This is a genomic window from Paenibacillus sp. FSL E2-0177 (assembly GCF_037992975.1).
In the GTDB taxonomy this organism is placed as follows: Bacteria; Bacillota; Bacilli; order Paenibacillales; family Paenibacillaceae; genus Paenibacillus_AQ; species Paenibacillus_AQ odorifer.
The window spans coordinates 5,536,461-5,997,833 of record NZ_CP150307.1 but is presented as its reverse complement, the minus strand read 5'-3'; the positions used below and the strand labels follow the sequence as shown (position 1 = coordinate 5,997,833).

At 45.0% G+C, this 461,373-nt stretch carries 367 protein-coding genes, 2 tRNA genes, 3 pseudogenes, 4 riboswitches and 4 other annotated features (2 of these 380 running past the window's edge); of the genes and pseudogenes, 281 read left to right on the top strand and 91 right to left on the bottom strand.

All coding sequences use genetic code 11. From position 1 onward, the window contains the following. The 6 genes from MHI25_RS26600 to MHI25_RS26575 form a co-directional block, all read right to left on the bottom strand. On the bottom strand, positions 1-58 hold the 5' portion of the coding sequence (locus MHI25_RS26600; RefSeq protein ID WP_340395711.1) for a HAMP domain-containing sensor histidine kinase. 977 nt of this gene lie to the left of the window's left edge; 58 of the gene's 1,035 nt are visible here — the first part of the coding sequence; it begins with the start codon at positions 56-58; its stop codon lies off the left edge, out of view. Between the two features lie 55 nt (positions 59-113). Next, entirely contained in the window at positions 114-794 is a 681-nt protein-coding gene (locus MHI25_RS26595) for a response regulator transcription factor (RefSeq protein WP_036685458.1), read from the bottom strand. A gap of 31 nt (positions 795-825) precedes the next feature. Then, positions 826-1,389, bottom strand: coding sequence for a methyltransferase domain-containing protein (locus MHI25_RS26590; RefSeq protein ID WP_076144587.1), 564 nt, complete (start codon positions 1,387-1,389; stop codon positions 826-828). Positions 1,390-1,419: 30 nt separating this feature from the next. Further along, positions 1,420-1,917: a DedA family protein gene (locus MHI25_RS26585; protein ID WP_076130315.1), complete on the bottom strand. Its 498-nt coding sequence runs from the start codon at positions 1,915-1,917 to the stop codon at positions 1,420-1,422. A 279-nt stretch (positions 1,918-2,196) separates the two neighbouring features. Then, positions 2,197-2,994: a sulfite exporter TauE/SafE family protein gene (locus tag MHI25_RS26580; protein WP_076098819.1), complete on the bottom strand. Its 798-nt coding sequence runs from the start codon at positions 2,992-2,994 to the stop codon at positions 2,197-2,199. Positions 2,995-3,038: 44 nt separating this feature from the next. Next, positions 3,039-4,652, bottom strand: a complete 1,614-nt coding sequence (locus MHI25_RS26575) for a carboxylesterase family protein (RefSeq protein ID WP_340394609.1) — start codon at positions 4,650-4,652, stop codon at positions 3,039-3,041. A gap of 134 nt (positions 4,653-4,786) precedes the next feature. Between MHI25_RS26575 and MHI25_RS26570 the strand changes: the two genes are divergently transcribed. Further along, a complete protein-coding gene (locus tag MHI25_RS26570; RefSeq protein ID WP_340394608.1) occupies positions 4,787-5,698 on the top strand; it encodes a LysR family transcriptional regulator in 912 nt (303 codons plus the stop codon). Positions 5,699-5,718: 20 nt separating this feature from the next. On the opposite strand, the gene MHI25_RS26565 is transcribed toward MHI25_RS26570, so the two are convergent. Next, complete coding sequence (locus MHI25_RS26565; RefSeq protein ID WP_076098816.1) at positions 5,719-6,312, bottom strand: YdeI family protein; 594 nt, start codon at positions 6,310-6,312, stop codon at positions 5,719-5,721. An 86-nt stretch (positions 6,313-6,398) separates the two neighbouring features. After that, positions 6,399-7,367 (bottom strand): LacI family DNA-binding transcriptional regulator, encoded by a 969-nt coding sequence (locus MHI25_RS26560; RefSeq protein ID WP_076184812.1) that lies wholly within the window; start codon positions 7,365-7,367, stop codon positions 6,399-6,401. A gap of 112 nt (positions 7,368-7,479) precedes the next feature. Here MHI25_RS26560 and ascB point away from each other — a divergent pair, with 112 nt between their 5' ends. The 8 genes from ascB (at position 7,480) to MHI25_RS26520 (ending at position 23,139) form a co-directional block, all read left to right on the top strand. Further along, a complete protein-coding gene (gene ascB, locus MHI25_RS26555; protein ID WP_248549714.1) occupies positions 7,480-8,892 on the top strand; it encodes a 6-phospho-beta-glucosidase in 1,413 nt (470 codons plus the stop codon). Between the two features lie 283 nt (positions 8,893-9,175). Next, positions 9,176-11,020, top strand: coding sequence for a beta-glucoside-specific PTS transporter subunit IIABC (locus MHI25_RS26550; protein ID WP_248549713.1), 1,845 nt, complete (start codon positions 9,176-9,178; stop codon positions 11,018-11,020). 129 nt (positions 11,021-11,149) lie between these two features. Next, positions 11,150-11,989, top strand: coding sequence for a PRD domain-containing protein (locus MHI25_RS26545; RefSeq protein WP_036685434.1), 840 nt, complete (start codon positions 11,150-11,152; stop codon positions 11,987-11,989). Positions 11,990-12,138: 149 nt separating this feature from the next. After that, complete coding sequence (locus MHI25_RS26540) at positions 12,139-13,161, top strand: iron-siderophore ABC transporter substrate-binding protein (RefSeq protein ID WP_076184809.1); 1,023 nt, start codon at positions 12,139-12,141, stop codon at positions 13,159-13,161. 8 nt (positions 13,162-13,169) lie between these two features. Continuing rightward, positions 13,170-15,227, top strand: coding sequence for an iron ABC transporter permease (locus tag MHI25_RS26535; protein ID WP_340394607.1), 2,058 nt, complete (start codon positions 13,170-13,172; stop codon positions 15,225-15,227). A 545-nt stretch (positions 15,228-15,772) separates the two neighbouring features. Then, a complete protein-coding gene (locus MHI25_RS26530; protein WP_340394606.1) occupies positions 15,773-17,845 on the top strand; it encodes a penicillin-binding transpeptidase domain-containing protein in 2,073 nt (690 codons plus the stop codon). A gap of 179 nt (positions 17,846-18,024) precedes the next feature. After that, positions 18,025-20,694: a copper amine oxidase N-terminal domain-containing protein gene (locus MHI25_RS26525; protein ID WP_076281966.1), complete on the top strand. Its 2,670-nt coding sequence runs from the start codon at positions 18,025-18,027 to the stop codon at positions 20,692-20,694. A gap of 198 nt (positions 20,695-20,892) precedes the next feature. Continuing rightward, positions 20,893-23,139 carry an AraC family transcriptional regulator gene (locus MHI25_RS26520; protein WP_036685428.1) on the top strand — a complete coding sequence of 749 codons (2,247 nt, stop codon included), beginning with the start codon at positions 20,893-20,895 and terminating at the stop codon, positions 23,137-23,139. 64 nt (positions 23,140-23,203) lie between these two features. On the opposite strand, the gene MHI25_RS26515 is transcribed toward MHI25_RS26520, so the two are convergent. Next, on the bottom strand, positions 23,204-24,088 hold the full coding sequence (locus tag MHI25_RS26515; protein ID WP_076130456.1) for a carbohydrate ABC transporter permease: 885 nt from the start codon (positions 24,086-24,088) through the stop codon (positions 23,204-23,206). A 275-nt stretch (positions 24,089-24,363) separates the two neighbouring features. Between MHI25_RS26515 and MHI25_RS26510 the strand changes: the two genes are divergently transcribed. The 9 genes from MHI25_RS26510 (at position 24,364) to MHI25_RS26470 (ending at position 41,884) form a co-directional block, all read left to right on the top strand. Continuing rightward, a complete protein-coding gene (locus tag MHI25_RS26510) occupies positions 24,364-25,329 on the top strand; it encodes an ABC transporter permease subunit (RefSeq protein WP_305953707.1) in 966 nt (321 codons plus the stop codon). 88 nt (positions 25,330-25,417) lie between these two features. Then, on the top strand, positions 25,418-26,974 hold the full coding sequence (locus MHI25_RS26505) for an extracellular solute-binding protein (protein ID WP_076130457.1): 1,557 nt from the start codon (positions 25,418-25,420) through the stop codon (positions 26,972-26,974). A gap of 94 nt (positions 26,975-27,068) precedes the next feature. Then, positions 27,069-28,226: a glycoside hydrolase family 88 protein gene (locus MHI25_RS26500; RefSeq protein WP_076277180.1), complete on the top strand. Its 1,158-nt coding sequence runs from the start codon at positions 27,069-27,071 to the stop codon at positions 28,224-28,226. Positions 28,227-28,231: 5 nt separating this feature from the next. Then, positions 28,232-29,602 (top strand): glycoside hydrolase family 28 protein, encoded by a 1,371-nt coding sequence (locus MHI25_RS26495; protein WP_076130458.1) that lies wholly within the window; start codon positions 28,232-28,234, stop codon positions 29,600-29,602. Positions 29,603-29,676: 74 nt separating this feature from the next. Next, positions 29,677-31,263, top strand: a complete 1,587-nt coding sequence (locus tag MHI25_RS26490; RefSeq protein WP_248549565.1) for a glycoside hydrolase family 43 protein — start codon at positions 29,677-29,679, stop codon at positions 31,261-31,263. Positions 31,264-31,343: 80 nt separating this feature from the next. Next, on the top strand, positions 31,344-38,720 hold the full coding sequence (locus MHI25_RS26485) for a pectinesterase family protein (protein WP_340394605.1): 7,377 nt from the start codon (positions 31,344-31,346) through the stop codon (positions 38,718-38,720). Between the two features lie 208 nt (positions 38,721-38,928). Then, on the top strand, positions 38,929-39,855 hold the full coding sequence (locus MHI25_RS26480) for a DMT family transporter (protein WP_076307022.1): 927 nt from the start codon (positions 38,929-38,931) through the stop codon (positions 39,853-39,855). Positions 39,856-40,017: 162 nt separating this feature from the next. Continuing rightward, a complete protein-coding gene (locus MHI25_RS26475; RefSeq protein ID WP_340394604.1) occupies positions 40,018-40,806 on the top strand; it encodes an isocitrate lyase/phosphoenolpyruvate mutase family protein in 789 nt (262 codons plus the stop codon). A gap of 7 nt (positions 40,807-40,813) precedes the next feature. Then, on the top strand, positions 40,814-41,884 hold the full coding sequence (locus MHI25_RS26470) for a trifunctional transcriptional activator/DNA repair protein Ada/methylated-DNA--[protein]-cysteine S-methyltransferase (protein WP_076280132.1): 1,071 nt from the start codon (positions 40,814-40,816) through the stop codon (positions 41,882-41,884). Between the two features lie 37 nt (positions 41,885-41,921). Here the strand turns inward: MHI25_RS26470 and MHI25_RS26465 are convergent, their stop codons facing one another. Together MHI25_RS26465 and MHI25_RS26460 are read right to left on the bottom strand one after the other, a co-directional pair. Continuing rightward, positions 41,922-42,587, bottom strand: coding sequence for a TetR/AcrR family transcriptional regulator (locus MHI25_RS26465; RefSeq protein ID WP_076281962.1), 666 nt, complete (start codon positions 42,585-42,587; stop codon positions 41,922-41,924). Further along, complete coding sequence (locus MHI25_RS26460; RefSeq protein WP_076310243.1) at positions 42,580-43,782, bottom strand: MFS transporter; 1,203 nt, start codon at positions 43,780-43,782, stop codon at positions 42,580-42,582. The genes MHI25_RS26465 and MHI25_RS26460 overlap by 8 nt, the downstream gene beginning before the upstream one ends. A gap of 261 nt (positions 43,783-44,043) precedes the next feature. On the opposite strand from MHI25_RS26460, the gene MHI25_RS26455 reads away from it, so the two are divergent. The 11 genes from MHI25_RS26455 (at position 44,044) to MHI25_RS26405 (ending at position 58,655) form a co-directional block, all read left to right on the top strand. Continuing rightward, positions 44,044-45,582 (top strand): response regulator, encoded by a 1,539-nt coding sequence (locus tag MHI25_RS26455; protein ID WP_076184797.1) that lies wholly within the window; start codon positions 44,044-44,046, stop codon positions 45,580-45,582. Positions 45,583-45,601: 19 nt separating this feature from the next. Then, positions 45,602-47,404, top strand: a complete 1,803-nt coding sequence (locus tag MHI25_RS26450) for a sensor histidine kinase (protein WP_076184836.1) — start codon at positions 45,602-45,604, stop codon at positions 47,402-47,404. 17 nt (positions 47,405-47,421) lie between these two features. After that, positions 47,422-48,957, top strand: a complete 1,536-nt coding sequence (locus MHI25_RS26445) for a response regulator (protein WP_076310244.1) — start codon at positions 47,422-47,424, stop codon at positions 48,955-48,957. A 115-nt stretch (positions 48,958-49,072) separates the two neighbouring features. Then, on the top strand, positions 49,073-50,779 hold the full coding sequence (locus tag MHI25_RS26440; protein ID WP_076310245.1) for a sugar ABC transporter substrate-binding protein: 1,707 nt from the start codon (positions 49,073-49,075) through the stop codon (positions 50,777-50,779). A gap of 87 nt (positions 50,780-50,866) precedes the next feature. After that, the gene (locus MHI25_RS26435) at positions 50,867-51,835 is read left to right on the top strand and encodes an ABC transporter permease subunit (protein WP_076130468.1); all 969 of its coding nucleotides are present in this window, start codon (positions 50,867-50,869) and stop codon (positions 51,833-51,835) included. 59 nt (positions 51,836-51,894) lie between these two features. After that, the gene (locus tag MHI25_RS26430) at positions 51,895-52,797 is read left to right on the top strand and encodes a carbohydrate ABC transporter permease (RefSeq protein WP_139329891.1); all 903 of its coding nucleotides are present in this window, start codon (positions 51,895-51,897) and stop codon (positions 52,795-52,797) included. Positions 52,798-52,844: 47 nt separating this feature from the next. After that, positions 52,845-54,377, top strand: coding sequence for a glycoside hydrolase family 43 protein (locus MHI25_RS26425; protein WP_340394603.1), 1,533 nt, complete (start codon positions 52,845-52,847; stop codon positions 54,375-54,377). A 44-nt stretch (positions 54,378-54,421) separates the two neighbouring features. Further along, on the top strand, positions 54,422-55,441 hold the full coding sequence (locus tag MHI25_RS26420; RefSeq protein WP_340394602.1) for an endo-1,4-beta-xylanase: 1,020 nt from the start codon (positions 54,422-54,424) through the stop codon (positions 55,439-55,441). Positions 55,442-55,523: 82 nt separating this feature from the next. Beyond that, positions 55,524-57,578, top strand: coding sequence for an alpha-glucuronidase family glycosyl hydrolase (locus MHI25_RS26415; protein WP_340394601.1), 2,055 nt, complete (start codon positions 55,524-55,526; stop codon positions 57,576-57,578). Positions 57,579-57,638: 60 nt separating this feature from the next. Then, on the top strand, positions 57,639-58,397 hold the full coding sequence (locus tag MHI25_RS26410) for a Nif3-like dinuclear metal center hexameric protein (RefSeq protein ID WP_312148447.1): 759 nt from the start codon (positions 57,639-57,641) through the stop codon (positions 58,395-58,397). 84 nt (positions 58,398-58,481) lie between these two features. Next, entirely contained in the window at positions 58,482-58,655 is a 174-nt protein-coding gene (locus MHI25_RS26405) for a hypothetical protein (protein WP_169744809.1), read from the top strand. 77 nt (positions 58,656-58,732) lie between these two features. Here the strand turns inward: MHI25_RS26405 and MHI25_RS26400 are convergent. Further along, positions 58,733-58,828 (bottom strand): annotated as a pseudogene (locus tag MHI25_RS26400) (glyoxalase); the annotation flags it as partial. A 261-nt stretch (positions 58,829-59,089) separates the two neighbouring features. Beyond that, positions 59,090-59,276, top strand: a riboswitch (cyclic di-AMP (ydaO/yuaA leader). 87 nt (positions 59,277-59,363) lie between these two features. Here MHI25_RS26400 and MHI25_RS26395 point away from each other — a divergent pair. The 4 genes from MHI25_RS26395 (at position 59,364) to MHI25_RS26380 (ending at position 64,089) form a co-directional block, all read left to right on the top strand. Further along, complete coding sequence (locus MHI25_RS26395) at positions 59,364-60,191, top strand: alpha/beta hydrolase (protein ID WP_081383340.1); 828 nt, start codon at positions 59,364-59,366, stop codon at positions 60,189-60,191. Between the two features lie 592 nt (positions 60,192-60,783). Next, positions 60,784-61,845, top strand: a complete 1,062-nt coding sequence (gene selD, locus MHI25_RS26390) for a selenide, water dikinase SelD (RefSeq protein ID WP_076184790.1) — start codon at positions 60,784-60,786, stop codon at positions 61,843-61,845. 58 nt (positions 61,846-61,903) lie between these two features. Next, a complete protein-coding gene (gene mnmH, locus MHI25_RS26385; RefSeq protein WP_340394600.1) occupies positions 61,904-62,941 on the top strand; it encodes a tRNA 2-selenouridine(34) synthase MnmH in 1,038 nt (345 codons plus the stop codon). Between the two features lie 35 nt (positions 62,942-62,976). After that, on the top strand, positions 62,977-64,089 hold the full coding sequence (locus MHI25_RS26380; RefSeq protein WP_076221014.1) for a cysteine desulfurase family protein: 1,113 nt from the start codon (positions 62,977-62,979) through the stop codon (positions 64,087-64,089). Between the two features lie 474 nt (positions 64,090-64,563). Here MHI25_RS26380 and MHI25_RS26375 read toward each other — a convergent pair whose 3' ends face one another. Both MHI25_RS26375 and MHI25_RS26370 read right to left on the bottom strand, forming a co-directional pair. Then, positions 64,564-66,378 (bottom strand): exosporium glycoprotein BclB-related protein, encoded by a 1,815-nt coding sequence (locus tag MHI25_RS26375; protein ID WP_340394599.1) that lies wholly within the window; start codon positions 66,376-66,378, stop codon positions 64,564-64,566. A 200-nt stretch (positions 66,379-66,578) separates the two neighbouring features. Beyond that, the gene (locus MHI25_RS26370) at positions 66,579-67,571 is read right to left on the bottom strand and encodes a LacI family DNA-binding transcriptional regulator (RefSeq protein WP_076128039.1); all 993 of its coding nucleotides are present in this window, start codon (positions 67,569-67,571) and stop codon (positions 66,579-66,581) included. A gap of 372 nt (positions 67,572-67,943) precedes the next feature. Here MHI25_RS26370 and gtfA point away from each other — a divergent pair, with 372 nt between their 5' ends. After that, the gene (gene gtfA, locus MHI25_RS26365) at positions 67,944-69,386 is read left to right on the top strand and encodes a sucrose phosphorylase (protein ID WP_340394598.1); all 1,443 of its coding nucleotides are present in this window, start codon (positions 67,944-67,946) and stop codon (positions 69,384-69,386) included. Positions 69,387-69,472: 86 nt separating this feature from the next. Here gtfA and MHI25_RS26360 read toward each other — a convergent pair whose 3' ends face one another. After that, on the bottom strand, positions 69,473-71,707 hold the full coding sequence (locus tag MHI25_RS26360) for an AraC family transcriptional regulator (protein ID WP_340394597.1): 2,235 nt from the start codon (positions 71,705-71,707) through the stop codon (positions 69,473-69,475). A gap of 504 nt (positions 71,708-72,211) precedes the next feature. Between MHI25_RS26360 and MHI25_RS26355 the strand changes: the two genes are divergently transcribed. From MHI25_RS26355 to MHI25_RS26345, 3 genes are all read left to right on the top strand, one after another. Beyond that, positions 72,212-73,087 carry an ABC transporter permease subunit gene (locus MHI25_RS26355; protein ID WP_094903677.1) on the top strand — a complete coding sequence of 292 codons (876 nt, stop codon included), beginning with the start codon at positions 72,212-72,214 and terminating at the stop codon, positions 73,085-73,087. 11 nt (positions 73,088-73,098) lie between these two features. Beyond that, the gene (locus tag MHI25_RS26350) at positions 73,099-73,992 is read left to right on the top strand and encodes a carbohydrate ABC transporter permease (protein WP_036685379.1); all 894 of its coding nucleotides are present in this window, start codon (positions 73,099-73,101) and stop codon (positions 73,990-73,992) included. A 68-nt stretch (positions 73,993-74,060) separates the two neighbouring features. Further along, positions 74,061-75,671, top strand: coding sequence for an extracellular solute-binding protein (locus tag MHI25_RS26345; RefSeq protein WP_139329889.1), 1,611 nt, complete (start codon positions 74,061-74,063; stop codon positions 75,669-75,671). 78 nt (positions 75,672-75,749) lie between these two features. Here MHI25_RS26345 and MHI25_RS26340 read toward each other — a convergent pair whose 3' ends face one another. Beyond that, the gene (locus MHI25_RS26340; RefSeq protein WP_076194140.1) at positions 75,750-76,631 is read right to left on the bottom strand and encodes an AraC family transcriptional regulator; all 882 of its coding nucleotides are present in this window, start codon (positions 76,629-76,631) and stop codon (positions 75,750-75,752) included. A gap of 159 nt (positions 76,632-76,790) precedes the next feature. Here MHI25_RS26340 and MHI25_RS26335 point away from each other — a divergent pair, with 159 nt between their 5' ends. From MHI25_RS26335 to MHI25_RS26325, 3 genes are all read left to right on the top strand, one after another. After that, positions 76,791-78,191 carry an MATE family efflux transporter gene (locus MHI25_RS26335; protein ID WP_076280145.1) on the top strand — a complete coding sequence of 467 codons (1,401 nt, stop codon included), beginning with the start codon at positions 76,791-76,793 and terminating at the stop codon, positions 78,189-78,191. Between the two features lie 1,243 nt (positions 78,192-79,434). Beyond that, positions 79,435-80,151, top strand: a complete 717-nt coding sequence (locus MHI25_RS26330) for a hypothetical protein (RefSeq protein WP_175619988.1) — start codon at positions 79,435-79,437, stop codon at positions 80,149-80,151. 131 nt (positions 80,152-80,282) lie between these two features. After that, positions 80,283-81,293 (top strand): ketoacyl-ACP synthase III, encoded by a 1,011-nt coding sequence (locus MHI25_RS26325; protein WP_340394596.1) that lies wholly within the window; start codon positions 80,283-80,285, stop codon positions 81,291-81,293. Positions 81,294-81,413: 120 nt separating this feature from the next. Here MHI25_RS26325 and MHI25_RS26320 read toward each other — a convergent pair whose 3' ends face one another. After that, complete coding sequence (locus MHI25_RS26320; RefSeq protein ID WP_340394595.1) at positions 81,414-82,433, bottom strand: LacI family DNA-binding transcriptional regulator; 1,020 nt, start codon at positions 82,431-82,433, stop codon at positions 81,414-81,416. A gap of 306 nt (positions 82,434-82,739) precedes the next feature. Between MHI25_RS26320 and MHI25_RS26315 the strand changes: the two genes are divergently transcribed. Beyond that, positions 82,740-88,097 carry a carbohydrate binding domain-containing protein gene (locus MHI25_RS26315; protein WP_340394594.1) on the top strand — a complete coding sequence of 1,786 codons (5,358 nt, stop codon included), beginning with the start codon at positions 82,740-82,742 and terminating at the stop codon, positions 88,095-88,097. Positions 88,098-88,169: 72 nt separating this feature from the next. On the opposite strand, the gene MHI25_RS26310 is transcribed toward MHI25_RS26315, so the two are convergent. Next, complete coding sequence (locus MHI25_RS26310; protein ID WP_036685364.1) at positions 88,170-88,727, bottom strand: transcriptional regulator; 558 nt, start codon at positions 88,725-88,727, stop codon at positions 88,170-88,172. A gap of 256 nt (positions 88,728-88,983) precedes the next feature. On the opposite strand from MHI25_RS26310, the gene MHI25_RS26305 reads away from it, so the two are divergent. From MHI25_RS26305 to MHI25_RS26270, 8 genes are all read left to right on the top strand, one after another. Next, on the top strand, positions 88,984-90,177 hold the full coding sequence (locus MHI25_RS26305) for a glycine betaine/L-proline ABC transporter ATP-binding protein (RefSeq protein WP_036685362.1): 1,194 nt from the start codon (positions 88,984-88,986) through the stop codon (positions 90,175-90,177). Next, positions 90,177-91,010 carry a proline/glycine betaine ABC transporter permease gene (locus MHI25_RS26300; RefSeq protein ID WP_036685360.1) on the top strand — a complete coding sequence of 278 codons (834 nt, stop codon included), beginning with the start codon at positions 90,177-90,179 and terminating at the stop codon, positions 91,008-91,010. The genes MHI25_RS26305 and MHI25_RS26300 overlap by 1 nt, the downstream gene beginning before the upstream one ends. Positions 91,011-91,023: 13 nt before the next feature. Further along, complete coding sequence (locus tag MHI25_RS26295; protein ID WP_340394593.1) at positions 91,024-91,893, top strand: glycine betaine ABC transporter substrate-binding protein; 870 nt, start codon at positions 91,024-91,026, stop codon at positions 91,891-91,893. 287 nt (positions 91,894-92,180) lie between these two features. Next, positions 92,181-92,792, top strand: a complete 612-nt coding sequence (locus tag MHI25_RS26290; RefSeq protein ID WP_076099392.1) for a VTT domain-containing protein — start codon at positions 92,181-92,183, stop codon at positions 92,790-92,792. A 154-nt stretch (positions 92,793-92,946) separates the two neighbouring features. After that, the gene (yunB, locus tag MHI25_RS26285; protein ID WP_076184782.1) at positions 92,947-94,026 is read left to right on the top strand and encodes a sporulation protein YunB; all 1,080 of its coding nucleotides are present in this window, start codon (positions 92,947-92,949) and stop codon (positions 94,024-94,026) included. A 69-nt stretch (positions 94,027-94,095) separates the two neighbouring features. Beyond that, positions 94,096-95,580 carry a hypothetical protein gene (locus tag MHI25_RS26280; protein WP_076184781.1) on the top strand — a complete coding sequence of 495 codons (1,485 nt, stop codon included), beginning with the start codon at positions 94,096-94,098 and terminating at the stop codon, positions 95,578-95,580. After that, positions 95,577-96,782, top strand: coding sequence for a hypothetical protein (locus MHI25_RS26275; RefSeq protein WP_076184780.1), 1,206 nt, complete (start codon positions 95,577-95,579; stop codon positions 96,780-96,782). The genes MHI25_RS26280 and MHI25_RS26275 overlap by 4 nt, the downstream gene beginning before the upstream one ends. After that, positions 96,775-97,512 (top strand): glycosyltransferase, encoded by a 738-nt coding sequence (locus MHI25_RS26270; RefSeq protein WP_076193397.1) that lies wholly within the window; start codon positions 96,775-96,777, stop codon positions 97,510-97,512. The genes MHI25_RS26275 and MHI25_RS26270 overlap by 8 nt, the downstream gene beginning before the upstream one ends. Positions 97,513-97,537: 25 nt before the next feature. On the opposite strand, the gene MHI25_RS26265 is transcribed toward MHI25_RS26270, so the two are convergent. The 5 genes from MHI25_RS26265 to MHI25_RS26245 form a co-directional block, all read right to left on the bottom strand. Further along, positions 97,538-99,487, bottom strand: coding sequence for a glycosyltransferase (locus tag MHI25_RS26265; protein ID WP_076193395.1), 1,950 nt, complete (start codon positions 99,485-99,487; stop codon positions 97,538-97,540). A gap of 15 nt (positions 99,488-99,502) precedes the next feature. Beyond that, positions 99,503-100,924 carry a glycosyltransferase gene (locus MHI25_RS26260; protein ID WP_076184777.1) on the bottom strand — a complete coding sequence of 474 codons (1,422 nt, stop codon included), beginning with the start codon at positions 100,922-100,924 and terminating at the stop codon, positions 99,503-99,505. After that, a complete protein-coding gene (locus MHI25_RS26255) occupies positions 100,921-102,966 on the bottom strand; it encodes a TPR domain-containing glycosyltransferase (protein ID WP_076184776.1) in 2,046 nt (681 codons plus the stop codon). Before MHI25_RS26255 ends, MHI25_RS26260 begins: the two co-directional genes overlap by 4 nt. Before the next feature lie 113 nt (positions 102,967-103,079). Continuing rightward, positions 103,080-104,456 carry a DUF6385 domain-containing protein gene (locus MHI25_RS26250; RefSeq protein WP_256716118.1) on the bottom strand — a complete coding sequence of 459 codons (1,377 nt, stop codon included), beginning with the start codon at positions 104,454-104,456 and terminating at the stop codon, positions 103,080-103,082. Positions 104,457-104,484: 28 nt separating this feature from the next. Next, entirely contained in the window at positions 104,485-104,823 is a 339-nt protein-coding gene (locus tag MHI25_RS26245) for a DUF6385 domain-containing protein (RefSeq protein WP_076128014.1), read from the bottom strand. Positions 104,824-105,206: 383 nt separating this feature from the next. On the opposite strand from MHI25_RS26245, the gene MHI25_RS26240 reads away from it, so the two are divergent. From MHI25_RS26240 to MHI25_RS26225, 4 genes are all read left to right on the top strand, one after another. Then, complete coding sequence (locus MHI25_RS26240; protein ID WP_036685336.1) at positions 105,207-105,743, top strand: hypothetical protein; 537 nt, start codon at positions 105,207-105,209, stop codon at positions 105,741-105,743. 18 nt (positions 105,744-105,761) lie between these two features. Further along, a complete protein-coding gene (locus MHI25_RS26235) occupies positions 105,762-106,343 on the top strand; it encodes a hypothetical protein (RefSeq protein ID WP_036685335.1) in 582 nt (193 codons plus the stop codon). A 155-nt stretch (positions 106,344-106,498) separates the two neighbouring features. Continuing rightward, a complete protein-coding gene (locus tag MHI25_RS26230) occupies positions 106,499-107,167 on the top strand; it encodes an alpha/beta fold hydrolase (protein WP_036685332.1) in 669 nt (222 codons plus the stop codon). A 244-nt stretch (positions 107,168-107,411) separates the two neighbouring features. Further along, positions 107,412-110,417 carry an alpha-amylase family glycosyl hydrolase gene (locus tag MHI25_RS26225; RefSeq protein ID WP_340394592.1) on the top strand — a complete coding sequence of 1,002 codons (3,006 nt, stop codon included), beginning with the start codon at positions 107,412-107,414 and terminating at the stop codon, positions 110,415-110,417. A 484-nt stretch (positions 110,418-110,901) separates the two neighbouring features. Here the strand turns inward: MHI25_RS26225 and MHI25_RS26220 are convergent, their stop codons facing one another. Beyond that, positions 110,902-111,969, bottom strand: a complete 1,068-nt coding sequence (locus MHI25_RS26220) for a LacI family DNA-binding transcriptional regulator (RefSeq protein ID WP_256716567.1) — start codon at positions 111,967-111,969, stop codon at positions 110,902-110,904. Positions 111,970-112,052: 83 nt separating this feature from the next. Here MHI25_RS26220 and MHI25_RS26215 point away from each other — a divergent pair, with 83 nt between their 5' ends. Then, positions 112,053-113,753: a glycoside hydrolase family 13 protein gene (locus MHI25_RS26215; RefSeq protein WP_076128007.1), complete on the top strand. Its 1,701-nt coding sequence runs from the start codon at positions 112,053-112,055 to the stop codon at positions 113,751-113,753. Positions 113,754-113,791: 38 nt separating this feature from the next. Here MHI25_RS26215 and MHI25_RS26210 read toward each other — a convergent pair whose 3' ends face one another. Continuing rightward, the gene (locus MHI25_RS26210; RefSeq protein ID WP_076128006.1) at positions 113,792-114,892 is read right to left on the bottom strand and encodes a M23 family metallopeptidase; all 1,101 of its coding nucleotides are present in this window, start codon (positions 114,890-114,892) and stop codon (positions 113,792-113,794) included. 254 nt (positions 114,893-115,146) lie between these two features. Here MHI25_RS26210 and lipA point away from each other — a divergent pair, with 254 nt between their 5' ends. Next, positions 115,147-116,052 carry a lipoyl synthase gene (lipA, locus tag MHI25_RS26205; protein WP_036685320.1) on the top strand — a complete coding sequence of 302 codons (906 nt, stop codon included), beginning with the start codon at positions 115,147-115,149 and terminating at the stop codon, positions 116,050-116,052. A gap of 236 nt (positions 116,053-116,288) precedes the next feature. Beyond that, on the top strand, positions 116,289-116,981 hold the full coding sequence (locus MHI25_RS26200; RefSeq protein ID WP_340394591.1) for a YutD family protein: 693 nt from the start codon (positions 116,289-116,291) through the stop codon (positions 116,979-116,981). A gap of 759 nt (positions 116,982-117,740) precedes the next feature. On the opposite strand, the gene MHI25_RS26195 is transcribed toward MHI25_RS26200, so the two are convergent. The 4 genes from MHI25_RS26195 to ylbJ form a co-directional block, all read right to left on the bottom strand. Continuing rightward, the gene (locus MHI25_RS26195; RefSeq protein ID WP_076128004.1) at positions 117,741-119,180 is read right to left on the bottom strand and encodes a S41 family peptidase; all 1,440 of its coding nucleotides are present in this window, start codon (positions 119,178-119,180) and stop codon (positions 117,741-117,743) included. Between the two features lie 81 nt (positions 119,181-119,261). Further along, on the bottom strand, positions 119,262-120,446 hold the full coding sequence (locus tag MHI25_RS26190; protein WP_076193388.1) for a copper amine oxidase N-terminal domain-containing protein: 1,185 nt from the start codon (positions 120,444-120,446) through the stop codon (positions 119,262-119,264). A gap of 146 nt (positions 120,447-120,592) precedes the next feature. Further along, entirely contained in the window at positions 120,593-121,396 is an 804-nt protein-coding gene (locus MHI25_RS26185) for an NAD kinase (RefSeq protein WP_076184770.1), read from the bottom strand. Between the two features lie 74 nt (positions 121,397-121,470). Next, the gene (gene ylbJ, locus MHI25_RS26180; RefSeq protein WP_036685315.1) at positions 121,471-122,733 is read right to left on the bottom strand and encodes a sporulation integral membrane protein YlbJ; all 1,263 of its coding nucleotides are present in this window, start codon (positions 122,731-122,733) and stop codon (positions 121,471-121,473) included. 412 nt (positions 122,734-123,145) lie between these two features. Here ylbJ and MHI25_RS26175 point away from each other — a divergent pair, with 412 nt between their 5' ends. Next, the gene (locus MHI25_RS26175) at positions 123,146-123,529 is read left to right on the top strand and encodes a globin (protein WP_340394590.1); all 384 of its coding nucleotides are present in this window, start codon (positions 123,146-123,148) and stop codon (positions 123,527-123,529) included. A 36-nt stretch (positions 123,530-123,565) separates the two neighbouring features. Continuing rightward, complete coding sequence (locus MHI25_RS26170; RefSeq protein ID WP_036685310.1) at positions 123,566-124,282, top strand: DUF2225 domain-containing protein; 717 nt, start codon at positions 123,566-123,568, stop codon at positions 124,280-124,282. 78 nt (positions 124,283-124,360) lie between these two features. Here MHI25_RS26170 and MHI25_RS26165 read toward each other — a convergent pair whose 3' ends face one another. Together MHI25_RS26165 and MHI25_RS26160 are read right to left on the bottom strand one after the other, a co-directional pair. Then, positions 124,361-124,591: a hypothetical protein gene (locus tag MHI25_RS26165; RefSeq protein WP_036685307.1), complete on the bottom strand. Its 231-nt coding sequence runs from the start codon at positions 124,589-124,591 to the stop codon at positions 124,361-124,363. Continuing rightward, positions 124,588-124,779 (bottom strand): YycC family protein, encoded by a 192-nt coding sequence (locus MHI25_RS26160; protein WP_036685305.1) that lies wholly within the window; start codon positions 124,777-124,779, stop codon positions 124,588-124,590. Before MHI25_RS26160 ends, MHI25_RS26165 begins: the two co-directional genes overlap by 4 nt. 118 nt (positions 124,780-124,897) lie before the next feature. Between MHI25_RS26160 and MHI25_RS26155 the strand changes: the two genes are divergently transcribed. Both MHI25_RS26155 and MHI25_RS26150 read left to right on the top strand, forming a co-directional pair. Further along, positions 124,898-126,697 (top strand): M3 family oligoendopeptidase, encoded by a 1,800-nt coding sequence (locus MHI25_RS26155; RefSeq protein WP_036685300.1) that lies wholly within the window; start codon positions 124,898-124,900, stop codon positions 126,695-126,697. A gap of 361 nt (positions 126,698-127,058) precedes the next feature. Continuing rightward, the gene (locus tag MHI25_RS26150; RefSeq protein WP_036685297.1) at positions 127,059-127,469 is read left to right on the top strand and encodes a hypothetical protein; all 411 of its coding nucleotides are present in this window, start codon (positions 127,059-127,061) and stop codon (positions 127,467-127,469) included. A 153-nt stretch (positions 127,470-127,622) separates the two neighbouring features. On the opposite strand, the gene MHI25_RS26145 is transcribed toward MHI25_RS26150, so the two are convergent. Beyond that, positions 127,623-127,853, bottom strand: a complete 231-nt coding sequence (locus MHI25_RS26145; protein ID WP_036685295.1) for an alpha/beta-type small acid-soluble spore protein — start codon at positions 127,851-127,853, stop codon at positions 127,623-127,625. A gap of 201 nt (positions 127,854-128,054) precedes the next feature. Then, positions 128,055-129,029, bottom strand: a complete 975-nt coding sequence (locus tag MHI25_RS26140; RefSeq protein ID WP_076184767.1) for an aldose 1-epimerase — start codon at positions 129,027-129,029, stop codon at positions 128,055-128,057. Between the two features lie 134 nt (positions 129,030-129,163). Continuing rightward, positions 129,164-129,403, top strand: a binding site (T-box leader). Between the two features lie 63 nt (positions 129,404-129,466). Here MHI25_RS26140 and trpS point away from each other — a divergent pair. Continuing rightward, on the top strand, positions 129,467-130,453 hold the full coding sequence (gene trpS, locus MHI25_RS26135; protein ID WP_036685592.1) for a tryptophan--tRNA ligase: 987 nt from the start codon (positions 129,467-129,469) through the stop codon (positions 130,451-130,453). 2 nt (positions 130,454-130,455) lie between these two features. Here trpS and MHI25_RS26130 read toward each other — a convergent pair whose 3' ends face one another. Further along, complete coding sequence (locus tag MHI25_RS26130) at positions 130,456-130,644, bottom strand: hypothetical protein (RefSeq protein WP_036685291.1); 189 nt, start codon at positions 130,642-130,644, stop codon at positions 130,456-130,458. Between the two features lie 105 nt (positions 130,645-130,749). Then, positions 130,750-131,751: a metal-dependent hydrolase gene (locus MHI25_RS26125; RefSeq protein ID WP_036685288.1), complete on the bottom strand. Its 1,002-nt coding sequence runs from the start codon at positions 131,749-131,751 to the stop codon at positions 130,750-130,752. Between the two features lie 232 nt (positions 131,752-131,983). Here MHI25_RS26125 and cyoE point away from each other — a divergent pair, with 232 nt between their 5' ends. Together cyoE and MHI25_RS26115 are read left to right on the top strand one after the other, a co-directional pair. Next, on the top strand, positions 131,984-132,916 hold the full coding sequence (gene cyoE / locus MHI25_RS26120; RefSeq protein WP_036685285.1) for a heme o synthase: 933 nt from the start codon (positions 131,984-131,986) through the stop codon (positions 132,914-132,916). A 23-nt stretch (positions 132,917-132,939) separates the two neighbouring features. Then, the gene (locus MHI25_RS26115) at positions 132,940-133,557 is read left to right on the top strand and encodes an SCO family protein (RefSeq protein WP_036685589.1); all 618 of its coding nucleotides are present in this window, start codon (positions 132,940-132,942) and stop codon (positions 133,555-133,557) included. A gap of 95 nt (positions 133,558-133,652) precedes the next feature. Here the strand turns inward: MHI25_RS26115 and MHI25_RS26110 are convergent, their stop codons facing one another. Together MHI25_RS26110 and MHI25_RS26105 are read right to left on the bottom strand one after the other, a co-directional pair. Continuing rightward, positions 133,653-134,000: a DNA primase gene (locus MHI25_RS26110; protein ID WP_036685586.1), complete on the bottom strand. Its 348-nt coding sequence runs from the start codon at positions 133,998-134,000 to the stop codon at positions 133,653-133,655. A 133-nt stretch (positions 134,001-134,133) separates the two neighbouring features. Continuing rightward, positions 134,134-135,321 carry an MFS transporter gene (locus tag MHI25_RS26105; protein WP_076127992.1) on the bottom strand — a complete coding sequence of 396 codons (1,188 nt, stop codon included), beginning with the start codon at positions 135,319-135,321 and terminating at the stop codon, positions 134,134-134,136. A 270-nt stretch (positions 135,322-135,591) separates the two neighbouring features. Between MHI25_RS26105 and MHI25_RS26100 the strand changes: the two genes are divergently transcribed. The 13 genes from MHI25_RS26100 (at position 135,592) to MHI25_RS26040 (ending at position 150,004) form a co-directional block, all read left to right on the top strand. Then, positions 135,592-136,029, top strand: a complete 438-nt coding sequence (locus MHI25_RS26100; RefSeq protein ID WP_076127990.1) for a hypothetical protein — start codon at positions 135,592-135,594, stop codon at positions 136,027-136,029. Between the two features lie 63 nt (positions 136,030-136,092). Next, on the top strand, positions 136,093-137,238 hold the full coding sequence (locus MHI25_RS26095) for a transglutaminase-like domain-containing protein (protein ID WP_076281937.1): 1,146 nt from the start codon (positions 136,093-136,095) through the stop codon (positions 137,236-137,238). 173 nt (positions 137,239-137,411) lie between these two features. Beyond that, on the top strand, positions 137,412-139,487 hold the full coding sequence (locus MHI25_RS26090) for a penicillin-binding transpeptidase domain-containing protein (RefSeq protein ID WP_340394589.1): 2,076 nt from the start codon (positions 137,412-137,414) through the stop codon (positions 139,485-139,487). 31 nt (positions 139,488-139,518) lie between these two features. Next, entirely contained in the window at positions 139,519-141,624 is a 2,106-nt protein-coding gene (locus MHI25_RS26085) for a penicillin-binding transpeptidase domain-containing protein (protein WP_076308837.1), read from the top strand. Between the two features lie 76 nt (positions 141,625-141,700). Next, positions 141,701-142,468: a Cof-type HAD-IIB family hydrolase gene (locus tag MHI25_RS26080; protein WP_036685270.1), complete on the top strand. Its 768-nt coding sequence runs from the start codon at positions 141,701-141,703 to the stop codon at positions 142,466-142,468. A gap of 58 nt (positions 142,469-142,526) precedes the next feature. Continuing rightward, positions 142,527-143,012: a DUF456 family protein gene (locus MHI25_RS26075; protein ID WP_038573189.1), complete on the top strand. Its 486-nt coding sequence runs from the start codon at positions 142,527-142,529 to the stop codon at positions 143,010-143,012. A gap of 26 nt (positions 143,013-143,038) precedes the next feature. After that, positions 143,039-144,664: a polysaccharide biosynthesis protein gene (locus MHI25_RS26070; protein WP_076277561.1), complete on the top strand. Its 1,626-nt coding sequence runs from the start codon at positions 143,039-143,041 to the stop codon at positions 144,662-144,664. Positions 144,665-144,743: 79 nt separating this feature from the next. After that, the gene (locus MHI25_RS26065) at positions 144,744-145,088 is read left to right on the top strand and encodes a thioredoxin family protein (RefSeq protein WP_076127982.1); all 345 of its coding nucleotides are present in this window, start codon (positions 144,744-144,746) and stop codon (positions 145,086-145,088) included. A 102-nt stretch (positions 145,089-145,190) separates the two neighbouring features. Beyond that, positions 145,191-146,174: a heme A synthase gene (locus tag MHI25_RS26060; protein ID WP_076184763.1), complete on the top strand. Its 984-nt coding sequence runs from the start codon at positions 145,191-145,193 to the stop codon at positions 146,172-146,174. A 155-nt stretch (positions 146,175-146,329) separates the two neighbouring features. Then, complete coding sequence (locus MHI25_RS26055; RefSeq protein WP_076184762.1) at positions 146,330-147,064, top strand: Cthe_2314 family HEPN domain-containing protein; 735 nt, start codon at positions 146,330-146,332, stop codon at positions 147,062-147,064. A gap of 102 nt (positions 147,065-147,166) precedes the next feature. After that, a riboswitch (SAM riboswitch) is annotated at positions 147,167-147,302 on the top strand. Between the two features lie 102 nt (positions 147,303-147,404). Beyond that, positions 147,405-148,421 (top strand): methionine ABC transporter ATP-binding protein, encoded by a 1,017-nt coding sequence (locus MHI25_RS26050; RefSeq protein ID WP_111505487.1) that lies wholly within the window; start codon positions 147,405-147,407, stop codon positions 148,419-148,421. Continuing rightward, positions 148,421-149,080, top strand: coding sequence for a methionine ABC transporter permease (locus MHI25_RS26045; RefSeq protein ID WP_076099375.1), 660 nt, complete (start codon positions 148,421-148,423; stop codon positions 149,078-149,080). The genes MHI25_RS26050 and MHI25_RS26045 overlap by 1 nt, the downstream gene beginning before the upstream one ends. Positions 149,081-149,137: 57 nt before the next feature. Then, positions 149,138-150,004, top strand: a complete 867-nt coding sequence (locus tag MHI25_RS26040) for a MetQ/NlpA family ABC transporter substrate-binding protein (RefSeq protein ID WP_036685252.1) — start codon at positions 149,138-149,140, stop codon at positions 150,002-150,004. A gap of 158 nt (positions 150,005-150,162) precedes the next feature. On the opposite strand, the gene MHI25_RS26035 is transcribed toward MHI25_RS26040, so the two are convergent. Continuing rightward, positions 150,163-150,411, bottom strand: a complete 249-nt coding sequence (locus MHI25_RS26035) for a NifU family protein (protein ID WP_036685249.1) — start codon at positions 150,409-150,411, stop codon at positions 150,163-150,165. A gap of 81 nt (positions 150,412-150,492) precedes the next feature. On the opposite strand from MHI25_RS26035, the gene MHI25_RS26030 reads away from it, so the two are divergent. Further along, positions 150,493-150,747: a YuzB family protein gene (locus MHI25_RS26030; RefSeq protein ID WP_076099374.1), complete on the top strand. Its 255-nt coding sequence runs from the start codon at positions 150,493-150,495 to the stop codon at positions 150,745-150,747. A 410-nt stretch (positions 150,748-151,157) separates the two neighbouring features. On the opposite strand, the gene MHI25_RS26025 is transcribed toward MHI25_RS26030, so the two are convergent. Together MHI25_RS26025 and mqnE are read right to left on the bottom strand one after the other, a co-directional pair. After that, positions 151,158-152,219, bottom strand: a complete 1,062-nt coding sequence (locus MHI25_RS26025) for an NAD(P)/FAD-dependent oxidoreductase (RefSeq protein WP_076099373.1) — start codon at positions 152,217-152,219, stop codon at positions 151,158-151,160. A gap of 51 nt (positions 152,220-152,270) precedes the next feature. Continuing rightward, positions 152,271-153,377 (bottom strand): aminofutalosine synthase MqnE, encoded by a 1,107-nt coding sequence (mqnE, locus tag MHI25_RS26020; RefSeq protein ID WP_036685236.1) that lies wholly within the window; start codon positions 153,375-153,377, stop codon positions 152,271-152,273. Between the two features lie 458 nt (positions 153,378-153,835). Between mqnE and MHI25_RS26015 the strand changes: the two genes are divergently transcribed. Then, positions 153,836-154,195, top strand: a complete 360-nt coding sequence (locus MHI25_RS26015) for an iron-sulfur cluster assembly accessory protein (protein ID WP_076184761.1) — start codon at positions 153,836-153,838, stop codon at positions 154,193-154,195. Positions 154,196-154,302: 107 nt separating this feature from the next. Further along, the gene (locus MHI25_RS26010) at positions 154,303-154,755 is read left to right on the top strand and encodes a GNAT family N-acetyltransferase (RefSeq protein ID WP_076128052.1); all 453 of its coding nucleotides are present in this window, start codon (positions 154,303-154,305) and stop codon (positions 154,753-154,755) included. A gap of 451 nt (positions 154,756-155,206) precedes the next feature. Here the strand turns inward: MHI25_RS26010 and MHI25_RS26005 are convergent, their stop codons facing one another. Then, positions 155,207-155,416: a hypothetical protein gene (locus tag MHI25_RS26005; RefSeq protein ID WP_036685233.1), complete on the bottom strand. Its 210-nt coding sequence runs from the start codon at positions 155,414-155,416 to the stop codon at positions 155,207-155,209. A 333-nt stretch (positions 155,417-155,749) separates the two neighbouring features. Between MHI25_RS26005 and MHI25_RS26000 the strand changes: the two genes are divergently transcribed. After that, complete coding sequence (locus MHI25_RS26000) at positions 155,750-156,412, top strand: YheC/YheD family protein (RefSeq protein ID WP_076127972.1); 663 nt, start codon at positions 155,750-155,752, stop codon at positions 156,410-156,412. Positions 156,413-156,727: 315 nt separating this feature from the next. After that, the gene (sda, locus tag MHI25_RS25995) at positions 156,728-156,871 is read left to right on the top strand and encodes a sporulation histidine kinase inhibitor Sda (RefSeq protein WP_036685584.1); all 144 of its coding nucleotides are present in this window, start codon (positions 156,728-156,730) and stop codon (positions 156,869-156,871) included. A gap of 131 nt (positions 156,872-157,002) precedes the next feature. Here the strand turns inward: sda and MHI25_RS25990 are convergent, their stop codons facing one another. After that, a complete protein-coding gene (locus tag MHI25_RS25990) occupies positions 157,003-157,977 on the bottom strand; it encodes an NAD(P)/FAD-dependent oxidoreductase (RefSeq protein WP_076128050.1) in 975 nt (324 codons plus the stop codon). Positions 157,978-158,308: 331 nt separating this feature from the next. Between MHI25_RS25990 and MHI25_RS25985 the strand changes: the two genes are divergently transcribed. Further along, entirely contained in the window at positions 158,309-159,502 is a 1,194-nt protein-coding gene (locus tag MHI25_RS25985) for an NAD(P)/FAD-dependent oxidoreductase (RefSeq protein ID WP_036685230.1), read from the top strand. A 1-nt stretch (position 159,503) separates the two neighbouring features. Then, the gene (locus MHI25_RS25980) at positions 159,504-159,782 is read left to right on the top strand and encodes a hypothetical protein (protein WP_036685228.1); all 279 of its coding nucleotides are present in this window, start codon (positions 159,504-159,506) and stop codon (positions 159,780-159,782) included. 67 nt (positions 159,783-159,849) lie between these two features. On the opposite strand, the gene hemQ is transcribed toward MHI25_RS25980, so the two are convergent. After that, entirely contained in the window at positions 159,850-160,608 is a 759-nt protein-coding gene (gene hemQ, locus MHI25_RS25975; protein ID WP_340394588.1) for a hydrogen peroxide-dependent heme synthase, read from the bottom strand. A 372-nt stretch (positions 160,609-160,980) separates the two neighbouring features. Here hemQ and MHI25_RS25970 point away from each other — a divergent pair, with 372 nt between their 5' ends. The 3 genes from MHI25_RS25970 (at position 160,981) to dnaI (ending at position 164,031) form a co-directional block, all read left to right on the top strand. After that, the gene (locus tag MHI25_RS25970; protein ID WP_036685224.1) at positions 160,981-161,277 is read left to right on the top strand and encodes a YuiB family protein; all 297 of its coding nucleotides are present in this window, start codon (positions 160,981-160,983) and stop codon (positions 161,275-161,277) included. A 240-nt stretch (positions 161,278-161,517) separates the two neighbouring features. Then, a complete protein-coding gene (locus tag MHI25_RS25965) occupies positions 161,518-163,056 on the top strand; it encodes a DnaD domain protein (protein ID WP_076184760.1) in 1,539 nt (512 codons plus the stop codon). A gap of 18 nt (positions 163,057-163,074) precedes the next feature. Then, complete coding sequence (gene dnaI, locus MHI25_RS25960) at positions 163,075-164,031, top strand: primosomal protein DnaI (RefSeq protein ID WP_076304903.1); 957 nt, start codon at positions 163,075-163,077, stop codon at positions 164,029-164,031. Positions 164,032-164,455: 424 nt separating this feature from the next. On the opposite strand, the gene MHI25_RS25955 is transcribed toward dnaI, so the two are convergent. Beyond that, a complete protein-coding gene (locus MHI25_RS25955) occupies positions 164,456-164,614 on the bottom strand; it encodes a YqzM family protein (RefSeq protein ID WP_094902239.1) in 159 nt (52 codons plus the stop codon). Between the two features lie 353 nt (positions 164,615-164,967). Here MHI25_RS25955 and trxA point away from each other — a divergent pair, with 353 nt between their 5' ends. Both trxA and uvrC read left to right on the top strand, forming a co-directional pair. Then, entirely contained in the window at positions 164,968-165,285 is a 318-nt protein-coding gene (trxA, locus tag MHI25_RS25950; protein WP_036679814.1) for a thioredoxin, read from the top strand. A gap of 121 nt (positions 165,286-165,406) precedes the next feature. Further along, complete coding sequence (uvrC, locus tag MHI25_RS25945) at positions 165,407-167,359, top strand: excinuclease ABC subunit UvrC (protein WP_282580007.1); 1,953 nt, start codon at positions 165,407-165,409, stop codon at positions 167,357-167,359. Positions 167,360-167,447: 88 nt separating this feature from the next. Here the strand turns inward: uvrC and MHI25_RS25940 are convergent, their stop codons facing one another. Then, the gene (locus MHI25_RS25940) at positions 167,448-169,124 is read right to left on the bottom strand and encodes a CPBP family intramembrane glutamic endopeptidase (RefSeq protein ID WP_340394587.1); all 1,677 of its coding nucleotides are present in this window, start codon (positions 169,122-169,124) and stop codon (positions 167,448-167,450) included. A 320-nt stretch (positions 169,125-169,444) separates the two neighbouring features. Beyond that, positions 169,445-169,620, top strand: a riboswitch (cyclic di-AMP (ydaO/yuaA leader). Positions 169,621-169,684: 64 nt separating this feature from the next. Here MHI25_RS25940 and MHI25_RS25935 point away from each other — a divergent pair. Both MHI25_RS25935 and MHI25_RS25930 read left to right on the top strand, forming a co-directional pair. Then, positions 169,685-171,043, top strand: a complete 1,359-nt coding sequence (locus MHI25_RS25935) for a TrkH family potassium uptake protein (protein ID WP_249267754.1) — start codon at positions 169,685-169,687, stop codon at positions 171,041-171,043. A 13-nt stretch (positions 171,044-171,056) separates the two neighbouring features. Further along, positions 171,057-171,728 (top strand): TrkA family potassium uptake protein, encoded by a 672-nt coding sequence (locus MHI25_RS25930; RefSeq protein ID WP_036679808.1) that lies wholly within the window; start codon positions 171,057-171,059, stop codon positions 171,726-171,728. A 537-nt stretch (positions 171,729-172,265) separates the two neighbouring features. Here the strand turns inward: MHI25_RS25930 and MHI25_RS25925 are convergent. Next, positions 172,266-173,168 (bottom strand): LysR family transcriptional regulator, encoded by a 903-nt coding sequence (locus MHI25_RS25925; protein ID WP_036679806.1) that lies wholly within the window; start codon positions 173,166-173,168, stop codon positions 172,266-172,268. A 402-nt stretch (positions 173,169-173,570) separates the two neighbouring features. Between MHI25_RS25925 and MHI25_RS25920 the strand changes: the two genes are divergently transcribed. The 7 genes from MHI25_RS25920 to MHI25_RS25890 all read left to right on the top strand — a co-directional run bounded on the left by MHI25_RS25920 (position 173,571) and on the right by MHI25_RS25890 (position 180,377). Beyond that, positions 173,571-174,236 (top strand): succinate dehydrogenase cytochrome b558 subunit, encoded by a 666-nt coding sequence (locus tag MHI25_RS25920; RefSeq protein ID WP_036679804.1) that lies wholly within the window; start codon positions 173,571-173,573, stop codon positions 174,234-174,236. Between the two features lie 45 nt (positions 174,237-174,281). After that, positions 174,282-176,024, top strand: coding sequence for a succinate dehydrogenase flavoprotein subunit (gene sdhA, locus MHI25_RS25915; RefSeq protein WP_076127961.1), 1,743 nt, complete (start codon positions 174,282-174,284; stop codon positions 176,022-176,024). 75 nt (positions 176,025-176,099) lie between these two features. Continuing rightward, the gene (sdhB, locus tag MHI25_RS25910) at positions 176,100-176,864 is read left to right on the top strand and encodes a succinate dehydrogenase iron-sulfur subunit (protein ID WP_036679800.1); all 765 of its coding nucleotides are present in this window, start codon (positions 176,100-176,102) and stop codon (positions 176,862-176,864) included. A gap of 211 nt (positions 176,865-177,075) precedes the next feature. Continuing rightward, the gene (locus MHI25_RS25905) at positions 177,076-177,867 is read left to right on the top strand and encodes a DUF3891 family protein (RefSeq protein WP_340394586.1); all 792 of its coding nucleotides are present in this window, start codon (positions 177,076-177,078) and stop codon (positions 177,865-177,867) included. A 57-nt stretch (positions 177,868-177,924) separates the two neighbouring features. Then, positions 177,925-178,854, top strand: coding sequence for a metallophosphoesterase (locus tag MHI25_RS25900; protein ID WP_340394585.1), 930 nt, complete (start codon positions 177,925-177,927; stop codon positions 178,852-178,854). 38 nt (positions 178,855-178,892) lie between these two features. After that, positions 178,893-179,435 carry a GNAT family N-acetyltransferase gene (locus tag MHI25_RS25895; protein ID WP_076184756.1) on the top strand — a complete coding sequence of 181 codons (543 nt, stop codon included), beginning with the start codon at positions 178,893-178,895 and terminating at the stop codon, positions 179,433-179,435. 210 nt (positions 179,436-179,645) lie between these two features. Continuing rightward, entirely contained in the window at positions 179,646-180,377 is a 732-nt protein-coding gene (locus tag MHI25_RS25890; protein WP_254847707.1) for an NADPH-dependent oxidoreductase, read from the top strand. Positions 180,378-180,520: 143 nt separating this feature from the next. On the opposite strand, the gene MHI25_RS25885 is transcribed toward MHI25_RS25890, so the two are convergent. Together MHI25_RS25885 and MHI25_RS25880 are read right to left on the bottom strand one after the other, a co-directional pair. Beyond that, entirely contained in the window at positions 180,521-181,330 is an 810-nt protein-coding gene (locus tag MHI25_RS25885; protein WP_076193295.1) for a histidinol-phosphatase, read from the bottom strand. 71 nt (positions 181,331-181,401) lie between these two features. After that, a complete protein-coding gene (locus MHI25_RS25880; protein ID WP_038573173.1) occupies positions 181,402-182,304 on the bottom strand; it encodes a LysR family transcriptional regulator in 903 nt (300 codons plus the stop codon). A 254-nt stretch (positions 182,305-182,558) separates the two neighbouring features. On the opposite strand from MHI25_RS25880, the gene MHI25_RS25875 reads away from it, so the two are divergent. From MHI25_RS25875 to MHI25_RS25850, 6 genes are all read left to right on the top strand, one after another. Beyond that, positions 182,559-183,014 carry a chemotaxis protein CheX gene (locus MHI25_RS25875; RefSeq protein WP_036679793.1) on the top strand — a complete coding sequence of 152 codons (456 nt, stop codon included), beginning with the start codon at positions 182,559-182,561 and terminating at the stop codon, positions 183,012-183,014. 28 nt (positions 183,015-183,042) lie between these two features. Beyond that, positions 183,043-183,819 (top strand): SDR family oxidoreductase, encoded by a 777-nt coding sequence (locus tag MHI25_RS25870; RefSeq protein ID WP_076141978.1) that lies wholly within the window; start codon positions 183,043-183,045, stop codon positions 183,817-183,819. A 97-nt stretch (positions 183,820-183,916) separates the two neighbouring features. Then, entirely contained in the window at positions 183,917-185,425 is a 1,509-nt protein-coding gene (locus tag MHI25_RS25865) for a DEAD/DEAH box helicase (protein WP_076184753.1), read from the top strand. After that, positions 185,422-186,168 carry an ABC transporter ATP-binding protein gene (locus MHI25_RS25860; protein ID WP_036679788.1) on the top strand — a complete coding sequence of 249 codons (747 nt, stop codon included), beginning with the start codon at positions 185,422-185,424 and terminating at the stop codon, positions 186,166-186,168. The genes MHI25_RS25865 and MHI25_RS25860 overlap by 4 nt, the downstream gene beginning before the upstream one ends. Before the next feature lies 1 nt (position 186,169). Next, positions 186,170-187,390 (top strand): ABC transporter permease, encoded by a 1,221-nt coding sequence (locus MHI25_RS25855; RefSeq protein ID WP_340394584.1) that lies wholly within the window; start codon positions 186,170-186,172, stop codon positions 187,388-187,390. Positions 187,391-187,651: 261 nt separating this feature from the next. Beyond that, a complete protein-coding gene (locus MHI25_RS25850) occupies positions 187,652-195,496 on the top strand; it encodes a glycoside hydrolase family 3 N-terminal domain-containing protein (RefSeq protein ID WP_340394583.1) in 7,845 nt (2,614 codons plus the stop codon). Positions 195,497-196,023: 527 nt separating this feature from the next. Here MHI25_RS25850 and MHI25_RS25845 read toward each other — a convergent pair. The 3 genes from MHI25_RS25845 to MHI25_RS25835 all read right to left on the bottom strand — a co-directional run bounded on the left by MHI25_RS25845 (position 196,024) and on the right by MHI25_RS25835 (position 198,324). Next, positions 196,024-196,143: a YjcZ family sporulation protein gene (locus MHI25_RS25845; protein ID WP_212592220.1), complete on the bottom strand. Its 120-nt coding sequence runs from the start codon at positions 196,141-196,143 to the stop codon at positions 196,024-196,026. A gap of 150 nt (positions 196,144-196,293) precedes the next feature. Next, positions 196,294-197,595, bottom strand: coding sequence for an aminotransferase class I/II-fold pyridoxal phosphate-dependent enzyme (locus MHI25_RS25840; protein ID WP_036679816.1), 1,302 nt, complete (start codon positions 197,593-197,595; stop codon positions 196,294-196,296). Between the two features lie 111 nt (positions 197,596-197,706). Continuing rightward, positions 197,707-198,324, bottom strand: coding sequence for a pyridoxamine 5'-phosphate oxidase family protein (locus tag MHI25_RS25835; protein WP_076281932.1), 618 nt, complete (start codon positions 198,322-198,324; stop codon positions 197,707-197,709). 143 nt (positions 198,325-198,467) lie between these two features. Here MHI25_RS25835 and MHI25_RS25830 point away from each other — a divergent pair, with 143 nt between their 5' ends. From MHI25_RS25830 to gpmA, 3 genes are all read left to right on the top strand, one after another. Beyond that, positions 198,468-199,973, top strand: coding sequence for a PLP-dependent aminotransferase family protein (locus MHI25_RS25830; RefSeq protein ID WP_340394582.1), 1,506 nt, complete (start codon positions 198,468-198,470; stop codon positions 199,971-199,973). Positions 199,974-200,293: 320 nt separating this feature from the next. Continuing rightward, on the top strand, positions 200,294-201,079 hold the full coding sequence (locus MHI25_RS25825) for an AraC family transcriptional regulator (RefSeq protein WP_036679782.1): 786 nt from the start codon (positions 200,294-200,296) through the stop codon (positions 201,077-201,079). Between the two features lie 780 nt (positions 201,080-201,859). After that, positions 201,860-202,603 (top strand): 2,3-diphosphoglycerate-dependent phosphoglycerate mutase, encoded by a 744-nt coding sequence (gpmA, locus tag MHI25_RS25820; protein WP_076141983.1) that lies wholly within the window; start codon positions 201,860-201,862, stop codon positions 202,601-202,603. Between the two features lie 827 nt (positions 202,604-203,430). Here the strand turns inward: gpmA and asd are convergent. Together asd and MHI25_RS25810 are read right to left on the bottom strand one after the other, a co-directional pair. Beyond that, positions 203,431-204,222, bottom strand: coding sequence for an archaetidylserine decarboxylase (gene asd, locus MHI25_RS25815; protein ID WP_076195251.1), 792 nt, complete (start codon positions 204,220-204,222; stop codon positions 203,431-203,433). An 86-nt stretch (positions 204,223-204,308) separates the two neighbouring features. Then, positions 204,309-205,403, bottom strand: a complete 1,095-nt coding sequence (locus MHI25_RS25810) for a YheC/YheD family protein (protein ID WP_076280560.1) — start codon at positions 205,401-205,403, stop codon at positions 204,309-204,311. 217 nt (positions 205,404-205,620) lie between these two features. On the opposite strand from MHI25_RS25810, the gene MHI25_RS25805 reads away from it, so the two are divergent. The 5 genes from MHI25_RS25805 (at position 205,621) to MHI25_RS25785 (ending at position 214,342) form a co-directional block, all read left to right on the top strand. Beyond that, complete coding sequence (locus tag MHI25_RS25805; protein ID WP_076302426.1) at positions 205,621-210,309, top strand: WIAG-tail domain; 4,689 nt, start codon at positions 205,621-205,623, stop codon at positions 210,307-210,309. A 760-nt stretch (positions 210,310-211,069) separates the two neighbouring features. Then, positions 211,070-211,912: a glycosyltransferase gene (locus tag MHI25_RS25800; protein WP_340394581.1), complete on the top strand. Its 843-nt coding sequence runs from the start codon at positions 211,070-211,072 to the stop codon at positions 211,910-211,912. Continuing rightward, a complete protein-coding gene (locus MHI25_RS25795) occupies positions 211,909-212,829 on the top strand; it encodes a glycosyltransferase (RefSeq protein ID WP_340394580.1) in 921 nt (306 codons plus the stop codon). Before MHI25_RS25800 ends, MHI25_RS25795 begins: the two co-directional genes overlap by 4 nt. Next, the gene (locus MHI25_RS25790; protein WP_076142551.1) at positions 212,826-213,563 is read left to right on the top strand and encodes a glycosyltransferase family 2 protein; all 738 of its coding nucleotides are present in this window, start codon (positions 212,826-212,828) and stop codon (positions 213,561-213,563) included. The genes MHI25_RS25795 and MHI25_RS25790 overlap by 4 nt, the downstream gene beginning before the upstream one ends. A gap of 47 nt (positions 213,564-213,610) precedes the next feature. Next, positions 213,611-214,342 carry a sugar phosphate nucleotidyltransferase gene (locus tag MHI25_RS25785; protein WP_076130445.1) on the top strand — a complete coding sequence of 244 codons (732 nt, stop codon included), beginning with the start codon at positions 213,611-213,613 and terminating at the stop codon, positions 214,340-214,342. A gap of 65 nt (positions 214,343-214,407) precedes the next feature. On the opposite strand, the gene MHI25_RS25780 is transcribed toward MHI25_RS25785, so the two are convergent. Beyond that, positions 214,408-214,923 (bottom strand): GNAT family N-acetyltransferase, encoded by a 516-nt coding sequence (locus MHI25_RS25780; RefSeq protein ID WP_076278183.1) that lies wholly within the window; start codon positions 214,921-214,923, stop codon positions 214,408-214,410. 195 nt (positions 214,924-215,118) lie between these two features. On the opposite strand from MHI25_RS25780, the gene MHI25_RS25775 reads away from it, so the two are divergent. From MHI25_RS25775 to MHI25_RS25720, 12 genes and pseudogenes are all read left to right on the top strand, one after another. Continuing rightward, positions 215,119-215,406, top strand: a complete 288-nt coding sequence (locus MHI25_RS25775; RefSeq protein WP_036679726.1) for a hypothetical protein — start codon at positions 215,119-215,121, stop codon at positions 215,404-215,406. Positions 215,407-215,430: 24 nt separating this feature from the next. Then, complete coding sequence (locus MHI25_RS25770) at positions 215,431-215,775, top strand: hypothetical protein (RefSeq protein WP_036679724.1); 345 nt, start codon at positions 215,431-215,433, stop codon at positions 215,773-215,775. Continuing rightward, complete coding sequence (locus tag MHI25_RS25765) at positions 215,772-216,074, top strand: hypothetical protein (protein ID WP_051491084.1); 303 nt, start codon at positions 215,772-215,774, stop codon at positions 216,072-216,074. The genes MHI25_RS25770 and MHI25_RS25765 overlap by 4 nt, the downstream gene beginning before the upstream one ends. Next, positions 216,055-216,495 carry a hypothetical protein gene (locus MHI25_RS25760; protein WP_139330222.1) on the top strand — a complete coding sequence of 147 codons (441 nt, stop codon included), beginning with the start codon at positions 216,055-216,057 and terminating at the stop codon, positions 216,493-216,495. Before MHI25_RS25765 ends, MHI25_RS25760 begins: the two co-directional genes overlap by 20 nt. Positions 216,496-216,637: 142 nt before the next feature. Then, positions 216,638-217,168: a GNAT family N-acetyltransferase gene (locus MHI25_RS25755; protein WP_076302427.1), complete on the top strand. Its 531-nt coding sequence runs from the start codon at positions 216,638-216,640 to the stop codon at positions 217,166-217,168. A 2,113-nt stretch (positions 217,169-219,281) separates the two neighbouring features. After that, a riboswitch (purine riboswitch) is annotated at positions 219,282-219,380 on the top strand. A gap of 70 nt (positions 219,381-219,450) precedes the next feature. Then, complete coding sequence (locus MHI25_RS25750) at positions 219,451-220,788, top strand: 5'-deoxyadenosine deaminase (RefSeq protein WP_076130441.1); 1,338 nt, start codon at positions 219,451-219,453, stop codon at positions 220,786-220,788. Positions 220,789-220,928: 140 nt separating this feature from the next. Then, positions 220,929-221,501 carry an RNA polymerase sigma factor gene (locus tag MHI25_RS25745; RefSeq protein ID WP_076272754.1) on the top strand — a complete coding sequence of 191 codons (573 nt, stop codon included), beginning with the start codon at positions 220,929-220,931 and terminating at the stop codon, positions 221,499-221,501. After that, a complete protein-coding gene (locus MHI25_RS25740; protein ID WP_340394579.1) occupies positions 221,501-222,664 on the top strand; it encodes a hypothetical protein in 1,164 nt (387 codons plus the stop codon). The genes MHI25_RS25745 and MHI25_RS25740 overlap by 1 nt, the downstream gene beginning before the upstream one ends. Before the next feature lie 206 nt (positions 222,665-222,870). Then, positions 222,871-224,769, top strand: coding sequence for an LTA synthase family protein (locus tag MHI25_RS25735; RefSeq protein ID WP_340394578.1), 1,899 nt, complete (start codon positions 222,871-222,873; stop codon positions 224,767-224,769). Positions 224,770-224,777: 8 nt separating this feature from the next. Continuing rightward, the gene (locus MHI25_RS25730) at positions 224,778-226,193 is read left to right on the top strand and encodes a hypothetical protein (protein WP_076302431.1); all 1,416 of its coding nucleotides are present in this window, start codon (positions 224,778-224,780) and stop codon (positions 226,191-226,193) included. Positions 226,194-226,480: 287 nt separating this feature from the next. Continuing rightward, positions 226,481-227,413 (top strand): annotated as a pseudogene (locus MHI25_RS25725) (IS1595 family transposase); the annotation flags it as partial. Between the two features lie 77 nt (positions 227,414-227,490). Beyond that, positions 227,491-228,405: a phosphotransferase gene (locus tag MHI25_RS25720; protein ID WP_339809270.1), complete on the top strand. Its 915-nt coding sequence runs from the start codon at positions 227,491-227,493 to the stop codon at positions 228,403-228,405. A gap of 316 nt (positions 228,406-228,721) precedes the next feature. Here MHI25_RS25720 and MHI25_RS25715 read toward each other — a convergent pair whose 3' ends face one another. Continuing rightward, entirely contained in the window at positions 228,722-229,474 is a 753-nt protein-coding gene (locus MHI25_RS25715; RefSeq protein WP_340394577.1) for an AAA family ATPase, read from the bottom strand. 253 nt (positions 229,475-229,727) lie between these two features. On the opposite strand from MHI25_RS25715, the gene MHI25_RS25710 reads away from it, so the two are divergent. The 4 genes from MHI25_RS25710 (at position 229,728) to MHI25_RS25695 (ending at position 233,866) form a co-directional block, all read left to right on the top strand. Beyond that, entirely contained in the window at positions 229,728-230,828 is a 1,101-nt protein-coding gene (locus MHI25_RS25710; protein WP_076098583.1) for a DUF3880 domain-containing protein, read from the top strand. A 54-nt stretch (positions 230,829-230,882) separates the two neighbouring features. Then, on the top strand, positions 230,883-231,998 hold the full coding sequence (locus MHI25_RS25705) for a glycosyltransferase (protein ID WP_076134266.1): 1,116 nt from the start codon (positions 230,883-230,885) through the stop codon (positions 231,996-231,998). 53 nt (positions 231,999-232,051) lie between these two features. Further along, positions 232,052-232,222: a hypothetical protein gene (locus MHI25_RS25700; protein ID WP_175619029.1), complete on the top strand. Its 171-nt coding sequence runs from the start codon at positions 232,052-232,054 to the stop codon at positions 232,220-232,222. A 171-nt stretch (positions 232,223-232,393) separates the two neighbouring features. Continuing rightward, entirely contained in the window at positions 232,394-233,866 is a 1,473-nt protein-coding gene (locus MHI25_RS25695; protein ID WP_340394576.1) for a glycosyltransferase family 4 protein, read from the top strand. A gap of 258 nt (positions 233,867-234,124) precedes the next feature. On the opposite strand, the gene MHI25_RS25690 is transcribed toward MHI25_RS25695, so the two are convergent. Beyond that, complete coding sequence (locus MHI25_RS25690; RefSeq protein ID WP_340394575.1) at positions 234,125-234,532, bottom strand: hypothetical protein; 408 nt, start codon at positions 234,530-234,532, stop codon at positions 234,125-234,127. A 36-nt stretch (positions 234,533-234,568) separates the two neighbouring features. On the opposite strand from MHI25_RS25690, the gene wecB reads away from it, so the two are divergent. From wecB to MHI25_RS25650, 8 genes are read left to right on the top strand one after another with little or no spacing between them, the layout of a single operon-like run. Further along, positions 234,569-235,663 carry a UDP-N-acetylglucosamine 2-epimerase (non-hydrolyzing) gene (gene wecB, locus MHI25_RS25685; RefSeq protein WP_076103696.1) on the top strand — a complete coding sequence of 365 codons (1,095 nt, stop codon included), beginning with the start codon at positions 234,569-234,571 and terminating at the stop codon, positions 235,661-235,663. After that, on the top strand, positions 235,653-236,639 hold the full coding sequence (locus MHI25_RS25680; RefSeq protein ID WP_036679704.1) for a polysaccharide biosynthesis protein: 987 nt from the start codon (positions 235,653-235,655) through the stop codon (positions 236,637-236,639). The genes wecB and MHI25_RS25680 overlap by 11 nt, the downstream gene beginning before the upstream one ends. Continuing rightward, positions 236,636-237,475 carry an SDR family oxidoreductase gene (locus MHI25_RS25675; RefSeq protein WP_340394574.1) on the top strand — a complete coding sequence of 280 codons (840 nt, stop codon included), beginning with the start codon at positions 236,636-236,638 and terminating at the stop codon, positions 237,473-237,475. The genes MHI25_RS25680 and MHI25_RS25675 overlap by 4 nt, the downstream gene beginning before the upstream one ends. Then, complete coding sequence (locus tag MHI25_RS25670) at positions 237,472-238,443, top strand: NAD-dependent epimerase/dehydratase family protein (RefSeq protein ID WP_312151672.1); 972 nt, start codon at positions 237,472-237,474, stop codon at positions 238,441-238,443. Before MHI25_RS25675 ends, MHI25_RS25670 begins: the two co-directional genes overlap by 4 nt. Beyond that, positions 238,440-239,156, top strand: coding sequence for a glycosyltransferase (locus MHI25_RS25665; RefSeq protein WP_076130428.1), 717 nt, complete (start codon positions 238,440-238,442; stop codon positions 239,154-239,156). Before MHI25_RS25670 ends, MHI25_RS25665 begins: the two co-directional genes overlap by 4 nt. Positions 239,157-239,161: 5 nt before the next feature. After that, positions 239,162-239,737, top strand: a complete 576-nt coding sequence (locus MHI25_RS25660; RefSeq protein WP_076141519.1) for a class I SAM-dependent methyltransferase — start codon at positions 239,162-239,164, stop codon at positions 239,735-239,737. 33 nt (positions 239,738-239,770) lie between these two features. Further along, a complete protein-coding gene (locus MHI25_RS25655) occupies positions 239,771-240,493 on the top strand; it encodes a glycosyltransferase (protein WP_076130426.1) in 723 nt (240 codons plus the stop codon). Continuing rightward, positions 240,490-241,530, top strand: a complete 1,041-nt coding sequence (locus MHI25_RS25650; RefSeq protein WP_076130425.1) for a glycosyltransferase family 4 protein — start codon at positions 240,490-240,492, stop codon at positions 241,528-241,530. Before MHI25_RS25655 ends, MHI25_RS25650 begins: the two co-directional genes overlap by 4 nt. Positions 241,531-241,603: 73 nt before the next feature. On the opposite strand, the gene MHI25_RS25645 is transcribed toward MHI25_RS25650, so the two are convergent. Continuing rightward, complete coding sequence (locus tag MHI25_RS25645; protein WP_340394573.1) at positions 241,604-242,671, bottom strand: glycosyltransferase family 4 protein; 1,068 nt, start codon at positions 242,669-242,671, stop codon at positions 241,604-241,606. A 201-nt stretch (positions 242,672-242,872) separates the two neighbouring features. On the opposite strand from MHI25_RS25645, the gene MHI25_RS25640 reads away from it, so the two are divergent. Beyond that, positions 242,873-243,904 carry a YhcN/YlaJ family sporulation lipoprotein gene (locus MHI25_RS25640; protein ID WP_340394572.1) on the top strand — a complete coding sequence of 344 codons (1,032 nt, stop codon included), beginning with the start codon at positions 242,873-242,875 and terminating at the stop codon, positions 243,902-243,904. An 81-nt stretch (positions 243,905-243,985) separates the two neighbouring features. Here MHI25_RS25640 and nagA read toward each other — a convergent pair whose 3' ends face one another. From nagA to efeO, 7 genes are all read right to left on the bottom strand, one after another. After that, the gene (nagA, locus tag MHI25_RS25635; protein ID WP_340394571.1) at positions 243,986-245,170 is read right to left on the bottom strand and encodes an N-acetylglucosamine-6-phosphate deacetylase; all 1,185 of its coding nucleotides are present in this window, start codon (positions 245,168-245,170) and stop codon (positions 243,986-243,988) included. Continuing rightward, positions 245,158-245,886 carry a glucosamine-6-phosphate deaminase gene (nagB, locus tag MHI25_RS25630; RefSeq protein WP_076130421.1) on the bottom strand — a complete coding sequence of 243 codons (729 nt, stop codon included), beginning with the start codon at positions 245,884-245,886 and terminating at the stop codon, positions 245,158-245,160. Before nagB ends, nagA begins: the two co-directional genes overlap by 13 nt. Next, positions 245,886-246,764, bottom strand: a complete 879-nt coding sequence (locus tag MHI25_RS25625; RefSeq protein ID WP_339169610.1) for a MurR/RpiR family transcriptional regulator — start codon at positions 246,762-246,764, stop codon at positions 245,886-245,888. Before MHI25_RS25625 ends, nagB begins: the two co-directional genes overlap by 1 nt. 228 nt (positions 246,765-246,992) lie before the next feature. Beyond that, the gene (locus MHI25_RS25620) at positions 246,993-247,973 is read right to left on the bottom strand and encodes a LacI family DNA-binding transcriptional regulator (RefSeq protein WP_340394570.1); all 981 of its coding nucleotides are present in this window, start codon (positions 247,971-247,973) and stop codon (positions 246,993-246,995) included. Positions 247,974-248,167: 194 nt separating this feature from the next. Beyond that, positions 248,168-249,610, bottom strand: coding sequence for an FTR1 family protein (locus MHI25_RS25615; protein ID WP_340394569.1), 1,443 nt, complete (start codon positions 249,608-249,610; stop codon positions 248,168-248,170). 400 nt (positions 249,611-250,010) lie between these two features. Beyond that, on the bottom strand, positions 250,011-251,348 hold the full coding sequence (efeB, locus tag MHI25_RS25610) for an iron uptake transporter deferrochelatase/peroxidase subunit (protein WP_076280486.1): 1,338 nt from the start codon (positions 251,346-251,348) through the stop codon (positions 250,011-250,013). Positions 251,349-251,353: 5 nt separating this feature from the next. Then, on the bottom strand, positions 251,354-252,241 hold the full coding sequence (gene efeO, locus MHI25_RS25605; RefSeq protein ID WP_076130417.1) for an iron uptake system protein EfeO: 888 nt from the start codon (positions 252,239-252,241) through the stop codon (positions 251,354-251,356). A 666-nt stretch (positions 252,242-252,907) separates the two neighbouring features. Here efeO and MHI25_RS25600 point away from each other — a divergent pair. Together MHI25_RS25600 and MHI25_RS25595 are read left to right on the top strand one after the other, a co-directional pair. Next, a complete protein-coding gene (locus tag MHI25_RS25600) occupies positions 252,908-253,225 on the top strand; it encodes a transposase (protein ID WP_036683594.1) in 318 nt (105 codons plus the stop codon). Next, positions 253,174-254,100, top strand: coding sequence for an IS3 family transposase (locus MHI25_RS25595; RefSeq protein WP_143766422.1), 927 nt, complete (start codon positions 253,174-253,176; stop codon positions 254,098-254,100). Before MHI25_RS25600 ends, MHI25_RS25595 begins: the two co-directional genes overlap by 52 nt. A gap of 371 nt (positions 254,101-254,471) precedes the next feature. Here the strand turns inward: MHI25_RS25595 and MHI25_RS25590 are convergent, their stop codons facing one another. Further along, positions 254,472-254,639: a hypothetical protein gene (locus tag MHI25_RS25590; RefSeq protein ID WP_169744806.1), complete on the bottom strand. Its 168-nt coding sequence runs from the start codon at positions 254,637-254,639 to the stop codon at positions 254,472-254,474. A gap of 215 nt (positions 254,640-254,854) precedes the next feature. Here MHI25_RS25590 and MHI25_RS25585 point away from each other — a divergent pair, with 215 nt between their 5' ends. The 8 genes from MHI25_RS25585 (at position 254,855) to MHI25_RS25550 (ending at position 263,443) form a co-directional block, all read left to right on the top strand. Continuing rightward, positions 254,855-255,079 carry a LuxR C-terminal-related transcriptional regulator gene (locus tag MHI25_RS25585; RefSeq protein WP_019908812.1) on the top strand — a complete coding sequence of 75 codons (225 nt, stop codon included), beginning with the start codon at positions 254,855-254,857 and terminating at the stop codon, positions 255,077-255,079. 166 nt (positions 255,080-255,245) lie between these two features. Continuing rightward, entirely contained in the window at positions 255,246-256,007 is a 762-nt protein-coding gene (locus MHI25_RS25580) for a SagB/ThcOx family dehydrogenase (protein ID WP_076186419.1), read from the top strand. A 194-nt stretch (positions 256,008-256,201) separates the two neighbouring features. After that, entirely contained in the window at positions 256,202-257,227 is a 1,026-nt protein-coding gene (locus MHI25_RS25575; protein WP_339169600.1) for an AraC family transcriptional regulator, read from the top strand. Between the two features lie 171 nt (positions 257,228-257,398). Next, entirely contained in the window at positions 257,399-259,180 is a 1,782-nt protein-coding gene (locus MHI25_RS25570; RefSeq protein WP_340395710.1) for an ABC transporter ATP-binding protein, read from the top strand. Next, the gene (locus MHI25_RS25565) at positions 259,177-260,916 is read left to right on the top strand and encodes an ABC transporter ATP-binding protein (protein ID WP_339244775.1); all 1,740 of its coding nucleotides are present in this window, start codon (positions 259,177-259,179) and stop codon (positions 260,914-260,916) included. Before MHI25_RS25570 ends, MHI25_RS25565 begins: the two co-directional genes overlap by 4 nt. Positions 260,917-260,948: 32 nt before the next feature. Then, entirely contained in the window at positions 260,949-261,365 is a 417-nt protein-coding gene (locus MHI25_RS25560; RefSeq protein ID WP_339244773.1) for a hypothetical protein, read from the top strand. Positions 261,366-261,986: 621 nt separating this feature from the next. After that, positions 261,987-262,886 carry a hypothetical protein gene (locus tag MHI25_RS25555; protein ID WP_076186413.1) on the top strand — a complete coding sequence of 300 codons (900 nt, stop codon included), beginning with the start codon at positions 261,987-261,989 and terminating at the stop codon, positions 262,884-262,886. Positions 262,887-262,978: 92 nt separating this feature from the next. Then, positions 262,979-263,443 carry a phage tail protein gene (locus tag MHI25_RS25550; RefSeq protein ID WP_340394568.1) on the top strand — a complete coding sequence of 155 codons (465 nt, stop codon included), beginning with the start codon at positions 262,979-262,981 and terminating at the stop codon, positions 263,441-263,443. Positions 263,444-263,616: 173 nt separating this feature from the next. Here MHI25_RS25550 and MHI25_RS25545 read toward each other — a convergent pair whose 3' ends face one another. Beyond that, the gene (locus tag MHI25_RS25545) at positions 263,617-263,793 is read right to left on the bottom strand and encodes a hypothetical protein (RefSeq protein WP_340394567.1); all 177 of its coding nucleotides are present in this window, start codon (positions 263,791-263,793) and stop codon (positions 263,617-263,619) included. Between the two features lie 121 nt (positions 263,794-263,914). On the opposite strand from MHI25_RS25545, the gene MHI25_RS25540 reads away from it, so the two are divergent. Continuing rightward, on the top strand, positions 263,915-265,867 hold the full coding sequence (locus tag MHI25_RS25540) for an AraC family transcriptional regulator (RefSeq protein WP_340394566.1): 1,953 nt from the start codon (positions 263,915-263,917) through the stop codon (positions 265,865-265,867). Positions 265,868-265,964: 97 nt separating this feature from the next. Here MHI25_RS25540 and MHI25_RS25535 read toward each other — a convergent pair whose 3' ends face one another. The 4 genes from MHI25_RS25535 to MHI25_RS25520 form a co-directional block, all read right to left on the bottom strand. After that, the gene (locus MHI25_RS25535; protein WP_340394565.1) at positions 265,965-267,134 is read right to left on the bottom strand and encodes a DUF4179 domain-containing protein; all 1,170 of its coding nucleotides are present in this window, start codon (positions 267,132-267,134) and stop codon (positions 265,965-265,967) included. After that, positions 267,121-267,654 (bottom strand): sigma-70 family RNA polymerase sigma factor, encoded by a 534-nt coding sequence (locus tag MHI25_RS25530; RefSeq protein ID WP_076129163.1) that lies wholly within the window; start codon positions 267,652-267,654, stop codon positions 267,121-267,123. The genes MHI25_RS25535 and MHI25_RS25530 overlap by 14 nt, the downstream gene beginning before the upstream one ends. Before the next feature lie 242 nt (positions 267,655-267,896). After that, the gene (locus MHI25_RS25525; protein ID WP_340394564.1) at positions 267,897-268,445 is read right to left on the bottom strand and encodes a hypothetical protein; all 549 of its coding nucleotides are present in this window, start codon (positions 268,443-268,445) and stop codon (positions 267,897-267,899) included. A gap of 87 nt (positions 268,446-268,532) precedes the next feature. Then, a complete protein-coding gene (locus tag MHI25_RS25520; RefSeq protein ID WP_052097297.1) occupies positions 268,533-269,744 on the bottom strand; it encodes a sugar efflux transporter in 1,212 nt (403 codons plus the stop codon). Positions 269,745-269,992: 248 nt separating this feature from the next. On the opposite strand from MHI25_RS25520, the gene MHI25_RS25515 reads away from it, so the two are divergent. After that, positions 269,993-270,922 carry a phosphotransferase gene (locus MHI25_RS25515; protein ID WP_340395709.1) on the top strand — a complete coding sequence of 310 codons (930 nt, stop codon included), beginning with the start codon at positions 269,993-269,995 and terminating at the stop codon, positions 270,920-270,922. A gap of 200 nt (positions 270,923-271,122) precedes the next feature. Here the strand turns inward: MHI25_RS25515 and MHI25_RS25510 are convergent, their stop codons facing one another. Further along, entirely contained in the window at positions 271,123-271,308 is a 186-nt protein-coding gene (locus MHI25_RS25510; protein ID WP_036679656.1) for a hypothetical protein, read from the bottom strand. Positions 271,309-271,815: 507 nt separating this feature from the next. Between MHI25_RS25510 and MHI25_RS25505 the strand changes: the two genes are divergently transcribed. From MHI25_RS25505 to MHI25_RS25390, 24 genes and pseudogenes are all read left to right on the top strand, one after another. Further along, positions 271,816-272,727, top strand: a complete 912-nt coding sequence (locus MHI25_RS25505; RefSeq protein ID WP_038573110.1) for a dihydrodipicolinate synthase family protein — start codon at positions 271,816-271,818, stop codon at positions 272,725-272,727. A 5-nt stretch (positions 272,728-272,732) separates the two neighbouring features. Next, positions 272,733-273,374: an SGNH/GDSL hydrolase family protein gene (locus MHI25_RS25500; protein WP_076186401.1), complete on the top strand. Its 642-nt coding sequence runs from the start codon at positions 272,733-272,735 to the stop codon at positions 273,372-273,374. Positions 273,375-273,456: 82 nt separating this feature from the next. Beyond that, entirely contained in the window at positions 273,457-274,863 is a 1,407-nt protein-coding gene (locus tag MHI25_RS25495; RefSeq protein ID WP_076138085.1) for an extracellular solute-binding protein, read from the top strand. Between the two features lie 147 nt (positions 274,864-275,010). After that, the gene (locus MHI25_RS25490) at positions 275,011-275,823 is read left to right on the top strand and encodes a sugar ABC transporter permease (protein WP_256716593.1); all 813 of its coding nucleotides are present in this window, start codon (positions 275,011-275,013) and stop codon (positions 275,821-275,823) included. A gap of 13 nt (positions 275,824-275,836) precedes the next feature. Beyond that, complete coding sequence (locus MHI25_RS25485) at positions 275,837-276,679, top strand: carbohydrate ABC transporter permease (protein ID WP_081382492.1); 843 nt, start codon at positions 275,837-275,839, stop codon at positions 276,677-276,679. A gap of 23 nt (positions 276,680-276,702) precedes the next feature. Further along, on the top strand, positions 276,703-277,392 hold the full coding sequence (locus tag MHI25_RS25480) for an N-acetylmannosamine-6-phosphate 2-epimerase (RefSeq protein WP_076186397.1): 690 nt from the start codon (positions 276,703-276,705) through the stop codon (positions 277,390-277,392). 23 nt (positions 277,393-277,415) lie between these two features. Further along, complete coding sequence (locus MHI25_RS25475) at positions 277,416-278,294, top strand: ROK family protein (protein WP_340394563.1); 879 nt, start codon at positions 277,416-277,418, stop codon at positions 278,292-278,294. Positions 278,295-278,317: 23 nt separating this feature from the next. Beyond that, a complete protein-coding gene (locus MHI25_RS25470; RefSeq protein ID WP_051491079.1) occupies positions 278,318-279,172 on the top strand; it encodes a MurR/RpiR family transcriptional regulator in 855 nt (284 codons plus the stop codon). Between the two features lie 30 nt (positions 279,173-279,202). Then, positions 279,203-279,676 carry a YhcH/YjgK/YiaL family protein gene (locus MHI25_RS25465; protein WP_076186392.1) on the top strand — a complete coding sequence of 158 codons (474 nt, stop codon included), beginning with the start codon at positions 279,203-279,205 and terminating at the stop codon, positions 279,674-279,676. A gap of 236 nt (positions 279,677-279,912) precedes the next feature. Continuing rightward, positions 279,913-280,905 (top strand): ABC transporter substrate-binding protein, encoded by a 993-nt coding sequence (locus MHI25_RS25460; RefSeq protein WP_248549534.1) that lies wholly within the window; start codon positions 279,913-279,915, stop codon positions 280,903-280,905. After that, positions 280,886-281,662 (top strand): ABC transporter ATP-binding protein, encoded by a 777-nt coding sequence (locus tag MHI25_RS25455; RefSeq protein WP_076194592.1) that lies wholly within the window; start codon positions 280,886-280,888, stop codon positions 281,660-281,662. Before MHI25_RS25460 ends, MHI25_RS25455 begins: the two co-directional genes overlap by 20 nt. Continuing rightward, entirely contained in the window at positions 281,656-282,408 is a 753-nt protein-coding gene (locus MHI25_RS25450) for an ABC transporter permease (protein ID WP_081383954.1), read from the top strand. Before MHI25_RS25455 ends, MHI25_RS25450 begins: the two co-directional genes overlap by 7 nt. A gap of 470 nt (positions 282,409-282,878) precedes the next feature. Next, positions 282,879-285,452: an alpha-L-arabinofuranosidase C-terminal domain-containing protein gene (locus tag MHI25_RS25445; RefSeq protein WP_340394562.1), complete on the top strand. Its 2,574-nt coding sequence runs from the start codon at positions 282,879-282,881 to the stop codon at positions 285,450-285,452. A 75-nt stretch (positions 285,453-285,527) separates the two neighbouring features. Next, positions 285,528-286,964, top strand: coding sequence for an extracellular solute-binding protein (locus tag MHI25_RS25440; protein ID WP_340394561.1), 1,437 nt, complete (start codon positions 285,528-285,530; stop codon positions 286,962-286,964). A 167-nt stretch (positions 286,965-287,131) separates the two neighbouring features. After that, positions 287,132-290,062 carry an extracellular solute-binding protein gene (locus tag MHI25_RS25435; RefSeq protein WP_340011189.1) on the top strand — a complete coding sequence of 977 codons (2,931 nt, stop codon included), beginning with the start codon at positions 287,132-287,134 and terminating at the stop codon, positions 290,060-290,062. Beyond that, on the top strand, positions 290,059-291,024 hold the full coding sequence (locus tag MHI25_RS25430) for a sugar ABC transporter permease (RefSeq protein ID WP_052097291.1): 966 nt from the start codon (positions 290,059-290,061) through the stop codon (positions 291,022-291,024). The genes MHI25_RS25435 and MHI25_RS25430 overlap by 4 nt, the downstream gene beginning before the upstream one ends. A gap of 1 nt (position 291,025) precedes the next feature. After that, positions 291,026-291,886, top strand: a complete 861-nt coding sequence (locus MHI25_RS25425) for a carbohydrate ABC transporter permease (protein WP_340394560.1) — start codon at positions 291,026-291,028, stop codon at positions 291,884-291,886. Positions 291,887-291,897: 11 nt separating this feature from the next. Next, positions 291,898-293,388, top strand: coding sequence for a hypothetical protein (locus MHI25_RS25420; protein ID WP_340394559.1), 1,491 nt, complete (start codon positions 291,898-291,900; stop codon positions 293,386-293,388). Beyond that, the gene (locus tag MHI25_RS25415) at positions 293,385-293,999 is read left to right on the top strand and encodes a YIP1 family protein (protein ID WP_076303280.1); all 615 of its coding nucleotides are present in this window, start codon (positions 293,385-293,387) and stop codon (positions 293,997-293,999) included. The genes MHI25_RS25420 and MHI25_RS25415 overlap by 4 nt, the downstream gene beginning before the upstream one ends. 18 nt (positions 294,000-294,017) lie before the next feature. Continuing rightward, positions 294,018-296,390, top strand: coding sequence for a DUF5696 domain-containing protein (locus tag MHI25_RS25410; RefSeq protein ID WP_340394558.1), 2,373 nt, complete (start codon positions 294,018-294,020; stop codon positions 296,388-296,390). Positions 296,391-296,394: 4 nt separating this feature from the next. Next, positions 296,395-297,270, top strand: a complete 876-nt coding sequence (locus MHI25_RS25405; RefSeq protein ID WP_081382489.1) for a sugar ABC transporter permease — start codon at positions 296,395-296,397, stop codon at positions 297,268-297,270. Positions 297,271-297,273: 3 nt separating this feature from the next. Further along, positions 297,274-298,266, top strand: a complete 993-nt coding sequence (locus MHI25_RS25400; protein WP_081387615.1) for a carbohydrate ABC transporter permease — start codon at positions 297,274-297,276, stop codon at positions 298,264-298,266. 199 nt (positions 298,267-298,465) lie between these two features. Continuing rightward, the gene (locus MHI25_RS25395; RefSeq protein WP_280753706.1) at positions 298,466-299,554 is read left to right on the top strand and encodes a low temperature requirement protein A; all 1,089 of its coding nucleotides are present in this window, start codon (positions 298,466-298,468) and stop codon (positions 299,552-299,554) included. Between the two features lie 197 nt (positions 299,555-299,751). Further along, positions 299,752-300,048, top strand: a pseudogene (locus MHI25_RS25390) (HAD-IIB family hydrolase); the annotation flags it as partial. Between the two features lie 148 nt (positions 300,049-300,196). On the opposite strand, the gene MHI25_RS25385 reads toward MHI25_RS25390, so the two are convergent. Continuing rightward, positions 300,197-301,192: a serine hydrolase gene (locus MHI25_RS25385; protein ID WP_340394557.1), complete on the bottom strand. Its 996-nt coding sequence runs from the start codon at positions 301,190-301,192 to the stop codon at positions 300,197-300,199. A gap of 113 nt (positions 301,193-301,305) precedes the next feature. Between MHI25_RS25385 and MHI25_RS25380 the strand changes: the two genes are divergently transcribed. The 6 genes from MHI25_RS25380 to MHI25_RS25355 all read left to right on the top strand — a co-directional run bounded on the left by MHI25_RS25380 (position 301,306) and on the right by MHI25_RS25355 (position 311,606). After that, positions 301,306-303,678 carry a YcdB/YcdC domain-containing protein gene (locus MHI25_RS25380; RefSeq protein WP_076279966.1) on the top strand — a complete coding sequence of 791 codons (2,373 nt, stop codon included), beginning with the start codon at positions 301,306-301,308 and terminating at the stop codon, positions 303,676-303,678. A gap of 781 nt (positions 303,679-304,459) precedes the next feature. Continuing rightward, positions 304,460-306,124: an extracellular solute-binding protein gene (locus MHI25_RS25375; RefSeq protein WP_076129181.1), complete on the top strand. Its 1,665-nt coding sequence runs from the start codon at positions 304,460-304,462 to the stop codon at positions 306,122-306,124. A 183-nt stretch (positions 306,125-306,307) separates the two neighbouring features. Continuing rightward, positions 306,308-307,213 (top strand): ABC transporter permease subunit, encoded by a 906-nt coding sequence (locus tag MHI25_RS25370; protein ID WP_036679607.1) that lies wholly within the window; start codon positions 306,308-306,310, stop codon positions 307,211-307,213. 19 nt (positions 307,214-307,232) lie between these two features. Then, positions 307,233-308,120 (top strand): carbohydrate ABC transporter permease, encoded by an 888-nt coding sequence (locus tag MHI25_RS25365; RefSeq protein ID WP_340394556.1) that lies wholly within the window; start codon positions 307,233-307,235, stop codon positions 308,118-308,120. A gap of 83 nt (positions 308,121-308,203) precedes the next feature. After that, complete coding sequence (locus MHI25_RS25360) at positions 308,204-309,967, top strand: histidine kinase (protein ID WP_248549542.1); 1,764 nt, start codon at positions 308,204-308,206, stop codon at positions 309,965-309,967. Continuing rightward, positions 309,945-311,606, top strand: a complete 1,662-nt coding sequence (locus MHI25_RS25355; protein ID WP_076281909.1) for a response regulator — start codon at positions 309,945-309,947, stop codon at positions 311,604-311,606. The genes MHI25_RS25360 and MHI25_RS25355 overlap by 23 nt, the downstream gene beginning before the upstream one ends. A 78-nt stretch (positions 311,607-311,684) precedes the next feature. On the opposite strand, the gene MHI25_RS25350 is transcribed toward MHI25_RS25355, so the two are convergent. Then, on the bottom strand, positions 311,685-312,512 hold the full coding sequence (locus MHI25_RS25350) for a TerC family protein (RefSeq protein WP_036679597.1): 828 nt from the start codon (positions 312,510-312,512) through the stop codon (positions 311,685-311,687). A 662-nt stretch (positions 312,513-313,174) separates the two neighbouring features. Here MHI25_RS25350 and nifB point away from each other — a divergent pair. The 10 genes from nifB (at position 313,175) to MHI25_RS25300 (ending at position 324,191) form a co-directional block, all read left to right on the top strand. Then, the gene (gene nifB / locus MHI25_RS25345) at positions 313,175-314,551 is read left to right on the top strand and encodes a nitrogenase cofactor biosynthesis protein NifB (RefSeq protein ID WP_340394555.1); all 1,377 of its coding nucleotides are present in this window, start codon (positions 313,175-313,177) and stop codon (positions 314,549-314,551) included. A 3-nt stretch (positions 314,552-314,554) separates the two neighbouring features. After that, entirely contained in the window at positions 314,555-315,424 is an 870-nt protein-coding gene (gene nifH, locus MHI25_RS25340; RefSeq protein ID WP_235219430.1) for a nitrogenase iron protein, read from the top strand. Between the two features lie 75 nt (positions 315,425-315,499). After that, complete coding sequence (nifD, locus tag MHI25_RS25335; RefSeq protein WP_076129186.1) at positions 315,500-316,963, top strand: nitrogenase molybdenum-iron protein alpha chain; 1,464 nt, start codon at positions 315,500-315,502, stop codon at positions 316,961-316,963. After that, complete coding sequence (gene nifK, locus MHI25_RS25330; protein ID WP_076303286.1) at positions 316,960-318,501, top strand: nitrogenase molybdenum-iron protein subunit beta; 1,542 nt, start codon at positions 316,960-316,962, stop codon at positions 318,499-318,501. Before nifD ends, nifK begins: the two co-directional genes overlap by 4 nt. Positions 318,502-318,662: 161 nt before the next feature. Continuing rightward, positions 318,663-320,027: a nitrogenase iron-molybdenum cofactor biosynthesis protein NifE gene (gene nifE, locus MHI25_RS25325; RefSeq protein WP_076303287.1), complete on the top strand. Its 1,365-nt coding sequence runs from the start codon at positions 318,663-318,665 to the stop codon at positions 320,025-320,027. Beyond that, the gene (nifN, locus tag MHI25_RS25320; protein ID WP_340394554.1) at positions 320,017-321,354 is read left to right on the top strand and encodes a nitrogenase iron-molybdenum cofactor biosynthesis protein NifN; all 1,338 of its coding nucleotides are present in this window, start codon (positions 320,017-320,019) and stop codon (positions 321,352-321,354) included. Before nifE ends, nifN begins: the two co-directional genes overlap by 11 nt. Further along, positions 321,320-321,724: a nitrogen fixation protein NifX gene (nifX, locus tag MHI25_RS25315; protein ID WP_076146356.1), complete on the top strand. Its 405-nt coding sequence runs from the start codon at positions 321,320-321,322 to the stop codon at positions 321,722-321,724. The genes nifN and nifX overlap by 35 nt, the downstream gene beginning before the upstream one ends. Beyond that, positions 321,708-322,274: a DUF269 domain-containing protein gene (locus MHI25_RS25310; RefSeq protein WP_076146353.1), complete on the top strand. Its 567-nt coding sequence runs from the start codon at positions 321,708-321,710 to the stop codon at positions 322,272-322,274. Before nifX ends, MHI25_RS25310 begins: the two co-directional genes overlap by 17 nt. A 37-nt stretch (positions 322,275-322,311) precedes the next feature. Next, positions 322,312-323,064, top strand: coding sequence for a HesA/MoeB/ThiF family protein (locus MHI25_RS25305; RefSeq protein ID WP_076146351.1), 753 nt, complete (start codon positions 322,312-322,314; stop codon positions 323,062-323,064). After that, positions 323,061-324,191, top strand: coding sequence for a homocysteine methyltransferase (locus MHI25_RS25300; RefSeq protein ID WP_280753694.1), 1,131 nt, complete (start codon positions 323,061-323,063; stop codon positions 324,189-324,191). The genes MHI25_RS25305 and MHI25_RS25300 overlap by 4 nt, the downstream gene beginning before the upstream one ends. Positions 324,192-324,283: 92 nt before the next feature. On the opposite strand, the gene MHI25_RS25295 is transcribed toward MHI25_RS25300, so the two are convergent. The 3 genes from MHI25_RS25295 to MHI25_RS25285 form a co-directional block, all read right to left on the bottom strand. After that, positions 324,284-325,174, bottom strand: a complete 891-nt coding sequence (locus MHI25_RS25295; protein WP_036679567.1) for a carbohydrate ABC transporter permease — start codon at positions 325,172-325,174, stop codon at positions 324,284-324,286. Between the two features lie 27 nt (positions 325,175-325,201). Further along, positions 325,202-326,086 carry a sugar ABC transporter permease gene (locus MHI25_RS25290; protein ID WP_036679565.1) on the bottom strand — a complete coding sequence of 295 codons (885 nt, stop codon included), beginning with the start codon at positions 326,084-326,086 and terminating at the stop codon, positions 325,202-325,204. A gap of 207 nt (positions 326,087-326,293) precedes the next feature. Continuing rightward, positions 326,294-327,670, bottom strand: a complete 1,377-nt coding sequence (locus MHI25_RS25285; RefSeq protein ID WP_340394553.1) for an extracellular solute-binding protein — start codon at positions 327,668-327,670, stop codon at positions 326,294-326,296. A 238-nt stretch (positions 327,671-327,908) separates the two neighbouring features. On the opposite strand from MHI25_RS25285, the gene MHI25_RS25280 reads away from it, so the two are divergent. From MHI25_RS25280 to MHI25_RS25260, 5 genes are all read left to right on the top strand, one after another. Further along, positions 327,909-329,729 (top strand): sensor histidine kinase, encoded by a 1,821-nt coding sequence (locus tag MHI25_RS25280; protein WP_340394552.1) that lies wholly within the window; start codon positions 327,909-327,911, stop codon positions 329,727-329,729. Then, positions 329,730-331,385: a response regulator gene (locus tag MHI25_RS25275; RefSeq protein WP_076129195.1), complete on the top strand. Its 1,656-nt coding sequence runs from the start codon at positions 329,730-329,732 to the stop codon at positions 331,383-331,385. A 71-nt stretch (positions 331,386-331,456) separates the two neighbouring features. Continuing rightward, entirely contained in the window at positions 331,457-333,148 is a 1,692-nt protein-coding gene (locus MHI25_RS25270; RefSeq protein ID WP_076186343.1) for an alpha-glucosidase, read from the top strand. Positions 333,149-333,300: 152 nt separating this feature from the next. Further along, positions 333,301-334,035 (top strand): class I SAM-dependent methyltransferase, encoded by a 735-nt coding sequence (locus tag MHI25_RS25265; RefSeq protein WP_076279956.1) that lies wholly within the window; start codon positions 333,301-333,303, stop codon positions 334,033-334,035. A 38-nt stretch (positions 334,036-334,073) separates the two neighbouring features. Then, complete coding sequence (locus MHI25_RS25260) at positions 334,074-335,084, top strand: MBL fold metallo-hydrolase (protein ID WP_340394551.1); 1,011 nt, start codon at positions 334,074-334,076, stop codon at positions 335,082-335,084. A gap of 1,627 nt (positions 335,085-336,711) precedes the next feature. On the opposite strand, the gene MHI25_RS25255 is transcribed toward MHI25_RS25260, so the two are convergent. Next, a complete protein-coding gene (locus MHI25_RS25255; RefSeq protein ID WP_339188294.1) occupies positions 336,712-337,320 on the bottom strand; it encodes a phosphatidylglycerophosphatase A in 609 nt (202 codons plus the stop codon). A 269-nt stretch (positions 337,321-337,589) separates the two neighbouring features. Between MHI25_RS25255 and MHI25_RS25250 the strand changes: the two genes are divergently transcribed. From MHI25_RS25250 to MHI25_RS25240, 3 genes are all read left to right on the top strand, one after another. After that, entirely contained in the window at positions 337,590-338,723 is a 1,134-nt protein-coding gene (locus tag MHI25_RS25250; protein WP_175620010.1) for a GerMN domain-containing protein, read from the top strand. A gap of 163 nt (positions 338,724-338,886) precedes the next feature. After that, positions 338,887-339,645, top strand: coding sequence for a ribonuclease PH (gene rph, locus MHI25_RS25245; RefSeq protein WP_036686952.1), 759 nt, complete (start codon positions 338,887-338,889; stop codon positions 339,643-339,645). A 1-nt stretch (position 339,646) separates the two neighbouring features. Continuing rightward, positions 339,647-340,303, top strand: coding sequence for an XTP/dITP diphosphatase (locus MHI25_RS25240; RefSeq protein WP_076129200.1), 657 nt, complete (start codon positions 339,647-339,649; stop codon positions 340,301-340,303). A 391-nt stretch (positions 340,304-340,694) separates the two neighbouring features. Here MHI25_RS25240 and MHI25_RS25235 read toward each other — a convergent pair whose 3' ends face one another. Together MHI25_RS25235 and MHI25_RS25230 are read right to left on the bottom strand one after the other, a co-directional pair. Next, on the bottom strand, positions 340,695-343,097 hold the full coding sequence (locus MHI25_RS25235) for a glycosyl hydrolase family 18 protein (protein ID WP_340394550.1): 2,403 nt from the start codon (positions 343,095-343,097) through the stop codon (positions 340,695-340,697). A 60-nt stretch (positions 343,098-343,157) separates the two neighbouring features. Continuing rightward, on the bottom strand, positions 343,158-345,101 hold the full coding sequence (locus MHI25_RS25230) for a glycosyl hydrolase family 18 protein (RefSeq protein WP_340394549.1): 1,944 nt from the start codon (positions 345,099-345,101) through the stop codon (positions 343,158-343,160). 539 nt (positions 345,102-345,640) lie between these two features. Between MHI25_RS25230 and MHI25_RS25225 the strand changes: the two genes are divergently transcribed. The 4 genes from MHI25_RS25225 to MHI25_RS25210 all read left to right on the top strand — a co-directional run bounded on the left by MHI25_RS25225 (position 345,641) and on the right by MHI25_RS25210 (position 348,623). Next, entirely contained in the window at positions 345,641-346,138 is a 498-nt protein-coding gene (locus MHI25_RS25225) for an NfeD family protein (RefSeq protein ID WP_254848827.1), read from the top strand. Further along, positions 346,138-347,073: an SPFH domain-containing protein gene (locus MHI25_RS25220; protein WP_076129203.1), complete on the top strand. Its 936-nt coding sequence runs from the start codon at positions 346,138-346,140 to the stop codon at positions 347,071-347,073. Before MHI25_RS25225 ends, MHI25_RS25220 begins: the two co-directional genes overlap by 1 nt. Positions 347,074-347,175: 102 nt before the next feature. Next, positions 347,176-347,631, top strand: coding sequence for a cupin domain-containing protein (locus MHI25_RS25215; protein WP_036686965.1), 456 nt, complete (start codon positions 347,176-347,178; stop codon positions 347,629-347,631). A 155-nt stretch (positions 347,632-347,786) separates the two neighbouring features. Continuing rightward, positions 347,787-348,623 (top strand): aldo/keto reductase, encoded by an 837-nt coding sequence (locus tag MHI25_RS25210; RefSeq protein ID WP_076146344.1) that lies wholly within the window; start codon positions 347,787-347,789, stop codon positions 348,621-348,623. A gap of 113 nt (positions 348,624-348,736) precedes the next feature. Here the strand turns inward: MHI25_RS25210 and asnB are convergent, their stop codons facing one another. Then, positions 348,737-350,581, bottom strand: coding sequence for an asparagine synthase (glutamine-hydrolyzing) (asnB, locus tag MHI25_RS25205; RefSeq protein ID WP_340394548.1), 1,845 nt, complete (start codon positions 350,579-350,581; stop codon positions 348,737-348,739). Positions 350,582-350,725: 144 nt separating this feature from the next. Here asnB and MHI25_RS25200 point away from each other — a divergent pair, with 144 nt between their 5' ends. Then, positions 350,726-351,082 carry a hypothetical protein gene (locus tag MHI25_RS25200; protein WP_340394547.1) on the top strand — a complete coding sequence of 119 codons (357 nt, stop codon included), beginning with the start codon at positions 350,726-350,728 and terminating at the stop codon, positions 351,080-351,082. 209 nt (positions 351,083-351,291) lie between these two features. Further along, positions 351,292-351,365 (top strand) — tRNA-Arg (locus tag MHI25_RS25195). Positions 351,366-353,843: 2,478 nt separating this feature from the next. Here MHI25_RS25195 and MHI25_RS25190 read toward each other — a convergent pair. Continuing rightward, positions 353,844-354,752 carry a serine hydrolase gene (locus tag MHI25_RS25190; RefSeq protein WP_280753701.1) on the bottom strand — a complete coding sequence of 303 codons (909 nt, stop codon included), beginning with the start codon at positions 354,750-354,752 and terminating at the stop codon, positions 353,844-353,846. Between the two features lie 444 nt (positions 354,753-355,196). Here MHI25_RS25190 and MHI25_RS25185 point away from each other — a divergent pair, with 444 nt between their 5' ends. The 7 genes from MHI25_RS25185 to MHI25_RS25155 all read left to right on the top strand — a co-directional run bounded on the left by MHI25_RS25185 (position 355,197) and on the right by MHI25_RS25155 (position 366,218). After that, entirely contained in the window at positions 355,197-356,210 is a 1,014-nt protein-coding gene (locus MHI25_RS25185) for a LacI family DNA-binding transcriptional regulator (protein WP_076142395.1), read from the top strand. Positions 356,211-356,234: 24 nt separating this feature from the next. After that, positions 356,235-356,984, top strand: coding sequence for an alpha/beta hydrolase family protein (locus MHI25_RS25180; protein WP_076195222.1), 750 nt, complete (start codon positions 356,235-356,237; stop codon positions 356,982-356,984). A 62-nt stretch (positions 356,985-357,046) separates the two neighbouring features. Then, entirely contained in the window at positions 357,047-357,970 is a 924-nt protein-coding gene (locus MHI25_RS25175; protein WP_036687012.1) for an ABC transporter permease subunit, read from the top strand. A gap of 17 nt (positions 357,971-357,987) precedes the next feature. After that, a complete protein-coding gene (locus MHI25_RS25170; RefSeq protein WP_036686985.1) occupies positions 357,988-358,887 on the top strand; it encodes a carbohydrate ABC transporter permease in 900 nt (299 codons plus the stop codon). Between the two features lie 57 nt (positions 358,888-358,944). Then, the gene (locus MHI25_RS25165) at positions 358,945-360,549 is read left to right on the top strand and encodes an extracellular solute-binding protein (RefSeq protein WP_076129208.1); all 1,605 of its coding nucleotides are present in this window, start codon (positions 358,945-358,947) and stop codon (positions 360,547-360,549) included. Positions 360,550-360,658: 109 nt separating this feature from the next. Then, the gene (bglX, locus tag MHI25_RS25160) at positions 360,659-362,827 is read left to right on the top strand and encodes a beta-glucosidase BglX (RefSeq protein WP_076281897.1); all 2,169 of its coding nucleotides are present in this window, start codon (positions 360,659-360,661) and stop codon (positions 362,825-362,827) included. A 46-nt stretch (positions 362,828-362,873) separates the two neighbouring features. Continuing rightward, on the top strand, positions 362,874-366,218 hold the full coding sequence (locus MHI25_RS25155; RefSeq protein WP_340394546.1) for a cellobiose phosphorylase: 3,345 nt from the start codon (positions 362,874-362,876) through the stop codon (positions 366,216-366,218). Between the two features lie 61 nt (positions 366,219-366,279). Here MHI25_RS25155 and argS read toward each other — a convergent pair whose 3' ends face one another. Beyond that, positions 366,280-368,145 (bottom strand): arginine--tRNA ligase, encoded by a 1,866-nt coding sequence (gene argS / locus MHI25_RS25150; RefSeq protein ID WP_340394545.1) that lies wholly within the window; start codon positions 368,143-368,145, stop codon positions 366,280-366,282. Positions 368,146-368,185: 40 nt separating this feature from the next. Then, positions 368,186-368,404, bottom strand: a binding site (T-box leader). Between the two features lie 249 nt (positions 368,405-368,653). Between argS and MHI25_RS25145 the strand changes: the two genes are divergently transcribed. The 3 genes from MHI25_RS25145 to MHI25_RS25135 all read left to right on the top strand — a co-directional run bounded on the left by MHI25_RS25145 (position 368,654) and on the right by MHI25_RS25135 (position 373,841). Further along, entirely contained in the window at positions 368,654-369,013 is a 360-nt protein-coding gene (locus tag MHI25_RS25145) for a hypothetical protein (protein ID WP_036687001.1), read from the top strand. A 45-nt stretch (positions 369,014-369,058) separates the two neighbouring features. Beyond that, positions 369,059-371,716, top strand: coding sequence for a collagen-like protein (locus MHI25_RS25140; RefSeq protein ID WP_340394544.1), 2,658 nt, complete (start codon positions 369,059-369,061; stop codon positions 371,714-371,716). A gap of 430 nt (positions 371,717-372,146) precedes the next feature. Then, positions 372,147-373,841, top strand: coding sequence for an exosporium glycoprotein BclB-related protein (locus MHI25_RS25135; protein ID WP_340394543.1), 1,695 nt, complete (start codon positions 372,147-372,149; stop codon positions 373,839-373,841). A gap of 73 nt (positions 373,842-373,914) precedes the next feature. On the opposite strand, the gene MHI25_RS25130 is transcribed toward MHI25_RS25135, so the two are convergent. The 6 genes from MHI25_RS25130 to MHI25_RS25105 form a co-directional block, all read right to left on the bottom strand. Next, on the bottom strand, positions 373,915-377,259 hold the full coding sequence (locus tag MHI25_RS25130) for an SNF2 helicase associated domain-containing protein (protein WP_339281363.1): 3,345 nt from the start codon (positions 377,257-377,259) through the stop codon (positions 373,915-373,917). Between the two features lie 81 nt (positions 377,260-377,340). Then, a complete protein-coding gene (locus MHI25_RS25125) occupies positions 377,341-378,030 on the bottom strand; it encodes a TetR/AcrR family transcriptional regulator (protein WP_076129439.1) in 690 nt (229 codons plus the stop codon). 57 nt (positions 378,031-378,087) lie between these two features. Continuing rightward, positions 378,088-379,137 (bottom strand): ABC transporter permease, encoded by a 1,050-nt coding sequence (locus MHI25_RS25120; RefSeq protein WP_340392707.1) that lies wholly within the window; start codon positions 379,135-379,137, stop codon positions 378,088-378,090. Further along, positions 379,134-379,865, bottom strand: coding sequence for an ABC transporter ATP-binding protein (locus MHI25_RS25115; RefSeq protein WP_076303258.1), 732 nt, complete (start codon positions 379,863-379,865; stop codon positions 379,134-379,136). The genes MHI25_RS25120 and MHI25_RS25115 overlap by 4 nt, the downstream gene beginning before the upstream one ends. Positions 379,866-379,867: 2 nt before the next feature. Further along, positions 379,868-380,050 (bottom strand): hypothetical protein, encoded by a 183-nt coding sequence (locus MHI25_RS25110; protein WP_340394542.1) that lies wholly within the window; start codon positions 380,048-380,050, stop codon positions 379,868-379,870. 376 nt (positions 380,051-380,426) lie between these two features. Continuing rightward, a complete protein-coding gene (locus MHI25_RS25105; RefSeq protein ID WP_340394541.1) occupies positions 380,427-380,708 on the bottom strand; it encodes a hypothetical protein in 282 nt (93 codons plus the stop codon). A 403-nt stretch (positions 380,709-381,111) separates the two neighbouring features. Here MHI25_RS25105 and MHI25_RS25100 point away from each other — a divergent pair, with 403 nt between their 5' ends. The 4 genes from MHI25_RS25100 to pstA all read left to right on the top strand — a co-directional run bounded on the left by MHI25_RS25100 (position 381,112) and on the right by pstA (position 385,371). Beyond that, on the top strand, positions 381,112-382,548 hold the full coding sequence (locus tag MHI25_RS25100) for a stalk domain-containing protein (protein WP_340394540.1): 1,437 nt from the start codon (positions 381,112-381,114) through the stop codon (positions 382,546-382,548). Positions 382,549-382,602: 54 nt separating this feature from the next. Next, complete coding sequence (locus MHI25_RS25095; RefSeq protein WP_038573065.1) at positions 382,603-383,463, top strand: phosphate ABC transporter substrate-binding protein; 861 nt, start codon at positions 382,603-382,605, stop codon at positions 383,461-383,463. Positions 383,464-383,545: 82 nt separating this feature from the next. Next, complete coding sequence (pstC, locus tag MHI25_RS25090) at positions 383,546-384,493, top strand: phosphate ABC transporter permease subunit PstC (protein WP_036685038.1); 948 nt, start codon at positions 383,546-383,548, stop codon at positions 384,491-384,493. Further along, positions 384,490-385,371 (top strand): phosphate ABC transporter permease PstA, encoded by an 882-nt coding sequence (gene pstA, locus MHI25_RS25085; RefSeq protein ID WP_036685040.1) that lies wholly within the window; start codon positions 384,490-384,492, stop codon positions 385,369-385,371. Before pstC ends, pstA begins: the two co-directional genes overlap by 4 nt. A gap of 836 nt (positions 385,372-386,207) precedes the next feature. On the opposite strand, the gene MHI25_RS25080 is transcribed toward pstA, so the two are convergent. Further along, positions 386,208-386,281, bottom strand: a tRNA-Arg gene (locus tag MHI25_RS25080). A gap of 279 nt (positions 386,282-386,560) precedes the next feature. On the opposite strand from MHI25_RS25080, the gene MHI25_RS25075 reads away from it, so the two are divergent. From MHI25_RS25075 to MHI25_RS24920, 32 genes are all read left to right on the top strand, one after another. Beyond that, positions 386,561-387,406, top strand: a complete 846-nt coding sequence (locus tag MHI25_RS25075) for a hypothetical protein (RefSeq protein WP_340395708.1) — start codon at positions 386,561-386,563, stop codon at positions 387,404-387,406. A 98-nt stretch (positions 387,407-387,504) separates the two neighbouring features. Continuing rightward, positions 387,505-388,839, top strand: coding sequence for a trigger factor (tig, locus tag MHI25_RS25070; protein WP_036685045.1), 1,335 nt, complete (start codon positions 387,505-387,507; stop codon positions 388,837-388,839). Positions 388,840-389,224: 385 nt separating this feature from the next. Further along, the gene (gene clpP / locus MHI25_RS25065) at positions 389,225-389,815 is read left to right on the top strand and encodes an ATP-dependent Clp endopeptidase proteolytic subunit ClpP (RefSeq protein WP_076129430.1); all 591 of its coding nucleotides are present in this window, start codon (positions 389,225-389,227) and stop codon (positions 389,813-389,815) included. 12 nt (positions 389,816-389,827) lie between these two features. After that, entirely contained in the window at positions 389,828-391,084 is a 1,257-nt protein-coding gene (gene clpX, locus MHI25_RS25060) for an ATP-dependent protease ATP-binding subunit ClpX (RefSeq protein ID WP_036685052.1), read from the top strand. 112 nt (positions 391,085-391,196) lie between these two features. After that, complete coding sequence (gene ispG / locus MHI25_RS25055) at positions 391,197-392,324, top strand: flavodoxin-dependent (E)-4-hydroxy-3-methylbut-2-enyl-diphosphate synthase (protein ID WP_036685055.1); 1,128 nt, start codon at positions 391,197-391,199, stop codon at positions 392,322-392,324. 204 nt (positions 392,325-392,528) lie between these two features. Next, positions 392,529-393,200: a BlaI/MecI/CopY family transcriptional regulator gene (locus MHI25_RS25050; RefSeq protein ID WP_340394539.1), complete on the top strand. Its 672-nt coding sequence runs from the start codon at positions 392,529-392,531 to the stop codon at positions 393,198-393,200. 1,239 nt (positions 393,201-394,439) lie between these two features. Beyond that, positions 394,440-396,149, top strand: a complete 1,710-nt coding sequence (gene lonB / locus MHI25_RS25045; protein WP_076279990.1) for an ATP-dependent protease LonB — start codon at positions 394,440-394,442, stop codon at positions 396,147-396,149. A 234-nt stretch (positions 396,150-396,383) separates the two neighbouring features. Then, positions 396,384-398,747, top strand: coding sequence for an endopeptidase La (gene lon / locus MHI25_RS25040; protein ID WP_076129428.1), 2,364 nt, complete (start codon positions 396,384-396,386; stop codon positions 398,745-398,747). A gap of 12 nt (positions 398,748-398,759) precedes the next feature. After that, positions 398,760-399,428, top strand: a complete 669-nt coding sequence (gene yihA / locus MHI25_RS25035) for a ribosome biogenesis GTP-binding protein YihA/YsxC (protein ID WP_036685063.1) — start codon at positions 398,760-398,762, stop codon at positions 399,426-399,428. A 104-nt stretch (positions 399,429-399,532) separates the two neighbouring features. Then, positions 399,533-400,315 (top strand): CpsB/CapC family capsule biosynthesis tyrosine phosphatase, encoded by a 783-nt coding sequence (locus tag MHI25_RS25030; RefSeq protein WP_340394538.1) that lies wholly within the window; start codon positions 399,533-399,535, stop codon positions 400,313-400,315. Between the two features lie 141 nt (positions 400,316-400,456). Continuing rightward, positions 400,457-402,427, top strand: coding sequence for an S-layer homology domain-containing protein (locus MHI25_RS25025; RefSeq protein ID WP_340394537.1), 1,971 nt, complete (start codon positions 400,457-400,459; stop codon positions 402,425-402,427). A 119-nt stretch (positions 402,428-402,546) separates the two neighbouring features. Next, positions 402,547-403,326 carry a Wzz/FepE/Etk N-terminal domain-containing protein gene (locus MHI25_RS25020; RefSeq protein ID WP_036685072.1) on the top strand — a complete coding sequence of 260 codons (780 nt, stop codon included), beginning with the start codon at positions 402,547-402,549 and terminating at the stop codon, positions 403,324-403,326. Further along, positions 403,307-403,993, top strand: coding sequence for a CpsD/CapB family tyrosine-protein kinase (locus MHI25_RS25015; RefSeq protein WP_076303251.1), 687 nt, complete (start codon positions 403,307-403,309; stop codon positions 403,991-403,993). The genes MHI25_RS25020 and MHI25_RS25015 overlap by 20 nt, the downstream gene beginning before the upstream one ends. 41 nt (positions 403,994-404,034) lie before the next feature. Further along, positions 404,035-405,867 (top strand): nucleoside-diphosphate sugar epimerase/dehydratase, encoded by a 1,833-nt coding sequence (locus MHI25_RS25010; RefSeq protein WP_076274667.1) that lies wholly within the window; start codon positions 404,035-404,037, stop codon positions 405,865-405,867. 24 nt (positions 405,868-405,891) lie between these two features. Further along, complete coding sequence (locus MHI25_RS25005; RefSeq protein ID WP_076274668.1) at positions 405,892-406,587, top strand: hypothetical protein; 696 nt, start codon at positions 405,892-405,894, stop codon at positions 406,585-406,587. 2 nt (positions 406,588-406,589) lie between these two features. After that, complete coding sequence (locus tag MHI25_RS25000; RefSeq protein ID WP_076274669.1) at positions 406,590-407,633, top strand: stalk domain-containing protein; 1,044 nt, start codon at positions 406,590-406,592, stop codon at positions 407,631-407,633. A gap of 92 nt (positions 407,634-407,725) precedes the next feature. Further along, positions 407,726-408,388 (top strand): sugar transferase, encoded by a 663-nt coding sequence (locus MHI25_RS24995; protein WP_076274670.1) that lies wholly within the window; start codon positions 407,726-407,728, stop codon positions 408,386-408,388. Continuing rightward, complete coding sequence (locus tag MHI25_RS24990) at positions 408,385-409,485, top strand: glycosyltransferase family 4 protein (protein ID WP_076274671.1); 1,101 nt, start codon at positions 408,385-408,387, stop codon at positions 409,483-409,485. Before MHI25_RS24995 ends, MHI25_RS24990 begins: the two co-directional genes overlap by 4 nt. 147 nt (positions 409,486-409,632) lie before the next feature. Beyond that, entirely contained in the window at positions 409,633-410,760 is a 1,128-nt protein-coding gene (locus MHI25_RS24985) for a glycosyltransferase family 1 protein (protein ID WP_076274672.1), read from the top strand. Then, positions 410,757-411,626 (top strand): glycosyltransferase, encoded by an 870-nt coding sequence (locus MHI25_RS24980; protein WP_076274673.1) that lies wholly within the window; start codon positions 410,757-410,759, stop codon positions 411,624-411,626. Before MHI25_RS24985 ends, MHI25_RS24980 begins: the two co-directional genes overlap by 4 nt. A 107-nt stretch (positions 411,627-411,733) precedes the next feature. Continuing rightward, on the top strand, positions 411,734-413,002 hold the full coding sequence (locus MHI25_RS24975; protein ID WP_076274674.1) for an O-antigen polymerase: 1,269 nt from the start codon (positions 411,734-411,736) through the stop codon (positions 413,000-413,002). A 44-nt stretch (positions 413,003-413,046) separates the two neighbouring features. Beyond that, positions 413,047-413,955 (top strand): glycosyltransferase, encoded by a 909-nt coding sequence (locus MHI25_RS24970; protein ID WP_076274675.1) that lies wholly within the window; start codon positions 413,047-413,049, stop codon positions 413,953-413,955. A gap of 99 nt (positions 413,956-414,054) precedes the next feature. Then, positions 414,055-415,404 (top strand): hypothetical protein, encoded by a 1,350-nt coding sequence (locus MHI25_RS24965; protein WP_340394536.1) that lies wholly within the window; start codon positions 414,055-414,057, stop codon positions 415,402-415,404. A 20-nt stretch (positions 415,405-415,424) separates the two neighbouring features. Continuing rightward, on the top strand, positions 415,425-416,780 hold the full coding sequence (locus MHI25_RS24960) for a UDP-glucose/GDP-mannose dehydrogenase family protein (RefSeq protein ID WP_340394535.1): 1,356 nt from the start codon (positions 415,425-415,427) through the stop codon (positions 416,778-416,780). Between the two features lie 17 nt (positions 416,781-416,797). Next, positions 416,798-417,823 (top strand): SDR family NAD(P)-dependent oxidoreductase, encoded by a 1,026-nt coding sequence (locus MHI25_RS24955; protein ID WP_076224612.1) that lies wholly within the window; start codon positions 416,798-416,800, stop codon positions 417,821-417,823. A 22-nt stretch (positions 417,824-417,845) separates the two neighbouring features. Further along, positions 417,846-418,724 carry a glucose-1-phosphate thymidylyltransferase RfbA gene (gene rfbA, locus MHI25_RS24950; RefSeq protein ID WP_076129410.1) on the top strand — a complete coding sequence of 293 codons (879 nt, stop codon included), beginning with the start codon at positions 417,846-417,848 and terminating at the stop codon, positions 418,722-418,724. 20 nt (positions 418,725-418,744) lie between these two features. Beyond that, entirely contained in the window at positions 418,745-419,305 is a 561-nt protein-coding gene (rfbC, locus tag MHI25_RS24945) for a dTDP-4-dehydrorhamnose 3,5-epimerase (protein WP_076129409.1), read from the top strand. A gap of 28 nt (positions 419,306-419,333) precedes the next feature. Then, positions 419,334-420,329, top strand: coding sequence for a dTDP-glucose 4,6-dehydratase (gene rfbB, locus MHI25_RS24940; RefSeq protein WP_340394534.1), 996 nt, complete (start codon positions 419,334-419,336; stop codon positions 420,327-420,329). Between the two features lie 42 nt (positions 420,330-420,371). Further along, on the top strand, positions 420,372-420,977 hold the full coding sequence (locus MHI25_RS24935) for a YdcF family protein (protein ID WP_340394533.1): 606 nt from the start codon (positions 420,372-420,374) through the stop codon (positions 420,975-420,977). Positions 420,978-421,627: 650 nt separating this feature from the next. Further along, positions 421,628-423,025: a glutamyl-tRNA reductase gene (gene hemA, locus MHI25_RS24930; RefSeq protein WP_076129406.1), complete on the top strand. Its 1,398-nt coding sequence runs from the start codon at positions 421,628-421,630 to the stop codon at positions 423,023-423,025. Between the two features lie 5 nt (positions 423,026-423,030). Further along, a complete protein-coding gene (gene ccsA, locus MHI25_RS24925; protein ID WP_036685126.1) occupies positions 423,031-423,858 on the top strand; it encodes a cytochrome c biogenesis protein CcsA in 828 nt (275 codons plus the stop codon). Positions 423,859-423,863: 5 nt separating this feature from the next. Continuing rightward, a complete protein-coding gene (locus tag MHI25_RS24920; RefSeq protein WP_340394532.1) occupies positions 423,864-424,511 on the top strand; it encodes an NAD(P)-dependent oxidoreductase in 648 nt (215 codons plus the stop codon). Between the two features lie 303 nt (positions 424,512-424,814). On the opposite strand, the gene MHI25_RS24915 is transcribed toward MHI25_RS24920, so the two are convergent. Continuing rightward, on the bottom strand, positions 424,815-425,099 hold the full coding sequence (locus MHI25_RS24915) for a hypothetical protein (RefSeq protein ID WP_340394531.1): 285 nt from the start codon (positions 425,097-425,099) through the stop codon (positions 424,815-424,817). A 234-nt stretch (positions 425,100-425,333) separates the two neighbouring features. On the opposite strand from MHI25_RS24915, the gene hemC reads away from it, so the two are divergent. From hemC to MHI25_RS24855, 12 genes are all read left to right on the top strand, one after another. Further along, complete coding sequence (hemC, locus tag MHI25_RS24910) at positions 425,334-426,287, top strand: hydroxymethylbilane synthase (protein WP_076129403.1); 954 nt, start codon at positions 425,334-425,336, stop codon at positions 426,285-426,287. Between the two features lie 5 nt (positions 426,288-426,292). After that, positions 426,293-427,840 (top strand): uroporphyrinogen-III C-methyltransferase, encoded by a 1,548-nt coding sequence (gene cobA / locus MHI25_RS24905; RefSeq protein WP_340394530.1) that lies wholly within the window; start codon positions 426,293-426,295, stop codon positions 427,838-427,840. A gap of 759 nt (positions 427,841-428,599) precedes the next feature. Next, the gene (gene hemB, locus MHI25_RS24900; protein ID WP_076129402.1) at positions 428,600-429,598 is read left to right on the top strand and encodes a porphobilinogen synthase; all 999 of its coding nucleotides are present in this window, start codon (positions 428,600-428,602) and stop codon (positions 429,596-429,598) included. A 97-nt stretch (positions 429,599-429,695) separates the two neighbouring features. Beyond that, positions 429,696-430,982 carry a glutamate-1-semialdehyde 2,1-aminomutase gene (gene hemL / locus MHI25_RS24895; RefSeq protein ID WP_340395707.1) on the top strand — a complete coding sequence of 429 codons (1,287 nt, stop codon included), beginning with the start codon at positions 429,696-429,698 and terminating at the stop codon, positions 430,980-430,982. Beyond that, on the top strand, positions 430,979-431,914 hold the full coding sequence (locus tag MHI25_RS24890; protein ID WP_340394529.1) for an RluA family pseudouridine synthase: 936 nt from the start codon (positions 430,979-430,981) through the stop codon (positions 431,912-431,914). Before hemL ends, MHI25_RS24890 begins: the two co-directional genes overlap by 4 nt. 331 nt (positions 431,915-432,245) lie before the next feature. After that, the gene (locus tag MHI25_RS24885) at positions 432,246-433,613 is read left to right on the top strand and encodes a LysM peptidoglycan-binding domain-containing protein (protein WP_340394528.1); all 1,368 of its coding nucleotides are present in this window, start codon (positions 432,246-432,248) and stop codon (positions 433,611-433,613) included. Positions 433,614-433,807: 194 nt separating this feature from the next. Continuing rightward, positions 433,808-434,091 (top strand) — a binding site (T-box leader). A 103-nt stretch (positions 434,092-434,194) separates the two neighbouring features. Continuing rightward, positions 434,195-436,894, top strand: a complete 2,700-nt coding sequence (locus tag MHI25_RS24880; RefSeq protein WP_076297113.1) for a valine--tRNA ligase — start codon at positions 434,195-434,197, stop codon at positions 436,892-436,894. Between the two features lie 5 nt (positions 436,895-436,899). Then, positions 436,900-438,276: a folylpolyglutamate synthase/dihydrofolate synthase family protein gene (locus MHI25_RS24875; protein WP_340394527.1), complete on the top strand. Its 1,377-nt coding sequence runs from the start codon at positions 436,900-436,902 to the stop codon at positions 438,274-438,276. A 6-nt stretch (positions 438,277-438,282) separates the two neighbouring features. Beyond that, a complete protein-coding gene (murC, locus tag MHI25_RS24870) occupies positions 438,283-439,659 on the top strand; it encodes a UDP-N-acetylmuramate--L-alanine ligase (protein WP_036685137.1) in 1,377 nt (458 codons plus the stop codon). Positions 439,660-439,868: 209 nt separating this feature from the next. After that, positions 439,869-441,035: a GGDEF domain-containing protein gene (locus MHI25_RS24865; RefSeq protein WP_076129397.1), complete on the top strand. Its 1,167-nt coding sequence runs from the start codon at positions 439,869-439,871 to the stop codon at positions 441,033-441,035. Positions 441,036-441,068: 33 nt separating this feature from the next. Then, positions 441,069-442,226, top strand: a complete 1,158-nt coding sequence (locus MHI25_RS24860) for a GGDEF domain-containing protein (RefSeq protein ID WP_248549649.1) — start codon at positions 441,069-441,071, stop codon at positions 442,224-442,226. Between the two features lie 337 nt (positions 442,227-442,563). Then, positions 442,564-443,751 (top strand): glycosyltransferase, encoded by a 1,188-nt coding sequence (locus MHI25_RS24855; RefSeq protein WP_076129395.1) that lies wholly within the window; start codon positions 442,564-442,566, stop codon positions 443,749-443,751. A 92-nt stretch (positions 443,752-443,843) separates the two neighbouring features. Here MHI25_RS24855 and MHI25_RS24850 read toward each other — a convergent pair whose 3' ends face one another. Then, positions 443,844-444,830 (bottom strand): diaminopimelate dehydrogenase, encoded by a 987-nt coding sequence (locus MHI25_RS24850; protein WP_076280015.1) that lies wholly within the window; start codon positions 444,828-444,830, stop codon positions 443,844-443,846. Between the two features lie 216 nt (positions 444,831-445,046). Between MHI25_RS24850 and MHI25_RS24845 the strand changes: the two genes are divergently transcribed. From MHI25_RS24845 to MHI25_RS24745, 21 genes are all read left to right on the top strand, one after another. Then, the gene (locus MHI25_RS24845) at positions 445,047-446,285 is read left to right on the top strand and encodes an SPOR domain-containing protein (protein ID WP_076194477.1); all 1,239 of its coding nucleotides are present in this window, start codon (positions 445,047-445,049) and stop codon (positions 446,283-446,285) included. Positions 446,286-446,484: 199 nt separating this feature from the next. Continuing rightward, positions 446,485-446,730, top strand: coding sequence for a DUF4321 domain-containing protein (locus MHI25_RS24840; RefSeq protein WP_036685144.1), 246 nt, complete (start codon positions 446,485-446,487; stop codon positions 446,728-446,730). A 34-nt stretch (positions 446,731-446,764) separates the two neighbouring features. After that, entirely contained in the window at positions 446,765-447,361 is a 597-nt protein-coding gene (locus MHI25_RS24835; RefSeq protein WP_076186081.1) for a Maf family protein, read from the top strand. Between the two features lie 25 nt (positions 447,362-447,386). Further along, on the top strand, positions 447,387-448,076 hold the full coding sequence (gene radC, locus MHI25_RS24830) for a DNA repair protein RadC (protein WP_036685147.1): 690 nt from the start codon (positions 447,387-447,389) through the stop codon (positions 448,074-448,076). A 38-nt stretch (positions 448,077-448,114) separates the two neighbouring features. Next, the gene (locus tag MHI25_RS24825; protein ID WP_036685150.1) at positions 448,115-449,149 is read left to right on the top strand and encodes a rod shape-determining protein; all 1,035 of its coding nucleotides are present in this window, start codon (positions 448,115-448,117) and stop codon (positions 449,147-449,149) included. A gap of 62 nt (positions 449,150-449,211) precedes the next feature. Continuing rightward, complete coding sequence (gene mreC, locus MHI25_RS24820) at positions 449,212-450,090, top strand: rod shape-determining protein MreC (protein WP_076129391.1); 879 nt, start codon at positions 449,212-449,214, stop codon at positions 450,088-450,090. After that, complete coding sequence (gene mreD / locus MHI25_RS24815) at positions 450,090-450,620, top strand: rod shape-determining protein MreD (RefSeq protein ID WP_081386380.1); 531 nt, start codon at positions 450,090-450,092, stop codon at positions 450,618-450,620. Before mreC ends, mreD begins: the two co-directional genes overlap by 1 nt. 79 nt (positions 450,621-450,699) lie before the next feature. Then, positions 450,700-451,359: a septum site-determining protein MinC gene (minC, locus tag MHI25_RS24810; protein ID WP_036685154.1), complete on the top strand. Its 660-nt coding sequence runs from the start codon at positions 450,700-450,702 to the stop codon at positions 451,357-451,359. 5 nt (positions 451,360-451,364) lie between these two features. Continuing rightward, a complete protein-coding gene (gene minD / locus MHI25_RS24805; RefSeq protein WP_036685156.1) occupies positions 451,365-452,159 on the top strand; it encodes a septum site-determining protein MinD in 795 nt (264 codons plus the stop codon). Between the two features lie 202 nt (positions 452,160-452,361). Continuing rightward, entirely contained in the window at positions 452,362-453,258 is an 897-nt protein-coding gene (locus MHI25_RS24800; RefSeq protein WP_076194474.1) for a M23 family metallopeptidase, read from the top strand. Beyond that, positions 453,251-454,093 carry a M50 family metallopeptidase gene (locus MHI25_RS24795; RefSeq protein WP_036685160.1) on the top strand — a complete coding sequence of 281 codons (843 nt, stop codon included), beginning with the start codon at positions 453,251-453,253 and terminating at the stop codon, positions 454,091-454,093. Before MHI25_RS24800 ends, MHI25_RS24795 begins: the two co-directional genes overlap by 8 nt. Before the next feature lie 54 nt (positions 454,094-454,147). Next, a complete protein-coding gene (locus MHI25_RS24790; RefSeq protein ID WP_038573035.1) occupies positions 454,148-455,389 on the top strand; it encodes an Rne/Rng family ribonuclease in 1,242 nt (413 codons plus the stop codon). After that, on the top strand, positions 455,370-455,537 hold the full coding sequence (locus tag MHI25_RS24785; protein WP_175617377.1) for a hypothetical protein: 168 nt from the start codon (positions 455,370-455,372) through the stop codon (positions 455,535-455,537). Before MHI25_RS24790 ends, MHI25_RS24785 begins: the two co-directional genes overlap by 20 nt. Then, positions 455,452-455,538: a sequence feature (ribosomal protein L21 leader region), on the top strand. It overlaps the preceding gene by 86 nt. 14 nt (positions 455,539-455,552) lie before the next feature. Continuing rightward, entirely contained in the window at positions 455,553-455,864 is a 312-nt protein-coding gene (gene rplU, locus MHI25_RS24780; RefSeq protein WP_036685166.1) for a 50S ribosomal protein L21, read from the top strand. 12 nt (positions 455,865-455,876) lie between these two features. Beyond that, a complete protein-coding gene (locus MHI25_RS24775) occupies positions 455,877-456,212 on the top strand; it encodes a ribosomal-processing cysteine protease Prp (protein WP_036685168.1) in 336 nt (111 codons plus the stop codon). 17 nt (positions 456,213-456,229) lie between these two features. Then, positions 456,230-456,541, top strand: coding sequence for a 50S ribosomal protein L27 (rpmA, locus tag MHI25_RS24770; protein WP_036685171.1), 312 nt, complete (start codon positions 456,230-456,232; stop codon positions 456,539-456,541). A gap of 243 nt (positions 456,542-456,784) precedes the next feature. Further along, complete coding sequence (locus tag MHI25_RS24765; protein ID WP_076105522.1) at positions 456,785-457,525, top strand: Spo0B domain-containing protein; 741 nt, start codon at positions 456,785-456,787, stop codon at positions 457,523-457,525. Between the two features lie 15 nt (positions 457,526-457,540). Beyond that, positions 457,541-458,851, top strand: a complete 1,311-nt coding sequence (gene obgE / locus MHI25_RS24760; RefSeq protein ID WP_036685174.1) for a GTPase ObgE — start codon at positions 457,541-457,543, stop codon at positions 458,849-458,851. Between the two features lie 210 nt (positions 458,852-459,061). After that, positions 459,062-460,384 (top strand): SPFH domain-containing protein, encoded by a 1,323-nt coding sequence (locus MHI25_RS24755; protein ID WP_038573034.1) that lies wholly within the window; start codon positions 459,062-459,064, stop codon positions 460,382-460,384. Positions 460,385-460,394: 10 nt separating this feature from the next. Continuing rightward, positions 460,395-461,141, top strand: coding sequence for a hypothetical protein (locus MHI25_RS24750; protein ID WP_076129386.1), 747 nt, complete (start codon positions 460,395-460,397; stop codon positions 461,139-461,141). A gap of 14 nt (positions 461,142-461,155) precedes the next feature. Then, positions 461,156-461,373: the beginning of a hypothetical protein gene (locus MHI25_RS24745; protein WP_248549646.1), read on the top strand. It continues 559 nt past the right edge of the window; only the first 218 of its 777 coding nucleotides appear in the window; the start codon lies at positions 461,156-461,158; its stop codon lies beyond the right edge, outside the window.

Here is a 461,373-nt window from a genome sequence, read left to right as displayed (position 1 = left end):
AGAACAAGATGCTAAGTGAGGTATTTATCGCAATGGTAATTATGAAACTCAACACCATCCTGATTAAGATATTGGATTGAATGCGTTTATTTATTTGTAGATTTCGTATGATTTTAATCAACTTTGTAACCAACTCCCCAGACTGTCTTAATATACAGAGGTTCTCTTGGATTTTCCTCTAATTTTTCTCTTAAGTTACGAATATGAACCATTACGGTATTGTCAGAATATCCGTAAGGCTCTTTCCATACACTCTCGTAAATTTGCTCCGAACTATAAACTTGCCCAGGCCGGCTTGCAAGCAGGGTTAAAATCGCAAACTCTAGTGGAGTTAATGAAACTTCAATTCCATTTAACTTTACGGAATGTTTATTTTTATCTATGATCAGGTTTTTAATTATAAGCAGAGAGTTGAATTCTTCCTTTCCAATTAAGGACTGACGCCGTAACTGAGCTTTTACACGGGCCAGTAGTTCCAGTGGATTAAACGGTTTGATCATGTAATCGTCTGCCCCGGTAGTTAGACCTGTGATTTTATCAATGTCCTCTTGCTTGGCTGAGAGCATAATAATTGGGATATTTGATATTTCCCTAATTTTGAGACAGGCTGTGATACCGTCCATTTGAGGCATCATGACATCCAGGATAACCAGTTGAATGGATGTTGTTTGTATTGTACTCAACGCCTCTTGACCATCTGCAGCTTCAAGCACTTGGTAACCTTCATTTCTTAAGTAAACATGAATCACATCTCGAATTTCAGAATCATCATCTGCAACAAGAATAGTATTCAATGGACGCTGCCCCTCTTCTATATTTATTTTATTATGTTTCCCTTTTACGACAGACGTAGACGAAAGCGGGAGGAAAATTAAATGGCACATATTTTATTGTATCAATATTAAAATATTCGGAGAGTTGCTTCTTCATTTGAAGTGAATACTGAAAGGCGATAAATAATCCCTCAGGTTTAAGGGATTGGTAGATCTGTTCAACCAATGTATTTCTTAATTCGGGCTCAAAATTGAAAAAGGGCAGCCCACTAAAAATACAATCCAACTGATGAATATGTGAACTTTTAATTGTTTCTACTAAACTAGCAGCATTATGATAACAGGAAAAGTCCGGATAGCTTGTCTTCAGGTTATGCCTCATGGTTTTATCCATCTCAAATAGTAACACTTTCGTTGTACTAGTTACCTTAGTATTGATTACACGGGTGATTGCACCTGTACCTGATCCAAGTTCAGCGACTGCTTTAACTTCATGCCAAGGGGCTTGGTTAACCATGCTGTGTGCCAGAAACCGGGAACTCGGGGTAACACTGCCTACCTGTTTTGGATCATGAATAAAACTTCTTAAAAATAAGAGTTTTTCATTGAAGCTCATTCGGAATTCCTCCATAATTTTAGAATTGATTTAGATGTTTATTAATTTTGATAGGATGTGATCTCCAAAGTACGTTCCTACAAAAAAGAACAGTAAGGTCCAACTTAAAGCACTGGGATATGAAATAAGGGCAAATCGTTTATAGCTTGTACCGCTGAGCCCGATCAACATGGGAATGATGTAACGTACAACTGGAATAAACATGCCGATATACATAGCTGTACGCCCACGTTTTTTTAGAATCTGCTCTGCTTTTTTAAAATGTCTATTAGCTTCAAATTTGCACTTCAGCTTTTGCCCAAAGAATTTACCTGCAAAGTAGGCAACCGTAAAGGCCGTTAATAGCCCTGATAAAATGCAGAAATAAGTCATCCAGGAATTGATAATCCCCATGTGGCTTAGGGTAGCTCCAGTGAGGATTGTAATTTCATTAGGGATTGGAATTCCAAAAGGGCCTAACGTGAAAGCAAGATAAAAAATCAGATATCCATACTGATTGATTAGCTCTAAGACGGTATTACTGGCCAATATGCCACCTCCTTCGCTTACTTCAATACAGAAATCTTAACTAAAAAAACTGAGGAATTAGGTGGGGGAATTCTAAAGAAATCCTGAAGAGACTTAAAATTCGATAGGATTGGCCAAGTCTCTTATCCATAGGGGGCTAAATTATGATAGAAGAGGGGATCCGTTTCTGCCCTGCAATTTGAAATGTCGTTGATATCAAGGAATCAGTCCCACAGTCACAATAAAAAAGTCCTGAGGATCAAGAAACTCTTGATCCATCAGGACTTTTTACATAATGACCTACCCTTTCATCATCAAACGAAGCGAAACGATGATGAGAAAAACGGCTAATAGCTTTAAAAGCAGCTTGGCAGGAAGGCGTTTTGCCAGGCGTGCGCCAATTTGACCGCCGATAATTGCGCCAGGTGCTAGGGCTAACACCATAAACCATTCAACATTCAATAAAAAGGCATGTGTTGTGGTGCTTACGATAGCTGACAGGAAAATTTGAAGCATAGAAGTTGCAACAGCGATATGGGGGGCAAAGCCGAGAAGTAAGGTCATTGTCGGAACCATAAGACTCCCGCCGCCAATCCCAAATAGGCTTGCTACAAAGCCAACAAGAAAACTGATGATTATGCCGGTAGGCATATGATAAGCATATTCGAAATGAGCACCGCTATTATCGGAAAAGCTTCGCTTCACGGTTGGTTTGAAAGGCCAATGGATGGGTTTATTCGGCTTGAACAAGAGCAATAAAGCGACAAGGATTAAAAAAATACCGAAGCTTACGAAAAACATTCTCCCGCCCATTTGCTTGGTAAAGAGTGCACCTATTACTGAACCCGGAATCGAAACGGCGGCAAAGGTGAGCGCTGCTTGATAATCGATTCTCTTCTGCTTTGCGTACACATAAGTACTTGAGATGGAGTTGAAAAGCAGCATCGCCATTGATGTTCCAGCCAGATGTGAAGGCTCCATATCAGGAAAAAGGAAAGCCAACGCAGGCACAACGATGAACCCGCCGCCAAGTCCGACCAATGAACCGGAAATGCCAGCTGCTAGCCCGATGACTAAGAGCAGTAAGTAAGTTAGCACAACAGCATGTTCCTTCCTCTACGTCAATTCTACAATCATTTATTTTACCAGAAAAAACGTCCCGCAAATAAATTGTTTTTTAGCCAATTGCGCTGTTCTGCTGCTAAACGGGGATCATTGTCCATTTGGGACAGGATATCTTTTTTTACAAGTTTGCAGACGGATTGAACAATAGTTTGATCCTGGCTAGCATCTAACCAGAGAATTTCCGCAGACCGGGGATTAGGGGTGTATCGTTGCCAAGCAGGTTGTCCCTCAGCATTAGGATTACCGGTATATAGGAAATGCCGTAAATAGTCCCTCATTAGGGAAGAGAGCATGTTACGCCCAGGCTCGTTATGCTCGGAAATTACATCCGCAGGAAATCTTTCCTGGACACCGGAAAAGTCACCTGTATAGAAGGGGATGTCTGCACCATGCGGGGCACCCATAAGAAAACGGATGTAAGGATCGATCACTCCGTCTCTTAACCCCCAGGCGAAGCGGTAAGCATAGATGGGCATCTCCGGAATCGCACTTAATAATATCTCTGTAGTCTGCTCTACATTAAATTCTGCATACAGATCGCTCCCATATTGGACTGCAGCTTCATAGAGCTTCTTTTCTTCCAGATTTCCGGCTAACTCTTCCTTTTGCACTAGGGAGAAGAAATGAGTATCCCATAAAGTGAACTCGGAGAATTCGCTGGCAGTGCTGCCAAGGATGATCGGCAGGGAAGGGTGATCGCGGTTATTTAGATTGTCGAAGCCACCAATAGGAATGACCGTGCCATCTTCGATCAAATGGGGAAAAGCAGCCATCTGAAGCCCCGTCTCACGAATGATTTTGACAAAGTGAAAGGCATTCTGACGATATAGGAAGGCGGAAATCTTATCCGCAGATTGTGTGGAAATCCATACTCTTGCCTCATCTTGAGTGCTGACCATTCCTGTTTTTATTAATAACTCTGTTAAAATGTCAGCTGCTTTTTCTTCGCTTTGCTCCGTAACAGCCGTTGTTAAACCTCCGCTCATAATAAAAAGCTTATGAAAGAGCCCTCTGCCCAGCGGTGAAAGGTAAGCAGCTAATGCATTTCTTGCACCTGCAGACTGGCCCCCTAATGTTATGTTCCCTGGATTTCCCTCAAAGCAAACAATGTTATTGTGCAGCCACTTTAGCGCATGAAGAACATCGAGGAGACCGTAATTTCCTGAGTCATCCAAGGGGTCCCCAGTTCGGAGTGAGGGATGCCGGAAAAATCCCATTGCTCCTAAACGGTAATTCACTGTAACCACTATACTATTTGTCTTACACGCCAATTCTCCACCTTGAAAATCCCGTCCCGAACCCCCAATATTTCCGCCGCCGTGGAGGAAGACGAATACGGGTAAGCCTGCCTCGGCATGATCCGGTCGCCAAATATTCAAAAAAAGGCAATCTTCACTGCCGCCAGGTTCCCCTTGAATGAATTGGACACTGCTATTATTAAAATGGCATGCAGGCAATACACCTGTCCAAAGTTCTATCTCACGCGGTGCTTTCCATCTGAGCTTATCTATGGGAGGTTCCGCATAAGGAATCCCTAACCATGCGATCGCCCCAAGTGCTGGCAGACGTATGCCCTTAAGCTGACCACTGGAGACTGTAATAATTTCTTCCATGGGTTCTCGTGTGCTCATTTATAGTTCCCCTTTCTCCTGCAGATTCTTATGTATTTTTAATTCTCTTTATTATAGTGTTCTGCTATGATGATGAAAAATATATTATTATATATAAAATACATAACTCTAAGGTTATAGAAGAGGTGGTTTCGTTGGATTTACTTTCGCTTCGGTACTTTCAAACGGTTGCAAAGCTTGAGAATATGACCCTGGCAGCCGAAATACTCCAAATCTCACAGCCTGCTATAAGTAAAATGATCAAAAATCTTGAGGGCGAATTAAACGTCAAATTGTTTGATCGCACAGGAAAATACATTCGATTAAATGAATATGGAAAGCGGTTTCTTGTGAAAGTTGATTTAGCCCTACAAACGTTAGAGGAGGGGAAAACAGAGCTATTGGACTTGTCTGAGCGACCGACAGGAACTGTAGTGATTTTTATCCAAGCGGGTTCCTATTTGCTTCCGGATATGATCACATTATTTCGTCAGAAGTACCCGGAAGCTCAATTCAAGCTATTGCAGCAGGATCAGGAGATCTCACGTTATCCGGCTTTTGATTTGTGTATTTCTTCTACTCCGCTCAAGATTCCAGGAACAGTGTCCACACCGGTATTAACGGAAGAAATCCTGCTGGCGGTTCCTAATGAGCACAGGCTCGCAACCCGTAAAAGTGTACGTCTGAATGAACTCGCGGAAGACGGTTTTATCAGTTTGAAAATAGGCAAGCAGCTGCGCGAAACGACGGATTCTCTCTGTCACGCCGCCGGATTTGCTCCGCGTATCATTTATGAATGCGATGAGCCTTCGATGGTACGCAGTCTAGTCCGTTCGGGACTAGGGGTTTCTTTTATCCCCGCTGTAACTTGGGGGGGTTCTCAAGGATCCTCTGTTGTGCTTCTTCCCATTGAAGAACCCATAAGTACCCGCACCATTGAAATCTCATGGTATACCAACCGGTACATGACTAATGTCGCTAAAAAGTTCAAGGCCTTTGTTGAGGATTATTACAAGCAGTTAAAAGAAGACAAATTAAAAAATGAGTCAACTAACCCTAAGGCTTAATTGACTCATTGTCAGCAACGCTAATCATTTAATCCCTTACCCTCAAGGATTTGCGGGATGAATTTTTCAATTCGGGATACGCGGGTTTTGGATTGTTTCGCTTGAGAAAAATGATAAATATATGCGTTTTGCCGTCCAGGCGTTAAGGCTTCAAAAGCAGTTTTTAAGCCAGGAAGTTCAGCGAATTTAGTCTGAAGCTCTTCAGGAATGAGGTAATCCTCTTTCTTTTTTAATTCGACTTCCAAACCCGCCTTTTCAACTTCTATGGCATTTTGAATGTAGGCTTTCAGAACAGCTTCCATTTCAACGATTTGTTGCACATTCGTAAACCGAATCTGGCGCGCTGCCTGCACATTTTCTGTTTGTTGAATTAGAATCCCATTGGGATCCTGTAACAAGGCACCTTTGTGAAAGAGAAGCGCACAATATTCTTTAAATCCATGAATTAGTACTATGTTTTTATCATCAAATGTGTAACATGGATGCATCCACTTATAATCTTCGGTCAGCCCGCAATCAAGCACGATCGTTCTCAACTGCTCATATTCTTCCCGCCATTGTTTCGCTTTACTTAAGAATTTATCAACCCTAGGATTCAATACATTATTTGTCATAAAAAACACCCATCTTCATCATATTTTCAATACAATTTTACTTTTTTTATGGAATGTACAGTCGGAATCTTCTGGGAATGGGCAACCTATGTTGTCTCCCGTTCGATCAGTTGGAACGATAGGGGCTGCAGCTCCATATCCAGTCCAAGCAGGGTTGGAGCCAGCAGAAGAAAGGCGTTCTCCGCCTGTCCTGCAATCGGATTCCGAACAGTGGTAATTCCGAGTGTCTGTGACAGCTCCGAATTATCAAAACCAATGATAGCTAGATCACGGGGCACATCCAGCTGCTGTCTACGTGCTTCGCTCAGAACGCCCACCGCCACCAAATCATTGGAGCACAGAATGGCATCCGGCTGATCGGGTTGTCCAATTAGGGTTCGCACCAATTGCTCTCCGTCACGGATTCCATAAATCGTGGAGTAATACCATTTCTCAACGATGGGAAGATTATATTTGGTCATGATTTGCTCATAAGCTAGTCGTCTACTCTGGGTATTTATGCTGCTTGGGCGGCCAAAAGCATTAGCGATACGCGTATAACCCCGCTCTATCAAATGCTCTAGAGCGAGTGCATATCCATCATATTGGTTCATGGCAACTGACGGTATTTCAGGATGGTCCATGCGTTGCCAAGACACAATCGGGCCGTATTTGCAGTAGGAAGTTATGACATTTTTATCGTTAACAGCGGTCAGAATAAGCAGAGCGTCGACTCTTTTTTGTTTGAGATCCTCGAAGGCCTGAAGTTCCTTTTGCTTATCACCGCCGGTGGTATAAATAATCGTCTGATACCCGTAACGGCCGGAAATTTCGACGAAGCTGTTCATGAAGCACAAAATAAGCTCGTTGAGGTCTAAGGTAATCATGCCGATTTGCTGGGTTTGGCCTTTGGATAAAGATATGGCATTCCGATTGGGAACATAGTCCGTCTCTTTCATAATGGCGAGAATTTTCTCCCTAGTTTCCTTGCTGACATGGGGAGAATCGTTCAGGACTCGGGATACCGTAGCTTTGGAAAAGCCCGACAGCTTAGCAATTTCGTCAAGTGTGGACATCGGCTTATCTCCTTTGCAAGATTAATCCTTGACATGTAACGCGTTCCAAGGTTTAGGATTCGGATTAGAGCAGTAAACCTATACTATCACAATAGCAAAGGCGGGAAGAAATATGAACTTACAATTTCCAGAAGGATTCCTATGGGGTGGGGCTGTAGCCGCTAACCAGCTTGAAGGGGCATATCAGGATGATGGCAAAGGCTGGTCTACCCAAGATGTCATGCCGCATGGCATTAAGTCTGCGCCTACAGAAGTTCCTACCGACGATAACATGAAGTTGATTGGTATCGATTTCTATCACCGATATAAAGAAGATATTAAGCTGTTTGCGGAAATGGGCTTTAAAGTATTCCGGACGTCTATTGCCTGGTCCCGGATTTTCCCGAAAGGGGACGAGCTGGAGCCGAATGAACAGGGCTTGCAGTTCTACGACGACCTGTTCGACGAGTGTCATAAATACGGCATCGAACCGCTAGTTACGATCTCCCATTATGAGACCCCGCTGCATTTGGCACGAGAGTATGATGGATGGGTTAACCGTAAGATGGTGGAATTTTACGAGCGTTATGTGAGAACGATCTTTAATCGTTACAAGAACAAGGTCAAATACTGGCTGACCTTTAACGAGATCAATTCTATCCTAGAGTTCCCATTTATGAGTGGCGGAATCAATACTCCATTGGAAAAATTGAGTAAGCAGGATCTGTATCAGGCCATTCACCATGAGTTCATTGCAAGTGCTTTGGCGGTAAAAATCGGTCATGAGATCAATCCTGATTTCAAAATAGGCTGCATGGTGCTGAGCATGCCAATTTATCCGCTCACTCCGCATCCGGACGATTTGATCAAGGCGATGCAAAGTGATCACAAAAATATGTTTTTTGCGGATGTTCATAGCAGAGGTTATTATCCAGGCTATATGAAACGGTTCTTTAAGGAAAATGGAATTCACATTCATTTCGAGCCAGGGGACGAGGAAATTCTGAAGCATACCGTGGATTTCATATCGTTCAGTTACTATATGAGCACATGTGAAACGGCTGATCCGGAGAAACAGATCAGAGGAGAAGGAAACCTGCTGGGTGGGGTACCGAATCCGTATCTGGAAGCGAGCGAATGGGGTTGGCAGATCGATCCGCAGGGCTTGCGTTATGTGATGAATATATTCTATGACCGATACCAAAAACCGCTGTTTATCGTGGAAAATGGCCTTGGCGCAGTCGATCAGCTGGTTGTAGACGGGAACGGTGAGAAGATCGTAAACGACGATTACCGGATCAATTATTTGCGAGATCATTTGGTTCAAGTAGCAGAAGCTATTGCTGATGGCGTGGAAGTTATGGGATACACAAGCTGGGGCTGCATCGACTTGGTTAGCGCAACAAGCGCCGAGCTGAAGAAACGTTATGGTTTCATTTATGTAGATCGTCATGATGATGGTTCAGGTACACTGGAGAGATACCGTAAGAAGTCCTTCCACTGGTACAAAGAAGTAATTGAATCCAACGGACAAAGCCTGTTCTAATAAAAAAAGTCCTGATAATCAAGTTATTCTTGATCTATCAGGGCCTTTTTTTGTTATCCAATATTATACAGACACTGGTTTATTGTTGACATCATTAATTGAACATGTTAATTTGTAAATATTAAATTAATCGGATATCAGGATTGCTACTGCATAGCAGGCAAAACCTAAGTTTCATTTATGATTACGGGGATAATCTCACTCGTACATAGATGTGATTTAGGTTTTTTTGTGTTCCCTGATATCCGTGATTAATTGATCTGTTACAGAGGGGTGTATAAAAATGAGTTATGAACAGCTAAGTAAAGACATTATCCAATCTGTCGGTGGGGAGAAAAATATTAACAATGTGATTCATTGTGCCACGCGACTAAGATTCACACTTAACGATGAGCAAAAAGCTGATAAAGAAAATTTGGAGAAAATGAAAGGGATTATTGGGGTCGTTAGCAAAGGGGGACAGTTTCAAGTTATAGTGGGTACCCATGTTGCTGATGTGTATAAAGAAATTGCCAAATCCATATCCCCTAACAGTGATTCTGGCGAGAACAAGGTAAAGAAACCTATAGGGACTTTGATTTTTGATGTTATTTCTAGAAGCTTTTCGCCTCTGATTGGTGCTTTAGCAGGTGCGGGTATGTTGAAAGCGCTATTAACCGTACTTGCTTCGTTACATGTTCTAAGTGCGGATAGCGAAACTTACAAAGTATTAGCCGGCGCTAGTAATGCCGTGTTTTATTTTCTACCCATTTTCTTAGGGATTACGTTATCGATTAGGCTGGGTGTGAATGCTTATGTGGGTGGTAGTATCGGTGCGGCCTTACTTGAGCCTAATATTACGGGATTAGCAAGTGTTGAATCTCCACATTTTTTAGGTATTCCTTTAGTAATTTCGGACTATTCATCAAGCGTGTTTCCGATTTTTATCGCCATCTGTATATACGCTTTATTGGATAAGCAGCTAAGAAAGTTTATACACAAGGATTTGCAGATGTTCTTAGTCCCTATGCTATGTTTGATTGTGATTGTGCCGTTAACTATTTTAGCGTTCGGACCGTTTGGCGTGAATGTAGGGAATTTAATTGGAGACGCTATTTTGTTCCTCAGTACGAAAAGCGGTATTGTTACGGGAGCAATTGTGGGAATAGCTTGGACGTATTTGACTGTGCTCGGATTGCACTGGGGACTTGTGCCAATTATTCTTGAGAATATTGCTAAGGGTGGAGATCCGATATATGCAATGGCCGGCATGGCCATCTTCGCTCAGCTGGGTGTAGCGTTGGGGATCTTCCTGAAAACAAAGGACAAACAGTTGAAAACATTGGCCGGCAGTACATTTATACCAGGCGCGCTTTCCGGTGTAACAGAACCTATTATTTACGGATTGCTGACTCGTTACAAACGAACTTTCATTTATGTAACCATTGCCGGCGGAGTAGGTGGAGCACTTAGTGGTCTTTTCAAAGTGAAGATGGAAGTCTTCGCATTTGTCAGCGTATTAAGTCTTCCTGCATTCTCTCCGCTGGCCGTTCAAGCGATTATAGCAGGAGTGACCATTGTATTGGCTATGGTAATTACCATGGTATTTGGTTATGAAGATAAAAAGAAAGTGAATATTGTAGAAGAAAAAACGAATACTGAAAAAAGCGAGGTTATCCTCCCTCACGCCGTTAAAAGTTCAACCGTTGTAAGCCCTCTGGCTGGTAACGTAATCCCGTTAACCTCAGTAGATGATGCTGCCTTTGCTTCAGAAGCAATGGGCAAGGGGATTGCAATTGAACCCACAGAAGGTAAGCTTTATTCACCGGTAAGTGGAGTTGTATCCACTATTTTCAGAACAGGTCATTGTATTGCGGTAGTATCAGATGAGGGTGTTGAGGTCTTGATTCATATCGGTATAGAAACCGTGAAGCTAAAAGGTAAATACTTTGATGTGAAAGTGCAAGAAGGAGCAACAGTTAAACAGGGTGATCTATTGATTGAGTTTGATTTTGAACAAATAAAAAATGAAGGTTATCAATGCACAACGCCGATAATTATTACCAATACGGCTAATTATAGTGATGTGATTGGTACCAATAAAACAGCTATTACACCGGGTGAAGATCTGCTGACTGTTGTAGTGTGATCTATTGAAGAGTCATAAGGTATGAATGGAATCGATCTCTTAGTACTGCTACTTAGAGATCGATTTTTTATTATAGAATACTATAAAAAAGTGCTAGCTTCGTAAAATGAAAAGGTAAGGAGCTGTAATATGCGGATCGAAAAAGTGTTAAACAACAATGTTGTTACTGTCATAGATGACCAAAATTTTGAACTAGTAGTTATGGGAAGAGGACTGGCCTTTAAGAAAAAACGTGGAGACTTTTTAGAAGAAGATAAAATTGAAAAGATATTCACTTTAAGTAATCAAAAACTTTCAGATAAGCTAAAAACGCTGCTTTCCGAGATTCCAATCGAGCACATGGAGCTCTCAGAAGAGATTATTAACTTCGCCAAACTGCAGCTCGGTAAAATGCTGGATGACAGTATTTATGTTAGTCTGACAGATCATATCAGTTTTGCGCTGGAGAGATTCTCAAAAGGGATGAAGATTAAAAACGCCATGCTTTGGGAAATCAAAAGATTCTATAAAGAAGAATATGAGGTTGGGAAAGCTGCGCTTCAAATCATACATTCCAAGCTCGGAGTCAGACTTCCCGAAGATGAGGCCGGACATATTGCTCTCCATCTGGTGAATGCTGAACTAAATGAAGAGATGCCTAACATGGTGAATATCACCAAGATTATGAACGACATCCTAAATATCGTGAAGCGCCATTTCAGGCTAGAGTACGACGAGGAGTCCCTTGCTTATTACCGTTTTATCACTCATTTGAAATTTTTTGCACAACGTCTCATCAACGGTACTCCACCTCCTGATAATGAGAATGGCCTATTTATTTTGGTAAAGCAGCAGTATAAGGAAGCTTTCGCAAGCGTTGAGAAAATTAAAATCTATATTGATAAAACATATAATCGGGAGTTAACAAATGATGAAATGCTGTATCTGACCATACACATTGAAAGAATTACAAACCAGATCATGGAGTAGGGACGGTTAAGCCTTAAATTTTAACTTTGACTTTCGGGAGAATCGCGTATAAGATTACTAATATGTTTTCTGTGATAATCATTATCAATAGATTGATAACGGTTATCATGGAATCAACTTCGAACGTTGAATCCAGGGGGATAAAGTAAATGCACAAAAGGTTAATTAGTTTATTTATGGTTGTTGCTATCATATTGGTCGTATCAGGCTGTGGTACTAACCAAAAGAATAATTCAACATCGAACGCGGGAGCAACTGACAAACCAGCTGCTGAAAACGCGGGCAGTGAATCTACAAGCGGTCCTATTGTTTTAAAGGATTCTAAAGGTGAGATTACGCTGGACAAACCTGCGCAAAGAGTTGTGGTATTGGAATGGACCTTTACGGAGGATGTTATTGCACTGGGAGTGCAGCCAGTAGGTAACGCAGATAACGAAAACTATAAGCTGTATGTGACTTCTGAAGCACCACTTGATGCAAACGTGACTGATGTTGGTTCCCGTGACGAGCCAGATCTGGAGACAATTGCTTCATTAAAGCCTGATCTGATTATTGCCAATACGGGTGGGCATGAAGGAATTTATGATCAACTTAAAAGTATCGCTCCAACATTGATTTTCGGCTTGTATCCGAATGAAGGAGAAGGTAATCAGTACACACTGATGGAAGATACTTTCAAAACAATTGCAGCGGCAGTAGGTAAAACAGCAGAAGCCGATAAGGTTCTTGCTGATTTGGATGCACATTATGCAGATGCAAAAGCAAAGCTGGCTGATGCAGGCAAAGAAGGCTTGAACTATGTACTGACACAAGCATACAGCTACCAGAATGCAGCAACGATGCGTCTTTTTACAGATAATTCACTTGCGGTACAAACTTTGGATCGGATCGGTCTGAAAAACGACTGGAAACCCGAAAATTTCGAAGTTTACGGATTCAGTACCTCTACAGTTGAGGCATTGCCTGCGGTTCAGGATACAAATCTAATCTATATCGTCCAAGAGGATGATAATATTTTCACGAAAGAACTGAAGGATAATTCCGTTTGGAATGGCCTTAACTTTGTAAAAGAGAATCGCACCTTCGGATTGAGCAGTACTACTTGGGTGTTCGGCGGTCCGATCTCCTCCAAAGTTATCGTGGATGAAGTTGTAAATACATTAACGAAATGAGTGCGGTTATGAACGAAAAGAGTAGCAAAGAAGCCTCTATCGGCATGAACTGGGGGATCATTGGAATATTTGGGGGCGGCTTTGCCGTCCTCTTCATTCTGTTCGTTTTAAGTTTGGGCTTTGGGGAAGCCAAGATTCCTGCAGCTACTGTAATAGATGGTTTGCTGAATCGCCAAGATATAATGGAACATAATCTGCTCTGGGATATCCGCATGCCACGTACAGTTATTGGTCTGCTGGCCGGGGCTGCTCTGGCTGTGGCTGGGGCATTATTGCAAACTATAACGAAGAACCCGCTTGCTTCCTCAGATACACTTGGGATTAATGCCGGGGCATACTTTATGGTCGTGCTTGGTATGGTAGCTTTTCCTGCTTTGCAGCATGAGTTTCCATTTTTGCTCGCAGTTGCAGGGGGACTGCTTGCTGCTTTAGCCGCTTATTTATTGAGTGGAGGCAAGGCAGCCACACCTGTTCGGCTGGCTTTGTCAGGTATGATCGTCTCCATGGTGCTCGGAGCGTTTACATCGGCCATACATATTTTTAAAAGAACAGAAACACAAAATCTGTTTTTATGGGGTTCAGGTTCCCTAATCCAGTTGGATTGGGACGGTGTTATATATGCCTGGCCTTTTGTCGTAGTGCTGCTATTGGCAGCGATATTTGCCGGCAGACAATTTGATGCGCTGGAGCTCGATGAGTCAACCGCTCGTTCACTTGGACAGCGAGTAGGGTTAATTCGGGCGACAGGACTTGGCCTATCGGTATTAATGGCTGCGGTTGTAGTCAGCGTGGTTGGACCGATTGGCTTCGTCGGCTTAGTGGCTCCCCATCTCGTCAGACTTAGTGGGATTCGCAAGCATCGCCTGCTCATTCCTGCAAGCGCGTTGTGGGGAGCCTTGCTCATCACGGCAGCGGATACGCTAGCGCGTGTAGTGCGAAGCAGTGTGGGTGAAATGCCTGTTGGTGCAGTTATGGCGATTATTGGAGCCCCGTGGCTCATTTGGCTGGTACTCACCAAGATGAAAAATATATCGGGCTCAGGCGCTGGCCAATCATCGATGAGTATCGGTGGGGCGGGACTGCGTCTGCGCTTTGTGCCGACGGTTATAGTTATGACCGTGCTGCTCATTGTTATTATCCTCGTAAGCTTATCGTTTGGGGGAACAAAAATACCGATCAGTGAATTGCTAAGTAGTCTGTTCCATAGGGGGGATCAATCCTATTCCGTCCTGCTGAATTTACGGCTTCCCCGTACACTCGTAGCGGCTGCAGGAGGGATCGCACTTGCAATCAGTGGTGTATTGATTCAAAGTGCTGTTCGAAATCCATTGGCAGATGCTTCTATTATTGGTGTGACCTCAGGGGCTGGCTTTGGTGCTTTGGCCGTAATGACCGTTTGGCCAGCATTGACGGTATTTGCAGTTCCGCTTGCCGCAATCGTGGGTGGGGCACTGGCTGCTGCTTTTGTCTTTTTTATGGCCTGGCGCAGGTCCTTGAATCCATCGGTTCTGATCTTGCTTGGAATCGCAGTCTCTGCTATTGCCTCTGCGGGAATCCAGGTCATGATCGTCAAAGGAAGTTTATGGAGCAGTAGCTCCTTAATTTGGTTAACGGGTTCGACTTATGGACGAAGCTGGAATCAATTTTACATCCTATTTGCATTCCTGCTTGTACTTGTTCCGATTGCATACTATTTGGGCCGAAAATGCGATTTGTTGGCATTTGGTGACGAGAGTTCAACAGGATTGGGCTTGCCGGTTCGAGGAACGCGGCTTTGGGCTATGATTATCGGCGTTTTGCTTGCAGCGGGAGCCGTTGCAAGTGTGGGAACAATTGGCTTTCTCGGACTCATGGCGCCGCATGCGGTGCGGATGATGATTGGTCATCATACGAGACGCTCGATTGTTTTGTCAGGATTACTTGGCGGCTTGATGCTCGTCATTGCCGATACGCTCGGAAGAACCATAATGGCGCCGAAAGAAATCCCTTCAGGTCTTATTATTATGCTGATTGGGGCTCCGTATTTCTTGTTTCTAATGTACCGGTCACAGGTTAGAAAAGTGTAGATTTTGTTATAAGAAAAAATCAGGGGGTGCCCCATCAGCCGTAAAATGGCTGCTGGGCACCCCCTGATTAATTAGAGCTTGCTCTATCAAGAACTCCTCAAACATCGTTTCATCTGTTTAAAATTCCCCTCCCTTACGCTACAGCTATCGGACACAGATGACCTTAAACGCAGCTTTATTTCGCATTTGAAGTGCCAACGGACCGCATAGTCGCTATTGGTATGAAAAGCACCCGATTTGCCCTTCTTCCTATGAAATAACGTCATTGGAGTCCGAAACCAAGCTCCAAAGGCTAAAAATGCGCATATAACGTCATCTGAGTCCGTAGGCCTCAGCGAATGTTGAGAATTTATTGGTGCAGGCCACCAACGCCCATAAACAAAAAGCAGCGATTCTCCCATACCGGGGAAAGCTGCTTTTTTAATTGGATATTATCGATTTGTGAACAATTATTTAACTATTATTCTTAATTTTGTATATTTCCGTTTGCTAGTTTATACTTTAATCTTATGCTGTAGAATTTTGGAAATAAGGAGTGGGATTATGTGAGGCTCTTCGACAGAAAAGGTGTACAAGACGGCAGCAAAACTATTAACAACTCTGGCGAATTAAGAATCAATATTTTTTTCTTTAGCACTTTTATTATTTTTTGTGTGATTATCCTACGCCTTGCGGTCTTGCAATTTGTCGAAGGACCTACGTTATCTGAAGCTGAGGCTAATCGGGATACGAAAATAGTGGCATTATCGGCATTGAGAGGGAATATCCTCGCTGCTGATGGTGAGAAATTGGCATACTCAACGCCCGTTCAATCTTTGTACCTTACTTTGGATAAGGAATATACCGCAACAAAAACAGATAAAACTACGAAAAAAGTTACCTTAACTGCTGAGGCAAATAATAAATCAAAGGCACTCGCCAGCAAGTTAGCAGAAGCCTTCGAAACTTATGGTGATCCTAATGAGAAAAAACTAACCACAGAAGAGATCCTTGAGTCTATGGATTTATATTCAAAAAAACTCTCTGGTTATGTAGCACGAAGAATTAAATCAGGTTTAACTAAGAAAGAAATCGCTTATTTTTTAGAACACAAAAACGAATATCCAAACCTTGAAGTGATAGAGGAAAGTAGCAGGCATTATGATACCGATACGGTGGCTGTACAAGCTGTTGGTTACGTGAAATTTTTTAAATCCTCTACTAGTTTAGATCTTTATAAGGATGTACTTCAGGCGATGAAAAATAATCAGAACCCTGGACTTAACTATAAAGAGGATGAGCTAGTAGGCTTTGATGGCTTGGAGCTGCAATACCAGAAGGAGCTTCGGGGACAGAATGGATATAAGGAAGTTTCCGTAGATCCGCAGAATATGGCGGAAAAAATTGTCAGTATTGAACCCCCGGTCAAAGGAAGCACTATCTGGACTACCCTTAATAAAAAAATTCAGCTGAAGACCGAAGAAGCCATTAAAGATCAGATTCAGTGGTTGCATTCACACACCGTTCAGGGAGAAACACATCCTGATGCTTTAACAGGTTACGCTGTAGCCATGGAAGTGGATACAGGTAATGTTATTGCTATGGCAAGTATGCCTGACTATGATACCAACAGCTGGGCTACGGGTTCGATCTCTCCAGAGGTGTATAAAAAAATTGAAAAGCATTACCAAAATGGAACAATAACTCCATACTCATCGGGAAGATCAGGGCATAATTTTGAATCTACTGTGCTGCTCGGTTCGACCATAAAACCATTGAGTGTGTTAATTGGCTTAAAAGAGGGCTTTATAAGTACTTCTTCTACTTATCAAGATAAGGGAATCACCTCATTTGGTAGGGAAGGACATGAGACTAATGTAAGGAACTCATCCAATCATGTATACGGATCTTTGTATCCTTATACAGCCATTGAAAAATCTTCAAACGTATATATGGTTGATATGATCGGAAAAAAATTGTACGAAAAATACAAGTCTAAGGGCATCGGGGTATGGGACACATATATGAAAGAATTCGGTCTAGGTGTGCCAACAGGGATAGGTTTACCAAGGGAATACTTGGGTGATCTGAATTATAAAGCTGAAGCTAAAGCGGGTTCAGTTCAGTCGGCACTTGTTTATGCTTCTTTTGGGCAGCAGGGACGTTATACCGTTCTTCAGTTGGCGCAATATGCGGCTACACTAGCCAATGAAGGGCAACGAATCAAACCACAGCTAGTAAGCAAGATCACGGACTCCAAAGGTAAAGTTATCAAAGAATTCAAACGGGAAGTGCTTGATGAAGTGACTACTTTCGATAAATCCTATTGGCGGGAGATAAAGAAAGGGATGAACAGTGACGTTAAAAGTGCCTTCGGTGATTTCCCCTATGATTTTGCGCGTAAAACAGGAACTTCACAACAGACGGATAGTAAAAACATAAACCGTGATAACGGAGTGTTTATAGCTTTTGCACCACGTGAAAATCCAAAACTTGCTGTAGCTGTAGTTATTCCTGAAGGCGGATTTGGATCTAGTAGTGCAGCACCTGTAGCGAGAAAAATTTTTGATGCTTATGATTGGGAGTACGGATTGGATGGAATTCCGAAGAAAAATGTGGATAAAAGTATCAGCGAATAACACAAAGGAGAGAGCGCACACTGCGCTTTCTTTTTCTTTTTACAGAGCGGTTTATGGCAGATCGAAGGAACGGGTTCAAGATTAAAATATTGTAACCATAATGCGTGAAACTTTTATCCTAGTAGGAGCGTCAAAAGGTTAGGAAAAAAATGTATTCGTCATTCCAGGAGGGTGAATCTGTGAAGAAGTTATGGATTTCTATTTTAGTGGGCTTATTAGTTTTGCCGATGATGTTTCAATCTTCAGTGAAAGCTGCTACTGCGCCCATCAGTATTTTTATTGACGGGGTTCGATTGTCCACAGATCAAGCACCGGTGATGGTAAATGGACGGACGATGGTACCCCTACGGGCAATCTTTGAAGCCTTTAATGCCACCATCAAGTGGAATCAGAAAACACAAACTGTAACTGCAACTAAAGATGATACAACGATTATGTTAAAGATTGGCTCAAAGACAGCCACGATTAACAATAAAGCTGTAACTCTAGATGTGCCGGGTCAGAATTTAAAAGGAAGAACGATGGTTCCTACACGGTTTGTAAGTGAGTCATTGGGTCATGATGTGGGTTGGAATCCGAGCACCAAAGTGGTGACCATAACGACTTCCGGCGGTAAAACTGGAACTGTAAATCCGGCATCGAATGTGCAGTTAAAGGATGTAAGTGATAACGGTGACGGCCGTGATCTCCAGGTCAGCTTCACCCAATCTTCTAATGAAGCTCTTGTGGATCATTACCGGGTAATGATTGTAAAGGCTTGGAGCACTTTTAATATCTCATCTGCACAAAAGGTTACATCCGCCAATTATTCTACTGTTTTAGCTACAGGCACTAATCCTACGATTAGAATGACCGCAAATTCAAGGGATGTGGATGGTGACCTCATTAAAGGTAATCAAACCTATGTAGCTTATGTTTTCGCAGTGGGCAAAGGCAATAATACCAGCGCTCTCTCGTATAGTTCTTCGACTATATCGCTTAATACTAATACTGTAGTCGTTGCTCCAAGTAATGTACAAGTAAGTGATGTGAGCGATTATAGTGATGGCCGCGATTTAGCCGTAAGTTTTAATAAGGTATCGGATGAATCCAAGGTGAGTTCTTACCGGATATTTGTAGTCAAAGCTACTAATTATTCTTCTTTTAATTTGGCGGCAGCAAATGCTGTTAGCAGTTCAAATTACACACAGGTCAACAAAACAGGCTCCAATATCACTCAGATCCTATCGTCAGGAGCGAGGGATGTGGATGGAGCCCTCATTAAGACGGGAGTTGGTTACCGTGTGTTTGTTATGGGTGTAGATAGTGGCAGTAATACAGCCAATAATTTATTGTCTGCTGCTTCATCTGCGATTACGCTGTCCTCGGTCAATGTCTCTAATTTAAGTGTAAGCGACGTTAGTGACTTTGGAGATGGCCGTGATTTAAAAGTATCCTTTAACCACGCCACAGATGAAACGTATATTAGCCAGTACCGAATTCTAGTTGTGCCTACAGCTTATTCCAACAACTTTAGTTTATCTGAGGCGAATAATGTCTCCAGCTCTTACTACACAACGGTGAGCACAACAGGATCTAGCACCAGTCAAGTGTTAGCCTCGTCAGCAAGAGACGTGCGTGGTAATTTGATTAAGAATGGAACACCTTACAGAGTGTATGTGTTAACGATTGGAAGCGGGAAGAATTTGGGCACCAACATTCTCTCAACGGAGTCAACATTAATTACGTTGGCTGTTGACTACAATGTGAGTGCTGTCTACAATTTGGATGTAAGCGACGTAAATGACTATGATGATGGCCGTGATTTAAGAGTATCCTTTGACCACGCTACGAATGAAACGTATATTAGCCAGTATCGCATCCTGGTTGTACCTACTTCCTATTACAGCAGCTTCAGTTTATCTGACGCCAATAATGTGTACAGTTCTAACTACACAGCAGTGAGCACAACAGGATCCAGCACCAATCAAGTGTTAACCTCGTCATCAAGGGACGTGCGCGGTAACCTGATAAAGAGTGGAATCAATTACAGAGTATATGTATTAACCGTCGGAAGCGGGAATTACTCAGGCAGCAATGTTCTTTCTTCTGGTTCACCTTTAATTACGTTGAATGTAGATTACAAATTGGCTCCTATTTCGAGCTTGGATGTAAGGGACGTTAATGATTACGAAGACGGCAGGGATTTAAAAGTATCCTTTAACCATGCCACGGATGAAACGTACATTAGCCAGTATCGAATCCTGATTGTACCTACTTCCTATTACAGCAGCTTTAGTTTAACCCAGGCAAATGCGGTTTCTAGCTCCAATTACACAGCGGTAGGCACTTCAGGAAATAATACCAGTCAAGTCTTGGATTCTTCAGCCAGAGACGTAAACGGAAATTTAATAAAGAGTGGAATCAGTTACAGAGTGTATGTGTTAACGATTGGCAGCGGCAAGTACTCAGGCACTAATGTGTTGTCCTCAGAGTCGAATGCCATAACTTTATCCACTAAGCTGCCGGTAACCTCTGTCACCAATGTAACGTACAGTGTGGATGAGGGTAAAATACTAGTAAGTTTCAACCGTTCCTCTAACGAGTCTAACATTTCGGAATATCGAATTCTGGTGGTTCCGTCCAAACAAGGTTTTGGTTCAGCGGAAGCAATTGAGGTGAAATCCTCGTATTATACGTCGATAACGCCTAACGGAACGAATCCTACAATTGTAGCCTCGAGAAGAGATGTTAATGGTGCATTAATTGTTAAGGGTGTTAAATATAAAGTATATGTTCTTGCGGTAGCCAATAATAATGGCGTGCAGAGTGGTGGTCTTTCGGATTCAACGGAAGAGATTGAAATATAAGGATAGGGAATAAAATCATTATAATATAAGGCAAAAAACCTTCATTGAGCACTGGGCTTGATGAAGCGCTTTTTGCCTTGTTTTTTTGTTTTCTATTTTTTATAAAAATAGGGTTGCGAGTATACACATTTAAAACATTTGGTTTAACCTATTGGAAGCGCTATAATTGAAAATAATTACATGCTTAAGGAGTCTATCATGAAAAGAGGCAGGATATTCTACAAGATTTTTGTTCCTATTCTGGTGCTGGGAATTGGCCTGGTTATTAGCTTCGGTGGCTATATTTATCTGACGACGATTAATTCGGTAAATGAAAGAGTAGCGGATGATAAACAGAGTTTAATTACTCAAATTAAAAACACCTTGGAACAGAAAATTCAGACCATCGAATACGCTTTTAATACTTACAGTACCACCAGTTCCTTCAGGGAGGTCGTGCAAAATCCGATCACCGAGCAGGATTTTGAGAAGTATCGCGAGATTAATTCCCAGCTTAACTACATTGCCAGCATGGGGATGGATTTTGTTAATTATTCTCTAATCAGTTTGGAGCAGAAATGGCAGATTTCCAATGGTAAGCTTTCACATTTAACGGAAGAAGAGAGCAGGACACTTTATGAGAGCTATATTAATAACCGTAGCCGGGGGTTGTTTTGGGTTAAGACGGATAAGGGTATCCGCTTTGTAAATACCCTGCCGGTATTCTCACAGACCAAACAGGCGATTGCCTTATCTGATATATCCCTTCAGACCTTGCAGAGCACCCTTCAGACCGAAGGAAACACACCGGTGTTTATTCTTAACCGGGAGGGTGAGCTTTTATATGAGTCGGAAACTGGAAAGTCCCTGCTGACTAATAATCAACTTAGCCATATCACTAATGTTGCTGGAGGCGGGGGGCAATTGGGGACGATTGCCATGGAGCGGGCTGATCACCAATCGATAAAAGCTATTTATGCTAAATCTTCTTATAATAATTGGATTTACGTAACTATTTTGGATAAATCAGAAATTTCTGATGCACTAAAGACAACCCGATTTGGGATTGTGATGATGGTACTGCTTATTACGTTGTTGATTGCGGTAGTCGCTTATGTGATCTCTTTGTATTTCACCAAGCCATTCCGGCAGATTCAGCGCCGATTATTGCCTGCCAATGCGGAGCTAGAGCCTAAGAATGAGGTAGACTGGATTATTAATTCGATTGATACCATCTTATCGGAGAAAGAAAGCCTAGAGGGTCTGATTGAGTCTGAGATGCCTAAGTTGGAAACTCAGTTTATTCTAAATCTGTTTCGTAGCCGGATATCCCAAGAAGAGCTTAATCTGGGTTTGCCTCGTTTCGGTTATGAGCTGTCACAGAATTCGGTGTATGCAACGCTGCTAATACAGCTGGATAACTATGGGGAACGGCAGGCTAGCGATAAGGATCTTCTGCTTGTAGCGGTTAACAAACTGGTGGAAGAGCTAATTCCGCAGGAGAAGCGGATGATTCCTATCCTATTAAATGACCGTACACAAGCAACCATCCTGATCTTTGAGGGAGCGAATGAACAGGAGAACCGGAGAATAGCACTGGACTATGCCAAGACAATTATTCGAACAGCTAGAGAGATCCTGAAACTATCCATTAGCGTTGGAATCAGCAATTTTTATGATAATTTATTGTTTAGTAGGGAAGCTTGCGAGATGAGTAAGCAGGCGCTGCATCATCGTTTAAATCTGGGCAAAGAGTCTATCATCTTCTATGAGGATATATCGAAGGTGATCTCGGGTCCAGTTCTACTGCATTATCCGTCTGAGTTTGAGTCCCAGTTATTTGACGCGATTCGGATTGGAGATGAAGAACAAGTCTCCTGTTCTCTGTATCCATTACTCGGGGAAATGATGAAGCACAGTAAGAACCCTTTGAATTTCGAAGTCACATTAATACGTTTCGTCAACAATCTGATTCAGTTGGAGCAGCTGCTGGGTGTAGAGGTTCTGCTGACAGAGGACAATTCTACGTTGTATCACCGATTGTTAGACATCCGTAATCCGGAAGAGATCGAACGCATTTTGGTCAAAGAAGTTATCCATCCGATGGTGACCAGCGTTAAGGAGAAGACAGACCGTCAGTTCCGCCTCTTATCCGATAAAATTGCGGTGATTGTCCGCTCGGAATTTGATCAGGACTTAACGCTAGAATTAATTGGTGATCGTCTCCATTACAGTCCGAACTATTTAAGCAGTATTTTCAAAAAAGAGTACGGGATGACGTTTAGCGAGTATCTGATGAACTATCGTCTGGAAATGGCTAAGAAGTGGCTGGTGGAAACGGATATGACCATTAAAGAGATTGCTGAAAGGCTGCAGTACCATAATCCACAGAACTTTATTCGATCCTTCCGTAAAAAAGAACATGTAACACCAGGTGCATACCGAACCCAGAAACAGGAGAAGTAAGGCGCTGAACACAAACAGCCAGCCCCGGGAGACCGGGGCTGGCTGTTTGTGCAGCTGCAATGTTTTAGCCTTTTACAGAACCCAGCAGGGCTCCTTTGGTGAAGTGTTTTTGTACGAAAGGATAGGCGAGCAGCATTGGAACGGTTGCGACTACGATAACCGCCATTTTGATGGTTTGAGCAGGTGGGATAATATCAACAGAAGCATTATCTCCCTGCATCCCGCTGGCGACGATAACAATTTGGCGCAGCAGGACTTGAATAGGCCACTTAGTGGAGTCTGTCATATATAAAATTGCACTCATATAAGTGTTCCAGTAAGCTACCCCGTAGAACAAGGAGAGGGTCGCGATAGATGGCATCGCCAGCGGAAGCATGATTTTGAAAAATACACCAAAATCATTAGAGCCGTCAATCTTGGCTGATTCCTCTAGCCCTTCCGGCAGCGCCTGGAAGAAGTTACGCATAATGATCAGGTTAAAAGCATTGATCGCAACAGGCATGATCATGGACCAGTAGGAATCGATTAATCCGAAATATTTAACTACCAGGAAAGTAGGGATCATTCCCCCGCTGAAGAGCATGGAGAACACGATTACGAAATTGATGAAATCTCTTCCGTATAGATATTTTCTAGATAATCCATAAGCCATTAAAGAGGTAAGAACCATACTGACAACTGTACCCACTAAGGTTACACCGATGGATACGCCAAGCCCTTTAAAAATAGTAGGCGTTGACAGTATATAACGGTAAGCATCCAAAGAGAATGTCGTCGGGAACAGGATGAAGCTTTTTTCTACTACCTCCTGTGTTGAAGCAAAGGAACTGGCAAACACATTGACAAAGGGTAAAAGACAGGCTAGGGCAATGAGTGTAAGCAGTGTGGTATTTACAATAGTAAACAGCCGGCTACCCATATTTTCTTTTTTAAAAGATGATTGCGACATGCAGATATCCTCCTTGTAATCGTTTCATTGAAACTTTAACAGGGGTCTGTTATTCCGTATATAATCATTAGCTTGGGCTTTGTTTTGGGAGGAAAAAGCGTGATAAGGCATAGATGATCTTTATGTATTGTAGTAATCACTATAAGATGCACGGGCCTGGAAAACCTTATAGCTGTAGGGTTCTCGGAGTATCAGTATCTGATGATTATATACGTAATGGACGAATGATCGTAATCTGGGAATCGTAAAGAAACGCGATCAAGGAGGCCGATCAGGTGAAAGAGGCAAACGTCACCATGCTGAACACGAAAGTTAATCCAGTAAGAAAAAAGCGAACGGGGCCTAGCTGGCTGAGTTTAAAAAGAAACAAGTTATTGTATCTAATGATACTCCCGGGATTTTTGTATTTTGTTATTTTTAAGTACCTGCCTATGGGCGGTCTTATCATTGCATTTCAGGACTATCAGCCGTTTCTGGGTATAGCGGATAGCCCGTGGGTAGGGTTTAAGCATTTCGTCCGATTGTTTACAGAACCTACCTTCTTTATGCTATTGAGTAATACACTTATCCTGTTTGCATTAAACATTTTTATTTTCTTCCCGCTACCTATTATAGTGGCGCTGATGCTTAACGAAGTTCAGCACAAGTTATTTAAGAGCACCATTCAAACGATTATTTATATCCCCCATTTCATGTCATGGGTTATCATCGTCTCCATTTCCTATGTATTTATGAATGTGGATGGAGGGGTGCTGAATGAGATGTTGGCGGCCCTTGGGATGCAGAAGATCAGCTTTTTGACTTCTCCTGAGTGGTTGCGTACCGTGTATATCGGACAGATCATTTGGAAAGAAATTGGTTGGTCAACCATTATTTATTTGGCAGCCATTACCGTAGTGGATACGCAGTTATATGAAGCAGCTGAGATGGATGGAGCGGCAAGATTACGCAAAACATGGCATATCACCTTGCCGGCGATTCGCCCAATCATTATTACCTTGCTTATTCTGAAGATTGGCCACACGCTGGATCTGGGCTTTGAGCATATGTACTTGCTGATCAATTCCTTGAACCGCGAAGTTGGAGAAATTTTCGATACCTATATCTATACAGCTGGTTTAAAGAACGGACAATTGAGTTTCAGTACCACAGTAGGTCTGTTCAAGGGTGTGGTTGGCTTGATTCTCGTTATGCTGTCGAACAAGTTAGCCAAAAAAATCGGCGAAGATGGTGTTTACTAGGCTTCATAGTATGCTGAATTCTTACCTCTGCCTTAAAGGCAGAGGTGGAAGATACAACACAAATACATTAGTAAAAGGGGTAATGTTGATGAATCGCAATTACAAAAAAATTGCAGCCTTAATGTTGTGTAGCGGGTTAGTACTCACTGCATGCGGAGGAGGCAATAACGCGAAGGAGTCAAATTCTTCAAATGAGGGAACGAATTCAACGGCTAAAACTACTGCCGCACCTGCAGATGTGCTAGATGCTAAAGCAAAGATTAGCTGGCTGAACATTTTACAAACGTCTACAACACCAACGGGTCCTATTCTGGATAAAATTGAAGAATTGACGAATACAGAGATTGAATTCTCATGGATTCCGGATCCTTCCAAAGAAGAACGTATTAATACTTCATTAGCATCGAATTCCCTAGCAGACATCGTTACCCTGACTATTCTTGATAACTCTTCTGTACGTAATGCACTGAAGGCCGGTATGTTCTGGGAAGTAAGTCCTTATCTTGATGAGTTCCCGAATTTGGCTAAAATTTCACAGGATACACGTACATCGGCATCGATTGCAGGTAAGCTGTACGGGGTTCCTTTCCAGAAGTCCTTGGCTAGAAACGGCGTTGTTCTCCGTAAAGATTGGCTGGATAAGCTTGGACTGCAGGTTCCAAAAACAACAGATGAGTTGATGGAAGTTGCGAAAGCGTTTACCGAAAAAGACCCTGATGGTAATGGCAAAAAGGATACCACAGGCTTCATGGACCGCAGCGATCTTGTATATGGAGCATTTAAGACATTGGGCTCATACTTTGGAACACCGAACTATTGGAGTGTAGATGATGCGGGTAAAATGACACCGGAGTTCGATACAGAGGCTTATGTCAAGACCATGGATTATATGAAGACTCTTTATGATGGTGGTTATATCAATCAGGATTTCGCTGTGACGGCTAAAACAGATCAGCAGCAGAATTTTGCGCAAGGAAAGGCTGGAATTTATGTGGGTGCCTTGTTTGACAGCAAGAACCTGCTGAATCTGTCCAAAGGCATACAGGATGGTATGGATTTGGTTATGGTTAACGATATCACTTCCACTGGTAATGAAGCGGATCGCGCCATCTGGGCTGGTAATAACGGAATTGGGGGACTGTTGTCTTTCCCGAAATCCGAAGTCAAGGATGAAAATGAATTAAGACGGATCTTGAAATTTGTTAATGATCTTATGAATGAAGATGTCTATGGCTTGATGACTTATGGTATTAAGGATGTCCACTATACAATCGATGGAGAACAAGCGGTTACGATTAAGGATACAGATCTCTGGAAGCAAGAAGTTCAGCCATTTTCTGCATCTCGTCCATTAGAGAATGGATTCATTATCCATGATGCTGATCCACTCAAAGTTGAAGCTGATAAGCTGATCGTTGAGAATGCTAAATATGCTGTACTGAATCCTGCTTACTCTCTGGAATCTGAGACCTATTCTACTCAAGGATCTGAGTTGCAGAAGATTATGACAGATGCCACTTATAAATATATCCTAGGCAAAATTGATTTGGACGGATTTAAAGCTGAGGTTGAAAAGTGGAAGAAATCCGGCGGCAGCAAAATCATTACTGAATATGAAGCTGCTTATAAAGCTGTAAATCCTTAAGAAGTACTACAGACTATATTCTAAGAAAAAAGTAGAGGGGTCCTAAATGGGGAGGCTGCGTTTAGGACCATATCTATTCAAACAGGAGGAAAAAATGAAAGACAACAATGCACTTAGGAGTATGGGCTGGGGTGTTCGAATGGCAGATTCGATTATGGAGCGAACGCCAAGATTATATGAGGATAACGGATATCATGGAAAATGGTCTTATGATTATGGAGTCATCTTGAAGGGTTTTGAGCTGCTGTGGAGACAGACCGGGCAGGTTAAATATTATCAATTCATCAAAGATAATATGGATTATTTTATTGAGGAAGACGGCTCTGTGAAGGGATATCGCCTGAGCGAACATAATATTGATCACTTAAATAACGGAAAGATCCTATTTGTGCTCCATAAAGAAACTGGGTTAGCGAAATATAAAATGGCTGCAGATTTATTAAGAAAGCAGATAACAACGCATCCTCGAACCTCAGAAGGTGCGTTTTGGCATAAGAATGTATATCCTTATCAGATTTGGCTGGATGGCTTGTATATGGGCTCTCCTTTCTATCTGGAGTATTTACTTGAGTATGAAGGCGGCAAGGGTGTGGACGATGTGACCCGGCAATTTATTCTGTGCGAGCGTCATACCAAGGATGCTGAGACGGGTCTTCTGTTTCACGCATGGGATGAAAAGCGGGTACAGCCGTGGTGCGATCCTGAAACGGGGCTGTCTCCGAACTTTTGGGGGCGTTCGCTGGGCTGGTATGTGATGGCGCTAGTGGATGTACTCGGAATGCTCCCTGAGGAACACGCGGATTACGAGATCTTGGCACGTATTCTGACAGATACGCTGACAGCGCTTCGTCAGGTTCAGGATGCGGATGCTGGAGTCTGGTATCAGGTTGTAAACATGGGCGGCCGTAAAGGCAATTATTTGGAGGCTTCCGCCTCTAGCATGATCACCTATGCAATGGCTAAGGGCATTCGGATTGGTGTACTCGATGATAGTTGGTTCGAGACTCTTGACCGTGCTTATCAAGGTCTTATTGCTGAATTTGTGCTGGAAACCAAAAAAGGCTGGGTTAACCTGAATAAAAACTGCCAGGTCGCTGGACTCGGTGGTGAGGACCGGAGAGATGGTACTTACGCCTATTATATCAGTGAACCGATCGTAACCAATGATCAGAAGGGGCTTGGCGCATTCCTCCTGGCTTGTGGAGAATATGAATATTTGCAGCATCCCGCCGTGACGAAAGGAAGCGAGTGAAGCACATGTCTATCTACAATATAAATGACTACGGAGCACATCCTAATAGTGCAGAGCCTTCAACGGAAGCGATAGCCAGTGCCATTCATGCGGCAAGCGAGGCAGGGGGAGGAACAGTTTATGTTCCTTCCGGGCACTATCAGACGGGTGCTATCTTCATGAAAAGCAATATTGAGCTGAAGCTCAGTCCTGGAGCTGTGCTTAGCTTCAGCTCTGATCCTAACGATTATCCGGTGGTGGATTCCCGTTGGGAGGGTGTGAAGCAGAACGTCCATGCTTCATGTATTTTTGGAATAAATCTAGAGAATGTATCGGTTACAGGTGCAGGCAAGCTGGATGGAAGGGGCGCACCTTGGTGGGATAAACATCGGAATTCTCCTGATTCACTGCTGTATCCCCGCCCGAAGCTTATCAGCTTCGACAACTGCCGTAGAGTCACGCTCAGAGATCTGACACTCGTGAACTCCCCAAGCTGGACTGTGAATCCTATCTGTTGCCATGATGTTACGATTGATAATCTGTCGATCTATAATCCGGCGGATTCGCCTAATACAGACGGTATTGACCCAGAATCCTGTGTGAATGTCCGCATCAGCAACTGCAATATCGATGTGGGTGATGACTGCATCGCCATTAAAGCAGGGACGGAGGATACGAAGGAGCGGGTTGCCTGCGAGAATATCACGATAACTAACTGCACGATGATTCATGGTCATGGCGGTGTGGTGCTGGGAAGCGAAATGAGCGGAGATATCCGTAATATCGTGATCAGCAATTGCGTGTTCAAGCAGACGGACCGCGGCATTCGGCTGAAGTCCAGACGCGGGCGCGGAGGTGTTGTCGAAGATATTCGTGTCAGCAATATCGTGATGGAGGACGTGATCTGTCCGTTTATTCTTAATCTTTATTATTTCTGCGGACCACGTGGTAAGGACAAATATGTATGGGATAAGAATCCTTATCCGGTGACGGAGGAGACCCCCTGCTTCCGACGGATTCATTTTGCTAATATTACTGCTCGGAATGTTCACGCGGCTGCAGGTTTTCTTTACGGCCTTGCGGAGCAATACATTTCAGAAATTACCTTTTCCGATATTGATATTTCCATGGCAGAGAATGCAATCCCTGGTCGTCCAGCCATGATGTCAGGAATCCAGGATATGAACAACCGTGGGTTTTATCTGGGCAACGTAAGAGATATTCGCTTCCGCCAAGTGACGATCGAGAATCATGAAGGACCGGCTTTTTATATTGAAAATGGAGAAACGGTAGATATCACCGGCTGCCAATCGAGAAACACCCGTAAAGTGGAAGAATTAGTGCAGCAGGTAACCGTTATCCCGTCACAGGAAGATCTAAGTGAGCAGACAGACTGATAATTGACAGGATAGACCGCAGATTTGCTTAGGGTGAAGGGTGCGGATGTATGGAAATAGGAAGGAGTATGAAGATGATTACAGATAATATTCAGACTGGAGTTATTCACAATCCCATATTAAAAGGCTTCAATCCTGACCCTTGTATTGTAAGAGCGGGGGAGATGTACTATATTGCTGTTTCTTCTTTTGAATGGCTGCCCGGTGTGAGGGTGTATCAATCAGCGGACTTAGCAGACTGGGAGCATTGCACAGATATTCTGACTCATCAGGTAGATCTGCGGGGAAATCCGAAAAATTGCAGTATCTGGGCTCCACAGCTTAGTTATTATGACGGTTTGTTTTATCTGATTTATACCGATGTTAAGAGCACCAAACGGCCTTTTAAAGACTGTCATAACTATCTGATCACTGCGGAGGGTATTGAGGGACCTTGGTCTGAACCGGTATACCTAAACAGCAGCGGGTTCGATCCATCTCTGTACCATGATGAGGATGGGCGCAAATGGCTGCTGAATGAGCTGTGGGATTACCGGATTACGGAAGGCAATAAGTCCTGCGGGATTGTAATTCAGGAGTACGATCCAGAGCAGTGCCAATTAATAGGTGAACCTGTGAAAATCTTTGATTGCACGCCGCTGAAGAAGACGGAAGCGCCGCATATTTACAAGCGGGGAGGTTATTACTACTTAATTACGGCAGAAGGCGGCACTGGATCGGGGCATGCCGTAACCGTAGCGCGCTCCAAGGCGCTGCTTGGTCCGTATGAGGTGGATCCGCTCAATCCGATGTTGACCTCACGGGATAATCCCGAGCTGCCGCTTCAATGTGCAGGCCATGGAAGTCTGGTAGAGACACCAGAAGGTGAATGGTATATGGCCCATTTGTGTACGCGACCCCTTGAAGGCGAATACGCCATACTGGGGAGAGAGACTGCCGTTCAGCAGGTGCACTGGAATGAGGAGGGCTGGTTAAGACTAACCTCAGGCGGAAATACACCACAGCTCAAGGTACCAGCACCTAAAGGAACACAGTTCCTGAACCAAGTGCGGACGCTTGAATTTGAGGATGATTTTAACGGCCCAGAATTGAAAAAGAACTGGAATACATTGCGGATTCCTATGAATGAAAGCTGGTGTTCCCTTGCTGAAAGACCGGGCTGGTTAAGAATCAGGGCCGGGGAGTCCGTGCAGAGTCTGTTTGAGCATCATATTCTGGCTATTCGCCAGACGGATATAAGCTTCCGCGCTGAAACAGCGCTTGAATATGAACCGAATACTTATCTGCAGATGGCAGGACTACTGTTATACCTGAATGAGGATAACTATCTTTATGCGTATATCAGCCATGAAGAAGGACGTGGCAAGGTGCTGCGGTTAATGCGCTGTCAGCGCGATGAATTCACTGCGGAGCCTGTAATGATTGAACTAAATGCAGGGGAGACAGTGCGGATCGCGGTTGAGGTGCAGGAAGTGACTGGGCAATTTGTTTATCTTAAGGGTGACGATACGGAGTGGAAGCCACTTGGCGATCCGCAGAATATCAGCTTTTTGTCGGGAGGCTTCACTGGGAACTTTGTTGGCATTGCGGCGCATGATATGCAGCAGTTCGGTGGTAGCAGTGCTGATTTCGCATATTTCCGTTATCAGGGCAAGGAATAATACACACGGCTTTACTAAGGAAGGGGTTGCTCTGAGGACAGGGCCCCCTTCTTATTCCAATAGATATTAGGAGGTCTTGTATGAAGAGAAAATGGTTATCCGGGGCGCTGGTTGCGAGTCTTCTTGCAACATGTATGCCATTTGGTGGTGTCGAGGCCGCTTCTTTGGAAGCGCTTCCTGCTTTTCCGGGCGCGGAAGGCGGCGGCAAATATGTAACCGGCGGAAGAGCTCAACCTGTGTATGAAGTAACGACGTTGGCTGATTATGGTATCAAGGAAACTCCGATCCCCGGCTCCTTCCGCGATGCGGTAAGCCAAAGTAATCGGACCATTGTTTTTCGAGTGGGGGGAACCATCCATCTGAAGGAATCCCTCAAGATTACCGGCTCAAATCTGACGATTGCCGGGCAAACGGCTCCAGGTGACGGAATTACAATTGCCGACTACACAACCTCTGTTGAAGCTGACAATATTATTATGCGCTATATGCGTTTCCGGTTAGGCGACCGGGTAGCTAGTGAAGATGATGCTTTTGGATCAAGGTACCATAAGGATCTCATTATCGATCATAGCTCATTCAGCTGGTCGGTGGATGAAGTGGTCAGTCTGTATGATAACGAGAATACTACTGTGCAATGGTCGATATCCGCTGAAAGTATGCTGATGACGACACACCAGAAGGGACGTCACGGCTACGGAGGAATCTGGGGTGGCAAAAATGCCAGTTTCCTTCACAATCTGATTGCTCATAGCACCAGCCGCAACCCCCGTTTGCCGACGGTGACCAAATTGGTGGACCTGACGGAAATGTCTAATAACGTTATCTATAACTGGGGATTCGCTTCGACCTATGGTGGGGGAGCAGAAGATTATCGATATAATATCACTAACAATTATTATAAAAATGGTCCAAACACCTACACCAGTGTAAAAAATCAATTGTTTGGGGAAGTGTCACCAGAAACCCGGTTGTTTATAGATGGGAACATCATGGATGGTAATCCGAAGGTTACTGAAGACAACTGGAAGGGTGTGCAAAAGTATTCGGATATCTCTAAGCTTACGGAGCCGGCAAAGATGCCTAACCCCTATGCGGCAGTGTCGGCGGAGGAAGCCTACGTAAATGTAATGGCTGATGCCGGTGCCACTCTGCCAAGGCGTGATGCTTACGATGCGCGGGTCATTAATGATGTGAAGAATCGCACTGGACAGCATATTAATTCACCTATTGAAATAGGCGGTTACCCAGACTATACAGAGACAGCTTCCAATGTAATCGACATGGATCATGACGGTATGGATGACAACTGGGAGATTGCTAATGGACTAGACCCTACCGATTCTGAGGATGGTAAGAAGACGACGTTATCTGCGGAGGGCTATACGAATCTAGAAGTGTATCTGAATGATCTGATTGTGTTGGGAAAAGCAGGGAATGAGCATACAGACAATCCTGTAACCGCTATTAATTATCCTGTGAATAACCAAATCATAGAGTCGGGCAACAATGTGAATGTTACAGCCTCTGCCAGTGATAGCGATGGTATTGCTAAGGTGGAATTTATCGTTAATGGTGTGAAGCAAGCCGAAGCTACCACAGCACCTTATAGTTTCGATTGGAACAATGTGCAGGATGGTACCTATTATCTCGTTGTTCAGGCTATAGACAATAAGGGTCTCAAGACACAATCTGATAACGTGGCTATTCATGTCAACTCGTCTGGATCCGTTCTTCCTTGGACTTCGGTGGATATTGGCCATCCAGGGATAGCGGGAGTGACTACGCTTCATCCGGATAGCGGGAAGATTACGCTCAAATCGGCTGGACTTATCGGAGCAACATCAGAGAGCGAAACGGCTGTTGATAATTTTCAGTTTGCTTATCAAACCCTGACAGGCAATGGTGAAATTATTGCTAGAATCGACTCCGTAACGGGAACTGACGATTATGCCAAAGCAGGTGTCATGATTCGTGATAATCTCAATGAGAACTCTAAAATGACAATGCTGGCAATCCCTTATGTCAAATATGGCAAGAAGGGAGTTATGATTACCCGCTCCACCACAGGAGCCAAGGTGGTAAAAACAGAACCGGACAGCTTCATCAATACACCTTATTGGGTGAAACTGGTTCGTCTTGGTAATGAAGTGACAGGTCTGGTATCGCCGGATAAAGTAACATGGAGTAAGGTAGGCACGGTGAAGCTTGACCTGAATGATACGGTTTATTTTGGTCTTGCAGCCGATGCCGCTAAGGTAGATAACGAGGTTAATCGTTATAATGCATCTGTCTTCAGTGAGGTGGAGCTGAAACCGCTTAGTGATCAGTTTCCTACTGCGCCCCGTGGTCTTACAGCGACAGCAGGTGAGGAAAAAGTGAAGCTGAATTGGGAGGATGTTGGTTCTGCCAAGTCGTATAGTGTTAAACGTAGTGAGGTTTCAGGCGGTCCATACAAGACGATCAATACTGAAATTAAAGATAGCCTGTATACTGATTCCGGACTCAGCTCCGGAAAAACTTATTACTACGTGGTCAGTGCAGTGAATGAACTTGGTGAAAGCTTTGATTCCGATGAGGCCAGCGCTACGGCTGAAGGTGAAGCAGGTAATGTGTATTATGTGGATGAAGACTTCGAGCAGGTTGCTGTGGGTGTGACACCAGAGTATTATGATGTGACTCCAAATCCACAGACTGAAATTCAAAAGGTTATTGTATCTCCCACACCGTCTGACAGTAAGGGGAATACGTCAGATCAAGTGTTGAATGTGTTTGATGGTGCGAACGGCAGCGTGCAGTTTATCCGCAAATTCGCGCCAATTACGGGTGCACTCGTTATTGACACTGACTTTATGTTTGCGACAGAATCGGGAACCTCGGTGTTCCTGCAGGCCCAGAGTACAGATGGAAGCAAAACGGCATTCTCCATTGAGAGCAGAAAGCCAACGCTTCCTGAAGCTACAGGTAAATATACGCTAACCATGAGCAGGGGGAGCAGCCAGTATCATCAACTGATGAACTCTTATTCCCTAAAACAATGGTATAACCTGAAGCTAAAGGTGGATGTGAACAACGATAAAGTGGATGTATATATTGATGATCAGCCTGCGGGCTCTTTTCCGTTCACAACTACGAATTTCGCCAGCTATGGCATTGGGCGTATTTTGTCCAAGACTCCAGGCGGCGGCTCAGGAAATTATTACTTAGATAATTTAAAGATCTATGTTGAGCCGATTGAAACACCGCTTGGACTGACTGGACTTCCAGGAAACCAAGCAGCCCAGCTATCCTGGCCTGCTCTTGAAGGGGCAACTTCCTACAATATTAAGAGAAGTCTTAAGAGCGGGGGGCCTTATGAGACTATTGCCAACGCTATTACAGAGACATCATATATTGATACTGAAGTTACCAACGAAACTACCTATTATTATGTTATCTCGGCGATGGCGCCCACTGGTGAATCGGGAAATTCCAATGAAATTAGTATTACCCCATCCGCTTTGGCGGTGAAATTGCCTGCGCCAGAATCGTTCGCGGCCGTAAGTCGGAATGCTCAACTGGATCTCAGCTGGAATGCTGTGGAGAATGCAGCCAGCTACAGCATCAAGAAGTGGAATGAGACTTCAGGCAGCTATGAACTCGTGGCAAAAGAAATCGCCGGCACAACTTACCGCGTCGGAGGTCTGGCCAACGGGCAAACCTACCGTTACGTCGTATCTGCAACCAATGTGGCCGGAGAGGGAAAAGAATCAGCGCCTGTTGAAGCTACTCCGCAATCTCCTTTGGGAACGCCTGTCGTTTCCATTGAAGCTGGTGACAGTGTAATGAAACTCAGCTGGCCAGCGATTGAGGAAGCGAGCCAGTATATTGTCAAACGTGCCTCATCGGCGAAAGGTCCTTATGAAGTGCTCGGGTCTGATTTATCAGGCACAAGCTTTACTGATAGTGGGCTCGTAAACGGAACACCGTATTATTACAAAGTCAAAGCAATAAATGGTACCCGTAGTAGTCTAGATTCAGCTGTTGCCTCAGCGGTTCCATACCAGAATTCCGGCCAGCCGCAGGCTCCACAAGGAGTTAGTGCTGAGCCTGGCAACACTGATATCCATCTGACTTGGAATGTAGCTGATGGAGCTAGCAGCTATCAAATTCTACGCTCGGAGAGCGGTGGCAGTTATGCGGTCGTGGCCGACGGCATCGAAGCAACAGATTATACCGATAAAGGCTTGAGCAACGGGACTGCCTATCAATATGCGGTAATCGCCATCGGTGATAAGGGTGCCAGTCTTCCATCCGAGGTGGTCAAGGGAATTCCAGCTCCTGTCATTATTGTTGCTCAGAATGGGACAGGAGATTATAAAACGATTAATGACGCTATTCAAGCAGCACCTGATAATAGTGCCCTAACCACGATTATTAAAGTGAAGAACGGCACATATAAGGAGAAGGTGCTTGTACCTTCTAGTAAGATGAATATTAGTATCATCGGTGAGAGCCGGGAAGGTACCGTACTTATTAACGGTGACTCCGCGAAAACCATTGGCTCAGATGGTAAAGAAATGGGCACCAGCGGCAGTTATACACTAAAGGCTGCTGCAACTGATTTCACACTGGAGAACATGACGGTTGAGAACAGTGCTGGGCGGGATGCCGGTCAGGCAGTCGCTTTATATGCTGAAGGAGACCGGGGAGTGTACAGAAATGTTAAGCTTCTAGGATATCAGGATACCCTGTTCGCAGATAAGGGAAGAGCTTATTTCGTCGACAGCCATATTGAAGGTACAGTGGACTTTATCTTCGGTAATTCCGCTGCTGTATTCGAGAATAATGTGATTCAAAGTGCGGGTGCTGGCTATGTTACTGCGCCTTCCACGGCAGCGGGTAAGCCTGGTTATGTGTTCATCAATAATCGACTAACTGCCAGTGAGGACGTTGCTGCTGGAACCGTTGACTTGGGCCGGCCATGGAGAGAATACGGCAGCTCTACCTTCATTAATACGGAGATGGGAGCTCATATTCGTGCTACTGGCTGGCATGAATGGTATGAAGGTCGTTCCAAAACTGCACGGTTCTCTGAGTTTTTAAGTTACGGAGAGGGTGCTAATGAAGCTTCACGTTACAGCTGGTCCAAACAATTAACAGCAGAAGAGGCGGCTGCCTATACGATTGAAGCTGTGCTTGGTGGAAGTGATGGCTGGAATCCACAGCAATCCAAGATCTTAGTGGGTCAAGAGCAGATACCTGAGTTACATGTCTCTTCAATTACTGTAACGGGTAAAGATGGAATTAGCAGCATTGAGTCGAAGGGCGGTGCCTTGCAGCTGCAAGCCTCTGTGCTTCCAGAGAATGCGACGAATCCTAAAGTTATCTGGACGGTAACTGAAGCAGATGGGATAACCTCTACGGATAAAGCGGTTATTAATGAGAAGGGCTTGCTGACAGCTAGAAAGAACGGTAGCGTACAAGTAACTGCGCGAGCTATAGATGGAAGTGGAGTATCCGGAAGCCTAGAGATTAACATCAGCGGACAAGATGAGATTGCCCGTAATCTGCCCGCTGCAACGCTGAACGGACCGGTCACAGTGGCGGCAGGACAGGATTTCACTTACCGTGTAGGGCTTACAAATGTTACTACCTCCGTCTACAAGGAAGTGTATGCTGTAGACTTTACCATGGCATATGACGTATCTGGTGTGGAATTCGTATCCGCTCAGACCTTGCCAGACGGATTCAGCATCACTCATATTAATGAGGACAGTCCAGGTCTAATAACAGTTAGTGTAGCTGGAACGGAGGCAGGAAATATCCTGACCGATGATGCGGAATTCTTAGAAATGATCTTCAAAGCGAAGAAGACAACCCGTGAAATCACCGTGCCGCTTGGATTTATTTCTTTCCGGGGATCCAACACAGATGTTGAATTTGACATCCTGCATGAGGCACAGTCGGTTGTTCATGTCATGCCTATATCCGTCATGGAGATAAAAGTCTCCTCCAAAGATAATGTGAGCGAAATCAAGTCAGGGCAAACCCTGCAAATGGCAGCTGTAGTCCTGCCGGACCATGCATCCGATCCAGCAGTGAGCTGGTCAGTGGTGAATGAGGATGGATCAGCTACTGAGCGAGCATCTATTACGGATACCGGCTTGCTCACTGCAATTGCAGCAGGCAAGGTAACCGTGAAAGCGACAGCTAAAGATGGCTCTGGTGTTGTAGGCATGATGTCCATTGAGATTATGGCAGAATCGCAGGTTTCAGAATCGGGCGGTACTTCATCTTCAACGACATTCAAACCAGTGAAACAACCGGAACCAACTGTGAACGCAAATGGAGTTACTCTTTCCGTGACAGCGGATGTGAATGGTAAAGCTATCGCAGAGGTATCCTCAGCGATTCTGCAACAAGCAATTGGCTCAATGCAGAATGGAGTATTGAGAATCACAGTGAAGCCATCCTCTGCCAGCTCGGTGGTTGAACTGACCTTGCCAGCTCGTGAGTTGGCTGGAGCGGGAGCAAAAGCAATTCAACTTTTAGAAATAGACATGGGATTGTCTACGTTCCGAATAAATGCTGACCTGCTTCTTGCGATGGCAGGATCTGACGCCGTAAGCGTGAAGCTTGTAGTTGGCAAAGTTGACGCGAAGACACTGTCGCTTCAGACAGATGTCGGGGATATTTATGAGTTTAAGTTCTTTGTTGATGGCAAACAGTTTGACAGCTTTGGGCGTGGACTGAAGGTTGAACGGGATTACAAACCAAAGACAACTTCAGGTGTAGAACAAATAGTAGTCTACCAAATCCGTGAAGACGGGACTGTGGAGGTGGTTAGAAACTCTCAGTTTAATCTGACAACTGGCAAGATCATCTTTAGACCAGACAATTCCAGCAGATTCGCAGTAGCATATGCGGAAAATTCCTTTAAGGATATCGCTGGACTAGGCTGGGCACAAAATAGCATTCAAGCCCTCGCCGCCAGAGACATCCTGAATGGCACCGGAGATCATAATTTCGGGCCACAGCTGAATGTAACTCGGGCACAGTTCCTAAAGATGCTGATGCTTGCATTAGAGCTAGAGGAAGGTAATGCGGCAAGTACATTTAAGGATGTTTCGCTGGATGCTTGGTACTACAGCTCTGTTGCTGCTGCTCAGCAGCTAGGAATTATTCAGGGCAGATCTGATGGAACCTTCGGTGCTAATGAAACGATTAGCCGTGAGGAAATGGCGTTGATGGCTTATCGTGCAGCACAGCTCGCTAAGCTTACGGTCGTGGGAGTGGACCAGCCAGTGAATTTCAATGATGCCGCTGACGTTTCAGCCTACGCTCGTGAGGCTGTACAATTCATGAGCGGAGCAAAGATTATTCAAGGTGTGGGCAAAGATAACTTTGCACCTAAAGCCAATACAACTCGTGCTCAGGCAGCTGTTATTGTCTATCGATTGTTCCAGCTAAATCCTTAAATTTCAAGTTGACACCCTGTGTGATTTATCATATTATGATTGGAGTTGTTATAAGTAAATAAACCAAACTCTATCCAGTGGATGGAGTGGCGGAATTTTGTCAAAGATGTATTCTTTGGTTTCAATCGCCCCTTGTCATTTCGATGACAAGGGGCTTTATTATGTTAATGAGCTTGCTCAAGAGAAAGGGAAGAGGTTTACGATGAATATGAAGTTATTCAAATATGCTTTACTAGTTTTTTTAGGCGCTTGTAGTTATGGCTCACTCTCTACGATCGTCAAGCTTGGAATGAACGATGGTTTTAGAATGAAACAATTGGTAGGATCACAATACTTTTTTGGATGGTGTATGCTGCTCTTGCTGGTCTTATTATTTTCTCGAAAGAAATTAGGGTTAAAAACAGGCGGGAAATTATTAGCCGCTGGGATCACCATCAGTTTAACTGGCATATTTTATGGCTTCGCCGTTGAACAATTACCTGCTTCGATTGCGATTGTACTGTTATTCCAATTTACTTGGATCGGTGTAATTCTGGAGGCGGTTGTAGATCGAAAACTTCCTAGTCGGGAAAAAGTGATTTCGATGGTTATCCTTCTAATTGGTACAGTATTAGCGGGGGGCATCCTTGAGCCGAGTATAGGTGGAATTACGACCACTGGTGTGGTTTTTGGCTTAATGTCAGCCGTGTCGTTTGCTTTCTATATTTTTGTGAGTGGACGAGTAGCTACGCAGGTGCCTGCCGTTAATAAAAGCTTGTATATGACCACTAGTGCAATGGTTATTATTATGACTGTTTTTTCGCCTTCGTTTTTATATGACGGTGCGATTACCGATGGGCTTTGGAAATACGGCCTACCTCTAGGTTTGTTGGGCATCGTAATTCCAGTTCTGTTCTTTTCGATCGGGGTTCCGAAGCTGGGTTCAGGTCTAGGCGCGATTTTAGGGGCAGCGGAGTTACCGGCAGCTGTAGTAGCCTCCGTGTTAGTTCTGCAAGAAGAGGTATCATTACTTCGCTGGATCGGGATTATCGTAGTTCTGATCGGGATCGCAGCTCCACAAATCCTACCGATGGGGACAGGGAAAAAGTCATCCAAACCATCACCAAAACAATCACTCCGTAAGGTAGAACTTTAATCGGCAAACTGGCATCGATGGTATGATCTGATCCTGAGAGGATTAGATTATCTATCGGTGTTTTTTTTGTGGAAAAAAAGATTGGTGTTAATTTTTCTGGTATCGATAATGGATGTCTATTATATAGTGGTTCTATTCTTAACTAAATGGAGATGACCACTTATGAACACTAAAAACTATGACTATTTTAAAACGCTGCATGATCAAAAAAATCCACTGATCCTGTACAACTGCTGGGATGTAGCCTCGGCTAAAGCAATAGAGCAAGCTGGATCAAAGGCGCTAGCAACCAGCAGCTATTCCATGGCGGAAGCGTGGGGATATTCGGACGGTGAACAGCTTACATTTGAGCTTATGCTTTGGATGATATCAAAGATTGCCGAACGAGTAGCAGTTCCATTGACCGTAGACATCGAAGGTGGATATGCTATAGATGAGGATATTTTAGCGCATAACATGGAGCAGTTATTTCAATTAGATATCTGTGGTATCAATTTTGAAGATCAGATCGTAAATCATCCTAACAATGAACTATGGGAGACCAGCGAACAAAGCCGGAGGATCAAAACCATACAACAAGTAGCCTCCAAACTGCAAAAGCGCGTGTTTATTAACGCTAGAACGGATATCTTTTTCAAGGCTAAGGAACATTCGATAGATCTAGTCAATCAAGCTATAGAACGTACCTATGCTTATGCTGACGCTGGAGCGGATGGGATTTTTATACCGGGGCTCGCTGATCCAAGCTTGATTGAACAATTTGTTGAAAAATCGCCACTGCCTGTGAATATTATGGTTATGGACGGTATGCTTTCAAATCATAAATTGCAAAATATTGGCGTGAAACGGATTAGCTATGGACCGCGTAGTTTCTTTCAGGCACAACATAACCTCCAAGAAAATGCCCGGCAAACGCTTGATGCCTCAGGACTTTATTTAGAAATGAGCTAACCACACTATGATAACTAATGAGCAGGATATCGATAAATATTATAAGATGCTGGTCGAGAAAAATTCGAATTATGAGGGCGTATTTTTTGTAGGAGTGAAAACAACGGGCATCATGTGTAGGCCAACTTGTCCGGCTAAAAAGCCATTAAAAGAAAATTGTGAGTTTTTTGCTACAGCCAAGGAAGCCTTATTAGCTTCATATAGACCTTGTAAAAGGTGTCAGCCGCTATCCAATCCAACAAAAATGTCTCCTGAAGTAAAGCTGCTTGTAGAAGCTATTGAGAGCAATCCGGAACGAAAATGGACAGATAAAGATTTTGATGAGCTGTCTATTAGTGCAAACACGGCACGCCGCCAATTTAAGAAACAATTTGGAATGACCTTTATCGAATATGCACGTTCTAGACGTTTAGGACTGGCATTCAAACATATTAGGAATGGGGATTCAATCATTAACGCACAACTGGAAAGCGGGTACGATTCGAGCAATGGGTTTAGGGATGCTTTTTCACGAACGATGGGGACTGTCCCGAATCATTCCAAGCAGATTAAAGTGCTGTACTGTACTTGGATAGAAACGATATTGGGTTCTATGCTGGCCATCTCCGATGAAGAGAGTCTTTTACTGCTGGAATTTGTGGATCGCAAGGGACTTGAAAATGAAATCAAGAGATTACGCATTCGCTTAAATGCAACTATATTACCTGAAAAGGTAGCCGTCCTTCACCAAATTGAGGAGGAATTGAAGCTGTATTTCACCGGTGAACTTACGGAATTTACAACGCCGGTTCGTTATCTGGGCTCAGACTTTCAGCAAAAGGTGTGGAATGAACTCCGGAAAATACCTCTGGGACAGACAGCTTCTTATAAGGAGCTTGCAGAGAAAATCAACAATCCTTCTGCTTGCCGCGCTGTAGCAAGGGCGAATGGCACCAATCAACTTTCAATCTTGGTTCCATGTCATCGAGTGATAAATAGCAATGGTGAATTGGGGGGCTATGGAGGCGGGCTTGCCAGAAAAGAATGGTTAATCAAACATGAGTCTAACCGCTCCTTAAAGCAGAATAATTTCATTTAACTACTTCTTTCTATTACGGAGAAAGTGATGGGTCCCCTTACTTCAAGGCAGGAGATTCATCACTTTCTGTACTTAAATACTGAACTAACATGTCCACAAATCGGTTAGCAATTTGAATATCCTGAAGTTCGTTGTTGAAATCGTCTTTGGAAATCAGGCTCATTTTCTGCAATAAACCCATCATAGACGTGAAGATGAAATGAGCAGTGGATAAGGGTTCTGTATCAAATTTTAATGATCCATCTTTAACTCCGGCCTCCAGAGCATCCATTAAGAAATGTCGTTCTTTACCCCGCATCACAAAATTTCTGTAATTTTCTTTGAGTTCTTTACTGTAATCATAGGCTTCAAAATGCAAATCGAATAGAAGAATGAATTTGATGTAACCTGGGTGTTGCCGGGCATAATCAATCCAAGCATTAAGCATCGAAGCAAGCATTTGCTTACCATTCATTTCAATTGAAGAAGGTGCGTTTCTAACAAATTGCGTCATGCTCTCCAGGATTTCCATCTGGACCTCAAAAATCAGTTCGTTCATGGACTGGAAATGCTTATAAAAGGTAACCCGGCTTACACCAGCCACGTCGCAGACATCCTTAATATTAACTTTGAGAAAGCTTTGCTTCATAAAAAGATCCTTCGCCGCAGCAATCAATTCTTCCCGGTTTCTGTTTTTTAAATTCTGGTGCCAGTTCTCAGTCATGGGTTACACTCCTTTCTTGTTCTTTTTTTGGTTTTTGTAAGGTGATGAAAAAGGCAGATGCCAGGATAATTGCCCCAAAAATATAGGGGATATCCATGTGTTTGTCAAACATCAATCCCGCTAAAATGGGTCCAAGTATGTTTCCTATGCTGGTATACGTTGTATTTAATCCGGCAGCAAATCCTTGCCGATCACCAGCTGAGTTGGCAATCAATGTACTTACTGTGGGTCGTAAAAAAGCATTAAAAGCAAAAAATAAACCGGATACAACTAATAAATAACCTAAATTGATCTTGAATATCATCAACAATAAGGTTATAGCGGTCATCACCAATGATATACGTATAAGCTTTATCTCGCCAAGTCTCTTAATCAGATGATCAAGCAGCCAGATCTGCACAATAATGCCTATAATAGCACCAACCGTAATAATGATTGAGATTTTCGTTGCATCAAAACCGTATTTTTGTTCCACAAAAAGGGCGTACACCGTTTCATAATTCATCAGACCAAATGTCATGATTAGAATGAGCAGAAGATAGCGGAAATAGGACGTCCGGAATGAATTTACGATTTGATTACGAATAGATTCCCGAGGGGCCCATTTGTTAACGGGTTTCCGTTTTTCCTTTGGGAGTGTCTCTGGCATATAAAAACAAAGTATCGTAGCGATAAGTCCAAGTCCACCCGCAAAAAAATAAGGCGTCCGTATGCCAAACCCAGCGATAATGCCGCCTAACCCTGGACCAAGTACCATACCCAAATTCATGGAGGCCCCCAAGTACCCCATACCTTTAGCGCGGGTTTCATGGGTGGTGATATCAGCGACGTAGGCCATATTGGAAGGAACCATGATTCCGATACCTATACCCCCAATAAATCTAGCGACATAGAGTAGGGGCAATGTCGTAGAGACAGCAAATATCAGATCTGAAAGTACGGTTAAAAACATTCCGGAAATGATCATTGATTTTCTTCCCCATTTATCCGAAAGCTGTCCCCCTATAGGTGAAAAAATAAACTGTGCTGCTCCAAAAGCTGCAATAAGATATCCGGCAGCAGCCCCTGACGCATTAAACAGCTTCAGATACTCAGGTAGAATGGGAATAACCATACCTTGCCCCAATAAAGCGATAAATAGATTCAACATCAGAATGAAAAGTGGAAATCTAGCAGACTTAGATAAGCTGCTCATATCTTAGCCCTCCCATATGGTTTACACTATGTAATTCTTTACTCGATGTAAACCATGATAATGGAATGATGGGCCCTTGTAAAGGTGTATCTGAAATTTAGGATACGTCGTTTTTTGTACGTTTTTTCAAGTAAAAAAAGTACTGTTTTAAACAAAAGAAGGAAAATTTATGAATTCACATCATTATCCAAGTATGATAGCATGATCTATATATTTTGGTGTAAAGCGCGGGCTTAACTTAATAAGATTGGAGCGAACATCATGCTTAAGGTTCTGATCGTGGACGATGAACCCTGGGTTCTTGAGGGGCTAAGGACGATGATCGACTGGGAAAAATTCGGTTATGAAGTTTGTGGTGAAGCTCAAAACGGCACGGATGCGATGAGGCTTATCCAGGAGAATAAACCGGAACTGGTTCTTACGGATATTAATATGCCTGTAATTAACGGACTTGAGCTTATTACAAAGTTGAATGAGGTCATGGAGAAACCTCCTAAATTTGTGATTCTGTCTGGATATGATGACTTCAAGTATGCACGTACGGCATTGCGCCAGCGGGTAAATGAATATTTATTAAAACCCATTGATGATGAAGAAATAGAGGCTTTATTAAGCAGGATCACTCCAATAATCCAAAATGAAATCGCTTCCAATGAGGAGTTTGATAAAAAGCAATTTTTTATCGTAAATAATATCATCAACCGCCTGATCCAAGGGGAGTATAACGAAAATTTAGAGCTTCTAACCCGAAACACCTTGAAGCTTCAAGCGGATGCAGAGTTAATGTGTATTCTTATCGAACCGGCCTCCTCTATGAATCCATTCCAACCGCAGATAAGTGATTATTTTTCCGAGGAACACTTCTGCTTCTTTCAAGACGGATCGGGAAGAGCGGGGATCATTCTTCAGTCTGCTTCTATCGGCAATGAGAGCCTGGAGACTATCGTCAACCAGATGCATTCAGATCTCACTGAACAATCACAGGAGCTGGTCTTTCTAGCACTTAGCAGCAGAATGGTCGGGGTGAGCTCGATTCGAGAGATTTATAGGCAGGCACTTGAGGTATGGAAACGAAAAACGCATCAGCAGAAAAGAGGGGTCTTTTATTATAGTGAGCTTAGGAGCCTGAAAAAGGAAGAACCTCATGAGGATCATTTCAGACAGCTGCTGCATAAGGTCCAAACGAATGATACGGAACAGATCCAGCCTTGTGTAAAAGAAGCGTTCACTGCTTTCGTTGAGAATCTGTTGACCCTTGAAGTTGTAAAAGCAAAAGTGGCCCATTTAGAGCTTACGATCTGTAGAATTATAGCTCAAATGAATGGAGACCCGGATACGATTATGATTAAGCTTCAGCAAGAATACGGAAATCTAGGTGAGCTTAGTGATTATTTTATATTAAGCCGTTATGTACAAAGTCTGTGTGAACGGGCTGCCGTCTATCTGTCTGAACTAGAGCAGCAGAATGAACAAAATACGATTTACAAGGTTATTCAGTATGTGGATCGGGAATTTCGGAATAAATTAAAGCTTCAGGATTTGGCACAACAATTTCATATTAATTCTACCTATTTGGGACAACTGTTCAGAAAGCAAACGGGTCAGGGTTTTAGTGAATACCTAAATGCCAAACGGATTGAAGAGGCAAAAAGTCTGCTGAAGCGAACACAGTTAAAGATATCGGATATAGCGGTGCAGGTGGGATTCTCTAACACTGATTATTTTATAGATAAGTTTAAGCTGCTTGTAGGGGTAGTACCATCCGTGTATAAAAATGAGAATAAGAACCAACAGCTCTAGGGGAAGCAAGGTGTTTCATATGGAGAGAAAAAAATTCAGATTTAGAAAAGTAGTGAATGATATTCCCTTGAATTATAAATTTTCCCTTATTTATATCATAGGTGTTCTTCTCCCTATCATTATTATTAACCTTGTTTTTTTGGATCGGATTTCCGATCTGATCAAATCGAGAGAGCAGCAGAATCTAGAGATATCCTTAGAAAGAGCCCGAAAGGATATTCATGACTTCATTGAAGGTGGGGTAGCTGTCAGCTATACGCTTTCTGCTGATAAGAACCTGTATGAATTGCTTGAGCGGACGTATGGGAACTCTATTGAATTCTATGACACTTTTGATGAACAGCTAAGAGGCCGAATGAATAGCTATATGCCGGTGAACAATCAGATTGAACGGATTACTGTATTCACGAACAATGATTCCATTGTTTCTGGCAGCAACTATCAGGTTATCAATGAAAAGGTTATGAATAGTGAATGGTATAAGCAGTCGAAGGCTGCGAATAAACATCTGTTTCTTGCCGCTTATCATATGAGTGACATCTCTAGTGTGATTTCTACAGCGCCTTATTTGAGTGTTATTGAGCGAATGGACGCTTACAGCTCATACAATAAATTTGAAAAGCTGCTTAGAATTGACTTGGATCTCAGTAAAATATATGACGTGATTATCAGAGAAAAAGATTACTTGAGTCTTTATCTGGTTAACGAGCAGGACGAGATTATTATGTCTGCCCAAAGCGGGTATCAAAGAGGCACCACGGAACCTTATCCCGTGTTCAAGCTGCAGGATGATGAGCGCAAGGAGGATGTGCATATTGTACCCGTCGGCGGAGCTAGTTATATAAAAGGCTGGCGGATAATAGGAATTACACAAGGTGAGCGTATTGCCCAAGCGATAATGGAGATCCGGATTTATGCAGGGATTCTGGCGTCTATTGTCACGCTAATCACAACCGCTTTTTTATATGTGATGTTAAGATCCTATAATTATCGGGTGAAACGGTTGTCCAGACATATGCAGAAAGTATCCAATGAGAAATTTGAGCTGATTCGGATTGATGAAGGTCAGGATGAGATCGGGGGCTTGATCCGTAATTTTAACAGGATGACCACTACCATTAATTCCTTGATCAATGATGTATATAAACTGGAGATTCAAAAAAATAATCTGGAGATGGAAAGAGTAAGAGCTGAACTGAATTTTCTGCAAAGTCAGATGAATCCGCATTTTCTGTTTAATACGTTAAATGCCATTTTGGTGGTCTGTACTAAAAATAATTACTCGGATGTTACGGATATCATTAAGAGTTTATCGAAATTACTTAGACGGCTGCTGAGCTGGAAAGAGGATCTCGTTACCTTGGAAGAAGAAATGACTTTCATCGAGATGTATTTGAAAATTGAAAAATTCCGGTTCAGGGATAAATTCGACTATCAATTTGAGATCGATGAGCAGTCGCTTCAATATAAGATTCCCAAGCTAAGCATGCAGCCGCTCGTTGAGAATTCCTGCAAACATGGTCTACAGGCCATAGAGGGACTAGGTGTGATAAAAGTGAAGACGTTAGTGGAGGAGGGACGATTAAAAGTTACCGTCTCTGATAACGGTAAAGGGATAGAGCCAGAGAAGCTGCAAGAATTATTAGGTAATGTTCAAAATGAAGCGTCTTCGGGAACGAATATCGGAATCCGCAACGTGTACCGCCGATTAGAATTGTACTATGAAGATCAGGTCCGTTTTGATATCAGCAGCGTTCCGGATGAAGGGACCATTGTCACTTTTGACATTCCACTAAAACTCCTGGAACGGAAGAATAGCTAGAAAGTGAGGGACCCCCAATGAAATACAAAGTATTATTGATCGATGATGAGCCTAGTGCGCTTGAAGCGATGCAGCTGTGGATTGATTGGCAGGAGCTTGGCTTTGAGGTATGTGGAACCTCCAGCAATGGCAAAGAGGGGCTGGAGCTAATGAAACAGCTAGAGCCAGATCTTGTAATTACGGATGTTAATATGCCGCTAATGAATGGGCTGGAGATGGTCGCAGCTTGGCAACAAGCTGAGATTAAGGAGATCAAATTTGCCATACTAAGTGGTTATAGTGAGTTTGAATATGCTAAGACAGCTATACACTATGGAATTAATCATTATCTGATGAAGCCAGTGTTTCCGGAAGAGGCGGCAGAAGAATTGCTGGAGATATATCAGGAGCTGGAGCAGGAAGCTCAGAAGCGCAGTTTAAATCAAATAGCCTCCGCGGAGGAGGCTGTTTCTCTCCTGAAAGGAATGCTGCATGAGAAAGCTGAGCAGTCGAATCAGGAGGTACTGAACCGACTATCGGAAGGTAAAAGCCATTGGAATATTTGTTTGATACAGATAGAGCCGGTTTTATATACGGAGATCAGAGAGCAAGCCTCAGCCCTCCTAACCGATAAAGATTCGATGTTTCTGATGGATCTGGAAAGTCATTGTTTTGGAATCGTATATGGATACAATTCATTGTCCACTGAGGGAGCTGTGATCGATCAGATTGCAACTCCTTTGCTGAATGAACACCCCAAACAAGCTTTATATATTGCAGCAGGTGCTGGTGTAGGCTCTTTGCTTCAGATCGGGAACAGTTACCGAATGGCGAAAGAAACATTAATGTATTATTTTTATTATTCTGAAAATGTAGAGATCCTGACTTATCAGGAGATTAAGGATAGTCCCTTTAGTTATCATTATGATCAAATTCAACTGATGGATGACTTGATAAGACCGATTAACACCCTGGACTCCGCAGGCTTTAGCCAAGCTGTGAACTCGGCAGCCCGCAGTTTCCGGGAACAGCGCATCGCTCCAGAGGTTGTGAAGAAAATTGTTATTCATATGATGTATAAGATTATTGAGTTTACCTCGGAAGCCAGTGAAGTTCATGAGTCCTCCTTATCTAATCAAATTAGAATCCCCGCGATGTTAGACTCAATGATCACCTTGACGGACTTAATGCGTAATTTGCTATTCTGCGGCGAGGCCAGTATCGATACCCTTCTTAAGGAACAAAACCTAAAATCACAGGGGATTGTTCAGGAGATTAACAATTATATTGAAGAGCATTTTCGCGAATGTCTTACTATTAAGAGACTATCAGAGGTTTTTTTCCTGCACCCGGTATATCTGGGCCAATTATTGATCAAGAAGAACGGTATTAATTTCAATGAACAGCTGCATAACCTCCGAATAAAAGAGGCAGTACATTTACTTCAACAAAATAAATTAAAAAATAGTGAAATCGCTGAAAAAGTGGGCTATGGCAATTATAGTCAGTTCCTCAAGCAATTTGAAAAAAAGCTGCATATGAGCCCTAACGAATTTAAAAACACTAATACCTAAACTTTTTGGGGGTACATCTTTAATTCTGGCGTATTTTCAGAAGATTATCACCTCTATAATTTAACTTGTAAGGGCTTACAACATTGTTACACCAACAAATATATGGAGGTGCTTTATGGGGGGCAAGTTAATATCCAAATGGAAACTTAGTCTGATTGCTGTGTTATCCCTAAGCTTTACCTTAGCAGGGTGCGGAGGAAATAACAGCAACAATACGACGGCTAAAGGGGAAGACAAACCAGCAGAAACAGCCACTTCAACTGCTGCAGGAACAGATTCTGAGAAGATTGAACCTTTTGAAATTAGTATCTTTCTTGGAGAAGCAGGCCAGCAACCAACACCAGATAATAAAATTTATAAAATGATTAAAGAAAAAACAGGCGCATCCTTCAATTTCGAATTCTTAGCTGGGGATCTTAACCAGAAGTTAGGCGTAATGATTGCCGGTCAGGATTATCCGGATTTGATGACTTCCAATACTAAGCTGACAGGAGCGGAAGCTTTTATCCCGCTTGAAGATTTGATTGAACAATATGCTCCAAATTTGAAAGCGCATTACGCAGATTACTGGAACATGATGAAAGACCCGAATGATGGACATATTTATACGCTTCCGAATTATGGTGCGTATAACGGTAAAGTGAATACAACCTATTATGCAGGTCCTGCTTTCTGGATTCAGAAGGACATCCTGAAAGATGCTGGTTACCCACAGGTGAAGACCTTGGACGAGTATTTTGACCTCATTGTGAAATATAAAGAAAAAAATCCAACCATCGATGGAACGCCAACCATCGGATTCGAAATTCTTAACAACGACTGGAGAAACTGGGGGTTGTTTAACGCTCCTCAGCATCTGATCGGACACCCTAATGATGGCGGGGTAGTAGTTAATGATAACGTTGCAGAAATCTTCGCAGATAAAGACTATGCTAAGCAGTACTATCAAAAGCTTAATGAAATGAACCAATTGGGCGTTATCGACCAAGAAACATTTGTGCAAAACTACGATCAATATTTGGCGAAACTGTCTAGTGGAGCCGTTCTGGGAATGTTTGATCAGCACTGGAACTTTGGTTCAGCAGAAGATTCACTCCGGACACAAGGTAAAGATGAAAGAACTTATGTAGGACTTCCACTTGTGTTTGATACCAGCACTAAAGATTATTATCTGGATCGCCCAGCGCTGAACTTGAATAATGGCTTCGGGATCAGTATCAATGCCAAAAACCCTGAAAGAATTATTAAACTAATGGATACATTGATTCAAGAAGATTGGCAAAAAATCTTCACTTGGGGTATTGAAGGTGAAGATTATCAAGTGGAAAATGGCCGTTTTATAAGAAATGAAGAACAACGGAAGAACGCAGTTGATGCTACATGGAAGCTCAGCAACAAAGCAGATGCTTGGTATGCTACAGCTCCGAAATTGCAAGGATTCTTTGAGGATGGAAACTCAACAGATGCTGCGGCTCAACCAGAAGAATACCGGGCTGCACTCAAGCCGTATGACAAGGAAATCCTTGATGCTTATGGCTACAACAGTTATGTGGATTTCTTCAGCGAGCCTGAGCCGAACCCAGTAGCTTATCCAGCTTGGTCCATAGATCTTGTTGAAGGCTCAGATGCCAAAATTGCCGAAACGAAGCTGAATGAATTGCGAACCAAATACCTGCCAAAAGCAATCTTGGCCAGTCCATCAGAATTCGATAAGGTTTGGAATGACTTTGTTGGAGAAATTGGTAAAGCGAATGTCAAAGCCTATGAAGACAAAATCAATGAACAGCTTAAATGGAGATTTGATACTTGGAGTGTTAAATAGTTAGAGCTTGCTTAAAAATCAGAAAGTGGTGGCTTATTAGGCCAACCACTTTCTGAAATATATGGATGATGTGGGGAGAAAACATATATGGATGAGATATTAACGGGGAAAAAAGTTAACCGGCATCCTAAAAGAAAAAAGAAGCAACCGATTACTATGACCTTGATTAAGAATCAGAAACAGCTGATTTGGATGTCGGTTCCATTAATGCTTTATATTATACTATTTGCTTATGTTCCCATCTGGGGATGGACGATGGCTTTCCAAGATTATAAACCAGCTAGAGCATTTAGTGAACAAACATGGGTGGGTTTAAAACACTTCAAGTTTCTTTTTACGGACGATAGCTTTTTGAGAGTACTGCGCAATACGTTGGCCATGGGCCTAATTAATCTAGTTCTAGGATTTGTGACTGCGATAATACTGGCATTGCTGCTTAATGAGATCAAAAATGTATTTTGGAAAAGAACCGTTCAGACCATATCCTACTTGCCTCACTTCCTCTCTTGGATTATTGTAACAGGCATTGTAGCTACTTCTCTTTCGGTTAATGACGGGATTATCAACATCGTGCTCATGAAATTGCATCTCATTGATTCACCGATCCTTTGGTTGAGTGAAGGGAAGTATTTCTGGGGTATTGTAGGTGCTTCACACGTCTGGAAAGAAGTCGGATGGAGTACTATCATCTACTTGGCGGCTATCGCCTCTATTGATCCGGCTTTATATGAAGCTGCTGAGATTGATGGAGCGAACCGGTATAAGAAAATGCGTCATGTAACTTTGCCGGGCATGAAAGCAACCATTGTAATCCTGTTAATAATGTCCGTAGGACATGTACTGGAAGCTGGATTTGAGGTTCAGTACTTGTTAGGAAACGGGCTTGTCGTAGATTGGTCGGAAACGATTGATATATTTGTATTGAAATATGGTATAGCGCAAGGGAATTATTCCTTAGCTACCGCGGGTGGTATTTTCAAAACAGTCGTAAGTGTAACGTTGCTGCTATTAGCTAACTGGACTGCGAAGCGGCTAGGGGAAGAGAGGCTGTTATAATCATGGAAAAAACTCAATTGATTCCTCAAAAATCTCCAAAAAGTAATGCTGGAAACCGGATGAAAAATCTGAGGTTCGAACCCGTAGTGTTCAGCACCTTCAATACTATATTTATGGTTTGTCTAGTTATTGTTACCTTGTATCCATTCCTGAATACTATAGCAGTCTCCTTTAATGCGGGGAATGATACCATCCGCGGCGGCATTTATTTATGGCCTAGAGAGTGGACCATACAGAACTACAAAGCGGTTTTTGCCTCAGGTACAATTTATAATGCTTTTTGGATTTCGGTAGCACGAACAGTGATATCTACGATCCTGAATCTATTTTTAACCACGATGCTTGCGTATACGTTAAGCCGGAAAGAATATGTTTTCCGCAAACATATTACCTTTATATTCGTCCTTACCATGTATTTTAGTGCGGGTCTGATTCCAAACTATTTCCTTATGAAGGATCTTCATTTGCTCAATTCGTTCTGGGTATATGTAATCCCGTCCATGGTAAGTGCATTTAATATGATCGTTATCCGTACTTATATTGGTACCTTACATGAAAGTCTTATGGAATCTGCAAGAATCGACGGTGCCGGGGAATTCAAGATCTTCATGAAAGTAGTCTTCCCTTTGTGTAAACCTGTTCTTGCTACCATCGCCCTTTTTGTTGCAGTAGGTGCGTGGAACCAATGGTTTGATGCGTTTATCTACACCTCTTCCCGCCAGAACTTGAGTACATTGCAATATGAATTAATGAAGCTGCTATCCTCTACTATGAACTCGAACAGTAACCCTAGTGTAAATAACGGGACAGGGATGACTCAGGAGTCGGTACATGCCATGGTTACACCAATCTCCATACGGGCAGCCGTTACGATCGTTGCTTCGGTTCCAATTTTGCTAGTTTATCCATTCATGCAGAAATATTTTGTGGTCGGTCTAAATGTAGGAAGCGTGAAGGAATAAGGAGCTTGCAATCACTATTAAGTAATAGGAAGGTTGTCTGTTAAATTATGACCCCATCTTCAATCACATACACGAATCCGATACTTCCAGGCTTCTATCCTGATCCAAGTATCACTCGGGCAGGGGATGACTACTATTTAGTTTGCAGCTCCTTTGAGTATTTCCCTGGCGTACCTATTTTTCATAGTCAGGATTTGATTCACTGGACACAAATAGGTCATGTGCTCAATCGTGTAAGTCAGCTGGATACTCGTAAAAGCAAGAGCTCTGGGGGGATATTTGCCCCAACGATCCGCTATCATGAAGGAACGTTTTACATGATAACGACCGAAGTACACGGGAAAGGAAATTTCTATGTTACGGCTACGGATCCTGCGGGTCCGTGGTCAGATCCGATTAGTATTCCTTATGGAGGAATTGATCCTTCCCTAATGTTTGATGAGGATGGAAAGGTATATGTAACCACCCAGCAGGGGGCAGATTATGACTCCCATGCCATCCAATATGAGATAGATATTGCTACGGGAGCAGCGTTAACAGAACCTGTTGTTATCTGGACTGGGGATGGCGGACCTTGGACGGAAGGACCCCATTTGTACAAAATAAATGGAATGTACTATATCATGACGGCTTCAGGAGGAACGGCTAAGGAACATCGGGAGATCATTGGCCGCAGCTCCTCTCCATATGGACCGTTTGAACGATTGCCGTATCCAATATTGACGCACAGCGGTACTGACAATCCCATTCAGTATTTAGGGCATGCCGATTTGATTGAGGATCGTAACGGGGATTGGTGGGCCGTATTCCTTGGGGTAAGACTAGTAGATACAAAATTCACTGTGCTTGGAAGAGAGACTTTCCTTGCTCCGGTAAGCTGGACTGAAGACGGATGGCCGATGATCGATAATAATGAAGACACAGTTGGACTGGAAATGAAGGTTTCACGTGTACCTGGTCAATCGCCAAAACCTGAGACTAGTGGAAGATATGATTTTGATGATCAAGTATTGCCGCTGGGATTAGCCTTTCTGCGGAATCCGGCTGAGGGAAGCTGGTCCTTAAACGAAAGACAGGGATGGTTATCTCTTCGAGGACAATCTGCAGGTCTCAGTGAAGTAGGCCAAGTGGCTTTTGTAGGCAGAAGACAGCAGCATACTTCGGCAGAATGGAGCACGCTGCTTGAAATGCCTTCATCTATTGCTGATGTGGAAGCTGGACTTTGCGCCAGATTAGATGAAAATGCTCATTATGAAATTGGACTTGTTCAAAAAAACGGGCAAAAAGTGATTACAGCTCATGTGACTATGGATGGAATAACCCATACAGTGGCAGAGGTTCCAACTACTGTCGAGCGAATTTATTTAAAACTTAAGGCTGAGCTTACCGAATACAGCTTCCTTTATTCTTTGGATGGGCAGGAGTGGAATAAGCTATCAACAGCAGCAGCGTATCCATTATCCCCTCAAGCTGTAAAAGGAAATGGATTTACGGGTGTACTTATCGGATTATATGCAACAGGTCATGGCAAGGTGGCTGAGGTGCCTGCCTACTTCGATTGGTTCGATTATCAGTCTTAATTATTCGAATACTGATATAAATGCGTTTGTCAGGAGGGAACTTGTTGAGACAAGCTAGTGATTACACAGAACTTGCACTAAAAACAATATTTGCTGAGGATTTCAAAATTGGCGCAGCCGTTAACCCGATGACGATACAATCACAGGAGCACTTGCTCGCCTATCATTTCAATAGCATTACCGCTGAGAATGAGATGAAGTTTGAAAGTCTGCATCCGCTTGAAGACAGTTATAACTTTAAACTAGCAGATCAGTTGGTTGCGTTCGCCCGAAAACATCATATGGCTATGCGTGGGCATACTTTAGTCTGGCATAACCAGACTACGGACTGGTTGTTTGAGGATAAGAAGGGCGGGTGTGTAAGCAAAGAGACATTGCTTGCACGGCTCAAATCACATATTCAGACCGTGGTTGGGCGTTACAAGGAAGATATCTATGCTTGGGATGTTGTAAATGAAGTTATTGCAGATGAAGGAGAAGAACTTCTTCGCCAGTCAAAGTGGCTGGACATTGTCGGACCGGAGTTTATCGGCAAAGCGTTTGAATTCGCTCATGAAGCCGATCCTAAGGCTTTATTATTCTACAACGACTATAACGAGTCTAATCCTCTTAAGCGTGACAAAATCTATAAAATGGTGAAGTCGCTGCTGGAACAAGGAGTGCCGATCCATGGCGTCGGATTGCAAGCCCACTGGAATCTATACGATCCGGACTTAGATGAAATACGTGCTGCTATTGAGAAGTATGCATCTTTAGGGCTTCAGCTCCAATTGACAGAGCTGGATGTGTCCATGTTCCGTTTCGATGACAAACGAATGGATTTAAAGGTTGCACCTGCCGAACTGCTCGAGCTACAGGCAGAGCGCTATGAAGCGATGTTTGCTCTGTTGAAAGAATACCGCGACGTGATTAGCTCAGTCACTTTCTGGGGAGCAGCGGATGACTATACATGGCTGGACGGCTTCCCTGTTCGGGGACGGAAAAATTGGCCATTTCTATTCGATGAGCAGCATAATCCTAAGCCAGCGTATCACCAATTGCTTAACGCTGTCACCAAATCATAGAGCGGGTAACCTGCTCAAGCTTGCGAATCATGAACCCGTCCTTTTCAATCCAGGGCGGGTTATTTATACGGGAGGAATAAACATGACAAATACCGCTTATGAGGCTTGGCTCAATTATGGTCAGCTGAAATCAGGATCTCTATACAATCAATATATAGATTGGTGTGTTGAGTTGGTAGTAACGGAGGACAACGAGACGATTCAGGCGGCAGCCGCGGAATTCATACAGGGGATGACCTCTATGCTGGGCAAAGCGCCACTGCTCACAGCGAAACCTGAAGGACCGTGTATCGTTATAGGAACCTTCCAAGGGGGGAATCCATTAATTAGTAGAGTATTCGCAGGAGAACGAACCGATTCACTGGGTCCTGAAGGTTTCCTTATACGTACAAATGCTACTGAGCAATGTATCGCTGTCGGTGCTTCAACGCCTGTTGGAATATTGTATGGCGTATTCCATCTGTTACGGCTGATAGGAACAGAAAGCGAGATAGACGCTCTGAATTTGTCTATGAATCCGGTGAACGGCCTGCGAATGATTAATCACTGGGATAATTTTGATGGCAGTATTGAACGTGGCTATGCTGGACGGTCCTTTTTTTACGAGTCCAATCAATTTCTTAACGATACAAAGCGGCTGCGTGATTATGCCAGATTGATGTCCTCTGTGGGGATCAACGCGATTTCGATTAACAATGTGAATGTTCATGAGCTTGAATCTCTATTTATAACGGAGCAATATTTGCCTGATATCGCGTTAATTGCAGGAATATTCCGCGTATACGGAATTAAGCTATTCCTCAGTGCTAACTTCGCCAGCCCGATACAGATCGGAGCATTGGAGACAGCTGATCCACTGGACCCAGCGGTGCGGCAATGGTGGAAAGATAAGGCGGGTGAGGTTTATCGAGTGATCCCTGATTTTGGCGGGTTTGTGGTCAAAGCGGATTCAGAAAATCGACCAGGGCCATTCACTTACGGGCGTGACCATGCCGATGGCGCTAATATGCTGGGAGAAGCACTGGAGCCGTTTGGCGGAATCGTGATTTGGCGTTGTTTCGTATATAACTGCAAGCAGGATTGGCGTGACCGTAAGACAGATCGGGCCAGAGCAGCGTATGATCATTTCAAACCATTGGATGGCCGATTTAATGATAATGTAGTGCTGCAAATCAAGAATGGACCGATGGATTTTCAAGTCAGAGAACCGGTATCTCCGCTGTTTGGCGCACTGGAACATACCAATCATCTGATGGAGTTTCAGATTGCTCAAGAATATACAGGGCAGCAGCGGCATCTCTGTTATCTCGTTCCACAGTGGAAAGAAGTCCTTGATTTCAATACTTATGCCAAAGGGCAAACTACACTTGTGAAACATATTGTGGACGGATCGGTGTGGGGAAATAAGTATAATGGTGTGGCTGCTGTAACTAATGTCGGGGATGACATGAACTGGACGGGGCACGGGTTAGCTCAAGCTAATCTGTATGGATATGGGAGATTAATTTGGAATCCGGAGCTGACGGCAAAAGAAATAGCTGAGGAATGGATTCGCCTTACCTTTGGCACTGATGAAGGTCTAGTGGCTGCTATTCGCGGGATGTTAATGGACTCATGGAGGATTTACGAATCTTACACAGCTCCATTAGGTGTGGGCTGGATGGTTAATCCGGATCATCATTATGGGCCGAATGTGGATGGATATGAATACGCCAAGTGGGGAACGTACCATTATGCGGATCATAAGGGCATTGGTGTGGATCGTTCAGTCAAATCGGGAACGGGGTATAGCGGACAGTATATGGGTCTTAACGCATCAAATTATGAGAATCTAGCGTCTTGTCCAGAAGAGCTGCTGCTGTTCTTCCATCATGTTCCATACACGCATGTTCTGCAATCGGGGCAAACGGTTATACAACATATCTACGATACTCATTTCGAGGGGGCAGAGCAGGCTGCACAGCTTCTAGCAACATGGGAATCACTTGAAGGCAGCATGGAGAGTGGATTGTATGTGCAAGTGAAGCAACGTCTTGAAGAGCAAGCAGAGCATGCGCAGGAATGGAGAGATCGGATCAATACGTATTTTTACCGCAAGAGCGGAATTGAGGATCTTAAAGGCAGAAAGATTTATTAGATTTCGATTCGAGGGATGATGATAGTGAGCCTCACGATTAGAGCGATTTTGAAAGATTTAATGGGAACTGTGGAACAGGTAGAAGGGACTGTGGATATTCTGAACCCAGGGGAACCGGAAACTGAAGTCACAGGGATTATTACGGCCTTCTCTGCCACACAAAATATTGTGGAGCAAGCAATAGCGTTAGGAGCCAATTTGCTGATCACGCATGAAGGTATATTTTATAGCCATCATGCAGCGAGCGAGTGGTTAGAAGGTGATCCGGTTTATCATGCGAAAAAAAGTCTGATCGAACATTCCCCAATAGCTATTTTTCGTTATCATGATTATTGGCATCGGCAAGAGCCGGATGGGATTATGATGGGTTTGCTGCGAGAGCTGGATTGGTCAGACTATGTGGAAGAGCAGCAAGCGGCTGCTACGATTCTCACTATTCCTGCTATGACTGTAATGGAAGCTGCTCAGTATATTAAAAGTAAGCTAGGCATCTCTTATGTACGCGCTGCTGGTGACCTGTCTCTGTCCTGCAAACGCGTAGGGATATTAGTAGGTTACAGAGGAGGCGGGACGATGGCTATTCCGCTTTTTAATGATCACAATCTTGATTTAATTATTGCTGGAGAAGGACCAGAGTGGGAGACTCCGGAATATGTGCGGGATGCAGGGCACCAAGGCAAATCTAAAGCGCTCATCATGTTAGGTCATGCGGAGAGTGAAGCACCGGGGATGAAATATTTAGCTGAAATCTTAGCAGACAAATATCCCATGCTTCCTACCCGGTTCATTGCTGAACAACCCATCTATCAGATGGTTTAATCTGGGGAAATTAAGAGTACGGAATAAATAAACATATTATGGAGAAAATGAAGGGAAACAGGTCACTGAGAAAGGAGTGTTTCAATGGAAATTCCTTTGGAGGCTGATGAAGTATTAAGTCGGATCAAAAAGCTGCAAAGCGACGGAAGCTCGATCAGTAAAAAACAAGTGAAGCAAAGCGACCCAGAGCTTATGAGAAGTGCGCTGTTCTTTTTTCCAAGCTGGGAGCATGCATTGAAAAACGCCGATCTTTTGTAGCCATAGTATTGTAAAAGGAAGCTAAGTGGACAGGGGGAGATCTCTGATTCTGCTTAGCTTTTTTCTTTTTTATGAAATCATTCGTGCTGTTCATGTGAAATAATATTAACAAGCTTGCCAAACGGATCGGGGACATAGAAACGACGAACACCCCAAGGTACAGAAACTGGCCCAATATTGGTATTGAAGATTGTCGTTTCTTATTAAATAGGAAAGTACTGGTGAATCACCCCCTTTTTCGCTTGCTTCAGAGCTGTTTTTCTAAAGAAAACGAGTAAACAAGAGCAAAAGAAAGAGAAAATGAAGAGTATGCTTAATATGAAATGAAAAGCATTGCTTTCAACATTATTTTGACCAGAGCCCTCCTTTACAAGAAAACCTTACAAGAGTATGATTCATCTCAGAACTGAGAATTATCTTAAATTTACAATTACATAAGCAATCCGCTTAATTTCCGTTTCTGGAAAGCGGGGGAACCAACAACTGGCAGCCGATGTGAGAGTCGGCACTGGTTATGGGGTGAATCCTGTTCCGGGTGCATAATATGCATCCCTGCAGGTAGGGCAACTCTCACTGCCCGAATCCGACAGCTAACCTCGTAAGCGTATGGAGAGAGGATGAATGGCGTGTTTAGTGATGAATAGCCACAGAGAATCCCTCTGTGGTTTTTTGCTGCGTTTTTAAGCAGATATAGTCGTAGAATTTATTATGAAAGAGGTGTTACCTTTGCCTATCGCTAAACTGAACGGAACTTCGCTCTATTATGAAATCAATGGAACTGGCACTCCGGTTGTGTTTATCCATGGACATGGATTAACACACAGTATGTTCAAACCACAGCTGGAGTATTTTTCCGATAAATATAAAGTGATTTTGTGCGATTTACGGGGGAATGGCAAGTCTGGTAAACTGCTGGAGGCCCCACATGAGATTATTGAGACGCAATGTCTGGATCTGATTATGCTGTTGAATGACCTAGGTATCCGTGAAGCAGTTTTTGTAGGAATCGCCTATGGTGGCTTAGTCGTTCAGCATATTGCCAAACAATATCCTGAGCGTGTAAAAGCCATTGTGGTCGCGGATAGCTTTTGTAGGACTCACGGATCAACAATAGTAGGGAAAATACAAACTATGGCAGCATATTGCAGTTTACTAATGTATTATCTCCCAAGCGAGCTGGTGTTGCCTTCGATTCGGATGATGTACCGAGAGCGCTGGAGTCTGGCCTACAATGAGATTAGAAGAGGACTGCTGGACAAACGCCCCCGGGAGTTATATCGGCAAAGGCTGGCTACGAGCCATGTTGATTACACCAGATGTTTAAAGGCTTTTAAACGTCCTGCATTATGTATTGTGGGGGACTTTAATGAATTTGGAGTGAATTGTATGAAGGAAATGGTGTCTCAGCTGCCGCAGGCGCAGTTGGCGATTATTCCGAACGCATTAGATCCAAGTAATCTGTGCCAACCGGAGCAATTCAATGCGATTCTTCAGCGTTTCTTAGAGAAGCAGCAGGGCAGTCAGCAGATTAGCTGATCTATAGGGAGACCTTCACAAGCGAAGCGTTTAAGTGAGAAAATAGGCGTCCCATAGCCAGGGCGGAATGAGCTGGCTATGGGTCGTCTTTCTGGGAAGAACTTTAGGGGAATTCTCCCTAAAATGAAGGAGATTATGGCTCCTAGAACGTAGATTAGGGAAATCCTCCCTAATAATAGGATGTTTTTAGCCATAAATGGGTATTTGCATGAATTTTTAGGGAGGAATTCCCTAAAAACCTCATTTTAAAGCGATTATCGATGAACATTAGGGAGAATTTCCCTAATATAATGGATATCTAACTAAAGGCTGGCTCATCCGTAGTGAAATCTACGAATGAGCCAGCCTTTGGTTATTTTACTAACCGATGGATGTTGAACATTTACAAGCATATTGTACCTAGAACGCCACTTAATGTCCCTACCCTACCACAGCACCAAATATAGCTCACCAGACGTGGGAAAGAACAATAGACTCTAAATAGTTATAGAAGGAGGCGTAGTAAGCAACGCATCTGCTACTCTTGCATTTTGTACAATGCGATCTACTCGTGTAAGATTAAGATAATTCATACTAAAGGAGCTGAGTCATGATGTCTCAAGCTGAAACTATAAAACTGACTTCATTATCTTCAAAAGGGGGCTGCGGCTGCAAAATCGGTCCCGCCGATCTCATGCAGGTTATTCGTAGTCTGCCACCAACTGTTCCTAACCCGGATCTACTTGTAGGTCTTGATACTAGTGATGATGCAGGGGTGTATCGTTTAAGTGATGAATTAGCGTTAGTGCAAACTGTTGATTTTTTCACGCCGATCGTGGATGATCCCTATTCATTTGGTCAAATTGCAGCAGCCAATGCATTAAGCGATATTTATGCGATGGGTGGAAAGCCGCTTACGGTGCTTAATATTGTGGCCTTTCCTATTTCTGTTTTAGATAAAAGCATTCTCGGTGACATTTTGCGCGGTGCAGCGGATAAAGTACAGGAAGCAGGAGCTACTCTTGTGGGCGGACATTCCATCGACGATAAAGAGCCCAAATTCGGATTGGCCGTTACGGGCCTTGTGCATCCTGACAAAGTAAGAACGAATGCGGGCGCCAAGGTGGGAGACAAGCTGATTCTAACGAAGCCTATCGGTGTGGGGATCTTAACAACTTCCATTAAAAAGGATCAGCTATCTCCTGAAGAAACCACACGCCTTACGACAGTAATGTCTACTTTGAATAAAAAAGCGGCTGAAATCATGGAGCCTTATGATGTACATGCTTGTACAGATGTTACCGGATTTGGGCTACTGGGACATGCCTCGGAAATGGCTAAAGGGAGCGGCACGGGCCTGATCATTCGTCAAGGCGATGTACCGATGCTGCCAAGAGTAAGAGAGCTTGCGGAGCAGGGATTTGTTCCAGGAGGCACTAAGAATAACTTTGCCCATCTGGAAGGCAGCATTCTTTATCCGGAGGAGATGGACCAACTAAGCCGCTATATTCTATGTGACGCTGTGACTTCTGGCGGACTGCTGATCTCTGTGGCCCCTGAACAAAGCGAAGATTTGCTAAAAGAGTTAGTAGATGCAGGGGTAGAAGCGGCATTGATCGGAGAGGTAACGGAAGAGCATCCGGGTCAGATTACAGTTATAGCTGCTGTGGAATAACTGTTGTATATCAGCTTAGAGCAAATTATGAAGGTTAGCCACCAGAGGAGAGAGCATATTGTTTCAGGACATTACACTGGAAGAACTTAGAGTGTTAAAAAACAAGAAGCAGATCACCATTATTGATGTTAGATCTCCTTCTGAATATAAAGATGCAACGCTGCCGGATAGTTTGAATATTCCTTTTTTTGATGATCAGGAACGGGCTGAAGTAGGGACGTTGTATAAACAGACAAGTGTGCAGGCCGCGAAAGAACGTGGTTTGGAGATTGCTGCGGCAAAACTGCCTTCTTTTGTCAAAGAATTTGCAGCGATTCAAGGAGACAAAGCTGTATTCTGCTGGAGGGGAGGTATGCGCAGCCGTACAACTGCGACCGTACTCTCTTTAATGGATATTCATGCTTACCGGCTGATAGGCGGCTATAAGGCTTATCGTAAATGGGTGCTCGACGAATTGGAGTCCTATGAATGTAAGGCGAAGTCTTATGTGATTCACGGAAATACAGGCACAGGTAAAACCAATCTGTTACACCGCCTGAAAGCGCAAGGCTACCCCGTTCTGGATTTGGAAGGGATGGCAGGTCATCGTGGTTCTATTTTTGGTGAGATTGGCCTTCGTGCGAACAATCAAAAAACGTTCGATAGTCTTCTTTTAGAGGAGTTAATTAAGATCGGGGATTCTCCTTATGTACTATTTGAAGCGGAGAGCAAAAAGATTGGTAAGGTAGTAATGCCCCCATTTATGGCCGAGCAAAAAGAGAGCGGAACGCAGATCTGGATTGAGATGCCTTTGCATGCCAGAGTGGAGCAAATCCTTGAGGATTATCGGCCAGAAGAATACAAGGAACAATGTATTTCTGCATTTTGGAGTATTAAATCCCGAATTCATATCCCTGTTGCGGCAGAAATCGAGCGATGCTTGCAGGCAGATTTGTTCGGCGAAGCTGTGGCGCTGCTGCTAGAGTATTACTACGACCCTAGATACGATTATACGTCCACTCAGTATGAAGGCATTGAGAGAGTTACTTTTAAAGTGAATAATCTGGATGAAGCTGAGACTGCTGTGCGTTCTTTTTTAAAACATCAAGAAGTATAAGTTTCGCGTTATGGTTAAAGGGGGCTTTACTTAATATGATCTATTTAGATTACAACGCTACAACACCAGTAGATAAGGAAGTAGCAGAGGTTATGATCCCTTATCTTTACGGTCATTTTGGGAATCCTTCAAGCAGTCATTCTTTGGGGCGGGAAGCTAAACTCGGAATAGAGCAGGCAAGAACACAGGTGGCTGATTTCCTGAATTGTGCGCCGGGTGAGGTGCTTTTTACCAGTGGGGGTAGTGAGTCTAATAATACTGTCATTAAAGGAGTAGCCCAAACGTATCGCCATAAAGGTAATCACATTATCCTGTCTGCTATTGAGCATCCAGCGGTAATTAAACCTTGTCAGTACCTGGAGCAGATGGGATACAACCTGACTTATGTACCTGTTGACTCGTATGGAATGGTGCAGGTTGACGATGTGAAAAAGCAGCTCACGGACCAAACCATTCTGGTCTCCATCATGCACTCTAATAACGAAACGGGTACGATCCAGCCGATCAAGGAAATAGCTGAGGTCTGCCACCAACGGGGCATTCTTATTCATACAGATGCTTCACAATCTGCGGGAAAAGTAGACCTCGATGTAGCGGACTTGGGAGTGGATTTTCTAACGCTTGCAGGCCATAAATTATATGCGCCCAAAGGCATTGGAGCATTGTACATTCGGGACGGCATTCACATTGAGCCTTTGATACACGGTGCGGGCCATGAACAGGGGCGAAGAGCGGGGACAGAAAATACACCCTACATTATTGGCTTAGGAAAAGCCTGTGAGCTTGCTGCTGACTCTGATTCTAGAAAAAGAGTTAAGCAAGTTACGGAGTATTTCTATGGAAGACTGCAGGAGTCTTTTGGCGAAAAAATTCATTTGAATGGTCATAAACACAAGCGCTTGCCTAACACCCTTAACGTTAGTTTTCTTGGAGCAGTGGGTCATGAAATTATCGATTCCCTGGAAGCTGTGGCGGCTTCAACTGGCTCAGCGTGCCATTCCGGTGAAACGTTGATTTCGCCTGTTTTAAAGGCTATGCATGTGTCGGAGAATATTGGACGGGGAGCGGTTCGTTTTAGTGTGGGACGATATACGACTACAGCGGAAATCGATGAGGTCATCGATAAGCTGAAGGTGTATTTGTTATAAGCTGAAATCGTATTAGTTGTGAGGTTCGTTTTTGCAAACAGTGGCAAAGTGTGAATTCTAGTGAACGGACTATGATTCTCAGTGAACGGATTATGGCTCCCAGTGAATGGATTATGGCTCCCAGTGAATGGACTATGATTCTCAGTGAACGGATTATGATTCTCAGTGAATGGACTATGGTTCCCAGTGAACGGAGTAGCTATCGGACTCAGGCGCTCTTATTTGCAATATTTTCCTATTTTTGAGTTGCTATAGGACTCCATAGGCGTTATTAGTACAAAATAGACACTACTGAGCACCATTTCTGCCCAATAGCGCCTCTCAGGTCCGATAATCTCTCTAAACAGTGATAAATTAACGAATAGCGGCATCTGAGTCCGAAAGATCAAGAGTTGAATCCGCATATTACAAAAAAAGCATCTGCCACCTCCTTCAAAAGGAATCGCAGATGCTTTTTCTAACTTTTTTTAGTGATTATACAATCGTAAAGCCAGCACTTGCATAACCAGTGACTGTATTTACAAGGGTAAGACCTGTAGCGGTGGCTGAGAATACCATAAGCAAACGTGTCTGTGGTGTTACAGTAAAATTGATACCATTCGTAATTCCGCTGACAAAAGTTCCAAGATTAATAGTACCGGTGATAGGTGGAAGTGGGACTGTTGCGCCTGGAATAGGAGTAAATGTGTTATTTGGTGTGGCAGATTGGTACAATTGCGCTGTTACATTTATCGTAGTACCAAGCAGCGATAAAGCTATGGTATTACTGAAGTAAGCGGCAATGGAAGTTATTACTCCTGCTCGAGGAGTTGAGAATGCAAAATTGATAAGCGGTCCAAGGAGAGTACCTGTCAAATCAATATTACCGCCAACAAGCGAAATACCTGTGGCTGAACTTCCAAAGCCTACAAGGCTTGTTGTTCCAACCAAACCACCTAAAACCGTGGTCATAATAATAGGTCCTCCGGATGCCAGCGGAATAATTGCACCGTTACCGGTTGCACCAGTGACTCCGGTAATGCCAGTAGCTCCGACCGCGCCGGGATCACCGGTGGCACCCGTAGCTCCGGCAACGCCGACCGCCCCCGGATCACCCGTGGCACCCGTTACACCCGTAGCTCCGGCAACGCCGACCGCCCCCGGATCACCCGTCGCCCCTGTGGCACCCGTAGCTCCGGCAACGCCGACCGCGCCCGGGTCGCCCGTCGCTCCCGTTGCACCGGCAGGGCCCGCCAAGCCGGCAGCACCCGTCGAGCCCGTCGCTCCAGTTGCTCCTACGCCTGGACCCGCTGGTCCTTGCGCACCTGTTGGTCCTTGAATCCCTTGCACACCCTGTGGTCCTTGCGGTCCCATCGCACCACCAGCGATTAACAAGTAATCTGGTGAACTTCCAGGTATTCCAGTAGGTCCAGAAACAGTAGCAATATAGGTGCTGCCATTGAAGGTTACTACTTGACCTGCTGGATAAGTAGGACTTTGTGCAGGATTAAAGATTACAATTCCTTGCAGCCCTACCCCTTGCGGACCCTGAGGTCCTTGAAGTCCAGGTGTTCCTTGAGGGCCTTGTGGTCCTTGCGGTCCTTGGGGACCTGTGGAGCCACCAGCAATTAATAAATAGTCTGGTGAACTTCCAGGTGTTCCCGTTGGTCCAGCAACAATAGCTATATAGGTACTGCCATTAAAGGTTACTACTTGACCTGCTGGATAAGTAGGGCTTAGTGCAGGGTTAAAAGCAACAATTCCTTGCAGCCCTGCCCCTGTGGTTCCCTTTGCGCCCGGAACCCCTTGTGCTCCTTGCGGACCCTGGGGTCCCTGTGGCCCTTGAGGTCCAGTCACACCTTTAATAGGTAATCCAATTGCTTGTGTAATAGAAGCTTGAATATGTCTGATCTGAATAATCAGCTGATCTTTACAATTAGAGTCAATCTTCGTGGCGAGAATAAAAGATAATAACTCTGCTAACAACAGTTGAAGATTAGTGCCCACGCTTACGACAGAGAAGGGACTGACTTCGGTCGATACAATGGCTATCTCTACTACAGAAAGTAGCTCAGTTCTAAAAGCGCTGCATAACTTAGAGGTATGCAAGAATTCCAATAGTTCTCTTAACACTCTTTGGAGATTGGCAATATGAAGTGTTGTGGGATTCGTAAGTACGGGGGGCACCACTGCAGAGAGATCAGTGACTATTTTTAATAGTGCGTTACACTCCCTCTTTCTAATAGGACTGCTGATCCTTCCATGCTTGTTTAGGATAGCATCGCCTTTAAATGGTCTGTAATCAGGCATATTTCTATATCTCCTCCTTGAACTTCTCCTGTTCATTCCTTTAAAAAATGGGAACCTGCCCAATCAGCATATTCTGAGAAGCGGAAGTGGTTACAAAAATTGCCCTAAAAGTCGTTATTCCTGAAAGTCGTTATTAATGAAGTAATACAAAAAAGGCAGGCCACCGCTAATTACGGTAGTCTACCTTTTTAATAGATACGTTAAGTAGTCTCTCCTTTAATGAGAGTTACGTCTACAGTAGTGTTGTTGATTAGCTCTCCGTCAGCACTTTCGATCATTTGCAGGAGAGTATTGGTCAGCATGACCCCGATCCGATCACTAGGTTGCATAATGGTAGTCAATTTAGGACTCTGAAGCATGCGGGTAAAGCTGTGGTAATCATAGCCGATGATTTTCAGTTGCTCGGGCACTCGAATGCCTTGCTGTTCAGCATAAATGTATAAAGCATAAGCCACAATATCATTACTGCAGAATACTCCATCATATTCTCGAAGTTGGGCCGGAGAGATATTTTCGGTGACAAAGGACCAAAAATAATCAAAGGTAAGCTTGTTGTGCGCGCCTTCGATAATATCGTAAGTTACACCATGTTTCATACTTGTGATGACAAAAGCATCCCGACGGCGATTCGCTAGAATATCCAGATCTAGCGGGCCGGAGATATGTAGCAGCCGTTTACAGCCCAGCTGTATCAAATGTTCGGTAGCTAGCTCACCACCGCGGTAATTATCCGATCCCACACAAGGGATATTGGAAGAAATAAAACGGTCAAAAGAGACAATAGGGAAAGGGACCTTTTTATAGCTTTCAATATTCATAGTGTGGCTGCACATGATAATGCCATCTACTTGATTCTGGCGAAGCATGCTAATATAGTTGGCTTCCTTCTCAGGATCGTCAAGAGAATTACATATTAGCAATTTATAGTTTTTTTCATTAGCACTCATTTCAACATACTTGATGAGATCGGAAAAGAAAGGGTGGTTTGAATCTGGAACAATAATCCCAATAAAAAAGGATTGATTCTTCTGTAAGGCTCTGGCGATTTGATTAGGATGATAATCTAAGGCGTCCATCGCTTTTTCAACTTTTTTACGCGTCTCTTTGCTGATATATCCCCGGTTGTTCATTACTCTGGACACGGTAGCTACAGCAACGCCCGCCTCCTTGGCAACATCTTTAATACTTGCCATACCCTCATCCCCGTTTCATAAAATGCTCTAATCTATATTCTACAACTTTCTTGGATTGTTGACACTAATAGAGACTAACAATTGTAAAAGCATAGATAGTTTCTGATAGTTATAATAGGTATGTTATACGTTATCACAAATATATGTACATAATATTAAATTTCAATAATTATAGCTTTATTTTATTGATTTAATTATATGAAAACGTTTGACATATTATTTGCGCATCTATAAAATTGGTTTTGAATAAACCTTCATCTAGGGAGGAACAAGATTGTTAGGAGAACGCTTTCATAAGTTGCATTAGTTTGATGATTTCTCAGACCTTATGAAGCAAGAGTGTATAAATTGAAATAGAAGGAGAACCCTAATATGCAGATTAAAAATGAAGCTATGCTTATCACTTACGCAGATAGCATGGGAAACAATTTAAAAGAACTAAACGAAGTACTGGATACACACTTGCAAGGAGTCGTGGGTGGGGTTCATTTATTGCCGTTTTACCCCTCTTCGGGCGACCGGGGATTTGCCCCAATGGATTATACGAAGGTTGATTCGGCTTTTGGCGACTGGGCGGAAATCGAAGAGATGAGCGAGAAGTTCTACATGATGTATGATTTCATGATCAATCACATTTCACAGCAGTCTCCATACTTTCAAGATTTCCTTGAGAAGAAGGATGCATCGCAGTACAAGGATTTATTTATTCGTTACAAGGATTTCTGGCCTAACGGTGAACCAACTGAGGTTGATGTGGATTTAATTTATAAACGTAAACCGCGGGCGCCATACGTAGAGGTTACCTTTAAAGATGGGACGAAGGAAAAGGTTTGGTGTACGTTTGATGAGCAGCAGATCGATCTGGACGTGACTACGGAAACTACGAAGAAATTTGTAAAAGACAATCTGACCTTCCTTGCTGATAAAGGAGCATCGATTATCCGGCTGGACGCTTTTGCCTATGCCAACAAAAAGATGGGTACCAACTGCTTTTTCGTAGAACCGGATATTTGGGAAATGTTGAATTTGTCTAAAGAAGTAGTGGAGCCTTATGGCGTAACTGTTCTTCCGGAAATCCATGAGCATTACAGCATTCAATTGAAGATTGCAGACAAGGATTATTATGTCTATGATTTCGCCCTGCCAATGTTGGTATTACATGCTCTATATAGTGGAAAAGTAAATCGGCTTGCGCATTGGCTGGAAATCTGTCCGAGAAAACAATTCACTACCCTGGATACACATGACGGCATTGGCGTGGTGGATGTTAAGGATCTGATGACCGACGAAGAAGCTGAAATGACCAGAGAAAGCCTATATAGCCAAGGAGCAAATGTTAAGAAAAAATATAGCTCCGCCGCTTATAATAATCTGGATATTTATCAAATTAACTGCACTTATTATTCTGCACTTGGCAATGATGATCAGGCGTATCTTTTGGCCAGAACTATTCAGTGCTTCGCCCCTGGTATTCCACAGATTTATTATGTAGGTCTATTCGCTGGCGAGAATGATATTGAACTGCTCGAAAGCACAAAAGAAGGACGCAATATTAACCGCCATTATTATTCTAAAGATGAAATTGCTGCTGAGGTACAACGTCCTGTTGTTCAAAAGCTGTTCGCATTGTTGAAATTCAGAAATAGCTGTCCAGCTTTTAATGGTGAGATCAAGATTGAACAAGGTAGTGAGAATGAGCTGAACATCACTTGGAAAAATGAAAACAGTGTGGCGAAGCTTGAAGCTAATCTGTTGACCAAAGAATACACCATTCTTGCAGGTGAGAATGAAGCAAATATTGCGAAGGTATTTTAATATTTCCTTTGATATCGAAAGGTGTTCCAAAGGCCAATGTAATGGCTGCTGGAGCACCTTTCTTTTTGGGGGATAGGTGATTCATGTTATGAACTGTTTTTGGTCCGTCTGAATTCTATTGGTGTAAGGCTGAAGTTGCGTTTGAACATCCGGTGGAGATAAGAACTGCTGGTGAAGCCAGTTACTTCAGCAATATCCGATACCGATAAATCACTCTCTACAAGCAGGCGGCATACTTCCTTCATCCGTACCTCCATGATGACATCCACAATAGTGGTTAGGGTCTGCTGCTTATAAAGTCTGCTGACATAGATTGGAGACATATTAAGTTCATCGGCAATTTGGTTCAGACTCAAGCAAGGGTCCATGTAAGATTGCTGAATGGTTTGGTTGATTTGCCGGATTAGATCGCTTTGCTTGGAGCTGCGCTTATCCGCTTGGAATTCCTGAATATGATCAAAAAGCTGGTAAAAAGCTGCCTCAAATTCTTCTATTGTTTCATAATGTTCAAGCGAAGGTATCACCATTATCCCTTCGGTGGGGGTAGGACTAAGCTTCTTGATGTTATCGACAATTCGTTTAATCGTTAGCGTCACCCTTGAAACAGTAAGTTCCAGCACATGATAGGGATATTGCTCCATTTCACGTACCATTTCGGAGAAGTGACTGCGGGCTTCGTCTGTTCTGCCACTTGTGAGCGCATCGACCAGCTTTTTTTCGCTGTCAGCCGGGTAGGAGTAAAGATTGTTCTGAAGCTCGCTAATGCGCTCAGCATTGATCAAGCTGCCATGACCATAAAACAGTCTATGTTTGGAAGCTTCTCTGGCCTGACTGTACAGCCGGTTTAGTACATCTGGATTATCACTGATGGGGCTGTACACTAACGACAGTCCGATTTTTAGATAATCACAACAGGCCACGCGGATCTGCCGCAGCAGCACTTCAATTAGCTCGGTATCCAGATGTTCAGTGGAGGTCATGCTGCTAAGCAACATGACTACACTATCGTCATTCATATCTACAGTTTCCACCTGATAAGTCTGTCCACAGATCTCTGAGGCAATATTCATGATGGCAAACTTGTACGGAAGGAGATAAGAGCCTCGTTCCTTTCGCAGAGCTTCGTACTCATCAATGCGTAGTAATACTAGCCGGTAGCCCTCGTTTAAATTAAAAGAAATACCCAGCTGTTGAACATCATTTTGCCGGCTGTTATGAGGAGATTTAATGCCAAGCACCAGATTGCGTAATGAGTTCTGCCTGATCGTGAACATGCTGTTGCGTTTATCTGCCTCAAGGGTGTTCATTCGGCTTACGATCGAATCAATCGGCAGATAAAGCCGTTTGGACAGTACCCTAGAAATAACAAGACCGAACAATAAAATAATTAAAGAAATCAGAAGCGTAGTATTGCGGATATGATTGGTCTGTTCAGTAATTACCTCATAAGGAGTAATGCGCACATATTGCCAGCCAAGCGAATCGGGCGAAGTATAGGACACCAGTGATTTATTCCCTCTAAAAGGGGCAGTAAAATAGCCGGCAGAACGTGCTTTTACTTGATGCTCCAGCCAACTGTTTTCATCCCCGGAGAGCTTCTCCAATGTCAGCTTATTCCCCGACAGAAAACGGCCTTGGTCATCCAAAATGTAGGTACTGCCACTACCGGGTGTATTGCCGTTAGCCAGTTCTTTATTGATCCAAGCCGCGGATATGTTAACAATAACCGCAGAGTTAATAGAGCGGTCCCAATTGATCGCATCATAGCAAAGGTAAGTATAGACTGAGATGTTTTTTTTCTCAGGTTCATCTATGGAATAGGTTCGCGGAATCGGCGTAAATGTTTTGTAATCCTGATAATGATTCAGCATCTGAATAATTTCAGTGTCCACCAGTTCGCGGGTGGTGAATACGCCATTCTGGCCCTGTGCTGCCGAAATATAAACCGTGTCATTATTCGGATTATATACATAGATGGATTCAATATAAGGCATGGAATTTAAGTAGTTTCCGAGATCGGACATCGCCGCGGTTACCTCATAAATAGAGGGCTTGTTGTAGAACAACAGATGAGAAATCGTGCTGGTTCGATACAGTTGAAATGAAAGCGTTTGCGCGACTTCAGCCATGTTGACCACTTTTTTGCCAGTCTGGGTCAGATCCCTTAGATCGGAGCGAAAGGTTTGCGTCTTCTCGACGCCGATGTAGTACGTATAGTAAACAAAAGTAGAGATAAGAAGGGTTAACGATATGCACAGGGTTATGGTGGTGAGCAGCTTGCCATACAGTAGTCTTTTTCTCCGTAGATCATTATTCTTCATACCGTCCCCCCTGATCATCATATGACTTACTCGGACAAGACTCTGGATGAATTCATATTATGAAGTTCCTTTATTATAAGTCCCCAAGAGTGAACAGAACAGTGGAGCAACCTTAGAATCCTGCATTTTTCCAATCTGAAGGGAGTGAACAAATTAAATATTCGTGTACAAAACAGTCTTTTCTACAAGGATTATAAGGAGTTAGCGAAGCTTGAGAAGCTCTGGGGGTCTCCGAAGACTTTTACATAAACATCCTGATTGTTCAGTTCCTGTTTCGCCAGTTTGTGCAGTAAGGCTTGTAAGCTTCACTTCTGTGTTCAGAAGAATCCCCCTATAGTGGAATTATGCAGTTTCTATATTAAGGGGGAGTGAGAGATCTTGAGCCAAACCTCATCCAAAGGAATTTCAAACGTCGAACTTGGCATCCAGGCTGATGGTAGAGCACGCTTACGAACGACAAGAAAGAAGAAAGGATTGTTGTATGAGCTGGTGCACAATCGGGTAATGTTTCTGATGCTGCTGCCCACCTTGATCTTTTTTCTGGTGAATTCCTATTTTCCAATGGTAGGCATCTATTATGCGTTCACTCAATTCGACTTCAACAGCAGCATGTTCAACTCCAAGTTTGTGGGATTACAGAATTTCGAGTTCCTCTGGAGATCCGGTACGCTGGTGAAGCTCACGATGAACACGATAGGATACAATATTGCTTTTATTGTACTGGGAAATGTGCTGGCAATTGTCTGTGCGATCCTGCTGAGTGAGCTCAATGGAAAATGGTTTAAAAAGATTAGCCAATCGGTAATGTTTCTGCCTTACTTCGTATCTTTTGTAATTCTCAGCGTAATTGTCTACAACTTGTTTAATTATGACAGCGGTTTCTTAAATACAATGCTTACCCAATTTGGCCTTGATCCGGTCGACGTTTACAGTAAACCTTGGGCATGGATCTTTCTGATCATTATCTTTTATCTATGGAAAAATCTTGGTTACAGTATGGTGATTTATCTGGCGGCGATTACGGGGATTAGTGACGAATATTATGAAGCGGCCAAAATTGATGGCGCTAATATTTTCCAACGGATTTGGTATATAACGGTGCCGATGCTGAAATCAACCTTTGTGGTGCTGCTGCTCTTTGCGCTCGGGAGTATTATGAAGGGCCAATTCGATCTTTTCTATCAATTAATAGGCAATAACGGGCTGCTCTACAATACGACGGATATCCTTGATACCTATGTATACCGTTCGCTTAAAGTAACCTTTGATGTGGGCATGGCAACGGCTGCCGGGGTCTATCAATCCTTGTTCGGCTTCGTCCTCATTATGACGGTCAACTACATTATCCGCAAAATAAACGATGACTACGCCCTGTTCTAGGAGGATAAGAAATGAAAATTCAAAAGGATAAATATACGCGAATGCTTCATTGGATTGCCTATGTGGTCATTATTGGCTTATCGATCGCTTGCCTGCTGCCCTTTTTGCTAATTATCTCTGCATCTTTGACCAGCAATGAGTCCATTATTCGCGATGGCTATCATCTGATTCCGGCACAGTTCTCACTGGAGGGCTACAAGACGGTATTCATCTTCCCGGATGAGGTGCTGCGGGCATATGCGGTCACAGTCAGCACAACTGCTATTGGAACGGTAATGGGACTTTTTTTCATGACTATGGCGGGTTATGTACTGGCGCGTAAAGATTTTAAATATCGAAATAGCTTTTCCTTCTATATATACTTTACGACTTTGTTTGGGGGAGGACTTGTCCCGTGGTACATCATGATTACGAAATACCTCGGTCTGCTGGATTCCTATGCGGTACTGGTGCTTCCAGGTCTGATGACGCCATTTTTGATCATTTTAATGAAAAACTTCATCAAATCAGCAGTTCCTGAGGAATTGTTCGATTCTGGCAAAATAGACGGGGCCGGTGATTTCCGGATTTACTGGCAGATTGTACTCAAGCTTTCCATGCCGGGCATCGCTACAGTCGGTTTGTTTCTGGCTTTGTATTACTGGAATGACTGGTTCACCTCTTCACTGTTCATCAATGATACGCATAAATATCAGCTGCAATTCTATCTGTACAATGTTATTAATTCAGCACAGTTTATCGCACAGATGGGGGCGGGAACCGGGGTGTCACTGGCTACGGAGGTCCCTGCTGAGTCTACCAAAATGGCGATGGCAATTGTCGTGACGGGACCTATTCTTTTTCTGTACCCGTTCGTTCAGCGTTATTTTGTCAAAGGCCTAACCATCGGCGCTGTAAAAGGTTAGAACCGCAACCTGCCCACTACCGGGTTAAGGTACAGTCGGCTAACATAGAAGCATAGTGAAAAGGGAGGATTCAGATGAATAAACAACGGGGCAAACGCATGTCTATTCTGCTTACGTCAGTACTGGGCTTGACGCTGCTGGCAGGCTGCGGGGGGAATTCTAATTCTGCAAACGGAGACAATGCGGCGGTAAAAGAGAGTAATAGCGGAGGAAACACAGCACAAAGTACGAACGCAGGGACGGAGGAGAAGACCGGACTGGACACTTCCAAAAAGGTCGAGCTGCAATTCTATATGCTAGGCGATGCGCCGAAGGACCTCTCAAGCATTGAAGCGGAAATTAACAAAATGGCCGAAGAGGATCTGAATGCAACCGTTAAATTCAACTATACAACCTGGACAGATTGGGATCAGAAATATAAGCTGCTGCTGTCGTCGGGTCAATCAATCGATCTGATCTTCACTGCGGACTGGACACAATATCAGGCTTATGCGAAAAAGGGAGCTTTTTTAGCTATAGATGATCTGCTGCCCAAAGCTGCCCCAGAGCTCCAGCAATTCGTACCACAGGAAATGTGGGATGCTGTGAAGATTGATGGCAAGATTTACACCGTTCCAGCGACTTATAAGGAGTATGTAACGAACGGCTTCGTATGGCGTGAGGATCTGCGCAAGAAATACAATCTGCCTCAGCCGACAGATCTGGCTAGCTATGAAGCATACATGGAAGGAATCAAGAAAAATGAACCTCAGATGTCGCCTGCTTCTTTTAACAGTGATGTAAGAGGTAACATTCATGATGTATATTCAACACTTACCGCACAGGTCGGCAGTCCGCTGCCTTATGGTATTGGTATTAAGTACGATGATCCTTCAAAAGCTTATCTGTATTGGGGTTCGGAGGAACATAAAGAAGAGCTGCTGACGATGAGACGCTGGCAGGAAAACGGATTAATTTCCAAAAACGTCCTGAACTTGAAGGATACCATCCAGGCTCCGATTATCGCGGGCAAGGCAGCAAGCATCTTCGGAGATAATCCGACTCGCTTCAACGATACGTTGATGAAGGTGAAAGCAGCACATCCGGATTGGGATCTAGGTTACTATCCTTATGGCAATACCATTGGTTATGCAACACCAGTTCATCCTATTCATAATGGTTTCGCCATTCCGAAGAGCAGCAAGAACCCTGAACGTGCACTGGCCTTCTATGAAAAAATGGTCATGGATAAACGTTATAATCAGCTGACACAATACGGTGTGGAAGGAAAGAACTATAAAATTGATGCGAACGGCTACTATGAACTTATTGGAGATGCTTCAACGAACGGTTTTACACGCGAGGGAATGAATGGCTGGGCCTGGCGGAATCCGGAGTTCATGCTATTTGATAAATCCTATGATGGCGTGAAGGAAATTTTCGCTGAGCTCGACAAAATTCAGAAGCCGGATATTTTCACCGGTTTTGCTGAGGATTATACCTCTTATCAGGCGGAAAAAGCAGCACTAGAGCAGGTGGAAAAGCAATACCTGTATCCATTGCAAGCTGGATTAGTAGAGGATGTTGATGCGGGTTTAGCCACCTTTATGGAAAAGGCTAAGCAAGCCGGTCTTGAGAAAATCCAGACCGAATATATCAAGCAATGGGATGCTTATGTGCAGGAGAAGGGTTTGAAATAATAAAAGTAGCAAGGGATGTTCCTTAAGCCTAATGGCAGGGAGCATCCCTTTTTTTTGTGTTCTTTAACGTACTCGGATTTACGAGAAACGTTGACGGAATTCCCGTGGAGTGGTTCCTTCTATTCGAATAAAGCTGGAGCTGAAGTAAGGCGCCTGATTGAAGCCAACTTCCTCGGCTATACGGGCAATTGTGTAGCTGGTCTGCATCAGCAAAAGTTTACTTTGCTGAATCCGATAATGCAGCAGATATTCCATCGGCGCACAGCCGTATTCCTTCTTCATGCAACGAGCGATATATACAGGGTGAAAGCTTAGACTTTCCCCGAGCTGCTGCGCAGTGATATGCTCACGAAAATGGCTGCGTAAATAGGAGGCCGCTTGCTCTGCGCATATTTTGGAGGGCGAGGGGCGCTCATGGCTGAGGGAGGCGGATAACTGCTGTATAACCTCCTGAAACAACAGCTGCTGCTGAAATGGAGTATCACTTAAATGGGAATTAGGCACAAGCTGATTCAGCTGCGAGAGCAGCTCTTCCATCTTGGACGGCTGCAGCAGAGTTGTATATTGAGGCAAGCGTAAGCTAAACGGCCGGATATCAAATTCGTCAGATTGCAGGGGGTTCTCTATTTTGACGTTGTCTTTCTCAAGCGCAGCGGCCGTATCCTCGGTTATATTCCAGTCGCCCACCGTTTGAAAATGCAGCCAATAATAAGAGGTGGATTCCTTGCAGCTGTCCGTACTGAAATGATGGCTGTCTGGACGAAGCAAGAGCGCCTGACCCGCTTTTACTTGAAAAGGGAGACCGCCTTCACTCATATATAAACAGCCTTGTTTAACTACAAGCAAATCGAACACCCGGGTATTATGGCGGCTCATATGATAATGGCCGGGGGAGAAAGTATGGAATCCGCTTACAATGTAGTACAGCAACGGAGGAACGGTGAAGTTCAAGATGTTCATGTCAGAAGCTCCTTTTAGTGAGGTTGGAATAATGTAATAATTGGTTTGAAATCTGTACCATCATCCAAAGTATATCATCTATAATTTAGTCTGACCTAATGAATAAAGATGTTATTTTTTAGGCTAAGTCTGTAGGTATGGTTTACGAGGAGGGTTTGTATAGTGAAAAAAGAAAGACAGGGTTTTGGACTCTGGGTATTGGCTTGGCCTATATTTATAGAGGTATTTCTACAGACTCTGCTGGGTACGGTAGATACATTAATGGTCAGCCGTATCTCTGATGATGCAGTCGCCGTAGTCGGCATTTCCAATCAATTGTTCGGTGCATTGACCACACTTTTTACAACATTTGCGGGTGGAGCGGGGATTCTGATCGCACAGAGAATGGGCTCCAAACGTTTTGGTGAAGCGCGCACGATTGCTATTATGGGAGTATCGGTTAGCCTCGTGTTGGGGATTGTCGTGAGTATTGTGTTGTTTTTCTATGCGGGCCCTATTGGTGGGGTTCTAAATATAGCACCGGAACTATTATCACTTTCGAATGTCTATATCTCCTATGTCGGCGGTGGACTTTTTATGGTCGGGATGATCGCTTCCCTCGGTACCGCTATCCGGAACACAGGGAATACCAAAGGGCCGATGTACACAGGGATTATAATCAATGTCATCCATATAATTCTGAACTATATTTTTATATTTGGTGTATTCGGTCTGCCACAGCTAGGCCTTGCGGGCATCGCGATCTCCAGTATTGTCAGTAGACTGGTCGGAGTGATTATTCTCTACTCCTTATTCCGGCGTTCTTTCGAGATCAAGGTTAGACTTAGAGATTTCCGCATATTCAATGGCAAGCTGTTCAAGCAAATTCTGAAGATTGCCTGGCCTCTCGGGATCAATTCTTCCTGTTGGGTATTCTCCCAGCTTATTGTGTATTCCTTTCTGGCTGCACTTGGAGCCGAAGCGTTAGCAGCACGCACGTATCTTAACACCTTGGAGTCCTTTTGCTTCACGCTTGGTTATGCTTTTGCGCTGGCGGGGCAGATACAGATTGCTCATTTATTCGGAGCAGGCAAACTGAAAGAAGCTTACCGCAGTGCATATCGTACACTCTTCATTGGTTTGAGCATTGTGTCAGCTAACATGCTGTTACTATTCCTGTTCGGAAAACAGCTGCTCGCTTATTTCACATCTGATCCGAAAATTATTGCGATCGGGGTTTCTTTGTTAGCTCTAAATCTATTGCTCCAGCCCTCCAAAATGCTGAATATGGCCCTCGGCAACGCGCTGAATGCCATCGGGGATACGCGTTATACGATGTATACTTCCATCGTGTCTATGTCCCTCATTGGCGTGGGCTGCTCCTATTGGTTAGGAATCAGCTTCGGCTGGGGACTCATAGGAATCTATTGTTGTATGATAGCCGACGAATTGGTGAGAGGTTTGCTTGTTTTGGCGCGCTGGAGGGGGCGAAAGGTTCTCCGCCAAGCGGACATCGGCTTGAGTGAAGAGAATGCTTCACTACATGGAGCGGGGAAAAGAAGCGCCTCGTTAACCACATAAGCGGGACTCTATAAGCCCAGCTTGATGGGCAATGGAGTGGTTTTAGAGTAGGACGTTGTTTGTGGAGTAGTGTTTTTGTTTCGGCAGTAGGGTGGTAGTAGTGCTGCAGTAGTGCGATAGTAGGGCGGTTGCGGGAGGCGGTAGTAAGGCGGTTGCGGGAGGCGGTAGGGCGGTTGCGGGAGGGATGACGTTGTGCTTTCGGACTCAGATGCCGCTATTTGCTAATTTAGAGCCTTTTCCGGTTAGTTTCGGACTGGAGGGGCGCTATTCCTCGTGAAATGGCTCATGTAGGGGTAATTTTGAGGCAATAGTGACACTGGAGTCCGATAGCTTATGAAAAGAGACGTTTGTGCGGAAATAACGGCTCTGGAGTCCGAAAGCGACTTTGAAAGTCCAAGTAACACCGTGCACCCAAGCGACAACGAGCACTTCAAGTAACTTTGATCATCCCGAGTAGCGTCGAGGACTTCAAGTAACTTTGATCATCCCGAGTAGCGTCGAGCACTTCAAGTAACTTTGATCATCCCGAGTAACGGCGAGCACTTCAAGTAACTTTGATCATCCCGAGTAACGTCGAGCACTTCAAGTAACTTTGATCATCCCGAGTAACGTCGAGCACTCCAAGTAACACTAAGCATCCCGAGTAACGTCGAGCACTCCAAGTAACTTTGAACATCCCGAGTAACATCGAGCACTTCAAGTAACATAGATCAACTCTGTGGCTTAAAAATTGATTAGTTTAGGGGCAGTAGGGCGGTTGCGGGAGGTCTGGCGTTGTGCTTTCGGACTCAACTGCCGCTATTTGCTAATTTAGAGCCTTTTCCGGTTAGTTTCGGACTGGAGGGGCGCTATTCCTCGTGAAATGGCTCATAATGGGGTCGTTTTTCACCAATAGTGACTCTGGTGTCCGATAGCTCATGAAAAGAGGCGTTTGTGCGGAAATAACGGCTCTGAGGTCCGAAAGCGACTTTGAAAGTCCAAGTAACACCGTGCACCCAAGCGACAACGAGCACTCCAAGTAACATCAAATTTGCTGATGTTTTTTTGAAAGAGGTTACCTCATGAGTAGAAATGATTACTTCTGTGAGGGCCTCTTTTTTATGCGCGTATAAAGTTTAAGTTTGACGGTCCTCAAATTTGATTATTCATTCATATAGAGTTTGATTCTATGATATAAATGAGGTAGCCTTTATAGAATGGGTAGCCGTTATATAAATACATGTTAGTGAAGGGTTTGAGGGAAATGTTGTTGTCAAAATGGAGAGGGTTTTCGTTACTAGGGCTGCTCTTAATGCTTGTACTATTATCAGGCTGTTCTAAAGGAACAGCGCATGTCACAGTGAATAAGAATGGAAGCGTAGATTTTGCAGTGAATATGAAAGTGAATTCGCGGGCAGAAGCGTTGATTAGCGGAAAAATGGAAGATGCTCTGGTAAACAAACTTAAAGATCAGGGGATTGAGCTAGAGAAAAGCCAAGATGGAAAATCTACAGTCTATGAATTCATGAAATCTTATGCCTCTTTTGAGGAAATGAAAGCACTCTCTGGTGACTTGGATATTGTGGACCTGAAATTAGATACCAAGGATTATTGGTTTTATACCAAATATGATGTTGAGGCGAAGCCCAAATTAAATAGTTACATAGACACCATAATGGATAATATGGGATCGCTCAGCTTATCGAAGCCGATTATTCGGGCGTTTTTGCAAAACATGGCTTTCGACTTTAAATTAACGTTACCTGTGGATTTATATGGAGACAATAATGCAAATGTGGAGGACGGCAGAACCCTTACTTGGAATGTTACACTAGCGGATACAGAGCCAATTCAAATGCAGGTTTATGTGCCTAATGTATGGAATATCGTGATTGTGCTTATCATTTTAGTGGTGGTTATTGTAACTGCGATTATATTGTTCGTCAGAAAAAGAAAGCAGCGTAATAGAAAACGGTTCTAAGTGGGTTCGTAAGGTTTAGGAAGTGCCGGGAAGCTAGGATGCTTTACCGGCCTTCTTTACTTTTTAGCAGGCACAGAGTTATAATTAGTACCAAGTACTAATATCAGATACTAATTGAAGAGGTGATTGGAATGACAGGTGCAAAAATTACCGCTATCGGAACCTATGTCCCAGCTAAAAGACTGACTAATGCCGATCTGGAACAGATCGTAGATACAAATAATGAATGGATTGTGCAACGGACCGGAATCCGTGAGCGTCGAATTAGTCGGCAGGATGAGTATACAAGTGATTTATGTGCAGCAGCTGTGCAGGATCTTATGACTCGTTATGGAAAAAGCGTTCAGGATGTCGATATGGTCCTGGTAGCTACGAGCACACCTGACTTTTCCTTTCCCTCAGTAGCTTCTTTGATTCAAAATCGCTTTAACATTCCACAGACTGCGGGTGCTATGGATTTGAGCGCAGCATGCGCGGGTTTTGTCTATGCACTGCATACTGCTCACAGTTATGTGGCCTCAGGAATGCATCGTAAGGTACTGGTTATTGGTGCGGATACGATCTCCAAGATTACGGATTATACTGACCGCAGTACATGTATTCTTTTTGGGGATGGAGCGGGAGCTGTGCTTGTGGAAAGTGATGAGCAGTCGACGGGATTTTTGGGCTTCCAGCTGGCAAGTGATGGCGGTGGGGCACATCATGTGTACCGTACGGGGCTTGCCCATACTGTAAACAATATTGAGCTGGTAGAAACACAAATGCTGGTACAGAACGGACGTGAAGTGTTTCGCTGGGCGGTCAGAACGGTTCCTTTAGGTGTGCAACAGCTGCTTGAAAAAGCGGAGGTAACTCTGGAGGAAGTAGACTGGTTTATTCCACACAGCGCTAATATGCGCATGATTGAGCCAATATGCGAGCGATTAAATTATCCGCTGGAGCAGGTGTTGCACAGTCTTGTGAATTTCGGCAATACTTCTGCTGCCACGATTCCTTTAGCACTCGATTTGGGCATCCGCGAGGGTAAAGTACAAAATGGACAAAAGATCCTGATGTATGGTTTTGGTGCCGGATTGACCCAGGCTGGGCAATTGATTGAGTTGAATTTGGATCATCAAGTAGGGATACCTACTCCATATTAAGAAGTGGAATTTGGTGAGTTGATGTCCAATGAATGTTTATAACGAAACGTTTCGGTTAATCAAAAAAAGACAACGCCGTTTGCGGAAACCCGCTTACATTGGCTGTTGTCTTTTTTTTGATTACTGAGTATTTAATTGACTGCCACAGGATTCACGTACAATAAGCACAGGCTCCACTACAAACGATCCACCGCCAGACTGATTGTTAATCAAGTCATAGAGCATATGAGCAGCGAGGATGCCAAGCCGTTCTTTGTTCTGGCGGATGGTCGATAGTTTTGGACTGGTATATTTACAGGCTTCAATGTCGTCACAACCGATAATGGCAATATCTTCAGGAACGCTGAGGCCGTGTTCTTTCAAAGCCCGGATGGCTCCCAGAGCCAGCAAATCAGAAGCCGCAAAAATGGCTTTTGGTAAATTTCCGGCTTGAATTAATTGCTGCATAGCCGTATAACCGCTGGGCTCAAAGAAATCGTCGCCATGAACAAACCACCGACGGTTCAAAGTGAGGCCAAAACTTTCAATAGCTTTGACATATCCGGATTCCCGCAGGTTAGAAATATCTGAATCCGCTGCACTTCCGATAAATCCAAGCTCTCTGTAGCCAAGTAGATAAAAATGCTCCACGACCTTGGAAGAAACCTGAAAGTTATCTGACATCACAAAGCCGGATTTTTTGCCCTTTAGCTCAAGGTCGACCCCGATACAAGGAATACTGCTCATATCCAGATCGCGGATGGTAGGCTCCATCTTTTGCCCGGAAATAATGACACATCCATCCACATTAAAATGAACAGATCGAGCGAAATAATCGCCGCTGCTGATGAATTTCTCGTTGGAAAAGAAAATGAGATCGTAGCCCAGAACGCCCATCTGCTTTTTAAAGGAATTTAGCACTTCTACGAAAAAGGGATGGGTAAATTCGACATTAAGCTCGCCAGCAAAAATAACCCCGATCAGATTCGACTTCTTAGTTGCGAGTGTCTTGGCGGAGTTGGAAGGTGAATATCCGGTTTGTTCGATGATCTCCAAAACTCTTTGCTTGGTTTTTTCGGAAACATCGCTGTAATTGTTCATAATTTTCGAAACAGTCGAGACAGAAACGCCGGCCATTTCGGCAATCATTTTGATATTCATAGTTAATAAAGCCACCCTCCGCTAAATAGTTGAAATTTGAGAAAAAGACTGTTCTAGAGCGGTTATTTGCGAGTTATTATGAATAGGGTGAATGAAAATTCAATTATTTTCAGTCTATTATTATTGCCGAAACAAGTCAAATATATATTTCACTATGCAGATTTATTCCAAAATAATCTATGTAAAAAAATTCAAAATTACATCTTTACAAAAATAGAAAACTAAGCAACAATAGCATTGTCGAAACCGATTTCGATTTTTCGCTTGAATTACGAATATTACGAAATTCGAGGAGTGATGTTTAGGATGAAAAGGAATTTCACAGCAGCACTTGCTGCTATGCTCCTTGTCACCGGGCTGCTATCACCGGTTGGGAGCATGAATGCTTCAGCGGCAGAGGCGTTAAAGGAAAGCTCACCTGATTCAGCGGCAACGAAAGTGGAAAATGAACCAATCAATGGATTGAAAGCGTTTACTGATGTATCTCCAAGTCATTGGGCCGCAGGCCCATTACAGCGTTGGAGCGCAAATGGGATCATAAGCGGATATGACGACGGGTCGTTTCGTCCGGGTAAGGAAGTCACGAAGGCAGAATTCGCAGCTATTATGAATCGTATATTTAATTATCAGGAGCAATCGGATAAGGTTCCCGCTGATGTCCAGGCTACAGACTGGTATAAAAATGATATAGCCAAAGGGATTGCAGCTGGATATTTAAGCAGTGATCAGAAGAACAATATTTATCCTTCAAAAGCACTTTCGCGCGCTGAGGCGGCGTTAGCATTGGAGAAAGTGTTTCGTTTCAATGCAGACAAAAGCAGTACAGCAGCATTCACCGATCTGAACGGAGTCAGCGATGAAACCGCAAAAGCAATAGCTGTTCTATCGAGTGCAGGTTTTGTAAAAGGATATCCTGGAGGTTTGTTTAAGCCAGATGGTGGGATCACCCGTGCAGAGTTAGCTCAGTTGGCTGATCGAATGGTTTCGGGACTCCTCCTGAAATCAGGAGAGACTTCACTAGGAACAGTAAAGGGCAATGTAGTCATTAATCGGGCTGACGTGATTCTTAAAGACACGGTCATCCAAGGTAATCTTTATCTAACCGAGGGGATAGCTGAAGGGAATGCAAAGCTTGAAGGTGTAAAGGTAACAGGGACTACTTTTGTACGGGGAGGCGGCGAGCAAAGTATCGGCTTATACCATACTTCTCTTGGACTGCTTCAAGTAGCCAAGCCTAATGGTAAGGTTCGGGTTTATGCCAGCGGGTCAACAGCTGTGGGTACTGTGCATCTGCTATCTGGGGCAATCTTGGAAGAAAGTAGCGATCTTACCGGGGCAGGGTTTGGGGATGTTGAGATGGATGTCGTTCCTCACAATATTTCGCTTCGCGGAACATTTGCAGCGGTTCGTTCGGCAGACTCAGCAGTCAGCGGTTCTTTGTTAAGAATCCTTGGAACTGTCGGCAGCCTTATTCTGGGAAGTCCGGCCCAATTAACATTGGAGAACAATTCACAAGTGGCGGCACTAATCCTATCTGCGAGCGCTGGAGGTACAACAATTCAAGGCAGCGGAAGCGTAACCACAATAGATAACAAAGCCGATGGAGTAACGATTGGCGGTGTAGCATTAAAAAAAGGAAACACTGGCAAAACAACATTGCCAATAGCAAGCTCAGCGCCAAGCAGTTCGGGAAATGTAGGTCCAATATCGACACCAAACTCCACACCTGAAGCAACGGCGGCACCTACGGCAACTGCTACGCCAATCGAAACACCAACACCAACACCAACACCAACACCAACACCAACACCAACAGCCACACCGACACCAACAGCCACACCGACACCAACAGCCACACCGACACCAACAGCCACACCGACACCAACAGCCACACCGACACCAACAGCCACACCGACACCAACAGCCACACCGACACCAACACCAACACCAACACCGACACTAACACCAACACCAACAGCCACACCAACACCAACACCAACACCAACACCAACACCAACACCAACACCAACACCAACACCAACACCAACACCAACACCAACACCAACACCAACACCGACACTAACACCAACACCAACACCAACACCAACACCAACACCAACACCAACACCAACACCAACACCAACACCAACACCAACACCAACACCAACACCAACCACTGATCCGTGGACACTGGTGTGGGGGGATGAGTTTGATGATGGAGAGATTGATGCAACAAAGTGGACCTATGACCTTGGAGATGGATCGCAATACAACAATCCAGGTTGGGGAAACAATGAGAAGCAGTGGTATACCAACGATGAGAAGAATGTAAAGGAACAGGACGGTAACCTGATCATTACGGCCCACAAAGAAGAAAAAGCTGGCAAACAATATACTTCTACACGGATTAAGACTAAAGGGTTGTTTAGTAAGAAATATGGGAAATTTGAAATTCGGGCCAAAGCACCTACTGGAAAAGGGTACTGGCCGGCGATCTGGATGCTGCCGGAGAACGATGTGTACGGGACTTGGGCTGCTTCCGGTGAGCTTGATATTATGGAAGGCTGGGGCAGTCGTCCAGACACGGTAGCGGGGACGATTCATTACGGCGGTATGGCGCCGAACAATGTATACTCCGGCAAAGAATATGTATTTCCGGATAACGCTACGATTGAGCAGTTCCATACGTACTCTATTGAGTGGGAGCCGGGCGAAATTCGCTGGTATGTGGATGGTGAATTATATTCGACCAAAAATGACTGGTACAGCATCAGCAATGGGCAGCCTGCCAATAATGTGTATCCAGCACCGTTTAATCAGAAGTTCCACTTGCTGATGAATCTGGCCGTAGGCGGTAACTTTGATGGTGATCCGACTAGCGAAACCGTATTTCCAAAATCGATGGAGATTGATTACGTTAGAGTCTACGAGCTGACAGGTCGTGAGTACCGTGAGCCTGTTCCAGTTACACTGGAGAAGGCAGCCTATCCGGAAGGCTCCAAGCTTGCACTGGCAGACGGCAACATGGTCTATAACAACAATTATTCGGAGCAGGTGCCGGGGGATGGCGGTATGGGAATCCCGAATACCGCACATTGGGCACTTTATAAAGAAACAGGGGCTGAAGCTACGGTTTCTACCGTTCCTATTGGGGAGCGCAATTATGTGAAGGTAGATATCAGCAGTGGGGGCGGGAATTTTTATTCGATTCAACCCCAAGCTATCGTATCTATAGCTAAAGGCAGGTTCTATAAACTCAGCTTCGATGCCAAAACCGATATGTCCCGCAGTATGAGCGTTCGGTTAACAGGTGGAGAATCTCGTGGATTTGCAGCGTATTCTCCATCGCTTAAGGTAGATCTAACTTCAGCGATGACGCATTACGAAACGATGTTTCAAATGAAGGAGAACTCAGATATTGCTGCACGCGTCGAGTTCAACGTGGGTACCAATATTTCACCGGTATGGTTTGGTAATGTCAGATTAGAAGAGATTGAGAATATTCAATTCCCGCATGATAGTGCGAAGGAACCGCTGGCCAACGGTAATCATCTGTACAATGGTACTTTCGATATTGGCGAACCCAATCGGATGAGTTATTGGCATACGGAAGCAGCTGGTGGTGTCACGGTAGAATCAAGCGTTAATGACAATGGTCAGTTAAAGCTGCAGATTGGCGGCAGTGAAAATGGTGAGGTTCGGTTACTTCAGAAGGGAATTCAGCTCATTCAAGGGCAGGACTACGAGGTTACCTTCAATGCTTCAGTATCCTCTGCACGCACAGGAACGGTCCAACTACTAGGAAAAGACGGCAGTGTACAGGCAGAACAAACGGTTAACTTAAGCGAAGGTGAGCAAAAAATTAAAGCCACCTTTATCAATCTTGTAGGTGCAACCGATCATGAAGGACAATTCGTATTATTGTTAAACGGGGCAGCGGATACAGTCGTTCTGGATAACTTCCAGATGATACGTACTAGCTTCTATTTTGATCCATCGCTAATATATTACCCACTCCTGAATGGTGAATTTAACTTTGGGTTTAGCGCCTGGGACCGCCTGTTGACAGAGCAGGGTGGTCAGAGCAGCGCTACGGTTGTAGATGGAGCAGCGAAATTTAGCATTACGAATACCGGCAGTCAGGCGTATTCTGTAATGTTGTTTCAGAACAACTTGAAAGCTGCTGCTGGAATGGATTATGTGGTTGAATTTGATGCCAGTTCAACCGTAATCCGCAAAATCGGGGTGAACGTAGAAAATGGTACGTATCAGGCCTCGTTCAGCAATATTGTGGAGGTAACGCCGGAGACGAATCATTACAGATTCGAATTCCGGCAAGGCAGCAAGGATACATTGTCTCTTAAATTCCTGCTTGGGAAGGTTGAGGGGATTAGTATTCCTCAAAACCATGATATTATCATTGACAATGTGAAATTTGAGATCAAAAATGCACCGGCCAAACCGCAGGAGCTGCTAAGCGACAGCAGTAATAACAGAGTTTCGCAGCCGATTGAGCTTACTTTTATCGACAATGCAAATTGGCGGAATCAAATCATGGCGGTAAAGGTTAACGGTACAACACTTAATGCAGAGCAGTACACTATTGAACCGGGAAAAATCACAATTGAAGCAGCAGTATTTCCGGCAGAAGGAAGTTATACCATTACTGTTGAGGCTGAACATTATGTTACTGCAACTGTCGCGCAGACTATTCTAGCTAATGATAACAATCTAGTCATCAATGGTTCGTTTGGCAGCGATAAGACGGGCTGGACTACATGGTCCGGAGAAGGTGGCGTCTCCGCGTTTAATGTGAAGGATGGCGTAGCTGAAATCCTGATTACGTCGGCCGGATGGGAAGCGTGGCATACACAATTTTTCCAAGAGGGTATTCCACTGGAGGGCGGAAAAACATATGAGGTGAGCTTCAAAGCAAAATCAACGGTTCCGCGCCAAATTGTGTTAGAATACTCCAATACTTCAGCTGCTTCCGCGCAAGCTAAGTTTGATATTCATGCGGATTGGGCTACTTATACAGCACAATTTACGGTGTCGAACAGCAACCCGCTGAAGCTTAATTATCTGATCGGCAAAACGCTGGGCGCTGATCCTGCGGCTAACAGTACACCGCATACGATTTCTTTTGACGATATTGTGGTCAGGGAGGTACAAGGGGGTCCACCAGTAACACCGCCAAGCGGTACGCTGGATAATGGAACCTTCGATGTAGATGCAACGGGCTGGAGCCAGTATTTTGACGGAATCGGATCTGCTTCTGTTCAAGAGGGGGAATTTGCTATCAACTTAACAGGTACCGGGCAAGCCCCTTATAGCGCACAGGTGGATTACGAAAATCTCAAGCTCGTTCAGGGAAAAACGTACACCTTGAAGTTTAAAGCTCGTTCTACAGTAAACCGCAATATTCAGGTAGCTGTGGAGCATAAGGGCGGGGACTACACCAAATATATGGAAGCTGAGCTTGTTGCCTTGACCCAGAATATGGACGAATACAGCTACACTTTTACCATGAATGGGGCAACAGACGCTGGTGTTCATCTGGTGTTTTTGCTAGGGCTTATAGATGGGAATAGTATGGAGACGAATAGTGAAATTAGCGCGGGCAGTACAATTTATTTAGATGATGTAAGCTTGATCGAAGGGTAAACGAAAAAAACGGCAGTGTTTTCCTTTTACAGGAGCACTGTCGTTTTTTTGTGTGTTTTTTGTGGGTTTGATTTAAGTTTCTTTAGGGATAAATTCAAAAATCTTGCCACTCTCAAAAGATTCTATTAGTTTCAGCAACCAGCGGTAGTAGTTAATGGATTCAGTTATTTTTTCTTCATCTGTATTTAAGAGCTGCATAAGTTTACTATCGTCACTATACTCTTTTTTCATATCGTTAATTTCTGCAAGTGATTTCGCTAGTGAGATCATATTACCTTCGACGGCTTTTCTCCATTTAATAGAGAAGTAATCACTGAAGTTCTGATGCCAGTCAGGCACAGTGGTGAACAAGTCTTTGCGCGTCCCTCTCCCCCATACTTTGTCGATCATTTTCAGATCTAGAAGGGTACGGACTCCCGTACTCATGGACGTTTTACTCATTCCCATTGTTTTACTGAGTTCATCCAGTGTCACTGGACCTTGATTGAAGTACATATAACCGTATAAATGTCCAATAGACAAGGTAATGCCATACAGATCCATGTTTTTGCCGATAGAATCGATCACACGTTCACGGGCTTTACTAATCTTCTCTATTTGTTCGGGCGTAAGCCCTTCTAAATCGTTCATGATGTCCCTCCTGAGGAATAGGTCGATAGACTGCAACCTTATACAATGTATTGTAATCAAATCCCCCTCCATAAGTAAAGAATTCATGAAGAAAGGAATTTGGCGTAAAACAGAGTATTCCATACATAAAGTTCATAAAGTTAAAACTGTACACTAAATTTTATCCGTATATGGTGTTTGCATGAATTTTCAATAGTCCGGTAAACTACTATAAGTGAACTAAACCCGGATAACATTTCGGGAGAAGGAGGACGGCATGGCTATTATAGAGGTGAAACAACTAACCAAAGTATTCGGTCATGATGCGGGACGCGCGATTCCTTTATTAGAGCAAGGGATGTCGAAGGAAAAAATTGCTCAGGAATTGAAGTTGACAGTCGGAGTCAACAAAGCCGAATTCAGCATTGAAGAAGGAGAAATATTCGTCATTATGGGTTTGTCCGGCAGCGGTAAGTCGACGCTGGTTCGTTTGTTGAACCGCTTGATTGAGCCTACAGGGGGGCAAGTTCTTTTTAAAGGGAAAGATGTTGTGAAAATGAATCCGGAGCAGCTGCGCCAATTCAGACGGAAGAACATCGGCATGGTGTTTCAGAAGTTCGCATTATTTCCACATCGAAGCGTACTGGAGAATGCAGCATACGGGCTTGAAGTTCAGGGCGTAGATAAAAAGAAAAGAACTGAACTGGCAACAGAAGCCTTGCATCTGGTAGGTCTGAAAGGTTGGGAGAATCATCGTCCTGATCAACTCAGTGGAGGGATGCAGCAGCGTGTTGGACTGGCACGGGGCCTTGCTAACGACCCGGATATCCTGCTTATGGATGAGGCATTTAGTGCACTGGATCCGCTTATTCGTAAAGACATGCAGCAAGAGCTGCTGGAATTACAGGCCAGAGTGAAGAAGACCATCGTGTTTATCACTCATGATCTAGACGAAGCTTTGCGGATTGGAGATCGGATCGCACTGATGAAGGACGGAGTCATTGTGCAAATTGGTACACCGGAAGAAATCCTCATCCAACCTGCCAATAAATATGTAGAGCGATTCGTGGAGGATGTGGACTTGTCCAAGGTGCTGACTGCAGCTCATGTAATGCGTCAGCCGGAAACAGTCAGACCTGAACGCGGGCCTCGGGTAGCGCTTCAATTAATGCGTGACAGTGGTATATTCAGTCTGTATGTAGTGGACAAGGAAAATAAGCTTCTGGGTGTTATTACAGCTGAGGATGCCCTTAAGGCACTGAATGATAATAAATCTATTCTGGAAGTAACGCGGAGAGAAATCCCACGTGTACAACCGGAAACGCTACTCAATGATTTCTTTGAATTAATATCTGAGACACATTTGCCTGTAGCCGTCGTAGATGAAGCGGATAAATTGAAGGGTATTGTGATTAAAGGAGCCGTTCTTTCCGCACTCGCCGGCAACGCGGTACCGGAAGGAGGATTATAATGGACATTCCTAAACTGCCTTTGGGAAAGGCACTCGAGTGGTTGGAAAATTGGCTGACGACTTATTGTGGGCCCCTGTTTGACTTCATCCATTCGATTATCGGTGGTATGGTGGCTGGCATTGAAAATGCACTTACCTTCCTGCCAGCACTAGTACTAATCGTGATTATTGCAGCTTTGTCTTATTGGATCGGTAAATGGCGCATGGCACTATTTGCGGTCATTGGGCTGCTTCTGATTGATAATCTTGGATTATGGGGACCTTCTATGCAGTCCTTGGCCCTTGTTCTAACCGCCTCGATATTGGCTGTAGTAATTGGTGTGCCGATTGGTATTTTATGTGCGCAGAGAAATACCGTTAGAAATATAGTTACGCCTATTTTGGACTTTATGCAGACGATGCCGGCTTTTGTATATTTATTGCCAGCGGTATCCTTTTTCTCACTGGGCGTAGTTCCAGGGGTTATTGCTTCGATTATTTTTGCAATTCCGCCAACGATTCGCTTGACCAATCTCGGAATTCGTCAGGTTTCGGAGGAACTGGTGGAGGCAGCAGATGCTTTCGGATCGACACCTACTCAGAAATTAGTTAAATTGCAGCTTCCAATCGCTTTACCAACAATTATGGCAGGTGTGAACCAGACAATTATGTTGTCACTGTCAATGGTTGTTATCTCATCGATGATTGGTGCACAGGGCGTGGGTGCCTATGTATACCGTGCGGTATCACAGGCTAAGACAGGAGACGGATTCGAAGCAGGGATTGCGATCGTTATTATCGCCATTCTGCTGGACCGTTTGACACAGAACGCACTAAAACCAAAACAAAGATAGGAGTTTTAAATAAATGAAGAAGAAAAATATAGGGGTATTCCTGTTAGTTATTATGATGATTGCTGTTATTGCTGGATGTTCTTCATCAAGTAAAGAGAAGGTAAAATTAGCATATGTAGCATGGGATTCGGAAATTGCGAGTACTTATGTAGTAAAGGAAGTACTTGAAACTAAGCTTGGAGCTACCGTTGAAATGCTGCAGGTAGATGCTGGTCCAATGTGGGCTGGGGTTGCAGACGGTAGTGCGGATGGAATGGTTGCAGCTTGGCTGCCAAGCACCCATGCGGCTTATTTAGAGAAGTACGGTGCAAAAATTGAAGATTTGGGTGCAAATCTAAATGGAACTAAGGTTGGCTTGGCTGTTCCGGCCTATATGGATATTAACTCTATTGAAGACTTGAAGAACAGTGATATGGCAGCAAAGCTGAACAATCGCATTATCGGCATTGAGCCAGGTGCCGGCATTATGACAACCACAGAAAAGGCTATCGCGGAATATGATCTTAGCGATTACACACTTCTTGAAAGCTCATCCGCAGCGATGGCTCAGGAACTGCAAAAGGCTTATGACAACAACGAGCCAATCGTTGTTACAGGCTGGACACCGCACTGGATGTTCGCCAATATGGATCTGAAATATCTGGAAGATCCAAAAGGGGTTTACGGTGCGGATGAACAGATCCACACGATGGTTCGCCAAGGTCTGAAAGATGACATACCCAATGTCTACAAATTCCTGGATCAATTCGAATGGACAGCAGAAGATATGGCCAAAGTAATGATCGAGGTTCAGGGTGGGAAGTCCCCAGAAGAAGCCGCTAAAACTTGGGTGGAAAGCAATCCGGATAAAGTGAATGCTTGGGTTGCAGGTATAGAATTGTAAGTAGATTAAAAACTGTGTTATGATGTGAAGAATAAATGGAAACAAAAATGTAACTTGTACGCTAACTACTGTTCTTTACACATTACACTTCATAAGCAAGCTCATTCAATAAAACACCCCGTAAGGGGTGTTTTTCTTGGGAATATAAGCAAAGTATTACAAGCTCTTAGTGTACCCTGCTTATATTTCAATAAGAATGGATACCTAGTTTACACACTTAAACTTATGCTTTGTCAAAGTAAATCAGGAGGCAGCTGCTGCAAGGAGTCAAGAGAGGAGACTGCTTCATGACAGAGACCATAAATACCTGGATTGATTGGCTGCTGCAAACGCTGGGCCTTAGCGGGCCATCTATTTTATTCGTGACCATCCCGCTCGCACTTTTGCAGAGTATATTAGGATTTTTTCCATTCGTAATTTTGATCGTGCTGCATGTCTCTGTTTTTAACGTAATTGGAGGCATGCTGATCAGTTGGCTGGCCTGCAATCTGGGCGGAATACTGATGTATTTTCTCATTCGGCGATATCTGTATAACTGGTTTGACCGAAAATGGAGAAGCAAACTGAAGCGCTATGATAAATGGCAGCGTTACTTGGATCGATATGGGATTTGGACACTGGTGCTATTGCGTACGATCCCGATTATTCCGAATAATGTAATCAATTTCATGTCTGCTGTTTCACCGATTAAAGCCTCATCTTTTATATGGGGAACCGTACTTGGTAATTTGTCTTATATATGGTTATTCGGTACGATCGGATCCACCCTAATTGTTCCGCGTGAAGAATGGAATGGTTATCTTACCTGGTATGCGGTGTTTATAGCTATTCTCATTGGCATCTTTATTCGGCGTCATTGGGACCATTTGCAGGAGGATAAGCGGAGCAGAATGCACTAATATCATCTTCCCAGTTCATGATCTAAAGGATGAAGAACGTTACTTCAGGCGCAGTTTGCCGGAGGGAACGTTCTTCTTTTTTGTCCTCTTAGCGAATACCTTAAATTAAGTGGAGGTGGCTTGACCTCTGCGTAAGGCGGGAGGGACTGTTGCAATGGGCAGATTGAAAAAATGGGGAAACCGAAGGCTGAGAATACCTGATCTAGGCCATTTTCGGCTGCCAAAAATAAATGGGGACACGAATCGGAGATTCTCAGCGAGAAGCTCCGCATTCAAGTCAAAACCCAGCCGGGCAGCGGTTAGGCCGCAGCGTACGCGCTTTGAAGCCAAACGTAGCAAAGGCCGCTTTAGATTATCCAGCCGGCCAGAGAGTAAGGTAACGGTTGCAGGCGGAAGAACACATAAGCCAAGAAGCCGACGTAAATTTTGGCTGATAGCATCCTTAGTAATACTTGTGCTGGTGCTGCAATCCTTGCGCTATGTGGAGCTGCATATGAAACCGCCCATCCTGCATTTAGCACAAATACGTGTGAAGCAAATCGCTACGGAATCGATTAATAAGGCGATTACCTCACAGGTTGCGAATGGAGGGAATGCGGAAGAGCTAATTGATTGGAAGACGGATAAGAACGGGAAAATATCAGGGTTCATGCTCAACTACGCGGAGCATATGCGTATTACTTCGCAAGCGGCACAGGTCATTCAGTCTACGCTGCAGGAATTGCATAATCGAACAGAATATATTCCGCTGGGGCAAGCGCTGGGCAGTCCCCTTATTGCTTCTTATGGACCCGATATTCCGATCAAGATTGAACCACAAGGTGCGGTTAAGGTTGAACTCAGCACCCGCCAGCAAAACGCTGGGATCAATATGATTCTGGTCGAGGTATACATTCATATTGTGACAGAGGTTGCAGTCGTCATTCCTTTTGATATGGAGCCGCAGGTAGTGGATACAGAAATTCCTGTGTCTTATCTGATGGTTGTTGGAGATGTACCTATGTATTATTACGATAATCAAGGTCAACCTGTGGGGGCGAACGGCAGCAGTGCTCCGGGAATTGCCATTCCTGCTCCAGCTGTAGGCGGGGATAAGAGTGGAGTAGTGGATCAGGGCAAGGATACCACCAGTAACAGTCAGAAAGATAACAGCTCGTCTCCAGCGGCAACCGATCCCGCGAGTACGGGTGCAGATCATACGGAAGAAGACAAAGGCGCGGGCGGAGGAAATTAAGGGGATATCACGCTTCAGCGCTCATAGACTATAGGTAGAACAGCTTTAATAAATGGAGCGTGAATCCTAATGTCGCAAGAATCTCTGAATGTGGAACGCTTGGCGGGAAGGTATGGGTTCTTGGAGCGCACGGGACTACTTCCACTGCCGAGTAAAGATGGACTTACCCTTGTAGTTGAGCTAAGCCGCCTGGAATGTGCCGCAGCTTGCTTACCCTTGCTGCTGCTCCATTCTGGAGAGTCTGTGCGCATTATTGCTGTGGCGATGACTCCTGATTTTCCTATGGAAACTTTAGCGGAACAGTTCTCACCGGAGCAGTCGATTCTCTTTCTTCCTTATGAAAAGGAGGAGTACATGCCTAACCAGGCTTTGGCACAGATCGAAACCAGTTTCGCGGTTTTGCTTGAAGATTCGATCATGGTATCGCCTGGCTGGCTAAGTGAGCTATTGTGGGTTCCTTTTGATGACGCTTCAGTTAAGGTGGTGGCCCCTCGCTCTTCAACCGAAAGAGGGGAAGGGAAGAAACGTCTTCACTTCGGCACCTATGATGAGTTTGCTGCTCATGTAAGCTACAATCTTGGCCGGCATCAAGGAGAATGGCGAGAGATGGATGTACTAACGGGTTCTTGCCTCCTGTTCTCTAAAGAGCTGCTTCAGCGTATCGGAGGGTTGGACACCTCGCTTCAAGTGCGGTCTCTTATGATTGCCGATTGGTGTCTTCGAGCGCGGCAGTCTGGAGCCAAGCTGGCGCTAAGTGATGCTGTGTATGTTCATGCTATACATTCACTTGATAGGGGCCAGAGAAGGATGAACGGACCAACACTTGCGGATGGCTGGCAGGCGTATAGTACAAAATGGGCACTGGAAGATGTCTTAGAAGCCGAAGAACATCTTGTACCGCAGAATGGATTCTTACAATCAACACAACCTGTTATTCCACTCGGTAAGGCAACCTTGCAAACGCCATTAGTGACGGCGATTGTTTATTGTGAAGAGGATGGGAATGGGGACCATCTTCCGCAGGAATGGGCAGCTACACAGGAGCAGCAGAGCTACAAGAATATTCGCTGGATCTGGATCAAGGACAGATGGATGAACACAGCTTCCGGCTTGCCAGTAAATGAACAGGATGTAGTGATTGCAGTTCGTGGTCAAGAGGCTTGGCTGCGGGCTTTGAAGAATGCATCTGCATTATTTGAGAGTGAGATAACTGTGTATTTATCAGACTCTATCAGGTATGAGAAATATTACGTTGAACGGGTAGTGAAGGCGATCACCCAAGGTTCCGCGGATCTGATCGTTAGTTTATCTACGGATATGGACGAAGAGGTGGGGCGGTTGCTTAGGGGGGACCCTTCGGGAATTGTTTTTCCATTAGAGCGAGTTGCTCATAAAGGCGGGAATGTGCCTGGAGTGATTACCTGTAAGGCGTCTACTTCGCACCAATTGCAGCTTCACCCTGAAGCTTCACTAACTATAGGTTATGTGGGGGATTTGTCCGAACCGCAGGGGAAGAAGGCAGATAGGAGCAGGGGCAAGGAGGCGCAGTCATGAAATATTTAATTCTGAGCAGAGGCTCCTGGGAGGAATACGAATATAAAAGACTGTTGGATCTTCTGCCCGAGCGGGAAGAGGTCTGTTTTGCCGGAAGAATGACTCTTGAGCAGCAGACTAACAGCCAGATCAAGCCGGTAATGATCGCGGATATTCATACTCTCAAGGCGAGGGAGTACACATTTCTGGTCTCTTCTCCCTATTGGCTACCAGAGGTTCTTTCTTTGCAAGCGGGATATATAGTGGCTTTATTAGAGCGCTGTCCGGAAGAAGAAAATAAGGTCTTATGGGATAAATACAGCGGCTTGCTTGGAGCAAAGGCCGATCTAGTAGGAACCCGGTCAGAACGGATCTATTTGGAGCAGAGCTTGTGCAGGGAGAATATTATTTATCTCGACGGGGATCAGCAGGAATCGTATGGAGTTGTATGTCAGCGCGAGCGGATTTATTTTCTGACAGATTATGAGATGTTGTGGAGTAAGGCGATTGAGAACTTATGGCAGGAGGAGCCCCTCCTTGCTACGGACTGGTTTAGGATTCAACTCCAGCTTAGGGCGGATTATTATACCTCGATGTGCGCCAAGCTGCCCAGCCAGCCTGTTGTACATTATTTGGCAGCATCTTATTTGTATTTGCTTGGGGACTCCACAGCGAATCGATATCTGGCGCAATCCTTTGAGTTAATGGTGCTGTATGAATATTTGGATTGCCTTATTTCACACTTCCGGTTTTTTTCTGCAATAGAAGCCAAGACAGGGAATTTGGAAACGGCGGTCCGCCAATTTGCGATTACAGCATTTACCGCAGAGGAGAAGCAAGCAGTAGAAAGGATGGAGGGCTGGCTCCATTCCGGGCAGGATGAACTGGTTCGCGCGGAGTTGTTCCACCTGAATGAGGATGAGGCAGCGGCAGTAAGAATTTTAAGTCCGCTAACTTCTCCCGAGGCAAAAGCGTTGCTGGTGCAAAATTATGTGCGGACTTTTCAATGGGAAAAGGCAATAGTGCTGCAACATGAGCAGGAAGAAAATGTGGATGAAGCCATGGAAGGCACCATACACTTGCTGTATGGCAGGCGGCACGAGGCCATTCGCAGCTTTTTAAATGCAGGAGGGCAAGACAATCAGGCATGGCCACTTTTGTCAGAGATGGCAGATCTCGAAGAGGCTGTAAGACGATTGAGAAGGAGAGTGGAGGATGAGTAGTCATAGAGGGCCACTCCGCAAAACATCAGGCAACCGTCTGACCGCTATTATGCAGGTTAGGAACGAAGCCGGAAGGTATTTAGAGCAGGTGCTGGAGGAATTAAGTGAGTTCGTGGATGATATTGTGATCGTGGATGATGGAAGTACAGATCATACGGCTCAGTTATGTCTCTCTTTTGCCAAAGTTAAGAAGCTCGTAACCCTGCAAAGCTCTTTGTTTAACCGTGAATGGGAGCTACGGCAAACATTGTGGGAGCTGGCGGTATCTACGAATCCGGATTGGCTGCTGTCTGTGGACGCCGATGAGTTCTATGAAGAGTCTGCTAAACGGGAGATGAGGCGACTCATCGATCAGGATGTGTATGACTGGGTATCCTTCCGATTATTTGATTTTTGGGGCGGCACCACACATTACCGTGAAGATGAGCATTGGAATATCCACACGAAGCATACCCGTACACTAGTCCGCTATTTGCCGAACTTTCATTATTTTTTTCCGAAAATGGATCATCATGTGCCAAGACTTCCGCTCTCTTATTCGGTATTGCCGGGGTTTCTTACCGAGCTGCGTGTGAAACATTATGGTTGGGCGATATCCCCTGAGGAGCTTCGGCGAAAATACTCGCGTTACCTGGAGCTTGATCCAGAGGGGCGCTGGGGTAGTCTGGAGCAGTACGAATCTATCCTTGATGAGCAGCCCCATCTGGTGGAATGGCAAGAGGAGCTTTGAAATCCGCATCTGATCTGCCAACCGGCTAAGTCCGGCTGGCAGATCTCAGAAGCAGCGCAGAAGGGATATGAGCTGATGGTATCCCTTGCGGATATACTTCTGCTGCGAGCTGCAGCTTGTAATAAGCGAGGCTCACGGCTGCGGTAGCCCCCCCGACTCTACGCAAAGCGGCTTCATCCTCTACATGAAGGATGGGCATCTCTCCACAGGAGTAGGCTATCGCAGCGTATAATTGCCACTCGGTACAGTCCGCAGGTGTATGATATTGAGGGTGCTTGCTGACATAAATAGAGCACCATTGTTTTTTTATGGAGGTGGGGGCTTCAAGTAATCCGTAGAGTAAGGGCTGCGGCAGACTGGACCAGTGTAAGGAAGATCCTTCCGAATGGCGATAAAGTGCTAATAAACTATTCCAAGCACCAGTCTGAAGCAGCAATTGTGCTGCATAGCTTAGATCCGAAAGATCAGCTTTAAGGCTATAATTCCCTGCTAAAATATGATGGATCGATAAAATCCCCGGTCTGTAAGGCAATAGACAGACAAGCCAGCGCATGGCAGACTCTGTATCTCCAATACGGCAAGAGAAAGCCCACAGATAGCCAAGTACAAAGGATCGGTTGGAAAGATGGGAAGGATCATGAAGCAGCTGTTCAAGCGGTGCGAGTGTCTGAAGATGTTCCGGTTGATTGTTTATTTCCAGAATCGCCTGCAATGCAGTCTGAACAGATGAGGGTAACTGGCTGGCTGTAGAAAGCTCAGCTTGCCATTCCGGATCGCGGGCATTGAGCGCTGCGGGCAGAAGATAAGTCAAAGTATCAGGAGATAAAGAGTGCAGATGGTTGTGGGTCAATGCTCGTAGTTGTGCCTTCTCTCCAGATAGAAGGCTTAGTGGGATGAGTTCTTTCCACGCCTCGTTATAATCAGGCTTATGTTGTATGGCAGCCTCGTAATGTCTCCACGCATCCGGATATTGGTATAACTTCTCACAGACTCTTCCGGCTAGTAGTTCTGTCCGATACGTTCCACTGCCTGAGGAAGAAGGGTATTTATGTGCTGTATTTCCGCTCTGAAGTGCGTTCTCCAAGAAATGCTTGGCTGAGCTGAGCTTCCCTTGTTCCAGTAACAGGAGGGCATAGCTTTCTAATAAATCAGTGAAATCGGGAAAAAGACCGCTCCCCGTACGAAAAACTTCCTCGGCTTCCTGCTTTCGGCCACATAGTTGTAAGGCGTACGCCGTCTTAAGGTAAATATCTGAGACATAACCGGAAGGGGCTGGAGCATCGGTGAGCAGCGGAAGGAGGATCTCTGCCGCTTCTTTATATTGACCCTGCTGATAATACTCTGCCCCTAACGCGTAACGAAGAAAAAGATGGTTCGGTTGAAGCCGCAGACCCCTGTTGATGAGTGCTAAATTGCGGTTATATTTATTTTTACGCATCAGTTCATCTTCTAAATATCCGTAGTGGAAAATACGCAAATCTGCATAAGTGATCTCCCCAGCTGGAAGCTCCCAAATGCTGCTGGCAATCTCCTCATGAATACTTCCACGAAAAATAATTCTTTTATCATTTTTGAATAATCGACAGACATGATCTGTAACAAAATCCGCTTCAGGTATTTCACCGACATAGTGGATAATGGGCAGCCAATACCCATGAATATACTCGGCACCAAGCAAGGGCTGGAGCAGCTCCTCACTCCAATGATCCACAGCCTCATCAGCATCCAGTACCAGAACCCAAGCGGAAGTTGCATACTCTAGGCTTATATTCCGCGCTTTGGAAAAATCATTTTCCCAAGGAATGTCGATAATCTTTGCACCGAACCTCTGAGCGATTTCTTTACTGTTATCCTCTGAGCCTGTATCCGCAATGATAATCTCAGACACTAGCCCGCGCACAGAGGATAAGCATTTCTCCAGATGGTTTGCCTCGTTCTTAATAATCATGCAAAGTGTGATATCCGGTGTGGTCATAGGAATACATCCTTCCTAATCTGAAACTCTGGGCAGTGGAAGTGCGAGTCGCACTCTTTTAGCCGCTGGAGAATAGGGGGTTGAAGAAGTGAGGGAGGCAAGCAGACGATCCGCCAACAAAAGCTCCGAACGCCCTGGGTGATAGGCTGGGTTGAATAACGAGTCATTAGATGAGGACTGCCCTGTGGTCTTCATCAGCTGTTTTGCTGCCTCTTCACATCCCTCAATCCGCAATAAATCTAAGAGAAGTCCGCTTTTAGCGGCTGTGTATTCGGGTAGATGAGCGTGAAGCCAGCCCAAAATTTCATTTTCGCGCTCAGCACATTTTAAGGCTCGGATCAGTCGGGTTATAATGGGCGTTGGCTCGGGATGAAGCTGAGCAGCTTTGGTATAACAGACACAGGCCTCGGTCTCATCGCCTATTTCTTCGCATAACTGTCCCAGCAAATAAAATGTCAAATAAGATCCGAATCCGGACTCGGTATGGTAACCGGAAGGAGCTTCTCCAATGACTAAGGCTTGCAGCAATGCTGTTTTGGCCTCAACTAGGGCCCCCATTTGAAACAGCAGCACACCTTTGATATGAGCCAAGTCAGGATAATCTGGATGTAAGGTTATCCCTGAGTCGCAAGCTTCCAGCGCCGCGTTGAAATCTTTTAATTCTGCCAGGCAGCGGATTTGATATTTGTGCAGCAGATGAACATAACTTGTGTCGGGTGGAGCTTCGTTAAGTGATCTTTTGATATGCTCTAGAGCCGGTTGATATTCACCAAGCCGCATATATTCAACAGCCATATTGAAATGGTGGAAGGGGTCATTGGGATTTAACTTTAGCTGTTCCTTGAGCAGCTCAACATTTCGTTTGATCTTATCTTTTTTTGCTACTACGCCGTCTGCATAACCGTAATGATGGATGACTACGTTGCTTAAATGCATTGCTGCTTTGGGTGTAGCTTTTACGATCGTTTCTGCAATCTGTTCGTGGATGATGCCGCTGAAACGGTACTGCGGGCGGTTACGGAATAGCCGGATAATCGGATTAACAGTAATGGTCTGTGAAGCTGCGGTTAAACCTTTATGATTATGAATGCGCAGAAAAAAAGCTTCATACTCCAAATGCTCCGCACACAGCAACAGCTCCCCCTTACTTTTCGCATCCAGTTCCTCGTCTCCATCCAGAATGAGAATCCATTGTCCGTGGGCTTGCTGAAGACCCGCGTTGCGGGCAGCGGCAAAATCGCCATTCCAAGTATGGTGAACAACTTTAGCTCCAAAGCTTAGAGCAATTTGTAGCGTGGAGTCAGTAGAGCCAGTATCGACTACAATAATCTCATCGGCGATACCACGTACACTTTTTAAACATTGGTTTAGGTTATCTGCTTCGTTCTTAACGATCATGCATAGAGAAATCAGAGGTTTTTGGCTGGGCATGCTCATTTGGCTGTCCTCCCCTCACTCTGGCGGAAGCTCCACTGTGTATGCCACGGTGTACGATTTAGTAAAAAGATGGATTTATGGATGGCACCAATATCCGTTTGCAGTGGACCATGAACGTTAGCTGCATCCAAGCTGTTTAGTGCCTCCTCCATGCTATGCTTCGCTTGCTGAAGGTAACAGAGTGCTAAACCCACTCGGGCAGCCTCATGCTCAGGCATCTGCTCCAGCGCTTGTTGAAACCATTCACTGGCTTCCGTGTAATGCCCTTTGTCAAAGACCATCTCACCTATATAAAAAAGAACCTTCGCATCAGCGGCTTGATCGCTAACTAACCTGATAAAATGCTCACCTGCCGCATTCCTATTGCCTTCTTTATATAATGCTGCGGCTAATTCAGACCGAAAGGTAGGGAACAGCTTTACCAAAGCGTCGCTTAACTCGGGCTGGTGTAGTTTTACTGATTGTTCGATCAAATCTGAAATGAATGAGGAATGTAATGGTAATGAATCTACCTCTGCTTCAGCGGGATCTACCTTTTGTTGCTGGTGGCACTTCTGAATGTATTGCAGTCCGAAACGAAGTTCGTCTGGTACATAGGTTAGCAGGTCATTGTGGAATTCTCCAAAAAGCGACCAAGAGCAAATAGCCCAGAGGGTAGGCCACTTTTTCAGATATTCTAAATCATGGTTATCTTGCGTAGCTAAGGAGGTCATTTGTCTTATGGTTGTATAGGCGTCCTCTAGCTTGCCGGTGATCAGGAGTGAAGAGATCATCCAATTTGCCGTCTCTAATTCCAAGGGAAAAGTGTCTCGGGATAAGTTAGTGATGGTCTCATTAGCATTTATCGCAAATAAGCTGTCAATGATCGCAGCTCGTTGGGCAGCATTAGTTGGGGGGACGATTTGTATCAGCAAGCCGGCAATCTCCTCATCGGGTACAGCTAAGCGTTGAAAAGCAGAAGCTATTCCCTGCAAGGCAGGCCTATATAAAGAGTGGTGTTGAAGCGCACGGTGGTAGAATCTCGCAGCGTCCTCCTGAAGCTCAAGCCGCTCTGAGATTAAGCCTAGTCGATAAAGTGGGCGGAAGGTGTTCATCCCTTGCTCAGATACATATTTTTGACTAACCTGATCTCCAGAAATGGATACTGCACGCTGATAAGCTTGAAAAGCACGTTCTAACAAGCCTTGACTCTCCAAAGATTGGCCTAATAAAAAATGCAGGTCAGGGTAATCCTCATAACGCTCCAATTCAGGCAACAGCAAGGTATCTATGATATTCGTTTTTCCTTGAGTCAGATAAATTTTACAGAGATCTCTAATCATCGTAGGACGGTAGGAAGCTTCAAGTGGCACATGGTGAAGGGTCTGGCGAAGTAATGTCTCTGCTTCCAGAAGACGACCGTCCTGACAGCAGGTGACTGCTAAATTATACGAGTGAAAAGGATCTTCCGGTTGTTCGGCTAAAGCGAGTCGCAGCAGCTGCTCATTGCGTTTGATTTTATTTTTTCGTGCCATGATTTCCGGCAAATATCCGAAGTGTTCAATCTCAATATCACTATGCTCAATCGCCGAGATGTTATGTGATTTAAGGATTGCAGCGTCAATTCCTTCATGAATTCTTCCGCTATATCGATAACCCTGTCCATTTCGGAATAAACGAACCGCACTGTGCTTTACCTTATCTTCAGGCCGAACGCCAAGCCAATTATCAATTTGTACTGTAAAAGCCTGAGCTTGCGTGTTTTGCAGGAGGCTGCGAAGTTCCGGAAGTGGAGTTTGCAGGCGTTCATCGGCATCAAGGACTAGAATCCAATCGGTATCCGCCTGATCGAGACCTTCGTTACGTGCTGCAGCAAAGTTTTCTGTCCATTCCCGTTGGAATACTCTAGCCCCGTGCGCTTGGGAAATAGCTATGGATTCGTCAGTAGAGCCTGTATCTATGACTACAATCTCGTCAACACCTGCTACGCTTGTGAGACAGTGGGGCAGAAGATCAGCTTCATTGTTAACGATGAGGTGGACGCCAAGCGTAATATTGTTCACGTTGTTTCCTCCTTGTTACATATGTAGAAGTAGAAATCAGCTTTTGCTATCAAAAGAAAAAGCACATGGATATCCATGCACTCTTTCGTTACAACATATGATGGGCATCTGCATTACGTTCCCTGTGCGTTGAAACTTACATTGATTGTTGAGGCGGCTCCTGCATTCGTTGATTGATAGGATAAGCGTGTATATTTCAAGAATCTGGCCGGAACTATGACATCTATAGAACCTGCTGCTAAAGGATTATCTCCTGTGGTATCGACGAAATAGTTCGTTCCGTCAGCACTGATTTCTACTCGTGTGTTGACCGGGTTAGCTCCAGTGTTATTGATGAAAAAGGAATAGGTACCCAATACGCTTGTAGTCACTGCTGGCAGTGGAGTATAGGCATTAGCAGTTGCAATACCCGTCGTCGTCTGTTCGATAAAGCTGCGTTGTGAAATAGAGGTCACACTGCTGAGCGTACCAGCGGTAATGGTGGCTCCAAGCACACTGGTAATGGTCCCGTTTAAGAGGTTGGTGACCGTACCTGCTGAGGACAGAGTACCAGCAGTGATCGTGGCTCCGAGCACGCTGGTAATGGTCCCGTTTAAGAGATTGGTTACTGTACCAGCCGAAGACAGAGTACCCGCAGTGATCGTGGCTCCGAGCACGCTGGTAATGGTCCCGTTTAAGAGATTGGTTACTGTACCTGCTGAGGACAAAGTACCAGCGGTGATTGTGGCTCCAAGCACGCTGGTAATGGTCCCGTTTAAGAGATTGGTGACCGTACCTGCTGAGGATAGGGTACCAGCTGTGATCGTAGCCCCTAGCACACTAGTAATGGTCCCGTTAAGGATATTGGTGACCGTTCCTGCTGAGGACAAAGTACCCGCGGTAATAGTTGCGCCTAGTACACTAGTAATGGTACCAGCCGTAATCGTAGCTCCGAGCACGCTAGTAATCGTGCCTTCGAGAATGTTAGAAATGGTACCTGCGGAAGACAAAGTACCAGCTGTGATGGTAGCTCCAAGTACGCTAGTAATAGTCCCGTTAAGAATGTTGGTAACCGTACCTGCGGAGGACAAAGTACCCGCAGTGATGGTAGCCCCGAGTACGTTAGTAATGGTACCTGCGAGAATGTTAGTAATGGTACCTGCGGAAGACAAGGTACCAGCTGTGATGGTAGCTCCAAGTACGCTAGTAATGGTCCCGTTAAGAATGTTGGTAACCGTACCTGCGGAGGACAAAGTACCCGCAGTGATGGTAGCTCCGAGTACGCTAGTGATCGTCCCGTTAAGAATGTTAGTAACTGTTCCTGCTGATGACAAAGTACCCGCAGTGATGGTAGCTCCGAGTATATTGGAAATCGTACCATCTAGGATAATTGTCGTTAGATTTCCGCCTGGATCTGTAGTGAGCGGATGATCAATCAGCGAGGCATCCCGGCCAAAAATAAGCGTTCGTAGATTATCGGGATTAGCTTGAAAAGAGCTGTAGTTAGGCAAAGTTCCTCGTCCCTCTCTTATAAAATTGTTAACTCATACCTATAGACTGGGCTTGGACGTATACATCAATTTTGCCTAAACCCGTTGACTGTTGCGTGGAGGCGGATATCCGAGTCCACTTTAAAAATCTGCTTGGCACTAGCACCTTCATTTCTTTTGCAGCCACGATCTCTTCTGAATCTATAAAAGAATCAAAACTGTTCGGACTAATCTCCAAGCGGACGCTAACAGGGTGGTCTCCTTGGTTCATAACTGCGTAAGAGATCATCGTTTTGGTTCCGCTTTTTTGCCAAGGCAGAGGTGAAATGGAGCTGGACACGGGGAATCCGATAAATTGATGCTCGGAAAATAAAGGACTGATCGTCACCTTACGGCGGTTTCTTCGACCCTTTGGAGGTGGAAATGATTGCGGATTTCTAGAACAATTCCCCTGTTTTTTTGAGTGTTTTATTTTGCTGCGCTTTTTTAGTTCCAGACCGTTATGGATTTCATTCACCTCCTACGGGTTTTCTGGAACCCTATCCATAAAAGGACCCTAACCGTCGTTTGAGCCCTGAGCATCAATAAACCGCAGTTCAATAAGCCGCGAACCGTTAGGGACAATCCTTAGCCATTCGAATGGTGATAATAATATATGGTGAAAAATAAGAGGTGATTGGGCTGGGAAAGCAAAAATACGCACATTCCCAAACAACCTGTTACTTAGAGCGGCATAAAATAAGATAAGCTCAAGTACGGGGAGGATAGCGCATGCCAAACGATTCAGTCTTTAATCAGAGTAGCCAGCCACTCTTTACAGAACAAGTCAACACGTATGTTGCACCTGGTATAGATTCAGCTCCGGAGGGAGGAGCGGCTAAGGCGGGGCTATTGTTTGGAATCCCTTTTACTTCTACGGTAACGACTGCTGCACCGCTAGTTGTTCAGATTAGTAATCCGGCAGGCAGCGGACGTACATTGTATGTATCCCGTGTTGCAGCTAGCTCGGCAACAGCTGCTGTTACTTTATCTCTGCTTCGAAACGCTACGGTCACCGGGACTACCGTTACACCGATAAATTTTAATTTTGGAAGTGCGTTAACCAGTGTGATGACGGCCAGAACCTCGACTTCTGCCCCTACGGGAGGTCCGGCCACTCTAGTATCTTTATTACTGGCAGCGGGTCCCGTCATTGTTGATTTTACTGGACAAATCGTTGTTCCTCCCGGAAATTCCATAACCACGTCCATCACGATTGCATCGGGAACTTCAGCAGCGACAACATCTATCAGCTGGTGGGAATATTAGAAATGGGAGGGGATAATCATGCCTAATCAATATGTGTTTAACGACAATGATCAACCTCTTTTTGTGGATATGGTCAATACCTTCCAATCTCCGGATATCAGCGCGCCACCTGAAATAAGTGCTTCGAAGGCTGCGGTCTTGTATTCTACCAACACATCCGCGTCTAGTTTGGTCGTACTTAGTCTTATTTCTGCAATTACTTCTATTCGGATTAGTAATGCTGCTGGTAGCGGGAAAACCGTATATATCTCTCGTATTAGCGGCAGTATCGGCGGATCTTCTCTGCTATCGGCTATGTCTGGAAGCTTTACAATTGTAAAAGGAGGGACGTTAACCTCTCCTGCAACCTTGACACCAACCAATAATAATCTCGGAAGCGCGGCTACAAGTGCGATGACCGTTCAATCTTCAACAGCGGCAATTAGCGGGGGGACGACGCTTTACAATTATCAATTAGCTCCAGGCGCTTTCTCACAGAACTTTACGGGCAGCATCATCGTTCCGCCGGGGACTGCTATTTGTGCTAACGTAACTTCATCTAGCTCGGCTGTAGGCTTAACGATTACTTCTGCACTTGGTCTTCTTTGGTGGGAGCAATAGAGTTTATATTTTTTTTTGAAACTATAACGGTGGTAAACCTTGACATCATTTGGTTAAGGTTTTACATAGAAGGTTGGAATGAATAGAAAATAAAGGGGATTGGCATTATACAATAAAGTTGGAATTCAGTATGGAATGTGAAAAGAGGGACAATTATGGAAAGTTGTTTATTTATTCATGGCTTTACCGGAGGTGAGCATGAAATCTCTCCCTTGTCCCAGTTTATGGAGCAGCATAATTATCGTTCCAGAACATTTACCCTGAAGGGGCACGGGGGCAGCAGGAATGATCTACTGCATTCGGATCGACATGATTGGCAGCAAAGTGCTGAGGATGAATTAACAGAGCTGTTAAAGACAAATGACGGCGTTCATCTGATCGGTTTTTCAACCGGTGCTCTTATTGCTTCACATCTTTCCGTGCGCTATAAACCTTGGATTAAATCTCTCACTTTGTTGTCTACCCCTGTGTTTCCGCTGAATCCTGTAGAAATTATTAAGACCCTTGGGAGCTTTTCCATGCTAAAAACTTATATTAGTAAATTCAGTTCAACGCCTCCAAAAGCAACTCGAGAGTTCCAGCGATTGGTTCGTGAGAGCTTTTCTGTCTATCCGCATATTGAGACTCCAACCCTGATCGTGCAAGGAAAAAGAGATCATCTAGTGAAGACTAGAAGCGCCGATTACCTACGACATCATATGATCAAGGCGACCCAAAAACAGGTGCTGATGGTCGACAACAGTGGTCATATGGTGTGCCATTGTGAAGAGAAGGACCGAATTATGAATGAGGTCTTGCAGTTTATTCAGACGGCGGGACGCTGAACTCAAACAGTAAATATTCAACCCCAAGAGCTTCCTAAATAGGAGCTCTTTTTTTTGTTGGGCATTTCAATTTTAAGGCTTGACAATGCGTCTTGTGTCATGGTAATTTTTAGTAGGGAAACCGGTTTCCCTAAAATTCGTTTGTTTCTATGCCAAAAACATCGCTGGAAAGGTCGTTTTTAATCCAAGAAGTAGGTTTTAGTGTGTTATGAATACGCTTTAATAAGAGAGGGAGATGCGCGCGATGAAACGTAAGTTATGGTACGTGCCCGTTCTGATTACATCTATTCTTCTTTCTACTGTGATTAATTTATTCGTCTTAGCGCCACAACAGGCAGATGCAGCCAGCATCGGTACGATTAACGAGAATGATACCATTTATCAGATTATGGTTGACCGGTTTAATGACGGGGACTCTTCCAACAATGCTACGGGAGCGGCAATTCGCTATGGCGAGAACTCTGAAGAAGATTTCCGTTATATGAAAGGCGGAGATTGGCAAGGAGTGATCGACAAGCTGTCTTATATTAAAAATATGGGCTACACCGCGATCTGGATTTCCCCAGTGGCGGAGCCGCAAATGACGAATCGGGAGAACAATGGCAGTGGTAAAAACACGGCGTATCACGGGTACAACGTTAAGGACCCTAACGCAGCCAATCCCTACTTCGGTACAAAGGAGAAGCTGAAGGAGTTAGTGGATTCCGCACATGCGGTTGGCATCAAGGTGGTTATAGACGTTGTGCCAAACCATATCGGGGATTATATGCTGGGTACCCAAGCCTACTATGATATCCCTAGTCTGCAGCCAGCAGCTCCTTTCAATAACCCGGCTTGGTATCACCATAACGGAGATATCAACTGGTCTTTGGCAGACGGAAGATACGATCAATGGGCACAGGATTACTTAGAAAATCATGATTTAGGCGGACTGGATGACATTGACTTCGATGTCCCTGCTGCTAAAAAGGCCATATTTGATTCGATTAAAGGCTGGTTTGACTATACAGGGGCAGATGGTGCGCGTGTAGACGCAGCCAAGCTGATGAAGCCGACTGATATTGGTGAATTGCAAAATTATCTGGGGGTTAATACCTTTGGCGAGAATTTTGACGGCAATGCTGAATTTGTCTCGCGCTGGGTCGGCAACAACAAGGAGTGGGGCATGCTTGATTTCCCAATGTTCTTCTCCGTTCTAAATAGCTTCGCATATGGGCAGTCTTTTGACTCCAATATTAAAAGCACCTTGGCACAGGATTCCTACTATAACGGAAATGCCAATCACATGGTTACCTTTATCGACAATCATGACCGCAATCGTTTTCTCACAGAAGCTGGAGGAAGCGTAGATAAGCTGCAGAACGCTTTGAGTTTTATTTTTACAGTGCGTGGAACACCCGTTGTCTTCCAAGGTACGGAACAGAACAAAGGCAATGGTAATGGGCAGATTATGACGGGAGGCATCGCCGATACCTGGAACCGCTGGTCAATGGTGAAACGGGATGCAAACGGCAATGTATTAGAGAATTATTTTAATGAGAATGCCAGCACCTACAAGCACGTAGCCAAACTTAATGAGATTCGGAAAAATAATCCGGCACTCCGTACAGGCACTCAACGTGAAATGTGGTCTGCACAGAACTTATATGCTTTTTCACGTCGTATTGACACTGGAACTAATCTGGGGCAGGAAGTTATCTCCGTATTCAGTAATAAATCCAGCGGCTCGCAGACCGTTACCATTCCACTGCGTGCAGAGAGCAGCTTGGCAGTCGGGACGGTTCTTTATAACCAGTTGAACACTTCGGATACGGTAACCGTACAATCGGGTGGAGCAACTGGCAAGCAGATCACTGTAACCGTGGGTGCAAATGCAGCCAAAATCTATGCCAAACAACAGCTTCCTACAGATACAGTTGCTCCAACTGTACCCACTAACGTGACCGCAACCGTTCAAAATGCATCCAGTGCTTTAGTAAGCTGGACCGCTTCCACCGACAATGTAGGTGTGACCGGATATGAAATTTATCGCAACGGCGTAAAAGTGGGTACATCCGCAACTACTTCATATACGGATAACGGATTATCTGCCAGTACTACGTATGACTATACGGTAAAAGCAATGGATGCAGCAGGCAATCTATCCCTCCTTAGCGCGATTGCTTCAGTGACAACACCAGCGGGGAACAGTGTCACTATTTACTATAAGCAGGGCTATACCTCGCCTTATATTCATTATCGTCCTGCAGGAGGAACTTGGACGACATCACCGGGTGTGGCGATACCTGTCTCTGATGTAGCAGGCTACAACAAAATAACGATTAATATTGGCTCAGCCAGCCAGCTTGAAGCTTGCTTTAACAATGGCAGCGGCACTTGGGACAGTAACGGGGGCAGCAACTATTTATTTAGTGCCGGCACCTGGACCTATACACCAACTGGCAATATTCAATCGGGTGGACCCGTGACGCCGACACCAACGGTAACGCCGACACCAACAACAACCGTAACGCCGACACCGACACCGACGGTAACACCAACGCCAACTCCGACGGTAACGCCGACACCGACACCAACCGTAACGCCAACACCGACGCCAACGGTAACGCCGACACCCACCGTAACGCCAACACCAACGGCAACACCTGTCGGCAGTACGGCAACGATCTATTATAAGAATGCGGCTTATAGCAGCTCTTATATCCATTATAAGCTCGATGGTTCAACGGTCTGGACGACGTCTCCAGGCGAGCAGCTTCAAGGTTCTGCTTTTACAGGATATAAGGCGGTTACGATTCAGTTGGACACGGCAGCTGGGCTGACCGCAGCCTTTAATAATGGCAGTGGCACATGGGATAACAATGGAGGCAATAACTATCATTTTGCTGCGGGCACCTGGAGTATGGTGAATGGTAACATCACCGCAGGAGAGCCACAAGCGGATAGTGTTACATTCCGAGCAACTGTTCCTGCGTCTACTCCTGTGAGTGGTCCCGTTTATCTCTCCGGTTCCTTCAATAGCTGGAATGCGGCAGATCCGAACTACCAACTGACGAAGGGTAGTGATGGTATTTACTCCATCACACTAAGTCTACCGGCGGGAACAGCAATTCAATACAAAGTTACACGAGGTGCTTGGACTAATGTGGAGGTGAATTCGAATGGATCGGATCTTTCCAATCGAACCCTTACGCCATCAGGCGGTGCACAAACCGTAAATCTGACGGTTCAGCGCTGGAAGGATCTATAAGCTTCATAATATCTACAGCTTAAACACACCAAGGAGCGGCTCCCGTATGGGGCCGCTCCTTGGTAAGCAGTATGAAGCTTTTTAATTGCAGAAAGTACAATTAGACTTTCTGTTTGAAGCTGGTAGAAAGATTTAACTGTATTTTGTGCAGTAGAATTCAGGAAAAAGGCTGTTTCTTGCCGATTTCACGAGTTTTGACTGCACAAAGTGCAATTAAATCGAATGTTACCCATCCTATAAGGATTTCTATTGCACAAAATGCAATTAAATCCGATGTAGCCATGTTAGCTACTCAAATTCTATCAAGCTAAAGCAGTTACTCCAGACAATCAAGCCAAAACAGCACGCAGCGCAATAAAGTTCAGTCAGCTACACAAGCTCAATCAAGCTCAGTTAGTTACTCCAGACAATCAAGCCGAAACAGCATGCAGCGCAATAAAGTTCAGTCAGCTATACAAGCGCAACCAAGCTTCCTGCCTCTTCACTACGTTCCCGCCGGGAACTGGGATCTCATAGTTGACTCACGAGGAATGAGTTCTGGCTCGAGAAGCAAATGCCTAGAGGGTATGTTGTTATTACGAATGCGTTGCATCAGCAGCTCGCCTGAAGATACCCCCAGCTGGAAGGTGTCGATATTTAGCGAGGTTAGAGGAGGCGTAGTGTAACGGGACAGAGGATATTCATCAAATGCGGCAATGCCGAGCTGTGAGGGAACATGAATATCCAGTGATTTTGCAGCTTGAAGCACCCCGAAGGCAACATAGCTGTTCATGCATACTACGGAGTCTGGTCGATCTTCGCTCTGTAGAAGCTCAAGTGCAGCATGATAGCTCTCATGTTCATCAGCCTTACAATTGATAATCCATTGCTGCTGATCGGTAAGATCTGCTTGCTGCAATGCTTGCAAATATCCACTCAGACGATGGGTATAAATCTTTTCCTGCTGCTGCCCGCCTATGAAGGCTATTTTGGAGTACCCCTGCTTTATTAAATGTGAGGTCAGCATGCTGCCGCCTGCTTCATTATCGAAATCAACCCAGCTTCCGGGAGTCATAATTTCGCCGATGGAGATGTAGGGAAACTCCAAGCGGTTTAGTTCTTCGCAAAGCTCTTCCGTGAGTACGGAGTTATTCGCTATGATTCCGTCGACACGTTTGCTGAATACAAGTCTATTTAGAAAATGTCCTTCCGGACTACTATGCTGTACATTGGAAATAGTCAGCTCGTATTTTAAAGGTGCAATTACACTTTCTATTCCACCGATGATGTTGTAGAAAAACTGGTTTAGAAATTCACTTTCCTTGGACATATCGACCAGGAGACCAATATTACAGCTGCTTTGTCTGGCTAATCCGGTAGCGATACTACTTGGTGTATAGTTCATTTGCTTCATAATTTCGCGAACCTTGTGTTTCGTTTCCTGTGATATTTTGGGGGAATCGTTTAATACTTTGGATACGGTAGATTTAGCCACATTGGCTGCTTTGGCAATATCAGAAATGGTTACTTTCATTGTCTTCCCCTCATAATCCGGAACGGTATTTGTAACCATAATAACACAAATTTAGCAGTCTCTCTAATTACAAAGAGTCTTATAGATTTAACGATAAAAGCATAAAAAGGAGTTTAGAAGTTATGCCTCATACATGGTTTTTATATCATACAAGTGAAGATCCGTTTGCCTATCCCATGGGTACGGGCATCTTGAAGCTCAGACTGTTCACGCAAGCTGGACAGCAATTATCCTGTACCGTCATCTACTCAGACCGTTATGATTCTCCGGGGCATGAAGTTCCTTTGCAGATGGAGCGGATTGGGTCGGCAGGTGTTTATGAGATACATGAAGCGGTCATTGAGACCCCTACTAAAAAATGCAGATATCTATTCCATGTAACTAATCCTGCTGGTGAATATGTCTGGTATGGAGAGAGAGGGGCGTCGGAGAACCGGGAACGCGCGGGTTCTTTTCAATATGCATATCTCCATCATTCTGAGGCGTTGAAGTTACCTTCATGGAGCATGGATGCAGTAACCTATCAAATCTATCCCAGCAGTTATAACGAAGGAACCTTACAAGGCATCTCTGACAAAATGCCCTACCTGCAACAGTTAGGAGTAAACGTTGTTTATATGACGCCTGTATTTGAGTCTCCTTCAGAACATAAATATAATACCTCCGATTACTATAAGGTTGATCCAGTATTTGGGGATACGGAAGGATTGAAGGCACTGGTCAGCCAGGCGCACAGACATGGAATCAAAGTGATTTTAGATGCTGTGTTTAATCATTCGGGAGATCGCTTTTTCGCGTTTAAGGATGTGTTGGCAAAAGGAGAGCAATCTCCGTATAAAGATTGGTTCTTCATTCATTCCTTTCCGGTTACGCAGACCCCTGTACCCAATTATGAAACGTTTGCCAAAGCTGAAGCGCATATGCCAAAGCTGAACATGGACAATCCGGATACGGCGAATTACATGATTGAGGTTGCGAAGTATTGGGTGCGCGAGACAGGGATTGACGGCTGGCGTCTGGATGTGGCCAATGAAGTTAATCCGCGTTTTTGGTCCCGGTTTCGGCAAGAACTCAAATCTGAATATCCTGAAATCCTGCTGATCGGTGAGATTATGCATGCTTCTGGGCCATGGCTTAGAGGGGATCAGTTCGATGGAGGAATGAATTATGTGCTTCGTGATGCAGTGTTAGAATTTTTTGCGGAACAATCGACGGGGCCAGTTCGCTTTATGGAGCAATTGCTCCATCAGGAGGCGTTGTATAATGACCAGGCGAATTCAGCTATGTTTCAGTTGCTTGGCAGCCATGATACCCTGCGGTTTCTTACAGCGTGTAAAGAAGGTGGGCGTGGTTGGGACCGCTTGGGTACCGCTGTTGAACGTATGATGCTGGCTGTTTTTTTCCAGATGACCTATATCGGTATTCCAATGATCTATTACGGGGATGAGGTTGGGATGGAAGGGGCGACGGACCCCCACTGTAGAAAAGCTATGATATGGCAAGAACAAGCTCAGAATGCAGTGCTGCATAAGTGGTATCAACAGTTGATTTCTCTGAGAAAAAGTCATGAGGTTCTGCGCAAAGGCTCCTTCCGTCCTTGGTTTACTGATGAAGTTCGTAATGTGCTTGGTTACATACGAGGTGTGGAGCACGAAAAGATAGGGCTGATTATCAATAATTCTCCAAACCCTTACCAACTAGAGCTTAGCCCATATCGAGCTGATAAGAACGAATTAACTGATTTATTGTCTGGAGTAATTTTTAAAAATAATAATAAGCTTACGGTCAGCATTGAACCATTCGGCTGTTTGATGTTGTATTAAAAAAGAAAAGGCCCCTCTCTAAGGAAAGGGACCTTATTCTAATTTACGGCACTTTTTTTGCTTCTTTTGTTCTTTAAGTCTCTATATTCCTGATTCTCCCATTGTTTCAGCAACGGAAACGGATCAAAAGCCCATTCGGTAATTCCGCGATCGCGGTAAATTCCAAAATGTAGATGCGGAGGAAATTTCCCTTGTGTTCCGGGATTGCCGTAACCCGAGCTGCCTACCCAGCCAATAATTTCACCGGGGGTGACTATATCTCCGCGAGAAATGGTTTTGTTATATCCAGATAGATGAGCGTAATAATGGTAACGGTTCTCAATATCGCGAATCCCGATTCTCCAGCCGCCGTACCGGTTCCAGCCTTTTGTCTCCACTAAGCCAAAGCAGGTGCTTCGGACTGGCACTCCTTGAGGTGCAAATAAATCTGTTCCTTCATGGATACGTGCTCCACCCCAGCTTCTTCCAGTGCCCCAAGTGCTACGATAAGAATAAAGGTTACTTAAGGGAAGCGGGAAGGCATTGCCGGATAGGTCCAGCCGTCCAAAATGTTCATATAACTTCGCGAACTGGGTAATGCGCTGCGAGGCGCGGCCATTGTGATAATACTCCCAGACCCCGATACTGAAATCACTAGCGGATTGTCCATACTTCAATAAGTGTCTAGCCATGCTATAGAGAACGTCCGCATCATTCTCTGGATCAGCAATGCCGTCTCCTGAGCCATCACTGCCAAAACCATCAAAGAAGCTAATGGAGTTCGGGGAAGTATCCCCCTGATCCGGATTGAGTGGACCTGCCCATACCGGTGCCGGGATCTTTATGGCTGTAAGGCGCGTGGAGACAGGCTGCCCTGAGGCTCCCTTTTTGGCGAGCGTGCGTTCATATTGATCAATGGCTGCGAACCTAAACCACGGGATACCAGTAGCTGCGCTCATTTGCTCATAAAGCTGTCTACGGCCAGACCATTGCGCTTCTTTGCTAGCACTAGCGGGATCCCCGCTGCTCATCACCGGTTGGATTGTAGGCCGCGCTACAGCTGCTGAAACGGGAAGGTTTAAACCACCCCAGAGGATAGCGGCCGCGGACAGGCATAACAGGGTTCTCCGGTTTTTAATATTCTTAAATAGGGCCAGCAAGATAACAGCCTCCTTTTGTCCGGGCATTAAATTGAATGTAGTTACTTCGGATGAAGCTTTTTTATAGATTGGTGCAAAATGCTACTTTTTATCCGTTCTTGTCTAAAGGTACCAGAAAAATCTCGCTGGAAACTCCAGATGATACACCCTGCATATTTCACAAAAACAGGCAATTGTAAATCGCACATGTTATAATATGAGGCAGCAACTTTCATCTGCAGCATCACATTCAGGAGGAAGCGGGGTTTATCATTTTGTCTAATAAAACAGCAAAGCAACCTAAACCGGATTGGATTAAGATTAAGCTAACTACCGGTGACAACTATCAGGAAATCAAAAGCATGATGCGTTCCAAAACTTTACATACCGTATGTGAAGAAGCTAGGTGTCCGAATATTTATGAATGCTGGGCAAACCGTACGGCTACCTTCATGATTTTAGGTGATATTTGTACACGCGCATGCCGTTTTTGTGCAGTGAATACAGGGATGCCTACAGAACTGGACCTGCAGGAGCCTGAACGTGTAGCTGAAGCTGCAGAGAAAATGAATCTTCGTCACTGTGTGGTGACTAGTGTGGCCCGCGATGATCTTGCGGATGGTGGCGCTCAGATTTTTGCTGAGACGGTAGCGGCGATTCGTAAACGCCTTCCGTTATGTAGTGTTGAAGTGCTTATTCCAGACTTTTTAGGAGACCGGAATAGTCTTGAGATTGTCATGAACAGTAATCCAGACATTCTTAATCATAATATTGAGACCGTGGAACGGATGTCAGATCGTGTACGGGCTAAAGCGAAGTACCCTCGTTCCTTGGAATTGCTGCGCAGAGCCAAGGAAATGAAACCCAATATTCCAACCAAATCGAGCATCATGCTTGGTGTCGGTGAAGAGTGGAATGAGATTTTACAAGCAATGGATGATTTGCGAGCCGTAAATTGTGATATATTGACTTTAGGACAATATTTGCAACCCACTCCAAAACACTTAAATGTGGAGAAATATTATCCACCGGAGGAATTTGCACTGTTGAAGGAAGAGGGAATGAAGCGTGGCTTCAGCCACGTGGAATCAGGCCCGCTAGTTCGCAGCTCTTATCATGCGCATGAGCAGGTGAAGTCTGCAGCTCAAGCTCGCGAGGAGCGTGCGGTTTCTTCTAGCTAATTATTGCTTTTCTGTGGTTTAATTCACGGAGAATGTTAGTAAGAGGAGGAAGAAGCGACAGCGTTCTGATATCTCTGCTCTTAGGTTACCCATAAAAATCGTTGATTTGCGTCATCGGAGGGGAATATTGGTGCTGTAGGAGCGGTTCTAGAACAGCGACCGAAAGCCCAATATTCCACATAGATGGCGGCATAATCAACGCCACGATACCCAAAGAAAGGCAGGCGACAAAAGGTTTGATCGTAATAGGCGGAAAAGGCTATGAACTTATGTTGGATCATAAGGATGGTTGGAATCCGGAGGCGTTTCGCGGGAGATATAGCGAGGTGCTGGAAAGATACGACTATATTATCGGTGACTGGGGTTACAGTCAGTTGCGTTTGAAAGGTTTTTACCGGGACAACCATCCTAAGGTGAATCGGGATACAGCGATTTCGGGTATGGTTGATTATATTAATGAATATTGCAATTTTGGCTGCGCTTATTTTGTGCTGCATAAATTGAAAGAGGTACCACAGGAAGGCATGTTCAAGGATATTTTAATCAAAGAAATACCAGAGCCGAGTGATGAAGAGGCCTTGGAGCAAGAAGGGGAAGCTAGTGATGAAGCGGCTGCAGATAAAGAGTTCTCTGTTAAAGAAACATCCTCTAAGCAAGGCTCGAATCACTCATTGGCATTTAAAGAGATGACTTCTTCTAAGGACAATATGGCGAAGGATAGACCTGTGAGAGAACATCAGAGCCGAAATCACCGGGGCAAGGATTCACAGGGCAAGAAATCCAAAAAGGATTTCCAAGGCAGACCGCCACAAGGTCAGTCTCAGAAGCCCCAAAACACACCAAAACCTCAAAGCGCTCAAAACAACCAAAACAACCAGAACAATCAAAACAACCAGAACAACCAAAACATAGAAAATTCACAACCTTAATGATGAAAGCTGAACCATAAGTAGAGTCCTTCTACGAATGAGCCAGCTTTTTTTCTTATAAAAAATAGCAGAGCAGCGTTTCTCCCGTTACTTGGAGATCGCTGCTCTGCTGTTGCTGTGCCGCTCGGTGTTGCTGTGCCGCTCGGTGTTGCTGTGCCGCTCGGTGTTGCTGTGCCGCTCGGTGTTGCTGTGTGGCTCAGTGTTGCGGTGTTGCTCAGTGTTGCTGTGTGCTGTTCAGTGTTGCTGTGTTGCTCAGTGTTGCTGTGTTGCTCAGTGTTGCTGTGTGGCTCGGTGTTGCTGTGTTCGCTCAGTGTTGCTTGTGGCTCAGTGTTGCTCAGTGCTGCTCTGCTACTGTGTGTTGCTCTGCTGCTCTATGCTGTTAGTCGTTGGCTGCTTGACCCAGCAGTTTCATCATCCCCTAAGGCTTAAGGACCCAGATGCCGTTATTTGCGAATTTTCAGCCTTTTGAGCGGGGTTTCGGACTCCAATGATGCTATTCGTTAGAAAGAGGCGTAATTATGGTGTTTTTCATACCAATAGCGACTATGGGGTCCGATAGCATAACAAATATGGATTAATATTGCGTTTAGGGTCATCCATGTCCGATAGGTGCTACAGATGTTTCGTAGGTGCAAATATTATCCAAATAAACAAAGAACAGGAGTTGTCCCAACGGCCATTTCATGGCTTATGTGACAACTCCTGTTTTTACTCATTGGTGCTTGATTCAGCAGCTTAATGATTAGTGAGATTAAGGATCTATTTTACAGATAATTTCAATTGTTTCTGTGTTGCATTGTAACTCCATACAAGCGCAGGGAACTTCTTCTTAAAGGCATTTAATTCAATGAAGGTCTCGCCGTTCTGAGAAAGCGCCTCTTTGGAGGATAACGTAAAGCCGGTCGCTTTACCTGCCCCGTTCGTTACGATGACTTTTTTGTTCTTGGCATCCCATGTGATGTCGCCTTCGATCAGTGCACCTAATACGAGCGAAGAAGCATAAGTCTTATCTCCTTGCTTTATTAGACCCACATTACCAGCAAAGGCAACCCCGTTGACGTTCAAGATATGATGATCACCGGAAACCTCAATACTTTTCATTCCTGCAATCTGAAGAGCGGTAATCAGCTGTGCAGTTTTGCCTTTAACCTCAATATCCGGTGCAAGGCCGATGTGATTAAAGTCTTCTTTATTTGGAGTTAGGTATTTCTGCGTAGTCAGCTTCAGCATGTCTCCATTAGACATTGGAAGCAGGCTCTGAATACGTGCTTTGCCGAAAGAACGAGTGCCTACGACGGTAGCGAGCTTATTGTCACGTAATGCGCCAGTAAGCGCCTCAGAAGCGCTGGCAGTGTACTCATTCGTTAGAATGACGACGGGCACGCCTATTTTGCTGCCGCTGGTAATCGTTACTGGAGTAAGTGCTCCGGTTTGATCAGAGGTATACATCATAATGCCTTTATCCATAAAATTGGAGGTAATGTTGTATGCCGAATCCATATAGCCGCCTAAGTTGTCACGCAAATCAAGCACCATCGATTTCATACCTGCTGCGCGCATCTTTTTCAGCATAGCGGCGAATTCTTCATCGGAATTCTGTGTGAAACCGCTCAGTGTGATGTAGGCTATCTTCTGTCCAACAATGGTTCCGGTAACGGAAGTTGAGCTGATTTCATTCCGGGTTACACGAAATGATTTAGACACTCCATTCCGGAGCACCTGCAGAGTGACCTTGGTGCCTGCGGCTCCGCTTAACTCGTCACCTTCAGTCTCTTCAACGGGGATTCCGTTAATTTTGACTATCGTATCGCCGCGTTTCAGACCTGCTTGTTCTGCAGGCGAACCGGGTGTTATGTCTTCGATGTAGAGCTCAGTTGCGGTATATTGCAATCTAACACCAATACCAACGTATTCCAGATCAACATCATGTTCAAATTGTGCCGCTTCCTCGGTATTGAAGTATTGGCTATAGGGATCATCCAGGGTGTTCACCATGCCATCAATGGCTCCACGAATCAAGGTATCCTTATCTACACCGGAGAGGTTATAGTTCTCCAGAATATTCATGACTTCATTGATAAGATCACGGTTATCTGTAGATGCCTGAGCGGCATCGGCAGCAGACACCACTGGAGCAAAAGTTAGGGATAAAGCCAGACAGCTGCCTAGAAGTGCACTTATTACTTTATTGGATTTCATGGAATCATACGCCCTTTTTATATAATTTATAAGATAAGAAAGTATACACTGCACGAATTAACTTTCTGTGACGTATGGTTGTTAGGATTTCACAAGTTTATAGTAAACGCTGTAGGTGTTATCAGTAGTCCATACCCCGTTATCCGACTTGGATAAAATGAAGATCGTGCCTTGCTCAAAAGTTTCCTCTTCACTGGCATCCTTCTCTTTGCTTTCTACATAAATAGCTGCTTCTTTGGCGCTAAAATAGTAGATACTCGAAACGCTTGGAGTATAAATGACGTCGTATGAAGTAAAGAAATCTTCCAGATCTTCCTTAAGGGAAGTATCATATTCTTCTCCGTATGAAGTCATGGTGGAAAGAACAGCGGCCGAATTTTGTTCATTCATAGCTTGATAATATTTGGTGATATTACCTTTGATGGCATCCGCATCATTTTGAGGAATGTTAGCTGCTGTTTTTAGAGCTTGTTCACGAGTCAGCAGTATCACGGAGCTTTGGGATTCCACAGATGATATTTTCCAGCTTCCATTCTTGCGGATAAGTGTATACATGTATTCGTCCTCTGTATCTGGCGTATAGGCCCCACCTGTCCGGCGAGAGCTTTCCAGTGTATAGACAGTAGCGTCATTGCCTGAAATATCAATGATTTCCAAACTCTCAATAGTATTTTTTATGTCAAAAATCTCAAAGGATGCATTAAGATCCGCCACCGAGTCCGCATTAGAGGATTCTGAATCCATAAGGGAATAGAAGCTAATTGCTTTTTCTTCATTGAAATATTTATTAGACAAACGGATTAATGCTGTAATCGCTGCTTCGTCCTTATCTTTGGATACTGGGGTGGTGATTTGCACGCTTCTGCTGGTTGAATTCCAGACGGCTGTGCCTCCGGTTGCCTCTGCGATAAAACGTAAAGGAATGTATGTAGTGCCAGCTGAGGAGACTGGTGCGGTGGTCAGTTTTTTCACGGTTCCGTTAACGGTTGCGCGGTTGCTGCCAATTTTCAGGCTGATCGCCAGATTTGAACTTTTACCTGTTACTGTTCCAGTCTTGGCATCCCAAAGCACCTGGAGTCCAAGCTTTTCGAAGATGACCCGGAAAGGGACAAGTACAGAATTGTTCGCTAAGTATGGGGTTCCTGCGGTAAAGGAAACCTTACTGCCGTTGATATAAACATCAATCGGTTTTGAAGCAGCAAAAGCCGGGACCGCCAGTATCAGGGCCAGAAGACTTATGCTCAAGAGGGATAATAATTTTTTCAACAGTACTCTCTCCTTTTATGTAACTCTTTGTAAAATAGCCTCATTATACCATTTGATTTCTCTCTATGTCTATCAATTGGTGTTAGTTTTGTCACACCAAAAATAGCCGGAGATATTGAAATCTCCAGCTTTTTGATCCCCTGATCTCAGACTAAGAAAGCTTCACGGACACGGTTCCAGAACGGAAACGGACGATACCTTGCGAAGCTGACTTTTTTGTCTGAAACTTGACAGCGTACTGAAATCAGGTCATCAACAGGAATGTTGTTATGATCTACGGTGAGCAGCAAACGCTGGTCTTTACATGAAAAAATGTCACAATGATGATGCTTCGGCAGTAGTAGCGGCGAGCCCATTGTCCGGAATACACGGTTGTTAATAGACGCGATTTCGGCAATCTGCAGCGCTTCTATTGAAGGGTGAACCATAGCGCCACCAAGGCTTTTGTTATAAGCGGTGCTGCCAGAGGGAGTTGAAATACAAAGTCCATCGCCCCGGAACATTTCGAAGGTGACATCATTGATGTCGATTTGGATCATTATAGTTCCATCCACCCCTTTAAGGGTAAATTCGTTGAGGGCAATGTGAGACGAAGATCCCGATTTTTTGTGAATCTCCAGCTCTATTAATGGATATTTCACAATGCGCGGTTTCTGCGGCTCAGTATCACCGGTTCCGCACATATAATCGATTAAGGTGGGCAGCTCTTCTGCTTGCCAGTCCGCATAGAAGCCGAGGTGTCCTGTGTGCACACCTACAAAGGCTAAGTTGGGAATCTGATCGATAAAGGTATGAAAAGCGTGCAGCATTGTGCCGTCTCCACCTATCGAGATGACGATTTCCGGAGACTCGGCATCCAGTTGCAAATCCCGCTCCGCCGCCAGCTTGTGAAATTGCTCGGCAAGTTTGATTGACAGCTCATCACCGCGGTCCAGAACATAATATCTCAAGATGTACAAGCTCCTTTATATAATTCCGTCATACACCGATCATAATCAATCTTGCCCCGGAACACAATATGTAATCAACTTCGGCGCATCAATCGGAGCATTGCCATAAAGACAGGAATAAGCAGTGACACTAGAAGAGCAGCGGCCAGTATAAGACTCAGTAGAGCTAGGCTGGCAGTGACACCAGAGGCTGAAGGTGTAAAGGCAGTGGAGGCTGGCAGAGAGACCCAGGCAGAAGACAATCCTGATCCCATCACAGGCTTCCATAGCAGCACCACGAGACCTGCTGCGAGTACGGCATGTATTAGTCTCGCAGTTAAGAAAGGCAGATAACGCAGCCCGGTACCGTTCAAAATACTGGCGACTTGGGCATGTACAGATAATCCGCCCCAAGAGAGAATAAAGGCAGCTGCTGCGACCTTGAATTGAAGCGGGATGGAAGAAGCGGCTTCACCAGCAGAACGGGCACCTATGGTGACCTCGAATAATCCGCTGATCAAGGCCTGAGCTAATTCGGGAGGCCCTCCAACAAGGGAGACGAGAGATCCGGCCAGGCTAAATAGTGAGGGCAGGATTCCGGCACGGGCAAGCAGCTCCATTAGCACGTTGAAGAATACAACCAGACCCCCTACGACAATAATAAGCTGTAGCGAGGATTGGATCGCTCCTTTTAACAGCTCTCCGAAGCTACGTCCATCCTTGCGCCGGGCTTCGGACATCGCAAGGAGTGCGGCATGTATTCTGCCGAATCCTTGTTTTGCTGGAGCAGAGGGGACGTCAGAACTACTTTTTGTTGGGTCTTGGGTGGGGGTCTTTTGTTCCTTACGTCCATGAAATGACATTAGGAGACCAACCATTAAGCCACTTCCGTAGTGGGCTAGTGCCAATATTAGCCCCAAAGAAGCATCGCGAAAGAACCCAACGGATACCGCCCCTAATAGAAAAATAGGATCGGAGGAGGTTGTAAATGCTACAAGGCGTTCACCTTCGATTCTGCTGATCAGCTTCTGCTCCCGCAGCTTAGCGGTTAATTTGGCTCCAACGGGATATCCTGATACATATCCCATGGCCGCGACAAAACCACCGCTGCCTGGTATACCGAAGAGGGGACGCATCAGTGGATCAAGTAAAGCGCCGAAGAGATGGACAATGCCTAAGCCTAGCATGATTTCAGAAATGACGAAGAAGGGAAACAGTGAAGGGAAGAGCACGTCCCACCAGATGGCCAGGCCACGTAAGGCTGCGGCAAGAGATGCTTCAGGATGAAGTAACATAAGCAGCATACAACCTGCCAATATGAATCCCAGCAGCGGGCCGCCAATCTTTTTAAAAGTCATAATTAACGCCTCCTGGTCTATGGTTAGATGTATGCAAAAAGAGGGACAAACAGCACAAAAAAATGGAGAAAGCGGTTACAATTATCTGTGCTTTTTCGCAGGAATTATGATATTATGTAATAAATAAATGCACCCTCTGTTACACGATTAAATGGGATGGAGTGATGGCGATGAGCGTTATAGCCGGAGTTCTCGTTTGTGCTTTTGTATATGTAATCCGGGTCTCTCTCGTCCCTCCTGGTGATGAGGAATTTAGGACCTACTAACCTTACTCTTCAGGCGCTGAACTATAGTTTAGCGCCTTTTTTCTGTAGTTTAGAGAGCACTTTCGACGGATATCCGTGTTATGCTTATCTTTGGTATAATAAAATAAGTAACGTTTCATTAATATGGAAGAAGGCTGGTAACCTCAATGAATCCAAATGAGAGTATATATGACAATCTAGGGGGGGCTGAAGCACTACATCGGTTGGTGGAAGTGTTCTATGCCAAGGTACAGCTTCATCCGCAGCTGGGACCCTTGTTCCCTGAAGATATTACTCCAGTTCTGGAGAAGCAATATCAATTCCTGACACAGTTTTTTGGCGGGGGTCCACTTTATTCGGAATTACATGGACATCCCATGATGAGAGCAAGGCATATGCATATTCCTATTACTCCAGAACATGCTGAGGAGTGGTTACAATGTATGAAAGAGGCACTGGTGGAGACTGGAGTCGAAGAACCACTGCGTTCATTCGTGCTTAGCCGCCTTGCAGGTCCTGCACATCATTTTGTTAACATGCCCCAGGAATAACAAGGGACAGGTTGATCCTGAAAGGAATGAGAGTACTTGACAGAGTTAATACCCCTATATTCTATTAAGGTCAAGTGTTGCAACTGTGAAAATGAATTTTCAACCTCGCGGGTACGTCCTAGTCTAAAAAAGGCTATTCGACGTGATGCTGATTTCTGCGCGTATTATAAAAATGAGAATCCGGATTATTATGTTGTACGGGTCTGCCCCAATTGCGGGTTTGCCTCCACAGAAAATTCGGCTGACAAGCTGACGGAACGCCAGCGCAAGGCATTTAATGAACAGGTAGGGAAACGCTGGAAGAGCCGGGACTTTGGAGAGAAACGAGACTGGGAAACTGCGCTCGAGACCTATAAGCTGGCGCTTTTATGTGCTCAAAGTATTAACGATAAAGATCGGATTATCGCAAGTCTGCTGCATCATATTGCTTGGCTCTATCGCTATCAAGGGGAGACTGAGCAGGAGAAGCGTTTTTTACGCTATTCTTTGGACGAGTATGTTAAGGTCTATGAAATAGATGGCATTGCCGGCAATGATGCCCGGCTCATGTACCTGATCGGCGAACTTAATCGGCGGATCGGAGAATACTCAGTGGCTGTAATGTGGTTCTCCCGTCTGATCAATGATCAGAAGATCATGGATGCGGCGATGATTCGAGCGGCACGTGAGCAGTGGGTTATTTTACGGGAGCAAATGCGTGCTGAGGCTCTAGATGTTGAAGTTGATATCGAAGGCTTGTCTTCAAGTTCATAATGTTTGCGAACAACAAAAAGCGCAGAAGAGAATTAAATTCTCCTCTGCGCTTTGTAGAAAGAAAATGTTAGGATTTGCTTATCTGACAGCTCGATCGAACAAAAGGTAATCGCCGTCATTATCTATAACTGTAGGACTGGCGCTGCAGCAGGGGAAGACGAGCAGTTTTTTCTTGCCGTCACGAACGATTTGTAATTCTTTTGGCTTCATAGGCAGAAGCACATTCTCTGAGTTGCAGAATGGACAGTATTGCACATACATATCGCCTAGAATGATGTCATAAGGCCAGGTATGACTAAATGGAATCATTGTGAGTCCTTCCCAGAAGGAGTCTCTTCATTTTCTCCCTCAGTTTGTGGGGGATTTTCTTTTTTGGATAGCTCCGCTATTTTTTGTAGTAAAATATGTTGGGGCATATGCATCAAGTGTTCCAAAGGAACGCCTAGTTGCTTGGATAACGTAATGGCTGTTTCCGGTGAAATTTGTAGTGGCTTCATATGGATGCCCTCCTAAAGTTTATCGGCTATAAATGTTCAGATATCGTTATTCACTTTACCATGGTGTTAAGACAATTACAAAGAAAGTCAAATGAAAGCAAAGGAATGGTGAGTACACATGAAACAACCGTTATCACTGACTTGGGAACTTGATACTATTTTTCCGGGGGGTTCTTCGTCTGCAGAGTTAGAAGGGTTCTTGAGCAAGCTTGAAAAAGATATTTTATCCTTGCAAGGCTTTGTGAAGGATGCTGTGGCACCAACGGATGTTGCGTCTACAAAAGCATTGGATGAGGTTATAGCATTGCTTCAGAGCTGTTCAGGAAGACTTGTGGAGGTCACATCCTTCGCAGACTGTCTAGGCGCTCAGAATCAGATGGACAAGGGTGCGGTAAGGCTGGCGGCCAAAGTGACAAGCATGCGCGCTGGATTCGAAGGGATCAGCTCGCAATTTAGCAATGTACTTCGTCAGACTACGGACAAGGTATGGGCTGAGTGGATGGCTCGTCCAGAGATTGCTCCTTTAACGTTCGTACTGAGCGAGAGCCGTGATTTGGCCCGTGAGAAGATGAGCCCTGAGCTGGAAAGCTTAGCGTTGGAATTAGCTGTTGACGGATATCATGGATGGAGCGGGCACTATGATACGATTGTTAGCTCGATCAAGATCCCATTTGAGGATGAAGAAGGAACAAAGCTGCTATCTGCTGGTCAAGCTTTTAATAAGCTGGATGATCCAGATCCAAAAGTGCGTCAAACGATGTTCCATAAATGGGAAGAGGCTTGGACTGAAGCGGCAGATAATTGCGCGGATACCTTAAATCACTTAGCAGGCTTCCGCCTGAAGCTCTATAAGGGCAGAGGCTGGGACGATGTTCTGAAAGATCCGCTCAGCATCAATCGTATGACACAGGACACCTTAAATACGATGTGGGACGTGATTACGAATAGCAAACCTGTACTTGTGTCCTACCTTCAGCGTAAAGCCAAGCTGCTGGGGCTGGATTCTCTCTCATGGGTCGATGTCGAAGCTCCTGTAGGCAAATCCTCCGGCAAGATCCCTTATGATCAAGCTGCGAAGGATATCGTCACACAGTTCCGTAAATTTAGTCCTAAGATGGCTGAGTTTGCAGAGCGTGCCTTTGATAATAACTGGATCGAGGTTGAGGATCGTAATGGCAAACGTCCTGGTGGATTCTGTACTTCCTTCCCTGAGAGTAAAGAATCACGGATATTCATGACTTACAGCGGCACACCTTCCAATGTTTCAACATTGGCTCATGAGCTGGGACATGCTTATCATTCCTACCTGCTTGATGATCAACCTGTATTTAATCAGAATTATGCAATGAACGTTGCAGAGACCGCTTCAACCTTCGCAGAAGTGATTGTATCTGATGCTCAGGTTAAAGCTGCGGGCAATGCAGAGGAGAAGCTGGCTCTGCTTGAAACGAAGATACAGAACAGTGTGGCATTCTTTATGAACATTCACGCTCGATTCTTGTTCGAGACTCGCTTTTATGAGAAACGTAAGGAAGGTCTTGTAAATGCTGAGGAACTGTCCGCTCTGATGGTGGAAGCACAGAAAGAAGCTTTCTGTGGTGTGCTTTCTGAATACCATCCTCACTTCTGGGCGTCGAAGCTGCATTTCTATATCACAGATGTACCTTTCTATAATTTCCCGTACACCGTTGGTTATATGTTCAGTACAGGCTTATATCGTCTGGCATTACAAGAGGGAGCTTCCTTTGCAGACAAATACGATAGCTTGTTGCAGGATACCGGCGTGATGACATTGGAGGATTTGGTGCTCAAACATTTGGGTGTGGATCTGACAAAACCGGATTTCTGGCAAGGAGCTACAGATCTGATCGTGGCTGATATTACCGAGTTCTTGGAGATGACAGAGCATTTAGCGTGAAATGTCTAAAATAAGACAAATTTCAGGACACAAAAAATAACGGAATTTCAGTGTGAACACGCAAAGACCCCGGTTAAGGGGTCTTTTTTTAATGCTTAAATGTCGAAAACCCCCGGTTTATAAAAATTAATATACGAATGATCCATGAATTTTGCGCATTACTAGGGATAATAACCCAATTTTGTAGAATAATGTTGTTTGACGTATTTAAGGGGTCTATAATGAGCCTTGAGCCTTATAAAAGGCTTGCATGGAAGACAAATGAGCTCAGCTCAAAAAGCTTAAGTAAGCGCTTACTAAGCCGATTTGTACGAAGAAAACTCGAAGAAGCTAAGCTCACAAAACTTTTAGGAGGAAAGATATGCTTAAGACAGAACAGCTATCATTAGCAAGACAGATGGATTTGGTGTTTAGGGAACTGCAAGAGGAATTGTCAGGACTATCTTCCGGTACGGTATTTGTGCAAATACGAAATAATACCATTGGCAAATTCGGCATACGTCATCATCCTTTAGCCGGTCGGGGGGGTGGATTCACAGAAGTGAAGGAAGGAATAACGGAGAGCCAGCAGTCTTCTTTTCGTCTAATGGCACTGGAGAGTCTGAAATACAAACGCCGTTGGACTCATGGTGAGATCAGCTATGAGTTCGCTATAAGACAGGGAAAGCTAATCGTAGATGCTACGCTGGAGTCTAATTATAATATGGCGAATCTGATGATTCGATCTCCCCGTAATGCTTACGCCGAGAGTGCTGATCAATTTTTAAGTTAAACGTTTTACATAAAAATTGTTTGCAGCTGGGATTATAGGCTATAAATTAGAAAAACCTCCCACAGCTTCTGGAAGAAGTGTGAGAGGTTTGAAAGCTAGTCGGCAATAGGCTTTTTAAGACCTCTGCCGGATAAAACACTTAAGATAACGATGTTACTGACGACCGGACAGTTGTTGTTCTGCCAGTTGTACTAGACGTTTAGTGATGTAACCTCCCAAAGAACCAGTTTCGCGGGAAGTGTAGTTCCCGTAATAACCGTCAGCTGGGATCGTTACTCCAAGCTCTTGTGCTGCTTCATATTTCAATTGTTGCAACGCTGCATTTGCTTGAGGAACTACAAGGTTATTGGAACGGCTGCTACGACCTTGACCTGCTTGACCCATGTGTGTCACCTCCTTCGCCCGTTGTGAAGATAGTATGAGCGCTAAGAGGCTAATTCATGCATGCTATCGAAAGGTTTTAAGGATGGTAATTATTAGTCGATTAAAAGTAAGGGTAGGAAAGCCTAAATAACTAAGCTCGCACAAAAAATCGGCCTTCTCTTACGTAAACGCAAGGGAAGACCGATATAATGTATATCTGCTTTAATTCTCGGGATAGATCATTTCCAGCATAGTGGACAGCTCAAGACTTTGACCTGGTTCTACCTTCAGCAAGCCCGTGAAGGAAGGGTCATCTGAAACGTTAGGAGCATCCGGGAGCCAGGTGTAAGGTTCGATGCACAGAAATTGATCGGCCGGTCCTTTGGTATACAGGACCCAGTGACGGAAATGATTCTCGTCAGCTGTATAACGAAGACCATAACCATCATCGCGTAATAGCAAGGCTTCTACGGGCTGCTTGTCACCAATACGTAGAGCAGTATCAAAATTAGTTCCCTGGAGGTTGATTCCAGAGTTTAGTGAATCTAGATCACCAAGTGGAATTAGATTGCCGCTAGGGAGCAATTCATCGTTTAGTTCATAAATGCTGTTTACGGGCAGCTTGAGATTCCAGCGTTCAGGTTCTCCATCGATCATAAACCAGGTGTGATAACCGATCCCAAAGGGAATACGGTGATCGCCGAGATTTGTAACCTTTAAAGTCTGGCTGAGCCGGGCATCCTGAAGCCTGAATGTCATTTCGAATTTGAGTGGAATGGGAAATTGCTCCATCCAGTGCGGATCATCTTCAGTAAGGAATTCAGTAGTGACTGCACAACCGTCCTCGTCTTCTTCAATATCGCTGACACACCAGGATTGAGTCCGGTGTAGACCATGGATATGATTGTCACCAGCGGTATTCTGGTCAAATTGATAACTTGTACCCTCGAATTGAAATTTTCCTTTACGAATTCTTCCGGGTGGAATTAAGAGCGGGATGCCAAAATGGTAAGGTTTTTGCATAAAGAAAGCTTGATCGCTTTCATCAGGCCGCCGCAGAATTTCCCGTTGTTCCTTTACATCAAACAATGAAATCACGTTGTTTCCTAGTCGCGGCAAAAGCGTGACTTCCAGTTCGCGGCTGTGCAAAATATAAGTATCATAACCGCCCCACTGCCCTTTGGTCACCTGTTTCATGAGATATGCTCCTTTATCGTAACTGTAATCGAATAGAACATGGATAACCTTATCATAACAGATTTATGCGGAAGTGGTTAAGTGATTTGACAACTTCTCTTTATGGTTCTATGATGAAGGCATTAAATTATGATGAGAATGTGATGACGGGGACAAGTAGACAGGAAATGCACCTTCAGAAAGCCGGTGGTTGATGCGAACCGGTAGGACACTCCTGATGAATGGACCCCTGAGCGCCGCGCTTGAACGGGAGCAAGATGCCCTAGTAGACCGGCCGGATCTTCCCCGTTAACGGAAGACTAAGGCTGTTTCCCTTTGACTATACAAAGGTTAAGCAGCGAATAAGGGTGGCACCACGGTCTCACGTCCCTTGCGGATGAGGCTTTTTTTGCGTTCTCGGAAATCGGAAATTACATCTAACGGAGGTCTATATTATGTTGAAAAAAGTAATGTCAGGCATACAACCGAGCGGTTCTCTAACTTTGGGTAACTATATCGGAGCGCTGAAAAATTTTGTGAAGCTGCAAGACGATCATCAATGTTTCTTTATGGTTGTCGATATGCATGCGATCACCGTTGCTCAAGATCCTGCGGCACTGCGTGAGCAGTCTGAAGCTGTAGCTGCACTCTTTATCGCGGCAGGAATTGATCCTGTGCGTTCGAATGTATATATGCAGTCTCATGTGCCTCAGCATGCGGAATTGGGCTGGATCATGACTACGCTAACGGCAATGGGCGAGCTTGAGCGTATGACACAGTTCAAAGATAAATCATCAGGTAAGGATTCAGTTGGCGCGGGCCTATTCGTATATCCTTCTTTAATGGCAGCAGATATTCTTGTTTATAATGCGGATCTTGTGCCAGTAGGTGAAGATCAGAAGCAGCACTTGGAGTTGACCCGTGATTTAGCGGGCCGATTCAATAACCGTTTTGGCGAATTCTTTACGATTCCTGAACCGTATATCCCTGAAGTGGGCGCACGCATTATGTCTCTGGATGATGGCACTAAAAAAATGAGCAAGAGCAGCCCGAATGCAGGCAGCTATATTGCCCTGTTGGATTCGCCGGATGTGATCCGTAAAAAAATCAGCCGCGCAACGACTGATTCTGGACGTGAAGTGATCTTTGATCCGGCTAACAAGCCAGAGATTAGTAACTTGATGAGTATTTACTCGGAATGTTCTGGGATGTCCCTCCAGCAAATTGCCGATCGTTATGAAGGACAAATGTATGGTGGCTTTAAGAAGGATCTTGGGGAAGTGGTTGTATCCACACTTGAGCCTTTGCAACAAAGATATCATGAAATTCGCAGTTCAGGTGCGATCACTGATATTCTTGCTGAAGGTGCTGAACGTGCACGTATTGTTGCAGCTGAGACGTTGAATGGCGTAAAAGAGCGGATGGGCTTTCTGCCAGCTCGTTAATCTTAGTCAGAGCTTAAGCTTTCCTGTTTGCGTCTAATTCTGGCTTTGAGGATAAATCCCCAGCCAATATTCATTACGCAAAGAAAACCAAGCAGAAGTGCCAGCCAGAAGCTATAGCTGATCGCGATTGAAGCGGCAGTGAGAATAAGAATAGAAGAACAAGCGAACCAAAGTGAGAGTCCTTTACCCATTAAGAGCCTTCCTTTCCGTGTCTGCTAAAATGAATCCCGGAGTATTATAAAATACTCCGGGATTTTTTGTGATTATAGAATAGATCTCTCAGTAAGTCTACAGTTTCATCGTAGAGAACCAGGGTCGATGGAAAATCGTTTGTCGAGCTTATCACTGCTAAGCCAGCCTACATAAGTATTTAAAGGTTTATATTGGTTATCCATAACTAATACAGCCACAAAAGGGTATTGTTTGCGGTGTAAATAACGAACGTCTCCCCAGCGCACCATATATCCTGAAGGAAGCTCCTCCACTTCGGCAACCGCATAAGAGGTGAAATATAGAAAGGACTGAATATCTGGATGCGACTTGGATATTTCCACAGCGGGATGATTCGAGCAGACCGCATGTTTGAACCATTCCAGGCGGTTGTTCAGTAGCTGTCCAACGTCATAGCTGCCGTCTTTTTTCACTTTAACTACGTTCCAGCGTTTAAGTGAAATTGTAGGGATTACAATATAACGTTCACCAGCATTATGGTGTATATCTTTAAGCTTGATGTTTCGTGTAAGGCGGGCATGAACAATTGTTCTCCAAATATAATAAAGAATGGTACAGGCATAAAGCGTAATAAATAAAGGTTTGGGCGGCACAATCCCAGTGATCCAGAGTAGAATAGCTGCGATATGGCTGCCAAAAATAAATGGATCGAAAATGTGGATGATATTCCAGGCAATCCATTTCTCAGTAAATGGACGGGCGGCCTGGGTTCCATAGGTGTTAAACAGATCAGAGAAGACGTGCACGCCTACGCCTATGAAACCCCAGAGTGCAACATGGCTTAAAGCTGCCAAATCAGTAAATCCAAACAGAGGCCCTAAGACTAGGGCAATCAGAGCGGGCCACAAAATTAGAAAAGGCAAGGAGTGTGTGATTCCCCGGTGATTACGAATATATATTGCATTGTCCTTTAGTCTTAATGCGGTATCGGCATCAGGAGCTTGTGAGCCTAAAATCGTAGCCAGCATAACGGCTCCGGCCAGTTTAGGGTCAGAAGCAACGACAGGATCTACGAATGAAAGTCCGGCTAACCCTATGCCCATAACTAAATGTGTAGCGGTGTCCATTGGTCAGTTCTCCTTTGTTGTTCGGAAGTACATTATTAATAATTACCCAAATACAGCTTAGGTTATTAACGGGCTGGAAATAAATATTGTCACGTAATTGTCAAATTCATGAACATACTGTGCCATGACTGTCAAAGTCTCCTCGGGTTTGATATGATAAAGTTAACAGCGAAGTCTATTTAGTGCTTCGGCTAGAACGTTAGAAGTTCGTTTAGAAGGAGGATCATTTGGTGTGGATAATCATATAACATTTCAAGCTTCTTCCGATTCTGCAGCTATGTCTGCAAAATCTCCACCGGAAGGTGCAAGTTGGCGTGATTTCATTACCGTAACAAAACCCGGTATTATCCGATCTAACCTCATCGCTGCCTTTGCAGGATATTGGCTGGCTTCAGGTTGGGATGTTCAATACGGCAGATTAGTTCTGACTCTGCTCGGTACAATGCTGGTTATGGCTTCGGCCTGTGTTTTTAATAACTATTTCGACCGTGACCTGGACATGAAGATGGAAAGAACGCGCGATCGGGGGCTTCCTACAGGACGACTGAAACCCAAAACCGTATTGCTGTATGCTATTGGGCTTGGAATTGCGGGCTTGATTGTGCTGTTTGCTTTTTCCGGAGTTTTAGCCGGTCTGTTCGGGATTGTAGGGATGTTCGTTTACGTTGTAGTATACACCCTTTGGTTGAAACGGACATCAACATGGAGCACTTCAGTAGGTGCGATCTCTGGAGCTATGCCACCGGTAATTGGCTATGTTGCAGTTACAGGAACAGTTGATCTAGGGGCTTGGCTGATGTTTGCGATGTTGTTTCTGTGGCAACCTCCCCATTTCTGGGCGCTCGGGATTAGACGTAAAGAAGAATATAGAGCCGCTGGATTTCCGCTGCTGCCTGTAGTCAAAGGAACACGTCGTACGAAGTTTCAAATGATTCCTTATGTAGCACTGTTGCTACCTATTCCAGTGTTAATGTACGCCTACGACTATGCGGGCATTTTTTATCTGGTGATTTCAACAGCGCTGTCTCTGGCTTGGTTAATCATAACCTTGATGGGCTTTGCAGCAAAAGATGACGAAGTCTGGGCGAAGAAGAACTTCCTCTTCTCCATTAACTACCTAACGGTAAGTTTGATCGTACTTGTATTGAATACGATTCACGGTTAAGAAGAGGGAGGGTATTATTGTCCGTGCAGACCTTTAAGCGTTATAAATGGACCTGGATTCTATTATTGCTTGCTTTGGTAATGGCTGGTTATCTGGCAGTTAATTCTTTGAATTTAGGAAAAGAAAAACTGCCGGTAATCGGAGAAGTGCAGGACTTTTCACTTGAAAATGTGGATGGAGACCAGATTACTCTGGCTGATACACAAGGTAAGGCACGGCTGGTATACTTTTTTTTCACACAATGTCCGGATGTATGTCCTATAACTACGTTTCTGTTATCTCAGACGCAGAAAATTCTGGTCGACGATGGCAGCTTTGGAAAAGATACGGCGTTCGTCTCTATTTCTTTTGATCCAGAGAATGATACGCGTGAAGCCATTAAAAGCTTTGCGGACCGTTTCCAGGCAGATTATAAGGGTTGGTACTTCTTACGGGGGGATCAGGAAGTCATTCGTAAGCTGGCAACTGATTCTTTTAAAGTACTAATTGCAGGGAATAGTAAAGAAAATTTCGTACATGCCAATCGCATAGCATTGGTTGATCGAGACAATCGTCTCCGTGCATTGTATGACGCAGGGGATACGGATAACATAACGCCTGAATTTCTTGCCGATAGGCTGAATGAATTGGCTCGTGAATAGAACATAACCGCATAACAGAAACGCCTTTTTCGAATCCCATTTATTGAAGGATAACGAAAAAGGCGTTTTTAATTTCTTAGGCAATATATCGCGAATCAAAAAGGAATGGGTTCAGGGTAAATGATGAACTCTTCCAGACCCGCTTTTTCAAGCTGATTAATATTGTATTCATCTGGAGTGCCTTCCACTCCGGCATAACCCCGGCGCGTATAGATGTGACCAGCATCGGGAAAGGCATCGCGGAGAATCCCGCGTATTTTTTTGCCTGAACTGTCGTTATCCATATAAAGATATACTTCTCCATCTCCTACTTTTTGTCGCAGGGACTCGAGTTTGAGCGTATTTAATGTACCAAAGGTACAGAGGATTTCGACTTCCGGTACCAGCACGCGTCGTAATCTGCTGCGATCGTTTTTGCCTTCGACAATAATCGTAATGGACATTTGCTGACAATCACCTCCGGAAATGAAGTCTGAACTTACAGACTCATTATAGTTTACCGAAGGAGGAGCAGTTTTAACAACTGTTTCTACAGGAAAATCTTCATTCCCCGGGAAATGTCGTAAAAACAATAAATCATGCGGCCCGCCCATTCCATTTGGAAGAGTAGGTAGACAGCTTGGTTGAATTTTTTGGCGGAAGCAGTAATAGTGCAACCATCAGCAATAGAAAGGCAATGAAATAAGGCGAAACAACGGCTCTTAATTGTCCTGCGGCCACAGGGCCTGCGAATGCGCCTAGTGACATGGCTATCGACTGCATGGAGAAGGTGCGTCCCATACGTCCTGGTCCACCTAGACTAATAAAGAGCGATGCCATTGCAGGAAATAATATTCCTTTGGCTGCACCCAGCATAAAGAGAATAACGGAAGCGGGAATGCTGTGAAGTGAGGCGAGCGCAAAAAAACAAAGGGCCATACCTAGCAAGGCCACGGCTATTCTTCCTCCTGGGGAAAAGCGGTTTAGGAAGAACAAACTGAGTGTTACCAAAGCCCCTAAGCTAAGGAGCGATAAAAGAATGCCTGTGGAAACAATGCTATTACTTCCGGTCTGAGATAGAGGAAGTTCAAAGAACAGAACCCCTTGTGAACAAGAAACGAAAAAAGGCAGCAGATAATAACGTTTGGAAACTGGATTGGCATCGGATATAGGGACCGAAGGAAGATCCTGTTTTTTTAAAGGAGGTGCTGCAGAGTTTACAGGGCGTACTAAACGCCGGGCAGGCGCCGGTACACTGAAAAAAGCCATGATGCCTGTAGCGATAAGCAGCCATCCCAATGTGGTGAAGGTGCCGGAATAGCCAGCTTTAGCTACGATAAAGGCCCCCGCTGCCGGGGATACCACTGAAGCTAAGGTATGAACGATACCATGTCCGGACATATATTTCCCCTGCTCAGTAGCATCAGATGATAATGAAGCCAGCAAGGTCATGCACGCTGGAGAGAGGAAGGCGAGCGCGAACCCGCTTGCTGCTCGTAGCATCAGCAAATGCCACGGAAGCTGAGCATGAGCCTGCAGCAGTAGAATGGCTCCCGCAGTAACAAGGCTAAAGACGATGTAGCGGCGGCTGCCATTACGATCGACGAGTACGCCTGCGAGCAAATTGCCAGGAAGATGGGTTAACGAATACATACCCATCATCCAACCAATAAAGGCGGGTCCCGCACCAAGAGAGATGGCAAAGGGCGTTAGAATAGGATACTGTGCATGTAAATCAAAAAACGCCAGAAAAAGAAACAGGTACAGCCACAGCGCAGTTTTCACAGGGAAACACCTCCGAGAGCCACCTACAATAAAGATTAATGCAGGAAGGCGGATTTTAAGAAGATCAAATTTAAGCAACTACTTGTACTTTACGTGGGACAGAGAGGGCTTATACCGCTTTTTTAATTCCTATAAGCAGGTATACCTTTCTCTGGCTGTGGAACCATGAATTATGATGGGCATTCATGTATAATAATTAATATTGGCGTCATGTCTATAGAGGAGATAATCCTTAGGACGAAACTAGGTGATAGGGGTGTTGTGAGGTTGATGGATCCAGAGGTGTGGTCACAGTTTATTAGAGAGAATTGGTTAGTTATTGTTATTGCGCTCATTCTGTTGTTCGCGGTTGTTAATTTGGTCAAAACGATGTTGAAATGGGCGATTGTCATTATTATCGTTGTAGGTCTATTCATCTATAGTGGTGTGACAATGGACCAAATTGGTAACGCTGTGAATAAGGTGGCAGATGGAACGGTAAGTACGGTGAAGAAGGAAGCACAAGAGGTTATGCTTAAAGAGGCGCAGGATGCGAAGTACACTTCAAATGGTGACGGAACATTTACGATTACAACTCCGAATATTGAAGTGAAAGGTACTACTGGCGAAGATAAGGTAGAGGTTACTTTCCGCGGAGTTAGTCTTGGAAAGTGGAGTATTACTGATACCACACAAACATTTATCGAGGAAGCTCGGAAACATCAATAAACGGCTTCAGTTTAAATTATTATCAAAAACAAGCAAGCGGGCGATTGAAAGGGGAGATTGGATATGATAAACGGTTGGTTGACTAGTCTTAGTGATGCAAATATCATCTCCATCGCCCTCCTGCTGGTAGTAGTCTTTTCACTATTGCAAGGCTGGAGCAGAGGGTTCTCAAGTGCTACCGGAAGATTATTCGGTCTGCTGGGAACAGGACTGTATACAATAGCTTCTTTGGTGCTGGCCATTCCTGCTGCGGCTTATCTCAATCCTCATGTACAGACTTGGGCAGCAGGAATAAGTCTGCCTGATAAACAGCTGACCCAGTGGCAGCAAATTTATTATACGGCTGTGTCTGTGCTGGCGGAATCGCCGCTGGTGCGGTTTCTATTGTTGTTATTGCTCTCTTATATCTTAATTCGCATGCTTCTGGGATTGTTGTCTATGCTGCTCCCATTCCATCAGCTACGGCGCACCAAGACATTTAAGGACAGAAAGATTACGCAAGTAAGCCGTATGGGCGGAGCTATCATAGGATTAATTATAGGCTTGACTCGTGGTTTAATTATTGTGCTTGCTCTCTTCATTTGTGTTGGCCTAAATCCAGAAAGTCAATTTAGCCGTTATGTTGAATCTTCTCCGATCTACAGTCAAAGCGCTGCCGCTGTATTTGAGCCCTTTGTTGGGGAGACCGTGCAGAAAAAGCTGCCTATTCTGACGAAGACCGTTGCAGCTGAGATGAATGATATCCTGCGCAGAAAATATGAAGTTATTGATCATGACATTCCACAAGATATTGTGGGTGCGGCTGAAGATATTATTGGACAAGCGCAAGGAGACGAGAAGAAAGCCAGACTACTGTATGATTGGGTAGGAACACGAGTAACTTATGATTACGCCAAAGCGGAAAATTATGAAAAAAATAGAATTTGGCATGAACAGACCCCGCAGGATACCTTCGACACACGCATAGGGGTATGTATTGATTATGCACGTCTTTACGCTGTAATGGCCCGCTCCCAAGGATTGCAGGTGCGCGTTGTAACGGGTCAAGGCTATGATGGTCGAGGCGGGTATGGCGCACATGCCTGGAATGAAGTTTATATAAGTGACCGGCAAGCTTGGATTCCATTGGATCCCACTTGGGCGAGCAGTGGGGATTGGTTTAATCCGAAGGATTTTGACGATACGCATATTAGGGAGAACGCACTCTGAGTGAGGGCGCCGCACTCCTTCCGTGTGGTACAATAAACTCATACCAACCGCTCTAACACAAATGCGAGTGCAATGCTCACAATCAGCTTCTTAGAAATCACCTTCATTATAAGAGCAATGTCGCTGGCTAAGGCAATTCAGACATTATTTTTATATAGAAGGGAAGAAAGCTGGTGAGCTTTGGGAAGCAGCTCCCGCCTGCGGACGGGAAATCTTCGAAACATTCTGTAGGTCTGAGATTGAATCTGTTTTTCTTTGGCACTTTTTTTATTTTTTGTATCATTATTGTGCGTCTTGCAGGTTTGCAGTTTACTGAGGGAGCTTTGCTGACAGAAGAAGAGATCAAACGGGATACGAAGTTTGTTCCGCTGGCAGCCATGCGAGGGATTATTTTTGCTGCCGGGGGTGAGCAGATAGCCTATTCTACACCTGTTGAGTCGCTCTATCTTACCCTAAATAAGGAATATACAGCTAAAACTACCGATAAAGTAACGGGTGAAACCTCACTAACGGAAAAAGCGAAAAATAAGTCTAATGACCTTGCAGCAAGATTAGTAGCGGAGTTTGAGAAATATGGAAGTGCAGATGCCCCTAAGTTAACGCAGCAGGACGTGCTGGATTTACTTGATCTGGACTTTAAAAAGTATCTGGGTTATGTACCGCGTCGTATAAAAGCAGGGCTAACTTCAGAAGAAATAGCTTATTTCATGGAACATAAGGATGAATATCCAGGCATTACCATTGTGGAAGAAAGTGTACGCCACTACGATAAAGATACGGTAGCTGTGCAAACGGTGGGTTTTGGTAAACCTTTTAAATCAACCGAAGACATAGCGATGTACAAAAATATTCGTAGTGCAATGAAGGACAATTCTTCACCGGGACTTATGTATAAAACGGAAGAATATGTAGGATTTGATGGTCTGGAAATGCAGTATCAACGCGAACTGCGCGGAGAAAATGGTTATCAGGTCATTTCGGTCACTCCTCAAAATATGGCGGAGAAGGTAGAACAGACCGTTCCCCCTGTAAAAGGCAATAACATTTGGATGACCATTAATAAGAATGTTCAGATGAAGACTGAACAGGCTATATTGGATCAGATTAAATGGCTGCATACCAATGCTGTTCAAGGCGAAACTCATCCTGATGCTTTAACAGGTTATGCAGTAGCAATGGAAGTAGAGACTGGGAATATTGTCGCTATGGCGAGTATGCCTGATTACGATTCGAATGTATGGACAAAGGACTCGCTGCCTACATCTGTCTGGAATAAAATTATGAATAATCATCTGAATGGTACAATTACCTCGAATTCTTCCGGGAGATCGGGTCATGATTTTAGCTCACTTGTATTCTTGGGATCGACCATTAAACCGTTAAGTGTATTAATTGGTTTAAATGAAGGGTTTTTTAACACCTCGAGCACCTATCCCGATGTGGGGATTACCTATTTCGGTAAGGATGATAAATCATCGGTTAGAAATTCATCAGGTCACGTCTATGGAAAACTGTATCCGGCTGATGCTATCAAGCAATCCTCTAACGTATTTATGGTAGATATGGTCGGAAAGCAACTATACAAGAAATACCTGGGGGATAAAGGTGTAGAGGTCTGGGACGAATATATGAAAAAGTTCGGACTGGGTGTGTCAACACAAAGTGGTCTTCCCGGTGAATCACCAGGTCAGATTAACTATACAGATTTCAAGGCTGCAGGGAGCTCACAGGCCGCGCTCGTCTACGCATCTTTTGGCCAGCAAGGCAGTTATACTACATTACAGCTTGCCCAGTATGCTACTACACTTGCAAATGAAGGTGTTCGAATTAAACCGCAGCTTTTAAGTAAGATTACTGATGCGCAAGGTAAGGTGGTTAAGGAATTTAAAAAAGAAGTGCTTAATAGCGTAACCTTTGATAAATCGTTCTGGAGAGAAATCAAACAGGGAATGAGCAGTAAAGTTAGTGCTTTTGACGATTTTCCTTATGATTTTGCCCGTAAGACAGGAACCTCTGAAAAAACGGATAGAAAAAATATAAACCGTGATAACGGGGTCTTTATTGCCTTTGCTCCACGTGAGAATCCGAAGCTGGCTGTAGCGGTTGTGATTCCGGAAGGCGGCTTTGGCTCCAATAGTGCAGCTCCGGTTGCCCGTAAGATTTTTGATGCTTATGATTGGGAATATGGGCTGGATGGGGTTCCGAAGAAGAATATTCCACCTGTGGCAGATCCCGTTCAAGAACAATAAGCTTAAATTAGAGAAAAAGGAGAGAAAAACTGTGAGTTTTTTCCGTAAGCAGGCCTCACCTCCTGACGAGACCAGCAGCAAAAGTTCCATTGGCCTGCGACTCAACGTGTTTTTCTTTAGCACGTTCGTTATATTTTGCGTAATCATCATCCGACTAGCTGTTCTGCAGTTCGTGGAAGGTCCAACTTTAACTGAGGTAGAGACGAGTAGAGATACTAAAAATGTACCGTTAGCTTCCATGAGAGGGGTTATATACGCTGCAGGTGGTGAGAAGCTAGCTTATTCCACACCTGTTCAATCGCTGTATATCACACTCAATAAAGAGTATACGGCTAAGGAAACAGATAAAGTCACCGGTAAAACAACGCTGACCCCAGAGGCTAAGGCCAAGTCTGATGCATTGGCAGCCAAGCTGGTAGCTGATTTCAATAAATATGGGGATCCAAATGCAGAGAAGATGACGGAGAAAGATGTAATTGATGCGTTGGATTTATATTTCCGTAAATCACTTGGCTTTATGGCACGGCGAATTAAGGCTGATCTGACTACTGAAGAAGTTGCTTATTTCATGGAACATAAAGGAGAATATCCGGGGCTTGAGATTGTCGAGGAGAGCATTCGTCATTACGATAAAGATACGGTTGCTGTACAGACGATTGGTTATATCAAACCCTTCAAATCCGCGAACAGTCTTAATATTTATAAAAACATTCTAAGTGCTATGAAAAACAATCCGGAGCCAGGGCTAACGTATAAGGATGATGAATTTGTTGGATTCGATGGGCTGGAGCTGAAATATCAGCGTGAGCTTCGCGGGCAAAACGGCTATCAGGAAATTTCTGTCAATCCACAGAATATGGCGGAGAAAATTGAGCGTGTCGTTCCGCCTGTCAAAGGAAATGACATCTGGACAACGATTAATAAGAACGTTCAGATGAAGACAGAACAGGCGATAACAGATCAGCTCAAATGGTTGCACTCTAATACCGTACAAGGCAGAACGCATCCGAATGCTTTAACGGGATATGCAGTAGCGATGGAAGTAGATACTGGCAATATTGTTGCTATGGCGAGTATGCCTGACTATGATACGAATGTTTGGACAACGGGTTCTTTATCTGCAGATGTCTGGAACAGTATTATGGATAACTATCAGAACGGCACGATAACTCCTATTTCTTCAGGAACTTCAGGGAATGGACTAAGATCTGTATTGCTTCTAGGTTCAACGATTAAACCTTTGAGTGTACTCGTGGGCCTGAATGAAGGGTTGTTTTCAACTTCTTCTTATTATCAGGATAGAGGTTTTGCGACTTTTGGTAAGTCTGGGCATGAAACGAAGGTAAGAAACTCTTCTAACCACGTATATGGTTCTTTGGATCCTGCTAGAGCCATTGAGAAATCCTCGAATGCATTTATGGTCGATATGGTCGGTAAAAGATTGTATGACAAATATAAAAGCAAAGGGATAGACATCTGGGATGTCTATATGAAAGAGTTCGGCCTTGGTGTATCTACGGGAATTGACCTGCCTAATGAATTCTTGGGTCAAAGAAACTATACCAATATAGAAGCTGCTGGTAGTGCGCAGTCCGCACTGGTCTATGCCTCTTTCGGACAACAAGGAAGTTATACAGTAATGCAGCTTGCACAGTATGTTACTACACTTGCTAATGAAGGACAGCGGATTAAACCACAACTGGTTAGCAAGATTACTGATGCAGATGGAAATATAATCAAAGAATTTAAACGTGAGGTGCTTGATGAAGTAACAAACTTCGATAAGTCCTACTGGAATGAAATTAAGCAGGGGATGCGAAGTGAAGTTAGTGCTTTTTCTGATTTCCCTTATGACTTTGCCCGTAAGACGGGAACCTCTCAGCAAGTAGCTAAGGGTGAAATTCGCGATAATGGGGTATTTATTGCATATGCTCCACGTAATAATCCTAAGTTGGCTGTGGCGGTTGTAATCCCTGAAGGTGGTTTTGGTTCACAAAGTGCGGCACCAGTCGCACGTAAAATATTTGATGCCTATGATTGGGAATATGGGCTTGATGGAGTTCCAAAGAAAAGTCTCCAGTCTGGCAATAATACTAATGATAATGCGAAGGAGGGAGAGACTACAGGTACCGAGTAACTCTGACCCTATGGCTAAGATTTAAAAAAATAAACAGCTTCTCAAATGAGAGCATACAAGAATGGAGGGGTGGCAAATGATTGCCAAATACCGCCTGCTTGCATTGGATATGGATGGAACCCTACTGAATGATGAACAGATAATTACACCCACAACGGTGGAATGGATTCAAAAGGCGGTCAACGCAGGCGTTCATGTCTGTCTGTCGACAGGCCGGGCATTTGTAAGTGCCTTACCCTATGCAGAGCAGCTAGGTTTAGAGACACCGATGATCACTGTGAACGGCAGTGAGGTGTGGAGAGCGCCACATGAAATATACCGGAGATCACTAATGGATCCCAAGCTGGTACAAGAAATGTATGATCTTGCAAAAGCAGATGACATCTGGTTCTGGGCTTATTCTCTGGACGAAGTTCTTAAACAGGATAACTGGGATGGGGATGTAACGGGTAGAGAATGGCTTAAGTTCGGTTATCACACTGAAGATGATGAGCTTCGTCATAAGCTGTTGCTTCGTCTTCAAGATATGGGTGGACTGGAGATTACGAACTCTTCTCCGCACAATCTGGAGATTAATCCTCTAGGCGTGAATAAGGCAGCAGGAATAAAGGAAGTCTGCAAGCTGCTGGGAATAGAAATGTCGCAAGTTGTAGCTGTGGGTGACAGCCTTAACGATCTGGCGGCGATCCAGCAGGCTGGGCTTGGGGTTGCCATGGGCAATGCGCAAAAGACGGTTAAACAAGAGGCTGACGTTGTGGTGGCGACCAATAATCAAGACGGGATTGCTGAGGTCATCCAAAAGTATATCTTTACCGAAGCTGCAGCCTCTGTAGGCAGCAAATAATAAAAGCAGTACTGCGAAGTGAATCCATGGAGCATTATGCTAGTAGGAGGTTAAGGAATTGACGATCCTGGGTTGGATTCTTATCATTGTTTTGTTTGCTGTAGGATTGGCAGGGGCTGTGTATCCTATACTGCCGGGTGCGTTAGCGATCTATCTTGCCTTTTTTGTATACGGCTGGTTCTTTTCTTTTGAGCCCTTTGGGGTTTGGTTCTGGATTATTCAAACACTGATCGTTGTAGTTCTTTTTGTTGCTGATTATGTTGTAGGAGCGTGGGGTGTCAAAAAATTTGGCGGCTCACGTTCATCGATTATCGGGAGCACGATCGGGCTGATCTTGGGACCTTTTGTTATTCCAGCTTTTGGTCTTATCATTGGACCATTTCTAGGGGCTTTTATTGGAGAATTGATTGTGGGATCTTCCCCGTCTAAAGCTGCTAAGGTAAGTGTTGGCTCCATACTCGGCTTATTTAGCAGCACCTTGGTCAAAATCGTGTTGCAGGTAATTATGGTCGTCCTCTTTTTTATATGGGTCGCCCGGTTTTAATTTAACAGTGAAGAAGGGGAAAGAGTTTGTCCAAGAAAGAGTCTTTTGTTAAAGGCACGCTTATCCTTGCTGCTGCAGCTTTGGTGGCAAGGGTACTCGGGCTTGTCCAGCGGGTGCCGCTGGAGCATTTATTTAATGATGTTGGTAATGCTTCATTTACGCAGGCAAACACAGTTTATTTGATGTTATTACCGCTGGCTACAGCAGGGATTCCAAGTACATTAAGTAAAATGGTATCTGAGCGTTATGCACTGAATAGACCAAATGAAGCTCAGCAGGTGTATCGGGCGGCATTAATCTTTGGTGTTGTAGTTGGCGTAATTATGAGCGCATTGTTATACATAGGTGCTCCTTATTATGCAGAATATGCAAAAGTTCCTGAAAGTACTTTGGCGATCCGGGCCATAGCTCCGGCACTCCTACTCTTCCCTTCTATTGCAATGATGCGTGGTTACTTTCAAGGGCGGAATAATATGATGGCTGGTGGCATCTCTCAAATTGTGGAGCAGATCGCGAGGGTATCTACCGCTGTTCTTCTGGCATTTGTATTGTTACAAAAAGGGTACGACAACACGTGGATGGCTGCTGGTGCATCATTCGGTAGTGTATTTGGTAGTGTTGGTGCGTTTGGTGTAATGCTCTATTACGCTATGAAATTACGGCGTAGCGAGGGGCAAACTGCATTATACGAAACGAATGAAGCAAAGCTTCCTCTATTTGGAATTTATAAGGATATATTTAAATTATCAATTCCTATCGTTCTATCTTCAGTTACGGTTCCAGTAGTGAACTTTATTGATACATCTTTAATTGTACCGTTACTGAGTGGACAAGTTGGTGTAGCTGATGCCACACGTGCTTTGGGTATTTTCGGGAGTCGGGCACAGAGTGTCGCCGGGATTCCGCCGGTTCTTTCTATAGCACTGAGCACATCACTTATACCAATTATTTCAGCTGCATATGCCCGTCGGGATGAAAAACATCTAAAAGGGCAAGTGACGTTAGCGCTTCGTATCTCTATTTTAACAGGAGCACCGATTGTTCTATCACTCGTAGTTGCTGCATATTCAGTTAATGGCCTCTTATTCAGTAGTTTAGATGGCAGTGGTATCGTAGCCATGCTTACTTTAGGTACGATCTTTCAGATTACGATGATGACAACAAACTCTATTTTGTTAGGTATGGGCAAATCGCGAATTTCCATGTATTATGTGTTAGCGGGTATTATTGTAAAATTAGTGGCAAGCTTATTACTTAGTAAGGTATTTGGCATCTACGGAATTATCGGTGCAACAGCACTTTGTTTCGTGGTCATTACTTTGCTTAACTTACGGATGCTGAAATCGATCGTGCCTTTTGAAATTATGGGCAAACGTTGGGGCGGTTTCGCGATTGCGGTACTTGTGTCCGGCGGGATTGGTTATGGCTTGAATGAAGCTGGGATTCTGTTAACGGATCTGATGCCGGCACGTTTGGCGTTTCTGATCACTTGTCTTGTTGTAGGAGCAGCCGTTGTTGTTATTTATCTAGTACTGCTTATTGTGCTGGGTGTGCTGACTAAACAGGAAATCTCCAGTTATCCGCGGGCGCTGCAAAAATTATTGAATCCGCTGATGAAGTTACAGCCTGCACGTGTTCGTATGAGAGAATAAGGTTTGACTTCTACACTGCATTTTGCTTCACTTAAAGAGTAGAAAATAGACAGATATTGAAGAAGGGACTGAGTAAATCATGGACAAAATTAGTTCTCCTGCTGAATTTCAGGTAGCCATTCAATCACCTCGATTAACAGTGGCCATCTTCAAGGCTGACTGGTGCTCGGATTGCAAATTTATCGATCCTTTTATCCCAGAGGTAGAGCAGTCTTATGCAGACCGCCTTACACTGGTTGAGGTAGATGTTGATGCCGTGGGCGATGTTAGCCAAGAACAAAATATTATGGGTATTCCAAGCTTCGTCGCATATTCGGATGGACGGGAATTGGTTAGATTCGTTAATAAATTGCGCAAATCCCGTGAAGAGATTGAGAATTTCCTTGATAAAGCGGTCCAAGTGCATCAAAGCCTTCAAAAGTAATTCCTAAGGAACCACCGCTTTCGCCTGTTTGTGCAAAAGCGGTGGTTTTTTGAAATATAAGTCTGGCTGCTTCTTCATTACTAAAAACTGCGGGTGATATTTTTGACGACAAATCAGTTGAAATGGCTTAGTTATCTTACTTGCCTTATCATGTTCCTCGCTGTACTCGGAGGAGCGGTAGTGACGAAGACTGGATCGGGCTTGGAATGCGGAAATGAATGGCCGCTCTGTCATGGAAAATTAATTCCGGCTTATACTATAGGCTCGATGATTGAATACACCCATCGCTTGTTTAGCGGTTTGGCAGGGTTATTCTCACTTGCCTCGATGTTTGCTTTTTGGCGTTATGCTCGTACGCGGCGCGATTTGCTGGGATATGCATTTATGACCTTAGTATTCGTCATCGTTCAAGGTGGTATGGGAGCGCTTGCAGTAATTAAATCCCAATCCGCTGCTGTAATGGCGTTGCATATGGGTTTTTCTTTGATCGCCTTTTCGAGCGCTATGATGTTGGCTCTTGGAACCAAGAGATGGCATGAAGCACGTGAATATGATCATAAGCTGGAGGCTCAAAAGAAGCCCGTAAGTAAGGCTTTTCGCAATTTAACCTGTTTTACTGCCATCTATTCTTATATTGTCGTGTATATTGGAGCCTTTGTAAGTCATACGGATTCACAAGGCGGGTGTTCGGGTTGGCCGCTTTGTAATGGAGAATGGGTTCCGGAGCTTTCCGGAGGTGTAGGTGTTGTTTTTACGCATCGGATTGCGGCTTTAATCTTATTCATGCTTACTGCGCTGCTTGGGCATTTAGCATTTTGGAAACATAAGGATTATCCAGAGCTTAGAGCGCTAGGTATAGCTGCAGTGCTGTTATGCTTGATGCAGGTATTTAGTGGGGCGGCTGTGGTTTACACTCTAGATAATGAAAGGCTGTACATATTTGCCGCTTTGGCTCATATTTTACTGATTGCCAGTTTGTTTGGTGTCTTATGTTATATGAGTGTAAGAGTCTGGCAGCTAAATCGCGCGAGTAGTGTCGTGTCTGGAAAAAATGTAACGAGCCCAATGATTCCACCGCCTTGGTAGAACATTCCCTCCGTGGATAGAGGTGCTTCACCCGCGGAATAATAAAGTGGAAATCGGTATATCGTGGAGCTGATTGGCCGATGCTTACGTCGCGAGTTTTGTACGAAGCAGTCCATGGAAGCAGACGCTGAACAAAACTTTAGGAGGACTGGGATATGCTGCGGGTATTACTTGGAGAGCCGCCTCGAAAGAACAGCGGTGTGTTGGCTGATGCGATGGAGAATATGGCCACTTTTGCAGCATTGCTGCGCAAGGAAATGAGTGCCCATGAGGATAATGACCATGAATACCGCAAGCTGGAGATTTGGACACGTGGGCTGATTTCCTCTCTGGATGAACTGGAGCAAAGTTGGTTCGCGGCCGCTTTTTACCGGAAATTAGTGATTGCGGGTTATATGGATGATATGACACCGGTGGAACAGGGCGATTATGCACGTTATGTTTATTTTTATAAAGATGGCTTTATCCGGGTTTTCTCTCTTCTGGACAAGCTTGGGACGGTACTGAATCATTTTTATGATCTCAAAACATCCAAATTAAAAACGCACTTTTCTTACTTTACAGTGCTGCGTCAGCTTCAATTATTGAATGTGCATCCTGCATTAGCGGATCAACTGGAAGAGATTAAGAACTCCTACCGCGATCCATTGGAGAATTTACGCAAGCGCAGAAATGCTGAAATTCATTATATGAATTCCGAAATGCAGGATGATTTGTGGCAGCGGCACCAAGGTCTGCATGACAAAATTCAGCTCGAGGATCTGGATAGCCATCTTGAGGATTTAAAACAATCGCTCGAAATGAACTGTAAGACATTAATCGCGGCATTCAGCTACAGCAATGAACAGCTGCGTAAGGAAATAAGCAAGACAAAGAGCATAAAATCGTAATCGTTCAATATATTTCCTTTTGACAAAAATCGATAAACTCACTATACTTATGCTTGCATTAAAGTATGTACGATTTCAGAAAAAATATAATTTCATAACTTTATCTTATCGAGAGCGGCGGAGGGATAGGCCCGATGAAGCCCGGCAACCGATTTGTAACCAGCGCGGGAAGCGTTGTACAAATGTCATGGTGCTAATTCCTACAATGGCGCAGGTTGCGGTCGTTGGCAGATGAGAAGGCATTGTCTTAATAAACCCACAGAGCCTCTTGCGATCTGCATCGATCGTTGGAGGTTTTTTTGTATAGAATAAGTGAAGTATAAAGGGGGGGCGACGAGAGTTGATTAATCTAAAAGGGATAACAAAGGTTTATGGAAAAGGGAGTAATGCGGCAACAGCACTTTCTGGATTGAATTTGTCCATCGAGAAAGGTGAAATATTCGGAGTCATCGGCCACTCTGGAGCCGGGAAAAGTACATTGATCCGTTGCATTAATCTGTTGGAACGTCCGACAGAAGGAGAGGTCTGGGTAGACGGTGTTGAGCTAACCAGTCTTAACCAAGGTCAGCTGCAGGAACAGCGGCGCAAGATTGGGATGATTTTTCAACATTTCAATTTGCTGTCTTCGGCGACCGTATACGATAATATTGCCTTTCCACTACGCCTTGCAGGTACATCTAGAACAGCTATTGATACAAAAGTCAAAGACCTGCTCGCTCTAGTTGGGCTTGAAGAACATAAAGATAAGTATCCTTCTCAGTTATCTGGAGGACAAAAGCAGCGGGTCGGCATCGCCCGGGCACTAGCCAGTGACCCTGATGTACTGCTGTGTGACGAGGCCACTTCTGCGCTTGATCCCCAGACAACGGACTCCATTCTTAAGCTGCTGCTCGATATTAATAAAAGATTCCATTTGACCATTGTGCTGATCACACATGAAATGCATGTAATCCAGAGCATCTGCGACCGTGTCGCGGTCATTCATGGTGGTGGGATTGTTGAGCAAGGCAAAGTTACAGAGGTATTTCTCAAGCCGCAGCATGAGGTTACACGCGATTTCATCCGCAGTGAGACACAGAATGAAGGACCTCTTCGAGTGGCGCTTGATGCTGCTGCCGGGGATAACTCTCAAGCTGTCAAAATTACTTTTTTCGGAGAAAAAACTTACGGCTCGGCACTATCCGATGTCGTGCGTGATACGGGTGTAAGCTTTGCAATCTTACATGGTACCATTTCAACGATTAAAGATGTGCCTTATGGACAGATGATTGTGCGGTTCGAAGGGCCAGCTGAGGCGATTGCTGTAACGATCTCCAGGCTAATTGCTCAAGGCCTTGATGTGGAGGTGATTTCGTAATGAATTTTGCAGATCTAAATTGGCAAGAAATGATGGATGCTACGGTTGCTACTATAAAAATGATATTTTTTTCCGGATTGTTCACAATTATTCTTGGTTTACCACTCGGAATTCTATTGTATTTATGGGGGAAATCGAATAGTATAGTAATCAGAGTAACTTACTCGGTCTTATCATTACTTGTAAATATTCTACGTTCCGTACCCTTTATCATTTTGATGGTGGCTCTAATTCCTTTCAGCAAAGCCGTTGTTGGAACCTCCATTGGTGTACTCGGTACGATTCCACCTCTGGTGATTGGTGCAGCTCCGTTTTTTGCCCGCTTGGTAGAGACGTCGTTAAGAGAGGTAGACCGCGGAGTCATCGAAGCCGCACAAGGTATGGGAGCATCGACGAACCAAATCGTTATGCGTGTTCTTTTGCCAGAAGCTCGTCCAGGTCTGCTCGCTGGAGTTACGATCACACTGGTTACACTGGTCTCCTATACAGCAATGGCTGGTATGGTTGGGGGCGGCGGATTAGGTGACTTGGCGATTCGTTACGGCTACCACCGCTATGAGACGGAGATTATGATTGTTTCTATAATATTTATTGTCGTACTGGTGCAATTGCTACAAATGGCCGGTGACCGACTCGTAAAACATTACACACGGAAATAAGGTACATCCATATATATCCTTATTCAATACAAAATATAGATTAGAGGGGGATTTACAATGAAAAAAGTACTACTTACATTTTTTAGCCTGACACTGGTTGCGGTGCTTGCGGCTTGCGGTAACAACAATGCATCTAATAATGCTGGGAGCTCGGCTGCTACAACAGCACCAAACGCAGAAGCAACAAGTGAACCTACTAAAGATCCTGTGAAATTGGTTATTGGTGCCTCACCTGTTCCTCATGCTGAAATTTTGAAGGCTATTGCTCCATTGCTCGAAAAAGATGGAATTACACTTGAAATCAAAGAATTCACTGACTATATTCAACCTAACGTGCAGCTTGATGAGAAGGAGTTAGACGCTAACTTTTTCCAACACCAACCGTATCTGGATGACCAAAACAAAAATAATAAAACCGACCTAGTCTCTGTTGCATCCGTTCACGTTGAACCTTTTGGAGCTTATTCCAAAAAAATCAAATCGATCGATGAGTTGGCTGATGGTGCAAAAGTTGCCATTCCGAACGATGCTACTAACGGTGGCCGTGCACTAATCCTACTTGCAAAAAATGGTCTGATTACCTTGAAAGATGATACAAACATTGCTGCAACAAAAGCAGATATCACTGAAAACAAGAAAAATCTCGACATCATTGAGTTGGAAGCAGCTATGCTCCCACGTCAACTGGATGAGGTAGACCTTGCTTTGATCAACACGAACTTTGCACTAGACGCTGGTCTTGTGCCAACTAAAGATGCATTGTTCATCGAGGGTGTAGATTCCCCTTATGCTAACATTTTGGTAACCCGTCAAGACAATAAAGATTCCGAAGCCATCAAAAAGCTGGTTGCTGCCCTGAATTCTCCAGAAGCTAAAGCTTTCATTGAAGAAAAGTACGAAGGTGCGATCATTCCAGCGTTTTAAGGAATGAAGCTAAATTCGTCTATAGTCATAACAAGAACCCGCAGCCAAGTTGGCTTGCGGGTTTTATGTTCTAAGGTTGTGAGAGAATGTTAAATCCTCTATAATAAGAAAATCCCGATCTCCTTTACAGGAGAATCGGGAGGGTTATTGAACGGGATTTAGAATACTTGAACTACTTCTTCAACGCCTTCTACTTCTTCAAGGAGGGCGCGTTCAATCCCGGCTTTCAAGGTGATCGTGGAGCTTGGGCAGCTGCCGCAGGCACCCATAAGTTTCAACTTAACGATGCCGTCTTCCACATCGACCAGTTCTACGTCACCGCCATCGCGCTGCAGGAACGGACGAAGCTTATCCAGCACTTCTAGTACTTCATCATACATTTCGGTGCTTTGTGCATTCTCACTCATTTCTCAATCACTCCTTTCGTAAGTTCATTATAGTACAAAAAGTTAAAAAATAAAATGGTTAGGCGGAATAGGGAGATCATCATGAGACCAATTATTGAATTTTGTTCCAGCAACATGGGTCACGGAACAGACAAGCTAATGCATAAGCTGGAGGAAAATCCAGATTATGATGTCATTGAATACGGATGTCTGAACAATTGTGGAGAGTGTTATTTAATGCCTTTCGCCATGGTTGAAGGTGACATTATTGCAGCAGAAACTGTTGCAGAGCTAGAAGAGAAAATTGAGGCCAAGATCAAAGAGCTTGAGGCTTGGTTTAATATAGATCTTGACTAAATTTCTCGAGAAAAAAAGAGGGAGCACTCCATAATCTAAATTATGGAGTGCTCCCTCTTTTTGGAACCTTACTTGAACAAAATCCACCAATTTGATCGATTAGGCAACATATTGGAGAGTGCAGGGGCTACCGTGAAGGTGCCACCGGACTCAGGCGACCTTATATTGAGTGTTTTCCTACATTTGGATTGCTATCGGACCCCATAGTCACTATTCACCTGAAAAACAGCATAAATGAACCTCATTATAAGCAATAACTTCACTGGAGTCCGAAACTCTCCTTCAAAGGCTGAAAATTTGCAAATAAGGTCATCTGAGTCCGAAGGGTATACGCACCAATAACGTAAGGAAGCTACTCTCGTGTTTATCTGAGAGTAGCTTCCTTTAATACTTATGAACCAATCATAGGCTTATCCTAAAGTGCGTTTCGACATCCAGAGCACTCCGCTCTTGAGGATGCGGGGAACCCGTCCTTTGACGGAGCGTTGTCCCATAAGTCCGAATCCTGCTTTTTTTCCTAGTGACCCTAAAGTACCCTTCAGGCGAATAGGATGAAGCTTAGGAGTCTCACCGCGCCAGGTCGCTTGGATAACCTGAGCTACCTGCTCACCCTGTGCTCCAGCGGCTTGTGCGCTTGGTGCGAATGGCAGACTGGCACAGTCACCAATCACATATACCTCCGGATAATCCGGTATACGATAATACTCATCCAGCATAATCCGTCCACCGCGGTCCTTCGACACATTCAAATCTTGAACTACTTTTACAGGTTGAATCCCTGCGGTCCATACTGTCACATCTGAAAGGATTTCCTCGGTACCGTTAAAAATCGAATCCTTCTCTACATGAGATACAGAGATTCGTCCTAGCGTTTGCACCTGATGGTGATGAAACCATTCCTCTACGTACTGTGACAGCTTTGCCGGAAAGGCAGACAAAACACGTTCACCGCGATCCAGAATAGCGATGTTAAGGTCTGGACGGCTTTCCCGAAGCTCTGCGGCTAATTCAACACCGCTCAATCCTCCACCTACAATGTTTATCGTTCCGTAAGGCTTCACATCATTTAAACGGCGGTAGGTTTCCCGAGTACCAGCAAAGGTCTGGATGCTGCAGGTATATTGATCAGCACCAGGGATGTTGTGGTAATTGTCGGTACAGCCAAGAGCAATGGCTAGGAGATCATAAGATACAATCTCACCGGACTCCATACTGACTATTTTGCTCTCCAAATCAATGGAACTCACTTCACCGTACCGGACAGTAAGCCGGGGGTGAACCGGAAAATGAATGCGCAGGTGATAATCAGTTACGGTACCTGCGGCGAGCGCATAATATTCCGTTTTGATTCCTTGATAAGGCATTCGGTCAATTAAGATAATTTCAACATCATGAGGAAGATGATTATTGAGTAATTCTTGAATTAAGGCTAGGCCGCCGTAGCCACCGCCAAGAACGAGTATTGTTCTCATGCTGACCGAACTTCCTTTCCAATATGGGATAACAAATCTCAGGTAGTCTTCTTATTCGTATACCTTAACTTCATTATAGAAAGTGTCACGTTCGACAGGAATTCGTCCAGCACCTTTCACTAGCCAGATCAATTCGTCGCGAGTCAGACCTTCCGGTGTTAAGGCGCCAGCCGCGTGGCTGATACGTTCTTTTAGAATTGTGCCATGCACATCTGATGCACCGAAGTTCAGCGCAACTTGAGTAAGCTGGGGGCCAATGTTAATGAAGTACGCTTTGATGTGATCGAAATTGTCCAACATCAATCTGCTGATCGCAATGGTCTTCAGATCCTCATAAGCAGAGTTGCGGCGCATGATGCCAGCGTTTTTATTCTTAGGCTGCATGGACAATGGAATGAATACCATAAAGCCATTGGTTTCGTCCTGCAAATCACGGATTTGCATCATATGGCGGATACGGTCTTCATGAGATTCAATGGAGCCGTACAGCATAGTGGTATGGGTCTTCATCCCAAGCTGATGTGCTGTCCGATGGACTTCCAGATATTCTTCCACATTAGCTTTGTCTACACGCATTTTTTTACGATATTGGTCGGATAATATTTCTGCACCACCACCGGTGAGTGTTTTCAGTCCAGCAGCACGCAATTGTTCCAGTACCTCACGAATACTCAAACCGCTAATACGGGTGAAAAAATCAATTTCAGCGGCAGTGTAGGCTTTTAAGGTAACCTCAGGGAAACGTTCGTTCAAAGCTTTTAAAGAATCCACATAATATTGGAAGGGAACCTTGTCGTTATGGCCACCAACAATATGGAATTCGCGTACGCCTGGGTGGATATGCTGTTCGACATATTGCACCATTTCCTGACCGGAAAGGGTATAGGCTCCCTCTTCTCCATCATCTTTGCGGAAATTGCAGAATGCACAGTGCGATTCGCAAACATTGGTGAAATATAGACTCATGTTTTCGATAAAATATACCCGATTGTGATTCTTGGCGATATTGACTTCATTCGCTAGCTGGCCAATGGTAAGTAAATCGTTGCTTTGATATAAATAAACGCCATCTTCCAAATTCAATCTTTCGCCGCTGCGAACCTTATCAATAATGTTCGCCATTCGGGCATCCGTGTGGGGGGTAAAAAGAGTAGACATATTATGATTTCCTCCTGAAAGTTTACGAGCAGATTGCTCGAAGATAAATTCCAGACGTACCCAAGTGGTAGCTGTTCATTCTAAAAAAGAAAGAGGCGAGCTTGCCTCCGTGACAAATTTCCGAATTTTTACTTAGAGTGCCTTCCCTATTATAAACCTACTCTCCTAAGGGTATCAACAGCTTGATATTGATGGTGTTTTTTGCTGTGAAGGGTCATGCCGAAGGCAGTTGTGACTTGAGGGTAACGGAATAGTCGGTTATACTGAATTTATCAAGCATAAACGTCATTGGCATCCTTATAAAGTTGATAAGCGTTTAAGCGAGAAATATAAGACATAAAGAATAGGTGCAACACTTATACTTTCTTATATTTTTAAGAAATAACTTTTGGCCGGAAGGTCCCTTAAACATAAGTTTCCGCTTATGAAGGGAGACGAATTTGTAGGAGGATGAGATCATGATTAATATTAGTGAAAAGGCAGCAGAACAATTAAAGGCGATGCTTGCTGAACAAGAAGTACCGAACATGTTCCTCCGTATTGGAGTAACGCCCGGCGGTTGCAGTGGATTCTCGTACGCTATGGGCTTTGATGATAATGAAACCGATCAGGACGTATATATGGACATTCAAGCCATGAAAGTGGTTGTGGAGAAGGAGAACCTTCGTTACCTGGACGGTCTCGAAATCGACTTTGAAGAATCCGGCATGACGGGTGGTTTCACCATCAACAACCCTAACGCTACTGCAACTTGCGGCTGCGGTTCAAGCTTCCGGACAGCTACGGATGCAGGGAAACCTAACGAAGAGCCTTGCTAATCACAGCAATCACGGCTCCAAGCCCCGTGTTGGATTCTAACAACACAGGCTTGGAGTTTTTTTTATTCTCAATGACAAAAATCATCACAAGGAGTTCGGAAATGGAAATGGAAATCAGAAAATTAAAAGCTGGTGAACAGCCTCCATTAGAATTACTTCTATTAGCAGATCCTTCGGAGAGCTTAGTTAACGGATATTTACAAAGAGGGTTATGTTGTGTGGCTGAGGTGGATAACAGCATCATCGGAGTCTACGTTGTGTTGCAGACAAGACCGGAGACTGTAGAAATCGTAAATATCGCCGTCGACGAAAATAAACACGGGCAAGGAATAGGTAAGCAGCTGCTGAACCATGCGATTCAGAATGCCAAGCTGCTTGGAGCAAAAACCATTGAAATTGGCACAGGTAATTCGAGTGTTGGACAATTGGCACTTTATCAGAAATGTGGATTCAGAATCACCGGCATTGATAGAGATTTTTTTATTAGGCATTACAGTGAAGAAATCTTTGAAAATGGGATTCAAGTCATAGATATGATACGCCTGTCGCTGGATTTATGAGTAATAGGGGAGTTTCTCAGAAGTCATTTAATGGGCGCTGGGGTAGTTCTTTATTCTTTTACATAGGAAGCAAACGATATATCGCTAATCATGTATCGCAAGCCAGGTATCGGACACAGAGGACCCTAAACGCCGCATTTTCCCATATTTGTGGTGCCAACGGACCGCATTGCCGCTATTGCTATGAAAATCAGTAAATATGAAGCTCTTTCTAAGCGATAGTGTCACTGGAGTCCGAAACCACGCCTCAAAGGTTGAAAATCTGCAAATAACGTCATCTGGGTCCGAAATGCTCATGGGTTAACGACACTGTTGAAGCAGATAGCTATTGTTTAAAAACACAGAGCAGCGATTCTCCACATAACTGGAGAATCGCTGCTCTGTTGTTTTTTGCGATGGTCGGACCGTCTGTGCATAGAAATAAGCTGTTTATAGGCAGTCCCTGCGTACATTAGGCTGGAATAATAAACTTGTAATTAATCATAAATACGATGAGTGCTGCAGCTCCAAGGGAGAAGGCGATACAGCCCGTACCCAGTGCTCTGCGTTTGTCTTTAATAAATTTAAAGCCAATGGCGCAGATCAGTATAGTCGTTCCAGCCAATACAATGGACATCCCAAGCATAGCCACCCAATATAAAACCTCAAAAAACTGTGCCATTCTGAGCCCTCCCCGCGCTGTGCTTTTTAGTGATTCTGTTAGTACTCACTATAATAGTAGAAATTGAAAATGTAACCGCTATTAATAATACAACGATTTTGAAGATTATTCTAGTTATAGTGAACTCATCCATTAAGATAATGATGTCGAATTTCTTGAGAACTGAATCTACAAAATCCGCGGTTGTACCCTGTCGCTGTCGACTGATGCTGTGCTAAACACTAAGCCCTTTTTGCTAAGAGCGGCATCTTACACGGACAATCATACAAGAGGGCGAGACCTTCTCTGAGTAATGTATAGGGTAGGCTGGATTGTGAAGGGAGGGAAAGGACGATGGCAGGAAGACAATTGGCCAGTAAGTGGCTGAAGACAGAGGCGTTGCTGACCGACGCTCGGGTTGCACCCTATATCCCAATGACGAGGGGGTACAGGGCAGAAACGCTCCTGGCAATGCTTCGTAGATATGGAAATGTTGTCATTAAACCTATTGTGGGTGGCGGAGGTTACGGTGTAATCAAAGTTTTTCGGGATAGTCGCGGTTATGGATTCACCTATATGGACAGAACTCGAATTTACAAGGATTTTGGATCCATGAGACGTGCGCTTAATACTGTGAAGGCAAGACGCAGATATTTGATTCAACAAGGGATTTCCCTGGCGAGAATCGGTGGACGGCCTATTGATTATCGGGTCAAAGTAGTTAAGAATGGTGAGGTTTGGGAATTTCGCTCCATGGTAGGGAGATTGGCTCGGCCAGGTCTGTTCGTAACCAATCTTTGTAAAGGGGGAACGATGCTATCATGTCGTGAAGGACTTCGTAGATCGTTGCCGCGGATTAAAGCTTCAGCGAAGAAAGCAGAAATGCGGAGACTAACCCATGTATGTATCGGAATTATGGAACGGCATTTTCCGGGAATAGGTGAGCTGGGCTTTGATTATGCTGTGGATTATTCGGGGAAAATATGGATTTTGGAGGTTAATACAAGACCTCAATAAATTAACAATTATTTTAAGAATTGACGATAATAGAGTAGTAAGATAAAATTGCGTTTAGTTGCGTTCTTTTGGGGTAAATAACATTGTAATTTATTTACAATAAAAATATATTTTTAGCTGTATACAAGTGGTTCAATCCTGTGTATAACTATTATCCCCATAGTCCACTGTGTAGCTAGTACCTTTATAACGCTTACACACATTTTATACACAGGATTTCCACATGTACTTGTGGATAACGCGAACGCTTGTTCGAAAAATGATAGTTTGATATGATAGATTCAGATCCAAATAAAGGAAAGGTAGATGAAGTTTATGGTTGAATTGTCGGATGAGATGCTGCTTGACTCTTACCATAGAGCAATAGAGCTGCAACTAGAGCATGATTTCATCGCTCTTCTACTCGTTGAAATTCGCAAACGAAACTTACACTCTCCAGTACATGCGGTTCTTCATTAAAAAGCGCAAAGGATAACTTTGTAGCAGGCTACATATATAAAACCGCGAGGCACAAACAAACATAAAAGGGTATCCTCACAGGCTGTTATCAACAGGTCTGTAAGAATACCCTTTTTTATTGTGTTAATAGATTAGAGTTTCATATTACTGCTGTGACCCGGTGAAAGCTTCGCTTCTGGATCAATGTACACCTTAGCATTATTCACAGCCGTTGGAGCTTCGCCAAATCCTACAGCAATCAGCTTCAGCTTACCAGGATAAGTTGTGATATCGCCGGCAGCAAAAATGCCTGGAATGCTTGTTTCCATACGCGAGTCAACAACAATGGAGTTCCCCTCAATATCAATACCCCATTCGGCAATAGGACCTAGGGAAGAGATGAATCCGAAGTTAACAATAACGCTGTCCACTTCAATTTCTTGAGTTTCTTTGGTCTTGATATTTGACAATGTAACCTTGGTAATGAACTCATCACCATGCAGCTCTGTAATTTCAGTAGGGGTAACTACGTTAACCTTGGAAGCCATCAGGTTCTCAACGCTATGTTCATGCGCACGGAATTTATCCCGGCGGTGAATCAGGGTTACCTGTTCAGCGATGGGTTCCAGCATGAGCGCCCAGTCAACTGCAGAGTCACCGCCACCGCTGATCAGAACTTTTTTATCTTTAAAGGCATTTAGATCATTTACAAAATAATGGAGGTTTGCTTTTTCAAAACGTCCAGCGTTGGGTAATTCCAAACGACGAGGTTCAAATGCACCTACACCAGCTGTAATGATGATCGCCTTACTGTGGTATTCGGCTACATCGGTTGTAACCACAAAATGACGTTCGTCCCGTTTTTGAACAGAAATCACTTTCTCCTCCAGCCGGATATTGGATTGGAACATATCCATTTGCCGAGACAGGTTGTCGACCAATTCTTGTGCTGTTACTTTTGGAAAACCTGCCACATCATAAATGTATTTTTCTGGATAAAGGGCAGCAAGTTGTCCCCCCAATTGGGGCATACTTTCAATAAGGGTTACTGATGCCTGACGCATTCCGCCGTAAAATGCGGCAAACATGCCAGCTGGCCCGCCACCTATGATTAAAAGGTCGCTCATAGGAACGCTGGATTGCTCTTGGGTCACGGGATATTACACCTCCGAGTTGATATATTCATTTTGCCATACTTGTGTACCTACTTATTATAATCATTGTGACACATACCTGCAAAGAAAGACTTTAGAAGTCAATAAAAGTGTGACGTTTTTTAGTATTTTAATGTTTGATTAATGCTACACTAAGGTTTACAATGGATATGGTCAATTTAGAAATGCTTCAAGTTTGATTGGAATTTCTTCTAAATATAAGTGTATAAATTCACAAAAAGGACCGTACATTGTTTCAATAAAAAATACAAAGACAGATTTACCTCTTGGAAGGAGCCGGAACATGAGTAGTATTCCCAAAATCGTTATCTTAGGCGCGGGCTATGGGGGTATTTTGACCGCACAGCGCTTGCAGAAGGCTTTGAATTATAATGAAGCGGATGTCACGCTTGTAAACCGTCACGAGTACCACTATTTTACTACCCATCTACATATGCCTGCGGCGGGTACGGACAGTATTGAACACACTCGGGTGTCCATTTCGAAACTAATCGATGAATTCAAGATCGACCTCGTGAAGTCATCTGTTCAGGAAATTCGTACTCAGCAGAAAAAGATTATTTTGGAGGATGGTACCCTATCGTACGATTATCTTGTCATTGCTTTAGGTGGAGAGCCTGAAACATTTGGTATTCCTGGACTTGATAAATACGCACTGACAATCCGGAGCATCAATTCCGTTCGTTTAATTCGCGAGCATATTGAATATCAATTCGCTAAGTACAAGAACGAGAACAATGCTCAGGAGCATATTAATTTTGTTGTCGGTGGTGCCGGCTTTAGCGGTATCGAATTTGTAGCTGAATTAGCTGACCGTATCCCTGGACTGTGTAAAGAATATGACGTTGATCCAAGTATGGTTAATATATATAACGTAGAGGCTGCTCCGACAGCACTGCCTGGTTTTGCTCCTGAGCTTGTTGAGTATGCGATGGACTTGCTCACCAAAAAGGGAGTTACCTTCAAGATGGGTGTTGCGATCAAGGAGTGTCTGCCAAACGGGGTAATTCTGGCATCAGGCGAAGAAATCAAAGCCTCCACAATTATTTGGACAGGCGGAATCCGTGGCAATCGTCTTATTGAGGCTGCCGGATTTGAAGCTATGCGTGGGCGCGTGAAGGTAGATGAATATCTACGTGCACCGGGCCAAGAGAATATCTTCATTATTGGTGATGGCTCCCTTATGATTAATCCGGAAGGACGCCCTTACCCGCCAACCGCTCAAATTGCTATGCAGCAGGGTGAATGCTGTGCGCATAATTTGGTGGCGGCAATCCGCAATCAACAGCCGAAGAAATTCGCATTCAGCAATAAAGGAACCGTAGCTTCCCTAGGCAAAGGCCAAGGAATCGCTGTAGTAGGCAGCAAAACTTACAAGGGCTGGACTGCAGCTCAGTTGAAAAAAGTTGTAGATATGCGCTACTTGTTCATTATCGGCGGAATTCCGCTGGTTCTGAAAAAAGGAAGATTCTTATAAGATGCGCCATTGCAGCGTACAGGTACGCGGACTGCTGACTCGGGAAGAATTGGACCGTTATAACGGACTGATAGAGGTTGGATCTTATCTGGAGGATCAGAACCAATATGATCTGGCTTATATCGTTCAGAAGGAAATTGATCTGCTCATTCTCCCTGGTATCGAACGCCTGAAGGATAAAGGGCGCGCTCGGGATCGGGCCACGGCTGAATATCTGGAAAGTTTACGTGAAGATGATGAGGATAACGAAGACGAGGATTCAGGAACTTCGGTGTCTTAATCTAATAATATGGCAGTTAAAAAGGGTGTGTCTCCATGCGAACTGGAAACACACCCTTTTTTTGTTGTTACAGCTTGAGCATTTCTTCAAAAGATTCTTCAGTCAGCAGATTGCCGACATAAAAAGGTCCGAATTCGCCGTAGCGAGCACTTACTTCGTCAAAACGCATTTCGTATACCAGCTTTTTGAATTGCAGTGCATCTTCAGCGAACAGAGTCACGCCCCATTCCCAGTCATCAAAACCGACGGAGCCGGTGATAATTTGCTTCACTTTACCTGCATATGAACGTCCAATTAACCCGTGTGAAGCCATGAGCTCCCGGCGTTTGTCCATATCAAGCATGTACCAGTTATCGGCAAGCTCGCGTTTTTTGTTCATAGGATAGAAACAAATGTGTTTCGCTTGCGGTAAAATAGGCTTTAAACGTGCGGCAACATGCGGATTCTGCATAGGGTCGCTGCCGTCGCTGCCACTGCCACCAGCAGCGTAGTTGCTTAATTCAACAATACTTACATATGAATAAGCTTTGGTTGTATATTGAGCAAAAGCGATTTTGTTAAAGGCGGTCTCAAGCTGGTTCAAAGCTTCTAGGCTTTCGCGCAAAAACATCATTACAAAATCAGCCTTTTGGCCCACTATGGAGTATACTGCGGTGCTGCCTTCTTTAGCTTCCTCAACAGGGTTCCATTCCTGCATAAAAGCATGTAGTTCTTCCAGGGCAACGGCACGTTCTTCATCATCTGCTGCCGTCCAAGCGGTCCAGTTCAGAGAGCGGAAGTCATGCAGTGCATACCAGCCTTCCAGTGTCAAAGCGGCTTCGATCATGATCTCACTCCTTAAAAGTTTTACGAAGCATAAGCCTCGTTGAAATAACATCGCGTAAAACTTGCTTCGAAAGCATACGCTTAGTTTTACGAAGCATAAGCCTCGCTGAAATAACATCGCGTAAAACTCGCAATTGAAGCATAAACTTAGTCTTACGAAGCATCTGCTTCATAGGCTATGTATGATCTGATTAATCTACTTGCATTGTATCGCAATCAAGCCGCCAAGAGCAAACGGAGGCATCCTCTAAGTGTGCGAATTAGTGCGTGAATTTGAATAAAGTTCATTGCTTCGTGACATTTTTTCTAGTAAACTTACTACTAGCTTGTAAAAGATGTGCGCTTCTTTATAGAAAGGGGTGGAGACGGTAAGATGGGATTTATTCCAGTGTTTATCCTAGCCGTTTTATTCTTTGTGATGATGTTTGGTATCGGCTTTATTCTTAACATGTTAATGAAGACAACCTGGTTTCCCGCTTATCTATTCGTACTTATTATTCTACCCGTCGTAATCTATTCTATTTGGGATAGAAACGCGATGTCGCTCTGGGAGCATCTCTCCAGTTTCCACTTTGTTGATTATCTTACAGGTGTCGCTGGTCTTGCAGGTGCTATACTTAGTGGATGGACCATTCAAAAGCTGCGCTTTGGCGGTTACAAGATGTTTTAAAGATTTGAAAGAGCCTATGTTATGAATCAGTCTTATATTTCTGCGAGAAACGGGATACCTTCCTCTTTAGAGGTCGGCGAAGCCGTTTCTTCTTGTTTAATAGAGGTAGATATTCGTAAGAAGAAGTTGATTATATTGCGAAAAGAGTCGAAATTGGGATTTTATTTACATTTTCGCTATGTTAATTTGTGATAGAATAGAATCCTGTATGAATTCGTGTAAACAAGGGGGTATCCGTAGATGCGGATGAGTAACTTACATCATTTCACCGAACATCATCGGTACTGCGTTTCCCGCGAATTTGGTCTTAGTGTTATAGATGGACGTATGCTTAGCTCTGTATATCAACCTATGGTAGGAGCCTTTGCAATCAGTTTCTATCGCTTGCTGGTTGAACATGTGCCAGCAGATAGCATTGGCTATTCTGGAGTGGAGCAACAGCGCAGGCTATTTATGACTTTGGGTGTTGAACCCAATGAGAAAGGCCGCAAATATTTAATTGATCAGGCTTCCCGGTTAGAAGCAGTGGGTCTGTTGCAGACCTGTCGAATCTATGTGCCGGAAACAGATGATTATTTATATGAATATGAGCTAATGCCGCCGCTATCGCCAGCCGACTTTTTTGCCACTCAGCATTTAACCTTGCTGTTACGTGATAAGATTGGCAAATTTGCTGTGCTGTCCTTACGGGAACAGTTCTGGAATCGCGAGCCGGAAGAGTGGAGTCGCAGATCTATAGGCAAAGAGAATATTTCCGTGCCTTTTTATGATATTTTTCAACTTAATACACATGTCATTGATTATGAGCTGGAGCAAGCTTTGGCAGAGGTAGCCTCTGTTCGACAGCCCGGCACGCTTGAATCCGGAGAGCAGGCAATCGGATATAGTGACATTATTTTGCGTTTTCCACGGGAATCTGTGAATCGGGCTCATGTAGAAAAACTGCGCTTTGACCATACTCAAATGGGTGTAATTAACTATGTTGCTCATAAATACGAACTGAGTCCGCAGGATTTATGTCGTTTGCTGGATGAGGATGGAGTGTTCTCACCGGAGGGCGAGGTCATGCTGGATGCGTTGCAATATAAAGCGAGCCAACATTTCAGGCAAGATATGAAACGACAGGAAAAACGTGAAATTGCAGCTGCGAAAGTTGTTTCTATCCGGTCCAGTGCGACCGAAGAGAATGATGATTCTATAGCACCACCAGAGCAATCAGTAGAGATGGAGTTTTATGTAGAAGTACCGCCACAATTTTTGTCCAAGTGTGACATTCACCAATATAATATGATGCTGCGAAACGAACCTTATACAAGACTGCTACAAACCTTTTTCCCGGGTGCAGTACCCAGCCATCTGATGGATATGTTCGAGAAAATAGATCTGAACTATAAGCTGAGCGGTGAAGTAATTAATGTACTCATTCATTATTTAATGACTATGGTAGCCTCGGGTGGAGAACAGCGGATGAACCGCAATTTTGTAGAGGCTATCGCCTCCAATATGCTGGTTAAACAAGTGAACACCTACGAGAAGGCTGTAAGATATATTAGAGATCAGTCCAAAGTGAAGGGCAAGGGGACAACGGCTAATACGGCTGGAGGAACACGATCACGTTCTTATGCCAAAAATACAGGCCGCTCCAATAAACCGGAAATTCCGATTGTGCTGGATGATGGAAGTGCCGGAACAGTATCGGAAGAGGAATTCGCGGCGATGATGAAGAAAGCGGCAGAAATTAAGGCCAGTAAGAAAAAAGGCGTATCGCAAACGCCTTAATGAAAGAGAGGTGGAACAATGGAGTCTATGGGCGATGTACTTCGTTCGATCAACAATCCAACTCTACGGCAGCGTCAACGCGATCTTGAACAGGGGTTATTCAATCATCCACTTGTGAAGGCATTACAGTCCGAACATCCTGAACTGGACGAATCACGACTGCGGCTTCATATGAGTCGCCTGTATCAATATGTAGAGGAAAGCCGAAACTGTGCGAACTGCCCAGGACTAGAGAAGTGTCCAAATGATTTTCCTGGCCATTATAGTAAACTAACGGTAGAAACTGTGAATGGTTCAGTGGATCTATATGAACGCAAGACGGCATGCCGGCTTAAAGTGGCACAAGATAATCAGGATAACATCCGCAAACGTATTCGTAGCTTTTATGTGGACGAGCGTGTACTTAACGGCGGTTATGATGAGATAGATATTATGGGCAAAGACCCGCGCCGGGTCTCGGCTGTGAATAAAATATTTGATTATATCACGAATGTTAAAGAGGAAGGCCTGACTTCACGCGGCATTTATTTACATGGCTCTTTCGGAACAGGCAAAACTTTTTTGATGTGTTATTTACTGCATGAGCTTGCTGTTACTGGATATACCGGAGTGATCGTATACATGCCGGACTTTATAGAGGACTTGAAATCGATCATGATGGATGGCCAGAAGATGAAGGAAACTGTTGATACGATGAAAAACTGCGATTTACTTATTTTTGATGACATTGGTGCGGAAAATTTGAATCCTTGGGCTCGTGATCATGTACTTGGGGCGATCTTGAATTATCGGATGAACCGCAAACCAACCTTCTACACCTCGAATTATCCGTTGGATGGCTTGGAGAAACATCTTAGCTTTACGAGCAAAGATGGTGAAGAGGTCTATAAAGGCCAACGACTAATGGATCGCATTGCTCCTTTTGTGGATGTTCTTCCACTGCATGGGGAAAATCAACGAGGGGCCAATAGATAAGCCTGGAATATTCATAATGTAAAATTCAAAAGAGCAGTGATTCCTCTTTTATTGGAGGATCGCTGCTCTTCGTTTTTTTTAGTTATTCGAACTCAAACGCCGCTTTTTCCCTGCTACGAAGCAGGATCGCCTTAAGTCCTGATTGTTTTTCACTTGTTCAAACACACTTTCGGGTTGCAGCATCTGGCGGGCATACTGAATCTGATCGATAATTAGGGAAAGTCTCCCTAAAAATGAACTGATTCGTCAGCGAAAACAGATATTCTCCCGATTATTAGGGAGGAATTCCCTGATTCCGTTCATTTATAGCAAATATCGGCTATAATCAGGGATGTTTTCCCTCATTATTCCAAAAAAAGAAGCCGCCCCATAAGTAGCATTCACTACTTTTGAGACAGCTTCTTTTTATTGTGCGATGATTCCTTTACTCCGAGAGAATAAACTTAAGGATGACCATTCCGAAAAAGACAACCGTCATAAACGTGGTCATTCCGAAAAATCCGGTCATTAAATCCCCAAGATCATTGCGGGGTTCTTCGTTGATATGTTCTCGTGGGTCCCGTACTTGCGCGTTAACATCCATAGTTTCTGCCTCCTTACAGGGACAAGCCCTGTATTATTAGATGCAAATTGACATTAGTTTATGAAATAAGTCATTGACAATTAATGCGCTTTCTTTAAGTATACCGAAATGCTGGGGAGGTTGTAAAGAAAAGAGTACGCAAAAAAAATACATTGAAGGCAATATAATTGCGAGTGATATTTCACATATCCCATAAAGATATGTTATACTTGTAATGTGTCGGTAAGTGGTAATTTGGTTATCATATTACATGAAACAATTTATTAACTCATATTACGGAGCAGCTTCCATGAACTAAGCTTTGGCTTAAGATGTGCGTAATGCTTCGCAAAACTTAAAGGAGGAACAATATCATGGCTATCGTGAACGTGTCTGACCAATCCTTCAGTAACGAAGTGGAAGGTCAAGGTACTGTAGTAGTAGACTTCTGGGCTCCTTGGTGTGGTCCTTGTAAAATGCTCGCTCCAATCTTGGATGAATTGTCCACAGAGCTGGGAGACGACGTGAAAATTGCAAAATTGAATGTGGATGAGAATCCGGAAACGGCTTCCCGTTTTGGTGTTATGAGTATCCCAACTCTGATCTTCTTCAAAGATGGTCAACCGGTAGATAAAGTTGTGGGACTGAACTCCAAAGAATCCCTGAAAAATATCGTAGCAAAACATCAATAATTGATAGATGCTACTGTTCGGGCCTCGGCCCTGCCACTCAGCGCCTTCGGTTCATTCCGGAGGCGTTTTGTGTGCTGAATGCCAACTAATCATGGGTCCAATTTAGCTGGAGGGGATCATTTTGGACAATATCCGCAATAAACTGGCACTACTACCCGATCTGCCTGGCTGCTATCTGATGAAGAATCAGGAAGGCACTATTATTTATGTGGGCAAAGCGAAGGTACTTAAGAATCGGGTACGCTCTTATTTTACAGGCAGTCATAATGGTAAAACGCAGCGGCTTGTCGCTAATATTGCTGATTTCGAATACATCGTTACGTCCAGTAACATGGAAGCGCTCATTCTAGAGTGTAATCTGATTAAGAAACATATGCCGCGTTATAATGTGCTTTTGAAAGACGACAAGACGTTTCCTTATATAAAAATAACGAATGAAACTCACCCGCGCCTTGAGGTTACACGCCGGGTGATTAAAGATAAAGCAAAATATTTTGGCCCTTATCCTAATGCTTATGCTGCTCAGCAGACAAAAAAGCTCCTAGATCGTATGTACCCGCTTCGTAAATGCGGCGTGATGCCAAAGGAGGTCTGTCTTTACTATCACATGGGCCAGTGTTTGGCACCGTGTGAGAAGGAGGTTCAGAAATCCGAGTATGAGCAGATTACGCAGGACATCGCTGCTTTTCTAGGCGGAGGTCATGAGGCGGTTAAAAAGGATTTACAGCAAAAAATGCAGGAAGCAGCTGAGGAATTATATTTTGAGCGGGCGAAGGAACTGCGGGATCAGATTATCCATATCGATGCATTGATGGAGAAGCAGAAGATCAACACTACAGATACTAAGGACCGGGATGTATTTGGTTATGCTGTAGACAAGGGATGGATGTGTGTACAGATTCTGTACATGAGACAAGGGAAGATGATTCAGCGCCATTCCTCCGTGTTCCCGTTCTATGGTGAAGCCTACAGTGACTTTATGTCTTATGTGACGCAGTATTATAGTGATAATCCCGCTTTGCCGCAGGAGATCCTGCTGCCGGATGTGCTCGATGAGGAATCTCTGGCTAATAAAGAGACTAAACCCGAGATCGCCATAGCTGCTCCAGCAGAAGCGGATTTACAACAGGGTGAAGATACTCCTGAATCGGCTGAAGAGGCTGAGGCACGTGCGACGGCGGCGGAGGAAGCTGCGGCAGCTGGGATCGTGGATGCCGCTGGCGGCGCCTCCATTCTGCAGGAGTGGCTGGGCATTAAGGTGCTTGTGCCACAACGCGGTCTTAAGAAGCAGATGGTTGGCATGGCTTGCCAAAATGCAAGAGTGGCTATCGACGAGAAATTCCGGCTGATTGAACGGGATGAAGAGCGTACCTCTGGAGCAGCGATCAGCTTAGGCGAGAGCTTGGGGCTTGAACGCTTGAGCCGTATTGAGGCGTTCGATAACTCGAACATTCAGGGGACTAATCCGGTCTCAGCGATGGTTGTCTTCATTGATGGTAAGCCTGCACGAAAAGAGTACCGTAAATATAAGGTTCGTACGGTGGTGGGTGCGGATGATTATGGAACGATGCGCGAGGTCATTCGGCGGCGATATGAGCGGGTATTGAAGGAGAATCTTCCGATACCGGATCTTATCGTGGTCGATGGAGGGAAAGGGCAAATCTCCTCTGCTATTGATATTCTGGAGAATGAGCTGGGATTATTCATTCCGGTCTGCGGCCTTGTTAAGGATGATAAGCATAAGACGGCTCAGCTTTTGGTTGGAGATCCGCCAGAGCCTGTCGCGCTAGCCCGGGACAGTCAGGAATTTTACCTTTTGCAGCGGATTCAGGATGAGGTCCATAGGTTCGCGATCACCTTCCACCGTGAACAGCGCGGGAAGTCCATGGTTACCTCCAAGCTGGACTCTATACCTGGTATAGGTGAGAAGCGCCGTAAAGCGCTGCTAAAGCATTTCGGATCGCTTAAGAAAATTAAAGAAGCCTCCGTGGATGATTTCCGTACACTTTCTATTGGAGAAAAGCTGGCAAAACAAATTCTTGATGCGCTCAAGGATGAAGAGCCAACCTCATAGCAATGGTGACAAAAGAAAAAGGGTATCAAAGCAGCGACTAAAGCGGCTTTGATGCCCTTTTTTAATTTCATTACGTCTTCACATTAGTTTAAATCAAAGAAGAAGACTCCACCGGCTTAGGCTTCTGTGGTGGATTAAATCGATAGATGATGTAAGCGACTATGAACGGCATAATAATCGCGAAGATACCCGCGCCTACATTTACGCTCTCCTTCATAAAGATCAGCGTAGCGCCCATCAGGATGCTGTCAAACACGACATGGCTGAACATGACAGCAATAAACCCGTAACGAAGGAAAATATAGCTGAACAGTAGCCCGATTACAGTCAGCTCAATGGGACGGGAGCTGATGGGATAGATCGGATATAACGTATGGCCAAACGCCCAAACCAGCGTGGTGATCAAGCAAGCGATAAAAGTGTTCCGGAACACCTTTTTCAGCATAGGAATTCCGAAAAAGCGATAAATGGCTTCCTCAGATAAACCAGCGAGCCATGCGACGATAGGCAGAAGCCAAGCATATCTCATGTTATAAGGAGATTGGGTGGCGTCTGTAGTAGACCAATTGTGCAAGGTAAACGATAATATGATGAACATAACCGTCTGCACCCCTAGCAGAACGAAAGCCCAGATGTATCCAGCCCGGATACTGTCCAACACATATTGTCCATAGCCGGGCTCTTTGGCGCGGGGCCAAGGGTTCATGCCTTCCTCTTTTCGCCATAGGCCATTACCGCCCACTAAAGAGAAGTAGAGCAAGGAGGACATCAGCAGGCTGTACAAAGCATAAATGATAAACATAATGACAGAGGTAATCTGTGCTTCTAGCCCTTCGCCCGTTGATTCAGGCAGCATATTATAGGTGCTGATCATCATGATTACAAAATAGGCTGAGCTTAGGAATACTCCACGTTTAAAGGAAGTATGCTCTCTTCTAAGAATACTGTAGACGAGTGCCAGAATTCCTAAAATCAGTGTGGGTATACCGTAACCGAATAATGTTAGCTTTTCCGCTAAAGAGGTCTGTCCTTGTACGTAGGAGGTATGCCAAGCTGGTGCAGTGAATCCGGCATTAAAGCTGGATACCTGCTCTCCAATGAAATCAAAATAATAGTGCAATAAGGATTCGCCGACCTGAACAGTACTATCCGTATACACTAGCCCATGGCTTCCTGTATTCGATTCAATTTGTAGCTTGGCAGGATTTACTTCCCATTCCTGAAGCCAAGGACGAGCAAGATTCTCCTTCTGCGCTAGAGTGAGGTCAGCTCCCTTGTCCTCTTTTGCACCAACGGAAGCGATGCCTGACCCCTCTTCGGAGGTAACTTTTGCAGCCTTTGAGAAAGCGACAATCTTACCGGTATACATATTGAGGTCAACGATGATTTGCGGCTCTTGCTCCGCTGAAGGAGTAAGCGTTGCCCGAAAGACATCAAAAGGATATTTTTGATCCAATTTTTTCTTGGTGTAGTCCTCCACAAGCTTCTCGCGAGACATATAACCATAAAAGGAAGAGTCCGTCTGGTAAAGTACATTCCATTGATCGTTTGGTGCTTCGGTGTAGTTGAGCTTTTGTTCTGCAAATAATATGGCTTGGTCACGGGCTTCTGCCTTGCTAATGACGGTGGTATCTTCACCTGTAGGGCTGCTAAGCAGTGAAGGGGAAATCTGAAACATAATAAATAGAATAAGACCGATAATGCCCGAGATGATGAGCCTCTTGGAGAGGGCACGTTGCTGTAAGGGCTGGCCGACGGGATTCATGTAACGCCTCCTTGTTATGTACTGACAATGTTATGTTCCATTATAGTATTAGTGCCTGGTTGGTTACAAAAAACATTATATGTTCTTTTTATGGGTAATAGAGATAGTATAGAATAGTCATGTGAATTTATACCATGAATTTTATCGTGTTCATTTCTGCACGAATGATGAGAATCGGTGTAATTGCAGGGAAAACACGGAAAAGTGATGAGAAAAGGCACTCCTTTTGATGCAGTCTCTTTAAACCGCATTTTTTCATGTGAATGAGCATTAATTGTGTCTTTGTGAATTCACTAAATAACGTATATAATTTGTATGCAATTGTATAGTAGCCGAATTTCTGGTGAAAACGGGGGAACCATAAGAAGTGATGAAAAGTGGAGTGTACACGATAAATGGCACTTTCATCAGGGGTGAATTTCGTTCTGGGAACGAATAGGGCAGCCTGCACAGTCCGAATCCGACAGCTAACCTCGTAGGCTAATTTACTGCAGGAACCAAGTCAGCATTGGTTTTCCAGTGCTTTTTTTGTTGGAATTTTTGATAAGAAGGTGAGCAAAGTGGCTTCACAGTTTCGCAGGATTTCTGAATTTAAGTTTCTGAAGCTCTCGCCGCCGCAGATACTGGTGCTTGGTTTTGCATCGATCATTCTGATAGGGGCCCTGCTGCTTATGCTGCCCATCTCAAGCACAAGCGGGAATTCCGTGGAATTTATTGATGCATTATTTACTTCAACGTCGGCAACCTGTGTTACAGGGCTTGTTGTGCTGGATACCGGAACTTCGTTCACGATTTTTGGGAAAACCGTAATTATGATCCTGATCCAGATCGGCGGCTTAGGTTTTATGACCATGGCCACTCTATTTTCACTGGTGTTAAAGCGTAAAATATCTTTGCGGGACAGGCTAATCCTACAGGAAGCCATGAATCAAGGCTCTATGGAAGGAATTGTGCGACTGATCCGGAGAGTCCTCATATATTCTCTTGTCATAGAAGGCTGTGCCGCTGTGCTGTTGTCTATTCGCTGGGCTTTTGATATGCCGTTGGGAAAAGCGATTTATTATGGCATATTTCATGCGGTGTCTATGTTTAATAATGCGGGGTTCGATATTTTTGGGGATTTTCGCAGTTTAACTGATTATGTATATGATCCGCTTGTGAATATTATTGTGATGTTTCTGATTGTCTCCGGCGGGATTGGTTTTATTGTAATGTCAGATCTGGTGGAGTTTCGGGTAACCCGCAGGCTGTCTCTACATAGTAAAGTTGTCTTGTCCACCAGCACAGGGCTGATTCTGATCGGAGCTTTGGTTATTTTTATATTTGAGTTTACTAACACTCGTACCCTGGGTTCACTGAATTTCGGCGGTAAAATATTATCGGCCTTCTTTCAATCCGTGTCTCCCCGTACGGCTGGCGCGAACACAGTAGATATTGCTGGACTTCGGCAGGCTACACAATTTTTTATAGTGATTCTTATGTTTATTGGTGCTTCTCCGGGCTCAACGGGCGGGGGGATTAAGACAACAACCTTTACGATGATGATTGGTGCTGTAATTGCTATGCTGCGTGGACGGGAAGATGTTGTGTTGTTCCGTTATCGGCTGGCTCAAGAGCGCATCTACAAGGCATTAACGATCACGCTGCTGGCTTTGTTGTTAATCGCCTCTGTGTCGATGATACTCTCCACAACTGAAGACAGTAATTTCTTGGCAATCTTGTTTGAGACGACCTCCGCCTTTGCTACGGTAGGACTGACTATGGGGCTAACTCCGGAACTGTCAGCGATCGGTAAGATTCTACTCTGTCTGACGATGTTTGCAGGTCGGCTAGGTCCACTAACCTTAGCGTATGCACTCGGTCCCAAACAGGGTAAACCACTGTATAAGTATCCGGAAGGTAAAATAATTATTGGATAGGAGTTAATTAGAAATGAAAGCACAGCAATTTGTAGTAATCGGCTTAGGTCGCTTCGGTTCAAGCCTGGCGCTTGAGCTGATGGAAATGGGCTACGAGGTGCTCGGCATTGACCACCATGAAGAACGCGTGGAGGAAATGAGCGATCAGCTGACGCATACGGTAGTAGCAGATGCTACAGATGAGGGAATTATGCGCTCGCTTGGTGTACGGAACTTTGATTGTGGGATTGTTGCGATTGGTGACAATATGGAGAGAAGCATTCTGGCGGCCATTTTGTTGAAGGAGATTGGAGTCAAGCAAGTGGTGGCTAAGGCAATCTCTATCCTTCATGGCCGCGCACTGTCGCGGCTGGGGGTTGATCGGGTTATTTTTCCGGAGCGGGATATGGGGATTCGTGTGGCACATCAGCTGGTGACGCCCAATTTGCTGGATTATATTGAACTGTCCAAGGATTATAAAATTGTCGAGCTGACCGTACCGTCCTGCATGAACGGCAGAAGCTTGTCTGATTTAAATACAAGAGCTAAATATGGCTGCAGTATTGTTGCCCTAAATAGGGAAAGCGGAATAATCGTCGCTCCAACTGCCCATGATTATTTGAGTGAAGGCGATGTTATGGTACTCATTGGTCCTAATGAAAGTATTGACCGTTTTGAGAGTGAAGTTGTGAACCAAGAATCATAGGAAAAGAAGCTGACTCAAAAGTAGTGAATTCTACTTGGGGGCAGCTTCTTTTTTATGGAGTAAAGAGTAGGAAACGTATTGGATTTTAATATGCCATATGACTATGGACCATGCGTAGTGTTCTATAATGTTGGTTTGGTCGGTGCGCGACTTGCTAGGTGTGGTTATCGTACGGCTTGCAATTAGATGATTTGTGGTATCTGTGACGGTGAAATATGTGTGGCGAAAAGCGATATGTGTTCTTTGTTTGTGCGATGTACAGAGTGGGTTTTAAACTAGTTGGGGAAAAACTCCCTGAAAATAGCCACTATTCGCTCTAAATGAACGACATTAGGGAATTCCTCCCTAATAAACAGAGGGATTCCTTTATTAGTTACTGAATCGGCCGAAAATTAGGGAAGTTTTCCCTAATTTTAAGTCTGCTGAACAGAAATCTCTGAACTTCAGGGAGAAATTCCCTAATTACGCTATAAGTACTTCACTTATTGCCTCATTTGGAGATCACTAGGTGCGCCCCTTGATTCATTTGGTCCGGCTTTACTGCTCACGTTCTGTCAGAAACATCTCTTCGGTAACTTGCACCAGACTGCGAGCCGCCGTGCTCATGCTTCCATCGTCACGGTAGATCAGGCAGGTGGTCCGTTGAGTCTGTTCCAGCTCCTTGATATGTAAGGACACCAGCCCGCCGCCGTTCAGCAGCTCTGGACGCAGATAAGACTTTGGCAGCAACGCAGCCGCTTTGACAGTCGGAAGCAGCCGTACGATGGCTTCGAAGGAGTCAATCTCCATGCGCACATCGGGATCAATCCCGCAGCGCTGGAATAGATCGTCCGTCAGACGCCGGTACCAGGTCCCCTTTGAGAAGAGAATCATAGGCAGCCGGGATAGATTATCCATGGTTAGCTTGGAAGATAAATTTAAAGGATGCTGCTCTGAGACGACTAGTCGCAGTTGATCCTCAAATAGAGAAATGCAGCGCAACCCAGGTTCTTGAATAGAGGAAGCGATCAGACCTACATCTGATTTTCCCTCACTAACTGAGGATACGATCTCATGCGTTCGGCCTGTGATCAGCTTCAGCTCTGCGGTCGGATATTTGTCCATATAAGCGTTTACCAGCGGCGGAAGCGTGGTCTGCAGGGAGGTAAGACTAGCCCCCAAGGTGACAAGCCTTGGCTCCCCCTCTTTGAATTTGGAAAGAGCCTCCAGAAACTTCGAACGCTGCTGCCGTTGTTCAAGCGCATAGGAATAAGTGAGACGCCCAACCTCGGTTAACTCCAGTCGTTTGCCATAACGATTAAACAGTGCGACCCCCAGACGTTCCTCGAGTTTAGAAATTTTGCGAGACAAGGCGGGCTGGGATAGATTGAGCTGGCGTGAGGCCCGGTTTAAGCTGGAATGTTCCACAACTGCTGCAAAAACATCTAAATCGTCAAACATAATTGAGTTCCTCTCCTAATGCGATGTACGATCAGTAGTGATGAAATTCATAGCCGTAAGAGTAACTGTTCTTATTACATAAGGGAAATCAGGTTATGTCGGAAAATGTTGTTTTGCTAAATGAGAATTATTATCATATAAAATCTATTCTTATGCGTTTATTGTATAACGTTTAATAATTAGATTGCAATTCCCTTATAAGCGAAAAAAGAGTAACATGAAAAGTGACACAAGATATTCACATTTTGTGAAAAATAAAACTAAGTCCGGTAAACTCTAGGATAACAGTAAATTAAGGAATTATGTCATTGGATTGTCAACGTTATCCTGTGTCAAATGTAGTTCCGGCGGTGAATACCCATTAATGAAAACGCTGTTTTAATCGGAAAGGGGTTACTTTGTATGAAAGGATTTTATTCCAGAAAGATTCATTCCTTGCTAGGCGTTATCCCACTTGGAGCCTTCTTCATTGAGCACATGATGACGAATTTTGCGGCTGTAGAGGGTGGCGCTTCCGGTTTCACTGACAGCGTGTTATGGCTGAACAGCCTGCCGCTCGTCTTCTTCCTGGAATTGTTCGGTATATGGCTTCCTCTGCTGTACCATGGGGTATACGGACTTTATATTGCGTATCAATCCAAGCCGAACTTGAACCGTTTCAACATTGAAAGAAACTGGCGTTATACCCTGCAACGGATTACAGGTATTGTTACCTTCATCTTTATCGTCTGGCACTTGTTCCAAACACGGGTTCAGGTGGCGGTGGGTAATGTGGAGCACGAAGAATTAGGCGGTCTGATGCATGATATCGTGACTCAGCCACTTCTGCTGACACTGTATATTATCGGTATCGTTGCTGCATGCTTCCACTTCTCGAACGGTCTCTGGTCTTTCTTGATCAGCTGGGGAATTACCGTAGGTCCACGTGCACAGCGGGTATCTTCTTACCTCTGTCTTGGCATATTTGTATTAGTAACTTTCATGTTCCTGATTTCGCTGGTTACTTTCCGTGACAGTGAATTTCAAACTGCAGCAACCATTGCCCAGTCCATAAAGACCTTCATTTAATTTAAGAATCCTTTCTGATATTTTCGATAAAAGGAGTGAACTATCATGGCAACATCCGATATCATTATCGTGGGCGGCGGCCTGGCCGGCCTGATGGCTACCATCAAGGCAGCGGAAGCTGGTGCGCATGTCCATTTATTCTCATTAGTTCCTGTAAAAAGATCACACTCCGTATGTGCGCAAGGCGGCATCAATGGCGCTGTAAATACCAAAGGTGAGGGCGACTCCCCTTGGGAGCATTTTGACGACACCGTCTATGGCGGTGACTTTTTGGCGAATCAGCCGCCGGTTAAGGCGATGTGTGAAGCTGCGCCAGGTATCATTCACCTTATGGACCGGATGGGCGTTATGTTCAACCGCACACCGGAAGGTCTGCTCGACTTCCGTCGTTTCGGCGGAACGAAGCGGCACCGTACAGCTTTTGCCGGCGCGACTACAGGCCAACAGCTGCTGTACGCGTTGGATGAGCAGGTGCGCCGCTGGGAAGCTGAAGGTCTCGTAACTAAACGCGAGAACTGGGAGTTCCTTTCAGCTATCATCGACGACGAAGGTGTATGCCGCGGCATCAGTGCCCAAAATCTTAAGACGATGGAGATTGAGACTTTTCCTGCGGATGCTGTTATTTTAGCAAGCGGCGGGCCGGGTATTATTTTTGGCAAAACAACGAACTCCGTTATTAATACAGGGACAGCCGCAAGTGCGGTGTATCAACAGGGCGTACATTATGCCAACGGAGAATTTATCCAGATTCACCCAACGGCTATTCCGGGAGATGACAAGCTCCGCCTGATGTCGGAATCGGCACGTGGCGAGGGCGGCCGTATCTGGACTTATAAAGACGGGAAACCGTGGTATTTCCTCGAAGAAAAATATCCGTCCTACGGTAACTTGGTGCCGCGCGATATTGCTACACGTGAAATTTTTAATGTGTGTGTGGATCAAGGGCTGGGCATTAATGGCGAGAACATGGTGTATTTGGACCTCTCTCACAAGGATCCGAAAGAGCTGGACGTGAAGCTTGGCGGGATTATTGAAATTTACGAAAAATTCATGGGGGATGATCCCCGTAAAATACCAATGAAGATCTTCCCGGCTGTGCACTATTCTATGGGCGGCATGTGGGTTGATTACAATCAAATGACGAACGTTCCGGGTCTTTTTGCAGCCGGAGAATGTGAATATCAATATCACGGAGCGAACCGTCTAGGCGCCAACTCTCTGGTATCTGCTATTTACGGCGGTATGGTCGCAGGACCAAAGGCTGTTGAATACATTAAAGGCCTGAAGAAATCATCGCAGGATATCTCTTCTTCCGTATTCGATAGCTTCCACAAAAAGCAAACGGACAAATATGAGTCTCTATTGGCAATGTCAGGGACAGAGAATGCTTATGTGATTCACAAGGAACTGGGCGAATGGATGACCGCTAATATGACCGTGGTGCGGCACAATCCGAAGCTGGAAGCGACCATTGGCAAAATCAAAGAGCTTAAGGAGCGTTATCGCAAGATCAATATGAATGATGCATCGCGCTGGAATAACCAAGGTGTGGCCTTCACTCGCCAGCTCTGGAATATGCTGGAGCTGTCCGAAGCGATGACACTTGGAGCGCTTATGCGCAATGAGAGCCGTGGTGCACATTACAAACCGGAATTCCCGAATCGTAATGATGAGGAGTTCTTGAAGACCACAAAAGCAGCCTGGACTGCAGAGGGTCCACAAATCTCCTACGACGAAGTGGATGTCTCGCTGATTCCTCCACGGGTACGCGATTATTCGAAGGATTAATGCTTTCCAGAAACAGAATAGCTTGCGAGGCAAGCTTCATGAAATAAAATCAGGCAATTTTAGGAGGGAACCATTATGGCGGAAACAGCTGCAGCTCCCAAAAACGTAAAGTTTATCATCACCCGCCAGGACGATCCACAAAGTTCATCGTATGTCGAGGAATTTGAACTTCCTTATCGTCCAGGTATGAATGTGATCAGTGCTTTGATGGAAATTCAGCGTAACCCTGTGAATGCCAAAGGTGACAGCACAGTTCCCGTATGCTGGGATTCCAACTGTTTAGAAGAAGTGTGCGGAGCTTGCTCCATGGTGATTAATGGCAAACCCCGCCAAGCCTGCGCTGCACTTATAGACAATCTGGAGCAGCCTGTACGAATTGAGCCTATGAAGACATTTCCGGTGGTGCGTGACTTAGTCATTGACCGTACCCGGATGTTCAATGCGCTAAAACGGGTGAAAGCATGGATTCCGATTGACGGTACGTACGATCTTGGACCGGGACCGCGGATGCCGGAGAAAAAACGGCAGTGGGCCTATGAATTATCCAAATGTATGACCTGTGGCGTATGTTTGGAGGCTTGCCCGAATGTCAACGAAAAGACGGATTTCATCGGACCGGCAGCCATTTCTCAAGTACGTCTGTTCAATGCTCATCCTACAGGTGAAATGAACGCTGACGAAAGATTGGATGCTCTGATGGAGGATGGCGGGATCGATGGCTGTGGTAACTCACAGAACTGTGTACGCGCTTGTCCAAAGGGAATACCTCTTACGACATCCATTGCAGAAATTAACAAGCAAACAACGAAGCATATGTTCAAACGTTGGTTAGGTGTGTAATTAATAGTACCGCCAAATGTTTATCTATTGAGCTATCCTCAAAGTGGATTCCATTCGCTGGGGGGTAGCTTTTTTTATGTTGTTATGACTCTCTTATCTGCTTGTGGCGGGAAAGTCTTGCAGGGCTGGAGCAGGTTCAGAACATTGACCAATTTATGCTATAATATCCATTGTTAACGTAATGTTAGCTGTGGAACAAGGAGGAATAATCGTGATTTGTCGGGAGCAAGATGGAGCAATTGTAATGGTTAAGCAGCATGATCACGGGAAACTTGCCGGAGAGCTGGCCATTGGGTTCAAAGAGCAGCATGTGCCAACTGAAGGACGCCGGGAAGAGGTACTGTGGGCAGTAGCACAGCATGATAGGGGCTGGATTGATCTCGATGAGACCCCTTTCTGGAATGATGCGGAGCAAGCACCCTACACCTTTATTGATTTTCCTGTAGTGCCTAAGTTGACCTTTTATAAGCGTGGATTAGATGAGATCGAGGAACACACACCGTACGGAGCGTTGCTGTGCAGCTTGCATTTTGAACGGCTTATTAAGATAGCGGGACTCGATTATCCAGAACTTACTTTATATCAAGAACATGAAGAGGAACGCAGAGCACGTATCCATCGGGAACTTGAAGCTTCTAAGCCTATTGGGGAAGATGAGCTGTATTATGATGCCCGCCTTTTAGAATTCTGCGATGATCTGTCCTTGTATTTGGCCTTAAATGAGCCGGGGTGTCCGAAATCAGAGGAGCATCCATGGTGGCGTGAAGGGTTCTCAGGTACTGAAGATTTCAGTTTTACGTCAGGTCGTGTCATCACAGCGGAGTGGCAGGATAAGTCAACGTTAATGCTTGAACCGTTTCCTTTTGAAAAAACGCTGGAAGTAGCATTTATGCTGAGACGAGTTCAAAAATCAGAAATCGCAAAAAAAGGGATTGCACGCGCTTACAGCGAAACTCCGGAGAAAGAATACCGGATTGTTCTAACTGCCCGAAATAATATATAAGTTATTATTTGGACCATCTGTTTTTCGGGGAAAAGGTAAAGAAAGGAGAATCTCCCTATGAAGATACAATCGTCTGGGGCTTCTCCCAATAAGAATGGCGATAAGATCCACAAGGACACCTCTAAGGGGCATTCTGGTGGCGAGTCTACAATTACCCGCCGGCAGTTCCTGACTCGGGGTGCGGCTGCTGTAATCGGCGCAGGATTGCTTACAAGCGGATATGCATGGCAGGGGGAGCCAAACTGGATTGAGGTCACTAAGCTGGACTTGCGCTTCAAGGAGCTTCCTTCCGCTTTTTCAGGGATGAAGCTTGTTCATTTCAGTGATACGCATCTCGGATTTAATAAGGATGCCAGGGATCTGGCCCGGCTCGCTAAACATATAAGTAAAGCTGAACCGGATCTTATTTGCTTCACGGGTGACATTGTGGACAGCGATCCTGAGGATCTTGTTGAAGCCGTACCGGTGCTGGCAGCGTTAAGTGCGCCATTGGGTAAATTTGCGATATTAGGCAATCATGATTACAAGAATACTCAGCTGGTTACCGAGCTGCTGGAGTCTGCGGGCTTCCGGGTGCTAAGGAATAAATCCTACCTTCTAAAAAGAGGCGGGGCAGTTATGGCGGTTACGGGTCTGGATGATCTGTTACACGGTAAACCCGACCCAGCGAAAGCAATTGCTGGTGTTCCTGAAGGAACCTTTAACGTTCTTTTGATGCATGAGCCGGATTATGCGGATACCGCACAGGCCTATTCATTTGATCTACAGCTTTCCGGGCACAGTCATGGCGGACAAATTCGCCTGCCCTTTATAGGTGCGCCATTTACACCTTATGGATCACTTAAATACATAAATGGATTGTATTATACAGAAGACAAAGCCATGCCTGTGTATGTGAATAGAGGGTTTGGAGAGACATACATGCCTTTTCGGTTATTGTGTAGGCCAGAATTAACGGTTCTGACGCTGCATCGGTCCATGAGCTGATTAGGCTGGAATTTTAGCTGCACGGAAGGGGAGAGAAGATGAGCACCTATGGAGCAGTGTTGTTAGAGACACAACATGGTTTAGCGGTAGATCTGAGGCTGATCATGCCTGAGGATGTTTTAGCTTTGCGGCAGCTGCTCTCCCATCCAGATGTGCAGCGCCATATTCTAGTACGCTCCGGCCCTGGATCAGTATCTGCCCAGGTGGAGAAGCTGGTAAACCGGATGTTATTTGCCTTCGATCCTTGTGCGCTGCATGCCGGGATCTATTTAAAGGGGCAGCAGCGGTTGATCGGTATAGTGGCTTTGCAGAATTGGAACCGCCGTGAGGGCACAGCTACCTTAGGATATATGCTGGACCCGGCATGGTGGGGATGCGGGCTGGCGACGGAGGCCGTGGGTTTGTTTTTGAACTATAGTGTTCATACCCTTGGGATAACAAGGATCGAAGGACGCTGCACAGGAGATAATATTAGATCGGAACGTGTGATGCTCAAGAACGGTATGAAGCTGGAGCGGGTGATGCCCAAAGTCGGCTCCTTGGACGATGTAATGAAAGTATTCACATTGTTACACAAATGAAATAATGCCGTTATCAAACTCTAACAGTGTGCGGTTAAACTAAGTACATGACCCCCTTTTAAAAATATACTGCTTTGGGACCCGATGATTCGGGTCCATTTTTTTTGTTTGAAAAGAGTAGCGTAAGTGATTGGCAGTACCGAATCCGATCGTTTATGATTAACATACTATGGATTGGAATGACCAAGGAGGCCTAACATTTTGAATGAAGTGGTACAAACATTAAAAAATCATCGTTCTTTCCGGCAATATTCAAACCAGCCTGTGGAGCCAGAGAAGCTACAAACAATGATTGAATCGGCTCAAGCCGCACCGTCATGGGTTCATGGACAGCAGGTATCGATAATCGCCATCAAAGATCCTGCGCGTAAGCAGCAGCTTTCAGTTTTGTGCGGAAATCAGAAACATGTAGCGGCAGCACCGGTTTTTTTGGTGTTTTGCATGGATTTTTATAGAGCTAAAGTAGCTAGTGAGCTGGAAGGCAAGTCTTTTGAAGCCGTAAAAGATGTGGATGCGCTTTTGGTTGGAGCTACAGATGTGGGAATCTCATTGTCTAACGCGATTGCAGCGGCGGAATCCATGGGACTGGGCATCATTCCTATTGGAGGTGTACGCCGCAACACAGCAGGTGTGATTGAACTGCTGAAGCTGCCGGAGTACGTATTCCCTGTCGTCGGTCTCTGCGTGGGATACCCAGCGGAGGAGGTTTCTCAGAAGCCGCGGCTGCCGCTGGAAGCTATATTTCATGAGGAGCAATACAATCCGGATGTACAAGGCCTCCTGGAGGCATATAATCAAACCCACCGTGAATACTTGCAGCAGCAGGGGATGACGGAGAGAGATTGGACCAGTACGATTGCTCATTTTTATGAGATCAACCCGGAATATGGAGATGCGAAACGTACGCTGAAACAACAAGGTTTTAGCTGTGATAATCTGTAAATAAACAAAAAAATGCACCAAGCTGAGATTGGTTTAACGGAGGGTGAACCCTGCCCCTAAACCAATAACGCTTGGTGCATTATTTAATTTCTCGCTTTAACGCTTACCGTCCTTATAGGGACGTTGAAGGCGTTTAGGCTTGATTACAGAGAAACTTTGACTTTTTGGCGCTGCTTGTAATAAACCCAGTGTGTAAAGCCTATTGCTTTGAGCTGTGCAGCTACCGCATCACGATCCTCAGCGACCCGGGACGGCTTATGTGCATCCGAACCGAAACTAACCTCTACGCCAAAATGTAGTGCCCGCTCCAGAATATCTTCAGAGGGATACCAGCCGCCGACCAGCTTAGTTCCGCCTGAGGTATTGATTTCGATGGCCACGTCACATTCACTAATTACACGCAGACAATCGTCAATCGGCTGAGGTGCAGGAATTTCGGAAAAAGCAGGATAATTCCCCTTCATCGCATCAATATGCCCGAGTATTTGGAACATACCACTGCGTGCGGAATCAGCAATCAACCGGTAATATTCAGACTTCACGCGGATCTTCTCATTTTTGCTAAGGTTTTTCCAGCGCCCTTTGTTAAAAATGCTGACTCCACCAACACTATGTACCGATCCAATCACATAATCAAAAGGGTAGGCGGATAATGTTTTGCGGTATATCTCAGCATGTTCGGGGAAGTAATCTGATTCGATGCCTAACAGGACGTCGATAACGCCTTCGTACTCTTTTTTGAGGGAGAGAACATCATCTACATAATTAGCAAATTCGGATTTAGCCATTGCGATTTTGGGAAAAGCCTGATCGGATGGATCTCCGAAATAGGGAGTATGATCGGAAATACCTATAACGCCCAATCCAGCGGCAATCCCAGCTTCGATATAATCTCTAATCGTTCCGTCAGCATGGCCACAGCGGAAATGATGGGTGTGTAAATCAAATTTCATCAAGAACATCTCCTTTAAACAAGGTTATGCAATCAGCTCAGAAGTAATCGGTTCCACTTTGTGGGTGGGATTTATTCAGACCCGATAAATTGGGTTTCTGGCATGCCTTTAAGATCGCTTAGGAACTGCCTCATAGCAGAGTTTACGTATTTTCCTGATTTCGTGATCACACCAACAGGATGCGTGACCTCCAGCTCAATAATTGGCACAATTTTGAGAGTGCCGGCTCGAACCTCAGCGGTAACTGACTGCTTGGAAATAATGGCGGCGCCCAAATCGAGCTCGACCATCCGTTTCACTTCCTCGCTGCTGGTCAGCTCCATAATGACCTGAGGTTGAATGCCATGTTTGTTCAGAACCTCATCCGCAAATTTACGGCCCACTGTGTCTGGTGAGAGCAGAATCAGCGGGGTTTTGCTTAAGGCTTCTATCCCAGCGGTCTTCACTTGAGCGAGAGGGTGTCTGGGAGAGACCACCAGTTCGAAGGTATCATAATACAAAATGGAAGTAGACATGCCCGGGCTACGTCCAATTAAATAACCGATGCCGACATCAACAATGCCGTTTTCGACATGCTGATAAATTTGTGATGAGGACATAGAGGAAATTGATGTTTTGATATGGGGGAACTGGTCTTTAAAATAAGATAGAATACGCGGTAAAATTTGAATAGCGATTGAGGTAGTTGTGCCTAAAACTATATGACCTTGGGGATTTTCATCAAGATCTGCAAGCCGTTCCTTAAGTTCCTCGACAATCCTCACTATTTGTTCCGCATGCTCCAGAAAGACAGTCCCTCTATCCGTTAATGTAACAGGCTGGTTTCGGTCAACCAGCTGAGTCTTGAACTCTTCTTCAAGGCTCTTAATCTGTGCTGAAACCGCTGGTTGGGTCAGATTAAGCAGTTCTCCGGCCTTGCGAAAGCTCATCGTTTTGGAAATTGTTATTAGTGTCTCCAGCTGGCTGATGTTCATGGAATACCTCCTTTGGACCATCGAATTGGATGTGTAATTGCGTTAATATCTTACGTTCCACGTTGGCATTTGTTTAAATTATAGGAGATAATACCCGGCAGAGCAATGTTGCTGCGTAAACTATCTTGGGTTTGAATTCGACATATGCATTAATTTTTGCTGAATTGTGCCGATATATAAAGTATAATATATCCATATTGCTTGGGACTTTTGGTATATGACCAAAGCACGATAAAGGGGGAGACTAGACATTCATGAAAGCAGAAGTAATTAATCCGTTTCTAGAGTCTGCACGGACTGTTATAGAACAAGTAATTCAGGTCTCGCCTTCTACGGGGAGTTTAGGCATTAAAGAAATTGAACTGATCGATAATCATATATGGATTCAAGTAGGGATGACAGGCCAACTGAGCGGAAATATTATATTTGGTATTGCGGAGCAGGTAGCCTTGCGAATGGTATCGATTATGATGGGTGGCTTTGTGATCACCGAGATGGATGAGATGGGTCAAAGTGCAATTTCAGAGCTGAGCAATATGATCAGTGGGAATGCCAGTACCATTCTATATAATCAAGGTGTTTCGGTGGATATAAGTCCTCCTCAGATTATGAAGATGGAAAGCATGTCTTTTATGCCTCGTAAAGCGCTTAGTATTCCGTTGTTGATGGATGGGGTTGGAGAGATGGATATTCAGGTGATGATCTCTTAGGCAAGAGTTAGGAGCTGAAATACTTTTCATGGTACTCAAAGATAAGGTTGTTGTGATTACAGGAGCGTCCAGCGGCATTGGTGCATTAACGGCACAGATGCTTAGTAAAAAGGGGGCAATCCCTGTCCTGGTAGCACGTTCCGAAGCGAAGCTGAAAGAAACAGCGGCCGGTATCCCGGGCGTTTTTGGACTGTACACCTGTGACGTAACAGATGCTGAGGGTGTTCAGAAGACCTTCGCACAAATTTTGGAGGCATACGGCAGAATTGATATTTTGCTAAATAACGCAGGGTACGGCAAATTTGCTGCTTTTACAGAGATGGAGCCTCATGAATTTGACGATATGATGGATGTTAACTACATGGGGATTGTCCGGTGCACGAAGGCTGTTATTCCACATATGCTGGAGCGGGGAAGCGGCCAGATTGTAAATGTGGCTTCCATGGCAGGGAAGATAGGCACAGCCAAGTCCGTAGCCTATACGGCTACCAAACATGCTGTACTCGGATTCACAAATGCGCTCCGTCAGGAGCTGCGGAAGAGTGGAATTATCGTCTCGGCTGTGAACCCGGGGCCGATTGCCACCGATTTTTTCAAAACGGCTGACCCGTCTGGCAATTATGAGAAGAGTGTAGCCCGGATGATGATGACCCCAGAGCATGTATCTTCCAAGATCGTTAAGGTTATGGAGACCGGCAAAGAAGAGCTCGATCTTCCGGGTCTGGCAGGGTTTGGCATACGGCTTTACGGGCTGTTTCCTCGCCTGGCGGACAAGCTTACTTATAATGCGATGAACAGAAAATAGACCCTGTTGTCAGCTTTATTGGCCTTCCATTTGGTGGAGAGGCCTTTTTGGCATATAATGAAGATATTATCTCAAGCGAAAAGGATGAATTACACTTATGAATAAAGCTTCTTTTGCGGCTATCGGCATTCAGGAAGACCTCATTGCCCGGTTGTCGGAATTCGGCATTAACGCTCCATCCCCGGTACAAGAGCAAACAATACCGCTTCTACTAGAGGGAAGAGATGTTATTGCAGCTTCCCAGACTGGAACGGGTAAGACGCTGGCCTATCTATTGCCGCTGCTTCAAACGATTAATCCGGAGCAGAAGGTGGTCCAAAAGCTGGTGCTCGCCCCTACACAGGAGCTGGCGATGCAAATCTTACGCGAGGCGGAACGTTATGGTGAACAGCGCGGAATCCGAGTTATGGGTCTTATTGGCGGGGCCGCAATCAAACGCCAGATTGACAAGCTGCGTGAGCATCCACAGCTAGTTGTGGGAACACCTGGGCGGATCCGCGAGCTGATTGGACTTCGTAAATTGAAGATGCATGAAGTGAGTACTATTGTTCTGGATGAGGCGGACCAAATGTTCCAGCTTAGCGGAGCCGGCGAAGTCACAAAAATTGTCAGCAGTGCGCTGCGTTCACGCCAGCTTGTTATGCTGTCGGCAACGATCGGACCAGAGACGAAAGCGCTGGCTAATCGTGAAATGAAGAACCCGGCAGAGGTTGGGATTGCTCCAGGTGTAATGACTGCTGAAAGCTTGGAGCATCATTATGTTGTTGCTGAAGAGCGTAACAAAATGGACATGCTGCGCCGGGTGATTCGCCATTACAATCCCGATAAAGCGATTGTGTTCGTGAATGCTACAGATGATATTGCCGAGGTTGAGGCTAAGCTGAATCATCTTGGGCTTACTGCGGCAGCACTTTACGGAGATGCCGATAAGGTAACGCGCAGCAATGTATTAAAAGGTTTCCGGGAAGGCAAATTTCGTGTGCTTGTTGCCAGTGACGTAGCTGCCAGAGGACTGGATATTGAGAATCTTTCTTTGGTAGTTAGCTACGATCCGGCTTTTGATTCTGAACATTATGTACACCGTGCAGGCCGTACCGGACGGATGGGACGCCGCGGCTTATCTGTAACAATAGTTACAGAGCAACAGACCTTTATCATGCGGAAATTCGCCCGCGAATTGGATATTGCGCTTGAGGAGCGGGAGATGGTCGGTGGTAAGGTGCTTGCAGCAGATGAAGCACGCAGCGCTTTGCACAATGGACGGGGACGGAGTAATGAAGGCAGTGGGCAACGCCGTGATGGATCTGCTCCACGCAGCGGCAAGCCGCCTGTTAGCACATCTGGAGCCTCCAATGTTCAGTCGCCATCCGTTGGAGCAGGTACACCGCCTGCCAAAAGAATGGCTACGATTAACACAAGTGAAACAACAAGCGGAGAACAACAACGCGATTCACAGCGCAGCGCGAATCCTTCTGCGGGAGCACGCGGAGATGCGACTCCTGCACGGAGCAAACGCAGCAGCAATGCGGAACGTGAGAAGAACCGTAAAAATAAAGGAGCTCCAAAGTGGTTGAAAGACAAAACTCCGAGAGGTGACGGTCAATGAATAATGCTCCCGTATTGCAAATTACGGGTCTCAGTGGTGGGTACAGCCTGAATAAGCCAGTGCTGCATGATATTGCACTTCAGGTGCAGCCTGGCGAAATGGTTGGATTGATTGGTTTAAACGGAGCAGGAAAAAGTACGACGATGAAGCATATTCTAGGATTGATGTCGCCCCATAAGGGCGATATCACCGTACAGGGCAAGACGCGTGCTGAAGATCCCGTTGGATACAATAATGCGTTGTCTTTTGTACCGGAATCGCCGCTGCTGTATGACGAAATGACGGTTCGTGAGCATGTTGAATTTACTGCCAGAGCTTATGGGGTAGATCAAAAGGATTATGAATCCCGCACCTCGCATCTTGCCAAGCTGTTCCATATGGAGGATAAGATGGACACCCTGTCGACCCATCTATCCAAAGGGATGAAACAGAAGGTTATGATCATGTGCGCTTTCGTTGCACGACCTGCGTTATATGTCATCGATGAGCCTTTTTTAGGATTGGATCCGCTAGGGATCCGTTCCTTGCTTGATTTCATGATGGATCTGAAGAACTCTGGATCGTCGATTCTGTTAAGCTCTCATATTCTTTCCACAATAGAGAATTATTGCGACCGTTTTATTGTATTGCATAAAGGTAAGGTGATTGCACAGGGCACGCTGGCGGAAATAGCGGCAACTGCCGGGCATCAGGGGCTGACTTTGGAGCAGCTGTTCTACGAGCTGGTTCAGGGAGGGAAATAATATGGATTTGAAAGAGCTGCGGCGCACGCGGCGCGGTAGATTCATGGGAAGTATGCTTCCTTATGTGGGATATATCATTCAAAGCGGCGTAGCCATGGTCTTCCTGTTCGTGTTGATTGTCTTCTCTGCTTGGTATACATCGCTGCTACAAAATGTACCTGAAGGCATTCCCATTCGCTGGATTATGTTAGCATTACTGTTGCCTGCGACAGTGCATAGCGGCTTCCGAACCTATTTGCAGACCCCGGATACGATCTTTCTGCTGCCTCAGGGTCACCGCATGAAGGAATATTTTGCACCATCCTGGGTCAGTGGAAACGTGTGGAAGATCATTCGCTTGTTATTTGTACTGATCACCCTTTGGCCGTTGTACATACGTACAGATGATTCTCCCAAGCGACTTTTATTTACAGTGTTGATCCTGATTGCTGTGAAGCTGATCGCGAGTTATGGATTATGGAAAGAGATAGCTATGCTGTCACGTCCGATGGCAGGTGTGTATGCTTTCTTGCGCTGGGCAGTTGGAGGTTTGATTATTGCCGCTTGGTTGTGGCAGCCTGCCGGTCCGAGCCTGATATTTATGGTGTTATTGGCAGCAGCCTATCTTGCTGCACTGTCTGTGCCCGGACGTCACGCTGTGCCATGGGAAAGACTGATCGCCATGGAAAACAATCAAGGTGCACGTGCGCTGATGGTTCTGGGCTGGTTCGTGGATGTGCCGGGCCGTGAGCAACGGGTGTATTCCCGCCGTTATCTTTCCAAATGGGGCGCTAAGCTGCCTTGGCGCAAGGATACTGCTTATCGGTATCTGCTGACCAAAAGCTTTGCCCGGGGCGATATCTTTGGAATCATTATGCGGATATCGGTGCTGGCTCTGCTGCTGAATTGGTGGAACCGTGATAGTTACTTTGGCACCGGAATTTATTTGTTCTTCCTGTTTATCATTGGTGTTCAATTGTCGGCACTCCGCAAATTGCATAGCGAGTCTTTTTGGCTGACAGTGTATCCTTTTCCTGAAGGCAGTAAGGCGGACAACACAACACAATTTGTATTCCGTGCGCATCTGGTTGTGGCATTGATTCTTGGATTACCTTTCTTAGCTTCCATAGGTGACCGTCTGATGCCAGTGATCTTTACCTTAGCGGCAGGTATTGTGGTAGTCTTTCTGTTTAAAGGATACTTGTCCCGCAAAGCGGCACGATTGGATGACGACGATCTGTAAGGCAATTTCATATTCACAATAAAAAGGCTGTCTCACAGTAGAGAAATTCTACGAATGAGAGAGCCTTTTTTTGCTGGAAGCATAATTTGAGCGGGCAAGTCCTTAAATTTGCAAAAACGGAACAGAGTATTTAAAAAATGCTGTATGTCTTTTACCAGATGGCTCCAGCATAATAAGCCTGTATCTTACATCATGTATACGCTTCCATTTATAGGCGTAGTCATCCGTACCAACAAAACAGTATTGGGGGAGGATTCAGGCGTGAAAAGAAGATTATCAATATTCATGGTGGCGCTTTTACTATCATCCTTATTCTTGAATGTGCTTGAGGCGGGTATACCGCGGGCCGCAGCGGATGCCGCAGGAGTTCCAGTGTACTATGATCCCACAAAAAGTGTGGAGGAGCGCACTGCGGATCTATTATCCCGAATGACGCTGGAAGAGAAGATTGGGCAGATGGTTCAAGCAGAAAGAGCTGCCGTCACACCTGAGGAGGTACAGAAATATGCTCTTGGCTCTGTACTCAGCGGGGGAGGCTCATTCCCTAACGGAAAAGAAAGTGACAGCACTCGCGATAACTGGAGAAGTTTGATTGATAGTTATCAGGATGGTGCATTGTCTACCAGATTAGGCATTCCGCTGCTCTATGGGGTGGATGCGGTGCATGGACATAACAATGTCAAAGGCGCGACGCTTTTTCCGCATAATATTGGTCTAGGGGCTGCTAATGATCCCGCATTGACTGAGCTTATTGGTGCAGCTGCTGCTAAGGAAGTAGCCGCAACAGGAGCGAACTGGACGTTTGCCCCAACGATAGCCTCCCCTCATAATGCAAGATGGGGTAGAACCTATGAAGGTTTTAGTGATAATCAGGATATTTCAGCAGAACTAGGTGCGGCTTATGTGTTTGGTCTGCAAGGACGGACTGCTGCTGCATTGGCAGGGACAGATACAATCACGGCAACTGCAAAACATTATCTAGGTGAAGGTTATACGGATAATGGTGTAAATCAAGGCAACATCACTAAATATACCGAGCAAGAGATCATGGATAAGGATTTGAAAATTTATAAAGCAGCTGTAGACGCAGGGGTGCAGACGGTTATGGCCTCCTATCACAGCATCCAAGGTCTTAAAATGCATGCCCATAAACATTTGCTGACCGATGTTTTGAAGGGTGACAAGAAAAATGGCGGACTTGGCTTTACCGGTTTCGTTATCTCAGATTATAACGCTGTGCAGCAAATCACAGTGGATAGCGAAGGAAAAGCAGTTAGCGGGTTGAAGAACCAGCTGAATGTGTCCGTAAACGCCGGAGTCGATATGTTCATGATGCCGACCGTTTGGAAGGATACGATTAAGTACATCACAGAACTTGTAGGCGAAGGTAAAATCACTACGGAGCGCATAGATGATGCGGCAGAACGTATCCTGCATGTCAAAATCGCTTCAGGATTGTTCGAGCATCCCAAAAGCGATCCGGAGCTGTTGAGTGCTTTTGGCTCAGCAGAAAGCCGCAAATTAGCCCGCCAAGCTGTGGCGGAGTCGCTTGTTCTTTTGAAGAATGATGAGGTAAATGGAAGTCCAATTCTATCACAATTAAGCGGGATGGATAAAATATTCGTAGCGGGTAAAAACGCTAATAATATCGGTAACCAAGCCGGCGGCTGGTCGATCACTTGGCAAGGGAAGTCGGGCAATATAACTGAAGGCACGACGATCCTCGAAGGGATAAAGGAGGCTGTTCCTGCTTCTACAACGGTCACATATAACCTTAATGGGCGCGGGGCTGCGGGTTATGATGCGGCGATCGCTGTTATCGGTGAGACACCTTACGCCGAGACCGATGGCGACCGGACCAGCTTGAATCTGGATGAGCAGGATCTGGCGACACTTGCGAATATACGTGCTGCTGATCCTAATATTCCGCTTATCGTTGTACTGGTGTCTGGACGTCCAATGACGATAGCCAGCCAATTGGAAGATTGGGATGGGCTTGTGGCAGCTTGGCTACCAGGCACAGAGGGTGCTGGAGTAGCTGATGTGTTATTTGGTACTAAGGATTTTGTAGGCAAAAATCCGATTCGTTGGCCATTCACTTTGAACAATTATCCGGCAGACAATAACAGTACAAATGTGTTGTTCAAAACGGGATATGGCTTGACCAAAAATGAGAAAACACCAAAGCTTCCAACCGCTCCTGTCGATCCGGAAGCTCCAGAGATTCCTTCTCTGCCGATTCCCGGCAAAATTGAAGCAGAGGATTTTTTGAACAAAAGCGCAGGACTGCAAACTGAAAATACGCAGGATATAGGTGGCGGTCTCAATGTCGGCTATACCTCGGCTGGCCAGTGGCTCGAATATAACGTGAATGTGGCGCAAGCAGGTACGTATCAAGCCGATTTCCGCTATTCCGTTAATAGTGGCACTACAGGCGTCAATATCAAATCAGCAGAGGGAACTAAGCTAGGAACATTAAGCGTGACCTCAACAGGTGGCTGGCAGAATTGGCAGACGAAAGCTGTAGAAAATGTTGTGTTTAAGAAGGCAGGGTTGCAAAAGATCCGTCTGGAATTTACCGGTGGAGATATCAACCTGAACTGGGTAAGCTTCACTCGAACAGGTGATGTGCCTGTAGATCCATCGAATCCCGGAGATGGCGGGGAAAGCACTAAACATGTTATTAAGTCAGATGTAGTTAGCTCTTGGGTATCGAGTGAGCGAGATCCTTCCGATCGGAAGTGGTATTATGCTGACCGTTATCAAGAGGGTGATTTGAAGCTGGAAGAGCAGGCGAAGCTGGATATTGTGGTTCCCGACGTGAAGGCAGGTACAGAGCTCCATATTGATCCTGACCGGAAATATCAATCTATTCTAGGGATCGGTACCTCCATGGAGGAATCGACGGTCAATAATCTGGCGAAGATGTCTGCGGCGAAGCAGGAGGAATTGCTGCGGAAAATGATTGATCCTGTATCGGGGATCGGAATGAGTATGCTCCGGTTGACGATTGGGACGGCTGACTTTACAGATAAACAATTTTATACCTACGATGATATGCCTCCAGGACAAACCGACATTAATTTGGAGCATTTCTCCATCCAAAAGGATATTGACTACCATATCATCAGCACGGTTAAAAAAATTCAAAACATCAATCCGGATATTAAGTTTTTTGCCTCACCTTGGAGCCCGCCCGGTTGGATGAAGACTACAGACAGTATGATCAAAGGCCAAGTGAAGGATGAATATCTGCCTGTACTGGCCAAATATTATCTTAAGTTCGTACAGGAGTACGAGAAGCTGGGAATTACCTTTGAAGGTCTGACCTTGCAGAATGAACCTTTGCTGGAAATTGAATATCCAAGCACCAAAATGCCGTGGGAGCAAGAAGCCCAGCTGGCTAAACTGCTGCGGAAGGAATTAGATGAACATGGTTTCAAAGACGTGAAGCTGTGGACATTTGATCATAATCCTGGTGACACGATGGCCTATCCAGCACAAATCCTAGGCAATCCTGAATTAGGTGCCTACGATGCGGTGGACGGAACTGCTTTTCATGATTATGGCGGTGACCTTGGTCTGATGACCCAACTCCATAATCTCTATCCTGACAAAAATGTATATTTGACCGAACGCGCAGTCTGGGGTACCTCAGGCGCAGACCGCATTGCTCAATATTTCCGTAATTGGGCCCGCAGCTATAACTCCTGGGTAGCGATGCTGGACAGTGATATTGCCTCCCATCAGTGGACCGGAACGCCAGACCCAACCCCGATTGTGCAGGATTCGGGAGACCGTAACCATTACTGGCTGCTGCCAGAATATTATCTGATGGGCCAATATACAAAATTCGTTAAACCGGGGTACGTGCGGATTGATAGTGACTACGGCTCAAGCAGTACTGTAACGAACGTAGCTTTTGCTAGTCCAGATGGAAAAGAGATTGTGACGGTAGTAATCAACCAGACGTCGGATCCACAGCCGTTTAAATTGCTAGTGGACGGTGCGCAAATTAGTGCTGTGCTGCCGGCGAAATCAGTGGGCACTTATAGCTGGGAACGTCTGAATGGTATACAGGCGGTGCCGGGTGTAGTGAATGCTGTTGATTTTGAAGAAGCGCAAGGGGTTTACACTGTGAATGAGCAGGGTTATATTGGCGGGTTCTCGCCAGACGCATCGTCCACCTTCGACTATGTGATTGATGTTAAAGAGAGCGGTGAATATTCACTTCAATTTAAGCATGCCGCTCAATTCAGCGATGGCGCCGGAAAATCGGTGGAGATTAGTGAAGATGGTAAGGTCATTGCTACGCTTCCAATTGTGCAGCAGACGGAGAGTCTGACCGATTTTGCAGATTATCAATCCTTGATCTCTCTGAACAAGGGCATTCACAAGCTCACCTTGAAGACGAACGGGAACGGTTATAATATCCGTTCATTAGCTTTACGCCAAGCGCCTTCCGGATCACATGAGCTTCCTGCTGTGCTTCAAGGGCAAGACTACACGACAGCTTCAGGTGTATTAGTAACGGGTGGTGCAGTGGGTTATACTGACCCCGGCGATTGGGTGAAGTACAAGATTAATGTACCTGCCAGCGGTACCTACCCACTCCTGATCTCCTATGCTACTAATCAGGATGATGCAGAGCTGGAACTGCTGACGGGAGAGGATGGAGTAACGGTAACGGCAGCTACTTATGCTTTGACGAAGACGGGGGGATGGTCCAATTGGCAAATAGCTAATGGAACGGTAACCTTGCCTGCCGGGGAGCAGACGCTGACCATGAAAGTAAATGGAGCAGGATTTCATCTGCAGTCGCTTACGATCGGCCCCGCGCTTCAATCGGAGACTGCTCTGGTAGAAGGAAATGAGGAGGGTGCAGAAGTTATCGTCAAGCTAGTAAATGACAAATATGCACCTGAACTGGACACCGCTTATTGGTCTATTGAAGGTTACGAAGGTACAGTTGTCAATAGCGTATACCGGGTGGATGATTATACAGCGAAGGTCGTATTAGCGGGTACGCGAATTATTGATTTCGACACGGATCGTATTCTTACGGTTACCGCTGATGTGTATCAGACAGAATCAAATCAGTCTTTTGACAGCGTACATGTTCTGAAATTGCCTCTTATAGTTACAGCAATCAACGACGAAGAGAGCATCAGTCTTTCTCCGAGCACGCTTCCTTATCAAGTGAACGGGAATGAATTGGTAGTCAGCCTTTCAGGAGGGACATTTAATCCTGATGCCATTCAGAGCATTTCTGTCTCGGGCCCAGGTAAGGATCAGGGGCATGTAAGTATTGGGGCAGCTGCCTTACTTGACCCTACCCATGTGAAGCTGACGCTGGCCTGGAATGATCATACCCCGTATTATAGTGATTTGCAGCTTGCCGTGAATGTGCCTGCAAATGCTTATGCCGATTCAAGTGGTGGCGGCGTGCTGCGTGCGGAGGTTAAGCTCTTAGGAACAACTAGTGCTACAGCACCTATAGAAGTCACAAGCTTGAACGCACTGGATCAATTCTACCAGCTGCAAGGGATCACAGTCAGCGGCCAAGGCAGTGGAGCGAAGCTGACCGGCATTGATGCTGGAGACAGCATCGATTACTGGGTAAATGTGCCGCAGGATGGAAACTATGCTTTTACGCTTACCGTAACTTCCGCGAATGGTGCTCCTAAGGGCATTATTTATAAAACGGAGGATGGGAAGACATTAAGAACCGTTGATGTGCCGAATCTTTACTCGCAAACCGTTGGCATACGCACCGTTCTTCAATTGAAGGCGGGTGAACAGAAGCTGCGCCTGCAAGCTGGATCAGCAGGATACGAGCTCAGTGGTATTCAAATAGAACCTTATACTGAAGAAATCATGGATGGCGCTGGTTCTTTAAAGGTGGAAGCCGAGAATTATTACGATGCTACACCCAATGGAATTCAGAGTACCATGACTGGCGGTGTGCTGGACTTTAGAAATGTAGGGTTTACCGTTGCAGGGGGTTCCATGGATTATGTCCTTGATATTACTGAAGCCGGATTTTATAAAATCGTATATCGGTATGCTACAGCACAAGGCGGGGTAAGCACTACGTTATCTGTAAAGGGTACAAAACTCTCAACAGTGCCTATGCCTACTACAGGTGGATGGTCGAATTACACGCTGGCGAGTGGTGTCGTACAACTTGCGCAAGGAAAACTGGTAGTACGGATGAGCTTCAATAATGACGGTGCCAATCTAGATTGGTTTACGCTGGAACGGACGGAAGAAGGAGAGCAGCCGATTCATTCAAAGGTTTCCTTACCCGTTTCTTCTTTGAAACCGGGAGCTTACAGCGGATTACAAACGATCAGCCTTACTACAGCGACATCAGGAGCAGAGATTCATTACACAACCGATGGGTCATTGCCTACAGCAGACAGTCCACTTTATACCGGAACTATTGACGCAGCAGGAGTCACAGTTCTTCGTACGATAGCGGTAAAAGAGGGCATGGAGAACAGTTTTGTAGCTCCATTCACATATGTGATCAGCGGAGTGGTTGATATGAAAACGGTGTCTGCACCGCAGGCTGATCCTGCCGGGGGAACTTATACAGGGCAGGTTGCCGTGAAGTTAACTACAGCTACAGCTGGAGCGTCTATTCACTACACGTTGGATGGCACTGTACCTACAGCAGCCAGCGAACTGTATAGTGGAGTGATTTATGTAGGCAAGAGCAAGACGATTAAGGCGATTGCTGTAAAAGAGGGCTGGAAGCCAAGTGATATTTCCAGTTTTGAATATATTGTTTCTGCGGATAAACCTGATCCAACACCTACACCAACAGCAACGCCTGAACCAACCCCAAGTCCAACCATTGAACCGACTACTCGGCCAACGACAGCACCAACTTCCGGAAGCGGGGGTACCACAGGTGGTGGCAACAGCGGAACAACAGGGGGGAATTCAAGCGGAAATGCAGGCAGTGTAACCGGCAGCACCATCCTTACAGCAACACCAGTGCTGAACAGTAATACCGGTGCGGCGAGAGCAAGTGTAGACCTGGAGAGCTTGAAAAAGGCTGCTACAGCAGGCTTAAGTGGAGCAACTTCAGCGGTTACTGTTGATATACCGGCAGTAGCTACAGCTAAGGGTTATGAGCTGCAATTGCCAAACGTTATAATCTTTGCAGATGATAAGACTTCATTGGTCGTTCATACTGAATTTGGTGTGCTGGAGCTGCCAGGTAGTCTGCTGAAACAAGCGGCAAAAGAGGCAGGAACCCCTTGGGTAATTACGATAACCAAGGTGGATTCAGATTCTCGTCCAGAATTTAAACTGAGCGTAACTATCAATGGCAAGGAAGCCGTATGGAACAGTCCTGACATGCGGGTTAAGGTGTCCCTACCGTATATTCCACGATCAGAAGAACGTGGTAAAGAAGGACATATAACGATTCATAGTCTGAATCCGTTGGGGATTCTAACGGTTGTTCCAAGTGGCAGATATATCGCTGCTACAGGGATGGTTTCCTTTACAGGAATTCTCTCTGGTATGTACAGTATCACCTTTACGGAGAAGACATTCCGGGATATCGGTAAATTTGAGTGGGCCCGCAATGCGATTGAGGTGCTTGGCTCCAAAGGCATCATCAACGGAATGACAGAGGATCAATTTGTGCCTCAAGCGGAAGTGAAGCGGGGAGATTTTGTGCTCCTGCTTATAAAAGCGCTTGGCTTGGAAGGCGTTAGTGCAGAAAGCTTCACAGATGTGCAGCCTGGCGATTACAGATATGAAGCGTTGGCTATAGCGAAGCAGTTGGGGATCGCCACTGGTCGTCCAGATGGAAGCTTTGATCCTAACGCTTCTGTTACGCGGCAGGAAATGATGACATTGGCTGCAAAAGCGATTGCAGCAGCCGGCAGACAGCTTCCAGCCGGCAACGGAGCTTCAATGACCCGTTTCACGGATAGCCAGCAAGTATCAGCGTTTGCACGTGACAGTGTGGCAGCACTAATACGTGCTGGCCTGATCAAGGGAGACGGCTTGCGGATTCATCCACAAGGTGTTACCACCCGTGCAGAGGCAGCGGTTTTGATCTACAACCTGTACAATCTGTAATACATCAGCTGTAAAGATACTTTAAGCTTTTGGGCTGTCGCAGCCGTAGATTTTCTACGTTTGCGACAGCCTTTTTAAGGTGTGGTTTGGATCTACATTAAGCCCGCACCTCCGCCGCCGATCATAATTATCCCCTGAGGCTTACGGACCCAGTTGACGTTATTTGCAAATCTACAACCTTTATCGGGGAAGTTCGGACACCAGTGGCGTTATTCCCTATGAAGAGGTTCATATTTGGGGTTTGGCATGCCAATAACGGCTTTGGGGTCCGTAAGTGAGTAAAATATGGGATTATACTGCCTTTAGGGTCTGCGGTGTCCGATAGCTGCTTTTGTGCGGGCAAATGTGATCTGAGGTAACAAAGGTTGGTGCGGTTGGTGCTAAGAACAAGGTGGAATTTTAAAAAAAAGACGCAGACGTCACAGCAGCCATTATCATGACCTACTGGACACCCACGTCTATTGTGAAAAAAAGGGATTGAAAATAGGAAAGAGCTTAGAGCTCTCTCCCGAGACTGTCATTAATGGTTAGACAAAAAGTGAACGGCTGATGATAACCAGCAAGATAAAGAGAACCAGGATGGCGCCAGTGCTAGTGAATGGGCCACCTCCACAACATCCATATCCGCCTCTAACTTCTTCGCTCATGTTCATTCCCCTTTCGGTGTGTGTGTTGTACTTGAGTACATCGTATTGTATGTGCGGAGAGTGGGGCGTGTATAGGCCAATGTCGGATTCGTGTACAAAAAAAATCAGCTCCGTGAAAACGGAGCTGATTGTAAGCTATATAAAGTTCAGTTAGGCTTTTTCTAAATCGCGAACACCTGCGTATACAAGATCGAAAAGATCTTCGAGCTGTTCCTCTTCGATACATGAGAAAGCAATACGTAGGTCAGTTTCACCCAAAGCAATAGTGCCTAGTCCGTAATTATGAATCAGGTGAAGCCGGAGATCTTCAGCCGCAACTGTGTGCAGCTTCAGACACATAAAGTAACCGGAGTTAAAAGGATAATACGTCCACACATCCTCGCCGTATTTGCCGCTATCCAGCAGTGCTTTTACTTTATTCGCACGGCCTTTCATGATCTGGAACTTCTCTTCCTTCTGTGCTTCGAATTCCGGAGATTTCAAGGCGTCTAGTACGAAGGTCTGCGAAGGATGCGCACCGCTGGAAATGGTGGCACGGATGATGCCTAGTGTTTTTTGCTCCAATGCTGCCAGCAGGTCTTTGTCCTCCGAGGCATAAGTGATGAAACCCACACGGAAGCCCCAGACAAATTCTTCTTTGGTCGCACCGTCAATCTTGATTGGAAGCACACGAGGATGCAGATGAGCCAGTTTGCCAAACAGCGATTCTTTTAGTGAATCCTCAAAGAATAACCCGAAGTATGCATCATCACTTACAACAACAACGTTGATGCCTTCCTCAGCCGCACGAAGGATAGCTGCAACGATCTCATCGCCTTCCTTAATCCCTGGAGTATATCCGGTAGGATTGTTAGGGAAGTTTAGCAGCACAATCGCTTTGCCGCGTTCTTTTTGAGCAAGCAGCGCGTCTTCCAGACCTGCACTGTTAAACGTCATTTCTTCTGTGAACAGCGGATAGTTAACGGTCTCCCCATGGCGGCGGATTCCGAAGGTTAATTCGTAGTTCTCCCAGTTCTTGTCCGGGTAGATAATCGCGTCACCTGGCTCTGCGAAGAGGTCAGCGACAATGCTAAGCCCGTGAGTCAGGGCATTGGTTACAACGGGATTGCTGATGGTTTTACCTTCTAGCGATGGATTTTCGCGCAGCATCTTTTCACGCCATACAGTACGCAGCTCTGGTTTACCTGCCGGAGGGGCGTAACTATAAAGATCCTTAGGACTGTAAGCGGAGAGTTTATCCTGAATGACGCCGAGGTGCATAGGTACGCCACCTTCAGTAGCAATACCGATGGTTGCGTTGTATTTCTTGGCGTGAGCTCCTGCTTCAGCGGATTGGCTAAGGATGCCCTCTTTTGGGAAGTAAATCTCTTTGCCAAGCGTAGAGAGCATATCATACACATGTTCATTTCCTGCTTTGATACTTTCGTTTAATTGTCCAGCTAGTGGATTCATCAGTTTCATCCTTCCAGGGTTCTTTGGGGATAACATACTGTTAACATTGCCTAACATTATATCACCGCCAATTGCAACCGTCACTTGGAAAGATACGATTTTTAAAAAATATCATTCGGCGTGGAAAGGGCAGTATTTTTTCATCATTTCTATCGTTTCTTCATCACGCGGATTATTTCTTTCAGACAGGCCGGAAATGATGCCGGAGCGCTCTTCTTCTTTTAGGTTTTGCCCAAACTTAAACTTCGCAGTGATCTCCTCGGGGGTAATGCGCACAACGGCAACACCCTTTAGACGGGGACGATATTTAGGGTCCTCTGCATCGATGGAATCATAACCCCCCTCGGGCTGGAGCTTTTTCATAAATAAGGAGAGTACACTGGCTTTTTCACTAATGTCTTCAACAGGTTCGGCTGTGCCGTAGGCGGTCACACTTTTAAAATAGGCGGTTGCTGGGCAGGCCAGCTCGGGATCGCTAAAATAAGACGGGATAAGGGCATACTCATCCGCTACCGTAAAGCAGACCTGCTGCTGATTGCGGATCGACTTCATTTTGCTACCAGCATGACTGCCGTGGAAATAGAAACAACCATCTGTATATACAAAATTCAACGGTGTCACCCGCGGTTGCCCCTGCTCATCGCTTGTTCCGAGAAAACCAAAACTCATTCCGTTTAGAAAAGAGACCAAATCTTCCTCCTGATCTACTTTAAATTCTTTTCTGCGCATAGGGATCACGTCCTCTTTCTTTTTAGTCTAGAGCGTCTGCTCCAATGTAAATGTTCTTTAAAGAATAGTAGAGTGGTTGACAATTAAAAAGGACCAATTAAGATAGTTTTTAATGGACCACTTGCTGGTCAAGGAGGATAACGATGAATATCACGCTGGCATACGATCAATATCTGGCGATACACCGCTACAAATATTTAGCGTTATATCACGCGCTCCGCGCAGGAATATTGGAAGGAACACTTCCGGGAGGCACTCCGCTGCCGTCTACACGAAGTCTTGCTAAGCACTATGAGCTGTCGCGCGGATCGGTCTCGCAGGTGTATGAAATGTTGCTCGCTGATGGTTATGTAAGGACTGAAACGGGGCGGGGGACATTCGTATCGGAAGATAGCTTTGCTTCAGCTGCCAGTGGCAGTGACGGTGAGAACCGGGCTTTGGGTGAAGCCGCAGATGCTGCTGGAGGAGATTGTGCAAGTGAGACTACGATTCCGATCTCGGCGTGGGGAAAGCGGCTGCTTGCGCGCCCGATACCCTTTTATGAAAAGAGTAACAAGAAAGTAGTGAGCTTCCAGAGTAGTGGTATGCGGATGGAACATTTTCCATACTCCGAATGGCGTAGTGCGCTCTCTTATGCCGGAGGGAAGGAAGGTGGATTGCTGCAAAGCACTTGTCCACCTCAAGGCGATGAAGGACTTCGGAAAGCTATCGCTGCACATCTGCGGATTACCCGCGGGATTCGCGCGGATGCAGAGCATATCGTATTGTTCAGCGGCTCGATGCAAGGCATCGTTATTTTGACGCAGCTGCTGCTGGATGCAGAAGGCTCAGCGGTCGTTGAGAACCCGGGCTTTCACGGGATTCGCCGAGCCGTAGAGATCACCGGAGGCCGATTGCTGGCAGGGGAGCTGGATGGCAACGGTCTTATTCCGGAGGATTGGGATGCCCGGCTGTTGTTTGTTACGCCGAGCCGTCAATTTCCTACGGGTGTGGTACTGCCTTTGGAACGACGCCGAACCTTGTTGGAATGGGCGCAGCGGCATCATGCAGTAATCATTGAAGATGATTATGACAGTGAGTTCCGTTGGGCTGGGCGTCCTATCGAGCCCTTAAAAGCACTGGATCGTGAAGAGCGGGTCGTATATGTGGGCTCCTTTTCAAACACGATGTTTTCAGGCCTGCGGCTCGGTTTTGCAGTGCTTCCGCCCCCTTTAGTAAAGCCGACTATCGCCGCCAAGGCACTATATGAGCCCTTGCCGGTAGGGCTGCTGGAGCAGCGAGCCTTGGCGCGGTTCATGAATACAGGCGGCTATGGCCGTCATCTGCGCCGGATGACACGCATCTATGGTGACCGCGGACGCATCCTCAGGACGCTGCTGTCGGAACGGCTTAAGGAGCTCTTCGAGCTGCTGCCTGGTGATGCGGGCTTGCATGTATATGCCCGCTGGCTGCGCAGCAGCGAAGAGTTTGTTGCTTTCCGAGCGGCAGCGCTTAGGCGCGGCACGGATTTTAGAGATGCCGCGTTATATCAGCTATCACCGGGAGCGCCGGCCGCTTGTTTTTCTTTTGCCCATCTGAATGCCGTGGAGCTGGAGGAAGGGATAACAAGCCTGCATCTGGCGTGGGAAGATGTACAAAATGCAACATGACAAGGTATGATAAAGAAGATGAAATGCAAAACTAACCGAATGCTTAAGAATTTTGACGAAGAAACTCGGAGTAGATTAAGCTAAACAAAACTATATAGACACTGCGAAGTCAGAAAGAGCAGATTTGCTGAGAATACTAAGCGGATGCTTACGAGACAAGTTTTGCTAACAAAACAAAGCGGATGCTTACGAAGCGAGTTTTGCGAAGTAGTTCAAAGCAGATTTGCTAACAAAACAAAACAAAACGGATGCTTACGAGGCAAGTTTTGCGAAGTAGTTCAAAGTAGGTTATGCTAACAAAACTTTTAGGAGGGAACGTTATGCTGCATGCATCGCCGTCCTCTTTTGTTATTTTGCCGGCTCTGGCTAAGATTGTATGCGAGCCGGGCTGGAAATGGCAAAAAAGAGAGAAGTCGCTGCAAAATTATGATTTATTTTATGTATGGAGCGGGGAAGGGACGGTTGTGCGTAACGATGAACCCTTTCAAGTAGGTAAGGGAAGCTGCTTCCTTTTTCGTCCGGGTGACCATACAAGTGCTACACATAATCCGCAAAAGCCACTTGTACTTACATATATTCATTTTGATGTCTCCGAAGAGGTGACGGATATTCCGCTGCCCTATCGTGAGCTTACAGAAACCGTTGAATTTGAACATCTGCTTGCTAGGTACGTTCGACTATTTCTGGTGGATACTTACGCCGCTGAGGAAGAGGGGCAGCTTGTACTGAAGCAGCTGATGATTCATCTGCTGAGGGAGGACCGTGTGAAGCCAGTAGAACGTTATGTTAGCAACCATTTGACAGAAATCATTCACGAAATAGCGAACTATGTGAGCCAGCATCCGGGGATTGCACATCGAGTAGAGGATCTTGCTGCTCGTGCGGGGCTTTCACCGCGGTATTTTTCAATTAAGTTCAAGGAGCTTACGGGTTCTTCTGTGCAGTCTTATGTCATCCGAGCCCGGATTGAGCGTGCTCAGCATTTACTGCTGTACGCGGGAATGAATGTTACTGAGGTAGCAGATGCGCTTGGATATCGTGACATTTTCTTTTTCAGCCGCCAGTTCAAGCAATATACCGGAAAAAGTCCATCTGAGATCCGCTGATTCACTTTTTTTGTTTCAGTTTGATCAACCAAGGGTAAATACTTTGCAGTTTAGTTTACAGAGAATTTACATAACTTCTTGGAAGGAGACTCTTGGCATGATCATCAGACGCAGAATTTGCAACACGGATTGTAAGAGTGGAGGCGGAGGTATTTTTAGAAACCGCTTAAAACGGTTAAAGCAGGCGAATGCTTTTGTCGTGGATAGCTGGTTCTAAACTGAACAAGCTAGCATAGAATCGCCTGATATGACTAAAAATATAAATAGCCGGGGCCGTGAGGCATCCGGTTTTTTTGTGTTGTTAGAAAATGATATATATAATGAACTTAAGTCGAAGATTAGAGTAACTGATGGGCATTTCATCGTGCCCCACGTTGTATTTTGTACAATAGATTGACTCTAATAGCAGTCGAATTTGAATTCTGTGACACATCTTACATTCAAATTCAGCAGAAACAGCCTTTCTAGAGATTATCACGATAATCTATTGCACGAAGTACAATGTAATGTATCTTCAAGTGAAAGTTAAGATTTTCTGTTGCACATTCTGCAATGAAGCGTACGCTCATTTACCGCAATATCCACACACCGTTCACGCTCCATGCACGCCTCATTCACGTACCTTTGAGGATGTTTAATTGGCCTAACTATGAGGTAGCGGTAGATATTTATTTCTACGATTGGGTTATTACTAAGGTGAGAGCTTTCTGCGATACGTTTCGCATAATGTTGTTCGTCGGTAGAATATATAAGGTCCATAGTTGGAAGGAGAGAGAGAAAATGTACGAAATCGTACTTATACGTCATGGTGAGAGCCAGTACAATGTACAGAATTTGTTCACAGGCTGGAGTGACCCGGATTTAACTGAGAAGGGTATCCAAGAGGCAAAGACTGCTGGTAAGCTGTTGAAGGACGCTGGGTATACATTTGATCTGGCTTTTGCTTCGGTACTCAGACGCTCGATTAAAACTCTTAACTATGTACTGGATGAGATGGATTTGCTGTGGATTCCCGTGCAAAAGTCTTGGAAATTGAATGAACGCCATTACGGGGCATTGCAGGGATTAAGTAAAAGCGAGACAGCACTAAAATATGGAGATGAGCAGCTGCATATCTGGCGGCGGAGTTTATCGGTGAGACCCCCGTTGCTGGAGCTTGATGATCCTAGGTATGCCAGAAACGATATTCGCTACAGCAGTGTTCGTCCGGGAGATATCCCGCGTGGAGAGAGCCTGGAGGACACTGTACATCGTGTAGGCGATTTCTGGGGAAACCGGATCGTACCTCTTTTGCGTAAAAAAGAACGGGTGCTTATCTCAGCCCACGGCAATACGCTGCGTGCATTGATTAAATTTATGGAGGATATTGATGAAGCGGCATTACTGGAGCTCAATATTCCTACAGGAGTACCGCTCGTGTACAAACTGGATGAGGACATGAATCCTATCAGTCGCTTTTATCTAGGAGATCCGGAACAGGTAGCGGCCAAGGCGCTTGATGTTGCTAAGCAGGGACATGTGTAATGGGCGTGTAATAAGCGTATAGGCGTAGCAGGTGCTGAGCATAACGGGTGTACAGTAATAAGCAAAACGGGGCGTATAGGTTAAATAAGCGCAACAGGTGTAATAGGTTATATAAGCGTAACAGGCGTATTAGGTGTAATAAGCATATTAGGGCGTAGCAGGTTGAATAAGCATAACAGGTTTAATAGGTTAAATAGGCGTAAGAGGCGTAATAGGTGGGTTACATGAAAAGATAAAAGGACAGCCTTGGGGCTGTCCTTTTTGTTATTAGTGTGTTTGTGACCAATCAAATGTGCGAAAATGGCGCGTTTAAGGTCAGCTGGGTCCGATAGCGTTGAATGCTAACGTTCCACCAACTCTCCGTTGATTCTCGACCAATACTCTACCAGCTCTCCACTAATCCTCGACTAGTCCTTAACTAACTTTCGACCAACCTCCACCAACGCTCTGCAAATGCTTACGGACTCAGCAGCCGCTATTTGCCCATTTATCGCCATTTGAGCGGAGTTTCGGACTCCAGCGTCGCTATTGCCCAAGAATCGACTCTAATAAGGCGTTTTTGATGCCAATAGTTGCGGTGGAGTCCGATAGAAGCGCAAATGTGTGAAAAAGCTGCGTATAAGGTCAGCTGGGTCCGATAGCTAACGATAGGTCCACGACGGCTAGACGATAGGTATACGATAGCTAACGATAGCTAACGATAGCTAGAGCGTTCGCGTCCGCAACTATGCTCCACACGAAGTCCCAAAAATTAGAGGGCACCCCAGCAGCCATTTCATGGCTTTTGAGGCACCCTCTAATTTTTTTTGAAATTCGCCTAAATCTCCCTACAAAGGTCGATGCAACATTCCCAGTAGTTCGCCCATTTTTACCTTTGAGTTGACCTCAAGCTTGGGTCTCGGGGTAAAGGTACCGCTTTCCGTGAGCAGCACTACGGTGGAGCCAAACTCAAAATAAGCCAGATCATCGCCTATTTGCCACTCGGCAGCCGTATCATCCGTATAACGGATACTGCTGACGTTCATTGCGCCTACCTTTACTACCGCGGTTTCCCCGTGACTCCCGGCAATATACGTAATGAGACGTTCGTTGCGGTTCAGGACACCCTTCATATGTCGCATTCCGAAATCGTTGACAGGATAGGCCCGTCCGCGAATATAATCGCTCTCCACCTTTTGTCCGGTAAGGGGAGAGTGAATCCGGTGATAATCGGTAGGACTCAAATAAAGAACGAAGAAAAAACCCTTCTTGTACAGCTCCAGATGCGGGGAGTGATTAAGGAGATCCTCGATCTTATAATCCTGCCCTTTTACATTCATAATCGTACCGGCGTTAATGTCACCCATAGCAGTAATCGTTGCGTCTACGGGACTAACCAAAGCGTCAGCGTCGGTTGCAATAGGCCGCATGCCCGGCTTCAGCCGGCGGCTGAAAAACTCATTAAGAGTGAGATATTCTCCAGGATTTTTCTCCGCTTGAGCGGAGGGGATTTGATAAGTCTTAATAAATGCCGGGATAAGAAAACGGCTGATTCTACTATGAGAAAAAGATCCCATTAACCGTGAAAGCCACCGGTGTGAGGATAGCTCGGTCATCAGCCGTAGCAATTGTTTTACCATGCCCATCTCCCTTCCATAATGCAGCAGTACGGTTGTATACGGGTCGTCTCTGCTCTGCATTATATTGACATAGAATAGGAGACAAATCAATAACTGTTATATACCGTACTGTTCGTTTCTATTAAAAAACGCGCGTATCCCATAGGTCTGCGATAGCTGTCTTTCCAAATTTCCGTAAGGCCGGCTTTATGAAATCCGTAGCGTTGGTCGCGACCGTTACATTCTATGAAGAAGAGTCGTCCGTCCTTAGTAATGCCTATATCCAGTCCGATATCGGCCAGTCCGGGAAGGTCTTGCTCCAGACACCGTGCGATTGCAAGGCTAAGTATTTCGACAGACATACGGATGTGGGCCGCTGTGGATCTTGAAAAGGCCTTTTCGAGCGCGAGGGAGGAGCTTAACGCTTCTCCTCCGCGGGCTATATTGGAGACAAAGCCCCCTGGGGCAGCCAGTTTGGCGAAGAGCCCAGTGACCTGCCAATCTCCTCCCCAGCCGCGCTGAACGGTGACGCGTAGATCAAAGGGACGTCCTCCAATCTCAGCAAGGGGAATACGTTCTTGTACAAGATAAGGCACGGAGGTTAGGCGTGCGCGGAGCGCTTGTGGCAACGCCGCCTGATTGACGGGAATACTTCTCCAGCGCTGCATCGAAGGGGAGAGGTAGCTCAAGGTCCAACGCTGAGCTCCCTTGCGGACCAGCCGCATGACCCCATTCCCTATACTTCCCCGGCAAGGTTTAAGAATGAGATCGGGATAAAGATTCATCATTTCTTTTAGGCCTGAGACTCTCGTTGTTACGGGTAAATATTCGCGAAGCTCCGTATTTTTTTCAAGCAGCTGATGGATCTCATCTTTGCCGTATCGATTACATGTATTGAAAATCAGGGGATAGTGCTTCAGCAGACGCTGCATCCCCGGGCTGTTTTTGCTGTATATTGCCCGGTTATGGATAACAGCAGGCGTAGGAACAACTACGCTTTTATATCCATTAACTCCCTTTATATAGGCGGCACTAAAGCCTGTGTCCGTATCGATGTCCGCGAGCTTCAGGAAGCAAGGGACTAAACCGTATGCCGCCGCGGCCTCTTCATAGTTGGATAGAGACTCCTGTCCTGTTTTTAGCCGGGGAACGCCCCGGTGCATATCGGCATTTAGTAATATTCCAACGAGCTTATGCCCCATGTTTGTTCCTCCTGTTTCATCGGTTACATGATCCCTGCTTTTTCTACTCTTGTCATAGTATGTTTGTACCCGCGTGTCAGGGTGGACGAATGCGCGAAGGCAGATGCCTTTTTTTATACATAATCTTATGAATGCCTCATCGCAAAAGGGTGTCATAAGCCCATACCGCTGCATATGATGCCTAGGAGAAACATTAGATGGAAGGAGGAGACTGCTTGTGAGGGGTTCCAAAAAAAAGCAGCCGCGCAGTCCACAGAAACGACTCTATTTTGTAGATAATCCCAATAAAGAGGAACTGAGTATGCTGGATACCAAAAGCAGCTCTAGAAGCTCGGGGAATAACAGTGACGGAGTCAGTGAAGCAGAGATCGCGGAAGTTCAGGTAAGTGGGGGAGCAATAGCTGAAGTCGTTCTAGAGGAGCCAACTTCTGCTCCAGTTCTACAATTGGAGCCGGAGCTTATAGAGGAAGCGCAGCTTCAGAAACAGGCGGATAATCTTCCTGAAACCGTATGGTTCGCTCCTCCAGAGAAAGAACGTTTTCAGCCCGTTTATACAGATGATCTTTCGGATGCAGCGGTGACCGGAGCCAAAATCGCTCCACGTACCATTGACGGTTCTAAGCTAAAGTTCGGCATTATTGGTACACCTTGGCTGCAAGATTACGCTGTACAGAGTATCAATATCGCGGACAAGGCAGTCACTTCTGCAAAAATCGCACCAGAATCGATAGTGGGCGAGCATTTAGCAGAAGGAAGCGTTAGTGGCGGTAAGCTGCTGGATCATTCGATCAGTGGAGAGAAGCTGAAAAATGGCAGTATTAGTCCAGAGAAGCTGGCTGATCGGATTATAGGCGGCGGTCAAATTGCAGATAAAGCTATTGAGAGCCGCCATTTAAGCGATTTGATTATTACTGCGGATTTACTGGAAGATGGAGCCGTTACTAGTGACAAAATAGGAAGCAGCAGCATCACAAGCCGCCACCTAGCAAACGGCAGTGTTGACCGTTCCAAGCTGGCCGATGCAGCGGTATCTGGCGATAAAATAGCTGATGGTGAAATCAGCAGCTCAAAGCTAGCGGATGCTGTCATTGAAGGCCGCCATCTTAGCGACGCTTTGATAACCGCCAGACATCTGGCCCCGGGAGCGATTGGTTCTGATCAGCTTGCCAGCAAATTGATCGGTAAGGAACAGCTGCAGTCGGGTATTATCGAAGGCGGGCATTTAGCTGATGGAGCTATAGGTTCTAAGCAACTTGGTGCAGATGTCGTAAGAAGCGTACATTTAAGCCCAGAAAGTGTGAATGGTAATCATATCGGTGATGGCGAAATATCAAGTCGGCATTTGGCTGACCGCAGCATCTCTTTTTTAAAGCTGGCTGAGGGTGCAGTAGGGACTGCGCAGCTAGTGGAGCAAGCGGTAACCTCGTCCAAAATTGCTGACCAAAGCATTCTCCCACATAAGCTGGCAGACGAAGCAGTGACCACAAGACATATTGCTAAATCCGCCATTCGCGGACCGCAAATTGCTATGCAAGCCATAACTTCTATTCATCTGGAACGCGAAGCAGTGAATCATTCGCATATAGCTGCGGAAGCGGTCGGCTCGGAGCAGCTCAAGGAAGAAGCTATTCAGACTCAACATTTATCTTCCGGTGCTGTGACTGGAGAACAGCTGGCTTCAGAATCTGTGGGTGGGGAGCATCTTCGTGCACAGAGCGTTACTTCAGCCAAGTTGGCAGATGGAAGTGTAAATGCAGCTAAGCTGGCAGCGGGTGCAGTGATTGGCAGCACGATTGCGCGTGAAGTAGTCAGTGGTGAACATATCGCTTTTTGTACAGTGGAGGAAAAACATCTGGCGGATGCCAGTGTGAGCGGCCGTGTATTGCAGGATGCTGTGGTAAATAAGGATCATTTGGCCACGGGAGCCGTGGAACGAAGACATCTTGGTGAAAATAGTGTGACTTCCGCTGCGATTCAATCGGGCTCAGTTTCAGGAGATAAGCTGGCTTCCGCTGCGGTGAGAGAAATTCACCTGGCAGCAGGAGCCGTGCAGCCTCATCATCTGGCCGATCATGCAGTAACCTCGTTGAAGCTTTCACCGGAAAGTGTCTCAACGGATAAAATCAGTGATTTAGCAGTCACTTCGGCTAAGCTTGCAGACGGCAGCATAGAATCCAGTAAACTGGCGGCGTCAGCAGTTCAAGCTGAGCATTTGTCGGTAAATGCTGTAAGTTCGAAAACCATAAGCGAAAGTGCTGTTCAAAGTAGACATTTGAATCCTGGCAGTGTCAGTGGGGCGCATATCCGGCCGTTGTCTATCGGGAATGGTCATATCCTTCCGAATTCTATTTCTGCGGTTCAAATCCAAGAGGGCAGTATTAATAGCTCTAAGCTGGTAAAAGGTGCCGTGGATTCTCAGCATCTTTCACCTGGCAGTGTAGACGGCAGTCATCTGTGTATCGATACGATTGAAGGCCGTCATATCCTACCGGGGGAGATCACGCTGGCTCATCTGGCGGAAGAGGTACGTAGCTCTGAGTTGCTGCCAGACGGTTGCATAACTGGGGAGAAGCTGGCAGAAGGATCGGTAGATTCCAATCATCTCCTGCCTGGAAGTGTGAACGGAAGCCATTTGAATTCGGGTTCTGTCGAAGGTCGACATATCCTACCGGGTGAGGTCACGCTGGCTCATCTGGCTGCAGATGCATATACCTCCGACTTGCTGCCTGAAGGTAGTATTACCGGGAAGAAGCTGGCGGGAGCATCCGTGGATTCTATTCATCTAGTGTTAGGAAGTGTGGAGGGTGGACATCTGAGTTCAGGTTCCGTCGAAGGACGTCATATTGGAAATGGTGAGATTACCCTGGCTCATCTCGCCGATGAAACCCGAAGCGCTGATCTGCTGCCAGATGGTAGTATTACTAGAGAGAAGTTGGCGGAAGAATCCGTAAGTTCTATACATCTAGTGCCTGGCAGTGTGGATGGCAGCCATTTAGGCCCAGACACAGTTGAAGGACGTCATATCCGATACGGTGAGATTACGCTGGCTCATTTGGCAAAAGAAACACGCAGCTCCAAATTGCTGCCAGACGGTAGTATTTCTGGAGTAAAGCTGGCACATGCTTCCGTAAATTCAAATCATCTAGTACCTGGAAGTGTGGAAGGCGTTCATCTAAGTTCAGGTTCTGTCGAAGGGCGCCATATTGGAAAAGGTGAGATTACGTTAGCTCATCTGGCCGAAGAAACACGTAGCGCTGACTTGCTGCCAGACGGTAGCATCACTCGGGAGAAGTTGGCGGAAGAATCCGTAAATTCTAATCATCTGGTGCCTGGAAGCGTAGATGGCAGTCATTTGAGTCCGGACACAATAGAAGGACGTCATATCCGATATGGTGAGATCACGCTGGCTCATTTGGCCGAAGAAACACGCAGCTCCAATTTGCTGCCAGACGGTAGCATTACTGGGGAGAAACTGGCGGAAGCATCCATAAATTCAAATCACCTTGTACCTGAAAGCGTGGAGGGAACTCATCTGAGTCCGTCTGCAATAGAAGGACGCCATATTGGAAAAGGTGAGATCAAGCTAGCGCATCTGGCGGATGAGGTACGCAGCTCCGAACTGCTGCCAGACGGAAGCATTACTGGGGAGAAGCTGGCGGAAGCCTCCGTAGAAGCAATTCATCTAGTGCCTGGAAGTGTGGATAGAACTCATCTGAGTCCGTCTGCAGTAGAAGGTCTCCATATTGGAAAAGGTGAGATCAAGCTAGCACATCTAGCGGATGAGGTACGCAGCACCGAGTTACTGCCGGATGGTAGCATTACCGGTAAAAAGTTGGAGGGTGGATCTATTACTGCCTACCACTTGGCTCCTGGCAGTGTCTATGGGGGACACTTAGGGGGGAATGCGGTAGATAGCCGCCATATCCGTGCTGGAAGCATTACTCTGAATCATTTGGCAGAAGAAGTGCGCAGCGCTGATTTATTACCGGAAGGCAGTATTACAGGCGAGAAGATTGAAGTCGCGACGATTCAGTCTTTCCATTTAGCCCAAGGCAGCGTCTCTGGAGGTCATTTGGCCGGGGATGCGGTGGATGGCCGCCATATTCGATCGGACAGCATCACGCTGAAGCATTTGGCAGAAGAGGTACGCAGTGCGGATTTGTTGCCGGATGGCAGCATTACGGAAGAAAAACTCGCTGAAGGCTCCGTGAGTTCTTCACATTTACAACCATGGAGTGTTTACGGAGAGCATCTTGCTGATAAGATCGTGGCAGATCGGCATTTGCAGCCTGGCATCATCAAATTAGAACATCTTGCGGATGAAACACGCAGCTCAGCCCTGCTCCCGGATGGCAGTATCAACGGAGCTAAGCTGAAGGAAGGCAGTATCGAGTCTGCTCATCTGACAGAAGGTGCAGTAGGGACAACAGAGCTTCAGGATGAAGCGGTAGTAGCATCCAAAATCTCTTCGTTTGCGATTCAAGCCCGCCATCTGGAAGAAGAGAGTGTTCAGGAATATCATATTTCCCCAGGTGCAGTAAACGGGACTCATCTGGCACCGAACTCTGTAAATACAGATCATCTGTCCTTCAGTCCGATTCAGACAGCTGGGAAGCGAGAAGCACTACAGCAGTTTGGAATGACAGCATTTATGTTCAATGGGGATGCTGAGAGTGTAGAGGTGACCGTATCGTTTGATGAGAGCTTTGGGCATACGGGTTATGTGCTTGTTGCCATGACCAATCAGCCTTACTTCTATGCTTCCTTAAAGAGCAGAGCCAATGGAGAAGCAGTGATTCAAGTGGTGCGGTTGCGCGAAACTCCGCATTTCTATGGGGTCATCTCTTGGATTGCTATAGGCGCTCCTTTAGCTAAACCGGCAGCGGATGATCGCGTATTTGATTGAACCTTAAGCAATTCCTCTTAAAAACAGCAGAGCAGCGAATCTCCTTATTGGAGATCGCTGCTCTGTTTTTTTGGTGGGGAACGGTACTTGTCAGCATCGCCGGGTTCTAATTATTCGCTGTGGCTGCGGATCTGTCCGATAGCCTGGTAGTCTAACATCCGCTGCCACTACGGACCCAGATGGCGTTATTTGCAGATTTATCGTTTTTTGAGGCTGGTTTCGGACTCTAGTGACGCTATTGTATAGAAAAAGAGCCTTATTGGGTTCTTTTCATGCCAATAGCTGCTATGGAGTCCGTTAATAACCTAAAAGTGTGATAATGCGGCGAATAGGAGCAACTGTGTCCGATAGCGCTGAAGTATAATCATCCGCTGTGGATTCGGTTGTGTCCGATAGCGCCAAAGTATAATCATCCGCTGCAGATTCGGTTGTGTCCGATAGTGCAAAAGTATAATCATCCGTTGTGGATTCGGTTGTGTCCGATAGCGCTAAAGTACAATTACCTGATGCGGATTCGGCTGTGTCCGATAGCGTCCTAACCTAATCCCCCTGCTGCGTTACTGCGTTCGTTACCGCCGCAGGTTGTGTCCGCGGCAGCTGGCTATGCGCAATGTATCTAAGCCGAAGTTTGGTGGGGAGTACATTTGTCCTGTTTTCAGAACGACAGGAGACAATTGCCGTTACCCTGTGCGTTGTAGTACATAAACTGTGATGTAACCCTCAGCCTGAAGAATTGGCTCTGTAAGGAAGGTGGATGAGCATGAAGCCCAAACGAACTTCTGCCCGCCGCACAGGGCGGCGGGTCTCTCGGATGAAGCGGCGGACTTCACGCCCAGTGCGGCAAGTCGCTGTAGTCCCTATAGTTAACCATCCTAATCCCTATGTTTCGGTTATTATTCCAGCCATGAATGAAGCTCAGACCATTGCGGGAGTGATATCTGGAGCCAGAGGGGTCCACCCGCGCTGCGAGGTAATTGTGGTCGTGAATGGATCCACTGATCAAACGGCAGGGATTGCACAATCGCTAGGTGCGCGTGTTATTTCCTATGAGTTGCCGCTTGGACACGACGCTGGCCGTAGTGTGGGAGCTGAGGCAGCCAAGGGAGAAATCCTATTGTTTACAGATGGAGATTTGGTGATACCTGCTTCGGGGCTGCGTCCTTACGTCACTGCTGTTAGTGGTGGAGTGGACATAGCGCTTAATGATTATTCCGGTCCGGTCCGGAAGCTGTCCCCCCATCCGGTGGTGCTGTCTAAACATGCACTGAATATTCTGCTTGGCCGTCCAGATCTGAAGGGATGTTCGATGACGGCAGTTCCGCACGCAATCAGCCGCAGAGCACTTGATATTTTAGGGAGCGATTCATTATCACGTCCTCCACTGGCGCATGCCCAGGCAATTCTTAGTGGACTGCAAGTGGTAGCCGCTCACAAAGTACCTGTAGGGAAGTTAAATGCGGTGAGACGCAAGGAAGGCGGCATAGATCCATTGCAGCAGTTGATTACAGCAGATCATATGGAGGCTGTATCCCTCTTGCTGGAACATCGGGGGAACAGAGCGGGCTTTGGCGACGGAGCCCGGCGCAGAGAGATGGTGAGATGATGGTTGCAACTTTACGAGGCACAGCAGCTCGAACGGCAAAGAAACGGCCAATCCCTCACAGGTCAGCCAATCGCTCTGTAAAAGCCAACGCTGCTGCTCGCCCGCTTCTGTCTCGGCAATCGAAGGCAGGCAAGGAGACTCTGAAATTACCGAAGTTACGTGGGACTTTGTCAGTCATTATCTCCGCGCGTAATGAGGAGCAGACCTTGTCCCGTCTGCTGCATCAGGTTGCACGGCTTGAACCTGCAGAAATTATCGTCGTACTTAATGGCTGCAGTGATAACTCTTTTCCTATTTCTAGACAACATCGTCAAGCCATTGTAGTACACTGCCCAGAGTCTGTCGGACATGATGTGGGTCGGGCTATCGGTGCAAAGCTGAGTCGCGGGGATATATTGCTTTTTCTGGATGGAGATATGGTCATTCCGGCCTCTCAGCTCGTTTCATTCACGGCGGCTGTAGATCGCGGAATTGATGTAGCTCTTAATGATTTAGACTCACTGATGCCTTCCTTTGGATTATGTGATGATGTCACCCGCAGCAAACTGTTTCTGAATTATGCTCTGGATAGGTACGATCTCGGGGTTAGCTCTATGACAGCTGTTCCTCATGCGCTTTCGCGGCATGCGCTTGAGACCATAGGCTACCGTGAATTAATGGTTCCACCTAAAGCCCAAGCTCGCTCTGTATTAGAAAAGTTACGGGTGGAGAAGGTAGGAACGGTAAATGTTATTAAACATAATCGGCTGCGCAAGGCAAATACAGGGGTTGGAAATGCTGTGGAAAAACTGATCATAGGAGATCATGCTGAGGCTCTACATGAGGTTCTTTCCCGGCGAAAAGCTGGCGGTCTGCTAAGTAGTGAAACACAGCGTGAGTACCGCAGACAGGTAGCCGCTTGGAGGAATCGGATATGACGCTGACGAGTATTATTATTCCAACCTACAATGCGCTGCCCTTGCTGCGGGCCTGTGTGGAATCTATTCGTGCCTACACTCCGCCGCCTTATGAGATTATCGTAGTGGACAATGCTTCAACGGACGGAACAGACACCTATTGCCGTGCGAATCATATAACGTTTATTTCATTGCCAGACAATCGCGGCTTTCCAACTGCATGCAATTTGGGGCTACAGCTAGCGTCAGGTGATGAAGTCCTGCTGCTGAATAACGATGTAGTGGTGTCTCAAGGATGGTTAACTAATCTGAAGAGGGCTCTATATAGTGCTCCTGATGTAGGTATTGTTGGACCAGTCACAAACTATGCCAGTGGACGTCAACAGGTGAAGACCGATTATGAAGGTCTGATAGGTTTTCATCAGGCTGCTGAGAGGGCGAACCTTCCAAATCCCCAGAAATGGCTGGAGACGAGACGGCTGGTAGGATTATGTTTTTTATTCAAAAGAGAGCTGCTAACTTCCGTAGGTCTACTGGATGAGAGATTCTCACCTGGACATTACGAAGATGATGATTATTGTTATCGCGCCAGGATAAAGGGATATCGGCTGCTTATCGCCGGGGATTGCTTGGTGCACCATGAAGGAAGTGCAAGTTTCAAGCAAGTTTACAATACCGGACTGCAAGAACTGGTGGAACGAAATCGCAAGATCTTTATAGATAAATGGAATGTAGATCCTATTAATTTTATATGAAGTGCAGATCCGAAGGCAAAGGACGTAGATAAAGAGGAGGAAAGTAAGTGAAAGGAGTCATACTGGCGGGCGGAACAGGATCTAGACTTCAACCGCTGACCCGGCTTATGAACAAACATTTGCTTCCGGTCGGCAAATATCCTATGGTCTGTTACGGCATAGACCGGCTTCGCCGGGGAGGAATTACCGACATTCTTCTGGTCATAAGCAAGCAGTCTGCTGGATTATACACGGATTTTTTAGGCAGCGGTGCTGCATTTGGTGTATCTCTGACCTATAAAATTCAGGAAGCTGCCGGAGGCATTGCCGAGGCGCTTGATTTAGCAGAAGGGTTCATTTTCCCAGGGGAACGATTTGTTGTATTGCTCGGGGATAATCTTTTTATGGATGATCTGAAGCCTTATGTGGAGAGTTATCTTCGTCAGCCGGCGGGCACTGCAAAGGTGTTGCTGAAGCCGGTGGAGGACGCGCGCAGATACGGTGTACCTGTGTTTGATAGTCAAGATGCGGCATGGATTGCTTATATCGAAGAAAAGCCTGAGCATCCGAAGACCAATTATTGTGTAACTGGTATTTATATGTACGATGAAGCTGTATTTGATATCATCCGGCGGGTATCGCCTTCCAAGAGGGGGGAGCTGGAGATTACCGATGTAAATAATATATACGCCGCTGATCGCAGACTTAGTTATGATGTGCTTAAGGATTGGTGGAGTGATGCGGGGACGTTCCAGTCTTTACACGAGGCGGGGGAAAAGTTAAAGGATGCACTGCCATAAGGCAGTGCTTTTTTTGTTGTAATCCTGCTATAGATAGCCGCAAGGGCTTTGAAATCACGCGTTACTCAGAGAGCTCGGGGGTTAGAAATCCTCCACCAGATTAAATCCTCAGTTTCTTTGTATCTCTCAGAGCCTAGACGCTCCAATACTTTGTGGGAGGCTGTATTATCTTTTTCAGTGTCAGCGATTACATAGACAGCTTGGGGATGGGAGAAGATCCATGCATTAATTGTGTGTAGTGCCTCTGTTGCATACCCTTTTCTTCTATATTTCTCATCAATCCCATACCCTAGAATAACCTCGCCTTTCTCATTCGGGTAACCTTTAAGGATAATGAATCCTATAATACATTGATCTTCCCGATGGATGATGGCCCAGTTCGTTAACCATAGGTAATGGTCGGGGTCCTGCTGCACCTTTTTTAGCCTGATCTGCATAGCATATTGCATTTCATCATCAAGCGCCGCACTGATGGCAGCTAAGCCTAATTGCTGCTGTAGCTCCGAATAGTTATCTATTGCTAGCGTGAGCTCTGGGGCAGTTAAAGGTATTAGATCGATACGCTTGCTTTCAAGCTTCATATATTCCCCACCAACCTTTGGTAAACTCAGGATTGTGCATTTCACATTTTAATCCTTTTAAATGTACTTAGCAATAACGTAATTTTTATGTCATTCCAGTCACGAATAGAGCCTTAACTTGTCGAGGATCCCGGCACCGTCCCGGCTCCTGCCGCATATGCTGTAGCAGGGCGTTTGAGCAAAGGAGACATGAAGGTGCAGAGTAAAATAACTAAAGTCCTGCAGCACATGGCCCATACGCACGAACAGATGGCGCGGATTCTAGACGCTGAGCGCCATGTGGCTGTCCGTATGTCGCAAATTGTCCACGATCTGCCAGATGCGGAGCCTGATTTTGATGGGATCAGCGGGATGATCGAAAGCTCAACTCAGGTAAACAAGAACATTATTGCTTACTTGAATGCACTTGCAGATCTGGAAGAAGCGATGGCTGATGGGGTAGGCAGAGTGATTAAGGAATTGAACGGTCAAGAAGAAGAGTAACGCTATAGGAGCAGGAGGCGGAAGATGAGCAGAGAAAAGGCTTATCTGCAAATGCTGGAGTCCACCGCCGCCATCCAGTGGAACGTTGCGTTGATTCTGGAAGCTAAGGCGGTTGAAGCTGAAAAGGTAAAGCAGTGGGCACAGCATCATATCCACGCTAGAGCCTTTGATTCCCACAGTGAGCAACTGAAGGAGTCCCTCTCTATACACGAGGTCATCGTGGAGATGGTCGAAGGGCTGACCAAACTGGAGAACGGACTCTACAGCAATTTAAAAGCAGTGCTGGGCAGTGGTGAAGACGATGGTGGCGGGGAAGGTTTTGGAGACATGTCAGGTGATGGCTTTAGTTTTGGAGAAGACAGCAAATGAGCGGGGACCGTCTCTCTGAACATGCCGTCAAGCTGGAGATGATTCGCTCCATTTCGCGCAGTCAGGCTGCTTTGGCGGCCATCTTGGAGAGCATCGCCGAATTGACGGAGCAATCTGAGTTGACGGCCCGCAAATTGAGCGACAATATCAGGATTTTAAGTGGGTATCAGAGTGCGATGTGCCGGATGATGTCCGGGATTTCACTACATCGTCCTAAACGGGGAATTCCTGCTGCGCCATGGCTGAGCAAGGCATACGCCGTAGGAACCTCCAGAGAACATGGAGCACAGGAGGAGTAGAAGCATGAAGAAAAAAAGCCGCAGAACGCTACGTTCAGGCAGAACCCGTAGACGCACATTGCTGCTCTCGCGGAAAGCAAAAGTTCGTAAAGGGCTAGCCCGTAAATCCCGCAGAGTTCTTGCCCGGAAAACTGCTCGTTATGGGAAGTCAAAGAAAGGCCTATTGCTACGCAAGAAAAGAAGACTTCGTCGCAAGCTTGTTCGTAAAGTAAGGGTTGCGCAGCCACCGGTGATTGTGGTACCCGTGAGCGAGGCTCCGCCTGCTCCACAGGTAATTCCGCTCCCCCCGGAGCTGGGCGTTTCGCCGGAAACGCCTCCGGCAGACGCCTTTCAACAGGGCTACACCGAAGCATACAACGTGGGGTTCGACGCCGGTTTCGCCAAGGGCTTCGAGGACGGGCATAAGCTGGAATTCAGCTAGGAGACACAGATGACAAGATCCGCTCCGTCCGTGAGCGGGTCTTGGGGTTTTCGTGCGGACTGGTTTGCTGCGCTGCCGATGTGATAAACTTCATAATGAAAGTGAAAATAATATGAGGTTAAGATGAAGGCAGGGATGATTCATGGGTACTGAGATTCGCAGAGCACGCAAAGATGAGATTGATGAAATTATGGAGCTGATTGCCAAATGCGTACAGGTGATGCAAGCAGGTGGCAGCGATCAGTGGGACGAGCATTATCCGAACCGGGAGATCATCTCCCTTGACATTGAACGTGGCAATCTATGGGTATGTGAGGAGAACAATGCGGTGGCCGGCATTCTAGTGTTGGACGAGCACCAATCCGAGCAGTATGGGAAGATTGACTGGACAGAAACGCAAGGGCCTCATTTAATTATGCATAGATTGGCTGTGCATCCCGAAGTTCAAGGGAAGGGAATTGCACGCCGTCTTAGCACTTATGCAGAAGAATATGCTCGCCAGAATGGTTATTCCAGTATCCGTCTGGATACATATGCTAAGAACACTGGGGCACTCGCCCTATATCCCAAGTTAGGTTATGATCGCAGGGGTGAAGTAACTTTTCCGGGGCGCACCGCTAATTTCCCGGTATTCGAGAAGGTTCTAGAAAAGCACGGAAATTCGAAAGCTTAACATAGCAAGAGAACCAGAGGATATCTCAGAGCCATCAAATGGCTGCTGGGATATCCTCTTTTTTCGTGAAAATAACACCTTTCTCTAAACAAAAACTTTGTTTGATTAGGTAGCATTTGCGCATTTGCGCTTACGAAAAACCTGCTCAAAAGGTGATGAATTTGCAAATAGTCATTGGAGTCCGAAACCCTGCTCCAAAGGCGATAAATGTGCAAATAGCGTCATTGGAGTCCGAAACCCTGCTCAAAAGGCGATAAGTGTGCAAATAGCGTCATCTGGGTCCGAAAGCATCAGTGGCAGAGTATGACTCGACACTATCGGACCCAGATGACCTTAAACGTGGAATTTTCCCACATTTGGGATGCTATCGGACTCCAGCGCAGCTATTGGTATAAAACACACTACATATGGACCTGTTTCGAGGGAATAGCGTCACTGGAGTCCGAAATTTTGCTCAAAAGGCGATAAATGTGCAAATAACGTCATCTGGGTCCGAAACCATCAGTGGCTGAGTGTGACTCGCCAGTAACGGACCCAGATGACCTTAAACGTGGAATTTTCCCACATTTGGGATGCTATCGGACTCCAGCGCAGCTATTGCTATAAAACACATTGCATATGGGACTGTAACGAGGAAATAGCGTCACTGGAGTCCGAGATCTTGCTCAAAAGGCGATAAATGTGCAATAACGTCATCTGGGTCCGAAAGCATCAGTGGCAGAGTATGACTCGACACTATCGGATCCAGATGACCTTAAACGTGGAATTTTCCCACATTTGGGATGCTATCGGACTCCAGCGCAGCTATTGGTATAAAACACACTACATATGGACCTGTTTCGAGGGAATAGCGTCACTGGAGTCCGAAACCCTGCTCCAAAGGCGATAAATGTGCAAATAGCGTCATCTGGGTCCATAAGCATCAGCGGCTGAGTATGACTCGCCAGTAACGGACCCAGATGACCTTAAACGCGGAATTTTCCCACATTTGGAATGCTATCGGACTCCAGCGCAGCTATTGCTATAAAACACACTGCATATGGAACTGTTTCGAGGGAATAGCGTCACTGGAGTCCGAAACCATGCTCAAAAAGCGAAAAATGTGCAAATAGCGTCATCTGGGTCCGAAAGTATGGAGGATTATGACTCACCAGTGGTGTGGACGTAGCGAGAGCAGTAGAAGCAGAAGCAGAAGCAGAAGTAGATGTAGATGTAGATGTAGACGTAGCAGTGCAGAAATAAGAGTAGTGTAGGGACAGTAGTAGAAGCAGAAGCAGTAGACGTAGCAGTGTAATAGGCGCAAGGGGAACATAGATGTGCAGAAGTAGAAGTAGTGTAGGGACAGTAGTAGCAGAAGCAGTAGAAGTAGCAGTGGAGTAGGCGCAGGGAGAAAGTAAAAGTGCAGAAGTAGGAGTAGAGTAGGAGCTGTAGTTGTAGTTGTTGTAGCAGTAGACGTAGCAGAAGCAGTAGACGTAGCAGTGTAATAGGCGCAAGGGGAACGTAGAAGTGCAGAAATAAGAGTAGTGTAGGGGCAGTAGTAGAAGCAGTATCAGTAGACGTAGCAGTGGAGTGGGCGCAAGGAGAATGTAGGAGTGCAGAAGCAGTGGAGTAGGCGTAGGGGAGAAATACAAGAAGCCGAAGCAGTGCAGAAGTAGCAGTTGAGTAGCAGTAGGGTCGGCATAGGTCAGTTAGATGAATAGAGCTAGACGTACACTACCGACTCTGACCAGTTTATCATATTGCGCTATATGCACAGCGGTTTAGCACAACGCGTTAGAGTAAGCAGAGATACTGTCCGAAATGGTCGACCTAATCGTGCGAAATGGCCGACTTAATCGAACGAAACGGTTGTCTCTTAAGCCATGAAATAGCTCTTGGATAGCTTATTTTTTATGTTTTCCTGACAGTAAATCTGACGCGAAGTACAGGGTATCGTGATCGAAATTTTCTTCAAACAGAATAATCGTGATCATAAATTGAATTATGTTATTTAACATAACATAAAATTCTAAATCACTTTTATGAAACAGTATTAATAAAACGAAATCGATTTTATATGTCATGTATATTGACATATAACCTGTCTTTAGATTATTATTGGACTATTCAAATTACAAATGAATAGTCTTTTTTTCGTATATCCTTAATAATTGGTTTAAGGGTCTCTACCGGGAACCGTAAATTTCTGGCTACGAAAATATGCTCAGGCATATTTTTGTGGCCTTTTTGTGTTACAAGCGTGAAGTTGTGCTGGAATTAACTCAATGAGGGGGAGAAGGGCTATGGGAAATATTTTGATCAAAAATGCCGAAATCATTACGATGAACAAGCAAGAGGAAATTATACACGGGGATGTCCGGATTAAGGATGATCTCATTGTTGAAATCGGCACTGGCCTTATCCCGCAGGGCGACGAGCAGATCATTGATGCTACGAACCGTACATTGATTCCGGGTTTTATCCAGACTCATATTCATTTATGCCAGACGTTATTCCGAGGTAAAGGGGACGATCTGGAGCTGATGGATTGGCTGCGCAAACGAATCTGGCCATTAGAGGCCGCGCATGATGAAGAATCCCTTTATTATTCGGCTATGCTTGGCATCGGCGAACTGATCACCAGCGGCACGACGACGATTGTGGATATGGAGACTGTCCATCATACGGATTTTGCGTTTCAGGCTATAGCTAAAAGTGGAATCCGGGCCTTGTCCGGCAAGGTGATGATGGATCAAAAAGGGGGAGATGTGCCTGAGGCGCTGCAGGAGGATACCGCATCTTCTTTGCAGGAAAGTGTCGATCTACTGGAAAAATGGAATGGTTATGGAAACGGCCGGATTCAGTATGCATTTTCTCCACGTTTTGTGATTTCCTGTACAGAGCCTTTATTAACCGAGGTGCGAGATCTGTCCGCAAGATACGATGTGAAGGTGCATACTCATGCGTCTGAGAATTTAGGGGAAATTGAGATTGTGCAGGCCATGACTGGCATGCGTAACATCGTCTATCTGGATCATCTAGGATTAGCCAATGAACGGCTTATACTGGCGCATTGCGTGTGGCTGGATGCTGAGGAGCGGCGGATTTTGCGGGATCGAGGGGTGCATGTAAGTCATTGCCCGGGTTCCAATCTGAAATTGGCCTCCGGAATTGCGGACACACCAGGGATGCTTCATGAGCATGTTTCTCTTAGTCTGGGAGCGGATGGCGCTCCATGCAATAACAATCTGGATATGTTTAATGAGATGCGATTGGCGGCGATTATTCAAAAGCCTCATCACGGACCCACAACCATGGATGCCCGCAGTGTATTCCGTATGGCTACTATTGGTGGGGCGAAGGCCGTAGGGATGGAGGATAAGATCGGGAGTATCGAGGTAGGCAAAAAAGCAGATCTAGTGCTCCTGAATCTCTACAATTTTCATACCTTCCCCTCTTACGACGTAGATCCCATCTCTAGAATTGTATATTCCGCTACGCGGGCAGATGTGGAGACAACGATAATCGACGGGGAGATCGTGATGGAAAGAGGTTTGCTAAAGACTGTGGATAAAGAAATTGTACTAAATGAAGCTAACCGTTCTATTAAAAGATTACTCACGCATACCTCGATCGTTTGAGGGGAGAGGTCGATTCGGATTCGGATATCTTATCATTCGCAGGGGATCATCACTGGACCCCCTGTTTTTTTATGAGAAAATATGAACATAAGGGAACTAAAGTGCCTTTTGTGAGGTCGTATTAAGTGAGGTGAAGCTAATTGGAACTGGAAGGTCTTCAGCACAGCGAGACGATGAATGAACAGCAACTAAGAGAAATCATGAGCCGTTACGGAGAGGATATATGGAATTATATCTATTATCTTACCAAAAATTCTGAACAAGCCGATGATCTGGCTCAAGAAGTATTCATTAAATGTTATTACAGGATTGGAACGTACCGGGGGAATTCTTCATTTAAAGCATGGTTGCTTACGATTGCCAGGAATACTGTTTTTTCGCACCGGAAATCGCGCTTTTTTCGTTCGGGCTTATGGGGTGGTGTACAGCCATTGTCCACGGTTGATGTGAAGCAGCGGGAAAAAACTATCGAACCTCTTGGCGTAGCCCGATCTGCGGAGATGGAGTATTTGGGTAATCAGTCCATTGGTGAGATATGGGATCTAATTATGGCATTGTCTCCAAAGCTGCGCGAAATATTGGTCCTGGATTTGAAATATGAACTCTCTATAAAAGAAATAGCTGAACTGATGAACTTGAGTCACGGAACGGTAAAATCAAGATTGCACCGAGCGCGGCAAAAAATTCAGAACAAATTAAAGGGGGTAGAATGATGGAGGATCATAAACCGGAATGGTATGCTCAGGCCCGAAAAGGACCTTTTGGAAATGAAAAGTTTACTATGAGGCATGCAGACAACGTCATTCGCCGAATTCAAGAAGATCAACAGGGAGCGAAATCTTACTCAGGAAAAAGACTGCCTGTGCAATTGTTGGCTGTGGCGAGTTTTATTGTATTGTTGGGCTTAGGTGTATTCTTTCTGAACGGAAGGTTCCTCGGTAATGAATCAAGCAACCCTGCGCAAACTGAGGTTTCGTCGCATTTCACGGAGGCTGAGCTACAGCGGAACGCAGATCAGGTGATGCAGAGTTTACTTGGAAAGACTTATCCGCTAGATCACCGGGAATGGCTTAAGGAGCAACAGCAGATATTTTACTCTTACCAGAAAGGTGAGGACTCCGCATATATCTGGATCAATTATGAGACAGGAGAACTGGTGCAAACGAAGATGAGTAGGATTCTGACAGCTGCGGAGATCGACGCTGAAATGAATACCCGTGCGGAAGAGATCAAGGGCAAACTGGGTTATGCGAATGATTCAGCTTATGAAGTGCTCAGATACGTTGAATATGATGTTACACAACATTCTGGCGTGAAAATTGAGAATAACTTTAGGGCGGAGAAATGGCGTATCGGATTTGTAAATGGTGAATTCGATTACGCATCAGCCACGCTTGAGGCCTCGGCGGTATCAGAAGAGATGCGTCAAGCTGGGGAACAGGCCTTGAAGGTGTTGAGAGGTAACGGAGGTGAAGAGCTTAGTTTAGTATTTCGGGCTATGGACAAGGATCAGGATACGCTTACGCTGCAATACGGATCAAAGGTTTCGGTTACGTTCGATACTGTTACTAGAAGGATTGAGCAGATTAGTGATACAAATCCTCGTGCTAGTGATAAAACAGATCCCAAACAACTAACGGTATTAGACCGGGAGCTGTCTCTAATTGATGGGGATCGCCTACGTGAGAAGGCAGCACCTCTGCTGACTAAGATATTTAGCGTTGCTGATGTGAGCGAATATAGCTTGCTTAAAAGAGATCAGGAGCCCGGGAATCTCACCTTTCATAAGCTTGGCAGTCCTGAGATCACTGTATATTATGATAGTGATTTAACGATCTGGAAGGTAAAAGAGGATTTGCCAGCAAGCCAGTTTTAGATTGAAAGGCATAACATAATAGGCTTAAATAGGGAGGTTCCACAGCCGAAAAGGCGTGGGATTTCCCTATTTGTAGTGGGAGCGAACGGTGCACATTTTTGATAAAAAAAGTAAGTATTGTTATACTAGAACAATCTGATATTTTACAGAAAAGATGAATAGAGTTCATAATCAGAACAAATGAAAAGGTAAGAGGGGATTAAAACGTGAAAAAGCACGGGCCGAATCGAGCTCAGTTCTATATTGTTGTCCTGCTGCTATGGTTGAAGCTGCTCCTGCTGAGAGTGCTGTTCTTTGATAGAATTGCTTGGGAATGGATTGCAGCAGATGTTGCTCCAGTCCTCTTCATCATGGGGATACTGACGGTCATTACTCCTTCGCGGGTGAGAACAGCCGTCTATTGGACATTTAACGGGATATTATCGCTGCTGCTGTTCGCAGCCAGTGTATATTTCAATCACTTTGGTTCTGTTCCTACGTATCTGGCTTTATATGAACTGAATCAGGTGTTTCAAGTGAAGGCAAGCGTAGAATCAACGATACAGACTATTGATTATTTATTTTTCGCTGATTTTGTGATCATGGCAATCTATGTCTTGATCCGCAGATGGAAGCATGGAAAAGCCTATCCGCGTGGGCGTGAGCGATTCAGCTCCCGGAACACACGATTGGCACACATGATGGTGATTCTGGTGGCTATTCTTGGAGGTTTTGCTTTATCGGCCAATTCTGTCAATTCTGCGCGGGGAATTACAAATGAGCTTGTGCAGGCAGAAAGTGCCGGATTCCTGAATTATGAGGTCGTTGCCGCAATTAAGGTCAAGGAAGATAACAATCTCATTGGAACCGGAGATATTAAGGATACCATCGCGAAGATTGATGAGCTACAAGCTTCCTATCCTTATAGTAGTAAGGCCGCGGGCACAGCACCTGAGTATTTTGGCTCGCAAAAGGGCAAAAATGTAATTGTCATCCAAATGGAAGCTTTCCAAAACTTCCCGCTGCATCAATCCCTGAAGGGTCAAGAGCTGACTCCAGTGTTGAACAAGTTGGCAGATGAGGGATTTTACTTCCCCCATGTCTACCAGCAGATTGGTCCGGGCAATACTTCTGACGCTGAATTTATGAGCAACACGTCGATTTATCCAATCGGGACCTTGGCAATGTCCACTGGATTCGGGGACAGGGAACTGCCGAGCCTACCACGTCTGCTGAGAGATAAAGGATATGAGGCGTACACCTTTCACGTGAATCAAGTGGGCTTTTGGAATCGGAATGAGCTATATCCTGCACTTGGATTTAACGGCTATTATGATAAAGATTATTTTACCAATGATCATTTTAATGCGTTTGGTGCTTCCGATGAACAGCTTTATATTACGGGTGTCGAGAAATTGGCAGAGCTGCAGAAGAAAGGAACTCCTTTCTACGCACAAATGGTGACGGCGTCCAGCCATCATCCCTTCCAAATTCCGGACTCTTTTAAGAAGATTTCAGTGCCTGATGAGTTAAAAAACACGATGCTTGGCGATTATTTGACTGCTATTAACTATACTGATTATGCCATTGGAACTTTAATAGAGGGTTTGAAGAAAAATGGAATGTGGGATAACACTGTGCTGGTGATGTATGGCGATCATTTTGGCTTGCAGCCGCAGGATGTGCCACCGGAGCAAGTGGAAAGTGCACTGGGGATTCCATACGATTCCCGAATCAGTCGCTTTAATATTCCATTGATTGTACATGTACCAGGAATGGAGCAAGGGAAGGTAGTAGAGAGAACCGGTGGACAGTTGGATATTCTTCCAACAATAGCTAACCTATTGGGGGTTTCTTTAAAAGAAGAAGGTTATACAGCATTTGGTCATGATCTCTTGAACATTGATCGTAATGTGTTAGGGATGCGGTATTATTTGCCTTCTGGTTCTTTCTTTAATGATGATATTCTCTATGTGCCTGGTAAAGATTTTGCTGATGGTAAAGCTGTGTCGTTGGATACGCTTAAGCCAGTATCGGATTTCACAAAATATCAGACTGATTATGAGTATATTTTGAAGCTAATGAATTTGTCCGACGAATATGTGAAGCTGTTACCACAGAGATAGGGGGAATCATGAAAAAGTTCTGGAAACCGGAGTATCTCGTAGGCCTTGCCGGCTGCGGTATCATTATTTATTTGCTATTCGTAGGGCCATTTATTGGTGTTGCCGATAACGGAGATTTTCTGCGTATGATGAATACCATCGGTCTGAACTACTATGATACTGGAGCATCGTATGCCGACCAGTTTTTCAATTTTAGTCATTCCAGTTTTGCGTATGAAAATTTATTTAGAGGTTTTTATCCATCCTCACAGATTTTTATAGTACTTGTGCCGAGATTGATCGGCGGGCTCATCCATGGCAGCTTTTTTGATGTTCGTTTGCTGGGTGCAGTTTATGGGCTTCTTTTACTGGCGGCAACTTGGCTGCTGGTGAAGTATAATGCTCGTGGCTCTTATGTTACAGGGCTGCTGTTGGGAGCAGCTATCTTATTTGTATTTTACGATATCGGGTATGTGGCCTATTTCAACTCCTTGTTTGGAGAACCAGTGTCGATGGTGTTTATGCTGCTGACATTTGCATTAGGATTAAGATTAACCAGCCAAGAGAAGCCAACCACTAAAGGATTAACCTTATTTTTTATCGCGATTCTGTTTCTGGTCACCTCCAAAATCCAGAATGCACCGATTGGGATTGCCTTTGCACTGATTTTCTTGCGGTTTATGATGCTTGACGGAGAGGGCAAATGGAGGAAGTTGGCGTTACGTTTTTCGATTGCCATCTTTCTTGTATCCATCGTTTTGTATGTGGCAGCGCCAAAAGATCTTAAGCATATTAATCTGTATCAAACGGTGTTTTTTGGGATTCTAAACGAATCGCCGGATGTGAAGGGAGACTTGCAGGATCTCGGATTGCCGGAGCGGCTGGAGGTACTGGCGGGTACAAATTATTTTCAGACCGATACAGTGATTAAGCAGGATGATCCTTCGCTGGTTCCGGACTTCTATGACCGTGTATCTCATAAAGATGTATTGTTCTTCTATCTGAAGCATCCGGACCGGTTGATAGATAATATGAAATATGCTGCGAGTAACAGCATGGCGATTCGCCCGTATTATCTAGGAAACTATGAGAAAAGCGAGAATAAACCAGCAGGTGCATTATCCTATACTTACAGTGCATGGAGCCAATTCAAAAACAAACATATTCCGCACACGCTCGGATTTCTCTCCATATTCTATCTGGTGTATTTTGCGGGAGCTTTGTTCCAGTATTTCCGCAGCAGGGATATTCGTGGCAAAGTTGCCGGCGAGCTGCTGATGCTGCTAGGGCTAATAGGGATTTTCTCCTTCTTGGTTCCGATTCTTGGGGACGGAAGGGCTGACATCGGTAAGCATTTATTCTTGTTTAATGTGTGCTTCGATATGATGGTTGTAGTCATGTTTGGATGGATTGTTCACAAGCTGACGGGGATTGCGAGACGCTAATTTCAAGAACCTATCAAACACAAAATAACACAAAGCAAACAGCAAGTTTCCGATTTGGAGACCTGCTGTTTTTTTTAAAATATGGCTATGTTAAACTTTGTTGTTGATATTTCATAATTACGAACAAGTGTTCTATAATAAGGGCGATATAACTGTTCGGAGATGATTTGCCTATGGATTTAAAGGAACTGAAAAAGCTTGCTGATACGTTGGACGATAATGGTAAGCGAGAACTTATCTACTTTTTGCAGTCCCGAACCAAGGGAGTGGCACTTCCAGTTCGAGCGATTGATGAAATTCAAGAGCAGAAGCATAAAGATGGACTTGTTTGCCCGCATTGCAAAAACCATTCTGTTGTTCGATTTGGAAAGTAGGCTGTAAGAACACGCACTGGAGAGGTTAAACGTCAACGTTACCGTTGTAAGTCCTGTCGCCAAACATTCAATGACCTTACGAACACCCCTCTGCAACGAATGAGGCGACCTCATATGTGGGTTCGGTTTATCGAATGCATGATTGAGGGCTTTTCTCTGAGAAAATGTGCAGAGCAGTTAAACGATGAAGTCACGCATGTCACCTTGTTTTACTGGCGGCATAAGATTCTTTCCGCTCTGAAGCAGATTCCAACCGAAGCATTTCAAGATATTGTTGAAATGGACGAGACCTACTTTCTTTACTCGGAAAAGGGCAAGCGGAATATTACCGAACGCAAGCCACGTAAACGTGGCGGCAAAGCGAAATATCGTGGTATAAGCCACGATCAAGTGTGCGTGCTGGTTGCCCGTGACCGTCAGAAAATGACTTACTCTGGCGTACTTGGGCGTGGACGTATTCGGATTACAAAATTAGACGAAGCGATTGGTGGTCATCTATCTGACTCAAACGTGTTATGCACTGATTCATGGAGGGCATTTAGCTCCTATGCGAATTCAAAAGGCATGACTCATTACCGATTCAAGACCGACGGAAAACAACGTGTGAAAGGCGTGTACCATATCCAAAACGTAAACAGCACCCACAGCCGCTTGAAGAAATGGATGGATCGCTTCAATGGTGTTGCAACAAAGTATTTGCAGAATTACTTGGCGTGGTTTCGTTACTTAGACAGCAAGGAATATGAAAATACCGCATCGAATAAGAAAAATATGTTGGTCAAATCGTGCCTGTTTACTGTGACCGACACGAACACCAAACTTCGGCTTTCTGCTTATTCTTGTTAAGCTAACGGGCAGTTATGCGTAACTTTTAGGGAATGTAAACATCTAAATAACGTAAGGAACGAGGAGGCAGACAATTCATGGGAGGAACGAATGTATGGGATGCGGAGTGGGAGGTTAACGAAGAGCAGGCGCGGACGCTGATCGGCAGACAATTCCCTCAGCTGTCATCGAAGCAAGTGAAGCGATTGGGCTGGGGCTGGGACAATACGGTTTTTCTCATCGGTGACGAGTACGTGTTCCGGTTTCCAAGAAGAACGATTGCAGTTGGCTCGATTCGTATGGAAGGGAAGCTGCTGCCAAAGCTGGAGGCATATATAACCATCCCCTATCCGAAACCGTTGTTTTATGGCGAAGCAAGTGACGAATACCCGGCACCATTTCTTGGCTATGCCTACGTGCTAGGAGATTTCCCAATCGGTTTGACGGAAGAACGCCGGGCTTTATCGGCAGAGACGCTGGCGAAATTTTTGCGGAGATTGCATGAGTTTCCGGTGCAGGCGGCGCTGAAGTGCGGAGTTCAGCAAGATCATCGAAACTTGACGGACATAGCATCGCGCAAAGTGAAATTGGCGGGCTTTCTATCGAAGGTGGTTGAACACTTGTCGCCGGAGGAGTCCGGTGTGATCGAAGCGTATATTAGCGGGCTGCAAAAGGACCGTGTCGAGGCGGTGAATGCACTGCTACATGGCGATCTTCATTTCAAAAATATGCTTGTGAATGAGAACGGGATCGTTTCCGGCATCATTGATTGGGGCGATCTGAGCGTAGGCCATCCGGCTTGCGATTTGAGCGTTGCTTATAGCTTTTTACCACCTTACGCTCGCGGCGTGTTTTTCGAAACGTACGGAGGAGCGGACGAGGAAACGAAGCTGCTGGCGCGGCTAATCGCGGTATACATCCCCATACTGATCTTAATGCAAGCGGTCGATGACGGGAATGAAGCAATTGCGGCAGAGGCGAAATCCAACATCATGCGGGCACTGTCGGATTAGGCTTATTATTTCGTTGCGGCTATGGGGCTATGGCTATCGGCACCATTTTGTCGTTTAAAGGCCGCGATAAGGTACGATCCGCCTTCTCTGATGCCGCTTTATGTTGAGGAACACGAAATTCAACAGAGTAAGTCGTTGCGCTAACGGGACACGATAGCTAGCAATAAACCGCCTTTTCAACGAAGGCGGTTTTCTTATGGTCAAATATCAAACATAGCCAAAAATATAAGAATTTATATGTTCCATGTTGTAAATATCCTTATATTTCTCGCTTAAACGCTTACCGTCCTTAAAGGGACGTCGAAGTCGTGTATGCTTATTCATCTTCAAATAACTCACGCAACATCCCTTGACGATCGTTCATAAACGCTTTGGTCACGGTATAATGTTCGGTTTCCTCCAAGGCGACGGACCGTATTCCCTCCCCCTCCAAGAGAAAAATTTCAGCACCGGGATAGGACATCAGAATGGGGGAATGAGTTGCGATAATGAACTGTGAATCCTGTCCGACCAGCTCATGCATACGCACCAGCAGAGACATTTGACGTAAGGGGGAAAGCGCTGCTTCAGGCTCGTCGAGGATATAAAGGCCGCGGCCGTCGAAACGGTGAACGAATGTAGCTAAAAAAGACTCTCCGTGGGACTGCTCATGCAGAGATTTGCCTCCGTAGGAGTCTTTGATCGGTGGGCCACCGGGTTGTTCATCCAACTCATCAATATAAGAAGCCACATTATAGTAACTCTCCGCACGCAGAAAAAAGCCGTCCTTCGGCCGTCTAACCCCTCTAGCAATTCTAAAATACTCATAAAGATTCGAATGCGAGGAACGAGTGTTAAAAGAAAAGTTTAGCGTTCCACCCTCAGGGTTAAAGCCCCAAGCAGCAGCAATTCCCTCTAACAAGGTTGATTTGCCTGTGCCGTTCTCTCCAACAAGAAAGGTCACTGGTTTTTGAAAAGTCAGGCGATCCAGCGTTCGAACAGCAGGCAGATGAAATGGATAGGTTTGAAAGGATGGCACCAGATCACGCAGCAGCTCCGCGTGTCGCAAATACAACGTGGTGTTATTCATAGTTCCCCCCTTGTGAATTTCAAAAAGTAATCATCTTCGGACAGATTGGACAGAGATGACAAGTTTAGTGCCTCTAGCTAGACCTTTATAGTATAACAGCATCCAGCGAGTGGATGAAATCTGGTGGGGTTCGGGCAAGCCGGGCAAAAGACAGGGTACATCTGCCAATTTAGTTCTAGTAATGACAGATGTCCATGAGGCGAGTGCTGACTCCGCATATAGTTATACTGTCTTGAGAATACAACGGGGCAGGGTGAAGGCCGTGAAAGCGAAAAGGAGAAAACACAAGCGTCCGCGAGATTATCGCGACGGTTATCACGAAGGATATCGTCTTGGCATGTGTGAGGCTGTGCAGCGTCGGAGTACTGTAGAGGTCGAAGCCTGTCGGCCATTTAAGCTAATGTATGTTCCTCAAGGGTTCCATGCAATCGATACTGGGGTAATTGAGGCGCTTCAGCAGCTTGTAAGTGAGCTTGTGATAAGCACTCCAGAAACTATGCTGGAGACCGCAGCTCGGGAGATGCCCGGGGCAGTGCTGGTTATGAATGGACTGCATGTTTTTCCGGAAAATCATTTAGAACAGATTACAGAAATCAGAAAGCTGGGCATTCGGACTGCGATCTGGTTTGTGGATGATCCTTATTTTACAGAGGATACTTCAGTGATTTGCCGGCATTATGATCACGTCTTTACGCATGAGCTCGGTTGTGTGGAGTTTTATCAATCCTTTGGGGTTCCATCCGTTCATTATTTACCGCTTTGCGTCAATCCAAAGATGTTCTATCCGCGCCGTACGGCACCGCAGTATAAGTACGACATTGTGTTTATTGGCAATGCATTTCATAATCGGACAGCGCTGTTTGATGAACTTGCCCCCTATCTAAAGGATAAGAAGGTGCTGATCGCTGGCGGCTTCTGGGAACGGCTTGCGACTTATGACCAGCTTGCCCCTTTTATTAGCAATGGCTTTATCCCGCCTGAGGAAACTGCGAACTATTACAGTGGTGCAAAGCTAGTCATTAATATTCACCGTCCGTGGGAGGAGGGGCAGGATAACCGGAATAGCTTCCGTTTACCATCACGCTCTATCAACCCACGTACTTATGAGATCAGTGCCTGCGGTACTATGCAGCTTACGGATGTTCGTGAGGATCTGGGCAATTATTATCGGCCAGGTTATGACTTGGATACTTTTGGCTCTGCTAAGGAATTGCAGGAGAAGATTGAGTACTATCTGAAGCATGAAAAAGAGCGCCGAATTTACGCTTTACGGGGACTACAGACAACCATGCGCAACCATACATTCACTGCGCGTTTGCCTCATTTGCTGAATGTGATTGCTTCAAGTGTATGAAATCTATAACGGGATAAAGGAGCGAGGATGATGATGAACAACAATGAATTTATTATGCCTGCACCACCGCTACCACTGACACCTCCAGAGGAAGAAAAGCTTCGTGGTCGTCTGAGTGGTTTTAAGGGCGGATATGATGAGGGATATTTACGGGGACGGCTTGCGATTTTGGATGGTCGGCCAGAAGAAGTATTTCCTGTACGGAATATTCATGTAATGTATGTGGCTTCTGGTAAAGGATATCCCTACTCTCCATTAGACGATGCAGTCCTCTACGCGCTGCAAAAATTAACCACACAAGTCACGATAACAGATGTGCGTCAAAACTTAGTGGAGTTAGCCGCCGCTCAAAGACCGGATCTGGTACTTGTGCTGGATGGTATGGATTTACCGCTTGAGCAGATCTCCGTTCTTCGGGCTAGCGGGATTAAGACAGCTATTTGGCTTACAGATGATCCTTATTACACTGATTTTACAGTTAAAATTGTGGCGCATTACGATTTTGTGTTCACGCTTGAGCGTAATTGTATTGATTTTTATAAGGGACTTGGCTGCCCTGAAGTTCATTATCTTCCTTTTGCCGCTCACCGCGAGCATTACCGTCCAACTACAACACGTTCACCATTGAATCGCGAAGTTAGTTTTATTGGCTCTGCCTATTGGAACCGGGTTAATTTCTTCCGTGAGATTCTTCCGGATTTGATGAACTATAACACGGTGATTAACGGCATCTGGTGGGACCGTCTGCCTGAGGCGGCACTCTATGGAGATCGAATTGAGATTGGCAAGTGGATGTCACCACAGGAAACAGCGGTAGCTTACAGCGGATCCAAAATCGTCATTAACCTCCATCGCTCGCACATTGATGAAGTAGTGAACAACAATACGCTTTCGATTCCGGCGGTATCTCCTAATCCGCGTACTTTTGAAATCGCGGCTACGGGTACGCTGCAATTAGTGGATGCCAGAGATGATATGGGATCTTTCTACAAACCTGGTGAAGAAATTGAGACTTTTGCAAGCCCTCAAGAAATGATGGATAAAATCCGTTATTACCTGACTCATGAGGAAGAACGCCGTGCGATTGCCCTGCGCGCTTTTGAACGGACGCTTAAGGATCACACCTACACCAAACGTATACACCAGCTGTTAACAGTAATTTATGGCTAGGTCATATGCCCGGAAATGGAACGGAAATGTGCGCTTACCAGGGGACAGGTGTCGTGCCGGCATCTGTTTTTCCTCGATATACTGTAGAACCGAACCTCAGCTTATGCCTGTGGCCTGATGAAAAGAAGCAACGTCTGGAGCGGGCTTGTATAGCGGAGCGGAAGCGACTGGCTAGATTCGAGAGCAGAGTGGAAGTGAAGGGGCGAAGCTCGGGAGCGAATTGAAATTGACTGACGAGATTCTAGAGCGAAGCGGAAGCGATGTTGCGAGTCACAGGAGCGACCATTTTCAAAGAGAGTTTTACTGCGAAGGATAGAAATTAGCGCAAAGTTTGTAAATTTTTTAAGGAGGTGAATGGCTGCTCCAGGCCCCTCGTTAGGGAGCGCCGAAACGCCATGGCTGACAAAGCTACAATCGTCCTCTTTTCACATGTATCCAATACACGCAGTATTACGGGAGCGGAGAAGCTATTGTTGTTTTTCGCTCAGGAGCTTTCTCCGTACTTTAATTGTATTCTCGTTGCGCCTCAGGACGGCAAGTTGACTTCTCAGGCTCGAAGCTGTGGAATAAGTGTACAGTTGCTTTCGATTCCTCTTTTATATGGAATGTACACTCCTTATGCAGGGTTGGAGGCAGATGCTCAGAAATTCCAGGAAAGCAGGGAGTATCACGAATTAACAGACTGGCTGAATTCCCTGCGCCCGGCGTTTGTTATTACAAGTACCTGTGTGCATGCTCTGCCAGCAATGGCTGCAAAGTCACTGGGCATTCCGGTGATATGGAAAATATCAGAGACGATAACAGACAATGAATATACACCTATTAGTGTAGGGCTGATTCTTCGGAATAGTGATGAGATACTAGCTATTTCACAAACAGCTGCAGCTTGCTTTCCAGAGGACGTGAGAGCGGAAAAAGTGATCCAGCTGCCTCCCTCTTGGAATGATAAAGAGATGATGATTGAGGCTTGGAGCAAGCTTCGGAGCGAACGGCGGCGGGAATTGCGGGTTAAACCGCATGAACAGCTGATCGGCTATATTTCTTCTTTTATCAACAAGGAAAAAGGTCTAGAACATTTTGTGAAAATGGCTGTGCTTGTGCACGCGGTTCATCCAACCTCGAAATTTGTTGTCATTGGGTCAGCTGGCGATAAAAGCTACTATGAGCGCTGTGTCCGCAAGGTGAAGCTTGAGGGACTGTACACCCGGTTTAAATTTGTTGGTTATGCTGAATGTCTTCCATCTGCCTATTGCGCCATGGATGTGCTAGTGGTTCCTAGTCTGATCCGCGAAGGCTTCGGTATGACTGCTTTGGAAGGAATGGCTTTTGGAAAGCCCGTGATCGCTTACGACTCTGGGGGCTTGCGGGAAATTCTGCACGCAGCGGGCTGCGGCGAAAATCTCGTGCCAGCATCGGACATTTCCGCGCTGGCAGAAAGAGTCAACGTCATGCTGGCGCAGCCGGGATTGGCGTTAACTCTAGGCAGTCAAGCGCGGGAGCGCGTCGACGCCGTATATGGTCCGGCGGCTTATCGGAGCCGCCTGCAGGGTCTTGCGGAGATGTGGAACCTCCGCTATTGCAGCGCACCTGCGGTGCGCGAGGCTGACAGCGTGGTGGTGGTGGAACCACCCGCTGTCCAGCCTGATTTACCCGCAGCGTCGCCGGCTTTGCCGCCGCGAAGCAAGGGCCTGCCAAGCCGCGTCGCCCGCAAGCGGCGCGGCAAAGCCCGGGCGCGCCGGCGAAGCGGGCGCCCGTTGGTTTTGCGCCGCGTTGCTCGCAAGCGGCGTAAAGGTTCTGCCCGGCGGCGCAGCACTGCCGGGGGCAAGCGCCGCCGGGCCCGCCGCGGTGGACGGCGGCGCGCGGCGTAAATGCCTCGATTGCAGCGAAGCGGCAAGCTAAGCGCAAAGAGAGGCATATATGCCCTCGAATGCGTCGAATTCGGCAAGCTGAGCGCAAAGAGAGGCATATTTGCCCTCGAATGCGTCGAATTCGGCAAGCTGAGCGCAAAGAGAGGCATATTTGCCCTAGATTTCGTCGAATTCAGCTAGCCGAGTGCAAAGAGAGGCATATTTGCCCTAGAATGCGTCGAATTCGGCAAGATGAGCGCAAAGAGAGGCATATCTGCCCTAGATTGCAGCGAAATTGGCAAGCTGAGCGCAAAGAGAGGCATATATGCCCTCGAATGCGTCGAATTCGGCTAACTGAGCACAAAGAGAGGCAAAAATGCCCTTCATTGAGCTCAATCCAGCAACCTGAGCCAAATGAACGGTACATTTCCCGCAAAAAGAGCTCAATCCAGCAACCTGAGCCAAATGAACGGTATAAATCCCGCTAAATGAGCTCAATCCAGCAACCTGGGCCCAATGAACAGTACATTTCCCGCAAAAAGAGCTCATTCCAGCAATCTGAGCCCAATGAGCGGTATAAATCCCGCTAAATGAGCTCAATCCAGCAACCAGAGCCAAATGAACGGTACATTTCCCGCTCAATGATCTCAATCCAGCAACCAGAGCACAGTCCGCTGACTGAGCCAAGTCAGACCATAATTAAACAGGCAGGGGAGTGAACTCATGAAGATCATGACGATTTTAGGCACGAGGCCTGAAATCATTCGCCTCAGTGTAATCATTCCGCTTCTCGACGAACATGCTGAGCGGCACATCCTGGTGCATACAGGCCAGAACTTCACCGCCAGTCTCAGCGGCATTTTCTTTGCTGAGCTGGGACTGCGGGCACCGGATTATGTGCTGCAGGATAAACAAGCAGGACTAGGCGGCCAGCTTGCCGCCATGTTCGGAGGGTTAGAAAGTATTTTACTAAAAGAACAGCCAGATCGCGTTTTGCTTCTGGGCGATACGAACAGCGCGTTATGCGCGATTTTGGCTGAACGTATGGGAATTCCGGTGGTGCATATGGAAGCGGGCAACCGCTGCTATGACCTCCAAGTACCAGAAGAGAAAAACCGCCGTGTCATCGACGCCGTTTCGACCATTAATATGCCTTATACGCAGCAGAGCAAAAGACATCTAATCAGCGAAGGTTTCCCCAGCAGGCGTATCGTGTTAACAGGAAATCCGATCCATGAGGTCATGACCCATTTTGAGCACAAAATCCAGACCAGCGACATTCTGGAGCAGCTGAAGCTTACCTCAGGACAGTATTTCCTAGTCACGGCCCACCGTGCTGAGAATGTAGATGATCCAGAGTCCCTTGTACAAATTATGTCGGGTCTTAACGCAGTGGCTGAGCATTTTGGAATTCGTTTAATATGCAGCATTCATCCTCGCACTCGCTCCAAACTTACCGAGCAATTTTCCCTTCCAATGAACCCACTAGTTGAATTTCATGAACCTTTCGGATTTTTTGATTTTGTCTATTTGGAACAGCACGCCTTATGTGCCATCACCGACAGCGGGACTGTACAGGAGGAATGCTGCTTGATGAAAGTGCCAACAGTTACGATTCGCAGAACGACGGAACGTCCAGAAACAGTGGATTGTGGCAGCAATGTAGTCTCAGGTGTAGATCAGAAAAGTATTCTGCGCAGCGTCAAGCTGATGACGGCGCTCAATCGGGATTGGGAGGCACCGGAAGGATACATGACTCCGGATGTTTCGGTCAAGGTAGTTAAATTCTTGCTTGGAGGGAACCTGCATGTTCAATAATAAAAGGATTGTGGTCACAGGCGGAACTGGTTCCTGGGGGCATGAGCTGATTAGGCAACTTCTGCCACAAAATCCTAAGGAAATCATCGTATTCTCCCGCAGTGAATCCGCTCAAGTGGCGATGAGCCGGGAGTTTGAAGATCAACGTCTCAGCTTTATCATTGGCGATATCCGTGACAAGGATGCGCTGATTGCAGCCTGCCGTGGCGTTGATTATATCTTTCATCTGGCGGCGCTCAAACATGTTCCAGTCTGTGAAGATCAGCCTTATGAAGCACTCAAAACCAATGTAGTGGGAACTCAAAATGTGATCGAAGCTGCCATTGTAAATGGCGTTGAGAAAGCAATTTACATCTCTACCGATAAGGCTGCGAACCCATCCAACTTCTATGGAATGACCAAAGCGATCGGGGAAAAATTGTTCGTTTATGCCAATCTGATTGGCTCAAACACCCGGTTCGTTACTGTACGCGGAGGTAATGTGCTCGGAACGAACGGCAGCGTAGTGCATTTGTTCATGAAGCAGATTAAGGATAAGGGTCAGGTACGCATTACGGATATGAAAATGACCCGCTTCTTTTTTACCCTACGCGATGCTATTACGTTATTATTTAAAGCTTCTGAGGTTAGCTTGGGTGGAGAAATCTTCGTCATGACTATGCCTACCTGCCGAATTATCGATCTTGCTGAGGTGCTGATTGAAGCTTCCGGAGAGTCCAATGTGAGTATTGTCGAGACCGGGATTCGTCCGGGGGAGAAAATCCACGAGATTTTGATGAGCGATTTCGAAAGCTTAACTACCGTTGTCTACGATGAACAGTATCTAGTAATTCTCCCTACGCTGAACATGCCGGAATTAAAGGCACATTATAGCGCTTATCCTCATGTCTCTTTCAATAGCTTCAGTTCAGAGACGAATCTGATGGATCGGGAAGAGATCAAAAGCATCTTGATCCGGGGAGGGTTCCTGCAATGAAGCTGCTTATCCTAGGTGGAAACGGTATGGCGGGGCATATGCTGGCGGATTATTTTCGCCACCAGGGCAAGCATCACGTCTTCCATACAACCCGGGATAAGAGCGATCTTGGCGGGCTGTATGTAGATGCGAACGATATAGCCGGAGTTGAGAAGCTGGTCGATATCGTTTCCCCTCATTGCATTATCAATGCAATGGGGGTTCTCAATCAATTCGCGGAGCGTGACAAAATTGGGGCTTACCACGTGAATGGCTTTCTCCCTCATCACTTGTGGCGAAAGGCGGAGGATGTTCAGGCAAGGCTCATTCATATCAGTACCGACTGCGTGTTCGAAGGAACACGCGGAGGGTACACCGAAGAGGATGCTCCTGATGGAACCTCTGTATATGCAATTTCGAAAAGTCTCGGTGAGGTGCAAAAACCCGGGCATCTTACGATTCGCACTTCCATTATTGGTCCCGAAATCCGCTCAGGCGGTATTGGTCTGATGGATTGGTTCCTGGCGCAGAGTGGTAAAGTTTCAGGATACCGGCGGGTGATGTGGAACGGGGTCACAACGCTCCAATTAGCCAAAGCAGTGGATGTAATGCTGGATTCCCCCGTATCGGGGCTAATCCATTTAGCGCATCCAGAGCCGGTAAGTAAATATGAGCTGCTTCAGCATATTCAGGCGGCTTTTCATAAAGAAAATGTGGAGATCATCCCTGAGGATGAACATATTCAGGATCGTACACTAGTGAATACAAGAGCGGATGTCCTCTTGCCGCTGCCTTCATATCCTTTAATGCTGCAGGAACTGGCTGACTGGATGAAACAGTCAGAGATGTATTTATGACAGGTCAAAGACTTCTGATTACCGGAGCCGGTGGATTTACCGGGCAACATGCCGTTCGATTATTTTCGGCAGGAGGGGCTGAGGTTATCGCTGTATTGCGGCCGCAATCGACAGCTGCCTCCACTCTTTTTCCAGAAGGAGTAAAGATATATATTTGTGATTTAAGTGACCGGAAAGCAGTAGCTGAGATGATCAAGCAAACTACACCGGACGCTGTCCTTCATTTGGCTGGGAAGAACTCCGTACCCGAGTCATGGCTTAATCCCTTGCTTTATATGGAGACCAATGTGATGGCCACCTTATATTTACTGGAGGCCATGCGAAGCCTGCCGAGCAGTCGGATTCTAGTGGCTGGCTCCAGACTTAAGTTCAAACCGGGTGTGGTGGCTGGGCCACCACACCCGTACAGTCTTAGCAAAACAATAGAAGAGCTGGTGTCCCTCGCTTGGGGCACCTTATTTAAACAGCCGGTTCTGCTGGCTGAGCCCTGTAATCTGATTGGTCCCGGTCCTTCCACCGGCTTCTGCTCTTTATTAGCACAGCACATTGTCCGAAGTGAAGGCCAGCCAGAAGAGGAAATACCTCCATTTAAGCTCTCTTCTCGTTATGCGCTGCGTGATTTTTTAGATGTAAGAGATGCCGTTAGAGCTTATGATTACATTTTGCGTAAAGGTACAAATGGAACCATCTATCGCATCGATTCGGGGAAGCAGCGGGAACTCGGGGAGATCGCGGAGCAGTTGCTCAGTCATTCTGTAGGTCCAGTGCCAATGGACTGGGGACCTGCAGATGCTGAACGGGCTATTTCAGAGATCGCAGCCACTGCAGATAAGCAGGTTCATTCAGAAGCATCAACCCCTGAGGCTGATGTGACTTCACTGGGCTGGCTTCCGGAAATTGGGCTTAACCAATCGTTAATGGATATTTTGAATTATTACCGAGTTAGCGGGGAGGGGAGGTTGTTATGAGACCGAAGGTTTCGGTAGTGATTCCTTTTTATAATTGTCCTTATATTGAGCACGCCCTGCAAAGTGCGTTCTCCCAGTCTTGGGAACCTTACGAAATCATTGTTGTCGATGACGGCTCGCATGCCCATAGCAATCTAATTACACCGTATCTTTCCCGAATTCATTATTTGGGCAAAGGCAATGGGGGAACCGCCTCCGCACTGAATCACGGCATATTGAATGCAACGGGTGACTATGTGGTCTGGCTTAGCTCGGATGATTTATTTTATCGGGATAAGATCAACAATCAGGTTCTGTTCATGGAGCAGAACCACTTGTTAATCTCCTATACCAACTTTAATTATATTAACGCTCAATCGCAGCTGGTTCAGCTGAATGCTGCGCCATTGTTTCCTAGTCACCTGGATTACTTACGTTGTTTTTTACACGGTAATCCCATTAATGGCTGTACGGTGATGTTTAAACGAGAGGTATTTGGAGCCATCGGGCTTTTTGATGAATCACTTCCTTACACCCATGATTATGACTTATGGTTCCGCGCCATTCTGAACGGATATCCACCGGTGATGTTGAATCAATCCCTCACAGCTTACCGGACGCATGAGGGCATGGGAACGATCAAATATTTTGATGTAATTATGGCAGAGGCAGCTGCGACCAATGCCCGCTACAAGAATTCGCTGCAGCACTTGATTTCTTCTATGGGGGGCTGAAGGTAATGTACCGGGAAATTGAAGTGAATGACTTTCTGCCAGTCTTACTGGAACAGTTGAAATTCTGCCAGAGTATTCTGGATATCGGCAGCGGCACCGGTACCCTGCTTGAACGATATGAAGCCGCAGTAGTGCTTGGATTAGAAATTCACAGGCCGTACCTGCTGCATCGTCAATATAAGTCACCTCATATTATTCCGGTACATGCAGATGCCAGTCATATGGATAAATTATTCCTCCCCAAAACATTTTCAGCGGTTACCTTTATTGATTCAATAGAGCACTTTAATAAAAATGAAGCGAAGACTCTGCTAGGGATGGCCGAAAGAATCGCCAATAACCGAGTAGTTGTATTTACCCCTCGGGGCTTTTTTCCACAGGAGGGTATGGATCATTATCATTTGCAGGGAGAGTATTTTCAAAAGCATCGGAGCGGATGGGAGCCGGAGGATTTTATTGCACTTGGGTATGAGGTAACGGTACTTAAAGGTTTCCATCATGCCCAAAACCCATCGTTTCGTGAAGCATTCGGGGAGGGCCATGCACCAGTAGATGCCCTGCTTGCTTGTAAAACAGTATAAAAGTTGAGCTCCGGGTGAAGGAGGTGAGCGCGTATGAGTGAAGAACCTAAAGTATCGGTGATCATCCCATTTTATAACTGTTCGTATGTGGATCTCGCCATCCAAAGTGTCTTGGATCAAAGCTATCCGAATATAGAACTTATTGTAGTCGATGACGGTTCTACCCTATGGCTGGAGAAGTTGGCCCCCTTCCGTGACAGAATCATTTATATACAAAAGAGTAATGGAGGGACGGCTTCTGCTTTGAACAAAGGGATAGAAGTGGCTACCGGAACGTATTTTGCCTGGCTCAGTGCAGATGATCAATTTCACCCGGATAAAATCAAAAACCAAATAGAAAAGCTCAAAAGTACGGGTACTTTGTTTAACTATACAGCCTATTATTATATAAATGAGCAGGGAGAACGGATCTCAGATACGGTAAGTATGCTTTTTAGCAGCAGAGCCCATTTTATTGAGACTATGATGTTGGGTTGTCCGGTGAATGGGAGTACAGTTCTTCTTCATATGGATATATTTCGTGCTGTAGGAACGTTCGATGAAATGTTGTTATATACTCAAGACTATGATTTATGGCTGCGTATTTTACCGCATTTTAGCTGGTCTTATATTGAGCATCCGCAGCTTGATTATCGAGTGCATCAAGAGATGGGTTCAGTGATTCATAGTGAGGCGCAGAAAAGAGAGATAGAACTGGTACAAGCAAAACATCACGGGGTTCTATCGCATCTGCTGCTAAAGGAGAGAGGGGAATGAAGTTAATATTTCCTGTTCTAACTCTATCTAGGGGCGGAGCACAACGGATGCTGGCAGAACTGGCTAATCGTCTGTCAGAAATGGGTCATGAAATTACGATTCTCCTACCCAGCGATGGTGTCGTTGAATACGAGATGAATTGTGAATTGCGTTATGCGGCAGATGGTGAATTAACGGCCAATGATTTTCCAGTGGGAGACGTGATTGTCTCCAACTTTTATACCACAGTCGAGGTATCGCAGCAGGCAAGTAATGAGGGGAAAGGGATTCATATTCGCTTAGCACTTTGCTACGAGCCCACTTTTTTACCTGACAATAGCCGCTCTTTTGCATCTTATAGTTTAACTAGCAATCTGCTCGTACTTTCCCGCTGGCAGCAAGAAATCGTCCAGAAGAATCATGGCATTAAGGGGACAATCGTGCCCATTGGTGTGAATCCTGTTTTTAGAAATTTGAACATTCGTGAACCTGAAAATAAGCTTGTAGTTTCCGCGGTTATGCGAAAGCCAGAGGGTGGATTCTCAGGCCATCGTGAACAAGACTATTTGCTTGAACAGTTAAATCGGGTCAGAAGACTTCATCCAGAAGTTGAACTTTATTTGATCATTCCTCCTGGTGAATTTGCTGAGTCGACTACCCTGCAAACTTTATTAGCGGACGAACGATATCATATAAGGACTCCTGCAAATGATACTGAGCTTTGTTACCATTATAGTGAGAGCGATATTTTTGTAAGCTCAAGTACGTATGATACGGGATCGCTACCAGGCATCGAGGCTATGCGTTGTGGAGCAGCACTCGTTACTGTTTACTCCGGTGGGAATATGGAATATGGCAGGCATGGCCACAACTGCTTAATGTCTTACCGGTTTGAGAATCGGCTTGCGGATGATATTATAACCTTGATCAAAGACCCTGATTTGCGCCAGCGGCTTGCTCGTAGGGGTGAACAGGATTCACAACGTTTCACTTGGGAAAAAAGCACACAATTGTTTCAGAATGCGTTGTTTGAGATCGTATCACGGAACTCTTTATAATATACCCCTAAAATATAAAAAACCTTCAATACCACGTGAGAAGTGGCTTGAAGGTTTTTTTGCATGATTTCGGTTAGAAGATGGCATAAGAATTCATCATTTCACGAAAAGACTGCGCATACTTCTCAGTTCCGAAGCGTGAGACCATATATCCTCTTCCTTGCTGGCGGAGACCCTCTCGCAGAGGAATATTGTTCATAAGCTCCAGTCCTTCGTTGACAGCAGTTGGAATATTGCCAAGCGGGTAAAATTTACCCGTGACATTATGAACAATAAAGGATCTGACACCATCGGAATCTGTACTAAGTACTGGACAAGTGCAGCAAATCGCTTCGGCAACAGCGTATCCAAATCCTTCTGTAATGGAGGTGGCTAACAGGAATCCACCAGAATTAGCGATCGAGGAATAATAAATCGGCATTACATGATTAGGAATATTGGTAAAAGTACTTAGACGATCATTCAGCCCTAGGGCGTGTAGCTCCTCCTGAAAGGATTGTTTCTGATCCTCTGCGGCTAAATTAGGATCATGGAACATCCACAAATGAATATCTGGTTTATAAAGGCGAATATCATGGGCGATTCTCAAATATTCCTGCCAATTTTTATTGCTCTCTAGCCGGCCTACCCAAGCGATAACCGGATTAGCGGGAGGTTCAGCAGGGATATGCTGAAAGGACTGGACATCAACAATATTCGGAATTACATAACGATGCAGCCAGGGACAGATTTCAATAAACAGCTCCAATAAATGATCGGTTGGCGGGATTAGTACCGCATTACAATAAGAACGTAAATAAGGGACGGCATCTCTGATCAGAGTTTCCGCATGACTGCGTTTTCCAAGGCCTTGAGATTCGTATATCATAATACCGCGGTAACCGAGTTCACGCAGACGTTTCAGTAATAAATAATCAGATGTAACAATAATGGCATCGTAATTATGGGTCTCCAGCAAATTTTTAATTTCTTCATCTGAAGATGAGACAAATACCGGAAAATTGGTCGTATTCTGGCCTGAACCCGGCATTAGATATAAAACATGGCATTCGATCCCACTTCGCTGGAGACTTTCACATCGCAGCTTATTTAATGTCTCCACCCCGCCACTCGGTACATAAAACGTAAATAGAACTTTCATGCACAAGCCTCCTGACTTTTGCGGAGTAATACCGACTTGTTGAGATATGGCTTACTGTTTATAAGATACGCCGATCTGCACTCGCGGGTGACGGTCAAAGCGGCATAGTTCCAAATCCTTTCAGGATAGCTTGTTCTTCAGAAGGTCATCCTAACGATCGTACACTGCACACATACAACATTAGAGATGGAGGATGAATTCATGTTGCGATCCAAGATCAGTATGTCAGTCTCAGCTGCATTGCTTCTCGGCTTGGTGAGTATTACGGGGTGTGGAACCAATACGGCAGAAAAATCGAATGTGCAAACCAACAGTGTCCGGGGAGTAAATGATGGGCGTATTGGTGTGAATTCCGTACGCGGTGGCACACATAACATCACTAAGATGGAAGTTAGTCAGGAGCTTGCAGACCGGATTGCTGCAATGCCTGAAGTCCGCTCAGCGAATGTAATGCTTGCAGGAAAAAGCGCGTATGTAGCAGTAACTTTAAATGATGCAACTGCTGGCCTGCGTGCCAAAGGGACTCCATCGTATCGGGCAAAATCCTCAACCACTCCTCACAATTATGGACCGACTGGCGTAATGTCTGGTACAGGAAGAGTGAAAATTGGCCGTGATGGAATGAATGATACTGGAGCCGTAACCAATGGTATGAACGGAGCCTTAAAAGGTACTGTAAATACAGTTCCTGGTACAACAAGTACTGGACCGGCAACCAGAAATGGAATCAATGGCATGGGTAATTTGGGAGCGGATATGTTGGGAACAGGTACAGGAACAGGTACAGGTACAGGTACGACAAGAAACCATACTTATAATAATGGTCCTCTGCTGAACAGCAATGGCTCGAAACATGATGTAGATATGGGGATAGGAAAAGGTATGGGAACTGGAATGGGAATGGGCATGCGCAGTACCACTCCTAGTACCCATGATACGAATTACAGAAGTAATTCGACGCATATGTATAACACCAATAGCACGAATAACACAAATAACACCATAAATACAAGAGAAACAGAAACAGTTACCAAAGCAATTAAAGATAAAATTGCTGCAGAAGTTAAAAAACATGATGCGAGAATTAAGGATGTATACGTATCAGCAAATCCTGACTTCGTGGAACGCGCCAATGTTTATGCTGAAGAGGCTCGTGCCGGTCATCCGATAAAAGGATTTGTGGATGAATTCCGCACCATGGTTGAACGAATTTTCCCAACTCGTAATTATTAATGATTTTTGTGATCTAAATAAAAAAGCAACAATCTCACCATCTGGAGAGAATTGTTGCTTTTTTGTTTGGAGCTAATTTTATTAAGTGGTGATTGGACGTCCGCCGATCCATACGCCGCGAATATTAAATTCAGCATCAAGGCGTAGGATATCGCCGCGTTTTCCAGCCTCCAAGGAGCCAATGCTTCGTTCCATTCCAATGGACGCCGCTGGCGTAAGGCTTGCAGCGCGGGAGGCCTCTTCCAAGGTGAGTCCTACCTCTTGGATCAGATAACGGAAGCCGCGAGTCATCGTTAGTGTGCTTCCAGCTAGAGCAGCGGGATTATCTTTAAGGGTAGCGATGCCATCTTGAACGAGTACAGGTAAATCACCGATTGTATATTCACCATCACTAAGTCCAGTTGCAGACATGGCATCAGTAATCAGTAATAAATTGTTCTCTTTCTTGAGACGGGTCAATATAGAAATGGCTGCGGGATGAACATGAATCCCGTCGGCTATAATCTCTGCGCGAATGCGCTTATCGAACAAAATAGCTCCAGCCGCTCCAGGCTTACGGTGATGTAGGGGTGTCATCGCATTGAACATATGCACGGCTTGGTTAAGTCCAGCATCTGCTGCGGCAATAACCTCTTCAAAGGAGGCATCCGTATGCCCGAGCGCTGCAGTTATACCGTGCTTGCGCAGCCAGAGAATAGCTTCGAGGGCACCTTCACGTTCCGGAGCAAGCGTGACTTGCCGGATCATTCCTGGATAATCGTTCTCCCATTGTGCTAGCCACTCAATATTGGCAGGAACAATATGCTCTGGATTTTGTGCGCCGGACCATTTCGGGCTGATGAAAGGTCCTTCCAAATGCATGCCTGCGATTTGTGTGTAAGGCATTTCAGCAGCGCGATAAGCGCTGACTTCGGAGAATACTTGGTCAATAGCAGACTTGGAAGCGGTCATGGTTGTAGCCAGCATTGTTGTTGTTCCTTGGGAACTATGGAACTTAGTGATGGCATTCAGCGATTCAGTATCACTGTACATAAAGTCGTGGCCAGCTCCACCATGAACATGTACATCTACAAATCCGGGGATCAGGAGATCCGTTGCTTGACCACTGGCAGGCCAATGCGCGTAACGCTCTGGAAGCCAAGCCGCATCGCCAGCATAGTGGATCTGCTCTCCAGATACGGCAATCACACCGTGCTCAATTAAACCTTGGGGAGTCAGTACCTTACCGAACAGCAACTGTTCTAGTTCTTTATTTATTTCAGCCATTTGCCTGCTCCTTCATCTACGAGAACGATTACATTTGGATGACTCTGCAGCAAGGATGCAGGGCATTGGGTTGTAATCGGGCCTTCCACAGCATTGCGGATAGCTTCAGCTTTGCCGGCACCACGAACCAATAAGAGGATTTGGCGTGCTTTTAGGATGCCTCCAATGCCCATTGTGATCGCTTGCCGAGGGACCTCATCCAAACTGTCAAAGAATCTAGCATTTGCTTCCCGGGTATCTTCAAGCAGGTCGACGACATGGGTTTTGCTGCTGAGGTTAGCATCGGGTTCGTTGAATCCAATGTGGCCGTTGCTGCCAATACCGAGAATCTGCAAGTCAACGGGTCCGTTTTCTTCCAGCATTTTATCGTATGCAAGGCATTCTGCTTCCATATCCGCTGCGTTTCCGTTAGGGATATGTGTCTGTCCTGGATCAATATCTATATGGTTAAATAATTGCTCGTTCATGAAACTGCGATAGCTTTGTGGATGGTCGACAGGCAAGCCGATATACTCATCCAGATTAAAGGAAGTTGCTTTAGAGAAACTCACAAGTCCTTTTTGGTGCATTTCAACCAATTTGGCATAAACCCCAACTGGGGAGCTTCCGGTCGCAAGACCGAGCACGGCTTTAGGATTGCTTTGCAGCAGGCTGGCAATAAGATTCGCACCCGTTTGTACGAAATCTTCATCACTATGGAACTTTAGAATATTCATTAGGATTGTCCTCCTCGTTTGTTTCGGTATTGTTGGACATTGAGATAAGATTGCTCCAGTCTAGGAATAAAATCCCCAAAACGGGTGCTGACCATTCCAGTGAACAAAATATCAATGATGTGAAGCTGAGCTATGCGTGAGGCCATGTCTCCCCGTCGCATGCCTTTCTCCAAAGATGAGGAGAATAGGGGGATATCCGCCAGAGTAGCCAAGGTGCTGCTGCCATAAGAGGTTAGTGCGATAGTGCTTGCTCCGCTAGCCTTCGCACACATCAAGGCATCAATGGTCTCGGGAGTCTCTCCCGAATAGGATACTGCGAACACGACATCACCTTCGGAGAGTGATGAAGCAGAGGTAATCTGCATATGGGAATCAGCAAAAGCAGTACAATTTACGCCTATGCGGATCAGCTTCTGATAGAAATCCTGAGCGACAATGGAAGAGGTCGCCATCCCGTACAGATCAACGCGGCGTGCTTGGCACAATAAATGAACTGCTGCCTGCAATCGCTCCAGATCTAACAGTGAGGTAGTATCCCGGATGGAGGTCAGATGGTTCGTCTGCATCGCTTCCACAATCACGGAGAGTGGGTTGCCGGCTACAATATCTTGATAAGAAGAGCCACCATCCTGCGGCGAGGCATCACTATGAGCAATTTCTGCTGCCAGCTTCACCTTGAAATCCGGAAAGCCTTTAAAATGAAGCACCTTACAGAAACGTGTGATCGTTGCCGGGCTTATTCCGCATTGTTCTGCTAATTCTGTAATGCCCATATGAACGATTTCGCCTGGTGAGGAGAGAATTCGTTCAGCCAGCTTTCGTTCCATTTGAGAGAGCTTGGCCTTCTCATGCTCGAGTGCATGCAGTATTGGGGACATCCATTCATCCACCTCGTTTCAATGGGTATTGAAATTATTTTTATGATTATTAAATAAATGCAGAAAATTATTTTCATATTTAGGATAAAACAAATTCCATTCGGAAGCAAGGGATAAAAATGAATACTAAAGGGGAATATGCAAAAATAAAAAACGGTCTACTCGCAGAAGGCTGCAAAGTGGACCGTTAAAATGATGTAATTACGGAGATATAAGATGAAAAGGATACTATACTGTATTGCGTTCTATAATACGGTACTCAAGCTTGCGATGAACGGGTTGTCCATCATTTCGCTGGATCTGATCATAGATAATCCGAAAAGCGGATATGCCCATTTCAGTTAACTGATTATCTACAGTGGTCAGACCTAACGTTCGGCCGATAGGCTGATCATCAAATCCAATGACGGCCAAATCTTCAGGAATGCGGATACCCTTTTTCCAAGCTTCGATGATTAAACCAGCCGCTATATGATCGCCTGCTGAAATAATCAGGGCATCAGGACGATTCTTCATCTGCAGCAGTTGGTGAAGTACGCGGGCACCGTCCTCTTCGGTCAGACAGTTATAGATCATCCATTCATCATTGTAAGGCTGATCTGTAGCTTCTAGAAAGTCTCTAAAGGCAATTTGGCGGATAGAGCTGCTGCTGCCGTGTGGTCTTCCTTCACAGTAGCCAATATGGCGGTAACCTTTATCATTCAAATATTGAAGGCCACTGCGAAAAGCAGAATAATGCTCAATATATACAGAAGAAAATTGGCGTTCTCCCCTATCCTGACATACCACAATAGGACCATAAGCTGTATATTCTTCAATAGCTTCTGAGCTCATTGTTGAAGAGACCATAACTACACCGTCAATTTCTTTGTTCCGCAGCATCTCAAGCACCTTAATTTCTTCTTCCGTACGATAATCGGTTTGGCAGAGAACGAGCCGGTATTGAGCCAGCAGTGCTTCTTGAGCCAAGCCTGCAATAATGACTGAGAAATAAAATAAGTTGGTATACGGAATAATAACAGCTATAGCTTGAGTCCGCCCAGTGATCAGATGCACGGCGTTCATATTACGCGTGTAGTTTAATTTTTCAATAGTTTTTAGGACTGCGGTTCGTTTGACTTCACTTACATAAGGGTGATTATTGAGCACACGCGAGACTGTTGTCACAGAAACACCAGCCATACGGGCAATTTCTTTAATATTAGCCATTAGAGTACAACAGCCTCCCTTTTGTGCTTGTGTATAGTCATTTTATTTTATCATATTGTCCGCAAATTACCTCCCAAATAAAAAGCTTGCTATGGAATCCATTTCATAAATTAGACTGTAAATGCAAGAGATTACCGGACTAAACCGGCGTAACCACAAGGGCGTGACGGACCGGTATATCTATTGTATTAAAACTAAGCTGTTCGTGAAGCCTTTGGCGATCTGTTCCGAAACAGCTCCCACACAATAAACAACAAGACAAGCAGCTGTGGAAGCAAGGTTTCCCAAGTGGGATACATGCCAAGCCAGTTAATTGAAGGCAAGCCCTCTTGTACATGTGCAGGAAGTTTGCCGGCAACCTGAAGCGAGTGAATGCTCTCCCCAAGAAAGCGGAATACTAGGTAATAAATCAGAATTGTAGCTGTACGGAAGAAGGCGGCAATCGGTAATTTTGCACTCAAGGCAATAATTGCATAACCTACAATACCAAGAATAATCAGAGCACATCCAATCCCAAGCAGTAATTGAGACAGCTTGATGGATGGAGCCATGCCCACATAAAAAATTGTAGTTTCTGCACCTTCACGTAAAATAGCAAGCGCTGCAACGGAGGACAGTGACCAAAGGTTTCCTTTGGCCAGCGCGCCATCAACTTGCCTACCCACGTAGTTGTTCCAATTTGCAGTGTTTGATTTGCTATGTAACCAGCGTCCGATTGTGAGCATCATAACTACTGCGACAAGACCAGTAATTCCTTCAATCATCTCCCGTGCTCCCCCGGAAGCTGCCCGAGAAATGGTATAAGTGAGCAAAACAGCCAATCCGATACTTGCGATGAGGCCGACAGCTGCACCGGACCAGATCCATTTTTGCGCTTTGGCGTTCCCATCACGTTTCAGGTAAGCAAGAAGAGCTGACAAGACGAGAATAGCCTCAAGCCCTTCGCGCAAGAGAATCAAAGCGGCATCCCAAGCATTATAAGTGGTTTCACCAGCCAAAGGCGTTAGTTCGCTAAGCATATTGTTCATGATGGTTAAAGCTTGATCCAGTTTAGGCGGATTTGAGAGCAGGTAACCTGTGACAGCCGCACTCTCATTTTCGATATTGTTGTAGACTGTTGGTGAGGCGATCTGGACTTGCCCTTCGGCAGAAGGCCAGGCTACGATGAATTGCTCCATGATGTTAGCCGCTTCTGTGCTGTTATTGTCTTTGGCAGCGGAGGATGCTTTGTTCAGGTAACTGATTAATCCCTCTATAGAAGCTGGTTCACTGAAAGTATCCCCAGCGTCAATGGTTTTGCCTTCACTGTAATCAGCCAGCAGTTGATACAGAGCTTCTGCTTCCGATTTCGCCGATGCCTCGCGAAGCGGTTCAGCCTGCAGCGCAATCCGCAGCAGGCTTATTCGCGTCTCCAGCAGGCTGTAGACGGTGGAATCGTCCGCCCGGATGTTGCGCTCCGCCGGCTTCCATCCGCTGACGATGTCGCGGTACGCTGCCGCTGCCGCGCTCCAGTCGGCGCTGCGCGCCGCATCCCGCGTGCGTTCCGCCGCGGGCAAAAGCTTCGCCGCCGTCTCGCGTCCGGCGGCTCCGGTGTCACCGCCGACCGTGCCGGAGGCGGCGGTGACGTACGCGTCCACGCTTCTCGCGAGCGTGGACAGTGCGGTTTTGGCGGGCTCGCCGCCGCCCGCCGCAAGGGCTTTCGCCGCGTCTGCAAGCGCGGCGTCAACGGCAGCAGCCGGACCGGCGAGTGCCGGGTCCGGCGTGCCTGTGTTCGCGGTGCGCCACAGCGCAGCGAACACTTCTACATCGGCCGCGGCCGCGTCCCAGCGGCTCTGGCCGGCTTCGACGAGTGCGCTGCCGACCGGCGGCAGGAGCTCGTCGACCGTGCCATCGCCCTCCGCCCCCGCGGGGCTGGAGAGCAAAAGCATACACAAAAAGCCAAACAGAATCAGCAAGGCAACCTTTGGCATTTGCCGTTTAGGATGCGTAAGAGATAACATCGGGATAATCCCCCTTCAATAATGGACAGCCATAAATTTAGCTTAGTAGTGTTTCCCCGATAAAGCCGCCACTGCGGACACCGGGGAAGCAGGCAAATACCGCGCTGCCGGTGTGAGTCATATATTCGTTCAAAAGATCAGTCTTAGAGAGGCGCTGCTGAATGGCAACGAATTGTTTCATTAAATCACGTTGAAAGCTAATGAATAACAAACCTGCATCAAGCTGGCCCGTGGTGACGTCCAAACCGCTGGAAAAAGAGTAGGAGCGGCGCAGCATTTTGACTGTACCGTCACCATGCGCCAATGCGGAATGTGAATTCACCGGAATGACAGGTTTCCCGGAAGCGTCCGCAGCTGAAAGATCCAGATCATCGAATTCATCCTTAGCTCCGAGTGGAGCTCCGGTGTGACGATAACGCCCGAAGGTAGCCTCCTGATCACTTAGCGACGACCGATCCCAGACTTCAATACGCAGACGTACCCGGCGTACCGCCATATAAGTGCCGCCGCTCATCCAAGAAGGACCGTCACTGCTGCTGTTCCAGACCACTTTGTTCATTTCAGCGTTATCGGTTGTATCGGGATTGCCCGTGCCGTCTTTGAAACCCAAAAGATTGCGTGGCGTAGCCCCCTTGGGATCCGCTGCTCCAGTGCGTTGAAAACCTTCCTGTGTCCAGCGCAGTACAGCAGTCCCTCGGGCGATACGCGCCAGATTGCGGATCGCATGGAATGCGACCTGCAGATCATCCGCACAGGCTTGCACACAAATATCCCCGCCACACCATTTCGGATCAAGATTGTCACCCGCAAATGCCGGAAGATCGGCCAATAGGGCTGGGCGTTTCGAAGCTAAGCCGAATCTTTCATCAAAAAAGGAAGGACCAACACCAAAGGTCAGCGTACACCGTGCAGGGTTTAGCCCGTCCGCTTCCCCGGTGTCTGAGGGTGGAAGATTGGGGTTGTCATTTACGTCACCAATAAGCTCGCCAGTAGTAAGAGCGGCAGCGGCAGTGGTCCATGCTTGCATTAGTTTTTTCACATCGGCCAGTTTGGTTGTGGTGAAATCAAAGGCAGCAAAATAAATAAAGTTCTGTGCAGGTGTCAAAATCCCCGCCTGATGGCTCCCATAAAAAGGAATGGAACTGGAATCACCTTCTGCGGCCTTCGTTGGCTCAGCTACAGCATTACGCGCAGCCATAATTCCACCGACACCTCCGCCCCCTAACAAAAGACCAAGGCCAGTGGCGCCAGTAAGCCGCAGCATATCGCGGCGGCTTAATTTTTTACCAAATATAGGCTCATTCTTCGATTGATCATTAAGAAGGGGACTTTCAGGATTACCTGGTACTCCAGTGAACTTGTTATGTTTATTCATGAGGGTCACACTCCTAGAATAGTTCCCATATTGGACAATGGCTCAGCCAAGGCGTCCAAATTCTGACTCAGTTTACGTACTTCATCTTCTTTCAGCTCTTCATAGGAAACATATCCATCTCCGGATTTGAAAGGGGCAAGCTCAGCTTGCAAGGCAGCGAATCGTTCACCAATGGTTTTTTCAAGATCGGCATCTTTTTTAGCTAGTTCTGGTTTTAACAGCTCGTATATCTTTTGCGCACCCTCAACGTTTGCGACGAAATCATACAGGTCTGTGTGCGAGTAACGTTCTTCCTCTCCGGTTACTTTGGAGGAGGAGACCTCGTTTAAAAGCTCAACAGCACCAGTTACGAGCAGATTCGCGTCGATCTCAACGGTCTCAACTTTCGCACGCAGCAGTTGTGCATCCTTCAGCAATTGGTCAGCAACTTCTGTCATGTCTTTAGTTGTATTGTCCTGCCAGAGTGCTTTCTCAAGCTTGTGGAAACCGCGCCATTCTGCCGCATCTACATCATTTTCCCGGGCATCGATATTTGGGTCCAAGTCACCAAGTGCTTCTGCAATAGGCTCAATCCGTTCGTAGTACATGCGGGCAGGAGCGTAGAGCGCCTTAGCCTCATCAATCTTGTCCTCTTTTACAGCGTTGGTGAAACTCTCTGTTTGCTTCACAAATTCATCACATTGCTGGATGACATATGTGCGATATTGATCTATAGCTGACGTGAAGTCAGCGGTGGCAGTCTCCGGTGTGTTGGTAGCTGCAGCAGTCGTCGGTGCGTTGGTGGCTGTAGTGCTATTGGCAGCAGTATTTGTAGAGTTGTTGTTATTGGCACATCCAGTGAACAGTATGGAGGCCGCAAGTAGACTTGCAGGCACAGCATAAGTAAATTTCATTAAAAAAACACCCCTTTTTTTATATCTAAATGATAATCGTTATCAATTATGCTGGACTTATCATAAGTCCGTATACAATTACTGTCAATATAAAAATGTGATGTATCTCATTGTAATAATGGCACGACAAAAAACTCCCAGGGTCGGGAGTGTGTTTTGTAGTAATGTATCCGATTACAATTGAAAAAGCAGAATAGTAACCGCGCCAGCAAACTTTTGCGCATAAGCAGTAACTAAAGGACCCAGATGACACTAAATGCAGCATTATTCGATATTTGAGCCGCTATCGGACCGCATAGTCGCTATTGGCTTGAAAAGTATCGAATATGAGCCTGTTTCTAAGGAATAGCGTCACTGGAGTCCGAAACTTCGCTCAAAAGGCGATAAATTTGTTAATAACGCCATCTGGGTCCGAAAGCCTCAGTTGGCGCCGATGAATACACTATTGGAGCGGGCAGTCGACCCGGCGACCCGGCGAACCATTGCGCGACGCAGCAGTAACGGCCCCAGCAAACTTTTGCGCATAAGCAGTAACTAAAGGACCCAGATGACACTAAATGCAGCATTATTCGATATTTGAGCCGCTATCGGACCGCATGAAGCTAGAATAAAAAGTGGACAGTAGTTAACAGACTGGCGATAATGAGTCCACGGAGGTGTGTTCACATGGGAGAACATCGACAACGGTATAACGAAGAATTTAAAAAACAGACAGTGCAGTTCATTCAAGAGCAAACAAAGACAGTGGGCGACTTGGCGGAAGAGCTCAACATCCCAAAAAGTACCCTGCATCAATGGATGAGCCAGTATCGAGAACTAAAGAATGAACCGGCAGCTAGCGTGGATCGAGTACGGGAACTCGAGGCACAGTTGAAAGAAATGAGCCGTCAACTTCAAGAAAAAGATAACAAGATTGCCGATGTGGAAGAGGAATTAGCGATCGTAAAAAAAGCAGTGCACATCTTCAGCAAACCAAGGAACTGAGATTCCAGTTTATTGAAAAACATCGCTCCGAGTTTCTCTTGGAGAAGATGTGCATGACCCTACATGTGTCACGGAGCGGGTACTACAAGTGGCGGACAGAAAAAACCAGTACGCATATGCTTCGTAAGGCTGCGATAATGAAGCGAATTCAGTATCATTTTACAGACCATCAAAAGCGGTATGGGAGTCCGAAGATCACCCGCCTGTTACATCAAGAAGGTTATACCGTTACCGAACGCACGGTGAGTGTGTACATGCGACATATGAAGCTTCGCTCCATTGTCTCCAAAACGTATCGGGTACAGACCACCGACTCCAATCATGACCATCCGATTGCCCCGAATACGCTGAACCAGCAATTTAAAATACGCAAACCCAATTCAGTATGGGTTACCGACATTACGTACATTCCTTGCCGGGGAGGGCGGTTGTACCTGGCTAGTGTGATGGACCTTTGCACGCGCGAAATCGTGGGGTGGCGTTTGGAGAACCATATGGAAACTAGCTTGATTTCGGGCGCTTTACAAGATGCTTACGAAGCTAAACAACCGGAAAAGGGTCTATTACATCACTCCGATAGAGGTTCTCAATATACTTCTCATGAATACACGAAGCAGTTGAAGGCTTATGGCATGGAGTCCAGCATGAGCCGCAGAGGTAACTGTTATGATAACGCCTGTATCGAGTCGTGGCACAGCATTTTGAAAAAGGAGCTCATTTATTGTAATCCACGATTCAAAACTAAGGAGCAAGCCTACCAGACACTTTTTCAATATATTGAGTTTTACTATAACCGCAAGCGAATGCATGGCGCGCTGGGGTATCTTTCTCCAGTTCGTTTTGCTGAGCAATTGACTAGAATGTCTGTTGCGTGACTGTCCACTTTCTTGACAGAGGTCCAGCATAGTCGCTATTGGTTTGAAAAGTACCCTATATGAGCCTGTTTCTAAGGAATAGCGTCACTGGAGTCCGAAACTTCGCTCAAAAGGCGATAAATTTGTTAATAACGCCATCTGGGTCCGAAAGCCTCAGTTGTGGCTGGTGAATACACTATTGGAGCGGGCAGCCAACAGCCTACAACATAAAGCAGCGATTCCCATTAATGGCGAATCGCTGCTCTAAGTCGTTTACGATGTTTAAATGAAGGGAACCGTCTCATTTATAGTTAATTAAGCTGTTAATGTGACAGTTCCATTCTTTGAAGGTTTGATCTGCTTAAGAATAAGATCAAAGCGTCATCCGCTTTTTATCGTTCATTATGGGATTCATGATCTGCAGAGGGTTGGTTTTCGAACACTTCTGCAGCTTCCTCTGCAGAAAATTCAGGTTCGAATTTACCTACGAGTGGTAATTTGTTTAATTTCGTTGTTTGTACTTCTGCTTTGGTAGGTTGATTGTTTTTTGAATGGCTCATACATACACCTCCTTTAATAAGAAACAACAAACCGTAGTTTGCCCTGAAAAAAGATGTTCTTATTCATGAAAATTTCAGGATTTTGCATTTGAATGAACTAAGCCCATTTTATAATTGTGACAGCACCATTAACATCAACACTACATAATATGTTTTGACTGTATCCCTTTACCTTGTTATACCAAACAAACCCAGGGCAAGGAGGGGTGACACCATTGAAGGGGAACGAACACCACAGCAAATTTCTGTTGACTCATCGTGAGCGCGAAGTTTTTGAGCTTCTCGTGCAGGACAAAACGACTCGTGATATCGCTGGCTTATTATTTATCAGCGAAAAAACAGTTCGAAACCACATTTCCAATGTAATGCAAAAACTAAACGTTAAAGGCCGTTCACAAGCGGTTGTCGAGCTGATCAAGCTTGGGGAGCTGAAAATATAGCTGGCCATGTCTTCGGAAGTGACGCGTTTAAGCCTTCTTTTGCCCTTCGGGGCAAAGGGAGGTTTTTTGTTTACTCACCAAAACAACTGAAGAGTGAGTTAGATCACCGTATGATTTTTATGGCATGATAAATTAGAGCTATTAAGGTAGTTCAGGAGGATCTGTTATGACCAGATATGAACAACAAAGAAATTTTCTGAAATCCAATTTTCATGAATTCAAACATATCAAAACAGATAAGATCAAGGGAATTGCACAACCGCCAATTGTTAAGCCATTTGTTTCAGATTCACTAATTATTGATTTGCCCAAGGTCAGCAAAGACGTTGTGAGTAAAGAAAATATTTTTGATTGTATAGATCAAAGAAGAAGTACACGGTTCTATTCTGAGGATACTGTTAGTCTGGAGGAGTTATCCTATTTATTATGGGCTACCCAAGGGATTAGCGGTATGAATAAGAACGGACTTACGCTGCGGACTGTACCCTGCAGTGGGGCGACGCACACCTTTGAAACCTATTTAATGATTATGCGTGTAGAGGGCATTGGGCAAGGGATCTACAGATATCTGCCTGTGGAACATAAGCTCTTATTTATGTTTGAATTAGATCAACTTGAACAAAAGATTGATGCTATTACTTTGGATCAGCCCTTTGTCCCTAACTTTGCCAAAAAGGCTTCTGTATTGTTTGCCTGGAGTACCACACCCTACCGCTCCGAATGGAAGTATGATATTTCTGCTCACAAAAAAATCCTCATCGATGTTGGACATGTCTGCCAGAACCTTTATTTAGCCAGCGAATCCATCGGTGCAGGTGCTTGCGCAATTGGAATCTATGATCAAAAGTTGATAGATGAGATTTTAGAATTAGACGGTGATGAAGAGTTTGTTATCTATCTTGGGGCAGTTGGGAAGAAACGAGAGTAGCTATGAAGGCTAGATACGGCTTCGGAAGTGAGACATATAAGCCTTTTTCACCCTTCGGGGTGGGAAAGGTTTTTTTGATTATAATCCAGTGTATTTGCCCAACTGCTCAGTCTGAACGAAGAGGAAATCGTAATGTTTAATTGATAATCATTCTCATTGCATATATAATTAACCCAAAGTAAGAGGAAGCAGGGATGAGCATGGAGCGAAGCAATGGACTGAAAGAAGCAGAAACGATTGATGCCCATAAGACGCTTACATGTGAAGGGGTAGATTATAATTATCGTTTTGATGGGGCTCATTTTGAGATTAAACCTCCAGTCGAAATAGGGGAAGGCAGTTGCCGCAGCCTGCTTAGCCATGGGTATATCCAGATGACAGATTTTAATCTCTGTTTTAATCGGGATATCGAAGCGAAGGGCAATTTTAGCACTCCGCGTACAGAGCTGGCATTCTGCATGGGGCATGGCATTGAGTGGGGGACCTCGCTGAAATCGGACTATTTTGTTATAGATACAGGAGAAATCGCGCTGTTTCATGGCGGAGTAAGAAGTGAAAACTGCACATACCTGAGTGGAGCGGGGTACCGATTCATCAGCATAGATATGAGCCCTGCACAATTTGAGCGGATGACCAGTGGTCTGACTGAGGATACACGGCTTCGCATCGGAGCTGGTGCGGGTTTGTTTTTTGGAAAAAATAACATCACACCATCCATCCGCTTCATTCTATCGCAGATTGCGGATTGTTCCTATAGCCATGGCATGCGTGAACTTTATCTGGAGGGCAAAATGCTGGAGCTTATGGCGGTCTATCTCAATGAATCTTTATATGAAGCAGACCGGATTCCACGCTCGGTCAAGCTGTCCAGAGAGGATATGGAGAGCCTGCGGCTCGCTAAGGAGATTTTACAGCGTGATTATTTGCACCCGCCGACGCTTGCAGGCCTTTCTCGCATTATATGCCTCAATGAGTTCAAGCTGAAAAAGGGCTTTAAGGAAATGTTTGGTTATACCGTGCATGCCTTCGTTATCGAACAACGGATGCAGAGAGCGCAGCAGCTGCTGGAACAAGGGAGTATGACTGTAAGTGAAGCAGCTTCCAGGGTTGGATACGGTAATGTGAGTCATTTCTCGGCAGCCTTCCGCAAAAAGTTCGGTGTGCGTCCAGGAGAATATCTGATCAGCGGCAGGCAGCGTCTCTTCGGTATTAAGTTGTAAGTCCGTATCCTGCACAGATGCTCCTGATTTGGTTAATTATAATCCCTTAAACGGTAGCAATGGTGAACAACGTTCCTATACACTAGTGCACAGAGAATCATTCTCAGTGCACTTTTTTTGCGCGTAATTACCAAGAGTGGGGGAACAGCTGTGAGTAAAACCAAAACCGGCATGCCAAGGCTGCTGGAGATCGCCGGAGAGAAGCGAGGTTTGCTGCTCTTGTCCGGAATATTGTCATCTGTCAGCGCCGTATTAATGCTGATTCCGTTTTTGTCTGTTTATTTCATTTTGGCAGAGCTGCTGCGCCATGCTTCATTGCCCGGACAGGTAGACGGTGCGTATATGATCCGCTGGGGGTGGATTGCACTTGGAGGGTTAATCGGAGGGCTGGTGACTTCGTATTGTGGTATTATGTGCTCGCATATTGCGGCTTTTCGAATTCAATATAATTTGCGTGTGCGAATGACCGAGCATTTGGGCAGATTGCCGCTCGGATTCCTGAACGGGACTTCAACAGGCGTGGTCAAGAAGACGCTAGAGCAGAATGTCGACAAGGTGGAAAATTTCGTAGCGCATCAGCTTCCCGATTTAGTCAGCGTGCTGGCTTCTACGGTGCTGATGATCGTGGCGATGTTTTGGCTTAGTCCGCCGTTAGCGGTAGCTTGCCTGCTGCCGATAATTATAGGATTAGGTGTGCAGTCAGCGCTTATGATGAGCAGCAGAGGCAAGGCCAGTGTGAAGCAGTATCATGATTCGTTGGAGCAGATCAATACTTCGGCGGTGCAGTATGTACGGGGGATGCCCGCGGTTAAGGTGTTCGGGCAGACAGTGCATTCTTTCAGAAAGTTCTACAGTGATATGACCAGCTACCGCGATTATTGTCTGGAGTATACGGACCGTTATCAAACAGGTTATATCTTATTCAAAACATTGCTGGCGTCACCATTTACCTTTATTTTGCCGGTGGGCGTCTTCATGCTAAGCGGTCGGCCGGATTCCATGTCCTTTGCGCTTGTGCTGTTGTTCTTTCTGATTATGGCACCCGGTGTTTCATCTCCGCTCTACAAGCTACTTCTGCTGGCTTCAAGCACTCGGGATATTGGCGAAGGCGTGGAGCGGATGGACCGTCTCTTGGCACAGCAGCCTGTACCGGAAATAGCAGAACCGCTATCCCCGCATACTTTTGACGTTGAATTTGTGGATGTAACCTTCTCCTACATTGAAGATGCAGGGACTGCAGCGGCGCTCAGCGAAGTCTCATTCCGTGCGGAACAAGGGAAGGTTACAGCACTGGTAGGCCCGTCAGGTTCGGGAAAATCGACGGTGGCCAGCTTGGTGCCGCGGTTCTGGGACCCGCAAGTGGGTGCAATCCGCATCGGTGGAGTCGATATTCGCCATATGGCAATCCATGAATTAATGAATACAGTTGCTTTTGTATTTCAGGAAACCTTCCTGTTCTATGACACTTTGTATGAGAATATTGCTGTCGGCAAACCGGGAGCGACTTTGGAGGAAGTCCAGGCTGCAGCCAGAGCGGCACAATGCGACGAGTTCATTACTCGGCTCCCGCAGGGATACGATACGTTAATTGGTGAGGGCGGTGTCTATCTCTCGGGTGGTGAGGAGCAGCGCATTGCAGTAGCTCGGGCTATTCTCAAAAATGCACCAGTGCTCGTGCTCGACGAAGCGACTGCTTTTGCCGACCCAGAAAATGAGTTTCATATGCAGTTAGCACTTACGGAGCTTATGCGCGGCAAGACGGTTATTGTCATTGCTCACCGACTCTCCTCTATACGTGAAGCTGCACAAATTCTGGTGCTGCGGGATGGAGAAATCGTGGAACGTGGAGAGCACGCAGGTTTGATTGAGGCGAAGGGGCTTTACGCAAAAATGTGGTATGCCTACAGTGACGCCGGAGATTGGCATATGGAAAAAGGAGGGGATCAGCTATGAAGGTATTGCATAATATTACTGCCGGTAAACCGCAGCAGTTGCTGAAGCCTGTACTTTTTTCTTTGCTGGCTAATCTAGTTAGTGTGCTGCCGTTCGCGCTTGTAATTGAGGCGGTGCGGTTGATTTTTGCTCCTTATATTACTGTAGGCGCAGAACTTCAGACAGAACGCCTTTGGTGGATCTGCGCAGGGCTTGTCGCCGTCATGGTGCTGATGTTCCTGAGTGAGATTCCCGCCTATCGCACCGCTTACCGCGGGGCATACAATGTTGCTGCACAGGGACGTGCGGAATTAGCAGAACATCTGCGGAAGCTTCCGCTGGGTTACCTGACTCGCCGGGACCCAGGTGATTTAGCCAATATGATGATGGGCGATTTCACGCTCGTTGAGACGGGCATTTCACATCTGCTGCCACAGCTTGCGGGAGCTTTTGTACTGCCGATATTTGCACTTGCTGGTTTACTGTTTCTGGACTGGCGGATGGCGCTTTCTATGTTCGTAGCGCTGCCGGTTGCTCTCCTGATCATGTATATATCGGGCAAGCTGCGGCGGAGACTCGGAGCGGATCATATGAAGGCCAAGCTGAACGCTGCGAACCGCTTGCAAGAATACTTGAACGGTATACGGGTGATGAAGGCCTATAACCTGACGGGAGAACGATTTGTCCGTCTGGATAACTCTTTTAAAACTTTGATGAAGGAAAGTGTGAAGCTGGAAGGGATGTTCGGTCCGGTTATTCTAACCGCTATGGCTCTTCTTCGTGCGGGACTGACCTTAATGGTATACGTAGGTGTTCATCTATTATTAGGGGGGGAGCTCGGTATTTTGCAGTTGGCAGTATTCCTTATTGTCGGCACACGTATCTATGATCCATTGACCACAGCGCTAGCCAATTATGCCGAATTCCGCTATAACGAACAAGCGGGTGAACGTATAGTAGACCTGCTACGCCAGCCGGTAATGACAGGTAATACGAGTCCTCTTCCTAAAAGCAGCACCATTCGGTTTGACAATGTAACCTTCAGCTATGGAGGAGAGCCTGTTCTCAAAAATTTAAGTCTGGAAATGCCGCAAGGTTCACTGACTGCAATTGTGGGCCCGTCAGGCAGCGGCAAGAGTACAGTGCTGCGCCTAATCTCACGTTTCTATGATCCTGAAGAAGGGAGCGTTCTGCTAGGTGGGCGCAACATCAAGGATATTGATCCAGAACATCTGCTAGGATCTGTATCGGTGGTGTTTCAGGATGTGTACCTATTCCAAGATACCATCGGGAACAACATTGCTTTTGGGCGGCCGGGGGCGTCGCATCGGGATATTCAGCAGGCAGCGCAAATGGCTCACTGCCATGATTTCATCATGAAATTACCGCTTGGTTATGATACGCCGGTAGGCGAAGGCGGCAGTACGCTCTCCGGAGGGGAGAAGCAGCGAATTTCCATTGCCCGTGCGATTCTCAAGAATGCTCCAATTGTGCTGTTGGATGAAGCTACTGCATCGCTTGACCCGCAGAATGAGGCCGAAATCCAGAAAGGAATTGATGCGTTGATTACGGGCAGAACCGTCATTGTTATCGCTCACCGGCTGAAAACCATACGCGGTGCGGACAACATTATCGTACTGGAAGACGGTCGGCTGGTCGAGCAGGGACGACATGAAGCCCTACTGTTGCGCGGCGGACTGTACGACCGGCTCTGGAAGCTGCAACAGCAATCCGTCGGATTCCGCATCACATCTTAGGCAATGCTCAGCACAGTTTAGGAGGGACACGTATGGCTATAACAAAGGATGAATCCGCTTGGCCGATCATAAGCCTTAGTTTGGGGGAGGCGTTTGATCAGGAGACAGTAGAAGAATATATCGCTTATTGGGAAGAGCTGCTCGCGCGCCGATCTGCCTTCGGCCTGCTGATGGTGCATTCTGCTGAGAAAAACACACGTCCAGAGCGTGCGGTCACACAGCTGTATATGAACTGGTGCAAGATGAACAAGCGGGAAATCGCCCAATATTGTTCAGGCATCGCGGTCGTAATGCAGAATGCTAAGTTACTTGCTGTCTACAAGCCAGTTACAGCGTTGTCCACTAAAAGAACCTACGGCTGCCCCGGAGGCGCTTTCTCCGGAGAGGCTGAGGCGATAAGGTGGCTGGAGGAGCAGTTGACTAAGGCACCCTCGGGTACGAAAACCTAATATAGCTGCCCATAATTTGGGGATACACATTTAAGCTTTCTTCACCCTTTTGGGTGGGGAAGGTTTTTTTGTCTAGAAAGATAAGAATCCGCCAACCCCTTACAACCAACGTGTCAGAGTAAGCTTTTTGAAATATAAATGGGGTGTGTTAGATGAAGATAAATAATAATTATTTGAAAGAAGAATTAAACCAAGAAGTTTGTAGAGGAATTAGGTTTTCAAACATTAGAGGATGATCTCTAGCCAATGGTTATTTCAAGTGGTCGAAGAGATGATGGACTTCTTTATTATTGACTTGCTGAAGTTACCTGATGACCTACCAATCCTAATAGATTTAGGAATAATGCCTGAATTTATATTACCGTTTATCCCGGAAGAGAGAATGCACTAAGCTGGGCATCAAAACCATAGAAAGAACACCAAACATGAGCGTAGAAGAACAATTTAGGTTAGTTCGTGAACATTTTAAAATGTAGGGATGACCGAAAGGTATACCTACTCAAAGAAACCATTCCTTTGTCAGGGATGGTTTCTTCATAACTAGAAAAGTACACAGGTGTGCCCGTATAATAAATAGGAGTAAGTAATTGGCAGTAGACTGATAATGAGGGGAGAGAAGACATGTTTTTCTTTAAGAAAAATAAAGGCATCACCAAAGAGGAGCTGCAGGCCCTGGTTGAAGGCTTGGAGCAGGCTTATATGGATAAGGATGAAGAAGGTTTGAGCAAAAGATTTCATCCAGATAAGAGGGGAATGTCCTTTTTAAATCATTTTCAATTAATGATGACATTTCAAATCTATAATATAAAATCTGAAATTCTCGAATTTGAATTGCTGTCAATGGATGCCACTAAAGCAGTCTTTACATACACTCGGAAGCACATTCATACCTGTATCAACCCCGCCGATGAACGTGAGGAAAAAAGAAATCAAATAATCAGTTATTACGTTGAGGCTGTGAAGGAGAATGGTTCAATTTGGATTACGAGGTACAGCCCTTATAGCACGATTTATGTAGATAAGAAGGGTGATTTCCTTAGTGGTGTGGATGCGGTCATTCCTCCTGGAGAAGAGATCAATTCAGGCATTGCGCGATTCATCCCGTATTTTCAACTTGATAGCTATGTACCTGCAACCTTCCATGTCTACAGTAACAGTCAATTTATCGGATATTATCCGCTGGGAGAATACCATCGGTACGAACCTTCGCATACGTTCACGATTAATTATTTTGATAAGATAGAGGCATCTTCTGTAGAGAAGCATACAGCGGATTATATCTCCCAAGAGACCTTGTTGACCGCTCAAGTACTGCATCAGACTGATAATAGCTCTATAGTGGAGACGCAGTTGATGAACAATAATGTATTAGAGCATGAACTTGTTACCAGCCTGCTTACGAAGGATGGGTTCTATATGATTAGATTTCTGTATGACAAAGGGGAGCCGATCCCGCCAGAGGAGCGAGAAAAGTGGAAGCGTGAGATGGTCACTTTAATAGAAAAAGAGCACAGCAGTTAACACAGAAACTTGCCGTTACAGACAACACGCGAACCGTATCCTAAGTAACGATAAGTTTTTTTGGTAATAATGAGAGAAAAGGAGAGATGGAAATGTCCTATATCGTTGATTTTAAAAATGTGTCTACGGTTGGGTTAGAATCTTCACCTGTAGTAGATGCACTTGCTGGTCTGCGTGCTAATGAGGCCCGTTACTTTATGAACAAATACAAACATGAGTTTACGGTTGTACAAGCCAGCAAAAGTCAGGAGACCCTTGATTATGTGAACCGAATTTTAAAAGAAGAACGTGATATTGAGTTTGCGGCCAAGCCTTTAGAAACGTCGCGTTTTCAAGTGGAAAACATTAAATTTGCTTATGTCTTTTATGAGGATGGTCTTGCAGTCAACGTTATGTATACGGTGGATGACCCTAAGAAGCGGGCTGTTGGTTTTAAGCTTTCTGAGGGGATGGAGATCCCAAAGGAGCTTGAAGAGAAGTTTAAGTTTGCTAGGCAGAAGTCCAAGTTAGCCGGAACAATTCGGGGTTCGTTTTTTGTAATTAAAGGAGAGTATTAAGGTTAGCAAAATTGCAACTTAATCAATGAGAGGGCCATCCTGTAAAAGGATGGCCCTAAATCTTGCCGATATAGATAATTTGCGTAGGTTATCTATGGGAATGGACTCTCATTCAAGAGGCCGAATTTGTTATATAGAGCAACGAAAACTGGAGTTGCGAGCGTACTTCATAATTATTTTGCATGAATAGCTGGAACGGTGAAATGTACGGTATAAATCCCGTAGAAAAGAGCTGAGGTGGCTGGAACGGTAAAATGTACGGTATAAATCCCGTAGAAAAGAGCTGAGGTGGCTTGGCTATATCGACTTGGTTGGAGACTCTCCGGGGGCATCAGATTTGATTCATTCAAATGTGTTCGACAAGTCACCTATCATTTGACAATGATAATGGTTATCGTTTACGATTTTGGTTTGTATAGGGATTTGCAGCTGCAATGGGTTAGCATGCTTTTGGACTTGGGAGGTTTAACATTGAATTGGGAAGAATACATCCAGGTATGGGACGCTTCATGGATTCAACTGGTGGATATTCGCCAACATGTGATACGTAGACAGAGTAAACAGCAACATATACTCCCAGCTAGTTGTTTTATATTTGTCGTGCGGGGGCAAGGTGCGATCTGGTTGGATGGTAATCGGCATTCCTTAGAACGATTCTTTGTTTTACATGCGGGAAAAGGAAGTAACATCAAGTTCGAGGTTGGACATGAGGATGTCACATACTATTACATTTTATATAGAGGTAGTATTTCTACTAAAGCTAGTAAAACAATATTGAAATCCTATCATATAAATAACCCTTTTCATCTGCAATATGCATGTAAACCAAATTCTCCGGTTGTTTTATACCGTCATGCGGAATCGATGTATGAGGAATGGAATCGCAGACCGGCTATGGAACGGTTCCAGGCGAAAATCCAGTTTTATCAGTTTGTATATACACTTGTCCAGCAGTTACAGCTTCAAGGAGTTGCCCCCAAAGAAATAGATTTAGTGGAACAGATCATTCAATACATTCACAAACATTATTATGAACCTATTTCACTTGAATCTATGGCAGAAGTATGGAATTATAGCATTCAATACTTATCGAGGCAGTTCAAACGCCGTACAGGGAGAAGTCCCATTGAATATGTAATTCAGACCAGGATGGCTAAAGCGAAGGAGTTACTGATTCAAACCGATGCCACCGTACAGGAGATTGCTGTAAGCGTAGGTTATAGTGATGTCTTTTATTTTACCCGTCTGTTTAAGAAGCAGGTTGGGACAACGCCAGTTCAATACAAAAATAAGGTGAAGTCAGGTTTGATCGTTTCAGATAGTCCATGGCAAGAGTTCTTATCCTCCATGGGCAAATATTCTTCTGCTTGTTATATTGATGATGATAATCATTATCAACTAAAACTTGAAGGGGATAAACAGATGTTAAAGGGGATCGAAACGAAAAAAGGATTAATGCTAATGCTTGTGCTTACACTGTTACTTACAGCTTGCGGAAATGGGAACACTAGCCGTAATAGCAATGCGGGAGCAGAACCAACACAAAGTAAACCTTCCAATCAGGCCATTGAAAATACGGGTTTACGGAAAATAACAACGGTCATGGGGGATGTTAATGTTCCAGCCAATCCCCAACGTGTTGTAGTTGATTGGGATTTGGGACCAGTCTTAGCAGTTGGGGTAGTACCGGTTGGAGCATCAAATACCCAACTGGAGTATTCTCAGTTTCTCAAACCTTTCTTAGATGAGACGGTACAAGATATAGGGGCGGAAGGAAGTATTTCTTTTGAAAAAGTATTAGAGCTAGCGCCAGACGTCATCATAACCTGGAATAAAGATGCTTATAGTAACTATTCTAAGATCGCACCGACCGTATTATTTGATACAAGTAAATACGCAACGATTCAAGAAGAGATTACAGCTATGGGAGAAATTCTGGATCGAGAAGAAGAGGCTAAACAGTTTGTGGCAGATTTCGAAAAACGTAAAATAACTGCCCGCGAAAAAATTAATAATGTACTTGCAAAAGATGCAACTATTTCTATCGTAGATTATATCACCGTAGAGAAATTTTTAATGGTCATTGGTAATCAGGGTGAGAGAGGCGGCAGAGCTACTTACGATATTTTGGGTCTGAATCCCGCTCCAAAAGTTCAAAGTGAAATCATTGATAAGGAAATGAGCCGGGTTGAGGTTTCTTGGGAAACGGTAAATGATTATGTAGGTGACTACGTTATTGTCCTTACCGTAAAGGACAAAGAACCGCCTAAGTTGCCAGCAACATGGAAGATGTTGGATGCAGTCAAAAACAATCGAATGATTGAGATTGATATGGAAAAATATTTTGCAGCAGATTCATACTCCTCCTTGTTACAAGCTGAAGATATTGCCGACAAATTATCGAAGCTGGCTTCATCAAAATAACCTTATTGGGTTGAACCTACCTGAAGCCATCTAAATATAAAGACGAAGCCTATTTGGCTTCGTCTTTTGTAGTTTTGCATACCCTTTTACAAATGAACTATTGCACCGAAAGTACAGTCTCCAGCTCAGGGATATATTCCTTGACCATATTGTTGTCTTCCCACAGTCCTGTAGTCCCAGCTGGGGCTTGACCTTCTGATACGACTAAGTATGGTTTGATGGTTACGGTACTCGGTACAGTCTTGAAGGGTTCAAAACGAATATTATAAGATTCGCTTAAGGGTTGAGCACCAACGGGCTTCAGTTGAACGCCACGTTCATCCACAATGTCAAACTGAAGAGCGATGACGCCCTCGTTAGCACCCTTATATTTCGAAGGGATAGAAGCGAGCATTTCTTCTACGCTCTGGCCAGGTTTGGTTTTGTACTCAACGGAGACCTGGGTTGTAATTGGGGTGATTTCCACCTTACTGATCTGCAAGTTAATGTTATCATGATGCTTGGTTTCCTCTGAAGTTAGAGTGGTAAAAGGCGTTGATTTTGTAACGGGCAGAACGAATTCGAACGGGACATCGTAACCCTTTAACGTTACATTTACAGTCAAGTCAAACTGATCAGGGAACTGGACCGTCTGTGTTGTTGTACTCGGCTCATAATAAGTGTTCAAAACCTGAACCATTATGCTGGAAGCAGCCTCACCATCCATGTGTTCGTAACTCCAGAGCAGAGGTTGACCTTTATAGAGAACCTCAAACGTATCCACCGCCCCTTTATTGGCATCTGAAGGCGGCGAATTGGGCTCCGAAGCCAGACGGTTTCCAGGAGTGGTTAGGTTCATAAGAATTCGGGTTCCGTCAAATAACAACGTTGGGATATTCATGGTCACATCGCTATGGGTCACGCTTTGGTTTACGTTTGTGATGAAATCCTCGGCTTGTTGAACACCGGGATCTAAGTTTTTTTCGCCCCATAATGAATAGATTTGTCCCAAAACCGGAATTTGCTTGAGTGCACCAGCCATTGCGGGCGATACAAAGCCGGAAGCGAGGACTGTAACTCCAAGAATTGCAGCGGCTGCAGTGGAAATCAACCACTTATTAAAAGTTTTGGATGCATCCATCTTTCTCTGAATGGGGGAAATGGAATTATCGGTCTCCCTGATGATTTGGTAAGTCTCATTCAGTTTGGAGCGGGCAATATCCGATAACTGAGCGGGAAGTAGGCTTTGGCAGTTCTTTAACTGTTCTTCTAACTTAGTGTTTACCATGTCGCAGCTCCATTTCTTGATTGAATTGAGATGAATGCTTTAGCTTTTTGCGGGCGCGATGCAGCCGGGTCTTCACAGCAACCGTAGAAATTTCGAGAATGTCGGAAATTTGACGGATCGGCATGTCCTGTAGGTAGTGAAGGTGAATGACAATCCGGAGGTTCTCCTCAAGATGTTGAACGGCATCCCATAATTCGATTTTCTCATAATCCTTGGAAGTGGAAGGGACTTCGGGAAGCTCTCCATAAGGGAGGGCTCTTGAGTTGTTTTTGAGCATTTTATTGCATTCATTAATCAGAATCCGGAAGATCCACGTTTTGAAAAAAGCGGGCTCTCTGAGTGTATGGATGTTCTTAAAGGCTTTAAGCATCGTCTCCTGCAGGGCATCTGCACAATCTTCTTCTTTGTTGACGATGGACCTTGCAGTTCTGTATAAAGGTAACTCTATCTCCTGCATCAACTGCACGAATGCTTCAGGGTCTCCAGCTTTGGCTTTGACGACAATAGGATCTATATGCAAAGATTTACCTGCTTTCTTGACTAGAAGTCTTAGGATGTTCGTAACGTTACTTAAATATTAGATCGGGTAGGTAGCTAGAAGGTTACCACAAACATGATTCCATTCTCCGCATCTCGCAATGCTAGCAAGGTGAGAAATTGGTTTTTTTTCACAAAAAAATCGCCGTTCAAATTCCCTGTCAGGAATCGGACGACGATTTTCAAAAGCTAGTCAGTCAGTTAGTCAATCAATCAGTCAATCAATCAATCAATGATATAAATGACCCATTCCCCTTGATCGGTTGGCCGAATAGCGTATAGCATTTTTACATTTTCAACTGTCTTTGCGGCCATATCCAAGCGTTGTCCGGTCACCGTTATATTTACCTGATGTTCGTTGGGTAACATGGAATCGATGCTTTCGATGTCTGTGAATTTGTACTGATATTGTTCGTCATAATAAGGTTCCATAGCATCTGCTAGTTTTTTGTTTACGAACCCGGATTGGAAAAGTGTGTGGTCATGCTCAACCAAAGCAGTTAGGTTTTTTTCCAGCACTTCAAGTGCGGGGAGATCATACTCTGTCAATTGATCTGAATATGATTTCAGATTTATCGACAATTCTGCTTTAAAGCTGGTTTCATTTGGCTGCTTGGGTTCTGTGTTTTGCGGCTTCTGCGTATTCATCGCTGGACTTTGGGTTGGCGTATTTGCTCCTGTGTTCGGCTCCTCGATGGGTTTAACATCCCCTGCACATGCTGCCAGAAAGATTAAAGACATCAACATGAGCATTCTTGCAATAGTTTTTAACATCTAACCCCACCTTTTTAAGGATATGTTAGTTAGTCGCGAGAAAATATGGAGAAGTTTCAAGGGCTGAATGAAGCCCGAAAAAGCGGATTAAATCGCTAGTTTTTGTGGATCATCTACAGAGTAACGTCCGCTTACCGCAAGCATGATTGTAGAAATAATGACGAGTATGAAACAGAGCACAAATGAATACCGGTACCCAACAACACTAGCTAATAACCCGCCAACAAGACTGCCAATCAGTCTGCCGATTGTGGATGAATTAGAGTAGAGCGTGGATGCATACCCAGGCATGTTTGGAAGCAGATCCTGAATGTAGCTAATGCCAATCGCTGAAATAACGGCAACAAAAAAGGCAAGCAAAATTTGGGCTGCAAGCATTTGCCACATCGCGCCTGAAGTAATGACAACGAGATAATAAGCTCCTCCGAAAATGGCTCCGCACATCATCAGGATTCGGTTACTGTATTTCGCACTAAGTAGTCCCAGCATGATCATAAAAGGAATTTCCAGCGCAGCACAAATACTGCTGACTAAACCAACATCGCTTGTTGTTCCCCCTAGATTGTTGGTAATAAAGAGGGCAGTATTGATGCTACTCGTCCAGTGGGCTACATACATGAGTATCATAATCAGAAAAGGAAGCAGAACATTACGGTTCTGACCCAACCGGAAACTTTTTACTTTTACTTCTGCAGTACTGCTTTTCACTTCTGTATTTGATTTCAGGAATAGCGAAATAAGTAAGGCAACCAGCAGGAATACTCCGATGGTGCCCGAGAAAATCCCCTTAAACCCAACAGCAGCAATTAGCAGAGTACCGATTAAAGGACCTGTAATAAAGCCGAGAGAGAAAGCAGAACGCAAGGTAGAATTTGCAAATGCAGTATCCGTAAAATCGCTCTTATTCACTGCTTCTCTAGCTATGGCGAACAATTGAGGCATCCCTGGTGCACCGAGGGCGGTGAACACAATCATGTAGATGAATAAGATCGTAAAATCCCCAATGAGCAAGTATCCGCTATAAGCCAGAGCATTACAGAGCGTGGAGACAAGGTAAATGTTTCTTCGATTTAAGCCGAGGTCAGAGCGTCTTCCGATTAGTGTACTGATCCATATCCCGGCAATTAACGTGGTGGCCAGAAAAACACCAAACAGCCCGACAGATACTCCAAGCTGTTCCGTAAAATAAATGGATAAAAAGGGTGCGCTGAGTGAAATCCCCATCCCCTGCAGTAACATACATAAAAAGAGTAAGCCATAAGAGGGAATCGAAAATAGTGCAGTTAGTCGTTTGAACATGTTGTGAAAGTACTCCTCTATATTTGTTTAGATATTTCATAAAAAAAAGCCGTTGAAATGAATTCCAACGGCTTTTTGTATGCTTGTTTTTTTCAAGACCTTATTCAACATCATAATTGATCAGAAAGAATAAGTCTATACTTTCGGCTGGATTTTATTTACTATTGTGAAGCCGGCAAAACCTAATAAATGGAGTGTTGTTAATGGACGTTACTTGTCATCTCGATAAGGCTGACTTACAGGATTATATTAGTAGGGTTTTTGGCAGCAGTTATTTCGTTGCTCGTGTTTCGCGCATGCATGGCGGCGCACAAAAGGTGGTCTACAAGATTGAGTGCAGTAATGGATTTTCCTGCGTTTTGTATGTGTGGGATCTTTCTATGAATTATTTTAAAGAAGAAAAAGCAAATGAAGATATAAATGAACAATCCTATGGAAGTCATTTATTCGAATTAAATAACAGGTACTTAACACAACATGGAATTCAGACCCCTGCTCTTTATGATCTGAATAAGGCAAGAGATCGTTACTCTTTCGATTATGCTCTGGTTGAATATATAGATGGAAGAATGGCAGAAACCTATTTTCATCATCCCGAGTTACGTGTTCAAGATAAAGTTTTTAAGCGTGTGGGGGAAATGCTTACTGCTATGCATACCCACGAGAGGCATGTTTTTGGGAAAGCAAATGCTAACGAGAGCAGCATGGGGCAATGTCATTTATTACAAATGGAAAATGCGAAAGTGCAGCTAGCCTATGCCTCCCAACATATTGAGAAGATCAGGTCTAATCAAAGTAAACTGCTCGATAAGTTGTACGAGCTTGAATCAAAAATTCAACCCAGACAGCAATATGGGTTTATTCACGGGGAACTGGGTCCTGACCATGTTATGGTTAACGATAAACTGGAACCTTTCTTGATCGATATCGAAGGAGCAATGTTTTATGATATTGAGCATGAACATAGTTTTTTGCAGATGAGATTTGGGGATTTCTACCGGTACTTAAAGAACGATGCTCTGGATCATGATAGGCTGTTATTTTATCAATTCCACCATCATGTCTCCTTAACTTCAGGTGGATTAAAGCTGCTGCATAGAGGATTTCCTGATCAACAATTCGCCCAAGGCCTAGCTGATTATCAATCGGAACGCGCGCTGAGGTTTATCGAAGGATGAACTAAACAAGGCCTTTGAATTGATAACCTACTGCCATGTCCTTGAAAGTAACCTATTAGCCTTCTTCACCCTTTAGGGTGGAGGAGGTTTTTTCGGTATACAACTACAAGGCATAATAAAAGACCGCATCCACTGAAATTGCTTCCAGAACTGGCGGTCTGATGTCTTCGTTATGAATCAATCTTTATCTGAAGGGTTAGTTAATGAAATTTAACGGTCTTGATGCGAGCCTCTTCTTCATAGCTAAGTGGTTTCGGAGATTGCGGAGTGTGCAGATGGCGCTCCACGGAGTACTCCATTTTCCGGTAGTCCTCATTACCTGTATTCAATGTTGGATTCCAGTTTTCTGTCACCCAATTTTTAAGTTCCTTAAGTCCTGCTAGCATTTCCTCCAGCCTCCTTTGGCGAAGAAACAAAATAGATTTTGTTGTTCTTTGTTTACGCTTTCATTATAATCCTAAACTCCATTTTTTAAAAGGTGTGTCCGTCTGAAAAACACAGATTATTCAGTGAACATTGTGTGTTATTTAGGTTTTGTGCTTCATCTGGAGAGAAGTGTCTCCCTGTAGGAGACACTTTTAGTGAAGCTGAAAGGATACTCATTAGTACCACCTTTTTAAATTATTTTACATCCGTATATCCAACAAATACTGCCCTGAAGAAATAAATTTAGGGTGGAGAATTTACAGGATTATTTTCTAATGAATATGGAAAAATAAATGATTATTAGCTGCGAGTTGCACTGAAAACCATTATTTTGCTAATCATAAATAAGATTGGTGGAAATAAATTTTATTTTTCTAAAAATAGAGAAAATAATTTACAAAAGCAAAATATAATGATATTTTGTTTATGTAGAAAAGAAACCGCTCACAACTTAAGGGGGATTAACAATGACACTCACAAAGTTCCACGGAATTATACCTGCCTTTTATGCCTGCTATGACGATCAAGGAAATATTTCGGAATCCCGGACGCATGCTTTATGTGATTACTTATTTGAAAAAGGAGTTCAAGGTGTATATGTGGGAGGCAGCTCAGGAGAATGTATTTACCAGAGTCTCGACGAACGCAAAGCGGTACTAAGCTACGTAGCTAGTAACCTGAAAGGTAAAATGACACTGATTGCCCACGTGGGTGCCCCTTCCACTAGAGATAGTATTGAGTTAGCGAAACATGCTGCAACCTTAGGATACGATGCATTATCCGCAATCCCGCCTATATATTTCAAGTTACCTGATAGTGCAGTCTATAAATATTGGAGCGAGATTATGGAGGCAACCCCTCTAAGCTTCATCATCTACAACATTCCTCAGACTACTGGATATACACTGACTCCGTCCCTATTTGAGAAGCTGCTTGCGAACAAAAAGGTGATTGGTGTGAAGAACTCCTCCATGCCGACTATGGATATTGAAAGATTCAAAAGAGTGGGTGGAAAAGATGTAGTGGTATTTAATGGACCGGATGAACAATATGTTGCGGGAAGAATCATGGGAGCGGATGCGGGAATCGGTGGAACCTATGCGGTTATGCCTGAGCTGTTCCTGCAAGCAAATGAATTTGTTAAGGCTGGTAAGTTCGAAGAAGCTGGACAAATTCAAAGCGATATCAACGATATTATCATCGCCCTTTGTTCGCTCAAAGGTGCCATGTATGCCGGAATAAAAGAGATTCTAAAATTAAGAGGCGTAAACATTGGTAGCGTAAGAGCACCGCTTGAGGCAGTAGCCGCTGAAGATGCTGGTCCGATCGCAGACATTATGAAATTGATTGATCAAGCTATTGAAAGATATTGCGGTTAAGACAAATGAAGAAATCCATCGTATGCTTTGGCGATTCTAATACTTGGGGCTACGACGCAGAGACAGACCGCAGATTTAAGGATGATATTCGTTGGACGGGAATTCTTCATACAGAATTGGGTGACGCCTACCGTATGATCGAAGAAGGGCTTCCCGGCAGAACAAGTGTCAGTGAGGACCCTCTATTTGAAGGACTTTCTGGAATTTCCTATATCTATCCCTGCCTAATGTCACATTCGCCATTAGACTTGGTTGTGATCATGCTTGGGACCAATGATACCAAAGAAAGGTTTGGATTAACTTCTTATAACATCGCACAAGGTATTGTTAGACTGGCTCTTAAAGCTAAAGGTAGCGGTGCAGGACCTGAGGGGAAGGCTCCAGAGGTTCTAGTAATCGCGCCCCCTCCGATTGGAGCAGAGTATATTCATACCCCTATTGGCAAACCAATGGGTAGCGGATGTAGTGAGAAGTCTATGGAGCTCGCTGAGCATCTTGCAGCTTTGCTAACGGGAACTGGTATCCACTTTGTAGATTCCAGAGACCATGTATCGATGAATGAAATTGATTATATGCATCTTGATCCGCAAGGACATCGCAACATGGCCGATTTAGTGCAATACCATGCTAAACGGATTTTAAATTAAAGGTTCTATGCTTTCGAAGCGAGTTTTGTACGAAGAGATTCAGAGAAGATAATGCTCACAAAACTTTTAGGGAGGTTTATAAATGAAGAAAAAACGTTTACTCTCGACAATGGTTGCGCTAATGGTGATTATTTCTTTAATTTCAGGTTGCTCAGGTAACAATGCTGCGAGTTCTAATACATCCGATAATTCTTCTGCATCTGGGAAGGAAAAAGTGGCGATCAGAGTATGGCTGACTCCACAGTGGAAGGGTGTTGTGGATGCCACGGAGGCAGGCGCGGACTATGATAGCTTCCTAAAGCACGCCGCTGAGAAATTCAAAGCACAATATGATAAATACGATGCAGATATTCAAATAGAGGTCATTGCTGGAGATCAGCGCGATCAATTGCTTAACGTTAACTTAAGCGGAGGAACACCTCCAGATGTGTTCTTTGAGAGTGTATTCCCGATGGGCGATTACGTTCACCGGGGAGCATTGGTTCCTTTGACCGACATCATTGATGAAGACGCGAAAAGCGATATTGCTCAAAACTACTGGGACGCTGTAACGTTCGGAGAAGATATTTATTTCTATCCATTCCAGCACAACCCAGGCACCTTGGTTTACAACGCGGACATGTTTAAAGCAGCAGGCTTGGAAAAGTTTGTGGGTGAAGAATCCGAAATCAAAACTTGGAACTTGGATGAATATCAACAAATTCTTGAGGGTCTCAAAAACAATCTGCCGAAGGATAAGTATTCCAATGCATATCCAATGGCATTATTCGCTGTAAATAATCAGGGCGATACATGGAACCTTGCCTATATGAGAATGTTCGGCAATAAGTTCTTTGATGATCAAGGCAACATTGTCCTGAACGATGAGAACGGAGTTAAAGCTGCAACTTGGCTGAAAAACCTATACGACGGCGGATATACAAATCCAGGCGCAGAATCTGTTTCTTCTAATGATGCCAATGCTATGTTCCAAAATCAGCAATTAGCAATCAGTTTCACTAACCCGATTCTGTTTAATGGTACGAAAGCAAATATGGCGGACGGTACGGCAGCGAAATTCGATATGAGACTTGCTAATATTCCGTCGGAAAGCGGAGATCCTCTATCCTTTACTTATGTAGTAGGCGCTAGTGTATTCAAGTCCAAAGATGCTAAGAAGACTGAAGTAGCTAAGGATTTCGTGAAGTTCTTCTCAAGCGATCCTGAGTTAGTTAAATCCTCTAAGAATGGTATTCCTGTAAGAAGTTCTGTAGCCGAAGCACTTAAAGCAGAAAATCCACTGTTTGCAGCTTACGATGCCAACTCTAAATATTTGTTCAACTTCACAGGCAACGTTCCAGGATACAGCCAATTAAGAGAGGTTTTATATCCAGAGCTACAAGCACTTTACATGGGAGCTAAGACACCGGAACAGTTTGTGCAAGATTATCAGGCAAGTGGCAACAAGGTGATTGAGACCAATAAAGCTGGCTCTGTAATTTTCCAATAATCTAAGACCAGATAAACAATACACGATTGACAGCCTTTAGGGTCTGAAGAGACTCTGGGGCTGTTAATTAGAAAGGTAAACGATATGAAACTACGTAGTAATTACCTAAAAGAGAATATTACAGGTTATCTGTTTATTTTACCTCAGATGATAGTATTCTTAGCCTTTCTTGTCTATCCGATCTTAGAAGGGATGCGGCTGAGTCTATACCAGATTAATTATGACAGCGAGAAGTTTGTGGGTTTTGCCAATTACACTACATTGTTTAATGATCCGGTATTTTTTAAGGCTACCATCAACACCGTTGTGTTCGTAATATTTATCGTTCTACTTACAGTGGGGTTTGCATTGTTCGTAGCCTCTGCGGTATTTGATAAGAATGCTAAGTACGTTTCCTTTATTAGAGGAAGTTATTATATCCCGGTAATGGTGTCCATGGTGGTTATGAGTATGGTCTGGAGCTTTTTGCTGAATCCGGCTAACGGACTTATCTCTTATCTATATAAAGACATGGGACTAGGGACGATTAATCTGCTGGGAAATCCAAAGACGGTTCTGCCAGTCGTGATATTTGTAACCTTCGCAACTAACGTGGGCCAGGCAATTATTCTGTATATAGCTGCGATGATTGGTGTCTCGAAAGAGCTTTTTGAAGCAGCAGAAATCGATGGTGCTAGCAGATGGCAAGTGATTACAAAGATCCTGATTCCTTCGGTAGGACCTACAACAACTTATATTACGATTATCAATATTATTGCCGTATTAAAAATCTTTGTAGTTATTCAGTTATTGACCGGTGGCGGACCGAATAATTCCTCCGTAACGCTGATGTACTACCTTTATAATAATGCCTTTAAATATAACCAACTCGGTGTAGCTTCTGCGGTAGGGGTTATCATGTTCGTGATTACATTGATATTGTCTGTGCCACAGCTACGAAGCATGATTAAGGTGAAGTGAGGGGGAATACAACATGTCGAAGATTAAAAACAAGAAAAAGAGAGAGAAGTTTGATGTGATATCGAATGTGATCATTATCCTCTTCGCACTCCTTAATCTTTTTCCACTATATTGGTTATTCACAAGTTCACTTAAAAACAGCTCGGATGTTGTGAAGATGCCTCCAGACTGGTGGCCCAAATCGATTACATTCTCCAACTATGTGGATGTATTTCAGAACCAGCCGGCTTTAAGATGGACGTTTAATAGTATTTATGTATCTGGTATTTCTACTATTTTGGTTATTGTTGTAGGCTCTATGGCCGCCTATGCGTTCTCAAAGATTAATTTTAAAGGTAAAAATATAATCTTCATTATCTTTATATCAAGCTTGATGATTCCTAAAGAAATTATGATTGTGCCCTTATTCCGGATCACCCAACAATTTGGAATGGTAAATAGTTATAACGGTATGATTTGGCCGAACGTGGCGGGTGCATTTGGAGTGTTCCTATTAAAGGGATTCTTCGATTTAACCCCTAATGCCTTAAGAGAAGCCGGGAGAATAGATGGTGCAAATGAATGGAGAATCTTCACGCGCATCATGTTGCCTATTGTCAAACCTGGTATTGGAGCCTTATTTATTCTGAATTTCGTGCAAGTCTGGAATGATTATTTGTGGCAGCTGGTTATAGGCCAAGAGAACAAAATGAAAACATTAATGGTTGGTACTGCGACCTTAATGCAGGATTTGAATCCTAATTTCGCTTATAAAATGGCCGGAGCTACCATCGCTGCAATTCCGATGTTGCTAGTGTTCATGTTATTCCAACGGTTCTTCACCAATGGGATTACGGCAGGAGCAGTTAAAGAATAAATAAAAATGTGGAGTGGTTACTGATGAATACTGAAAATAATGTACTTAAAAAAATAAAACATAAACTAGTCGTCTCCAGTCAAGCCTTACCAGAAGAACCGCTGCATAGCCCGTTTATTATGGGGAGAATGGCTTATGCTGCTTACTTAGGCGGGGCTTCTGGAATTCGGGCAAACAGCGTAGCGGATATTCAAGAAATCAAAAAGCAAGTGAATCTGCCGATCATTGGGATAATCAAAAAGGTGTATAAAGGCTCTGAAGTCTTTATTACACCCACTCAAAAGGAAGTCGATGAGCTGTACCGCGAAGGGGTAGATATCATTGCTATGGATGCTACAGACCGTATTCGCCCGGACGGATCTACTATTTCTGAACTTTTTCCACTTTTAAAAGAGACCTATAAAGATCAACTGTTTATGGCGGATTGTTCTACATTTGCGGAAGCTGCGAAGGCTGTTGAGCTGGGATTTGATCTGATAGGAACTACCTTGAGCGGTTATACCGAGGCTACTAAAGGCCGCAACTTGCCAGATTTTGAATTGGTTCAACAGATCGTCAACAACTTCTCTGTTCCCGTTATAGCTGAAGGTGGGGTTTCCACTCCTGAAGAATTAAAGACCATGTTTGATTTAGGTGTGTATTCAGCAGTGGTTGGCTCTGCGATCACGAGACCGATGGAGATTACGAAACGGTTTGTGAACGCTATTCAGTAGAACGCCAGAGAGGGTAGATGGGAATGAGAATTGTAGCCGTAGATATTGGCGGTACCAATACCAAGATGTGTATATGCGATAAACAGGGGAATGTACATGACTTCAAGGAGTATGCAACAGAAAGCTACTTGGGGGGACCCCATGTAATCTCGAGAATGCTGGAAAAGATTGCAGAATACGATCATTTTGATGCCATTGCCATAAGCACCGCGGGCCAAGTTAATGCAGAAGAAGGATTTATTGTCTATGCTAACGAAAATATACCTAGATATACTGGAATGAAAATTAAGGATATTGTCACCCATCATTTTCATAAACCTGTTATGGTAGAGAACGATGTGAATTCAGCAGCATTAGGCGAGGCTTATTTTGGGGCTGCTCAGAGCTTTAACAATTTCTTATGTCTAACCTTTGGCACAGGCATTGGCGGTGCGATCGTCATTAATCGCCAAATCTATAAAGGGGCTAATGGGGTAGCGGCTGAATTTGGCCATATCTTTACTCACCCATTGTCGGCCCCATCCGGAGTAGAAGGACTGCCGTATTATGAAAAATACGCTTCAACTACAGCTTTAGTGAAGATGGCTCAGCTGGCAGATCCCGAATGCACGGACGGAAAAGCTTTATTTGATAAAATAGAGAGCGGAAATGAGCAGCTTGAACGTATTTTAGATTTATGGATTACTGAAGTGGCTGTGGGTTTAGCCTCTATCACACATATCTTCAATCCATCCGCGATCATTATTGGTGGCGGCGTAATGGAACAAGAAGATTTGGTTCGAAGGGTAGAAGAACGCACGAAGTCTTTGATTATGGAAAGCTTTGCGGGAGTGAGAATTGTTAAAGCCTCATTAGGGAATAAGGCAGGTCTGCTGGGAGCTTCCTCCTTATTCGTACATTAATTTATTGAAAAGGAGGGGCTTTTTTGCGGACAATCAGTATTTTTTCTTCAATTCATTCTAAATACAATAATTTGACGAATACGGAGAAGAAGGTAGCGGACTACGTACTGGAGAATACGAGAAGTGTAGTCTACATGTCGATTACTGATCTTGCAGATGCATGTGATGTTGGGGAATCAAGTATATTTCGATTTTGCAAATCTTTAAGTTATAAAGGGTATCAAGAGTTCAAGATCGCATTGGCACATAGCATCACTGTGGAGAATGAGATCCCGCAGCTTACCGATCAAATTCTGATGGATGATACGATTGAAGCTGTTGCTTCTAAAGTGCTGACCACGAATGTAAGTGCACTCAACGAGACCTATAATTTAATTGATATACAGAAGATCAGTGAGGCCATTGAGTATTTGATTAATGCAGAACGTGTATTGTTTTTCGGTGTGGGCTCTTCTCTAGTCACAGCTATGGAAGCCAAGATTAAATTTATGCGTATTACGAACAAAACGGAATGTTTAATGGATTCACATCTGCAGATGATGTCGGCAGCGTTGATGTCCAACCGGGATGTCGCTGTTGTGATTTCTTATTCCGGCTCGACCAAGGATAGCATTGAGGTTGCGAGAAAAGCAAAGGAACGAGGAGCCAAAGTAATATCCATTACTAGGTTTGAAAAGTCACCGTTAACCTCGTACTCCGATCTGACCCTGCTATGTGGTGCTAATGAAGGACCGCTGCAAGGGGGTTCATTATCTGCAAAGATATCGCAGCTCTATCTGCTTGATATTTTATATGTAGAATATTTCAAGAAGACTAGTGAGCAATCCATAATCAATAAAGAAACTACAGCTTCAGCAGTCAGTGAGAAACTGGTTTAGTACATTAAGATGTGAGGGGAATGGGAAGTTATGATCTTAGGTTCTTTGTCATCTTGGGAAGAGCATATCAAGTATGAGAATCCTGTCATTGTTGAGGCTATTGAGGAATTGAAAGTAATCTTACAACATGATCCTGATCTTGGGCGAATCGAAATCCGCGGGAACGAAATGTATGCTTCGATTATGGCTCTGGAGGCAAAATCGCTGGAGGAACAAGTCGCAGAGAAGCATGAGACTTATATTGATGTGCATTATCTGATCGAAGGTGAAGAAACGATTGGCTGGGCACCCCTGCAAGAAGGGATCGAGCCCATTAAGCCTTACGATGCCGAAGGAGAATATGCGCTTTATCCCCCATCAGCAGATGAAATATTGTTATCTTTGAAGCCTGGAATGTTCGCGGTCTTTTTCCCTCATGATGTTCACAGACCGGGTATGGGTCAACCGGGGCAGCAGATTAAAAAAGCTGTCATTAAAATCCATACAAATCTACTAACTCCATAACATAGAGATTGAGGCTGGTAGCGGAACCATTCCGCTGTCAGCTTTTTTTGCGTCGCTTCTATTTACTTATATCTAAATTTATAAATATACAAAATATAAAGATTGGTGGTAAACTTAACATGCCTAAAGCTTTTTTTGTAGAGCTTAAGGATTTTTTTGCATGCACATTTATGAGTGAGCAAAGAATATTACAGAGAATTACACTATAGAAAGAATAATGGAGGCAGGAGAGTTAAATGAAGAATAAAGGTCTAAAGAGAATGTTGTTGTTATCTATGATGGTTGTTGTCATCGCTGCACTTGCAGTGGGTTGTGGTTCGAAAAATAATACAAATACAGAATCGTCAGAGGGAGCTGCTCCAGAGGCTGCAAAAGAAGTTACCTCATTGTCGCTCGGTTTATTACCCTCGATTGATGCTATTCCTTTTATCATCGCACATGAACAAGGTTTCGATAAAAACCACGGTGTGGATCTGGACATCCAGACGTTTAAAAGCGCCAAAGATCGGGATGTAGCTTTTCAAGCAGGCAAGCTGGATGGTCTAAGTGCTGACCTGGTTGCGATCTCCATTTACAATGAGGCTGGACTGGATGTGAAGATCACCAGTACAACTTTTGGGGAATTTGATTTGCTGACTGGAAATGAATCGATCCAGGATGTGAAGGGTTTGAAGGGGAAAACCGTGATTTTGTCCAAGAATACCTCCACACAATATACAGTGGCCATGATGCTGAAACAAGCAGGTCTGACCGAAGATGATATTACAGTGACAGAGGTTCCACAGATTCCGACCCGGTTAGAATTGCTTAAGAATAATAAGGCGGATGCGGCTATTTTGCCAGAACCTTTTGTAACGATGGGCAAAACCTCAGGCCTGCGTGTACTGAGCTCAACGATAACTGCGGGAGTAAATCCGTTCGTATTAGCTTTCCCGCAAACTGCAATTGATGCCAAAGCAGAAGCTATCCGCAGTATGTATGCTGCTTATGATGAAGCAGTAGCTTATATGAAATCCCATGAACAATCTGAATATATCGATCTTGTAATCAAAGAAGTAGGATATCCAGAAACATTAAAAGATGAGATCAAGGTACCGGATTATGTACCAGCTTATCAAGTGGATGTGAAGGAAGTAGAGGCTGCATTTGCTTGGGCACGGGAAAAAGGTTTGCTTAGCAAAAATATCTCGGCTGAAGATGTGATTTCTGATGTCCAATTCAAGAAATAAAGGACTCGCCATAAAGGATCTGAAAGTAGAATATAAGAGCGGACAATTAGCCTTAGGTCAGGTGGATTTATCTTTGCCGGAACATGGGATCTACACCATTATCGGACCCTCTGGCAGCGGAAAATCAACCTTATTACGGGCGATTGCGGGCTTGCTGCCTAGCTATCAGGGACAAATTCTTTTTAATGAGAAATCTGTACATGAGAAAGAAACGTTAATCGGGCTGGTGCCGCAGAACTACGGGCTTCTTCCTTGGAAGACTGTACATGATAATATTCAAATCGCAATGAAGATTACGCATACGGCAAGTTCATCCAAGCAAGAACGGGAGACGCAGATTAAGCAGTGGCTTTCGTCGATGGGGATCTCTGATTTAGCAGAACGTTATCCCTTATCCCTCAGTGGAGGCCAGCAGCAAAGAGTAGCGATTGCCAGAGCTTTTGCCATTTTGCCTACTATTCTGTTGCTGGACGAGCCATTCTCTGCACTCGATGCGATAACAAGGGAAACGCTGCAGGTCCTCTTTTTAGAGAACTGGCTGGCTAACCCGACGACTACATTATTTGTCACTCATGATGTGGAAGAAGCGATTCTGCTGGGGCAAAAGATTATCGTCATGCCGTCCAACAAAGAAACTACACCTGAAATTATTGATAATCATTTGGTGTTTCATATGAAGCATGAGGATAAGCGGGACAGTGTGGATTTCTTTGAGCAGACTAAGCGGATTAGAAAGGTAATGCAGGAGATATGGTAAACAAACGTCGACTTCATCATCTAGTAAGGCTGCTATTTGTATTTGTCTGTATGAATGTAGTCTGGTATATCGCATTTTTACTTATGAACCATTCGATTCTGCCAAGTCCCTTTGCTGTATATAAGGCGATGTTTCAGTTAGGGGCGCAGGATATTGCTATAAATGTAGGGTATAGCTTGTTCAGAATTTTTGCAGGTGTGGTACTGGCGTTAATTATTGGACTGCTTATAGGTCTTCTAATGGGACGTTCATTGACCTGGAACAAACTGCTGGACCCTGTGGTTTACTTGACGTATCCTGTTCCCAAAATTGCCCTGCTTCCAGTAGTGATGCTGTTCTTCGGGCTTGGGGAGACGTCCAAAATCCTAATGATCATGCTGATTTTATTGTTTCAGATCATCATTTCGGTAAGGGATGGGGTTAAGGCTATTCCGGACAATACCTATGATGTCTTAACTAGTATAGGTGCCAGCGCTGTGCAGAAGTTCTGGCATGTGACACTGCCGGGTGCATTGTCAGTAATTCTGAGTACGATTCGTATTTCGCTTGGAACGGCGATATCTGTACTGTTTTTTACGGAGATCTATGGAACAGAGCATGGTATGGGCTTTTTCATCATGGATGCGTGGTTAAGATTAGATTATCCGGAGATGTATGCTGGAATTATGTTGTTCAGCTTGGTCGGTTTTATTCTCTTCTTGCTTGTTGATTTTCTTGATTACAAGTTTATGAAGTGGCGGAACTAAATTTAGTTGGAGATTGAACTATAGCTTTCCTTTGCCTGAGTTTAGGCAAGGGGGAGCTTTTTTTATATGATTTTTTGGGGGCAATACAATTAATTTTAGTTTCATTATTATTTGAATGGAAAAATAAAACAGTAAAATAAATGAAGAAAAAAATGAAAATTAAACTTACTTAGGGCTGTAAACCCCCGTTTATTTTAGAAAAATATAAAGATGGTGAGATGAAAAGAGGGAATTTGTTTTAAAAAAACTAATAAATCTCTTAATTTCTTGCAAAACTATTGGAAATTATATTCATAAAAGTATAAAAAGGTTTAGTTTAATTTATTTACAACCCGATTTTAGTATGGTATTTTATCAATGGAAACGGATTCATTTAGGTTTTGTGAAATGATTTTAAGTTATTACGAATGGAAGGATCTGTTCACTTCATAAAAATGAAAACGCTAATAAAAAGTTGGAGGGAATTATCTTTGAATAAATATGGACGGAAGCTATGGCTTACGGTGCTGATTTTCGTGATTGTGATTGGCGGGCTGACGTATTATTGGGCTTCTAAGGGCGAAAACCCAGCAACACTGTCTCAGGAGTCTGCCAAAGAAGCAACGGGTGAAGCGGGAAAGGAAACTCTTCCAACGGCGACAGCAGCTAACACAAGTAGTGGAACCGCATATACGTTGACTGTGGATACGGGGAATCCGGGAGCTAAGATCAGCCCGATGTTGTACGGAGCCTTTTTCGAAGAGATTAATCATGCGGGAGATGGAGGGCTATATGCAGAGCTGATTTCCAATCGTTCCTTTGAGGATAGTTCGGTCACACTGTTCAATTGGTGGATTGATGAAAAAGGAGGGAGTAAAGGGAAGCTTGCTCTGACCAGCAGTAAGCTTTTGAACGATGCTCAGACCCAGGCAATGGCTTTAACAGTATCATCAGCTGCCGAGGGTGGTTCGGTATCTGCTGTGAATAATGGTTACTGGGGGATTGCTTTGACGAAGGATGCCAGTTACAAGTTGTCTTTCTATGCGCGGCCAGAGCCAGGGGACAATATGCCACTGCGTATAACGTTAGAGAGCCCAGATGGCAAAGAGCTATATGCAGAACAGACCGTTGATAAGTTAAAAGAAGGATGGCATCCATATACATACACACTGACTTCTACAGGTACTGTAGCAAACGCACGAATTGTAATCTCTGCTGCCAATGTAGGGACTGTTTATCTCGATATGGTGTCTTTGTTTCCTGAGACTTGGAACAACAGGGAGAATGGGCTTCGCATCGATTTGGCTGAAAAGGTAGCTGCGATGAAACCCGCATTCGTTCGTTTTCCGGGGGGATGTTTTGTGGAAGGGAAAACGCCAACTGATGCTTATCAATGGAAGAACACCATTGGTCCGATTGAAACGCGTCCCGGTCATAAGGGATATTGGGATTACCGCTCCTCAGATGGGCTGGGCTTTCACGAATATCTGCAATGGGCCGAAGATCTGAAAGCGGAACCATTATATGTAGCTTATATCGGGATTTCACATAACGGAGATCCTATAGCCAAGCAGAATACCGTTCCAGTCAGTGAAATTCAGCCATGGATACAAGATGCGCTGGACGCCATTGAATATGCAAACGGACCGGTTACTAGCAAATGGGGGGCACAAAGAGCCGCCAATGGTCATCCGGAGCCTTTTAATATGAAATATGTAGAGATTGGTAACGAAAACAATTTCCAGATGAGTGAATATATTAAGCGTTATGGCTTGTTTTATAAAGCAATTAAAGAGAAGTATCCAGAGATTCATCTCATTGCCAATGCGGCAGTTGAAGGTGAGCCTATCGAGATGGTTGATGAGCATTACTATGAAACCTCTGAATGGTTCCTCAGCAACTCGAACAGATACGATACTTATGACCGGAGTGGTCCTGAGATTTATGTTGGTGAGTATGCGGTAACCAAGGGTGCCGGAGAAGGCAATCTGAACGCTGCAATCGGCGAGGCCGCTTTTATGATGGGCATGGAACGGAATTCTGATATCGTAAAAATGTCCTCTTATGCCCCGTTGTTTGTGAATACGAAGGATCGTACTTGGAACCCGGACGCTATTGTGTTTGATTCATCGACTAGCTACGGAACACCTTCTTATCATGTGCAGCAGATGTTCGGAAGCAATAAGGGGGATGTAGTTCTTCCAACCTCACTTGTGGCTCTAAGTCAAGAAGAAACCTCCGGTAAGCAATCCATTCAAGGTGGAATTGGTTTGGGGACTTGGGCCACCCAGGTAGAGTACAGCGATGTACGAGTAGCGAAAGGTGATGACGTTCTTTTTGAAGATCATTTCAAGAAGGATTCCGGAGCCTGGACTCTAAACAATGGGGACTGGGAACAATCCAAGGGTACTTTTAAGCAGACTTCTAATGATATTGATATTCGTGCAGTTGCCGGTGAGACTTCATGGAGTGATTATACACTTTCTCTTAAGGCGAAAAAGACTGGCGGAGCAGAAGGCATGCTCATTATGTTCGGCTCTAAAGATGAAGGTAACTTCTATTGGTGGAATCTTGGCGGCTGGGGAAATACGCAGAGCGCGATTGAAAAATCAGTAGGTGGAACAAGAGCAGTCATCGGAAGAACGGTTCCTGTAAGGATTGAGACTGGGAAATTGTACGATATCCGCATTGAATTATCAGGTGCTAATATCCGGCTCTATCTCGACGATGAGCTTATACAAGAGGTGAACGATGAAAGTCCAGCAGGGCCGCTGTTCCAAACTGCGAGCCGTGATCTTGCCACAGGTGAGTTGATCGTTAAAGTCGTTAATGCGGGTGACACTGCTCAGCGCACGGATGTTTCTTTTGCCGGACTTGCCACATCAAGTCTGGAAGGAACAGCTACCGTACTTCAGTCAGACGATTTAAATGCTGAGAATAGCTTCGCTGAACCTGACAAGGTGGCACCTGTAACTCAAAAGGTAAGTGTAGACAAAGGTAGTCTGGAGTTTGAATTCCCGAAATATTCCGTGACCGTGTTAAGACTAAAGGAAGGGGGGAAATAGCCGGTCACGGAGGGAGGTTCACTCCTTCACTATAAACAAGCATTTATTTGTTCAATTTAAGAGGGAGGTTAGGTTATGATTTCGCAAAGAAAAACGAGCAGTTTAGTCGTATGTATGGTAATGGTTTTTGTGCTTATTCTGTCAGCCTGTAGCAGCGCTGGAAGCTCAACGACGAATCAAAATGCAGCTAACAACGGTAAAACGAACAATGAAAAAACTAATAATGCTAATGAGCCAACCAATGCAACAGCTACTGAGGGCACGGAAGCAGCAGATCCTGCCAACGACCTGCCAAGCAAAGATATTCAAGGTGAGGTTACCGTTTGGGCCTTTAATGAAAAAGTGTTCGAGGAAGTCGGCGCTGCATTTATGGCTGAATATCCTGGAATCAAGCTGAAGACGGTAGTTATGCCCTTTGGCGACCTGCATGACAAGCTGCAAACGACAATCGCCGCAGGTAGCGGGGCACCGGACGTAGCAGAAGTCGAAATGTACCAGTTGAATCGTTATATGGCGGGCAATGTGCTGGAGAATCTTTTGGAAGAGCCTTATAACGCTGGAAAATATAAAGATCTGGTTGCTCCATATAACTGGGAACGTTGGATGACACCGGACAGCTCACAGCTGCTTGGTATGCCTTGGGATATGACACCGGGGGTTTATTACTACCGTGCAGACATTTTTGAAGAGCTTGGATTGCCAAGTGATCCTGCTGAGCTTGGTGAATACATGCAAGATGAAGAGAATCTCTTGAACCTGGCTCAAATTTTGAAAGCTAACGGTAAATATTTCATGGAGTGGAGCGATGGCCCGATCGTATGGGCAGGAGATGAAGTCGGCTACTTTGATAAGGATATGAACTGGACACGTAATACGGACAAAATGGTGAAAGTTCTTGATATTACAAAACGTGGACAACAGCTGGGCTGGGCACCTCATATCGGTTATGGCTCAGACGAAGGTAAACAGCTAGTTCTGAAAGGTGATTTAGTTGGTGTCGTATCGGGTTCATTTGGAGCGCGCGGACTTCAGGAAACATTCCCTGAGCTTGCCGGAAAATGGAAGGTAACCCGTTTGCCAATAGGAATTAACGTGGGAATGGGCGGCTCAAGCTTTGTTATTCCTTCGCAAAGCAAAAATAAAGAAGCGGCATGGGCTTACATTCAGTGGAGCATGAGAAGTGAAAATGCTTGGAAAATTTGGACAAAACATTCCATTCAGCCGGGTTACAAGGATATTTCCAGTCTTGATTGGTACGCAAACACTAAAAATGAATATCTGGGTGGGCAAGAGGAATTTAAACTATATGAGCAATTAAGCAACGATATTCCAGTCAAACACCTTACACCAGTAGATAACAAGGGCTGGGAAATCTTTATAGCGGCGATCGGTGATGCACTGGCTAAGAACACAGATTCCAAGACGGCTATTCAAAAAATTGGTGATGATGTCTTGAAGCAAGCTTCCAAAGAAATTGCTGCCTTTAAAAAGGCAATGGGAATGCAGCCGTAAGGAAATCTAATAACAGGAGGGGCAGCCTGCAATTGCCAGAGCTGCCCTGCTTGTATTCACTTAAGTCCGAGAGGCCCGTAAAGATGGGAGGAGACCGATGCGTGTTACGCATACTGCGAAAATATAAGATTAGTTTGTTGTTACTGGTACTTTTAGGAGTCTCCCTAGTGTGGTGGAATCAATCACGAGGGTTTGATAATTCAGCGATGGAGGGCATCCCCGTTTATGCGGATGTTGATGAAAGCTCTATTTTAGAAAGCGATAGTGTGAATTCAAAACTCGAAGCCTCTTACTTAAGCTATTACGAGGAAAAACAGCAGGATGGAGCAAAGGACTCATCGGATTTTACGCTTGCTATTCCTTCGGCGGATTATACGGCCATTAGTGCTGAAGGTACAGAGGTAATGACGGATCTTGGTGGAAAACCCGGCAAGGTACTAGCGCTTAAAGCAGAGGATAGCTGGGTGGAATATACATTTACGGTTCCGGCAGATGGGTTATATCAGATGGGGATGGAGTATTATGCCCTTCCTGGTAAACGATCCTCGATCATTCGAAGCGTAAAGATTGATGGGGAGTATTTATTCTCTCAAGTAAAAAAAATGGAATTCCAGCGGATGTGGAAGGAAAGTGCAGAGCCATGGCTGGACAATCAAGGGAATGAATTTAATCCCAAGCGGGAAGAGGTAACAGGCTGGCAATATCGGGAGTTTCGAGATGCCGAGGCCAGAACTGCGGATCCCTTTCGCTTTTATCTAACCAAAGGGGAGCATACGGTGAAGCTGGAAGCCATCCGGGAACCGGCTGCACTTAGTGAACTGAGAATATTTTCTCCAGAACCGCTCCCGACTTATGCGGAAGTGAAGCAGGAGTATGAGAATAAGGGTTACAAGCCTGTTCAGAATCAAGTGATCAAAATTCAGGCAGAAGAATCCTCCCTTCGTTCAGATCCAACGCTGAAGCGGATCGAGGACCGGGAGCCACTCACCGAACCTTTTAACAAAGATGCTATTGTGCTTAATAGTTTTGGGGGTGTCGGGTGGCGTACGGGTGGACAATGGGCGGAATGGGATTTCGAGATTCCTGAGTCAGGGCTCTACAATATCGCAATTCGTTACGGCCAGTGGTTCCTAAACGGGATACCGGTGGAACGCCGGATTATGATTGATGGCGAGGTACCGTTCCAAGAGCTGAATGCCTTGAAATTCCCTTACAAAGCGGAATGGCAAGTAAACAAGCTGGGAAATGAGGACGGAGAATACTTCTTTTATCTCGAACAAGGCAAGCATACGTTGCGGATGGAAGTTCAAGTATCGGGTGTAGGCGGAATGATTGAAGCTGTGCTGAACACTACACATAAAATGTCTCTTTTGGGACGTGAAATCACGCAGGTAACGGGAACGAACCCTGATCCAAACGGGGATTGGCAGCTGGAGCAGAACATTCCTAATCTTGTGCCACGTTTACATTTGATGGCGCGGACGTTGGATGATGCTGTGCAGGATATGTATGCTTTTGGCGTTGCTGATGGAAGCTCTGAGCTGAGTACGCTTTATGAAGCACGTGATCGGTTCCTGGAAATGGCGAAGGATACCTCAAGTATTCCAGGTCGTCTTCAGCAATTTACGGATCTGCAGTCATCGCTTGGCTTATGGGTCAACGGATTAATGAAGCAGAGTATTGTAATGGACTATATTGAAGTGAAGTCGGAAGATCAGCCATGGCCTAAAGACGCGGCTCCTTGGTATACCCGTGTAGGGACGATGACGTATGACTTCTTTAGTTCTTTTACAAAGGATTACAGCGGCATAGGGAATACGTACAAAAATGAAAAGGTGCTGGATGTCTGGATCTCTCGTGGACGTGATTGGGCGGAGATCATTAAGCAAATGGTGGATGAGGACTTTACACCAAACACGGGCATCAAGGTGAACGTCAATATTATTCCTACGCTTGCAGCGGATCAGAAGCAGATTCTGTTATTAGCCAATACTGCCGGACTTGCTCCCGATGTGGCACTGGGGGTTGAGGGTGAAGTGCCGATTGACTTCGCGGTGCGGAATTCACTCGTGAATCTGAATGAATTCTCAGATTATCAAGAGGTTGCTGAACGTTTCAGAGCGGGTGCACTGATTCCTTATAAGTATGATAACGGAGACTTCGCATTGCCGGAGAATCAGAACTTCACGATGCTCTTTTACCGGAAAGATATTATGGCACAGCTGGGCATTAGCGAGAAGGATATTCCGAATACGTGGCAAGAGGTTATGGAACTGATTCCTGTGCTGCAACAAAACGGGATGGACTTCTATTATCCACATGCCCCGAACAATCCGAGTCTAGCCATTAATGAGTTTGCGCCGTTCTTATTCCAGTATGGCGGGGATTTCTATAAGAATAATGGGATGTTGTCTGATCTGGATTCACCAGAAGCACTGACAGCTATGAAAATGTGGACGGGACTCTTTACGAACTACAAGCTGCAGAAACAAGCGGATTTCTATAACCGTTTCCGTTCTGGAGAGATGCCAATCGGCGTTGCTGATTATTCCACATACATTCTGTTATCTACTGCCGCACCTGAATTGACAGGCTGGTGGGGCATGAAACCAATGCCGGGTATTGAACAAGCAGATGGACAGATTAACCGTTCTACAGGCGGGCTTGCACAGACAGGAATTATTTTTAAGGATACGGATATGAAAGAAGAGTCTTGGGAGTTCTTGAAATGGTGGACCAGTGCGGATGCACAGGAGAACTTCGGCTCAGAGCTTGAGTCTTTGCTGGGTGTTGAAGCTCGTTGGAATACAGCCAATGTTGAAGCACTCAAACGTCTGCCGTGGCAGCAAGATGATATCGACGCCATTATGGAACAGTGGGAGTGGTTTAAAGAGCGCGAAGTGGTGCTTGGAGGATATTACACGACCCGGCATATCGCCAACATCTGGAATGAAATTGTGCTCAACGGTAAATTCCCGCGGGAGGCGATGGAGCAAGGTGTGCGTGAAATCAATAAAGAGCTCAGTAAGAAACGCGAAGAGTTCGGAATTGAAACTTCCCAGACTTCAAGCGCCAAAGAGGAAGGAGGTCAGAAATGAGTAGTGAAATAATTACACCGGCACAGAACGAAGCCGTACAGATGCAGCCGACGAAAACTCCCGGGAAATGGACTCAGCTTTGGTTAGATATCAAGAAAAATAAAGTTTCCTATTATTTCTTGGCCCCTTTCCTGATTCTATTCACCGTTTTTACTATTGTTCCTATTATCATGTCCGTCGTTCTAAGCTTCAGCTATTACAACATTATTGAGACACCGAGATTCATTGGCTTCTCTAACTATAAGCTGTTGTTTGTAGACGATGATATCTTTCTTAAAGCTGTTGGGATTACGCTGAAATTTGCCATTATTACAGGTCCGATAGGTTATATTATGGCCTTCTTGCTGGCCTGGCTGATTAGCCAGATTCCGCAGAAGTTCCGCTTTTTCTATACCCTATGCTACTATGTGCCATCGATTACAAGTGCAGTAGCAATGTCCGTGGTTTGGTTGTATTTGTTCGCCGGAGACCGCAAGGGGTTGCTCAATCACTGGCTCATTCAGCTGGGGATTATCAATGAACCTTATTTATTTCTACAAAATGTAGATTCGATCGTACCGGTGATCATCATAGTTTCCTTATGGATGAGTATGGGGGTAGGTTTCCTTGCTTTTCTGGCCGGACTTCAAAATGTACCGACAGATTTATATGAAGCTGGCTCAATTGATGGGGTCAAGTACCGCTGGCAGGAGCTATGGTACATTACGATTCCATGCGTCAAACCGCAGCTATTATTCGGTGCGGTGATGCAGGTGGTCGGTTCGCTTACCGTATTTGACGTCAGTATGCGGCTTGTTGGATTTCCGAGTCCCCTTTATGCAGGCCATACGATTATGGCGCATCTGTTCGACTACGCATTTATCCGCTTTGAGATGGGATATGCGTCAGCGATTGCTGTATTACTGTTCGCTTTGATGCTTGGGCTCAACCGTCTCATCTTCAAAGTGCTGGGGAGGGATTAGGATGCACAAAATAAATTTACGGCGTATTGACTATGGCGGCATCTTTTTATATCTGTTCTTAACGGTGTTTGGCCTAATTATGCTGCTGCCACTTGTCTATATGGCAGTGACTGCTTTAAAACCAACAAGCGAACTATTCCTGTTCCCACCGCGGTTTTTCGTAGTGAATCCGACGTTGGTGAACTTTCGTGATTTGCTGTTAATTACCGGAACTTCGGCGGTGCCGTTCTCACGGTTTATTTTCAATAGCGTGGTCGTTACATCGGGGATTGTGGTCGGGGGTGTCTTAATTTCAGCAATGGCGGCTTATCCGCTTGCCAAGCACAATATGCCATTTAAAAGCGCTATCTTTAGTATGATTGTGGCGGCGCTGATGTTCTCACCTTTAGTATTGCAAATTCCGCAATATCTGCTGATTAGCCGCAGCGGATTAATGAATTCGTATTTTGCAATGATCTTACCTTATCTGGCTGCACCGATGGGAATGTTTCTTATGACCCAGTTCCTGCGGCAGCTTCCAGATGTTTTATTAGAGGCGGCCCGCATAGACGGGGCTTCAGAATGGAAGGTATTCTGGGTGGTTGTGATGCCAATGCTTAAGCCGGCGATTTCGACTTTTGCTTTATTTAGCTTTATTTCTGCTTGGAATGATCCGTATCCTTCAATGGTGTATACGACTGTTCAGGAAATGAAGACATTGCCGCTTGCCATCCAAACCATCAGTGGTGGAGCCGGAGTCGTTGCTAGGGTAGGTACTTTGGCAGCAGCAAGCTTCTTGATGATTCTCCCGACTATTCTTGTCTTTATATTAACGCAGCGGATGGTGCTTCAGACAATGGCCCATTCGGGGCTGAAGGAATAGGGGGAGTAATGATGATAGGACGCAATATGAAAAAAATGCTGCTAACAGGGCTACTGGTGACGCTGACACTGCCAGTGCTGCTGCTTCCAGGGCAGGCACTAGCTGGCGAAGCCCCGTATGAGGGGTATACGTGGAATCAGTCCGGCAATGAGGTCCGCTCGATTAATGGTTATCTCTACGATTCTTCTATCGATCCAACAGGAACAGATACGGGGTCCTTCAAAAATCCGGAATCTCTCTTTATTAGTGATGACGATTCACTCTACGTAGTAGACACGGGCAATAGCCGTATTGTTCATATGGATAAGGACGGTCGTCTGCTAAATCTGATCGGCGATACGGAAGGCAGCGGCAAGCTGCAGGAGCCGAAGGGTGTATTCGTGAAAGAGGATGGAACGGTATATGTAGCAGATACAAAAAACGCGCGTATTGCTATTTTTGATAAAAATGGAAAGTTCGTAAAAGAGTTTCTAAAACCGGATAGCCCATTACTGGGTGCTAATTTCTCTTATTCTCCTTCTAAATTAGTTGTAGATAAGCGTGATTATATGTATGTGGTGAGCGATGGTAACACGCAGGGGTTGCTGCAAATTGACTCGGGCGGTAAGTTCAAGGGGTTCTATGGAGCGAACCATGTAGGCTTCTCCTGGACACGACTCTTAATTAAGCTGGTGGCCACCAAAGAGCAGCAGAACCAGCTGGCGACGGTTAAACCTTCTGAGTTCTCCAACGTGGATCTGGATGAAGAAGGATTTATCTACAGCACAACCCTGGGCGAAGAGTATAACCAGATCAAACGGTTATCTCCGGTAGGCGTAGATACGCTGAACATTGGTAAACGCTGGTACGGCGATTATTACTCCGAGGGTCCATTCAGTATGGCTTCCTTTATGGGAATCAGTATTGATAAGAACGGGTTTATAACCGCGCTGGATTTGCAGTCCAGTAAAGTCTTTCAATATGACAAGCTGGGGAATTTGTTATTCAGCTTCGGCGGGATCGGGGATCAGAATGGACTCTTCGTGACTCCTTCCGCCGTAGATCAAACCGCTGATGGTCTCATCTATGTAGTGGATAAAGGACGGGGCAGAATCGATCGCTTCCGGACCACGCCGTTTGCGGATTTGGTTCATCAGGCATCTTTGCTATATGTAGATGGCAGCTATGACGAAGCGCAATCCTTATGGCAAGAGGTGCTGCGATTAAACGCCAATTATGATATGGCTTATCAGGCTATCGGCAAAGCGCTTTATAAAGCAGAGCAATATAAGGAATCTATGAGCTATTTCAAGCTTTCAAATTCCAAAGCTGACTATTCATCCGCTTTCCGCGAATATCGTAAATTGTATATCCGGGAGCACTTTACTTATTTCTTCGCCGGCGGAATTGGACTGTTCTTAGTACTGTTCTGGAGTGCGCCGAGATTATACCGGAGATTCCATGCCTGGCTGTATAGAGGAAACAAGGCAGTATTGGACCCGGCAAAGGGGGAGATTGGATGAACACTTTGCGAATGATTCATCAGGTTGTAGTTCATCCTTATCAGTTCTATAACGATATTCAGGGTAAGCAGCGTATCCGCTGGATACAGGGGATTGCCATCGTTCTACTGACCTTTGTGGCACGAATGATCTCGATTCTGATTACAGGGTATGCTTTTCAAACTAGAGAGCCGCATGAAATCTCTATGTTTCATGAGTTTATTTGGCTTATCGTTCCTTGGTTGACCTGGTGTATCTCGAACTGGGGTGTCAGTACGATTATGGATGGTGAGGGGAAATTTAAAGAGATTTTTGTGGGCAGTGCCTTTGCGCTTGTTCCATACATGCTCTTTATCATCCCAGTCACACTGCTAACGTTGATCCTTTCGCTGGATGAGGCTTCAACCTTCAATCTGCTGCACAAGTTTGTGATTCTTTGGGTGGCTTGGTTGATTTTAATGAAGGTGAAGATCCTGCATGATTTTGAGATTCGAAAGGTTATTTTTATCACCATAATCAGTGTAATAGGGATCGCCATTATCTGGTTTGTAGGCATTTTGCTGTTTGGTATTTCCAATCAATTTGTTTCATTTATTGTCGATCTGCTCAAAGAGTTGAGATTGCGCGCGTAAGGAGGGAAAGGTAACACGATGAGAAAAAAAGTTAAAGTGCGGGGCATTCTCTGTATTGTTGTGATGATGCTGTTCGCAGTGATAAATGTTCAACCCCTACACAGTTCCGCCGATCCGTCCACCGCTGCGCAGTCTGTTCAGGCTGAAGAAAGCAAAGAGGTTGGGCAAGAGCAAACATCGGTGGTGACTGAACCAGCTGAAGGGCAGGCCACTTCTGTGCAAGAAAAGGAGACCACGGCTCCCGTAGAAGAGCAGGCTCCAGCCGCTGTAGCAGCACCTGTACAGAAGGTTGAGCTACAGCCGGTCACGCCTGGAACAAAAGCATTGGAGAACGAACGCTATATTTTATATGTAGATGAGAAATCGGGAAATCTTCGCATCACAGACAAAATCACAAACAAGGAGTGGCTTGGATCTCCACAGCTGGAGCGAACAGCCATGCCAAATATTAAGAAATATACGACCGCGCCAATTTATGCCAGATACACACAGGGGGCTGACATTACACAGGTCTACCCACTTAAAGATGAAGACTCCACGGTTACCGTAACGATTGAGCAAGATGTCGTCCGCGCGGAGTTTGCTTTTATTAGCCTGAAGCTTTCTTTTGCTCTGGAGTACAGACTGACTGCTAATGGATTTGAGGCTTCCATTCCACAGGAGTATTTGAAGGAAGAGGGGAATGCGAAATTCACGAGTCTGGAGGTGCTGCCATTTTTTCATGCGGCTAGAGAAGATGCAGAGGGGGCAATGATGCTTCCAGATGGTTCAGGGGCATTGCTGGAGTTTCGGAAAGATCATCCCGCTTATTTGAAAGGTTATTCTGAATACATTTACGGCGGGGACGAAACCTTTGTGAAACAAAATCATGAAATTACGGATAACTCTTGGCAAAAGGCGGCACCTCTTAAAAAAGCTATCGCCTTGCCAGTGTTTGGGATCTATCAGGGAGACACAGGATATTTAGCAATTGTTACTAAGGGAGATACCGACGCTAAAATCAACGGTGTTCCATCAGGCATTCGCGCTATTTCGCTTTATAGAGCATCAAGTGAATTTACCCTGCGCAAGGATGATGTTATTTTTGTCGGCAATTCCGGCCAAATTCCTTATTATCAGGGTGAGATGATCAAAACCGATCGTAGCGTACGTTATGTTCTGCTTCAAGGCGAGGAAGCTAACTACGTTGGGATGGCGAAGGAATACCGTAATTACTTAATGGAAGAGAAAAAGGTCAAGGAAGTAGTTCTTGAGAACACGCCATTGTATCTTCAAGTGCTCGGTGGGATTTCACGTGATGAAGTCATCGGTTCAACTTTTATAGAAGCAGCTACGTTTAAACAAATCAAGGACATGATTGATCAATATCAGGCAGAGGGTGTTACTCAGCTAGAGATTACGATCGAGGGATGGTCCAAAAATGGTTTATACGGAAACCAGCCAGAACAATTCCCTGTTGAGAAGAAGCTGGGAGGCAAAAAGGGACTTAAAGAGCTTCAGGAATATGCCGCAGGCAAGGGCGTAAATCTTTATTTGAAAGCTAACTACGTGAAACCTTTCCAAGATAGCAACGGCGTGAAGACAAGCAGAGATGCTGTCCGCGGTATTAATCGTGAAGTCTTGAAGCAGTATGTCTATTATCTCTCTACCCGGTGGAATACGGATGATTATTTCTATTTAATGAAACCTAGTGTTATCGCAAAACGCAGTAATGCTGAGTTAAGCAAGTTTCAGGATCTGGGTGTGAAGGGTGTACAGTTTGAACACTTTGGAAGCTTGCTATACTCCGATGAGGATAATAAATCCAATACGGACCGCCAGCTTACAGAAGATACTTATGTTAATGCATTGGATAACTTCCGTAAGGGTGAGCTTAACACGGCAGTAGATTATGGTTTTGCCTATACATTAGGACATGTGAACCGGATTGATCAAGTTCCGCTCGACTCCAGTCAATTTGTCTATACAGATCGGGCGATTCCTTTTTATCAACTAGTGTTACACGGCTTAGTGCCTTATACAGCAAGCCCGGTTAATCTGTACGATGATTCCCGTAACCAAACCTTACGGGCGCTGGAATATGGAGCCCTTCCAAGTTATGAATTAACTTATGCTCCGACTAGCGATCTTCAGAGAACCATGGCAGACCGGCTGTTCAGCTCTAGTCTTGAGAACTGGCTGGCACCTTCTGTGCAGAATTATCTCGCATTGAAAGAGGTCTATGACAGCATTAGCAACCAGCAAATGACGAATCATGAGCAGCTGCAAAGTAAAGTCTTTCGGACGACTTATGCAAACGGTGTGAGCATTATAGTCAACTATAATGAGCAGTCTGTTGACGTGTCTGGTCAGACCGTCGAGGCATTCAGCTATGCGGTAACAGGAGGATGATGAAGTGAAAAAATCAAAGCTATCGATGCGAGCGCGTTATTTCGTTGAAGGATATTCCTTCATCGGCCTGTGGCTGGTCGGATTTCTGGTGTTTATGGCTGTTCCGCTGGGCCGTTCCTTGTATTATTCCTTTCAGGATCTCCAAGTGAGCAAAGGCGGCTTACTGGCCACTTTTGTTGGGATGGAGCATTATCGCGCCGCTTTTACTACAGATGTTAATTTCTTGCCTCTGCTCAAATCGACGATGGTGTCGACGGTGACTCAGGTTCCGTTAATTCTTATCTTTTCGCTCTTTTGTGCGATTCTGCTAAATCGCGGACTCGTAGGAAAAACCTTTTTTCGTGGCGTGTTCTTTTTGCCGGTCATCATTGCTTCAGGGGCGATCCTGGGCAAATTGATGGATCAGGGTGCCGCAAATTTACCGATTTTTTATAACCAGGATTTATATGATAAGCTCCATAACTTTATCCCCGGCGACATTTTGAAGTCGTTGCTGAAATATGCAGAATCTTTAACGCTGGTGATGTGGGATTCTGGCGTGCAAATTCTGATTTTTCTAGCGGGGTTACAGACGATTTCTGTTTCACTGTATGAAGCGGCCAAATGTGATGGAGCAACCGCGTGGGAAAGCTTTTGGAAAATCACCTTCCCGATGATTATGCCGATGATGCTCGTAAACACATTGTTTAGTATCGTCAGCTCATTCACGAAGGCAGATAATCAAATCATGAGTCATATTTTGAATGTCGTCTTTAAGAATAATGATTTTGGATATGGCTCAGCGATGGGCTGGATTTATTTTGTGTTTATTTTCTTGGTTCTGGGTTTGGTCTTCCTGTTATTCAGCAAGTCGCTCGGTGCCACCGAAGGGAGGAAGTAGAAGATGTTGAAGGAATCCGTAAAGCAGGTTCGGACAACGAACATGGAACATCTGACAACTCGTCTAAAAGCAAGCGGCAGGCTGGACAGGGTCGTGAAACGTTCGCTTCAGGTGCTGAATATCGCTTTTTATTACTTGGTTATTCTCAGCTTAACGTTCGTATTCCTATATCCCTTGTTATACATGGTATCCAAATCCATGATGCAAGTAACAGACGTGGCCGATGCCACAGTGCAATGGCTTCCGAAAAAGATAAGTTTTGGCAACTATTTTCTGGCATGGGATTCGCTTAAATTCTGGGCCGGGTTCGCAAATAGTGCGATTATTTCCTTCGGGAGTGCAGTTCTGCAAATCTTAAGCTGTTCCTTAATCGGTTATGGTTTTGCCAGATACCGTTTTCCAGGCTACGCAGTGTGTTTCGTTCTGCTGCTGTTTACTTTTCTAGTTCCACCGCAGACGATTGTTGTGCCACTGTATTTGTTCTTTAGTGACTTGGGGTGGATTAATACACATTTGCCGTTTGTGGTTCCTTCTATGTTTGGGCACGGGTTGAAGGGGGCATTATTCGTACTGATCTTTATTCAGTTCTATCGCGGCATGCCTAAAGTGTTGGAGGAAGCAGCACGTATCGACGGTGCAGGCGCATTCAGAACGTACTGGAAAATCATGTTTCCTATCGCCAAGCCGGCAATGCTGATCGTATTCTTGTTCTCTGTGGTATGGCACTGGAATGACAGCTTTGAACCGAATACGTATTTAACAACACCGGATTTCTATAATCTGTCGCAGCGATTAGCGATGTTTTATGGTTCCAATAATCAGGCAGCGGAGACGATGTCGCAAATGACTTCGGGTTCTATTGGGATGGCCCCAACTGGACTGAATCAGGTTATGGCGGCGTGTATTCTAACCATTCTGCCAATTCTGATTCTGTATTTGTTCGTACAGCGTCATTTTGTAGAAAGTGTGGAACGCTCCGGTATTGCCGGGGAATAACTTTATTTACTAAAAACCAGCAAGCTCTCTGTGTGGAGGCTTGCTGGTTTTATTTTTAGGTAAAGGGTCTTCAAATTAGTATATCAATTCGGTTAAGATGGATAAGTATCCGATAAACTGTATTAGAAATACACATCCAAACCAAGGGAGTCAGACGATGAATAAACGCACATCGGGATTTGAGCACAGTACAGTATCCATTGCTGAGAAGAAAGTTACTTGGCTGGAGCTATTTTATGATCTGCTTTTTGTAGCAGCAGTTTCAAAAGCGAGCCATGTCCTATTGCATGTAGAGGCGGGTACAATTCCACTTGAATACTTATCCAAATTTATCTTAATATTTATTCCGATCTGGTGGGCTTGGGTAGGGCAATCGCTTTTTGTGAATCGGTTTGGGCAAGATATCTTTTCACATCGGATATTCTTGATTCTACAATTATTTTTTGTATTAATAATGACGGCGAGCTTATCGGTTAACTTTGATCAATATTATATGCCATTCTTAATAGGTTATGTTGGTTTAAGAGCTATGACAGCCATTCAATATCTTACGATAAATAAGAATGAAGCGGCTGATAGAAAGAGCACTGCCCGGTATTTGGGAAGCAGATTTTGGATTGGATTAATGATCTCTTCTTTATCACTTTTCTTTGACTCTTGGATGCGTTATGTAGTTTTGTATGCGGGAATTACTGTAGACATTCTGCTTCCATTAGTAGGCCGGAAATACTTGGTGAAAAGTCCGATCAATACTCATCATTTATTGGAACGCTTCTCGTTGTTTACGCTTATTCTGCTTGGGGAATCAGTGGTCAGTATCCTTGCGGTTTTACAGTCTAGCCACTGGACGTGGCAATCTATTGTATTTGCATTATTAACTTTTCTATTAATTATAGCTATGTGGTGGCAATATTTTGATAATGTTGAAAAGAAAGTGGATAAGACTATAGAGACTGCCGGGCAAACCATAATTTACGGGCATTTATTTATTTATGTATCCTTGAGTATGATTGCAGCTTCGATCCAACTGCTATTTTTAGATCAATTAAATTATACATTTATGGTGTGTTTTATTTTTGGATCGGTCCTGCTCTACTTCTTCTCTACCTCACTGGTCTTCCATAAATATAGACGTATACAGCAACGGTTAGGGATATTCCATTTGACGTTATTATTAGGTTTACTTGGTGTTTTTTTCGTAGTAGATTTGTTGTTCCTTATACCTAATTACCTGATCATTGGTGAAATGATGTTATTTTTTGTGGTATATGCAAAATTAACGACGTAAGCTTGTTGTGCCGAAGCTGAATACGAAAATAAGAAGGAAGCTGATCCGTGTGATCGGCTTCCTTCTTGTTTTAGATCCCATGAAATATAATCTATCTAGTTACGATCGAACGGGGAGGCTTATTTCATAATATGTATAAGATTGTATTTTTTGATGTGGACGGTACTCTAGTGAGTGAAATTGATAGAAGTATCCCAAGATTTCCTGAATTATGGTTCGAACGTTTTCACGGATACGTTATGAATGTGCTTGAAGAAACAAAAGTTTCTAAATCAACGGCGATTAAACAGGTGCTGGATTATCTGAATATTTGCAAGTCAGAGGCTATCGCGTTTGGTGACGGTGGGAATGATATCGACATGTTGGAGTATGTGGGATTGGGCATTGCGATGGGAAACGGTGCGGAACAGTTAAAACAAAAAGCCGATTTTGTTACAAAAAAAGCAAGTGAAGGCGGGATAGCCTACGCATTAAAGAAATTTGGTGTCATTTAAGCTTGCAGCAAACGAGTTGAAGAAAAATTAATTGCGATCATTTGTACAAATCTAACAGCGACAGCCCAAGACTTTATCAGTCTATGGCTGCGGCTGCTTTATGGATTGTGTGGTATCCACACATAGAACTGCATGTGATTCCTGGTTCTTACTGCCCTAGAAGAGCCGGCACAATAAATCGGCCGAAAACATTTGCAGGAGAGCCTTTTTTGTACTTATCCGCGGTGATAACGGCAACCAGCTCGTAAGCAGGAACTACAATGATATGCTGCCCTTTAAAGCCGAGTGCAAAATAATAAGGGATCTCGTTCGGCTGTTGCTCTGAACCTGCATTGAATTGGGATACCCACCAATGCCAGCCGTAGAATCCTTTTTGCGGATGATTGGCTTCAACGTAAGGGCGAGTAGATTGCTGAATTGTATCTGAAAAAAGGATCTGCTGATCCTTCCAGCGTCCCTCTTGCAAATAAAGTAAGCCGAATTTCAGCATATCCTCCGGCTTCAGATGAAGTCCGAACCCACCGGTATGTATGCCTTGCGGATCACTCTCCCAGTGATAGCTTTGAATGCCAAGTGGTTGAAACAGCTGATCTTCGGCAAATTCTGCAACCGCCTGTCCAGCACAATCACGCAGGATTGCGGACAAGAGCTGAGAGGAGCCTGAGTTATAAGTCATCACGGTTCCTGGTGTATGAGCTAATGGCTGTGCAAGCACAAATTTTATCCAGTCTGCGGTTTTAGTCATGGCCGGAAAAGAATTCTGCCCACCAAACTCTGTCCAGTTAAAGCCTCCGGTCATCGTTAATAAGTGTTCGATAGTGATCTCACTTTTACGTGGGTCACGATCTTCTTTTAATGAAGGAAAAAATAAAGAAATAGGTGTGTCTGGAGGTGGAATCATTTGTTTATCTATGGCTATGCAAACTAAGGCGGAGAGTACGCTTTTGGTGCACGAGTTGATTTTGCCAAGCTCTTCAGCGATTTGTGGATCGCGGTAATGCTCCAGTATGGGTTCTCCATTTTGAACGATTAGACAACTGCGAATGTCTAGGTTAGTAATACCGTCAATAAGCGGCTGAAGGTTCCAGTCAGTAATGTCGGTGACCCCCTTTCTAGATGAATTATAGCTGCAACTGTTTACCATTATAGCTCACATCACAAAAATGTCGTAATTTCCTGTCGTTAAATAATTATGGAAAATACAAGAAAATATCTGTATAATAATATGAATCACGTGTTAGAGGAGGATGAATTCTTTTGAAAAGCAATAGTACTCTTTTTGTTCATCAAACAGCTAAAACGGTATTAATCACTTCCGTTGCACTCGCGTTACTCTTACCCCCTGGCTTAGCCGCAGCCGATTCTATATCTGTTAGCAGCAACACTTCCGTAACGCAGGTTAGTACGCAATCAGCGGCTCCAGCTACGACTACGAAATCTGAGGCTGATCCTGCAAAAGTGAAATTCACGCAGGAGCAAGCCATTGCAAAGTTAAAAGAACTATTCCCATCTCTAAAAGATGCAACTGTAAACAATGTTCAACTGGGATCTAACCAAAGCTACCCAGCTCCAGCAAATCAAATGATCTGGCATATTCAGTGGCAGGTTCAAGAAGGGAATATAGGATATGGTTTTAGCAGTGAGGTAGACGCCATTAATGGTGATATCATCAACACCTATCTCTCATTCTCCCAGGAGAAGAACGAATCCTATTATCCACCGAAAGTATCGCAGACTCAGGCATTGGAGATCGCCAAGACTTTTGTGGCTAAGGCAGCCTCATCGGTTAAGAGCAGTGAGCTGCAATTAAATGAGAATGTTGGTTATAGTTATTTTTCGGAATCATTATTCGGTCCTGTTCAATATGGATATAACTTCAGTATTCTGAAAAATGGTATTCCTTCTGGATCGGACAGCATTAACATAGTTGTGGATGGTAACGGAACTGTAACGCAATTCTCTAAGTCTTCTCAAGGGCTTGAGTACCCGTCTGCACAGCCCAAGATTACCTTGGAGCAAGCACAGAAGCAATTTGCGGAACAGTTTGATGTGGGCCTATTTTACATTCCTATTTATAAGAACGGAAAACCTAACAACTGGATCCTAGGCTGGCGTCCAATAGATCAGTCTCTATATCCTATCGATGCATTAACGGGCAAGCGGATAGATTATGAAGGAAAAGAATCCGTATCCACCTCAGTCGTGTATTCAGAAGTAGCGAAGAGCAAGGATGTTTTTCAGGCAAGAAGTTCTAGTACAGAGCTTTCTGCAAAAGAAGCAGCACAGCTTGTAGAGAAGGTTGCTTATATCCCGGCAGATCGTAAATTGATCTCGCAAACCTTGAGAAATGACTATCAGGATTCAGATCGAAAAATCTGGCAGCTATACTGGGGCAGTAATGGAAATGATCGTTACATTGGTGCTGGCTTTCCAGAACAATCCTCTGCTGAGATCGATGCAAAGACCGGTGAAGTATTGCAGTACCAGGTTCAAGCTTATGGTGCTATTCAGGATAAGAAGAAGGAAGAGCCGGCACCTGCTGGAGGTAAGAAGCTTAGTGAGGCTGAAGCGAAGGTGAAAGCGCTTAGTATAATTAATAGTCTATATCCTCAGGCGAGCCAGAAGCTAAAGCTGGTAGAATACGGGGATAATTCGAGTTTGACTTCAGACGGATCAGGATATGGATACCAGTTTATTAGATATCATCAAGGAATTCCTGTGAGTGACAGCACCATTACGGTAAGTTTGGATCTTTACGGCAGACTGACTTCTTACATGGGGAATCGGATAAGCGGTATCGATGGAATCACATTATCGCCTGATGCAACAATTTCCAAGAAAGAAGCGCTCGAAAGTTATAAGCCTAAATATCAGACTAAGCTGAAATATACTCAGGTTGGTGGATACAATACTTATAGTAACTATGTCGCACCGAAGGTGAAGCTGGTATATGATACAACCTTTGATGAATCTAACGGATTGAATCAGGTTTTGGATGCAGCCACTGGAAAATGGGTTGCGGTGTATGATTACCTCGGTCAGCAGGATGCTCAACTATCTGCAACGGATATCAAAGGTCATGCAGCAGAGCGGGAATTATCAGAATTGGTAAACCACCATGTGATTACACCGGATGCCGATGGCAAAGTGAACCCGGATCAAGAAATAACTGTCGGTGATTGGTTATCCTATCTTGCCAAAGCTTCTAGTCCGAATTTCACCAATTATTATAATAATAATGAACGAAAAACTGTGGCAGGCGTGAAGCCAGAGAATTCATATTATGATGCAGTTATTTTTGCAGCAGATCGTAAATGGATCAATAAGGATGAAAGCCTGCAAGTAGAGAGTAAGTTAACCCGGGAACAGCTTGCTGTTCATCTGGCTAATTTCTTGAAATACAATAAACTCACAGCTTATCTTGATAAAGATGTGACTGTAAGTCAGTTTAGTGATAGCTCAGCTATAAACAATAAGGGGGCCGTGGCTCTTGTTGTGAAATTGGGACTCTTAAAGGATGACAACGGCAAGTTTAATCCGCAGCAGAATGTAACAAAAGCGCTGGCGGCTTCGGTGATCATGAAGCTAGTGGAGCTGCAAGGAAAGACCGATCAGATCATAGGTCAATAAGTGTTAATAAGACAGCCAGGCAGCGATTCTCCGACGATTGGAGAATCGCTGCCTGGTTTTTTAGTTTGCAGCGCGGCGGATTGACTAAAGCATCTCTATCTGGCAGATGCAGTTTCCAGTATTCTCTCAGCATTTTTTGTGCGCCGATTCTTGCTGGAATCCGCAAAATAACTGCATTCTATACAGCTATTTCTTATGCAAAAGGTGAATGTGTATCTTTAATTGCATTCTCTGCAACTAAAAACTAGAGAATTCACCTATTGGCGAGAAAAGCAAGAATATAAGTGTACGGAATACACTTATATCCTTTGGCCGAGTGATTTGATGCATTATAAGTGTACTAAATACAATTAAACGCGTAATGCCGCGTAATTCAATGCTTAATTCAACGCTTAATTTATCCTCAGCGCAATCCTCAGCGTAATCCTTAGCGTAATCCTCCGCGCAATCCTCAGCGCAATCCTCCGCGCAATCCTCCGCGTAATCCTCAGTCCAATCCGCCTACACTATGCAACCGCCGGCTCACTATATAGGTAATCTTGATGGCTAAGATTCTTAAGGGATAGCATAAGGATCCGCCTCTTTTTTGTGTAATTAATTACCAATACATAGACACTTACAAACTCACAGTATTATGATAATCAGAGTGACCCTAAAGCGGAGCTTTGTTAGGCGAACATGAATAGGTAAAGAAAAGATACCGAATGTAAACGGTTCACACTCGCTGTGTTAACGCTTTCTTCTTACAATTAGGATATAGAAAATAAGGGAGGTTCAATAGATGAAAAGAAAGATTAAAGGCTTGCCTTTAATGGCATCGGCCATTGTTTTATCATTAGTTTTCAGTGGTTGCTCCAGCAATAATAGTGGAAACAGTAGTGGAAACAGTAGTAGTACCGCAGAGGGAAACACTAGTGCGCAAACGGAAATGGAAGGCGGCCCTTTAACCAAATATGATCCGCCGATCAAACTTCGCTCCACGATGAACGAAACAGGCAAAGAGACGTTGGCGCAGGGCGATACACATTCCAATAACATCTGGACCAGAGGATACGAGGAAGAGCTTGGGATTAAAGTGTCCTATGACTGGATTGTGGCTGATGCTAACTATAACGATAAAATGAATGTTACCTTGGCGAGCGGGGATTTACCTGATTTGTTAAAGGTGTCCACGGTGCAATTCGAGCAGCTTTATGAAGCTGGCATGTTGGAGGATTTGACCGGGGTATTTGATAAATATGCTTCGGATCTTGTCAAAGAATATTACGCTGAAGAGGACGGAGCAGGGCTTAAGCCGGTTACGAAAGATGGAAAACTGATGGCGATGGTAAGCTTCCCGGGTTCGCTGGATTCCTCTGATATGATATGGATTCGAAAAGACTGGATGGACAAGCTGAATTTGGCAGAGCCAACATCCATGCAGGATATTATTAAGATTGCAGAAGACTTTACATTTAAAGATCCAGACGGAAATGGCAAACAGGATACTTACGGCATTTCGTTGAACAAGGACTTGCCAATCAATGCGTTTCTACTCGGGTACCATGCTTACCTGGAAACTTGGATCAAAAACGCCGATGGCGAGGTTGTGAATGGTACGATTCAACCGGAGGTAAAGGCTGGACTTGCGGAGCTGCAAAGATTGTATAAAGAAGGAGTCATTGATCCAGAGTTTGGAGTGAAAGACTTTGCCAAAGCGATGGAGGATGTGAATGCTGGTAAATCCGGTATGTTATTTTTGCCGCAATGGGCCCCTTTCCAAGTAAAGGACATGATTAAAAAGGATCAAAATGTTAACTGGGTGCCTTATCCAGTACAATCTATTGATGACCAACCTGCCAAAACCCAAAACCATCTTACAATTGGTGGCGTATTCGCGGTCCGTAAGGGCTACGAACATCCGGAGGCATTGATCAAGCTGCTTAACTTCCAAGCAGAGAAAATGTTTGGAGAGTCCGCTAAAACGGAACGGGCAAAATATTTGAACGGGGACACAGGTTTGGGCTTCCAAAATGCGGTTGTATCCAACCTGCCACCGAACAAAAATGTAAAGGCACAGGATGAAGTGGAAAAAGCCCTTGAATCGGGAGATACCTCAAACATGGGCCTTGAAGCTAAATTATTCTATGATGATATTCAAAGCTACCGCGGTGGAGATCTTGATAAATGGCATATGGAACGGATCTTTGGGCCGCTTAGCTCACAATCGGTTATCAAACACTACCGCGACAATGACTTGGTGTTGATGAATGAGTTCATTTATGCCCCAACTAAAACGATGAACAGCAAAGCGGCTACCTTGGATAAACTGCGTGCAGAGACCTTTGTCAAAATCATTTACGGAAGTCTTCCTATCGATGAATTCGACAAATTCGTAGCCAACTGGAAAAAGCTCGGTGGAGATCAAATAACGAAAGAAGTAAATGATATCGTAAAAGCAAACTAGTAAAAACGACGCAGAAGAGGACTGCCCCTAGTCATGATAATGACAAACGGGCAGTTCTTTTTTTGGCTGAACAGCTATTCGGTTCGATAACCAGGTCAACAAAAGATACTTAAAGTCAATACGCTACACTATTAAGGCAATTTGGGGCTGCTCTATAATTGAGATACAAGGAGGAGAAAGCATATGCACTTTAATACTAAGCAATTTCTACGTAATATTCCGCTCCATTTAATGATTTTACCTGCCTTAATAGTGATCATTATTTTTAGTTATATTCCGATGGCTGGCCTTGTAATTGCCTTCCAGAATTTTTCCCCGATCTCAGGGTTTAAGAATATGAACTGGACAGGGCTCGAAAACTTTCGTTATTTGTTTGAGCTTCCCGGTTTTGGTCAGGTCGTATGGAATACTGTATTTATCTCCGTCATGAAAATTATTGCTGGCCTGACCGTGCCAGTTATAGCGGCTTTATTGCTTAATGAGGTTCGTGTAAACGGCTTCAAACGTTCGATTCAGACGATTATTTATATGCCGCACTTTTTCTCATGGGTTATCTTGGGCGGGATTATCGTAGATGTACTGTCTCCGAGCAGCGGGATTGTCAACATGCTTTTAAAAGCACTAGGCATGCAGCCTATTCAATTTCTAGCGGACAATAGCTGGTTCCCATACGTACTAGTGATCACAGATCAATGGAAGGAGTTTGGATTCGGGACGATCATTTATTTGGCGGCTTTAACCAGCATTGACTCCTCCCTTTATGAAGCTGCTGTAATCGATGGTGCCGGAAGATGGAAGCAGACCTGGCATATTACGCTTCCGGGCATTCGCCCGATTATGATCCTGATGCTTACACTCAGCCTTGGCAACGTCCTGAATGGGGGATTTGACCAAGTGTTCAACCTGTACAATCCGCTAGTGTATGAATCAGGTGATATTTTGGACACGATGATTTACCGAATTGGTCTACAGGATGCTCAGTACTCTGTATCGACCGCACTAGGATTGATAAAATCGGTAGTTTCCTTCGTATTTATCGGGCTGGGTTATTATCTGGCGTATCGTTTTGCTAAATATCGGATTTTTTAGAGAGAAAGGAGTGGACTAAATGCACCATACTTCAACTGCTTATCGTTGGTTTCTCCGCTGCAATTATGTATTTCTGACTTTGCTCGCAGTGCTTTGTCTTTTTCCGATCGTGAACATTCTGGCGATCTCCTTTAGCTCCAGCGCAGCTGTTAACGCGGGTAGCGTAACCTTCTGGCCTGTGGATTTCACTCTTTCTTCCTATAAATATATCCTTCAGAACAACCAGTTCATTCACTCCTTTGGAACTAGCCTGCTCCGGGTAGTGCTTGGCGTATCCGTTAACCTGTTGTTTACGATTCTAGTAGCTTATCCGCTGTCTAAAGAGGCAAAGTCCTTCCGCTCACGGACCGTGTATGCCTGGGTTTTTGTGTTCACGATGCTCTTTAGTGGGGGTCTGATTCCTGGTTATTTAATTGTAAAAGAAATGGGGCTGCTGGATAGCATCTGGTCGCTTGTTATACCGGGCGCGGTGCCGATCTTTAATGTTCTGCTTATGCTCAATTTCTTCAGAGGTTTGCCCAAAGAATTGGAGGAAGCCGCATGGATGGATGGCGCGGGACACTTACGCACGTTATGGAGTGTGTATCTGCCGGTATCTATGCCAAGTATTGCGACCATTACGTTGTTCGCTTTGGTGGGTCACTGGAATGCATGGTTCGATGGTATGATTTATATGAGAAGCCCGGAACATTATCCGCTGGCCACCTATTTACAATCCATACTTCAGCAGGTGTCGATCCAGACCGAAAATATTACTTTTGAACAAGCTGCGTTATTAAACCAAATCTCAGACCGTACAACGCAAGCCTCCCAGATCTTCTTGTCTATCATTCCTATCCTGGCGATTTATCCGTTCCTGCAAAGATATTTTGTGCATGGACTAGTCGTGGGTAGTGTAAAGGGTTAAACTGGACTGGACCTAAAAATAAGAAGGAGCCTGAACATGGCTCCTTCTTTATTATTATTCGATAGAAGAGGGAGAAAATTCCAATGAAATCATTCTCCATCGGGTGGAACCCCGATTCCATTGTGATCAAGCTGATCGGAGCTTTCCTATTGGTCATGCTTCCACTCTGCGCGCTGAGTATATCTATTACCTACTATAGCTCCAACCAAATGCAAGCTGAAGTGGAGAGGGCGAACGAATCGAAGGTTCATTTTTACTACAGCCATCTTGAATTTGAGCTGCAACGGATAACGGGCTTAGTCACGGAGTACTCTCAGGATGAAACGCTGGCTACCTTCAGTACCCGTATTCCAATTATGAGCCGGTACGAAGTGGATTCTAATCTGAACAATATATACACCAAGCTAAAACAAATCAAAGAAACCAGTCCTTATATTAGTGATGTTGTGTATTATGTCCCGGAAATTAATAAGCGGGTTAGCGCTGCGGTGGGGGTTAGGGATGTCACCAACGAGGAATGGCAAAATCTGCTGGCCACTATGGGTAATCTGAAGGGTGCTTTATCTAAATACGAAGACGACTTATATTTACTGCGTAGTAATCCTTATAACCTGGATCGCAATCTTTCACCTAATTTTTTGCTGGGAGTGAAGCTTTCCTCACCTGAGCTTGAGTTGCGTTTGAAAGAATTTGCGGTATCAGGGGGGAGCGATATTACGTTAGCCTTCGGCAATAACGATTATGTGATATCAACTTCTGACCAGAAGCCTAGGTTGTTTCCCATAGAGAAACCTCTAAATAGTGAAGAGACCGTAAGTGTGCAGCGGTATCGTTTTGATAATTCTTTTTACTATTCGCTCTACGATCACAGCAATAACTTTAGGCTGACCGCAAATATTCCCAACACGGTGCTCATGAAGCCGATTCAAGTCTACTCATTGCTGCTGTGGCTGTTGTTCGTTGTCTCGATAGTGATCATTATCTTGTTCTCTTTATGGACGTACAGGATGATTCATCGCCCGATGTCTATTCTTATCAGAGGGTTTAAGAAAGCGGAGCAGGGGCAGACGGGGATCTTTATTACTCACTCCCGCAGGGATGAGTTTGGGTATCTATATTCTCGTTTCAATGAGATGCTTAAGCATCTGAATACGTTAATCGATGAGAACTACGTGCAGCGTATCCGGACAGGGGAAGCGGAGCTTAAACATTTACAATCGCAGATCACCCCTCATTTTCTCTACAACAGTCTATTTAGCATAAAACAGATGGCTGAGGTGGAAAATGTAGAGCTGATCAAGGAGTTCTCTGATTATTTAGGGCAATATTTTCGGTACATGACCCGGGATTCCGCCCAGGAGGTTACTTTGCAGCAAGAGCAGGAGCATGCTTTGGTCTATCTGGCTATACAGCGGATTCGTTTTGGAGCGAGAATTAGAGCTGAAGTGGATGAGATTGCAGCGGATTGCCGGGACATCAAAGTCCCACGGGTTCTCCTGCAGCCCATCATTGAAAATGTATTCGAGCATGGGCTTAAGCAAAAAAGCAGCAATGGCCTATTAAAAATGAGTTATGAAAAAGTTGAGCATACGCTGACTATTATAATAGAAGATAACGGTGACTCACTTAGTGAGGACAAGTTAAATCTCTTGCAGCGCCAGTTCTCCGAGCAGAATGCCATTCAGGGGGAGATCACGGGTTTATTAAATGTAAATCAGAGATTGAGGATCAAATTTGGTTCCCCTTATGGCTTGATGGCAGAGAGAAGCAGTTTGGGCGGACTTTGTGTAAGAGTCAATTTACCGCTTAAAGGGGACGTGCAGGATGCAACGAATGATGATAGTTGATGATGAGCCTAATATTTTGGATGGGCTGTACGAATTTTTTGTAAAGGCAGATTTTAAAGATTTGGAGATCATAAAGGTTCATTCAGCGGATCATGCCATAGACTGGCTTAATACCGTAAAAATAGATATTGTGCTTAGTGACATCTGTATGCCAGGTATGGATGGGATGGCGTTAATTCAGGAAATTGTCGACCGCTGGCCACGTTGTAAAGTAATTCTGCTGACAGGACATAATGAATTCGATTTTGCCCATCAGGCGATCCGAAATCCATGTGTAGTTGACTATTTATTGAAGACAGAGGGGATGGATAAAATTCGTGCCGCTGTGGAGCTGACTTTGGAGAAAATATCTTCAGAAGAGGATTATTTCTATAAAAGCCAGTGGCTTCGCGACAAGCTCCCGCGCGCGCTGCCCCAGTTACAGCAGCAGTTATTACACGATATTCTAAGACGCACCGAACGGATAGACCGGCAGAGCTTGCAGGTTGAATTCGATGCCATTCAGCTCCCGTTCAAAGCGGATGGATCCGTCCTGCCTATTATTCTGCGGATGGAGGCTTGGCGAAATTATGAAACGGCTTCAGACCGGAGTTTAATTCGTTATGCGGTAGCCAATATTGCGGAGGAGCTGCTCAGCGACAAGGTTGAAGTTAAGGCTGTGGATCTGGATCCGGGGACGATAGCTTGTTTTGTTCAGCCTAAAAGTGAAAGTGTATCCTCAATCAAGGAAGAAGAGCTCTGGTTAAAAACGCTGCGCTTCGTCCACGGAACAATGGAATCCGTTCAGCAAGCCTGTGGCAAATGTCTGCAACTATCTGTGTCTATCATCGCCAGTGATCAGGAAGTGCATTGGCATGAGCTGAACTATGCCTTGAACCGTTTACGATTAGCTATTTTTGATAGCCCCGGACTTGGGATGGAAAAGCTGCTGAGGATAAATACCAAGGAAGTGAGCCCAAGTCCAGGTTCTATGCATAATCGAAATGCAACAGCGGAATTACTGCTCGACTATTTAAAACAACGGCTGCTTGAAGGTGATCTCGATTGGGGCACATCTTTTCGCAAATGGGTGGAGCTCTCGGGGGAAGGTGGGCCGGAGGATCCTTTTTTGAGATTAAGATTAATGTCTGGGATCAGTAACACCCTGCTGCAGACTTTACAAGAGTTAGGTTTAACGGAAAAAGCACATAGCGGTATGAATTTATCACGCATGTTATATTTTAATATCAATACACACTGGTCGGATGTCATCTCTTTTTATCACACGTTTTTTGAATGGATTATCTCGAACAGAAGCGCTACCTATAAACATGATGAATCGAATATCCTGTCCATGATCCACCAATATATTAAATCCCATCTGGCTGATGATTTGTCCTTAACCCGGATTGCGCAGGAAGTCTCACTTAATCCGTCCTATCTGTCACGCTGGTATAAAAGAACGACAGGGAAGGGGATTTCTGATTATATTCTGGAGAAAAAAGTGGAGCTGAGTAAGGAGCTGCTGCTTGGAACTGCTCTAAAAATGCACGAGATCTCCGGCCAGCTCGGGTTTAGTGATCAGCACTATTTTTTTCGATTCTTCAAAAAAACCGTTGGCTGTACGCCGCAGGAATATCGAGAGCAAAAACGAGGATAAATAACCATACCCCGAAAGACGGGCACCTGTTCAGAAGGTGCATCTTTCGGGGTATTGTTTGTGGCTGTATTTTAACGATTATTTACCGAGTTGTTTGTCTACTTCTCGAACCGGATTCTCGCCAACATTCTCTTCAACCTTGTGGCTACTCATAAACCAGCCGATTACAGCGATGAGTACGAGCACAACGTAGAAGGTGGCTTTCCACCAGGTACTATGAGCGAAATCTTCGGACAGAACACCAAGTGAAGGGTGCGCCAATGTAATGACTGACAGCTTAACACCCACCCAACCTACGATAAAGAAGGCTGCAATTTCAAGTCCTGGACGGGAATGCAGCAGCTTAACGAAGAAGGAAGCTGCGAAACGCATAATGACCAGACCGATAAATCCACCGGCAAAGATGACGAGGAATTGTCCGCCATCAAGGCCTCCGATTTTTGGAAGACCACTTGCAGGAAGAGCAACCGCGAGTGCAACTGCGGCTAGGATGGAATCGACCGCGAAGGCGATGTCAGCAACTTCTACCTTCAGAACAGTAAACCAAAAGCTGGATTTCTTTTTATTGACCGCACCGTCAGTGCCGCTTTCAGCAGCTTCATCTGTGACGGGCTTCTTAAACAACAGTTTTCGGAAAATATGATTACCCGCGATAAATAATAAATAAATCGCGCCGATGGCTTGTACTTGCCAGATATCGACCAGATAGGAGATGACAAATAGCGAACCGAATCGGAACACGAAGGCCCCCGCTAATCCGTAAAACAACGCTTTTTTTCTTTCCTCATCAGGAAGGTGCTTAACCATAATTGCCAATACCAATGCGTTATCTGCGGCGAGTAGTCCCTCTAGTGCTACCAGAACAAGCAATACCCAACCGTACTCTAATAATAATCCCCAATCCATTACTGTTGTCCTCCCTTTTTGAATGCGAATATCTACCAAAAGATATCTACCCTACCATTTTAACCAAATTTATATAAAAAAGACCTTTACCAAACAGATTAGCCTTTGGAATAAAGGTCTAACCTGATTGGTAAAGGTCTCGCTAACAATGTGAATTGCCAATAAAGCCGGAGAATATCCTCATATTCTCGTATTGACGACTTTATTTAACAGCTACTCCCCTTTACGGGATATATTAAATTTTTAAGATTATTCAATGTGTTCTTGCCTAAAGAGATCATATACGAGATGAAAGTCATTGTCAATAAAAGTTGCAGAAATAAATGGATTCTATCTTTTAAGAATCCTTAAAATGGCCAGAAACATGACATGATGACGGAGAATCAACAGAGATCGAATAAAATGGAAACGGAAACATGATAGATATAGGTTATATAAACTAACATTTAATATGACGAAACTGCAAACATAAGGAAAAACAAGACTTAAAAAGGGAAAACTCGATTGACGATGTAAGTTGATGAAAATATGATGAAACTAATCAAAGCAATCAAGCGAGAACTATGTTAACTAAAATTACATCAGTTGTTCTATCAGAGTTAGTTTTACTGCGAAGAAGTACTAGTAGTTCATGGTGCATAAAATTTTTAGGAGGTGGGGAAATGCCGCAGGCGTCATCGAGGTTATCCATTGAAGCAGAGGAGGAGCTCAGCCGCCATCCCTGCTACAGTGAGGAAGCTCATCGTTTTTTTGCTAGGATGCACATCCCGGTTGCTCCCGCCTGTAACATCCAATGTAATTACTGCAACCGGAAATTCGATTGTGTGAATGAAAGCAGGCCTGGTGTAGTTAGTGAAGTGCTAACTCCAGAGCAAGCTGAACGCAAAGTGAAAGGTGTAGCCGCACAGCTGATGCAACTGTCGGTAGTTGGGATTGCAGGTCCGGGTGATCCGCTGGCTAATCCAGAACGAACATTTGACACGTTCGAACGAGTCAAGCGGCAGGTCCCTGATGTTACCCTTTGCCTGAGTACTAATGGATTGACCCTTTACAGGCATGTAGACGCCATACTAGCGCTAGGTATCCGTCATGTCACGATCACCATCAATGCCATTGATCCCAATGTGGGCCGTGAAATTTATCCATGGGTTATTGACGAAGGGATCCGGTACGAAGGACAAGAAGCAGCGGAGCTGCTGATCAGCCGCCAGCTTCAAGGTTTGGAGCTGCTGGCACAGCAAGGCGTTCTTGTTAAAGTTAATTCCGTTATGATTCCAGGGGTCAATGATCATCATCTCCCTGAAGTATCGCGAACAGTTAAAGCGCTCGGGGCAACTCTGCATAATGTGACGCCTTTAATTATCGCACCGGGAAGTCAGTATGAACGGGATGGGCGCAAGGCGCCGCGCCCTAAAGAACTGCACAACCTGCAGGAAGTGCTTGGGCGCGAAGGGATGAAGGTCATGCGCCATTGTCGGCAATGCCGTGCTGATGCCATTGGGCTGCTAGGTCAGGATCGTAATCAGGATTTTATATTAGAAAAGATGGATGCAAATCCAGTTATTAATGAGCAAGCTAGAGCGCTCTTTCAACGTGAACTCGATGCCAAAATCCGTCAGCGTGTCAAAGCCAAAGAGCTAAGGCAGAACTCTATCCAGCAAGGGCAGCACACCACTAAAGTCGCTGTTGCTACACGTGGTGGGGATAAGGTCAATCAACATTTTGGCCACGCGACAGAGTTCATGGTTTATGAAACGGATGGAATAAGCGTGAAACTGCTAGGTATCAGAAAGATTCAGGCCTATTGCCACGGTAAAGCGGATTGTAATGGGGATAAGAATGCCACGTTACAAGAAATTATTTCTATATTACAGGACTGTCAAATATTGCTCTGTTCTGGTATTGGCGATGTCCCTCGCGCCAGCTTAAATAAAGCCGGAGTATTGCCTCTGGTGCGTAAAGGTGAAATACAGGATGCGATTCTCGAAAGTGTGAAGATCAGCTCTTATTTTGAAAATATATCGATTTCGAAGGGATGATGAATGATGAGACAAATAGCTTTTTACGGTAAGGGCGGTATCGGTAAATCCACAACTTCGCAGAACACTTTGGCGCAGCTCGCCACTAAATTTGGTCAAAAAACAATGATTGTAGGCTGTGATCCTAAAGCGGACTCCACACGGCTGATTTTGAACACTAAAGCTCAGAATTCAGTGCTCCAATTGGCTGCAGAAAGAGGAACGGTTGAGGATTTGGAGCTCGAGGATGTAGTTCAGTTGGGATATGGCGACATTCTTAATGTGGAGTGTGGTGGACCTGAACCGGGTGTGGGTTGTGCCGGCCGCGGGATTATTACAGCTATTAATTTTTTGGAGCAGCAAGGGGCTTATGAAGGATTGGATTTTGTATCCTATGACGTACTTGGTGACGTGGTATGTGGTGGATTTGCAATGCCGATCCGTGAGAATAAAGCACAGGAAATTTATATCGTATGCTCCGGGGAAATGATGGCTATGTATGCGGCCAATAACATTGCGCGCGGAATTCTAAAGTATGCCAACAGCGGTGGCGTAAGATTGGGCGGTCTGATCTGCAACAGTCGTAATACGGACCGTGAGGATGAGCTCATTATGGAGCTGGCACGCCGTTTGAATACGCAAATGATCCATTTTGTCCCGCGGAATAATGTGGTTCAGCATGCAGAGCTGAGAAGAATGACCGTGGCCCAATATAATCCTCATCATCAGCAAGCGAGAGAATATGAGATTTTGGCAGAAAAGATCCTGAATAACAATATGATGACAATCCCGACCCCGATTTCTATGGAAGAGCTGGAGGATTTACTCATGGAATTTGGTGTGATTGAGGATGAAGAGACGGCGCTGAAAAAGCTGAAGGCATCTGGCCAATAATTAGGTTCGTCCGGTGAACAGGAGTGGAGAGACGGCTGTTCACCGGATCACTCTGAGGGATGAGGAGGGTTCAGAATGGGGCTTAATATCGAAGATAACCAAAAGATGCTCGAAGAGATTCTTGAGGCTTACCCGGAAAAGGCACGGAAGGATCGTCAGAAGCATTTTGAAATCAATAATGAAGAGTTAATAAACTGTGGCAAATGCGCCATCAAATCGAATATGAAGTCCCGTCCGGGGGTTATGACCCAAAGAGGATGTGCTTATGCCGGTTCGAAGGGCGTGGTCTGGGGCCCGATCAAGGATATGGTGCATATCAGCCATGGTCCTGTAGGTTGTGGGCAATATAGCTGGGGAACAAGACGGAATTATGCCAACGGAACACTGGGCATTGATAACTTTACGGCTATGCAGGTGACGAGTGATTTTCAGGAGACAGATATTGTATTTGGCGGTGACAAGAAGCTTGAAGTCATTTGCCGTGAAATTAAAGAAATGTTCCCACTGGCTAAAGGAATTTCGATCCAATCAGAGTGTCCTGTGGGGCTAATCGGAGACGATATTGAAGCGGTGTCCAAAAAAATGTCTATCGAGCTAGGTATCCCGATCATTCCCGTTCGTTGTGAAGGGTTCCGTGGGGTTAGCCAATCCTTGGGTCATCATATTGCTAACGATGCGATCCGTGATTTTCTGATGGGGAAGAAGGAGCTTGCGGAATGTGGTCCTTACGATATTAATATTATCGGAGATTATAACATCGGTGGGGACGCTTGGGCTTCACGCATTTTACTGGAGGAAATGGGTCTGCGTGTAATTGCGCAGTGGTCTGGGGATGGAACCATCAATGAATTGGCGATCGCGCATAAGGCGAAGCTTAATCTGATTCACTGTCATCGCTCCATGAACTATATGGTAACGACGATGGAGAAAGCATATGGGATTCCTTGGCTGGAATACAACTTTTTCGGGCCGACCAAAACCGCTGAAAGCCTTCGAGCCATCGCCGCAAGGTTTGATGAATATATTCAGGAAAACTGCGAGAAAGTCATCGCTAAGTACACGCCACAAATGGAGGCGATAATCTCTAAATTTAAACCCCGGCTGGAAGGTAAAAAGGTCATGCTGCTGGTAGGCGGATTACGTGCCCGCCATACACTGGGGGCTTATGAGGATCTGGGGATGGAGGTAGTGGGCACAGGTTATGAGTTCGCTCACAAGGATGATTACGAGAAGACATTTCCTGAACTTCCGGAAGGCACTATTATTTACGATGATCCAACCGCTTACGAGCTGGAAGAGCTTGCGCAAAGACTTGATATTGATCTGATGGGCTCGGGTGTGAAGGAGAAATATGTGTATCACAAGATGGGTATTCCTTTCCGGCAAATGCACTCTTGGGATTATAGTGGTCCTTACCATGGCTATGATGGGTTTAAGATTTTTGCTAAGGACATGGACATGACCATTAACAGCCCAGTGTGGAGCTTGATCAATTCAGGGAAAACAGGATCACTCCCTAAAAAGGAGGCGGGCGTATGAAGGACAAACTGGAGATCCCAGATTACAATACATTATTTCAAACTGAACCCTATGTGAAGCAACGTGAAGGGAAAAAAGCATTCGAGGCACCCTGCAGTGAGCAAGAGACAGCAGAAGCATTAGCCTACTCGAAGTCGTCTGAATATAAAGATAAGAATTTTGCCCGCACCTCACTGGTAGTTAATCCTCATAAAGCATGCCAGCCCCTAGGAGCCTTGATGGCTGCGCTGGGATTCGAAAAAACTCTGCCGTTTATACATGGCTCTCAAGGCTGCACTGCGTATTTTCGTAGTCATTTAAGCCGTCATTTCAAGGAGCCGACCCCCGCAGTTTCTTCCTCTATGACAGAAGATGGTGCGGTGTTTGGAGGGATGAACAATCTTATTGATGGTCTTGAAAATAGTGTGGCGCTCTATAAGCCAGAGATGATAGCTGTATCCACTACATGTATGGCTGAGGTTATAGGGGATGATCTGCAGGCGTTTATATCCAATGCCCGCCAGAAGGGTGCAATTTCGAACGAAATTCCAGTGCCCTACGCCAACACGCCAAGCTTTTCCGGATCACATATTACAGGTTACGATTCCATGTTAAAGTCTATCCTCAGTACCTTGTTCATCCGCTCTGGGATTGAAGCTACCCCTGGCAGTGGAGAGGGAACTGGAGAGAAGCTGAATGTCATTTTAGGGTTTGAGCCTTATACGGGGAATTTTGCGGAAATTCGAAAAATCCTTGCCGCGTTTGATACAGGCTACACCTTCCTTGGTGATCACAGCGGCAATTTTGATTCCCCGGCTACAGGTGAATATTCCTATTATTATGGGGGAACGAAGCTGGCGGATGTGCCGAAGGCAGCTAATGCGTTGGGTACTCTTTCACTTCAGAAATATTCTGTCAAAAAAACGTTGGAATACATCAGCGGCACATGGAAACAACAGACCGTTGCGATGTCGACTCCGCTGGGCATTCATGCGACAGATCGGCTAATAGAGTCTATCAGTGAATTAACGGGATTGCCCATTCCGCCTGAGCTTGTGGAAGAACGTGGCCGGGTAGTGGATGCTTTACTCGATAGCCACCCTTATCTGCATGGCAAACGAGTGGCTTTAGTTGGCGATCCGGATTTGCTGATCGGCCTGATTGAATTCTGTCTGGAAGTCGGTATAGAGCCTATTCATATTGTGTGCTCTAATGGGGAAAACGGATTTAAAGAAGAAGCGAAAGCTCTGCTTGCTGCCAGCCCCTACGGAGCAGAAACAACGGTTCATATCGGAAATGATTTGTGGCATATGCGCTCTCTGCTGATTGATGATCCTGTGGATCTGGCCATTGGAAGCTCTCATCTTAAATTTGCTGCCAAAGATGCCGACGTTCCTTTGATCCGTGTAGGCTTCCCTGTCTTTGACCGCCATCATCTGCATCGTTATCCGATTATCGGTTATCAAGGTGCCTTGAACCTGTTAACTACTATAGTAAATACAATTCTGCAGGGGTTGGATGAGGATTCATCTGGCTTCAACCACGATCTTGTTCGTTAGTAGGAGAACGTTAAGCCGAATCGTATACTTCCGATTCATTCCCTCGTCCTCATACGGAGCCGAGCGTTGGGGAGCGGCCGGAAGTGCAATATTTATCGTAGTGACACTGAATAATTGAGCATTTTAAGCGTAAGGAGTATTCAGTTACGGGAGGTGGTACGATGGAGTCCATCAGAAACGATGTATCCGACGCGCAAGCTTGCGGGAGCTTAACTCCGAAATCGAAACCATGTCCACGCCCCAAGCCGGGCGAAGCGGCTGGGGGCTGCTCCTTTGACGGAGCCCAAATCACGCTGCTGCCGATCATGGATGCTGCGCATCTTGTCCATGGGCCGGCTGCTTGTGCCGGGAATAGCTGGGAAAGTAGAGGGGCTTTGTCAAGCGGGCCATCACTTTCACAATACGGTTTCACTACAGATCTCAACGATAACGATATTATTTTTGGCGGAGAAAAGAAACTCAAAGATAGCATTGACTATATTGCCGGGCGCTTTATGCCTCCGGCAATATTTGTATATGCGACCTGTGTGACAGCATTGATTGGCGAGGATTTGGATGCGGTATGCAAGGAAGCGGCAGGCAGATTGGGACTTCCTGTGATCCCCGTGAACAGCCCCGGATTCGTAGGCAGTAAGAATCTCGGAAATCGGCTGGCTGGAGAAGCGCTGCTACAATATGTCATTGGCACAGGTGAACCAGAAATGGAGACTCCTTTAGGTGTGAATTTGATTGGGGAGTACAATATCGCGGGTGAAATCTGGGATATCGAGAAATTAATGAAGAGTGTTGGAATTACGCTAATGTCCAGAATTACAGGGGATGCAAGATATAAGGAAATTACATGGGCACATCATGCAAAAGTGAATATGGTTGTGTGCAGCCGTGCATTGTTAGGTCTGGCAAAAGAAATGGAGGCAAGATACCACATTCCTTATTTCGAAGGCTCCTTCTATGGGGCCAAGGAGACAACTTATTCCTTACGTCAAATGGCTTATTTGCTGAATGACCGTGAGATGGAGCGGCGTGTGGATCGGTTGACGGAACGAGAGGAAAGCAGACTGATTCAGGAGCTGCGGCCCTACCGCAAGCTGCTTAAAGGAAAGAAAGCAGTTCTCTATACGGGTGGAGTAAAAAGCTGGTCGATTATTTCCGCACTGAAGGAGTTAGGCGTTCAGGTGGTAGGTGTAGGCACGAACAAAAGCACGGAAGATGATATACGGCGTATAGCGGATCGTGTTGGTGATGACACCGAATATATCCCGGAGGGCGGGGCAAGCCGAATTATCAAAACCGTCCGGGATCGTAAGGCAGATATTATGATTGCTGGCGGACGGAATATGTATGTGGCAATGAAAGAGCAGATTCCGTTTATCGATATTAATCAAGAAAGACACAAAGCCTATGCTGGTTACGAAGGTTTACTAAGGCTGGCTAAGGAGCTGACGTATTCTCTTGCTAATCCAATCTGGAAGCTGGCTGCCAGTGCCGCTCCCTGGGATAAGGAGGAACCTTCCTATGACCGTTAACAAAAGGAGTAAACCTACTTCAGTTAATCCAATCAAAATCGGTCAATCCCTTGGTTCCGTACTGGCATTTCAGGGCTGCTACAAGGCATTGCCTATTGTGCATGGTGCGCAAGGTTGTTCCGCATTTCCGAAGGCGCTGCTTACCCGGCATTTTCGCGAGCCTATAGCCGTACAGACCTCTGTTTTACAGGAGATGGATGTAATCTTTGATGCGAATCGTAATTTAGAGGAAGCTCTAAATACCATACTCAGTAAACACCGACCAGACATTATAGGCATTATTGGGACTGAGCTGACGGATGTGGCTGGAGTGGATTATCAATCCATGCTCAAGACCTATAAAAGGGAGCGGAACATGCGGGGTGGGCTTGCCTTTTCCGTCACCTTACCTGACTTTCGCGGTTCATTGGAATCGGGGTTCAGTTCTACCGTGGAGGCGATGCTTGATGAGATGATTCAGCAGGTAGGCCATCGGGGTTCAAGGAGTGTGAATTCACGTCAGATTACCCTCTTGCCGGGATCGTTTCTGACGCCGGGTGATGTGATGGAGCTGAAAGAAATGATATCCTCCTTCGGTTTTGAGGTAATCGCTGTACCTGATATATCGACCTCTTTGTCTGGGCATCTGCTGACAGGATTTTCACCGCTAACAAGAGGTGGGGTGCCTCTAGATTCGATGCTGCAAAGCTTGCATTCGGGTCTAACCCTTGCCATCGGCGGAAGTATGGAGCGTCCAGCTAGAAGACTGCATAATGCGCTGGGAACTCCCTACAAAGTATTCGAGAGTGCTATGGGGCTTAAAGCAACGGATGATATTTTGCAATTTCTGCATCAAATTAGCGGGGAGCCGGTACAGCTTCGTTATTGCTGGCAACGAGAGAATTTATTGGATAGCATGCTGGATGCTCATTTTCAATTTGCGGGAATGTCTGCACTTGTTGCGCTGGAGCCAGACCATTTGTATACCGTATCTTCTTGGCTCGAAGAGCTGGGGGTGGAGCAAAAGGCCCTGGTCACTTCCTATGAAACTCCTTTGGTGGTTGAGATGGAACGAGAGGTATGGGTCGGTGATCTGGATGATGTTGAGTTTTTGGGTAAAGGTGCAGATTTATGGATCGGTAACTCACATGGGATAAATGGAGCGGCGCGGTTAGATGCAGCATTTATGGCGGCTGGATTTCCCGTTTGGAATGAGCTTGGTGCTTATATGGCCACTTCTGTAGGGTATCGGGGAGCGATGGAGTGGACGAATAAAGCGGCGAATCTGTTAATGCGAAGGGAGGAGGAACATCGTGAAAGTAGCATTCGCTACAGAGGATGGAATTAGAGTGAATGCCCATTTTGGGCAGAGTCCGATGTTCGCAATTTATAAAGTTACCAAAAGTGGCGGGGAGCTTATAGATCTTCGTAAACTGCCAACGATTCTCAATCAGGATGAAGCAGGCAAAATAGAGAGTCGTCTGGAGGTGGTAGAGGATTGCACACTAATATTCATCATGCAGATTGGAGCCTCAGCAGCGGCAAGAGTCACACGTCGTAAAATTATGCCGGTAAAGGTTCCACCAGGCAGTCCTATTGATGAGCAAGTGAAGCGGATTGTTGAAATGCTACAGGGCAAACCACCGATGTGGCTAGCCAAGGTATTACATGCTGAAAATGAAGCGGAAGGGGCGAGTGTAGATGGATCCCATAGCTAATGAGAGTGCTGCATTAATGGGCCGGGTTGCTCCGGAAGCGGCAGTATTAAACCGCCGTAGTCGAACCACGGAGAAAGAGCTGGATAAAGATATAGCAAAGATGTTCATACGGCGGTTGTGTCAATTGCTTGATACAGAAGACTTTTTTGGAAGACATGCTTCTCTTTCACCACAGAAGAAGATCGAACGATTGTTTCTCGCTTCCCCTGAAGACAAGAACAAATCTGATTTTAACTGCGCGGTTTCTCCAAAAGTCCGTTTGCAGGTTCCTCTCTTGTTTCAGGCGGTGGCGGGCGTGATCGAGGAGAAGAGTGGGGTTCTGGTTCAGAGTTCATCTGAAATAAACGGGGAAGGATTTGGGCGTGCTCTTTTATATAGTGATCGGATTATTCTTGTGTTAAAAAGCTTGAGAGCAGGTTTTCCGTTTCCTTTTACCTCTGAGGAGAAAGTAATTCGCTACGGCGTTGCTTGTGTAGAAGAAGGGTTAGCCTTTATGGATAAATTTAATGAAATGACAGCTCTTTATGGAACGGATGGTCTGGAGGGTTAGATTCCAATGATGCAGCTCAGCCACAGGGAGGGAGAAAATGGAGCAGCTTGTAGGCGGCACCGAACTGGAACGATACGCTCGCCAATTGAAGCTGCTTGGAGAAGGTGGGCAGAAAGCGCTAAAAGAAGCTACAGTGATGATTGCTGGAATTGGAGGGCTTGGAGGCACTGCCGCACTTTATTTAGCTGCTGCCGGAATCGGCAAGCTGATCTTGGCGCATGAAGGAAACATTGTGCCTCCAGATTTAAATCGACAGATATTGATGGACAGTGATCATTTGGGTATGGAAAGGATGAGCACAGCCATTCAGCAGCTAAAACGTCTGAATCCAAATGTTGAAATGGAAGGATTTAATTCGAAGATTGAATACAATATGGCAAAACCTTGGGTAGAACAAGCCGATATAGTGATTGATGCACGGTATGATTTTCCGGAAAGATATACGTTGAACCGCCTATGTGTAGAAACCGGCACGCCAATGGTAGAGGCGGCGATGTATGGATTTGAGATTTCACTAACAACGGTTATACCTGGTGAAACCCCTTGCTTAGAGTGTCTTTATCCGGATGTGAATCCAGAATGGGAACCGTTTGGCTTTCCAGTATTGGGAGCAACCTCCGGAATTGCGGGTTGTCTGGCTGCGTTGGAAGCCGTAAAATGGGTTACAAGGGTAGGGACGACTTATGCGGGCGTAATGCATCGCTTCAATTCACTCGACTTCGCCTGTTACAGCGTCCATATTACCCGTAATCCGAATTGCACTTGCTGCGGAGAGGAAGGTAAACCGTGAAAAGTCTCAGGCTATGTGACACGACACTTAGGGATGGTGAACAGGCGGCTGGAGTTTCATTCACGAGGGAAGAAAAGCTGGAAATCGCAAGGTTGCTGTCGGAATGCGGAGTGGAGCAAGCAGAGGTAGGAATTCCTGCCATGGGCAAGCAAGAGCAAGAAGATATTGCGGCCATCGCTGATTTAGGTCTACCTATGAAGATGATGACTTGGAATCGGGCTTTGGAAAGTGATATCGACAAAGCTTGGGCGACGGGTGTGAACTGGAGTCATGTATCGATCCCTGTCTCGGAAATTCAATTACAAGGTAAGCTAGGTTTAACACCTGCCAAAGGTCTGACAAGATTACTGCATGCGACGGAATATGGCCAACGGCTAGGAATGACTGTGTCGGTGGGGATGGAGGACTCTTCAAGGGCAAGTATGGAGTACCTGGTTGAACTGGTAAATACATTATATAAAGAAGGCATTCGTTGGTTCCGTTATGCAGATACGGTATCTGCTCATCATCCGGGTCAAATGGCAGAGCGGGTAAGCACATTACTTAGTGCTGTTCCTGTAGATGTAGAGCTTGAGGTACACTGCCACAATGATTTTGGTCTTGCGGCTGCAAACACACTTAGCGGTATTGCCGCGGGTGCGGTCTGGGCAAGCACTACGGTAGCAGGGATTGGTGAACGTACCGGGAATGCAGCAATGGAAGAAGTAGTGATGGCTTGGCGTTATCTTTATGGCGGAGAGAGCAGCGTACGTCCGGAGTGTTTGAAGGGGCTGGCGGATAGGGTGATCACAGCCTCGGGCCGAAGTGTCGGCGATGCCAAACCAATCGTCGGATCACTCGCCTTCACACATGAATCTGGGATACATGTTGACGGTTTGTTGAAAGAAACAGCCACCTACCAGACCTTTGATCCCACAGAGGTGGGGAGAGCACATCATTTTGTGTTAGGTAAACATTCCGGAAGTGGTGGAATCATACATGTACTGAACGCACATGGTTTAGAGGTTAGTGCTGGAACCGCGGGACGTTTGCTTGAACGGGTGAGAGACTATGCCGAAGTTAATAAAGTGAATGTGCCAGAGCTCCTCTTGGTTGAATGGCTGAGGGAGGATTGGCAACGACCGTAAGAGATATTAGTAAGAATGAATAAAGGCTGACAAGACGGGTACGAAACCTGTCTTGTCAGCCTTTTAATGTTGTTAGGATTAAGTTTATTGTGTTACCCCTTAACCGCTCCAGCGGTAATTCCCTTGGTCATCTGTTCTGTGAAGAGCAGGTAGATCAGGATGGTTGGGATAGCGATGATCGTCATAACAGCGAACTGTGCACCATAGTTGGATGAATACTCACCAGTGAATTTCATAATGGAGAAGGGAATCGTCTTAAGATCTTCCGAGGTGAGGAAGGTGTTCGCCATAATGAATTCATTCCACGTGCTGATGAAGTTGAGCACACAGATGGTTGCCAGCGCCGGTTTGGTGATGGGCAGGATGATACGGAAGATTAACCCGTAAATGCCACTGCCATCAATAACGGCGGACTCTTCAATAGCCCGTGGGATGGTCTCCAGGAACCCGGTCATAATCAGGACACTCATGGGGATGACAATGGCTGAGTAAGGCAAAATCAATGTGTACATATTGTTCAGCATCCCAAGCTTGTTAAACAGAATGAAGTTTGGCAGCAATGTAGCGTGAATCGGGATGATCATGCCTAACATGATTAGAGACAGGACAATGCCACTTAGCTTCCATTTCATCCGGGTAAACGCATATCCCATCATCAGGGACACCAGCGCAGAGAGCATAACAGTTATCACTGTAATGATAAGACTGTTGGCAAAATAACGTGGCACACGCCCGTAGGTAAAAGCGTTTCGATAGTTCTCCCACTGGGGTGGAGAGGGCCATTTCAGAAATGAGCTTCCGAAGAACTCACCGCTCTTGAGCAGGGAATAATCGATCAACCAAATAAGCGGAAATAACTGAATCAACGCGATGATACACAGGAACACCATCATTAGAATTTTGCCCGTTGTAGGCTTTCTGCGTTCTTGTTTGTGAAGGTTTAGCTTAGGGGGTGAAGCGGCAGGCGATAAGGAATTATTCATAGGATATCCTCCGGTTACAGGGTTTCTTTAAAATTCTCCGATATCTTTCTTTAAAATCTTGTTGAGGATAACGGTTAGGATCAGGCAGAACACAATAAACAGAATCGAAATGGCATTACCATAGCCGTATAGCGATGATGAGAAGGCGGTTTTGTACAGATAGTTCCCTAGGAACTGTGTGCTATTTGCAGGGCCACCGTTGGTCATTAAGAATACGGTTTCCATTTGCTTAAGACAGGTGGTGACGGCAATGATGATGGCAACCCGCATCATCGGCGAAAGCAGCGGAATGATGATACGCGTGTAGAGGGTAAAGTTGTTGGCGCCATCGATTCTTGCGGCTTCGCTTAAATCTTCCGGAATGCCTTGCAGACCTGAATAATACAGCAGCAGTGCATACCCAAAGCCTTGCCACATAACAACAATGATGATGCACCAGATGGCTGTCTTCGGATCACCGAGCCAATCATGCGTAAGTGCGTCCAATCCAACTCCGCTTAGCAGCTTGTTGAGCAGTCCGTAGTTCGGATGGAAAATTCCGGTCCACAGCTTGGCTGTAACGACGACGGAAATTACAGCGGGGATAAAAAAGATCGTCCGGAATATTTTTTCGTATTTGCCGGAGTTGGTTAGGAATATCCCCATGAGAATGGCAAAGGGATGTTGTAAAAATACTGTGGCGGCGGTCAGGAGCAGGGCGTTGACCAGCGATCTCCAGAACACTTTGTCATGAAATAGAATTTCGCGGTAGTTATCAAAGCCGATGAAATTGTATTTGCCGATCCCGCCCCAATCCGTAGAACCGTAATAAGCGCTCATGAAGATAGGGATGCAGATCATAAAAGCAAATAGGAACAGTCCAGGTGCGATGAGTAAGAAAATCGCTTTTTTGTCGCTTAACACTCTGTGCATGGAAATCTCCGTCCTTTTAAAGAGTAATCTATCTATTACCATCGTAACGGGAAGCCAGGCACCGGAACATGCCGTAAATTTCAGATCGGTGTATACATTTTTTCGAAAACAAAACCCCGGCCTCTGGGGGAAGCCGGGGTTTGCGCACTGCCATCTATAAGCTTACTTCAGGAGCGCTAAGGTTCATGTTTTTTGTAGTTCTCTGGTTTATTTACCAGCGAATTTATCGGATGCAGTATCCAGTGCTTTGGCGAATTCTTCAGGGGTAATCGCATCAGATAGCAGGCTTTGATGCGCCTCCATTACCTTTTGCTTGAACTCATCGTCACCCACATCCTGCAGTGGAGTACCGCTGGAAGAGGTCATGGAGCTGAACACTTCAATCAATTCTTTTTGCAGCTGGGTTTCGTTACCCGTTAGGAATTGATCGAATTGCTGCGCAGGTGTACCCGCGCCAGCTTGCCATAGCATTTTAGACCAATGCTCTGGAGCGAAGAAATATTTCAAGAAATCAACAGCGGCTTCAGCATGTTTGGAGTTTTTGCTGACTGCATATCCACCACCATACCAAGCGGCATCATCGGTTGCTTTACCTTTAGCTGAAGCTGGGAATGCGAAAGCACCTACGTTATTGCGGAATTCTTCAGAGAAGTTCTCGTCTGTTGCCAGACCCGACTCCCAAGCGCCCATAAAGAACATGGCAGCTTGCCCTTGTCCGAACAAGTTGCGTGCAGCACCGTAATCGGCAGTCAGCCAGCCATCGGCAAAACCTTTAGCATCGGCGAATTGCTGCATTTCAGTTGCAGCTGCAACCAGACTAGGATCTGTAAAGGATATTTTACGTGCAACAGCTTCATCCATTGTATTGAAATCGCCAGTCTGACGTTGGGCTACAAATTCATACCAGATAGGCAGTGTCCAAGCGTCCATACCATTCATAGCGATCGGGTTAATTTTCTTGGCACGAAGTGTTTTGACGGCGGCAAGCAAATCATCTGTTGTTTTTGGAACCTCGATGCCGTTGTCAGCAAATATTTTTTTGTTATAGTACATCACCATGTAGTCGGCACCACGCGGCAAGCCGTAAAGCTTACCGTCTTTACTGAAGCCGTCCATGGATCCGGACACAAACTGATTACCTTCGAAGTCAGCACTGTTCAGTTCAAGCAGTAGATCGTTATCCAGCAGCGGACTCAGGAAGGAGGGCTGACCCCAGGCTTGAATGATATCAGGCAGCTGATTGCTGGAGGCATATACTTTGATTTTTGATTTGTAAGGCTCATCTTGAAGCGCTTCCACTTCAATCTTGACGTTAGGGTTCTCTTTCATGTAAGCATCGATAATGTCTTGCTCTACCTTACCTGAACCATTGGCCCGATCCGCGAGCGCGGTGAAGAACTTCAGTGTGATTTTTTCGGCGGGTGTGTTTTCCCCTGCACTAGCTGTTGCTTCGGCAGTAGCTTCGGCCTTGTCATTTGTAGGTGCATTGGTAGCTTTCGCATTGTTATTTCCGCCACCGCAGCCTGCCAGCAGAGCTGGTAGCATTAGACTCATAAGTGCTAGCTTTATTCCTTTACCTTTCATCAAAAACCCACCTTTTTTATGAGATATATTTCCACGAGAACGGCTGTCATCAAACGAGGACGACAATGTCGTTTCATCTTGCATCCCCATCTTAAGAGTTTATGACCGATAGAAACATGGTCCATATTTAAGAACTATGTAGGCATTTTTCAGTGATTGTAAAAAGCTGGTTCAGGGTTTAATGATTTCAGTTATACTTGGTTTACACATTTATTGATTATACATGAAGGTGGTTCTCATGAATCGAAACATCCGCTTATTAAGCCGTTATCGCCATCTTCCGCTCCAGTTTAAGCTGTTATTATGGTTTGTGCCGCTGCTTCTCGTGACTATATTTGCTATGGGGTGGAACTCCTATCAGATCTCTTCGCAGCAGGTGGTGGAGAAAATGAAACAGTCACAGGATCACCTGACCCGAAAAACAGCAGAGCAGATTGATGAGATGGTGAGGGGAATGATTTCTTTTTCCAATACACTCTTTCTGGATGAAAGTGTGCAGCGGCTCTTAGTGTCGTCAGAAGCACAAAAAGAACGTAATTCCGTATTTAAAACGGTCACCAACCTGATGGTCGCTGGCAATTCGATTCAATCCCTGATTCTATACTCTTTGGAAGACCAGAATAACGGGGCGGAGCCTTTTGCTGCGAACCAAGCCGGATTGACGACTGGCATGAAGTTCTCTAACTTTGTCCAAACCTCGTACTACAAGGAAGCCGTTGAAGCCGCAGGCAGTCCAACCTTTGGATTGTCCAGACCCACGGATGGCATATTTGTTGGTGATCATTATCATAAGATTGTACTTTCCAGAATTATCAAGAATGTATATACTTTAAAACCGGCAGGGCTAGCGGTGATCGGGGTCGATGCTGGTAAGATTGGAAGCCAATATCTAGACAACTCTGAAGATGATGTAGATATGTTTGTGGTAGATCGAGACGGGCTCATCATTACGGCTTCTAACCGGAGCTGGATCGGCAAAAGAGATCTTGATCTTCCGTATTTTGCGGACAGCGATCCTAAGTTGAACCTAGAGCAGAGACTGGAGTCTACAGCGGATCACAAACAGTGGATTGTCTCGCATCTGCAGTCAGAAACGACGGGTTGGTATGTGGTGGTTGTGCATTCCAAACGGCAGCTTGTCAAAGAGCTGGGACAGATTTCACAGGTCACGGTGACGATCGCTTTTCTGTGCTTAGCAGTTAGCTTAATGGTTACCTGGCTCGCCGCCGCCTCAATAACGAAACCGCTGAAAAAGCTTTCCCGCTCCATGCGCAGATTCCAGACAGGGGATTTCACACAGCGCGTATTTTTTGAAGGAAATGATGAGATTGGTCTCTTGGGCCATGGTTATAATCTAATGGTGCAGCGGATCAAATCGCTCATCAATGATGTATATGCCTCCAAACTGAAGCAGCAGGAAGCAGAATTGAAAACGCTTCAGGCGCAGATCAGGCCGCACTTTTTATATAACACGCTGAATACGATTTGTTGGGAAGCTGAGAAGAAGGGCGACAAAGAAATAGCGGATATGGTCTATTCGCTTTCTCAAGTATTCCGGCTGAGCTTAAATGATGGGCGGGATACGTTTACATTGGAACAGGAAGTAGAGCTTGTGACGAATTATTTGTTCCTGCAAAAAAATCGGTTTAGAGAACGTTTTGAGTTCGAAATTGCCTTGGATGAGAGTATCAAGGATTTCACAGTTCCGAAGCTGCTGCTCCAGCCACTGGCGGAAAATGCAGTGATTCATGGGATCGAGCCACTGGCAGGAAGCGGACTAATCTCGATTCGCGCCTTCCGCAAAGATAGGACTATTGTGCTCGAAGTTCAAGATAACGGGGTGGGAATCACGCCGGAAAGACTTCAGGAGCTACATCAGCGTTTAGCGAGAGGAAGCTCTATTTCGGAGGAAGAGGAGAATGCTGGACGTTCGGGGTTTGCGCTCTCGAATGTACAGGAACGTTTAGCTTTGTTTTTTGCCGGAGCCTCATTGCAAGTAGAGAGTGTAGAAGGAGCAGGCACACGTATTATCATTCATATCACTGTGGAGGGTCCCTAAATGATGAAGCTGAAGCTGCTGATTGCTGAAGACGAAGACACCATCCGTGAGGGTATCGTCAATATGATTGACTGGAATTCGCATCAGATTGAGGTAATGGGCGAAGCGGGGAACGGAAGTGAAGCGCTGGCTCTGATGGAGTCTGAACAGCCGGATTTATTGTTAACGGATATCCGCATGCCGCAGATGAATGGTCTGGAGCTAATCGAAGCTGGACGGCGTCGCGGTTACGACTTTCGCTCGATTATTTTATCTGGCTACAATGAGTTCTCTTATGCGAAACAAGCGATTGCGCTGGGGGTTGTCGATTATGTGCTGAAGCCGTGCCGGCCGGAGGAAATTCTGAAGACGGTACTCAAGGCTAAGGAGCTAATTGAAAGGCAGCGTTGTCAGGAGAATGAACAGCTAAAAAGAGATCGTTCCTGGCATAAAAATGCACCGCTTGTCAAAAGCCAAGTGCTGTCCCAATGGATTCATCATCCTCCGGTTCCGCTGGAGCGGCGGCAGGAGCTGATCGGTGAGTTAGCTATGGCTATTAGTCACGAAGGTCCGCAGATTGGGCTGGTCAGCTTTGATTTTGATCCTCCCTCTGCCGGTGGGTCTGGACAGGATTTTGTACTTTTACGTTACGCGGCCCTAAATATTATTAGTGAGACCTTGTCTCCTATCTATAAAGGAAAAATCGAGACCTTCCATGATGGCAATCTCCTGCTCTGGATCGGCAGTGGTTTAGCTGGAACGGATTCTCGCAAGTCTTACCGAACCCCCATCTATTTAAAAGAGCAGATTGGGATGCTGCAAAGCAATCTGGAGAAATACCTCAAGCTGTCAATCAGTATTGCTGTAGGCTCCTGTCGTGCGGATATTTCGGAAGCTCACCTGTCTTATAAAGAAGCGCTTCAGGCCATGGAATCCCGCTTTCTGAACGGGAAAGGCGGCGTTTATTTTTTTACAGAAGGTTCAGGAGTTATTGGGGGTGGCGCACAGGAGATCGGGATTTTAGATGATCCTGAATTAAATGTGCTGGAGGATGAGATGCTTGTGGCAGTCGGTGCAGGAAGTAATGAGCTTGCCCTCGATCTGCTGGAGCAGTGGCTGGAACGTTTTCGCGGAAACCCCGGATGCCTCAAGCAGGAGGTGAATATTCGGGCAACAGCTTTTGTCGTTCGCCTTAAGAGGCTTGCGCAGGAAAAACAAGTAGCTGGATTTGAATGGAAGCAGCATTTGGTCAATTGGATGGAGCAGGCACCACAGATCGAGACGCTGGAGGAATTATCTACGATCCTGAATAAGATCATGCAGAATGTGGTGGAGGCTTTTTCTAAACATCGCCCTCTGCATCGAACAGTAGTTACAGCGCTTGAGATCATCCGTAACAAATATAATACCAATCTGTCTCTGGAGTATGTTGCGAAGGAAGCTTATGTATCTAATACTTATTTAAGTTCACTGTTCCGCCAGGAGCTGGGTGTGAATTTTCTCGATTACTTGCATCAATACCGGGTAGAAGAGGCAAAAAAGCTGCTCCGCCAAAACTTAAAAATGTACGCCGTTGCAAAGTTAGTGGGCTATGGGGAAGAACGCCACTTCAGTGCTACTTTTAAGAAATGGACCGGACTTACGCCCTCACAATATCAAAAGGGACTAGGGAAGTAGGAGTAAATTGTTATCTACTAGGCTTTGTGTGGTTAAACTCTACATATAGCTAAATAGGAGGTAACCGAGAAATGAACCCGAAATGGTGGAAAGAGAGTGTCGTGTACCAAATTTATCCGATTAGCTTCATGGATAGTAACGGAGATGGGATTGGAGACTTGCAAGGAATCATATCCAGACTGGATTATCTGCAGGATTTAGGTGTAGACGTGATTTGGGTCTGCCCTATTTATAAATCACCAAACCATGATAACGGTTATGATATCAGTGATTACTGTGACATTATGAAGGAATTTGGCACGATGGATGATTTTGACCATTTGCTGAGGGAGATGCACGCACGTGGGATGAAGCTGATGATGGATTTGGTTCTGAACCATACGTCACATGAGCACCCATGGTTTGTTGAATCCAGATCGTCGAAGGATAATCCGAAACGGGACTACTATATTTGGCGAAAAGGAAAAAATGGAGGTCCCCCGAATAACTGGGAGTCTTATTTCAGTGGCTCGGTGTGGGAGCTTGATCCGCGGACCGATGAATATTACCTTCACCTCTATTCCAAATATCAGCCTGATCTGAACTGGGAGAATCCGGTGGTCATTGATAAGCTGCATGAGATGGTGGAATGGTGGCTGAAGAAGGGTGTGGACGGATTCCGCTTTGATGCCATTGCACATATCGTGAAGACGAAAGGTTACCCGGATGCGGATAATCCAGGTGGAACACCTACCGTAAGGGCTTATGGAATGTTCTCCAATCTGGCAGATGTGCATACCCTGCTACAGAATTTATATGATAAAGTGCTTTATTTCTACGATATTATGACGGTAGGAGAGACCTCAGGACTTGGACCGGAGCAGGCGCTAGATTATGTAGGGGACGGGCGTAGAGAGCTGAATATGACTTTTCAGTTTGAGCATATGTTTCTGGATGCCGCTTCGGCAGGTAGTGGAAAATGGGATGTCGTCCCATGGAGTCTACTGGAGCTGAAAAAGATTATGAGTAATTGGCAGACGGTTCTGCATGACAAAGGCTGGAATGCGAATTATCTCTGCAACCATGACCAGCCGCGCGCAGTGTCCCGGTTTGGGAACGACCTTTTTTACCGGATTCCTTCGGCTAAAATGCTGGCGACCTTCATTCACATGCTGGAAGGCACACCTTATATTTATCAAGGCGAAGAAATTGGTATGACGAATGTCTGTTTCGAATCCATTGATGAGTACCGGGATGTAGAGACGCTTAATTATTATGAAGAAAAGCGAAAAAACGGCGTTCCAGAAGAGCAGATTATGTCTGCCATTCATCATAAAAGCCGGGATAATGCCCGCACCCCGATGCAGTGGGACGATGGTCACGCAGGTGGTTTTACGACGGGGACTCCTTGGATTGAAGTAAATTCCAACTATATGGAGATCAACGCTGGCAATGCGATTAAAGATCCCGATTCCATCTACAACTACTATAAACAGCTGATTGCCCTGAGAAAAAAACACAAAGTCATCGTTTATGGAGCCTACGGGCTGCTGCTCGCAGAGCATACAGAGATATATGCGTATACTCGGACATTAGAAGATCAGCGGCTGCTGGTTATTCTGAATTTTTATGATGGAGAGCCTGTATTCGAATGGCCAGCGGAGTTCCAACCAGACAATATTGAGCTGTTAATTTCTAATTATTCCGTAGAAAAAGATGAGCAGATCCAACCGCTTAAACTTCGTCCTTATGAAGCGCGAGTATATTTGCAGCAGCTTGTGTAAGGGAAGCTACAGGAATGAGTTGTCATGAAGGGGCTGAGCGCTCCACTGTGACAACTCTTCTTTGAGTTTGTGAGTAAAAGACTGTACAATGGCGATACATTAACATACATAGAGTGGAGTTACAGGAAGACGCCTGTGGGAGGAGAGACAACATGACTGAATGGTATGAAAAGAGCTTCGGAGAGGATTATCTGGTCGTATACAAACATCGAGACTTTGGTGGAGCTCGTAAAGAAGTTGAACGAATGATCTCGTGGCTGGGACTACCGCCAGGCTCCAAAGTGCTGGATTTATGTTGTGGGATGGGACGTCATTCACTGGCGCTTGCGGAAGCAGGGTACGAGGTAACTGGAGTAGATTTATCAGAGGTATTACTGCGTGAGGCAAGATCTCAAAAAGGAGCGGAGCAGGTAACTTGGCTGCGTTCTGACATGCGGGACCTACCGTTAATAGGAGGTTTCGATGCTGTGGTTAATCTGTTCACTTCCTTTGGTTATTTTGAAGAGGATGAGGAGCAGGTAAAGGTTTTGCGTGAAATCTATCGGATGTTGAAGCCGGGTGGCAAGTTTGTTATTGATTATCTGAACCCTGCGTATGTGATTCGTCATCTGGTGCCGCATTCTACCCGCGAGGATGGAAAGAATCTGATTGATGAGTCGCGGCGGATCGAGGATGGGTATGTGAAGAAGGACATCATTTTAACCTCTAAAAATGATTCTACATCTCGTCAATATCATGAACGTGTGAAGCTGTATTCATTGGAGAAATTCAGCGGAATGATCGAGGAAGCGGGTTTACAGCTCGAAGCTGTGCATGGCAGCTATGAAGATGAGGTTTATAATGCAGAAAGCTCCACGCGGATGATTTTTAGTGGAATTCGATCGTAATGGTATCAGGAAAAAGATTCAAAGGCGGTGATCGCACCATGTCTAAGGCGGATATCACTTCATGGGACAAGAACATTCTTCAGGTCTCGGTGCCCATGGACTCGCCGCTTCGTCAAGTGAACAGCTATATTCTGCCTGATGAGGATGGCAGAATTACTATTATCGATCCGGGTCCGCGTAGCCCGGAGACAGAAAAATGCTGGCATGCGATCCTGCAGGAGCTGGGATTGTCGTGGAAGGACGTGCGGGATATCGTCGTAACGCATCATCATCCCGATCATTATGGATTGGCGGGATGGTTGCAGTCGCAGACCGGATGTAAAGTATGGATGACTGAACGTGCTCATGCCGAGGCGATGTTGATGTGGGGCGGTAACACGGATATCAATGAAGTTTTGCCGTTATATTTCATCAGACACGGAATGTCGGAGGAATGGTCGAGTGGAATTAAAGCGCATTTGGAGAGCTTTGACGCTCAAGTAGAGCCACAGCCGGTTGTAACTTATCTGAATGAGGTAGAGCCTTTCGGGATGGGTGGCCGTGAATGGAAATTGATTGTAACTGGCGGACATGCACCGGGACATGTGAGTTTCTATCATGCGGGCAGCGGGCAAATGATCTGCGGCGATGCTGTGCTGCCGCAGATTTCGCCCAATGTCAGCCTGCTTCCAGGCAGCGATCCACAGCCGCTGCAGACGTTTCTTCAGGGGCTGCGGGAGCTGGGGAGCTACCCGGTCAGCATGGCGTTCCCGGGTCATCGGGAACCGTTCACGGGCTTCGCGCACCGGGTCAGCAGTCTGCTCGCTCATCATGAGGAGCGGCTGGATACCACGGCAGCCTTGCTCGCAAACGGCCCGCTGAGCGGCTTCGCCGTCTGCGAAATTCTGTTTCGCAGCCGGGTAACCACCGTTCACCAGATGCGCTTTGCGATGAGTGAGACACTGGCGCATCTGGCGGAGCTGATGCGCCGGGAGCGGGCAGTGATGATAGAGGCGGACGGTGTTATCTTGTTTGCAGCATCTGAAAGTGCTGGTGACCATGTTAGTTAGAGTTTCTAGCGCGATCGAAGAGTGATGAAATGAATGATGAGTGATGAATGATGAAATGAATTTAGATGTGAATGTTATGATCGAGTAGAGGTGTAGAGCAGTCCTGTGTTATTGGGACTGCTCTTTTTTGGGCTTTGGTTTTAGTGACTAAGTAGAGAGTATATTTCGGTGCTATTTATATGAATATTGAGCTCCTTAGTCCGATCGAATACCCAACTAACCTTTGATTACATACTCATGCGTCACGCTGATCATTTAGACTAACATTTGATTACTTTACTCATGCGTTATGCAGGTCATTCGGACTCAGAGGCCGCTATTCGTGGGTTTTGGGACTTTTGAGGTGAGTATCGGATCGGAGAGGCGTTATTGCTAGTGCAGAGGGTAGTTATTGGTCATTTTTGAGTGAATAGCGACTCTGGAGTCCGAAATTGACTAAATCAAGGGTGTTTTATGGAAATAGGGTCACCTGAGTCCGAACACATTACCAAACTAACATTTGATTACTTTACTCATGCGTTACACAGGTTATTCGGACTCAGACGCCGCTATTCGTGGGTTTTGGGACTTTTGAGGTGATTATCGGACCGGAGAGGCGTTATTGCTAGAGTAATGGGTAGTTATTGGTCATTTTTGAGTGAATAGCGACTCTGGAGTCCGAAAGTGTCCAAATCAATGGGGATATGTGAGTATAGTGTCACCTGAGTCCGATCGCATTACCAAACTAACATTTGATTACTTTACTCATGCTTCACACAGGTTATTCGGACTCAGACGCCGCTATTCGTGGATTTTGAGACTTTTGAGGTTAGTATCGGACCGGAGAGGCGTTATTGCTAGAGTGATGGGTTGTTATTGGTCATTTTTGAGTGAATAGCGACTCTGGAGTCCGAAAGTGACTAAATCAAGGGTGATTTATGGAAATAGGGTCACCTGAGTCCGATCGCATTACCAAACTAACATTTGATTACTTTACTCATGCGTCACACAGATCATTTGGACTAACATTTGATTACTTTGCTTATGCGTTATGCAGGTCATTCGGACTCAGATGCAGCTATTCGTGGATTTTGAGACTTTTGAGGTGAGTATCGGACCGGAGAGGCGTTATTGCTAGTGTAGAGGGTAGTTATTGGTCATTTTTGAGTGAATAGCGACTATGGAGTCCGAAATTGACTAAATCAATGGGGATATGTGAGTATAGTGTCACCTGAGTCCGATCGCATTACCAAACTAACATTTGATTACTTTTCTCATGCGTCACACTGGTCATTCGGACACAGATGCAGCTATTCGTGGGTAAAAACACATCTTACCGAGTAGCTAATTGCTGATATTTACTAATTGGGGAATTCATCCCTTTTTTTTGAGGTTTGTGGGGGTGTAGAGCGGATATTAGGGAATATCTCCCTAATAATCTACGAATGTAGCTATAAATTAAGGTTTTCGTAGAGTTATTAGGGAAGAATTCCCTAATAACTTAGGTTTTGAACGATTTTCGGTATTTTTTAGGGAGTTTTTCCCTAAAACTGTCCCAACCCAACCTTAAAAAAAGCGATTGTCTCATAACCCGCAAGGGTTACGAAACAATCGCTTTTTAATTCTCAGAGTGTACCCAAAACACCGGTTACTCCGGTTGTTTTTCATGTTCTGCAAGTTTCCTTGCAGTTTCTTCGCGATCCTCAGGTGAATGCGGAAGTTCGAGGTCTATCTCACGCTCAGCTTGCTTACGGTGTGCGATTCGGCTACTAGCTGCAGCGGCTACCGCGCCGACGATATCGTCGAGGAAGGTGTGGATCTGCCCGGTGTTTTTGTCGTTCAACCGTTCAAGAACGCCTGGCTTAAGCTTGTCCACATAACCATAGTTGGTGAAGCCAATGCTGCCATATACATTTACGATGGAGAAAGCCAGAATCTCATCCACTCCGTATAATCCCTCATCATTTTCGATCATATCCTGAAGCGGTGGAAACAACTTCCCCTCCTCCGCGAGCATGTCCAATTGAATGCCCGTAAGTACCGCATTTTGCACTTCTCGTTTGCTGAGTACCATCTCAACGTTATGGACACATTCTTCCATCGTTAAGTTTGGATAATATTTTTTTTGCAGAAACATAACGAGCTCTGCGATTTCCTGCAGGTTTACTCCACGCTTATTCAACCACATTTTGGTCGCATCTGCGACTGCCTTGCTGTTCAGACTGTAAGGTATTTTTGCGATTGGTTCATCAGCCATGATTAGTCACCTCGTAAGTTAAGTCTTTGCATTACAACGTTCGTTAGCATGATGTTAAGCGCTGGTGTTATCTCAGATTGTACGTTTAGAAAAAGTATTTGTCCAGAAAACGGAGTCTATATGAATTAAAATCTAGATCCAACCTAACCTGAAAATAAAGCGCACAGGCTTTTCCAACAATTTAGGATAAGCAGTTGTTATTTTTTGGACAAAGGTCTCGTATACATAGCAGTACAAATGCTATCTAACCTTGAAAGGGGTAATAAATGATGAAAACAATGCAACAAATCCGCGGGATTTCCGCAGTCTGCCTACTCGCAGTTCCACTGGCACTGTCCGGTTGCGGCTTGTTCGGTTCGGAATCAGCATCGATTGATGCTCCGCCACCTGAGGTTGAAGCGCAGATGTTACAGACAGAGGGAAATAATACTTTGGATTCAGGTGTATTTGGTCCAGTGGCTCAGGATGATGCACAAGCAGTTGTGAAGGACAGCACCAAAACCGCTAAAGCAACGGATAAAGCAACGGCTTCCGGTGACCGGACGACCGTATATTTGGAAGATGGAAATGGCTTACTCGCTCCAGTGTCGCTAAATCTGCCAAAAAGCAAAGATTCCAGCACGCTCAAGAACTCTTTAATGGCATTAGTGAATAAGGGAGAATATGCGTCCTCATTGCCAGAAGGCTTCCAAGGCATTCTACCAGCTGGAACTGAGGTGCAAAGCATTACGGTAGACAAGTCGAATTTGGCAGTTGTTGAGTTCACTTCGGAATTTAACAACTATGATGCTGCGGATGAACGCAAAATCCTTGAAGCGATCACTTGGACACTTACCGGTCAAGATGACATTAAAGGTGTACAGTTCTGGGTAGATGGTAAAAAGCTTACGGAAATGCCGCTTCAAGGTACTCCGCTGGATCGCCCGCTGTCCCGTACAATGGGCATTAACCTGCCTAAACAAGGTCCATCTTTGATGAACTCTAGTGCGGTTACTGTTTATTTTTCCACAACATCTCCTGACGGTATCCAATATTATGTTCCGGTTACGCGCTTTGTACCCGCAGGGCAAGAGCAGCTGACTGCTGCTATCAATGAGCTGATTGCGGGACCTGAATCCGGAGACGGTCTGGAAATGGTTATGACACAGGGCACATCACTTGATTCGGTTGAAGCCGGACAAAACGGTGTTGTTACTGTATCCTTGACTGACGATATGTTCGCAGATGGGAAGGAAGTTCCTGCCGAATTACTGGAATCGGTTGTTCTGACTGTTGCGCAAAATACGGAAGATGCTCTGGTTCAAATTCGTTTGAACGGCAAACAATCGATTACTGACACTGACAATGTGGATTATAGCAAACCTGTTTCTGCACCTGAATTTTTGAACGAGCTCCCGTTATAGAATGACCTTCTAAGGTTTAAAAGATGCTTTTGTGCCTCCTCTTTGGTAGAATAAAAGTTGCTCAAAAAGACGTAACGTCCCGAACGGTGAACTGCCGCAATGAACAACAGGGAAACGGGACTCACACTAAACTATTAGCTATACGATGTAGGAGGCAGAAAAGATGAGATCAAACGGGCGAACTGACGACCAATTACGGCCGCTGACAATAACGACCCAAACGAATAAATATGCTGAGGGCTCCGTGATCATTGAGATGGGAGACACCAAAGTTATTTGTACGGCTACTGTAGAGGAAAAAGTGCCTCCGTTTCTTAAAGGACAAGGAAAAGGCTGGGTAACTGCCGAATATTCGATGCTTCCTCGGGCCACCCAGTCCCGTAATCAACGTGAAGCTGCACGCGGTAAACTTACCGGACGTACAATGGAGATCCAGCGGCTGATCGGCCGTGCGCTTCGCTCCGTGGTGAATTTACAAGCGTTAGGTGAACGCAGTATTACGCTGGATTGTGATGTGATTCAGGCGGATGGGGGAACTCGGACGGCTTCGATAACAGGCGCTTTTGTTGCCATGGCATTTGCTATTAATAAAATTGCACTACAGCACAAGCTGGCTGTTTTTCCTATAACAGACTTTTTGGGAGCAATTAGTGTAGGTGTTGTAGGGGATAAAACATTGCTCGATCTGAATTATGAAGAGGATTCCAAAGCCAAAGTGGATATGAATGTAGTCATGACCGGCGGCGGTGCTTTTGTTGAGGTACAAGGGACTGGCGAAGAAAGACCATTCTCGCGTCAAGAGCTGGACCTATTATTAGGTCTAGGTGAGAAGGGAATTTATGAACTGATTGCGGCGCAAAAAGAAGCGCTCGGAGCGATTGCTCTGAAAATCCCTTCCGGCCAACCGGGCCAAGAGGTGTAACATGAATTCCACGGGCAATATTCTCATTGTCGCAACGAAGAATAAGGGGAAGGTGCGCGAGTTCGAGCACGCTTTTGCCCCGCTGGGCCTGACAGTTAAGAGTATGTATGACTATCCGCATCTGCCCGATGTGGTGGAAGACGGGGCTACTTTTGCAGAAAACGCATTTAAAAAATCCAAAGCCGTAGGTGATGCACTTGGAATTCCGGTACTCGCTGATGATTCGGGTCTTTGTGTAGATGCTTTGGATGGCAGACCGGGTGTGTACTCTGCACGTTTTGCCGGTGAAGACGCTACGGATGGGGAAAATAACCTGAAGCTGCTTAGCGAGCTAGAGAGATTGAAACAGGGGGAAGACACAGATCAGCCTTTGCTGAGCACGGCTAGGTTCGTCTGTACTTTATCGCTGTACGATCCAGTTTCCAAGCAGGAGCTAACCGCAGAAGGTGCGGTCGAAGGCTGGATTACTTCAGAACCATCAGGTGCTGGCGGTTTCGGTTACGACCCGCTATTTTATCTGTCGGAACATGAAAAAACTATGGCCGAGCTTACGCTGGAAGAGAAGCAGCAGATTAGCCATCGAGGAACTGCACTGCGACTGCTGACGGCAAAGCTGGAGAAAAAACTGGCAGCCGAAGGCGGCCTATCGCAGGAATAGATTTTTATATAAAAATGGGGGTGTCCAAAAGCCGCGAAATGGCTGCTGGGCACCCCCGTTTTTTATTCCTTCCCCTTAAACAAAGCATCAAACTTCGTTCGATTCTAGCACATTCACCCGTATGAAGCGGCTACCCGGACACAGCTGACCTTAAACGCAGCTTTATCCGATTTGAGATTCGAACGGACCCCAAAGTCGCTATGGGCACGAAAAACACCCCGAAAGAAGCATTTCATAAGGAATAGCAGCACTGGAGTCCGATACACAGCTCCAAAGGCTTGAAATTTGTAAATAACGTCAACTGGGTCCGTAACGTAAGCCCCAAAGGATGAAAATGCCTCTGCACTAATAATGGGATGTTCTCCTTGTTGGAATCAAGGAGAGTACCGGATTACATCAGCTTCCAAAGAGCAGGTGTGGAAGCTGGCTCCCACCCCTGAAGTGAAGTGTGAGGCTGCAAGCAGGAATACGTTTTTCCACTGTAGGCGACGACATCACCTACTTTATAAGCAACTCCTGTTACCCAGCTAGACCCTCCCGAAGTAGGAGTAGCAGTCGGTAATGGAGTTTGCGTCGGTGTTACGGTTGCGGTGGGCGTCGGTGCCACCGTAGGCGCTGGAGTAACGGTTGCAGTAGGCGTCGGTGCCACCGTAGGTGTCAAAGTCGGTGTCAAAGTCGGTGTTACTGTTGGAGCTACAGTTGCCGTTGGTGTAGACGTTGCTGTTCCACACACGCTGATGTATTTCCAGACACCGTCCGGTCCGCTAAGATCGGGACGGTCTCCTTGTGTCCACCACTTGGCTTCATAGAGTGAGCCGCTGTAGGAAACGCGTTGTCCGCCAGTATATGCGGTTGCCGCATTCCAGGTCGCTGCCGAGCATTGTCCCGGCGTAGGAGTAGGTGTTGGCGCTACAGTTGGCGTAGGCGTCACGGTTGCCGTCGGAGTCGGTGTTGCCGTTGGAGTAGACGTTGGTGTTGGTGTTGGCGTAATGCCTCCGTACAGTTTATCGTATTCCTGTTGGGACGAGTTTCCGTTCAGGGTGATTCGCTGTGGACCGCCTGAAAAGTTCAGCTTCATCATACCCGGAATTTCAAGTGAAGCTCCATTCGCAATAGTTTGAGTAGCTGTACCTGTAATACGGTAGCGGTTGAAATCCCAGGCCGTGGAGATTTGCTCAACGCTACCGGCTCCCCATGCCGAGGTTAGGGTTGTAGTTGTTGGCAGGTCGAACTCCAGCTTCCAGCCACCGGAAATATCTGTGCCGGTATTGTTCGTTATTTTTAATGAATAGGTATAGTTCGGATGATCATAGGCGCCGCTGAAGCTGAGGTTGAAGTTTTTAGGTTCAGGCAACTGCGGCTTAGGAGCTCCGCCCGGCGGCGAGGCTGTCTTCAGCTGATCATAGGCAAAATCGGTCAGAGAATTGCCATACGTATAAGTGCCATCGCTCTGCTCAGAGTAATCGCCCGTTAGTTCCCAGAACATCATACCTCCCAAGCCTTTTTGCTTGATGTAATCCAGCTTGTAGCCAAGAGATTCCTTATCTTCATACGTAAGAAAAATCTTCTTGTCTGCATTGAATAAGTACGGTGTTTTGGTAACAGGATCGAAGTAACGCTTATTCGCTGGATCTTTGAGCAGATTTAGCACATGCCAGATCGGATTTGCACCAGCAGGCTGCTCTGGTGCGGGATCATTCCAGATCCCGTATTGGCCATCTGCTCCCCCACCGGTTGTCGGAGCTGTGCCGTAAAGGCCGGTATTGTTGATGCCTCCATTCACATTTTTCCAGCCTCGTGAATAATAAGGAACTCCGATCACGATTTTTTCCGGAGGAAGCGTTCCAAGATAGTATCGGACCGCCCAGTCGGTATTCAGAACCGGAGTGCCCAGCGCAGCAGTTTCAGTATCGCGGGAATCCGGGTACAATGCAGAATGCGGCCCTACATATCCATTCCAAGCCCCATGGAAATCATAGGTCATAAGGTTCGCCCAGTCTAAATACTGATTGGCTTCCCCAAGCTTCATGCCCCCAAGAATCCAGGAAGAGGCAGTGGCCGCAATGGTCAGGTCATATTTCTGATTGTCTTGTGAACCTGCCAGATCGAGCTTTTCGCGAAGTTTTTTCATAAGAAGAACGTAGTTGTTGTAATTAACTGTACGCAGCGGTTCTGCCACGGCAAAATCGTTAGGATTACCGGACTGCCCAGTGCCAGAAGGGTACTCCCAATCGATGTCTACTCCGTTGAACTGATAGGTACGCAGAAAATCCACAACACTATTGGCAAAAGCTTCTCGCCCGGCTTCTGAATTCGCCATGTTGAAGAACCCTCCGGAACCCGACCAGCCGCCAACAGAAATCAGGGTGCGGACATCAGGATAGAGCTGTTTGTACTTAACCAGTTGGTTAAAATGCCCCTTAAAAGGCAGGGTGGTCAGCTGACCGGGATAGTCTTTTTCGATTGCAGCTGTACGGTCCATGAGATCAATCTTGTTCGTTTGAGGATTTACCTTGGCGAAGGCGTAGTTAATATGGGTAATTTTATCCCACGGAATCTTGTCTACGGTGTAAAATCCTTTGTTCTCCTGATCGCCCCACTCTGGGAAGTAAGCAACGATTTTGCGAGGATGATCAGCTGCTGGAGCGGGAGCGGAAGGTGTTGTTTCCGCGGCATGGGCCACTGGTAAGGATGCACCTGTCCCGGTGTAAAGTGGAACCAGAACGATTAGGCTCATTAGCGCAGCAAGGTAACTTATGGATATTTTGCGCTTAGCACGTGCTTTTGCAATCATATTTAATATACCTCCAAAGGGGGATAATGTTATTTCAGGAACGATGCTTCCTGCAAGTCTTTAATTGAGCTTCCATAGCGCAGGTGTGGTGGCTGGCTCCCAGCCCTGAAGTGAAGTGTGGGGCTGCAAGCAGGTATATGTTTTTCCGTTGTAAGCGACGACATCACCTGTTTTGTACGCAACGCCTGTTCCCCAGCTAGACCCTTCCGAAGTAGGCGTAGCGGTAGGTAAAGGAGTTTGTGTAGGTGCAACGGTTGCAGTTGGCGTTGGCGCTAAAGTAGGCGTAGGTGCAACGGTTGCGGTAGGCGTTGGTGCTACCGTAGGTGTTAAAGTTGGGGCCACAGTTGCAGTTGGTGTCGCTGTTCCGCATACGCTGATGAATTTCCAGACCCCATCAGTTCCGCTAAGATCAGGACGATCCCCTTGCGTCCACCATTTGGCTTCATAGACTGAGCCATTGTAGGAGACACGCTGTCCGCCAGTGTATACGGTTGTTGCACCCCAGGTCGCTGCAGAACATTGTCCCGGTGTAGGCGTTGGGGTTGGCGTCACGGTTGCAGTTGGCGTTGGTGTTGCAGTTGGAGTTGCAGTAGGTGTAGCGGTTGCAGTTGGTGTTGGTGATGTGGATGGTGTCGGTGTCGGCTGCACCACTCCGCCACCAAGATCGGCGTTTAGTTTATTGGTTAGTGTTTTGTTCCGGTCACCACTTGTTTCCCAGAACATAGCACCTGCAAGACCCTTGGACTTCAGGTAGCTGATCTTGTGGCCAAAGGATTCTACGTCGTCATAGCTGATAAAGGTTTGATTTGTTGGATTATAGAGATAAGGCACTTTGGATGTATCATTCCAATAGCGGATATAACCGTTTTTGTTGATATAATTGGCTTCGAGATCATAGAAATCATAGCTGCCTTTTTCCCATGTACCCGTTGGTGAGATGCCAGCGGACACCTGATATTGGCCGTTTCCTGAAGCAGGAGCTCCGCCCCAACCACGACCGTAAAAAGCCATGCCAAGTACAAGCTTGTTCGCAGGTACACCATTCGCAAGATAGGAGGTTACCGCTTTATCGATGTTAAAATTGTGCGGTTCGGTTAAGCCCGAAGCGGAAGCTGCGGGATCATAGTACAACGGAGCATTGTGTCCGGTGGTGGTGTTCCAGCTCCCATTAAAGTCATAGGTCATAATATTGATCCAGTCGACAACGGAAGCAATGCCGGCCAGATTATTATTGTTGATATACGTTGGGCCTGCCCCGGAAGCAATGGTCAGCAGATAGGTTTTTCCATCCGCCGCGCCGGCTGTATTCAGCTTTTCGCGAACTTTTTGCAGCAGCAGTACATAGTTTTCTTTATCTTCAGAACGGTAGCTATTGCCTGCGAGTCCACCACTTACTGGATATTCCCAGTCGAGATCCACGCCGTCCATCTTGTATTTTCGAATAAAATCAACCGCGGAATTGGCAAAAACCTCACGGGTCGCAGCTGTCGCAGCTACATCCGAGAAACGGTTCGACCAGGTCCAGCCCCCAACGGAGATTAGGGTCTTCAGGTTCGGGTTCTTTTCCTTAAGCTTCCATAGCTGCTTCAGGTTACCTTTGATGGGATCATCCCATTTGTCATCCCCGAAGCTTTTTCCAGTGTCAATCCAAGGGTCACCAAGAACAATCGTACCGTTCGGAACGCTGATGGCTTGGCCTTGCTCATTCTGGCAAGACCAGGTCACCGGATTAGGTCCGGTGGGGTCGGGATTGCCATGGATGCCATTCCAACAAATATCCGCAAAAGCGTAGTTAATGACATTCATTTTGGTAGGATCGATATCAGTTACATTGTAAGCACGCCCGTAAGCGGCCCATGAAGCGTAATAACCAACCAGTTTGTAATCCTGTGCGGCGTTGGCTGTTTTGGGACTGCCGCCCAGGGTGGAAAAGAGTGTCAGAACAAGCGCGGCGATCATCGCAATTGCAAAGGTTTTGCGTGAAGCTTTTTTCGTGAAGATCATTGAATTTCTACCTCCTAGATTCAAAGTGTAGTTCGAAATTCTTTTCGGCAAGATGTCCTGACCTTCACCTCCCGTCGGTTCTAGTGCACCATCACCCTTGGCGTTTCTATCATTCTATTGAAGATCAATTCGTAGATTCAGCAGCAAAAAAGCAGCGGTCCAAATCAAGCCTTACCCAATCAGTAAGCGCTTTCTTTTATGCTTTTTATGTGCTGCTGTTTCATGGATTTTTAAAGATGTAACATGCTGTGTATGGTTTGAATGAATAGAGGAGGATGTTTGGAAGTTGGATAATTAGGATGAATTAGATATAAATGGGTGATGGTAACTCTTATTCTCAAGCATAGCTTGCAATTGCGCTAGGGATAAAATCAGGTGATATAGGGGGAGAATTTTCTAATTTATAGTGACTCTTCAAAAAGTGAACCCTTTTGGATTTGTATACTCGCCTTTTATCAAGAAACTCATGAAGAAACACATAACCACCGATGTAATGAATATAAATCATATACATGCCTGAAATATTTTTTTATGGAACTATGCAACGCATCGATGTTTCTTTTCGTTATAGTAGTATCATACGGAAGGTGGTGGGCTCACCGATGGTTGTGTGGGTGTTTTGGCTGATCGCAGCCGGTGTCCTGTTTGTTGTTGAGATGATGACGCTTACTTTTTATTTATTGTGGCTTAGTATTGGTGCTTTGGCCGCAGGTTTGGTGTCGCTGATTGTTCCCGAAGCCATTTTGTTTCAGGTGGTCCTTGGATCACTGGTCGCACTTGGTCTGACTATATTCTCGAAACCACTGGTTTCTAGATTTCGCCATTCACGTGGGTTCAAGGATACAGGTACAGAAATCATCGGTAGGCAAGGAGTAGTTGTTGAGCCGATAGAGCAGGGACGTTACGGGCAAGTGAAGGTAGGCGGAGATACGTGGAGCGCGAGCTCTGATCAGAATCTGGGCAAGGATGAGGTTGTAAGAGTAGTGAAAAGAGGCACGACGATTATCGAAGTAGAACGATGGGGGGAAATGAACTAATGCAATGGGCAATTATCGCAATTATTATTGTAGTGGTCGTAGTTTTTGTGGCATTAACAGTCAAAATCGTACCACAGCAACGGGTAGGCGTAGTGGAAAGGCTCGGTAAATTTAATCGTCTGCTGACACCGGGGTTGAACATTCTGATTCCTGTAATTGATCAGGTGCGCACGTACCATGATTTACGGATTCAACAAGCGAATGTACCTCCGCAAACGGTAATTACAAAGGATAACGTGCAGGTGCAGATTGATACGATTATTTTCTACCAGGTGGTTGGACCAGAGGAAGCTACTTATGGTATTTCTGATTATGTGTATGGGGTAAGAAACATTTCGACGGCAACAATGCGGCAAATCATCGGTAAGCTGGAATTGGATGAGACCTTGTCTGGACGGGAAAAGATTTCGACGGATATCCGTCTTGCTCTCGATGAAGCTACTGAGAAGTGGGGCGTGCGGATCGAGCGTGTGGAAGTTATCGATATCAAACCGCCGTTGGATATTCAGGAAGCGATGGATAAGCAGATGAAAGCAGAGCGGAGCAAACGTGCCATTGTTTTGGAGGCGGAAGCTGCCAAGCAGGATATGATCCTACGCGCTGAAGGGGATAAACAGAGCAAGATTCTAAAAGCAGAAGGCGATAAAGAAGCGCGTATCCGTCAAGCAGAGGGTTCACGCCAGGCGCAGGAGCTGGAAGCACACGGTGAGGCTAAAGCGATTCAAGCCGTGGCAGAAGCAGAAAAATCACGCATTGAGCTGATTCGTTCGGCAGGTCTGGATGAGCATGTTCTGGCTTATCGTTCCTTCGAGGCTCTGGCTGAGATTGCCAAAGGTCCTGCTAATAAAGTGTTCTTGCCAACTAGCGCTGTTGAAACACTGGGAAGTCTTGGAGCGATTGCGGAAGTCTTCAAAGCGAGCAAGGACAGTAAATAGATTTTACAATTCGAGCTTATTCCGTTAAAGTAAAAAGCAAAAACAACCTTATGCATATGAAGCTATTGTTGTTCATGCTAACTTTGAAGGAGAGAAGCTACTGTGACGCAAAAAGAAATTTCACCGCTAGTTGAACTGCTTGGATTACAGCCTCACGTTGAGGGTGGTTGGTACAAAAGACTTTGGAATTCGGAATTTGAAATTTCGCAGGAAGTGTTAGGCGATAGCTATTCTGGATCACGTCATTCGGCATCTTCAATTTATTTTTTACTTCACGAAGGCGAACAATCTGATTGGCATACTGTATTGTCCGATGAAGTTTGGTTGTGGCATTCCGGTAGTCCAATCGTGCTAAGTCTCGGAGGTAATGGAGATAAGCCTGAGGATGTGCAGGAAGTTATTCTGGGTCTCGATATTGCTGCAGGCCAGCAGCCACAAGTGGTTGTTCCAGCGGGAGTATGGCAGGCCGCGCGCTCGTTAGGCAAAGAACCGACGCTGGTATCCTGTATTGTTTCTCCTGAATTCCATTTTGATGATTTCAAACTAATTGAGAAATAAAGAAGAGCGGGGGCGCTTACGCCTCCGTTTTTTTATAAGGATTTGGGGAATGATGAAGCCATCTGCTATACTTTTTATGGTAGCGTTTGCTTCTTAAGTGGATAAATAGGTTAAGTATGTTTAACGAAATAACAATAAGCTTGGAGGGTTAAGCGATGAGTGAATTGAATGCACCGTTCTCGGGTGGTCCTACTTTAAATGACGGGGTGACCATGCCGTGGCTGGGTCTTGGCGTGTATAAGACTAAAGATGGCGAAGAGGTTATTCATGCGGTCAAAACCGCAGTGGAATTAGGATATCGCAGTATTGATACGGCAGCCGGATACAATAACGAAGAAGGCGTAGGACAAGCTATTCGTGATTGTGGAGTGGCCCGGGATGAGTTGTTTATTACAACTAAAGTACGGAATCCTGATCAAGGTTATGAATCTACGCTAAAAGCGTTCGAGGATAGCCGGCGCAAGCTGGGTCTGGACTATCTAGATCTGTATCTCATACACTGGCCGGTGGCAGGGAAATATCGTGAGACATGGAAGGCCTTAATTCATCTGCAAAAAGAAGGCCTCATCAAATCTATCGGCGTGAGCAATTTTCAGGTTCATCATCTGAAAGATATCATCGAGGATACCGGAGTGGTGCCCGTGGTGAATCAGGTGGAATTCCATCCGCTGTTGACTCAGCGCGAGCTGCTGAAATATGCCAATGAACAGGGCATTCAGCTTGAAGCATGGAGTCCATTAATGCAGGGGAATCTTGATCTACCACTCTTAAACGAGTTGGCTGAGAAGTATGGCAAGACCCCTGCTCAAATTGTACTTCGCTGGGATTTGCAGCAAGGTGTCATTACGATTCCTAAATCCGTACATGCGGATCGAATCAAGGAGAATGCGGGATTCTTTGACTTTACGCTTAGTGATGAGGATGTCAAAGCTATCGAGGGCTTGAACAAAGACCATCGATTTGGCCCGGACCCGGACAACTTTAACTTTTAAAGATCGTTCAGATAAGATCGTAGAGTAATCCTTGCAAATACAAGCCAAACAGCAAGCCACCGGATACGGGGACTTGCTGTTTGGCTTGTCGATTACCTCAGTTATCTACGTGTTTATTGGATGGAGACGTTATATTTACGCAGCCAGAGATCCACTTGGGCGAGGTAAGCAAACAGCTGAGGACCGGACATGAGCTGGCCGAACCAAGGCAGATTGGTTGAGGATTCCGGGGAAGCGGCGATCTCACGGATTTTGGCAGCATCAATTAGCAGAAGTAGGGGTGAAGTGGAGTCATCCAGAATGTTTAATACCTGAGTTCGTACCGCATTTAAATAGGCAGGATTATGAGTTTTGGGGTAAGGGCTTTTTTTGCGGTAGAGCACATCGTCTGGAAGAATGCCTTCAAGAGATTTACGTAAAATCCCTTTTTCACGGCCCCCCAGATTCTTGATTTCCCACGGAATATTAAATACATATTGAACGAGTCGGTGATCACAATATGGAACACGTACCTCTAGCCCTGCGCCCATGCTCATTCGGTCTTTACGGTCTAGCAGAGTAGGCATGAAGCGGGTGATATTCAGATAGGACATGACGCGCATTTGTGCTTGTTTTCCCGTCTCTCCATCCAACTTCGGAACTTCAGCCACCGCATCGCTATATCTGTCACCCAAATATTCCAGTGGACGGATCCACTCGTTAATTTCTGGGGAAAGTAGACTTGCACGCATTTTCGGAGCAACTGACCAAGGAAAAGTGCCTGAGGAGAGCATTTCCTCACGGTGGAACCAAGGGTATCCGCCAAAAATCTCATCCGCAGCTTCACCGGAAATAGCTACTGTCGCGTTCTTTTTAATCTCCCGGCAAAATAAGTACAAAGAAGAGTCTACATCGGTCATCCCTGGTAAATCCCTAGTGTACAAAGCATTATCCAGCGCTTCTACAAGCTCTGGGGTATCGAACGAGATGTAGTGGTGGTTTGTATTCAATTCATCGACCATTCGTTTAATCCACGGCCCATCTGCTCCCGGCTGGAAAGTATGACTTTTGAAATGTTTGTCGTTATCTACATAGTCTACGGAATAAGTATCCACTTGTCCCTGACCATTCCGGTTGTAGTAATCCACTGCAAGTGCCGTCAGCGCACTGGAATCCAGCCCTCCCGACAAAAGAGAGCAAACAGGGACGTCTGAGACCAGTTGGCGTTCGAGTGTATCTTGGAGCAGTTCACGCACCTTAGCGGCTGTCTCTGCTTCATTGTCAGTATGCTTTGCGCTCTCCAGCTTCCAATAGGCATAACTGCGCAGACCTTCACGGCTATAGATCATAGCATGACCTGGACGAAGCTCTTGCATATCCTTATAAACACCATGACCCGGTGTACGCGCTGGACCGATGATGAAGATTTCTGCGAGACCTTCAGGACCCACGATTGGTTGTACCTTGGGATGCTGCAGCAACGCCTTAGGCTCTGAGCCAAAAACTAGGACATCATCAACCTTGCTGTAGAACAGGGGTTTCACACCTAAACGGTCACGTGCAAAAAAGACTTGGTCCCGCAGACCGTCCCATACTGCAAAAGCAAAGATTCCATTGAGCTTCTCTGCGCAATCCGGCCCCCATTCGATATAGGAATGCAGCAGCACTTCTGTATCGCACTGGGTGCGGAATTGATGCCCTCGCTGCTTAAGTTCCTGTTTGAGTTCGAGGGCGTTATATAATTCGCCGTTGTAAACAATCGCGTATACCTGTTCCTCATGGCGGGTGATCATGGGCTGGGCACCGTTCTCCGGATCGATAACGCTAAGTCTGCGGTGACCGAAAGCACAGGGGCCTGAGATCCAGGTTCCGGCTGCATCGGGGCCGCGGTTTGCTAAAGTTTCAGTCATTTTGACCAGCAGCTGCGAGTGCTGAGTGAGATCTCCGCGCCACTGGATAAATCCGGTTATTCCGCACATGATGGTTCATCCTCTCTTTTGTGCGATTGTTGTCCTTACTTTTTTGCCAAGTAATACAGATATATGCCGAAGGAAGGCATAAAATGTATGTCCTTATCCGAACACTAGGGGAGAGGGGAATTTGCCAGGAGGGAAGGATGACAGGTGTATTATATTAAAGACGCCAAAATTCGCAGAATGATGGAGTACGATGGTGCGCCTTGTGCAGAAGTGGGTGTTTTGCCGGGTGCTGTTAGTGATCCTGCGCTTTTGGTGTATATCGTTGAGGATCGGCGTGAAGAAGGATATGAGATTGTCCGTATTCTGACTAATGATGCTGATACCTCCACCGATTGGTTTGATAACAATATGCATGACGCTTTTCAATATGTGACCTCAAGTGCATTTACAGGCAGTAACTTCATGTCGCCAGAAGATGAGCATTCCAAGTTTCAACGAGAATTACTCACTTTTGGGGATTTAAAAAAGCAGCTGGAGAAGCGTTTTCGAAAGCTGGAGTAAATATCGAAGGTTTGTAAAATGCACACTGGAATGGATGAAAAGGACGGCAGAAATGCCGTTTTTTTCATTTCCTGTGGTAACGCTGACGTGTGAAAAAGCTGCACCGGAAACACTTTTATTATTTTTCTAAGTTGTTTTGACTTGAAAAATCCGCTGAATAAGGTATAATAAATATCGTTGCGTCAATACATAGTATTTATTTCTTATATGTCCCGGTAGCTCAGCTGGATAGAGCATGCGCCTTCTAAGCGCACGGTCAGGGGTTCGAATCCCTTCCGGGACGTCAATTAACAGCCATCCTTCGGGAAGGCTGTTTTTGCGTGCGCGAGTTTTAGTTCGAGGTCACACACGGGGTGCTTTGTCTTCCTTCTTGATCTAAACGTCGAAATTCGAGTCATCGTTGAACATTAAACTTCCAGCATCTAGCCCGCATTTGTACATACGCAGCAACTATCGGACCCAGATGACCTTAAATGCTGAAAAGTGCCACATTTGCGATGTCATCGGACTCCATCGTCGCAATTGGTGCCAAACGTGCCCCAAAAGAGCCGCTTTCTCAAGAATAGCTGCTGTGGAGTCCGAAACGTTGCTCAAAAGGCGATAAAAGAGTAAATAACATCATCTGAGTCCGCAAGCATCCTGGGTCTGAGTAATGCTGGTTACTTGGTGTGTTGAGCTGCTAACCATCATTGAACATCAAACTTCGAGCGACTAGATCACATTTGCACATATGCAGCAGCTATCGGACCCAGAGGACCTTAAATGCTGAAAAGTGCCACATTTGCGATGTCATCGGACTCCATCGTCGCTATTGATGCCAAACGTGCCCCAAAAGAGCTACTTTCTCAGCAATAGCTGCACTGGAGTCCGAAACGTTGTTCAAAAGGCGATAAATGAGTAAATAACGTCATCTGAGTCCGCGAGCTTCCTCAGTCTCAGGAAATACTGGTTACTTGGTGTGATGAGTTACTTATTTTGCACATACGCAGCAGCTATCGGACCCAGAGGACCTTAAATGCTGAAAAGTGCGGGATTTTCGATGTCATCGGACTCCATCGTCACAATTGATGCCAAACGTGCCCCAAATGAGCTACTTTTTCAGCAATAGCTGCACTGGAGTCCGAAACGTTGCTCAAAAGGTGATAAATGAGTAAATAACATCATCTGAGTCCGCAAGCTTCCTCAGTCTCAGGAAATGCTGGTTACTTGGTGTGATGAGTTACTTATTTTGTACATACGCAGCAGCTATCGGACCCAGATGACCTTAAATGCTGAAAAGTGCCACATTTGCGATGTCATCGGACTCCATCGTCACTATTGATGCCAAACGTGCCCCAAATGAGCTACTTTTTCAGCAATAGCTGCACTGGAGTCCGAAACGTTGTTCAAAAGGCGATAAAAGAGTAAATAACGTCATCTGAGTCCGCGAGCTTCCTCAGTCTCAGGAAATACTGGTTACTTGGTGTGATGAGTTACTTATTTTGTACATACGCAGCAGCTATCGGACCCAGATGACCTTAAATGCTGAAAAGTGCCACATTTGCGATGTTATCGGACTCCATCGTCACTATTGATGCCAAACCTGCCCCAAATGAGCTACTTTCTCAGGAATAGCTGCACTGGAGTCCGAAACGTTGCTCAAAAGGCGATAAAAGAGTAAATAACGTCATCTGAGTCCGCAAGCCTCCTCAGTCTAAGTATTGCTGGTTACTTGGTGGGTTGAGCTATTTGTAGGCGGTGGGGACTTACGGTTTGAGCATTTATTGGTGTGAACGCTTGGGCGTGTTTAGTTACTTATCATCGTTGAACATCAAACTTCCATCATCTAGCCCACATTTGCACATACGCAGCAGCTATCGGACCCAGATGACCTTAAATGCTGAAAAGCGCCACATTTGCGATGTCATCGGACTCCATCGGCACTATTGATGCCAAACGTACCTCAAATGAGCTACTTTTTCAGCAATAGCTGCACTGGAGTCCGAAACGTTGCTCAAAAGGTGATAAATGAGTAAATAACATCATCTGAGTCCGCGTGCCTCCTCAGCCTCAGAAAGTAATGGTTACTTGGTGTGATGAGTTACTTATTTTGTACATACGCAGCAGCTATCGGACCCAGATGACCTTAAATGCTGAAAAGCGCCACATTTGCGATGTCATCGGACTCCATCGTCGCTATTGATGCCAAACGTGCCCCAAAAGAGCTACTTTCTCAGGAATAGCTGCACTGGAGTCCGAAACGTTGCTCGTAAGGCGATAAAAGAGTAAATAACGTCATCTGAGTCCGCAAGCCTCCTCAGTCTAAGTAATGCTGGTTACTTGGTGTTGTGCATCTATTGGTGTTGACTGCATGGCGTGTTTGGCGTTGGGGACATACGGTTTGAGCATTTATTGGTGTGAACGCTTGGGCGTGTTTAGTTACTTATCATCTGTTGAGTTACTTATATTGTACATACGCAGCAGCTATCGGACACAGAGGACCTTAAATGCTGAAAAGTGCGGGATTTGCGATGTCATCGGACTCCATCGTCGCTATAGATGCAAATGTGCCCCAAAAGAGCTACTTTCTCAGCAATAGCTGCAGTGGAGTCCGAAACGTTGCTCAAAAGGCGATAAAAGAGTAAATAACGTCATCTGAGTCCGCAAGCCTCCTCAGCCTCAAACAGCGCTGGTTACTTGGCGGTGTTAAGTACTAATCGCGGAAGAATGTAAATTACCCATTATGCGCACGCTAACCTCAAGCCATAAAAAAAGACCGCTCCTAAAGAAGCGGCCAGATTTCCTCCCAGACGGTATCCAGGATTCCCTGCATGTTATCTTCCATGCTGTTAATTGCAATGACTGCTTGAGCGTCCGGCACCACAAGACAGAATTGTCCATGAGCGCCATCGGCACGGTAAGCGTCGTGGGAGCAGAGCCAGAATTGGCAGCCGTATCCTTCTCCCCAGTCGCCATTTCCATCATTGTCGATCTGTTTTTGTGTAACAAAATTGATCCATGCTGCGGGAATTAGTTGCTGGCCCTGCCACTTTCCTTGCTGTAAAAGCAGCTGTCCAAACCGGCTTAACTCTTCCGTGCTAATCTGAAGTCCGGCACAGCCAAGGGTTACCCCTTGAGGTGTTGTTTCCCAATCGACATTGTTTATGCCCAGAGGTGCAAACAAACGAGGTAACAGATAATCCTTTACGGTTTGCCCGACGCGGGCTTGCACCATTGCAGAGATCATAATGGTATCTCCACTGCTGTATGTAAATTTCTCGCCGGGAGCTCTGTCTAAAGTCAGAGACAAATAATGCTGCACCCAATTTTTATCCTTCAAGGCTACTCTCTCTTCAGCCCAAAATGGAGGGGAGTCGTGCCCTGTACTCATTCGCAGCAAATCGAACAAAGTTATATCTCCGGGCTGCATGGAAGGAGGTGTTTGTTTAAGAGGAGAGGCATACTCCGGAAAAACATCTCTAAGCGTTGTTTCCAGTGTCAGCTTCCCTTCATCAATGGCAAAACCTACTGCCATACAAGTAAAAGACTTGCTGACGGAATGCTGCAAGCGCCGAATATCCTCCGTGAGATCCAGTTTTCCCACAAGGTTTCCGTTTTGAAGCACACGAACATTGAAGATATTCAGGTTTCGTTCACGAGCCTTAGCTGCGAATGGAGCCATGTTCAACATAAAAAGAGTCCTTCTTTCTCTTGATATTCCTAGCTAGGATAGCGAAGCGACAAAAAGAAAAACTAGAAAAATAAGTGGAAACGTTTTCTGTTATTGCGATGAAAATCACTAAATTGATGGTATTCCATTCTTATTTTAAAGTCAATAAAGCAAGTGGAACTATTATTTGATATATAAATTACAATTATTTCTAATTCATTGACTTAGTAACTATAGACTTATTGTAATTTTAACCAAATAAAAAGTGATGAATCACAATTTTTTTTGTGTTTTTAGTTGACTTATAAAAATTACCTGTTCATAATGGACGAAGTAAGCGGAAAAAACGCGCTAAGGACTCAAAATGATGTCGTGGGAAACGTTTCCCATCATTTCATGCGTTTCCACAACCTGATTTTCATCGGGTGAAGGGGGGACTCATCATAGGAGTGGAGCAAGGTAAATATGAATATCAAAGATATTGCAAGGCTATCAGGCGTGGGTATCGCCACAGTCTCCAGAGTAATCAATAATAGCGGTGTTGTAAGCGATACAACTAGAGCTAAAGTGATGGCGGTTGTTAGAGAACATAACTATATTCCAAACGGTAATGCGAGCAACTTGAAAAAAACGCGATCTAATACCATAGCGCTAATGGTAAAAGGGATCTCAAACCCGTTTTTTGCCGACATGATCAAAGAAGTTGAACGCCAGGTGAACCTGCGGGGATGTCCGCTAATGATCCAGCATGTAGAAGATGGAGTAGACGAGATCGATATCGCTCTACAGCTTGTAAAAGAAAAAAATCTATATGGCGTAATTTTTATGGGCGGAACGTATGATCATTCCGAAGATAAATTCAAACAATTAAAAATTCCATTTGTTCTGACTACCATCACGACTACAAAAGAAGTCGATCCTGCTGTTTTTTCAAGCGTGATCATTGATGATCTTCAGGAATCTTATAAGGCTGTCAGCTATTTAATCTCATTAGGACATCGCAATATCTGTTTTTTGGCCAGATTTCCTCTGGTGCAAAATACAACAGGTAACCGGCGGCTTATGGGTTATATCAAGGCGCTTGAGGAGCATGGAATTGAGTACGACCCTTCAATGGTAGAGGACTGTGAATATAGTCCAAGCTCAGGCTTTACAGCTACCAAACGTCTGCTCAATAAGAAAAAAGATATCACTGCTGTTTTTGCTGCATCAGATACGATTGCCATTGGGGCGGCTAAGGCGTTATTGTCCTTGGGCTTATCAATTCCAAATGATGTTTCGATCATCGGATTCGACGGGATTGAAATGGCAGAATATTATCATCCATCTCTGGATACGATCAGCCAACCCGGAGTGGATATGGCGAAGGCCAGTGTTGAAATTTTGTTTGACCTGATCACAGGTGATTCGCAAAACAAACATATGGTATTCGAATCCGTACTGGTTAAGCGGGGATCTTGCAAGAAAATAAACAAATGAATAAGAACGAAAAGGAGATAACTCATGGCATTATTAACAGTTGAGACAGGCTCTCCTACCTTGAGAATGACAACGACCATCAGTATTATCTCCCCCGTCGATTCAGGCAACATGTCTGGAGGAACGCTCTACCTGCTGCATGGTGCTGGTGATAACGCCAGTACTTGGCACAGGATGACTACTATTGAGCAGTATGCAAGTCAATATGGTTGTACAGTCATAATGCCCCAAGTAAACAGGAGCTACTATACAGACATGGAGTACGGACTGGATTACTTCCACTATGTGACCCATGAGCTTCCCGAGCTTTGTGGCCGAATGATGAGGTTGGATGATAATCCGCAGAAGACGTATATCGCTGGTTTATCGATGGGCGGGTATGGCGCTCTGAAATGTGGACTTACCTATCCCGAGCGTTACAGCAAAGTGGTTTCGTTATCAGGAGTTACCGATCTCCAGAAACGATTAAACGATCCGCAAATGTCCAAGGACATGGCGAGGGAGATGGCGGGTACTTTTGGAAAACGCTTACAAATTAAGCCGGATCAGGATCTGTACGCTTTAGCCGCTAAATTGGTCGACGATAAACGTAACCTGCCTTCGATTCTGACTTGCTGTGGTTCGGAAGATCCGTTTGTGGAGATGAATCGGGAATTCGCAGCTTACCTAGAGACGACCCCTTATGAATTTCAGTATGTTGAGACCCCTGGAACTCATGAATGGCGATTCTGGGAGGAGCATCTGAAGACAACCTTTGATTTCTTGTACAACTAAAAGACATAAGCAGAGTGAGGAGATGCAAATTGAAATCCGAAGTTGCAATACCGGCTAAAAAAATGAACGACAGCAGATTCCAACTGTTCCTAAGAGAAGTCTGGAAGAACAGAATGGTCTATACTCTGGTGCTTCCTGGACTAGTGTGGCTTTTCCTATTCGCTTATCTGCCGATGGGTGGTCTATCTCTGGCTTTTAAAGATTTTAAAGCGAACTTAGGAATTTGGGGCAGCCCATGGAGCGGATTCGAGAATTTCACCTATGTGTTCCGTGACCCAGCTTTTATTGACGCCGTATGGAGAACGTTAACCATTAACATCGGTAAGCTGATTATTCAGTTCCCTTTTCCAATCATATTGGCATTGCTGCTGAATGAACTGCGCATGAATCGTTACAAAAAAGCTTTACAGACGGTGTTTACATTTCCGAACTTCCTGTCATGGATCGTAGTATCCGGGGTTGTTATCAATGTACTTTCCTATGATGGTCTGGTTAACAGCCTCATTCAAATGTTTGGCGGGACAGGCATTAACTTCCTAGGTTCTGAAAAAATGTTCGTTCCGATGTTGTATCTTACGGATATCTGGAAATCAGCAGGTTGGGGAGCCATTATCTTTATGGCCGCTATCTCTGGTATTGATACAGACCAATATGAATCCGCACAGATTGATGGTGCTACACGCTTGCAGCAAATGTTCCGCATTACTCTGCCTAACATTCTTCCGACGATTACGATTATGTTTATCCTTTCTGTCGGTGGCCTGATGTCATCTGGATTTGACCAAATCTTTAACTTGAGCAACGCTGCAACGAAAAACGTCTCGGAAGTACTAGATGTGTATATCTACCGAATCACGTTCCAGTCTTCAACAGACTTTTCATTCTCCACTGCAGTCAGTTTGTTCCGTTCACTTGTTAATATGATTCTGCTGATTCTGGCAGACAGAGCTGCCAAACTTATGGGCGGAGACGGTTTATTCCGGTAAGAAAGGAGTGCAAATGTATGAGTAAAAAAAAGCTGACAATTATGCAAGACCATAAAAAAATGACCGCTATGGATTATGTGATTTTCGTAATTCTGAGTGTAGGCGCTTTGGCCATTCTTATTCCATTCTGGAATGTCATTATGATTTCTTTTTCTACGCAAAAAGAATACGCTGATAACCCTATGATGTTATTTCCGAAGAACCCAACACTGGAATCCTATCGGGCACTCTTTGCTGATGGGCGGATCGGGACAGGGTATTGGAATACCTTTAAGATCTTAATCTTAGGACTCCCGCTTAGCTTGTTCTTGACGACAAGTATGGCTTACGGCCTTAGCCGCAATAAATTCCCGGGTAAAAAGCTGATTTTTATGCTTGTCCTGTTCACAATGATTTTTAATGGCGGGATTGTACCTTTGTACCTGGTGATGAAGGATCTGCATCTGACAGGCAACCTTTGGTCAGTTATTCTGGCTGGAAGCTTCAGTGCGTTTAACCTGATTCTGATGTCGAACTATTTTAGCAGTCTGCCTGAGTCCCTGATGGAATCTGCGCGACTTGATGGTGCTGGGGAATGGAGAATCCTATTCTCTGTAGTCCTGCCATTATCTGCTCCAATCGTAGCTACCATCACACTGTTCTACGGAGTAGCCTTCTGGAATGGATGGTATGACGCCATGATCTTCCTGCGGAAAGCGGATCAGATGCCACTGCAGAACGTGTTGCGATCTATCATTATGGAAGCCCAAGTGAATGCATCGAATGCCACAAGTGTTGACGCAGTGGGTAAACAATCATTCTCCATGGGTATGAAAATGGCGGCAGTATTCGTTACCATGGTTCCTATTATGTGTTTCTTCCCAATGCTCCAAAAGCACTTTGCCAAAGGGGTACTTACAGGGGCTATCAAGACCTAGTGGTTTATGATTTATCCATATAAAAGAGGGTCAGTCACACAATTTAAGGAGGACAAAATGAATATTTTAAAAAGAAAATCTGTAAAGTCAATCCTTGCCGGTGTTTTATGTCTTACTCCAATCATGTTGGCAGCATGCTCAAGCTCAGACAACAATGCTAATAGCGGAAATTCAGGCAATCCAACAGATGGATATAAAGATGAGTTGAAGATTTCGTTAGCCAGTACCATTAAGACAACAGAATCTGATTTTGATAACGTGTATCATAAATATTTTACGGATAAGTTCAATATTAAATGGGATTACAACTATATTGAATGGGATTCATGGGCTGAGAAGCTTCGCCTATGGATTAACTCTGGTGATCTTCCTGACGTAGCAAGCTGGAACTATGTTCACGGTGATGCGCTTAATTACATTGATCAAGGGCTGCTGTACAAGCTGCCAGATGACTGGAAAGAACGCTGGCCGAATGTGGCAGCCGCTTATAAGCTGACAGGACTTGGCGATGAATTGGAGAAAGCGGTAGGTGGCACTTATGTTCTGCCAAGACCGGTATACTTTGAGAACAAGCCGGCAGATCCGCTCATTAACCAAATCGGAGTAATTGCTCTGCGTTCTGACTGGGCTAAAGCCGTTGGTTTTGAATTGAAGGATGCCTACACTACTACAGAACTGATGGAATTTGCTAGATTGCTTAAAGAGAAAGACCCTGGCAAGGTAGGAGATAAACTCATTCCTATTTCTTATGACATCAACGATGCTTTGACTAATATTGTAATGGCTAATAGCGTGCATTCCAGAGTAGAGTCAGCATTCTATAAAGATGCAGATGGCAAATACCAATGGGGTCCAGCCAACGATGAAACGTTAGCGGCACTGAAAGAACTTCAAACTACTTATAAAGAAGGATTACTGCACCCTGAGTTTTATACTTGGAAAAATGGTGAATCTGGCCAAAAGTTCACAGTTAACGGTGTTTCCGGTATTACGAGTCTAGGTGGTTTGGCTTCTTACAGAAAAGACATGGACGTTAAAATGAAAGATAACCTAGGTGTAAATAGTGATGACCTAGTACACACAGCTATTGTACTTGGCGATGACGGTAAATATCGTAACCTCGATCAAGTTAACTTCTGGTCTGCTGTAATCTTCTCGCCAGATATTAGCAAAGAGAAATTTGAACGGATTATGGACTTCATGGAATATACAACAAGTAAAGAAGGTCAATTGACCGTTAACTTGGGCTTTGAAGGAACAGACTGGAAAAAAGGCGAAAATGGCGAATTAATCAGCCTACTCCCTGAAGGAACAACATTGGATAAGAAATATCCGAACCGTTTTGAAGGACTGTATGTCTTGGCGGATGACTTTAGTGTCGTGAACCCTGCGATCAAAAAAGAATATCGCGATCGTTCTGTAGAACTGTTCAAGGAAAAAGCTGAGCTTGCGTTAAAAGACAAAGCAACGGCTGAATATGACTGGGACTACCAGTTGTATGATTCCAAGGCTAAAAATCAGGCTTCCTTTGACTATGCTACAGAATACACTAACCTGATTTTGAAACCAGGCGATCTAGAGGCGAACTGGAAAGAATGGGTTAAGAGCAAACAATCCCTCGTTCAGCCGGTTCTAGATGAACTAAACAATCTAAAAAAATAGCTTTCGCCCTATGCATGTAGGAATGAACCTACAGGACCCGCGTGCAATTCTTGCACACGGGTTTTTCCATTCATAGGCATCGGCAGAATTGAACAATGGAGGATTTGAAATGAATGAGCAGCAACTGACTACCTTGTTGAACCAGATGACGCTTGAAGAAAAGATTGCACAATTGCAGCAGCTAGCCGCTAATTTCTATGAAGGGGCAGAGGATGGAGGACAAATCACTGGCCCTATGGCATCCATGGGAATTACGGACCACATGATCGAGAGCAGCGGCTCTGTACTTGGTCTATCAGGTGCAGCGCAAGTCATTGCGGTTCAGGAAGCCCATTTACGCAAAAATAGATTGGGCATTCCCTTGCTGATGATGGCGGATATTGTGCATGGCTTCAAGACGATTTTTCCGGTCCCGCTGGCAATTGGCTGCTCTTGGGATATGGATCGCGCAGAGCTGAGCGCCGAGATTGCGGCTAAAGAAGCGGCAGTCTCCGGTGTGCACGTTACTTATGCGCCAATGGCGGATCTTGTACGGGACCCACGTTGGGGAAGAGTAATGGAATCTACAGGAGAAGATCCATATTTGAATGGTAGGTTTGCCCGTGCGTTTGTGCGCGGATTTCAAGGAAGCGACTTGACTGGTGATGTAGATCGTCTGGCGGCTTGTATTAAGCACTTTGCTGCCTATGGTCTATCCGAAGGCGGTCGTGATTATAATACGGTGGATTTATCGGAACGGCAGCTGCGTGAATATTATCTGCCGGCCTATCGTGCAGCACTGGATGAAGGTGCAGAAATGGTCATGACTTCATTTAATACGATTGATGGGATTCCGATAAGCGGCAACGTCAAGCTGCTTCGCCAGCTGCTTCGTGAGGAATGGGGATTTGATGGCGTATTGATTTCGGATTGGGGTGCAGTGAAGGAACTGATCCCACATGGTGTCGCCGAGGATGAGGCTGAGGCAGCACTTAAAGCCATCAAAGCTGGTGTAGACATCGAGATGATGACGGCTTGTTACGTTCATCAGCTTCCGGCGCTTGTTGCAGATGGACAAGTAGATGAAAAGATTATTGATGAAGCTGTGCTTCGTATTTTGAAATTGAAGCAAAGATTGGGCTTGTTCGAGCATCCGTTCCGCGGAGCTGACGTCGAGAAAGAGCGTGAGGTAATCTTCTGTGAAGATCATCGAAATGCGGCGCGTGAGTTGGCGGCTAAATCCTGCGTACTGCTCAAGAATGATCAGGTTCTGCCGCTTGCTGCAGAGCAACGGATTGCGCTAATTGGACCGTTTGCTACTAGCGGTGATATTCTTGGACCGTGGTCGTGGTTGGGTTCAACGGAAGAGGCAAGCCGTCTTGCACCAGCACTTCAAGCTCGCGCAGGTGCGGGTAAGATTACTGTTGCAGAAGGTTCTGGAGTCGATAGCTTTACAGAGGAACAGTGGCTGGAGGCGGAAGCGGCTGCTAAGCAAGCTGATGTGATTGTACTGGCGCTTGGTGAACATTCAGAGATGAGTGGAGAAGCGGGCAGCCGTTCAGATATCCGTTTGCCGGAAGCGCAGCTTGAGCTTTTACAACGTCTGAAACAGCTGAATAAGCCTATCGTGGTGGTGTTGTTTAATGGACGTCCACTAGACTTGGCCGGTGTGTACGAGCATGCAGATGCTATTCTGGAAGCTTGGTTCCCGGGCAGTGAAGGCGGAGCGGCAATTGCCAGTCTACTTTATGGAGATGAGAATCCTTCAGGAAGATTAACGATGTCTTTCCCGGTATCCGTTGGGCAGATTCCAGTCTATTACAATCATTTCAACACTGGACGCCCACTTCATGCTCCGGGTGCCGACAAACGTTATGTCTCGCAATATCTGGACATTCCTAATGAACCGCTTTTGCCATTTGGTTTTGGACTGAGCTATACGACATTTAGCTATAGTGAACCAATTCTGTCCGGTGATATCATGACTGAAAATCAGCCTATTGAAATAAAAGTTACGGTGACCAATACTGGAGAAGTGGATGGGGAAGAGGTAGTGCAGCTGTATATCCGAGACATTTCCGGAGAGGTCGTCAGACCAATGAAGGAACTGAAGGATTTTGCCAAAATCAACCTCTCACCAGGGGAAAGTCGTGAAGTGACCTTTACACTTACCGAACAGCAGCTTCGTTACTATCATAGCGATCTAAGCTTTAGCAGCGATCCGGGACGATTTAAATTATTCGTCGGTTCGAACAGCAATGAGGTTAAAGAACGGGATTTTTGCTTAACATTAGCATAAGTAGAATATATACGGCAGTAACGCCGTAATGGAGGAAGTGTATAATATGACTACTAATTTGAATACTAACATCCGTTTAAACGCCGGGGATCTATCCTTCACTTTTACAAACAGCGGGGACTTGTTCCAAGTCCTCTACGAACGGACAATGATCAATCAATTGCTGCCAAGCATTGTGGATGGTTCATTATCCAATCTATATTTGCGAGTGCACAATGATGGAAACATTCAAGCCATTCCTTTGCTGGGCATTCATTCTTCAAGCACTGTACGTAAGGCTGGAAACCGTTTGGTTTGGGAAGGTACTGCGGAAAATATTGAATATCAAGTTATTTTCACCCCTACTGCAGGAGGAGCTTGGTTCTGGGATGTGAAGCTTACTGGACAAAATGCAGAGGTAGATCTTGTGTACGGACAGGATGTAGGGATTGCTGATATCGCCGCTGTCCGCAGTAATGAAGCTTACCTGTCACAGTATATCGATCATGCGGTATTTGAGGATCAATCCAACGGGTACGTTGTTTGCTCTAGACAGAATCAGCCGCAGGGCGGGAAATTCCCATATCTGCAACAGGGTTCACTTACCAAGGCAACAAGCTTCTCAACAGACGGTTTTCAATTCTTTGGACTGTCCTATAAAGAAACCAACCAACCAGAGAGCTTGGGTCGTGAGCAATTAAGTAATGAGATCTATCAATATGAATTTGCATATACTGCGCTGCAATCGGAACGGGTGAAGCTGAGCGGGGAAACACGGTTTGTGTTCTACGGATTGTTTAAGCAAGATCATCCAGAAGCGATCACTGCGCTAGAATTTGCTAATGATATTGCTGCGGCTTGGGATGCTGTTAAAGATTTACCTTTAGAAGCTGAAGCAGCACTTGAACGTTCTTTCTTCTCGAAGGAGCTGGGAGCACCGCTGGCTGCAGATTCGCTGACAGAGAAAGAGATCGGGGTCTTGTTTCCGGTTCGTTATCAGGAGGAGAGAGAAGGAGACACACTACTTTCCTTTTTCACGGAGAATTATGAGCACGTAGTATTAAAAGAGAAAGAAATGCGCGTAGAACGGCCACACGGCCATATCCTGATGAGTGGGGATAACGCTCGACTTAATGATAAGGTCATCACAACAACTTCTTATATGTACGGGATCTTTAACTCCCAAGTGGTAATTGGAAATACCAATTTCAACAAGCTAATGTCCAATCCAAGAAATGCGCTTAACATTCCAAAAGCTTCAGGACAACGCATTTATGTAGAGTGGAACGGTGAATATCGTTTGCTGACCATGCCTTCTCTATTTGAGGTTGGTTTCAACTATGCTCGTTGGTATTACAGAACAGATGGTGAATGCTTCATTATTACGAACTACACCACCGAAGATTCGCCGGAGATATTCCTGAATGTGCGTTCGGAAAGCGGACGAGCTTATCGTTATTTAGTCACTAATCAAATCACCATGAACGTTAATGAATACGAGCTTCCATATCAATCTAAGCAAGAAGGTGGAGCAGTAATCTTCTCGGCTGACAGAAGCGCACTAAGTGCTGGTGAATATCCCGACTTACAGTATAAATTACAGGTACAGGGTGCGGTGTTAACTCTGCAGGATGAAGGTAGACTTGTCTCTCCTGTTCAACCAACTGAAGCACCGTTAGCAGTACTGGAGCTGTCTGCCAGCAGTGAATGGACCTTGAATATTCAAGGCCTTCTGGATGGTAAGTCACTTGCTCCAAGAAATCGTTCAGCTGAGGAAGAGATTTCTGCTTATCGCGCGTTTTATGCTGGTGTGATGAATGGCTTCCGCCTGACGCTTGGGGACGGAACAGAAGGTGAACTGTTTAAGGTTAACGCTCTGACTTGGTGGTACACACATAACATGCTGGTTCACTATTCGGTTCCACATGGTTTAGAGCAATATGGTGGCGCTGCTTGGGGAACCCGGGATGTATGTCAGGGACCTGTGGAATATTTCATGGCTACGCAAAAATACGAACAGGTTCGTGAAATTTTGCTGACGCTGTATAGTCATCAATATGAAGATGATGGCAACTGGCCACAGTGGTTCATGTTTGATAAATACACGAAGATACAACAAGAAGAAAGTCATGGAGATATTATTGTATGGCCGCTTAAGGTGCTTGGAGACTACTTGGCAGTAACTCAGGATTACAGCATCTTGGGAGCAACAGTACCGTATACCCGTAAGCACAGCTTTGACTTTACAGAAGAAAAAGCGACGTTGCTGGATCACGCACGGAAGGAAATTGCTTATATTAAGGATCATTTCCTGCATGACACACATCTGTCTTCTTACGGTGATGGAGACTGGGATGATACGCTCCAGCCTGCAAATCCACAGCTGAAGCAGTATATGGTTAGCAGCTGGACAGTGGCGCTTACCTATCAGACACTTAATCAGTTCTCAGAGGTACTTCGTTCAGTTGATCAAGCTGAGGCAGAGGAACTGAAGGCGATGGTGGAAGGAATCCGTAAGGATTTCCATACTCATATGCTTCAATCCGAAGTGATTCCTGGCTTCCTGTATATGGAGGACCCTGAGCAAATTAAACTTATGGTGCACCCAAGTGACACAGAAACAGGTATTCAGTACCGTCTGCTGCCTATGACGCGCAGTATGATCAGTGAGCTGCTTACTCCGGAACAGGCCGAAGCACACTATGATGTCATTCAGGATAAACTATTCTGCCCTGACGGTGTGCGTCTGATGAATCGTCCAGCTCAATATGTTGGCGGGGTCAGCACTCATTTCAAACGTGCGGAGCAAGCGGCTAACTTTGGCCGGGAAATTGGACTTCAGTATGTGCATGCACATATCCGTTATGTAGAGGCTATGGCCAAGCTCGGTAAAACCGATCAGGTCTGGAAGGGTCTGGCAGCGATTAATCCGATCGGAATCCGCGATGTGGTGCCAAACGCTGAACTACGTCAAGCTAACTCCTATTTCAGTAGCTCGGATGGTAAATTTAACACCCGTTATGAGGCACAGGAGAATTTCGATAAACTGCGCAATGGTGACGTAGCTGTTAAAGGTGGCTGGAGAATCTATTCCAGCGGTCCTGGGATCTATATGAACCAGTTAATCTCGAATGCACTGGGGATCCGTACGGAAGGTGGAGACTTAATTGTTGACCCTATTCTGCCGGAATCGCTGGATGGAATGCACTTTAGCTTTGAATATGCAGGCACTAAGGTAGACTTTATCTATCACCTTACAGGTCGTGAGATTAGTCAAATTACTATCAACGGTACGGAAGTGCAAACAGAAGGTACACCTAACCGCTATCGTAGTGGTGGTGTTCGCATCAAACGTGCGGACTTTGATCGTCTCAGCACGGAAGCTGGAAATGTGATAGAGATTTATAAGTAACATTATATATAGAAGGGCAATCTCCGCGTTAAGCGCGGAAATTGCCCTTTTTTTGTGTTTTTTACATTCGGCTCGGTGTCGGTAACCCAAGCACTTCGAGCACATCTCCCAAGATGTCCTTGAATCTTGAAGTGAGCCAGAGGCGGAATTCGATCGTAGCTGGATCTCCTTTTAGAATCGGACATCCAGAATAGAAGTTGTTGAACAGTGTAGCTAAGGTATGTGCGTAAGTGCAGAGCGTATTTGGCGTTAACTCTATACTTGCTGAATGTAATATCTCCGGCCAGAGGCTTAGCTGTCTTAGCAGGGCAAGCTCTGCTTTTTCCAATTCGGAAGGGAACTGAAGCTGTGCGGCAGCTGTAAGGATTGGGATCGTAGCTTTACTCAAAACGCTTGTCGCACGCGCAAAAGTATACATCAGATAAACTCCGGTATTGCCGGATATTTCGGTAGCCTGTTTGAAATCAAACACGATTTCCGTTCCTAAATTAAACCGTAGCAGATAGTAGCGAATCGCAGCAGTGGCAATCAATCGGCTGGAGAGGCCGTCTTTATCGGAACGTGAGTGCTCAATGTTCTGTTCCATAAGCTCCACCAGATCGCTTACCTTAATCCCGATTCCCTGACGTCCGGACATAGCATAAGAAGATTTGCCTTCTGAAATATCTATACCCAGCTCGGCCGCCGAAGCGGGACTAAGAGATACAACACCATAGCTCACATGATGGAGTTTGTCTGCTTGCTCGTTATAACCTAGTGCCCCTAAGGCTTGCTTAACCATCTGTTGTGGATATTCCTGTCTGTAATCGATCACATTGATGACTCTGTCCGCCTGCCCATAAGATTCTTGGGTTCCAGTTAATCCAGTTGTCCATAAACCGGACGAGAATTCGCTAAAGGAGAAATCTTTGGTCAAAAGACCAAATTTCCAGAGATGATAGGCAATATCTTTGGCTGTATACGTTAAAATCCCATTCGAACGCACCAGCACCTTATCGAGCTGATGCTCCTCTGAATCCGCTCCAATGTTAGCCTCTGTTCCTTGCTTCAGCACCCAGCAGCCTGCGAGTTTACCTTCAGTCTCTTGTACAAAAACGGCTGTCTGCTTCAGTAGCTCAGCTGCGGCTGCCCAAAATCCCTCTTTTAAAATACTGCTCTCCCATACCAGCAAATCATAATAAATCCCAAAATGTTTCATTTCCTCTACATGCTCTCTAACGATGCGTTCAGCTACAAGGTTGCCCAGCCAGGCTTCGTTACCGCCCCCTAGTTCAAGGGAGTGAAGTATATCTGTGCGCTTGTGTGTCATCTCTGGGTTCAGCGCATATTCTTTGTTCACTTTGGCATAAAGATCCCAGCAAAAATCACCGAAACGTTGGTGTTCCCCTTCTAAAGATATATTTAATAATCCAACAACTGTATCCGCCAGCTGATTGCCGAGATCATCAATGTAGTTATGGACCTCTACGTTATACCCAGTTCTTTTCATAATTCTGACTAGAGTATCGCCGATACAGGCGTTTCTTAGATGACCTACGTGAGCGGCTTTGTTGGGGTTGATAGAAGTGTGCTCGATGATGACTTTTTCCCCAGTGCTGGCAGGCAGTTCAAAGGAATGTTCAGCCCAGCTTTGCCAATTCATATACAAATTGATAAATCCGGGAGCAGCGACTTCAACTTTTTGTAAAAGACCGGCGAGGCGCCCTTGGAATTGAAGTTCTGCTTTCACTAATTCTGCTATGACCATTGGGGATTTTCGTAAAGTTTTGGCTAGCTGCATAGCGATATTGCATGAATAATCACCATGTTCTAGATTTGCTGGCTGTTCGATCAGAATGGCAATGTCCTCTGGATAGTCAGCTCCTAAGGTATTGAATACACGTTGTACACTGTGCTCGATTCCGTCTTTGATGATTTGATTTAACATGGTATACCCTCCTTTGAAAATACAAAAAAGCCCTCGTCTCAAAAGAGACGAGGGCTTTAGCGCTCGCGGTACCACTCTCGTTGCTGAACAAGTTGTTCAGCCACCTTACGGGATAACGGCCTTCAGCCGGGACTTCCTACTAAGGTTCAGAAGTCCATCTCACGGGTGCGCTTCATTAAAGGGATCTGTACCGGCTTACACTCTCCCGGCTCGCTGAGGACTAGATCTCGTTAATTACTCTCCCGCTCATCGATGCTTAATTAATTTTTACCAGTATACCTAATATTTCATAAAAAGCAATAGTGGTTAGCTTCTTAACAATCTTGGTTGCTCTTTGTTGTTAGATTATCAGTTTAGTAGATTATAAATTTGGAAAAAGAAGGATGTCTTGTTATAGGACTAGCTGTTCCTTTGCACAACAGTCCACACGCTAACTCAAGCCAAGGAATATTACTATATGGAGCCACTAATCTTTCAATTTGTAGTGGAAGGGAGGAGTGAATAAAACATGGCTATTTTTTCTACTGGACCTATAGATAACAGCCCGATCCTAGGGGTCAGACCGTCGCAACTGGTAACCGTAAAAGTAGTTAATCGGGATTCTCTTAATCCTTATAATCTAGTTATTCAAGGTTTCCTTCTTAACGGATCAAGAACGATGTATGTGAATGAAACAGTAAATCTAGCACCTAATCAAGTTTTAACTAAGAACTATTTTGCCGACTTGGACGCATTTGAATTTGTGTTTACAACAGTAGAAGCAGTTGAAGCAGAGGTTGGGATTTCAGTCTGGGGAAAACAGAACTCGGGGGCATTGGTAGATCCTCATCGCATAGTTGCGTGGGAGAAGCAGGCAGTATTAATTTAATAATTATTTTTGTGACACAGTTAACGTTAAAGGAGTGATGAGAAATTGAGTTATTTATCTACCGGACCGATAGACAATAGTATGGTAGGGGGTGTAAGACCTACTCAGCATGTTACTGTCAAAATTGATAACCGAAGTGACATTGATTCATCAATGGCTCTTGTTCAAGGATACTATATGGATGGGACAAGAACTTTATATGTAAGCGAGCTGATAAATGTAGCACCTAATGAAGTTATAACACGTGATTATTATGGCGATTTTGATGCGTTCGAATTTATTTTTACAACTACAAGTCTGGTAGATGATCCGATTCAAATCTCAGTATGGGGAAAAAATAGCGTTGGCCAGATTGTGACTGCCCATCGACTTGTACATGCAGAATTGCTTGGTGTAACGCAAGGAATAACTGGCGCGACCGGCGCGACCGGGGCGACTGGTGCAACGGGAGCGGATGGAGCAACAGGAGCAACGGGAGCGACCGGCGCAGGAGAGACTGGAGCTACTGGTGCAGATGGAGTGACTGGGGCGACTGGTGCAACGGGAGCGGATGGAGCAACTGGAGCGACTGGAGCGACTGGAGCAGGAGAGACTGGGGCAACAGGTGCCGATGGAGCTACAGGTGCAACTGGTGCAACCGGAGCGGATGGAGTAACTGGAGCGACCGGAGCAGGAGAGACTGGAGCTACAGGAGCAGACGGAGTAACTGGGGCGACTGGTGCAACGGGAGCAGACGGAGCAACTGGAGCGACCGGAGCAGGAGAGACAGGTGCAACAGGTGCAGATGGAGTGACTGGTGCAACGGGAGCGGATGGAGCAACGGGTGCAACGGGAGCAGACGGAGCAACCGGGGCGACCGGAGCAGGAGAGACTGGAGCTACAGGAGCAAACGGAGTAACTGGGGCGACTGGTGCAACGGGAGCAGACGGAGCAACTGGAGCGACCGGAGCAGGAGAGACAGGGGCAACAGGTGCAACAGGTGCAGATGGAGTGACTGGTGCAACCGGAGCGGATGGAGCAACGGGTGCAACGGGAGCAGACGGAGCAACGGGGGCGACCGGAGCAGGAGAGACTGGGGCAACAGGAGCAGATGGAGCTACAGGTGCAACAGGAGCAACGGGAGCAGACGGAGCAACGGGAGCGACTGGAGCAGGAGAGACTGGGGCGACTGGAGTCGATGGAGCAACTGGGGCGACTGGTGCAACGGGAGCTGACGGAGCAACGGGAGCGACCGGAGCAGGAGAGACTGGAGCTACAGGAGCAAACGGAGTAACTGGTGCAACGGGGGCGACTGGTGCAACCGGAGCGGATGGAGCAACGGGTGCAACGGGAGCAGACGGAGCAACCGGGGCGACCGGAGCAGGAGAGACTGGGGCAACAGGAGCAGATGGAGCTACAGGTGCAACAGGAGCAACGGGAGCAGACGGAGCAACGGGAGCGACAGGAGCAACGGGTGCTACCGGAGCGACCGGAGCAGGAGAAACTGGGGCGACTGGAGTCGATGGAGCAACTGGGGCGACTGGTGCAACGGGAGCTGACGGAGCAACGGGAGCGACCGGAGCAGGAGAGACTGGAGCTACAGGAGCAAACGGAGTAACTGGTGCAACGGGGGCGACTGGTGCAACCGGAGCGGATGGAGCAACAGGAGCAACGGGAGCGACCGGAGCAACGGGAGTAGCTGGGGCAACCGGAGCAACGGGTGAAGCTGGAGCGACTGGAGCAACGGGAGTAGCTGGGGCAACCGGAGCAACAGGAGTAGCTGGTGTAACCGGAGCAACGGGTGAAACAGGAGTAACCGGAGCGACTGGAGTAGCAGGAGCAACTGGAGCAACAGGAGTAGCTGGTGTAACCGGAGCAACGGGAGTAGCTGGTGTAACCGGAGCAACGGGTGAAACAGGAGTGACCGGAGCGACTGGAGTAGCAGGAGCAACGGGAGCAACAGGAGTAGCTGGTGTAACCGGAGCAACGGGTGAAGCTGGAGTGACCGGAGCGACTGGAGTAGCAGGAGCAACGGGGGCAACAGGAGTAGCTGGAGTAACGGGAACAACGGGAGTAACAGGAGCGACTGGAATAGCTGGTGTAACCGGAGCAACAGGAGTAGCTGGTGTAACTGGAGCAACAGGAGTTGGAGTGGCCGGAGCTACCGGAGCTACCGGAGCAACTGGGCTCACTGGTGCAACAGGTGCAACCGGAGTAACTGGAGCTACAGGTCCGAACATTCAACAAGAAGGGTTTTCTGCTTTCAAGCCCTCATTGGCAATTTCCACATCTACACAATTAACTGGCTGGACTGTGACAACACCTTTTTATGATAGCCCGTCTTTCGACGAAGTTGGCGGAAATTATACCATTCCGACAACTGGTAGATATTCGATTGAAGCGACTATCAATTATTCTACAACTGCCTCACTTTCTATCAGTCTTGGTGCTGGAGTTAATCCGGCTTTCGTAGTTCAGAGAACTTCTCCTACTGCAACAAATCTGGTAAGTGGGTTGTTCCCAGTACTTGATGTGAATGTTGCACTTATATTAGATTTGAGAGCAATTTTGGGAAGTGGTACTGTGACGCTGGCTGGAGAATTTGCATTAACCGCAGGTGATGTGATTGGCTTGTTCTATGTGGCAAATGGTTTGACGGTTCCTTTGAATTTGGGTGGAGCGAACTCAGCAGGTATCGTCTGGTCTGTTCATGAATTAACTTAAGCTTATTTATCTTCAAGTTCAGTGTTTATAACAGGGGTAATTCGGTAGCCGTTAGTGTGGCTCTCGGGTTACCCCCTGTTTTGTTGGCATATGTTATAAGTCGACTGGAATGTTGCTTATTAGATTCTTATTCTATTAAACCAGTACGGATTTTCAGCTTATTTTAATAAATCAAATATGTGTAATAGTAGTTTTTAAATGGATGTCCACACCTTAATTCAAAACAAGAATAATACTATAAAGAGCCAAAAAATATGAACTAATTTTCTAGGCTCATAGATTATCAACTTAGAGTAGGTGGGAGGAATGATTATAGATAAAAACACATTTTATACAAAGCTATTGAGGAGAATCTTGTTCGATTGATTTGATTTTTGAAATTCAAATAATACGAGTATTTTAAAATCTATACAAAATGAGGTGTTGAAAATTGAGTCAACTATCTACTGGTCCCATAGAAAATAATCTGGTAGGGGGTGTAAGACCTACTCAGCTTGTTACTCTTAAAATTGTCAATCAGAGCGATGACACTCCGTCAACAGTTCAAGTCGAAGGTTATTATATGAATGGGACAAGAACTTTATATGTAAGTGAGCTGGTTAATGTAGCTCCTAATCAAGTAATTACTAATGATTATTATGCAAACTTTGATTCATTTGAATTTTTATTCACAACACCAATTATGATTGATGATCCCATTCAAATTTCAGTTTGGGGGAAAAGCAGCACAGGTCAATTAGTGACTGCTCACCGCCTTGTCTACTCTGAATTATATGGAGAAAATATAGGAATTACAGGTGCTACTGGAGCTACTGGAGCTACAGGAAGCGTTGGTGCAACGGGAGCGACAGGTGCTGGCGTAACCGGAGCCACAGGTGCTGGAGTAACGGGAGCGACAGGAAGTGCAGGGGCAACGGGAGCGACAGGAACTGCTGGAGCAACGGGAGCAACAGGAAGCACTGGAGCAACGGGAGCAACAGGAAGCACTGGAGCAACGGGAGCGACAGGTGCTGGCGTAACCGGAGCAACAGGAACTGCTGGAGCAACGGGAGCAACAGGAACTGCTGGAGCAACGGGAGCGACAGGAACTGCTGGTGTAACGGGAGCGACAGGAAGTGCTGGTGTAACGGGAGCAACGGGAACTGCTGGAGCAACGGGAGCGACAGGTGCTGGCGTAACCGGAGCAACAGGAACTGCTGGAGCAACGGGAGCGACAGGAACTGCTGGAGTAACGGGAGCGACAGGAACTGCTGGCGTAACGGGAGCAACGGGAACTGCTGGAGCAACGGGAGCGACAGGAACTGCTGGAGCCACGGGAGCGACAGGAACTGCTGGCGTAACGGGAGCGACAGGAACTGCTGGCGTAACGGGAGCGACAGGAAGTGCTGGAGCCACGGGAGCGACAGGAACTGCTGGCGTAACGGGAGCGACAGGAACTGCTGGTGTAACTGGAGCGACAGGAACTGCAGGAGCCACGGGAGCAACAGGAACTGCAGGAGCAACGGGAGCGACAGGAACTGCTGGTGTAACTGGAGCGACAGGTGCTGGCGTAACTGGAGCAACAGGAACTGCTGGTGTAACTGGAGCAACAGGTGCTACTGGTTCAGGTGCAATTATTCCATATTCTTCTGGTCTTCCAGTAGCAATGACCACTGTATTAGGGGGGCTTTTGAATACTTCAAGTGCAGTTGGTTTTGGTAGCAGTGCAACCAATATCAGTATTACAGGCGGTACTATAGATCTCACCGGAGCGGCTGGAACCTTGCTGAACTTTGCGTTCTCGGTTCCTAGAACTGGAACGCTTACGTCTATGGCAGCCTATTTTAGTGCGACAGCTTCCGTTAGTTTAGTGGGGTCTACGGTAACAATCACGGCTCAATTATACAGATCTACTACACCTAACAATACCTTCACAGCAGTACCTGGGGCTTTAGTTACGTTAAGTCCTCCGCTTACAGGATTAATTGCTCTTGGAACTATTAGCAGTGGTAATACCACAGGTTTGAGCATCCCTGTAACTGTGGGAGAACGCTTGTTGTTGGTCTTCACTTCGACGGTCACGGCTGGCATTGACGTTGCAACAACTGTTGCTGGCTATGCTAGTGCAGGAGTTACAATCGCATAATCTGAAGAAAAAGGGATATCCCGATAGCCCTATGGGCTGCAGGATATCCTGATTTTTTCTCCAATATTGTTATTTAGATCATCAGAATCTCCCGGATATCTTGCTCTGTAAGGGTAGACAGGCTTTCTTGACCTGGCTGGATGACCTCATCAATCAAGTTCTTTTTCTTCTGCTGCAGCTCATACATCTTGTCCTCTACGGTGCCTTGGGTGACGAGACGAATTACTTGCACTACATTTTTCTGCCCAATCCGGTGAGCCCGATCCGCAGCTTGCTGCTCGACGGCAGGGTTCCACCAAAGATCGTAAAGGATTACAGTGTCTGCCCCAGTTAGGTTGAGCCCAGTCCCGCCGGCCTTTAAGGAGATTAAGAAAATATCACGCTCTCCTTCATTAAATTTATTACATAAATCTACTCGTTGAGAAACAGGCGTTTGACCATCTAAATAAAAGTATGGAATGCCCTGATATCCTAGTTCACGTCCAATCAGGCCGAGCATCTCTGTGAATTGTGAGAATACTAACATACGTTTACCCGAACTGCGACATTCTTCTATAATTTCGAGCAGCTGCTCGAATTTAGCAGAGCTTCCTTCATATCCATCGACAAAAAGAGCAGGGTGGCAGCACAACTGGCGCAGACGAGTTAGTCCCGCCAGAACTTTGATCCGATTATTATTGCCGAAGCTATCTTGGGTCAAATGCTTAAGCGCCTCTTTTTTCAAACGGGCGAGATAAGCTACATATAACTTTTTTTGCTCCGGCAGCAGTTCACATGCTTGTACGGATTCGATTTTGTCCGGAAGTTCCTTTAACACATCACTCTTTAAGCGCCGCAGCAAAAAGGGACGCGCCCGCTTCGCAACCGTTTCTCTTGGTAAATCATGAAAAGCTTTTTTGCCTGGAAACAACCCAGGGAACACGGTGCCGAAAATGGACCATAAATCTTCCAACGCATTCTCCACGGGAGTACCCGTAAGTGCAAAACGGTGCCGGGCTTGAAGCGCCATTACAGCTTGGGATGTCTGTGTAGTATGGTTTTTTATAGTTTGTGCTTCATCGAGAATCAGGGTATGAAAAGACTTTTTAGCATACAGCTGAACATCTCTGCGAAGCAACGGATAAGAAGTGATGATTACATCAGCTTTTGCTGTATTTTTTAAAATCCGCCCGCGCTCAATTAGATTACCGTCTGCAATGACAGCTTTGATCTCTGGCGTGAATTTTTTAAGCTCATTAAGCCAGTTATAAGTGAGAGACGCAGGAGCGACAATTAGGGCAGGCAGTCCATTCTGGCGGATCTCTGGAAGTTCTGACAGGAGAAAAGCGATACTTTGCAGCGTTTTGCCTAACCCCATATCATCCGCCAAAATACCACCAAAACGGTAATGGGCCAACGTCTTCAACCACTGAAATCCATATTGTTGATAATCCCTTAGCACAGGAACCAGACTGTCAGGTATAGGAAAATCAAGATTCTCAGGATTCCGCATGTTCGCAAGTAACCTTTTAAAGGATCTGCCCAGCTTAATGGAGTCACTCTTAGCATCCGTGGAGGTCAAATGTAGCCCGCGAACAACGGGCAGAGAAAATTCCACCCCTTTGATCTCACCTTCCCGGATGCCTATATCATTCATAAAGGTAATGATTTCTTGAAGCTCCTCGCTCTCCAGTGGTAGCAGGGCCCCATCAGGCAAGCGGTAGTATCTGCGTTTTTCCTGCAGGGATTTCAGAACCATAACAATCTCAGCTTCTGGAATCCCCCCCATATCGAATTTAAAATCAAGCCAGTCCGTCTTTTCATTCCAACTAATGCTCACCTTAGGGGGTGTAGTGCTCGTAAACAGTCTTGCTTTGACTGCGGAGGTCGCATAGACCGAAAGCAGCGGTTCCAGCAGCGGAATGGTATGGTACAAAAAATCGTACTCGCCCTCTTCGTCTGTCATAATATATCCGCCCTCAGTTTTAGCGAAGGATTCGTGTTCCATCAGCTCCAGAATGCGAGCTTCTCCCTCCCCGTCTCGCAAAAGAATCAAATTCGTCCCGCGAACATGGGCTTTTTCATCTAAAGGGTTGATCACAATGTCACCATATTGGAACTCTAGTCCGGCGAGCAGCCGATCTCTCACACGGTCCAGATAAAGCCTCGCGATAAGCCTATGTTGAACAATTCGATCCGCAATGGAGTCGGCGATATGGACGTTGCCCAGCTTTTTCAGACCAGGAATAACCTTGTCCATAAAAGACTCCATTTGCTCGGGGGCAATATCGATACCATTTCGGCGGGAGGAATCCAGCATTTTTTTCATTTCAGCAAGGCGTATGCATTCTTGAGGGGATAGCTTCAGCAACTTACCTTCCGACAGTACTATCCCGTAATCTTCTAAGACCGAAATCTGCTCAAGTCCTTGAATATCCAGATGATATCCATCCTCTTCTGCCTGTTCAAATTCAAAGCTGAGTGGAGGCGCCTCATTGGACACGTGGATGCCTTCGTATAGCACCTCTTCTTGTTGCAAAAATACCGACGAGACCTCTGAAAGCGCAGGTTGAAGCGACTCCCAGAAAAAAGGAGGGACGGCCAGCAACCGATCTCCCCCAATACTCCCCCCATAAGGTGAGTAAGGAGTGACGTTATCGCGGTACATTTTTTCATTTAATACAATATCAATCAGCTTCTGTAGAACAACATTATCTTCCTTCCGGAAGCTGTAAATGGCAGGATCATAAATAAAATGTTTCGTGAACTCAAAGGATTCTCCGCGGTGTACACTTTCTAGAAATCCCCTTATTTTCTGAACAATATATAGACGTTTTGGACCGACTTTCATTTCTATACCCAGCATGGTGTGGCTGTAACTATAAGTGAACGGCTTGCATGTAAACTCTATATTTAGAGGAAGTCTGTTATCTACAAAAGCCCCCGTACCGCTAGGACGCGGTGTATGGTTGCTGAACATCCCCAGTAGGCTGCTCACGAGCTGTTGATCTTTGGACTTTCCCCCCTTGTCTTGCGCAGTATCTGTAAAAATACGTGGGGTTAGAATCTCAGTATCTTCTATAGAAGACAGGTGCGAAGTATCGGTAAGCTCTGAACGATCTCGGCCAGTTTTAAGGGCGTCAACGTTGATCATTACAGCCGCGATATGTTTACAGAATGGCCCCCCATGGGAGTAGGCTGGACAATTACACTCTGCCTGGACATCCCCATCAATATCAATGACCACCATAACTTCATAGTCGATCGCCCCCTGAACAATGGCTTCATATCGAGAGCGGGGCAAATCTGGAATGGAGTCATTGTATTCTTCAACTTCAATTATATCGACACTTTCAGTTTGGTAATAAGCTAATCCTTTTTCAAAAATAGACTTGCCGCACAGCAGTTTGATTACCCGTTCTGATACACTAAAGCCCATAACATAATTCCTTCCTCATAACTTGATCTCGAAAAGTCCGAATTTAATATAGTACTTATGATAACAGAACGGGCGTGCGCATCAAATAGGGGGTGTTGCTTTACTTATTCCATGCATGATAAAAGCGATCGTCAGGTTGATTTCTTCCTCGTCGTTCCAGTCCTTATCTGGCTGCAGCAGCAAGCGATTCATCAAATAACCTACGACAGATGAGAGTGTGAAGCGTATAAGTGTGGGTGTAGGCACCTCTATGATTTCACCCTTTTCCTTAAAATGTTCAACAATATCAATCACGCGCTCCAGTATTTTGCTAAGAATATTCTCTACAAACTGCGCTCTAACTGTTGGCTGAAAAGGAATCTCCTGAATAAGAATCTTAAGAATTTTAAAATTCTTGCGGGCGAAATCCAGCCGATTGATCATAAATGCCCGCAGGAACTCCTCGAAGCTGTCGTAGGGCATATCGAGCACGCCGTTGAAATTCCGCAGCACAAAAGGCGCAAGCATGCGACTCATGGTAGGACCTACTATGGCAAGCAGCAGATCATTTTTAGTCTTGTAATAGCGAAAAATCGTTCCCTCGGCCACGCCCGCCTTCTGAGAAATTTCACTCGTTGAAGTCGCAGAGTATCCTTTTTCGGAGAATACCTCAATCGCCGCTTGTAGAATAGAAATCTGCTTCGGTGTCAGTTTCTCGTCTTTGCTAAGGGTCAGCAGCTCTTCTATCCACTGCTCTTCTATATTTTGTTCCGTAGAAACTTCCTCTTTCATTACAATAATCCTCCATGCTTAATTCATTTTGTTTCAATGATAATAGCTTTTGTGAAGTTACATTTTGCGATGTTTGCGCAGTGCCAATACATTCAGCAGCATAAATAGCAGCGAAAATCCTATAAGTACATAGACATCCAGTGCAATTGCGCTCCATCCTTTGCCACGGACCATAATGTCCATCAGAGCTTCTGATCCGTAATAGATCGGTGTAGCGAGGCCAACGCGCTGGAGCCACAGTGGGAGGGTATCGAGCGGGAATAATCCACTGAGGAAGATTTGTGGCACTATAATGAGCGGAATGAACTGAATCATCTGCAACTCATTGGCTGCAAAAGCCGACAGCAGTGTGCCCAACGTCAGCGCTGTCATCGATAGGAGTAATGTGATCAGCAACACGTAACCAAAGCTGCCTGTCATCATAATGCCAAGAATCTGTATGGAATACCATGAGATCAATAGCGCCTGAAAAACGGTAAATATGCCGAAACCACATACATACCCGATCACAATCTCCCATCTTTTTAATGGAGTCGAAAGTAGGCGTTCAAGCGTGCCTGTGGTTCGTTCCCTTAAGAAGGATACACCTGCAATCAAGAATACGAAAAAGAAAACAAATACGCCAATCATAATGGGACCGAAACGGTCGATCGTCTTCATATTCTCAGAACCGTAAAGATAGCTGATCTGCGGCTGTAATTGTTCCTTTGTGCTTGGAAGAAGCTTCTGGGAGATTTGTTGCAGCGTCATGATTACTGCCTTGTTGGCTGTAGGGTTGCTACCTTCTAGCAGCACTTGAGGCGTAACTTGCGAATCTCCGGCGGTTCCGTTCAAAGTGATCAAAGCGTCAATTTTTCCTTCTACTAAAGCGCCTTTTCCCAGCTCTGCGCTGGCATATTCTTTGATGGTGGCATTTTGTTCTTTTAACGCAGCTGACATATTTAGAGGTACACCGGACACACCGATTTTTGGTTCATAGGCGTCACCGTTGAAGACCAAGCTCATTAAGCTTAGAACGAGGAGTGGTGCAATGAACATTAATGCCATTGTTCTTTTATCATGAATGAATTGTCGCAAAATCCTTAAGGTGATCGCTCGGATTCTCATGAACGCACACCTCCATAATATAAAAAGGCTTCTTCAATAGAAGCTGAACCGGTGGCTTGCAGCAGTCCGGCAGGCGTGTCGGCAGCAAGCAGCTTGCCATCACGGATCATTCCGAGCCGGTCACATTTTTCAGCTTCATCCATGACATGCGTGGTCAGCACAATAGTGGTGCCTTTCTGGTTCAGCGCTTTTAGTTCCTTCCAGATGGATAGCCGCAATACCGGATCTATGCCAACTGTAGGCTCATCAAGAATAAGCAACGGCGGTTCATGCAGCAGCGCGATCGCCAATGATAAGCGGCGTTTCATCCCGCCGGAGTATTGGTCTACTCTTTTTCTTAAATGATCTTGTAAATTAACGATCTCCATTACGGCTGTGATGCGTTTGGAGCGTTGCTCCCCCTTTAGTCCATATAGCGCTGCAAAAAACTCCAGATTCTCCTTCGCGCTAAGCTCCGTGTACAAGGCATCAGACTGGGCCATATACCCAATCTGTTGCAGCATAGTCAGCTTCGGCATCGTCACGCCAAGTATTTTCACCTCGCCGGAGGTTACCTCATCGATACCTGTAAGCAGCTTCACTAATGTTGTTTTTCCTGAGCCCGATGGCCCTAATATGCCAAAGGTTTCCGCACGTTCCACTTGAAGCGAAATATCCTCGAGCACCTGTTTCTCTCCAAACGCTTTCCCGACATGGCTCACTGAAATAACTGGAGCCTCTGAACCCATGTTTATCTCCTCGATTCTGAATGTTCTGGGATACTTGCTTGAGTTGAAGATGGTGGTGATAAGGTGGTGATGGTGTAGATGGTGTAGATGGTGTAGATGGTGTGGATGGTGTGGATGGTGTAGATGGTGGTGATGGTGATGGTGATGGTGATGGTGATGGTGATGGTGATGGTGTTGAACTGCATTGCGTTAAACACTCTAAGTACATAATGAGTGAGTACTCACTCATTACTCTGCATCAAAAGTTAGGAATTGTAAACCATATATTTTATACAAATGTATCCCACAGTATAAGCTTAATCCCGATTGAGGTTTGTTAATTCAACTTGTCCTTTTACTATGTATATAGAGATGATTTGAATGAAAGGCAAAAGTGCCACTAAATAGTGTCAGTCCGCCTAAACTAGGTAATAGAAAGACATAAATGCCCTTAAATGGCGTCGATCCACTTAAATCAGCTAAAAGAAAGGCATAATTGCCTCAAAATAGCACGGGTTTACCTAAACCAGACAAAAGAAGGGCGTAAATGCCACTAAATAGGCATGATTTAGATAAATCAAGCTAAAGAACGGTATAAATCCCGCACAATGAGCTCAATCCGACTGAAGTCAGAAAAAGAACGGTATAAATCCCGCACAATGAGCCCGATCCTACTAAAGTCAGTAAAAGAACGGTATAAATCCCGCACAATGAGCCCGATCCTACTAAAGTCAGTAAAAGAACGGTATAAATCCCGTACAATGTACCCAATCCCGCTAAAGTTAGCAAAAGAACGGTATAAATCCCGCACAATGAGCCCAATCCCGCTAAAGTTAGCAAAAGAACGGTATAAATCCCGTACAATCAGCCGAATCTCCTACGATGCCCCTTACGCAGAAAGCGCCCCAACAGACCAGTTAGTTTTTAAATCGTAAGCAGCAGCCACATAATTGATAGCAGACTCTCGCCAGTAACAAGCTTCCCTCACGCCTACAATCTCAAATTAGTCCCTACGTCTCACCAAATCCCAAACAATTCTCCAACTAAATAAGCTAGCCACACCAAGCACCTTTTTACGAAAAGAGGCTGTTTTTGCTCTTTAGTTCATTTGGTTTAGAGCAAGAAAATTGTTAAATGAGCTAATATACCTGATTTTTTTAAAAAAAGAATACTAGTTAATATTTCCATTACACTCCTCTGCAACAGAATTGACAATTGTAGACGAAAATGACATTAGCAGTTACCTATACGAAAAGGGTGAATCTAATTGAAAAACAGTAAATGGATTAGCGCAACGTTGGCTTCAGCACTTCTTGCAACAGTAGGCGTTGGAAGTGTATCTGCAGCTAGCACCGGCAGTAATGTAAAATCTGTAGCTACCAATCAAGTCGCTGCTGTTACAGCAGTTAAAGAAGGTACAACTACTTGGAATGTAAACGGAACGCCGATTGTGTTTAACACCATTAACAGCAGTGGTTACAAGCTTTACTCGCTGACTCAGGTAGCTGGTGAAATTGGGGCTAAGGTAGTACTGGGAACAAGCGGGTTTGAACTTAACGACAGCAAAGGACTACATAATGTGCAACTCAAAACAGGCTCAAAGAGCTATCAAGTAGATGGTAATTCCGAATCGTTCACAGTGGCTCCAGTGTTTTATAACGGTAAAACCTATGTAGAGCTGACTAAGTTAGTTATTGCATTAGGTGGAGAGCTGGATGCTGATGCTAGCACGATTTTGAGCTTTGCACGTCCGGAAGGATTGTTTGATACTTTGCACTGGACGGCAGCTGGTAACCTGATTGCGAACAAAAGTGATGCTGAAACTACTCAGCTTATCAAATTCAGTACAGAACCAGGTAACTATGAAGTGTTTTCGTCAAATGACAGTGCGGTGGACTTTGCAGTATCGCCGGATCAACAGTGGGGAGCTTTTAATGATGAGAAAGGTTTGCTGAATCTGATTAACTTGTCTAGCGGAGCTGTTAAAACACTAGGCACCGACAATAGCGTGAAGACAGATCTGGTTTGGTCCAAAGATGGGAAAAGCATTTATTTCATCCAAGGAGACAAGCAAGAAAAAATCGCTAAAATCTCAGTAGAGACTGGTGATGTTAAATCCGTTTTGGCTGACAAGGTTGAGAATAAATCTGAACTGCGCATTTCTGCTGACGAAAAAAGCGCCGTTTATATCGTTAATTTGACGGGTGTTGCTAAAAATGATGCAGACAGCACAGAAGATTCTCTTACGGTAGACTTTAGCTCGGCAGGAGAGCAGCTTTACAAGCTTGATCTGGCTACAAAAGATGCTAAACCAGCTGCATTAACAACCACAGCGGATAACAAGCTTTACCCAGAGATTTTGGCTGATGGAAATGTGGCATACCTGAGCGCAGATGCAGACGGCAATGCGAAGAATACCCTGAAGCTTGTAAAAGCGGACGCAACCAGCACTAATATTGCACTTGATATCGAAGTGAATTGGTCCACTGGCGTTAGCAATGGTTTGGCAGTGGCAGGTACTACGGCAGACGGAAGCACAGTGATCTATTCTATCGATGGTAGTGGTGCAAAGACCGAACTGTTCCGTACGACTGAAGATGTATCTGAAGTATCTGTATCTAAAGACGGAAGCAAGCTTGCGATTGTGAGCGGCGACAGCGTATGGGTTATCCAAGGCGGTAAAGGGCTGCAACTGACTAAATAATGATTATCCCAAACATATTTTAACGGCCTAGAGCCGAGAGGAGAAAATAGTACAATGAAAATCTTCAAGAAATTAACAGTAACGGCTTTAACAGCCGTAATCGCGGTAACCGCATCTTTTGCAGGGATTGCAGCAGCAGCAGATTCACTTAGTGGCAAAATCACCGTTAACGGTTCAACCGCACTTCTTCCATTGACCTTGCAAGCGGCAAAAGAATTCCAAAAGCTGCACCCTAAAGTGAAAATCGCAGCATCTGGTAAAGGTTCTGTAACTGGACCACAAGCTGTGAAAAAAGGCATCGCTGATATCGGCGCTTGCGACTGGGATGCTAGCATCGACGTACCAGGCTTCAAAGCTTTTGACGGACAGGTAGCGAACAAAGTAGCTGTCATTCCTTTTGCAACGATTGTAAACAAAAATGTGGGTGTAGATAACCTCACAACAGAACAACTTAAAGGTATTTTCGCTGGCAAAATCACCAACTGGAAAGAAGTAGGCGGCGCAGATGCAGATATCGTTGTCATCACTCGCTCTTTCGGTTCTGGTACCCGCGTTAACTATCAAGCTAAAGCCTTGGATGGCGGAGATATCGTTAAAAAAGCTAAGAACTACAAAGAAACAGGTTCATCCGGCGACATGAAAACAGCAGTAGGAACTACTCCTAACTCCATCGGTTATATCGACCTTGTTTATGTAAGTGGCGACGTAAAAGCAGTGAAACACAACGGTATCGCAGCTACTACAGACAACGTAATTAACGGTTCTTATAAGATTTGGGCTTATGGTTACTACATGACTAAAGGTCAACCTACTGGCGCAACTAAAGAATTTATCGAATACGTACAAAGCAAAAAGTTCCAACAAGGTTCTCTGAAAAAGCTTAAATTCATTCCGATCGCAGCAATGAAGGGTTAATAACATCTGAAGATCATATTGAACGGTAACAGCGGCCAGCCCCGATTTTGATACGGGGTTGGCCGCTTACAGGAGGGAAAGTATGGGGGCACCAGTCCACAACCTGGCAACTAAGGTTAAGGAGGGCGTTACAGAAGTTAGCGCCAACTCCAAACGTCACAGTAGACATATGTTTAGCAATCGATTATTCCGCTTTTATTTCTTATTCAGCATTCTTGCACTTTGCTTCGTGCTTGGACTTGTAATTCTATTTATCGGCAAAACGGCGCTGCTTCTGTTTGGTCATCTCTCGCCTGCGGACTTTTTCTTTTCTTTTAACTGGACGCCTGAAGAGGACTCCTTTGGGGCTGCTGCCTTCATTGTAAATACACTTTCACTGACGGCTTTGACCCTGCTGATCGCAGTACCTATTTCTGTGGGTATGGCCGTGCTCTGTGCGGAGATTGCTCCAAAGTGGATGAAGACCTTCATTCGCCCGGTGCTCGATTTGCTCGTTGGTATTCCTTCTATAGTATATGGTTATTTAGGCTTAACGGTATTACTTCCTTTTCTGCGTAGAGTTAGTGGGGAAAGCTTGGGCGATGGATTACTGGCTGCGGCCCTCGTGCTCGCATTAATGGTCCTGCCAACAATTTGCCGAATCAGTGATGATGCAATTGTCGCTGTTCCACGCAAATATCGGGATGCTGCGTACGCTCTTGGATCTACCCGTCTGCAAGTTATTATGCGTGTTGTTTTGCCTGCGGCTAGCAGAGGAATTATCTCCGCGGTCATTCTCGGGATGACTCGTGCTGTGGGGGAGACAATGGCTGTAGTTATGGTTATCGGAAACACACCACAGTTGGCGAAAACCTTATTTACACCTGCTTCGGTCTTGACTAGTAACATCGTTATGCAAATCTCGAATGTAGAGTTTGAATCAACCTGGAATTATGCCCTACATATGATGGCTTTTCTTCTGCTGGTGATTTCCTTTGTACTGATTCTGATCATCCGCGTGCTGGGTAGAAAAAGGAGGGATGCAGCGTGAACGGATTCGCAAGTACAAAGCATACAGCGCGTGCTCAGAGACGCAATAAGCTCGCGACTATTGGGTTTTATACGCTTGGGGCTTTAGTCATGCTGCTAATCTTCTGGCTGCTCTTCACGATTCTTAGTAAAGGTCTGCCAGCGCTGCGGCCTGACTTCCTGATTAAACAGCCTGAAGAGATTGACGTAGGTGGCGGGATCGGTCCTGTACTTTTCAACTCTTTTTATATTTTGTTCATCTCGCTGCTTATTTCCGTCCCTATCGGTTTAGGTGCGGGGATTTATATGGCGGAGTATGCTCCGGATAATGCTTTTACAGGCGGCCTGCGTATATGTGTAGAAGCTCTCTCTTCGGTTCCTTCAATTGTATTTGGTATGCTTGGACTTGCGATATTTGCTGAATATTTTGGAATCGGCCTGACGATTCTTGGCGGTGGGGTAAGCTTGGCGCTTTTGAATCTGCCTATGCTTGCACGTGTGACGGAGGAAGCGGTTCGTGCTGTTCCTGGGGAGATGCGTGAAGCTGGATATGCACTGGGCATGACTAAATTCCATGTGATCCGCACAGTAGTTCTACCCGTTGCAATGTCAGCCATTGTTACTGGGATTTGTCTCGTTGCTGGGCGCGCCTTCGGGGAGTCTGCGGTTATTATCCTTACCGCAGGCCTCAGTACCTCGGGCGAAATGTGGGACTTTAATCTGTTCTCGCCGGGAGAAACCCTAGCAGTGCATCTATGGTATGTACAATCTGAAGCAATTGTAGAAGATGCGCGGCAAATCGCTGACAAATCAGCAGCCGTACTCGTATTTGTAGTTCTGTTTATTAACTTTGCCTTCCGTTTTCCGCTCTGGCTCGGAAATCGTCGCAAAGGGCGCTGATTCCGCTAATATAGGAAGACATGCATAAAAAACTGTCTCTCGGCGAGAAATCGCCGTGAACAGTTTTTTTATTCCCGATTAAATAAGCAAAGGTACTCTCATCCTTCGATAAAATTGCTAATGCGCGTGTCTTTTGAGTAATTGGATTGGCCACGCTTATAGAAAGCTAAAAAAGTTCCCATATTTAAAAATCAGAAATGGGAATTTGAAGATTAATAGTCGATGAGTAATGAGTGGTTTTTAATTGCACTTTATGCATTTATTTTTGATGGGGATAGGTTTGTTTGGGTTTAATTGCACTTTGTGCAGTTAAAAATGGTGAAAAGGCCATTCTAGGAGTAAATCTGAGAATATAAGTGTATGAAATGCAATTAAAGCGAGTTTTGGAGGTAAAAGGGTACTTTTAGTTGCAGAAAATGCAATTAGATAGCATGTAGCGGCGTTTCTCCGGAAAAGCAGCCGTGATGTTCTAATGCGGCGGGGTATGATGTGGTATTGACTCATAAAAACTGATCATCGATTGCTAAGTTTCACAGAACCCTGAGCCCCAATGAGTTCTAAGTGTGACCAAGTCCGAGCGAGCATCAAAAGTTAAGCACCATCGACTCATAGCCCGACGAGGCTAAGTTTTCATCAGGCTCTGAGCTTCGAATCCGAACTCCATGAACCCCTGAGACTCGGCTAATCTAGAGCCGCGAATCTTTAAGCTCAGTCGTTCAGTCGTCTATTCGTCCCAGTGACTCCCTGAGCTCCGCCTATTCCTTCTCCTGAGCTCCGCCCAACCTCTCCCCTGAACACAGAAACAGCCTTCCCGAAGGAAGGCTGTTTCTATATGACGTCCCGGAAGGGATTCGAACCCCCGACCGTGCGCTTAGAAGGCGCATGCTCTATCCAGCTGAGCTACCGGGACATGGTTGCTGGCAGAAAAGCAAGCAGGAATTATCATATCATATGGGGTGTTTTTTTTCAAGCTGTTTTTTAAAAAGAGTACGGGGTATGCTATAATCTACAATTATTAAGTTTCGGAAGAAGCTTAAGGTATTAATAACTTTTATAATGGTTAGGATTCCATTCACATAAGTAGACATAAGGAGGTGCCCTCATTAAACATTCGGATTCCCCCGCCACCAAAGAGAATATCGTCCTGTTCCCCAAGACACTGGACTATTATCAAATCCAGCTGACGGTGATGCTGGAAAGTGAACGCTACGGGGAAGCGATGGAGCTGCTTCGTTTTTTGCTGCAGTGTCAAGGACAGGAAGAGCGAAATTACGAGGAATGGCGGTCCCTGCTGGAATGGCTCGAAACGGCATTTCCTTACGCGTCCCAGAATGGAGATGCGGAGGGAGCTGTTCACCCCGAAGACGAAGATTTAAGGGAAGAGGATATGGCCCGCTTTTTGGCCAAATCTAAAATGAACGAGGATACGGGGTATCCCAAAAAGCTGCTGCAGCGGGTGATGAACGAGCCTCTGTCTGAGGCGACAATACTTGCACTTGAGCAGCTATCCTATCTGGAAGGTGGCGGCGTTGACGAGGAGCTGACCACTTGGCTACAGGGGGATAATGTTCATCCACTGCTGCAATTTCGGACCTTGCAGACGCTTAAGCGGCGTGGGATGCAGGGAACAGTGAAGCTGATTCGCGGACATGAAAAGGTACTTGTAGAGATCGAGAGCGTGCCACTGCAGACGGAGGATTTTCCTCCGCAGGTGAGTCATGTGCTGGAGCGGGTAGCCGGGCAGGCTGAGGTGCATGAGCCTACGCTGTATTATTTTGCACAAGAGCTCTGGGGCCAGTTCATCATGTCGATTTATGGGTCGGATGAATATCGGAAATTGCTGGAAGGCGAAGACGTTTTGCTGGATATTTGGGCAGGAGCGTTGCACCAATTTGTTTCTGAGAGTTTAAACGGCTCCCGACAAGAGGAAGAGACACGTGGAATGTATGGCATCACAGACGGCATGCGCTTTCAATTTGAGGGAGCTTATCGTGCTCTCAAGGGTTTTATAAAGACTTCTCTACTTGATAAATAAAGTAATGTTGTATATAATATAATGGTTATTCTGTGCGTGGATTGTATCATTATTTGAAGTAAACTTGTGAACCTATATTTTGGAGGGAAAAGTATAATATGAAAGCAACATGGGAAAAAATAGAGAAGAACCTTGGAGTTCTTGAAGTAGAAGTAGACGCAGAACGCGTAACAGCAGCACTTGATAAAGCTTTTAACAAAGTCGTTAAAAAAGCTAACGTACCAGGCTTCCGTAAAGGTAAAGTACCTCGGCCGATCTTTGAATCCCGTTTTGGTGTAGAAAGCTTGTACCAAGATGCAATCGACATTCTTCTTCCTGAAGCTTACGGTGAAGCAGTTGAACAAACTGACATCTTCCCTGTAGACCGTCCTGAAGTTGATATTGAGCAATTTGCTAAAGGTCAATCCTTTATCTTCAAAGCGAAGATCACGGTTAAACCTGAAGTGAAGCTCGGCGATTACAAAGGTCTGGAAGTTCCAGTACAAAAAGCTGAAGTGACTGAAGAAGAGTTGAGTGCTGAACTTGCTCGTCTGCAAGAACGTCATGCTGAGCTTGTAGTAGTTGAAGAAGAAGCAGCAGCTAACGGCGACATCGCTGTAATCGATTTTGACGGATATGTTGATGATGTACCGTTTGAAGGCGGAAAAGCTGAACGTCACTCTCTTGAGCTTGGCAGCAACTCCTTCATTCCAGGATTCGAAGAGCAAGTGGTAGGAATGGCTACTGGAGATTTCAAAGATGTTGAAGTTACTTTCCCTGATGAATACCATGCAGAGAACCTTGCGGGTAAAAAAGCAGTATTCAAAGTGAAGCTGCACGAAATCAAACGCAAACAACTTCCTGCATTGGATGATGAATTCGCTAAAGATGTAAGTGAATTCGAAACTTTGGATGAGTACAAAGCAGATCTGAAAGCTCAGCTCGAATCCCGTAAAGAGGAAGAACTGAAAGGCCTTCGTGAGAATGCAGTTGTTGATAAAGCAGCAGCTAACGCTGAAGTTGAAATCCCTGAAGCTATGATCAACAGTGAAGTTGAGAATATGGTTCGCGACTTCGACACTCGTCTTCGTCAACAAGGCATGAACATGGATATGTTCCTTAGCTTCTCCGGCCAAACTCGTGAAGACTTGCAGAACCAAATGAAAGGCGATGCTGAAAAACGCGTTCGCAACAACCTGGTATTGGAAGTTATCGCAAAACAAGAGAACATTGAAGTTTCCGAAGAAGAAGTTAACGAAGAGTTGGCTACTATGGCTGAAGCTTACAAACGTACTCCAGAAGAAATCCGCAGCATCTTGGCAGCTAACGGTTCACTGGGCAGCTTGAGCGAAGAGCTTTCGTTGCGTAAAACCATTGATTTCCTTGTTAGCAATAGTGTAGAAGTTGAAGCAGTAGAAGAAGCACCAGCTGCTGAAGACACTAAAGCTGAGTAGGATATTTTAAAATTATAAGAAGGTATAAGTTTCACTTTATACTTTATTCTTATAATTCTCGCATAAACGCTTACCGTCCTTAAAAGGACGCCGAAGGCGTTTTAGCTTGACACTACCTAGAACGGCCAGTTACACGGCCTCCATACAGATATGATAAGGCACGTAAGTTTCGTTACGTGCCTTATTTTTATCCTCGGCCGCAAATATATGTGACTACATAGGTATCCGTATGAACGTATGGCAATAAGGTAATAGGGGCGGTAACGTCACAATTCACAAGCAGCGGACTGTCCACTGTAGTGAAAAAATGACATCGCGCCGTGAACGTGTTAAAATATTTCTGAAACGATAAGACTAATCTGTACAGAGAAAAGAGGTTGGTGGCATGAGTCTGGTACCAATGGTTGTGGAATCAACAAGTCGTGGAGAACGTTCGTACGATATCTATTCCAGATTGCTCAAGGATCGCATCATTTTCTTAAGCAGTGCGATTGACGATGATGTCGCCAATCTGGTTATTGCTCAATTGCTGTTTTTGGCAGCAGATGATCCCGAGAAGGACATTCACTTGTACCTCAACTCACCCGGTGGTTCAGTAACAGCCGGCATGGGTATATACGATACGATGCAATATATCAAACCGGATGTTTCAACCATTTGTGTAGGGATGGCAGCAAGCATGGGATCGCTCCTTCTAACAGCTGGGGCTCCGGGCAAAAGATATGCGCTGACCAACAGCGAAGTTATGATTCATCAACCGCTCGGCGGTGTTCAAGGTCAAGCGTCTGATATTTGGATTCACACTGACTGGATCCTCAAGACGAGACAGAAGCTGAATCAAATTTATGTAGATCGCACAGGTCAGCCCCTTGAAAAAATCGAACGGGACACAGACCGCGATAACTTCATGAGCGCGGAAGAAGCCAAGGAATATGGGCTTATTGACCAGGTTCTTTCTTCACCGATGAAATCTTAAAGGGGTGGTTAGATGTTTAAATTTAATGATGAAAAAGGGCAATTGAAATGTTCTTTTTGCGGTAAATCACAAGAGCAGGTTCGTAAGCTTGTAGCAGGACCGGGCGTTTATATATGTGACGAATGTATCGAGCTTTGCACGGAAATTGTGGAAGAAGAGCTCGGTCATGAGGAAGAGCTTGATCTGAAGGATATTCCAAAACCAAAGGAAATTCGTGATATTTTGGATCAATATGTAATCGGTCAAGAGCAAGCGAAGAAATCTCTTTCTGTAGCGGTTTATAACCACTACAAGCGCGTGAACAGCCAAAGCAAGATCGAAGATGTTGAGCTGACGAAGAGTAATATCCTTTTGCTCGGTCCAACAGGTTCTGGTAAAACCTTGTTAGCACAAACGATGGCGAAGATTATCAACGTTCCTTTTGCTATTGCAGACGCTACTTCCTTAACGGAAGCTGGTTATGTTGGCGAGGATGTTGAGAACATTCTGCTCAAACTCATTCAAGCTGCAGATTACGATGTGGAGAAAGCCGAACGCGGCATTATCTATATTGATGAAATTGATAAAGTAGCACGTAAATCCGAGAATCCGTCCATTACTCGTGACGTTTCCGGCGAAGGTGTACAGCAAGCGCTTCTGAAGATTCTGGAAGGAACTGTTGCTTCTGTGCCTCCGCAGGGCGGACGTAAGCATCCTCACCAGGAGTTTATTCAGATCGACACGACGAACATCCTGTTCATCGTTGGCGGTGCCTTTGACGGTCTGGAGCAAATGATTAAACGCCGTATCGGTAAAAAAATCATTGGCTTCAACGCAGCAGTTGAAGGACAAAAGGATCTTAAGCCTGGCGAATATTTGTCGATGGTATTGCCTGAAGATTTGCTCAAATTCGGTCTTATTCCTGAATTTGTAGGCCGTCTGCCAGTCATCTCGACTTTGGAGCCGCTTGATGAGAATACGCTTGTACGTATCCTTTCCGAGCCTAAAAATGCACTCACTAAACAATATATCAAGCTGCTGGAAATGGACAACGTAGCGTTGAAGTTCGAACCATTGGCACTCGAAGCAATTGCCAAGGAAGCGATCAAACGTAATACGGGAGCCCGTGGACTGCGCGCGATTATTGAGAGCATCATGCTCGATGTGATGTATGAAGTTCCTTCACGCGATGATATTAAGGATTGTGTGATCACGGAACAGGTCGTTCAGGAGAAAGCTTTGCCTGAGCTCAACCTTAAGAAAGACAAGAAGAAAGAGGAAAGCGCGTAAGCCGCTTTTCCTTAACAATACATGTCACAGTCTCCACCTTTCTTCCGCTTATCCCGCTTCACATTAGCGGGAGCGAAGGGGTGGAGCTTTGGCGTTATGGGGGAGAAAAATCATGTTCTTGAGACACCAAACCCGTCCTGTCAATGTTGGCGGGCTCATTATTGGGGGAAACAACGAGGTTGCGATTCAAAGCATGTGTACAACCAAAACCGCTGATGTGGAGGCTACTGTAGCTGAAATATTGCGGCTTGAGGAAGCAGGCTGCCAGCTAGTACGCGTAACTGTCAACAATGAAGAGGCGGCTGCCGCAATCAAGGAGATCAAGAAACAGATTCATATCCCACTCGTAGCGGATATTCATTTCAACTATAAGCTAGCGTTGATGGCTATTGAGAACGGCATCGATAAGGTACGGATTAATCCGGGGAACATTGGTCGTCGCGAAAAGGTAGAAGCGGTAGTTAAAGCATGTAAAGAAAAAGGAATTCCGATTCGGATTGGTGTAAACGCCGGTTCTTTGGAGAATCACCTTTTGGAGAAATACGGATACCCAACCCCAGAAGCTATGGTAGAAAGTGCGTTATACCATATTGGTATTCTGGAGGAACTGGATTTCCACGACATTATCGTTTCTCTAAAAGCATCCGATGTGCCAATGGCCATCGAAGCTTACCGTCAGGCTGCGGAAGTCATCCCTTATCCACTGCACTTGGGGATTACAGAATCTGGCACATTGTTTGCTGGTACAGTGAAGAGCTCCGCAGGTATTGGTGCACTGCTCTCTATGGGCATCGGCAGCACACTGCGTATCTCGCTTAGTGCCGATCCGGTTGAAGAGGTTAAGGTGGCGCGTGAGCTGCTGAAGACGTTTGGTCTGATCTCTAACGCGGCGACGCTGATCTCTTGTCCGACTTGCGGACGGCTGGATATCGATCTTTTCTCCATCGCTAATGAGGTGGAAGAATACATTTCGAAGCTTAAGGTGCCTATTAAAGTTTCTGTCCTTGGCTGTGCTGTTAACGGTCCTGGTGAAGCACGTGAAGCAGATATCGGTATTGCTGGCGCTCGTGGGGAAGGTTTGCTTTTCCGCTACGGACAAATGATCCGTAAAGTGCCTGAAGCTGAACTCGTGAACGAGCTGAAGAAGGAAATTGATGCGATCGTGGTGGCTTACGAGGCAACGGGCGAAATCCCAGGCCGCGCCCACGCTAACCTTGCACCTCCGGTGCAGTCGAAGTAACTTGGTCTGAATGGTATTTATAAAGAAATTTTCAATCTCATAATATTATAAACACTTCTTAGCATCGTATAGTAATTTATTGCGACGTTAGGTAAGTAGTGATCTAAGTGGCGAAGAACGTCCTGTGCAGTTCCGGTATATCCGGGGCTCATGGGGCGTTTTTTTTGCGTTTATTTCCTATTTTGGAGGAAGGAATGAGTAAACATGAACTATGAACAAGCCCATGAAAAATTTATTGCGCATCATCTTGCAAGCAGAACGGGCGAACGGCGGGGAAGGCTGGAGAGAGGTCATGGCCACGCCGAGAAATTATTTTTGCAGAATGTCTGGTGGCCGCTTCGTGGTGATTTCAATAATCTTCATCCGGAGTATGAGGTGCTGGATTTACAAAGACGAGCTTATTTTGCTGATTTTGCTTTTTTGCCGGGGCCGATCAAGCTTTTGTTTGAGATCAAAGGGTATGCAGCTCATGTAAGAGACATGGATAGGCTGAAGTATTGTAATGAGCTAAATCGTGAAACTTTTCTGTACGGAATGGGTTATCAAGTAATTTCATTTGCCTATGATGATGTTGAACAGCGCCCTGAGTTATGTGTTACACTGCTGCGTTTGGCGCTAAGCCGCTACCAAATTGTAGATGCACCGCGTGGCAGACTGCTAATCGCTGAGAAGGAAATCATGCGTTTAGTGGTGCGTCAAGCTGGGGTGATACGCCCTAAAGATGTCGCTGATTATTTCACGCTAGATCCCAAAACAGTACGCATGATGCTAAAGAATCTCTGTGAAAAAGGCTGGCTTACTCCTGTGAAGAGGGGAATCGGCGTCAAAAATGTTGAGTATAAGCTGGCTCGTGATGTTCTTTATTACTGGGATTGATATTTGTAAAGGCTGATGGCTGGTGGAGGCTATATTATTGAAGTAGTTTATGTAGGAGTAATGGAACAGTTTAGCCTATGTAATTGAGGTATCTGGTGGAACTTATGGAGTTGGTGGTGCTATTGTAGCTGGTGTAGCTGAGGTAGCTGATGTAACTGGTGTAGATGACGTAGCTAATGTTTTGAAGTGGATAAAGTTGTAAAAGTGGCTGATGGAGCAGGTGTAGCAGAAGTGGTTTGATGGAGCTGATCATATAGGCGTAACAATGTTGGCCATGGCTTTTGCTGAAGGTGGAAATTTGAAAAGAAGGTATGTGAAGGAGCTTGATGTGAAGTTCATTATGAAGTAAAACGCAACAATTAGGGAAATTCTCCCTGAAATAAGACGATTATGGCTCAAAATCAAGCTTTTTAGGGAAAAACTCCCTAATAAAAGGAACATTTTTCCTATTTATGTGTGATTCGTCCAATAATCAGGGAGGATTTCCCTAATTGGCAGCTTTGAGGTCGTGAATCACTGATAAATAGGGAGGATTTCCCTAATTATTTGGCTGGGTACCAATGATACTTAGATTTTTGTACTGAATAGGATGTTTCTAAGAACATAGGAGATACAAACGGATATGTTCAGCAAATTAAGTTAACTCTGCATCTTAGAGGTAAACTGACGTAACTTCTAGAAGTAACCCACCGTCCCTAGCTAACTCAACTTCTAAAAGAAGCTCACCGTGCCCAGCTGACTTAGCCTCTAGAAGTAGCTCACCGTCCCCAGCTAACTCAGCTTCTAAAAGTACCTCCTCGAACTCAACAAACTAAACGTCTACAGGAAACTCCCGACGCCCTTACCCTTAGCGGTACGCACAACTAGGTTCCTTACCCCCAGGTAGCACCGATCACGATACTCAGTTACTAAGTATGACGATTCCCCTTAACACCACAGTTGCTCAAATTCCCTTTCCACTAATCTCTCCCTCATTTCTCCGCATTCCTCCTTCATTCCTCTTCATCTCTTCATCCTTCCTCTCCAACCTCCTCAACAATCTCCTTTTTTTAAAATTATCTAAGCTACATTCGTACTCCCCATACTCATTAATGCCCTTATAGTTAATTATCAGAGTCTATCCTACTGCAACAATTCAACAAATCCGCAAATTCGCGTTTACTAATTACCGAAACGGCTATACTACCTAATAGTAGCCAAGGGTGGAAAGGTAGACTGAACGAAACAGGAGGATGACCTATGGAATTAAGTATAGTTGTGATGATCGTGCAGCTCTTTTTCGCGCTGGTTATCGGCGTATACTTTTGGAATCTGCTGCGGGGTCAGAAGACAAATAAGACAGCGGTAGAACGAGAGTCGCGCAAGGAACTGGACAAGTTACGGAAAATGCGGATGATTACATTAACTAAACCATTGTCGGAGAAAACACGTCCGGCTTCTATTGGAGATATTGTCGGGCAAAAAGATGGGCTGCGCGCCCTGAAAGCCGCACTTTGCAGCGCTAATCCGCAGCATGTGATTATTTATGGTCCGCCGGGAGTGGGCAAGACTGCGGCAGCGCGTGTTGTCATGGAAGAGGCGAAAAAGAATGTGCTTTCTCCTTTTAAAAGTGACGCCAAATTCACAGAGATTGACGCCACTACCGCTCGTTTTGATGAGCGTGGTATTGCTGACCCGTTGATCGGCTCTGTGCATGATCCTATTTATCAAGGTGCAGGGGCCATGGGTGTGGCGGGTGTGCCACAGCCGAAACCGGGCGCGGTCACTAAGGCGCATGGCGGGATTCTTTTTCTGGATGAGATAGGAGAGCTTCACCCTATTCAGATGAATAAGCTGCTTAAAGTGCTTGAAGACCGGAAGGTCCTGCTAGAGAGCGCTTATTATAATTCGGAGGATAATAATACTCCGGCTTATATTCATGATATTTTTCAAAATGGATTGCCTGCTGATTTCCGGCTAGTTGGCGCTACTACGCGCTCTCCGGATGAGATTTCACCTGCGCTGCGTTCGCGCTGCATGGAGATTTATTTCCGCCCGCTGCTGCCGGATGAGATTGCCGTCATCGCGCGTGACGCGATACAGAAAATTGGGCTTAAACCAAGTCCGGAAGCAGTCATTGTGGTGCAACAGTATGCAACCAACGGCCGGGAGGCAGTTAATATGATTCAGTTGGCTGCCGGATTAGCTTTAACTGAGCAGAGAGATACACTAAATGCTGCTGATGTGGAATGGGTGGCAGGCAGTAGCCAGCTTCCACTGCGTACGGAACGCAAGATTCCTTCTGCACCGCAGATTGGATTAGTTAACGGTCTTGCCGTGTATGGGCCAGGGATGGGGACTCTGCTCGAAATCGAAGTTTCCGCAGCACCTGCTGTGAACGGCCAAGGCAGATTGAACGTGACAGGTGTGGTGGATGAAGAAGAGATCGGTGGAGGCTCCCGCACGATTCGGCGAAAAAGTATGGCAAAGGGCTCAGTTGAGAATGTATTGACCGTACTGCGTACGATGAATCTGGAGCCCGATCGTTATGATCTACATGTGAATTTCCCAGGTGGAACACCGATTGACGGGCCTTCGGCAGGGGTGGCGATGGCAGTAGCAATCGTCTCTGCTATTCGTGGGCTTCCGGTGGATAACACGGTAGCAATCACAGGTGAGATAGGCATCCATGGTCGAGTTAAGCCAGTGGGCGGTGTAATTGCCAAAGTAGAAGCTGCTTTTCAAGCTGGTGCCACTACAGTGCTTATTCCAAAAGAAAACTGGCAGTCTCTCTTCGCTGACCTCGCGCCATTACGCGTTATTCCAATGGAAACAGTAGAAGAGGTGTTCCGTCATCTGTTTGGTGCCGATACAGCAGATGTAAGGTTGCCTGCAGTTGCTGGAGAGCTGTTCTCCGCTGCACCTTCACTCCTGAAGGCCGATGCCGCTGGTGAATCTGCAAAGGGTTAAACTAAATTGATCCCTAATTCGAAGAGTAAGGTGAGATTTGTCGCTGTAAAATAAAGGAGGCTGCAGGCAATTCTGCTGCTTCCTTTTTAAATGCTAAAAGAAACGTTGTCTCTATTTAAGGAAAAGCAAGTCGGTTCTTCTTGAAATCTAAGGACTCTGTTGGTGTTTTGGGGCTGCTTTTGTTAGAATGAATGCATATGAGATTAATTGAGAGCCATGGGAGGTGCGAAAGCGATGATGACAAATAAAACAAAAGGTCGTCGTTTTCCTTTATTGCCGCTAAGAGGGCTTCTTGTGTACCCAAGCATGGTTCTTCACTTGGATGTGGGCCGTGAGAAGTCAGTTCGGGCGCTAGAGAAAGCTATGGTTGAAGATAATTTGATTCTTCTTTGTTCCCAGTCGGAAGTGAATATTGAAGAGCCAGGTCAGGACGATATTTTTCGGGTCGGTACTGTCGCCAATGTGCGGCAAATGCTGAAGCTTCCAAACGGTACGATACGTGTACTGGTTGAAGGTGTAGAACGGGCCGAAATTATTAATTATATCGATAATGATGAGTACTATGAGGTTATGGCGCGTGAGCTGCCGGAAGATGAAGATAGCGATCAAGAATGTGACGCGCTGATGCGTACAGTACTCAATCAGTTCGAACACTATATTACGTTATCCAAAAAAGTGACCCCAGAGACCCTCGCTGCTGTATCCGATATAGAAGAGCCTGGTCGACTTGCGGATGTCATTACGAGTCATTTATCGCTAAAGATTAAGGATAAGCAAGAAATTCTCGAGACGATTGATGTCAGTAAACGGCTGGAGAAGCTTCTTGATATTCTTAATAATGAGCGTGAAGTGCTGGAGCTTGAACGTAAGATCAATCAACGTGTCAAAAAGCAGATGGAAAAGACGCAGAAGGAATATTATTTGCGTGAGCAAATGAAAGCGATCCAGAAAGAACTCGGCGAGAAGGAAGGCCGGGTAGGAGAAGCGGAAGAGCTGCGGACGCTAATGGAAGAGAAAAATGTTCCAGAACGTGTGAAAGAAAAGATGGAGAAAGAAATCGATCGGCTGGAAAAAATGCCAGTCAGCTCTGCGGAAGGCGGCGTTATTCGCAACTATGTAGATTGGCTGCTCAGTCTCCCTTGGAGTGAACAGACAGAGGATGATCTTGACATCAAAAAGGCCGAGCAGGTACTTGATGAGGATCACTACGGTTTGGAAAAACCGAAGGAACGGGTATTGGAATATTTGGCCGTTCAGCAGTTGGTTAAGAAGCTTAAGGGTCCGATTTTATGTCTTGTAGGTCCTCCAGGGGTGGGGAAAACCTCACTAGCTCGTTCCATCGCCCGTTCGCTCAATCGCAAGTTCGTCCGTATCTCGTTAGGCGGTGTACGTGATGAGGCGGAGATTCGAGGTCATCGACGGACTTATGTAGGTGCGATGCCGGGCCGGATTATCCAAGGCATGAAGACGGCGGGTACGATTAATCCGGTTATCCTATTGGATGAAATCGATAAGATGGCTGCGGATTTCCGTGGAGATCCATCTTCAGCGCTGCTTGAGGTGTTGGATCCAGAACAAAACAACACGTTTAGTGATCATTTTGTAGAGCTGCCGTTCGACTTGTCGAACGTAATGTTTGTAACAACAGCGAACGTAGTGCATAATATTCCGCGTCCTTTGCTGGATCGGATGGAAATGCTGTTCATTCCAGGTTATACGGAACTGGAGAAACTGCAAATCGGCAGCCGTTATCTATTGCCTAAGCAGAAGAAAAACCACGGTCTTGCAGAAGATCAACTGATTATCGAAGACGATAGCTTATTACGCATTGTCCGCGAATATACCCGTGAATCCGGTGTGCGTAATTTAGAGCAGCAGATTGCAGCATTATGCCGCAAAGCTGCGAAACAAATCGTGTCTGAGGAAAAAGAGAAAGTGGTCATTCTTCCTGACGACATCAAGGATTATCTTGGGGCTTCTAAATATCGTTACGGTATGGCCGAGCTTGAAGATCAGATCGGTACGGTCACTGGGCTGGCTTGGACTGAGGTTGGCGGCGATACATTGCTGATCGAAGTTACGGTTGTGCAGGGAACAGGTAAACTAACCCTCACCGGACAGCTTGGCGATGTAATGAAGGAGTCGGCACAGGCCGCATTCAGCTATACTCGTTCGAAGGCGGAGGAGCTGGGGCTCCAGCCCGATTTTTATGAGAAGATTGATATTCATATCCATATTCCGGAAGGTGCAATTCCGAAGGATGGTCCGTCTGCAGGGATTACGATTGCAACCGCATTGATCTCCGCGCTCACGAAACGTTATGTTTCGAAGGATGTGGCGATGACAGGTGAAATCACCTTGCGGGGACGTGTACTGCCCATTGGTGGATTGAAAGAGAAATCTCTTGCGGCTCACCGAGCTGGATATAAAAAGATCCTTCTTCCCAAAGACAATGAACGGGATTTGAAAGATATTCCTGAGAGTGTACGTAATGATGTTGAGTTCGTACCGGTATCTAATATGGATCAGGTCTTGCATCATGCGTTAGTTGAGCATCATAATGAAATTAGCAGTGAGCCACCGAGTAGTGTGCATTAGAAAGGAAGTCCTATGAAAGTTAATATTGCCGAATTTATTATCAGTGCCGTTGGCCCTGATCAGTACCCTGATGATTCCTTGCCAGAGGTTGCTCTGGCAGGGCGTTCCAATGTGGGGAAGTCTTCCCTCATTAACCGAATGATTAACCGTAAGAATCTGGCTCGGACAAGCTCCACGCCTGGTAAGACACAACACATGAACTATTACCGTATCAATGAAGACAGCATGTATTTTGTTGACTTTCCAGGTTACGGGTATGCCAAGGTTTCCAAGACGCAACGCGCGGTATGGGGTAAAATGGTTGAAAAATACCTCTCTGAGCGCGATACGTTGAAGCTTGTTCTGCTTATTGTGGACCTGCGGCATTCGCCTACCAGCAATGATAAGATGATGTTCGACTGGTTGAAGCATTATGATCTTCCTATGTGTGTTGTAGCGACCAAAGCGGATAAAATTCCTAAGACACGCTGGCAAAAGCATATCAAGACCATGAAGCAGGAGCTGGGCGTGCTGCCAGGGGATAATTTTATTCCATTCTCCTCGGAAATTGGTCTCGGCAAGGACGAGCTTTGGGGCTTAATCGATGGGTATATTCGCCCTTCTGAGAATGAATCTCCGGATTCAGAGGATGCTGAAATGATAGCAAATGAATCTCAGCAAGAGGAGTCAACCGAAGCGTAAGATATGAACTCATTTACAATCAAGCAACCATTCCTGGTGGGAATGGTTGTATTTTTTTGTTGATAAAACTAAAATTTCTATGGAAAAGGACCGATAGATAACATATGATAGATATTCATTGCCACATCTTACCCTTTTTGGATGACGGAGCCTCTGATTGGGAAGCTGCTCTTGCCATGGCGCAAGACGCCCACAGAGAAGGGATTACTTCAGTCATCGCCACGCCACATCATGCCAACGGTCAATATATGAATAATGCCCCCAAGATTAAAGAAGCTGTGGAGATGATGAATGAGAGACTTCGTCAGGCTGGTAATCCACTGCTTGTTCTTCCAGGTCAAGAGATCCGTATCTACGGTGAACTTCTGAATGATCTGGAGCGGGGGGAACTGCTGAGTCTTGCAGATTCGCGGTATATTTTACTGGAAATGCCTTCTTCACGAGTACCACGTAACATGGAAGAAATCTGCCACGAGCTGATCATTCAAGGGTTCGTTCCGGTCATCGCCCATCCGGAGCGCAATGCTGAAATAGCTGCTGATCCTTCTAAACTAGAGAGACTGATAGAGCTAGGATCACTTGGGCAGGTAACCGCACAGAGTCTTGCAGGCGTTTTCGGGAATAAGCTACAGAAATTGTCGCTGGAGCTATGCCGTAGAAATGCAGTACATGTGTTGGCCTCTGATGCACATGACAGTGTTCATCGTCCTTTCGGATTAAACGCTGCTTATGTGGTTATGGAGAAAGAATTAGGCCCTGAGATGCGTGAATATGTTCGCGGCAATGCTCAGCAAATTATGACCAATGGCGAGGTTATTCATGGAAAACACGTACAAACAAGGGGAAACCGACAAAAATTGTTTGGATTTTTTTTCCGAAAGGGCTGACTAATCTACCTAATAGTGGTAGAATGGGTTTTATTGGGTGATTTAATGCTATACGTAATAGCGTAGCATTTGGGCGAATTGTTCTAGGTCTATGGTAGTACAGTATTTTAATACATAAGAAGAGGTGGATATTTAGTGACTTTGAAAAAGAAACTAGTAGTATCAACATTAGCAGCAAGTATGGTAGCAGCATCCGTTGCGGGTCTTCCGTTGGGAAGCCTTGGAGCAGTAGGCACAGCATCTGCGGCTACAGTTAGTAGCAGTGCAGCAGTTAAGGATAAGGTTCTTGCTGTTTACAAACAATTGACCGCAACAGATGCAGTTTATCTCTACAATTTGAAGACTGAGGTTGCAGCACTGAGTGAGAAAGAATTTACAGAAATTTTTGCTCCAGTACTGAACAAGCTTTCACTGGATGGAGAAGAAACAAAAACATCACTTAAATTGTTCCAAAGCGTTACTAGTGTAGTCTACGATGTCTATGGAAATGACTTCTCTGGAATCCAAGTGATCCGTAACGATGACAAAAACATTGCTTTGGTAAGCAAAATTGCAGCTAAAGCGGGTGTGTCTGGACTTACTGTTGATAGTGTTGCTGAATTCTTGAGCAGTATTGAAACAGAACTTCGTGATCTGGTAGGTAACAAGTCATCAGCAGATTTGTTGGCAATTCTTACATCTGAATCTGGTTACGAGACTTTGTTGGATGAAGCCATTGCGAAAGTGATGAACCACACTACAGGTGCAGGAGCTCTTACAGTAAGTCAGGCTTTGAACAAGCTTGGAGTTACTGCTAATGATGTTAAGCAAACATTGAAAAACCTGAACAATAATATTAAATCCGCAAAACCTGCGGCAAAATCACTTGCTGTTGCTTACGTTAAAGCTTATGGATTTAGTACTGGCGGCGGAGTCGGTCCTGGTAGCGGTGGCAGTGGGAGTGGAAGTGTTACAACGCCTGTAGCTCCTGTTCAAACTCCAGGAATCTATGACGTATCTAAGCTCGTAAGCATTGTTGACGGTAAAGCAACCTTGAAATTGGTTGATGCTGATGTAATTAAAGAATTTGATAAACTGGTTGCAGCGAACCCTGGCAAAACTGGTCTTACTTTGACCCTGAATCTGGGAACAGTAAACGCTACTACAGTTGAAGTTCCACTTTCCCAAGCCATTATTGAAGCTGCAAAAGCTAAAGGTATTGCGAATATCGCCGTTACTTTCAACGGTGTAACTGTAACGATTCCTGTAAGCCAATTCAGCACAGCGATTTCATTGACAGTAACTACAGCTAAACCAGAAGTTGTAACTTCCGTTACCAAGCTGAAATTGGCTTCGGATGTGTACGAATTCACACTTAGTGTGAACGGTGTAGTACAAAGCACATTTAAACAACCAATTACTATCAAATTGCCACTTAAGAATACTGATGGTCTTGATAAAGAATTGCTTTCCGTTGGTAAGCTTGTATACGGCGACCTGCAATTCCAAGGTGGAGTTCTTGATGGAGATTTCATCGTAGAACCACGTGATACATTCTCTTCTTATGCAGTACTTGAGAATAAAGTCTCCTTTAATGATATTTCTGCTGTACAAGCATGGGCTGGTAGACAAATTCAAGTCGTAGCTGCTAAAGGTGCGATTGAAGGAGTCGGAGCAGGTAAATTTGCACCGAAGAGCAACGTAACTCGTGCTGAGTTCTCCAAAATGTTGATTCGTGCGCTTAACCTGGAAAACAACTCTGCTGTACAAAGCTTTAGCGATGTAAGTTCAACTGCTTGGTATGCACCATATGTAGCAGTTGCATCAGAAAAAGGGATTATCACTGGACGCAGTGCGGCCAAATTTGATCCTAATGCAACTATTACACGTGCAGAAATGGCAACAATGATCTCCCGTGCGTTGAAATCTATCAATCCTGATGCAAAAACAGATTCTACTGCAATCAGCAAATTCTCTGATGCTGCTAAGATCAGCGCATCCCTAAGAGATGGCGTAGCGTTTGCAGCAAGCCACAACCTGGTTATCGGAAATGCTGGCAAGTTCAACCCGAACGATACAGCTACCCGTGCTGAAGCAGCAGTAATTATCTACCGTACTATTAACTTCAAGTAAATAAAACTTATAGTATACAGCCTCCTCTCATGTAGGTGAGAGGAGGCGATTTTTTTGCAAATAGGGAAGATTTGAACAGGCATCGAAATATTTCAGAAATAGCTTGGGGGTAATTTCACTTGTCATCACAAGAATTGGATCTTCGCGATTATTTTCAGATCGTCAGGAAGAGACTATGGCTCATTTTCAGCATAGTTGTATTGGTGTGCGGTATTGCTGGTGTATATAGTCTGTATATTAAAAACCCGGTATATGAGGCATCCACGAAGATTATCGTTAACCAAACACCGACGCAGTCAGCGGTGGGGCAGCTTGATTTAAACCAGATTAATACCAATATTCAATTAATTAATACGTATAAGGAAATTATTAAGACTCCGGCCATCCTTGATATTGTTACAAAGGATTATCCGCAATTCAATATTACTGCGGAAGAGCTATTAAAAAAGGTTAATGTGAGTTCCGTAAATAATACGCAGGTGATGACACTTGTCGTTCGAGATAATTCTTATCAGCGGGCTGCTGAAATCGTGAATGCCATTTCACTTGTGTTCAAGGAAGAAATTCCAAGTCTATTTAATGTGGAAAATGTATCGATTCTGAATGAAGCTAAAGTGAATCCAACTGTTGAGCCACGGCCGGTAGAACCGAATGTTTTACTGAACATGGCTATTGCTTTTATCGTCTCTTTGATGATTGGCTTAGGGATTGCCTTCCTGCTGGAATATATGGATGACACCCTGAAGACAGAAGCTGATATTGAGAAGTATCTTGGTTTGCCTACCATAGCTATGATTACAAGATTGGGTCAAGATGAAAGCAAGCAAGGTGCCGCACAAACACAGAAACAATCATCCAGAAAGGCGGGGGACCTCGAACATGTCACAGCTTCCAAATAAACAACGCCATCTGATCACCGTTACGAACCCACGCTCTCCTGTCTCTGAAGCGTTTCGCGCATTGCGCACGAATATTGATTTTTCTTCTGTAGATCAGACTATTCAAGTGATTATGGTCACTTCCTCCGGGCCGGAAGAAGGTAAATCTACGGTATCTGCTAACCTGGCGGCAGCTTACGCACAAGCAGATAAAAGAGTATTGTTGATTGACGCCGATTTGCGGAAGCCGACGGCACATAAGACTTTTACACTAAGCAACCGTTTTGGTTTATCCTCCCTACTGTCTCAACAGGCAGTTCTTGAGGACACTGTCCAAGAGTCTGGCGTTAATAATCTTTCAATTATGACCTCTGGACCAATCCCGCCCAACCCGGCGGAAATGATGGCATCTAATCGGATGAGCACTCTTTTACAGGATTTGCGTCAGCGGTATGATGTCATTCTTATTGATACTCCACCATTATTAGCGGTTACGGATGCACAAATTGTGGCCTCGAAGAGTGATGGCGTTATTATGGTTGTCAGCTATGGTAAGGTAAAACGCGATATCGCAGTGAAAGCTAAAGCTAATCTGGATCGCGTGGGTGCAAAAATGCTCGGCGTCGTTCTCAATAATGTAAAACGTAAAGCTAGTGAAGGGTACTATTACTACTACTATGGAAATTGATTTATTCATAATTAAAAATGTTATTTTTGGAGGCACTGAAAATGACAGCGAAATCTAGAGTGATTCTTTTATTCTTCATTGATCTTGCGATCATTTGGTTCAGTATTGTGACATCTTATTTGTTTCGGTACCCTAACCATGCTCTTCAGGAATATGTTGTACAGATGCTGCAATTTGGTTTGATTGCAACATTTGCATTTGGTGGAAGCCTTATATACTTCGGTCTTTACCGAAGAATGTGGCAATATGCCAGTATCGGTGAAATTATATCGGTTTCTAAAGCTATTGTAGTAGGGTCTTTATTTTCATTTGCACTGGCGTATCTAATTTTGCCGGATAGAGTACCTCTTGCCATAGAAGTTCGGTCCATGGAGACTATTCTTTTATTAGTAGGTGGAGTCCGATTTTTATGGAGAGTACTTCATAATGACCGAATCAATTACAAAGACACTAAGACCCATACACTAATTGTAGGTGCTGGTGATTGTGGGTTATTAATTGCTCGGGAAATGATGGGACCCTCTTTTGCACATACCAAATTAGTCGGTTTCATTGATGATAATGCGAATAAATACCATATGTATATATTGGGTGTTCCTGTATTAGGTAATCGATATGCTATCCCAGCTATTGTGAAAGAAAGAGAAATTCATGAGATTATTATTGCCATGCCCTCTGTTTCACGTACTGAGATTTCTGAGATTATTAATCTTGCCAAAAAGACTGGAGCAAAGCTGAAGATTATACCGGCTCTTAATGATCTGATCGCTGGAAAAATATCAGTTAAGAAACTTCGGGATGTTAGCGTAGAAGATTTATTAGGTCGTGAGCCGATCGTAGCTGATTTAAACAGTATTTTAGGTTATGTACATCATAAGACGGTGTTAGTTACGGGGGCTGGCGGATCTATTGGTTCAGAGTTATGCCGGCAGATTGCTCCTTTTGGTCCGGACAAGCTAATGTTACTTGGACACGGTGAGAACAGTATTTACACGATTGAAATGGAGCTTCGTAAGAGTTTTCCGGAGTTGAACATTGTAACCGTGATAGCAGATGTACAGGATCGCAGTCGGATAATGGATGTATTCAGTGGCCATAGACCGCATGTGGTCTTTCACGCAGCAGCACATAAACACGTTCCTTTAATGGAGCGTAATCCTTCGGAAGCCATTAAAAATAATGTTTTTGGCACCAAAAATGTTGCGGATTGTGCAGATAAATATGGTGCCGAGAGATTCGTAATGATCTCTTCGGATAAGGCGGTTAACCCAACCAGTGTAATGGGTGCCACTAAACGGATTGCGGAAATGTATGTGCAGAGCCTGCACACCACAAGTCAAACAAAGTTCTCTGCTGTGCGTTTTGGGAATGTTCTTGGCAGTCGTGGTAGTGTGATTCCAGCCTTTAAGCAGCAGATCGCTGCCGGGGGGCCAGTGACTGTGACTCATCCAGAAATGGTGCGTTATTTCATGACGATTCCGGAAGCTGTTCAGCTTGTCATCCAATCTGGTTCTTTCGCCAAAGGCGGAGAAGTGTTCATTCTGGATATGGGAGAGCCGGTTAAGATTCTAACGTTGGCGGAAGACTTAATTACGCTCTCTGGATATGAACCCTATAAGGACATTGATATTCATTTCTCCGGTATTCGTGAGGGTGAGAAGTTATATGAAGAGTTGCTTACAGATGAAGAAAATCTAGGTTCTACTGATCATGGAAGAATCTTTATCGGTAAACCTAATGTCATAAGTCTGAACCAGTTAGAACTGGAGTTTAAACGTTTGGAACGTGTTCTCGCTGAGGAACCAGAAGTCATCCGCGAAATAATCAATCAGATTGTACCGATGCAGCCCGTTGCCCAAGTTGCTATTAGCTAAGTAATTCATAAAGGAGGATATAAAGTGTTCAACAAACGATGGAAAAAGATCCTTTTATGGACGCTGTCAGTTATTGTAGTACTGGGTGTTGGCGGCTTGTTCGCCGCGAATTATGCTGTCGATAAGCTGATGAATTCAATGGCAGATGGTTTTGATCTGGAATCTGAGGATAATGTTGGTGGTCAAGATCAAGGAACGGCACCGACTGATACAGTTGATGATAGTAATGTCGAACCTGTAGAGTCTGCGGTACCTTCTACTCCACCAGTAAATGATGAGGGAAGTAGTAATCAAAGTAGTGAAAATAACGATAAACCTAGTGGAGAAACAACAGCTTCTACTACTAGTGAACCGACCAAAGCTCCATCATCAGAACAAAAAGATGGCTCTTCAGATGGTTACACAGCACAGGTCTCCACAGATAAAGCTAAGCAAATTCAAGAAAATGTAACGATTAAGGATAAAGCAGATGTTGCTTCTATTGTTCTTGGTCAACTTAGCGTATCCGATATTAATCGTCTTAAAGATTTGGCAAAGGGTGGCTTAACGACTGAGGAGAAGCGTGAGGCGCGCAGTATCATCCTAGGTAAAGTATCCACAGAGCAGTACAATGAGCTTTCTCAGATTGCTAAAAAGTACGGAGTCAGTCAAGGGAAAACGCATGACCAAATCATTGCTGAAGAAGAACAATTAAAAGCGAAAGAAAAGGGAAGTGAATAAGCATGTCTAAAGCAACATTATCAATCGTGGCTTTATCGTTAATTGCTTCAATTGGTTTAGCACCCTTAACAGCATCCGCACCTATATCAGTATCAGCAGCGGCAGTACCAAGTGCAACGCCTAAGACTGCAAATAATACGATTAAAGTGCAAAGTATGAACGTGAATTTGATTTTTGACGGTGTGAGTATTCAGCCACCCGCAGGCCAGTATGTATTCATGTACAACAATACAACTTATGTTCCATTGCGCTTTATGTCATATGCTTTACAGAAGAGTGTAGCTTGGGATGCTAAAAACGTTAAAGTTACCGTAGCAGAGCCTAGTAGCTCAGAGCTAGTTGTGATTAAAGAATATCTAATGAATGCAAAGAACGGGAATAGTACCTCAGCAGCAGCGAACAATATTGTCCTCAATCAAGTTAAGGCAAGTTATGTATTTAACGATGCAACCAAGGCTTTGCCTACAGGTCAATCTAGCTTCATCCTGAATGGTTCATTATATGTGCCTCTACGTTTTTTATCGGAATCTGTAGGTCATAACATTAGCTGGGATCAGAAGACGAAGACCATTACTGCAGCTTCCAAGGCTTATCAGGAACAAGCCCCTAATGGGTCGACAAACAATGACAATGGCAAGGGCCCATCTCCAGTAGCGACACCAGCGCCAACGGATACAACAGCTGCACCAGGTGGTGCAGGTGCAACAGGGGGTGGTTCTGCAGGAACTGGAAAGGTTTCATATGAAACTATCACTAGTGACACAGAAGCTAAGCTTACGGCGCTTAAAAATCAAAGTCAATCGACATTAATGAGTATTGGGTTTGAGTATCTTGGAGCGACAGATGAAGCGAGTAAAAAAAGTATTAAAGAAAAAGGGTTGCAACAGCTGGCCTCATTTACTGCTAGCTTCAATAGTATAGTTGCTGACACTGAACAAAAACTGAACAGCAATGGCTATAGTACAGAAATTATTAGTCAATATAAAAGTGAATTTGAATCACAGCTTCAGGCGGGTAAAGATATAGCTGAGAAGATGGCGAATTAAGAGAGTAGTAAGAACATCATCTCTATGCTCATTTGGCATAGAGATGATCTACATATATGAAGAGATAGTAACTTAAAGGATCAGGTGAACTTATGAAACCTTATGTTTACGTGAAACAAACCATAGATTTTCTATTAGCATTAATCGGGATGCTAGTATTATGGCCAGTTTTTTTGATTATTGCGATCGCAATTAAGAAGACCTCCAAAGGGCCTATATTATTTAAACAAAAACGATTAGGTAAAAATAAGTCAAAATTTTATATTCTGAAATTTAGAACGATGCGAACAGATACTCCACAAGACATGCCAACGCATCTACTGGAAGATCCTGATTTCTTTATTACTAAAGTAGGCAAGTTTCTAAGAAAAACAAGCTTGGATGAATTACCTCAGATTATCAATATCCTAAAAGGTGAAATGAGTATCGTGGGACCTCGTCCTGCATTATGGAATCAATATGATTTAATTGCTGAACGTGATAAATATGGAGCTAATGATATCAAACCTGGGTTGACTGGATGGGCTCAGATTAATGGTAGAGATGAGTTACCTATTGAGAAGAAGGCGAGTCTGGATGGGGAGTATGTTAATAAAATGACTATGGGGTTGGATGTGAAATGCTTTTTTTTTACAATAATTAAGGTCCTGAAGAGTGATGGGGTAGTAGAGGGAGGATCTAGAGATTTAATGAAAGTGAAAACAGGATTTTCATCTATCGGAGATAGAAACCATGAGGAGACTTTTAGATTATGAAAATTCTATTTCTTTCCAATCATTTCATTACACTTTACTCCTTTAGAAAAGAATTGATAAAAAGACTTATAGAGGATGGACATGAAGTATATCTTTCAATTCCTAAATCTGATGAAAACTCTTATTTTTCTAATATGGGTTGCAAGATAGTTGAAACTTCTGTTGACAGAAGAGGAATAAATCCATTTAAGGATTTTTATTTATTGTGTAAGTATATCAAAATTATGAAGGGGATAATTCCTGATATTATTTTTTCATATACGATTAAGCCTAATATATATGGTTCAATTGCTTCAAATATAACAAAAAGAATACAAGTTAATAATATAACGGGAACGGGTGCAACATTTCTAAAAGAAAGTTTTGTAAGTAGATTAGTAATTTTGTTATATAAGATTTCTGTGAAGAATTCATGGATGGTCTTTTTTCAGAATAGTGGAGATAAAGATTTCTTTATAGATCATAAAATGATACGGGATAATTATATAGTTTTACCGGGATCAGGCGTGAATTTGGAGCAATATTCTGCTACTGATATGCCTAGTGGAAGTGAGATCAATTTCATCTTCATCGGAAGAATAATGAAATTAAAAGGAATTGAAGAGTATTTGTCATGCGCAGAGATTTTAAAAGGGAGATATTCTAATGTTAATTTTTATATTGCTGGATTTATAGAAGAGGATAAGTATAAAAAAATTATTAAGGAATATAGCAATCAAGGCATTATTAAATACATAGGTTTTCAAAAGGATATTAAAACATGGATTCAAAAATGTCATTGTACTGTTCTTCCATCACATGGAGGAGAAGGTATACCTAATGTTTTATTAGAATCAGCTGCAATGGGACGTGCCTGTATCGCATCAAACATTAATGGTTCAAATGATGTTATTACTGATGGTGTTACAGGTTATCTATTTGAAACAGGTAGTCGTGGTGACTTATCTGTTAAATTGGAGCAATTTATACAATTATCAAATAATGAAAGGAATCAAATGGGGCAACTTGGGCGAGAAAAGGTGGAAAGACAATTTGATAGACGGTTTGTAATTGAAGCATATATAGAAGAATTAGAAAAGGTTAAGACTTTGGAGTGAAAATTTATTTTTCATCTATTTTAAATGTTGTTTACATTTTAATTAGATAATCACAATTGGATGATTTTGTTATATCTATTATTTTATCTCTGTTTTTTAATTCTAATTGATTGAATCTTATTTAATCTATTAATGAGGAGTAATATAATGAAAGAAAAAATAAGAATACTACATGTGTTGGGAGGGTTAAACAGAGGTGGTGCGGAGACGATGGTTATGAATGTATATCGTAATATTGATCGTTCGAAAATTCAATTTGATTTTATTATACATACTACAGAAAAATGTGATTATGAAGATGAAATCAAAAATTTAGGAGGAGAGATCTATAGGGTTCCACGTTATAATGGTAAGAATCATATAGTTTATAAAAATGTATGGCATAAATTCTTTCGATTACACTCTGAGTATAAAATTATTCATGGTCATTTGAGGAGTACTGCTGCTATATATTTAAATATTGCTAAAAAGTATAAATTGAAAACAATAGCACACAGTCACAATACTTCTTCTGGTAGTGGAGTAGCCGCTGTGATTAAAAACGTGATGCAAATTCCGATTAGATATATTGCAGATTATCTGTTTGCGTGTTCAGATGATGCTGGTAAATGGCTCTTCGGTAAAAACGTCATAAATAATAAGAAATATAGAATTATTGAAAACTCTATTGATTGCGATTCTTATATGTACAATGATCACCTGAGGAACAATATGAGGAAAAGTTTAGACCTTAACGATAAATATGTGATAGGCCATGTTGGGAGATTTAACATACAGAAGAATCATGAATTTTTACTGGAAGTTTTTTTTGAATTGCAAAAAAGTAGAAGCAATGCGGTATTGTTGCTTATTGGAGATGGAGAACTACGGGGGGATTTGGAACAACGCATATTAGATTTAGAGATACAGGAGAAAGTTATTTTTACTGGTGTCATATCTAATGTGAATGATTTTATGCAGATTATGGATATTTTTGTGTTTCCTTCACATTTCGAAGGATTAGGAATGGTTGTTATTGAGGCACAAGCAGCCGGGCTTCCCTGTATTGTTTCGGATACAGTACCTTCAGAAGCACATGTTACAAATTTGATAAAATCATTATCATTATCACTAAGTGCTACCGAATGGGCTAATGAAATATTAAATAGTGAAATTATTAATAACAGGTTAGATGCTAATATCGAAGTGAAAAAGAGCGGATATAATATTGCTGAATCAAGTGAATTTTTAGAAAAATTTTATTCGAAAATGCTTATAAAGGAAGTATATACATGAAGAAGTATTGTGGAGTTGTTGTGTTATTTAATCCTGACGATGACGTAAGACTAAATATTGATTCTTATCTTGAATCAGTGTCGAAATTATATATCATAGATAATTCAAAAGTTGAAAATAACCTTTTGTTGAATGAAATAAGAACAAAGGAAAAACTAGAGTATATTCCATTAGGTGAAAATATGGGACTGGCTTATGCTTTAAACTTAGGGTGTCGAAAAGCAGTGTTGGATGGTTTTGATTACATATTAACAATGGATCAGGATTCAAGGTTTGAAAAGTTTGCTGTGAATAAAATGATCTCTTTTATTGAGAAATCAGCAGTTCATTATTCAATTGTTTCACCAAATGTATCTTCAGTTTATTATGATGAGAGTTCGAATCAGGATGAAATTGCATACACTCATTTAAAAAATGATGAGATTGTTGAGCGTAATTGGGTAATGACCTCAGGTTCGTTAATGTGTCTGAAAGATTATCAAAAAGCTGGGGGATTTGATGAGTCCTTGTTTATTGCGCATATCGATATTGATATAGCTATCAAATTTGATCAGTTTGGTGGGAAAATAATACAAATAGGGAATGCGATTATATATCAAAGATTTGGAAATTCCAAACCCAAAAAATTTTTTTGGAAGACTATTTATCCATCATTTGCCTCACCAGTAAGGACATATTACTTGTTTAGAAATCAAAAGTATCTTGAGAAAAAATGGGATAATTATAACTCGTTTATTGATGTGCATTTGTATAAATTTATTATTAAAATACTACTCTACGAAGATATGAAATTCAAAAAGATAAAAATGGGCCTAAAGGGACTAAAAGACGCTCGGTTAAATAATATGGGTACATATAAAGAATGAGTATATGGAAAGTAATTATTTTAAAAACTGTTAAAGTACATTTTAAGAAAGGCTGTCTCTTTCATGTCCAGTCATTTCTTGACATGATGACAGAGAGGGATTATTAAATGGTATATGCTAGTATAATAGGATGCATAATAATATTGTTTTTCATTTGGCAAAAATCGAAAGATATCCTTGCTCCACCTTTTATTATAGGAACTATATGGACCATTATGTATATGGCACTGCTACTTAGAAAAGAAACTGTTGATTTAAGTAGCATATATTATTCTTCTTTTGTTATTGGACTTCTCTTTTTTACAATAGGCTTTTACTTTATAGTTAGGAATTCTAAAAGAACAATAAGTTCAATATCTGGGCAAAATCCAGGGAAAATCAGATTTAATTCATTTAATATGAAGATAATTATTTTTATAGAGATAGCTTTGTTTTTGTTTTTCCTTGTGAAGGTTACTCTTTATATTTCTGGAAATTTCGCCTATAATTTTTGGCAAACCTTAAGTATTGGGAAAGCAACTGGAATGTTCACAGAAGGTTTAATAATTTCATATTCAAGAAACGCAATTATCGCGCTGACTATTGTTTGTAGTATCGCATATTTTAATAATCCTACGAAAAAAAATAAAAATTACTTTTTGATATCTTTTATAATAGCCTTGTTTTTCACAGTAACAGGGGGCAGTAGAGGGATTATTTTCATGCTTCTATTCGGAGTGTGTTTTAGTGCAATTATTATTAAAAAATATGGAAACAAGAAGATTTTAGTTATTTTATTTGTATTATTGTCTATAGTACTTACTACCTTTATCGCCTTTGCTTATATGAAATATGTATATGAAGATCAAAGTAATACCTTTGAATTCGTAATGAAGCAATTTAGAATTTATTTTACAACTTCTATGATAGCATTTGTACGATGGATGGAAACTTTTAATTATTATTTATATGGTACGAATACATTTAGATTCTTTATTGAGTTCTTGAATGTAATAGGGTATAACTTTGATGTCTCAAGTACGGTACAGGATTTCGTTATTGTTTATGGTGATAGAACTAATGTCTTTACGGTCTTACATTATTATGCAGCTGATTATGGTTTGACTTATTCGTTTGTAATACTTACCCTTTTGGGTTTAACTCATGGTTTTTTATATAAAAAAGCAGTCGTTTCAACAACATTATCTCCTTTTTTTATAGCTTTGCATTCTATTTTTTACTTTCCATTAATTTATCAATTTTTTTCTGATCAGTACTTAACAATTTTATCAACATGGTTACAACTTATTTTTTGGTTTTGGTTATTTACTAGAAAAGGATTCTTAATTGTTGGACAGTTTGAGAGCGAACAATCGAATGATAGTATCTCTAGTTAAGTATTATCTGTTAAACTATATTGATATAAACTGGGGTTATTTTTATGAAAAAGGTTCAAGTTTTATTATCGTCGTATAATGGAGAAAAGTATTTATCAGAACAATTAGATAGTATCTTTAATCAAAAAGGAGTTATTGTACACTGTTTGGTGAGAGATGATGGTTCAGATGATAATACTAGGCTTATACTATCTGAGTATCAGCAGAAATATTCGAATTTAGAGGTTGTTTTTGATGGAAATATAGGATATAAGTCTAGTTTTTTTACACTAGTACAAATGTCTGGGGATTTTGATTACTATGCTTTTGCCGATCAAGATGATATATGGAAAGAGGAAAAATTATCAGAGGCGGTTAGGAAAATCGGTGAGATCGAAGAGGATCTAGCAGTAGTGTATTGTTCTAATTGTATATTGGTTGATAATAATTTGAATTACATCAATTTACTTAATATTAAGGAGAATATGATACCTACGAGTAAGATTAAAGCTTTGGCACAAGGATTTGCCCATGGATGTACTACGGTATTTAATTCCAACACTAGAAATTTAATTATTAAATATAAACCTAAACAACAATATGCACATGATTTCTGGCTACCATTGCTAGTTTTATTTTTAGGAAGGGTTATTTATGATGCGAATTCTTACATCCTTTATAGACAACATACTAATAATATCTTCGGTGGAAGACGTTCCTTACTTGAAGTTTTTAATTATAGATTAAAGCAGTTGAAAATTAATAAGAATTTCCATTCTATCTTGGCAAGCGAAATATTAGAAGGTTATGGTGATCAATTAACTGCTGAAGATTATGGTATGTTAAATGATGTTAGTACTTATAAATCTTCTTTATCAAAGAAGATTAAATTGCTATTTAATAAAAAACTTAAAAGAGATACTGTAAAGGGAACTTTATACTTAAAATTATTGATTATTTCTTCTAGATTTTAAAATAAAGAATAGAATGCTGAGGATACTATATTGAATGATCGAGTTAAAAAATTCATCAGAGATTTTTCGTATACTATAACTTCGAATTTCGTTTCTATTATGGTGTCAACATTAGTAATTCTAATAATACCAAAGTTGATTGGTATCAAGGAATACGGATATTGGCAGCTATATTTATTTTATTCTTCTTATGTGGGATTTTTACATTTTGGGTGGCTTGATGGAATATACCTTAGGTATGGTGGGAAAGAGTATAGAGACTTGGATAAAAAGTTATTTTGCTCACAGTTTTACATGTTGCTTGCACAACAATTAATAATAGTTATAGCTCTAATGACTATCTCATATTTTGCTATTATTGATTTTGATAGAAAGTTTATACTTCAAATGATAGCTTTATGTACGATAATTGTAAATCTTAGATTTATGTTGCTTTATGTTTTGCAAAGTACAAATAGAATTAAAGAATACGCACAGATAACAATGTTAGATAGGTTAATATATTGCTGTTTGATCATAATCTTATTAACTGTTGGAGTAAGAGAATATAAATTAATGATAATTGCTGACTTGGTTGGGAAGTTACTATCTTTAATTTACTCTATGTATTGTTGTAAAGATATTGTATTTAATAGATTTTCGACTTATTACTTTAGCTTTAAAGAAATGATCCAGAATATTACGGTTGGAATAAATCTAATGTTTGCAACTATTGCAAGTATGTTGATAATTGGAGTTGTTCGATTCGGAATTGAACGATCATGGGATGTCGCCACATTTGGTAAAGTATCCTTAACATTAAGTATTTCTAATCTACTAATGATTTTTATTAATGCGGTAGGTATTGTTATGTTTCCTATTCTTAGAAGAACGGATGAAACCAAGCTACCAAAAATATATGCAACTATGCGAAACTTTCTAATGATAATCTTGCTAGGTATTCTTATCAGTTATTATCCTTTTAAAGTTGTATTATCAAACTGGTTACCTCAGTATGCGGATAGTTTAATGTATATGGCGATACTATTTCCAATGTGTGTTTATGAGGGGAAGATGTCACTTCTGATAAGTACATATTTTAAAACCTTGAGAAAAGAAAATCTAATGTTGAAATTAAATTTATGTTCCTTTTTATTGAGCTTTATTATTACAGTGGTTACTACTGTAATAATAAAAAATTTGGATCTAGCAATACTATCCATTGTATTTATATTGGTCTTTAAGTGCATCCTGTCGGAAGTATTTTTATCAAGAATATTAGGGATATCAATATTTAAGGATGTAGGCTTGGAATTATCTTTAACATGTATTTTTATTATTACAGGTTGGTATCTTAATTCTTGGACTGCAGTATTAATATATGTTATAGCTTATTCGGTGTATTTAGTAATAAAGCAAAAAGATATTATCAATACACTTAAAGACATCAAGCAATTAATACGGATATAGAATGAAGGAGGGGTACTGTTTTGTTCAAAATAGCAGTAGCAGGAACCGGCTACGTCGGCTTAGTAGCAGGCGTATGTTTCGCCGAAGTAGGTCATCAAGTAACCTGTGTGGACATCGATGAAAACAAAGTTGAGTTGATGAAATCTGGTGTGTCACCAATCTATGAAGCAGATTTAGAAGAACTTATGCAAAAGAATTATGCAGCAGGTAGACTTGAATATACTACTGATTATAAGTCAGCTTATAAAGAAGCAGATGCGATATTTATTGGTGTTGGAACTCCTGAGCAGCCTGATGGATCGGCTAATCTTTCATACATAGCTACAGTTGCAAGACAAATAGCAGAAACAATAGAAAAAGATTGCCTTGTTGTGGTTAAATCTACTGTTCCTGTAGGAACAAATGATAAGGTGCAGCAGTTTATACATGATTTTCTACCTCGTGAAGGAGAAAAACTTGTTGGTAACGGTAATGGAGTAGGTAGAGACATTAGAGTTGAAGTAGCATCTAATCCAGAGTTTTTAGCGCAAGGAACAGCTGTTAGAGATACTTTGCAAGCAGCAAGAATCATAATTGGAACTGAGAGCAAATGGGCAGAAGATATTCTTATGAAAATCTATGAGCCTTTTAATATCCCAGTTGTATCTGTTAAAAGAAGATCTGCAGAGATGATCAAATATGCATCTAACGATTTTCTTGCTCTGAAAATATCTTACATGAACGATATTGCTAATCTTTGCGAATTGGTAGGAGCAGATATTCAAGATGTATCAAGAGGAATGTCGTTTGATGAACGCATTGGAAGCAAGTTCTTAAATGCAGGTATTGGTTATGGAGGTAGCTGTTTTCCTAAGGATACGAAGGCACTAGAGTACTTAGCGAGACAAAATGGATATGAGCTTAAAACCGTTAAAGCAGCTATTGATGTCAATACTAGCCAAAAGACAATTCTGTTTAAAAAAGCATCTAAAAGACTTATCACCTTTAATGGTCTAAAAGTAGCGGTGCTAGGACTGACATTTAAACCTGGGACCGATGACTTAAGAGAAGCTGCTTCGCTAGAAAATATACCCCTGTTATTAAATCAGGGATCAGAAATCTATGCTTTTGATCCTGTAGGAAAAGTGAATTTTTCTAAGGAGTATCCAGAAGGTAGGAATGGTAAGGGCAGTATCAAATATGTTGAGAGCATAAAAGAAGCTCTTGAAGGTGCGAATGTCTGTTTTGTATTTACTGAGTGGGGCGAAATTAAAGCAATAGAGCCGGAAGTTTATAAAGATTTAATGAGAACGCCGTTGGTGTATGACGGCAGGAATTTGTATGGGGTTCAAGATATGAAAGAAGCTGGTGTGGAGTATTATTCCATCGGAAGATAGTTGAAGGGGCGAGCTATTTGAACGATATACCTGTAGATCACACGAAAACATATCTAATTACTGGAGCAGCTGGCTTTATAGGGTTTTATTTATCTAAAAGGTTATTGGAGCAAGGGAGCCGAGTGATCGGTGTTGATAATATAAATGACTATTATGATGTCAACCTCAAACACGTTCGCTTAGAGCAACTAAAGTTATTTAGCCGTTTTGAATTCATAAAAGTTGATATATCAGATAAGGACAAGATTACAAAGATCTTTGAAGAATATAAACCGAATATTGTAGTGAATCTTGCAGCTCAGGCTGGAGTGCGTTACTCTATAGAGAACCCAGATGTGTATATTCAAAGCAATATTGTAGGTTTCTTTAACATTCTTGAAGCTTGTAGAAATTATCCAGTTGACCATCTTGTATATGCTTCATCTAGCTCAGTTTATGGGTCTAATAAAAAGGTTCCTTTTGAAGAATCAGATGTTGTGGATCATCCGGAATCGCTTTATGCAGCTACGAAAAAGTCGAATGAGCTAATGGCGCATACTTATAGTCATCTGTATAAGATACCGACTACTGGTCTACGCTTCTTTACTGTTTACGGTCCAATGGGTCGTCCAGATATGGCATATTTCGGATTTACTCAGAAATATTTTGCTGGTGAGTCTATTAAAATATTTAATAATGGTGATTTTAAAAACGATCTTTATCGGGACTTTACTTACGTAGACGACATTGTTGAGGGTATTGAGAGACTTCTAAGTAAAGCACCGACAGAAGCGGTTCCTCATAAGGTGTTTAATATAGGAAACAACAGCCCAGAAAAGTTAATGGTATTTATTGAAACATTAGAAAAGTGTTTAAGCAAGGCTACTGGCAGAGAAGTGATATTTAATAAAGTATTTGAACCTATTAAACCAGGGGATGTACCCGCAACATACGCATCTACAGATTTATTACAACAAGCTGTAGGGTTTAAGCCAAAAACTTCCATTGAAGAAGGTTTACAGAGATTCGCTAATTGGTATGTAGATTATTATAAAGAGAAATAATACGAAGAGGAGTGACGACATTATGAAAGGCATTATCCTAGCAGGTGGCAGCGGTACGCGCCTATACCCATTAACAATGGTCACAAGTAAGCAGCTTTTACCTATTTACGACAAACCAATGATCTATTATCCACTATCCACATTAATGCTAGCGGGCATTAAAGAAATTCTTATTATTTCAACTCCAGAGGACACGCCTAGATTTGAAAGCTTATTAGGTGACGGTTCTCAATTTGGCATCTCATTACAATACAAAGTTCAACCAAGTCCTGATGGTTTAGCACAGGCTTTTATTTTGGGTGAATCTTTTATAGGTGATGATTCAGTTGCCATGATCCTTGGAGATAATATCTACTATGGAAATGGAATGCGGAAGATGTTGCAACGTGCTTCTTCAAAAAAACAAGGAGCAACGGTGTTCGGATATCACGTGCAAGATCCAGAGCGCTTCGGTGTGGTAGAGTTTAATGAAGAAGGTAAAGTATTGAGTGTAGAAGAAAAACCAACACAGCCAAAATCTAACTACGCAATTACTGGTCTATATTTTTATGATAACAGAGTTATTGAGATTGCTAAGAACGTTGAGGTCTCTTCACGTGGAGAATTGGAGATTACCTCCATTAATGAAGCTTACTTAAATCTTGGTGAGCTTGATGTGGAACTTCTAGGTCGGGGATTCACCTGGTTAGATACAGGAACTCATCAAAGTCTTGTCGACGCAACTAACTTTGTACGGACTATTGAAGATCATCAAGGAATCAAGATCGCCGCTCCTGAGGAAATTGCATATATTAATGGATGGATTACTAAAGAACATTTGTGGAATTGTGGAGAGAAGTTAAGTAAGACGGGGTATGGTCAGTATTTGATGAAAGTAGCTACAGGTAAAATACAATACTAATAACTGAAAGTGTGGCAGTGATGAAAATTACAGAAACCTTATTGCAAGGCGTATTAGTCGTTGAACCGGCTGTTTTTGGGGACCACCGCGGTTGGTTTATGGAGACGTATAGCGGAGCTAAGTTTAAAGAGCATGGAATAGATATGGAGTTTGTACAAGATAACCAATCCTACTCTGCGACTAAAGGAACATTACGTGGTTTGCACTATCAATTACATCCCAAGGCACAGACGAAATTGGTTCGTTGTACACGTGGTGCTATTTTTGATGTAGCCGTAGATATCAGAAAAGGTAGTCCTACCTATAGTAAATGGTTCGGCATTGAACTGAATGCTGAGAACAAAAAGCAACTGCTGATCCCAAAAGGATTCGCACATGGATTCATGACGCTAACAGAAGACGTAGAGGTTCAGTATAAGTGCGATGAGCTTTATGCCCCGGAATGTGATGGGGGTATTCTGTGGAATGATCCTTCTATTGGCATCGAATGGCCTCTTCATATTACACCTGTATTATCTGCCAAGGATGAGAAGGCGCCTTTATTAAAAGATGCTAATTTGAATTTTTTTTACAATAACTAATAAAGCTAATAGATCGGGAGTGCGTTCATTGAGTAAGCAAAAGATGCTGGTTACGGGTGGTGCCGGATTTATTGGAGGCAACTTCGTACAGTATATGGTAGATAAATATCCGCATTATGATATTGTGAATTTGGATTTGCTAACTTATGCGGGTGATCTAACGAAACATAAGGATATTGAGTCCAAATCCAACTATCGGTTTGTTCAAGCTGACATTGCTGACCGAGAGGCAATATTGTCTCTTTTTGAGTTGGAGAAATTCGATTATGTTGTTCATTTTGCTGCGGAGAGTCATGTGGATCGCTCAATTACTGATCCTGCGATATTCGTTCGTACGAATGTTATGGGGACACAGGTACTACTGGATGCAGCTAAAAAATTCGGCATTACTAAATTCCTCCATGTCTCTACGGATGAAGTGTATGGCGAACTCGATTTTGATCCTACTGTATTTTTTACCGAAGAAACACCTTTGCAGCCTAACAGTCCTTATAGTGCTAGTAAAACGGCGTCTGATTTACTAGTCCGTGCGTATTATGAGACCTTTGGTTTACCAATGAACATAACACGCTGCTCGAATAATTACGGACCGTATCATTTTCCTGAAAAACTGATTCCACTGACCATCTCAAGAGTATTAAATGAAGAGAAGGTTCCTGTATACGGAGACGGGAAAAATATTCGCGACTGGCTCCATGTCTGGGATCACTGTGCGGCCATTGACCTTGTCGTGCACGAAGGAGTAAGCGGTGAAGTTTATAATGTGGGTGGTCATAATGAGAGAACTAATCTTGAAGTAGTTAAGACGATTATCAGTACCTTGGGAAAATCTGAAGATTTGATTGAATTTGTAACAGATAGATTAGGACATGATAAACGCTACGCCATTGATCCAACGAAACTTGAGAATTTAGGTTGGAAGCCAACTTATACTTTTGAGACCGGAATTGCGCAGACGATCCAATGGTATATTGATAATGCTGAATGGTGGAAACAAATCCTTAGTAACGAATCGCATAAGTGATTTATGCACGACTTAACGGTTAAGAAAAGAAAAGGTAATTTAATGAATAAAAGATTTGTCCTTTTCGTATGCTTGCTATTGTTAATTACTGGTTTATTCAGTGCAGGCCGTTTCTTAGTTCTATCTGAACCTCCCAAGCAAGCCGATGTCATCATCGTCCTAAGCGGAGGCCAAGGTCGTGTGGAAAAGGCTGCTGAGTTATATAAAGCAGGCTATGCTCCTTATATAATTCTTTCCAATGCTAAAGAGTCAACGAGTAAATCGGGTGACATGGTCCAAACCGCCCTAGCTTTAGGCATACCCCATGACGTTATTTATACCGAGAACGCGGCGGATAGCACTTATCAGAATGCCGAGTACACTCTTCCTATAATGAAGGAATACGGTTTTAAATCTGCGATTGTTGTTTCCTCTGATTTTCACATGCGGAGGGTGAAATTTATTTTTGGTCGTGTGTACAAAAAATCGGAGATTGAGCTGACATATGTGGGTTCTGCATCAGGATATAACGCTAAACGCTGGTGGAGTGACCGAAAAAGTAGAGAAACAACGTTCAACGAGTATGTGAAAATGATCGGCAACACCTTTGGTTACAATGGTCCGGAGGCAAAAAGTACTCTTGATCAGATTAAGAACTGGTTTCGCTAATCTGCTGTAGAATGTTCACTATAATCCGACAAAAACAGTTTTTTTCTTATCTTGGCTTAAGGCGCATTACGACAAACAATATTGTTTAATAGTTTTATACTTATAACTATATCAATATTATTCTCGTGGGAGAGACGCCAAATGCCTAATTACTATTTTAAGGAGATATGGACGCCTTTAAAATTAGTGAATATTCGTTTTTATCTGGATGATGAAAATCGTGTTTGGGTTAAAGTTTGGTCTAAGCATCGGCGACTTCTAAAAAGAGTAGAGTCTACTATATAACTTCCGAGGTCTATCTCTTTTGGCTGAGAAGTTTTAAGTCACTGAGCAGTGACTTATTTTTTTGGAGAACGGAATTTTTGACGATTTTAAGAACTAGTAGGCCCTAATGTTTCCTTTTTGCTATCACAACCTTATAAATTAGCTAAAAATAACTCATCCTAACCGTAGCGAACCTACGGTTTTTTATTTATAATAATTATTATCTGGATTTCATAAAGCGTTCAAAAAATCTGTAAAAAGTCTTATTTTCGTGTGATATACTTAACACAGTGTTTTGAGATGTTGTGAAAGTGAACGGTATGTAAGATATTAATTTATATAATTGGATTTCAGCAACTTATAGAGACTAGGATGGTGAACTATCGATGCACATCGTCGTCGTTGGCCTGAATTATCGTACGGCTCCCGTGGAGGTTCGGGAACAGTTTGCTTTTGCGGAAAGTGATCTTCCGGCAGCGCTCCATCAACTGATGAAGACGAAGGGTGTGCTAGAAGGGGTCTTAGTAGCTACCTGCAACCGTACGGAAATTTATGTGGTGATGGACCGCCTTCATATGGCTGGTTATTTCATCCGCGGCTTTATGGAGCAATGGTTTGGTGTGAAAAGCGAGCAATTTGCTCAGCATATGTATATTTATGAAGACGAACAGGCGATTGCGCATTTGTTCCGCGTGACTTGCGGCCTGGATTCCATGGTGATTGGGGAGACGCAGATCCTGGGACAGGTGCGGAGTTCTTTTCTCACCGCTCAGGCTGAGGGTGTAACTGGAACTTGGTTCAATCGGTTGTTCAAGCAAGCGGTGACGCTCGGCAAAAGAGCACATAGTGAAACGTCAATCGGCGAGAGCGCAGTATCGGTCAGTTATGCGGCTGTGGAGCTGGGCAAGCGGATTTTTGGCATGTTCACTGGGAAAAAAGTGCTGATTCTCGGCGCCGGCAAAATGAGCGAGCTTACCGTGAAGCATCTATACAGTAGTGGTGCGGCAGAAGTGATTGTCGCTAACCGTACGCTGTCGCGTGCGATTGAATTGGCGGAGAAGTTCTCGGGTAAGCCGAGCACGATTGAAGATGCGTTAACAACTCTAAATGAAGTAGATATCGTGATCAGCTCGACAGGAGCAGACGGGTATGTGCTTACGGCTGATAAGGTAGCGCATGCTATGAAACGCCGCCCTTCGCGGCCGCTTTTTATGATTGATATTGCTGTACCACGTGATATTGATCCTGCGGCGGCAAATGTGCCGGATGTTTTTTTGTATGATATTGACGATCTGGAGGGCATTGTGGAGAACAATCTGGAAATGCGCCGAAGTGAAGCTGCGAAGATTGAAGTGATGATTAGCGAGGAAATGGATGAGTTTCAGCTGTGGCTCAAGACGCTTGGTGTAAGACCGGTGATCCGGGCGCTCCAGGATAAATCGAATACGATTCATGAAGAAACGATGGAGAGTCTGTTCAACAAGCTGCCCGAGCTGGACGAGCATCAGCGGAAAGTAATCCGTCGCCTGACTAAAAGTATCGTGAACCAGATGATGCATGATCCGATCAATGTAATTAAAGAGCTGTCCGGCGGTAAGCAAGGGAATGAAGCTCTTGATTATTTTTCCAAAATCTTTGCGTTGCAGGAACAGCTCAAATCCGATTCAGATGATGGAGACATTGCCCCGGTGAAGCAGTCTAGTTCTGGAGAACGTACGGCTGGCAGCGCTGATTTCTCTGTGCCTAAAACGGCGCTTGCTCCGGCAGGCTTGCTGGGTGGGTGAATAATATGCAACTGCTGAACGGAATATATGATGCCGCTCTGCTGGTCTATGCCCTGAGCCTGCTGTTTGTTTTCTCGGATTGCCTTAAAAGGAGTCCGGGTGGGAAGCGGTTAGGCACGGGGCTTCTTGTTGTTGTGGGTCTTTTGCAAGTTGCAGGACTTGGAATTCGTTTCTCTCAGGAGAAAGGCCTGCCTATTTTTACTCCTTATGATTTCTTGTTTTGGTTTGCGTTTAGTATTGTGCTGACTTCGCTTGCGGTGGCTTTTACACGTGGAGGCGAGTTTACGATTTTGCTGCTCAGTATGGCTGGTTTTAGTGTTTTTCTGCTTAATCGGGTCTGGCTGACGGCGGGTGGGCATACGCTTGAGACTTGGAGTGCGGTGTATGGCTGGCTGACGATGCATGTGATTTTGGCAAATATGAGTTTTGCAGCACTGACGTTAGGAACGGTTTTTGCAATATTGTACTTGTTCCTGCACACCAGACTCAAAAGCAAGAAATGGAGCGACCGGATCCGTCGTTTGCCGAACCTGGAGACTACAGATAAATACTCTTACACCGCTATTTTGGTGGGCACTCCTTTGCTGGGAATATCGCTGGTGGTGGCGGGTTTATCTATAGTATCTGAGGGACGGACGCTTTTATTGAAGGATTTAAAAGTATTAACGACTCTTATCGGTCTTGGGATTTACATATTTTATATTATCTTTAAGAAGTCCGGGCGGAAAAGTGGAGTAAGTATGGCTCGCTGGGCGATTTTAGGATATGCTTTTATTATCTTGAACTTTCTGTTGAATTCTTGGTCTGATTTTCACGGTTGGAGCGGGGAGTGAAGGGCATGACGCGTTATTTACCCATAATGCTGGATTGTGAAGGGCAGCACTGTGTGGTTATTGGCGGTGGTGTCGTGGCTGAACGTAAGGTGAGCGGGCTGTTGGAAGCTGGAGCGGCGGTTAAGGTGATTAGTCCTTCTTTGACAGATCCGCTTGATTCTCTAGCTGAAAAAGGTCTCCTGATCTGGATGGACCGTACTTATGCTCCCGGAGATCTCCGTGGGGCCTTTCTCGTATATGCAGCCACTAACGATAGGGCGGTTAATGAAGAGGTTGCGCGGGAGTCTAGACGGCTTGGAATTCATGTGAATGTGGCCAGCCATGCGGAAGCGGGAAACTTTATCACGCCCGGAGTGGTTCGGAGGGGACGTTTGACGGTAGCTGTATCTACTTCGGGTGCTGGCCCGCTTGCGGCAACGAAGATCAAAAATGTGCTTGAAAAAGCGCTGGATGCGACGTATGAACCATATTTGGATTTTGTGCATGCCATGCGTACCCGGATTAAGGAAAAAGAACCTTCTGCTGAAGTTCGTGGAAGGCTTTTGCGGAAGCTAGGCGCGCTGGATGTGTTGAACGAGATGAGTAAGGGTACCTTCATAGCGTGGAGTCCGGAGGATATGGACGCTTGGATTGCTGAGCAACGGGTGGAGTAAAAGTGCGCGTGGACACTGTAAAGATTAGAAAATTGGGTTAGATTAAGATATGAAGTGGATGAGCGGTTTTGAGTAACATGATATATGGCTGATTTGGCTCGTAGTAGCTTAGATGGCGGAATGTACGGTAAAAATACTGTTGAATCGAGCTTAAGTAGCTTGGATGGCGGAATGTACGGTATAAATCCCGTTGAATTGGGTTGAAGTAGCTTAGAGGGTGGAATGTACGGTATAAATCCCGTTGAATGGAGCTTAAGTAGCTGAGATGGTGGAATGTACGGTATAAATACTGTTGAATTGAGCTTAAGTAGCTTGGATGGCGGAATGTACGGTATAAATCCCGTTGAATTGGGATGGAGTAGCTTGGATGGCGGAATGTACGGTAACAATGCCCTTAAAATAAGCAACAGTCGTCGAAGGAGCTAAAAGAAAGGCAAAAATGCCTTTAAATTGAGCAACAACAGCCAAATTAGCAACAACAGCCAATTTAGCCAAAAGAGAGGCACAAATGCCCTCTAAATAAGCAACAGTCGTCGAAGGAGTTAAAAGAAAGGCAAAAATGCCTTTAAATTGAGCAACAACAGCCAAATTAGCAAAAAGAGAGGCAAAAATGCCCTATAAATGAGCAACAATCGCCGAAGGAGCTAAATAAAAAGCAAAAATGCCTCAAATTCGGCGGGAATTATCCGAAGTAGCGAATTCAAAGGCAATAATGCCTTTTTTAGAGTGAGAGTAGTTAATTGGTTAGTTTGGGTTTGGATTTCTAGTGCAAGGTTCTGCGGTGAAGAGTAAGAGGCGAACGTTACCAGGAGGAATGGACAAATGCGTAAGGTTATAGTGGGGAGTAGACAAAGCGCGCTTGCGTTGACGCAAACGGGACATGTGATTGCTGATCTGGAGCGACTTAGCGAGGAGCATGGTTTTGGATTTACTTTTGAAGTGAAAAAGATCGTCACCAAAGGTGACCGCATTCTTGACGTTACTTTATCCAAGGTAGGCGGCAAAGGGTTGTTCGTGAAAGAAATCGAGCAAGCGATGCTGGAAAAAGAAATCGACATGGCGGTGCACAGCATGAAGGATATGCCATCCGAGCTACCGGATGGGTTGATCAATGGTGCTGTGCCGAAGCGTGTCGATCCGCGTGATGTTTTGATCTCTAACGGAGGCGTCTCGCTAGACGAGCTGCCTCAGGGTGCACGCGTAGGCACAAGCAGCCTACGCCGATCTAGCCAGCTCGCTGCGCTGCGGCCTGATCTGGTCATTGAGCCCGTGCGCGGCAACATTGACTCGCGGCTGCGCAAGCTGGAGAGCGGCGAATACGACGCAATCCTGCTGGCAGCGGCGGGGCTGTCGCGCATGGGCTGGCAGGATCGCGTGAGCGCCTACCTGCCGCCGGAGGTTTGCCTGCCCGCTGTAGGGCAGGGCGCACTCGGCATCGAGTGCCGCGCAGATGACGCTGACCTGCGGAAGCTGCTGGCATTATACAACGATGCCGATACGGCATTGACGGTAGCGGCGGAGCGCACGTTCCTTGGCGTGCTGAATGGCGGCTGCCAAGTGCCGATTGGTGCTCATGCGGTGCTTGACACAGCCGCCAAAGCTGCTACCGCTGAGCACAAAGTAATCTCGTTAACGGGGATGGTGGGAACACCGGACGGTTCAACGATTTTGAAAGAAACTTGCACGGGGATTGACCCGGTACAGCTCGGCGAAGAAGTCGCTAAAAAGCTGATTGCAAGAGGAGCGGAGAAGATACTGTCAGACGTTAGGGGATGAGTGGATTGACGGGGAAGGTTTATTTGGTAGGTGCAGGTCCCGGGGACGCAAAGCTGATTACTGTGAAAGGCCTCGAGTGTATCCAAAAAAGCGACGTACTGGTGTATGATCGCTTGGCAAGTCCTAGATTGCTGAAATGCATGAAACCCGGCGGGGAGAAGATTTATGTAGGCAAGCTGCCGGATCGCCACACGATGAAGCAGGAAGAGATTAATCAATTGTTAGTTGATTTGGCTTTACAGGGGAAAACAGTGGTGCGGCTTAAGGGTGGGGACCCTACGATTTTTGGCCGGGTGGGTGAAGAAGCGGAGCTGCTGCGCAAAAATGGGATCTATTACGAAATCGTACCGGGCATTACGTCAGCGATCAGTGTACCTGCCTATGCGGGTATACCTGTTACGCACCGCGATCATGCTTCTTCCCTGTCGATTATCACCGGGCATGAGAGTCCGGATAAACTAGATCATTCGATTCATTGGGATAAAGTAACGAACGCCACAGGAACGTTAGTGTTTCTGATGGGCGTAGCTAAAATAGGTTACATCAGCGCTCAGCTGATCAAGCACGGGCGGCCGCCAGAAACACCAGTGGCACTTGTGCGCTGGGGCACCCGCGCGGATCAGGAGACGCTGACGGGAACCCTCGCCGATATTGAGGCGAAGGTGAAGGCGGCGGATTTTCAGCCGCCGGCAGTCATCGTCGTCGGCGACGTGGTGCTGCAGCGTGAGCAGCTGAAGTGGGTCGAGGCGATGCCGTTATTCGGCAAACGCATCGTGGTGACACGGGCTCGCAGCCAAGCAAGCGAGCTGGTGGATAGAATTGAAGAACTCGGCGGGGAACCCTACGAGTTCCCGGTGATCGAGACGATTATGCCGGAAGGGGCAGAGAAGAAGGCGAAGATTGCAGCGGCGTTTGGCGCGCTGGAATCGTACGACTGGGTATTCTTCACTAGCCCGAACGGCGTGGAGTTTTTTTGGCGCCACTTGGCGGAGCTGGGGGCGGACATTCGCGGGCTACACCGCGCGCGTATTGCAGCGGTGGGGCCAGGCACAGCCGCCGCGCTGGCGCAGCGCGGGGTGATTGCTGAAGAACTTCCGGCAAAGTTTCAGGCGGAAGGTCTGATTGAGACGTTCGGTCCCCAGCTGCTGCCGGGGCAGAACGTGCTATTGCCGCGCGGCGATCTGGCGCGGGACTGGCTGCCGGACAAGCTGAGAGAGCTTGGCCTTCAGGTGACAGACGTGGATACTTATGAAACGGTTGTCACTGGTGAGGATGACGACGAGCTGCTGAAGCTGCTAGAGGAAGGTCGCGTTCACGCGGTAACCTTCACCAGCTCGTCAACCGTGCGTAATTTCATACACATCCTGAAACGGATGGGGCTTGAAGATCCGCTCCCGCTGCTTGCAAATGTGAAAATCGCCTGCATCGGCCCGTTAACGGAGCAGACTGCGGTAGACGCGGGACTGACACCGGGACTCTTGCCTGAAGAGGCAACCATAGATAGTTTGGTGCAGGAGCTCTGCCGCTGGAATGCGGAGACTCAGCTGCAGTAGCGCTCGGATCGAGGATAGAACGAAGCAATAGTTTACTGGTGAGCTTAACTTACGTAGCTTGCTTTCTGGTGGGAAGGTAAAAGCTGATTACTCCGCGGGGAGAGTAGTAGCTGTTCTACGGAGAAAGGCAGTGCCTGCTTAGAAATATAGCGCTCAGCTTATAATTAGTTACATTACAGGCTAGAGTTTGTTCGTAGTTACTAAATAGTTCGTGGTTACACGTGAGTTGGTAGTTATTAATGAGTTCGCGGTTACTTTTACTAACTAACATTTGTTGGTTTACTCGCCGTTATATCTACGCTCAAAAGTGCCACATCGCTACCTTCAAGTAACATATAAATTGAACTCCGAACGTAGTTACATATGGAGTTCGGAGGATAATATTTGGTTGTAAATTAACTGGTATGTAGAGAATATGCAGTAGGTTAATGTGAGCAGATCTGCTTGAGGTTTAGTTGTACTTCATACAATTAAATTTTCTATATATCAGCTAAAGTCGAGTTTAGTTGTAGTATGTGCAATTAAATATCCGCTAAATGAGGAATCTTCGCACTTTTGTAATAAATAACTGTAGAGAATGCAACTAAAGCTTACAATTAGGACAAAACATCGAGATAGTTGCACAAACTACAACTATACGTAGTTAGCCAGTGGTCGGCGGTTTGGTTGTAGCTAATTTAGACTTGGCTGCGGCTAGTTGTAGTTTGCTGCCAGACACATAATTTGGTTTTATATTTTATTTTTCAGGAGGATGAACAAATGAGCTTTCCAATTACACGTCACCGCCGTTTGCGCGGTTCTGCTGGAATTCGTGGCATGGTGCGGGAGACGATACTGAATGTGCTGGATATGGTACAGCCTATTTTTGTGACTTATGGAACAGGTGTGAAGAATGAGATTAGCTCGATGCCGGGTGTGTATCATTTTTCGCTGGATACGTTAAAAGCAGAAGTGGACGAGATTGCCGCACTAGGCATCCCGGCTGTATTGTTGTTCGGGATTCCTGAGACGAAGGATGCTATCGGTTCTTCCGGTTTTGCAGAGGATGGAATTGTGCAAGAGGCTACTCGCTTGATCAAGCAGTGGTACCCAGAGCTGTTGGTCGTTGCAGATACCTGCCTTTGTGAATTTACGGATCACGGACATTGTGGAATGGTGCATACGCATACGGTGAATGGTGTGGTCCATGGCGATGTTATCAACGATGCCTCGCTGGAGCTTTTGACTCGTACGGCGGTATCCCAAGCAAAAGCTGGAGCAGATATTATCGCCCCTTCCAACATGATGGATGGATTCGTTCACGCAATTCGTGCGGGACTTGATGAGAACGGCTTTGAGCATGTGCCGATTATGTCGTATTCGGTCAAATATGCTTCGGCATTTTATGGCCCTTTCCGCGAAGCAGCGGATTCAGCACCACAGTTCGGGAATCGCAAAACATATCAAATGGACCCTGCCAATCTGCGCGAAGCACTCCGTGAAGCAGAATCCGATGTGCTGGAAGGCGCGGATATGTTAATGGTGAAGCCAGCTCTGGCTTACCTAGATGTGATTCGTACGATTCGTGATCAGTTTGATCTTCCTTTGGTGGCTTACAATGTGAGTGGAGAATATTCCATGGTAAAAGCAGCGGCATTGCAAGGCTGGATCGACGAGCAAGCCGTTGTGCTGGAAATGCTGACGGGCATGAAACGTGCTGGTGCGGACATTATTATTACTTATTTTGCAAAAGATGCAGCCCGCTGGCTGCGCGGCTAATCTTCATCACACCGACATCGCGGCAGCTAATATATGTTTGTACAAGCTTGTGTAACCAAGAAGAGAATAGGAGTGAAGATACATGAGTAATGTGCCAATGGCGCGTAAAGAGGAAGCGTCCCGGAAGGCTTTTGATGAAGCAAAACAATATATTCCCGGCGGGGTGAACAGCCCTGTACGGGCGTTTAAATCCGTAGGTCTGACTCCGATTTATGTGGATCATGGGATAGGTTCGCGTATTTTTGATATCGACGGCAACAGCTTTATCGACTATGTGCTCTCATGGGGTCCGCTGATTATGGGTCATGCGCATCCCGAGGTTGTGAAGGCATTGCAGGAGACGGCGGTAAAAGGGACAAGCTTTGGCGCTCCAACGCTACTCGAAACGGAAATGGCAAAAACTGTTGTTGAACGAGTGGAATCTGTAGATATCGTACGCATGGTTAACTCTGGAACGGAAGCTACGATGAGCGCGATTCGTTTGGCACGTGGTTACACTGGACGCAGCAAAATCTTGAAATTCGAAGGCTCCTACCACGGTCACGCCGATAGTCTGCTTATTAAGGCTGGCTCTGGTGTAGCTACATTGGGCTTGCCGGATAGCCCGGGTGTCCCAGAAGGCGTTGCAATGAATACCATTACGGTTCCTTACAATGATTTGGAGTCCACTCAGATTGCTTTCGAACGTTTTGGCAATGAGATTGCCGCAGTGATCGTAGAGCCGATTGCCGGCAACATGGGCGTGGTTCCACCGCTTCCAGGCTTCCTGGAAGGGCTTCGTAAATTAACTTCTGACAATGGTTCGCTGCTTATTTTTGATGAGGTTATGACAGGCTTCCGTGTTAATCGTGGTTGTGCTCAAGGCTTGTTCGGGATTACTCCGGATATTACTTGTTTTGGCAAAGTTATCGGCGGCGGACTTCCAGTGGGTGCTTATGGCGGCAAAAGAGAGATCATGGAGCAAATCGCTCCTACTGGACCGATTTATCAGGCGGGCACACTTAGTGGTAATCCATTAGCGATGGCAGCCGGATATACTACGCTCAAGCTGTTGACCCCGGAAGTATATGATCGTCTGGAACAATTGGGTGCACGTCTGGAAGCGGGTTTGAAAAAGAATTCAATTGAGACTGGCATTCCGCTCACTATCAACCGGGTGGGATCGATGGTTTGTCCGTTCTTCACTGAAGGACCTGTAATCAATTTTGAAACGGCTAAGTCCAGTGACACGGATCTTTTCCGTCGTTATTTTGGTCATATGGTAAACCAAGGCATCAGTGTGCCACCTTCACAGTTTGAGGGGATGTTCATATCGGCTGCACATAGTGAGCAAGATATTGATGATACCATTGAGGGCCATTATAATGCCCTGAAGGCCCTTTGAGCATCGGAGCCGGAGAAAGAACCGGTGGTGGCGCTTGGACCCGGCGTGGAGAGTGGCTGGAGGTAACACCCGGCAAAATCATTACTGGAGCCGAGGATACGCAGGCAATGATTGACAAGTGGCTGCTAGAAACTGTAGGTATGCCGGAGAAACTTTATCTGCGGTTACGCCGCGAGGGAGGCATTCAGTGGAAGGGTGACCGGCTTCGGCTGGCGCTTTTTCCCGATCGTGAAGCGGGGCTTGAACCGATATGGGAAGAGCTTGAGGTGTTGTACGAGGATGATTTTTGCCTGGTAGCTCATAAACCAGCTGGGCTGGCGGTACATCCAGATGGCAGTGGAACAGGTGTAACTCTGGATCACCTCGTAGCTGCGCATTATATCACTTCCGGCGAAAATGTGGCTGTGCGCCATATTCACCGCTTGGACAAAGATACAACGGGTCCGGTAATGTATGCGAAAAATGAGTTCGCACAGTTAGTTCTGGACGAGAATATGCGTGAAAAAAGCATCTCGCGGCACTACGCCGCGATCGTTGAAGGCATCGTGCCGCCTGCGCTTAAGGTGATCGATGCCCCGATTGGGCGCGACCGGCATCACGCTGCGCGCAGACGGGTCTCGCCCGGCGGACAATCTGCCGTGACGCGAATCATCGAGCGCGAGGCACTGCATGGCGGAAGCCTAGTGCATGTGCAGCTGGAGACTGGACGGACGCATCAGATTCGCGTTCATCTCAGCCATATGGGTCATCCCTTGTATGGGGATGAACTATATGGCGGTCCGGTTTGGGCTTCCAGCGCTGCCGGCCGCCATGCCCTGCATGGCGAGGCATTGTCCTTCCGCCATCCTTGGAGCGGAGAACAGCTGGAAGTCAGCGATCCGTGGCCGGAGGATATGCTGCAGCTGCGAGAGCTGCTGTCTGAAGCACCCTGACAGATACGTAAGTGGCTAAGGAACAGTAGAATCAGCAAAAGCTGGTTCTGCTGTTCTTTTTCTATTTTTTCAGAAAAAAAACATCTATCCATGTCTTATTAATAAAAGCAGCATATAATACTTTGTTCTTACGAAGTAGTGCATCTATCAGCAGGCTGAAGGTTTGGTGAGCTCTTAAATTCATGAAATTTATTAGCATCCTGTCCGGTTAGTACTACCAAAGTTGTCATGCCTCTCTGTTTGAAGCATATACATGTGGGGAGTAACATTTTGGGCTTATGCTCTGGGCCTGTCTCAGGGTTAGATTATGCCAAGAAGGAGGACATATCCCGTGTTTGATCAGTCCCACGGCTTGCGGTTTGATATTTACGAACGCATTCACCTTTCGGAAGAGCTTCCGGGAATAGCTGAGCTGGAGGAGGTTGAACTACTTCCGGAAATTCAGGTGATTCAGCGGGAGGATCGGGCCGAGTTATATGGTCAGCTGTTGCTTACCGGGCTTTACCGGAGTGAAGATGACCGAACACAACGTCTGGAGCATGCCATTCCCGTGGAAATCACTGTTCCGCTTACACGCGTCAGCTCAATTGAAGATATTGGGGTAGAGATTGAGAATTTTGATATCGATCTGCTCACGATGCGCACTGTGAATATAACAGGCGTATTATCGCTGCGGGGGATCGGTGGTGCGGACCCTCAACCTCAACCAGCCTGGCAGCAAGAGGAGTATACAGTCGCCTATTCTCCTGTGAATGATGACAGGGTAGAAGCTACTGCGGAGCTACAAGAACAGGAAAATGATGCACTTTATGAAAATTCACAGTGGACCTTTGGTGAGGATGCCTCACAGGTTGCTGTAGAAGAACATGAGCATGCCGAAGCGAATGAACAGGAAGCAGAAGAATCATTAGTCTCAAGTGGAGCCGCTCATACGTCCCCTGTAGTCAATTTCTCATCCGGTCAGGAGAAGGACAAGGGAGCTAAAGCACGGACACATAGTCTGGAGTCCCAAGTTGAGGATGCTAAAGCGGGTTTATCCGATTACTGGTTTAAAGCCGAGGCCCAGAACAAAGAGGTTGAGGTGTCTCAGCTGAATCAAGCAAGCTATGTGAGCGAAGAGAACCAACAGTCGGCAGAGGAATATTTTACTCCTAGAGAGACCGCTGTTCCAGCCGTTAGTGCAGATGCAATTCAGGATATCCCTGTGTTCGCTTCTGAAAATGAGGCTAATAATGAGCTTCCTAAGCAAGAAGAGAATACTGCGCCGATTAATGAGAATGCGAACGAAGTTTTTGTTTCACAAGAGAGTGTGGCTTCTCATGAGGAGAAACAAGATCTTAAGATCGCCTTGGGCAGTAAAAAAGAAGCAGAAATTCCGGAAAAAGAACATCTCACCTTCTCTTCTTTACTAAGCTCCAGTCGTGTCCGTAAAGAGCAGGAAGCTCTGCAGTCGGAAGGAAATACATCTGCAGCAGTGGACGTTCCAGAGGTTGGCAATAATACGGAATGGAAGAGCAGATTCATTGCCAGCGCGGATGGAGCTAACATGTTCCGCAAAGTTCGGCTGTGTATTGTGCAGCGTGAAGAAACACTGGATACCATAGCAGAGAAGTATCAGCTAAGTGCGCGGGAGCTGGTAATGTATAATCGCTTATCCGGGCAGAGTGTAGAGGAAGGCCAAGTGTTGTACATCCCGTAATCGAATCGTGATGCGTACACACATGAATAGGTGAATCCCGATCAGGTATTAGGATCGGGATTTTTGCTGTTTCATTGTTGGAAGGGATGCTTCAGAAGAAATAAGTCGAAATTCAGCCTAAAGTCCCGCTGCAAAGGCGTATCCAGGTTGACTAGGGGGGGCTCAAAATGTATTATGGAGTAAGCAATATCTAAGTAAAGACTGGGAACGGGAAGAGTAGGCGGTCAGCCCTTCAGAGAGCGGAATTGCAAGTGCTGTGACATTCCGTAGGAAACAGCCCCCGAAGTCGCCCCGGAGTCGCCCTTCTGAGCTTATCTTCATACCTGTGAAGGATAAGTTAGGTTGTGGCCGGTAGCAGCCGTTATCTGTACGAGTGTCGCGCTAAGCTTCTGAATCCGTAGGGTAAGAAGTGTAGTTTTATTTTTCATTGGCGCGAAACAAAGGTGGTACCGCGAAAGAATGACCTTTCGTCCTTTGAGACGAGGGGTCTTTTTGTTTTTTTCAGAGACCTGTGCGCTCTATACAGCAACTTTATTAACAACTATAAGCAACTACAAGTAAACTAGTGGAGGTATCAGAGAATGGCTGACCAAAACCATCTAACAGCGGCAGATGCTGCCGCTACGAATGAATCTAAAAACGAGATGCCAACAACGTATGATCCGAAGGCAGCAGAACAGAAATGGTATTCCTACTGGACAGAGGGTGGATATTTCCGTGCAGGCCAGCGTCCGGATGCTCAGGCCTATAGCATTGTGATCCCGCCGCCAAACGTAACGGGAATGCTGCACATCGGGCATGCGCTCGATTTCACATTACAGGATATCCTGATTCGTACTAAACGGATGCAGGGCTTCGATACGCTTTGGTTGCCAGGTACGGACCACGCAGGTATTGCAACACAAACGAAGGTAGAGCAGAAGCTGCGCGAGCAGGGGATTTCCAGACATGACCTCGGACGTGAGAAGTTCCTGGAGCAGGTGTGGGATTGGAAAGACAAATACGCGAACACCATTCATGAGCAGTGGGCAAAAATGGGACTTTCCCTTGACTACTCCCGCGAGCGTTTTACCCTCGATGAGGGTTTGTCGAAGGGAGTTCGCGAGGTATTTGTTAAGCTTTATAATAAAGGCTTGATCTATCGCGGTAAACGTATCATCAACTGGGACCCGGCGGCTCGTACGGCGTTGTCGGATATCGAGGTTGAATATAAGGAAGTTAACGGTCATCTGTACCACCTGCGTTACCCCCTTAAAGATGGCAGCGGACATATCACTGTAGCGACCACACGTCCGGAGACGATGTTGGGTGATACGGCAGTTGCTGTTCATCCTGAGGATGATCGTTATAAAGATCTGATCGGTAAAACCCTGATCCTGCCGATTATCGGCCGGGAGATTCCAATTATCGCTGACGAGTATGTAGATAAAGAGTTTGGTAGCGGTGCGGTTAAGATCACGCCAGCTCATGATCCAAATGACTTCGAGGTAGGTCAACGGCACAATTTGCCGCAGATCAACGTAATGGATGAGAGCGGTACGATGAACGAAGAAGCAGGACCTTACCAAGGTCAAGACCGGAGTGAATGCCGTAAGGCCATCACGGCGGATCTGAAGGAGCAAGGCGTTCTGATCTCTATTGAAGATCATGTGCATCAAGTTGGACACAGTGAACGTTCAGGAGCGGTTGTTGAGCCGTACCTGTCCACACAATGGTTCGTGAAGATGCAGCCGCTCGCCGAAGCTGCCATCAATGCACAGAAGGATGGTAATGGGGTTAACTTTGTACCTGAACGGTTCGAGAGAACCTACCTGAACTGGATTGAAAACGTACGCGACTGGTGTATTTCCCGTCAGCTTTGGTGGGGGCATCGTATTCCGGCTTGGTATTCTGAATCTACCGGTGAGCTGGTTGTGGCGAATGACGAGGAAGAAGCGCGCCGGATCAGCGGCTTAACCGACCTGAAACAGGACGAGGATGTGCTGGATACTTGGTTTAGCTCCAACCTCTGGCCGTTTGCAACCCTAGGCTGGCCGAATGAAGACAGTGCAGATTTCAAACGTTACTATCCGAACGATGTGCTCGTAACGGGCTACGATATTATTTATTTCTGGGTAGCGCGGATGATCTTCTCGGCACTGGAATTCACCGGAGAGAAACCATTCTCGGACGTATTGATGCATGGTTTGGTACGGGATGCTGAAGGACAAAAAATGTCCAAATCACTCGGCAACGGTGTAGATCCGCTTGAGGTTATCGAGAAGTACGGCGCAGATGCTATGCGTTATATGATTTCTACCGGCAGCACAGCGGGTCAGGATTTACGCTTCCGCTGGGAAAAGGTAGAGCAGGCGCGTAATTTCGCTAATAAGATCTGGAATGCGTCACGCTTCGCCCTCATGAATCTTGAAGGGGTTAGCTTTGAGAATATTGACATTACTGGTGAGCTAACTACGGCTGACCGTTGGATTTTACACCGCCTGAACGAAACTTCTCGTGAAATTACGCGTCTAATTGACTCGTACGAGTTCGGCGAGACCGGCCGCCAGCTGTACAACTTCATTTGGGACGATTTGTGTGACTGGTATATTGAGTTCGCGAAGCTGTCGCTTTACGGAACGGATGCCGCAGCCAAAGCGAAGACACAGTCCGTACTTGCTTATGTACTCGACCGCACGATGCGCTTGATCCATCCGTTTATGCCGTTTATTTCGGAGGAAATCTGGCAGCATCTGCCGCATGAAGGAGAGACAATTACTTTGGCTGCTTGGCCTGAGTATGATGCTGCTCTGGAGAACCCGCAAGCGGTAGCGGAAATGAACCTGCTGATGGATGTAATCCGGGCAGTTCGTAATATCCGTGCTGAAGTAAATGTACCGATGAGCAAAAAGGTTGATTTGATTATTAAAGCGAGCAATGAGGAAACGCTGAGCATCATTACTCGTAACGACAACTACATCGGACGTTTCTGCAATACCTCTTCTTTCGAAGCTGGCCTGAATCCGGAAACGCCAGACAAGGTAATGTCCGCTGTAGTAACGGGAGCGGAACTGCTTCTGCCTTTGTCGGGGCTGATTGATATTGAACAAGAAATCGCTCGTCTGGAAAAAGAAGTGCAGACGCTGAACAGCGAAGTAGAACGCGTAGAGAAAAAGTTGAGCAATCAGGGCTTCGTGGCCAAAGCTCCCGCAAAAGTTATCGAAGAGGAGCAGGCGAAGCAGGCAGATTATTCTGCCAAACGTGAGAAAGTACTTGCCCGCATAGCAGAGCTGAGAGGATAAGAGACATGGATGACCTAAATCGGGGCGGGAGCACCGCCCCTCTTGCGACATATACCGAAGCGGTTAACTGGATCAAGGGCCGGATTCCTTTTGGAATCCGGCCAGGTTTAGACAGAATTGAGATGTTGATGGACAAGCTGGGAAACCCGCACCGTCGGCTGAAATTTATTCATGTGGCGGGTACCAACGGCAAAGGCTCCACCTGTGCTTTTTTGACAAGCGCACTGTTGCAAAGCGGCTATTCTGTCGGCACCTTCACGTCTCCGTATATTACGAAGTTCACGAACAGGTTCCAATATAATAATACGGACATTCCTGAAGAAACTCTTCTTGAGCTAGTGAATACCCTTCGTCCTTTGGTAGATGAGATTGCAGAAACGGAATTTGGCTCACCAACGATGTTTGAGGTAACTACAGCTGTGGCCATTCTATTTTTTGCGGGTGTTTCTTGTCCGGATGTTGTCGTATGGGAGACTGGGCTTGGGGGAAGGCTGGATGTAACGAACATCGTTACTCCGATCGTGTCGGTGATTACAAATGTCGGCCATGACCATATGGATATTCTGGGAGATACGCTTGAGAAGGTTGCAATGGAGAAAGCCGGAATTATCAAACCCGGTGTACCTGTTGTTAGCTGCGTAAATCAACCGGAAGTCGTGGCTGTACTCAAGGAGAAAGCGGCGGCTTGCCGCTCTACTCTTTATCTTGCCGGAGAAGATTTTAGCTATGAAGCTACTGGAATCCATGGGGATGTGCAGACCTTTAACTTTAAGGGTCCCTTCCGTTCGCTTGATCTTGGGATTGTGATGAAAGGCGAACACCAGATTAGCAATGCGGCGGGAGCCATGATGGTTCTTGAAGTTTTGCGCCAGTATATGGCGTTCATGTTAGAGGATGAAGATGTTCTGGAAGGATTGCGTCATGCATTTTGGGCTGGAAGGCTGGAAGAGGTAAGTAAATCTCCGAGGATCGTACTGGATGGAGCACATAATCCGGAAGGCGCGGAGAGCCTTGCCAAAAGCCTGCCACAGCTCTATAAATACGGTAAATTAAATTTACTTATGGGAATGATGGCAAATAAGCATCATGAATCCTACTTTAAGCATATACTGCCTATAGTGGATACGCTCATCCTGACCGAACCGGATTTCCAGAACAAAATGGACGCGGAGCATCTGCAGGTTATCGCAGAAAGTCTGCGGGATAAATATGCCAAGGAAAACTTGGTAATCATAGTAGAACATAATTGGGGAAAAGCGCTGCAACAACTGAAGTCGATTACAGCGGAGGATGACCTTGCCGTCGTATCTGGTACGCTGTATTTGATTTCTGACGTGCGCGGTACACTTTTGCAGCAACCCGATACTGAAAAAGGCTGGTGACGACTGTTGGATACTACTGAACGTGTGCATTTTATAGGGATCGGCGGCTACGGTATGAGCGCGATTGCCCGAGTAATGCTAGAAATGGGATATACGGTTACGGGCTCCGATGTGGCTGCCCAAGAATTGACGGATAAATTGATTGCTAAAGGTGCCAAGATTTATATTGGGCATACAGCAGAACAAGTAAAAGGTGCGGATCTCGTCGTGTACTCTACGGCTTTGTCCAGCGATAATGTGGAATGGGTGGAAGCAGAGCGTCTTAAGATTCCAATTCTGCACCGCTCACAAATGTTAGCCCGTTTATTGAACGAACGTAAAGGGGTAGCCGTTGCCGGAGCGCATGGTAAAACAACTACATCCTCTATGATCGCACTTGTAATGGAAGAGTGTGAAGTTGATCCTACGTATATTATCGGCGGAGAGATTATGAACGTCGGTACGAATGCAAAGGCAGGACAAGGCGATTATGTAGTGGCGGAAGCGGATGAGAGTGATGGCTCTTTCTTGCACTATCACCCTTGGCTTGGAATTGTCACGAATGTGGAAGCAGATCACTTGGAGAATTACGGCGGAGATTTTAACCGTCTCAAGGCTGCTTATGTACAGTTTATGAACCAGACCCGTGAAGACGGCACTGCGATTGTGTGTGCAGATGACGAGAACGTGATTTCTTTATTGCCTGAAGTGTCAGGTAAGGTGATTACTTACGGCATCAAGTCGAAGACTGCAGATTATATTGCCACAGACATCGTTCTTGGCGACCGTCAGGTTTCATATACGATGAACCATAATGGCGTAGTATTGGGACAAATTGAACTATCCGTGCCAGGCCAGTACAATCTGTATAATTCAATGGCTGCGGTTATCGCTTGTTTGAAATCAGGAATCTCTTTTGAAAAAATCGCTGAAGCGATCGTGAAATTCCATGGTGCGAAGCGCCGTTTTCAAGTGCTCGGAGAAGTCGATGACATTCTGGTCATCGATGATTATGCGCATCACCCAACTGAAATTCAGGCGACAATCAGTGCTGCTAAGGCAACGGGGAAACGGATTATTGCCGTATTCCAGCCTCAGCGGTATACACGTACGTTCTTCCTGCTAGATGCTTTCAGCCGCGCCTTTAGCGAAGCAGATGAGGTGATCATCACCGACATCTACTCTCCGGCAGGTGAGAAGCAGATTGAGGGGGTTACATCTGCGAAGCTGGTTGAGCTTATTGTGCAGAACAGTAACGCTGGTGCAAGACATCTGCCAACCAAAGAAGATGTGCTTGCTGATCTGAAACCTCGTATTGCCCCAGGTGACCTAGTGATTACGATGGGCGCAGGCGATATCTGGAAGGTTGGATACGCATTGGCGGACGGCTTGAAGAAGCGTTAATACAAACACAGGCCTACACGAGAATATTCATATTCTCTTGACCATAGCACTTCCCCCCGAGCTCCGTGCAGGGGGAAGTGCTTTTTTGTATACTTAAGCGGTGTATGTACATTCTAAAAAATGAAATAAATAGGGTATTTGCTGAACCAGCCATTGAGTGCTATAGTGCTGTCAGTAGAGGATCAATTTTTCCGTGTAGGTGGTGACTCATGGACTCCCAGCTTGATATCAAAACGTTAGTGTATTTATTTATTTTTGGAAATCTATTTATATTGCTGCTGATAACCAATTACCGGAGGAGCGCTCCTAAAGACAGGGCATCCACCTTATTCATACGCTCAAAGGCGGTGCAGCTGCTCTTCTGGTGTTCATTATTATTATGGGGTCATATCCCCCGCGCTTTATCCATTCCACTTAGCAACGCTTTGATTCTTTTAGGCTGCTGTCTGGAGATTATTGCTTTATTGCTGATGATGGGAATCCTTGGTCAGCGGATAAAGTTGTATTACATAACGCTTTCCATACTTAGTTCGATTACTTTTAGTATTGTTGCGATCTTCTTTCATCATTCCAGCTGGCGCATAGCCTGTACCTCATTATGGTCGATACTGTTTATTGTCTATCCAGCTTACCACCTCACGGTGAACCCCAAAGGCACCCCTCTTCAGAAGATACTCGGAATATTGTTTTACGCTTTTGCAGGGATTATGCTGCTCCGCGCGATTGTTGCATTGATCTGGGAGCCAGAGATGAACGTGTTCACAACTAATCTTTCGCAGTATTTATATTACCTGGGGATGTATTTATTGTTGATTGTGGGAGCCGCAGGCTTTATTCTACTTTCTAACGAGCATTCCTTTGTAAAACTGAAACGAATCGCTAGCTACGATGATCTGACTGGAATCCTTAACCGTGGAGCATTTCTTGAGGAAGCTGAGGTACGGCTTGAGAAGGCAGTTGCTGAGCAAGAGTACTTTTCGTTTATGCTGCTGGATTTGGATCATTTCAAAGAAATCAATGATACATACGGCCATGATACCGGCGATGTTGTTCTGGAAGAATTCGCATTGACGATTAAGGACAACCTCGAAAACAGCGATTTATTTGGCAGGCTGGGCGGCGAGGAATTTGCAGTTATCCTTTGCGGGCTGGATGAAGCTAGCTGTGACCGGAAAGCTGAAGTGTTACGAAAGGCAGTAATGAAGACGCCTACACAAAAACTTTTACAAGGCTATACAGTTAGTATAGGTGTAATTACAATCATACCGGATCAGGAGATTTGGATAAATAAGCTGTACAAGCTGAGCGATAAAGCGTTATACCAAGCCAAACAAGAAGGAAGAAACCGAGTGGTCAGATACAATTATATTTATTGAGCTTAGAGAATACAGGGGGTGAAATTCACTAACATGCATCTGGATCTCAAAACACTGCTGGTCTGCCTCTTTATGTGGCAATCCTTTACGGTATTGCTTATTGTCGTCTATCGTTTGCGTTACGCGCAGGAACGGACTTCTACCTTGTTTGTCACGGCAAAATATTTGCAGCTGGCAGCTTTAATTCTCCTTTTGCTGAATGATTTCACAGACTCACGACTTCCCATTCCAATCAGTATGCTGCTTGCTTTAGCTGGAGGTACGCTGGAAAGCTTAGCGCTTCTGATGCTTCTCAGAGTTTTTGGGAGTAGGATTGAACGATATTATACGATCCTGTTCGGAGTATCCATTGTCATCGTAGTGCTACTGCATATAATTATGCCAGATGAGCGGTTGGTTATGGCTGCAACTTGTCTATTTGGGATTATGATCATAGCGTTGCCAGCTTATATATTAGCTGTGAAGATTAGAGAAACCTCTCTCCAGCGAACCATAGGATTGTTGTACTTTGTTGTAATTTTAGCGCTGGTTAGCAAGGGACTTGAACCGTTTTATTCGATGTTAGGATGGAATGCACAGACCTCTCACTGGCTGCAGATATTTTTTTATCTGGGGGTTTATTTGCTTATGTTCTTAGGAACTGCAGGCATCATGCTGCTTTATAGGGAGGATTCCTTTACAGAATTGGAACGGGTGGCCACTTATGATGTGTTGACAGGTATTTTGAATCGCAGATCCTTTGTACAGCGCGCCCGGCCTTTAATAGCTGCCTCAGCAATGAAGAAGCTGCCGTATTCTTTTTTACTGCTGGATGTGGATCACTTTAAACGCATAAACGATACCTACGGCCACAATACCGGCGACCATGTTCTGAAGGATCTGGCTCATAAAATAAAACAGCAGCTTGGCAATGGTGATCTGTTCGGAAGATTCGGTGGTGAGGAGTTCACTGTGCTGCTGCATAGAGCCGATGAACAAAACAGTGATATGATTGCAGAGCGGATGCGCACAGCCGTTACAGGGGCGGTCATTCATGGTGTGCCCTTGCATTACACGATAAGTGTTGGCATCATCACGGTGGATTCAGGTGAACGATACGCATTGAACACTCTTTACAAACTTAGTGACACTGCATTGTATCAGGCTAAGAAAAAGGGCCGGAACTGTGTAGTTAGAAGCTATGACAACTAAAGTGTCTTCCTTTCGACATTAAGCGAGGGAGATGCTTTTTTTGTATGCAAAGAGGCGTAGTACATATTACCTAAAGATTACGATTTCTATCCATAGAGCAATTCATGATTATGTATGGCGTAAAAAAAGGGGTTTTAGTCTATATTTTAGAAAATGTGGCGTTTTATAAGGGTAAATCGTGATAGAATTTTGGAAACTCAGAAAAAAACTTAAAAAATTTTAGACTTCTCCTATAAATCGACAAAACTTTTAATTGAAATGAGTTACTATTGAACTGCATCTAAAGTTTCAGTTAGTAGATGGGGGTTTTTATTACAAAATACAAGGAGCCAGAGTCATGCGAGAAAGAATGCTGTTCCTATCAGCCCAGAATCAAAGCGCAGAGGATCTAGAAGGAGAAATGAGAACAGGGAGTATTCTCGAGATTTTGCTTGGGAAATTTGATATAGATTTGCTGACGTACGGCAGTGCCAACCAAACCGTGTCTATAAATGAGCGGACGGCACTTACGGTTCATAACATTAATGAAGATTATACGACCTGGAGGCCAATGCTGCGCCCCTTACATAAACTGCGGAATTTCTCAAATTTAAGTCATATAGATAAAGATATGAAGAACACTATTTTGGAGCTTTGCCGTTCGAATAATTACAAGCATGTATTTATATCGCATGTCCTATTGGGTAAATGCATTGATATGGTGCGGAACTTGCTTCCAGAAGCCAGTGTGATCACAGATACCTATAGTTTTGCAAACGGAAGCGGAGGATCTGCCGGAGAGACAGGAAAGTTAAGCAGGAAGAATCCATATAATAAACTCAATGCCGCTTGGGATCGTAGGAATAAACGGCGATTAATGAATAAAACGGGTCTACTTTTAGCAACCTCGGAATGGGATGCACTAGCGTTCAAATCTCTATCATTTGCGGATGCCCGTAAGGTTCATGTTGTCCCCCATTTCATTAAGATGAATGAGTATGAGACTTTTGCAGAGCCTGTAACTAAAGAAAATTCAATTGTGCTGCACTGGAATATGAATATGAGACTGGGAATAGATGCAGCCCGAGTATTCTTTAAAAAAACCTATCCCATGATTAAGGAGCAAGTGCCCGATATCAAAAGTTATATTATCAGCTCAGAGGTTCACCCGGAGGTCATGACTTTGATTAAGGAAGATGAATCGGTCATAGTCACTGGATCAGTAAATTCCTCTACTGAATACATACGACGGTCTAAAGCTGTTCTGGTGCCCATCCTTGAAGGCTGCGAAGTTTCTAGAAATATACTGGAATCCTGGGCGCTTAAAACCCCGGTGGTTACTAGCTCTATCATGTGTGAGAAGCTGAATTGTGAGCATAACCGAAATATTTTGCTGGCTAATACCTCGGTTGAGGTGGTTGGAAGTGTACTGAATTTACTGAAAAATCCTGAGCTTGGTGCTATTATTGCGGATCGTGCGCATGAGACTTTGTTGAAGAATTACGAAATGAATCATGTTAAGAGTAAGATTCTTAGTCTTGTATAGAGGGTTGTCAGACATGATGCTTGCCGCTCTGGACAACAAATAACCCGCGAGGACCCTTAAAAGTCCTACGCGGGTTATTTGTTGACAGGATTTTAGAGCAAGTTGCGGCGCAGTTCTTCTGGTGATTTCGGAGACAACATCCCAAGTGGAATATCGAAAACAGTACGCGCTCCGCTTTGACCTTCTTGACTCATACGCTGAGCAGCTCTGGCATAAGCCACAAGCACACTAGCTGTAAATTCAGGATTGCTCTCCAGCTTCAGGCCAAATTCAACAATTTGTTTCGTGCCTTCTCCTGTTACCCCACTGCGAATAACAAATCCGCCGTGCGGAATACCGCTATGCTGAGCTGCCAGTTCTTCTTCAGTGATGAAAGTAACCGTAGTATCATAATCTGCAAAATAGTTCGGCATATTCACAATTTCTTCGCGAATGCGCTCTTGATCTGCACCTGTCTCAGCTACTACAAAACACTCTCTAAGATGTTTTTCACGAGTAGTGAGTTCTGGTGTTTCACCCGCACGGATGGCCTCGATAACCTCTTGTACTGGAACAGTATACTGTACGCCACCTTTAACGCCTTCTACTCTGCGAATGGCATCAGAGTGACCTTGGCTGACGCCTTTACCCCAGAAAGTATATTCTTTACCTTGTGGAAGAATAGCTTCAGCTAGCAGACGGTTCATGGAGAACAGGCCTGGATCCCAGCCCGTAGAAATTACGCTGAGTGTTCCGCCTTGTTTAGCTGCGGCATCAACGGTCGCAAAGAACTCAGGGATTTTGGCATGAGTGTCAAAGCTGTCCACGGTATTAAACATCCGGGCAATAGCTGGTGTCTGTTCTGGCAGATCGGTAGCCGATCCTCCGCACAGAATCATAACATCTACTTTTCCCTTATATTGTTCGACGGCAGAGATATGCTCGAATTTCACACCGGTTTCACCGGCTTCCAGTTGTCCAGGCTCTCTGCGCGTAAAGATCGCAACCAGCTCGATATCTTCACTTTGGTTAATAGCCTTACGTACACCTTTTCCTAAATTACCGTAGCCCACAATTGCTGCTTGAATTTTTTGTTTCAGAAAAAGCCCTCCTAAACTGTAATGAACTAAAATCCTATTTCTAGCTTAACTAGTATAGTGCACACTTTTAGCTCTTTTTATATAGTATATAAAAGTTACATGTAATGTAAACTGAATCCGTATAACTTTCATTATTCATTTGGCTATAAAAATAGCATATCTCTCTATTGTCTATCATATATTTCCATATAGATTAGATGAGGTGAGGTGTTACTGTTGAATAACGGAAGAATGACATTCCGATTTGACGTGAATAAGGACGAGCCTAAGCCAAAACCGCAGGTAGTGGAGCGCTGGTCCAGTGGCGGACTGGGTACAGCTGAAGAATATGCAGAGGAGTTGCGCAAGGAGGTCGGTCCAGCACAGCAGCATACTTGGGTGCAAGAACCTGATCTACGCTCTACGCGTGAGGCACCGCCGGAGGATGCTTACGACTATTACTCAGGAACTGTAGATCCACGCCAGCAAGAATGGGACGAACAGGATAGAGATTTCAGAAATACGCAGCAATCGTATCTGCTCTCAGATTTGGTACTAGATGACAGAGATAAATCAGCAGAGGTTTACACGGGAGGTTATGGGGGCTCATATCATACTCGTCGCCCATCGTATTGGTGGAAATTATCCCTGTCTGTGGTGGGGGCCATCGGCACAGGTCTACTGCTTGGGTATGCGGCGCTTTCCTTTTTTTATGGAGGAAACATGGATAGTAGTTCAGGAACCGGGATAACAGATACATTGGCTACTTCAGGGCAGACTTCCGGAGCTAATGATCCAGCAGGTGTAGGAACCTCGGGATTGCCGGTTACGGGCACAGATGATGCTGGCAAAAACAGTATTCCTGTTCAAGTGGCTGCGCAAAGCTACTACCTGCTGCAGTATGGCGTATTCAGTACGCCGGCAGGCGCGGAACAAGCTAGACAAGAGCTGTTGGACGCTGGCTTGGCTGCGGGCTTGGACCCTGCTGACGGAAATCGTGTATATGCCGGAATGTCCTCTGACCGTGAACAAGCTAAGCTGCTCAGCAGTGGACTGAAGAATCAAGGGATTGAGCTTTATGTAAGAGAGGTGGATCTTCCCGGAGTGGAACGATTAGGATTTGCCGGAAATGCGGAGGCTGTGAATAGTTATTTTGCGGTGAGTGGACAGTTGCTCAGTGAACTAAGCAGTCAATCCGCTTCTTTACTCAGTGGCGGACAAACGGATGCGGCAGCTAATACCTCAGCTGTGAGTGATCTTCATCTCCAATGGAGTGAAGCTGTTAAAGCTCTGGAGCAAGGCATAACGCCTGAAGCCAAAAGCATTTGCGCAGCGCTAGAGAAATCTATGAGCCAAGGAATTTCAGCACTGAGTGAATATAACAAGAACAAGGCGCAAGCCCTGCTTTGGGAAGTGCAGGAATCCATGCTGAGCTTCTTGACCAGCCAAAAACAGCTGCTGTCTGCTATGAATTGAATGCTTGGATTGCGGATTCAAAATAACAACAAGTCTCCGGGGAATTGGGGGCTTGTTGTTTTTTTCGGAGAGGGGTATCGTTCCGCAACTTTTAGGGCAAAAGGTGGTAAACATTACCGTAGGGGATTTTACGTTTGTATTGATCACCGTTTCACCGTATAATAATTAGGGTGTCAAAAAATGGCGAGGGAAGACTGAGATGAAGAAGAAAAATGTAGGAACACTGCTGTTATTTCTAATTCTAGGCTGGCTGGCTGGAGCCTGGATCGCCAAGCTGCTGCAGCCCGTAAAGGCTCTGTCTTTTCTAACAACATCGACTGTGCTCAAATGGTCTCCGCGAGCCGATTTAGACATCATAACCTATGACATCACTATTCATTTGAAATTGTGCATGCTTAGTCTCGCCGGTATTATTACAGCTGTATGGCTGTACCGCAGACTGTAACTCTCGTTACTGAGCAAGAAGGGACGTTTACAACGTGGACAACTCACCACTCATTATTCTAGCCTCAGGTTCACCGCGTCGACGTGAGCTGTTATCCTTACTGGGTTTACCCTTTGAGGTCATTACCAGCGAAGCTGATGAGAGCACACCGCCGGATTGGACGCCGGAGAGAATCGTGCGCAGTCTAGCTTTGCGAAAAGCAGAAGCCGTAGTAGCTACAGCCGGAGAGCGTAACGCAGTCATTATAGGAAGCGACACAATTGTTGTACTAGATAATACTGTGCTAGGCAAACCGGTGGACAAGCTGGACAGCAAAGCGATGCTTACCAGACTTCAGGGCCGAACTCATAAGGTATACACGGGTGTAGCCTGCCTCGGACTCCCGAATGGGAAGACTATAGTGGAGCACCGTGTTACTTCCGTAACGATGAGGGCAATGACTGAAGAGGAAATTGCTGCTTATATAGCTACGGGAGAGCCCGCTGATAAGGCTGGCTCTTATGCGATACAAGGGCTTGGGTCCATTTTGGTGGAACGAATTGAAGGCTGTTATTTCAATGTAGTCGGATTGCCTTTGTCGCTTCTTGGCGAAATGCTATCCGAGTTCGGTATAACTGTATTGAGCCGGTAGGAAGCCTGGGGAAAGAGGGATAGGGATGGAGTCGCAACCAATTATGCTGCGGGACCTCCCCCATGAAGAACGACCTAGAGAGCGCATGATGCATTATGGGGCGGAATCATTAAGTCAAGCGGAGTTGTTAGCCATTCTGCTGCGTACGGGAACACGCCGCGAGTCGGCTATTCATATTGCACAGCAGATGCTGGGGAAGATCGGTGGCCTGCGTGGGCTAGTTGACCTTAGCATCGAAGAACTGACCAAAATCAACGGTATCGGTCCTGCCAAGGCCGTACAACTAAAAGCAGGCATCGAACTGGGAAGGCGCCTTGCGAATTCCAGGTTCAATATGCCGGTCATTATCCGCTGTCCTGGGGACGCTGCTGAGATTCTGACTGAGCAATTGCGTTATTTGCAAAAGGAGCATTTTGTCTGTCTGTTTCTGAACACGAAGAATCATGTGATTGGACAAGAAACATTGTCCATGGGCAGCCTGAATGCTTCGATCGTTCATCCTCGTGAGGTATTCAGAGCAGCTATAAAATGCAGTAGCGCCTCTATTATATGCGCGCATAATCATCCTAGTGGTGATCCAACACCTAGTCCAGAAGATATTTCCCTAACTGCTAGATTGCTTCAGGCAGGTGAGATTATCGGAATAGATGTGCTGGACCATCTAATTATCGGAGATAGCAGTTTCGTAAGCTTGAAAGAAAAAGGACATATGTAATATAAATGTAGATTTACTTAGGAAAAGGAGAAATTAGCATGTTGGGTGGTTTCACAAAAGATTTAGGAATTGACTTGGGGACAGCGAATACGCTTGTCTACGTACGCGGTAAGGGTGTTGTTGTAAGAGAGCCTTCCGTTGTAGCCATTAACACTGATACTAAGACGATTGAAGCTGTGGGTGAATCCGCCAAAAAAATGATCGGTCGTACACCTGGAAACATCCGTGCGATCCGTCCGATGAAAGATGGCGTTATCGCTGATTTTGATACAACGGCTACGATGATTAAATATTTTATTCGTCAAGCACAGAAACAGCGTTCTATGTTCCAGCGTCATCCTAATGTAATGGTCTGCGTGCCATCTGGCATTACTGCTGTAGAGCAACGTGCGGTAGAAGATGCTACCAAACAAGCTGGAGCTCGCGAAGCTTACATTATCGAAGAGCCTTTTGCTGCTGCTATCGGCGCGGATCTGCCAGTATGGGAGCCTACAGGTAGTATGGTTGTAGATATCGGTGGAGGTACAACTGAAGTTGCTGTAATTTCGCTCGGCGGTATTGTTACTAGCCGTTCAGTGCGTGTTGCAGGTGATGAGGCGGATGAGTCCATCATTCAATACATCAAACGTCAATACAATCTGATGATCGGTGAACGTACTTCGGAGCAGCTCAAAATGGATGTTGGCTCTGCCCTTCCTCTTGAAAAGGCTGAAACCATGGAAATTCGCGGCCGTGATCTCGTAACAGGTCTGCCAAAAACACTTACAATTACTTCTGATGAAATCTGTGAAGCTTTGTCTGACACAGTGAATGCTATTATTGAAGCTGTTAAAGTAACGTTGGAAAAATGTCCGCCAGAGCTTGCAGCAGATATTATGGATCGTGGAATTGTTTTGACAGGTGGGGGAGCTTTGCTTCGCAACTTGGATAAGCTGCTTGCACGTGAGACGGGAATGCCGGTTATTGTTGCTGAGAATCCACTGGACTGTGTAGCTATTGGAACCGGTAAGGCACTTGAGAACATTCATTTGTTCAAGAGCCGCAGCGGATCCAGTCTTCGTTCGAAGAGATAAGATGATGTTCTACCACTTGTGTAAGTCAACCCCTGTTATGGGAGAAATACTGTTGTTAGAGGGTGTTGAAACTGTTTAAACTCTTAAGCAATAAACGTCTGTTTATTCTGTTGATTACACTGGTGCTGTTCATTGTGGTAATGGGCTTCAGCTTGGCAACAAGGAAAGGCTTGTCCTGGCCGGAGAACTTTCTCAGAGATTCGACTGGTTTCGTGCAAAAAATGTTCTACAAGCCCGCTGGATATGTAGCGGGCTTGTTTGAAGATATTGGAAATCTGAGTGATCTTGCTAAAGAAAATGAACAGCTTAAAATTATGGCTGCCCAGTATGCACGTGATAAAGCCCAGTATAATTTTATTAAAGCACAGAATGAAGACTTGGAAAAAAAATGGCAATTCACTAAAGAACAGAAGAATTTGTATAAGTATGAATATCGTATTGCGCAAGTAATTAGCCAGACTACAGAACCAAGCAACAGCACCATTGTAATTGATTTAGGCTCCAAAGATGGTGTCAGACCTAATATGTCTGTTATTTCAACCGATGGTCTGGTAGGTGTTATCAGTCAAGTTAGCAATTTCACTTCTACTGTGAAACTGATGACCATGATGGACACTAATGATCCTAATTCCCAGCCGCCTATTGCGGCAACTGCCTTTAATAAAGAGGGTAAGTCCTTTGGGATGATTGAGAGTTATAATCCAGAGACGAACAGACTGCTGATGACCAAGATTCCACCGGGTGATCCTATTGCAGCGGAGGATACTATTCTGTCTTCCGGTATTGGAGGCTTGTATCCAAGGGGGTTGACAATAGGCACAGTTGAAAGCGTCGATGTTGGTGAATTTGGATTAACCTCCACAGCAGTGATAAAGCCTTCAGCAGAATTTCAGGACTGGAAGCATTTGATTGTTGTGTTTACGGAGGAGCGTGCTGAATAGTGAATATGCGCAGATCAGTTCTTATTCTGATACTGTTCCTCTTATTTATTGTGGAGGGAACCATCTTACCTTGGCTGATTCCAGATGTGTGGCAGATGCGAATCATTCCGAATTTGGTTTTTGTAGTGTTATTGTTCGTGACTATATATCATCATCGGCATACAGCACTTATATTGGGATTATGTTTTGGAATGCTGCATGATGTCGTTTTTTACGGCAGAATTCTTGGAGCACACTCTTTTGCGATGGGATTGTCGGCTTATTTAATCGGCCTTTTATTTCAGATTCCACGTGCTCCGCTGCCCCTTATGATGACTGTGGTTCTGCTTGGAAGTCTACTTGGGGATAGTATACTATTTGGTATCTATAGTGTATTTAATCTTAATCAAGAACCTTATAGCTGGGCGATTTTGAATCACATGCTGCCGACGATGCTTTTTCATTTTGCCATCGGGCTACTCTTCTACATACCGGTTCGGCGCCAGCTTGAGCTAATCAAGAAAGAAACGAATAAGGAAGAAGCGGCTTAAAGAGCTTCTATTTTCTTTCTATACAAAGCAGGAATTTAAGGGGCCCGGCACGAATGAATGAGGATAGGGGGCCAGGCATATGACAGTAAAATCCAAGCATGTAAGGATTAAGGGCATCAAGGATGGCCTGATATTCCTGCTAGACGACAAATGTCCCTTTGAAGATCTTCTGAGCGAGCTTCGCTATAAGCTGGAGCACAGCCATCAAAATATTTTAACTGGACCGATTGTACATGTGGACATAAAGCTGGGCAATCGTACCGTAACTGAGGAAGACAAGGAAGCTGTGCTGGAGATTCTTAAGGGACAGGGAAATCTGTTGATTCGATCTATAGAGGCGCTTCCAGCGCCCGGCAGTGAGGATAATGACGCATTGTTTCTGATGAGCGGAATTCTACGTTCCGGTCAGGTGCTGCACCATAACGGAAATCTTCTATATCTGGGGGATGTGAACCCTGGGGGGACCATAACCTGTTCAGGCGATATTTATATACTAGGTTCGCTAAGAGGGATGGCGCATGCTGGAGTAGACGGGAATGAGGAAGCGATTATAGCTGCTTCTTTAATGTCTCCAACGCAGCTGCGAATTGCCGATATTATTAGTCGTCCGCCCGATGAATGGGAAACCCGAGAAAGCAGTATGGAATTTGCATATTTAACAAACGGAGCTATGCAGATCGATAAGATTCATAATTTGGTCAAATTACGTCAGGATTTAAATGTGTTTAAAGGGGTGTAGCCTCCATGGGAGAAGCGATAGTCGTAACCTCGGGCAAAGGCGGAGTTGGCAAAACAACCACAACAGCCAACATTGGAACCGCACTTGCACTGCAGGGCAAAAAAGTATGTCTCGTCGATACCGACATTGGACTGCGTAATCTGGATGTAGTTATGGGGCTTGAGAATCGTATTATTTATGATCTTGTGGATGTAGCGGAAGGACGTTGCCGCCTTAATCAAGCGCTCGTTAAAGACAAGCGCTTTGATGAATTGTATATGCTGCCTGCAGCTCAAACAAAGGATAAAACGGCTGTCTCTCCTGAACAAGTAAGAGATATCATTCTTGAACTAAAGAAGGAATATGAGTATGTTCTGATCGATTGTCCGGCAGGAATCGAGCACGGCTTCCGCAATGCGATTGCCGGTGCGGATAAAGCGATTGTGGTTACCACACCAGAGCATGCCGCTGTACGGGATGCCGATCGTATAATCGGACTATTAGAACAGTCGAGTGTGGAATCGCCGAAATTGGTGGTAAACCGTATTCGCCCAGGTCTTGTGAAGTCTGGGGATATGCTTGATATTGAGGATATATTACAGGTGCTGAACATTGATCTTATCGGAATTGTTCCGGATGATGAATTAGTCATTAAAGCCGCAAATAACGGAGAACCTACAGTTATGAATCCCGATTCTTCAGCTGCTATTGCCTATCGCAATATTGCACGCCGAATTCTAGGTGATGCTGTACCCCTGATGCAGCTTGACCGGAAACCGGGAGCATTTAAGAAACTTAAGAAATTTTTCGGCATGGCTTAATTTTTACTAAGCAATCCTATGATAAGAAGCATACACGGGTCCCACCAGTAGAGAAATCTATGGTGGGGCTTATTTTTTTTGAATAAATATGAATGTATGGCATTTCCGGGATTTAAATGGTCTGTCTTGGAGGGGCTTGTTCTAAAGAGACTTCCGTGCTTCATAAAATGGAAGTAAAACAAGCCCGTCCGGAGGGATAAATATGGATCAGAAATCAGATATCAAGAATCGCCGCAAGGAGCGTATTCGTAGTTTATTGGAGGAACTCCCGGAAGTCTCAGCAGTCTCAGGAGTTTCGGAAGTCCCGGAACTAGAAATAGCGGAGGCTCCCCCTTTATTTATTATGCCGGATAAGAGTACGAGCTTTAAGGAATGGGGAACAGGATTTAAGAATGCCGATCAATCCTCTGTAGAGCCCGATCCAGAGGTGATGTGGAAAAAGAGTCGTGGAGGCTGGGAGGATAACGGCGGTGGAGGCTCAAATTTTACTGCCGGTTTTATTCGGCGCTTTGTTGCTAGTGTACTTGTGTTTGGAGCAGTGTGGGGGATTTTTGCGGTACATCAGCCATGGTCCTATAAGATGCAAGCTTTTATTAGTGATGCGTTAAGCAATGACATGGATTTCACGGCTGTGAGAGTCTGGTATGAGGAGAACTTTAACGGAGCTCCAGCGTTCATTCCGATATTTGGGGATAAAGATGAGCCTGCTCAAAAAGTGGCCGCTCATCATCAACTTACTGCCCCGATAGCTGGGAGCATTGTCCAGCCTTTTGCATCTACGCTAAAAGGGGTGGAAATTATGCCTCAAATCGATTCAACCTTAAATGTGACGGTGAAAAGTATAGACATGGGACGTATTCTCTCCATCTCTAAGGAGCTGGAAGGGGGCATTCGAATTGCTGTTCAGCATTCAGGCGGTGTCACTGCAGAATACGGACATTTGAGCGGCACCAAGCTGGAGGTTGATGACTGGGTGCAGAGCGGGGATTCACTCGGTTGGATGATGGAGAAGGACGTATCCTCAGCTTCAACACTATTTTTCGCAGTGATAAAAGACAAGACTTATATTGATCCTACAGAAGTGGTATCGTTTGATTAGGATCTTTGGTATCGAACTGTCACTACATCCACTGTTCGTGATCATTATGTTATTCTCCGTGGTCACGGGACAATTTCTAGAGCTGCTCACCTTATTTACGATTGTCTTCATTCATGAAATGGGACATGTCGTTGCGGCTCTTTTGGCCGGTGTTACAGTTAAGTCGGTTCAGCTTCTTCCGTTTGGCGGAGTGGCTGTTATTGAAGATCATGGGCGGCTTACAGCCAGTCGTGAGATCGGAATAGCCCTTGCCGGTCCACTGCAAAATGGAATTATGATCGTTATTGCTTTTGGACTTCAACAAGCCGGTTATGGCAATCAGGAATTTCTGACCTATTTTATTCATGCCAATGCCATTATTGGGCTTTTTAATCTAGTGCCAGTGCTGCCGCTTGACGGAGGTAAAGTGCTTCAGGCCACTATTAGTTTAGTACTTCCTTATTACTACACTTTGTTATGGACTGGACGGGTGAGTGTAGCCGCAAGTGTCCTTGTGATTATATATGCGCTGCTGCCTCTTGGAGCGGGTGGAGGCCTTAGGCTGAATATGGTCATGATCGGAGCTTTTCTGCTGTATTCGAATTTCACCGACCATCGTAATTTACCGTACCGGTTTGTTGCTTTTTTGATGAATCGGGAGGCTGTTTATGAGTATCATTTGCGAACAGGAAGCGTAGCTCGTCCAATAGTTGCATTATCTGCGAAACCTTTAGATGATATATTGCGTCTATTTAAACGTAATCAATATCATTTTATCTATGTGTTAAACGGTAAAGGAAATGTTGTTGCTGTTGTGCCGGAACAGCGCTTAATATCAACCTACTTCGGAATATAGTGTATTTATGCAGAGAATGTGAAGGAATGAACGAACGAAACCAGAGGTGAAGCCATGAAACAGATGATCGTTCACTGCACGCAGCACATTACCCGAATGGCTCTTCTGGAAAACGGAAGGCTGGTGGAGTACGCGGCTGAACGCGATCAGCAGCAAGGGTTGGTCGGGAGTTATTACAAGGGCCGTGTGATTAACGTACTTCCAGGTATGCAGGCTGCTTTTGTTGATATCGGACAGAAGAAGAATGCTTTTTTATATGTTGATGATGTATTGCATCCTAATTTGGATAAACAGCCTGATGTGAAGCCCTCTATCGAGACGCTTTTGCAGCCGGGACAGGATATTGTTGTTCAAGTGCGGAAAGAGCCGAGCGGCGGAAAAGGCGCACGTGTAACGACTCATTATACGTTGCCCGGGCGCTGGATGGTGTACATGCCCTTTGCAGAATACGTTGGTGTCTCCAAAAAAATAAGCCGGGAAGCAGAGCGCAGTCGTCTCAAAGGAATCGGAGAACGTCTGCGAATGAAAGAAGAAGGGCTTATTATGCGGACGGTTTCTCAGGACGAGCCACATGAAGCTGTGGAGGGTGATCTTTCTTTTCTGCGTGCCCAATGGGAGAATATTACACGAAAAGCACAAACGGTAGAGGCTCCCGCTTTACTACATCGTGATCTTAGTATTGTCCAACGCTTTATAAGAGATGCCTTTAATCCGCAACGGGATCAGTTGATTATTGATTCATCTGCCGCAGCTAGAGAAGCAACAGCCTTTCTGGACGACATGGCTCCTGAAGGGTACAAGCCAGTCTGTCTTTATAATGGAGCGGAGTCTATTTTCGCTGCTTATGGTATTCAGGATCAATTGCTCAAGAGCTTCAGCCGCAAAATCACGCTGGAGGGCGGAGCAACAATGATCTGGGATGAGACAGAGGCGTTAACCGTAATTGATGTCAACACCGCTCAATACATTGGCGGAGCATCGCTTGAAGAAACGGTTACCAATACGAATTTGCTCGCAGCTGAGGAGATCGGTCGTTTGATCCGGTTACGCGATACTGGTGGAATCATTATTGTCGATTTTATTGATATGGAACAAGAGCTTCACCGCAAGATGGTCACAGAGCGATTAGAGAAAGTGATCTGCAAGGATCGCACCAAAACACATATTTTGGGGTGGACAAGACTCGGGCTGCTCGAGATGACCAGAAAGAAGGCAAGGCATGATTCAGCCAGCTTTGCGCCTGTGATTTGCCAGTGTTGCGGGGGAACCGGAAAAGTTGGAGAATGGCTGGAATGAGTTGACGATATGTCATAAGTATGATACTATCTTCAAGTATGTGTTTGATGTAGTTGATCCTGCACATGCTGTAACCGCTCCGATCGGGTACATAAGCGCAGTTCCTACGGGAATTCTGCCACCTAGACTAGGCGAGTCTGAGACATGAGGAGGTGCAAGTAAAATGTATGCAATTATCGAAACTGGTGGTAAACAATACAAAGTCCAAGAGGGCGACGTTTTGTTCATTGAAAAGTTGGAAGCTGAAGACGGCGCAAGTGTAACTTTTGACCGTGTATTGGCTGTTTCTAATGATGGTGGTCTGACTGCAGGAACTCCGCTAGTAAGCGGCGCGTCTGTAACAGCTAAAGTCGAGAAACATGGTAAAGGCGCTAAGGTTGTAGTTTACAAATACAAACCTAAGAAGAACTACCACAAGAAACAAGGTCATCGTCAACCGTACACGAAAGTAACTATCGAGAAGATTCAAGCGTAAGAAGGTGCGTTAATGATTAGCGTGCGGATTACACGATTATCGGATCTAGGAACTATCGTTGGCTTTGAGGTTAAAGGGCATGCGGGTTATGCGAAGCGTGGCGAAGATATCGTATGTGCCGGGGTATCCGCTGTAACAGTTGGAACCGTCAATTCGATTGAGACCTTGACCGGAATCTCCATGGATACATCCATGAAGAACGGATTCTTAAGTGGAACATTAAGTTCTGTTGAAGATTTCGATACTTCCGCGAAGGTACAGTTGCTGCTTGAATCCATGGTCGTAATGCTGAATGATATCGCAGAATCATACGGGAAGTATATTCAAATACAGCAAGTAAATATTTAAAGAAGGAGGTTGACAACATGTTGAAATTGAATCTTCAATTGTTCGCATCGAAAAAAGGTGTAGGTTCCACAAAAAACGGACGGGATTCCCATTCCAAACGTCTTGGCGTGAAACGTGCTGACGGTCAAGCAGTAACCGGCGGTAACATCTTGGTTCGTCAACGCGGAACAAAAATTCACCCAGGAACTAACGTAGGCATCGGTAAAGATGATACTTTGTTCGCAATGGTGGATGGCGTAGTGAAGTTCGAACGTTGGGGTCGCGATCGCAAAAAAGTGAGCGTGTACCCAGTTGATGTCGCTCCGGTAGCAGCGGCACTGGAAGCGTAAGCTTACGGACCATATGAGCAAGTAGAAGCCTCCGGCATGAGTGCCGGAGGCTTTTTTGTAGAATATTCATAATTATTTGTGTTGCAAAGTTGGAATGGTTAGATAGATGTGAAATTCTCGTTATTATCTCTGGTGAACTACAGTGAACGCGTGTGTTATACTAGGAAATGGTAAATGATACTAACAAAACAAATTATCTAAACGAAGTCATGAATTTTGCGAACTGAGGGACGGGGAGAAAGAATGAAATCCTGGAAAAGTGCAATCTGGGCAGTCATGTTATCCGTAATGCTTCCTTTAGGTCTTTTGTATTGGCATACTTCTCTTCTGACGTGTCTATTACTCGGAGTCTGGGTAGTGGCAATCGTTGCTTTCAGTTTTATCTGGAGCCAGCGTCATTATGAACGGGAGCTGCGTATACAAGAGAACACTCTGCAACAGGCGGCGATTCGGACACTGAATCATCATCGACATGATTGGATGAACGATTTGCAGATTCTATACGGATATATTCAGCTTGGAAAGCCTAATAAATCCGTGGAGTGTGTGGAAAGAATAAAGGAACGCATAGCACTTGATAGTCGTATCGCTAAGTTGGGCATTCCTTCATTGGTTTTCTATATCCAATCCTTCCGAACTAACAGGTCTAGTCTGGAATTGGAAGTTCAGGTGGAGGAAGGGTTGCAGCTAGAGGACAAGCTAAATCCAGAAGCAGGAGATGAGCTGACTTCAGTGATTATGCAGACCATACGGGCTTATCAGTACAACGGGCTGGCTCCTCAGGGGGAGACGCGCAAGCTGCGCCTTGGCTTTTTTCAGGATGGAGGAGACATTCTTATCTCCTTCGAAGGCGAGGGGGAGCATGGCAATCCCGAGCTGCTCAAAGGGCAAATTTATAATATAGTACAAGGAAAAATCATGAAAGCAGAGCAGTTTAAGCCTAGCAGGGCTTATGTAGAGCTGCGATTACCGCTTGAAATGTGAGGAAGGTGAACATTTATGTTCGTAGATAAAGCTAAGATTTATGTTAAAGGCGGTGACGGCGGGGATGGTCTCGTTGCGTTTCGCCGGGAGAAATATGTACCGGAGGGTGGTCCTGCCGGTGGTGACGGAGGCCGTGGAGGCGACGTTATTTTCCGTGTAGATGAGGGACTGCGCACGTTGATGGATTTCCGTTATCAGCGCCACTTCAAAGCTGACAAAGGGATTAAAGGACGGAACAAAAGCCAACATGGAGCGAATGCGGATCATATGATCGTTCGTATTCCGCCAGGAACCATTCTGATTGACGATGATACGCAAGAGATCATTGCCGATATGACGCGTCATGGACAACAGGTTGTAGTTGCACGTGGAGGCCGTGGAGGCCGGGGTAACACCCGTTTTGCCACAGCTAATAATACTGCACCAGAGCTTGCGGAGAACGGTGAAGAAGGCCAAGAGCGTTATGTTGTTATGGAACTTAAGGTAATGGCTGATGTAGGGCTTGTAGGCTTCCCGAGTGTGGGTAAATCTACGTTGCTGTCGGTTGTGTCCGCTGCTCAGCCCAAAATCGGAGCTTACCATTTCACAACAATTACACCGAATTTAGGGGTAGTGGATGTTGGGGATGGCCGAAGCTTTGTGATGGCGGATCTGCCTGGATTAATCGAGGGAGCTAGTGAAGGCATAGGTCTGGGTCACGAATTCCTGCGTCACGTTGAACGTACGCGTATCATCATTCATGTAGTTGATATGTCTGGCTCTGAGGGCCGTGATCCCTTCGAGGATTGGGTTCTAATTAATGATGAGCTGAAGCAGTACAATGCTAGTCTAATCGATCGTCCGCAGATTGTGGCGGCGAATAAGATGGATATGCCTGAATCAGAAGAGAATCTTATTTCTTTCCGCGAACGCGTAGCTGAGGTGCGGCCGGATTTAGAAATCATGCCAATTTCATCCCTTACCCGTCAGGGTGTTCAGGAGCTCCTATATCGTGCAACGGATATTCTCGACAGCATTCCGGTTGCGCCGGTGGTTGAGGAAGTTGCTGAAACTACTGAACGTAAGGTGTATAAGCTGGAAGCAGAAGAGGATAATTCCTTTACTATTACACGGGATAACGAGGCGTTTGTGGTCACAAGCCCACGTATCGAACGTATGCTGAAGCGCATGCAGCTTAGCACACATGATGCGATTCTCAAGCTGGCACGGACTTTGCGTCATATGGGTGTAGATGCAGAGCTTCGTAAACGCGGTGCTGTAGAAGGAACGATTGTCCGTATCGCTGATTTCGAATTCGAATTCGTTGAGAACAGCAGCTACTATTAATATTTAGCTGACTATGAAGCGCCAACTATGGTTTTCCTGTAAAGGGATAGCATAGTTGGCGCTTTTTTTGTGAGGAGATCAGTAATTTTTTTCAATAAAAGAACCCAAAACACGATATATATCGTATACAATAAATATCGAAATACACTAATTCCCATTTGGGAGCGTACACGTTATTTATATATAAGATAATGAAAGAAGGAATAGCAGATGGCAATTATAGAAGTGGTGAAGTATGACGGTCCTCCAGGTATATTTGCATGGAAATATCCTAACCAGGAGCTGGGGACATGGACACAACTAATCGTTAATGAATCCCAGGAAGCGATTCTATTCAAGGGCGGACAAGCGCTTGATTCTTTTACAGCTGGGCGGCACACCCTAAGCACCGCTAATATACCTATTTTATCCAATATCGTTAATCTTCCTTTTGGTGGAAAATCACCATTTACGGCTGAAGTATGGTATGTGAATAAGACGAATTCGATGAATGTCAAATGGGGAACGAGCTCACCTTTACAGCTTCAGGATCCCAAATACAAAATTATGATTTCTGTTCGTTCTTTTGGGCAGTTTGGTGTAAAAATCGATGATCCGCGAAAATTCTTGCTGAAGCTCGTAGGGACGCTCCCGCAGTTTGATCATGAAACACTTATCAGTTATTTCCGCGGACTGCTGATGTCGAATATAAATGAACTTATTTCTTCTTACCTTGTGCACAAGCAAATCAGCATACTGGAGATTAATGCTTATGTTGCAGAGATCTCCAAACATATTCAGGGCCGACTAGCCTCGGCTTTCTTGGATAATGGCATTGAGCTGAATAATTTCTATATTGATTCGATCAATATTCCAGAGGATGATCCGGCAACGATTCGTTTGAAGGAAGCTTTGGCTAAAAAAGCGGAAATGGATATCATGGGCTTCACCTATCAGCAGGAGCGTGGTTTTGACACGATGGAAGAAGCGGCAGGTAATCCTGGCAATCTTGGAGTGGGCATGATGAACACCGGGATGGGGCTTGGACTTGGAATGGGATTTGCTGGACCCGCTATGGATATGGTGAACCGTATGACTAGAGGGATGAACTTGGATTCAGGGACTACAGTTATACGTCAAGAGCAGCGTTCCTGCTCTAAGTGTGGAGTTATGAATCCAGTAGAGGGACGGTTCTGCAGCGGTTGTGGGCAGGCGCTTGGAGGCAACCCGCAAGGTTCTCCCTCTGCGAACAAGATCAAATGTTTTGAATGCGGGCATGAACTAAATGCGGGAGCTAAGTTCTGTCCAGGTTGCGGGAATCCTTATCGTCCTTGCCCATCCTGTAAAGCAGATAATCCTGAGGGAGCGGCTTCTTGTGTCTCCTGTGGAAAAGAAATGCCTAAAGCTTGCGGTAAATGTGGGACTATGGTAGCGCCAGGGGTGAAATTCTGTCCTCATTGTGGAGACAGCATGGTGATTAAATGCAGCGGCTGTGGACATGAGCTGAAAGCTGGACAAAAATTCTGTGCAGAGTGCGGAACAAAAGCAGGCTAAGGAGGACCTAATGAACAAAAGCAGGAGATATATATACATTATTACCATCATTTATGCGGTAGCTATAGTACTGACAGTGTTCTCGTTTATTGGATTAGGTTTCTCCGACTCACTGTTTCGGTTCATAATTTCTTTATCCGCGGTTCTGCTAGCAGAAAGTGTAATCTATGGCTATTGTATTTTTTGGCTCCGAACGGCAAGTAGCATTCAGCAGACTCCGCCTGTTCTTATCAGCGGCGCAATCATTACGGGAATCTATGCAGCCATCGTATTTGTATCGGCCTTACTCTTCGATTGGCTGCTGGAGTTACCCGCCTTGTGGTACGCAGCCGAACAATTGCTGATTCTTGTGTTAGGAGCGATCACTTTGGCCGCGATAGGGCTTTACGGGTGGAATGCTGGGGCAGGGGAACAGCAAGCCAAAAGGTCTTTACAAAAGTTTCGGCGGTATCAGAACGAATTAACTGAAATGAGTGAGCTGGCTAGTAGCTGGAAGAATTCCGAATCCGAGCAGCTAGTGAACGTGTTAGATATGTTGGAGGAAAAATTTAAGTACAGTGATCCGATATCAGAACCGTCTTTATATGCTACAGAGGATATTCTGCAGCAGCAGATTTCTCTGTTACATGATCACGTGAAGCTACTGCTGGCGACCCAAGAGCCACATGAGGGCTGGCAGGTAGAAGTAAATGAGATGTCAGAGAGTATAAAGTCTACACTTCAGCGGCGTAACCGTGAATTAGCGGCACTTAAATAGGAGGAGTTTACTACATGAACAGTTTGAACCTACAAGAGCCGTCACCGCTCCCGGGAGGAAATGCAGCCGTTCCCCGGCTTAAATACGAACGTACCGGGTTTGATTATGTTATTCTCGCGGCTGCTTATCTGCTGATGCCAGTTGGACTTGTGCTTGCCTTGTTACGTTTGATGACAACGCATTACAAAAATTACCGTAGACCGACTAACCTCAATCTGCTGATGCATGTATT

Excerpts from the sequence above, each read along its gene's own strand:
- MHI25_RS26590 (WP_076144587.1), bottom strand. The coding sequence starts at position 1,389 with ATGAGCTTCAATGAAAAACTCTTATTTTTAAGAAGTTTTATTCATGAT.
- MHI25_RS26575 (WP_340394609.1), bottom strand. The coding sequence starts at position 4,652 with ATGAGCACACGAGAACCCATGGAAGAAATTATTACAGTCTCCAGTGGT.
- MHI25_RS26565 (WP_076098816.1), bottom strand. The coding sequence starts at position 6,312 with ATGACAAATAATGTATTGAATCCTAGGGTTGATAAATTCTTAAGTAAA.
- MHI25_RS26560 (WP_076184812.1), bottom strand. The coding sequence starts at position 7,367 with ATGTCCACACTTGACGAAATTGCTAAGCTGTCGGGCTTTTCCAAAGCT.
- ascB (WP_248549714.1), top strand. The coding sequence starts at position 7,480 with ATGAACTTACAATTTCCAGAAGGATTCCTATGGGGTGGGGCTGTAGCC.
- MHI25_RS26550 (WP_248549713.1), top strand. The coding sequence starts at position 9,176 with ATGAGTTATGAACAGCTAAGTAAAGACATTATCCAATCTGTCGGTGGG.
- MHI25_RS26545 (WP_036685434.1), top strand. The coding sequence starts at position 11,150 with ATGCGGATCGAAAAAGTGTTAAACAACAATGTTGTTACTGTCATAGAT.
- MHI25_RS26540 (WP_076184809.1), top strand. The coding sequence starts at position 12,139 with ATGCACAAAAGGTTAATTAGTTTATTTATGGTTGTTGCTATCATATTG.
- MHI25_RS26535 (WP_340394607.1), top strand. The coding sequence starts at position 13,170 with ATGAACGAAAAGAGTAGCAAAGAAGCCTCTATCGGCATGAACTGGGGG.
- MHI25_RS26520 (WP_036685428.1), top strand. The coding sequence starts at position 20,893 with ATGAAAAGAGGCAGGATATTCTACAAGATTTTTGTTCCTATTCTGGTG.
- MHI25_RS26515 (WP_076130456.1), bottom strand. The coding sequence starts at position 24,088 with ATGTCGCAATCATCTTTTAAAAAAGAAAATATGGGTAGCCGGCTGTTT.
- MHI25_RS26505 (WP_076130457.1), top strand. The coding sequence starts at position 25,418 with ATGAATCGCAATTACAAAAAAATTGCAGCCTTAATGTTGTGTAGCGGG.
- MHI25_RS26500 (WP_076277180.1), top strand. The coding sequence starts at position 27,069 with ATGAAAGACAACAATGCACTTAGGAGTATGGGCTGGGGTGTTCGAATG.
- MHI25_RS26495 (WP_076130458.1), top strand. The coding sequence starts at position 28,232 with ATGTCTATCTACAATATAAATGACTACGGAGCACATCCTAATAGTGCA.
- MHI25_RS26490 (WP_248549565.1), top strand. The coding sequence starts at position 29,677 with ATGATTACAGATAATATTCAGACTGGAGTTATTCACAATCCCATATTA.
- MHI25_RS26485 (WP_340394605.1), top strand. The coding sequence starts at position 31,344 with ATGAAGAGAAAATGGTTATCCGGGGCGCTGGTTGCGAGTCTTCTTGCA.
- MHI25_RS26480 (WP_076307022.1), top strand. The coding sequence starts at position 38,929 with ATGAAGTTATTCAAATATGCTTTACTAGTTTTTTTAGGCGCTTGTAGT.
- MHI25_RS26475 (WP_340394604.1), top strand. The coding sequence starts at position 40,018 with ATGAACACTAAAAACTATGACTATTTTAAAACGCTGCATGATCAAAAA.
- MHI25_RS26470 (WP_076280132.1), top strand. The coding sequence starts at position 40,814 with ATGATAACTAATGAGCAGGATATCGATAAATATTATAAGATGCTGGTC.
- MHI25_RS26465 (WP_076281962.1), bottom strand. The coding sequence starts at position 42,587 with ATGACTGAGAACTGGCACCAGAATTTAAAAAACAGAAACCGGGAAGAA.
- MHI25_RS26460 (WP_076310243.1), bottom strand. The coding sequence starts at position 43,782 with ATGAGCAGCTTATCTAAGTCTGCTAGATTTCCACTTTTCATTCTGATG.
- MHI25_RS26455 (WP_076184797.1), top strand. The coding sequence starts at position 44,044 with ATGCTTAAGGTTCTGATCGTGGACGATGAACCCTGGGTTCTTGAGGGG.
- MHI25_RS26450 (WP_076184836.1), top strand. The coding sequence starts at position 45,602 with ATGGAGAGAAAAAAATTCAGATTTAGAAAAGTAGTGAATGATATTCCC.
- MHI25_RS26445 (WP_076310244.1), top strand. The coding sequence starts at position 47,422 with ATGAAATACAAAGTATTATTGATCGATGATGAGCCTAGTGCGCTTGAA.
- MHI25_RS26440 (WP_076310245.1), top strand. The coding sequence starts at position 49,073 with ATGGGGGGCAAGTTAATATCCAAATGGAAACTTAGTCTGATTGCTGTG.
- MHI25_RS26435 (WP_076130468.1), top strand. The coding sequence starts at position 50,867 with ATGGATGAGATATTAACGGGGAAAAAAGTTAACCGGCATCCTAAAAGA.
- MHI25_RS26430 (WP_139329891.1), top strand. The coding sequence starts at position 51,895 with ATGAAAAATCTGAGGTTCGAACCCGTAGTGTTCAGCACCTTCAATACT.
- MHI25_RS26425 (WP_340394603.1), top strand. The coding sequence starts at position 52,845 with ATGACCCCATCTTCAATCACATACACGAATCCGATACTTCCAGGCTTC.
- MHI25_RS26415 (WP_340394601.1), top strand. The coding sequence starts at position 55,524 with ATGACAAATACCGCTTATGAGGCTTGGCTCAATTATGGTCAGCTGAAA.
- MHI25_RS26410 (WP_312148447.1), top strand. The coding sequence starts at position 57,639 with ATGGGAACTGTGGAACAGGTAGAAGGGACTGTGGATATTCTGAACCCA.
- MHI25_RS26405 (WP_169744809.1), top strand. The coding sequence starts at position 58,482 with ATGGAAATTCCTTTGGAGGCTGATGAAGTATTAAGTCGGATCAAAAAG.
- MHI25_RS26395 (WP_081383340.1), top strand. The coding sequence starts at position 59,364 with ATGAAAGAGGTGTTACCTTTGCCTATCGCTAAACTGAACGGAACTTCG.
- selD (WP_076184790.1), top strand. The coding sequence starts at position 60,784 with ATGTCTCAAGCTGAAACTATAAAACTGACTTCATTATCTTCAAAAGGG.
- MHI25_RS26380 (WP_076221014.1), top strand. The coding sequence starts at position 62,977 with ATGATCTATTTAGATTACAACGCTACAACACCAGTAGATAAGGAAGTA.
- MHI25_RS26375 (WP_340394599.1), bottom strand. The coding sequence starts at position 66,378 with ATGCCTGATTACAGACCATTTAAAGGCGATGCTATCCTAAACAAGCAT.
- MHI25_RS26370 (WP_076128039.1), bottom strand. The coding sequence starts at position 67,571 with ATGGCAAGTATTAAAGATGTTGCCAAGGAGGCGGGCGTTGCTGTAGCT.
- gtfA (WP_340394598.1), top strand. The coding sequence starts at position 67,944 with ATGCAGATTAAAAATGAAGCTATGCTTATCACTTACGCAGATAGCATG.
- MHI25_RS26360 (WP_340394597.1), bottom strand. The coding sequence starts at position 71,707 with ATGAAGAATAATGATCTACGGAGAAAAAGACTACTGTATGGCAAGCTG.
- MHI25_RS26355 (WP_094903677.1), top strand. The coding sequence starts at position 72,212 with ATGTTTCTGATGCTGCTGCCCACCTTGATCTTTTTTCTGGTGAATTCC.
- MHI25_RS26350 (WP_036685379.1), top strand. The coding sequence starts at position 73,099 with ATGAAAATTCAAAAGGATAAATATACGCGAATGCTTCATTGGATTGCC.
- MHI25_RS26340 (WP_076194140.1), bottom strand. The coding sequence starts at position 76,631 with ATGAACATCTTGAACTTCACCGTTCCTCCGTTGCTGTACTACATTGTA.
- MHI25_RS26330 (WP_175619988.1), top strand. The coding sequence starts at position 79,435 with ATGTTGTTGTCAAAATGGAGAGGGTTTTCGTTACTAGGGCTGCTCTTA.
- MHI25_RS26325 (WP_340394596.1), top strand. The coding sequence starts at position 80,283 with ATGACAGGTGCAAAAATTACCGCTATCGGAACCTATGTCCCAGCTAAA.
- MHI25_RS26320 (WP_340394595.1), bottom strand. The coding sequence starts at position 82,433 with ATGAATATCAAAATGATTGCCGAAATGGCCGGCGTTTCTGTCTCGACT.
- MHI25_RS26315 (WP_340394594.1), top strand. The coding sequence starts at position 82,740 with ATGAAAAGGAATTTCACAGCAGCACTTGCTGCTATGCTCCTTGTCACC.
- MHI25_RS26310 (WP_036685364.1), bottom strand. The coding sequence starts at position 88,727 with ATGAACGATTTAGAAGGGCTTACGCCCGAACAAATAGAGAAGATTAGT.
- MHI25_RS26305 (WP_036685362.1), top strand. The coding sequence starts at position 88,984 with ATGGCTATTATAGAGGTGAAACAACTAACCAAAGTATTCGGTCATGAT.
- MHI25_RS26300 (WP_036685360.1), top strand. The coding sequence starts at position 90,177 with ATGGACATTCCTAAACTGCCTTTGGGAAAGGCACTCGAGTGGTTGGAA.
- MHI25_RS26295 (WP_340394593.1), top strand. The coding sequence starts at position 91,024 with ATGAAGAAGAAAAATATAGGGGTATTCCTGTTAGTTATTATGATGATT.
- MHI25_RS26290 (WP_076099392.1), top strand. The coding sequence starts at position 92,181 with ATGACAGAGACCATAAATACCTGGATTGATTGGCTGCTGCAAACGCTG.
- yunB (WP_076184782.1), top strand. The coding sequence starts at position 92,947 with ATGGGCAGATTGAAAAAATGGGGAAACCGAAGGCTGAGAATACCTGAT.
- MHI25_RS26280 (WP_076184781.1), top strand. The coding sequence starts at position 94,096 with ATGTCGCAAGAATCTCTGAATGTGGAACGCTTGGCGGGAAGGTATGGG.
- MHI25_RS26275 (WP_076184780.1), top strand. The coding sequence starts at position 95,577 with ATGAAATATTTAATTCTGAGCAGAGGCTCCTGGGAGGAATACGAATAT.
- MHI25_RS26270 (WP_076193397.1), top strand. The coding sequence starts at position 96,775 with ATGAGTAGTCATAGAGGGCCACTCCGCAAAACATCAGGCAACCGTCTG.
- MHI25_RS26265 (WP_076193395.1), bottom strand. The coding sequence starts at position 99,487 with ATGACCACACCGGATATCACACTTTGCATGATTATTAAGAACGAGGCA.
- MHI25_RS26260 (WP_076184777.1), bottom strand. The coding sequence starts at position 100,924 with ATGAGCATGCCCAGCCAAAAACCTCTGATTTCTCTATGCATGATCGTT.
- MHI25_RS26240 (WP_036685336.1), top strand. The coding sequence starts at position 105,207 with ATGCCAAACGATTCAGTCTTTAATCAGAGTAGCCAGCCACTCTTTACA.
- MHI25_RS26235 (WP_036685335.1), top strand. The coding sequence starts at position 105,762 with ATGCCTAATCAATATGTGTTTAACGACAATGATCAACCTCTTTTTGTG.
- MHI25_RS26230 (WP_036685332.1), top strand. The coding sequence starts at position 106,499 with ATGGAAAGTTGTTTATTTATTCATGGCTTTACCGGAGGTGAGCATGAA.
- MHI25_RS26225 (WP_340394592.1), top strand. The coding sequence starts at position 107,412 with ATGAAACGTAAGTTATGGTACGTGCCCGTTCTGATTACATCTATTCTT.
- MHI25_RS26220 (WP_256716567.1), bottom strand. The coding sequence starts at position 111,969 with ATGGTTACAAATACCGTTCCGGATTATGAGGGGAAGACAATGAAAGTA.
- MHI25_RS26215 (WP_076128007.1), top strand. The coding sequence starts at position 112,053 with ATGCCTCATACATGGTTTTTATATCATACAAGTGAAGATCCGTTTGCC.
- MHI25_RS26195 (WP_076128004.1), bottom strand. The coding sequence starts at position 119,180 with ATGAAATCCAATAAAGTAATAAGTGCACTTCTAGGCAGCTGTCTGGCT.
- ylbJ (WP_036685315.1), bottom strand. The coding sequence starts at position 122,733 with ATGACTTTTAAAAAGATTGGCGGCCCGCTGCTGGGATTCATATTGGCA.
- MHI25_RS26175 (WP_340394590.1), top strand. The coding sequence starts at position 123,146 with ATGAATCCAAATGAGAGTATATATGACAATCTAGGGGGGGCTGAAGCA.
- MHI25_RS26165 (WP_036685307.1), bottom strand. The coding sequence starts at position 124,591 with ATGATTCCATTTAGTCATACCTGGCCTTATGACATCATTCTAGGCGAT.
- MHI25_RS26160 (WP_036685305.1), bottom strand. The coding sequence starts at position 124,779 with ATGAAGCCACTACAAATTTCACCGGAAACAGCCATTACGTTATCCAAG.
- MHI25_RS26155 (WP_036685300.1), top strand. The coding sequence starts at position 124,898 with ATGAAACAACCGTTATCACTGACTTGGGAACTTGATACTATTTTTCCG.
- MHI25_RS26150 (WP_036685297.1), top strand. The coding sequence starts at position 127,059 with ATGCTTAAGACAGAACAGCTATCATTAGCAAGACAGATGGATTTGGTG.
- MHI25_RS26145 (WP_036685295.1), bottom strand. The coding sequence starts at position 127,853 with ATGGGTCAAGCAGGTCAAGGTCGTAGCAGCCGTTCCAATAACCTTGTA.
- MHI25_RS26140 (WP_076184767.1), bottom strand. The coding sequence starts at position 129,029 with ATGAAACAGGTGACCAAAGGGCAGTGGGGCGGTTATGATACTTATATT.
- MHI25_RS26130 (WP_036685291.1), bottom strand. The coding sequence starts at position 130,644 with ATGGGTAAAGGACTCTCACTTTGGTTCGCTTGTTCTTCTATTCTTATT.
- MHI25_RS26125 (WP_036685288.1), bottom strand. The coding sequence starts at position 131,751 with ATGGACACCGCTACACATTTAGTTATGGGCATAGGGTTAGCCGGACTT.
- MHI25_RS26110 (WP_036685586.1), bottom strand. The coding sequence starts at position 134,000 with ATGTCCATTACGATTATTGTCGAAGGCAAAAACGATCGCAGCAGATTA.
- MHI25_RS26100 (WP_076127990.1), top strand. The coding sequence starts at position 135,592 with ATGGATCCAGAGGTGTGGTCACAGTTTATTAGAGAGAATTGGTTAGTT.
- MHI25_RS26095 (WP_076281937.1), top strand. The coding sequence starts at position 136,093 with ATGATAAACGGTTGGTTGACTAGTCTTAGTGATGCAAATATCATCTCC.
- MHI25_RS26080 (WP_036685270.1), top strand. The coding sequence starts at position 141,701 with ATGATTGCCAAATACCGCCTGCTTGCATTGGATATGGATGGAACCCTA.
- MHI25_RS26065 (WP_076127982.1), top strand. The coding sequence starts at position 144,744 with ATGGACAAAATTAGTTCTCCTGCTGAATTTCAGGTAGCCATTCAATCA.
- MHI25_RS26055 (WP_076184762.1), top strand. The coding sequence starts at position 146,330 with ATGCTGCGGGTATTACTTGGAGAGCCGCCTCGAAAGAACAGCGGTGTG.
- MHI25_RS26045 (WP_076099375.1), top strand. The coding sequence starts at position 148,421 with ATGAATTTTGCAGATCTAAATTGGCAAGAAATGATGGATGCTACGGTT.
- MHI25_RS26040 (WP_036685252.1), top strand. The coding sequence starts at position 149,138 with ATGAAAAAAGTACTACTTACATTTTTTAGCCTGACACTGGTTGCGGTG.
- MHI25_RS26035 (WP_036685249.1), bottom strand. The coding sequence starts at position 150,411 with ATGAGTGAGAATGCACAAAGCACCGAAATGTATGATGAAGTACTAGAA.
- MHI25_RS26030 (WP_076099374.1), top strand. The coding sequence starts at position 150,493 with ATGAGACCAATTATTGAATTTTGTTCCAGCAACATGGGTCACGGAACA.
- MHI25_RS26025 (WP_076099373.1), bottom strand. The coding sequence starts at position 152,219 with ATGAGAACAATACTCGTTCTTGGCGGTGGCTACGGCGGCCTAGCCTTA.
- mqnE (WP_036685236.1), bottom strand. The coding sequence starts at position 153,377 with ATGTCTACTCTTTTTACCCCCCACACGGATGCCCGAATGGCGAACATT.
- MHI25_RS26015 (WP_076184761.1), top strand. The coding sequence starts at position 153,836 with ATGATTAATATTAGTGAAAAGGCAGCAGAACAATTAAAGGCGATGCTT.
- MHI25_RS26010 (WP_076128052.1), top strand. The coding sequence starts at position 154,303 with ATGGAAATCAGAAAATTAAAAGCTGGTGAACAGCCTCCATTAGAATTA.
- MHI25_RS26005 (WP_036685233.1), bottom strand. The coding sequence starts at position 155,416 with ATGGCACAGTTTTTTGAGGTTTTATATTGGGTGGCTATGCTTGGGATG.
- MHI25_RS26000 (WP_076127972.1), top strand. The coding sequence starts at position 155,750 with ATGGCAGGAAGACAATTGGCCAGTAAGTGGCTGAAGACAGAGGCGTTG.
- sda (WP_036685584.1), top strand. The coding sequence starts at position 156,728 with ATGGTTGAATTGTCGGATGAGATGCTGCTTGACTCTTACCATAGAGCA.
- MHI25_RS25990 (WP_076128050.1), bottom strand. The coding sequence starts at position 157,977 with ATGAGCGACCTTTTAATCATAGGTGGCGGGCCAGCTGGCATGTTTGCC.
- MHI25_RS25985 (WP_036685230.1), top strand. The coding sequence starts at position 158,309 with ATGAGTAGTATTCCCAAAATCGTTATCTTAGGCGCGGGCTATGGGGGT.
- MHI25_RS25980 (WP_036685228.1), top strand. The coding sequence starts at position 159,504 with ATGCGCCATTGCAGCGTACAGGTACGCGGACTGCTGACTCGGGAAGAA.
- hemQ (WP_340394588.1), bottom strand. The coding sequence starts at position 160,608 with ATGATCGAAGCCGCTTTGACACTGGAAGGCTGGTATGCACTGCATGAC.
- MHI25_RS25970 (WP_036685224.1), top strand. The coding sequence starts at position 160,981 with ATGGGATTTATTCCAGTGTTTATCCTAGCCGTTTTATTCTTTGTGATG.
- MHI25_RS25965 (WP_076184760.1), top strand. The coding sequence starts at position 161,518 with ATGCGGATGAGTAACTTACATCATTTCACCGAACATCATCGGTACTGC.
- dnaI (WP_076304903.1), top strand. The coding sequence starts at position 163,075 with ATGGAGTCTATGGGCGATGTACTTCGTTCGATCAACAATCCAACTCTA.
- MHI25_RS25955 (WP_094902239.1), bottom strand. The coding sequence starts at position 164,614 with ATGGATGTTAACGCGCAAGTACGGGACCCACGAGAACATATCAACGAA.
- trxA (WP_036679814.1), top strand. The coding sequence starts at position 164,968 with ATGGCTATCGTGAACGTGTCTGACCAATCCTTCAGTAACGAAGTGGAA.
- MHI25_RS25940 (WP_340394587.1), bottom strand. The coding sequence starts at position 169,124 with ATGAATCCCGTCGGCCAGCCCTTACAGCAACGTGCCCTCTCCAAGAGG.
- MHI25_RS25930 (WP_036679808.1), top strand. The coding sequence starts at position 171,057 with ATGAAAGCACAGCAATTTGTAGTAATCGGCTTAGGTCGCTTCGGTTCA.
- MHI25_RS25925 (WP_036679806.1), bottom strand. The coding sequence starts at position 173,168 with ATGTTTGACGATTTAGATGTTTTTGCAGCAGTTGTGGAACATTCCAGC.
- MHI25_RS25920 (WP_036679804.1), top strand. The coding sequence starts at position 173,571 with ATGAAAGGATTTTATTCCAGAAAGATTCATTCCTTGCTAGGCGTTATC.
- sdhA (WP_076127961.1), top strand. The coding sequence starts at position 174,282 with ATGGCAACATCCGATATCATTATCGTGGGCGGCGGCCTGGCCGGCCTG.
- sdhB (WP_036679800.1), top strand. The coding sequence starts at position 176,100 with ATGGCGGAAACAGCTGCAGCTCCCAAAAACGTAAAGTTTATCATCACC.
- MHI25_RS25900 (WP_340394585.1), top strand. The coding sequence starts at position 177,925 with ATGAAGATACAATCGTCTGGGGCTTCTCCCAATAAGAATGGCGATAAG.
- MHI25_RS25895 (WP_076184756.1), top strand. The coding sequence starts at position 178,893 with ATGAGCACCTATGGAGCAGTGTTGTTAGAGACACAACATGGTTTAGCG.
- MHI25_RS25885 (WP_076193295.1), bottom strand. The coding sequence starts at position 181,330 with ATGAAATTTGATTTACACACCCATCATTTCCGCTGTGGCCATGCTGAC.
- MHI25_RS25880 (WP_038573173.1), bottom strand. The coding sequence starts at position 182,304 with ATGAACATCAGCCAGCTGGAGACACTAATAACAATTTCCAAAACGATG.
- MHI25_RS25875 (WP_036679793.1), top strand. The coding sequence starts at position 182,559 with ATGAAAGCAGAAGTAATTAATCCGTTTCTAGAGTCTGCACGGACTGTT.
- MHI25_RS25870 (WP_076141978.1), top strand. The coding sequence starts at position 183,043 with ATGGTACTCAAAGATAAGGTTGTTGTGATTACAGGAGCGTCCAGCGGC.
- MHI25_RS25865 (WP_076184753.1), top strand. The coding sequence starts at position 183,917 with ATGAATAAAGCTTCTTTTGCGGCTATCGGCATTCAGGAAGACCTCATT.
- MHI25_RS25860 (WP_036679788.1), top strand. The coding sequence starts at position 185,422 with ATGAATAATGCTCCCGTATTGCAAATTACGGGTCTCAGTGGTGGGTAC.
- MHI25_RS25855 (WP_340394584.1), top strand. The coding sequence starts at position 186,170 with ATGGATTTGAAAGAGCTGCGGCGCACGCGGCGCGGTAGATTCATGGGA.
- MHI25_RS25845 (WP_212592220.1), bottom strand. The coding sequence starts at position 196,143 with ATGAGCGAAGAAGTTAGAGGCGGATATGGATGTTGTGGAGGTGGCCCA.
- MHI25_RS25840 (WP_036679816.1), bottom strand. The coding sequence starts at position 197,595 with ATGAATCCACTAGCTGGACAATTAAACGAAAGTATCAAAGCAGGAAAT.
- MHI25_RS25835 (WP_076281932.1), bottom strand. The coding sequence starts at position 198,324 with ATGCGCAGAAAAGAATTTAAAGTAGATCAGGAGGAAGATTTGGTCTCT.
- MHI25_RS25830 (WP_340394582.1), top strand. The coding sequence starts at position 198,468 with ATGAATATCACGCTGGCATACGATCAATATCTGGCGATACACCGCTAC.
- MHI25_RS25825 (WP_036679782.1), top strand. The coding sequence starts at position 200,294 with ATGCTGCATGCATCGCCGTCCTCTTTTGTTATTTTGCCGGCTCTGGCT.
- gpmA (WP_076141983.1), top strand. The coding sequence starts at position 201,860 with ATGTACGAAATCGTACTTATACGTCATGGTGAGAGCCAGTACAATGTA.
- asd (WP_076195251.1), bottom strand. The coding sequence starts at position 204,222 with ATGGTAAAACAATTGCTACGGCTGATGACCGAGCTATCCTCACACCGG.
- MHI25_RS25810 (WP_076280560.1), bottom strand. The coding sequence starts at position 205,403 with ATGGGGCATAAGCTCGTTGGAATATTACTAAATGCCGATATGCACCGG.
- MHI25_RS25800 (WP_340394581.1), top strand. The coding sequence starts at position 211,070 with ATGAAGCCCAAACGAACTTCTGCCCGCCGCACAGGGCGGCGGGTCTCT.
- MHI25_RS25795 (WP_340394580.1), top strand. The coding sequence starts at position 211,909 with ATGATGGTTGCAACTTTACGAGGCACAGCAGCTCGAACGGCAAAGAAA.
- MHI25_RS25790 (WP_076142551.1), top strand. The coding sequence starts at position 212,826 with ATGACGCTGACGAGTATTATTATTCCAACCTACAATGCGCTGCCCTTG.
- MHI25_RS25780 (WP_076278183.1), bottom strand. The coding sequence starts at position 214,923 with ATGAAGCTTGAAAGCAAGCGTATCGATCTAATACCTTTAACTGCCCCA.
- MHI25_RS25770 (WP_036679724.1), top strand. The coding sequence starts at position 215,431 with ATGAGCAGAGAAAAGGCTTATCTGCAAATGCTGGAGTCCACCGCCGCC.
- MHI25_RS25765 (WP_051491084.1), top strand. The coding sequence starts at position 215,772 with ATGAGCGGGGACCGTCTCTCTGAACATGCCGTCAAGCTGGAGATGATT.
- MHI25_RS25760 (WP_139330222.1), top strand. The coding sequence starts at position 216,055 with ATGGAGCACAGGAGGAGTAGAAGCATGAAGAAAAAAAGCCGCAGAACG.
- MHI25_RS25755 (WP_076302427.1), top strand. The coding sequence starts at position 216,638 with ATGGGTACTGAGATTCGCAGAGCACGCAAAGATGAGATTGATGAAATT.
- MHI25_RS25750 (WP_076130441.1), top strand. The coding sequence starts at position 219,451 with ATGGGAAATATTTTGATCAAAAATGCCGAAATCATTACGATGAACAAG.
- MHI25_RS25740 (WP_340394579.1), top strand. The coding sequence starts at position 221,501 with ATGGAGGATCATAAACCGGAATGGTATGCTCAGGCCCGAAAAGGACCT.
- MHI25_RS25730 (WP_076302431.1), top strand. The coding sequence starts at position 224,778 with ATGAAAAAGTTCTGGAAACCGGAGTATCTCGTAGGCCTTGCCGGCTGC.
- MHI25_RS25720 (WP_339809270.1), top strand. The coding sequence starts at position 227,491 with ATGGGAGGAACGAATGTATGGGATGCGGAGTGGGAGGTTAACGAAGAG.
- MHI25_RS25715 (WP_340394577.1), bottom strand. The coding sequence starts at position 229,474 with ATGAATAACACCACGTTGTATTTGCGACACGCGGAGCTGCTGCGTGAT.
- MHI25_RS25705 (WP_076134266.1), top strand. The coding sequence starts at position 230,883 with ATGCCTGCACCACCGCTACCACTGACACCTCCAGAGGAAGAAAAGCTT.
- MHI25_RS25695 (WP_340394576.1), top strand. The coding sequence starts at position 232,394 with ATGGCTGACAAAGCTACAATCGTCCTCTTTTCACATGTATCCAATACA.
- wecB (WP_076103696.1), top strand. The coding sequence starts at position 234,569 with ATGAAGATCATGACGATTTTAGGCACGAGGCCTGAAATCATTCGCCTC.
- MHI25_RS25680 (WP_036679704.1), top strand. The coding sequence starts at position 235,653 with ATGTTCAATAATAAAAGGATTGTGGTCACAGGCGGAACTGGTTCCTGG.
- MHI25_RS25675 (WP_340394574.1), top strand. The coding sequence starts at position 236,636 with ATGAAGCTGCTTATCCTAGGTGGAAACGGTATGGCGGGGCATATGCTG.
- MHI25_RS25670 (WP_312151672.1), top strand. The coding sequence starts at position 237,472 with ATGACAGGTCAAAGACTTCTGATTACCGGAGCCGGTGGATTTACCGGG.
- MHI25_RS25665 (WP_076130428.1), top strand. The coding sequence starts at position 238,440 with ATGAGACCGAAGGTTTCGGTAGTGATTCCTTTTTATAATTGTCCTTAT.
- MHI25_RS25660 (WP_076141519.1), top strand. The coding sequence starts at position 239,162 with ATGTACCGGGAAATTGAAGTGAATGACTTTCTGCCAGTCTTACTGGAA.
- MHI25_RS25655 (WP_076130426.1), top strand. The coding sequence starts at position 239,771 with ATGAGTGAAGAACCTAAAGTATCGGTGATCATCCCATTTTATAACTGT.
- MHI25_RS25650 (WP_076130425.1), top strand. The coding sequence starts at position 240,490 with ATGAAGTTAATATTTCCTGTTCTAACTCTATCTAGGGGCGGAGCACAA.
- MHI25_RS25645 (WP_340394573.1), bottom strand. The coding sequence starts at position 242,671 with ATGAAAGTTCTATTTACGTTTTATGTACCGAGTGGCGGGGTGGAGACA.
- MHI25_RS25640 (WP_340394572.1), top strand. The coding sequence starts at position 242,873 with ATGTTGCGATCCAAGATCAGTATGTCAGTCTCAGCTGCATTGCTTCTC.
- nagA (WP_340394571.1), bottom strand. The coding sequence starts at position 245,170 with ATGGCTGAAATAAATAAAGAACTAGAACAGTTGCTGTTCGGTAAGGTA.
- nagB (WP_076130421.1), bottom strand. The coding sequence starts at position 245,886 with ATGAATATTCTAAAGTTCCATAGTGATGAAGATTTCGTACAAACGGGT.
- MHI25_RS25625 (WP_339169610.1), bottom strand. The coding sequence starts at position 246,764 with ATGTCCCCAATACTGCATGCACTCGAGCATGAGAAGGCCAAGCTCTCT.
- MHI25_RS25620 (WP_340394570.1), bottom strand. The coding sequence starts at position 247,973 with ATGGCTAATATTAAAGAAATTGCCCGTATGGCTGGTGTTTCTGTGACA.
- efeB (WP_076280486.1), bottom strand. The coding sequence starts at position 251,348 with ATGAATAAACATAACAAGTTCACTGGAGTACCAGGTAATCCTGAAAGT.
- efeO (WP_076130417.1), bottom strand. The coding sequence starts at position 252,241 with ATGAAATTTACTTATGCTGTGCCTGCAAGTCTACTTGCGGCCTCCATA.
- MHI25_RS25600 (WP_036683594.1), top strand. The coding sequence starts at position 252,908 with ATGGGAGAACATCGACAACGGTATAACGAAGAATTTAAAAAACAGACA.
- MHI25_RS25590 (WP_169744806.1), bottom strand. The coding sequence starts at position 254,639 with ATGAGCCATTCAAAAAACAATCAACCTACCAAAGCAGAAGTACAAACA.
- MHI25_RS25580 (WP_076186419.1), top strand. The coding sequence starts at position 255,246 with ATGACCAGATATGAACAACAAAGAAATTTTCTGAAATCCAATTTTCAT.
- MHI25_RS25575 (WP_339169600.1), top strand. The coding sequence starts at position 256,202 with ATGAGCATGGAGCGAAGCAATGGACTGAAAGAAGCAGAAACGATTGAT.
- MHI25_RS25570 (WP_340395710.1), top strand. The coding sequence starts at position 257,399 with ATGCCAAGGCTGCTGGAGATCGCCGGAGAGAAGCGAGGTTTGCTGCTC.
- MHI25_RS25565 (WP_339244775.1), top strand. The coding sequence starts at position 259,177 with ATGAAGGTATTGCATAATATTACTGCCGGTAAACCGCAGCAGTTGCTG.
- MHI25_RS25560 (WP_339244773.1), top strand. The coding sequence starts at position 260,949 with ATGGCTATAACAAAGGATGAATCCGCTTGGCCGATCATAAGCCTTAGT.
- MHI25_RS25555 (WP_076186413.1), top strand. The coding sequence starts at position 261,987 with ATGTTTTTCTTTAAGAAAAATAAAGGCATCACCAAAGAGGAGCTGCAG.
- MHI25_RS25550 (WP_340394568.1), top strand. The coding sequence starts at position 262,979 with ATGTCCTATATCGTTGATTTTAAAAATGTGTCTACGGTTGGGTTAGAA.
- MHI25_RS25535 (WP_340394565.1), bottom strand. The coding sequence starts at position 267,134 with ATGGTAAACACTAAGTTAGAAGAACAGTTAAAGAACTGCCAAAGCCTA.
- MHI25_RS25525 (WP_340394564.1), bottom strand. The coding sequence starts at position 268,445 with ATGTTAAAAACTATTGCAAGAATGCTCATGTTGATGTCTTTAATCTTT.
- MHI25_RS25520 (WP_052097297.1), bottom strand. The coding sequence starts at position 269,744 with ATGTTCAAACGACTAACTGCACTATTTTCGATTCCCTCTTATGGCTTA.
- MHI25_RS25510 (WP_036679656.1), bottom strand. The coding sequence starts at position 271,308 with ATGCTAGCAGGACTTAAGGAACTTAAAAATTGGGTGACAGAAAACTGG.
- MHI25_RS25505 (WP_038573110.1), top strand. The coding sequence starts at position 271,816 with ATGACACTCACAAAGTTCCACGGAATTATACCTGCCTTTTATGCCTGC.
- MHI25_RS25500 (WP_076186401.1), top strand. The coding sequence starts at position 272,733 with ATGAAGAAATCCATCGTATGCTTTGGCGATTCTAATACTTGGGGCTAC.
- MHI25_RS25495 (WP_076138085.1), top strand. The coding sequence starts at position 273,457 with ATGAAGAAAAAACGTTTACTCTCGACAATGGTTGCGCTAATGGTGATT.
- MHI25_RS25490 (WP_256716593.1), top strand. The coding sequence starts at position 275,011 with ATGATAGTATTCTTAGCCTTTCTTGTCTATCCGATCTTAGAAGGGATG.
- MHI25_RS25485 (WP_081382492.1), top strand. The coding sequence starts at position 275,837 with ATGTCGAAGATTAAAAACAAGAAAAAGAGAGAGAAGTTTGATGTGATA.
- MHI25_RS25480 (WP_076186397.1), top strand. The coding sequence starts at position 276,703 with ATGAATACTGAAAATAATGTACTTAAAAAAATAAAACATAAACTAGTC.
- MHI25_RS25475 (WP_340394563.1), top strand. The coding sequence starts at position 277,416 with ATGAGAATTGTAGCCGTAGATATTGGCGGTACCAATACCAAGATGTGT.
- MHI25_RS25465 (WP_076186392.1), top strand. The coding sequence starts at position 279,203 with ATGATCTTAGGTTCTTTGTCATCTTGGGAAGAGCATATCAAGTATGAG.
- MHI25_RS25460 (WP_248549534.1), top strand. The coding sequence starts at position 279,913 with ATGAAGAATAAAGGTCTAAAGAGAATGTTGTTGTTATCTATGATGGTT.
- MHI25_RS25455 (WP_076194592.1), top strand. The coding sequence starts at position 280,886 with ATGTCCAATTCAAGAAATAAAGGACTCGCCATAAAGGATCTGAAAGTA.
- MHI25_RS25450 (WP_081383954.1), top strand. The coding sequence starts at position 281,656 with ATGGTAAACAAACGTCGACTTCATCATCTAGTAAGGCTGCTATTTGTA.
- MHI25_RS25440 (WP_340394561.1), top strand. The coding sequence starts at position 285,528 with ATGATTTCGCAAAGAAAAACGAGCAGTTTAGTCGTATGTATGGTAATG.
- MHI25_RS25430 (WP_052097291.1), top strand. The coding sequence starts at position 290,059 with ATGAGTAGTGAAATAATTACACCGGCACAGAACGAAGCCGTACAGATG.
- MHI25_RS25425 (WP_340394560.1), top strand. The coding sequence starts at position 291,026 with ATGCACAAAATAAATTTACGGCGTATTGACTATGGCGGCATCTTTTTA.
- MHI25_RS25420 (WP_340394559.1), top strand. The coding sequence starts at position 291,898 with ATGATAGGACGCAATATGAAAAAAATGCTGCTAACAGGGCTACTGGTG.
- MHI25_RS25415 (WP_076303280.1), top strand. The coding sequence starts at position 293,385 with ATGAACACTTTGCGAATGATTCATCAGGTTGTAGTTCATCCTTATCAG.
- MHI25_RS25410 (WP_340394558.1), top strand. The coding sequence starts at position 294,018 with ATGAGAAAAAAAGTTAAAGTGCGGGGCATTCTCTGTATTGTTGTGATG.
- MHI25_RS25400 (WP_081387615.1), top strand. The coding sequence starts at position 297,274 with ATGTTGAAGGAATCCGTAAAGCAGGTTCGGACAACGAACATGGAACAT.
- MHI25_RS25385 (WP_340394557.1), bottom strand. The coding sequence starts at position 301,192 with ATGGTAAACAGTTGCAGCTATAATTCATCTAGAAAGGGGGTCACCGAC.
- MHI25_RS25375 (WP_076129181.1), top strand. The coding sequence starts at position 304,460 with ATGAAAAGAAAGATTAAAGGCTTGCCTTTAATGGCATCGGCCATTGTT.
- MHI25_RS25370 (WP_036679607.1), top strand. The coding sequence starts at position 306,308 with ATGCACTTTAATACTAAGCAATTTCTACGTAATATTCCGCTCCATTTA.
- MHI25_RS25365 (WP_340394556.1), top strand. The coding sequence starts at position 307,233 with ATGCACCATACTTCAACTGCTTATCGTTGGTTTCTCCGCTGCAATTAT.
- MHI25_RS25360 (WP_248549542.1), top strand. The coding sequence starts at position 308,204 with ATGAAATCATTCTCCATCGGGTGGAACCCCGATTCCATTGTGATCAAG.
- MHI25_RS25355 (WP_076281909.1), top strand. The coding sequence starts at position 309,945 with ATGCAACGAATGATGATAGTTGATGATGAGCCTAATATTTTGGATGGG.
- MHI25_RS25350 (WP_036679597.1), bottom strand. The coding sequence starts at position 312,512 with ATGGATTGGGGATTATTATTAGAGTACGGTTGGGTATTGCTTGTTCTG.
- nifB (WP_340394555.1), top strand. The coding sequence starts at position 313,175 with ATGCCGCAGGCGTCATCGAGGTTATCCATTGAAGCAGAGGAGGAGCTC.
- nifH (WP_235219430.1), top strand. The coding sequence starts at position 314,555 with ATGATGAGACAAATAGCTTTTTACGGTAAGGGCGGTATCGGTAAATCC.
- nifD (WP_076129186.1), top strand. The coding sequence starts at position 315,500 with ATGGGGCTTAATATCGAAGATAACCAAAAGATGCTCGAAGAGATTCTT.
- nifK (WP_076303286.1), top strand. The coding sequence starts at position 316,960 with ATGAAGGACAAACTGGAGATCCCAGATTACAATACATTATTTCAAACT.
- nifE (WP_076303287.1), top strand. The coding sequence starts at position 318,663 with ATGGAGTCCATCAGAAACGATGTATCCGACGCGCAAGCTTGCGGGAGC.
- nifN (WP_340394554.1), top strand. The coding sequence starts at position 320,017 with ATGACCGTTAACAAAAGGAGTAAACCTACTTCAGTTAATCCAATCAAA.
- MHI25_RS25310 (WP_076146353.1), top strand. The coding sequence starts at position 321,708 with ATGGATCCCATAGCTAATGAGAGTGCTGCATTAATGGGCCGGGTTGCT.
- MHI25_RS25305 (WP_076146351.1), top strand. The coding sequence starts at position 322,312 with ATGGAGCAGCTTGTAGGCGGCACCGAACTGGAACGATACGCTCGCCAA.
- MHI25_RS25295 (WP_036679567.1), bottom strand. The coding sequence starts at position 325,174 with ATGAATAATTCCTTATCGCCTGCCGCTTCACCCCCTAAGCTAAACCTT.
- MHI25_RS25290 (WP_036679565.1), bottom strand. The coding sequence starts at position 326,086 with ATGCACAGAGTGTTAAGCGACAAAAAAGCGATTTTCTTACTCATCGCA.
- MHI25_RS25285 (WP_340394553.1), bottom strand. The coding sequence starts at position 327,670 with ATGAAAGGTAAAGGAATAAAGCTAGCACTTATGAGTCTAATGCTACCA.
- MHI25_RS25280 (WP_340394552.1), top strand. The coding sequence starts at position 327,909 with ATGAATCGAAACATCCGCTTATTAAGCCGTTATCGCCATCTTCCGCTC.
- MHI25_RS25275 (WP_076129195.1), top strand. The coding sequence starts at position 329,730 with ATGATGAAGCTGAAGCTGCTGATTGCTGAAGACGAAGACACCATCCGT.
- MHI25_RS25270 (WP_076186343.1), top strand. The coding sequence starts at position 331,457 with ATGAACCCGAAATGGTGGAAAGAGAGTGTCGTGTACCAAATTTATCCG.
- MHI25_RS25265 (WP_076279956.1), top strand. The coding sequence starts at position 333,301 with ATGACTGAATGGTATGAAAAGAGCTTCGGAGAGGATTATCTGGTCGTA.
- MHI25_RS25260 (WP_340394551.1), top strand. The coding sequence starts at position 334,074 with ATGTCTAAGGCGGATATCACTTCATGGGACAAGAACATTCTTCAGGTC.
- MHI25_RS25255 (WP_339188294.1), bottom strand. The coding sequence starts at position 337,320 with ATGGCTGATGAACCAATCGCAAAAATACCTTACAGTCTGAACAGCAAG.
- MHI25_RS25250 (WP_175620010.1), top strand. The coding sequence starts at position 337,590 with ATGAAAACAATGCAACAAATCCGCGGGATTTCCGCAGTCTGCCTACTC.
- rph (WP_036686952.1), top strand. The coding sequence starts at position 338,887 with ATGAGATCAAACGGGCGAACTGACGACCAATTACGGCCGCTGACAATA.
- MHI25_RS25240 (WP_076129200.1), top strand. The coding sequence starts at position 339,647 with ATGAATTCCACGGGCAATATTCTCATTGTCGCAACGAAGAATAAGGGG.
- MHI25_RS25235 (WP_340394550.1), bottom strand. The coding sequence starts at position 343,097 with ATGATTGCAAAAGCACGTGCTAAGCGCAAAATATCCATAAGTTACCTT.
- MHI25_RS25230 (WP_340394549.1), bottom strand. The coding sequence starts at position 345,101 with ATGATCTTCACGAAAAAAGCTTCACGCAAAACCTTTGCAATTGCGATG.
- MHI25_RS25225 (WP_254848827.1), top strand. The coding sequence starts at position 345,641 with ATGCAACGCATCGATGTTTCTTTTCGTTATAGTAGTATCATACGGAAG.
- MHI25_RS25220 (WP_076129203.1), top strand. The coding sequence starts at position 346,138 with ATGCAATGGGCAATTATCGCAATTATTATTGTAGTGGTCGTAGTTTTT.
- MHI25_RS25210 (WP_076146344.1), top strand. The coding sequence starts at position 347,787 with ATGAGTGAATTGAATGCACCGTTCTCGGGTGGTCCTACTTTAAATGAC.
- asnB (WP_340394548.1), bottom strand. The coding sequence starts at position 350,581 with ATGTGCGGAATAACCGGATTTATCCAGTGGCGCGGAGATCTCACTCAG.
- MHI25_RS25190 (WP_280753701.1), bottom strand. The coding sequence starts at position 354,752 with ATGTTGAACATGGCTCCATTCGCAGCTAAGGCTCGTGAACGAAACCTG.
- MHI25_RS25185 (WP_076142395.1), top strand. The coding sequence starts at position 355,197 with ATGAATATCAAAGATATTGCAAGGCTATCAGGCGTGGGTATCGCCACA.
- MHI25_RS25180 (WP_076195222.1), top strand. The coding sequence starts at position 356,235 with ATGGCATTATTAACAGTTGAGACAGGCTCTCCTACCTTGAGAATGACA.
- MHI25_RS25175 (WP_036687012.1), top strand. The coding sequence starts at position 357,047 with ATGAACGACAGCAGATTCCAACTGTTCCTAAGAGAAGTCTGGAAGAAC.
- MHI25_RS25170 (WP_036686985.1), top strand. The coding sequence starts at position 357,988 with ATGAGTAAAAAAAAGCTGACAATTATGCAAGACCATAAAAAAATGACC.
- MHI25_RS25165 (WP_076129208.1), top strand. The coding sequence starts at position 358,945 with ATGAATATTTTAAAAAGAAAATCTGTAAAGTCAATCCTTGCCGGTGTT.
- bglX (WP_076281897.1), top strand. The coding sequence starts at position 360,659 with ATGAATGAGCAGCAACTGACTACCTTGTTGAACCAGATGACGCTTGAA.
- MHI25_RS25155 (WP_340394546.1), top strand. The coding sequence starts at position 362,874 with ATGACTACTAATTTGAATACTAACATCCGTTTAAACGCCGGGGATCTA.
- argS (WP_340394545.1), bottom strand. The coding sequence starts at position 368,145 with ATGTTAAATCAAATCATCAAAGACGGAATCGAGCACAGTGTACAACGT.
- MHI25_RS25145 (WP_036687001.1), top strand. The coding sequence starts at position 368,654 with ATGGCTATTTTTTCTACTGGACCTATAGATAACAGCCCGATCCTAGGG.
- MHI25_RS25130 (WP_339281363.1), bottom strand. The coding sequence starts at position 377,259 with ATGGGCTTTAGTGTATCAGAACGGGTAATCAAACTGCTGTGCGGCAAG.
- MHI25_RS25125 (WP_076129439.1), bottom strand. The coding sequence starts at position 378,030 with ATGAAAGAGGAAGTTTCTACGGAACAAAATATAGAAGAGCAGTGGATA.
- MHI25_RS25120 (WP_340392707.1), bottom strand. The coding sequence starts at position 379,137 with ATGAGAATCCGAGCGATCACCTTAAGGATTTTGCGACAATTCATTCAT.
- MHI25_RS25115 (WP_076303258.1), bottom strand. The coding sequence starts at position 379,865 with ATGGGTTCAGAGGCTCCAGTTATTTCAGTGAGCCATGTCGGGAAAGCG.
- MHI25_RS25110 (WP_340394542.1), bottom strand. The coding sequence starts at position 380,050 with ATGCAGTTCAACACCATCACCATCACCATCACCATCACCATCACCATC.
- MHI25_RS25095 (WP_038573065.1), top strand. The coding sequence starts at position 382,603 with ATGAAAATCTTCAAGAAATTAACAGTAACGGCTTTAACAGCCGTAATC.
- pstC (WP_036685038.1), top strand. The coding sequence starts at position 383,546 with ATGGGGGCACCAGTCCACAACCTGGCAACTAAGGTTAAGGAGGGCGTT.
- MHI25_RS25075 (WP_340395708.1), top strand. The coding sequence starts at position 386,561 with ATGCTGGAAAGTGAACGCTACGGGGAAGCGATGGAGCTGCTTCGTTTT.
- tig (WP_036685045.1), top strand. The coding sequence starts at position 387,505 with ATGAAAGCAACATGGGAAAAAATAGAGAAGAACCTTGGAGTTCTTGAA.
- clpP (WP_076129430.1), top strand. The coding sequence starts at position 389,225 with ATGAGTCTGGTACCAATGGTTGTGGAATCAACAAGTCGTGGAGAACGT.
- clpX (WP_036685052.1), top strand. The coding sequence starts at position 389,828 with ATGTTTAAATTTAATGATGAAAAAGGGCAATTGAAATGTTCTTTTTGC.
- ispG (WP_036685055.1), top strand. The coding sequence starts at position 391,197 with ATGTTCTTGAGACACCAAACCCGTCCTGTCAATGTTGGCGGGCTCATT.
- MHI25_RS25050 (WP_340394539.1), top strand. The coding sequence starts at position 392,529 with ATGAACTATGAACAAGCCCATGAAAAATTTATTGCGCATCATCTTGCA.
- lonB (WP_076279990.1), top strand. The coding sequence starts at position 394,440 with ATGGAATTAAGTATAGTTGTGATGATCGTGCAGCTCTTTTTCGCGCTG.
- lon (WP_076129428.1), top strand. The coding sequence starts at position 396,384 with ATGATGACAAATAAAACAAAAGGTCGTCGTTTTCCTTTATTGCCGCTA.
- yihA (WP_036685063.1), top strand. The coding sequence starts at position 398,760 with ATGAAAGTTAATATTGCCGAATTTATTATCAGTGCCGTTGGCCCTGAT.
- MHI25_RS25030 (WP_340394538.1), top strand. The coding sequence starts at position 399,533 with ATGATAGATATTCATTGCCACATCTTACCCTTTTTGGATGACGGAGCC.
- MHI25_RS25015 (WP_076303251.1), top strand. The coding sequence starts at position 403,307 with ATGTCACAGCTTCCAAATAAACAACGCCATCTGATCACCGTTACGAAC.
- MHI25_RS25010 (WP_076274667.1), top strand. The coding sequence starts at position 404,035 with ATGACAGCGAAATCTAGAGTGATTCTTTTATTCTTCATTGATCTTGCG.
- MHI25_RS25000 (WP_076274669.1), top strand. The coding sequence starts at position 406,590 with ATGTCTAAAGCAACATTATCAATCGTGGCTTTATCGTTAATTGCTTCA.
- MHI25_RS24995 (WP_076274670.1), top strand. The coding sequence starts at position 407,726 with ATGAAACCTTATGTTTACGTGAAACAAACCATAGATTTTCTATTAGCA.
- MHI25_RS24990 (WP_076274671.1), top strand. The coding sequence starts at position 408,385 with ATGAAAATTCTATTTCTTTCCAATCATTTCATTACACTTTACTCCTTT.
- MHI25_RS24985 (WP_076274672.1), top strand. The coding sequence starts at position 409,633 with ATGAAAGAAAAAATAAGAATACTACATGTGTTGGGAGGGTTAAACAGA.
- MHI25_RS24980 (WP_076274673.1), top strand. The coding sequence starts at position 410,757 with ATGAAGAAGTATTGTGGAGTTGTTGTGTTATTTAATCCTGACGATGAC.
- MHI25_RS24975 (WP_076274674.1), top strand. The coding sequence starts at position 411,734 with ATGGTATATGCTAGTATAATAGGATGCATAATAATATTGTTTTTCATT.
- MHI25_RS24970 (WP_076274675.1), top strand. The coding sequence starts at position 413,047 with ATGAAAAAGGTTCAAGTTTTATTATCGTCGTATAATGGAGAAAAGTAT.
- MHI25_RS24965 (WP_340394536.1), top strand. The coding sequence starts at position 414,055 with ATGGTGTCAACATTAGTAATTCTAATAATACCAAAGTTGATTGGTATC.
- rfbA (WP_076129410.1), top strand. The coding sequence starts at position 417,846 with ATGAAAGGCATTATCCTAGCAGGTGGCAGCGGTACGCGCCTATACCCA.
- rfbC (WP_076129409.1), top strand. The coding sequence starts at position 418,745 with ATGAAAATTACAGAAACCTTATTGCAAGGCGTATTAGTCGTTGAACCG.
- MHI25_RS24935 (WP_340394533.1), top strand. The coding sequence starts at position 420,372 with ATGAATAAAAGATTTGTCCTTTTCGTATGCTTGCTATTGTTAATTACT.
- hemA (WP_076129406.1), top strand. The coding sequence starts at position 421,628 with ATGCACATCGTCGTCGTTGGCCTGAATTATCGTACGGCTCCCGTGGAG.
- ccsA (WP_036685126.1), top strand. The coding sequence starts at position 423,031 with ATGCAACTGCTGAACGGAATATATGATGCCGCTCTGCTGGTCTATGCC.
- MHI25_RS24920 (WP_340394532.1), top strand. The coding sequence starts at position 423,864 with ATGACGCGTTATTTACCCATAATGCTGGATTGTGAAGGGCAGCACTGT.
- hemC (WP_076129403.1), top strand. The coding sequence starts at position 425,334 with ATGCGTAAGGTTATAGTGGGGAGTAGACAAAGCGCGCTTGCGTTGACG.
- hemB (WP_076129402.1), top strand. The coding sequence starts at position 428,600 with ATGAGCTTTCCAATTACACGTCACCGCCGTTTGCGCGGTTCTGCTGGA.
- hemL (WP_340395707.1), top strand. The coding sequence starts at position 429,696 with ATGGCGCGTAAAGAGGAAGCGTCCCGGAAGGCTTTTGATGAAGCAAAA.
- MHI25_RS24880 (WP_076297113.1), top strand. The coding sequence starts at position 434,195 with ATGGCTGACCAAAACCATCTAACAGCGGCAGATGCTGCCGCTACGAAT.
- MHI25_RS24875 (WP_340394527.1), top strand. The coding sequence starts at position 436,900 with ATGGATGACCTAAATCGGGGCGGGAGCACCGCCCCTCTTGCGACATAT.
- MHI25_RS24865 (WP_076129397.1), top strand. The coding sequence starts at position 439,869 with ATGGACTCCCAGCTTGATATCAAAACGTTAGTGTATTTATTTATTTTT.
- MHI25_RS24860 (WP_248549649.1), top strand. The coding sequence starts at position 441,069 with ATGCATCTGGATCTCAAAACACTGCTGGTCTGCCTCTTTATGTGGCAA.
- MHI25_RS24855 (WP_076129395.1), top strand. The coding sequence starts at position 442,564 with ATGCGAGAAAGAATGCTGTTCCTATCAGCCCAGAATCAAAGCGCAGAG.
- MHI25_RS24840 (WP_036685144.1), top strand. The coding sequence starts at position 446,485 with ATGAAGAAGAAAAATGTAGGAACACTGCTGTTATTTCTAATTCTAGGC.
- radC (WP_036685147.1), top strand. The coding sequence starts at position 447,387 with ATGGAGTCGCAACCAATTATGCTGCGGGACCTCCCCCATGAAGAACGA.
- MHI25_RS24825 (WP_036685150.1), top strand. The coding sequence starts at position 448,115 with ATGTTGGGTGGTTTCACAAAAGATTTAGGAATTGACTTGGGGACAGCG.
- minC (WP_036685154.1), top strand. The coding sequence starts at position 450,700 with ATGACAGTAAAATCCAAGCATGTAAGGATTAAGGGCATCAAGGATGGC.
- minD (WP_036685156.1), top strand. The coding sequence starts at position 451,365 with ATGGGAGAAGCGATAGTCGTAACCTCGGGCAAAGGCGGAGTTGGCAAA.
- MHI25_RS24800 (WP_076194474.1), top strand. The coding sequence starts at position 452,362 with ATGGATCAGAAATCAGATATCAAGAATCGCCGCAAGGAGCGTATTCGT.
- MHI25_RS24790 (WP_038573035.1), top strand. The coding sequence starts at position 454,148 with ATGAAACAGATGATCGTTCACTGCACGCAGCACATTACCCGAATGGCT.
- rplU (WP_036685166.1), top strand. The coding sequence starts at position 455,553 with ATGTATGCAATTATCGAAACTGGTGGTAAACAATACAAAGTCCAAGAG.
- MHI25_RS24775 (WP_036685168.1), top strand. The coding sequence starts at position 455,877 with ATGATTAGCGTGCGGATTACACGATTATCGGATCTAGGAACTATCGTT.
- rpmA (WP_036685171.1), top strand. The coding sequence starts at position 456,230 with ATGTTGAAATTGAATCTTCAATTGTTCGCATCGAAAAAAGGTGTAGGT.
- MHI25_RS24765 (WP_076105522.1), top strand. The coding sequence starts at position 456,785 with ATGAAATCCTGGAAAAGTGCAATCTGGGCAGTCATGTTATCCGTAATG.
- obgE (WP_036685174.1), top strand. The coding sequence starts at position 457,541 with ATGTTCGTAGATAAAGCTAAGATTTATGTTAAAGGCGGTGACGGCGGG.
- MHI25_RS24755 (WP_038573034.1), top strand. The coding sequence starts at position 459,062 with ATGGCAATTATAGAAGTGGTGAAGTATGACGGTCCTCCAGGTATATTT.
- MHI25_RS24750 (WP_076129386.1), top strand. The coding sequence starts at position 460,395 with ATGAACAAAAGCAGGAGATATATATACATTATTACCATCATTTATGCG.